Below are 461373 nucleotides of genomic sequence, written 5' to 3' on the forward strand. Positions count from 1 at the left end.
CGCACGCGGGCCCTAAAGCGCCCAAAATGATTTTAGTATGTGGTGTCAAAAAATGTGCAAAGCACATTTTTTGACACCGCATACTAAAAGATACAATTTTCTGGAGGTCTTTTTTTGTATGACGGGAACCCTGATTAATTTTGCGACGGTGATGGTGGGAGGTGTACTGGGACTACTCATAGGCGAGCGTTTGCCTGAACGTATTAAAACGATTGTGATTGCTGCGATTGGCTTGATTACGGTGGTGATGGGGATCTCTTCTGGCATCTCAACTAAAAATGCTTTGATTCCATTGCTGGCCCTGGTGATTGGCTCTGTAATTGGGGAATTGATAAATATCGATAAAGGTATCAATTGGCTGGGAGATTGGTTGAAGAAGCGCTTTAGCCGTGCCGATAGTCCACAAAATTTTACGACGGCTTTTGTGATTGCCAGCTTACAGTTCTGTGTGGGACCCCTGACGATTCTGGGCTCAATTAATGATGGTCTGACGGGCGATTATCGCTTGCTGGCTATCAAGGCTGTGCTGGATGGTTTCTCGGCTATTATTTTTGCCAGTAGTTTTGGTGTTGGTACCCTTTTTGCTGGCGCCACCATTTTACTGGTGCAGGGGAGCATTTCACTGTTAGCAGGACTGGTAAAGCCGTTGCTTGTTTCTGATCCTCATTTGAGTATGGCGCAGCAGCCGCGCGTGGTTGAATTGGCGGCTGTGGGTGGGGTGATTCTGGTTGGCCTGGCCTTAAATATTTTGGATATTAAACGTATCAAAGTCGCCAATATGTTGCCCGCGCTGTTCGTTGCTCCATTGATCGTCGCACTACTCAATATTTTTGGTATCCCGATCAATTTTGGTCTGGGTTGATCGCAGGTACTGTGTCCCTATGTACTCAGGTGCCGGGTGGCATAAAGGTCATCTTGTGGTACGATGATAGCAAAGGATAGTGATTTTTCTCTTAAAAGGAGTTCATCTTGGCTCGTCTAACCAGTAATGTAACATTACATCCCGATTCTTCTATTGATCTTCATATGCATACAACTTATAGTGATGGACGCTGGCCAGCTCAACAGGTGATTGATTTTCTGGCAAAAGAAAAATTCGATCTGATTGCTGTAACTGATCATGATCGTGTGGATAAAGTTGCTGAAATACAGGCCCTCGGCGCTGCGCAGCAGCTAGCCGTTCTCTCGGGTGTTGAAATGAGCACCAAGTGGAATGGACCCGTTGGCAATGGCCGCATGGGTGATATGCTCTGCTACGGCTTTGATCCTGAAAATAATGTGCTGGCTCCTGTGGCTGAAAAGATAGCTCGGATGCAGCTTGAAAATACTCATGAGGTCAATGAAAATTTGCGTCGTCAGGGCTATGATTTTCCTCGGCAGGAGGAATTGCTGGCTGCGCATGGTGGCAAACTCCGTTTCCCGGTAGATAATGCTATGCTCTTGCGTGAACATGGCCATGTGCCAAGCTGGCAGGCAGGCATCCAAAAGATGCGGGAAGCAGGCTTTCAATCGATCCGTTCAGATATGGCTGAGACCGTAGATGCCGTACATCGCAGCGGTGGTGTCTGTTTGATTGCTCATCCAGGACGCCGTGAGAATGGCTTTACCTTTTATGATACGGCCTTATTGGATCAATTGCGGGCCGAAATTGCCATCGATGGTATCGAAATGTACCATCCTTACCATAGCCAGGAAATGGTTAAAGTCTATCTGGAATATGTAGAAAAGCATGATTTGTTGGGCACCACCGGCTCGGATTCCCACTGCATTCCGGGACGTATGCCTATGAAATATCGCGCTGAGATTAGCCGTCGCTTCCTTGAGCGTGTCGGTGTACACGTTGAATAATGGCTAACAAAAGACGGTAGCCAGCATGTTGAGAGAGGATAAACAACATGCTGGCTACCGTCAGACCCTCTGGTCTTCTGTTGGGATCTTTAAAGGTTGTGCTTAACTACAATCGTTAACGACCAAAGTTCTCGTTATCATTTCTCTGCATGCGCTCGCGGTTCTGGCGCTCCTCTTCAGTAACGCGATGCAGACGATCCATATTAGTCTCCTGGCCATTGTAGGCAGTGGCATCAGCACCTGAGTTCTGTCCACCATTATAACCCTGCTGATTGGCATTGCTATAGTTGGGATCGTTATACTGTTGCTGGTTAGCATTGCCATACTGTTGTTGCTGATTGGCATTGCTATAATTGGGATCATTGTACTGCTGCTGATTAGCATTGCCATACTGCTGCTGTTGATCGGCATTATAGTTGTTGGTGTTAGCATAACCCTGCTGATTGGCATTGTTATAGGTGCTGTTCTGATAGTTTGCTGGCTGATTGGCTGGATTTTGCATGGGATCGTTGTTATTGTTATATCCAGCAGTCTGTGGGGTCGCATCCGCTGTGGTGCTGACATTCGGATCAGCGTTAATGCCCGTAGCACCATTCGCGCTGAGGATACTCGCGGCTTCCTGATCACGGCCATCGGCACGGACAGAAACGATGTGTTGTCCTGCCTGGTAGGCATTTTGATAGTAGCCAGCGTGTTCCTGGGCGACGCCGAGTTTGACCAGTTCTTCATGCAGGTTGGTCTCAGTGGTCTGGCCGGTTGTATTCGCGAAGCCTAACTGCTCACGGGAAAAGCCTGCGTCGTGTAGTTGTGTGATGGCCTGCCTGGCCGCCTCTTCGTTCTGGAACACTCCTACGACGAGTGGATTTTGAGTAGTATTATTCATAGCTCTGTTCCCTTTCTTCTTGTTGTGTTTTATATCACCTACAAGGTTGGTGGAACCTTGCTTTTTTTCTTTAAAGCATGCTCTACATACACAGGTGTTACGGACTACAGAGCTGAATAGTGTCAATATAAGCACAACCATAGTGATCCACACTACTCTCTAACTTGCCATAATGTAGCCATTTTGCAGAAATGTGCAGTCTGGTCTTAAGCGGCAGCGACGGCCGTTTTATGGCTATCACTGGCAATATAAAGTATCCCTACCTTTTCCAATTCATTACTGAAAAAGGTAGGGATACTATTCTAATGTTGACAGATGTTTATGTTAAGGATTTAGCGTATTGTCTGGTCCACTACTGGCACGCTTATCATCGATCGGAAGTTTTTCATCGATAAAATCTTTAACGCGGTCGAGTGGGTTCTTCAAGCCTGGCTTACTATCAGGACGTACATTCTTTGAGGCTTCAGCGGCATTATCAGGACGTATTTCTTCACGTCGGACATCTTCCTGAATGCGCTGGCTTCCTTGTATCGGGCGTCCACTGATGTCTACTTCCTCTGACATCCTGGTTTCTCTGATGACATCAACCTTTTCTTCACCCACAGGAACATTCATCGACGTATTTTCATCCTGTGGTGCTTTTGCAATCTGTTCTTTACTCACTGACGGTTGTGCTGGATAGGCTTCCTGGGGAGGCTGTTCTTTACTTACTGACGGTTGTGCTGGATAGACTTCTTTTTGGTCGCGTGTGCCATAGGTGCTGGCCGCGGCTCCAGTTGCGCTCCCAAAAGCGGGTGCGTTATCGGCTTTGGTTGGCTCTGGAGCTTTGTAAGTAGGTGCGTTTTCAGGTTGATTGCTGATTGGCGCTCCATAAGCAGGTTGATTGCTAGCTGCGGAACCATAAGCGGGTGGGTTTTCAGTAGGTGCATTGTAAGCAGGTGGAGGAGCGGGCTGATTGCTGACTGCACCAGCGTTATCGGCTCTCGCTTGATTAGCTGCGGTTGCTGTACCACCTCTTTCTTCCATCGCCCCATAGCGTCGTAAGATCGCAATCACCTCTGTTTCTCGCTGTCTTGCATCTACCGAGACAATGGGATGGCCAGCGTTATACTGGTTGTCATAATAGGTAGCCGCATCAGCAGAAACACCCAGATTCATGAGATCTCTTCGTAAACTAGAGGTTGCTGCATTGCTATCCCGACACGCAAACCCTAGCTGATCCTTGTCCAATCCTAATTGCAGCAATTCATCTAACGCATGTTTCGCATCTACATCTCGATCGAAGACACCGATGGCTAACTGGTTGTAGTTGGTTGTCACTGCTTTTTCCTTTCTCTATATATGTCAGAGAATCAGTTTTTCGGGACGCTGGACAGCACATTGCTATGCTTACTTTAAGCTGATCAACTACTGCTATCTTCTCCTTATCTTGTGGCTGTTACACGAACGGATTTGCCAGTGTGTTACTAATAGATAGCCTGTCATCAAAATTCAGGGTAATGATTTATGTGTATATGGGATGGGGATTGTTCAACCGGAGGAGTTCTCCAACGTACCGGCAGCGCTCGTCGCCAATATGTTTCGTTGAAGCGCTTTTGTGGCCATAAAAATAGTCCGTGGAGAGGGCGCCACACGCGGAGGCCAGCATGCGGCGTGATGGTGGAGCGAGGGGCTCAACGAGCAGCGCATGCCTGTGGCGCCTACACCGCGACGGATCCTGTTTCGTGATCCTCTCCGAGAAGGTACGGGGAGGATCCACGCGCTTACCCGCCACGTTGCTGTGCGAGCAGGCAACGGCACACACGATCCCTGTAGGCGCCACAGCACTGCGAGTCGTGCTTGCACGCTGGCCTGCGCAAACGTCGCAGGGCGGCCTCCGCGTGTGGCGCCCTCTCCACGTACACCTTGCTTGCTGGTCACGTCGAACCATCTCTCAACGTCTCGCTAACCGAAAGGTCGCAGCGGCAAGTGCTGCCGCTACATGGGGGGTGTTGGCTATGTGCGCGTACTGCTTCGACGATCAGGCGGTGTTCCTGGATTTTGAGCTTTTCGTGGAGACTATCGGCGGTATCTCCTTCCTCTATGGTGATCTCGGCCCGACCAATTACCGGGCCAGCATCAACTTCAGGAATGACATAGTGGACGGTGCTGCCTGTCACTTTTATGCCTCTTTCCAGGGCTTGCTCAACCACATGCAGGCCACGCAGTGCGGGTATGATGCTACCATCGCTGGTGGTATAGGTGTCTCTGCCATCATCTGGCAGGAGTGCAGGATGCAGATTGATCATGCGCTGTGGAAATTGAGCGGTAAAGTTCGCGCTCAAGATGCGCATCCAGCCTGCAAGTACCACCAGATCAGCCTGGAAGAGTTGAATCAGCGAAGCGATCTTCTCTTCTGCCTCTTCGCGCTTTTTCCAGGGAATATAGGCGACAGGAAGCTTATGCTTGAGTGCTCTTTGCAGTCCATAGGCATGCGCTTTGTTGCTGATCACCAGCGCGATTTCTACGCCTGGCAACTGCTGATTTTCAATGGCGTCTATCAGCGCTTGCAGATTGCTCCCGCTGCCAGAAATAAGGACCGCCAAACGCAATGGCGCGTCCGACCTCTGTCCCGAGTAACTCTGATTTGTACCGTGTTCGATACCGCTCATCCCTTGTAGTCCTTTTCGTCCCCTTGAAATTATTGTTTGCTTACTGCGTCCAGTCCACGATGGGCAATATCTTTGCGATAGTGCATGCCCTCGAATGAGATATAGCTGGCGGCCTCATAGGCACGATCAACCGCTTCCTGTAAGCTGGTACCACGCGCGACAACGCTCAGTACACGGCCTCCAGCGGTGACGAGTTGATCATCCTTCATGGCTGTACCAGCATGGAAGACATGGACGTTGTCAAGTTTATTGGCCTCTTCTACACCTGTGATCGGAATGCCCGAATTATATCTACCAGGATAGCCACCGGAGGCGAGTGTCAGGCTGACCGCTGAGCCTGGATGCCACAGGGTCTGGGGATCAATGGTCTTGCCGTGACCGAACTCCAGGATGTTCAGTACATCTGCTTTCAGCAGGAGCATAAAGGCCTGGGTCTCTGGATCTCCGAAGCGTGTATTGTGCTCGATGACCATCGGACCTCTGGCGGTGAGCATGATATTTGAGTAGAGCACGCCGGTGAAGTCGATGCCGTCATTCTTCATGGCGTGAAGGGTGGCATCAACGATCTGTTTGTAGATCTGCTCACTCTGGGCTGCATCTACAAATGGTAACGGTGTAAAGACACCCATACCCCCTGTGTTCAGTCCTTGATCGTTGTCCAGCGCTCGCTTGTGGTCCTGTGATAGGGCCAGCGGTAAGAAATCGGTGCCATTGCAGATGGCGGTGGCTCCAATCTCATCACCTTGCAGATAATCTTCCAGGACCACGATATCTCCGGCTGCTCCGAAGGCACGTTCGACCATCATCTGCTTTAGTGCTTCGTGCGCGGTCTCGCTATCCAGGGCGACGATTGCGCCTTTGCCGGCGGCATTCCCATCGGCTTTTACCACAATTGGAGCGCCGTGGCTCTCTAGATAGGCTCTGGCCTGTTTGTAATCATTAAAGGTTTGATGTCCAGCGGTTGGGATGCCAGCTTTAGTCATCAGTTCTTTGGCGAAGGCTTTGCTGCCTTCGAGGGCGGCTCCAGCTTTGACTGGACCAAAGACGGCCAGTCCGCGCTGGCGGAAGAGGTCGACGATGCCGTCAATGAGGGGAGCTTCAGGTCCGACCACTGTGAAGTCAATCTGCTTATTTTCAACAAATGTTGCCAGCTCGTGTAGCTGGCTTACGCCTAATGGCACACGTTCTGCATAGGGAAGCATACCTGGATTACCCGGGGCGGCGTAGATCTTGCTGATACGTGGGCTCTGAGCTAGCTTCCAGACCAGTGCATGCTCACGTGCGCCAGATCCAATAACGAGTACGCGCATAACTAAAAACCTCCAATGGATTGTGTGCAATCTGCTTCTAACGGAAGTGGAACACATAGGATTCCCCTTCACCGGATAGTTTGAGGTATCTGGTGAAGGGGCGTTGTTTGCTAAGTCATGTGATTCAATCCCGGTCAGGGTTGATCGCTGACTCGTGACTACTTATTGTCCCTTTACGGCTGTGTCGCGCGGAAAAAATGTGATCTGGCTGGTACGGTGTTTGGCTTCTTTGATGGGATCAAATGGCCAGCCCTGTGTTTCCATACAGCCATAACAGAATTCTTTGTTGAGAAAGTTCAGGGCTGTCTCATCATCTCTTTGTAAGTCTGGGTGTTCCGCGATTTGAATGGCACGGCCCAGTCCAGCCATACTGACATATCCCAGACTATCTACACCAATGTAATCTGCCACTTCCTGCACACTGCGTCCGGCTGCGATCAGCTCATCTTCCTGTGGTATATCGATGCCGAAATAGCAGGGATGACGCAGGGGCGGTGCACTGGAGCGCAGGTGGATCTCTTTGACGCCACGGTTGCGCAGGGCTGAGACCAGGCGTTTCATGGTGTTGCCACGAACAATCGAGTCATCCACGATCACCAGGCGCGCACCCTCGATTTTAGGCTGTACAAAGTTGAATTTCAGATCAACTTCTAGTTGCCGTAAGCGCTGGTCCGGCTGGATAAAGGTGCGATCGCTATAGCGGTTCTTAATGATGGCCTGGCTGTATGGGATGCCTGAAGCGGCGGCATAACCCAGCGCGGCTGGAATGGATGAGTCGGGTACTGGCACTACCAGATCTGCCTCAACAGGATGTTGCCTGGCCAGTTCGCGGCCCAGGGACTCACGGACATTATAAATATAGGCATCATTCAGACGGCTGGTGGCTTCGGAAAAATAGATATGTTCAAAGACACACAGCGAGGCTTTCTGGGCTTTGACCAGCAGTTCCGAGTGCATACCATCTTCATCAAAGGTAATGAACTCGCCCGGCTCTACTTCGCGTACATAGGTCGCTCCCATTCGGTCCAGTGCACAGGACTCTGAGGCGGCGATCCAGCAGTTGCCGATACGACCGATGCAGAGTGGGCGCATACCCCAGGGGTCGCGCATGGCATAGAGCTTGCCTTCGGCGAGGATGACCAGGCTGTAAGATCCACGCAGGCCCGGAAATACTTCGATCATGCGCTCACGGAAGGTTTTTCCTTGCGTGTAGAGAAGCATGAGGGCAATAATTTCACTCTCGGTGGTTGAGAGTAACATCTCTTTTGGGAAGAGTTCACGTAACGTTTCGCCATTGACGATATTGCCGTTGTGGGCCAGGGCAATGGTCTCGTATTGACCTGTGCGCTCACCAACTACGAACGGACCCGCATTCTCGACACAGCTTGAGCCGGTAGTCGAATAGCGGACGTGTCCGATGCCACAATGGGTTTCCGGTAGACTCGTGCCAGAATCGCGAAAGACTTCGCGTACTTTGCCCATGCCAACGCGATGAGCTACCTGGCCGTTGTTCGCATAAACGGCCATACCAGCGCTCTCTTGCCCTCGATGTTGTAAAGCGGTCAATGCCAGGGTGATATAACGCCGCACGTCGAGACTATCGTCGCCCTTTGGCATATAGATCCCTACTATTCCGCAAGCGTCGTGTAGTCGCTCCATACCAGGCTCCTCGTATTCTGCTTTTGCAAGACATGTAACCTATTCATCAATGATTTTCGGGTCCTTATTAGTTGACCTGTAGCTTTCCTGTCAGGTCAGCCACCAGTGCATAGCGGTCCGCGATATCTTGTAGTGCCGCGGGCGTGACATGCTGGAGATTGCGATACACTTGTTTATCGAGCATGCGTGATTTATCGCCGCCGGGCCAGAGGCGCCAGCTATCATTATCGATCACATCGGCGACCATCAGTTGTCCTTGAGGATCGCGGCCAAACTCGATTTTCAGATCGACAAGTGTCACGTCCGCACTGCTCCAGGCACGTTCCAGTACCTCAAAGACACGTCTCCCTTCCTGAGCCATCCACTCGATCTCTGTTTCGGTGGCTAATCCCAGTTCGATAATGTCCCTGGGCCAGATTTGTGGATCGTGGCGCACATCGTCTTTTAAAAATGTCTCGATCAGGACAGGCTCAAAGCGCGTTCCTTCGCTGACCTCTGGCTTGCGTTTGAGGTACGAGCCGGTCGCGATGCGGCGTTGCACCTGCTCGATTGGGAGCATCGTGCAACGTTTGACTAAGAGCGTCGTGTCGTCGATCTTCTGCACAAAGTGGGTTGTGATCTTGCCTTCATTGAGCAAGCGAAAAACATTGGCAGTCGTAATCGTGCTTAAACGCGATTTGCCAGCGATTTCATTTTTGCGTGCCCCATCGCCCGCGGTAATCTGGTCTTTGCCCACCATATAGACCAGCGTGTCGTCGTCAGGATGAGCATAAATTTTCTTGGTCTTGCCCTCGACTAACAGGGGACCAAAGCGCGTATTACTATCAGTCATTGCAGGGACATCCTTTCTGGGAACCTGGATCTACCATTTCAGGCTTACGCCTTCGCCCTTGCTGATGCTACCAACGGTTCGCAACTCTGGTAGACAGCTACGAGCCTCTAGCGCCGCTTTCGGGGCCAGCACAATTACCATACCAATACCCATATTAAAGGTGCGATACAGTTCTTCATTCTCGACGTTCCCCAACCGGGCCAGTAATTGGAACAAAGGAGGAACATTCCAGGATGTGGTATCAATGTTTGCCTGCGTGCCTGCTGGCAGGATACGGGAGATATTTCCCTTGAAACCACCACCGGTAATATGCGCAATGCCTTTAATATAGCGGTTGCGATCGGCCAGATATTCACGCAGCAGGCTGATCTCGCGTAGATAACTGCGATGTGGACGTAACAAGGCATCGGCCAGTGATTCACCAAGTTCTGGAATGACTTTTTCCAGTGGATAGTCCGCGAAAATACGCCGGGCCAGCGAGTAGCCGTTGGTGTGCAGACCATTGGATGGGAGTCCCAGGATGAGGTCTCCTTCTTCGATGGTACTACCGTTCTGGGCATCCTCTTCTTCAACCACGCCTACGATGGTACCAGCCAGATCAAACGCGCCGTCTGCATAAACATCGGGCATCTCTGCTGTCTCTCCACCGAGGAGCGCGCAATCCGCTTCCTGACAGGCATTGGCTATTCCCCGTACAATCGTTGCGGCCTGCACAGGATCAAGCTTGTTGACTGCCAGATAATCCATGAAGAAGAGTGGTCTGGCTCCCTGAGCTAGTAGATCATTGATTGAGTGATTGACGATGTCGTAGCCGATAGTCTCATAGCGGCCAGCTTGTGAGGCCAGCAGGGTTTTGGTGCCTACGCCATCGGTTGAGGCGACCAGCGCGGGCTTGTTCATCTTGCGCAGGGCTCGGGCGCTAAACACACCCGCGAAAGCACCGACGCCAGCCAGTACATTCGGACCCTGAGCGGAGCGTACGGCCTCTTTCATCAAGCGTACCGCTTTTTCGCCAGCTTCAATGTCGACACCACTATCCGCATAAGAGATGGTGTTGGCTGAAGCTGTACTGCTCTGTGTGGCAGGAGCAGCAGTCGGCTCAAGCATGGTGCTGGCATAATCATAGGCGTTCTGGAAGATCAGCAGACCATCGCCCAGATCCTGGCCATGCCCACGGCGCTGTGGATGCTGTAATGCATTGACGTAGCGCTCAGGATGTGGCATCAGACCAAAGACATTGCCCTGACGATTGCAGATGCCTGCGACCGCGCCGAGCGAACCATTGGGATTATCTGGATAGCTGACTGGCTCGCTGCTCTCGCCGCGTGTGCTGCTATAGACCAGTGGAATCTGGCCGTTGGCTTGCAGACTGGCAATATCGCCCTCAAACACGAATTGTCCTTCGCCATGGGCAACGGGCATCTCGACGGCTCGCTCCAGACCGCGCGTGAAGATACAGGAACTTTTCTGCGCTGTCATGGTGACCCAGCGACATTCAAATTGTGCTGATTCGTTCTCGGTCAGGGTGGACTTTAATGTGCTATTCTGTTGCTCACCTGGAAGTAATCCCAGTCGCACCAGTACCTGAAAGCCATTACAGATTCCCAGTACTGGTCGTCCCTCGGCCACGAATTGTGTGAGCTGAGTACCCAGATGGAGCTGTAACTTTTTCGCCAGCAGCGTGCCAGCTCCCAGATCATCACCATAGGAGAAACCACCCGGGATGGCCAGGAAATGGTAGTCCAGCAGTTTCTCCGGAGCTTTCAGTAACTGGTTGATATGGACCAGATCGGTTTCAAAGCCGACCAGCCGACAGGCCTGCGCGGTTTCACGATCACAGTTAATGCCTGGCGCACGTAAAACCAATGCACGTAATGCGCCCATTATGCCTGCCCTCCCTTCCAGGATGTTTGCAGTTCATCTACGCCAACGTTCAGCAATTCTTCTTCCCCATTCTGGATAATGAAGCGTGCGTTATTGGCGACACTGCCGATACGATACAGCTCTTCCACACCATTGGTTTGCATGTAATTCTCAAAGGCTCCCAGCTGCTCTGGTGTGACTTCAACCAGGAAGCGAGTCGCGGACTCACTGAAGATCTTGGCGGCCGTCATGGCATCAGCTGTGAGGGCATCGGCATCTTTAAGTCCGAAGCGGCTGATATTCAGGGTGGCACCGCGTAATCCGGCCAGGGACATCTCGGCGGCAGCCAGGGCTAATCCACCTTCTGATAGATCGTGGCAGCTACGTACCAGACCCTCACGAATGGCTTTTCCCAGCACACTCATGGTCTGTAAGGCATGGGCCACGCGCACCTGAGGAACGCTGGTCTGCGGGAAGAGCTGGGCAAAGGAATCGGGATCGATGACCTCTGCATAATGTGATCCGGCCAGTTCGTTGCTGGTAGCACCAACCAGGTAGAGCAGATTGCCAGGCGTCTTGAGGGCCATGTCCACAGTGGGGGTGACATCCTCAATCACGCTGACCGCTGAAATGACCAGGGTTGGGATCACCGGGAAACGCTGTCCGTCTGCCCGATATTCGTTGTTCAGGCTATCTTTACCGGAGATAAACGGTGTACCAAAGCCTACCGCTGCATCATGGCAGCCTTTCACGGCGCGCACGAGTAAGCCCAGTTGCTCTGGATCGGTCGGGTTACCCCAGCAGAAATTGTCCAGAATGGCGGCGCGGTTGACGTCACCACCAACGGCAGTCAGGTTGCGTAAGGCCTCATCGACAGCGTTGACCGCCATGTGATAAGGATCGATCTTGCCATACAGTGGGTTGACGCCGTTTGAGAGGACCACGCCAGCTTTTGAATCAGGCTCTGCTTCGATCAGTGGTTGCAGTACCGCGGCATCGCCAGGACCATTGCCCGCGCGGCCTACCATGGGCTTGCGCACTGTCGCGCCCTGAACCTCATGGTCATAGCGACGCACCACATCTTCCTTGGACGCGATGGAAGGATGGCGCAGCAGGGCGAGCAGGGTTGGTTCTAGCGAACTCTTGACGTTCCTGGTCGCGCTGGTCTCATGTGCTTTAGTCGCCTTTTGTGTCTCAAGCCGTGTCCACACCGCATCCAGTGTCTTACGTGGCAGACCCTCATGCAGGAATTCCATATCCATATCGGCGACTACCTGGCCGGCATAGGTCAGGGTCAGACGATGGTCGGCGGTAAAGGTACCCAGGATACTGGCCTCGACCTCTTCGATCTCGCAGATTTCCAGCAACTCGTCGATGTGTGCAGGCGGTACTGCCAGCACCATGCGTTCCTGCGCTTCTGAGAGCCAGATTTCCCATGGAGCCAGGCCTTGATACTTGAGTGGTGCTTTGGTCAATTCAACACGAGCGCCAGTCTCAGCTCCCATTTCACCAATGGCAGAGGAGAAGCCGCCAGCTCCACAGTCGGTAATCGCATTATAGAGTTTGCGATCGCGGGCCTGGATAATAACGTCGGTCACCTTTTTTTCGGTAATTGGAGCACCGATCTGGACGGCGGTTCCGGCCTGGGTATTGATTTCCAGACTCATCTCGCCCGAAGAAAAGGTTGCTCCATGCACACCATCGCGGCCGGTGCGTCCACCCAGTGAAACAATCAGGTCGCCAGGCTGTACATTGCGGGGATGGCTACCGTGCGGCAAGATACCCAGACAACCACAGAAGACCAGTGGATTGTAGATATAGCCGGGATGGTAGAGGATGGCTCCGTTGACGGTCGGGATTCCCATCTTGTTGCCATAATCACGGATACCATTGACGACGCCGTGGGCGATGCGCCTGGGCGTCAGGACTCCTGCCGGGAGTTCTTCGGCTGGCGTATCCAGCGGTCCAAAGCAGAGGATATCTGTACAGGCGATCGGTTGGGCTGAGACGCCAACGACGTCGCGAATTACACCACCTACGCCGGTGTTGGCACCGCCAAACGGCTCGATAGCCGAGGGATGGTTATGTGTCTCTGCCTTAAATGCAATGTCCTGGGTCTCGGTTAACCGGATAATGCCCGCGTTGTCGCTGAAGGCAGAAACCAGCCAGTCCGGATTGACCTTGTCGGTGGCGCTGACAATATAGCGCTTGAGCAGGCCTTGAATGGTCTCGGTTTCAATCGTATGGCCATGGCTATCGACTTCTCGATAGTTCACGGTCGCCTTGAATGTTTTATGCGAACAATGCTCGGACCACGTCTGCGCCAGTGTCTCTAGCTCGACATCGGTCGGCTCGCGTTGCTGCTCCCGATAGTGTTGCTGGATGGTGCGCATCTCTTCCAGATTAAGGGAGAGTAGGCCGGCTCGACTGACTTCGAGCAATTGCTCGTCGTTCATGGCGGAAATAAAGATGGTACGAGCCGCCTGCGTGGCCTGATCTGTGCTCGCAACATCGGTTGTCTGGCCGTCCGCTTGTGCAGCACTGACTTCCGGTAATGTGTGTTCCGTGTGTGCTGCCTGAGACTCCTTATAAGGATGGAGCGTGTGGTGCTGAATGACAGGATTAAATAATAATGCTCTGGCAATGCTATCCGCATCCGCCGCGCTAAGACGATGATCTAAGAGATAACGTCGACCGGTCTCGACGTGGGTAAGCCCCTTGATCCCTACCATTTCCGCGCCGGTGATAACGCTCTCCGCAAGTGTATCCGTAACGCCAGAATGAAAAAACACATCGACGAGATGACCTGTCGCTGTGTTTTGTTGCTGCTGTAATTCTGTCGTTATTGACGCCTCTTGTACCACCGGATCAACAAGGAGTTGTTGCGTTAATTGATCCAGTTCTTCCGCACTGAGGTCACCTGTAATCTGGTAAATTTGTGCGGTACGGATACCGGGTTGGGTGTTGTCTGCGGTTAAATCCGCGAGCGATGGAAGGTGTTTTGTTGGTAGTTGTAATATTTCATGTACGAGTTGATGCGCGTGAACGTCATGACGATCCGCGACTGCTCGTACTTCTATTTGATATAGTGTCACGTTCCTCAGATCCTGGCTGGCTGCCTCAATGTCATGATATGACATCAGGTGACTGACTAGTAAATAGAATGTCCGTGCTGGTCTCATCCAAAGGGACAAGCCCATTGTAGCACCTTTATTTAATACATGGCAACTCATTCATGGCTGAGCTAGTGGATTCCAGCCAGGACTCACCGAACTTGAGGGCGCCGTAGAAAAGTAGATTTGGTTCGCCGGTGGCCGAAATATTGCCATGATTTTGTAGGAGGAAGTGCCGTAAGCTTGTCGCGCTGACGTGTAGTGTTTGCAGAGCTTTAATCTCACTATCCTCGGCTTTGCGTTGCAGTACCTCGGCCAGCGGAATATGTAATCGGGTCAAAAAGCAGAGCTCTGCATGTGGCGTGGCCAGGTCATAGACTAATCCCAGACAGACCTGTTCCTGGATATCGCTGGCCTGAATACCGGTCTCTTCACGGATCTCGCGTTGCATGGCGGCAAAAGGATCTGGCTGCTGCTGTGCTGTTGTGTCCAGGCCGCGCTCAAAGAAGCCGCCAATCACATGATAACGGCCAGCATAGACATCCACTCCCTGACGTTGATCCAGCAGAATAAAGCCATCACTGCTTTCGATAACCGAACAGACGGCCAGAGGATTGCCCAGTTCATGTCGACTGCGTCCATGCGCAAAGGTGGCTTCGCGGGTGGTCACATACTCTTTGTAACTGGTTTCTCCCAGCGTCAATGCCAGCGTGTTGTCTGGCTGTGCCTGAACATCAATGAAGCGATAGAGGGGAGCATCAAAGAGCAGGCGTTGCTGTTGTCGTGCCTGCTGTAGTTGCTCTTGCCAGCGCAGATCCAACCGCGCCTGCTGCTCGCCTGGGAGCAACAGACGCTGGTCGGGTTGATAAGCGATGCGCAAGTCTGGCTGGCGATAGAGGCCACGAACCAGGATCTCAAATTCAAACATACTATACTCGGCTTGCTGGCTTATTCCCATTCGATAGTTGCTGGTGGCTTGGAGGTAATGTCATAGACCACGCGATTAATTTCAGCGATCTCATTAACCAGGCGATTGGAAATGCGTCCGAGCAGTTCAGGTGAGAGTCTGGCCCAGTCGGCGGTCATGAAATCGCCGGTAGTGACTGCGCGAATGGCCACCAGATTGGCATAGGTGCGATAATCGCCCATCACACCAACGCTCTGGATCGGTGTCAGCACAGCAAAGGCCTGCCCTAACTGTCGATAGATGCCAGCCTTCTGGATCTCTTCAATCACAATTTTATCGGCGGCCCGCAGAATCTCCAGGCGCTGCTCATCAATGGCACCAATAATACGAATGGCCAGGCCGGGTCCTGGGAATGGATGGCGCCAGACCCAATCCTCGGGCAGTCCGAGGGCGGCTCCGATTTCGCGTACCTCGTCTTTGAAGAGCATACGCAAAGGTTCAACCAGTTTCAGCTTCATTTCCTTTGGCAAGCCACCTACATTATGATGCGACTTGATGCTCTTGGCCGTTGATGCCGTATCATGGCTGGTGCTCTCAATCACATCGGGATAGAGAGTTCCCTGGGCCAGGAAGGCTATATCACCCTGCGCTTCCGCCAGACGGACAGACTCATCCTCGAAGACGCGGATAAATTCTTCACCAATAATCTTGCGCTTCTGTTCGGGATCAATCACATTGGCCAGACGATCCAGGAAACGTTTGCGCGCATCGACGACGACCAGGGGAATATGCATATGATTGCCAAATGTCTCCACTACCTGTTCGCGTTCACCTGCTCTGAGCAGTCCTGTATCGACGAAAATACAGGTCAGTTGATCGCCAATAGCTTTGTGGATGAGCAGTGCGGCTACCGCTGAGTCTACGCCACCGGAAAGACCACAGATGACGTGCTCTTTTCCGACTTGCTGGCGAAGCAGTTCCACCGCTTCATCAATGACATGACCAGGTGTCCAGGTTGGCTCACAGGCACAGACACGGAACAGGAAATTACGAATGATGTCTTTACCCTGAGGGGTATGGGTGACTTCGGGATGGAATTGCAGGCCGATGTAACCTTTGGGACTACCAATAGCGGCCACCGGATTACTTTCCGTGCAGGCCAGTACCCGGAAACCCTCGGGCAGTTTGTCCACACTATCCCCATGACTCATCCAGACTGGCAGGCGCAATGTGCTGGCCTCGGGTGTCTCCAGGTTGTCCGTTTGCTGTGGAGAGACCGTGATGCCCTCAAAAATACGGAAACTCTGAGGATCCTGAGCGGCATCTGGTAAAACTTCGATGGTTGCAGGACCGTATTCGCGTAGTCCGTGGGAGAGCGCAACGTGTCCACCCAGGCTTTTGGCCAGCAGTTGCATGCCATAACAGATGCCTAAGATTGGGAGTCCACTCTCAAGGATGGCTGGATCACATGCCGGGGCATCTAGATCATAGACACTGGATGGTCCACCGGAAAAAATAAAGCCCTTAATATCTAAAAGTTCGTTCTTCTGCAGTTCAGCCAGGGTAGTTGTGGCGGGGACAAGTTCGCTATAAACATGGCATTCGCGGATGCGGCGCGTAATCAGGCGGCTATATTGGGAGCCGTAATCGAAAACGATGATGGCCTCACGGCGCTCTGGTGTGTGCATGGGTTCCCTTCCTAAAACAGAGCACATCAAGAAAGCAGTGCCCTGGAGGCGACCGTGTTAAGGCTGGACGCCCCGACATATGCTTAAAGCAAGGAGAAACTCATGGGCATCGGGTACGCGTTTATAAGGATCTTTGTCTATGTGATCGCGCTCGATAGGTGCCGCCACGCGTCTACTGCCAATGAGTCCTCATTGCTTTAGTTTGTTGAGTCCGATATTGATTTTAGAGTATATCACACCCGGTGGTCGTCGCATCATTGGCCGCCATCGAAAAAAAATGTGCGCACGCTGCTCACCCGCGGCAGGCTATGCCGGAAGCGTCTGTTGCCTGGGTTGTCTGGCCATGTTATTATGTCTGGCCGCTTCCAGACAGGTTACTCCACGACTGCTCACCTGTGCGCTATGCCGAATGCCTGCCGGAAGTAACATGCAATCCCCTGGTTCCAGATCAGCATAGAACGCCATGCCGTTCTCATCCAATTGATCGGGAAGGGTAAAGCGAATTGAGCCGCGCACACAATATAATACTTTTTCATAACTATGTGTATGAGGAGAATAGGTATCCCCAGGAGCATTGGACCATAAGTATGGTTGTAAGCCTTGCAGGTGCATTTTCTTGCATAGATCTTGTTCCTCGGGTGGGACCGGGCCGTGCCAGCGAATTATCTGCATTCCAGACTCCTTAGTTAGCTGTGTTTTAGCCGTAAACACTGTATATGATCAATAACCTGGTACTACCTTTCAATGGCAAGAACGCTCTGGTCCAACGTGACTGCTGCCGTGATGTTTCTCGTTCCGTGCGCTCACTTCTCTTGCCTTATCATACACAGTTTTTTCTTTCTAAATTAGCGTATACTTGTAAAAAGATGTACGCATTCTATAGAAAGAAGGTTGAAATTTGAATTTAGTATAGCGAACCTCTATGAACAGTATGTGAAATAATCGCAAAGAGTATGTTAATAAAATCATCCTTGTGTATACGTTAACTATTGTAGTCGGCACCAGAAAACAGTACAATGGAAAGAATATTCCCTTGCACCTTGGATGCATTGATAAGGAGGATCTCATTACCCATGAGCACGACACAGGTGACCGCGGTATTGTATCAGTTGCAAATGGTCGATCTGGATCTGGATCGCGTTGTAGCTGAAAAAAACTTATTAGCCACCTCCTTGCAGGGTAGTGCTACACTCCGGAAACTACGCGCGGAGTATGACACTGCACGACAACAAATGCTTTCCGCCCAACAGGCTCAACACGATGCCGAGTGGTCTCTTGAGGATGTGAAGCAGCGTCTGGATCAGCAAGAACGCCGTTTGTATAGTGGCGTCATCCAGAATGGAAAAGAACTTCAGGCGCTCCAACAGGAAATTCAGAATATGCACGCCCAGCATAATCGTCAGGAGGAGCGTTTGCTGGAGGCCATGGACTTTACCGAGGCTGCGACTGAGGTGTCTCAGCGTAAAGCTATCTCTTTGCAACAGGCTGAAGAGCATTGGACGCAAGAAAATCTGGCTTTACAGGTGCGCCGTGAGCAAGCAGACGCTCACTGGCAAGAGTTGAATACCAGGCGTCAGGGCATTGTGGCCACGCTTGATGAGAATTTATTGAAGCGCTATGAGACGATGCGGCGTACCAAGCAGGGACGCGCCGTCTCAAAAGTTGATCAGAATTCATGCCAGTGGTGCCGTGTGATTTTGACGCCTAGCGAACTACAACAGGTGCGTATCAGCCCTGAATTGCAGACATGCACCAATTGTGGACGAATCCTCTATTACGAACGCTAGCGCTACTCGGCAGCTAGTATTTTTTTGTTTGTCTTCATGATCACATACAGCGAGTATGACCAGAGGTTTGCGTGCCATCTGGATACTCGCTGCATTGCTTCTCGCCACTTTCCTGGCTCACCGTCCGTAGCGGCAGGTCTTGTGCCCAATATGTTTCGTTTAAAGATGGAAATGGCTATGATGTGTCGTACCGGCAGCGCTGGTCGCTGCGATCACTTCGCGCATGAACAGGTTCTCTGGTGACCCTCGTCTCGCTGCCACAAACATAAGAACATAAGAACATAAGAACATAAGATATTTGCTGTAATTGTCTTAAGTTGGCAAAAATTTATATAATCAGCTCCCTTCATCTCTGACATACCGCTACTGCCTCTTTTTGAAAAATACATATTTTAATTAAATATAATAATAATATATAAATATATAAATATAATAATAATATATATAAGTAAATATAATATGAAATTAGCTATAAAAATTCAGGTTTACAATATGGTCGACATCATTCTGCATAGTATTCCTCAAGCCAAACCACGAAGTATCTCAACAACATAAGACATTTACGCAAATATCTTATGTTCTTATGTTCTTATGTTCTTATGTTGAATAGTAGCGGCGTACGCCGAGTGGTCGCAGCGACCAGCAAATCGTACGTCGAGAGAGCGCCACACGCGGAGGCCGGCATGCGGCATGATCGTGGAGCGAGGTGCTCAAAGCGCATCGCATGCCTGTGGCGCCTACACCGAGACGGATCCTGTTTCGTGATCCTTTTCGAGAAGGTACGGGGAGGATCCACGCGCTCACCCACCACGTTGCTGCGCGAGCAGGCCACGGCCACAGCACACACGATCCCTGTAGGCGCCACAGCACTGCGCGTCGTTCGAGCACGCTGGCCTGCGCAAACGCAGCAGTGCGGCCTCCGCGTGTGGCGCCCACTCGACGTACACAGTGCTTGCTGGTCACGTCGAACCATCTCTCAACGTCGCGCTAAACGAAAAGTGCCCGTTTTGCCATAGGTGTGAGGTTCAGGCATATGATAAGCCTGTGGCGGAACAGCATAAAGTCGATGTAAATGAACCGGTAACATAGTAGCCCGGCCGTGTAACCTGCCGGTATTTTGAAACGTATCTATTGCGTATCTCTCAAATTTTCGTTCTCCTATTGCGTATGACGGATATGCTATACTGCTTTCTTTAAAAGCTATAGTGACCGCCAGATCATGGTCAATAGTAGTAGACGAAAGATCGTTATGCGTGTAATATGGAGATAATTATAACGTGTTCAATACCCGGATTCTATTAGGATCACTCTCCCGGAGTGTTTCTAAGGATGCAGAAAGCAGGTCTGAACCGATGGATGCTCAGGCTACATATATGTACCAGAACCCCAATGATGAGGGTTCGCGAGGCCCCAGACGACCCGATAGTGGCGGAAATGGTAATAACCCCAATGGTCCACGTGAAGGTGGAAATGGTTCCTCCATGCTCTTCCGTGTCATCGTTATTGCCGTAGTGCTGATTGTAGGTTTTTATCTTTTTCAGCTCTTTACCCAGGGTGGTAGTACGACAGGCCCCGATACAATTGACGTGCCATATAGTACATTCTATCAACAAATTAAAAATGGCAACGTGGAGTCGGTTACGTTCCAGGGTCAGGATGCAACCGGTACCTTTAAAAATGCCATCACGGCCAATCAGAAAACTGGCAATAAGTTTCATTTTCTGACCTTACCTGATGGTGATCCAACGTTGATTCAGTTGTTGCAGCAGTATCATGTCACGTACCAGGCCAAGCCTGTTCCTGACAATAATCTTCTGTATGTTCTAATCAACTTCTTACCGTGGTTGTTGGTGATTGGTGGATTCTTCCTGATTATGCGTCGAGCGACGCAGAGCCAACAAAATATCTTTAGCTTCGGCAAGAGTCGTGCCAAATTGATCCTTGAGGATCGCCCTTCGACAACTTTTGGCGATGTGGCTGGCGTTGATGAAGCCAAGAGTGACCTGGTTGAAGTTGTCGAGTACTTGAAAACCCCGCAGAAATTCCAGCGTCTGGGTGGTTTGATCCCTCGTGGTGTTCTGCTGGTAGGCCCTCCTGGAACTGGTAAGACGCTGCTGGCTCGTGCCGTGGCCGGTGAGGCAGGTGTGCCTTTCTTCTCGATGAGCGGATCGGAATTTGTGGAAGTGCTGGTTGGTGTTGGTGCCAGTCGCGTGCGCGATCTATTTGAGCAGGCGAAAAAGGCTTCTCCCAGTATCATCTTTATCGATGAAATTGATGCCGTTGGTCGCCAGCGTGGATCGAGTATCAATAGTAATGATGAGCGCGAACAGACCTTGAACCAGTTGCTGGTTGAGATGGATGGTTTTGATGCTCGCCAGGCTGTTGTGGTGCTTGCCGCCACCAACCGTCCAGATGGATTAGATAAAGCCCTGTTACGACCGGGACGCTTTGATCGCCGTGTCACGGTAGAACGTCCCGATTGGAATGGTCGTTTGTCGATCCTGAAGATCCATACCCGTACCGTGCCACTGGGCAACGATGTAGACCTGGTTGCGGTTGCTCGATCGACTCCTGGTATGGTTGGTGCCGATCTGGCTAACCTGGTTAATGAAGCCGCTCTATTGGCCGCTCGACGTAATCTGGATTATGTGACCCAGAACTGTTTCCTGGAGTCTCTGGATAAGATCCAGATTGGTGCTGAGCGTCCGTTGATCTTGAGCGATGAAGATCTGAATGTGATTGCCTACCATGAAGGTGGCCATGCTCTGACCGGTCTCCTGACCGAATATGTGGATCCTGTGACGAAAGTTACGATTGTGCCACGTGGTCAGGCGCTTGGTGTCACGCAGTATACGCCGCTGGATGATCGTTACAACTACGGTCAGGAATACCTTGAGGCGCAACTGGTGACGGCCCTGGGTGGGCGTGCTGCTGAACAGGTGGCGATTGGACGGATTACGACCGGGGCTGAAAATGATCTGCAGCGTGTTACGGCCATTGCGCGCCAGATGGTGACCAAATGGGGTATGAGCGAGCGCATGGGAACTATCTCCTTCAGCGAGCGCGAGGATCCTTTTGCCGGTACTTCACTGGCCAGCAATTCACGTGAGTATAGCGAGAAGACCGCGACCTTAATTGATGAAGAGGTCAATCGCCTTGTGAAGCGTGCCTATGAACAAGCTGTTAAATTGCTGACCGAGCATAGGGTGACGTTGGATCATATCGCACAGGCGTTACGCACCAATGAAATTATTGATGCGAAACAATTGCGCGAGATTATGATTGAAACTGGCGCTATCGAGGCTGCTCCGGCTTCTTATCGCTAGTTAAAGCCATAAAAAAAATCCGGCATTTCTTATCAGGAAATGCCGGATTTTTTTTATGCAAAATACGTTGGCGGGGGAAATTATTATTGCTGGCTGTCTTTTGCTTGTAGCAGTGTGCGAATAGTCGAGAGGAGCGTTTCCTGCGCACATGGTTTGACCAGATATGCCTGTGCGCCCAGTTCGCGTGCGCGCTGTACGTGTTTATCAGATGAGCGTGAAGTCAACATGATGGTTTTGACATGGGCCAGTTCTGGATATTCGCGGATGATGTTAAGGACATCGTAGCCGTTTAAATTGGGCATTTCAATATCCAGCAGAAAGATATCTGGCGTGTTCTCCAGCAGTTGCTCGATTGCTTCCATTCCGTCTCTGGCTTCAAAGATTTCGTAGCGCTCTTTTTGCAGGGTGAGCAGGACCGCTTGTCGTAGATACGTTGAGTCATCCGCCACCAGAACTTTTGGCGTCTGGCTGCTCTGTTGCTGTTGTATATTGGTACTTTCTTCCTGATCAGTGTCTGGATTGCGCAGGGTGCTTTGTCGTTTATATTGTCTGAGCAACTCATACAGATCCAGCATTAAGAGGACATTTCCCTGGCCATCAATCGCGCTTTCAGTGATGCCTGGTCGCTGCAAAAAGGCGGGCAGTGGCTTTAGCATTAATTCTCGTTCCGCCACAATTTCATCGACCAGGATGCCATGGGTTTTATCGGTGGCTGATTGTATGACCATCACTGGCTGAATAGCCTGTCTGGCTGGTTCTGTAGTGGCGCTATTGGATACGCCAAGCAAGTCCTTGAGATGGTACGTGGAATCAAGCTGTTCTTGCTGGAGACTGCTGACGCGTCGTAACTGGGCAATTGGTACGATGAATTGCTGGTTCTCACTACGTAGCACCATACACTGTACCGTTCCCCGTGAGCGCGGGATAGAGAGATGGAAACTGACACCGCCAGCATTATTGCGTTGCAGGTTGATACTCCCATTGAGTTTCTGTAATGGCTTTTGTAATATCTCAAGCGTTCCACCCAGCACAGGCATTGAGAAACCGATCTCAAGTGTAATATCATTGCCATCGCTAAGGGCGCGCAACCAGACATGATAGACCTCTGCCTGCTCTTCCTGGATCACCGAGGTATCCGAGATACAGGTAAATAACATATGTTGTAAGGGAGTTGCCAGCGTTTCCAGGATCTCCTGGTCAATTTCCAGGGAATCTCCGATGACCGCGAATTCCAGTTTATATTGCTGAGCCAGGGCGCTGGTGGAAATAACCCGCTGGAGAAGTGGGACCAGTTTACTTAATGGTGTGAGCCGTAACATCTGGGTATCGCTACGGATCACAGTGGCGCGTGCCATGTATTCCTGTTGGGCGATTTGTAGCGCTGTATAGGTGGCGTTGACTCGTGCGCTACAGATGGCCATCTGATTGATAGCTTCTCGCAAAGAGCGGAGCAGCAAATCCTGTTCCGTATAGCGTTCCATATCCAGTTCATCCCAGTTGCTCTCGGTTGCTCGTAAATACAACTGGGAACGATTGCGGGTCTTGCGTGGGTGAGCTGTATCCTGCTGGACAGTGTTGAGGATGCGTGCAATCAGTGAAGAGGATGTCTGACTTTCATTCGGCTGGCCAGGGGATCTGTTGAGCAAGGCGTTCGAGAGCCCTTGTTCTAGCTGGTGCAGGCGAATCTGGGCTGCTTGTTGTGCTTGCAGAGCCGTTTTGACATCGCGTTGTGCGCTTTCCAGGGTCGGATGTAGTTCGATCAATTGTTCGCTATGTTTGCGTAGTCGCTCAAATCTGCGCGTCTCGATATGCATAAACAATGATGATGACTCGACGCTTGAGGATGTACCAGCGATATCTGTCAGGAGCTCTTCTCCGTTGGATGTAGCTGGATTGTCTGCCTGCTTTTCCAGGGGAATAGTGATTTTGGTGTTGACTGTCTCAGATTCTGGGGGGGCGACCAGATTGATACCCAGACTTTGATAGGTTGCTTCCAGCGTTGTCAAGATAGTTGGATTATCAGGCTCCTGTCCCTCTTCTAACAGATAGCTATGGCAGTGTTCGAGGACCGCGACTGCCCGGGTAATTGCCTGCTGACCGATAGCAGGTTCGATGCCCTGCTGGAGAATCTGTTCAGCAATGATCTCGATATGTTCCGCTACAATAGACATGGTATCGTAGCCAACCGCTCCCGCGGTGCCGCGTAATTTATGGCCAGCACGCTGGAAGACCGTAAAACGTACAGGGGTGAGTGAGGTTGCCTGCGTCATTTGGGTCAAAGCATATTGCATCCTGGCGATATCTTCGCCTGCCTCCTCAAGAAAAACGATCAACATTTCTGCATCTTCGTCTACTCCATCATCAACCTGCTGATGGCTTCTTGCGGGGCTGTTTTCTACCGATGAGTCAGACACCTCGCTCTGGTCGGGCCAGCTGTCTATCGCATCGAAGGCATTTAAGATTGCCAGATCTTCAGTTGTTAGCTCATTTTCATCAAATGGAGGATTCAATTCATTCATGGCCGTTTGAAAGTTTTCGCACTATGCTGGACAGTATGATTGGAATATTTAAAATAGGTACTCCTGCATACATGCCCTGAACAGTATCTTGTGGCGTTATCCGCTCTTCGTTCCGGACTGGACTCATAGATTGGATGTATTCGATCGGAATAGAGGTCTGCATATTTTTGATTGTTACGGCCAGGCCCAGCGTGTCTTCGGCTGTTTGCACAATAAACAAAATGCGTTCCTTATGGTTGCGCACTGGTTGTTGTGTAAAATATGCAGCCAGATCTACCACTGCAATTGCCTCGCCTCGCCATACGGTCAGACCGATCATCCATGGCGGTGATTGGGGCAATTGAGCAAATGCATGTGTCGCTGGTAGCACTTCGCGCAAAACTTCAAGCGGAATCAGAGCTGAGCCATTATCTAACTCACACTCCAAATATTCTTTTGCTTTCGCTGTGGGTACAAGAGGTGTATTTGCTAGTTGTTTTGCATGCTGCCAAAATTCTTGATTACTGAGTTGTTCAAGATAGTCGGCATGGGAATGACTCAAGACGGTTGCTGGCAAAACCGGATGTTCACTCATAGCATCTGTCTATTCTCTATCTAGTTTGGCGCTGGTGCACCCAGATGTGATTCGATGACAGCGATAATGTCCTGAGTTTTAAATGGCTTGGTCAAATAATCTTTGGCTCCGGCCAGGCGACCTTTGAGCTTGTCGATCATGCCATCGCGGCGTGAGAGCATTACAATTACGGTATTATTGAATTGGGGTTTGGTCTTCAGGCGTCTGGCGACCTCATAACCATCCATTTTCGGGAGTCCAATATCAAGAATGACCAGATCTGGGATGCGTGCTTCGGGCTCGGTCAGCCAGCGCATCGCTTCCACACCATCTGGAAAACTCTTCACATCAAAACCCTCCCGTCTGAGACAGGTTTCTACGATTTTTCGGACTGTTGCGGAGTCATCGATAACCATTACGAGTTTGCTCATGCCTATGTCCTCTCTCTCTCGTCCCACTACCATCCCATTGTACCTGACATTATGTCAATACACAAGAGCAAGTACTATCACATTCTACTGTTATCCATGCTACCCTGTTGCCGTTGTCAATGCTCTATGAATGTATCGTATTATATGGCCTGCCAGTCAAGCGCCTGAGCGTGGCTTTATACCTCATTTTAAGGACAATCCTCTTTAACTTTACCTTTGATCTCATGATATAGACTGGAACATCAACCACAGTGAGTGGTGTCAGCGATTTTATGCGTAAAGCATGCTATCAGGTTGTTCTTTGGATTATCCGGTGAAAAACGTGTATCTTACCTGTTTTCACTGCCGACTGGATTACTTTCTGGCCATGTTACCATATAGTTCAGGCGGCCTGCAATAAAATCCCGTAAAGATTGTCTTAAATTTTTATTAAGCTACCGCTCTCTATACATAGATTGTAATAATTGCATGTTATATTTTGGCGGCATGCGATTGAATAACAATCGTATGGGATATTTCTGAGGTGGCTTAATCCTGTTGCTCACCACGGATTGCGACGGGCAGGGTAAAGGCAAAGGTGCTCCCTTCCCCAACGGTGCTTTGAGCGCTGATGCGCCCACCGTGGGTCTCGACCACATGGCGGGCGATGGCTAAGCCTAAGCCGGTACCGCCGCCACCTGGACCAATGAAACCGGCTTTGGTGCGGGCGCGATCTGTTTTATAGAAGCGCTCAAATATACGTGAGAGTTCTTCTGCTTTAATGCCTACTCCGGTATCTTTGACGAAGAAGCGTTGGGCTCGATGATCCTGCTGCAGGGTGGTTCCAATGACGATCTGTCCGCCAGATGGCGTGAATTTGATGGCGTTATGTGCCAGGTTCACCAGTACTCTGGTGATCTGTTTACTATCGGCGGCGACCAGGGTGTCGCCCTGGTTGATGTCGGTGATTAACTGGACGCGATGGCGTTGCGCGAGTGGTAGCATGCGCGCCATGACCTCACGTACCAGGCGTTCAGCTCCAATGGGTTCAATGGTCATCAGGGTCTGGCCGGACTCGATGCGGGAGAGTTCCAGCAGTTCTGCAACAAGCTCGCTAAGATACTGAACTTCATTTTCAATTTTTTCGATGAACTCCTGGGCTTTGTCCGGATTGGTATCGATGGTATCTTCTAAGGTTTCTGCCAGGAGTCGTACTGAGGTCAAAGGTGTGCGCAACTCATGTGAAATATTGGCGATAAAGTCGCGTTGGATCCGTTCGATATGGCGGGCTTCAGTCATATCTTCAATAACGACCGCGAAATACTGGATTTCTGTGGCGGTGCCCTCGATCTGGTGGGTGAGTGGGGAGACGGTGACTTTCCAGGCGATATCTGAATTGCCCTGCTCATACTGGCCTTTTTGCAGGCTATTGGTGCGAATGCTGTCCTGGACCAGCTGCATAATGGCTGGATTGCGAATCAGTTGCTCCAGACGCAGGTTGGGGGCCCATTGGGTTGGAGCATATAACTGTAAACTGCGTTGATTACAATGCAGGATGACACCCGTGCGGTCGATAACAAAGGTTGGCAAGGGGGTGGCTTCCATCAAGCTTTTAAATAGCTCTTTAAAGTCGATCGGGTTGACGTCTGAACTCACCGTGTATCATCCTCCTGGTGGTCTGGTCCGGCTGCTATGCGTGTGATTGATGCTATAGAGATGCGAGCAAACCTGCTCTCCTCTTTACACGAAAAAAGGCCACCGTTTGGTGGCCTTTAGTAGCTCCCCGAATAGGACTCGAACCTATAACCGATCGGTTAACAGCCGATTGCTCTACCATTGAGCTATCGAGGAAGGTCGTTCACTTGGAACACTGTTAATATATAACATCCGTTGCGTTTCGTCAAGAGTTTTCTTGATGAAATTTGGTTTATCTAAAAAATTCGTTGATAAGTGCCAGACTAGTTGCCAGAAAGACACTTACGCTAACAAGGGCGATAATTGGATTGAGCAATGGACCCGCGATCAGGCTACCGCGCAGGCGTAGGCGCTGTAGGATATTGGGTAATCCCAGACCACAGATGGCGGCGATTAGCAAGGTTAATCCAAAGCTCAGACCGACTGCGAGACTGAAGAGGAGCGAATGGTAGAGCAACCATGAGAGTCCGACAACCAGGATGCTAATCCAGATGCCGCCAATCGTTCCGTGTAACAGTTCGCGCCAGAGATTGCGTAAGAAATCCTGGCCTCGCTTGGTGCGCAGTTCCCAACCCGCGATACCCAATGCCTGCGAGCCAGAAGCTCCGGCGGTGAGTAGCAGCATGGGCAGCAAACAAATCAGACCACCAAGGGCAACACGGACATTCACTCCCGGAAGCGTTCCGTTGATCAGCGTCAGTGCACTGGCCGTCGCCAGTACAGGTTGAAAAGCACTGGAAACGATGATGGCAATCACAAAGCCTACAAGCACATTGACACTTAGCCACGAAGAACGGCTCAGCGCGCTCCTGCGCCAGGAAGCTTCGTCGGCTTCCAATTCTTCTACATCCGTTCCGGTGATTTCAGAAACATCTTCGGCCTGTTCTTCGTGAATAACGTCGATGACGTCATCAACCGTGACCATGCCCTTCAAATGGTTCTCAGCATCCACGACTGGCACACCAAGCAGGTCATATTTGGCGATAACCCGTGCCACCTCTTCCTGGTCGGTATCGGTCTTGACCCTGATGATGTCATGATCCATTAAATCACGCATCCTGGTATTTGGCTCGGCTGTCACAATCTGGCGCAAGGAGACAACACCAATCAGGTGCTGCTCTTCATCCACGATATAGAGATAGTAGACCATATCGAGATGAGTGGAATGCTGACGTAAGTAGATCAGTACCTCTTCAACCGTGGCTTCCTGCGGTTGGGCTAATACTTCGGTGGTCATGATACCACCGGCTGTCTCAGCTCCGTAGCGCAGCAAATCACGGATTGGCTGTGACTCATTGGCTGGCATCAGGTTCAGCAAACGTTCCGCTTCCAGAATTGGAATATCGGCCAGAATATCGGCGGCATCGTCTGGTGCCAGGCGCTCCAGCAGATCCGAGGCACGCTCGGGTCCCAGCTCGCTCAAGAGCTCGGACTGCAATGGATGTTCGATTTCATTGAGAGTGTCGGCAGCAGTCTCATCGTCTAACCGTTCAAAGACAGCACCGGCATCTTCGAGGTCCAGTTGTTCCAGAATATCGGCGATATCAGCTGGATGCAGCTCAGAAAGTTTATTATGGCTGACATTTAACTGAACCTGTGGTACCACGCCGACTGCTCCCACACTGGTAGCTCCCGCTCCGACTGCAGCCAGCTGGCTGGTATTTGAGCTCACCATCTGGATGGGCTCGACATAATTCCAGGTGACCGTTCTTTCGGTTAACTGGAGTGGGGTGACGCGACCAATCATGTCCATGGCCCGCTGCCAACCCAGGCGGCGCAAGATACCGCTTAAACCAATATCAACACCCACCAGCCGGGCGGTTCTTTTGATTTGTGCCAGCTTTAAATCATTAACTTTGACCACGCGGAATCCCTGCGTGTCAACAATCTGTTTATCCAGAATATCACGTTTGAGCAGTATTTCTTCGATATGTGGTTCATAGTTTTGCAGTTGCGACTGGGCGACGGCCAGTTGTAGAGGTGCCTCTTCAATGCTTTGCACCTGGGACCAGGGAATAATCATTTTATCGTTTCCTGTAGCTGGACTCACAACCAGAGCCGTTACAACTGGAAACGTTTCGTTTAAGGCTACACAGATGTCGCGTACTGAACCGACACGGCGATGATCAATATCATAAATGCTTTTGTGGAGTAATGCGCTTAAAAAAATCATGGGTATCACCACCTTCTTGCAAGTAAACAGGGTTGGTCGCATAATGAGCCTGTGCCATACGCACACGCTTATGCGGGCATAATCCATCCATTCCATGTATTTACGTTACATGGCATACAGGCAACTACGAAATGCACGGTGATACAACAATCTGAACTGCAGTGATGCATTTCGACTCATGCTCTGTAAAATGCTGGGGAACGCTGTGAGACAGCGTAAAGGACTTACTGGCAAAAAATGGAGTGTTCTTACTCGACATCATTCACATCTATGGGGGCGATGCGTGCTCATCGAGTAAGGGGGGCGGTGCTTTACCCTTGAGGATTAAAAACGAAGGGAGCCGGTCACTTTACTCAATGAGGAGAAGAACATTCCTGAAAGCAGGCATGCACATATCATCTTCCTGGCATACCTACTATGACTAGGGCCAGCGTCCATGTCCCTCACCTCCTTTGCCCGGACAGATGTCACACTCTCACCTGATGATAGCCAGATTGCTACCTTGCTTAAGGCATGTGGAGCACAATGCACCTGTGGGTTTAACAAAATTTTTTTTCCTTTGCCAGTATAACACCTTGAGAGGACTTTCGGCAAGGGTTAGCACATACGTTTTGTCTATAAGTCCTATCCATGGGGGAGGAGAGGAAAGATTTTTTGTTTGAGTTGTACGACAATATCCTCCACTGGTTGTGAGGCATCAATCACCTGGAAATGGTATTCCAGGGCCATTTTGTCGTATTCGGCTAGCATCAGCATCTGGTAGCGTACAAAGCTCTCAAAAAGATCATTGCCCAGACGCATATCCATGCCGGATTCCCAGTAGTCAAAGCCGTGACCCTGCAGTACTCGTGGAACCAGATCTTCTAGTTCGACGCGCAGGTAGAAGGTGGCGTCTGGCTTGAGTGCCAGCCCATAGATTGAACGCAGCCAGCGGGCATCGGCTCCACGGACCAATGCCCGGGCCATCAACGAATAGATATAGCGATCCGTCAGGACCACGAAGCCTGCGCGCAGGGCGGGTAAGATCTGGTTTTCGAAGCGGTCGATAAAATCGGCGGCGTAAAATAAGTTTAAGGTAATTGGTCCCAGGGTGTTGCCTTCTTTGGCCTCTTTCAATCCACTGCCAGCCAGTTCGGAGCGTGTCATCTCGCTATCCACCACAGCATAACCACTGCTCTCCAACCATGGACGCAGCAGTTGCATCTGGGTGCTGCGTCCTACTCCATCGGTTCCTTCGAGAACGATCAAACGGCCGGGTAGAATCTCTTCTTTCGCTTGCAGACCAATGGCATCTATTCCATAAAAATCTAGTGCAGTCATGGTTTCCTCATCCTCTGCTGGTGGTTTTATGGTAATCATCTCAGGCCCTGATTTTTCGCTCCATGCGATATCTCCAGACTATGGGCGATATTCTCAAGTACTTTTTCAGGTAAAGGAGGACGCAGGCGACGCACCCCGGCTAGATGGGGTTGGACGAGTCTGCGCATCAGGCGTTGTTGCTCTGGTATGGGAAGGGTTGCATCCATAATTGTCAGATCGAATTCGTTGACCATCGCCTCATACTCATCCACAATACGCTGTTGAAACAACGTAAAACTTTGACGCGGATCACTGCTTAATCCCAGGTCCATGCCCGCTTCGTAATACTTTAATTCCGTGCGACCAGTCAGGATCCGGTTCAGGGAGACATCCAGGGGGACGCGGAAATAGAATGCGCGGGTTGGTTGGACGGCGAACTGATACAGTTCGCGTACCCATTGCCGATCCACATTACGGGCGACATCGCGCGCAAACGCCGTATAGATATACCGGTCGGCCAGCACAATAGCCCCGGCTTTGAGGGGTGGAATAATATCGTGTTCGGTGCGATCCGCGAAATCGGTGGCATGAATCAAGCTAAAAGTCGTGGGGGTCAGTAACTGCTTCCTTTTGCCCCGGCTAGTTGTTTTTTTGACGAGTGGAGAGGAGTTCCATTCACTGAAAAAAACAGTGTAGCCTTCGCTGATCAGCCAGTGGCGTAGTAATGCAATCTGCGTACTTTTTCCTGAGCCATCGACTCCTTCTACCACAAAGAGCCTGCCAGGATAATGATGCAGTCCATATGTCTCCATGACTTCATTCCTTTAACTACTTGACAAAGGAAAGGTGCGTATAATCGTATGTATTAAAGTGAGGTGGTTATTTTGTCTTATTTCGTAATATTCCCTACCTGATAATGTATCGACCTGTTTGCTAAAAACTTGAAAAAAATTGCCGGTTCAGGTGTGGTGGCATGGAGGTTTTTGAGTGCATGCTATAGTATGGATGCAAGGTCGAGAGATACTATGATGGAATATCGCTGGTCGTTTGTTGGGAGGCGTCTTTATGAATGAAATTAGTGTCCCTGTTCTGGCTGGGATTATTTTTGCGGCCATTTGTGCCGTGTTGTTGATTGCAGTTGGAGTGATGAATATACGCTCTGGCCGCAAGGCTTTGGAACGGTCCCGTAGCGAGGGTCAGGTTGTCGCATGGCATAAACAGGTTTTGATGTTATTTGGACTCAACAATATTGTTTTTGCCTGTCTGTTGGTTTTGCTTACTTTACTGATCATGATTGCCAATCCAGGTGTGAAATATGCCATTATTGCCTTGATTGCCTTATTGTTTCTGGCGAGTATTGTACTGGTGGCCAGTTGTGTCTCCTCGGCGCTGCAAACCTCGCGAAATCTGGTATCGAGGCCAGGAGAGAAGAGTCAGGAATAGTTGTCATACAAAAATAAGTGTATACCGCAAATAGAAGATATCCGAGAAGAACATGCACGTTGCGTTGAATAGTACATATGTGCTAGTAGTCTGTCAGACATCAATTGATGGGAAAGCGGGGATGCAAGCGAGCATGCCGGGGGCATGATCAAGCGGCGAGCCCCTTGACTGGGGCTCAGGGGCTGTGCCCGGCATCTCCCCCCTCCCGCCCGCGTAGCGGGCGCACAACTCTACAAACACAATTCAAGAATAGGAAATAACATGGGAATTAATCAAGTATTGCATGTGAATGTACCTACTCCGACAGGACATCTAGAGGGAATTCTCAAACCCGAGGCGGAAGGGGTTGTGCCAGGTTTTGTAAGTGTGATTTGCCATCCTCATCCACTTGGTGGTGGTACGATGCATAATAAAGTTGTGTTTAAGGTGGCGCAGGCGTTGCAGACGGTAGATATACCAGCATTGCGCTTCAATTTTCGTGGCGTAGGTCATAGCTCCGGTACCTATGATGAGGGACGCGGTGAGATGGATGATGTGCGCTATGCATTAGATTTTATGAGTCGCCGCTATCCCGGCGTGCCAGCCATTATTGCAGGCTTTTCATTTGGATCCTATGTGGGTTTACGTGTTGCCTGCGCAGATGACCGGGTGCACGCTATGATTGGATTGGGCGTGCCGGTGCGTATGTTTAATAGCGGTGAGACGTTGCGAGAGTGTCATAAGCCCAAGCTTTTTATCCATGGCACCGCCGATGAATTAGCTTCCTATGAGCAGGCCACAGAATGGTTTGAGCATGTTTCCGCCCCCAAGCGTTTGATTACGTTGCAGGGTGCGGACCACTTTTTCAAAGCGCACTTGCCCGAAGTACAGACGCTGGTGGCAGATTTTGCACGCTCTTTAGCCCTGCCACATTCTATTGAATCTTGATCGTACAGGTACAAAGGAGTTTTTATGGTCGAGTTACCAGTTACACGTCGTGACACCACGGTCGAAAACTATCATGGCACACAGGTTGCCGATCCATATCGCTGGTTAGAGGATGAGAAGTCAGCAGAGACTCAGTCCTGGGTGGAGGCGCAGCATGCGCTGGCCCGTGCTCATTTAGATCAACTTCCTATGCTGGGAAGCATCAAGGAACGCTATACCGAACTCTACAACTATCCGAAGTTTTCGGCCCCCATAAATATGGAGACCGCTATTATTTCTCCAAAAATTCCGGGCTGCAAAATCAGGCAGTGGTGTATAAACAAACCAGTCTGGACGGTGAGGCGCGCATGGTGCTGGACCCCAATACGCTGAGTCCGGATGGCACTATCTCGCTCACCAATCAGGCTTTTAGCCATGATGGGACTTTCCTGGCTTATGGCACTTCCCAGAGTGGTAGTGACTGGCAAGAGATTCATATTCGTCAGGTGGATACAGGTAAGGAATATCCAGAGGTGCTTCATTGGTGTAAGTTTAGTGGTATTGCCTGGCACCATGATAATACTGGTTTTTTCTATAATCGCTTGCCTGAGCCGGGTACTGTGGCTGAAGAGGATCAAAGCAAGTTCAGTAGGGTTTACTGGCATCTGCTGAATACTCCGCAGTCAGAGGACGAACTGATCTTTGAACGACCGGAGGCAAAAGAACTCAGTTTTACACCTCATATCTCAGAAGATGGTCAATACCTGTTTTTAATTGTCTGGAATGGGACCGATCCCCGTAATCGCCTTTACTATCGCGAGGTTGAGAGTACAGATCCCTTTATACGCTTATTAGACGAGGCTGACGCCAGTTATGATCTTATTGGTAATGATGGACCCGTCTTTTATCTCCAGACCAACCTGAACGCTCCCAAATGCCGTATCATCGCTATCGATAGTAGACAGCCGCAACGAGAAAACTGGCATGAGCTGATTGCTGAGCAAGATGATGTTATTGCCTTTGCGCAGATTGTGCATCAGCAGTTCGTGATTACGTATATGCATGATGCTCATCATCAGATCAAACTCTATGACAAAGAAGGTAGTCTGTTACAGGAACTGGCTCTGCCAACGCTTGGCTCGGTGATTGACCTCTCGGGTAAGCCAGATGGTGATGAGCTATTTATTACCTTTACCTCCTATCTCTATCCTTCAACCGTGTTCCGCTATGACTTTGTCAGCAATACCTTGCAACCATTGCGGCCCTCCCAGGCTAAATTTGATCCCAGTGATTATGAGACCACGCAGGTCTTTTATCCCTCAAAAGATGGCACCCGTGTCCCGATGTTCTTGACCCATAAAAAGGGTCTGGTACTGGACGGCAATAATCCTGTGCTCATCTATGGCTATGGTGGTTTTGATATCAGTCTGACTCCGAGCTTTGGGATTACGCCTTTATTGTGGGTTGAGCACGGAGGCATCTATGCCGTGGCTAATCTGCGTGGCGGCAATGAATATGGTGAGGAGTGGCATGAAGCGGGCATGTTGGAGAAGAAGCAGAATGTCTTCGATGATTTTATGGCGGCTGCCGAATGGCTGATCGAGCAGAAATACACGCAGTCTTCACTTGTCTCCATTATGGGTGGCAGTAATGGTGGATTACTGGTGGCAGCCTGCCTTGTTCAGCGCCCAGATCTGTATGGTGCTGTGATCTGTCGCGTGCCGGTGATTGATATGCTGCGCTACCATCGCTTCACCGTTGGACGCTACTGGGTAGGTGAGTATGGGGATGCCGAGCATAATGCGGAACACTTTGCTTTTATGTATGCGTACTCGCCGCTGCATAATGTGCGCCCGGATATCCAGTATCCACCAACCCTGATCATGACCGCCGATACCGATGACCGTGTAGTGCCGGCCCATGCGCGCAAATTCGCCGCGACGCTCCAGACGGCCCAGGCTGGCGACGCACCGGTTCTCTTGCGTGTCGAAATGAAGGCCGGCCATGGAATGGGTAAACCCACCGCCAAGGTCATCGAAGAAGAATCCGATATCCTGGCCTTCTTATTCAAAACCTTCAACATGCAATAACTTCATCCAGGAGTACCGGCCGCCGTCAAGGCTGCCGGTACGACGGTTTTTTGGGCACATAAAAAATGTTACATATTGACATTACTTGAGTCTGTTGAATCGTATTGGAAGAGTGTTGATGAATATTAGCTATGAAATGAAGAGGAGCTATCGATGTCAGTGAAAATCAAGCCGGGCAAAGAGATTGGAGCGAGGATCGCTGCCATGACTGGCAAAAATCCTCAATGGCGCTGGTATCATGGACTATCTTTCTATCTGATTATCCAGGTTCTGACGTTTTCAACTTCGGCTCTGGTCAGCATTGCCTCTGGCAATAAAGGTAATAACTTTCAGGAGACCGTTTTTGGTGATACTTCTTACTTTAAAAAGTTAAAGCAAGTCAAGATTACGCCGCCATCCTGGTTTTTTGCGCCTGCCTGGACGGTTAATAATATCTCGGTGATTTATGGTACCTTGCGGGTATTAAATATGCCTGAAGATACGCGTGGACGCAACGCATTTCTGGCTTTACAGGCGGCGACCTGGCTGGATTATGTAGCTTTCAATGCGGCTTACTTTAGTTTGCGCTCGCCGATCAATGCCTTTGTACTAACCGTACTTTTTTTGTTGCTGACCATTGCCAGCGGCTTTGTCGCGATCTTCCGCTTGAAAGATACGAAAGTTGCTTTGTCATTGGGTACGCTTTTCATCTGGCTGATTGTGGCTACCACGGCGGCGACCACCCAGATGTTATGGAACAAAGATGAACTTTATGCGGTTGGTCCTTTTGCCGAGCCGAATCCCAGCTTGCTCAAAAAGAACGTGAATTAATTGGTTGGCGTCTTGTTTGTCCTGTCGTAGGTTCGTGGCTTGCCCACGATTGCCTCGCTTTACTTTATCGCAGGCGAACCAATCGGAGTCAAGCTCCGAACCTACGCGTTATCTTATCTATGGTGAAGCTTCATGAGAATACCGTGGCGAGGACTCAATGTCATGAGCGGGTTGGGTTCGACGGGATGGCCTGGTACGAGTTCCATGTGGTAGCGTTGGGCAATGCTGGCCAGGACCAGTTGGGCTTCTAGCATGGCGAAGTTGTTACCGATACAGATGCGGGGTCCATGGCTGAAGGGGATATAGGCGTGGCGTGGACGTCTGGCAACCTGTTCGGCGCTGAAGTGTTCGGGATAAAATTTCTCGGGCTGTTCCCAGAAGTCGGGATGGCGATGCATGGCGTAGGTGCTCCAGGCGACATAGGTGTTGGCTGGCAATGGATACTTTCCGATCGTATCTTCTCCGAGAGATTTGCGCATGATGATCCAGACTGGTGGATAGAGCCGCATGGCTTCTTCAAATACCATCCGTGTATAGGGAAGTTGTGGGAGATCTTCCATGGTGGGTGTGCGTCCGGCCAGCACCTGATCCAGTTCGTTGTGCAGGCGTTGCTCGACCTCTGGGTGTTGTGAGAGCAGATACCAGGACCAGGCTAAGGCGTTGGCGACTGTTTCGTGTCCTGCGATTAACAGGGTCATTACTTCATCGCGTAGCTGCTGATCGCTCATCCCTTCCCCTGTCTCTTCATCTCTGGCTTCGATCAACATTGATAGCAGATCTTCTTCCTGGCTCTGACGACTACGGCGTTGCTGCACGATCTCATAGACGACTTTATCCAGGGTACGTACATTCTTCTGGAAGCCACGGTTCCGGCGGGTTGGGACACTCAGGGGTGGGAAGGGTCGATTAAAATATTCGAGCAAAAATGCATTTGCCTGCGAGAATGCGTTGCCAAAAGTATTGGTTTTACTGGTGATATCGAGGCTGAATAGTGAATGTCCTACAATATTTAATGTCAGGTGCATCATCTCTTCCGCGACATCAACTGACTTTTGCTCTCTGGCCAGATATTTCCAGGATTGCAATTGCTGCTGGGTGGCGGTGGTGATTATCTGGCCTAAAGTAGCGGTACGCTGGCGATGAAAGGCCGGTTGCATCAAGCGCCGCTGGCGTAGCCAGCTTTCACCACCATAATTTGTGACCAGTCCGTTGCCCAGAATCGGTCGAAATAGATTAAAAATCGGTACATTCTTGTCATAATTCCGATAGTTTTCCTGGAGTACGTGTTTGATATAGTCTGGATGATTGATAATTACTACGGGCCAGAAAAAGAGTTTAATTTGTACGATATCGCCATATTCCTGTGTCAATGTGGAGAGGAATTCCAGTGGATTGTGTTGCAATTCTCGCAGACGGCTCATTGAGCGTAGCTCAGGAATACTCGTGCTGACGGTATCAATTTTTATCCTGGTGGTATCTGACAATGTCGCTTGTCTCCTTAGTTGTTGGCATGTTATTAAATAAAAAGCAATCGTGAACGCCGCTTACTTGTGGTTATCAATGTTGGTCACACAATTGAATGGCCAGATTTTTTTCTTTCTATAGTGGAAACGACGAAAGAGTACATGCAGGACGCAATAAAGGAAGACAACTGGGTATTGTCGCACGTTATCCAACGTGGCAAACCGGACCTTTTGTGCTATCAGGAAAAGTGATACTATTGAGATAAATGTACATGTGAGAGCCTGGCAGGCGATATCGCTCACGCAACTGAACGACGTGTGTTATGGAATTCTGGCTATCTGGCGTATAATGGGGCCAGGAATTATTTCGCACCAGAAATAGATACTTATAAGATCTCATTTTCGAGGAGCTTTGTATGGATCATAATCAGGCCATCCGTAAATGGTCAGAGCTGTATAAACTAGATGTGGTTGTTCCCTCCGAGGGTAAGTCGGTGGGTAAGGTTGAAGACTTCTTTTTTCAAGAAGGCTCGAACGGCATTTATGCTTTGTGTGTACGTACGCGTTTGCATGGTGATCTGTCTTTGCCGGTCACTGGCATTATCGCCATTGAGAAGGATCGCGTGACGATTCGCAGTGCGCAAATGTTGGCCAGAGCTATTCCTCCCCTGGGACGTGGTCAGCAGTTACTTTCCCGGAAGGTTGTTGGCACCAAAGATAAAGAGTTAGGCACAATTAAAGATGTGCTGCTGTCCATTGATCCGCCGATAACTATGCGCCTGGTGGGCTTTGAGATGCTGCATGGTTCATCTTCCCATAACTTTAACTCTGAGATCGTGTCGCACTATAACGACGAGGACAACAGCATTCATATCTATGACCAGTCTGCAAAAAGCTTGCGTTAAGTGACGCAAGCTGCCATTGGTCCTTTCCGCGACCAATGATGTTTTTTGCAGTGACTGCATGTCGTTATCTATGCATCGCCACGCAGGCGCGCAACCTCTGTCTCAGCAGTGCGTGCCTCGCGTCGTCGGTGCAATTTTTTTAGCGCCTCAGCTTTGCGCAACCAGTTATCAGGATCAGCTGGTACCAGCCGAATCGCTTCATCGGCTGCCTGCAGGGCCTCCTCATAGCGTTCGAGCTGTTTAAGGGTCAGAGATTTGTTGTGTTGTGCTGTCGCCATGCGTGGATTGAGCCGTAGCGCTCGCTCATACGCATCCAGTGCCAGCGGATAATTTCCCAGGTGATAGTAGGCATTGCCTTTACCATTCCAGGCCTGTGGTGCATTCGGATGGATGACAAGTGCCCGATTATAGGCATCCAATGCCTGCTCATAGCGTCCAAGCTGACAGAGTGCGCTGGCTTTGCCATTCCAGGCAGGTGCATAGTGTTGATCTAGCTGTAGCGCTTTATCATATGATTCCAGAGCTTTATGAAAATTCCCCATGTCCGCCAGCACGATGGCTCGTCTCTCCAACGCTTTCACAAAATGTGGATCGCTGGCGAGTGCCTGGTCATAATGATCCAGCGCGCCTCGTAACTTGTGTTGTGCGTAGAGAATATCGCCGATGCCGCACTTGGTGGGAGCGTAACGCGCATCACGTTCCAATACTTCACGATAGGCCTGCATTGCTTCGGAATAGCGGCCCATTTCGCTGAGCACAAGACCTTTACCGTTCCAGTAAACAATTGAATTGCGGTCCAGGCTGAGTGCTCTCTCAAAGGCGCGCAATGCTTCTGGATAGTTCCTTATCTGACGTAAAACGAGACCTTTATTCCCCCAGGCTTGCGCCATTTGTGGATCATAGTGCAGGGCGACATCAAAGGCTGTTAAAGCTGCTTCAGGCTGGCTCAGGGCACTGAGAACTGCGCCCTTTCCGTTCCAGGCAATGACATTATCTTTTTCCCGGAGAATGGCCTGATCAAAGGCATCCAGCGCCTCCTGATTGCGATGCAGCATGTTCAACGCGGTCCCTTTGCCATTGAGGGAGGTAACCAGGTGCGGCTCAATCTTCAAGGCTTGCTCAAATGAGGCCAGGGCTTCACGATGTTGTCCATTCAGCGCCTGAGTGAGTCCACGACCCTGCCAGGCGAGCGCGTTGCGATCATCTACTTTTAGCGCGCGATCATATTGGACCAGTGCTTCATTCAGTCTGCGTTGCGTATAGAGCCGATATGCCTCTTTTAGATATTGATTATTCGCCGGGGCTGGCGTGGCAGGCGGCGTGACCATATGCGGAAGTGTCTGGGATAGCGTGCCACTGATACGCTGTTGATCGATCCTGCGCAGGATACTGGCGACCTCGTGCGCGCTGGCTGGCCGCTTATCCGCTGTCATCTCAAGCATCTGCTGAAGCAACGCTTCAAGTTCTAGCGGTACATCTGGATTGAGCTGATTGGCCGGTCGGAAAAAGAAAGGTTGTTCGCTGGGATCAACGCCCGTCAGGAGACAGTGCAGGAGTGCTCCCAGACTATAAATGTCTGAGCGAGGTGTACTCTGCGCCTTGCCATATTGCTCGGGCGCGGCATAACCAGGTGAGCCCAGAGCGACTGTATCATGGGATTGGCCTGGCTTGAAGACGCGTGCGATACCAAAGTCAATTAAATAAATATGCTTCGTATCGCTCATCATGACATTTGAAGGCTTGAGATCGCGGAAAATGATGGGTGGCTGATGATTATGCAGATAACTCAGCACATCGCATAACTGCTCACCCCAACCCAATACCTGCTCCAGTGGCAAAGGACTGCCACCGCGTTTCTCCAGATATTCCTCGATCGTCTGGCCCTCAATAAAATCCATGACCAGATAGGAGCGCTCTTCTTCCGTAAAGTGATCATAGATACGCGGAAGATTAGGATGAAGCAGATCGGCGAGCAGGTGCGACTCGCGCTCAAAGGCTGCTTCCGACTCTGCAATGGCGGTCGTAGACAGGCCGGCCCGGCTCATTTCTTTAATCGCAATGGGACGATTATTAAAGCGCGTATCTGTGGCTTTATAGACCGCTCCCATGCCGCCCTGGCCGATCCGTGTCTCTAACTGATAACGGCCATTGAGCAACGTCTGCTCCGGTAATGATCCTGTTGTATGCCTGAAAGGGAGCGGCGCGGCACAGTTTTGACAAAAGCGTGCCGTAGACGTATTAGCCGCTCCGCATGTATCACAGAACTGGTCCTGCATTTCCATAAAAATTCTATTATCCTATGCGAAATTTTTGTTGCTGTTTACATTACGATGTGCATCGACACACTTCATTTAATCAGTTATTCGTATCATAGCACGCGTTTCAAGCATATGAGCTCAGCTCGTACATTGTCAAACTTCGTTTGATGAGTTGTGCGCCCGCTACGCGGGCGGAATGGGGGGGGAGAGATGCCGGGGGCACAGCCCCCGATCCCCCAGTCAAGGGGCTCGCCGCTTGATCATGCCCCCGGCATGCTCGCTAGCATCCCCGCTTTCCCATCAATTGATGTTTGGCAGACTACTACCCGCGAGAGCCCCACTAAAAGATGTTATTGTGTGCTGGTGAGGAATGCGCGGTGCGCATTCCTCACCAGCACACAATAAAAATCTTCTTGAGCACTTTAGTGCTCGAGTATGTCTCAGCTTGCTAAGCCTCAGACACACCCCTCTGCTTCGCCTGATCAATAACGCGCCACAGGCGGATCCACTCTTCAATGCTCAGAGTTTCTGCACGTCGGCTACTCTCGATACCAGCCTCATTCAGCCAGCCACGCACAATCTCATTTTTATAATGTAGCCCATGAGTAAGGGAATTATGTACCTGTTTACGCTTCTCCGAAAAACCCGCCTGCACAACCTTGAAGAAGCGATCGCGCTCATCATGGGTCAGTGGAGCCTCCCCATGGACATCAATGCGCAGGATGGCTGAATCCACTTTGGGTGCTGGATAAAAAGCACGCGCAGGCACGCGACTGATGATTTTCGGCTGACCATAAAATTGTACGCTTACGGCCAGTAAGCTCATATCACCTGGCTCTGCCACGATACGCTGCGCCACCTCCCACTGTACCATTACGACCAGGATCTTCGGTGGGTTGGCGTTTTCTAGAAAATGGCGAAAGGTCGGGGCAGTAATATAATATGGCAGATTGGCTACCAGTTTATAAGGTACTTGCCCGAATACTTCAGCTGGATCTAGAAAGAGCAGGTTGCGAGCGATCAACTCGACATTAGGATATTGGCGCGTGGTGTCCGCTAATAGCTTGAGCATATCGCGCTCGATCTCTACAGCCACAACTCGTCGAGCTTGCTGCGCCAATTCGCGCGTGAGTACTCCGGTGCCGGCACCTACCTCTAAAATTTCATCTTCGGCCGTAATCTCGGCGGCCTGCACAATCTGTTGTAAGATTGCACGATCGATGAGAAAGTTTTGCCCAAATGCTTTGTTGGGCCTCATACCATGTGATGTGAGCACATTGCGTAATGCTCGCACATCTGTGAGGTCAACCATATCTATTACATGCAAAGGATTGGGCATATCTGGCGTGTTATCTTCCGTCAATGTTTGGCTCTCTTGTTCTACTTGTTCTATGCTAGTATTGCTAACTCTAACAAACCACTTGCCGACTGTCAAACCTTGCTGATAAGCTATCAATTCCAGTTATTTACCACCAGCGACTACGCCGCCAATATTTTTTGAAGTATAGTTGATAGATGATCAGCGCACTGACTATGAGTAGTAGTGCCATGATTCCTGATACTATCAGAGCCGCAAACAGGATCAGTAAGAGTTTGATCAATACTGGTAGCGCACAGAGAATTCCTATCCCAAGCAAGAGTATCACCCACAACCGGGATGGACCTGTGCGCTGTGATTGTCGTTGTGTGTTCGACATTTGCCAGCGCTGGCGTTGGCGTTGGCGTTGGCGTTGGTAAAAGCGATACCCTTGTTGCAAGATATCGCCGATGCGTCTGGTCGTGGTAAATATGTCTGCTTGTCTGCGGCCAGGTTGCTGACGCTGGCGTGTCGCATCAGACCGTGCTTGTGAAGCACCTATGGCTTCTTGTTCGTTATATCTGGGAATTTCCTGTGCTTGATAACTATAAGGAGGAATTTTCGCCTCAAAGTCAGCGGGATGGTCGCGCTTTGGCATATCGCTTGTTCTGTACTGGCTGTAAGATGGGCCATATATTTCTTCGTTGTTCTGGTCTGCTTCGCGTTGCCGCCGGGACTCTGGCATAAATTCCTGTTGACTCATGATATTTCCACCTCATGGGTATAGAAAAACCCTACACTCATCTTACGATTGCTAGCAATAAGAGTTGCAGAGCAGGGACGCTTGTGGCATGCCATTCAATCGTGTGAGCGAAGTCGCCTGACAGGGTATCATATTTCTGCAATACTGATCAGCTTGCTATAGTTGCGTGGTGGCGACTACACTGGCCGCGAGAGAGCGGCGTTCACGATTGCTTTTCAATAGCACTCGCATTATTTTGAGCGCCGCAGGTATGGAGATCAGACACATCCTGGGATTGTTAGTGGATAACTGGTATAGCAGTATATAAGTAGTTATTTTCACCCTGAAGGTAATAGATTGCAACGAACTCAGTCAACTATGCGTTATAATGAAAAAATGCTTTTGTCTTATACTGCAAATTAACGTTTGTCTTCCTACTCCTCTGGTGTTAGATGCAGGCATTGTGTGCCTTTTTGATAGAATATACTCACCAGAAAGGGGGAGATAAGCGTTAAAGTTGGAAGACTATGGTATTATTGAAAAAAAAGTATTATACGGGAATGTTTGCGTTTAATGACAGGTCAAGGTTGGGAGTGAATGGTGAGATGTGAGATAGATAAAGCTAGATTTCTTGGGAAGGAAGTAGCATGCCTATAAATGGTTCGCATGATGAAGATAAACAAAAATCTCATGCGGAAAAACAGAGCGAAATAAGTAATAACGCTTCTATAAATGATAATCTTAATGAGCAGAATGAAGCAGGCGAGCAACGGATCGTGGAGGATGCTAAACCTGTTGAGCACCCGAAACGAGTCATTCCCAAACGTCCATCTGCCCGGACTGAGCCATCTTCCTCACTACAGAAGGAAATTCCTGATCCACAAGTTCCGTTGATAAAGGAAAATGCTGCAGAGGAAGCGGCAGTAACACCTGCTCAAGAGATTGAGTCTGCTCCTCCACTACACCCAGCAGGATATCTCTGAGGAATCAACACAGCTTATCTTCAAGGACGATATCTATGATGCTGTGTCCGCGACTCCTGATGACATTCAGGAGCCAGAGGCGACAGCTAGAGATCTGCCTGCCCCGTCTGACATAGCTGAAGAACCGACCATGATGTCGGCTGCGGATAAGGGCACCGAGTCAGATTCGGCTGTTAGTAAAAATGCCGAACAAGAAGAAAGTCCTGCTCAGGAGCATGATCCAGCTTTATCTGAAGCTGCGACGGATTTTTCGCTGCCAGCTGTGCGTAGTGGAGTGGCCAAAGCACAGGAGCAGTCTGCTGATAAGCTGGAACATAACTATTTATCTGAACCCAAAAAATCACAACAGGTTGCAAACCACAAGCGTTCGGCCGCCTCGCTCGCTGGAGTGGCCGTGGCAGAGCGCCCCTTTTACCGGCGCTCACATGAAACCTTGATCCAGCGACGCAAGCGTGTCAACCGAGTCCTGATGCAAAAGCGGCGCCATGGCCGGCTCTATAATACGTTGCTGCCGCGCTTAATCGCTGTCGCTCTTGTGTTGCTCACGTTAATGGTGATCCTCTCCTCGGGCGCAGGTGGTGTTGCCTATGCGTATTATCAGGCCCAGTTGCCTTTGCTGGATGGGATTGCTCAACACTCGCTGGCCCAGACTACGAATATTTATGATCGCAATGGCAAACTTCTCTACCAATTATATGATCACAGTAATTCCGGTGGTCGCCGTACCTATGTGAATTTTTCTGATATTCCAAATGAACTGGTGAATGCGACTATTGCTGCTGAAGACCATTCCTTCTGGCAAAATAGTGGCGTCGACTATAACGGTATTTTGCGTGCGTTAGTCACCAATTTCCAGCATGGTAGTGTGCAGGAAGGTGGTAGTACTGTCACACAGCAGTTGATTAAGAATCAATTCTTTTTAAATCAGGACCGGGGCCTCCCGGTTAAAGGAGAAGAAGCCATCCTGGCGACTGGCCTGACGCAGCGATATTCCAAAGCGGAAATCATGGAAATGTATCTTAATACCGTTTTCTATGGTGATTCCAACTACGGGGTTGAAGCCGCTTCCCAGGACTTCTTTAATCTGAAGCCGATTTGTAAAACTGGTACTTGTAAACCTGCTGTCACTCAGCTCACTCTAGGTCAGGCGTCGCTCCTGGCGGGTCTGCCACAGAGTCCGACCGGTTATATGCCATTCCTCAATAAGAGTGCGGCATTAGATCGTCAGCAGCATGTCTTGAAGAACATGGTTTCTTTAAAGATGATTACCACGCAGCAGATGGTGCAGGCGGAAAAAGAGACTCGCAACTATAAGTTTAAGCGCCCTGCTTATGTGAAAAACGCGCCACACTTTGTCGATTATGTGATCGATAATGTGTTGATACCGCTCTTTGGTGCCTATAATCTGCGCAATGGTGGCTATTCTATCTATACAACCATTGACCTGGACCTTGAGCGTCAGGTGGAGAAGATTGTCTATAACCGTATCAATAGCAATCAATCAGATATTTATGGCTATAGCAACTTGAGCGCTACCCATAATCTCCACAATGCGGCTGTCGTGGTGACTGATCCCAAAACAGGCGAAATCCTGGCTATGAATGGTAGCGCTAATTATAATGACCAGACCAATGATCCCCGTATGGCTGGTCAAGATAATGCAGCCGTTGCCCTGCGTCAGCCTGGTTCATCCTTTAAGCCGATTGTGTATGCGACCGCTTTTGAGATGGGTTGGTATCCAGCCATGAATGTGCCGGATCACTCCACGTATTATCCGAATGGCGAGGAGCCCTATAATCCCCCAACTATGATCATAAGTTTCACGGGGATAACATGACGGTTCGGCGTGGTGTGTCTAACTCTTATAATATCCCTGCTGTGGATGCCATTGAATTCGCGGGTGTCCAGAATGTAATGAAGATGGCTGGTCGTATGGGCCTGCCAAATGTAGCGAAAACACCTCCAGGCAGTCAGGTTCCTGCTATGGCTCTGGGTACACGTGAAGAATCCCTGTTGGATATGACCACTGCGTATGCTACGTTTGCCAATAAGGGTGTACGTATGCCGCAGACCACCGTATTGCAGATCAATAATAATCAGGGCAAGCCAGTCTATAAATTTGATGCCCTGCATCCAAAGGGTGACCGTGTCATCGGCGAAGACGTGGCTTTTCTGATCAGTAGCGTAATTTCGGATAATGTGGCACGCCGTGAAGAATTTGCCTCACCCAATCCATTGGAGTTAGATGGTCGTCCGGTCGCGGCAAAAACTGGTACTACCGATGGTTTTAAAGACAACTGGACCATGGGATATACGCCGCATCTGGCTGTGGGTGTCTGGGCTGGTAACAGCGATAATACGCCGATGCAAGATGTGATTGGTATCACTGGTGCTGGTCCAATCTGGCAGGACGTCTTTCAATATGCCAATGACAAGTATCACTTTGGCCAGGATGGTTTCGTCCCACCTCCCAATGTACACCAGGCTACTGTTTCGGCCTATACAGGTCTCTTGCCGCACCTGGGTGAACAGACGGTAACGGACTGGTTTATTGATGGTACTGTGCCAACCGTGCAGGGTATTTATGTACCCCCGGCACCACCTAAACCAACAAAGCCAGGCAAGCCTGGTCCGGTGCCGAGTCCTACTCCAGGTACTCCTGGTAACTAAATTTCATTCGTGTATAGTCTCTGTTTAGATCCCCTGGATAGTTGTCCTTGAGCAAGGTATTGTTATAGGATGACTATCCAGGGGGTTCTTGGTTTATCTGATAGCTACCATGGGCAGATTTTGCTGCAGCATCTCACTCAAAAGAGTCGGGAATACAAAAAGTTGTCCATGGCGTTAATAAAAAAAAGATGCTACTGTCTGGTGTCATCTGAAGTAACATTGGACAGAGTTGAAGGAGAACAGAGTATGGCTGATCTTTCGGATAACGAAAAGGAAAATTTACAACAAACACTGGCCCAATCAGGCTTTCGCCCACTCAATAAGACGGAACGTCGTAATATCTGGCTACACGATTACCAGCAGCAGGACATTGCTCTGCAGTCCTGGGCTCGTGTGGTTGAGCAGCAGGGTCTTGAGATTGATGTGATGCTGCAAATGCAAGGTCTGCTAGTCTTTGGTACCATGGTCAACACACGAGCATATGCACAATTCTATGTGGACATGCACGAGCGCATGTATCGTCAGGAATCTCCGGAAACGGCTGATTTTCTGCATGAGTATTATGCCGCGCTGGTACCACCCGATGATCAGCCTGAGATTGGTCCTGAGGGGTTACCAATCATGTTTCGCTATGCCCATTTGCGGGATGTCACCATTATGAGCGCCGGCCACAAAATCAAAGTTCCGTATTGGCGTGGCAAGCTGAACGAGGTAGATGCTTTTGTGGTTGGAGCTTCAGCTGGCGAATAAGTGCCGGGGACTGGTAGCAGGGATAGTATTTTGTCTGCATATAAGCAGGAGGCTTTGCTAAAAGTGCCTGGCTTGCCTGGTTGGTGTTTTGATACAGAGCTACTTACCGATGCCAGATCTGCACGCTTATAGCGCGAAATAAAGCCAGGCCATAATAAAAAGCAGGATTACCTTTATCGTAATCCTGCTTTTTATTATTAGCAACACTGATCAGGCAATGATTTTGACGGTAGTGCCGAGCGGAGCCCAGCCATAGAGCCATTGTACGGTACTGTAAGGCATGGTGACACACCCGTGTGTACCTGTCATCCAGCCATCGACTGGATCATAGTGATAGACGTTCGTGCCAGGACCATAGACGCTGCGCCACCAGGCATCGTGGAGGAAGAAGCCGCCTTCTCTGAATTCGAGGGCGAAGTTGATATGGGTGGGAGCATACCAGTAAGGCGAGCCTTTAGGCCATGGTGAATAGAAGGTGGTCGGGCTCAGTTTGACAAAGACATGATAAACGCCGAGTGGTGTCTCAAGTCCAGGTTGACCGGTGGTTGCCGCAGAACTGCGGATCAGGCGCCCATTCTCATAGAAATAGGCCCACTGTCCCGTACGGTTAATAACGACTACTTTGCCACCGCCCACGTTGCCGCCACCACCACCGCCATTATTGCTACCAACCGCGACGAGTCCGCTATACACGAAGCGGGGCGCGGCATTCGTGGCTGAGATACGGTACCAGATAGGGTTGCCACCCCATACGGCCTGTCCACTTACCTGAGCATAGATAGTTACAGATGTGTAAGGCGCATAGGTAGTAACTATTTGTGCACCGGTGGTTGCTCCAGTACGGACATTGGTATAACCGGTTGTTGAACCAGAACTGAAGGCGGCTTTTGCCGTTGCTGCATACGAGGTTTGACCATTTAATGGGCTAGCGGTAAATACGATTGCAAATAATAGTGCCAGGAGTGCGAATGTGATGTTTTTTTTCAAGTTTTTTTGCATATGGACCTCTTTTTCAAAGGTATATCGTTACTACAATATAAGTATATATAAGCTTATCGATATACTCAAGTGAAATACTTCACAATTAGAAAAAAAGGGTGGCAACATCGTTCGTTTTGGGATAGTGGATATTGGTGTGATGGGTGTGTTTTTGTAGTACAAATAATGTCTTTTTGCTTTATATTGTGTGATTGAAAAGCGAGTGTGCACGTCGTTTACACGATTGAAAGCCTGTTGTCTGGCTGTATTTTTCATGCTATCTGAACTGAAAAAGTACTAATGACTACTTTTGGTATACTTCGTTACATTCTTTACGATGGGTTCGTCAAAAAAATATGTAGGTCGATGTGACTGCACTATACTATATAGAAAATGGAGCATTCTAAAAAATATGGATCGTTTTGTTCAGAGTAATGTAGAAGAAATTATTGACCCTTCACTTGAAGTTGTGGAAGAAATTGCGGAAATTATGGACCAGGTGGCTCCTGCTGCACTTGTTCCCAGTTATCAGTCTACACCCTGGAATGCGGTGAATCTTCTGCTGGATCGGGTTGATATTGTCACCGGTGGCCGTGCGGGCTCACTGATCCAATTTGGTTCCTTTCTTTTCATTGGTGGAACCACGACAATTCTCAATTTGATTATCCTCTATGTCATCTTGAATTTTATTTCTTTCCCGTCTAACCTGGCTTTCTTTCATAATTTAATTGGTTCTGCCTCTGGTAGTGAACTTTCCCTGCTGGCTAATTTTGCTCTCAATGATCGCTTTACCTTCCGTCACAATCCTGGTCATGAGCGCTCCTGGTTTGTACGCTTGAGCCGTTTCCACGCTACTGCGATTATTGGTATCCTGCTGACAATTGGTATCCAAACCACGCTGATTACGTTCTTGCATCTGAATGCCCTGATCGCTCAGGCCATTGCGGTAATCATTGTACTGTTCTACAATTTCTTCTTCCATCAGTTCTTCACCTACCGTCGCCTCAAAGACGCCGACGCCGTCTAGGTTTATTTCCCAAAAGCATCAAAAAAATATTTCCGGTTGCTATGGTTTCAGACAAATAGCAACCGGAAATATTTTTATTAGAAAAGCGATAGCTGTTGTGGTGGGGGCTCTTCCTCTTTTGCCTTCTGGACAACTACTTTCACTGGTTGTTCAGCCGCAAGGCGTTCCGTTTCAGCAATAATCAATGGAATCTTCTTAAAGTCCTGCCGAATCGTGTCCTTGAGTTCGGACCTATGCAGACCGGCGGCTGGATGGTACATGGCAATGCAAATACGACCATCTTTCTTGCGGGCGCGGCCATGGATGGAACTGATCCTCTCGGAGCCAAAGAATTTTGTCATGGAGAAGCGTCCCAGGGTCACAATAACACGAGGATTAATGGCGGCAATCTGGCGATCCAGGTAATCATTACAGGCGGCCATTTCATCTTGCTCTGGATCGCGGTTGTTTGGAGGACGACATTTAACGACATTGGTAATAAAAACATCTGAGCGTTTGAGGTTGATGCTGGCTAGCAGTTCATCCAAAAACTGTCCGGCTGGTCCAACGAATGGTCGAGCCTGTTTATCCTCGTGATAGCCTGGGCCCTCACCGATAAACAAAATTTTGGCAGTGGAACTTCCTTCTCCGGGTACTGCCTTGGTCCGACCTTTACAGAGTTTGCACCTGGCACAGGTAGAGACTTCTACGGCAATTTCTTGCAGAATCTCTTCTGAGGACATAACATCTATTCCCCTTTTCCAAAGATTTTATGCTGAGATTATTACAAGATAAGGCGACCACAGAGGTCGCCTTATCTTTTCTATTTTTGGAATGCTATGGAAATTACCAACGGCGGTCAGAGCGCTGACCAAAGTTGTTGTCACGGCGGGGACCACCGGGATTGCGATTCGCACCCGGATTTCCCATGGGCCGACGCTGACCGAAGCCACCGCCACTGCCGCCATCGCGGTCATAACCACCGCGCTCACGGTTGCCACCCATGCCACGATCATAACCACCGCGATCGCGGCCACCGCCCATGCCACCGCCGTAGCTGCCGCCACGGTCATAACCGCCGCCGCCACCACGATTGCCACCGCCATCGCGATCTCCGCCGCGCATACCGTAACCGCCACCGCCGCCAGGACCACGACCTGGGCCGCCACGACCTGGGCCACGGCTACCACGATCTTGTTCCATTTCAGCTGCTGTTGGCATTTCACCACTTAAGGCTGAACGACGGGACAGATTGACGCGGCCCTGACCATCGACTTCGATCACCATCACAGTGATCTCATCGCCAATCGAGACAACATCTTCAGGACGCATGACCTGATAATCGGCTAACTGTGAGGTGCGTACCAGGCCTTCTTTGCCGGGCAGAATCTCGACGAAACAGCCGAAGTCCACAATACGGCGTACCGTACCGGTGTAGATGTGTCCGACCTCGACCTCTTCGGTCAGGGCGCGAACGGCATCCATGGCGTGCTGCATTGACTCGCCAGAGACGGCAGAGATGTTCACTGAGCCATCATCCTCGATATCCAGTTTAGCGCCACTCTCTTCCTGGATCTTACGAATGGTTTTTCCGCCGGGTCCGATGACGGCACCAATCTTATCAGGATTGATCTTGAGGGTCTGGATACGTGGAGCGTACTGGGAGAGTTCCTCACGGGGAGCGTCGATCGAGTCGAGCATCTTCTCCATGATGAACATGCGGCCCTCGCGTGCCTGCTCCAGTGCTTTGGACATGATTTCGTAGGTGATACCTTTCACCTTGATGTCCATTTGCAGGGCGGTAACGCCATCGGCGGTACCTGCCACTTTGAAGTCCATGTCGCCCAGAGCATCTTCGATACCCTGAATATCTGACAGGACAGCCCATTTGCCTTCGCGCTCACCCTCGCCTGTGATCAGGCCCATGGCCACACCAGCGACAGGGGCATGGATCGGCACACCAGCGTCCATCAACGCCAGGGTGGTACCACAGACCGAACCCATCGAAGTCGAACCGTTGGAGGAAAGAATATCCGAGACGGCGCGAATAGTGTAAGGGAATTCGCCCTGTGAAGGAAGCACAGCTGATACTGCGCGCTCTGCCAGCGCACCATGTCCAATCTCACGACGGCCAGGTCCACGCATGGGCTTGCTTTCACCAGTTGAATATGGTGGGAAGTTATAGTGGTGCATGAAGCGCTTATTCTCGTTGGCCACCAGACCATCGAGGATCTGCTCGTCACCAGGTGAGCCCAGTGTGATTACGCTCAACACCTGGGTCTGTCCGCGTGTGAACACGGCTGAACCATGGGTGCGTGGCAATAAACCAACTTCGCAGTTGATCGGGCGGATCGTTTTCAGATCGCGACCATCGGGGCGCTGACCATTGTCCAGAATGTTATTGCGGACATAGGCTTTCAGTTCTTTTTCGTAGAAACCGATGATTTCTTTTAAGCGCTCAGGATATTTCTCACCCAGCTCGGTGACCAGCTCGTCCTGTACCAGGCCTAACGCTGTGGAGCGGGCAGCCTTGTCGGTATTATGGACGGCCGCCTCAAAGCGCGGGCGCACAAATTCTGCTACCTTAGCCTGCAAATCGGCATCGGCCGGGGCAGGTGTGAATGGACGTTTGGCCTTATTAACAGCCTGGGCCAGCTTATCCTGCATCTTAATGAGATCTTGCAGGTTCTCATGACCGAAGCGCACAGCCTCCAACATCAACTCTTCTGGAAGCTCTTTCGCGCCAGCCTCAACCATCATAACGGCGTCGGATGTGCCGGCAATGGTAAGATCTAACTTGCTCTGGGCCATCTGTGATTCCAGCGGATTGATCACAAACTGATCATCGATGTAACCAACACGAACAGCACCAACCGGGCCAGCAAAAGGAATATCGGATATGCTCAGGGCGGCTGAAGCGCCAACAATACCGAGAATATCGTAGTCGTTTTCCTGATCAGAAGAGAGGACGGTAATCACAATTTGAACGTCGTTGCGGTAACCTTTGGGGAAGAGAGGGCGGAGTGGGCGATCGGCGAGGCGACATGAGAGGATGGCATGTTCGGTTGCTCGGCCTTCACGTTTAATAAAACCACCTGGGATCTTGCCTGCTGCGTACATACGCTCTTCTACATCGACAGTCAGTGGGAAAAAGTCAATACCTTCACGAGGCTCGTCACTGCCTACAACAGTTGCCAGTATTATGGTATCTCCGTAGCGCAACAACACTGCGCCACTACTCTGCTCTGCTACCCGGCCGGTCTCTATGCTCAGTACCCGACCGCCGATAACAGTTTCTTGACGGTGAATCATATTTCCTCCGATAAACGGCACCCTATTCTATCTCTATCTGGGAATCATTGGTGAGAGCCTTTCACATCCCATGCATCCAATCGTGTGTGCGCAACTAGCCGCGACTGAGTGGCGTATACGATTGCCTGGTAATAGCATGCTACGTAAAAATGGGTGCGGTAACTCTTTACTTATAAGGGTACAACTCTACGTGCTATCGCACGGACATATCAGTCTTCTTGTGGTTCGATCCCTATTACTCTATTACGTACTTCTCTGTGGGGGAATACCCTTGATCTTAGCTTCTCTCTCGTTCGTCTGGTTTCGTCTCTCTACAACTGTCGGAATGGAAAAAGCGGAGAAAAATGGAGCAGCGGTCGGGCATAACGTACGGCGCTCGCCATGCTGCGCCGACCGCATCCACAGCAACCTTGCAATTATCGGCGTGGGCCAAGTTTGACACGGATACCCAGTCGGGATACCAATGAGCGATAGCGCTCGGGGCTCTTCTTACTGAGATAAGTAAGTAAGCGTCTGCGCTGGCCAACTAACATGAGCAGGCCCCGACGTGAATGGAGGTCGTGCTTATGAATCTTCAAGTGCTCTGTGAGCTGATTAATGCGATTTGTTAAAAGTGAGATCTGGACTTCAGGAGAACCGGTGTCGGTCTCGTGTACACGTGCATCCGCAATGATCTCTGTTTTATTTTCAACAGTCAATGCCACGTTTCTAAATCACCTCCAATGTATTTTGGGAAAGGAAAAGGATGCTTCCTGACAGTCAGGTTGGCTGCTTGAGCAGCAATACGTTGTGCACTGAATGATTCGGAAGTAGTTGTATACGTTCGCATTATAACATGGATACCTCAAGGGCGCAATGAACGATTGCTCCATGGGGTTTTTCATGTATACAATGGAACATGCAAGGAAAGGCACCTCACCAGCATGTTTGAGCACAGGTGGTGAGGTGCCATATCCTGAGGAATCTTACTTAACGGTGACTTTAGCGCCGACCTCTGCCAGTTTGGCAGCAATTTTGTCGGCCTCTTCACGGGAGACGCCTTCTTTAACAGCCTTTGGAGCCTCGTCAACGACAGCCTTTGCCTCTTTCAGGCCCAGACCGGTCAGCTCACGAACGATTTTGATGACGTTGATTTTGTTTGAACCGACTTCGGTCAGGACGGCATCAAACTCGGTCTGCTCTTCAACAGGTGCAGCAGCAGCGGCCTCAACAGGTGCAGCGGCAGCAGCAGCGGCGACTGGAGCAGCGCTTACGCCCCATTTTTCCTGCAGGGTTTTGGTCAACTCGACGAGCTCGAGGACGTTTAATTTCTCAATTTCGCTAATGATATCATGTACAGCCATGGTTGGTTCCTCCTAATAATTATTCAGCGGTTGCGCCGCTATTCTGTTGTTCTGCGCGTGCCTGTAGCACATAGCACAGATCGCGTAATGGGGCAGTGAATAGACCGTATGTGCTGGCAAGTGGTCCCTGGAGTGTACCAACGACTTCTGCTTTCGACTGGTCTTTGCCACCTTTGATTTTGCTGATGCCTTCAACTTGATCGGCCGTCAATGAACGACCACCAAGAATGGCAGATTTGAGAACTGCTACCTTTGAGGTACTGATGTAGTCAGCTACAGCTTTGGCGGTGGCCACTTCGTCTTCGTATCCGAAAGCGACTGCCGTCTGACCATTGAAGATTTTGTTATCGACACCGGTCATGCTGTTGCGCTCAGCGGCGATACGCAGAAGGGTGTTTTTCGCAATCTGGAACTCCACCTTTGCGTCGCGCATCTTTTTGCGCAGCTCGTTCATGTCCTTTACGCTTAAACCCTGGGTTTGTACCAGGATGGCGATGGATGCACGACCGAGCTTGTCTGTTAGCTCGTCAATCTTACCTGCTTTTGCCTGTGTTGGCATAAGGTGTTCTCCTCCTTTCCTGGAATGGTTCCGGCCCAATCAACCAGCTGCTTTGTTGGCAACTTGCGCTGCTTTACTCAGCTCTGGTTGGTCAGTATAGGATGTAAAGGGCAATAAAAAATGCCTTCGTAAACCACAGAAGGCTGGAGAGAACCTCTATTCTTTTTCGACTCGCTCGTAAATAAATACGTTCGTTGCCGTTATATACGGTTTCGTATGGAGCTAGCGAATAGTTATCCCCTCGGCAAGTCGATCTGTTGAGATCGCTTAGATGCTGGGTAGCATGCTTGCTGTCTTCGGTGATGAATAAAATCATCTGGAAATGTGTGTTTGCACACAACTTCCCTATGATACCATAGAGGTTATCGTTTGTAAACCCCTTTTTGGCAAGAAATCTTCTCTCTTTCTTTTCTTTGCCACCTGCGGTGGCAGAAAAGAGAGAGGGGGAGAATCGGGGGCACAGCCCCCGCGCCCCCAGTCAAGGGGCTCGCCGCCCCTTGCATCCCCGCCCGAGTGTGGGGGAATACTACCCCGCCCGAGTGTTGGTGGGGGATGCTAACAAAAAGCAGGGATGGGTCCCGACGATTCAGGACCCATCCCTGCTTTTTGTTTTGCTTTTTTCTTAGGCTTGTGGCTTCAGGGCTGTTGCGGCGGCAACATCCAGGCGGATGCTGGGCGACTGGGTGGAGGAAAGAACTACGCTTTTTACGTAGGTTCCTTTGGCACCACTAGGACGCGCACGAACCACTGAGTCAACGATCGAGGAGATGTTCTGCATCAAAGCCTCTTCGCTGAAGGAAAGCTTGCCTGCTGGAATATGAAGCAGAGCGGTGCGGTCGACTTTGAATTCGACGCGGCCAGCTTTTACTTCGCGGATCGTTTTGGCGAGATCAAAGGTGATGGTGCCCGCTTTAGGGCTTGGCATCAAACCTCGGGGTCCCAGTTTTTTACCGAGACGGCCGACTTTACCCATCACATCAGGTGTGGCGATGGCCACATCGAATCCCAGCCAGTCGGCTTCAATCTGTTTGATCAGATCATCAAGACCGACGACATCAGCACCAGCAGCCTCGGCTTCGGCAGCCTTTTCGCCCTGTGCGAAGACCAAAACTTTTACTTCTTTACCGGTTCCAGCAGGTAGCATGGCTACTCCGCGAACCATCTGGTCAGCATGGCGTGGATCAACACCAAGCTTCATGTGAATTTCGACCGTAGGATCGAATTTGGTATAGCTGATCTTTTTGAGGAGTGAAACAGCTTCTTCTGGCTGATATTGCTTCTCTGAATCGACCTGTTTGATCGCTTCCAGATATTTTTTTCCGTGTTTTTTTGTTGCCATTATTTTCTTTGCCCTCCTTGAGGCAATTTACCGCAGTGACTTTCGGGCAGGGATTACTCGATGGTGACACCCATGCTGCGTGCAGTACCTTCGATAGTTTTCTCTGCTGCCTCAATGCTATTGACATTGAGATCTTTCATTTTCAGTTCAGCAATCTCACGCAGTTTGGCGCGATTGATGGTTCCGACTTTGGTTTTGTTTGGGGTGGCGGAACCCGATGGAATACCCGCAGCTGACTTCAACAGATCAGGAACTGGAGGTGTTTTGGTAATAAAGGTGAATGAGCGATCTTCGAAAATGGTGATCTCAGCAGGGATAACCATTCCGGCCTGCTCTGCGGTACGTGCATTGTATTCCTTACAGAACATCATCAAGTTGATGCCGTGGGGTCCAAGCGCGGTACCAATTGGGGGAGCCGGGGTTGCTTTGCCGGCTGGGATCTGCAGCTTGACTACAGCTTTAATACGCTTTGCCATGTTTGTTCAAACTCCTCAAAAAATGGGTCTCTACGATTGGTGATCTGCTTAGATTTTCTCGACTTGCAAGAAATCTAATACCACCGGGGTCTCGCGACCAAAAAATGATACGAGCACAGTCACTTTATTACGATCCATATTAATATCATTGACCGTGCCAATAAACTCGGTAAATGGGCCGTCTATTACCCGTACGCTCTGGCCTTTGGTGAAGTTCACCTTCGCCTTTGGCTTGTCGGTCTCTTGCGTGACCTGCTTCAGGATAGATCGGACCTCATGTTCCTGTAAAGGAACGGGGCGCGTCCCAGAACCTACAAAACTTGTGACTCCAGGTGTGTTACGGACGACATACCAGGCTTCGTCGCTCATAATCATTTCGACTAGTACATAGCCAGGAAAAACCTTGCGTTGTACTGTGCGTCGCTGACCCTGTCTGATCTCTACTTCTTCTTCCATCGGGACGATGATACGAAAAATTTTATTTCGCATATCCATCGACGCGATGCGCGCCTCAAGGTGACTTCTTACTTTGTTTTCGTAACCCGAGTATGTATGGATAGCATACCAGGCACGTTTCTCCTCAGGCTGTTGTTTTTCGCTGGTACGTTCAGTAACCACGGCATTTCCCCTTATGATGTCCAGGTGACGAAGCTACTTACCACCGATAACAAGAATGAAGAGATGATAAAGTCCGAAATCGACCAGAGATAAAAGTGCTCCGAGCACCGCTGAAATGATCACGACCATGATGGTCATGTTTCTGGCTTCCTCGAATGTCGGCCAGGTCACCTTATGACGAAGCTCATAGTACGCATCATAGACAAAACGACCAGCCTTATTATTGCGCAGACGCGCCATAGAGGAAGGTCCTTTTGAAGTACGACGAGCTGCAGGCTTATTTGTTGATTTCATAGTGGCAGACTCACGTCGTTCCTCGCGGGTCGAAGCTTTCACGGCTTTTTCTGTTGTTTGCACATTCTCTTGTGATTTAACTTCAGATGCCTGACTTCGACTCACATTTTTTCTTCTGTCAGTCATGTTTTTTGCCACGTTCAACCTTTCTGATCAGTAGCGATCGTACCTAGCTCCACCGAAGTGTAAGCGCTAGATAGTCTGATGCCTACTTGGTCTCGCGGTGTGGTGCAGGCTGTCGACAAGTGTTGCAGAACTTCCGGAGCTCCATGCGCTCAGGATTGTTCTTTTTGTTTTTTGATGTGGAATAATTGCGGCTTTTGCAGACTGTGCAAGCCAACGTTACCACAATACGATTCTCTTTGCTTTTAGCCATCATTTTCTCCGTTACGGTTTGGGTTTGGCTTGCTGCTCTTCAGGTAGAGGTTACCGGGGTTATCTTTTAATAGACAGTTGTGGGCGCAAGATACTTGCGCCCACCTGTGGTTTTAATAACCTTAGTTAATTACCTTTGTGCAGATGCCAGCACCCACGGTACGGCCACCTTCGCGGATAGCGAATTTCACGCCTTCTTCCATGGCGACCGGCTGGATGAGTTCAACTGTCATTTCGATGTTGTCACCAGGCATAACCATTTCAACACCCTCTGGCAGCTTGATCGAACCAGTTACGTCGGTTGTCCGAACGTAGAACTGTGGGCGATAGCCGTTGAAGAATGGTGTGTGACGGCCGCCCTCTTCTTTGGAGAGGACATAGACCTGGGCCAGGAAGTTTTTGTGCGGCTTGATTGAACCGGGCTTGGCCAATACCTGACCGCGCTCGATATCGGCACGCTCAACACCACGCAGCAGACAACCAACGTTGTCACCGGCCATACCGGAGTCCAGGGTTTTCTGGAACATTTCAACGCCAGTTACAACGACTGAGCGGGTCACATCCTGAATACCGACGATCTCGATGTTATCGCCAACTTTGACGATACCACGCTCGATACGACCGGTGGCAACAGTACCACGACCTTTAATACCGAAGACATCCTCAACAGGCATCAAGAATGGCTGGTCGGTAGCACGTGGTGGGGTTGGGATGTACTCGTCAACCTGATCCATCAGCTCCCAGATGCATTTGGCAGCAGGATCGTTACGGGACATGTCGCCTTTACCCTCAAGAACACCAAGGGCTGAACCACGGACGACGGGGACGTCATCGCCAGGGAACTGATATTTGGAGAGAAGTTCGCGAACTTCCAGCTCAACCAGCTCTAGCAGCTCTTCGTCTTCCATCATGTCAACTTTGTTCAAGAAGACAACCATGGCTGGCACTTCTACCTGACGGGCAAGCAGTACGTGCTCACGGGTCTGAGGCATAGGGCCATCTGGGGCACTTACTACGAGGATAGCACCGTCCATCTGAGCGGCACCGGTGATCATGTTTTTAATGTAGTCAGCATGACCTGGGCAGTCGACGTGCGCATAGTGGCGCTTCTCAGTCTCGTACTCCAGGTGGGCGATCGAGATGGTGATACCACGCTCGCGCTCTTCTGGAGCTTTGTCGATCTGGTCAAAAGCCGTATATTTGGCAAGCTGCGCTGCGGAGAGCACTTTTGTGATTGCTGCGGTCAGCGTTGTCTTACCATGGTCAATGTGTCCAATGGTTCCAATGTTCACATGCGGCTTTGTTCGCTCGAACTTTTTCTTCGCCATTTCCTACTGTGGCTCCTTCTGCAATCCTGCATACGATCAGATCAGATAGCAATGGGTATTAGACATGCAGCAGCCGTCCCCTGGTATCTAATCGTCAAACAATGGTAATCCTTCCGACGGTAAAACGAACGGAGGGGAGACGATCAATCAGAAGACGGCAGCAAGATCTTTATTTAATCTACACGCGGAATTCATGAAGGTGGGCTTGTGACGTGAAGAACGTCGTGCCCACTCTTCATCTACAAACCACGGAAGCCCGTGATGGGAATTGAACCCATGACCTCATTCTTACCAAGAATGTGCGCTACCTCTGCGCCACACGGGCCTGTACTACCAATACCTGGAGTCATTGATAGTGGTGGGCAGTGGAGGATTCGAACCTTCGAAGCTTTCGCAACTGATTTACAGTCAGTCCCATTTGTCCACTTTGGTAACTGCCCCTATATTGTCAAACACTCCAATTCGTCTGAGTGATCGCTCTGAGTGATCAACGAGCACATTATAGCCGACCCGATCAGATGTGTCAACACCTTTTTAGCCCTTTTTTTAAATTGGTCGGGAAATTGATAAATTTGCCTCTATCTGGTGGGATAGTTGAAAGTCATTGCCAAAAGCATTGCGTCTTGCCTAAATTGCTGGTATAATCTCCAACGTTGGAGAAATTCATCACACCTCATGCCTTCAATCGTGTGAGCGGTGCTTGATCACGCTTGAATGGTGTTCACAGTTGTTTAAACAGCAACTTGCGGTTTTTCCGCGACCCAATGTATGAGTAATCTGTTTGGATTTAGGAATAAGAGGTAGCTTCTATGGCGACGAATTGTGACTTCAGCCGTTCTTCCTTGCTTAGTGAGCAGTACCAGCGTGAAATGGAACTCATAGCTGTTGCATTACAAGAAGAGAGTCAGGATGAACGTGAAGAGCGTCTCGGCCTCGTCGCTCAGTCTTGGGCTCTGACAGCAGCGTGCTTCCATTCACAGCTTGAGACCAGTGACGTCCCATCCTATTCTCCGGTTGCTCTTGCTCGTCTGTAGTTTTCTAGTGAAGATATGTTAGTTTAATACCATGCCTCATCCTCCTGAAATTGCACCGGAAGCTCTTACCTATCTTACGCCTGTGCAGTTTGGCATGGTGTATTGGGTGAATTTCGGTTATCCTACTCTCCCTCCTGGGATAGAGGAAAAGCGTATTCTGGACTGGCACCCGGCTCTGGTGGTGTCAGGCGATCCTTTTTGCCGTCATGCAGGCGCTGTGAATGTTGTTGCGCTGACTTCTTATCGCGGTAAATTGCGCCCTTATCACCATTTACTTCTTAAACGTGATTATCCCTTGCTTGATACCGATAGTCTGGTGAAAACAGAATTGATGTATCCTATCCTGCGCTCATTGTTGGCGGACCAGTATGCTATCTGCCGGCTGAATGATGCTGATTTGCGGGCTGTCATGGGTAAGGTGGCGAATAGCCTGGCGATTACGATGTTCTATTCTTTACATTAGTCTTGCTTTTGTCAGGTAGATGATCGCTTATGACGCTTGATACCAATCAATTTCGTTTACTCCCTTCGGTTGATGAGTTATTGCGGACCCCTCCGGGTGAGGCTTTGTCTGCCGCTTTTTCGCGCCCATTAACGGCCAGTGCGTTACGCTTCTGTCTGGCGGAGGCTCGCGATAAAATCCGTGCTGGTGGTCTCTGTCCTTCCTCTGAATCCCTTCTGGCTGCTGCCGAACTTCAATTACAACAGCGCTTTCTTCCCCATCTACGACCCGTGATTAATGCGACTGGTGTGATTATTAATACGAATCTGGGCCGGGCTCCTTTGAGTCTGGAGGCGTTGCAGGCTGTTGACAGGATTTCTACGGGCTATTCTAATCTGGAATATGATGTGGAGGCGGGCATGCGTGGTTCACGCCATACGCATGTGGAGCAGGTGCTTAAGGATTTAACCGGGGCTGAGGCGGCTCTGGTGACGAATAATAATGCTGCCGCAGTATTACTTGGATTGAGTGCTCTGGCTCTGGGCCATGAGGTGGTGATTTCTCGCGGTCAGCTGGTTGAGATTGGTGGCGGTTTTCGCGTTCCTGATGTGTTGCGCCAGAGCGGTTGCCAGCTGGTTGAAGTGGGGACGACCAATCGCACTCGGATCGCTGATTACGCGGCTGCGATTACTGAGCGGACGGCGATTCTCCTGTCGGTTCATCCCAGTAATTTTTTGATTACGGGCTTTACTGAATCTACCAGTATTGCGGAATTGGCTGAACTGGCGCATGCACGCGATCTGCTGGTAATGGATGATCTGGGAAGCGGTTGTCTGCTGAATTGTGAAAAGTATGGCTTGAGTCACGAGCCGACACCACAGGAGAGCCTGGAGGCGGGAGCGGATGTGGTCTGTTTCTCTGGTGATAAGTTGCTGGGAGGGCCTCAGGCTGGCATTCTGGTGGGCAAGGCGGCAGTGATAGCGCGTCTGGCTAAACATCCTCTTATGCGCGCTGTACGTATCGATAAGATGACGCTGGCGGCGCTTGAGACGACACTGCGCCATTATCAGCGTGGTGAGGCCGAAACAAAGATTCCGATCTGGCGCATGATTTCTACGCCAACGGAAAAGCTGATCCAGCGCGTGGATTCATGGGTGCAGCAACTAAAGCAGCATGGGATCACGGCGCGTACACAGGTGGGGATGTCTACTATTGGTGGTGGTTCCTTGCCTGGCGAAACATTGCCTACAACTTTACTGGCGCTGGATGCGGACTCGGTTCCTTATGCGCTGGATACACTGTCCCAACGTCTGCGCGCCCACACAACCCCTGTTATCACACGTATTCTCCATGATACCCTCCTGCTAGATCCACGCACAGTATTGGAAGAACAGGATACCGAGGTCGTTTCTGCTCTACTAACCCTGCTGGCATAGCAGAAGGAGTCAGAACCTTTGCGATTCTGACTCCTTCTGCTGATTTGTCATAGATCTTGATTAGCGCTCTTCGCCGGTATAGATACGTACATAGCTGCGGTAGCGGTGTTCGTTGATGATGCCATCAGTTAGTGCCTGCCGAATCGCACAGCCATCCTCATCTATGTGGATACAATCTCCATACAGACATTCACCCAGATACGGACGAAACTCGACAAAGCACCAGGCCAGTTCTTCCGGTGGTATATTCCAGGCAGCCAGGGCACGGATACCCGCGGAGTCGGCCAACCAGCCTCCAATAGACAAAGGATAGAGCTGCGAGCCGGTGGTGGTATGCTTACCTTTGCCGGTAACATCGCTTACCAGTCCGGTGCGAATGGCCATCCCAGGTTCAATCGCATTTACCAGTGAGGACTTGCCGACGCCGGATGGTCCGGTAAACAGGGTTGTATGCTCTTTGAGCAAATCTCTCAGTTCATCAATCCCCTGTTCAGTTTGAGTACTGGTGAAGATCACGCGATAGCCAAGCAGGCTATATAAATGGGCTCCGTCATCAATCTGCGATTTGTGCTCCAGATCGGCCTTATTAATACAAATGATCGGAGAGAGCTGTGCTGACTCGCAGATGGTCAGATAGCGATCTAACAGGCCAAAGTGTGGCTCTGGTTGAGCGGTTGCAAACACGACAACGACCTGATTTAAATTAGCGAGTAACGTTTGTTGAATAAGTTTTTTAGAGGTTGAGCCTGCATCCATGCGTGAAAGCTCACTTTTGCGCGGAAGAATCTCTTCAATTAATCCTGTTGTCTCATCTAACTTGCGGATTTTGACGTAATCGCCAACTGAAAGGCGTGTGGGAGGGGCGTTTTCTGTGCTATCTCGCTTTTCTATACGTTCGACACGTTCAGTTGAAGTTTGATTAGCATATTTGTTGTTACGTTGTTGGGTTTTTCCTACTGGTTTCGCTGCATTGGCTTCTGCAAATGCTTTTTTTAGTTTGCCTCGCAATGTACAGCGCAGGATGCCATCATCAGTATGCACATCGTAAATGCCATGCGCGCCGTTGAGGACCATGCCGGTCAGTTGTGCCGGATTATTAATCAATGGTATATTCCCTCCAGGAACATAAAAAAACACGGTGTCAACAGTAATAATCTCAATGTAAGCTGTCTACCGTGCGGAGGGAGTGGAGCGTAGAACCATGCGTAGGGTGTTTGCGCTAGTCAGGCATTTTGCATCGCTGGATGATACCATGAACCTGGCTATGTGGTTTTCGCCCTTTACCCTCAGCCTGGGTAGACAAGGTGCATATAGGCACAGTTGGTGAATACGTGTGCTTGGCCATAAAACTGCACCTCCTTGACTGGACGAGCCAGAATTTGAAAAAACAGTATTGTTCTTAAAGCATACTAGAATTTCTATACATTTGTCAATGCGCAACAGGGACAAGAAAAGTGCTTAATTGCCTTGATAAAAACAATCCCCAAATTTGCTTTATAACCACCTACTTGACAAGCGAATGAGTTTGTAGTATTCTATGAAAGTTGTCGCGGGATAGAGCAGTGGTTAGCTCGTCGGGCTCATAACCCGGAGGTCACAGGTTCGAATCCTGTTCCCGCTACCAGTGTTTTATACACTTGCTAATTTTTACTTACCGATTTTTTGTCGCGGGATAGAGCAGTGGTTAGCTCGTCGGGCTCATAACCCGGAGGTCATAGGTTCGAATCCTGTTCCCGCTACCGGTGTTTTATACACCTTCCATTTTCCCGTCGCGGGATAGAGCAGTGGTTAGCTCGTCGGGCTCATAACCCGGAGGTCATAGGTTCGAATCCTGTTCCCGCTACCGGTGTTTTATACACCTTCCATTTTCCCGTCGCGGGATAGAGCAGTGGTTAGCTCGTCGGGCTCATAACCCGGAGGTCATAGGTTCGAATCCTGTTCCCGCTACCAGAGCCCCTTCCATACATTCTATGGAAGGGACTTTTTTTTTGTGCTGTTCAAACAAAGAACAGCACAATGGTTTATCTTGATAGGAATGTCCATAGTTTAATATTCGATAGGTCCATCCAGAGCTTCGCGTAAGGGAACTCCTGCCATGCCGATCTCACGTGTCAGGCGATCCAGATAGCGCTGAATGCCATAAATGCGTTCCATTAAACGCACTGTACCGTGTTCTCGACATTGTTGAATAGATTCAATCGCCAGATCGACGCCTGCCTGGATCTCACCTCCACGTACCAGAGCCATGGCACGGGCGGTTTTAAGCAGAATCTCCCAGTGTTTGGTTGGCTCCAGATTCTTTTCTGCTTTATCCAGATAATCCATGGCTTGTTGCGTTTGTCCCAGATGGGTATAGCTGCGGCCATATTCTTCATAGACGGTACCCAGGCTATATTGTCCGCAGGTACTGCTTTCCGCTGGATTGATCTGACAGGATAGTTCCTCGGCTACTGCCAGGGCACGCTCGAACTCTGTGAGACGATTGGCACGTAGGTAGGCGCGTCCTAAGAGCTGGATGGCATTGCCACGGGCCGCCACGTCCGCCTGAGGCGTTTTATCGCGGGCCGCTTCCAGATATTCAATGCCTTGATGGACGTCACCGCCACGGCATAGCATATCTCCTTCATACGTTAGAGCGATATTTAGCAATGTATCGTTGCGCAGCAAACGCGCCACGCGTTCCATCTCGCGATAATGATTGAGGGCGTACTGGGAGTCATGTGAGCGCGTAATCACCGATTTAACATAACCGGCAAGGTGTAGTGCCTGGGCTAATTTTTGTAAAAAGAGATGATTTTCGTTGAGAATCTGTGTATTGAGATCCTGTACTAACCGTTCAACCAGTGTATTTGCCTCATAGCTGCGGGCCAGATTTGTGAGATCCCATATATGGTTCATGGAAACATCTATCTGGTCCAGGGTTAAAGCTGTATATGCATTTCTGGCAATGCCCAGCCGTTCCGGGTCAGCACCGAGCAATGTGGCCACACGTCGGAGCTCGCGTACATCATTGAGAAGGGTTGATCCGCTCTCCCAGCGTCGTAAGGTGCGCACATCAACTGATAAATCGGTTGCCAGTTGTTCCTGTGTTAATGCATGTTTATCCCGATATTCACGCACAACTTGAGACAATGGAGAATTACTACGTCTTTTTTGTGTATGTACTGACATCGCATGTCCTCTTCCTGATTCCTACCTATCCACACCAAAAGCGATAGAGGTCCTGTAAAATGAAGCTTTTTAGACCAATACTATATATTGGACGCTCAGATAGTATAGCAAGTTTTTTACGTTCTTGACAATACTAATAGGAAGAAAGGGTGCAGGATGATGGGTGAATGTCGAAGTGAAGTAGCAAGGCTTAGAGAGCAGATTGAAACTGTCTGCGGAGCTATGAACCAGATGCTCTATGGATATGCTATGACTGCAAGACACGATATCATTAATCACAGGTATAATACCCTGGGCTCTTATCAGGATGAACTGGAGACCATAATAGGAGAAGAGCAAGCGCTTGATATTGTGATAGAAACCTATAATCGTGTTGTGCGTTGAAAGACTTAATGTGCACATTGGTGGCTTGATGAATTTTCTTAAAAGCAGGAAAATTCATCAGATAACCCCTTGCATCCTATTGATAGTCGTGATATTATATTCCCGTACCAAAAACGACAGATAAATCTCTGCTAAAGCAAAGATCTGCCTTTTCTGGCGGCGTAGCTCAGTCGGTAGAGCAAAGGACTCATAAGCCTTGTGTCACAGGTTCGATTCCTGTCGCCGCTACCATCTTAGGAGAAGCTCAAATGCTTCTCCTTTTTTTGTGCAAATGACTTTCTTCGTCAGTTCCAGCTTATCACATCACACCCTTGCAAGAGTGAGTTATAATTGTGCGTTTGTTGAAATTGATAAAATGTAATGGTATAGTTTTTAGTGTAAACAATTATAAAGACACAATAAAGATGATAGATGTAGTAAGGGGGGGGATGAAGATCGCTGTCGATATTGATGGCACGCTTTGCTGGGCTAATTTGCCAGTGTTTTTGAACGAGTGCAACACTCTATTTGACCTTAAGATTGATCGAGAGACACTGGCAAAGATCGAAAGCAAACAAGAATTCTATGCATTGCCAGAAGTACAGTCCGTACGCAAGCAGAATGAGTACATTGAGCGAGAGTTGGCCTGGATACAGTTTCGTGAAAAATGCCTCCTTACAGTGCTTCTAGTGGATGATGCTGTTGAAGGCGTTGCAAAGCTCGCTCAGCTTGGGCAGCTTGCCTACTATACTGCGCGCCATAGTCGCCTTCTAGACGTACAGATTGAAATCGAACGGGCAACAAAACAATGGCTCAAGCAGCATCACTTTATCAATGACACAAAGGTCGTGTTTTGCAATGAAATACGAGGTAAAGTGCGCAAGATGGTGAAACTGGCAAAGAGCGATTGGGTTCTGCTAATCGATGACAATTACCAGAGCATTATCGAGGAGATCAATCAGTTACCTTGTACTGACTATAAACTCCTCTGTGAAAAGTTGACACTGGTTGCAATCCATGCTGAGACGGGCGATCTCCCATTAACTGATTTGAATGTCGTTGCACTTCCATATTGGGACGAGATAGAGGCGATAATAGGAAGGATACCAGACTATGCCAAAACAACCACCTCCACAAAAGCCTCCAAATACCGAACCTCCACAAAAACCAGCACCATCTCCCAAGACCCCATTTCCACCAGAACCACCGAAGACGGAGCCGCCATTGCCTGATAGGAAAAAGCGCAAATAACATCTTTAACCTCTTGCAAGGATTTTGATATCACTGTAATGTTCCAATAAGAGTAAAATTCAAATACACCCTTAGTATGAGGCGTTAAAAAATCTTATAATAGACACATATAGTGCTTATTTATAATGCAGGTGAAGACCCACTGACTGGTTGTATATATAGTTATTTGCGTAGGAATGAATACTATGGATCACATTCAGGATACTGAAGAGGGGCGGCGGTTGACGTTGACTCAGCAGGGGACTGCCCATTGGAAGCATTGGGGTCCTTATTTGAGTGATCGCCAGTGGGGGACGGTGCGGGAGGATTATAGCGCGGATGGTCAGCCGTGGACGTATCTGACGCATGATGATGCGCGCTTTCGGGCGTATCGCTGGGGTGAGGATGGTATTGCAGGACTCTGCGATGCCGATCAGTGTTTGTGCTTTGGGGTGACCCTCTGGAATGGTCAGGATGATCGTTTAAAAGAGCGGCTATTTGGTTTGACGAATGGTGAGGGCAACCACGGTGAGGATGTCAAAGAATATTATTTCTATCTGGATAATGTGCCAAGCCATGCGTATATGAAGTGCCTCTATAAGTATCCCCAGACGAAATTTCCTTATGAAGATTTGCGGGCGGAAAATAATCGCCGTAAGGCTGATCCCGCCAGTTTTGAGTATGAGCTGCTGGATACAGGCATCTTCAATGAGCAGCGCTACTTTGATGTCCTGGTGGAATATGCCAAATATACGCCAGAGGATATTTTGATTCAGTTGAGTATTACTAACCGGGGTCCAGAGGCGGCTCCTTTGTATGTGCTGCCCACACTCTGGTTTCGCAATACCTGGTCCTGGGGTCCTGATCTGAAAAAACCTGTCTTACATACCCGGCTAACCACACAGCCAGATATACACATGATTGAAGCTCAGGGTACTGACCCGGATATGGACCCGATGTGGCTCTATGCGACCGGTGCTGAGCGTGTGCTGTTTACTGAAAATGAGACCAATAATGTCCATTTCGGTTGGGAAGCGAATTCCTCGCCCTATGTCAAGGATGGCTTTGAGCAATATCTGGTCCATGGACAACAGGCAGCGGTTAATCCTCTGGAGACAGGCACGAAGGCGGCTCCTCTCTACCAGTTGCAGATCGCAGCCGGGGAGACGCGAGTGCTTCGTTTGCGTCTGAGCAATAGCGCCATCCTGGAAGATCCTTTTGCGGAACAACAGTGCCAGGAACTGCTCCAGAGGCGGCGACAAGAGGCCGATGCCTTTTATCAGGCTGTTACCCCCTTTACTTTATCCGACGACCTGCTCACTATTCAACGTCAGGCTTTTGTGGGTATGCTGTGGAATAAGCAGTTTTACTCGTATGTGGTGAGAGACTGGCTCAAGGGCGATGTGGACTATTCACCTCCTCCCCAACGTAAGTCTGGCCGTAATGCTGGCTGGCAGCATCTGTTTATGAAGGATATTATCTCGATGCCAGATAACTGGGAATATCCCTGGTTCGCGGCCTGGGATCTGGCGTTCCATGCTATTCCGCTGGCGATGATTGATCCTGCTTTTGCCAAACAGCAAATGCTGGCATTGATGCAGCCCTGGAGCATGCATCCAAATGGTCAGATTCCTGCTTATGAGTGGTCGTTTAATGACTTGAATCCACCAGTACAGGCCTGGGCAGTCTGGCGCGTCTATAAAATTGAAGCCAAAATGTATGGCCTGGGCGATCGCTTCTTTCTCGAACAGGCTTTTCAAAAGTTATCGTTGTACTTTACCTGGTGGCTGAATCGCAAGGATATCGATGGCAATGATATCTTTCAGGGTGGCTTCCTGGGGCTGGATAATATCGGCCCTTTTGATCGTAGCAATATTCCTGCCGGCATCAGTGGCTACCTGGATCAATCGGATGCCACTGGTTGGATGGGGATGTTTAGTTTGAATATGTTGCGCATCGCGGTTGAATTGGCCAGCCAGGATGAGACCTATGAGCAAATGGCGATCCAATACCTGTTGCATTTCCTCTTTATTGCGCGCGCCATCAATGAAAGTGCAGAGAATGGTGAAAGTCTGTGGGATGATGTGGATGGCTTTTATTATGATGTGCTGCATTTTGCGGATGGTATTGAGATCGACGGAGAGAAATTTATCTCGATGAAACTGCGCTCGGTGGTCGGTCTGGTACCATTGCTGGCGATTGAGGGCATTGATATCGCCTTTTTGCAGTCGGCGAAACTGGCAGATTTCCGGCAGCGTTTTGATAGCCTGTTAAGCTCAGGAACCGAGCTAACCAGCCATGAGGATGTAGAGATCAAAGGTGATATGGATAGTGGGTTGATGCAGGGTATTATGTTGTCCCTGGTGAAACCCGAGCGCCTCAAACGCATTCTGGCCCGCTTGCTCGACGAGAATGAATTTCTCAGTCCGTATGGTATCCGTTCGCTATCAAAATATCATGAACAACATCCCTACATTTTGCCTGGCCTGCACATGGCGGATGGACAGCCGTATCAAGTTCAATATATGCCCGCAGAGTCCCGGATCAAGGACTTTGGTGGTAACTCTAACTGGCGCGGCCCGATCTGGTTTCCAATTAATTTCTTATTGATCGAAGCTCTACAGAAATTTCATCAATATCTGGGGAATGATTTCAAAGTAGAGTGCCCTACAGGTTCGGGACAGTTTATGACGCTCTGGGAGGTCGCAGCCGAGCTTTCGACACGCCTGATCAGTATCTTTCAACAGGATGCTACTGGCAATCGCCCTGTCTATGGTGGTATCGCTCCTTTCCAGCAAGATCCCAACTGGAAAGACCTGATTCTTTTCTATGAATACTTTCATGGGGACAATGGAGCCGGACTCGGTGCCAGCCATCAGACTGGCTGGACTGGCCTGGTTGCCAAGTTGATCCAACAACAGACTGAACACACTATCTCGTAGCAGCTTTAATTGTGTTTTATGGTGTTGCATGCGCCCCTGATGCAACACCATAAAACACGATGAGAGCGCCGTGTGGCGCGAGACTCATACACAATAACCATGGTTGCCATGAGGATCAGGCACACTCTAAGCTGAAAAGATAGCTCTTTTGGAGCTATCTACTACTCCACTGCGTATAAGACAACAGAGGACTTATTGTCCCGCTATCTTTATTTTTTCATCCAGTCCTCGCTATGCCGTACAGGCATAAATAGTTGACTGTTGTAAAGCTGGTAATAGCTTTATAGTGAAGAAAGAGTACTGCTATGACAGACCCACAGGCTAATATTGTGAACGAAACTGAGATTTTAGATCGAGCGGTTTCACGCAAGTGGAATAAGTTTACCTGGAGTGGACTGATTATTATTGGAATTGGTTGTCTCCTGGTCGTGACAATGAGAACATTCCTTCCATGAGGATATCTGGGGCAGGTTATAAAACTAGCTGTAAGGGCAACTGTCTAGTGATAATATTGGCATCCTGGTTCCGCTTCCTTGTGGTTCTTAATTTTTGGATTTGATGTCGCTAGTAGGCTATGGCCTGATTAACTCCTCGTCTGCCCAGTGGTTGTGTAGCTGTTGGAAGTGCGCGAGACAAAGGATGTGAAAAGCAGGACGTTGGTATACTGCTAAGTGTCCGAAATTCAAAGTACATTCGAGGATCAAAGTATCCGCACGTTCTCTCTAGGAGGTGTTTGTCAGTCGACCCTTAGACTACCTATGGTATATAGCGCGGTGGATTTCGCGAGGGTGAATGTTTTATGTTTCAACCAGTTCTATATAGCAAAACTAGTGCAGCAGGACGCACGATGAGATCCTATGAGCCCTTCCTCTATTGTTGTACCTTCCATAGCCGATTACACAGGTAATTGCATCGGTTGGATGATCCTGAGGTCCTCAAGGAGGAAGGCGGCTGGAGGCGATCTCATACCTTTGACTGTTGGAGTCATGCTCATTGGACAAGAAGTCCGTCCAGTAGTGAGTCTATGTTCTGTAAGCCGATTTGATTAGCATCTCTATATCTCCTCACGAGGATGTCGAGTGAGGATGCTTGCTCGAATGCCCTATGATCTCTTGAAGAAAAAGAGGCAATTGGGCGCTATTCTCAAGGCCTGGTATTGGATAGGTCATTTAACATTTCGCGATCTGGGGATTGAGCTCATAGGCTGGTTTGGCTTCATGGAGCAATTAAGCCGGATATCGATAGCACTGTGCTCCGCGTTGCTTCATGCAAGCTATGCTCGGAACGACCAGGGCCTGAGGCGCTCTGCCATATCTTTCATTGCGGCGATAGCATCGCGGCTCTAGAGAGCTTCTGAGTCTTGCGACAGTCTACTTTTCTCTTTATACCAGATTTTGCAACTGATACTAAACATACAGCATGCTTATACGCTAAAGCTTAGCGGTAAGTAGAAAGTGCTCATTCGGTTTATGCACGTGAGTGCTACTGCACAGTGCATAAGCCTGTCGAGATGTTTTCGGCGGGTGGAGAACTCTGTTGCGCGATAACCATATCCATAATAAATTTTCAGCCGATATCTGTGCGCAAAACTCGATATGTGGCAGTGGGTCTCTTCACGTAATCACACTACAGATCATCTGAATAGAGCCAATATTTATTTCGTGGTTCCGCGTGGCAGCTTGCTCCTCCTGATTCTAACTCACCTTATACTTATCGCGTGATAATATAGAGTGTGAAGATATGGCGTCGCATGATCAAGCTCTGATGCTGATGAATGAACAGCAAGGCATCAGAGTCATGAGTTTGAGATGGATCAGACGGAGAAGGATTTATAATATAGGTGACTCTAAGCTCAATTTCTATTTAGTCCCCATAGGGCGGAGAAGTTTCGGTCAGGAATAACCTTGTCCCCCCTGCTCGAATGAGGCCGGTTCCACTTTTAATGGTGAAACGTCGTCACAAGGGGCATGAATGAATTATTTGAAAAAAACTATGAAGAGTTCACGCACACTCGATACCATGTCTTTCGGAAGGTGCCTCGAGGGGAGATGCTGTCGAGGGTAATTGTTAGAAAGTCTTGCCTGCCCCGCATACATACTCGAACGCTGACGTTATTATGTTTGATGTGTTCTTCTTTGCTGAGAATCATGTTTACGGTCTGAGGCAGCGGCTATATTAAAGTACTCCTATTAGATTCCCCGGTTGAAATCTATTTGTATAGGCACGCAGCAAAAAATGCTCTCCACCGCCTTCGGCGGAGGGGGTAGGGAGGAGAGATTTGGGGACACCCCAAACCCCGGCAGGAGGGGCTAGACGCCCTCCTGCACCACCCCTCTATATACCAGATTTATTCATGAAATGATTATGCGGTGCACAAAAGGGTTTATATGCAGTGGTGTCAAAAAAGGGTTCAAAGAACCCTTTTTTGACACCACTGCATATAAAGAAATATGGGCGCTTTAGGGCCCGAGTGCGGCTGATAGTACGCTCCCTGATAGAGTGGAAATCAAATACCATGCTTATAAGCACCAATATGGACGAGAAATATCGCGAAACACTGTTATGGATGGTGTATATGCACTTTTCTAATTTTTTGCTATAGGGAACACTATTGTGATTTGCTTCATGCCAGGGGCGCAAAAGTCCTATCTCCGGCAGCATCTCTTATAACCATTTGGGTCATTTACAATGCTGGAACACTGTGCTACACTTCCGTTAAGGTTTCAGGCTTAGAGGATTGCCGCCGTCTGCAATAAAAACCACGTTTTTGTTTGTGCGAAACCTTGCAGTCTTGAGGTCCCTGTTTCGATCACTGTTTGCGGTGTCGTCACAAGGAGGTGCTCTATGGCTGGCTGGGAAGATGAATTGTCAGTGTTGTTGAGCGAGTTAGGCGTTAAGCAAGAAGAGCCTCAAACTCATCTGCGACCTGGACGTAAACCCATGCATAGCGATGTTAAGCGGCGAGAACAGTTCACGGACGCACTGCTGTGGGGTAATGGCGACGAGGTCTTGGAAGAAGATGGCGATCCCTGGATTGATGATCTGGATGTGATGCGCCAGGAAGTTGATTCCATCGTCAGCCAGGTTGTGTTGTTGATGCAGCGCGGTGATCTGGATTCGGCCTGAAAGAGGATGTGATGGTGGTGTTGCGCGCTTTACGGCGTCGCATACCTATGAATCAACAGTCAACGACAAGCGATGAGGCCTATCTAGAGTCGGCTTCTGCGATGCTCCACTTCTGTCGTCTGGCCTTGCAATTAAGCGAATTTACCACCGAGGATTTTTCCTGATCCAGAAGTATTGTTGCCCGGATATTTATATAGTACAGTCGAAGCAGTCTGGCTGCTGGCGATTGCCCTCATTACCTCTTCTTTTCACCCCTTGTTTTTCTTCTTTGCGCTCCGATGAATTATTTTAAGAGCTTGTTTTTTCTGATATATCCTGATTTAGCTAGAAGTCTGTCAGACATCATGTGATGGGGAGGCGGCGAGACGGCGAGGCGGGGATGCAAGGGGCGACGAGGCGGGATGCAAGGGCGGCGAGGCGGGGATGCAAGGGGCGGCGAGGCGGGATGCAAGGGGCGGCGAGGCGGGGATGCAAGGGGCGGCGAGGCGGGGATGCAAGGGGCGGCGAGGCGGGGATGCAAGGGGCGGCCGAGCCCTTGACTGGGGGATCGGGGGCTGTGCCCCCGGCATCTCCCCCCCCATCCCGCCCGCGTAGCGGGCGCACAACCCATCAAACGAAGTTTGGCAATGTACTAGATGCATTGTCTATAGTTTGTGCTTTATGGGTTTTAAAGTGCTAAATACATTTCTTTCTTCTTGACATGCTTCGATATAAGCTGACATACTTATGGATAAGTCTCATTGTTTGATTTGGTTTGCGTGGGTGAATGAGAATGAGAAGCTATTTCAGGGTCCCATGTTTTCCAATTTTACCTTTTTCTACATCGAGAGTGCGCAATGAATCGTGTCCTCTACATAAATAGCTTTGCTCTGGAAGGAGGATCTATGAATTCTAATAAAAAAGATATAGTCCAGGCGACGAGTCGTTGGTCCGTGTTGGTGTGTTGTCGGCGAGTGCTCTGGCTCCTATGTTAATCGGTTGTGAACGGATACGCGCCCAGCAGCAGGCCGAGCAGGCTGCTGCCGATATACGTAATGCTGATCGTAAAGAAAATGTGACGACATTTGCCAGTGATGTGCAGTCTGATCTGCAAGATCGCTTGCAGTCTATCGTACGTCCTGAGCGATGTGTTGACTGAATTACAAAAAACACTCTGTTAATCAGGATTTGCTGAAGCGTGGTAATGAGTTGACAGAGGAATTAAAGGAACGTAGTAGCAAGTTTTCGCATGCTGTGGCTGAGCGTAGTGGCGAGGTTTCCCATCAAGTGGCGAAACGGAGCCGCCAGGCGCAAAAGAATATTGCGGACCAGGATCGTAGCTTTTGGATTGCTCTGGGCTTTGGTTTTGGTTTGACGGCTGCCAGTATTGTGACGTTTTTTCTTGATCCGTCGCCGCTTGCAACATGTTGAAGTGGTTGAGGACGAAGTGATCCAATTACCTGTTGATGCCCAGCGTTCTGAGTCCCTGGTTTCTCCAGCGTACGGGTGCGATCTATGCGGTTCCAGCAGGCAGCAATGGGCATGATTCTCGGCCGTTTGATCCTGTGGTAGGGGTTAAAGAGCAGCGAAATGGTCAGGCAGGCAAATCTGTGGCTGAGCTGGCTAAGGATGAAGAAACTACTCCGGTTGGAGCTTCTTTTGTTGGGTTGGCCAGCACAAAACGTTATTATCCAGTTGAGACGCCGCTTGATCAATTGTCTGAGATTGATGGCAAGCCTGTTGATGTCATTTACTTTACTTCAGAGAGTGAGGCTCAGGCGCAGGTTTTACCGCGGCCTCATTGTAATGTCTGTTCTGGAGGCATGACTATCTGGTTGGTATCCTCCACATACATTGAAGACATATAGAGCAATCTTTATAGCGTAGATTGCTTTGTATGTCTTTTTTGTGTGTTTAAGCCAGAGATGATTGATCTCTCTCTAAAAATCTCTATAGTAACTGGATTACTCTTTTCCTCTATATTGTTCCGGAGTTTGCTCTGTCTGGAAGCCTTCGTTGTAGACGCCATGTTGGACAAGATAGTGCAGGAATAAAAGGCGGCGGTCGGCGGTGGATGCCTCTTCTTGCTCGTCTGCGCTTGTGGGTAGTGGCTCTAGTTTACCGGTTTTGGCGGCTGAAATAGCTGGCATGGAGTCGTCTGTCTGTATATTTTGTTCGATGGTGATTGATGTGGTACCTGGTAAGGGGATCGAAGGCGCCACGCCATTAGCGGTTGCGGATCGCATTGAATCAGGTGGGGTATTCCATCTCACACTGGTAGCCGGCTCGGCATAATTCGCACTGGCTGATGTTCTCCAGGGCCACCACGCGAACAGAGAATTCAACCAACGTTTGAACGTTTGCGTGATCATCGTCTTTTTGCCTTCGTTGTGGTAGGAATAACTACTACTATGTAACGAACGTCTGTGGTCGCGCTACAGAAAACTTTCGGTGGCATAAAGGGTAGATAGAAACATAGTAGCATATCAACGTGATCTCGTCAAACGTACTTGCAATTTTATATACGGCGTGCCATAATCAAGGTTGGTAGGCCTTATTGAAGGGTCTTTTGATGTGTTCTCTGGCAACGTTCCATATATATGGAATATGGGACATTTTGTGATGTAGCCTTTTCTGAAATAGTATAGAAAGACAGGTGTCGGACAATGCAGGAAGACGTTCTTGGAACCCGACGAACTGCCGTCACGGAAACCTATGTCACTTGCGCGAGGTGCAGTAAGCAACACGTCTTCGCTATGCTCGCGTGATTGAAAGTGATGTACTATCAGAGGGTAATTCCGAGTATGAATATATCTGCCCGGAATGCCAGAAAGCTCTTGCCTCAGGAGAGAAAGATCTTCCTCTCGGGTAAAGCACAACATCTTTTTCTGTAGCGTCGTTCAGGGCAAAAGGCAGCGGGCATTCTTGATTGTATGCATAGAATATGCTTGGTTCCTTTTGCCTTTTTATATATACACGTCCCCTTCTTCCAATGCTTGTGCTTATCGTGGTAAGCTTTATAAGCCAGTTCTTCGTATATATACAAAGGTAGTAGAGGCCGTGTGGCATCCCTTTAGGTTTTGATGATAGGGGTATAAGCTATGCGCATGCGCTATCGGTATGTGACCTATCGCTATCGCGAGGGTTCGCAAAAGCAACTGGAGCAGCATTATCGTCAGCTTTTAGATGACGCACTTCGACAGAGCCAGCAATCGATTTTACATCAATCAACCACATGGTGCCCGTTAGCCGACATTCTGGAATCGGCTGAGATGATCCGGGTGAAGGTTGAACTGGCTGGCATGCAAGAAGAAGAGATTGAAGTTACCCTTTACGAAGATGCGTTGGTTGTCAGTGGCGAGCGCCGTGATGTCCATGAATCTCAAGAAGGTTTGAGCTATCAAGAGGCGCAGATACGCTATGGCCCCTTCCGGGTAGAAGTTTTTATGCCTAAGCCCGTCGACTGCGAAGCTGTAAGGGCTCGTTATGAAAATGGCATGCTCTCTGTTGATTTACCAAAATTGCCTGCCAAAAAAGTTGAGCAAGCACATATTCAGGGTGTTGTAAAACAAGAGTAAAACTATTCAAAAATACGTAGAGAAGATTTTATGGAAAAAATTACAAATCATCATAAGGCGGATCCGCAAGAGGATGGCGTGCAGGAGTCTCTTCCTGAATTCGAGGACCTGCTTCCTGAGCCTGAGGAGGCCGCCCAGGATCTTTCCGGTGGCACTCAGGCTGATGCAGAAGAAAATCCTGTTTCAGATGATGAGAAAGAAACTCTTGCTGAGGAGCCCGCCAAAGATGCTCCTCTGGCTGTGTCTGATGCAACTGAGACAATTTCCAGTTCCGATGATGCTGAGGCGCCCCTGGAGCGTCTAGAGGATGAGGAGCGTTTGAATATTCCTGAAATTCTACCCATTTTGCCTTTAAAGGATACTGTGATTTATCCTTTCTCGGTGCAGCCTTTTGCGGTAGGACAGGAACGTTATATTCGTTTGATTGATGATGTGATGCGTGGGAATCGCCTGGTTGTGTTGGTGGCGCAGAAGTCGCCGGATATCGATCATGCTGGTCCTGATGACATCTATCGTGTGGGTACTGTGTCTCGCGTTGGTCGTATGTTCCGTATGCCTGATGGAACCGTACAGATTGCGGTTCAGGGCCTGGAGCGTGTCACGATTGATGAGTTTACGCAGGAGAAGCCCTATTTACAGGCGCGTGTGACGGCGAAACCTGATCTTCAGGAAGCCGATACTGAGACTGAGGCAATCAAGCGTAATGTGATTACGTATTTCCAGCGTCTGGTGGCATTGGTTCAGAATGTGCCAGAGGGAGTGGCGGCGGCAACCTTGAATCTTGAGGAGCCACGTCAGGTTGTCTATGTGATCGCGACGTTTGTGCAGATGGAGCTGGAGCTGCGCCAGAAGCTGCTTGAGATTGATTCTGTCCATGAGAAGTTACATCAGCTCAGTAATTTCTTGTCACATGAGCTGGAAATTCTTGAGCTGGGTAAGAAGATTCAAAATAGTGCCCAGGAAGAGATGGGCAAGGTGCAGCGGGAATATCTGTTGCGCGAGCAGTTGAAGGCGATTCAACGCGAACTGGGTGAGGAGAGCGAAGAGCAGGCGACGGTCAACGATCTGCGCAGTAAGCTTGAAGAGGCAAAAATGCCTGAGGAGGCCTATAAAGAGGCTAACCGCGAGCTTTCACGCCTGGAGAAATTGCCTACGGTCTCGCCTGAATATAGTATTATCCGTACCTATGTTGAGTTGCTGGTCTCGTTGCCCTGGAATAAAGGCACGGCTACGCAAATCGATGTTCCTCATGCCCGTGAGGTCCTGGATGAGGATCACTATGATCTTCAGAAGATCAAAGAGCGTATCCTGGAATATCTGGCGGTACGTCGCTTAAAAGAGGATCGCCTCTCCGACAAAATGGCGCGTGAGCGTGAGGAGAAGCAGGCCGAGGGTGAAGAGGAGCTTGAGAATATTACTCCTACCCAGCCGCTCAAGGAGCAGGTGGCGGGTCGCCCATTGAATCGGGAGCCGATTCTGTGTTTTGTGGGACCTCCAGGTGTTGGTAAGACCTCGCTTGGTCAGTCTATTGCGCGTGCCTTAGGCCGTAAGTTTGCGCGTATGTCCCTGGGTGGTATTCGCGATGAGGCTGAGATTCGTGGCCATCGCCGTACCTATATTGGTGCTATGCCTGGCCGTATCATTCAGACCTTGCGTCGTCTGGAGGCCAATGATCCGGTGATTATGCTGGATGAGGTGGATAAGGTTGGCGCGGACTGGCGGGGTGATCCTTCCTCTGCCTTGCTTGAGGTGTTGGATCCTGAGCAGAACTACAATTTCCGCGATAACTACCTGGATCTGTCCTTTGACCTTTCTAAGGTGATGTTTATCGCTACCGCGAATGCGCTGGAACCGATTCCCGCACCTCTACGTGATCGCATGGAGATCCTTGAGTTGTCCGGTTATACGGAAGAGCAGAAGCTGCATATTGCCCGTAACTATCTGCTCCCCAAGCAGGTCGAGGCCAATGGTCTGAAAGAAGATGAATTGACTCTTGACGATGAAGCGTTACGGCGGGTGGCACGCGATTACACGCGTGAGGCTGGTGTGCGTAATCTGGAGCGCCAGGTGGGCTCACTGTGCCGTAAAGTCGCGCGTCAGGTCTCTGAGGGCCTGGAAACGCCAATCCATGTGACCGGGGACAAGGTTACCGAGTACCTGGGTCGCCAGCGCTACTTTGATGAGGCGGTTGAGCGCATCGATCGTCCTGGCATCGCGACCGGTATGGCCTGGACACCTGTTGGTGGCGAGATCATGTTTATTGAGGCCGCGACCATGCCTGGTAAAGAAGAGCGCTTGATCCTGACGGGACAACTGGGCGATGTGATGAAGGAGTCGGCGATGGCCGCTCTCAGCTATGTGCGTTCAAATGCCGCTGCCCTTGATCTGCCGAAGAATGTCTTTGAAGGTCAAAATGTCCATATCCATGTGCCCGCTGGAGCTATCCCCAAGGATGGACCATCAGCAGGCGTGACCATGGTCACGGTCCTGGTCTCGCTGGCAAGTGGACGCAAGGTACGTTCAGACCTGGCCATGACTGGTGAGATGACCCTGCGTGGTAAAGTGATGCCGATCGGTGGCGTCAAGGAGAAAGTCCTGGCCGCCTATCGCTCAGGAATCCGCACGGTGATCCTTCCCGCCAAAAACGAAGCCGAGTTTATGGAGGATATTCCTAACGAACTACGTGAGCAGATGCATTTCACATTTGCCACCGATATTCGCCAGGTCCTCGATACGGCTTTAGAGCCTGAAGAAGAACACGATGCCAATGGCGATAGCCATCATCGTAAACGCAAAGGCGAGAAAAGCGAAAAAGCTATCGCCAAAGCATAAACTTCTAAACTTTTAAAATTTACGCGCGGATGCCAGTTCCAGCTGGCTAGTCCGATCGAGAGAGAATGCGAACTTTTGCATTCTCTCTTTTTTTTTATATGGCTGATATGTATGTTTCTGGCTGGTAGGTAATTACCAGTGCAGTTGTTCTTTCAGGCTGATATAGCGGGGATTGCCGATGATGATGTGGTCGAGCAGCTCGATGTCGAGGATCTTGCCCGCCTCGACGAGTTGATTGGTTACTTCTATGTCTTCACGCGATGGTGTGGGATCGCCGCTGGGATGATTATGGGTGACGATGAGGCGTGGACAGTTGCGGGTGATGGCAGGACGCATGATCTCGGCGATACGTAGGACCGAGCTATTAACTGTGCCTTTGTAGCGCTTGACGCATTCGATGACCTGATTTTTGGTATCTAGCAGGATAATGTGCATCTCCTCGTGATCCAGATACATAAGCTCTAAGCGCACCAGGCGGGCGGCATCGTCGGCCGACTTTATTTGGTAGCGCTTCTCCGTTGGCAGCATGCTCAGGCGCTTCCCGATCTCCAGCGCCGCCTTAAGTTGTGAGGTCTTCGCAGCTCCGATACCGTGCTCATTGCTTAACTCATGGAAATCGGCGCTCATCAAGCCAGAGAGGCCGCCGTATTTTGTCAGCAGTTTAGCCGCTAGCTCGATGACATTCTCACGCTGGGTGCCGGTACGTAGAATAATGGCCAGTAGATCGGCGGTGCTGAGCATCTCGGCACCATTTTTCTGCAAACGCTCACGGGGACGGTCATTGGCGGGTAGATCATGGACGGTCGCATGATATTCTGGTTTAGGGGTGGCCGGTGGCGGTAGTGTCTTTTCTGCTGGCGTACTCTCTATATCTAGTGGGGACAGTGGTAGTTCAGGCAATTCATCATCCACATCATCTTGTAAAGCAGCTAGATTAATCGTCATCGTGATCTCTGCTCCTTCTTCCTCTACACTTTCAACACAACTTTCACCTCCTCACAATAACGCGCCCGACCACACGCTGTAAATAGGCAAAATAGGAAGCGGCCTCTCTTCAATCGAGGATATTTGTTCACGTTTCCTTGACATCCGCGCTAATAAATAATGATATCTATGTATCTTCGATGATTATCCTATCGTGTTATAAAAGGATTTAATTGCTGTTTTAATACTAAAAACAAAACAGGTGATATATGTTTTCAAGATCGCGTAACACTATTCCTCCATCCTCGCTTACAACTCCTATCACTAAAAATCGTGGAATTAGATTGTTAGCAGGTAATTTTGTTAGCTGTTTATCGGTGACTATTCTCAATAGTTATATTGCGGTCAACTATATGCGTATAGAACATCGTCAGCTTCAGGCTTTTGGTATAGCTGCTCTGCCGAATGTTGCACTTGCTGGTATGTTTAGTGTCTATTGTATCTGGTTAGCCAGCTGCTTGTTTTTATTGATACGTCAGGATCGTCGTCGCCACAGTGCTGCTACCGGGAATTCAGCGTTGTTGGCTATTTCTCAACCGCCGCCAGATGAAACATTGTATCGTGTGCCCATTATGATTGATCAAAAAATCAATTGGTCTGGCTATATTAAATTTGCTCTGATCATATGTATTATCTTGCTTTTAATGTATTTTATTGCGGCTCTGATTGAGTACAGTATATGGAAGACAATTTTTATTAATGAAATCAGTATTGCCATGTATTTTGTCGTGATCGCGATCTTTTTGATTGCGCTGGCCTTTGTCGCCAGGTCCTATGCCAAAGTACAGCTTATTGTTGCTGATACAGGCTTGATTAAAAAGTCTTCACGTGGCGATCAGTTTATGTCCTGGAATGAGGTACGCCTGTTTGCTATCGATGCCGTTGAGGGTGGTAAGGATGTGATGACAAACTTTCAGACGAGCTATCATCATATGCCGACGTTGTTTGAGGTGTCGAGCGCTAAGGATATGCTGCAATGGCGCTTTCTGCGGCCGCCACGCTGGTATGAAATAGCCTTTGCACAGCCGGTCATGGGTTATGTGGTCTATGAGCAGCAGATGCAAACATTGCTGGCGATTATTGCTACCAAAACAAAGCAGCCTCTGTATGATTTGCGGTAGGTTCGATCCTTGAGGTCGATTTCCTCCCCCCTCATTGATCTTGCCCCGAAAGAGACCGCTTCCCATTTTCTTGCTCACGTTGGGGCGGCGTTGGCGTGATGGCACCAATCGACCACGAGGGTCGAACCTACGCGTTTCACCTCTCTTGACCCTTCTCGGTTTAAGGCCATGCCACCATTTCGCTCGGACGAGAACAGGTAGGTTCTGCCCTTGAGGTTAATTGGTTCGCTGCCGGTACGAGGATTGATGAGGGTCGTTTTATTGGCGGCTTATAGTGAAAAAAGAATTACTGAATAGGATAGGATAGGATCAGCAATGACACGCTATGTCGCGGGGGGCGTTTGCCTGACGTTGATAAAGAGTAGAGGAGAGTATCAGTATGATCAAATATCTCTGGCTGAGAAACAAGCTATTGCGCCTACTTCTATTGTTTGGGATGCTTGTGGGTCTGCTTGTGACCTTGAGTGGGATCAGTATAAGCTATGCCCACGGCCATGCTGGCATTTCGGTGGCCGTATGTGATCAGGCGCATCTACAAAGCGCCATTACCAGTGCCACTGCTAAGGATACAATTACGTTTCAATGTAGTGGGACTATTACCCTTACTAATACTCTGGCGATTACCAAAGATCTGACGCTGGCCGCAGGTAGTGGACAAACGGTTACGCTGGATGGTAATAATACCATTCAAGTTTTGTTGGTCGGTGCTGATGTACACTTGATACTTAATAGAGTCAATATTGCTCATGGCAAGTCTGCCTCTTCTGATGGTGGTGGATTGGTGAACTATGGTGTGGTGGATCTCTCTCATAGCATCCTCATGAATAATTTTGCTATTCATGGCGGTGCCATCTGGAATGCAGATACAGGTAGGGTAAATGTCAGCAATAGCACTTTTATGAACAATTCAGCTACCCGCGGTGCTGACATCTATAATGATGGGGGTATGATTTCCGTCAGCAATTGCACCATTCGCAATAAATCCGGCCATGGCACCGATGGCGATTTCTATAATGATGGTGGTACGGTGGATTCTAGCAACGGAGGTGGCATGAATAGTTCTAGTATCACTCATGACGATGATGCTGATAATTCTGATGATGTACAGCCAACGCCAAAGGCCACCAGGCACTAGCAGGCTACTGACAAACTTCCTTCATGGCCATCACGCCCATGGACATTCCTCACAAGGGGAAGGATCAGCACCTTCGAACTCACCATCTACCTATCCTGGTCTCCCAAATACGGGGAGTGATCCACGGTAGAATGGCTAAGACCTGTTACGAAGAGACATGCAAGCTTCGTAACAGGTTTTGTTTAGTTAATAGTGGCGGAACCAGTTAAAAGGAGGCTATCGGCGGCGGCGCAGGGTATTTTTGTATCAGGACCCATGCGAGCGCTGTCGATGGTTAATCCGTTGTTGATGGCATTGCCAATCTGACTGTTGAGGGCTTGCTCGATCTGCTGGTTATAGTTGTCGGCATTGAAGGTGAAGATCAGTATGTTCAGTCTGGTCTGGTCTACATGCAGCCGTAGTTTGCCGCCTGTGGCCTGGGGCGAGATGGTGGTGGTGGCTGTTCCGAGTTTGAGCATCGGCGTACCAAAGACCAGGCTGATGATATCTGCTGTCACGATCAGTTTGCCATTCTGTGCACTGAGCTTGATGTTTTTTGCGGTCATATTGTTGTTGATGGGCAGTTCAGTGATGCCTGCGGCGATCGTAGCGAGTGAGGCAAAGGGGACTTCGACATAGAGCGGTACGGCCTGCGCTGCTATGCTGGCACTGCTTTGCAGGTGCATCCTGGCGCTTGTTACGGGCTGGGTGAAACTTGCCATGGCAATTGGATCGTTGCCAGATACACTCCCCTGGGACTTATTGGCCGCATCCATGGGAATCTGTAGCCCCATCTCCAGGTTGGCGGACCCACAGTTGGTGATACTCTGGACACTGGTCAGTTTCCCGATGGGGACCTGCAAGGTGGTCAGTGGTCCGGTCATCAAGGGGGTACTGCCTGGCAGGGCGGCACCGTTGACCTGAATGGTGGTGTCATTGAGGATGCTGAAGGTGACCAGCATATGGGATGTGGTCGGTTGGGGATCGCCTGGATAGAGGGTGAGGGTCATGCCTGCGTTGAAACCATTGGCTTGTGGCTTGAGATCAGTGAGCGTTACTGCAGGACTGATCAGGGTGTTGGCGATCTTGTTGATCCAGTCCTGATCACCGCCTGGCGAATTATGCACGATAGTGTTGACGGTGTCCGCTGTGATTTTCGGCACCTGTTGATTAATACTCTCCTGGAAGCGTTGCCGTAAAACATCCTGGGTCAGATAAACTTTAGTATCCAGCATCTTGCCTGCCAGGGATTGCTGGTCCTTTGTCGGGGCCGCATTCACTGGAGCTGCCATGCCAATCACCAGCAAGGCCAGGAGCAGTACCCAACCAATCTGGATGGCGCGTGTCGTACGTCGTTTCATCTTCCCTCGATCCTATTTATGGAATAACTTTTTAAAATCCAGTGTCGTATTAAAACAGATTGGCGACGGCAGCGATTGGGCCGAGATGCCCTGGATTGTTGTTGCTTCTATCTGTAAGACGAACTCTATTGCACCTTTGCTACAAACAATGTGTTTACTGGTGTGAATGGAGATGATTTTGATGTCTTTCAGTTGTTGGTGAATGGCTGGCATCACATCGACTAACAGCATCTGGTTGAGGGCTGTCTGCATACCCTGTGCCACCGTTGGTCCGGCGTCCAGTCCGTCGCGCTTGACCCGCTGGATTGCAAGCTGCATATTCTGTTTTTTATCCAGATACATGCTACTATCGAGCTCGATAGGCAGGGTACGCTGGATGCCATGTAGATTAATCACCAGATCAAACGTAATCAGCAGCCGATCGTTTTCCGCTGGCGTTACTACCAGATGCTTTAGGAATTTTTGTTGCTGGCCCAGTTGGCTGGCAAAAATCGATGTTAATGCTGTCTGGTTAAGGGCCAGATCAATTTTACGGGGCGCACCCGCCAGATCAGTACTCTGCCCTGATTTTGTACTGGCGCTATTGATGATCAGATAGGTGGCCAGGCCGCTGCTAAGCACTAACATGATCGCTAATAGGATGGTAATCACGTTGCGCTTCGGGGCGGCTGATGGTGCGCGCTGCACAATGGGTACCGTGGGCAGTTGATCGATGTCTGATGCCTGTATCCCGACCGGGAGCGCACGGCCCCAGAGGAAGAGGGCCGGCACGATGGCGAGCAGACAGAGGATCGCTGAGATAAAGAAGACGGTGCAGTAGACGGTATGGGCGGCTCCGATCAGGTAGCTGGCATAGGCGCTTAATGGATTGCCGCTACTGGCTTCCGGGGAGGTCGGGAACGCCAGTGAGAGCTGGCGGAAGTAGGCCAGCGCCCATGAGGTCAGGGCGGCCAGGCCAAAGATCATCCCGACCATTCGTAAGGCCGTCACAATCGAGGAACTCATGCCGACCTGCGTGGTGCGCACCGCATTGATGGCGGTAGTCCCGATCGGTGCCACCACCAGGCCAAAGCCGAATCCTGCTGTGACGGTGGCCGCTGTCATCAGGTTCCAATCAGCATGGATCGGCCAGCGACTCATCAGGTAAAAGCCAATCGCGGTAAAGACGAGACCAATAATGGCGGTGAGGCGGCAGGTAATACGGTGACTGAGCCAGCCGCCCAGCAAGGCTCCAATCGGTATCATCACCGTCAGGCGCAGCAGGGCCAGACCACTATCCAGCACCGAACTCTGCAGGACGGTATCCACAAAGATCGGAATATCGGCCATGGCGATAATCAGAGCGGCCCCGACCAGCAAACTCACCAGCGCTGCGGCACTAAACTGGAAATGCTTGAAAAGCTGCAGGTCTACCACTGGCCAGCGTACTTTGCGCTCAACCAGAATAAAGGCCAGCAGAAAAACCACGGCTAAAACCAGGGACAGTGGATTATTCTGGGGTGTGACTGCGCTGGCTGCGCCAGGTCCCAATGACGTGCCTTGCTGGGCCAGTCCCAGGCTCAAGCAGGTTAACGCCAGGGCGATAAAAAGCGCCCCCAGCCAATCTATGCCCTCGGGCAGGCGCTTCCCTCGCGGAATAAAGATCCAGGCCCCGACAAATAACGCGATCACCAGCGGCACATTGAGATAAAAGATATATTGCCAGCCCAGGTGCTCAACAATCAAAGCCCCATATAAAGGACCAATCGCGCCGCCGGCTTCCGTGACGGCTCCAATCACACCCAGAGCCAGCGCGCGCTTCTTCAGGGTATAGACATCACTGGCAATCGCCATCGCCACCGGCACCAGCGCGCCGCCACCAATAGCTTGCAGCACCCGCGCACCAATCAGCCAGATAAGTCCTGGTGAGGATGTATCAATATGCAAGGCTCCCAGAAATTGCAGCGAAACATGCGTTCCCAGGATTGGTGCCAGGCCACAGAGAATCGAGCCCACACCAAAGATCAGCAGGCAGAGGAGAAAGATACGGCGCCGCCCATAAATATCCGAGACGCGACCCATCAATGGCATCGCCACCACAAAACCCAGCAGATAGGCACTGATAATCCAGGCCGCATGATCCAACTGCGTCAATGGAATCTGCAGATCAGTAATCACCTGGGGCAGGGCCGTCACCACCACCGTTTGATCCAGGGCCGTCAGGAAGACGCCGATACAGGCCACAATAATTGCCGCCCTGGCACCGCGCGTCGCTTTCTGGTCCGCTACCGCTGGTGTATGGCCAGGCAAGGTAGGGAGATCTTCCAGTGTTGGATCATCTGCCAGGGTCCTGGTTTTGCGAGCCGGCTCAGGCACCATCACTGCATTCTCCGGCAGGACTTTCGTTTTGTGATCTATTTCTGGCTCCATGAGCTCTCTATCTGACTCAGTTTGATCTGAAGGAGTATATAGTGTGCGCTGATAACGTGAGGACGTTTCATTATCGTCTTCAAATGTATACATTCTTCCCCCATGCGCAATGAGACATCAACCGACTGCCAGTGACTTCTCTCTAGTATAGTGCATAGAAGCATAACAGTCGATCTACATAGGAATCTGGTGATAAGTTCGCTGGTGGCTCATTTCTAAACAATCAACGACTCCGTATCTCTCTTTCGGGGATCAACAGTACATTTTGCGAATGGTATGTTCTTTTTTTAATGAGTTGTGATGAAAAAGAAAGATGCAGCAAGGTCTGATCCATTTTGCTGCATCTTCCTATGTTTATGTGCTGGATATCCCACAAGCTCAGGGCTAGAAGAACAGGGAAACCATGTACAGGATGGCGGCGGCAGTCCAGGCCTGTACGTTGCAGGCCTGTCGGTAATCGACGAGGGCCCATAACTGCTGGATCTGTGGTGCGCGGATCACCTGGGATGGGAGTACCATGTATAGCTCGACGGGATTATCGATGGTTGCCAGCGCCTGCAAGACGGCTTGCGCGATGGTGCGCGCCTGCTCATCGAAGCCGTAGTTCTCCATGCCGGCGGCAATGACTGCGTTATCGAACGGCCATACGGTTCCGCGATGATAGTTAAATGGATCATAACAATACGCCTGGTCGGAGAGTGTGCGTATCCCCCAGGGGGTCAACATATCTGCTCTCATCAGGCGTTCGCTGATCTGACTTGCCTGCTGATCATTTACTGCGCGGCTCCAGAGTAGATGGCCAGCATTCGATGATACCAGTGGGATCGTCTGTTTCCGGCCATCCATGGCCATGGCGGGAATCTGTTCCTCGTGCATCCAGAACGCAGCCAATCCCTGGCGCAAGCTGTTCATGCGCTGCTCAATTTGCTGCTGCAGGTGCGCGTCCAGGCGCCCCAGTTTCGTTGCCAGGGTGAGGTAGGAGTCGTATGCATCCAGTGCGTAGCCCTGTACTTCGATCCAGGCTAACGGATGATGTAATGACAGGTCATCAGGTGTTAAGACCGAGTCGCTGCTGTCCTTCCAGACCTGGTTTGGTAAGCCATAGCCACCTGGATTGCGGCGTGCATATTCAACCAGGCCATCCTGATCCAGATCTGACCAGCTCAACATCCAGAGCAGGGCGGCGTGAATATGCGGCCAGAGTTTTTCGAGCAGGGCCTGATCATTAAAATAGTCATCAACCTGGGCGATTGTAGAGACAAAGAGGAATGTAGCGTCGAAGGCTCCGTAGTAGCGGCCGTTGCCATCGACGACGGGCCAGTGGGCCTGCACCATATTCGGGGGCACTGGCTCCCAATATTCATGCACAATCCGGCCTGGCTGTTCCTCGTTGGCATCATTGACCTGCTGCCCTTGCAATTGTGCCAGGCCAAGCAGGACATTGCTGGCCAGTTCGTGCAGCCAGTTATGGTATGAGCTAAACGCGTCTCTATCCTGCAACTCGCTGGTCTGAAAGCGCCTGGCCGCCTTGAGTGCGAGCTTCACCGTCCACAGGGAGTCGCGACCAAAAATAGCATGGAAGTGGTCGCTTTGTCCGCTTGCCATCAGACCCAGAGGATTCTGCAATTCCTGTAACGCCTCTACGGCTTTGCGCCAGAATTCTACCAGGATATCCTGCTCAAAAGCAGGGGCGGCCACCACCGCTTGTTCTGTAACTTCCTTCATATGTATATCTGTGCTCGCTTCCTGCGCACAATGATTTTCGTCAAAAGATCATTATCCGTTCAACCAGAGAGTAGCACGCATCCTTTCTATCGATGAAACCTCTGTGTGTTTTGCCATCTTCAGTGGCAAGAAAAGGGTGAGTGAAAGTGGGGAAATTGCTTGTGCTCTTATCATCCAGCCCTGCTCCGGGCAAGGCATTTGCAGTCCTGCCCGGATGTTCAGGGGATAACACTGTTGAAAGGTTAGCCTTTCACACCAGATGCTACCGCGCCTTCGATGAAGTAGCGCTGGAAAATAAAGAAGAGTATCAAGATCGGAATAGTATTAAACATAGAGCCGGCCAGCAACAGGTTGTACTGTGTATAGTAGGTACTCTTGAAGAAGAAGAGTCCCAGTGGCAGGGTATACATATTCTGCGTTCCCATGGCTACCAACGGCCACTGGAAGTCGTTCCAGGCGCCCTGGAAGGTCAGGATCACGACGGCTGTCAGGGCAGGTTTTACCTGTGGCAGAATGATCTGATAGAAGGTGCGCCAGCGTGTGGCTCCATCAATGCGTGCCGATTCCTCAAGCTCTTTAGGGAGAATCTTCATAAACTGCACCATGATGAAGACCGAGAATGGCTGTGCCATGGCTGGCAGGATCAATGCCCAGTACGTGTTGGCCAGGTGAAAGTTATTGACGATCAGAAATTTTGGAATCAAGGTAATGGCCGAAGGGATCATCATCACGGCCAGGGTAAACGTAAAGACCAGATTCTTACCAGGAAAATCCATGCGGCCCAGTGCGTAGCCTGCCATGGCCGAAAAAAGCATATTGAGTAGCGTTGCCGCACCCGCATAGACGACGGAATTAAACATCCAGCGCAAGAACAGTGGATTGCCAAAGATGAGCTGATAGTTACTCCAGACAAATGGATTGGGAATCAGTGTCGGTGGAAAGGCCAGTACATCTCCCATGGTCTTAAAGGACGAGATAAATGTAAAGACCAATGGACCGACAGAGGTAATTACGAACAGGATCAGGAACGCATAAATCACGATCCTTACCCATGAGGCCGGTCGTTTTGCTGGCTTTGTTTGTTGCGGCCGGGCTGGTTGTATCGAACTCGATGTTAGCTGTGCCATAAACTTCTCCTCTACCTGATTTACTGCCGTGAGCCCGTATCGATGAAACGGCGCTGAAGAATTGTCACCATAAAAATGAGGATGAAAAGAATCACCGACATTGCAGCGGCCTGCCCGAAGCCACCGTTGAGGAATGCTTCGTTATAGATCTCCAACATAGGTGTCAGGGTCGAGTTTAGTGGCTGGCCGTTGGTCATAAATTTGGCCTGGTCAAACATCTGGAAGGCACCGATGGTACCGAGCGCTACGACCAGGAAGATCGTTGGGCGCAGCAGAGGCAGGGTGATATACCAGAACGACTGGAATCTACCGGCGCCATCCACCTCTGCGGCCTCCAGCACATCTGTTGGGAGATCCTGCAGGGCGGCCAGGAAGTAGATCATAAACATAGCCGCCGTACTCCAGACATTGAGGAGCATCAGTGCGGGCAAGGCCCAGAAAACATCGTTCAGCCAGTCCGGTCCATGGACGCCAACCAGTGAGAGCAGGAAGTTGATAACTCCCTCCGAGTTATAGAGCCAGAGGAAGATCAATGAGGTCGCGACCGAAGACGTGACCGCCGGCACATAGAACATCGTCCGGAACGTGCCCCGGCCTCGCTTAATAGAATGCAATAACAGCGCCATCACCAGGGCGAGGATCGTTTGAAAGATCACGACAAAGACCGTGAATTTCAGGATATTCCCCATCGAGGTCCAGAAATCGCTCAGGCCTGGATTAGCGAGCTGGCTGAACAGCTGGATGTAGTTCTTGAAGCCCACGAAGGTAGGGCCAGTAAAGCCCATGTCGATGCGGAAAAAGCTGAGTCCAATCCCATAGATTGAGACAAAGAGAGAAAATACAAGCAGGACGAAGAGATAGGGGGCCAGGAAGAGGTAGGCAGCGATAGTCTCTGAACGCTTTTTCGCCATGGCTTTGTGTGCCGGCTTCAGTCGCGGTCCCGGTTGATCCGTCAGAGTGCTTAAAGGCCTTGCGGGTTGGGTGGCCATTGGCATTCTCCTTTTACTAGTTTATGGTAGGTCTATGAAGCTGTCTCTTGCGGCACACCTCGCCAGGCATGCCTGGCGAGGTGTGTGCGCGTAAGCGTATCCGGTGAACCGATTACAATTTACCCGTTTTGCAACTGGCTATTGATTCTGGTTGCGGCATCATCGAGGGCTGCCTGAGAAGTCTGTTTGTTGAGCACGACCGCATCGATCGCATTGGAGAGATCGGTGTGGATCGTAGCATCCTGTGGACCATAGTAGTCTGCATAGCTGTATGATGCAGCATCGAAGAGTACTTTCACATCAGGATGTGAAGTGAAGTATGGTGCATTGGCCAGGCTCTTCAAGGCTGGCAGTGCGAAACCTGCGTTCAACTGACTTTCCTGAACGGTTGAGCCGGTCATGTACTTGATCAGTTCCCAGCTTGCCTCTGCATGCTTGGTGCTGGCAGATGCTGCCCAGGCATTGGTGAAGGTCAGATTCGCCTGTTTGCCACTGTTAGAAGTTGGCATAGGAGCGATACCATACTGAGTATTCGCGTAGGTTGAATGCAGGTATGGGATCAACCAGCCGCCTTCAATAACCATGGCAGCTCTTTCTTTACCGAAGGCATCACCGCTATAGGAGGCACCAACGGTTGTGGGCAGAATACCAGTTTTGTTTTTGAAGAAGCTATTATAATAATCCAGCGCCTGGACCCCGGCAGGATTGTTGAAGGTAGCCTTTGTGCCATCTTTACTCAGCACGCTACCGCCATTGGCCAGCAGGAATGCGCCCCAGCGTGACATGTCGGCAGGCAGGGTAATACCGTACGTAGCATTAGACTGGCCAGCGTTTTTGGTCAGCTTCTGTGCATCCTTCTGCATGTCACTCCATGTCCAACCAGCGGCCGGAGCGGTGACGCCAGCGTCTTTAAACAATTTCTTGTTATAGAAGACACCCAGGCTATTCCAGTCTTTTGGCAGGCCATAGACCTGTCCGCTTGTGCAGGTGAATGGATTGATAAGTGCTGAATAATAGTCTTCGGCTTTGACCCCACCCTTGGCCATATATGGCGAGAGATTGAGCAATTTGCCAGCGCTAATGTACGAGCTGGACATTGATGGCTGCAAGTAGAACACGTCTGCGACATTGTTACTGGCAACGTTAGCACGCATCTTGGTTGGATAGTCACCGGTGATCGGAGACCATTTGAGTTTGATATTCGGATGCGAAGCTTCAAAGCTCTGCAGATTTTTCTGGACCAGTGCATCCTCAGCGGGAGTTGAAGTCCAGCCCGATACTGTCAGCGTTACTGTATCCTTCTCTGGATCAGCGGCGGTTGTATTTGTGCTGCCGGGACAATTAATATAATGGTTACCGCTGGCAATACCTTGCTGGCTAACACCATTATTGCCATTGCTACCATTGCTACCAGTGCTACCTCCATTATCGCTCGCTCCACCACACGCGGCCAGCAGCAGCGCGAGGATTAAAAAGAACGGGCTAAAGGTTGCGAACTTTCGTCTCATAAAGATCCTCCTGAACATAGCTCAACAGTGAGCTATCATCTCGATGTTTAGATAGTGTATGTTTGCTACCCCGGGTGAGTGCACCAGATAGTGCATAGCAACTCACCAGATAAGATGTAACTCATAGCGCTGCAAACCTCTCATCGTGGGAATTTGCAGCGTGTATCCTCGTGTTGTCTGGTCATCTTCTCTTCCCTGGTAAAATACCTCGGTTTGAAAAGAAATTTCCTCTCCGTTTAGGGTAATACGGTTGGGCATGGTCATCCCGATCCATGTATACCCCAGCGTGATTTCGTACGAGAGATCGTGTGTCTCCAGAACTATCCGCGCGTCGTGAGAAGATTTTGTGACCTCTAGATCCATGCTGGTGGCTCCGACGCGCACGCTGTGGAGCTGCGCGGTATGCCAGGAGGCAGGGAAGTGAGGAATAAAACGCACGTGTTTCCGGGCGACATCGGGTTGAAAACCAAAGAAACTGTGAACAACTGGCCAGATGATGCCATAGCCTGACCAGCCCTGGATGAAGCAGCCACCATCAGGTGAGATTTCGCTAAAAGCGCCGGGCATGCGTTGATCCATCGTACGAGCGATATGCTGGCTGTAGACGAGCGCCTGATCCATGCGCTGATATTCTGCCTCAGCCGCAGCCATGATGCCATTGGGCAAGGTCATAGTGACTGGTTGGCGCTCAGGATTAAGATATAATCCCCAGGGTCCGTTGAATTCCTCAGACTCCAGGCGTGTGAAGGCCCGCGTGGCATGTTCGGGTGTGGCCAGCCCGGTCTCCATTGGTATGGCGGCGATCATGTGTTTGAGCAGCCAGGGACGCTCTTGTCGCACGATGCTTGCGTCGTGCCCATGCTGTTCCATGAAACTGGCCAGCGCGGCAGCGGTATGATCAACCTCTTTAAGATCGCCAGGCCATAGCGGTCCATCAGCACGCAACGACTGATGAGCGTCCTGGATATCTTGAGCACAGGCATAGATATCGCCGAACAGGTTTTCGTCTGCTAGCCACCAGGTTGTATTCACAAACTCGCGTATCCGCCGGGCTTTGTCACGCAAATCAGGCACGCGTTGGTCGTCGCCGATAGCGCTGGCAAGCTCGGCCAGACACAGCAGCGCCTGGTACGTATAGGCGGCGATATCCAGTGTTTTGAAGCCTTTGCCACTCTGTAACTCACGCGACTCAACCATACCTTTTCCGGTGGCACACAGCTCATCCTCGGATCCAGTAGAGCCCAGAACATACTCCATCAGGCCACGCACACAGAAATCATAGATATCACGCAGGAATTGTTGATCGCCGGTCCACAGGAACACATGGTAGCAGGCGCGCACGAACAGGGGAACCTCAACCAGATGTCCACCATCATGGATACGTCCCAGGGTCAGAATCTCGTGTACCATGCTGCCATTATTGTTGACGAGTTGACTATGGTGTGCCAGATTGCGCAGAGAAGTCAGTGCCAGTTCGAATTGTCCACTGGCGACCAGTGCCAGGGCTGTGAAGGTTGTATCCTTGCCAAACCACCAGGGAAAGTCTGGTAGTCCGGCACTGATGCCCTGACCGATTGTAGGAACGACCCGTTCAAGCATCTGCAAATTCAGTTTGGCCCAGCCAAATGCCGTTTCAATCAGCTCGTCGTCGCTATAGAGTGCGCTGCGCTCGATGATCTTCTGGTAGCGTTGTCGCTGCTGTTGTGCCAGTTCCTCAAAAGAATGCTTGAGGAGATCAAAGGTCGCACTGGCGGCGCTACTGGAATGTGTCGAACCGGCGATGATATAGCGCATCTCCTCACTGCCACTTACTGGCAGGTGCAGGGTATAGCGCAGATGACCAGAGATGCCCTGACCTGGTGTTTGTTTTGTGATTGAGAGATCAGGACCGATCGCTATGGCGGCGGGACGCGTACTGGCACCGAAAAGCACATAGGCAGGATTAACTGTGTTGTAGGCTGCGATACAGGCTTGTTCATCCAGATAAATTGCCTCGTCCTGTCCATCGCGCCAGATCAGGCGATTCTCGCCCAGCCAGGCTGCACGCAGGTCGGTATGGGCCAGGAAATGCAGTCGCAGGTCTAATGCCTTCTGACCATTGTTTACCAGGTGCAAGCGCACCAGGATCCCTTCATGATCATCAACACCATATTCCTGTCGTACCACATGGAGTCCGGGGAGTTGATAGGTTATTTCGACTTCGCCAGGAGTCATACACCAGCGGCTGGCTTTGGTGAGCCAGTGGATCTTGCGGGCCGGCCCAATCAGGGGAGTCGGGCCATAGGAGACACCAAACCAGAAACCATCCAGCAATTTAATTGGATGATCCCAGACACCGGACATCTCGTTTGGCTGACGCCAGCCGATCTCTGGAAACTCGCCATGCTGGGTTGCTACGCTATAGACGCGGTTGCCCGCAGTCACGAACGGATTCTCCAGATCATGGTCGCGTTCAATCGACCAGGGCCAACGCTGAATCGTCGCGCCTGCAAAAGGTTGCTGTTGTCGGGCTGAGTGGACCACAGTGTCTGAACTCCCTTGTGAGAAATAGCCATAGTTGTTGCTATGCTACCGGACGGAATAACGCTATTCGGCCCTCTGATTCACAACGAGCACTACAAATAGCGCTCTCTCAATGTGATCGTGTAACAAGCATACACGGTAGCGGTTACAAAAAAGTTACAAGTAAGTTGCAAAAGGGCTGTAACAAGATAGAAAAATGCTCGCCGTAGAACCTATGCTCTGGCGGCGCTGTGAAGCGTAGTTGTTGCGATGCTAAATAATCAGCTCGGTGTTTGCCATACTCCGGGCCGCCGTTTGTAATACCTGACGCTCTATAGCAGTCATTGAGTTCAATACGCAGCTACGAGCTGTGTGGTGTACGAACGTATACAGTGAAGTTGCGATCCCTGGGGATGTGCTGGAATCAGGATCCGCGCTGATGAAGCGCTGTGTGATCAGCTCGGCACTGGCGCTCAGCGTCTGCGCAGGCGTATAGCCAAGCTGTAATCCTATCTGGGCCAGATCAAACTTGTCCTGGCCGCAGGCAGCCAGTTGTAACAGATGGCGTGCAGATTGACTCAATCGACCAACTTGTATGTGTATCAGGGCCTCAAGGCGTGCAGGCACAGCCGCCTCTGCTGGACCCCAACCCGCTTCAAGCCAGGCCAGTGTGTACAGGGGATTGCCTTCGCTGTGCTGATAACACCAGTCACCAGGCGTGAGTCCGGCAGATTGCCGCCCTGCTCCTGAAGCTTCAGTCGCGTTAAACTGCGTGACCAGTTGGTGTATATCGGATCTGGAGAGTGGCTCAAGCTCAATCTCGGCCAGGAGTCCCAGGCGAGCCGCGTTATTGCGCAGAGGCAGCAGGCGCTTCTCTCCGCCCCCTGGACTATACGTACCCAGCAGAAAAACCTCGCGCCGACGCACATAGCGGATCAGGTGAGCCAGGAGTCCCAGCGTGGCCTTATCACACCAATGTATGTCATCCAGTAGCAGCAATACAGGACGCTGTGGGGTGGCTAGCTGATTCAGCAATGCTACCAGCGCGTCGGCCAGCAACGTTGCCGTTCCGTCCCCACTGCTATGTCCAGGATCAGTGGCGTGGCCTGCCTCAGTAGCATTTCTGCTGCCAGCGCTATAAAAAAGGTCCGGCAGCAATCGTTCCAGCCGGGCTTGCCAGACAGGATAGAGGTCCAGGCGGGCGATAGTCTGTCGATCCAGCCCGGAGCGGAGCGCCTCTAGCAGTGGATGATAGCTATTCTTGCCCTCAGCCTCCTGGCAAGTACCCTGTAACACGAGCCAGGAAGCGCAGTCACCCTCTGTTATTTCCTGCAGCAGGCGTGTTTTACCTATCCCTATCTCGCCCTGCAGCAATAGTAGAGTCTGCTCGTTCTCCTGACCGAACAGGTGGTTTCGCAGCCAGTCCAGTTCCCGTACTCGACCCACAAATGGTAACGTCACATCGACTACTGGCGTCTCCGTTGCTACCTGCAGTGCTCTGGCAGGCGGGAGAACTGGATGAACAGGTGCAGTCTTGACCTGTGCCTGTACGCTGGTGCTGCGTGCGATCTGCTGGTAAAGCTCCTTTGTTGCTGCCAGTGGCTGTACCGAAAACTCCTCTGCCAGTACCTTACCTAAGCGCTCATATTGCCGTAGCGCCAGTGTGCGATCGCCCGCCTGCCAGTACAGACGCATCAACTGAGCATGCGCCTCTTCAGACAATGGGTCGGCCTCCAGTAGTCTATGTGTACAGGTGATAGCCTCTTGTAATTGATGATTGGCTTCATAGACTTCCGCCATATGATGTAAGGATTGCATATAAAGGTGATGAAAGTGGTCGCGTGTACTCTGGACCCAGGTATCGAAATCGGGAGCCCCCTTTAGAAAGAAGCCATCCAGAAATTTGTTGCGGTAGAGTTTGATCGCCAGACTCAGATTACTTTGTACATTTGCCGTAGCTTTCTCAAATATTTCTGTATCCAGCCAGATCGGTGCGAGCGGATGAAACGTGAGGCGATCTTCGTCGCTGGTGATCCATTCGATTGAAGGATCAACACTACGTAACTGTGAACGCACCTCCGCCAGCATAGTCTTAAAGGCGCGACGCGCACTCTCATCATCCATATCACCGCACAGCAATGCCATCAGACGTTCACGAGGTTGTGGAGTATGGGTTGAAACCATATAGTAGAGTAAGGCCCGAGAGCGACGGCGGGGAATCCTGATTGGTTGTTCATTATAATAAACTTCCGGTGGTCCCAGAAGACGAAACATAACCTGTTGCATATGTATCCTGATGATAGATAGTTTAATAGTCTATTAAATATGAAATAAGGCACAACCCCGTGAGGCCCCTGACAAAATTGGATGGGAGGTGCGCGAGGAAATCACTGTCCTCTGCACCTCCCATCCAATTTTGTGCTGTAGGTTTTAAGCCAATGGCCTGTTAGTATTATTAAGCCGTGAGACCAAGAACTTTTGTCAGGCGTAAGATTTCGGAGCCAAGGTTGATGTTTTTCTCTTCCAGGGCCTGCTGGGCCGCGTGTTTGAGTAACAGCGTTGCTTCTGGCGTATTCAGATCGTTATCCATGGCGGCGATGAAGCGATTATGCAGCATACTATCTTCACCACGTAACTCCGGGCCGACCAGTTCGCGGACCTGGGTGAAAAGGTAGGCGTTAGCGGCCGCGATCTTGAGATCTTCCGGGAAGCATTCCCACTGATAGCGATAGTGATGGCTTTGCAGTACGAGACGAATGGCGTCTGCGCTATATTCTTTAAGCAAGTTTCTGACCAGGGTAAGATTGCCCAGCGACTTACTCATCTTCTCGCCATCCTGGTAGACCATGCCGACATGCATCCAGGTGCGCACGAATGGAGCTTTGCCGCTGTAGTGCTCGGATTGAGCGATCTCGCAGGTGTGGTGTGGAAAGTTCAGGTCGGCGCCACCACCATGGATGTCGATTTGTTGACCCAGATAATGCATAGCCATACTGCTACACTCAATGTGCCAGCCAGGTCGGCCAGGTCCCCAGGGACTCTCCCAGGCGGGTTCGCCTGGAGCCTGCGCCTGCCAGAGCACAAAATCCAATGGATCGCGTTTGCGTTTGTCATCGGGGAAATTGCCGCGCTCATTGGCGATGGTAAGCATAGAGTGGTAGTCATTGAGTCCAACCGCCTGCGCCATTTTACCAAACTCAGGATCTTTGCGCACATCATAAAAAACGCAGCCCTCGCTGACATAAGCCAGACCACGCTCAAGCAGTCCTTCATTCAACTGTACGATGCGCTCCATCTCATCTGTGGCGCGTGCATAGACATCTGGACGGCGCCAGTTGAGTGAATCCATCTCACCCAGGAAGCGCTCGATCTCGCGGTTTCCCAGATCGTCCCACTTCATGTCCAGTTCGCGAGCCTTGCGGAGCACATCATCATCAATATCGGTCACATTCTGAACATATTTTACCGTGTGGCCTTTGTATTCTAAATAGCGGATCAATGTATCAAAGGTAATATAAGTAAAGGCATGGCCCAGATGCGTTGTGTCGTACGGGGTGACTCCACACACATAAATACTGACCGTGTCATTGATAGGTTTGAATTCTTGTAAGGATTGAGTGAGTGTATTAAACAGTTTCATGCTTTTCTCCTAGACCGAACAAACGAACAGTGTTTGCTGTAGTGACCTGTGCTAACTCTTCAAGAGTCATGCCGCGTATCTCTGCCAGTTTTTCTGCGGTATGCCTGACAAAGCGCGGCTCATTGCGCCTGACTTTCAGGGGTTTAGGGACCAGATAGGGACTATCAGTCTCCACCATGATGCGATCAAGCGGGGCCATCCGGGCGACTTCTGGAAGGGCGTTGCCTTGCTTTGTGAGCGGGCCAGCAAATGAGAGCATAAAACCTTCAAACGTCAGACATTCTTCTGCCTGCGCGACATCTCCTGAGAAGCAGTGGAAAACGCCACGCAAGCCCTGACCATGGGCACGCAGGAGTTCCATCACGTCATCATGGGCATCGCGTACATGGATGATGCAGGGGAGATTATACTCGCGAGCCAGGGCCAGATGGGAGCAGAAGACGTTTCGTTGGATATCGCGTGGCGAAAGCATACGAAAGTAGTCAAGACCGAATTCACCTATGGCCACCACCTCAGGCTCACGTACCATTTCGCGCAACTGTGCCTCTACTTCAGCGCTATATGTCGTAGACTCATGTGGATGTACCCCAACCCCTGCAAAAATAACACCTGGATAGGCTTTTGCCAATGCGAGAGCCGCCTGACTGGATGCTAAATCGCAGCCCGGATCAATCATACGTGTCACCCCATCAGCGATTGCCGCCTGGATAACCGCATCCCGATCACCCTCAAAGCGTTCAGTATCTACATGTGTGTGGCTATCGATAAGCACTCCACAAGATCCTTTCTAACAGCATGCTTTTCAATCGTGTGAGCCGGGCTAGCCGCGAGTGAGCGGCGTTCACGATTGCTTTTCAATAGCAAGCAGGCATAAGAAAAGGAGAGTCAAAGCGACAACTGGCTTAGCTCTCTCCCAGGTTACTTTATTAATTGTAGTATAACACTTTCTGATTTAAGCTGCTATGTTCAGACCACGACCTCATATCCATTTAGAATGGCCCTATAGGCTCATTCAGAAACATATACTACTCGGCTTCATCAAATTCCAGGTAGACCTTGAAATACATCTCGCTGACCGATTAATATCTGCAAGACTACAAAAATAAAAGCACCGCGATGGATTATCCAGGTGCTTTTATTTTTGTGGTCTTATTCAGTTTAGCGTTTAGTTAGTAGCGCAAGTATCTGTGTCAATAGCTTAGTGTTCTCGTTGTGTAAAGCAGTATGCTCGTTGAGTATAGAAGTATGCTCATTAAGTATGGCACTATGCTTATCAAGTATGGCACTATGCTCGTTAAGTATGGAGGTATGCTCATCAGATTTTATCTGCAGGAGTTTAATATCTTGCTGCATCCCGGCGACTTGTTGATTTAAGGTGGTGACTTGTTGATTTAAGGTGGTGAGGTTAGATTTAACTTCGCTGACATCTGTTTGCAGGACTTTAATGTCGTGCTGCATCCCACCTATCTGGTAATTTATAGTGGTGAGATTAGATTTAATTTCGCTGCCCTCTGATTGCTGTTTGTAGACAAGGCCAAGCAGCATTGTTGTATTGTGATTGATGCTTTGAATATCTACCTCACTGAATTTCTTTTTTAATAATGCTACTGAGTATTCTAAGGCTATAATTCGCTCTTCCTGTGTTTGCATCGACTTGCCACCTTTCTCTCAACTCCCAACCACAGATTAATCCTAGTATACATTATGATGGATCACTTAGCCATATTCGTAGGACGTAGGATATGTACGTCTTGCCATCTTAAGATATTCCTCAGTTGTGCTCAAATCCGGAAGATAAGGAGCATGTGTGTGACATGGCAATACATTACATCCATTGATGCAGGAAGGTATCTGCCTCCTTACATCAATGGATTGCTGATCCTAAAGATTGTCGCGATTTATTTAATGCTAGAAATTCCTATGAATAGGTATGGATGTATCAAATTGCTGGTTCCAGCGCTTCTCTGGATGCCTGTTCATATTTGAAGCGTTGGGCGCGTTCCTGATCGTGTGCGAGTTCAATGTGATCACCTGGACGAATGATGCCCTCGCTGAGAATCTGGGCACGCAGTCCTCCACGATGGATAAGGCCGCTGAGCGCTTGATGGTGCGTGAGTTGGACCAGGTGGAAACAGGGTTCACAGAGTCGGCGACCCAATAGGCTGACTTCGCCGACCTTGAATTCTTTCCAGACCAGATGATTCAGGGGAACTCCTACTGTGACGATATTGCGTCGCGCGGTTAAAGAGGTTAGTTCATAGCCATAGTCGCGCTTGAGGGCTTCAAGCGTTTCGTTTTCGATGAGGGTTATTTCATAACTGGCTTTGCCCATCCTGGAGAAGTGACCGGTACCCAGATAGTAGCGATCGCCTTCGATACCGCGACCAGGAACTGCATGTGCCTGATCAATCGTTATCAAGGGTTGTGCCTCACCAGGAGCAATCTGAAGTGAAATAACGGAGCCTTTCCACATCGTTTTCTATTCTCCCTTTATATATCCACACTATACAAAAAACTGAATATGAGTGTATCAGGGAAGCTATAGTTAGCTATTTTTGATAATATTTTTTGTGGTAGTATATGAATATATGTATACCTGTATACACTATATCCTTGCATATATATATGACGTTTTAGGTGGTAATTTGCTAACTAAGAAGATACATAGGATACAGATAATACTAGATGGCATAAAAAAATGGCAGCCAGGCGGCTGCCATTTTTGCTGAATTGCCAGGTATTTTTTACTTAAGTGAAATGAGGTGTGCTGGCAACAGCGGTGCAACGGGAATGAGCGCTGAGATGATCAATCCAATGATCAGGAAGACGGTAAACAGAGTAAAGATCTTCAAGCTTTGCCGCATAACATCGTGAAAGCCAGCCGATATCTCTGTACGCATGACACCGGTAATCGCTATCACGAGGGTGGGAAGCGTCCACAAAGCCAGCAGAATGAAATGAGGATGTCCATGGGGAAAACCTAAGAGTACAACGATCAGATACGGGATAAGCATCAACACACTATATGCGATGCGGCTCCAGCGCAGTCCGATCAAAGATACCAGGGTTTTCTTACCGACATGGCTATCGCCCTCGATGTCGCGCATATTATTAGCGTAGATGACACCAGCGGCCAGGAAGGCTAATGGTAAGCTATAGTAGAATGCTGTGATCGTCAGTTTCCCACCGGTCTGGATCATATAGGCACCCATAACTGGTAGCAAGCCAAAGACCACAAAGCCGATAAGCTCGCCCAATCCCAGCGAGGAGAGCGATTTTTTGGTGGCGCTAAAGAAATAAGCTGACAATACAACAATGAACCCAAACAGACAAACCAGCGGACCTCCCGCCAGCGCTGTCACGAGTCCGAGGATCGCACCTATGCCCAACAAAGTCAATCCAATGATGAGTATACGTGTCGGCTTAACCAGCCCTTGCTGGATTATGCCACCAGGACCCAGAGCATTGCTGGTATCAATGCCGCGTTGATAATCATAATAGTCATTGATTAAATGGGCGCCAATCTGTAGAATAGCGACCGCAATAATCGCAAGAATAAAGTGGATAAGATCGAAATGTCCTAAGGGTGTGGCCGTAGTAATGCTCTGTGTCCAGGCCAGGGCACTGCCCAGAATGACCGGCATTACTGATAAGCGTACATAATTCAGGCGTATGCCGTCGCGCCAGATTTCCATCCACTCATTCACTCCATGGCGATATTCCGAGGGTTGTACTACCAGTGGAGATGGCATGCTAATCGCACGCATTGAAGCAACGGAATGTACTGAGACTTCTGGCTCCAGCGTGCTGATTGTTTGCAGCGATCCAATCGGGATCGTTGGTACTTCTTCAGCCTGTACGGCGTCGGCTCGGACAACATGAGCGCCCTGACGCCTTCTGGGCGGCTCTGGTTGGGTTTCAGTATAAGTGCTAGAGTCTGAGCTATTCAGCGTTGGTTCGCTGTTTTCCTGTTCAACCTGTTCCCGTTCAACCGGTGTCTCTCTTCTGGGCTCAGGATCGGCATCGACAACCTGGATGGACGGTATTTTTTTTGTCTGGTACTTGTCCTGTGGCTCTAACTCTTCAATGATATCTTGATCAGTCATGTTTGTTTCTTTATTTGGCATACGCCCCCCTCCTGGCGTAGGGATCAACTAATATGTTTCATGATGAGTGCTTCCAGCTATTTACAGTATGAGTGCTTCTATCCATCAATATGCTTTACAGAAGCAATCGCAAACGTGGTTGATATACGCCGCGTCTGCAATTGTGCGCGGCCAGGACTCCTGGTAGAGAATAAATGTTACGCGTGCCGTGGCTGCGCCTATAATGGCTTATGATAATCACCTGTCAGCTTACTGTTGTTTGTGGTCAAAGTCAAGGAAGCGGACTTTTTTCTACGTATGGTTCCTATTCTTTATTCATCGGCTGATACATGTTGTTGTAAACCCTCCTGGAGTTCACGCATGGATTTTTGCAATTGTAACTGAATGGCTGCGGCCGTCAGATCTCCGCGTGTTTTCTCCAGAATGCCGCGTGCTGAATCGGTTGTGCGGCGTAAGCCACTGGTGATGGCATCTGGAAAGTCTACTGAGATGAGAACAGCGTAAATATCATCCATATAGTTGAGAAATACTTCAGAACTGTCAATATTGCTACGGCGTAGCTGGTCGAGTACGTAGCGCCTGAGTTCACCAATGGCTTCTGCGATACCATTAAGATAAGCTGCATGACCAATGGAAAGTTCTGCGGGCGTCGGTAGTGGCTGATGTTGGGTGAGGGCGGCGAAAGTACGTGCTTCCGCATATTCTTTTTGTGCATCCTGGACAAAACCTGCAAAATAAATATCTTTGTGATCCTGCAGGTCTATGTCCATTTCAGCCAGGAGTGAGGCTGCCTGGCCAAGTAGAGCCTCTGCTCGCTCTACCTCGTGGCGATGGGTGGCTCGGATACTATTAGCGCAATGGCGGATCGCTGTACGCGACTTCGGCAAAGCTCGTTCGCGAGCGGCATGTTTGAGCGCGAAGTATTCAATGGCTTCACGCCCGATATTGTCAATCTGCTCGGGCATACATACGGTTCCTTTCTAGGATACCCCGGGTGTATTGGTCAGGTTGATTCTCTGATTACGACCGGCCCGGCATAATACAACTTATCCTACCCAATTCTACCATTGCTAATCCAATTGTACTCGGATTCGGCATGACGATTCAATAGGGTCGCGACCAAAAAATCATTCTATTCCTAATTAATGTAACGACACAGGAATGGCAGACGACTCTTTCATTCTGAAAAAATGACTAATGAGCCTGTAATGTTTTGGCCGAGGTGAGGTGTAACCAGGGGAGAAGGATGGAAGCGCGGGAAAATGCTCATCTCCCGCGCTCGCCCGAGTATGTTTTAACGAGATTTCTTGCGTCCAAGGCGGCGCTCACTCTGGATGAGTAGAGGATAAACTTCGATTTCGCCGGGGAAGACTTGCGTGGGGAGATCGCCAGACCAGAAGAGCTGTTTCATCGTTTCGGCGGCGGCATAGAGAAGATGTTGTAAAGTGGCTTCACGGCCCTGTTCGTAGGTGGGGCTACCTTCATAAATAGACATTTTTCCGAAAAACTCATTGAGCGGTGTGTGCTCGCTGAGGCGTACAAGATAGATATCCATCCTGACATCGCCTTTATTGACTGGTACCATCACACGTAATTCTGGACGTTGATCGATAATGTCTAACCGATAGAAGACACCATAATGATCGCGTGAGGCTTGAAAGATGGAAATCTCTGGAATGGAGTCACCATTGTATTGTCGATCATCTGGACGTTCCATTTCTACTCCTAACCCTGCCAGAAATTGTTCAAATTGCTCGTCGATATTCATTGCTTATCCTCTCCGTTGACACTCCCTTAACGCTGTGATACCAGCAATCTATCCTTAGTGTACTATTCCATTTGCACCTTGCTAAAACGGAAAATGTGAAATATAGTGTCCGGAAATCTCATATAACATGTCCTTTCTCCCGGTGGTTTCGCGCCTGCGGCGCTCAAAAAATTTTATGTTGTCATGTTGAATAATGTTCCAGGCGCATTATTCAACATGACAACATAAAAGAAGTATGGGCACTTTCGTGCCCGCGTATGGGCGAGTCATATTCTCCCTGTGCCAGCGGGAAGCAACACTATATAATCATCCGCCGGCGCGTTTGACTTTGTAGCCAAGGCTGGTAAGTTTTTCTTGAATTTTGTCGCAGTGATCGCCTTGAATCTCGATGTTGCCATCTTTGACGGTCCCTCCGGTGCCACAGAGTTTCTTGAGTTGTTGGGCCAGCGTTGCTAGCTCAACGCCTTTGTCAGGTACTCCAGTAATTACTGTGACAGTTTTACCACCACGTTGTTTACGATCCCGCATAATGCGTACGATGCCATCACTCTTCTTTTTTTGAGCTGACGTTTGATCACAGCGACAATTTTTATATGGTTGTCCACATTCAGGACACGTTGAGACACGACCACTATCAGTTGAGTACACAATGCGTTCAGACATATACATCATCCTTCCAATTAGTACTTTCTTCTGTCCTGTATTATATGGTTTTTTGGCTTGCGATGACAGACTGACCACTGTGTTTAATACACAATGGGAAAGTATGATACATCAAGAAATTAACGTGGATATGACGCAGAAAGGAATGTTTAAAAAAAGTGTAATTTGGCGTTTTATCGAGAGGTCGCTATTTAACCACGACCTGAGACTAATCATGATAAACAGACGTATCCGTATATGTATGGTTGTGTGATGGAGCAGCTTGTCTATTTTTTAGCATGGGGATTGTAATGCAACAGCTAGAACAGGTCACTATTGGGCACTATCAGATCCTGAATCGCCTGGCACGTGGCGGTATGGCCGAGATCTATCTCGCCCAGGATACCTCCAATGACCAGATTGTCGCCGTAAAACTGGTAAATACCGGGGCAGGTGACTATTATGAGCGTTTCAAAGCTGAAGTGAAGGCGCAAGCCGCTTTAAACCACGAACACATCTTGCCTGTCCTGGACTACGGCGAATTTGATTCGTGGTGCTACCTGATTACACCGTATATTGAAGATGGAACATTACATGAACGTTTGTCGCAAGGACCGCTGTCGCTGGTTGAAGCTGATCGGGTGTTGTCACAGTTGTCGCAAGCACTTCAATATGCCCATGACAAAGGGATTGTGCATCGGGACATTAAACCCTCAAATGTGTTGATGCGGGATGGTACCCATGCTTACCTGGCCGACTTCGGGTTGGTAAAGCGCGTTGGTGATGATAATGGGCTTACCCTGACCGGCTATTTGATTGGTACCCCCGAATATATGGCTCCTGAACTGGCAGAGAATGAGGCGGCCCCTTCGAGTGATGTCTATGCCTTAGGCATCTTGATGTATCAGTTACTGTGTGGCCGCGTGCCTTTTACTGCCAATACGCCAATCGGCATCTACCTGTGTCATATTCGTGACATCCCAACGCCACCTTCTACGTATAATCCAGCTATACCTGCCCCTGTAGAAGCGGTGATTATGCGTGCGCTGGAGAAAAATCCGCGCCGGCGTTTTCAGTCCGCTCAGGAATTGTATCAGGCCTTTACTCTGGCTATGGGCCAGAGCGAACAACTACGCCATGATATCGGGATCATGTCCACGCAAGTATCGCAGTTTGTGTTAGAGAAACCACGGATAGCGATTGTGCGGCAGAAGCATAGTACGCTGCGCGGCCGTTTTCTGTTTACGCTGTTACTTGTTCCCTTTCTATTAGTGATGTTACCAGCTATGCTGCATGCAAGCGTTAGTATAGCTGGTACGAAGGTAGGAATTGAGGGAGCCAGTGCGGCTTCCTCACATCCTCAACCACTGATCTCTACACCTGCGACCAGTAAGAATACCATCCATATCAAAGTCACCCCTACGAAGGTGCCTACCCCCAAGGTAGTGCACAACGTGCAGCCAAAACCTGCGCCACAGATAAAACCGGTTGTGCCGCATAACACCAGGCCTGTTGTCTCTTCTCATGCACCCAAACCGCCAGCTCCTAAAGACCCTAAGCCAAAGGGTGGCAAGGAAAAAAAAAATTGAGTAACCATGGGGGTAAAGGAAAAGGCCATTAGTTGGTGGTGAGCATTCTTCTCTTTCTTTTATCCCCTACACTTTTTTAAGAACTTGCTTTCTGCTATTTCTATATCTACGCATCTTTACCCCTTGCTGCTACGTGTTATAAATATTGCTCTCCGTGGTACTATCCTATCCAAAAAAGATGCTACTGCTATTGTAAGGAATGCAAAAATATTATGCCTGGTCTAGAAGGAACGGTTGTTAAACACTATACAATCAAAAATTTGCTGGGAAGCGGCGGTATGTCAGAGGTCTATCTGGCCTATGATGAGATCGCGCAGCAGCATATCGCGATCAAGGTAATGACCGGTTATTCGGCCGATTATCTGGAGCGGTTCCGCCTTGAGGCTGAGGCAATTGATAAGTTGCAACATGCGCATATTCTTCCGGCATTGGATTATGAAGAGATCAAACCATGCCATTATCTGATGATGGAATTCGCGCCTGGTGGTACGTTGCGTGAGCTGTTGGATGATGGTCCTCTGCCCCTTGAGGATGCGGACCTGCTGTTGTCACAGATTGCCAGTGCTGTTCAATATGCCCATGATCATGGTGTGTTGCATCGTGATATTAAACCTTCGAATATTTTGTTGCGTAGCCTCAAGCATGCTTATCTGGCAGATTTTGGCCTGGCTAAAATTGTTGATGCGGACTATGAACTCACGCGCACTGGTTCCCTGCTGGGCACTCCTGAATATATGGCCCCTGATCTGGCGGAAGGACCGGCGACCGTGAGCAGTGATGTCTATTCACTGGGTGTGCTGCTTTATCAGATTTTGACGACGCGCGTTCCTTTTGAGGGCGAGACACCTGTGGCGGTCTTCTGGAAACAATTGCGTGATGCGCCTCTACCACCTTCAATCTATAATGCTGATTTGAGTCGCGCAGTGGATAAAATGGTGTTACGAGCATTAGATAAAGATCCTCAGCGGCGCTATACATCCGCTATGGAACTGTATGAAGCTTTTCACCAGGCCCTGCAGGATAACGATCCTTTGAATGACTATCCATCAGAGGATGAGATTGATCGCGCTGATGAGGGGTATGAACCTGTTGTACTGGCTGATAATATCGGTTTGCCAGTCCAGATCCAGGTTGATGAGAAGTCGCCGGTGGCGGCTGAAGATACAGCATTGCGCCGCCGCTATCCATTGTCCCATGCCCGGCGTTTTATTACCTCACGGCCCTTATTTAAGGTCGCCACCAGGAGACAGTCGGCCCGGAGCGGTCGCCGCCGAGGGTATCATTCTTCGACACCTGCGGAAACCTCGGCTGTACAGATGCCACCATTACCGCAACGTTCAGGCTCGGATCCAGTGCACTTGCCGGCTTATGATGTTTTTTCTGCTGACCAGCATAACGTGATGGTCTCGAAACCGAAGTTGAGAGCGAGCAGGACCAGGCGTCGGAAAAAAAGCACGACCTCTTTCAATATCATTGCGGTTGGTGTGTTGCTTTTTATTATTCTGCCGGCGAGTTATGTCTATTATCTGTACGCGACCCATTCGGAACAGCCGGTGGTGGCGACTTCTCAACCTGCCACCGCGCAGCCACAGCCTACTGCAACTGCTGCCAGTCCTCTGGCCCCGGGCGCACTGATCCTTGAGGATGATCTGGGGAATAATAGCAGTGGCCGCTGGTCCGAAGCGCCAGGTAACTGTGTGTTTGCTTATGGTTCATATCGCGCGATTAAGAACTTTGGTTCACCCGCCCTGCCCTGCGCATTGATCTCTCCCCTGGTTGATGACGCTGCGGTTCAGGTGGATGTGTCGCTATTGTCTGGTAATTCCGCGGCCATGTTGTTGCGTTTGCACAGCGACCAATTCTATAAGTTTGAGATTAATAGCCTGGGACAATATGCCTTTATGCGCCATGATGCTAACGCTGGCATCAACCAGTATAAAACGTTATTAAAACCTACTGAAAGTAGCGCAATTGTGCCGGGTAGCGGCAAAAATACCTTGCTGGTACTGGCAAAAGGCGCTGATTTCAACCTCTACATCAATGGCCTCTTCCTGGATAAAGTCCATGATGCGACCTACCAGAGCGGTCAACTGGCATTTACGACCAACACTATCTCTGCGACCCAGGTGGCGACAGCCAGTTTTTCTCACCTGAAACTCTCCAAAGTATAATCCTCGCTCCGAAGCAAAATCTGCAAAATCTGTAGAAGACTTGAGATTTTTCTACAGATTTTATAGATTTGTAGTTGTCAATTTGTGCTACCCCGCGCTATGATATGTGGAGGCATCCCGGGCAGATTGCTGGATGCGCAAAACTCTTAAAGGAACATTTATGCAACAAGATACAGGACAGTCGCAGCAGAGTGCGCCTACTGGTGTTGCGCGTTTTCTTGCCGCCTGTCGGCATGAACAGCCTGATGCAACACCGATCTGGTTTATGCGCCAGGCGGGTCGTAGCTCAAAAGGCTATCAGGCGCTGCGTGATAAATATGATGTGTTGACGCTGACAAAAACGCCTGAACTGTGTACACAGATGACGTTGATGCCGGTACACAGTTTTGGTGTGGATGGTGCGGTGCTGTATGCCGATATTATGCTGCCCCTTGAAGGCATGGGGATTGATTTCGAACTGCGCACCGAGGGTCCGGTCATCCATAATCCAGTGCGTTCTTTACACGATGTAGAGGCGTTGCGCATCATGGATATTGAGGAGTCGGTGCCGTATATCCTTGAGGCGATTCGCCTGGTGAGGCGTGAGCTTGAGGGTAAACAGGCCGTGATCGGCGTCTCTGGTGGCCCTTTCACACTGGCCTGCTATATGATTGAGGGTAAGCCATCGCGTGATTATGCGACGGCCAAGTCACTGATGTATAGCCAGCCTGCGCTCTGGGATGCTTTGATGGAGAAGGTCACCACGGTCGTGACGCACTATCTGCTGGCTGAAATTGCGGCTGGTGCCAATGTGGTCCAGATCTTCGAGAGTTGGATCGGCACGCTGGGTCCCAGTGCGTATCGCCGTTTTGTCTTGCCATATACCCAACGCATTTTCGCGGCAATCAAGCAAACAGGGACACCTGCGATCCACTTTGGTACTGGCGCGGCCGCCTTATTAGAACTGATGGTTGAGGCGGGCGGTGATGTCATTAGCGTGGATTGGCGGGTTGATCTGGATATGGCCTGGGAGCGCATCGGACTTGAGCGCGGCATCCAGGGCAATCTGGATCCCACGTTACTCCTGACTTCCTGGCCGGTATTAGAGGCGGGGATGCAGGATGTGTTGCGCCGTGCGGCTAATCGGCCTGGCCATATTTTCAATCTGGGACATGGTATTCCCGCGGCGACGGAGCCAGATATGCTGCGCCGCCTGGTTGATGCTGTACATGAAACGACAAAAAGATAGATAAGGGCATAAAACTGATGACTAAGAAACATGTTGGCGTCATGCTGATGACGTATGGGTCCCCTGCTACATTGGATGATATTCCTGCCTATATTAAGAATGTATATGGTGGGCGTGAGCCTTCAGAGGACGTATTGACCGAGTTTCGCCGCCGCTATGCTTTGATTGGTGGCTCACCGCTGATTCGGATTACACGTGAGCAGGCACAGGCATTAGAGAATGAATTGAATGCGAACAGCGCTGATGGCACAACCTATCATGTAACCGCTGGTATGCGCTTCTCACCTCCTTTTGTAGCTGATATGGTTCCCGAGACGGCTGCTGGCGCACAGTCACTGGTTGGCATTATTATGTCGCCAGTATTCACCGATCATCATGAATGGCTACATCAAGACCCTGACAAAGGCCTATGAGGATCTACATCAGGATGGTCTGGAGTTAAAAATCTCGACCGATTGGCATCTACAGCCATTCTTCCTGGAGGCAGTGGCTGAACGGGTCAAGCAGGCTCTTGAGCGTTTTCCGGCCGAGCAGCGCGCCGGAGTACCAGTTCTGCTGACCGCCCATAGTATGCCCAAACGGGTCATTGAGAATGAGCCAGATTATATCAATCATCTCAAGGAAACCGCTGGCGAGATCGCTAAGCGGGCCGGATTGGCCTCTGACCAGTGGATGTTCTGTTACCAGAGCGCGGGCCATACTCCTGAGGAATGGCTCAAACCAGACTTCGCCGATGTCATGCCAGAATTGAAAGCCGCTGGTAAGCAGCAGGTCCTGATTGCGCCAGTCCAGTTCCTGGCGGATCACCTGGAGATTCTGTACGATATCGAAGTCGGTGCCCGTGAACAGGCCGAGGAGCATGGGATCCAGTTCGCCCGCATCGAATCCCTCAATACCAGCCCGCTCTTTATCAAAGCCCTGGCCGCCGTGGTCAAAGATACGCTGGCCCAATAACATTCTCATATGCGTACCGGCAGCGCTTGTCGCCAATACTTTTCGTTTAGCGCTACGTTGAGAGATGGTTCGACGTGACCAGCAAGCAAGGTGTACGTGGAGAGGGCGCCACACGCGGAGGCCGCACTGCTGCGTTTGCGCAGGCCAGCGTGCTCGAACGACGCGCAGTGCTGTGGCGCCTACAGGAATCGTGTGTGCCGTGGCCTGCTCGCGCAGCAACGTGGTGGGAGATCGTGTGGATCCTACCCGTACCTTCTCGAAGAGGATCACGAAACAGGATCCGTCGCGGTGTAGGCGCCACAGGCATGCGATGCTCTTTGAGCCCCTCGCTCCACGAGAACGCCGCATGCCGGCCTCCGCGTGTGGCGCCCTCTCCACGGATGATTCGCTGCTTTTCTCCACCATGTTTTTTATGGTCACAAATGCGCTTCACCGAAACGTATTGGCGCTTGTCGCAGCGACCAGCGCCGCCGGTACGGTTTAATTGAGGAGTTGCGCGATCTGCATGGCTTGATCGGCTGGGATTTTGCCGGTGACACGATAGCCAACACTCTTTTCGGTCCAGGAAAGGACGGTCATACCATTGATGGTATTGGTGGTACCGTTTGTACCGCGTAGCGATGTTTGTGTACCACGAGCGGGCAGGTTGGCCAGTGGTTTCCCTTCCGCAATCGTGAAGGCGGCATTGCCCTTCATATAGTTTAGCGTATAGGTTTGCAGGCCTGGTGTACCAAGGGCTGTCACGCCCTGTAAGGTGTAGTCACTCTGGTCGCCAGGAATACTCAGTAAGTGATAGCCAGCCTGTTTCTGAGCCTGTGTCAGTGTCAGCGTACCGGTATTCTGATTGCCACTTGCTTCTTCTAATGGTCTGGTCTTTGTACCGGCGGGCGCTGTAAAGGTATACAGTTTCTCGTCAATACTGGGATTAATATCCAGCTGTGGAATGGTAACCGCAATTTTTCCCAGGCTATTAATATCCAGATCTACTTTTACTGGTAGCTGCGTTTTGTTGTCGACATAGACTTCGCCAGTATAGTTGAAGTTTGAGCCGGTCCCGCTCTCGTCGCTGGCGCGTGGCACCACATGAATATCCAAGGTTGTATGGCCATCTACCGGGACGGACGCGGAGCGGAGGGTGCCTGTACTGTTATCAAAGATGCTCTGGATAACATTGAGCAGACTCTGGCTCTGGCCGCCTCCAGATCCTGCGATACCTTTCGTCTGCTGGTCGGGTGTATTCGCAGCATGAGAAATTTTGCCGGTATAGACGATCTTTTTAGCTGGATCATATTGCCAGATCTGTTGACCATCGTTCACCGCCACAGAACCTGCACTTAACTGTTGAATCGTTGATTGTTTGACCTCGCTCCGACTTTTAGCGGGGGCTGTTTTCCATAGCTCGGTCTTCACGGTACCATTGAAGGCCTGGCTGGAACTTACCAGCTGGAAAAGGCCATGGATCGTTTTCGCCGTATTGAGCTTTTGTGACATCGCGTCCAGGGTCTTTTGTCCCGGTCCACTGACCACGGTAGGGGTGGGTTGAGGTGGGGGAGTTGGCGTGACGCCTGCATGCGTATTTTTGCTCTCACTACTGCCGCAACCTGCTATCAAGAGCAGGCATAGTAGCAATATACTTACCGAGAGCGTACTAAACCTCCAGCGAGAGAGGGACATAAGAGACTCCTTTATCCAGATGAACAATGGAACTTGTTCAAAACTTTTCTTGCCTGACACACATTGTACTTACTAAAAGTATATCATTTTTCCCATTAAAATTTTTTTGCTCTCTTGTATTTGCCCCGAAATTTCCTGTATTTTTGCAGATTTATCATAATATATCAGGTAAAATGTATGTATGAATTTAGTATTACGTAGATTTTTGATGAGAAAAGACTCCTGTATTAAGAAATAGCGGAGCTTTGTGGTGGTAGATGGTAAAAAATGTGACTATGTGTTACTTTTTTCGTTTTGTTAGTAGGGACTACCCAAAATATTTTGATGGCGTCGTTTCTCTAAGATGAAACGTGAATAAAGTATCTCTGGCTTTTCTTTGCGGGTGGTTTTTGGGATGGGTTGTATATTGCTCCCCAAACTCTCCATTATCCGGCTTAAAATTGATTATAATAGATAGAGGAATTACTGTATTCAATTTTTTGAGCGGTATAGATTGCATTGAAGAAGGTTAGATAGTTCAATGTATAATGAAAGGTAGTGGTGGTGGAGGTAGAGAATTGCAGCAAGTAGACTACGGTGTACTGACCATAATCCCTCTCTATGCTATCAATGATATGTTCATTATGTCTTTCCTGTGTAAACTGTAGTTATAGATAAAAATGTTTAGCTTTTTGTATGAAAACCTGGTTGATCCAGGGAGTTGCCTCAATACAAATTTTATTTTGCCAGATTATGACTCCGTTGTGCGATAGGACGCTTGCTGAGAAAGGATGTGGATGTATGGTGCGTCAATGTGCCTGGTGCTTGCGCTTAATTAATAGTGCCGGGGAGCGATTGTCTCCTCTACCCCTGCCCAAGCTCTATGAGGCAAGTCACGGGATCTGCGGTATCTGTGGCATGCAATGGATGGATCAGGTTATGGAAGCCGATGAGCCATTGGAAGCTCTACAAAGGCATGAAAGCGAAGCGCTTCATGATACTGGTTATCCAGAAGTTGAGCCTCAAGAGGCAATTACGCGGATGGTGTTGCAGTTGCAAGGGCAGATACCGAAGGCCGTGGTAAAACCAAAGTTGCGACGACTAAATGTGCTACGCTTTCAGTGATATCAATAAACCGAAAGGATCCCATCTGATAACGATTCAGATGGGATCCTTTTTTTAAGAGCTTATATCAGCGCCTTAGTTAGTGTAGTTAGTATAAAAAGCCTGATCGATATTACCAAAATCAAAGGGGCAGAGTGGCCCAACATTGGCGACGTAATACAATTGGTTGGGTGACTGCCGGGAGAAACCGGTCATAAAGTATGGCGTACCATCGGGACGTACAAGACCCCAGATAAGGTTATAGGTGCCTTGCTTGACAGCTTTAACGGTAAAGTGTCCATCTTCAGAGACACTCCCCCAGGGAGCAATCAGCAATTGTAGTAAAACCTCATTGCCCGGAGTGTCCCGGGTAACGTTTTGTACTAAGAATGCCTGTGCACTCTTATACCCATCGCTGGTTTTAGGAACACCTTTTGTAAAGTAACCTATCACTGACTGGGGCCCACTTAAAGCATCCTTTGCCTCCTGGCCTTCAGGTGTATCTGCGAACTTCTTGGCCAGTTCCTGATAGGTCGGAATAGCGTTTTCGCAGACAATATCCCTGTCCTGTTTGCCTTTTCCAAGCAGCGCCTTACTCATATCTGCATGCATTTGCTGAGCTTCAGGCGATTGTTGGAAACGCGCCTCAATGACTTCGAAAGCTGTCACCGATTCCCTATATTGCTTATTAGTCAGCAAAGCCTTCGCGCTATTGTAATAAGCGGTGGCAGCCAGTGGTGTTGCCTGTGCTGTACATTCAGCTGAACAGTAATTTAAATCAAGCGCCGTCTTGAAATAGAGGGCGGCATTAGCATACTTGTGTTGCTGAGAAGCCTGTTTTCCCCATGTAATATATGTACTGGTTTCATCTTGTTGGGCACGATTAATTTCATTGGGTGCACCACTGAATTCAGTGATCACCGTATCAAATGTCGTTACTGCTTTTTCATAGCTTTTTTGCTGGCTTAAGTCTTCTCCCCATTCGACATAGGTGCGTGCAATGTCGCTACTGTTTGGACCTGCTTCGCCAGCGAGCTTATATTCCTTGATGGCACCTTCCCACTGCTTTTGTCCCTCTAAATAGTGGGCCTGTAAGCCATGCATAGCATCATTGGCGAAGAGGCCAGTACCACCACTGGTGAATAGAATCAGGATGATCAGGATGGCGCTGACATATTGCCTGCGGCGGTGTGGATTGCTACGCGCAGCCATACCAGCCAGTGAGCGAATGATCAGTAGCAGGGTCAGTACGCCCGCGATACTGGTGGCTACGATGCCCGCATACAGCGCACCTTCGCTCCAATCGCTACCAGTCGCGAAGGTGACGACGCCCAGTGCAGCCAGGATCACGATAATACCGAGGATGAAAGCCCAGAGAGGCAGGGGACGGACTATGCGTCTGGGTGGTTGGGAGCTTGGCGGAGTCGCCGCTGGTGGATAGACTGCAGCTGTATCATGCTCCATTGCCTGTTCACTGGCTAGATTTTGAGCAAGGGGCGTGGTATCGTCATTTTGGGATGTGGGAATAGCAGGAACTTTCTGCGTTGGGGCATCAGCGTCATCACTTGTGAAGGATTGAGGTGTAAACGCTTCCTGCAAGGGTGGCGTCTGCTCTGGCTGGCCCTGTGTTTGGGTGGGCTGATTATCTACGGACGAGGATGTGTCCTCTGGCTGCGATGATGATATTGTATTCATTTTTTTTGCAGAGATAACAGGCCTCTCTGTTAAGCCTTTACTATACATTTGGATCTTAAAAGAACATCAAAGTTTGCGCCTGCCCATTCTTCTATATGGATCATTAATGGCTTATGTATATGCAAGTTCCCATAACATAGAAATTCTGACAGGAGCCGTGGGAAGATATATATTAGTTAAATGTATCTATATATATATTCTACAGGGAGCAACTCTACAATTGCAATAAAAAAGGATAAATTTATTTTCGATTGAAATATCTGATATGAGATGAAACAAAATTGAATATGTATAGGTCAGCTTAAGACATTTATGCAGATGTCTTAAGGTCTTATTGTCTTAAGATAGCCAATCGTAGCGACAAGCTCTGCCGCTACGATTGGTGGCAGCCGTGAGGGTTGAACCTATTGGGGGGTCAGGAAGGTGGATAGGAATTGGTTGACGAGTTCGGGTTTTTCTTGTTGGACCCAGTGGCCGCTATCGGGGATGCGTTTGATTTGCAGGTTGGTGATCCATTGGTCCAGTCCTTCGGTGAGGGCACTGTCCAGGGCGATGTCTTGTTCTCCCCAGATGAGCAGGGTGGGACAGGTGATCACTTTATTGGTCTGATCTTTCAGGAAACTGGCCGGTCTATTGAATATGGTGCGGTAGTAGTTGATGCTAGCTGTGAGTGCGTGTGGCTTGCTCATGGCTTCCTGGTAGTGGGCGAGCACTTCGGGCGGAAAGGCTTCTTTACGTGCGGCGCTCTGCTCTATCAGGCGGCCAATGGCGGCGGCGTTGTGGCGGCCGAGGATGAATTCAGGCAACCAGGGGATCTGGAAGGCGAAGACGTACCAGCTTTTGCGCAGTTGTTTGATGGTACGTAACTCGCGTTGGAAGGCTCCTGGATGCGGGGCGTTAAGTACGATCAACCGCTCGGTCATCTCGGGATAGTCGATGGCGAAGTTCCAGGCCAGTACACCGCCCCAGTCATGTCCGACGATAATGGCTTTTTCATAGCCCAGGCCTTTGATCAGCCCAACGATATCGCGTAACAGTGTAGGAATATCGTAGCCGCGATGGGGTTTATCGCTATCGTTATACCCGCGTAAGTCTGGTGCCACGACGGTATAGCCAAGGTTGGCTAAAAATGGAATCTGGAACCGCCATGAATACCAGTACTCTGGAAAGCCGTGCAGCAAGACGATGAGTGGTCCTGTGCCTTCGCTGACATAGTGCATGCGAATAGCATTGGTCATCATATCTTTATGCTGCCAGGTCTCTGCTGTTCCTGCCATAATCTTTCATTTCCCTTAATAAACAGAATGAGGTCGGTTCTGTTGGGCCGACCTCATTCTTATGTTCTATAGGTGTACACACTATCTGTATACGTTATGCCTCTTCCGGACCCCCATAGACGATGGCGCGTTTAACCTGTTCGATCAGGTCGGTGACCGGGATGCCACGGGGACAGGCGTCGGCGCAGTTGAAGATGGTGCGGCAGCGCCAGACGCCATCTTTGCGGCTCAAGAGTTGCAAGCGCTCGGCTGCTCCCTGGTCGCGGCTATCAAAGATGAAGCGGTGCGCGTTGACGATTGAAGCCGGTCCAACCCAATCCGGATTGCCCCAGATGGATGGACAGGAACCGGTGCAGGCTCCGCACAGGATACACTTGGTGCCTTCGTCATAGACTTCGCGCTGTGCCTGTGATTGCAGGCGCTCGGTGCCTGGCTCATTGTCGTAGGTGATCAAGAATGGTTTGACGGAGCGATACTTCTCAAAGAAGCGATCCATATCTACAACCAGATCTTTGATGACCGCGTAACCCAGCATTGGCTCGATGGTGACTTTGTTGCCGACATCACGCATCAGGACTTTACAGGCCAGGCGGTTGCGACCATTGATGCGCATGGCATCCGAGCCACAGACACCGTGGGCACAGGAACGACGAAATGTCAGAGTCCCGTCCATGGTCCATTTGATCGTGTTGAGCGTATCCAGCAAGCGATCAATGGGATCAGCTTCAACCCTGAATTCATCCCAGTAGGGCTTGCTATCCCGCTCTGGATCAAAACGCTTAATACGTATCAGTATGTTCATTCCCAACTCCTCTAATATTTGCGTTCCTTGGGCTTGAAGATTGGATCGTCGATGAGGATCACATCTTTGTAGTCCAGTCGTACATCGTGTGCTTTGGTGCCGCGATAGGCGAGTGTGTGTTTGAGCCAGTTGACGTCATCGCGTTTCTGATAATCGAGACGGAAGTGCGCACCACGGCTCTCGGTACGGGCCAGGGCACCATGGATGGTGGCTTCTGAACAATCCAGCAAGAAGCCTAGCTCAATGGCTTCCATCATTTCAGTATTGAAGCGCTTCCCTTTATCCTGTAGCTGTACTTTTTTGTAGGCTTCCTGCAGATCTGCAATCTTGTCCAGCGCATGCCGAAGCCCTTCATCCGTACGCTCTACAAAGACGTTATCGATCATCTCGTTCTGTAGCTCTGAGCGGATATGGGCCGCTGATTCGCCGCCGGTGGAGCTATAGAGGCGATCCACATATTCGCGTGAGAATTCTTCATGATTGGCTGGCAAGGGCACATGGCTGGTCTCTTCAATAAATTTGGCCATGTGTTTACCGGCCCGGCGTCCAAACACGATCAGGTCTACCAGTGAGTTGGTTCCGAGGCGATTGGCACCATGGACCGAGACACAGGCGACTTCACCAGCGGCATAGAAGCCGGGCATTGGAGTCCATTGTGAGTCGAGCACGACGCGTGCATCAATATCGGTAGGAATACCACCCATCGCGTAGTGTGCGGTCGGCTGAATGGGCACTGGCTCGGTGATTGGCTCGACACCCAGATAGTTACGCGCAAAATCAGTGATATCCGGCAGTTTCTCGGCGATCTTTTCGGCACCCAGATGGCGAACGTCCAGATAGACATAATCCTTACCATCTATACCGTTGCCGTCTTTAATCTCCTGGACGATACAGCGCGAAACGATATCGCGTGGTGCCAGATCCTTCAGAGTGGGCATATAGCGTTCCATGAAGTACTCGCCCTTGCCATTGAGAAGCTTTCCACCCTCACCACGGGCGGCCTCACTGAGCAAGACGCCAACTTTATAGATGCCGGTTGGATGGAACTGGTACATCTCCATGTCCTGCAAAGGAATACCACGACGGTAAGCAATCGACATACCATCACCCATACAGGCAAATGCGTTACTGGTTACACGCCAGGCACGGCCATAGCCGCCGGTCGCAAACAGGATGGCTTTTCCATGGAAGGTATGGATCTCGCCGGTCTTGATCTCCAGGGCGACCACACCACAGGCCTGTCCCTCGTTGATCAGCAGGTCCAGCACCAGGAATTCATTGAAGTAGCGCACTTCATTTTTGATTGAGCTCTGGTACATGGTTTGCAGGATCATATGTCCTGTGCGGTCGGCGGCGTAGCAGGAGCGGCGTACCGGACCCTCACCATAGTTGCGGGTATGTCCGCCAAAGAAGCGCTGGTCAATCAGTCCATCTTCTGTACGGTTAAAAGGTAGTCCCCGGTGTTCTAGCTCATAGACCGCGTCAATGGCATCGCGGGTCAGGATCTCGGCTGCGGGCTGATCGACCAGATAGTCACCGCCTTTGACGGTGTCATACATATGCCACTTCCAGTGATCTTCTTCGCGGTTACCAAGGGCGGCGGCAACGCCTCCTTGAGCGGCACCTGTATGTGAACGGGTCGGGTAGACTTTGGTTAGAACTGCCACGCTGGCATTTGGGAGTTGCATCGCAGCCATCAGGCCTGCGCCGCCAGAGCCAACAATCACCACATCAAACTTATGATACATAATACATCCTCATTCTTACTTGGGCAGACATTGTGGTCCAATCGCACTGACGACCGGTTGGAAGGTCACTAATGTGAGCGTTCCGAGCATAAAGAAAATGACTAACAGGAGTGCCGAGATCGACATTAACCACATACGGGCACTGGCGGAACGCACATAATCGTCGATGGTGATGCGTAGGCCATTCATGCCATGGGTCAGTGCCAGGGTCAACAAGAGCCAGTCAAAGACGCGCCAGAAGATATTGCTATAACGGCTGGCGACAAAGGCGTAGGTTGTACAGGAGACGTCATTGGAAACGTGCATGATGATCAGATGCGCAATGACCAGGAAGACCAGCGCGGCCCCGGAGATGCGAAAATAATACCAGGAAAATGTTTCGAACCCGCCACTCATTGGTCGAGGTCCACGTCCGCTAGAAATACGCAGCATAAAGATTCTTTCTCCTTGCATTGAGTATGCTTCAACGTACCCAGAGCGTTTGCTCTCAAATGGGTAGGGGTTGTTTAGTGCCCTGTTGTTGCTGCATGTGGCGCCTGGGTTAACCATTGGAAGGCTGGCCCCATAATATAGTAGGCCATGGGAATGAAGACGATAATCGTAGCTGCCAGCACGATACCAAACATGGCCCGTTGATAGCGTGATCCCTTACGCCAGAAGTCGATCGCCATAATCCTGATACCATTAAATGTATGGTAGAGTACAGCAATCACCAGTGCCAGCGATAGCAAGCGTACAACCACATAGTCGAATAAGACAACGCTCTGGTTATACACTCCGGGACCGAAGCTCAGCATTGAGACATCGACGATGTGAATAAATAGAAATAGCAGAATACCTAGTCCTGATATGCGGTGAAACAGCCAGGACCACATGCCAGATTGACCTTTGTACATTTCTTCCTCGATTCTGGAGGCGGGAGGAGGGGCTTTGAGGCAATAAGAATGAGATTGGTGCTCAGGCATCCGCTCTCGATGAAACTGTATGGGAAATACGGCTTCTGTATTGTCTTCTGGCCTCTATGCTCTTGCTCTCGCCCATTTGGACATCCATAAGAGGTGCCGTTGCTTGGACTGGCGAAAAAGCTGATCAGCCCTGTTTCTTGTTGCATCAGGCCTGACGACCTTGCGCATAACAAAATAAACAGTACATTTTTATCGAACTGCTATGCCTTTGAACCCTGACCTTCACTGTCTTTTTCTCTAGCACCTCTTTGTACCTTTCTGGGAGTTGACGGTGTTATTGTTATTATACTTCAGCGAACCGGACTGCGCCAACGGGTAAAGTGACTTTTTTGGCGTTGATCAGGGTCAAAACTAGCTATTTGGTCCTTTTGGGATTGGCAAATGCTTAGTTTGTCCGATATAATAAAAGCGAAATAAAAAAAATTTACCGGGTCTGCGTTGTTAAACGCAACTCAAGGTGGGTTATGTTTCGCCCTTGCTCTACTATATACTTTATTCATATGGGCAAGGGTGTGTAATGCATGATCCACCTTTTTTTATTGTTACCAGATAAAGATAGAAAATCGCATGAAGAGACGAAAACTTTTAATCGTGGTGCTGGGAATTGGCTTCCTGATCCTGATAACTTTCCTGGGAACTTCACTGGAGTCGCTGATTCCGCATCCGCCAACGGCGGCGGTCCAGGTGGAGCAGGCCGGACCTTATCAGGTGACGCTGCAGGTGAGCCCGAATCCGCCCTCTGTGACTAATCCAGCCAATCTATCTTTGCAGGTCGTGAAAAAAGCCAGTGGCCAACTGGTCAGCAATGCCCGGGTCACATTGTCCAGTGCAATGCAGACGATGGATATGGGAACGGAAGAACTGGTGGCGCAGCCTCAATCCCCTGGCAACTATCATGCCCAGGCGCATTTCTCCATGAGTGGCCCCTGGCAACTTCGGGTCCAGATCAGCGAAACCGGAACCCCGGCGGCCAGCACCACCTTCGATGTGACCGCCCGGTAGGTTCGATCCTTGCGGTCGATTGTCCTGGTTCGTGTGTTAGCTCGCGTTGACACTGACGGTATGGTAACCGGATGAGCCATCGGGCAATGGTGAAGCGATTTGTGGGGTCTGGACGTTGCCCTGGAGATCGATGGCGCGTACGATGATGCTATGGTTGCCGGCCTGTGGCTGCCAGGGGACTTCCCAGAGTACCCAGGTGAGGGCCGAGAGCGGGCGCTTGAGGACGGCTTTTTGCCATTGCTTACCACCATCCAGGCTGACCTCTACCTGACTGATCCCTTTGTTACCGGAGAAGGCTACGCCGGCGATGTAGGTGGGCTTGTTGGCGGTGACTTTGGTGCCATCTCGCGGTGTGTCGATGCGCGAGGTCATCTTGACGGGGGCGGGATCGCTCCAGCCGTTTTGCTGCCAGTAGCCCTTATAGTCGGTGTTGACGATCTCAATGTGGGTAATCCATTTAACATGCTTCATACCATAGATACCCGGTACGAGCAGGCGCGCTGGATAGCCATGGGCGCTCGGCAGGGTCTGACCATTCATCTTGATCGCAACCATCGTCGTGGGCTCCAGCGCTTTGGAGAGATGGATGCTATCGCTGTAGTTGTCGGCGGCATGGAGGACAACCTTGGTGGCTCCTGGCTTGATGTCACCAGCCTTCTGTAAGAGATCCTTGAGCGCGATGCCTTCCCAGCGCGCATTACTCATATATTCACCACCCACTTCATTGCTGATACACATCAACGTTTCATATTGCTCGTGGGTGGGGAGCGCGGTCAGTTCTTTATAGGTGAGCGAAAAGGGTTGTGCGACCAGTCCATCGACGCTCAGACTCCAACTTCCGCCATCAACCGTGGGATCTGAAGCTAGATTTTTGGAGACGCCATAAAATTTGTCGTTGCTGGTGATCTCAGATGAGAGGTCGGCGACGGATTGTACCTCGCCATAGTTGGGCACTGGCGGTGGTGAGATCTTTGCTTGATATTTGTCGACCAGGCTGCTCTGTAACTGTGGATCCCTGGTGGTGGCACCACTACCGCCACTGGCGGCACCTACAATGAAGCGCCAGGCCGCCACGCCGAGAGCACTTAATCCTACCACCACTATACCGTTACGCAGAAAGGCCCGGCGCTGCTGCTGTTTATCCAGGAAGGTCGCATCTGTCTCCAGATCCGCATTTGCCGATGCTTTCAGGGCGCGCCAGGTGAGCCAGTTGTGCATAAAGATGAACAGCAAGCCATAGGCGATGCCCGTGATAGCCAGGCTCAACATGGTACTCATGACGCCGGTGGACAGTTGTGCACCAAAGATGCCGGAACCTGTTAAGGGTAAGAAGATAAGACCGGTAAAGAGCCAGAGGACAAATGCCAGCATGAGTCCAACGCTATACTGTAGATCTCCCTGCTCATCGCGCCACTGGCCGAATTTTAGCCGATCAATCAATAGATTGCAGAGTCCGCCAAAGAGCGCAAATACCAGGCACTGTCCAACCAGGATAATATAAAAAAGATAATGCTTGGCATCGCCACCAAGCGTCTGGTGCAGATAATCAAATAGCGGTAACGGTAAGAATTGTGCGATGGCTGATCCTAATGCCTCGGGCAACGAAACGCCGCCGATAGTCAAACTCAGGAGCAGCATAATCAGGGTCGCCAGGATACCGGCCAGCAGGCCAGCCAGGCTACCACGCGCAAAGCGCTCTTTCTGTGTTGTTGGTGATGGTCCCATAAATGTCCTCATGCTCGTAGAAAATTGCAAACACCAATCAGACAATAAATTGATAGGCATTATATGAGTTATCACGTACACTATACGCTATTTTTACCATTTTGAGGGGTGTTTGAGATGCACATCTACAATCGAAGGGTAGGTTCGGGGCATGTCCCCGATTGTTGTTCCTTTCGATCAAGCCTACCCAAATATGATGCGATCACTGTGTGTAGATTCGGTCGATGAGGATTCTTCTAAATATATAGGTATCATGTTTTGTTAAGAGACATCGAGCGGTGAGAAATCGGGGACATGCCCCGAACCTACCGCTCGATGTCTCTTTTTGTGTGGATTACCGATGGGTTGGTATGAAGCCTTCGCCGGGTTTGTAGTCCGGGGATTGGTGCCGGAAGTAGGTGTTGTAGAGGTCGGAATAGTGACCTCCGCGCTGCATGAGTTCGTCGTGACTGCCTTCTTCGGCGATGCGTCCACCGTCGAGCACGATGATGCGGTCGGCGTGCTTGATGGTCGAAAGGCGATGGGCGATCACGATGGCGGTACGATGTTCCAGAATCACATCCAATCCTTCCTGGATCTGGGCCTCGGTGAGCGGATCTACGCTGGCGGTGGCTTCGTCCATGATAATGATGGCTGGATCCTGTAACAGGACACGGGCCAGGGCGACGAGTTGGCGCTGTCCCATGGAGAGGGCGCGGCCGGTTTCGCCGACGACGGTGTCCAATCCTTCGGGCAGTACTTCGATCCAGTCGCCGCCACCGATCTTCTGCGCGACGGCGGTGACTTCGGCGTCGGTGGCGTCGGGTCGGGCGTAGCGAATGTTGTCGGTGACGGTGCCGGAGAACAGGAACGGTGACTGCGGGACAATCCCGAGTCGTTTATGATAATCCTGCAGATCAAAGCTGCGAATATCCTGGTCATCGATCAGGATCTGCCCACCTTGAAATTCATAGAAGCGCGAGATCAACTTACCGATACTGGATTTTCCGGCTCCGGTATGGCCGACAAAGGCGATGGTCTCCCCGGCTTTGATCGTCAGGCTGAAATCTTTGAGGACGGTCTGGCGGTCATCGTAGCTGAAGAAGACGTTCTTGAAGGTGATCTTACCCTGGATGTCATGGACTGGCTTCTCGGCGATCTGATGGACGCGTGGCTCGGCATCCAGCAGGGCAAAGACGCGCTCGCTGGCAGCCAATCCTAGCTGGAACTGGCTCCAGAATGAGGCGATGCTGGTCAGTGGCTGCCAGAGCAGTCCCAGGCTCTGGATGAACAGGAACCAGTCGCCGGCTGAGATATTGCCAGCTACGACACTACGACCACCAAAATAGATGATCAAGATCGTGCCGATGTTGGCGATAAAGACCAGCACGGGAAAGATGCCATTATACAAAAAGCCTGAGCGTACATTCACATGATACGACTGTTTGTTGATCTCCTTGAACTCATCGTACATGTTTTGTTCTTGCCGGAAGTTTTTGGCGATGGTGATACCACTGACAATTTCCTGTACGTTAGCATTGACGCGGGCCAGAGAGCGCTGTGAACTGCGCGTAAACTTTCTGGCCACCCGGCGGAAGCCCAGGGCAACGCCGATAATCAAGGGCATAATACTCAGGGTCAGCAGCGCCAGCTGGGCATTGCGGAAGAAGAGTACAATGACGACCAGGATATAGAGGAGTACCTGGCTGAGCAGGTTCACCGTTAGCGTAACCACGGTCGCGAAGTTCTCGGTATCCGAGGTGACGCGGCTGACGATCTTGCCGGACGAGAATTCATCGAAGAACGACATGTCGCGGGACATGACGGCGCTAAAGACGTCGGTGCGTAGCTGTAAGACTACGTCACCAACGGAACGCGCTGTGAAGCGCTGCCGGAACAGATTACAGGTCCATGAGAGCGCTGAAGAACACAGGATAAAGATTACCAGTACTATCGCGGCCTGCATGGCCTGCGAACTGACTAATGTGTCGATACTGTTAGAGATCAACAGCGGATACGCAGTATCCAGACATGCATTCAGCACCACCAGCACAACGATGGAGATCATCAGGCGCAGATGCGGCTTAAAGTAGTGCATGATGCGCTTGATAAGCTGTCTATCGGTATAATTACGATCATATGACTCGGCATCGAGACCAGCCATGATAAAGCCCATATTGAAAGCTCCTCTCTTCCCTTAATCCCCACTACTGACGGTGGTTGGAACGGCCGCGTCATAGTGCGAGAAGATGCGGCGATAGGTCTCGCAGCGTGCCAGTAATTCTTCGTGTGTTCCCTGATCAATCAGTTCGCCTTTGCGCAACACCAGGATACTGTCGGCCCAGCGGATCTGTGAGAGGCGGTGGGTGATTAACAGCGTGGTGCGCCCCTGTAAGATGCGGCGAATAGCTTTCTGGATCTCGTCCTCGGTGGCGCTATCAATGGCGCTGGTCGAGTCATCCAGGATCAGGATGCGTGGATCTGTGAGCAGGGCGCGTGCAATCGCCAGGCGCTGGCGCTGACCGCCTGAGAGCGTGACACCACGTTCACCGATCTCGGTCTCATAGCCCTGCGCAAAGCTCTGGATAAACTCGTGTGCCTGGGCATCGTGGGCCGCCGTCTCAATCGTGGCGCGATCCGCCTTTGATCCCAGACCGTAGCCGATATTCTCGGCAATCGTGCGCGAGAAGAGGAAGATATCCTGCTCAATGGTCGAGATTTGGGAGCGCAGACTATCCATATCCCACTGACGTACATCTGTACCATCGATGCTGACGGTGCCAGAATCCACATCATAGATGCGATTGACCAGTTTGGTCAGTGTGCTTTTACCGGCACCGGTCTGACCCACAATCGCAATCGTCTGACCTGGTCTGGCGCGGAACGAGACATCTTTCAGAATCGGGGTGTTGCCATAGCTGAATGTCACATGGTCAAAGACAATGTCCCCGCGCATCTGCTCATGATAGCCACCAGCATTTTCATCCAGCTCTGTCTCTTCCTTCATCAGTGTCAGAATACGCCTGGCACCCGCGATACCGAGCTGGACCAGGCTGAAGGTCCAGGTGGACATGAAGGTGACAAAACGCAGGTTGGTCATTAATCCCATGAAGGTGATGAGTGCTCCCAGCGAGATCTGCTGGTGCGAGAGCAGGTAGAGACCGTGTAAGAAGGCCAGTGCCAGTGCCACACCCAGTAACAGCGTGGGCAGATAGCGCCCCTGGATCTTACCATTCTGGACATAGAAGTCCCGATAGCGGCTGGCTCGCGTGATAAACTTGCGGATCTCTTGATTCTCTTGCGCGGTCGCCTTGACGACCTCGATGCCGGCTACGGCTTCATTGAGGACCGCGTTGGTCTGCCCAAACTCTTCGCGCATCTGGTTCGACACAGGACTCAACTGGCGCGAATAGCGGCGTAGCGCAAAGTAGAAAACAACTATGTATAGCACTGGCACCAGCAGTAGCTGGGGATTGAGCAGGCCGATAAAGGCTATGTTGATGACCAGACTGCTAAAAGAATCAAAAATAATATCGAATGCCGGTGAGACCATATCGCTCAGCTGGGTCATGTCATTAGAGGCACGAGCCATCACATCACCAACCTGCTGGCGATTATGGAAAGTCTGGCTTTTTCCCAATAGACTGGTATAGAGCTCTTCGCGCGCGTTGCGGGCAAAGCGCTTGCTCAATATTTCAGCGCACACGCGGGCTGAGAGATCGCAGGTACCCTGAACAAGGATAATTCCTATCAGAGAAAGCGCGATCATCAGCAATTGCTCAAGGGCCGTCGCTTTATGCTGGACGGCATTAAAAGCGCTACCAGCTAGAAAAGAGATCGAAGAATACAGTGCATTGGTTGCAATACACAGAAGCATAAAACAAAAAGATATTTTTTATAGCGCAAAAGATGGGATGCAATCCAGCGCACCGGACTGGACCAGTTGTAGCGATATTCATCGACAACTGTAAACTCACGTTTAGCTAACAAGAGATACCTCCACCTGGAGTTTCGGAATGCACTACGAAGACACAGCAGGGCAAATGTCTGCCTACAATGTATTGCAAAATCTGCTTGAGTTCCTTGCAATCACAATAAAATAGCTATTTACTGAGGTATAATCGAATACGTGTTCTAATGCCGTGGCTAGTATAAGGCATGATTACTGACATCTGCTGTCTTATTTACGATGATTTTCCTGCTGAAAACGGGGGCAAGTGTGTAGCATTATCGCGTCTTATAGATTCATGAACTGCCTTACCTTAATCTTTACTCAACCTTTTGTAGTTACAGCATACCATAAACTTCTTTTTGACGGAAGAGATAACGGTAATGTTTTTATTTTTCCTGATCTTTGTGAGGTAAGGTTAGTGTGGAGGGAGGCAAGCCTCGAAATTACGGGGCTTGCCAGACGAGGACGCTGCTGTGGGCGGCTGAGGCGATGTATTTGCCGTCAGGAGACCAGGCGACGGCGTGTATGGTGGGATTATAGCTGGGGTGGGTAAATACCTCCTCTGCGTCCAGGGCATCCCAGATGTGGATCGTACCGTCAGCGCTACTGGATACGATATACTGACTATCAGGCGACCAGGCCAGGGCGTAGATGGCTCTCGTATGACCTGCATAGATAGCAACACGTTTCCTGCTAGCTAACTCCCAGACCTGTACCGTTTTATCGCTGCTGCCGGAGGCAATATACTGTCCATCGGGCGACCAGGCTATCTGCGTGACGCTCCCACGATGGCCGGAATAGATAGCTTCGAGCCGTTGAGTCCTGTCCTGGAGCGATAGGCGCCGCACTTCGATGGTGGGTTGCTGATAGCTGATAGCGATATGAGTAGTATCCGGTGACCAGGTTAAGGCCTGGATCTCGCCATAAGTTGGACCCATACTGAAGATAGTTTCACCATTAGCTGGATTCCAGATATCGAGCTGATCTTTACTGGCCGAAGCTAGCACACTACCATCAGGCGACCAGGCCAATGCATGTACGCCAGCTTTGTGGTTTTTGTACGTGTACTGTGTCTGTAAGGATTGGCTGTCCCAGACCTGAATGATGCCGTCATCGCTGGCGGATGCGAGCAACTTACCGCTCGGTGACCAGGCCACGGCCTGTATGCGCCTGGTTTTCCAGTTATTCAGGTTACCAGAATACCGGACATGCATCTGTTTATTATTGATATCCAAGATCTGGACGGTTTTGTCGTAACTGGCTGAAGCGATCTGTTTACTATATGGCGACCAGGCAATCGAGGTGACCACATCCATATGGCCGGGATATCTACAAATGACTTTACCGACATAGTCAGTATTCACCAGGGGCTGAGGCTGTGGAATACTGGCCGCCAGGGTGGCGGCATCGGGACTGAATGTGCCTGATGTATAGATCATTGATGGCGGGGGCGTGGCTGGCATAGCGGTGAGTGCTGTAGGCGTATAGAGTGGAGTGGGACTGGTAGTTGGGCTGGTTTGAACTGGAGTAGAGACAGGCGCAGGTGTTGATGGTTTAGCGACAGGTGTTGTTCGGGCAGGCGTAGACGGCATGCGTGCTGAGAGCAAGGAGGAATTTTTTGTATTGACTCTTTGCAGATACTCCTTCACCATCTCGACATAAGCAATGCGCTGTCCGGCATTCAGGTCCAGCATCTGATCGAGCAGAGCCTGTAGCGAGGCCGGAATACCAGGGATCTTGCTAAAAGCAAACGGCGTACTCGCAGGGTCGGTCCCACTTAGCATCTGATGTAGCATTGCTCCCAGACTATAGATATCGGCATTGGGCCGCGTCTGGGCCTTGCCATATTGCTCTGGCGCGGCGTAGCCAGGTGAGCCAAACGCGATCGTATCGTGCGCCTGACCCGGCTTAAACAGGCGGGCAATGCCAAAATCGATCAGATAGACCTGACGATTTGGCGTTATCATCACATTCATCGGCTTCAGATCGCGAAACACGATCGGCGTCGGACGTGTATGCAGATACTGCAGGACCGCGCAGAGCTGCATACAGATCTCATAGACCTCGGGCCACGGCAACTTGCCGCCATGCTTCGCCAGATAATCTTCCAGCGTCTCCCCTTCAATGAAATCCATCACCAGATACCAGCGACCCGCCTCACTAAAATTCTCATAGATGCGCGGAAGATTAGGATGCATCAAGCCAGCCAGCAGCAGCGCCTCATGCTTAAAAGACTCCTCCGCCTCCTGCGACTCCTGCTGATTGAGACCTTTCTGACTGAGCTCCTTAATCGCCACCGGCCGATTGCCCAGCTCCGTATCCTCCGCCCGATACACCGAACCCATGCCACCCTGTCCCAGTCGCTCCAGCACCCGATACCGCTGGCGGAGCAGGTGAGTCGCCTGAGTCGTCTTTATTGGTGTCGTCGCCGTAGTCTGCTGTAGTGGCTCATGGCAGGCGAAACAATGAGTATCCTGTGGCTGATTGGCTGCCCCACAATTAGCGCAAAAAATTTCAGCTGAAAGCACTCCCTGCTCCTCTTTAAAAAGATTTATTTCAATAAATGCATATTTTATATAACGTAAGCCAAAAAATATATAAAATCAAGATTCCCCTCGTACCGGCAGCGCTGGTGGCTAATATGTTTCGGTTAGGGGATAATCCTAATTCCATAGCGTGGGGTTGTGATCGCCACACGCGAGAGTGTCTTCTATGTCTGTTCGAATTCTGCTATACTTGTAGTGCATTTCCATGGTTAGAAAGGAATCGTGCTGTGTTACCAGATATTTTTGAGATTGAGAACAGGTTGTGGGAATCGGCAGATGCTCTACGGGCCAATACGCATTTGCGGGCGTCGGAGTATTCTGTGCCGGTGTTGGGCTTGATCTTTTTGAAGTTTGCTGATAATAAGTTTCAAAAGGTGAAGGCTGAGTTAGAGGCAGAACAGGAGCCGGGGAGTCGCTATATACCTGGACCACCAGCTTATCATGCTCGGGGAGCGATCTATTTGGAGCCTGAGGCGCAGTATGACTATTTGCTTGGATTGACGGATAACGATCAACGGCCCGAGGCGGTGAATAAGGCAATGACCTTGATCGAGGCGAAGAATCCTGATTTGAGTGGTTCTTTGCCGACACAGGGCTACACCAATCTAGATAACCGGACCCTGGGTGGATTGTTACGTGGCTTCTCGATTATCCCTTTTGATCCAGATATGGAAGGCGATCCGTTTGGGCGTATCTATGAATATTTTTTGAGCAAGTTTGCCTTGAAAGAGGGGCAGCATGGTGGGGAGTTTTATACGCCGACCTCACTGGTCAAGCTAATTGTGGAGATTATCGAGCCATTCCAGGGGATGATCCTGGATCCCGCTTGTGGCTCGGGTGGTATGTTTGTGCAGAGTGCGCAGTTTGTCCGTGAACATAATCGTGAGGGAAATCCTAATCGTGATATCTCTATTTACGGGCAGGAAAAGACGTTGGGTACGGCGCGGCTGTGTAAGATGAATCTGGCTGTCCATGGACTGGCTGGCGATATTAAAGATGGCAATAGCTATTATGAGGATCATCATGATACGGTCGGGCGCTTTGATTATGTGATGGCTAATCCTCCATTTAACGTGAATGGTGTGGAGAAGGCTCGCCTGGACAAGAGCCGCTATCCCTTTGGCGTTCCTCGTGTTGATAATGGCAACTATCTGTGGATACAGATGTTTTATAGCGCCCTCAAGAAAACAGGTCGTGCTGGCTTTGTGATGCCAAACTCGGCCAGTGATGCGCGTTCCTCGGAACAAGAAGTGCGCCAGCACTTGATCGAAGACTATAGCGTCGATGTAATGATCTCGGTTGGCTCAAATTTCTTCTATACCGTTACCCTCCCCTGTACCCTCTGGTTCCTCGACAAAGGCAAACGCGATGGCGAGCGACGTGACCGCGTTCTCTTTATCGACGCCCGTGACATCTTCCATCAGATTGATCGCGCCCACCGTGAGTTTACACCAGAGCAGATTGAATATATCGCCAACATTGTACGCCTCTATCGAGGTGAGCAGCCAGAATATAGTAAGGGAAGTGAAGGACTTGTCAAGGCCAATTTTCCCGATGGTGTGTATGTTGATATCGCCGGACGCTGTAAAGTTGCCAGCATCGAAGAGATCAAAAAGCAAGGCTGGAGTCTCAATCCCGGCCGCTACGTAGGCGTAGCCGAACGTGCCCCCGACGACTTTATCTTCAAAGAAAAGCTCCAGGAACTTAACGAAGAACTTGAAACCCTGAATACCGAGGCCCATAATTTAGAAGCGCAAATCAGCGAAGATGTGAACCGTTTGCTAGAAGAGGATGAAGAGTAAGGCTATGCGTGAAGGTTGGTATATTTGGGAAACCAGTAATTTAATTGCTAAGGATACTCTAGAGATAGGGGATGGGTATCGTGCTAAAAATAGCGAAATGGGCATAGATGGATTGCCTTTTGCTAGAGCTGGAAATATTAATAACGGTTTTCATTTTGATAGTGCTGATGTTCTTGCATCTCATAGTGTCCAAAAAGCAGGAAATAAGATCTCTATTCCGGGTGATGTAGTATTTACATCAAAAGGCACTATCGGTAGGTTTGCTTTTGTGAAACCTTCAACACCGCAGTTTGTATACTCTCCCCAATTGTGTTACTGGCGCGTCAAAGATGCAACAATTGTAGACCCACTTTATCTGTATTATTGGATGCAAGGACCCTATTTTTTTTCATTGGTTCATAAAGTAAAAAGCCTTACAACTATGGCTGATTATGTGAGCTTAAGTGATCAGCGTAAAATGCATATCATAGCACCTTCGATTCATGAGCAAAAGAAGATTGCTGGTATTCTGTCGGCCTATGATGATTTGATTGAGAATAATACGCGGCGCATTGCTATTTTGGAAGAGATGGCACGTATGCTCTACCAGGAATGGTTTGTCAACTTCCGTTTTCCTGGCCACGAAAACGTAAATATGGTCGAATCACCACTGGGTATGATACCCGAGGGATGGGATGTGGTGAAGTTGGGTGATGTTTGTTCTATTACTATGGGGCAATCACCAAGTTCCCAATTTTATAATGTTGAAGGCGATGGCTTACCATTTCATCAAGGTGTAACTGATTTTGGAAAACTCTTTCCTTCAGATCGTGTTTATTGTACTTACGATGGTAGAGTCGCACATCCAGGTGACATTTTATTTAGCGTTCGTGCTCCTGTTGGACGGATTAACATAGCCAACAAAAAAATTGTAATTGGCAGAGGAATTAGTGCAATTTGTAGTAAAAGTGGACATCAGCGATTTATGTTTCAATTGTTGAAAGATAAATTTCAAGAAGAAGATATCATCGGAAATGGATCTATTTTTAAAGCGGTAACAAAAGAGGAAATAAATGGTGTTGAGCTTATTTATCCGAATGAAGAGATGATTATAGCTTTTGAAGATAGTGTTATATCTCTTTTGTTAGATGTTGAGAACTTATTAAAAAGGAATGCCAACCTGCGCTATACGCGTGATTTGTTGTTGCCGAGGTTGATTTCGGGCGAGATAGATGTTTCTTCGTGGGTGGAGGACAGCCCGGTAGAGGAAGTGGTAGATAAGGGTGAGGAACTGGCGATGGCTGCGGTGGGGGCGCAGGTTGAGCCTATGCGACCAATTGATACAAAGAGTTTGACATGGCATTCGTTGTGGGATCAATAAGGGTTGGTGAGTGCTCTTTTTGATCCTGCACCCGTTACTGCGTTTTCCTCTATAGGTGATTTTTCTTCTTAATAGGAAGTCAGGGTCACAATTGATGATAGAGAGAAAATAAGCTATACTTGACTATGATTCAGTTTTAAGCGATTCAGAGGTAGAGGAGGGCATGGGGGAATGCCAACGAGTCCTGTACGCGTTTTTCTGTTTTTGAGTTCCTACTTTCCATTGTTTCTCATCTTTAGTGTGTTGTGGTATCAGAAGCATTTCTGGCTTTCTCTATGGGTGGGCATTGCTAGCCTGCTGTCCTTGCTGTTCTCCATTGTCTACTTTGTGTATGCGTACAAAACGTTCTCGGATACGACCGTAAAAGTAACCAAAGTTGCGCGCAAGGACGAAGCCAGTATGGGCTATATCGCCAGCTATCTGATTCCTTTTGTCACCTTTTCCATTGATAATGATAAAGGTCAAATCCTCATTCCCCAGGTACTTGCCCTGGTGGTCTTTCTGCTCGTTTTACTGATCGTCTACGTCAGTTCAAACATGATCTACATTAATCCCATGCTTAACATGCTCGGATTTCATCTCTATGCTATTGAGATCGAGGGCAGCAGCGAGCTAGAGTATTACTATCTGGCCCGTAAACGCGTTGTACGTGGAGAATTGATCACCTACATCCGTTTGAGTGATGATATCTTCTTTGAGCACTAAAATCCGGTTGCATTTTCCATTATCCTCTTGCTTATTACCTATGATAAGCCAGCCGATGTGGTTCTGGCTCATGGACTTTGATGTGAGCCAATCCGCTAGAAAGTGAAAGCGTACCTGATGGTAGCCATAAAAAACACTCACCAGATGACCGCAGAAGAATTAGAGACAGCAACCCAGGTCTTAAGAGAAATTGTAAGTTTGCCCCTGGATCAATGTAACCTGGACCTTTGTTTGGCCTCTACGCAGGGCAAGGTAGATAAACCATCGTATCGCCGGGTTAATGTCAACGCGTCTGCAACACAAGTCTTCCGCGCCTCCATCAAAGACTTGCTGCTACCAATGCAGAAGCACCTTGCAACAGGCGATATGTTTGTGAAAGAGTTTTCAGTTGATCCTGTTGAAAGTCATGTCATTGAGTATATCGATCTTAATCGGACCGAATATGATGTGATAAGTAAGCAGCTGACTGAGCTTATCACCAATTATCAAGGGCTGGTCCACTTTGAACAAAAAGAGTCCGTTATAGTCAAAGGTTTACGTTTCTACACGACCCTCGTTCAAGAGCCAGGCCAGACACCGGTCTACTTTTATCGTAAATATACTGAGACTCAGGTTTTGCGTGAATCCACGTTTTTTGGTATAAGCCTGCAGGACCATAACTATAAATATATTGAAGAGCCAACCCTGCTCTTTGACCGCCATATTGATTGTTTGCATTATAAAAATCACCTCTTCGTCTTCAAAAAAGAAAACTTTTATAACATCTTTCGCTATATGGATGCTTTGAATGAAGCCGCTGAGAAAACGCTAGCCAGTCTGAAAACCATGGATATCATCCAGAACTTTCCGCGTTTTCACCAGGATTGTATGGCACATCCCTCAAAAGTTCGTATCCTGAAAAATATTGCCGTCGGCGCTTATCTAGAGAACCTGACCATTGATGATCTGGAGCGCCACATTGCTAAATATAAGCGGCCAATCCAATTTCGTATCGTTGATGGCAAGAAAAAGATGCTGTACCACAATAAGCAGCCCTATGAGATCTTGAACGTCCTCAATGATAATTTCTTTGACTCTGAACTGACCAATCACAGCTACCAGGCGTCCAGCAAGCAAGGAATACGAAAGTAGCAGGGTATTATGCAGCAATCATCGTCGCAAACCTTTGACTATGAACACTTCCAGCAGCAACTTATCCAGCGAGCAGTCGATCAGTTTCTGGCACTTGACTACAGTTTAGCGGATGCCGCTAGCGAATATCGGGGTCCACTAAGTGTCACACAGCGTCAATATGACAGCGAGGTTGTCCTGCCAGAGCGTCTATGGAGTGCGTTATGTACCCTCAATCCCGGTAAGTCTGAGCAAGTTTTAAAGCAGGCTTTTGCTGAATTGACACGTGACCTTAGTCTGTTGGGAGACATAGGGGCCAACTACCAGATCCATCAATGGCTTAAAGACGGCTATACAGTCACGACTGGTCAATCAAATGGAGGATGGAAGAGCAATCAGCCTGATCCGCAGGTTGAAGACGATGCTGGCTCTATCCGGATTATCAATTGGGATGAACCAGAAAAGAACGATTTTCTCCTGCTCAAAAACTTCTATGTTAGTGGAGAGATTGGGCGGGTACGCCTGGACCTGGTGGGCTTTGTCAACGGGCTACCGCTGCTGATGCCATTTTGTCGTGTCGCCCGCTTATATGATCTGTATACCCAGGATCTTAGCGAGTGCAAGCGGATCATTCCACGCCTTTTCTGGTATAACGCCTGCATTATCCTATCCAATGGTCATACCAGTAAAGTTGGTAGTGTCACCGCTAACTGGGAATTCTTCTTTGCGTGGAATCGCCGCTACAACAAATCCGAGGACACGGTCACCCAGGATCAAGAGCTTGATGAATCCATTGAGCATATGTTGGAAGGTGTGTTCGCGCAGAAGCGTTTGTTAGACATCGTAGAGAACTACACCCTATTCAGTACTGAAAGAGGGAAAACCGTTAAAATCATAGCGCGCAACCACCAGTATCTAGGTGTTGAGGCAGTCTTTGAACGCCTCAAGAGGCATCAAGAATTTAAAGGGAAACTGGGAGTTTTCTGGCATACCCAGGGAAGCGGTAAAAGCTATTCCATGGCCTTTCTTGAACAAAAGGTCCAGCGTAGGCTGCCTGGAGGTTGGACCTTTGTGATTGTCACTGACCGCGAAGATCTTGACACTCAGATCTATGAAACCTTTCAACGAGCCGGAGTTGTTGAAGAGAAAAAGAATCAGGCGCACGCCAGCGATAGCCAGCATTTACAGCGCATGTTGCAGTACGAGAACCATAAAATTGTCTTTACACTGATCCAGAAATTTCGTACCGAAAAGCCTGGACAGACATATGGACAACTCTCAGCGCGTCAAAATATTGTTGTCTTCGCCGATGAGGCCCACCGCACACAATATGCTACCTTTGCCCAGAACATGCTTGATGGCCTACCGAATGCCTCCTTTATTGGCTTCACCGGCACACCTTTGATCCAACAGGAAGAGCAGGCTACACGTGCCAAATTTGGGGAATATGTCAGTGTATATAATTTCTCAGATGCGATCAAAGATCGGATTACTGTCCCCCTCTTCTATGAAAACCATACTCCCGAGATGGTGCTCAGTAATCCAGATTTTGCCGAAGCCATGAAACGGCTAGTAATTGACAGGCAACTGAATGATGAGCAGGAGAGCAAACTCAGCACTCAGTTGCTCAGGGAATACGGCTTGCTCACTCAGGATGATCGCCTGGAATGGGTGGCTGAAGATATTGTCAGCCATTTTATGCAGCGTGGCTACATGGGTAAAGCTATGGTTGTTTCTATCGACAAACCAACTACTGTCAGGATGTACGAGAAGGTCCAGCGGATCTGGCAGAGAGAGATCGCCAGCTTAGAAGAACTTCATCAGCGTGAACCAGATCTGCTTAAGCGTGATGCCATCGCCAAACGCATCATCTATATGCGCGATACTGATATGGCTGTCATCATCTCAGATATCACGCCGGACGACAAGCGTTTTGACGAGTTAGGATTGGATATTGCTCCTCATATGCGGCGTTTGCGTAATGAGAACCTTGAAGAGGCCTTTAAGCGTGAAGATAATCAGCGCCTCTTACCAAATTCTGGCAAGAAAGCCCTGAGGATTGCCTTTGTGTGTGGCATGTGGATTACAGGTTTTGACGTTCCCTGCCTCTCCACTATCTACCTGGACCGCCCGATGGAGGGGCATACCCTGATGCAGACGATAGCCCGCGCCAATCGTGTTTATGATCAGGAAAAGATTACTGGCTTAATCATTGATTACGTTGGCTCATTTGATCAACTCCTTAAAGCCCTCACCATCTATGCTGCCAGTGACGTTAACGCGCCCAAAGACATCCAGGTAGGTGACAAAAGTGAATTGATCAAGCAGTTGGATAGTGCCCTGTCACGGACAGAAATTCTGTGTCAGCAGCACAGCATTGATATTCCGCTCACCCTGCAACGCCTGGATAAAGCCAGAACCCTCGACGAGCGACGCGCAATTATCATGGATACGGCGGACAGTCTCCTGGTAAGTGAAGAGAGCAAATGGTCCTATCTCTCAGATGCTAGCGAAGTCAGCAACCTGTACAAAGCTATCCTACCAGATAAGCAGGCTGGTCAGTACCGACCACGGGTCTACTTGCTGCAGACAGTAGCTGAGGAGATTGCTGCCGCCAGCAACGGTACCGACATTCAAGATGCACTTGTTCAAGCCAGAGATCTGCTGGCGGATTCCATCAGACTCACAGGGGTTGTATATGAGGCCGCTACACCAACATACCTGCCGCTTGGACATTTTGACCTGAGTAAAATTGACTATGATGCCCTCGCCAAAACCATGCGTGAAGGCCATTGCAACCTCAAGTCCGAACAGTTGCGCAGCCAACTTGTCCAAAAGCTAGAGCAGATGGTCAAGCAAAATCCAACTCGTGTGGATTATCAAGAGAAATTAGGTCAGATTGTCCATAGAAACAACGATAATAGCGCTCCTAACGCCCTCTATCCCCAGGAACTAATCGATTTCGCCCGTACAATGCACGAAGAAGAATTGCGTGCCAGACGAGAAGGCTTAAGTGAAGAAGGGTTGGCTATCTTTGATTTGATCATCCGCCAGGGACCAGAACTTTCTGTGGAAGACAAAGAGAAAGTAAAGGCAACTACCCGAGCATTACTTGCCGCCCTTGATCGAGAAAACATAGGCATCGATTGGCAGAAAAAGCAGGAGACGAGCGGGAATGTCCAGGATACCATTCAACGGGTACTGAATGACTTGCCAAAAATATACGAGAAATCCATTTATGACCAACAATGCCTGGAAGTGTTTCACTATACCTTGACGCACTTCGATGGAACGGGAAAAAGTCTGGCTTAGTAGTATAAAAAAACCGGGACACTGACAAATCAATCTTTCTGTCAGTGTCCCGATATTACTGCACAGGCAGGTAGAATGAACTACCGGCCAATACGTCGGTTTAAAATCCGCACCGAGCTCCAAAGCTGGTGTAGATAAGACGCGTTAGCGTCTCACCCCTCTCGTCTGGAAGGTGTGGAATTCAACGCTGCCTGTGCAGCGACTTTGTTCATACATGCACACCACCTCCTTTCGTTAGTAAGAGCATAACTTTTTTTCTCATCATAGTCAAGGGTAATCAATATCAATTTGTACAGATTTACGAAATTTCTCAAAAAACTCTTTTTTATGACACGCTATGATCTTTATAAAAAGTCCTTGATACAGTATGTGCTATCTCAATTTTTAAATTTGAAGGAATCTTCCATTAATTTGAAGCCGCCATTATAGACATTATCGAAATCATTGAATAGGGATGAATAATCCATGATGTAGCGTTTTCCTTTATAGGTGGTGGCGCCAATGGTACCTTTGAATTTGTTGCCACTATTCTTGTTGGTGCCGGACCAGTACACGAATGTCCAGTCTTGTCCGCCGATGATGGCGTGTCTTTCCGGGTATGTTTTAAAATCATTATAGTCGCTGTGCTGTCTGATCAGCAGGATATCGAGGTGTTGCTGTATTGTGTTCATGGCATCTGGAGAATTAGTAGCGAGGTCACTAACCACAAAATTGGCTTTATAGGCTGGATAGCTGATGATGACTGTATCACCCTGACCACGCTGGGCCTGCCACGATTGCGGATAGCCAACGGTGAAGTATTGTGCCGTATAGGTCTGGAGCTTTGGAGCGCCTGTGGTTGCTGTGGCTTTAGGAAGTGTAGATGAAGGCACATTATCATTGTTGTTCGCGTTCGCTTGTTGAGTGCAGGCAGACAAGAAGCATAATAGACACATGCTCATGATGGCGAGTGCCAGTTGACTGAAAGACAGTTTTTTCAATCTGTTATACCTTTCATTGATTTATAACATAATTGTTTTAATTTCTTAAGATAGTATATCCAGCATATCACTCTGTCACAATGAGATAGTTCGCAAAATGAGTATGAAATAAGCACTTCTCCCCCTTTTTCAGGGTTGCCAGAAAAGCGTATTGGATGTATGATGAAGATAAATATGCGAAATGCCATAGAAGAAGATAAAATAGAGTGAAAGGTGTATGTGAAGATGGAAGATGAGCAAGATCATGGATATAAGGGATTGTACGGAGGCCTGGGTGCCAGGGATATTCATGCACGAAAGGGGCTGAAGAAAAGTCAAAAGATTCTGGATTACATGGGTGGGACCGAGTTGGCTGCGAATCTTTTCCGCATTACTCAGACGGATGAAAGCATTAAACGTAAAGGAATCAAGGAAAAGCAGCAAGCTAATAATGAGCACCATCGCATGGGGCATCAAGTTCGTGGGTTTATGATTCAGGAGAGTGGTACAGTCCCGGAAGATCTTCCAACACCAAATAAGTCGATTCAGCAACTTCAACGGGAAGAACGGAAGCGCCTGGAGAATGGCCAGTCGTCCCCATCACTCTTTGATGGCTTGGAGTCATAACAGGAAAGCCAGGGATGATAGAGCATGTAATTTGACGAGTAATGGTGGAGAGGATATAATGCCATGATAGCTATCAGTTTATCATGGGGATGCAGATTACCGCCATCCCTGTTTTTCCCCTCTTTTTTAAGGATATGAACCAATGCCAAAAATGTATGGATGGGTGCGTGAGGTAGTGCCCGAGAGTCCTGCCGATCGTGCGGGACTACAACCAGGCGACCTTGTACGCTCTATCAATGGAAACATGATTCGCGATCTGGTCGATTATCGCTTCTATGTTGCTGACTCAGAATTGGTGATTGGCTATGATCGTCAACAAGAGCAACATGAAGTAAGTGTCACTAAAGGCATTGATGAGAACCTGGGTGTGTTGTTTGGTGAGGAGCCAACCCCCTTTATTCGCCAGTGCGCGAATAAGTGTGTCTTCTGTTTTATTAAGGGCTTGCCCGAGCGCTTCGCGCCTCAGCCGGGTCTGGCACACGGTATGCGTTCTTCCCTCTATATTAAGGACGATGATTACCGCTATTCGTTTCTGTTCGGCAACTTTATTACACTGACCAATCTCAAAGAACAGGATTGGAAGCGGCTGGATGAGCAGAAGCTGACTCCGATGTATGTGTCGGTCCATGTGACTGATCCAGATGCACGCCGTAGAATGGTGGATGGTCCACGCGCCGGTGATATTCTGGAGCATATTCAGCGCCTCGGTTCGATGGGGATTACCTGTCATACACAGATGGTGCTGTGCCCTGAGTTTAATGATGGCGAGTTGCTGGATCGCAGTATTCGTGATCTGATCGCGTTACGTCCGATTGTGGAGTCGATTTCAGCGGTACCAGTGGGTCTGACCAAGTATAATAACATGCTGAAGATGGGTGATCTGCCAACGCTGCGCCGCTATACACGTGAAGAAGCCGAAGTGATCATCGACCAGGTTGAGGCCTATCAGCGCGAGTTCGAGGCTGCCGATCCCGATGGGAATCCTTTTGTCTATCTGTCGGATGAATGGTACTTCATCACGGAGCGCGAGTTTCCGCCTGCCCGCCACTATGGACTGTATGCGCAGATCGAGAATGGCGTCGGTATGACTCGCTTCTTAATTGATCAGTGGGCTCGCAGCAAGCGCCGCCTGCCAATGCTGATGCCTGAGCATCGCAACGTCACCATCGTTACCAGCACCATGGCCAATCCCGTTATTCAGGGTTTTGCGGAAGACATCAACAAGATCGAGAATCTGGATGTCCAGGTCTTGCCAGTCGTCAATAAATTCTTCGGTGACGGCATCACCGTTGCCGGACTGCTCTGCGGCCAGGATGTCCTGGATGCGCTGCTGGAGAATGGTCCATTAGCCGACCTGATCCTGTTGCCCCGTGTTATGCTGGACAACGATGGAACGCGCTTCCTGGACGACATGACTGTCGAAGAATTCAAAGAAAAGCTGGCACCGGCCCGCGTTGAATTTGTCCGTAACGCGCCCGAAACCATCGATGCCCTGCGTTCCCTCGCCGGCATCTCCAAAGGTGGCGAGCGCAAACTCGTCCGCGTCCAATCCCGCCTGTAGCGGCAGCCCTTGCGGCTGCGACCTCTTCGCGTACGAAACATCCCTGAAAAAAAAGAAGCGTCCCATCCGGGGCGCTTCTTTCTATTGAGAAATGTTTGGCTTAGCCTCTGTTACGGGGGGCTGGCTTGATGAGACTGACAATGAGCCAGGCGAGTGGCATCAGGATAGCTGCAACGATGATCTTGGTGATGTCACCAGGAAGGAACGGCAACATACCCAGGACGATGGCTTTCCCAAAGCTCATATGCGTGATCAGGGCTAGCCAGGTGACGCCAAAGGCATAGATAATGGCGGTACCAGGCAGCATAGCCAGGATCGAGGTCAGGAAGCTACGATCGAGACCACGCTCACATAAGAAACCAACGACAAAGGCGGCGATGGGGTATGACCAGAGGTAGCCAGCGCTGGGTGCTAACAATAGATAGAATAAACCACTAAGACCACCGGCAAATACTGGTAGTCCGGCGGCCCCTTCGGCTAAATACAGTAACATGGCGAGCGCGCCACGGCGACTACCGAGGGTTGCGCCTGCGAGCATGACGACCAGGGTCTGGAGCGTTATCGGAATGGGAGTAAAACCCAACTGGATACTGGCGCGGGCGGATAAGGCCATTAACAGGCTGGTGCCAACTACCAGGGCTCCATCTTTCAGCAGGGTCTTACTCCGTGATGAAGTTGACGGACTAATATAGTCGATTAGGGTTGTTCCGGGGGCAATTGCCATTAAAATACTCCTTTTGAAAACATCGATGTTGATCGGCTTAGGAGTATTATACTACGAAATTTTGGCTTTGAGGACAGCCTCCCGCTGTAACCTTACGCTCCAGGCTGGCTCAGGCAATTAAATCTGCGTTATCATAGCGTGTATCATTGACTCGGCGCGAAACTGGACGCGCCTCCATTTCCTGGGCTGGATAGGCCTTGAGGAGCTCTTGCAGGAAGCGCTCATCCTTCTGTTTTGGATCCAGCCACTCAGCACGTGCCTCCGGTAAGAGGATGGCGGGCATGCGATTGTGGATCGGAGAGACGACATCATTCGGACTGGTAGTAATGATCGTGCAGGTGCGGATCTGCTCACCCGCAGGATTCTTCCAGCTATCCCAGAGTCCAGCGAAGGCGAAGGGTGCATGGTCCTTGAGCGTGATATACATCGGAGTCTTTAGTTTCGAGCCTGGCTCTTGCATCCACTCATAAAAGCCATCGGCCACGATCAGGCAGCGGCGACTATGCAACAGGCGCTTAAAGCTGGGCTTCTCGGCCAGCGTCTCGGCTCGCGCATTAATCATCTTGCTCCCCATACTCTCATCCTTAGCCCAGGACGGAATCAGCCCCCAGCGCAATAGCTCCAGCTGGGGCGTCGTGCCATCATTCAGGATGGTGACAATATCCTGAGTCGGAGCCACATTATAGCGTGGCGCCTGTTGCATAGATTTGGGCACCTCAACGTTAAATGCCTGTGCTATATTGTCGATACTATGGAATAACGTAAAACGGCCACACATAGCGTTTCCTCCTCTGACCTTTCTCTATAAAGTATGTACGATCGCTTAAAGATATTCTTGTTTAATACGTCAGAAGCGGTCATGCAGACGTTAGCTGTCCAGATTTATAGCTCCTCCTCTGGATCTTTTGCGCGCTCCAGTAGTTTGCGGGTGATGGTGTGGCGCTCTAGCGGTTTGGAGTATACGATCGAGGTGGATGCTGGACCGCAAAGGGAAAGTTGCTCAACAATGCGTTCCAGATGACTAATCGAGGTTGCAACAACTTTGACCATGATACAGTCGCCTCCAGCGTCATCCCCTCTGAGCCATAACTTACTACTTTTAGGAACGTATTGGGTCAAGGTCAATCTTCCTGTTGTACCAGAGTATCAGGGAGAGGAATGCGCAAACCAGCATAGATATCATCTACAACCAGAGAGATATCAAGGCAGGCAAGTTGAAAGGTCTCATGAGCACTATAGGTTTGATATGTCCAGGGGTCGCCAGGATTTCCCCGGCTAAAAATTTCTACCATTTGCATACGCGTATTGATGAGCATATATTCCTGAATGCTGGGATGGCTGCGATACCAGTTCAGCTTCCGCCCTCGGTCAATGGCTTCTGTGCTTGGCGAAATGACCTCAACAACCAGGCGAGGAGAAAAGATAGTATCCTGCTCTCCTCGATGATCCTTCTCATCACAGGAGACCGTGACATCTGGATAGACGTATTGCCGTTTGGCAACGAAGACACGTATATCACTATTGTAGGTAATGCATGGACCTCTGGTACCCAGTGCCTGGGTCAACAGAAAAAAAAGATTTCCAGCCAAACGGCTATGATTGACAGAGCCACCTGACATTGCTACAGCTTCCCCATCGAGATATTCATATTTTGTGTCGCTGGCTCGATCAAACGCAAGATATTGCTCTGCTGTCATATATAAACGTTGTGGATGTGCTGCCATTACCGTATTCCTCGCTCAAATTGGTCTTTTGATGCAAAACATCTCTCATTTCTTGCTTTATTATATCATGATTTCCCAGGGTAATAATACATAATCACAGCGTGATGGAGCTCGACACATAGATCTTCTGGGAGCAAGACACGCTCATTAGCTTTGATGAAGATGCGCTTCAACGTTCTGGTATTATGAATGAGCACCGTGTAACTGTTGGAGCTTTTGTTTATCACATCGCTGGCCATTTTCTCCACCATATCAATAGTATCAAGCAGAATTATTTAGCAGAAAATGTCTGACAAACCTGCTTCTTGTCTCCTGGATGAATTCGTATACAGTAACAGAAGAAGCCCGACTATACCTTGCCGGGCCTCTTCTTGAGTGTGTCACGTGGAACATAGTTGGGCTTATTTTAGTTGGCGGAGCGTGGATCAAAGGCGTCACGCAGGCCATCTCCGATAAAGGAGATTGAGAGTACAATTCCGGTGTAGCGGCAGCCTTCACGGCTGTGATCAGTTCACGTCCTCATAAGCAACGTGGCATATTTATACGTGGAGAGAGGGCCGCCATGAAGGCTGCCGTTACGTGGCGGTTGCTTGCTCATACGTGAACTGATCGCAGCGACGAGCGCTGCCGCTACTACATAGTTTTAGCCAACGGAGCGTGGATCAAAGGCGTCACGCAGGCCATCTCCGATGAAGGAGATTGAGAGTACAATTCCGGTGTAGCGGCAGCCTTCACGGCTGTGATCAGTTCACGTCCTCATAAGCAACGTGGCATATTTATACGTGGAGAGAGGGCCGCCATGAAGGCTGCCGTTACGTGGCGGTTGCTTGCTCATACGTGAACTGATCGCAGCGACGAGCGCTGCCGCTACTACATAGTTTTAGCCAACGGAACGTGGATCAAAGGCGTCACGCAGGCCATCTCCGATAAAGGAGATTGAGAGTACAATTCCGGTGTAGCGGCAGCCTTCACGGCTGTGATCAGTTCACGTCCTCATAAGCAACGTGGCATATTTATACGTGGAGAGAGGGCCGCCATGAAGGCTGCCGTTACGTGGCGGTTGCTTGCTCATACGTGAACTGATCGCAGCGACGAGCGCTGCCGCTACTACATAGTTTTAGCCAACGGAGCGTGGATCAAAGGCGTCACGCAGGCCATCTCCGATAAAGGAGATTGAGAGTACAATTCCGGTGTAGCGGCAGCCTTCACGGCTGTGATCAGTTCACGTCCTCATAAGCAACGTGGCATATTTATACGTGGAGAGAGGGCCGCCATGAAGGCTGCCGTTACGTGGCGGTTGCTTGCTCATACGTGAACTGATCGCAGCGACGAGCGCTGCCGCTACTACATAGTTTTAGCCAACGGAACGTGGATCAAAGGCGTCACGCAGGCCATCTCCGATAAAGGAGATTGAGAGTACAATTCCGGCCAGCACCAGCGTGGGGAAGATGGTATCCCAGGGATAGAGTTCCAGAAGTGACATACCGTCGGCGATCATGAGTCCCAGACTGGATCCAGGGTGGGTGACGCCAAGACCGAGCAGGCTCAGACCGGCTTCACCGATAATTGTGCCGGCAATACTCATCGTTGAGGTGACGATGACGATGTTGAACAGGTTGGGTACGATATGTCGGAACATGATGCGTAGGTCGGGCGTACCGGCGGTATGGGCGGCTTCGATGAATTGTTGCTCTCTAATCTGTAGGGTCAGGCCACGTACATAGCGGGCCATCATCGGCCAGGAGACGAATGCCAGTGCCAGTGAGACAATTACCAGGGAGGCATTACCGTTACTGAGGAAGCCACCAACCAGGGGTAGTTTGGCGAAATAGTCATTGGCGCTTTGACCAAAGATACCCGTCAGCAGGATGGCGAAGAGCAGTCCCGGAAAGGCGAAGATCAGGTCGGTGAAGCGTGCCAGGAGTAGATCAACCCAGCCGCCATAGTAGCCTGCCAGTACGCCGATTGAGACACCCAGTCCCACATCTACGACTTCAACCATGAAGGCTACCGTCAGCGAGATGAGCAGGCCCTGCATCAAGCGTGCCAGCATATCCTCTCCGAGGGCATCGGTACCCAGCCAGTATTGTGCTGATGGTCCTTGATTCACCTTTGTCAGTTCTTGATGATCATAACTATGGTAGATATCGGGTCCAATTTTACCCTGGAGATCACTGGGATAGGTGCCACCAATATGGTGATAAATAGGAGGGCCAATCAGGGCCAGTACAATCAAAAATATTACAAAGCCCAGACTGATCATGGCGCGTTTATCACGGCGAAACTGCTGCATCGACTCACGGAATGGGCTGGGATGTTTCTTGCGCTCTTCTTTTTGTGCTTCAGGAGGCAGTTCATCCGGGATGGTCGCGACTTCAGCCAGTGGATCCTCTTCAACCAGGGCTGGACCATCGAGTGTCTCTTGTCCCAGTACCTCGGGGGCGGGGGCGAGGTCTATGGCTCGGTGTGAATCATTATGTGATTGTGTTGCTGTTCCCACAGTCTCAGGAGTACTGTCTGTGGTCTCGGGCGCTGTATCTGTAGCTGTCTGGGAAACGTCTGCTGGCGTTTCTATAAGCTCCTTCTCGTTGTTATCCATCGTCCGTCTTACTCCATTTTGCTTTCTCTTTTTTGTAGAATTATATTTTTCGTTTTACTCTGACTTGATGCGTGGATCGACGACGCCATACAGGATATCTGAGAGTAAGTTGCCGAATACAACGCCAATAGCGACCATGATGGTCGTAGCCTGAATGACCGGATAGTTCCGTTGTGAAACGGCTGCAACGGTGATGTTCGCGATACCAGGAATACTAAAAATATTTTCAATGAAGAAGGATCCGGTGACGAGCAGACCGAGTAGGAGTCCAATCGCGGTAATTAAGGGAATGATCGCGTTCCGTAACGCATGGCGAAATACTACCGTTCTTTCAGGTAGACCCTTGGCGCGGGCCGTACGTACGAAGTCCTGCCGCAGTACCTCTAACATCGTGGAGCGGGTCAGACGCGCATAGTACGCATAGCCAGCGGCACCATAGGTCAGGATCGGCACAATTTTATATTGCAGGTCGCTCCAACTATACTGCCAGGACTCGCCCCAGCCGGAGACAGGCCAGCCGATACCTGTTTTGTCGATCCACAGCACCAGGATCTGCACAAAGACGGCCAGGATAAAGGAAGGAAGCGCATACAGGACCAGGGCTACACCCATATTCAGTGTGTCGACCCAGGTGTTGGCTTTGATGGCGGCAATAATACCGATCGGGACACCCATCAGGAGGGTGACGATCGTGCCCCACAACGATAACTCTACGGAGATCGGGACGCCATCTTTAAGGATATCCCAGACAGGACGTTGTTGAGGATGGAATGAGGTGCCTAAATCAAAATGTGCTAGCTTTACCAGATAATTAAGATATTGCTGGTACCATGGCAGGTCAAATCCGTACGCGTGGCGCAGGTTTTGCCACAACACTGGATTAAAATGGTCTCCCATGGATTCTTTAATCGGATCGCCCGGCGCGAAATAGCCGAGGATGAAGGTGATGAAGGTGACGCCCAGTACAATAAAGATCAATCCTACCAGGCGCTTGACTAGAAATCGAGTCATGCGTGAGCCCTCTTTAATGTGCAAGATGCTCTCGCAGTGGAGGACCAGAACCATGTCTGGTCCTCCTTGCGTGAGCATTGTATCAGGAGTCGAATCAGTCTAAGTGCTAAACGCTACTATTTGGCGAAGTAGACATCCAGCCAATCTTCAGCGGCCATGCTACCAAGTGGGTAAATCTTCCAGCCATGGACTTTAGGATTTACCAGGTAGCCGTAGGAAGACTGATAGGTGGTGATGAAGGGGACATCATTGATGAGTTTCTGTTCCGCATCCTGATACATCTTCATGCGTGCCGTCTGGTCAGGGGTGACATCGGCTTTTTCGAGCTCAACCTGTACCGCTTGCTGAGCAGCAGCCGTTGATGATTGGTTTTGACCATAGTTGAAGGTATTGTGATCGGCACCTTTATCGAAGAAGAGCGTGGTCCAGTCCTGTGGATCCAGGTAGTCAGCACCCCAGGAGCCATACCACATTTGTAACGGACCATTTTTACCTTTGGTGGCGAATTCCTGGCTGATCAGTTCGTTGCCTTCGACGGCATTCAATTTAACATTGAAGCCCAATACCTGCTTCCATTCATTGGCTACCGCAGCCATGGTATCTGCGCCAGCTTTGTAGGACTGGGAGTATGACAGGGTCAACTGAGGCACATCGCTGGCACTCTTATAACCCTCTTCCTTCAGGCCTTGCTGGAACAAATCTTTGGCTTTGGTCTGGTCACCGGCGGTCGTATTGACGCCAGCTACTCCCTGGAGGTCTTTATTGTAGCCAGGGATACCATCAGGGATGATGTGATAGCTTGGGGTGACCGTTTTACCAATGATGCTACCAACGATCAGATCTTTGTTCAGGGCCAGAGAAAGGGCCTGGCGGATCTTGATATTGTTCAGAGGCTTGGTCAGATAGTTCATACCAATGAAGCGGGTCGCCAGCGCTGGTGAAGCCTGGTAGCCTGGCAGGGTTCTGTTGGCATTATCCAGTGCAGGAGGGACAGGAGCATTATCGAACTGGCCGGCCTTCATGGATTTGAAGGTGCTATCGCGGTCACCAGTGATGGTATAATCGATCTCCTGTAATTTTGGCTGTTTGCCGCCGAAGTAGTTTTTGTTAGGAACCAGTACCAGACCCGTGGTGTGGCTATAGCTCTTAACCATGAAGGGACCATTGCCGGCACCCTCTTGCAGATGGTCAACCCAGCTAGCACCATATTTAGTGGTTAAAGCCTTGTTGACAACATCGCCGGTCGAATAATTCAGCGCCTGTAAGAAATAAGCAGCAGGCTTGCTGATGATCAGATCCAGCGTGTTCGCATCTTTCACGACAATGCTATCACCGATCAAAGTTTTGGCTTTGCCGGAAGAAAATTTGTCAAAATCCTTGAGCAAGTTTAAATAAACACTGACCTGAGACTTGGTCGCAGGATCAATTACGCGATTGAGGCTATAAGCCACATCATTGGCATCCAGCTTGGTGCCATCACTGAACTTCAAGCCGGGCTTCAGTTTGAAGGTATAGGTCAAACCATCGCTGGAGACCTGATGGGATGCAGCCAGCTCATCATGGATGTTGCCTTGATCGTCGGCAGCAACCAGACCGGTAAAAATAAGGTTATAGGGATCTCCCAGGCCACCTGAGGTCAAAGCAGGATCGAGCGTGTCAAAGTCGCCACCAATGACTGGTGTACGAAAGACCTGTTTGGCCGCCAGCTGGGGTTGTGCGCTTCCACCTTTATCTGTGGTTGCATTGGTCCCACATGCGGACAGCAGCATGACTAGAACACCAAAAATACTTGCGATGCTTAGTAATCCAGATTTCTTACGGATGTGGCTCATGAAGCCTCCTTCGCTGAAAAATAGAGTAAACAAATGCTCACAACAAATATACGCGTTTTTTGACGGCTTTCTCTCAAAATTTTACCTCCCTTTCAAAAAAAATTAAACCTCCCTTAAAAAAATCTTCATCAACTTCTTCTTATGATTGATAAAAGCCGTTTCTCTTCGTGATATTGTTGATCAATAATATCAACAAAAGTATCTGCATTATGTAATATATTTTTAAGCTTGTCAATACTATGACATGAGAAGAAACAAAATAAACATCAAATAGGCAATCGTACCGGCAGGTCTTGAACCTGCGACCTGATTGCGTAAGCCATGTCCCTCAAACATGAGGGCAAGCGCCTCCAGGCGCGCTCAGCGCGTGCCTTCGCGTACGCCAACAGGCCGCAGCGACCAGCGCTGCTGGTACGACAGGTCTCCCCATCCCGACCAGGATGCGCTTAAGGACTCTGTTGGCCAATGGCAAAACGGGCACTTTTCGTTTAGCGCTGCATTGAGAGATGGTTGGACGTGACCAGCAAGCCATGTGTACGTCGAGGGGGCGCCACACGCGGAGGCCGCACTGCTGCGTTTGCGCAGGCCAGTGTGCTCGAACGACGCGCAGTGCTGTGGCGCCTACAGGGATCGTGGGTGCCGTGGCCTGCTCGCGCAGCAACGTGGTGGGAGAGCGCGTGGATCCTCCCCGTACCTTCTCGGAGAGGATCACGAAACAGGATCCGTATCGGGGTAGGCGCCACAGGCATGCGCTGCTCGTTGAGCCCCTCGCTCCACGATCACGCCGCATGCCGGCCTCCGCGTGTGGCGCCCACTCGACGTACGATCCGCTGCTTTTCTCCACCATATTTTTATGGTCACAAAAGCGCTTAAGCGAAAAGTATGGGCGGCAAGTGCTGCTGCTACGGTTCGTATTACTCGCGGTTATTTTTGTGCGCGGTGTTTTTTGAAGTAGGTCCAGGATGTTTCGTTGGGGCGGGTGAATTCGTCTGGTGCGTGCATATATTTGGGTTGCTGCTGTTCAACATAGTTGCGCACCGCGACTGGAATTTCCTGATAGCCCTCGGTTAATTTGTAGCCGCTACAGTGATAGAGCAATGAGCCTGGACGATCCGCCATCTCCATCCAGGGGAGCCAGGGACCCAGGCGGGTCCATGAGATATCGCAGGGGATGGAGAACAGGTCGGGATTCTCGGCATCTTGTCGGCTAAAGAAAAACTGGAACATTTCCGCGCCCTGATAAAGATCACTTTGTGAATATTGTGGATACTGGGCACGGGGTAGCGGAGAGGGATAGGCCAGCATAATATCCATACTGGCACACAGACGATCCTTGCCTAATGGCGTGATGGGCAGGACGAATTTTCCATATGGACCATCCAGTAAATATTGCTGGTTGACCGGATCGTTCCAGACATGGACAACGTTAACTGCCTGTTCCGTGAAAGGATTCTGCCAGTGCTCCAGAATTTCGCCGCTGGCAGGATCTTTATAGAAGGTGACTTCTCTCATCAGATGTTGATAGCCGCCCGGTACCTCTATACAGCGCCCGACATTGTAGCCATCTATACTGAAGAGCAAGCGGTTTCGCTGTCCCGGAATGACACTATAAATATTGCCGCTCCAGGCGAAAATGATCTCATCCGGTTTGAGTGAGGAGCGCACTTTGACAAATGTTTGCAAGAGATTTTCTGGTTGATGTAGATCCAACATATACTATTTCTATCTTTCTATCTATCATCCTGTAGAGAAAAATTTAGCGGACGCTCTTGATACGCATTACCAGGATACCGCCCAGGGCTGCCAGTATACCGGCGACCGCGAAGAGCGCTGGATAGCCCAGGCTATTGACCAGTCCTGCCGCGATTAGTGGCGAGACGATCAATGGAATTGACAGGGCCAGGTTGATGATGCCCAGGTCCTTTGCGCGATCGTTCGCGGATGGCAGTACCTGGGTGATCAGCGCGGTATCCACGGCTAGATAACCACCATAGCCTGCGCCCAGCAGGACGGCGAAGATCATGACCGCGGTCCAGGTTGGTGAGATGGCCGGTACAAACAGGGCGACTGCGATCACCAATGCCGACGCGATCACCACCGGCTTACGTCGTCCGATCTTATCGGAGATAATACCGGCCGTAAACGAGCAGATCAGGATCATGACCGTCATAATGCTCTGGACCTGTAGCGTTCCTTGAATCGCCTGCTTGCCTGGAAAAAGTCTGGTGTAGTGGATGCCGTCCTGGATGAAATATTGTAAATAGGTGGAAACGGCATAGTAGCCCAGGAATAGTAACAGGCGCGTGATCAGGCCCCAGGCAAAATCAGGATGCTGGCGGGGATCAACCCAGAAGCGCCGCAGGAAGCTTCCCAACTGGAATGGTTCCTGTTTTTCTCTGGGCAGTACGCGGTCTTTCAGGATCGCGAACAGGAGCAGTACCGCGATGATGAGGAAAATCAGAAAGACATAGTATGAGGCCAGCGGCGTATTCTTAAATACGACGGCGACCACGACCCCACCCAGGACAGCGGCCAGTGGGATAGCCAGTCCTGCATATGCCGAGATCATACCACGCTGGCGCACCGGCACTTGATCCGGGATAATTGTCTGGACAACTGTCAGTAATGCCCCTCCGAAGAATTGCAGCAATGACCAGCCCAGGATCAGCATCCAGACCGCGGGCGCATTGGCCAGCAATACGATTGCCGCCGAGGCACACAGCATATGGATCAGCATCCAGAAGCGTCGGCGACCCAACCGTGAGGTAGAGCGATCACTGAGTGCACCGGCCAGTGGCGCGGAGATCAGATAGAATATGCCTCCAATCGATTCCACAATTCCCAGGCTCGTGACGTGATTGGCGGCATCCAGTATCTGAATCTGGTGTGGAATCAAGAAAATAATAATCGGCAGCAGGATCGCATTGGTCGCCAGATTAGCCAGAAAATACACTATTTGAAAAAGAGCGCCGACTTTACTGGCGGGTCCTTCTAGCTCTGATCCAGGTAGCGCTGCATGGTTCTCTTGCTCCAATGGAGCATCCGCATCGCTGATATTAGTCACATCAGGCATAATCAATATGTCCTTTCATTAGAGGGATTCCTATTTTGAGCCTCGTTTGAGCGCGTATCTGGTAATCGGCGGCTCGGATTGTTCCATGGATAAGGTGTCGCTGTAGGAAATGGCCGTTGTTCAACTCCGGGAGGCGTGAATTGTCGTTGTTCTCCTCCAGCAGGAGAAAATGGCTTTTGCTCACTACTGACGGGAGAGAATGGCTTTTGCTCAGTCGGGAGTACTGTGGCACCCAGCGCGGTTAAAATGCGTTTGCCTGCCAGCGAATGGCAGAGCGGTGGCGTTACTTTTTGTCCTCGTCGTATACTTTCAATATAAAAAGCAACCTTTTCAATATCCTCTTGTTGCATAGATAGCTCGCGTTGATCATGGGCAAACTGCTCATAGCGTGCCAGCAAATTATTCAGGGAGCGACCAATCTGCCAGATCGCATCATTGGCACGTACAGGTGCCCGGACCGCATAATTACCCGTCGCGGCCTCGCGGTGTACCATTAAGATCTGCGCGATTTCACCTTCCAGGTTAGCCTTTTGTTGTGCGATTTCATGTGCTTGCAGCGCCACCTGATTTTGTGCCGCTACAAGTTCCTCCGCCCGGTCAGCACGTAGGAGTGACTGTTCTACACTTCGCATCCCCAACCAGTTTACAATTGCAATTACCAGTAGCACTGCCGCTGGCCGGATCAGCCAGATAATCACTTTACTGGTGCCTTTTACTCTCTCAATGTCGACTGCATGTTGCTGGAACAGGAGATTAAAGATAATAAATGCAATCGCAACTATTGTAAGAGGAAAAATAAATTTTCGGGGAATAAAGATACTACCCAGGGCAATCGGGTAGGCAAAGAAATCATAGGTGGGAAAGAGATCGATTGCTGAAGTGGTCGAAGGGGTAAAAGCAATCACAAAGATAATTGAGATAATCATCGCAGAAACCAGTAGCACTCCAGATGTTTGTGTACGACCAGTGCGATTCAAAAAAGCCAGTAGCCCTAGAAATGCCATAAATATCAGGACATAGATGACGCTCATGAAGTGGCCAGCGGCCAGCGCCAGAATTAAATCGAAGATGACAAAAAAAGCCACGACGAAGAGGAAATAAGCTGTCAGTTCTGCTTTACGCATCCTTTCGCGTAACTGTGGGCTCGCCATGGTTTGCTCATTGCGCGGGGGAGCCGTCAGGTTCAACCATCCTCCCCAGAAGCCTGAGCGTGTCCCCACCAGTTGAGTTATACTGTTAAACTCAACCTGTGCAGATTTTCCAGACATATTGCATGCCTTCTCACTAAAATAGAATCCAGGATGATATCAACCTTCCATAATCCCATCCTATAACTGTACCGTACCATTACCTTTCCAGATCCTATTTGATTTTCACATCGTATAATACCTATATCACCGCGTATAGAATAGGTAAATTTCAATAAAATGTCAAGACTTAACTGCATTTATTTCCATAAAAATATACTTTTAATGATCTGTTGCTCAAGCATCAATAGTAATTTAGTAATCTTACAATTGTAGCAACTGCACCCATGCCACATAAATAGTAATCTCAGATCTGAGCAAGCAAAGCCCACTATGTGGAGTTTTTTATCCGGTGATAAGAGTAAAGAGTAGTATAAAAAGATAGTTATTATTAATATGGTTTTGCATTAAGGATATTCATAGGAAGGGTGATGACATGCTAAACAAGGATAGTGATCGGCTAAACAAGGATGAGGATAAGCGCTCGTATCTGAGTCCGATTTGGGGAGTACGAGTACCTGGAAAATACGTTGGGATTATATTAGTTGTGTGAGTAGCGATTTATCTGCTTGGGCCGTCTCTTTTTTTGTGAAAAAAGAAAGCATAAATTACGGCAAAAAGCAAGGCGAGAAAAAGCTTCTGCTCTTTCTCGCCTTTCTTTGTATTCACTGAGCTAAAGGGTTTATATTCTTCTGCGACCGGTGACTGCGTGCAAAATTGCAACAAGGATACATGCTGCGATAAAAGCAACAACCAGGCTACCCCAGAAGCCAAATGAGGCATCTGGTGCCAGCAGACCAACGACGAAGCCGCCAATCAGAGCACCGACCAGACCGAGAATAAGGTCACCAATTACGCCATAGCCTTTACCTGGCATGACTACGCCAGCCAACCAGCCGGCAACCAGACCAATAATGACCCAGGCAATGATTCCGCCAGGGTTAAGTGTTGCGCCGAGAACAAGGCTCATCATTTTTCTTTACCCCTTGTTAATAGATTAAAAAAAGATCAATACCGAAAGATCCTATATATGGAACCTTCAATGAGTAATACGATTCAAAGTCATAATCAGATGAGGTCATTGAATTGTATTGCCAGGATCTTTCAGTACCGGAGTGGGAAAATTATGTTTATATTGACCTTGTGCATTTCTGTGTAGTTTTTGATTCAATGTGCTATCTTTATTTTATTGCGGTAAAAATATAGATATCTCTTGATTGAGATTGTATTTTTTTGTTGATGACAACATGATATTGAGGAAACAATGTATACGAATGTGCAGAGTTATCAAGTGTTGCAGCGTGATGCTAATAATATGGCGCGGGTGCAAACGGCCAATGATGAGGTGCTTGAGCTGTCGGTTGGTGGTCCCTATACTATCGGTGATGCCCATGATGTATTGGTGGGCGATCTCTGGGTGCTGGCTGGACAGAGTAATATGGAGGGGATCGGCGACCTGCTTGATGAGGAGAAGCCATCCCCCTTTGTGCATTCCTTTCAGTCGCGTGAGCAATGGGCGCAAGCTGAAGAGCCTCTCCATTGGCTTGAGGAATCACCACGCCTGGTCCATCATATCCTCCAGGGACGTGAACGTGTGGAGGATATGCCCGAGCGTGATTCATTGCGCGTGAAGGGTGCTGGACTGGGATTGACCTTTGCTAAAGAACGCTATGCGCGTACTGGAGTGCCAATTGGCCTGATTCCATCCGCCCATGGTGGCACGTCGATGCAGCAATGGGATCCCCAATTACGCGATCAGGGTGGTGCCTCGCTTTATGGATCCCTGTGTGAGCGCGTGAAAGCGGTAGGCGGTAAAGTGGCAGGTATCCTCTGGTATCAGGGTGAGAGCGATTGTAATACTGAAGATGTACCGCTCTACCAGCAGCGTATGCGCACGCTTATCCAGTCTTTGAGAATCGATCTGGCTAGCGCGAACCTGCCATTCTACTATGTACAGATCGGACGCCTGATTTCTGAGGAGAGTCCTGATGGCTGGAACGGTATCCGAGGGGCACAGTGTGCCCTTCAGCATGAGTTGCCGGGTATCGCTATGGTTTCGGCTATTGATCTGGAACTTGACGACTTGATTCACATCAGTACTCAGGGACTCAAGCGCCTTGGCCGGCGTCTGGCTAATGTGGTAGATGGTCAGCGCACACCGGATATTCTCTCTGTAAACCTTGATCCAGTGCAAGCTCGTATCCACATTACCTATCGGCCTGTACGTGGTGGACTGCATGCCAGCGGACGACCGGCTGGTTTTAGCCTGCGTACCGAGGATGAGCGCGAACTCCCCCGCATCTATAAAACCACGCTGGACGGTGATACCGTGACCTTGCATCTGAACGACGATCCCCTGCCCGCCGCCACCTATCTCTGGTATGGCTGGGGACTCAATCCATACTGCAACATCACCGATGGGACGGATGCCGCCATTCCAGCCTTTGGACCCTGGAAGCTAGAGCTATAAAATTTATCTGACCACCCATGCAAACAGGGACCTTACACTCCAGCCGTGTAGGCTCCCTGCTTTTTATTTGAACTTTTCCCCAAATCATTATCCAGGTATAGTTTGTATTGCTCGTATTGTGCTGTAGATAGTTTCTGAGTGATTATGATACACTATCCTTCGCACCTGGCACGAATAACATTATCCAAAAATGTGAGAAGATAAGCATGTGATAGGTAGTCCTCTTTTTTTTTAGCGGATGAAAGGGTTCAAGCATATGAACAGACGACTCCTCCTTCATCGCTTTCTTACTCTAATGCTTCTCTGTAGCTGTGTTGTTTTTCTGTTGGAACTCACCTCATATCATGCCCATGCCGTGGTCAGCCGAAATATGGTGCTGGTTGGTGGACATCTTCGTAAGAAGAATGCTGATGTCTACAACAAAATCGTTTCACTGGCAGGCGGGACGTCCACCGCTCGTATTGGCGTCATTACGGCTGCCTCCATTCCGCGTAGCCAGGATCCAGATGCTGGAACCTCTAGTGCTAACAATTCGTATGCGAATGCACAATCTTACATCGCATTGTTTAAGAACACCTACCATGCGCTTGATGCGCAATGGATCCCTATTGATCTTGATGCTATCAACAACAATTCTTCGCAGACTGTGGTTGACCAGATGAAGCGCATGACTGGTTTCTTTATTGCAGGTGGTGATCAGAAGCGTTTGATTACCTGTTTCTATACCTCAAATCGGATCGACTCACTCGCGTTGGCAACCCTACGTGCCAGATACAACAATGGAGCAGTGATTGCTGGGAGTAGCGCTGGAACCGAAGTACAGAGCAAACCGATGTTCACCGGTGGCGAAAGCTATGATGCGCTGAAAAATGGATCCCACACATCTGTCAATCCTGCCTATCCCGATGATCTATCCTATGATCCACAAGGCGGCTTCAATTTTTTTACCTATGGTCTGACCGATTCGCATTATAGTCAGCGAGCTCGTCAGGGGCGTACATTGCGCCTGCTCAGCGATACCGGCACCAGAATGGGATTTGGGGTTGATGAGAATACAGCATTAGTGCTTACAGACGCCGATACCTCTATGGCTCAGATCCAGGTTATCGGCACTGGTGGTGTTACCATTGTCGATCTCTCCAATGCTCACCGGGGCAGTGGGAGCGATTTCACGATCACTGGTACACAGTTCACGTATCTAACCAGGGGTGATACCTATAATCTTGCGCTGAAGAAAGCCACCATTGCAGGCTGGAAAACATCCCTGACCGGACACGAAAAATATAACCGGCCGATGAGTCCGACCGATGATATTTTCAGCAGCCCTGACAATGTAAACCCCAGTGGTGGTCGCGCCAATCCGCGTAAGTTTACTGTGGTTGCGAATAACCTTTTCAACAGTCGTGCAGCCAGCACCTATGGCCTGACCTATGAATCCGGACCAACCTTTAAGGTCACCATGACTAAGACAGCTTCCAGTACTGGCTACCGTGGAACACAGAATGGGAAGTCATACCCCTCGTATGTGAATTTGCAGGTTGATATCAGTATCTACTAGGTGTGTATCTATCTTCATTGATCAACTGCCCTGAGTGGCTGGGAGGGAACGAGCTGAACCCAGTTTCTCTTCCCATCGTGAGGAAGGCTCCCGGGGATAATCTTCTTTTTGACATGGAAATTCGCAACAGATAACAGTAGCGGAGAGGGGGGATATGAGCTCGCTTTGTGCTTGAGCTGATCAGTTGTGAAGGATAATATTTGAGGGCAAAAAAAAGAGCCGAAGGTCAGGATTGAACTGACGACCGACGGTTTACAAAATTGTAGCGTTACGGGGTTGCCTCCTCGTAACGCTTCTTTGCTGGTTTCGCTGAATTTTAAAGCCCGTTTTGGGGCAGAAGATATATGGTTTTAGGCTGTTACTTGATTTCAACTTTTTGTGCATTCTCCCATCTGGCTAGGCTCTCTTTGTAGGATTTAAAGAGAAAATGGTCTGATTGCTGCACGTCCAGAACGAAACGTAAACGCTTACCTAAACGGGGTTTTAACTCTTCCATTCCTAGATGTAGAGACATTGCAATACCAGTCGGTGTTTCGCTAGTGGAATAGACTTTGTTTATATATATGCCTCTCTCGCCTAATTCTTCTAAGAATCTCATTAATCCTCTGATGAGAATAAGCATATAGCCCTTTTTCGCTTCTTCTCCCATATCTGGATCGCTGGCCGTGCCCATAATGATGCACTCCAGCTGCTTACCTGGCTCGTAGGTTTCGATGTCTTCCTCCTGGATCTCCCACCCTCTGATTTTTCCTTGCATAAAGTTTTCTATTACCTGGTGCTTGAGTGGAAGCAAGGTTAGATAGGCTACTACGCGATCATTATATTTGACGATAAAATCACATTCAGGGTTCTTCTTGATCCATGCCTGGCGCTGCTCTATAGCCATCGTTGCACCCAGGACGCGTTTAGCAAGTTCATACTCGGCTGGCATGTCTTCTACTTTAGCAATAGCAAAGCTAGCCTTGGGTGGCTCTTTTGCTAATAAAAAAGCTTCCCACCTCTCGGCATAATTGTATACCTCTGATTTGATATAGAGTCCTGTTTTTCTGCCTGGTGGGACAATTTTAGTCAGGGTGTTATTGCTAACCAGCGTTCTTAGTTTTGGCTCCGTTATCCCTAATAGTTTTTGTACTTCTCTGCCTGACATGTAGTGATCGCTTAGTTTCATAATTGGCCTCTCTTTTGTAGACTTTGTGAAAATTGTTAACTACATAAATTATACAACAACTTAATGTTTATGTGAAGAACACCAACTTTCGTCTATTGATGGGTATAGATATATGGTTATTTGTGAACATTGTGAATTTTATCAATATTGTTAAATAGGTTGACATCATGAGAACGATGGTGTATATTTATTTTGTGAACATTGTGAACTTAGTGAAGTTAGCAGATATCATCTTCTTTCTAGAAGTTTTGATTTGGATAGTTAGCGAACTTGAAAGGAAATTCACATGTTAAAACCTGCTCGGACAACTGATGCTTTGCCTGCAATTGGTTTTGTAGTTCCAACTTGTGAGAATGAAATACCAGATTATTCGCCTTCATTGCTTTTGAGTGATGCTGGCCTGGATCGCCAGATTGTTTGTAGTCGGTTTTTTGCTGAAGCTTGTAAATGGGGCTTTACCTGTTTCTTTGATGACGTGTTGGATGCTCAATCCGGTAACTATGAACATCGCTTCTACACACTCCAAGCAGTTCTTGAGGATATGTACCATGATATTCTTGATCATTACTTCAATGCTGATGATTTGCCTTTTGAAGTCAGTGTTGGTTGCGCTTTAGGTCGTTTATCTGCTCTGGCTCTCTATAAACCTGACATAGCTGCTGCTGCTTATCAATCACTGCTGGCTCTGGTTCATATATCGGTTCAGCGGAAATATGCTCGCCTGGGCAATAGTTAAAAGGAGTGCGCCTCATGGGTATCGCTCCAGCTGGTCTGATAGGACAATCTCTGCGCCTGGCTCCGTCTGTACAACGCCCGACTTTTCACGTCGGGCCTTACGCTTTTCTCTGCAATGATGCGCCTGGCCGCGATATCTTACGCCTGGTCGCCCACCTATTCCGCCCTGGCTGCTTCTTGCACGCCTGTACGCCTGTACGCCTTACGCGCTATGTGAGCACGTCGGCGAGAGTCGTTACTCTCCCTTTTTTCTCTTCTCTCTCCTGGCTCTTTTCTCTTCAATCTTTTAGCGCCAACCGCCACGCGCCCAACTCCATGACGCGCCTAACCAAAACATCTGAGGCATTATCTGGCTTCCTGAGGCACAAACGTTCACGTTTGATGCCGTTGCTCTGTGACGGTGCGAAGCAAGCGTACTACCTGGATACCTGTGCCAGAATTGGAATGGCGACGGTGCTAAGGAAGCATCTGAGTATATCACCTTGGCACCGTCGGCATGGAATGCACTGCACAGAGTGTCCAGGTGGAGACGCTAGTCACACGACACGTTGGTCGTCCTCCCTTGCTGTTCGTTCTCTCACGCTGGCTATGGGATCGCACCCCACGAAACCAGTAACACGTGGGGTGCAAAATACTTTTTCTCTTTTCTCAGTTATATTCTTCTCTCAAGTTGAAAGGTGATTTCTATGGTAGAAAGTCTTCCGGCTCCGCTTCTGGCGCTCTCTCGGTTAGTTGATGAGGGAAATAAAGAAGCGATACAGGCAATTGAAAATATTGCTAGAGACATTCTGGATCAGGATGATCAGCAATTTTACCGTGTTTGTGAAAAGTTGGCTCCTGTGCTCCTGCGTATGGAGGTAAAGAAGATCGTAGAGAGTCAGTCTCGTTATCTGTCTTTGCCTCCGCAACTCTCTCAGTTTGAACGTGATCCGGTGTTCCTGGCTGCCCGTCCAGTGGGCCGGTTCTGGTATCGCTTTGATATGCATACTCTGGATGACGAGGGTTTAGCGGTAGTGCGTGCTCCTCGTCGTTTCTCACGGCATGCCATTTTTCAATATCTGGATAGTACGGTACGCATTCCTGATGTTGAGCTTCATTTGGAGGTGCCGCTCTCCTATCGGGTCGGTGAGTTGGTGGGCTGGCTCTCCGCTCTGGCGACTTCACAACGCGATGACGCCCAGGCCGGAATAGTGATGCTTTCTGCGTTGGTGGCTCCGCTCCTTGTCTCTGCTCCTGTTCAGTCAACTGCTCCAGCTGGCCGCCTTCGGGCTGGTAGAAAGTAGGGTGTGATGGATCTGTTCCATACCTATTGCCATAGTTGCAAGAAGATGGCTGATTGTAAGCCTTTGGCCTGGCGAAAGGATCAACACGGCACATGGCGCATCCGCTTACTTTGTCCTGGGTGTTGGGATCGCTATAAGAGGCGTCTATCTGGTGGTTCTCATTAAGCTGTTCTGTTATAGAAAGGGTGATACATGAAACTTACTGATGCGGTTAAGGGTTATCTGCTTAGTCGTCGGGCTAAATGCAATGATAGGACTATTGAGTGGTATCGTCAAAAGCTGGCGCATTTTTGTGCGGTGCTCCAGCAGGAGTATGAAGTGACCAGGCTGGAAAAAGTGACGGTGACACATCTGCGCTTATTCGTCGAGCATATGAAGCTCACTAAGTCTACTGAGAACCATCCATATAAGCCTAAAGGCTCTGATGATAATATCAGTGATCTCACTGTTAAGGGTTATGTGCAAGCTATTAAGGGTTTCTTTAACTGGTGTGAGAGAGAGGAGCTCCTAAAGAAGAATCCTGCTTCTAAACTGGATAATCCGAAGGTTGGTAGATATGTCATTAAGACTTTCTCCTCTGAGCAAATCAAAGCTATGCTGGATGTGTGTGATACACGTACACCTACTGGCTATAGAGATTACATGATTATTCTGTTGCTGCTGGATACTGGTATAAGGCTGTCTGAGCTGTGCGGTTTAACTCTGGATCGTGTTTACCTGGGTGTCAAAGATCAGGCATTTATAAAGGTTATGGGCAAGGGTCGTAAAGAACGTGAGGTCGGTCTAAGTGTGGAAGTGGCTGAATGTTTGTGGAAATATATCAATGTCTATCGCAAACCAAAGAATACGGCTGAGCGAACTTTGTTGATCAGTATCCATGGCCAGGTGCTTACATTGTTTGGTGTTGAACAGATGTTACAAGAGATTGCTAAGAAAACTGATATAAAAGGTGTGCGTGTGTCTCCTCATACTTTTAGGCATACCTTCTCGAAGATGTTTCTAGAGAATGGCGGTGATATATATAAGCTCTCTTTGCTCCTGGGACATAGCAGTGTAGTTGTGACTGAAAACTATCTCAAGGACTTTGAAAGTCGGGTGGCTCGGCAAGGACAGATACAGCATTCTCCTGTAGCTAATATGAAACTGGCTAAACAAAAAGGCGGATTTAGGAAAATCAAAAAGGATTTTCTTGAGGACCAACTTTCATAAACTGCCTGTAGAAGATATACGGTTCTTAGAAAATTGACGATTGGTGACAATCTGGTAGAAAGTTTTTAGGGGTTTATTGTTCTGCTCTTGAGCTCGTTTGGTGGGTCTTGAGGGGCAACGGTTGCCAAAAATAGAAAAGAGCCGAAGGTCAGGATTGAACTGACGACCGACGGTTTACAAAACCGTTGCTCTACCACTGAGCTACTTCGGCTAGTACTGTAGTCTCGCGACCACAGGAAGCAGTATACACTTTCATTTATGAGTTGTCAATACTTTTTTTCATCAAAATTTATCCTCCAGTTAGCTTAAGAACTTAAGAACTTAAGAGCTTAAGACAATTGTGTGCAGAGTGTCATTACTAAACTCAGCCATGTATTTGAGCTCGATTTATGTCTTGCTAAGAATCGCTGCTTTATTCCTAAGTGAAATTTAATATAAACAGGGCCTTTTGGCGAAACCTCTTCTTCATTCCGGTCGTAATCTATTCTATTAGAACAAAAAATAGTGTTGTTTATAGTGAGGGGGGGAGGCCTGATATGCAACAACCATTTAAAGAAGAATTCCATATGGATAAAGATATAACACATAAAACTATTCTTGTTGTCGAGGATGACGATAGCATCGGTTCTTTACTGGTCGATGCGTTATCTCAAGAGACTTCGTATACTACTATATTGGTGACTGACGGTTTGCAAGCGTTAAGGGTTATGAGTTCTATTAAGCCTTGTCTGGTAATAACCGATTATCTCTTGCCGCACATGGATGGCCTGGAGCTGTGTGATCGTGTTCGTTCAATGACTGAGACCGCTGATGTGCCGACGATTCTGATGAGTGCGCATATGCCGGAAAAAGAAGTGCGTAAGCGCGATCTGGTCAGTTTGCCGAAGCCTTTTGAATTGGATGATTTACTGGATAAAATAGAGTCTTTAATGGAGCGTTCAGCATAAATATATGATGATGAATATATTCTCAAGTTAAAAAAGGATGTCAATACTCGACATCCTTTTTTTTATGCTTGCATTACTCTTTGTCGTTGCTTTTCTGTTCTAAATAGACTTCATCTAGCTTAGAAAGAGTTGTGGAGATGCGCTCGGTGATGAGTGGCGCTATGTTGTCCCAATGTAACAAAAAGTATAGGCTGCGCAGGACATTCTTGGCATTGGTGATGCGGGTCCAACTGACGACGTCGAGTTCACGCGAGACAGCGCACATCTCCAGCCATTTGTCGATAAAGCTATCTTCCACCTGATGTCCAAGGATCATATGGTGCGGAATTTTTGCCAGGCGGATATCTTCTTCCTGGTAGAGTGGTGTGGCCAGGGTCACTAGCTTGCTTACTCCAATCAGAATATCCTGGCGGTCTTTGGCGGACATATGTGGATGTTGGGCGCACTCGTCCAGGGCGTTCGCAAGATGAGCCATGGCATGAGCCCAGCCTTTGTTTTCAACATAGCCGCGCCAGTCTTTTTCTTGTTGCGCGTAGTGCATAAGCTTTTCTTTGGTGGTGACAATCGCTGATGCTGGAAATTGTGGTTTGGGAGCATCATTAAAGAGAATCGAGGCGATGATCAAGCACGAAAAGCTGCGCATGAATACTGTGTCGGTGTCTGCTTCACCAATGGCATAGAATAAATGCTCTTTGTCAGTGGCGATGGAGAGTAGTTCTTGTAGTTGTTCCGTGGTTAATTTCTGGTCGTCGATGATGCTTCTGCCCAGGATAATATAACTCAGGTCATCGCGCAGTTCTGGATCTGGCGAGGCGAAATTAGGCAAGAGGGCCTTTGCAAAGGCGAATGCATCTATATCCTCGGGTAATTGATAATCATTGTTGGCGATTGTCTGTAAAAATTCTTTATTTTGTGCTTGCTCTATGTCTTGCATGAATGCTCCTTATTACTACCACGCTCCCATATTACATACGGGTCAGGTCCGCTAGTTGGTGACAGAATTGCTATTATCTGGCAGAACTGAGTGTATGCCCCCGGATTTTGAGCACATATTGCTGACGTCTTTTCTTGTCTGATAAAGAAAGAGGAGGAAGGCACTGGTCGCTCCTCCTCTTTCTTTATCAGATGTTTTTTTTAATCACGAGTTGGCAGTCCGCGTTGATGCCAGTCCGTCAGTTGCTGATAGGCATGCACAATTCGTAGAACCGTGGCTTCTTCAAAGGCTTTGCCGACGATCTGTAGACCAATTGGTAGCTCCTGACTGTTAAAGCCGGCAGGAAAGGATACTGTGGGCAGGCCAGCCAGGTTGAATGGCATGGTGAGGCGCAGGTAGGCGCTGGTGGCCTCTTCGGTTACTCCATCTATTTCAATGCTTTTGTTCGTTTGCTCAATGGGAATCGCCGGGGTGGGAATGGTTGGTAGCACGAAGGCATCCACGCGTTGCATGATGCTGCGCAAGCGGCTGGCGAAGACGCGACGTTCCTGCTGGGCATTCAGATAGGCCACAGCCGAGATCTGCTCACCTTCCTGGAGTCGTGTGCGCACCAGATCGCTATATAGTTCACCTTTGGCGGGATACCAGCCTTTCTGCATATGGGCCAGGGTTGCCTCAGGTTTCTGGACCGTGCGATAGAGGTCCATGGTTGGCTTTGGGAGCTCAATATTGACGATCTCGGCTCCCTCTTCCTCCAGCACCCGACAGGCGGCACGCCAGGCCAGACGTACCTCTGGATCAAGTGGATTGACAAAGTCGTCCTGGGGAACGCCCAGACGTAATCCCTGCAGGGATAGCGGTCCACGGCCTTCGACTCCTTCTATCAGGGTGGCGGTGGCGCGATTGGGCGACGTTGGTGGTCCTGAGACGCTGTTAGGATCGCGTGGATCATATTTCATAATAGCGTCAAAGATGATGGCACAATCCTCGGCACTGCGTCCAATCGGGCCCACATGATCGAGTGACCAGCTCAAGGGCACAACCCCATAGCAACTGACACGGCCATAGGTTGGCTTGAGTCCGGTCATGCCACAGCAGGCCGCTGGAATACGAATCGAGCCGCCCGTATCGGTGCCAATGGCTCCCAGGCTCATCCCGGTCGCGACCGCCGCCGCTGAACCGCCGCTGGAGCCTCCAGTGGTACGGCTGTGGTCCCAGGGATTACGCGTTGGTGGAGCATAAGGACCGTACGCAAACTCAAAGGTATTGGTTTTACCAATGATAATGGCGCCCGCTTTACGCAATTGCTCAATCACCATGGCATCTTCGGTTGAAATATTATGCTCCAGCACTTTTGAGCTGGCAGTGGTGGGAAAGCCCTTGACGGCGATCAGATCCTTGACCGCGATAGGAATCCCATGCAGCGGACTGCGATAGAGGCCGGTACGTTGTTCGCGCTCTGCCTGATCGGCATCCTTGAGGGCCTGCTCACGCAGCACGGTTACATAAGCCTGAATCTCACCATCAACTGCATCAATCTGTTCTAACGTCTCTAAGACCAGCTCTACCGGGGTAATGAGACCCGAGTGAATCTCGTCGGCCGCTTCACGTATGGATGTATAAGGCATAACGCTCTACTCTCTCCTGGATTATTTTCATCTTGTTTGTCTGTATTTCGGATGGCTATTGTTTTATGGCTATTACAATCTATTTTGTCTGCTCTATTGTATCAGCTTGCAGAACCCCCCAATGGATGTGGGTGGTGAAATCGTAAATGTAGATAGGTTCGATTATAAGGCCGAACCTACCAGATATGTCTGGGAGAGCTTGTGCTAGAGCCGGATTTCGCGGCTGCGGTCAGGCGCTCTTTGGGCTGGATGTCAGGAGTGGTTGGTAAGGTGATGGTAAAGGTACTGCCTTTGCCTGGCTGGCTATCCACACTGATGCTGCCTTGATGCGCATTGACCGTCCATTCTACGATCGCCAGTCCGAGTCCACTGCTGCCGCCACCATCGCGAATACGCGCTTGATCAGCACGGTAAAAGCGCTCAAAGATATGCGGTAGATGCTCGGCGTCGATGCCGATACCGGTGTCCTGTACGGTGAGGATGGCTTGTTTAGAGTTGTTGATGACACTCAGCCGGATGCAGCCACCGGCATTGGTATAGGCAATCGCGTTATCCAACAAATTCATGACCATCTGGATTAGTCGCGTCTCGTCGCCCATGATCATGGTGGGTTGTAACTGGTCGCGATAAATCGTGATATGGCGCTCTTCCGCCAGCATATCGGCGTTGGCCGCCACGACATCTGCCAACTGATCCAGGCGGACGGGCTCAAGTTCCAGTTTGGTCTGACCTTCATCACCACGGGCCAGGGCCAGCAGATCATTGATTAAGCGACCGAGGCGTTCAGATTCCAGATTGACGTTGCGTAGGACGCCAATATATTCTTCCTGGGTGCTGGCATGCAGTAAGGCGACATCGGTTGTACTACGGATAACGGCGACGGGGGTGCGGAGTTCATGGGAGGCATCCGCTACAAAGCGGCGCTGCCGTGAGAAAACCGCTTCTAAACTCTCGATCATTTCGTTCAGGGTTACTGCTAGAAAATATACTTCATCGCGTGCTTTGGGCACAGGTACGCGTTGATGCAGGTCACCTTCTTTAATGGATCGGGCGGTGCGAATCAGGTTATGGATGGGGGCAAAAGCGCGTGAGGCCAACCAGTAACTGCCCAGCGCGCTGAAAAGGAGTACAACTACGCCCATCACCAATAATTCATTGGCCACGTGTCGCAGCATCAGTTGTAGCTCATCTAAAAATTGGCCGACCTGTACGACGCCAACCAGATGCCCGTTTTTGATAATGGTCCGGCTATAGATACGAGCATCCTGGGTACCATCTCGACTTTTAACTGTATCTTCCCAGGGATCTCCCTTTAATGTCTGCGCGACACTATTAGCAGGCACATTGAGTGTCCGAAACGCTGGAGTAGAGCGGTAGGGTTTACCATCTTGATCAAAAATACTTACCAGAATATTATCATTGACGCTATGGGGGGGAGCCGTATTGTTGTTTGCTTGCTGGTCAAATCCAGGAAGATCCCCTACGGATTCGTGCATTTGTATGTGGTTATCTTGCAGATAAATCTCTCCGGCGATTTGTTCGGCCCGGCTTTGTAGTGTGCTATCCAGGCTGCGCGCCAGTGAGGTTTGTAAATGTTGATAGAGGAAAGCGCTGGCCCCAAACAGGAGTATCGCGAAGACACAGGTGAACCAGAGCGTCAACTGTAAACGGATACCAAGGGGCCACCATGGTCGGGCAGGCAATTTTAATACTGGCCGTTTTAGTTGTTTCATTGCTGCGGCTCCTTTAACTGATAACCAGAGCCACGTACCGTATGAATGACATCCGGCTCCCCCTCTGCACATAATTTTGTACGTAGATAACGAATATATACATCTATAACATTCGATAAGTGATCTGCATCATAATCCCAGACGTGTTCGGCAATCGTCGTACGGCTCAAGACATGGCGTGGATGGCGCAGTAAAAAGTCCAGTAAGGCATATTCTTTACTGGATAAGATCAGGATACGTTCACCGCGCCTGACTTCGTGATTGCGGGTATCCATTGAGATATCCATAAAGCGTAGTACAGGAGCCTGAGGGGCGCTATCCCGCCGCAGTAGCGCTCGGACGCGTGCTTCAAGTTCCTGAAACGCAAAAGGTTTGCTCAGATAATCGTCCGCACCCATGTCTAATCCTTTGATGCGCTGGTCTACCTTATTCAACGCTGTGAGGAAGAGAATCGGGGCCGTGACTTGTCGCTCACGTAATTGCCGACAAAGCTCCCAACCACTGATTCCAGGCAATAAGACATCCAGGATAAAAAGATTATAGGTATTGGTAGTGGCAAGGGTCAGGGCTTTGGTACCTGTGGCTGCAAGGTCAACGTTATAGCGCTGTTTTTCCAAACCCCGTTTGAGATCGGGTCCTAACGTAGGATGATCTTCAACGACTAAGATACGCACGCAAAACTCCTTCGTAGAGCTGATGACAAACTGATGGGCGAACGCGCCTGACAAGATGCTGAATCAGCACCATGCGTGCTTTGTTGTGGCACAGGGACGGCGTTTCTTCCTCTCTATTTTTATAGACTACCTACTATAGTATCAGATAAATATGAACTATGGATGAAGTCGATCGACAAAAATTGAGCTCTTCGCGGCTCCTAGCGATGGACACTACCATCTGGCATGGTGGCGCCAGCCAGTGATTTGACAGACGAAAGTTGGGTCTGGGTCAGCCCTGTGGCGTCCCGTAAATTGGCCCCTGCTAGATCGGCTCCGGTGAGATTGGTGTTGTGCATATCGCTGCCCTGGAAGTTGGCTCTGGTCAGATTCGTCTGTGAGAGATTGGTAAATGTTAGCAGCGTATCGCTCATATTCGCCCCATGAAGATCCGCCCCGCTGATATTTGCTCCGAGCAGATTAGTGTCCTGCAGATCGATGTTGCCCATTGTGGCCTTGCTGACATCGACGTCCTGCATATCCAAGATGGTACTATCATTGCTAATAACCTTCGTATGATAAATGAAACGCATAAGTTCGGCTTTTCGTTCTGGATTTACGCGGCTAAATGTGTCCAGGGTCAGGGCATCGGCCGCTATTTTCGGGGGATCAGCCCGATTGCGCATCTTCAACAACTGGTCATGTACCAGTAGATCGGTGAGCTTATTGAGATAGTTTTGCAGCACCGCTTCCTGTTGCTGTTCGGAGGCTATGTGTATCTGTGTATTTTGCGTTTGCTGGCTCATGGTCTGGACATTCTGCGCTTGCAGCAGTATCGTCAATACAAAGCCTGCGCACACGAGCAGGATTAGCAGCACGAGCAGTAGCCTGTCCCACCACCAGCCTTGTCTTCGCTGGTATCGTGGCTCAGGTACCTGTGGTACCTCTATCGCTTGTTCATCAATTTCTGATGAAGCGCTCTCATTCATTTTTTAACAATTCCTTCCAATCAAGCATTCGAAGCTATCCTTCTTTGAAACATTGTTTATCATAGCATAAATGAAATTTTAATCCATTACCATCTACCAGCAAAAGCAATATAAACTATAGAGTATACTACCCATATATCTAACTACTCTCATCATCTACTCCTATAAAATATTGCTTGTACTTGAAAGTCATGCTACTATTTAAAGGGGGGATACGATGTATTGTATTTTGCGGCGAGGCATCATCGTAGCCAGCGTGTGAAGGTAGACGCGTGTTTTTCCACCGTAGGTCTGTTTGCCATCTCTATGAGATTAGGGACGTGGTGTTGGAATGGGTTATGCTCGATCATAGAACGGAGTGGATTGCATGGGGTCAAATGGTCGGCCAGAGTCTGGGGCATTATCGGATCACAAGGTTGATTGGTCGTGGGGGGATGGCAACGGTCTTCCTGGCCAGGGATAGTTATTTAAATCGTGAGGTTGCGCTCAAGGTCTTTAAGGCCAGGAATGATGAGCAGGATACTTTTCTGCGGCGCTTTGAGCGTGAGGCACAGATCGTTGCTCAGCTTGAGCATCCCAATATTTTAACGGTCTATGAGTATGGACGCTACAACGGCATGGCTTATTTTGCGATGCCCTATCTTGCGTCCGGTTCATTACGCAATTTTTTACAGGGACAGCCTCCTCTTGCTCCCCATGATGCACTGGAATTGCTGGCTCCTGTTTTGCGCGCTTTACAATATGCCCATGATCGTGGCCTGATCCACCGCGATATCAAGCCCGATAATATGTTATTTAAAGCCGATCAATCGCTGGTCCTGTCGGATTTTGGTCTGGTCAAAGTGTTGACCGAGGAAGGCAATGCTGATGCCCTGTCGGCTTTTGAGACCCATACCAACAGTATTATGGGGACTCCGCAGTATATGTCTCCTGAACAGATCCAGGGCAGGGCGGTGCCAGCCAGTGATATCTACAGTATGGGTGTGGTGTTATATGAATTATTAACGGGCAATGTACCATTTGTGGCGGATACTGCTATTCGGGTCATGACGATGCATCTCTATGAGCAGCCCTGCTCGCTAAGTCTGCAGAATCCAGAGGTTTCCGCAGATTTGGAGGCGGTGGTGCTTCGTGCGCTGGACAAGGATGCTGAGCAGCGCTACCAGCGTCCTCTTGATTTTCTATATGCGTTGATGCAGGTGATTCTGGCCGATGATTCCAGTCAGTCATCGCCTTTGCCCACTCCTACCGATTTACCGCAACCAGAACCAGCCCATGTTTTTTCGGCTGAAGCTGAAGCTGATCGAACCGTGACACGTAAACCTGTGCGTGCCTCTGGCAGTGTTCCTCGTCCGGCCACTTCTCCGCAACTCAAGCAGTCACAATGGAGTACGGCGGTTTTGCCAGCTACGATTGCTCGCTATGCCGCTGGTCAGCCGGGCGCTGGCTCTTCTACTGGACGTGTGGTTTCTGGTGTCTTTTTCTTGCTTCTCCTGGCCCTGATACCGCTGGCTATCCTCTGGAGCTGGCCTATACTCATGCCAGGCCAGGATGGACTCCATGCCGGGACGACGCCAGCCGCTGGACATACTTCGGTCTCGACTGTCTGTCCAAAAAATGGTATGGCGCGTCCGGCTGTTTTAACGCCGCTGACCACGAGCAAAACGACTCCGCGCCATCAGAGTATGTTCTATTTGCTCAAGTCATCTACGCACTCTGGACACAATTCCACCGATGCCTTTATACGTTACGATATGCAGACAGAACAGAAGAGTACCCTCGCTGGCTTACCAGGCGCAAGCATTGATACGGCCCAACTCTCTCCCGATGGTGAATGGATTGTTTTTGTCTCGGAATTTGCTTATAACAGTCAATTGCAGCTCATGCGTGTCGATGGACAATTGTTACAAACGCTCTACTGCTATCCTTCGGCCAATCTGGCAAACCCGGCGATTAAAGATCTCCACTGGTCTCCCTCTGCCGATAAAGACGGTGCCCGTTTGCTTTTCTCGGTCCAGAATGGTACCCACTTTGACCAGCTCTTGCTGGCAAATGGCGTACTCACTACCGCGTTTGTGCTGTCTAAACCATATCAGTTTATCGGCTGGCCTGATCCACAGCATATTTATCTTCAGGGGACCACCACTGATCGCAATCTCTATCAGGCTACCATTTTATCAACCCAAACCTCAAAGCCAGAAGACCTGCACCAGCTTACCAGTAATCCTGATGCCACAGGCTGCACTGATTATGCTCCCGGACCTCGAGCTACGCTGTATAGTAGCCATTGCGCTGGTCAACCCGTAGATTGCTCAAACTGTGGTCCTGCTCAGATGGGACCGAGTACGATTAGTCGTCAGGGAACGGCGGATCCTGTTTTGGTGGATCAGGTGCTGGCGCTGATCCAATTACGTAGTGCTGACCAGCAATTGCTGGCTGTCTCTCTGGCCATTTCTCCTCAAGCTACCAGCCCCAATGGCTTATGGTGGATTGATAGCACTGGTAAGCAGGCCCCGCGTCTACTCTATGCATTGGAGTCCGACCACAATTGGTTGACCTTAAATGAATATACTCGCGATAGCTGGGCCAATGTCTCCCGCAATGGCCTCTACTACGTTCTGAAGGCCGCTAAAACCCAACAATCTGGTGATGCAAAGCTTGTGGTGGGAGCATTCGCAGGCGCTAAAAATCACATTGTAGCGAATGCGAGCAAAAATGAACTGCTCTCAATTATTGGTTGGACAGATTTGTAAGTTCTTCGCAATATTAGAAAGATAACTAAAAAGGTAATACGCGCAGCGAATTCCAGCTAGTTATATGGTATTATGCGAATGTATTCATTCTATAGATCTTAATCTGGCCTGCATACTATTCATAGCGTAGTATACGCTCATAATGTAATAAGTGTTTAGTATTCTATTTCGGAGGCACGCGATGGAGGACAAAACCGTCAGACAACTTGTTGAGGAAATTCACCAGCAACTCAAGCCATTATCTGAGTTATCGACATCGGTCGTCATGCAGGCAGAGCTACAATCGTATACAGAAGATTTATATAATCAATTAGTGCAGATTTGCTATGAGGGCATTGATTTTTTGTCGAAGCTAGAGGTTGGACAGGTTGTCACGGCAGAGTATGTCACCAGACGCGATGAACTGGTTTCCAAAGCCCGGCGTCTGATTTTAGACGCTCCCAACGCTCAATAATCCTGAATATGTAAGGATCGAGAAAAGTAGGTTCGACTCTTGCGGTCGATTAGGAGAGGAAACCAATCGACCACAAGCCTCGAACCTACCTTTTTCACCTCTCTTGAGCATTTAACATCAATGTGAATTACACAGCTTCTACGGTTCTGGCCCGCTGCTGTTGCCACATGCGCCAGTAGAGTCCTTCGCTTTGTAGCAACGAGGCGTGCGTCCCACGCTCTACAATGCGGCCGTGGTGGAGCACCAGAATCTCATCCGCCATTTCCATTTCAGCCAGTCGATGAGTGACCATAATCGTGGTGCGCTGCTGGCGCAAGGCCTTGATTGCATCCAGGACTGCGCGTTCAGTGATGGCATCCAGATTAACTGTGGGCTCATCCAGGAGTAGTATCGGTGTATTCTTGAGAAAAGCGCGGGCAATGGCGACGCGCTGCCGCTCGCCACCGCTCAGTCGGAGCCCCTGTTCTCCTACTGCTGTATCATAGCCTTCGGGCAGGCTGAGCACAAAGTCATGTAACTGTGCTTTCCTGGCCGCCTCGATCATCTCCTCTTCACTGGCTTGCTTACGTGCAATCATGAGATTCTCGCGGATCGTGGTATTAAAGAGGTGGGTATCCTGTTCCACCACACTCATCTGTTGATACAGATCATCCTGTTGATATGCCTGTAGTGGCTGGCCGCCCAGTGTCATTGTGCCCTCCTGATAGTCCCAGAAGCGTAGCAGCAGGTTGGCCAGGGTGGATTTGCCGGAGCCGCTGGGTCCAACAATCATCAGGCATTTTCCCCGTGGCAGGGTAAAGCTCACATCGCGCAAGACATAGGGCTCGCTTTCCTCATAGCGAAAACTCAGGTCCTTTACCTGTATGCTGTGATCTTGTGGAGTGGGAGAAGGCGTGGTTGGATTCTGTACGGCTGGTCTGGCGTCAACGATCTCGAACAGGCGTCGCGCGGCCTCCAGGCTACCACCCAGCTGTTGAAAGGAGCTTGCCAGTGGTAAGACGCCCTCAAAGCTGGCCAGCGCTCCCAGAACCAGAACTGCCAGGATGATGCCGCTTAATTCGCCGCGATAGACATAAGGAATTGCCACCAGCAGCATGGTCCAGGCGGTCAGGTTCATGAGCAGGTTGGTGAGTGTGCCCTGCATGCCACTGACATAGGCCGCGGTCATCTGTAGCTTCTGTAGCTTCTTATTCATGCGCTCAATCGATTGAGCCTGGCGTTCCTGCTGACCGAAGGCGATCAGGTCGGCGATGCCCTGTACACTATCCACCAGTTGGGATTCCAGTTCGGCCTGCGTGCTGACCATTTCGCGGCTGACGCGCTGGCCGAGCAGATGGGCCAGCCAGGGAATACCCACGCTGGATAGCAGGTAAAAGGCGATAAAGATCAGTCCAAAGACAATCCCAAATGCGCCAAAGAAGATCCACATCAGTACGCCGATCACCAGGGCTACCAGTGGTGGTGCCAGTACGCGGATATAAAAGTTCTGTAGGGTATCAATATCCGAGACGGCACGCCGCAGCAGATCGCCACTGCGCAATTCGTGCTGCTGGCCATCTTTTTGTACCAGCAGACGCGCTGGCATTAGTGGTTCCAGGGCGCTATAAAACCAGACGCGTAGATTGGCCAGCAAGCGAAAGGTTGCGCGGTGCGAGACCAGGCGTTCCAGATAGCGGAAACTACCACGTGCGATACCGAAGAAGCGGACCCCCACGATGGCGATACTTAACGCCGAGACATCGGGATGCAGGGCTGCCATCGAGATCAGATAGGCCGAGGTGGTCAGGAGGCCAATGCCGCTGATGATTGTCAGGGAACCCAGCAAGGCCGCCAGTAGCATCCAGTTGCGAATCGGCCAGGCCAGTTGTAGTAAGCGTCGTAACGGTGAGCTCATGCCACGGCCTCCTCTTCTTCATACGCCTTGATCAGCTCTTGATAGACCGGTGATTGTTCCAGCAGTTCCTGATGGGTGCCACTGGCGATGACCTGACCATGATCCAGCACCACGATACGGTCGGCGCGACTGATTGTATGCAGTCGATGCGCGATAATCAGCACAAAATGTTCCGGTGCGATCCGGTCAATCGTGCGCAACACCTGCGCCTCGCTCTCGGCATCCAATGTTGATGTTGCCTCATCCAGCAGCAGCAAAGGACTCTGCTTTAACAGGGCGCGGGCCAGACTTAAGCGCTGTAGCTGTCCACCACTCAGTCGGGTGCCGCGCTCACCGATGGATGTTTCATATCCCTGTGGTAGCGTGGCAATAAACTCGTCCAGGTTAGCGCTGCGGGCCGCCTCAACCACTTCCTCCATGCTGGCCTCAGGCCGACCTAAACGAATATTATCCGCGACCGTGGTATTGAATAGATATGGACGCTGTGGCTGCCAGGCTACCAGGCTACGCCAGGCTGTATCCTTAAAGCTCAGAATATCCTGACCATCGGCCTTGATCGCTCCCTGATCGGGTTCAATAAAGCGCAGCAGCAGATTGGCCAGCGTACTCTTGCCCGCGCCACTCTTTCCTACCAGCGCCACCTTTTGTCCCCGCTGTATCGTCAATGAGACGCCTTTCAGCGCCTCCTGGCGGTTATCATCGCCGGTTGGATAGGCATAATGCACATCCTCAATCGTCAGCGTCTGTTCCAGCGTGGCTGGTTTTTCCGGAATAGTAGGTTGTGCCTGTCCCTTTACTGGTATCTCCAGAATATCAAAGATGCGCTGGGCACCGGCCGCACTATTCATGCTGGCATGGAATTGTGTGCCCAGGTTGCGTAGCGGCTGATAAAATTCTGGTGTCAATAACAAGACAAAGAAGGCCTGCTCAAAAGGAATGTTGCCATAGAGGAGTCGCAGGCCAATCTCTACCGCGATCACGGCATTGCTGATTGTCGAGCCCATCTCCATTACAAAGGATGATAGAAATGCCACACGCAGGACCGCCATGGTGGTGTCGCCATAGCGATTGCTCATATTACGGATCGTTTCCTGCTGAGCCTTGTTGCGACCAAAGAGTTTCAGGGTGGTCATCCCTTGCAGTACATCCAAAAAATGCGCGCTGAGATGGCTCATCTGTCGCCAGCGCCGCTCGGTCATGGCGTTGGCCTGTAAGCCGATCAGGATCATAAACACTGGCAGAATCGGCCAGGTCACCAGCAGTATAATCCCTGAAAGCAGATCGGTGGCGAAGACCGCGATCAGGATCGCGGTAGGAATGATGATGGTTGCGCAGACCTGTGGAAAGAACTGATTGAAATAGGCGTCCAGCGCTTCCACGGCTTCAGTACTGGTATTGGCAATCTCACCACTGCGCTCACCACGCACATACATCGGTCCGAGTTTGAGCAATTGGCGAAAGAGGCGTAAGCGTAGCTCACTCTTGACCGTACCGGCGACAAAATTGGTGGCGATATCATTGCCCCAGATCACGGCGGCTCGACCCAGCAGGAGGCACAGCAAAATAATCAGGGCAGTTGTGACCTGGGCCAGGGCTTGCTTCTGCAGAAAAACGGCGTTGATGATAGCAGCGATATAGTGGGATTGGAAGATAATAAACATGGCGGTCAAGAAACTGAGCGCACCCACAATCACTACATAGATGCGCATGGTTTTGACATATTGTAACAGGCGTTTATTGATTTGCATAAGAACCGCTCCTGATCGCAGCGACAAACTTTTGCGGTTAGCTTTATTTGAGGTTCCTCAATGCCAGGGATGGCAGATGAGGAAAGCGTATATCCCTGATAAAACGAACGTCTCATTCATTATATCAGGGATACAGGTTACATTGATATTAGTAGTGGCCGATTTTATGGGCTTGAATACGTTGCTTAAAGACCCAGTAGTTCCAGCCCTGATAGAGCAGCACGATTGGCACAATCGTTAGGGCCAGCCAGCTCATCACAGTCAGGGTATAGGGACTGGAGGATGCGTTCCTGATTGTCAGGTTCCAGGCTGGATGCAGCGTGGAGACCATGATATTCGGGAAGGCGCTGAAACCAATGGCCACGGCCGCCAGGATAATGGTGGCGATGGTCATGATAAAGGCCCAGCCGCTGCGCTGCCGTCGCAGCAGGAAGGGAATCGAGAGTAGGACCGCCAGGATCACGTAGTCCAATGGCATCAGTCTGATATCCAGCAACAGGCGACGTACGACCGGAGAGTCGCTAAAGCCAAAGCCTGCGATCAGCATGAGCACCGCCATAGTTGGAAACCAGATGCGTAGAGCGGCCTGTCTGGCCCGCTGCATTAAAGCTCCCTCGATACGCAGGCTCAGGAAGATGGCTCCGTGTAAGGCAAACAGCAGTACCACAGCCAGTCCAAAGAGTAAGGCAAACGGTGTAAAGGGAGTCAGCAGATTTCCTGCATAGTTCATCTTTGCATCAATCGGCACACCATTGATCAGGTTCGCCACGATCACGCCCCAGATAAATCCAGGCAGCAGGCTACCAATGAAGAATAAGGCATCCCAGGTCGAGCGCCAGCGCGTATGCTCTTGCAGACTGCGGAACTCGATCGCCGCCCCACGCAGGATCAAGGCCAGCAGGACCAGAAACATTTCAAGATAGAAACCACTGAACATGGTGGCATACCAGTTGGGGAAGGCCGCAAACATCGCCCCACCGGCCGCAATCAACCAGACCTCATTGCCATCCCAGAATGGACCAATCGAGTTGATAATCATACGGCGCTCGGTATCGTTCTTGCCTAGAAAGGGCAAGAGAATACCGACACCATAGTCAAAGCCTTCCAACACGAAGAAACCGGTGAAGAGGATAACGATGAGCGTAATCCAGAGTATTTGTAGATCCATTTTCTTTTTCCTCTTCTTAGTAAGTCGCAACCAGTTCTTTTTCTTGACTCTCCTCGCTATGCTCTGCCACGGGCTCTACACCCTGACGAGCAAACTTGAAGAGCAGGAAACCATCGATTGCTGCCAGCATGCCATACAAGACGATAAATGTGATCAGCGAGAAGAGGATAACGCCCGCGCTCACGGAAGGTGAGACACCATCAGCCGTCTTCAGCAGACCATTCACCAGCCATGGCTGACGTCCGATCTCTGCCATCATCCAACCAGTAGTATTGCCCAGATAGGGGAGCGCGATACCTGCGACCAGTAACCACAGGAACCAGCTTGTTTGCTCCAGACGTTTCTTCCACATCAAGAACAGTCCGGCCAGCGCTAACAGCGCCATTACCGCACCCATACCCAGCATCACGCGGAAGCTCCAATAGATTACCACGACTGGCGGGACATAATTGCCAGGACCGTATTCTTTGACTGCTTGAGCCTGCAGTTCTTTAATACCTTTAACTTCGCCCGAGAAGTTGTTATAGGACAGGAAGCTTAAGGCATACGGTACTTTAATCGCAAAGACATCTTTCATATTCCTGGGATCGCCGATGGTAAACAGTGAGAAAGATGCCGGGCTCTCACTGTCCCACAATGCTTCAGCGGCGGCCATCTTCATCGGCTGCTGCTGTACTACATGCTGACCACCCAGGTGACCGAAGAGCGAAACCGCGATACTACCAATCAAAGCCATCACCAGGCCGATGCGCATCGAGCGCTGGAAGAAATCCCGATCCTTTGACTTTTTAATAAAGTGATATGCACTGATACCTACGACAAAGAACGCGCCGGTACTGACGGCTCCAAAGAAGACATGGGGAAACTGTTCCCACAGGGTTGGATTGGTTAATAGTGCGAAAAAGTTGGTCATTTCAGCGCGGCCATTATGTATGGCATAGCCGACCGGTTGCTGCATAAAAGCATTCGCGATCAGGATCCAGAACGCTGACAGATTTGAGGCCAGTACGACCAACCAGATCGCTAAGAGGTGGACCTTCTTCGATAGTTTATCCCAACCAAAGATCCAGATACCCAGGAACGTTGATTCCAGGAAGAAGGCCAGCAAGGCTTCAATAGCCAGCGGGGCCCCAAAGACATCGCCGATAAAGCGCGAATATGTCGACCAGTTCATCCCGAACTGGAATTCTTGCACGATACCAGTCACCACGCCGAGCGCGAAATTGATCAGGAAAAGTTTGCCCCAGAACTGGGCCATACGCTTATAGGTGTCATTTCCTGTACGTACATAGATTGTTTCCATGATGGCGATAATCAAAGCCAGACCTATCGTCAGAGGAACAAACAGGAAATGATAGATAATCGTGCTGCCAAATTGTAATCTTGAAAGTGTTAAAGCATCCACTGATGCGCTCCTTATTGTTTATCGTAACAATCTTTCGTGGATCTATTTGCATTGTCCAAATTTTGCTTCGTTGCTTTTTTTTCTACTATTTTTATTTACATGCATAGTATGACACTGCCCTGGCCCTCTCGACATCAGAACTTTACCCGATTATGGACCTGATTATCCCTATTTATTGCATGTGCATATTTCAGATATAAACGGCCAGAACGGTACTTGTCATCAGATTTCATCCTGTATCAAGCCGCTTTTTTATGCATGCTGAAGCTGTCTGGAGTGAAAAAATGAGAATAAGAGGAATCCTGGGCAGTTGTATAGGCTCAGAAAGGTAGCCAACAAGGAGATCCATAACACCTTAGTGTATTTCGTACGATAACCTGAGTGTGATAGATGAGTATCACAGACACAGCGCATACAGTAGGGTATTGAGGCAGTTAATTTACCTGCTATGATCAATAAAATCCATTAATACCTGTTTACAAGAATCCCCATCACCTAAGGAATCCCTCCGCCTCGTCGTAGCGGCAGGCCTGGCGCCTGCGATCTGTTTCGCGTATGAAGAACTCCCGGTTCGCAACGGAAGCGCTTGCCGCTGCCCCTGCTCGACGTACGATCGGCACACGCTGCACGTTGGACGTCATGGGGATGGTCCCAGGCACGTGGGTGATGACGTGGCTTGTCCGTACGTGGAACGGGGGCAGCGGCAAGCGCGTGCCGTTGCGTGGTGGTGGCTTGTTGGTACGCCGACAGGTCGCAGCCGTGAAGGCTGCCGCTACAAGGGGGTTACGCTGACCATTTGGGCGCCTGTGAGTTCGATGATGGCGCTGACTTTGAGCTGTAGATTGACACCGCGCTGGCCGGCGCTGATGGCGATCTCTTCAAAGCGCGTGGCGCTCTCATCCAGGTAGACATCGAATGGACGGTTGAGTAAGGCCAGGGCCGAGATGCCGCCAACCTTGAGTCCTGTCAGCTTTTCGGCTTGATCATGACCTGCCATCTTCACTGCTTTGACTCCGATCTGTTGCGCGAAGTGGCGTAAATCTAATTCGTGCTTAGCTGGCACCATGACCAGGAGGGCATGAGCATTCAGTTCGTTTTCGCGCAATACTACCAGCGTCTTAAAGACCTGTGCCGCTGGCAATCCGATCTGTGCCGCTACTTCCTCCGCGTTATGAATGGTATCTGGAAATAGATGGACCGTATATGCAATCTTATGGGCATCCAGCGCCCGCATCGCCTGTGTGCGCACTTTTTTTGCCATGGAGTCAACAATCCTTTATTGAGAAAGATCTGCAATATTTATTCTGCTGTTGCCAGATTACTATAACATAAGGCCAGCCTCATCTTCCAATGCACGGACGGTTTGCGCCGATGGTTAGCGTTCTTCGAGGAGCAGACTCTGGCGTTGGGCGAGGGCGATGGCTTCGGCGCGGGACTGTACGCCGAGTTTGCCGTAGAGACTGGTGAGATGGGTTTCGATGGTTTTGACTGAGATGTTGAGGCGTTTGCTGATCTCGTTATTGCGCAGGCCCTGGACGATGAGCCGTAACACATCTTGCTCACGACTGGTTAGCGGCTCGGTGGGTCCTGCCAGCGTTTCACTATCTTCTTCCAGCAACTGGCGGATCTCGGGTGCAAGGCTGCGCTTGCCCTGTGCGACATCGTGGATGGCCTGCCGGATCTCACTGCCGCTGGCACTTTTGAGCCAGTAGCCTTTGACGCCGAATTTGAGCATGGCCTGTACATAGGCGATCTGATCATATCCTGTGAGGATCAGGATAGCCGGTGCCTGTGCAGGTTGTTTGAGCAGGGCCTGGGCGGCTCCAAAGCCGTTCATACCTTTCATCGAGATATCCAGGACCACGACGTCGGGGTGTGTGTGCTGGCAGAAGTCCAGGACCTCGGTTCCATTGCGGGCTTCACCGATCACTTTTAATGAGGGATCTTCTTCCAGCAATTTGTGGGTCCCTTCACGCATCATGGCGTGATCATCTGCCAGTAGGATTGTCACAGTGTGGCTGCTTTTCATCGTGCTTCCTCCTTCAGTTGGTTGTTGAGCGCCAGGGCGTCCTTATGATGTGTTGAGAGGCTTGGAGGTGGTGTATATGTGGCCCGTACGGCTGTGCCATGTCCTGGCTGGCTACGCACCGTTAATGTGCCGCCTATACCTGCCATGCGCTCGTACATGCCGATAAGCCCCAGACTTTCCTGTCTTGGATCTCCCGGACGGAAGCCGCAGCCATTATCCGCGATGAGCCAGATAGCGCATCTCATCCTGCGAAGTGGCCCGAATAAATAGCGCGACCTCATTGGCATTCAATAGCCGTTCCAGTTGCGGCAGGATAAAAGCACTGATCTGATCGAGTCCGCGTAGTCCGGTTAAAGCTGTACTTAGCTGGCGTAGCTCATAGTTATATTGATAAAAATCGTGATAGAAAACCTGGTCACCGGTATCGCGTAGCTTATTCCAGACAAATGGAAAGAGCCAGAAGCTTACGGCCATTAAGCCAGCGTACAGATAGTCACGCCATTCTAACTGGGCTGTACTATCGCTAGAAGATCGCGCTGCCCGTCAGCGCAAAAATGATGGCCAGGAAGCCCGTGATAAAGATATCCAGCGGATTTAGTTCTGGTTGGGCGGCATGGATGGTAAATGGGAGATTACTGGTTCCACTGGTGGCCAGTACGTTGCCGATTAACTGACAATTTGGGGCCGGCGCGGGCGCAAAGGGAGGCTTGAGCAGATGTATGACGGAACCCACACGTACATTATTGGTCCAGGCTTCGCTGAAAGGCGTGACGCTTACCACCTGACATGCGCCGGGCTGGCCTTGAATGGGAGCCAGCGTTACCTCTGGATGGCTGAGTTGCTGTGCATTGCTGATCAGCAATATCAACAGCGTTGCCTGGGCTATTAAGCTGATAATGATTACTAGCCAGCGCCTGACTGCAGTGATCGTGAGTTGTGAATGACGCAGCATGAGTCGTTCTTTCATAGCGTGCCTCCGCCTCCCACCTGAAAGTTAGTCAGGAAATAATAAAGTTTGGGGGGTGAAAAAACCGATCCAAAGACCGTCCAATTCTTACAGACGAACAAAGGTAAAGGTCGTTATCTGGTAGCGGTACAAAGCGCCACGGCCGGGGAACAACTGATTATTGATACTGGCGAACCTGTGATGGCATTGGGAGGCTTTATTGGTAGTGATCCCATTCTGACCCTGCCGCAATTGCAACAAAAAGTCGCAGCCGGCGAAGTTCGCTACTTTATGTTTCCAGCGGCTAATAGCAATGAGCTGTCCAGGGATCTGCCGCCAGCGCTCAAAGACATGCTTGAGAGAATGGGTGGCGGTAATCCAGGCAATATGATGGGCGGCATGATGGGCGGTAACGGCAAAATCATGTCCTGGGTCCAGCATAGCTGTAAAGTGGTTCCTACTGCACAATGGAAAACGAATGACCAGCAAGCTTCCAGTGGTCTGGGCGCGATGGGGATGGGTATGAATAATCAGCTTTATGATTGCTCGGGTGCATCTGCACAATGAATTGCTCATATATAAAAATAGCTAAAGAAATGGTTGGTGGGTTGAATGTTACATACTGCTAGTAGAGTGCAGCAATGGTTGCAGAGCTTCAACGATATACTTTTTTCGCGTGCGGCCCGGCCTTTGCGTTTCATTTGTACGGGTGGTCTGGCTGGCGTGATCCAGTTGGGCTTGCTGGACCTATTGATCAAGGCTGGTTGGGAAACGGCGCTGGCTAATATTGTGGCTTTTTTGTTTTCGGCCCAGGTAAACTTTTTGCTGAGCTTCTTCTTTACCTGGCGTGATCGTCAGCCAACTGCAGATGCAGTAGCCAGACAGGTCTTCTGGTCGCGCTGGCTGCGCTTTCATAGCTCAATTTTGTTGACCGCTTTACTGAATCAAGGTGTGTTTCTACTAACTCGTGCATTTATTCCAGCTTTGCTGGCATCAGCACTAGGCATTTGTGTTGCTTCTCTGGTAAACTTCTTTACGATGAATACATTGGTTTTTCGTAAAAAGCAAAACCAGCGTATTGTGCCAGGGCAACAACTTTATTTGGTTGAAGACAAGCAAGAAATGAAGGTGGCTCATGAGAAACAGCCTGAAGAGGAGAACGTGTAATGATTGCTCCACAACAAGATAGGATAGCCGAGGCTCTTGCACAGCCGATTTATTCTATTGTGGCTCCAGTCTTTAATGAGGAAGAAACCCTTCCACAGTTTTATGCACGTATCATCCAGGTCATGGATGCGTTAAACGAACCATTTGAACTCATTTTGATCAATGATGGCAGTCGCGATACATCCTTTAAGGTCATGCAAAAATTGCATGAGACGGATCCACGTGTACGCATTATTGATTTCTCGCGCAATTTTGGACATCAAATAGCGATCTCGGCCGGCCTGGATTATGCCCGGGGTAAAGCGGTGGTGGTGATTGATTCCGATCTCCAGGATCCCCCTGAAGTTATTCCTGAACTGATCACACGCTGGAAAGATGGCGCTGAAGTTGTCTATGCGCAGCGGTCATCACGGGTTGGCGAGACCAGATTTAAATTGTTAACGGCATCTCTTTTCTATTATCTGATTGATCGCATCACATCCGTACAGATTCCGCGTAACGTCGGGGATTTCCGTTTGATGGACCGGAATGTGGTGGATTCATTAATTCAGATGCGCGAGCACCATCGTTTTATGCGTGGACTTTCCGCCTGGGTTGGTTTCCGCCAGGAAGCAGTTTTATACAATCGTCATGAGCGTTATGCTGGTTCATCAAAGTATCCTCTGGTGAAAATGATCAGTTTTTCTCTGGATGCGATTACCAGTTTTAGTCATCTTCCTCTGCAGTTAGCCACAACTTTTGGTTTTATTCTAGCAGCCATTAGCCTGGTAGGTATCGTGATCGCCGCGATCCTACGTTTGACGACCCATGCGATTCAAGGTCAGGCTTCAACGCTGATCCTGGTACTGTTCCTGGGTGGAATTCAACTCATTTTCCTGGGCATCATTGGCGAGTATCTGGGCCGTATCTACGATGAGGTACGCGCACGGCCCCTCTACATCGTGCACCATGCGCTGGGTTTCTCCAAAAAGGATGAGGAGAAGCCGTCGGTTTAAGGCGCAGGGCTCGCCATAACGGCAAAGATGCAGAGATTTTCTTTGCCGTTATGGAGATCGATCAGTGCTTGCCATGAATATATCTTTGTGCCTGCGCCCACACGATTTTCGCGACGGCGCACCCTAGTGCCCTGCCGGTAAAGTCGCCCTGCTCAAAATGAATGCCCCCATAGATCCGCGAGATGCCGGACTCAATAGCGGCCGCGCTAAAGGTTTTCCAGTGCAGTGTCACGTCCTTTTTTGGTGTGCTACCGGGTTCGATTGCTGAAGTTCCCGCAGCCCGGGTATAGGATCCTCCAAAATAATCGCTGCTGGTAAAGAGGGTCAGGATGGTGGCACTGGCGGCACTAAAGGTGCTGTGTGCTGAGCAATATTCAGGAAAGGCCGGTGTGACAACATCTTTGGATTGATACGGTTGCCAGTCCACACCGCGTACAAGTTTTGTTCCCTGATATGGACCAGCCCAGGCACGTACCTGGCGTTGTGCATAGAGATAATGGATAGCTGTGATCGGGCGAACCGAATTATACGCGCGCTTGCAATCCCAGCACACAATACTGGCATCTAGCAAGGCATTTCCCAGGATGAAGAAAAGCTTGATGGCGCTATCTAAATCATACATATCCCGACGCACGATATAGTGCGCGATCAGAAACCAGTGGCCAGGTGGCTGCTCGCCGGCAGGACCATCCTCCCAGTATTCTGCAATCACTTTCTGTCGATCAGTCAGGCTGGCACTGATATCTACTAATTGATTGGCCTGCCTGCTATAGCGCGGGCTATATGCTGTCGCTGGTGGAACGGCCGGGCGAAACAATGAACCATGAAAAAGCGCAAATGGTTTCACATGTCCCCAATGTGGTGTCACAAAGCGCTGCACGATCACTGTATTATCGGCCTGTGGAATGCGTAAGGGCTGCCAGCTATTTGGATCGTTGATGCTATCCGGAGTATTTTTGGGCTGATAGTTGGTATAGTCTGCATAAGCACCCTGGTGGATCATTCCGGACTGATTAGAGCCATCTTGCTGTCGATCATCCAATACCAGACGAGCCATGAGATTGCCGATGCCAGCAGGCGTGTCTGCTTTCTCGCTCCGGTTTAAGGTGGAATATCCTAATTGACCCATCAGGATACGAAACTGCAACTCCTGATCTGGAAAAAGAGCCAGCAGGGCTCGATAGGCGGCATAGCTGATCGCTTCTTCTTTGTTTGCCTGTGTGTGTTCATGTAGAGGACGACGTAGCCGCTTGTCACTGCAGGTACTGATCGCCAGCGCATCATAAGCGGACCAGGCATCATACATACACGTACTCACCACTGCCAGGGCGCGTGCGCTAATTGTGACGGCCGGTCGAGTAGTGCGAATTACTTGCAAAAGCGCCTCATTCCAGCGTAATACAATCCTGGCTGTATGAAGTGTGCGCAAAGTCGGGAGCAGATTGACGTTTCCCATCCACTCCAACCTGGACCTCAGCATGTTTCTGCGGTTTATCTTTACCTTCTCCATTTTCTCAGCGCCTACTTCTGTTGACATCCCAATCCTATCTTCACTATATCAGGTGGTTCATTAAATGTAAGAGGCACTTTAGCCTTTTGGTAGCGATAGAGTGGATAAACACAACCAGGAAAATAAGGACCATTATCAATAGTTGTGGGGAGCAGGATCTATTATGCTATCTATGGTTTGTTCAAGCTGATCAGATATACAACAGTAAAACGCCTATGAGTGCAATATGTTGAGAAAGTCTTATGCTAATATCAACGCAATTCCTCGCCACTCTACTCAAAAAGCTCTCTATTGCCCTGTGCATTATCTGGCTCGGGATATTCTTTATCGTCCATCCTGTACTGGCGCTGGGTTTCCATGCGCAATACGATCATAGCGATCCTGTAGCCAGCGCGCATCTGCAGCAAGGGAAACCGCCTGCTGCCGTACGCGTCTGGTTTTCAGCACCGATTGATCCCCGGGCCAGCCGCTTAGCGGTCTATAATATCCGGCGACAACGTGTAGACCTTAATGATAGCAGATTAGCTGCGGATAGTACTTCACTGCGTATTTCGTTACGTAAAGGTTTGCCTGATGGTACCTATACAGTTGTATTTCACAACGTTTCGCAAACCAATGGCTATGCTGCAACGGATAGTTTTTTCTTTGTTGTTGGCACTGACATGCCACCTGACCCGGATGCTTTTATCACTCAACATACTCACGATACCGATCATAATTTTAATCCCTGGAGTATTGGACTGCGCTGGCTCAACTATCTGGGGATGGCTGGACTGATTGGTGGGTTGCTTTTTCTGCTCCTGGTGTGGCGACCCGTGATGGTGCAACTGGTAGGGAGGTTGGACCCGAATTCAGACAGGTACGGCAGCTCATGCGCGTCCATTCCGCCTGGTTTATGCTGGGATCACTGGTGGTAATTGCGGTGGCTTCAATTGCTTTTCTCTTCTATGAAGCCAGTATTGATAGCGATGCTGCACCCTGGCTTGTTCTGGGAAATCATGTGTTGCTCAGCCTGCTGGTGAGGAGCCGTTTTGGCATTATCTGGCTTTTTCGCTTCATTCTGATATTTGTAGCTTTTGTGCTCTGACTGCTGGTTCGTCAAAATCTTCTTGGTAGAAAAGGGCTTGGCGACAAGCTATGGGGATTGCTGCTGGTCATCGGGGTTGCGATCATGTTTACTACCGCCTTAAATTCGCACGCGGCCAACCGGCGCGACCTCTGGTTTATGTTACCTGTCGATGTGCTGCACCTGATCTGCGCTGGATTTTGGGTGGGGGGCCTGATGTTACTCGGACTGGCTCTTCCCAGGGCACTCGGCGCATTTGCGCCAGGCACAGGTGATCTCTCACGCCTTATTAGTGCACTTATCCCACATTTTTCGTTTATCGTTATGATCAGTGTTATTCTTTTGAGTATTACTGGAGTTACCGAGGCAGTCGTTGATCTGGGGGTATGGAAGGCCTTGTGGATCAGTAGCTATGGACAAATCTTGCTTATCAAGCTGGCGATTATGATTAGCCTGGTCTGCTTGCTAGCCTACCATTTACTCTATATCAGTCCACGTATGCGTATCTATGCCCGGGCTATCGATGAACGCGAAGCAAATAATGTGCCTGGATCAGGAAAAGTACATCGAGTATTCATTAAAATGCAAAAAACTGAAGCCCTGCTGGCTTTTTGCCTGCTATTGAGTGTAGGTGCCCTGACCAGTTTGAATCCTGCCTGGCCAGCTGCTTTATCGCTGCCCAACTCGGTTACCTATAAAGGTACCATCAGTGATCTTACCTATTTGCTCGCGATCAATCCCTCAAAACCAGGTCCCAACACCTTTGAGGTTATTCTTAAGGACCGCACGGGTCAGCCTGTAAAAGCAGACTGTACGGTATTCTTACGGGAAATTATGCTTGATATGGATATGGGGATAGAGCAAATTGAGCTACAACCAGTACCCGGTCATAACGGTCTCTATACGACGTACAGTGAGGTCCTGAGCATGGCCGGTCACTGGCAAATGACTCTGTTAGTGCGTCGGAGCGGTTTTGCTGATATCAAGAAAAATATTACTTTCTCTATGAATGTTTAGAGCGTAATTAAACCGATACGTTCCAGGTCGGTAAGGATCATATACACCTCGTCCAGACGCCGGGATGTCAGGCGCGCTAGTTCCTGAGGTGTACGCTGGTTATCAATTAAGAGAAAGACCTGGCGATGGCCACGCGAGAGACCTTGCTGTCCCAGATGTCGCAAGCTATTCTCGTTATTGGCAAAACGCTTGTGGGGAATCCTCTGTACTGGAAGGGGAGTCTGATACAGCGATGCTGGTAATGGTGTTTGATATGGATCAGTCTGTTGCCGTGAAATTGGTCCTGACAATGGAAAGCCAGGTTGTACGAATGGCGATATTACCGGTCGCAATGGATCGGTGTTTCTGGATATAGTCGCTGGCGACGTGGTGATTGTGCGGGATGGTGATTTTGGTTGTGTCTGAGGAGGGGTTGGGAACTGCGCCTCTGGAGAGTTTAACTTGTTTTCAGCTATATGTTCAAATTTAAAACGGCAGGTACCCCAGCTTTGCAACCACTCGACCGGATTAGCACCGGTATAATAAGGGGCGACCTGGGTGCCAATTACCTTGCCTTTTAAAAAGCGCACATAAATAATTTCCGAGCCTTCATTTCCACCACGTTCCACGGTCAACATGCCGGTCTGGCGCGAGAAGGTGATGACCCGCATCACATCGGCCAGGCGGTCAGTAATAGTTCCAGTTTGGTCTGACATGTGCAGGTTCCCCTTTTTTGAAGTTCTTCTTTGAGACATCAGTGCGGGTCGCACGATTCCAGGTTGGGAATGCAAATAGTTTATACTTCTGTGTACAAAAGATAAGAAATATATTCTAACTTGAATGTATTTCGCGTTCAGTAAAGAATAAGATATGAGCTTGTTTTTGTCAAGCTGAAATAGTGTGTTTTTCAACGCTTATTTATTGACGGCCGGTTTCATTGTTACTTACCTGCAGTGTTCCCTATTCATAATCCACAAGTCTATTAAAGTGTATTTTACGGGTTATACATTTAAATAATAAATATATAGGTAAAATATATGTGACCGTAATTCGTGGAATAGTTCATAGTTTGATTGTGAGTTAGGGCATTTCATTCTGGCGCTTTTAAGCTTATGCTTTCTATATAAATTCTCATATGAAACATATTCATCACACGCAATCAAAGCCTTGAAATTTTAAAGATATATAAAAAAATTAGCTCGGAACCCGAACGGATTCAGGGGGCAGCAATGAAAAAGATCATCGCCTTATTAATTATTCTTATTGTTTGTTTAGCCAGCTGGGGCTCAGTTATCGTGGTTTATGCCGATAAAGCTTATCCGGTTGCTTCGGCTGCCACCACAAAAACATTGGTGACGCCAACACCCAAATTCATTAATGATAAACCTGCCACCCCTGCTCCTGAAGTGCTGCCGCAGGTGGTTTTTCAGGGAAGTAATAGCAAGCCAGAAATTGCGCTGACTTTCGACGATGGTCCTAACCCAGCCGCCACGCAGCAGGTCTTAGATATTCTGAAAAGCTATCATATACACGCGACTTTCTTTTGTATTGGTGAGAACGCACGCGACTATCCAGCGCTGGTGGCACAGGAGCAGGCTGATGGGAATGTGGTTGGAAATCATACCTGGGATCATCCAGATCTGACCACTGTGTCGGCCCCTGCAATCCAGCAGCAATTGACGGATACCAGCGCTGTCCTTAAAAGTGCCACTGGAGTGACTCCGACCCTCTTTCGACCTCCCTATGGGGCGATCAATAAGACGGTGCAGCAGCAGGCCAATCAGCAGCATTTACAGCCTGTCTTATGGAGCATTGATACGCAAGATTGGAGCATGCCAGGCACAGGAGCAATCGTTCACGCGGTACTGGATCACGCTGGTAATGGCGATATTATATTGATGCATGATGGTGGTGGTAATCGTACGCAGACCATTGCGGCCCTGCCAAAAATCATCGAAGGTCTACAGCAGCAAGGTTTCACGCTGGTCACCGTTCCACAACTGATCAATGGATAGTTATCCTGGCAATTATACTAGCCCAAATAGACTAGAGGACGACGACTCAGGTTTGTCGTCCTCTAATGTTGTGATAAGATGATACATAGAAAAGCATAAATAATCACTCTACTGCAAATTGATACTTGCTTATCAAGGAGATATATTTTATGCGATTAATATGGAGGATTGTTATATAGATAATATTGCGAGGTATAGTGTTAATGTATTCTAAATCTATTCATGTCCGTACTTTAATGATGTTTTTTTTAGGCTTGTTTGTTTTGAGTGCTATTACTATACCCTTACACTCGGCGAAGGCGGCCAGCCGAGATGTGAATCCACCTATACAGTCCACAAAACCTATCACTGGCGATTCGTTGCCGCCCACTCAGCCAGGTAATACTCCCAATGGAGGCACACAACTACCGGTCCAGCCAGGTAGTGCGAACAATGGAAGCACCAATCCACCTTTACAGGCGCAAGTGATTGGTCTTGGTCGCCGTGATGTCCCCAAAATAGCTTTAACCTTTGACGATGGGCCAGATCCACAGAATACTCCACAGATTTTATCGATTCTACAGCAGCATAATGTCCATGCCACCTTCTTTGCCGTTGGCGAACATGCCCAGGAAAACCCTGATCTGGTCCATCAGATAGTATCTGGAGGCAATGTACTGGGGAACCATACCTGGGACCATGCAGACTTGAAGAAGTTGAAGCCAGAGGATCAGGCGAAAGAAATCGGACATAGTGCTGATGAGCTACAGCAGTTGACTCATGTCCGGCCAACGCTGTTACGCCCGCCATATGGAGCAATCAACGATAGCCTCAAAAATGAGGCTGCCCTGGCTCATGACACTATCATCATCTGGAATGTGGATACCGAAGATTGGAAGACCCCGGGTAAAGATGCTATCGTGAATACCGCTGTGCATAACGCACGCAATGGCGCGATTATACTGATGCATGATGGTGGTGGCGACCGCTCCCAGACCATCCAGGCGTTGCCAGAAATTATTACCCAACTGCAGCAGCGCCACTTTCAGTTAGTGACTGTACCTGAATTATTACAAGATATGCATAAACCTATATAAATATCCATCTTTATTATAACTGTCTGCTGATAGCAAGAAGTTTTCTCAATCATAAAAGCCCCCGGCGTCATCTCGAAATGATGCCGGGGGCTTGCTTCATACCATTTACGGATACACATTCATTTCATAAATGGACCATTTGCTGTCCGCGCTCCCTGTCTGAACAATCCGAATATAGCGAGCGGTCTGGGGCGCGAATGAGATGCTCAGGGGTTGTTGCGCACTCCCATTGCCACTGGCAACAGGATTGCTCCAGTTGGCCCCATCATCCGAGACAGATACCTGATAACCGTGTGGATAGTCGCCGTCACTCCCTGCATCCAGTGTCATCTGACTGAAGGTCTGGGTTGAGCCCATATCTATCTGGAACCACTGTCCATTGGTCTGGTTCTCTGTACTTGACCAGTGCGTCGTATAATCATCATCCAGCACATTGGCCGCGCTATTGTCGGTGCTGGCGGGTGTAGCGCTGGTGGAAGTGGTCCAACCAGTGCGATTCAGCGCACTGTGGTTATTGGTAGATTGTTTGCCAGTCCATTTGAAGGTTGTGGCTGCGCCTGCGGGCAGGGTGTCAGCGAACCATTTATCGCCCCACTGCACATCAAACGTTTGTGGGTCGGAAGACGAATTATACGTCACCAGCACCTTCGAACCATCCGCATTCTTAAAGGCGACATCTTTAATGCCATTGAGGCCAGAACTGGATGCGACACGATAGGCACCGGGTTGGACAAACTTGCTGGCCTGTCCCAGACCATAGTAATCGCCATTGTAGGTGACAGTGCCATTGGTCTGATCAACCGTCACAATACCACGGCACTGTGTGCAGGCGGCGCCAGTACCCAGATTTGGTTTCCCATCAGGATCCAGGGCCATTCCCCAGCGAACTACTGACTTGCTCCAGTTGCGCGTGGTGCCGATCAGGAGATCCATCGTATTGGCAAAGCCATTGCTGCCTTCCCACTGACCACCAGAACAATCGGTCTCATAGGTGTCTTTGTCTGGATACGCATTATGGATCGGCGTCTGAGCACTGACGGACCCGCCATAGCAATGCCAGGCGGTACCTGTGGCATATGGTGTGGTGCCAGGATCACTCAGAATGGTGGTTGGATACCCTGGCTGATCCCAGTTATGATCATAACCCAGAATTTTAGTGCTCAGGCCATTGCTCACCATTGCTGGTCCCAGGTAGTCCCTGATAAAGGTAGTTTCATCTTTAGCAGGAAAAGACATGCCTGGATAGCCGGAAGGCACATAGAGTGGTTCATTCTGCGGTGTGACCGCATAGATGGGGAGACCCTGAGCCTGATAGGCTTGAATGAATTTCACAAAGTAGTTAGCATAGGCCGTATAGGCGCTACTATTGAGGGTTCCCCCTTCCATCGAGCCGCTGGACTTCATCCAACCAGGTGCGCTCCATGGGGAGGCCATAATCTTGATATCTTTATTCTCTTTCAGCGCCTGCTGCAGTACCGGAATGATATAACTCGTATCGTGGTCAATGGAGAAATGATCCAGATTAGGATCAGTCTGACCCTGTGGCATATCGTCATACGAATACTCACCGACCTCGGGTGCTGGCCGTGTCAGATCTGAGGCACCCATTGGCTGGCGTAAAAAGTTCAGGCCAATACCTTGATGAGCATCAAAAAGATTTTTCATTAACGTATCGCGTTGCTTAGTATCCATTTTACTGGAGACCAGCCAGGCCGAAGAATCAGTAAACGAGGCACCAAAGCCGTCCATCTGTTGATACTGCTGATTCTCATCAACCGTGATCTTTGTCGCGTCTGACCCACTGCCAGTCGTAAACGTTTTATTGGCCTGTGGAGCCAGATGGGTGCTCAGATCAGCCGTCGTCTGCCAGGCCTGCACCTTGTCCTCTTCTTTACCTGCCTGGACAGGTCGGGTCTGATACACCGTAAAGAAGAGCAGGGTACCAAGGGCCAGACAGGCAGCAAATATACCCAATTCTGTTCGATATATAAGGCGGGACATAAACATCCTCCTTGATTAAGCGTTTGCCAGACATTGTCTTATGACCATCTTGATCAATTAATAATAATAGCCTTTTCGGTAATACGAATAACACTCCTTCTGCGTGTCATTGTTGCCTGTTGGCATGCCAGCGTGAAAGTCGCACTTAAAAGGCTTGACCTTGACCTGAGGGTAAGGTTGTATAGTATGGCTGTACACGTATGGAGGTATCAAATGAGGAACCTACTCAGGATAGGGGAGGTGGCGCAATTACTGGGTGTAACCACAAAAACGTTACGCCATTATCATAAAATTGGCCTGCTACAAGAGCCTGAGCGCACTCCCGCTGGCTATCGACTCTATAGCGCCCAGGACCTTTTACGCCTGCAGCAAATTCGTCAGCTTCAGTCCTTTGGCTTACCACTTAAGCTCATCAAAACGATGCTGGGAGAGCCTACCGAAAAGCACTCATGGCGTGAGATTTTAGTTGCGCTGGATCAAGAACTGGCCACGCAAATGTCCGAGCTTATGCAACGGCGCACACGTATCCAGGAACTACTAGCGCAAGATACGCCGTTACAACTGGAGCAACCAGATACCAGAGCCACCGTCAACTGGATGAAAGATTTGTTAGGTGAGTATACCGACAAATTGAGTCCTGAAGCCTTGCAATTAGAAGCAAAAATATGGGCAGCCATCCAGAATTTTCAGTGGCCGAATGGTTTTACTCCTGGCATAGAAGGTATGGCCACGCAATGGCTGCAGCAAGCACCCGTGTTGGAAGCGCTGATGCGCTTCGCCGAACGTATTGCGGCCCTTAAAGCAGTTCCAATAACGGACCCTGAGATCACCCGACTGGCCGATGAATGTGCGCAGGATCAGGAGTTCATCGCGTTTATGCAGTATCTTGCCCCACTCATACAGCAAAATCCAGGCCTGGATGCCCCTTTTTTAGCTATATTTAGTGATTTGATGGATACCACCCTGGCGCCAGCCCAACAACGTTTCTTTACTGAACTGTATGCGCGTTTGCCAATAAATTCCGGACAGATAGAATAGTGTAGGCTACTGAGAGGAAATAGATTCATGGATGAATTACCGCGAAATTTTCCCTATACCGCGCGACGGACCACCTATCTCACCATCGTTTGCTCCTTTGGTTTCTTATTATTGATGGAGAGCGGTGGCGTGGCTTTAGTGGCCAACCTCTTGATCACTAATCTCTGGCTACGTATAAGCATTAATCTTGTCCACCTTGGCCTCTGTATCTTTATTGCAATTACCATGTTATCCGTCCTATCTACCAGGCATCGCATCACATCTGATGGACTACACTTGAACTATGGGCGGACGTTGCATGTGCAACTTCCCTATGCCACCATCAAAGATGTCCAGCCAGTGCGTGATGTGCAGGCCGGCTTACAGCCACTCACTGCTCGTTATGATACTAAAAAGCAACAGCTTGTGGCCTGCTTTTCAGATCAAGGCCAACTCTTGCTACGCCTGCATAGCGCGCAGCCACTAAAAATAGGCCGCCAGGAACACCAGGTTAGTACCATCCTGTTCAATGTCGATCACCCCGACCTTTTCCTGACCACGCTTACGCAACAGATGCAGCCTATTATCTGATCAATTACATCAAATAATCAATAAAATCGCAAATGTAGGTTCGGCCCTTGTGGCCGATTGGCTCCCTTATGTAAACCTCGCCTGGCCAGGGTCATGTGGACGAGGCCCTTAATCGTGGTGAATGGGAGGATGTCTTGGGGGAACCAATCGGCCGCAAGGGCCGAACCTACGTTTTTTACCTCTCTTGAATCTTTATGATGATGACGCCTTCTCGTCTATGAGTTGTTGGTATAGGTTAGTGGGAAATCATAGGGATAGACTGTTTCTCGCGGCGTGAGCAGGGGGGTATAATCTCCGGTGAGAACGTGCTGATGTTGTTGTTGGACAAATTCGGAGATATCTTCAATATCGATGATCCATTCGCGCGCAAATTTTTGCAGTACAGGACCACGCAGGCCCAGTTGTATGGCGCGGCGTTCCAGTTTTTGTCCAGCAGGCCCATGGTCTGGGTCCCATTGCAGGCGTACGGCGGATTGACCGACGGCCTGTTTCCAGGCGGCTTCGGAGGGATAGACATCGGGCCAATAGCTGGAGGGTACCGCTTGTTCGAGCAGGCTATCAAAGGCTGCGCGCTGTAAGCGAATCGCCAGCGTTACTTCCTGATTCTCTTTTTGCCCCCATTCATTGCGATACATCATCCATAGAAAATTAGACTTGATCCATGACATACGCTCAAAGGAAAAGTGGTTGCCACCAAAGTAGCCGTTGCGTGCCGCAAAGTGGCCGATCGAGCGGTTGTATGCCTGATATACAACAATCGATGTATTGTCGAACTGCGCCATAATATGCCGACCCTGTTGCGGCCAATGTTGCTTTTGCTCAAGATACGATGCTATTTCCAGTCGCATAAGTTATTCTCTCCATATCATCAAAAAATAAATTTATCCCTGTTAATTAAGTAACGAATGGCTTCTTCAGGCATTGTTCAAACAAATGACCTACGTATCAGGCCGTAAAATTGCCTCGCTTTTTTCGCTATGCTATACTGCCCATGGAATCATGTGGGTAAACTACTAGAAACTCGGAAGAAGGGAAAACGTAGACATATGACCCAGGATACTTCAAATTTTCAAAATCCCTTTATTGTAGGGGAGCGCTTATACTTACGGCCTTTAGAGCCTGCTCAAGACAATCATCTGTATTCAACATGGATGAATGATGAAGAGATTCGCCGCTATTTTTCGGTCTATCCGACCAGTGATACACGCGGAAAAGAGCGTTTAGATAATCTGTATAAAGATACACGGCATATTTTATTTGGTGTGGCTCTGAAAGAGGATAATCGCCTGGTTGGTCTGGTTGGACTGAAAGATATTAATGTCCTGAACCAGAGCGCCGAGTTCTATGTCATCATTGGTGATCGTAACCTGCATGGCAAGGGCTTTGGTACCGAGGCGACTCGGATGATGCTGCGCTATGGCTTTTTAGAGTTGAACCTTAATCGTATTCAGACCCAGGATATGGAAGAGAATATTGGTGGCTGGCGTGCCGATGAGAAGGCTGGCTTCAAACACGAGGGTACCCTGCGTGAGCTCATCCTTCGTTTCGGCAAATACCACGATGTTCGCGTCTATAGCCTGTTGAAGAGTGAGTACTTAGAAACGTTGTAGACCCAAAATGAGTATCACGATCCAGGAAATTCACGAGCGAGAGCTGTGGAATGCGTTTGTCTCTAGCCACCCTCATGGACATTTCTTACAGTCCTATGAATGGGGTGAGCTTAGTCGTGAGCTTGGAGAACGAATCTACCGTTTAGGCGTTCTGGAAGATGGACGCCTGATCGGTAGTATGCAGTTATCCGTCTCCAATGTTCCGTTGCCATTGCCTAAATTACGTCCGACCTGGCTATACAGTGCCCGCGGGCCTGTACTGGCGCGTCAGGATGTATCTATTTTGGCCTTATTGCTCAAGCAAGCAGAGTTGATTGCGCAGCAAGAGCGGGCGGTAGCCTTACGTGTTGAACCAAATATCGCCGATGATGATCCTGATCTTGATGCATGGTTGGCCGTCTATCATAAAGCAGGTTTCCTTAGTAATCCCAACTCGATCCATGGACGGCGTTCATGGGTCCTTGATATTCAGCCTCCTGTTGGGCGGCTTTACTCCGCTTTTACCCCTGCCTGGCAACGCGCGATTGATGATGCGGAGCAACAGGATATCGTAATCCGCACCTCCTGTCAGCCCGATGTTTTCGAGACCTATTATGAGTTGCTGAGCAGCGCCAGTACGCGTGATGGTATCTTTGTGCACGATAAAGAATATCATTGGAAGACGCTGCAAACCTTTGCAGCTACTAATGACGCGACAATCCTGCTGGCCGAGCAACATGGACATCCGCTGGCGGCTAAAATGCTGCTGCGTTTCGGCGATTGGTGCTGGGATATGTTTACCGCGGAGCGTGAGAGTGAACATAGCGCCTCTCCGATCCATCTGCTGCAGTACGCTGCTGTGCAATGGGCCCGCTCGCGGGGTGTACGCTTCTTTGACTTTCGTTCCATTCCCGATGTCCTGGTGCCTGGCGAAGATCTGTGGGACGCCTACGAATATAAAAAAGGCTTTGCCGGTTTCTCCCGACTCACCATGCCAACCCAGGATTATGTGTACCAGCCACTCGTCTATAAGCCATGGCGTAGACTGGTTGAATTAGGACGTGAGCAGAGGCACAAAGAGCGGCAGAGGGCCGAGGTAGAGCAGCCATTACAGTCCGGTATCCCTGAAGTATTACTGGATGCCGATTAAGCAGCGTAGAGACTATAAAAATAATTCTAAGGTATGTCGTACTACCGGTTAGTGGAAGAGGGCGTATGGAAGCTCAGATAATTACAGATCGCCAGCAATGGAATGACTTTGTTATGTCATCCGCTTGTTGTAATGTGACTCAAACCTATGAGTGGGCGGAGTTTGGATCCTATCTTGGGGCAGAGGAGACGCTGCGGGTTGGCGTCCTGGATGAGGCGGGTCAACTGTGTGCGGTCGCTCTCCTGATCGTCTCACGCGCGCCCGGCTTACGGCAGATCTATTTCTATGCTCCCCGTGGACCTGTCATTGATGATCCTGCTTCTCCCGCCATGACGGTCCTGCTCAATTTTATTAAAGTTGAAGCCCGCAAGCGCCATGCGTTTATGCTCAAGATCGAGCCGAGCGTGATGGATGATGATTTCAAGTGGCTGACCGCCCTGAAACGGCGTGGCTTTCGTGTTAATCCCCATCATGTGCATATTCGCAATGAATGGGTGCTGGATATTCGTCCAGATGAAAAGACACTCCTGGCTGGCATGAAAGACAAGTGGCGCTATAATATCCGCCTGGCCGGTCGTAAAGGGGTAACGATCCGTCGTGGCTCCAGTCAGGCCGATATTGACGCCTTTTATCGCCTCTATGAGACCACCAGTGAGCGTGACAAGTTCTTCATCAATGACAAGTCTCTGTACGCTGATATCCTGCGCATACTGGGAGAAACTGACCGGGCCGCGCTTTTCCTGGCTGAATATGAAGGCCAGCCGATCTCTGGCATCATTATGCTGCTGGCAGGCCCCTGGGCTTATTATATGTATGGGGCTTCCTCCAATGAGCATCGAGAGAAGATGCCGAACCATCTCTTGCAATGGACTGGTATTCAGTGGGCCAGGGAACACGGCTGCCAGTACTATAATTTCCGTGGCATTCCTACCATTCTGGAAGAAGGCCAGGAGATGTGGGGCGTCTATCTTTTCAAGCGTGGTTTCGGTGGCCATCCTATGATGTCTCTCGCCACCCATGACCTGGTATATCGTCCCGTGACCTATTTCCTCTATCGCACCATGCTTGATCTCAAACACAAGTTTGATGCTCGTCGTGAGTTGCGGCAGGCCCGACAGGCCAGTCATCCCGTCCAGGTAGATAGCCACAAAAAGCCCGAGACAACCCAGCCAGAAAAAAAGCTAGAACAGAGCAACAAATAACTTTTAGCGTAATAGCTTCTTTGTCGCACGCCTCGCGCCTGCGGCGCTCGCTTATTTTTATTATGAGGGGAAATTATGGGCGGTCACGCCCATAATTTCCCCTCATAATAAAAGAGTCAGATTTGGATTAGCAACACAAAAGTGGCTCCCTCTTCATCTGGAGAGGGAGCCACTTTTGTGTTGTGTTTGAACGATTAGCGGGTACGTAGTTCCTGGAGAGTAGCCAGGCGCTCGCGGGCGACTGAGCTACCAGGACTGACTTTGGCCAGGTTGCGATAGACGCGGCTGGCCTGTTCATACTCTCCGACTGATTGATAGGTCTGACCGAGCATATCGTATGCGTCGAAGTTTGAGCGATCAATGGTGATCAACTGCTGCAAGGCTGCCACTGCTTCTTTGACCTGCTGGGTCTCGTAGTAGTAGCGTGCGATCTGTCCCTGATACCTGGCTGCATCTTGATTGCGGCCTAGCTGGAGACAGAAGCCAACGACCTCGCGTAGCAGGTCCATATCTTCAGGGCTGAGCTCGGCGGCCCGGAACAGGCTGGTGAGCGCTTCATCCGTATCTCCCATCTCGGCATAGATGTTGCCGATACGTTGGACAGCTTGACCTGCTTGTTCCAGCTTTCCCTGACGTAGATAGATATCAGCTAATAAGCGCAACTCCGCCATACCTTCATCCAGCAAGCCGCGGCTGACATAGATATCAGCTAGCTCGTCGTGGGCGCGTGGATCTTGCGGTGCCAGGCGTACCATTTCTTTCAGCGCGTTGATGGCGTTATCGGTCTGACGGTTGTTGCGGTAATGCTTGACCATCTCCATATACTCTTGCAGTGCTCCAGGTACATCACCCGGGCGGGCAGAGATATCTGACAGGCTTGAAGTAACCTCGTCCTGAGCTGGTTTGACACGCTGTAACTGCCGTAGAATGGCCTGCATCTGTTCCTGCTGACCGGTACGGCCATATGCTTTGGCCAGCTGGGTTGAAATCTCAACCTCTGGAGCGCGATGCTCTTCACCCTCTTCACGGGGGCGGGCAGCCCAGGTGGCTGGATCCATGGATTGGGGCGACTGGCGTACACTTTGCAGCGCCTGTTCCAACTGCTTGATGGCAGCTTCTGGCTTGCCTTGAGAGAGCAGTGCCTGAGCCGAGCTCACACGAGCAAAGATCTCAACGTGGCTATCCCTTGTGGCCTGAGCATACTCTTCAACCGCGCGATCATAGTAACCACACTGCTGATAGATTTGTCCCAGTGAGAAATGGACATCGGCATTATTAGGATAGACCTCGGCACTTTGTGTATACTCGCGCACCACCGACTGTGCCTGTTTCTGACCCTCGCCGCGCAACTGCCAGCGGATACGTGAGAGGACTTCCAGCGAGGTTCCGCGTGGAGTGCCCAGATTGGTGATCATCGCCACATGCCAGCGCACCAGGGCGGTCAAGTTGCGAGGATCAATTTGCAGTACACGCTGATATTCCGCCACGGCTTGCTGTCCACGACCCAATTTATGGAGAGCCAGCGCATAATTCAAGCGCGTTGGCACACTGGTTGGACTCTCCTGTAAGGCTTGCTCCAGCTCGGTCATGGCCCGATCCATATAGCCGAGACGCAGATAGGATTCCGCGGCCAGCGTGCGCTCGCGCAGCAGATCTTCTTTATGACCCTGATTCGAGAGCATGGTGATCAGGCGTGTGCGATAGGTGATGTTATTCGGCTCTAGTTGCAGAATGCGTCGATAGGTAGCAATCGCATCATCGATACGCCCATTCACAATATAGGTGTCCACGAGGATTGCATATTTGGTGATGGCCTGCTCAGTCTTGCCCTGGCGGACATAGATCTCACAGAGCACCTGGTGCACATCGAGGTATTGTGGCGCGAGATCAATGACGCGCAGACTTTCCTCCATGGCAGGTGTGAGCAAGCCATGGTTAATATATTTCTGGATGTCCTGCATCGAGCGGACAACCTGCATGCGAATGTTTTCAGGCAGGTTCGATGTACTTGCCAGTACCGCATCGGCGACCTGTCCCATACTGCCATTGGCACCAGCCATCTGATTCAACAAATCTTCAAAGGCTGGCCGCTGGTCCTGCGGGACGCGCAGCGGAGCACTCGGAACCATAAGCTGCGGTTCCTCAAAGCTGGGCGCAGTTTGTGGCGTCGGCACCGGTGGCAATGGCTGTGATACCACTGGCTGTGGTGCGGGCGCGGCCAGTGGCTGTGAAGGCACTGGTGCAATATATGGCTCAGGTTGCGCAAGCGGTGCGCTCAGTGGCTGAGACTGCTGTGGAGCAGGAGCAGGAGCAGCTGGCTGTGGAGCAGGAGCGGCCTGTTGTTGTGGCGCAGGCGTCTGCAACTGCTCTAATTCCTGAGAGAGCACACGTGTCGCATTTGGTTTGGCCCCTTCGGTCAACCAGGATGGGGACGATTCCGGGGATGGCTGTTGGGGTGCCTGAATATGCTGCTCCTGAGAGGGAGCAGGTGGTGGTGTCGCAGGTTGGGCTGGTGCCGGCTTGGCCGCCGCCTGTGACTTCTCCGAATCATTCAGGATGCCTGTCAGCCAGTCTGGTAGTTCACCGGATACACTACTCTGATTCTGGTTAGGAGCAGCAGGTGGTGGCGTATTGGCTGCTCCGGCAATCGTGCTTGCATTCATCTCCATCGTTGGTGCTTCTGGCACTTCTGATTGGGGGAATGCTGCTTGATTGGTTGGTGCTTGCGTCATACCTGCAGGTGGTGGTGTGGAAGTTCGAGTTGGGGCAGGCGCACCCTGGGCCTGCTGCAACATATATTCAACCTGTGCAACTTTATCGTTCCAACCACGGCTACGCAAGAAACCGAGCAGCGCATTATATACTGTGAGCGCCTGCTCTTGTTCGCCTAATAGACGATGCGCCTCTGCGGCCTCCTGACAGAGCTGGACCAGCTGGTCAGATTCCTCGGCTGTCAGTGCATCCAGGTTGACCCGGTCAACGGCCTCATCGAAATGAACGGTGGCGGTGCGTAGATCGCCACGGGCCCGGTAACACTGTCCTAATGCATAGTAGCAGGACAATGCATAGTCTGGATCGTTGAGCAGATGTTGAAATTGCTGAATGGCCTCATCCCAACGCTGCTGTTCCTGGTAAAGCCAACCTAAAAAATAGCGGGCATCTGGCCGGTCAAAGCCACTCTCCAGGATCTGTTCACAGAGGTCAATAGCATCATTGAACCGGCCCTGGTTTTGAAATGTTTGCGCCTGCTGCAATGCCCCTGTGACCTGGTTGGCGTTGATTCTATTGCGAGAGGCTGAATTCATCCCGTTGCCACCGGCCATTGCCGTCTGTGAGCCAGGATTATTTCCTCCGCCAAAATTGCCCGCGCTACCCATGTTACCCATGATGCCAGTATTCCCTCCGCTTGTATTTCCCGATGGTACCGAGTCTGCGAATGCCGCTGGATTGTGTGTTCCGGATGGCGTATTCGCTGGATTAGCAGTACCAGTTTCTGAACGAATTGATGAAAATGTTGCTCCGGCACCCCCGGCAGAAGCTGGTGAGCCAGACACTCCTGCTCGTATTTGAGAGAGCAACTGTTGTGCCCGGACATTTGATCCGTCGGCACGTAAAACTTCTTCACAGTGTATGCGCGCGGGGCCAGTTTCATTTCGGAGAAGGTAGCCTTGAGCTGCTGCCAGACGCTCCTGGAGCATCTGGGAGATGTCTTTCTTCTCGAAATAATAGCTCGCGAGCCGCTCATGTGGTTCTGGATTGCCTGGCGATAACTGAACTGCTTTCTGCCAGGCGGCTTCTGCACGTGCGCCCTGACCAGCTTGCGAATAGAGGTCGGCGAGATGTAGATACGCTTGATAGGCATCATCACGCCTGTTCAAAATGCCATACAATTCGGCTGTCTTGCTCAAGGCAATAACATTGCTGGGGTCGCGCTGTAAAATATGTTCATATTCGCGGAGCGCTTGCTGCCATTGCTTCATTTGCATATGGCAAAACCCTAGACCACTACGTGCTGTATCATCTTCTGAGAACTCGGCAAGTGCTTTTTGATATTCTTGCATTGCCTCGGCCCAGTGACTATCCCAACGATGGCGGTCGGCCGCATTAATAGATGCACTAAAGGCTTCTCTGTTCCCAGGCATGAAAGGTTCACTTTCTTGAATGAGCCACAAGATAGCGACGCACCTGTGCTCATATCAATGCAAGGCGTGCACTACATATGGTGCCTAATTGGTCAGGTCTAGTCACATCAAGGGTACAACAATTCATTGGCATGGACACGTGTTTTGGGACTAAAGTACTGTGCATTCCTGTATCGTCGTGTACAGTGGTGCCTACTCACGTTGCCCCTGATGGTGTCCATGCCTGAAAACTATCCGCGGTAGTTAGTAAAATCCAAAGGTATTGGATAGTCGGTTTGTTTGAGCAAAGAAATGACAGACTGGAGATCATCGCGGCTCTTGGCCGTGACACGCACTGCATCGCCTTGAATCTGCGTGCGCACCTTAGGATACGAGTCGCGAATCAGCTTGCTAATTTCCTTGGCTTGTTCCTGGGTGATACCTTGTTGTAACTGTATCACCTGTCGTGTACGACCGCCAGCCGCACTCTCTTCTTTCTCTGGTTTAAAGATCTTCAGAGATAACTGCCGACGTACTGCCTTAGACTCAAGGATATCGCGGACACTTTTCAGTGAAAGCTCACTATCCGTGGTAATCGTGATATTGTCTTTTGCCTGCACGATATCCGTTTTTGAGTCCTTTAAATCGTATCGCGTCTGGACATCACGCCGTGTCTGATCGATAGCGTTGAGCAATTCTTGCTCGTCAAACTGCGATACTATATCGAATGAACAGTCACTCGCCATAAGAATCCTCTCTTTAACTGGTAGAATGGTACAAAATGGCTAGCAGAGGAATACGCTACGTCTTTAGCTATCTTACTTAGTCTATACCTTCTCTGGCATTGTAGCGCATTTCCCCTCTTGTTTCCACTTTATCCCCCAAGTGGCACGCTCCAACGGCGAACCGGGAGATATAACTATGTTATAGTACACTGAAAACAAGCGAAACTACAAACATAGCGCATTCTTTCTCCAACCCCTTCTCTCGATATATTGCAGCGTATGGTTTCGTAGAGCGGGGCAATTAAGGGCAAGCCTCAAATCTACGCGTCATGTGTGCTCAATCATAATAAGAGGCATATCTGGCACTGCGTGATTCCGGCACCAGAAAATCGGCGGTGACGTTCTCTTTTTGTAGCACCTGCCGGATACTCTGGTAATTGACGGAGCCAGCGCTATCAAATGGAATGGCCAGGATGCGCGGTGCGATCTGGCTGACATCCATTTTCAGCAGGGTAGCGTTTTTGCTCAGGCTTGAGGTGACCTCTTCATTGGGGAGCTCAAGAAGAATGACCTGGGTGACGGTGGCGCGCTTATATTGTTTGGCCCAATCGCGCAAGGTATAGGTAATATTCTGTGGTAACTCTTTGTGACTGGCCTCAGTCAGCACCTTCAGGATTTCATCAATACCAGGACCACTTTCCATGCCTTTCAGCAGGGCACTCTGGGTCAATAGCAGTGTGCTTACCATTTGTAGCTGTTTGATCTGGGTAAATGGCAGAAGTTTATAAAGGATGGGAAAATCGGGTTCCAGCAGCATGATTTCATAGTTTGGCTGGACGATCAATGATTTGCGTGGAGCATCAGCTTTTTTATGCTCAACCGCTTTTTCCAGGACCACTTCTTTTTCTTTGGGATTTTTCGTTTTCGCTTTTGCTCTGGTCTTTATCAGTGCCTGCTGCCCCAACTCGGTGAGCCGGAAACCTGTCTGCTTGAATGGTAATAATTTTTCTTCTTTGATGGGTTCATGACCAAAATCAGCAATGCCCAGTTCCAGGATAGTCGAAAAAAACATATTCAAGAAAATCAGGGCATTGTCGGCGAGCCACTGCTCATACGTCTGACTGGTCACACGCGACCCATTACGTCCATACGCCGGTCGTAATGGGTGGGCGGCGAAGGATGGATTGGCATCCCAGATTTCTTTGAGGAGATATTCCAGCGAGTACCATTGGCCCGGGGTCCGTTTTGCCAGATGGTCAAGCAAGACCTGACGCATTTTCAGCGTATGAGAACCATAGGCATAGCCCCAGGAATAATTATCCGCCACAAAGCGGTTCACCTCGGTCCAGGTGTAATTAAAAGGCCAGATCTCAAGCAGGACGCGTGTCTGTTCCACGGCGTCTAACTGGCTCCATTCAGACAAATAGGAGCTGGGAGCCAGGTAGGGTTTGGCGTTTTCAAAGGGCAACTGGGTATACTTAAACAGCTTGAGGGTCTTCATGATGTACAGTAGCATATCCAGATAGATATCTTCGTCATCATAGGCGAGCCGTGGCTGACCCTTGAGTAAAGGACGTAATTTTTTGACAATGCGCTTGGGCACATTGCTGTTTTTGGTTGGCTCGATGGTGATCTGGTAGATTGCATTGATCAGCGTTGCCACATCATAAAGGACTACGGGTTCGGCCGGGATAATGACTTCGGGCGCCGCCTCTAATATCTCCTGCATAGGGTCCTCCTACGCCTCCACTGGATACTGCTCTAGATAGCGAATAACTTCCCGTGTCAACTGGCTGGGAGTTGAAGCACCGGCGGTCACGGCGACTTTTCGTTTGCCTTTGAGCCAGGCTGGATCAAGCTGTGAGAGATCCTCAATGCGGACCGCTGGCACACCGGCTAGCTCTTCTGAAACCTGGACCAGGCGGTTGGTATTGTTACTGCGGGGATCTCCGACCACGACGGTCAGGTCGGCACCTTTCGCCTGGGCGGCGACGGCTTCCTGTCTGGTCTGGGTGGCGGCACAGATATCGACATGAACCTCGGCATGTGGATAGCGCTCTTTAATATACTCGATGACGCGCCGGGTATCCCACTGCGAGAGCGTGGTCTGGGTTGAGATAGCGATTTTTTGCTCTTGCTCAGCCGTAAGATGTAGGGCATCGACGTCGGCCTCAACCTCGATCAAACTGACATGGCCAGGAATCTCGCCCATCACGCCTTCGGGCTCGGGATGGCCTTTTTTGCCGACGTACAGAATATAATAGTCTCTGGCGACCAGATCCTTAACCAGATCATGTGTTTTGGTCACATCGGGGCAGGTGGCATCAATACAGGTTAAGCCGCGAGCCTGGGCGCGTCGTTTTACATCGGGGGAAACGCCATGGGCGGTAAAGATGACTGTGCCTTCCATAACCTGCTCCAGAATTTCCACGCGATTGGGACCATCCAGTGTCACCACACCGAGGCTGGTTAGTTCATCAATGGCATGTCGATTATGAATAATCTGACCAATAATATGGATCGGACGAGGTAGGGTTGTATCTTTAGCCGCTTTGCGGGCGATTGTCAGTGCATCAACGACACCATAGCAATAACCACGGGGTGAAATTTTTATAACTTCCATTTGTTTTCTTCCAAACTGCTATTGATCGAGTAATAGGCCCTCATTCGCTGCGAGGGCCATTCTAATTGTCTATTATACACTGATGTGGAGTGTGAATGAACTCGGATACCAGATGTCCTAACCGGATTATGAGGCTTTCATCTCTGCCTTATAAAGAATATGTTGAAGATCTGCGGGCGTATACAGGCAAACCGCGGGTAGGAGTCCGGCCAGTTCTTCGACGGATGTGCTGGGTGCAAGATCAAAGATCAGCAGCGGGGTTCGTCTGCCCTCACAACCTTTGGCGATACGGGCCGCGCTCAAATAAGGCAGTGCCGTTCTACCACTTTCAGATCTGGCAAATGCAGGTGTATAGATCAATAATTGTACATGGGGAAGAATGTCTGATACGCGCTCCGGTGTCTCTTCCTGATACACATATTTCATGCGCGCCTGTCGCAATAGCTTTACATACTGGGAGCGCTGCTCATCGGGACCGATTAACAATGCTGAGCGACCTTGTAGTCCACCAAGGCTAGCTTCGGCGATAGACACCACCTCTGGTGCTATGTCTGGCACTGGTTTTTCTCCTCTGGCGTTTAAATGATGCATTCCAAGAGCCTGCGATTCAATTGTGTGAGCGAAGCTAACGACATTGGGAGCGGCGTTCACGATGGCATTGTTGAAGTTATAATGCCCGCTAGATTATTCTTTCTCTACATACTATAGCAAAGACTGTCGAATGGGTATCGGGTACATGCCGTATTTTATTATACGGTGTAGCACATGTAAGGGTTAGGATTTTTGGTAATTTTACCGTAGAGCATCTCGGCATCTGGCCATAATTACACGTATCTTGCACTGCATGAGTAGCATATGCTAAGCTCTACTGGGGTAGCCGCAGCCGGCTATTTTTTTGAAACAATCATCATTTTTTTGCATAGCTGGAAATGTATACATGTATCTTTATTGCCCACATAGAGAGCCGCTATGCAGGTCAACATTATAAGGATAAAACAATTATGCCCTACGAGATGGGTGAATACTATGAGCGGGTCAGTGATTATGACCTGGAATATCAGAGTCAGTCAGAGCAAGATCTGCCTTTCTGGCGCGAACTGGTGATGCGCTACACACCTGAGCACGTACTTGAGCTCGCCTGTGGTAGCGGACGTATTGGTCTGGACCTCCTGCAGGCTCCTGGCAACTTCAAACTTGAAGGATTGGACTTAGAGCAAGGGATGCTCGATGCCTATCAGCGCAAGCTTAGCCGTGAGCCTGAAGAGACCCAGCAGCGGGTCCTGTTGCATCATGGCGACATGTGTGACTATGAACTGGAACACAAAGGCCAGTTTGACCTGATCATCCTCCCCTTTAACTCAATCTGCCACCTCTATGAAATCGAACAACAACTGGATGCTTTCCGCACCACCTATGAGCATCTGGCCCCCGGCGGTCGTTTTGTCGTCGACACCTTTCTACCAGATATCGACTATCTTAGCGATGCCTTGAATCGTCCCTCTACGGTCTATCTCGAAGACGAAATCGAATCGCCCGATGGTGATTTCACCATGCTACTCTACACCACCCGCAAATATGACGCCTACGAACAACTGCAGCACATCACCTGGACCCATGAGAAGTTTTTTGCGAGCGGCGAGAACGAGCGCTACCTCTCAAAACTAGACATGCACCTCTTCTTCCCCCGTGAACTCCAGCTGCTATTCGTCACTACCGGTTTTAAAGTTGAAGCTATCTATGGCGACTACCTGTGGAAACCCTTCGGCAAAGGCACCCGCCAGATCGTCATCGGCCGCAAACCCAAAAACGCCTGACCCTACCCGTATCCGTAGCGGTAGCCGTGAAGGCTAATACATTTCACGTAAGCACTTTTGTGACCATAAAAATATGGTGGAGAAAAGCAGCGGATCGTACGTGGAGAGGGCGCCACACGCAGAGGCCGGCATGCGGCGTGATCGTGGGGCGAGGGGCTCAACGAGCAGCGCATGCCTGTGGCGCCTACCCCGAGACGAATCCTGTTTCGTGATCCTCTTCGAGAAGGTACCGGGAGGATCCACGCGCTCTCCCAGAGCGTTGCTGGGCGAGCAAGCAACAGCATGGCACCCACGATCCCTGTAGGCGCCACAGCCCTGCGAGTCCTTCTTGCACGCTGGCCTGCGCAAAAGCAGCAGGGCGGCCTCCGCGTGTGGCGCCCTCTCCACGTACACGACGCCACGCCATACTGTTGAGTTTATCTCCTTAAACGAAATGTATTAGCGACAAGCGCTGCCGGTACACCGGGAAGATCGCTCGTACATGCCGGTACGGGAGCTTGTGGCGATCAGTAGTTGACGCTCTCCCTCTTCAAGTGCTAGAATATATCCTAGTGAACAGGTCGGATTAATTAATGATATGACCATGGCGATACGCGAGAAGGGAGAGACCATCATGTTACGTGTGTCCACAAAAGGTGAATATGGTGTAAGAATCATGGTTGACCTTGCCCGTCACTATGGTGGTCGTCCTCGCTCTCTTACCGATATTTCTCAGTCCGAAACGTTACCGTTAGCTTATTTAGAGCAACTGGTAAAGTTGTTGCGAGAAGCTGAGCCCCCACTTGTGGTAAGTACACGTGGTGCACATGGCGGCTATAAACTTAGTCGCGACCCCGCAGACATTACGATGGGTGAAGTGGTACGTGTTCTGGAAGGGCCTATTGCTCCAATGATTTGTGCGACAGAAGGAGAAATGACGCAGGTTTGTAATTTCATTGACGCCTGTAAAACGAAATATCTCTGGACAAAAGTGCGCGATGCCGTTGCGCAGACGCTAGATTCTATGACTCTAGCTGAACTGGCAGCGGTCTCTTTGAGTGAGCAAGGTACTGCCGCACAATTTATTGCACTCTCTGATATTCATGTAGGCCTGGGTTCGCAGGAACTCTGTCTACCTGCTAAGGATGGCGAAACTAAAGTTCGTCCCTTACCATAAAGGAAGGTTTTTTTAGGTATATGGCATCTGAACTTGTAATTAAAAATCTCCATGCCAATATTGAAGGCAAACCGATTTTGCGTGGTGTTAACCTTACAGTGCGACAGGGTGAGATACACGCATTGATGGGTCCTAATGGATCCGGTAAAAGCACCTTGTCGAACGTTATTATGGGTAATCCAAAATACGAAGTAACTGAAGGTGAAATCTGGTTTAAAGGCGAGAACATCCTGGAGTATTCTCCGGATCGTCGTGCTCGCATGCGCCTCTTCCTGGCATTCCAGTATCCAATGTCTATTCCAGGTGTGAGTGTGGCTAACTTCTTGCGCCGCTCCCTGGAAGCTGTCCGCGAAGGCAACAAGCCTCTTGAAGAGGGCGACAATCCTACCGGTAAGATGGGCAAGCGCCGTGCTGTTCCCCCCGGTGAGTTCCGCAAGTTGCTGCAGGCGAAAATGAAACTGCTGCGCGTTGATAATAGCTTTATCAATCGCTCCATCAATGATGGCTTCTCCGGTGGTGAGAAGAAGCGCGCTGAAATTCTGCAGATGGCTCTGCTTGAGCCTGAGATTGCTCTGATGGACGAGACAGACTCTGGTCTGGATATCGATGCGCTGCGCATCGTTTCTGAGAGCGTCAACGCTTTAACCGGACCCAACCTGGGTATCCTGTTGATTACGCACTATCAGCGCATGCTGAACTACATCAAACCTGACCATGTCCATGTCATGTTTAATGGCCGGATTGTGAAGTCAGGCGGTCGTGAGCTGGCTCTGGAGCTTGAGGAAAAAGGCTACGAGTGGCTGCGCCCAGTTGAAGAAGTAAATGAGGAGACTGTTGATGCTTAATACTTTGGCTCCAGGGTTTTCCCGTGCAGCGATAGAAGAGCTGTCGCGTCACAAGGGGGAGCCTGAGTGGATGCTACAGTTGCGTCTACAGGCATGGGAAACCTACGAAAATACACCAGCTCCTCTGGGTCGTCGCGGCGATCTGGGTACGCTAAGAGCCGTTGCTGGCTTTGATTATCAGCAGTTACAGGCTTTTACACTTGCTGATAAAGATGCGGTCCTGCCAGAGGTGATCAAGAACTCACTCCAGGCTTCTCTGGTCAATGAGCGTTCTGGACTGATTGTGCAGCGGGACTCCACGGTCTTTCATACCGAGTTGAGCCCGGAGCTCAAGCAGCAAGGTGTTGTGCTGACCGATCTGGATACAGCGGTGCGTGAGCATCCTGAACTGGTGCGCGAGCACTTTATGACGCGTTGTGTGCCTGTCGCGAGCAGTAAATACACCGCTTTACATGCTGCGTTCTGGACCGGTGGTTTCTTTCTCTATATTCCTAAGGGTGTAGAGATCGAGCAGCCAGTTCTGGCACAACTGTGGGTCAGTCATCCCCAGGCCGCGGTTTTCTCGCATTCATTGATTATTGCGGAAGAGCAGAGTAGCGTACGCTTCGTGGAGGAATATAACTCCACGGTTGAAGGCGACATTCCTTCTTTACTCAGTGATGTGGTTGAGGTCTTCGCTAAACGTGAGGCCCGTGTCGAGTTCAGCAATCTTCAGGACCTGGGCCAGAATATCTGGAACATTACCAATAAGAATGCGATCTTCGACAACGATGCCAGTGTCACGTTTGTGCTGGCTGACCTGGGTGCGAAAGTTACTCTGGCGACCATGGGAGCTGGTTTGCAGGGCAACGGTAGCGCCGGCGAAGTGGTAGGGGTCTTTTTCACCGACCATGATCAGCGCTATACAATCAATACCCTGTCAGATCACATTGGTCTTTCAACCAATGCCGAGACCCTGGTTAAAGGTGTGCTCACCGATCGTTCCCGCGTTGAGTTCGATGGCATGATTCGTGTGCGCCCACACGCACAGCAGACCGCATCCTTCTTGTCCGCGCATGGTCTCTTATTGAGCAAGAAGGCACGTGGTGAGTTTATTCCAGGACTGGAGATCTCCGCCAACGAGGTCAGCGCCAGCCATGGTGCCACCACTGGCCAGATCGACGAAGAGCAGCTCTTCTATCTGATGGTTCGTGGTATTGCCCGACCGGAAGCTGAGCGCATCATCGTACAGGGATTCTTTGAGCCGGTGCTACAACGTATCCCGGTCGAGAATCTGCGTGTTCGCCTGCGCCGTAGCATCATCAGTCGTATGAGTGGTGCCTACGAGACCGAGGCCGACACCTGGGTCGATGCGCAAGAGCGCTGGGAGATTGAAGGCGTTGATGAGCATGCTATCAGTCTGGACGGCAATCCCGAGGATGATGAAATCAAACTTGCGGAATACTAATACAGTATCTATGTATAACCTGTTGAGGGCAATTACAAGTTGAAGCTGTAAGTAACTTATACCGGGGGCGGTTGCGAGATCGCTGCCCGGTATGGTTACCATTGTACCCCTCCTTCCTTGTTTCTTGTCCCTCCTCTATCGAGAAACAATAGGGGTTTCAGCTCTATGCTTACATCCGATAATACGACGCCCGCTACCACCGTCCATTCCACTCAATCTGGCCGTAGCCTGGCAGAGATACGCCAGGATTTTCCGATTCTTGCGCGTCAGGTCCATGGCAAGCCTTTTATTTATCTTGACAGCACAGCCAGTTCGCAGAAGCCTACAGCAGTGCTCACGGCCATGAATGAATATTACCATCAGCATAATGCAAACGTGCATCGCGGTGTCTATCTGGTCAGTGAGGAAGCCACGGCTGGTATGGAGAAGGCGCGCGTCAAGATTGCCCGCTTTATTAATGCGCGTCAGAGCAAACAAATTATCTTTACCCGCAATACCACCGAGAGCATCAATCTGGTCGCCCATACCTGGGGGAGTGCCAATATCTCCAGCGGCGATCTGATCATCCTGACCGAAATGGAGCACCACAGCAATCTGGTTCCCTGGCAATTACTGGCACAGCGCACCGGTGCACGCTTAGAGTTTGTGCCGGTGACCGATGATGGCTTGCTCCAACTGGATGTCTATGCCGATCTGCTGCGACAGCAGCCCAAACTGGTAGCCTTCACGCATATGTCCAATGTGCTCGGCACCATCAATCCTATCCACGAAATGATCGCCCAGGCGCATGCCGCAGGCGCGATTACGATGGTAGACGCCGCGCAAAGCGTGCCGCATCTTCCAGTCGATGTGCAGGCTCTGGACGCTGACTTTCTGTGTTTCAGTGCCCATAAGATGCTCGGACCAACCGGTATCGGTGTCCTTTATGGAAAGAAAGCTCTCTTAGAAGCCATGCCGCCATTTATGGGTGGTGGTGATATGATTCGCACCGTCAAATTGCGCGAATCCACCTGGAACGACCTGCCCTGGAAATTTGAGGCGGGCACACCGGCCATTGCCGAGGCGATCGGCTTTGGGGCCGCAATCGATTACCTGAACGCACTTGGCATGGATAATGTCAGGCAGCATGAGCGCGAGATCACCAGCTATGCCCTGGACGCCCTCAAGGCCGTACCTGGCCTGACCATCTATGGTCCAGAGGCCGATCAGCGTGGTGGTGTCGTCTCCTTTACGCTGGCAGACATCCATCCCCACGACCTGGCCTCGATCCTGGACCAGGAAGTTGGCGTAGCGATTCGTGCTGGCCACCACTGTGCCCAGCCGCTGATGGAGCGCTACGATCTGGCCGCCACGGCACGAGCCAGTTTTTATATCTACACATCCAAAGAAGAAATTGATATATTAGTACAAGGATTACAAAAAGCGCAACACATCTTTCGCTTTTAGAAAACCTATGCTGCTAAAACCATAGGAAATTGCACGAGGAAAAAGGGGGGGCCTATCTATGTCGATGGATTATCGCGAATATATTCTGGACCACTATCGAGATCCACGTAATTATGGCACACTGGAGCATCCAGATGTACACTGTGAGGATTCCAATCCCCTCTGTGGTGATCAATTGGGAATGGATTTGCAGATTGAAGGTGATCGCGTCACAGAAGTACGCATTCAGGGCCGTGGCTGTGCTATCAGTCAGGCATCTGCATCCATGTTATCTGAAATGATCGAAGGCAAGACGCTCGAAGAAGTCATAGCCCTGGGAAAAGAAGACGTGCTGGAAGCTCTGGGCATTCCGATCAGTCCTGCCCGGACCAAATGCGCCTTTTTAGGCTTACGTGTCCTGCATCGCGGCCTGGCCATTGCGGGCCTCGAACAACCACAGGAAGATGAAGACGAGTAGAGGCTAGAAAAAAACAAGGTATGTCTGAAGAATTTTATAAAGTTGCTGAAATGAACGACCTGAACGAAGGCAAACTCTATCCAATCGAAGTGGATGGCGAACCCATCTGCCTCGTCAAACTGGAAGATGGTGTCTACGCCTTCACCGACAACTGCACCCACATCAGCGGACCACTCAACCAGGGAGAGTTTGATGGATGCGCCATCACCTGTCCCTGGCACCTTGCCCGCTTCGACGTACGCACCGGCAAAGTACTACGCGGACCCGCCCGCCAGGACCTTTATACCTACACAGTCAAAATCGAAGGCGAATCCATCTACGTCGGCCTCCCCCCTCTCGAAGAATAAACCGTCCCCAAAGAATAAACAGTACCGGCAGCGCTTGCAAAGGCAAGAGGAAGCATGCAAGGCATGAGCGATGTGTGCTCAAACGTCAAGAGGTCGTAGCGGCAAGCGCTGCGGGAGAGGTCGCGGCCGGGACGTGGTGGGTAGTTGACAGTTATCGTGGAGCACCATACAATTTCCCTGAAGTATCGATATTCTCGCAATTGAAAGGATGCTACATGCAAGGTCGCTCTCATCTTTTAGTTGGCCTCGCCGCGGGCGTAGTCATAGACAGTATGTTTCACCTGAGTGGTCCGCCATTGACGGGTGCGCACGATGTTTCTTTGAATCTTTTAGTGGATAAAGGTGTCTATTATTTTGCGGTTGGTTTTGGCGCTTTGTTGCCGGATATTGATAACGCACGTAGTACCTTAGGACAAAAGCTGGGCGTCATCAGTAAAAGTATCCAGCGGCTCGCGGGACATCGAACTTTTTTCCATAGCTTATTAGGACTGGCCTTTGGATCATTGCTTGCCATTGGTCTGGAACGAGTGGTAAGCTACTTGCTGGAATTACGAGGCTATCAATTTCCGGCAAATTTTGTCACCAGCTCACATACGTTCTTCTTTGGGGTGCTGTTTGGCTGTATTTTCCATATCGCGGCGGATGCACTCACACTGGGTGGTGTGCCTTTGCTCTGGCCTCATAAGCAGCGCTATGGTTTTCCACCCAATTCCCATTGGCGCTTTCGTACCGGAAGCTGGCCGGAGTTTGTGATTGTCTGGGTGATTATGATTCTTGTCGCTGTAGGTGTCTATAATGCGGTGATAGCGATTTGAAGCTAGCGCCGGTGAAGGCATATATCACGCTGAAAAATCTGGTGCCAGAGGATTGTGCGTGCCGGATAATTCAGACTGAGGCATGTCTGCGTATATTTTTGAGATGAAGATGATAAAACGTTTAAGTTCTGGTTCATACTTTTCTTTCCTGTCACAAAAGCGTCTTGCCTGGTTATTGCTGGCATTGATGGTGATAGCCTATGTACTTATCCTGGGTGATCAATCAATCTTGCGCTACGATGTCTTTAAGGCTACGGGTTTTGACCTGGGAAATATGGACCAGGCGACCTGGAATACGCTGCATGGCCATCTGTTTGAATTTACTAATCACTCTGATAACTGGTATGGTGCTCCGATTCGGCTGGCGCAGCATGTTGAGCCGATCTTTCTGTTGCTGGCGGGCCTGTATGCGTTTGGCGCTGATCCACGCATCCTGCTGATCTTCCAGACGGTGATGCTGGCGGCGGGCGCGTTGCCGGTCTTCTTACTGGCGCGTAAATCGCTGCCCACGCTGCCCCTGATCGCTCCTTTGATGGCGCTCGGCTATCTTTTAGCGCCAGCGGTCCTGGGTGAAAATCTCTTCGACTTTCATCCGCTCTCATTGGTTACTCCCCTGCTTCTGTATGCCGTACTGGCCCTGACCTATCGACGCTATGTCTGGTTTGTCATTCTCTGTGTCCTGGTCGCCATTTGTAAAGAGGAAATGGGCGCTGTCGTTGCGCTGCTGGCCCTGGTGGCGATCTGGAAGTATCGCATTCCGCGTCTGGGCACTGTTATCTTTATTGGTGGTTTGGTCTGGACGCTTGTGGCGTTTCTGGTGATCAAACCACATTACAACGTGGGAGCGCAGCAGGATAATTACTGGTATCGCTACGAAGCTCTGGGAACGAGTCCGGCTGCGGCGATCGTGAATATCCTGGGCCATCCCTGGATTATTTTTGGTGTGCTGGTGACCCTGGATCGGCTTTATTATCTGGCTGGACTGCTGCGCAGTACTGGCTTTCTGGCCCTGCTGGCACCTGAGTGGTTGATCCCAACGATCCCCTCGCTGGCGATTAATCTGCTCACGGCGGACTCGTTTCAGCACAATGGTGTCTATCACTATCATGCCGCGATCATTCCTTTTGTGATCATTGCGGCCATTCACGGTGCCCGGCGACTCTATCTCTACTGGTATGGTTTACGGGGAGAGGATGCCGAACAAGAGCTTTATCGCGAGGATGTTGTGCTGGGGCGTACCACTCATGCTGCTGGCAAGCCAATACCAGGCAGTGTCGCCCTCTTCAAGCTACTGCGTTCGGTTGTGCTCCGACTGGTCAACTGGCTCAGACGCGGCTGGCAATTCCTGGTCCAGCGTTTGCACCTGGCGCGAGTGCGTGCCAGCTTGCAGCGTCGCGGCCAACTGCTGCAAGAACGCATGAAAAACCTGGCACGCTGGCTTCCCGCATCCGGATTGCAAGGCGTGCTCTCCGTCTGGTTTGTCTGCATGATCGTATTAAATATTGTTGTGATCTGGCCATTGCTGAACAGCTTTATCGCGGACCATCGTCCCGGCCCGCGTGAGCAGCATATTCAGCAGCTACTGGACATGATTCCACCGGACGCGGTTGTTTCAGCTGGCGGTAATATTAATCCACATCTCACGGAGAGACGTTATGTGACAGTTTTTCCTGAACTAACGGTCGCAACCTTTACCCGTGGTCAGGATAAAATCGTTGATTACGTCATCGTGGACCTGGATAATGCCTCCCCAGAAAACAAAAGTTATTCAGATAACTTTTTGGATGTATTAAATCAGATACAGCGCAGTGGAGAATTTAAGCCTATTGCACAGGCCGATGGCGTTATACTCTTAACAAGAGTGAAACCATAGCATCACAACAAAAAAGAATGTTATAATTTTGACAAGATCGGCATGCCATGGAAAAGCCATCGTGAATGCTGCTTGTATTACTAGCGGTATTCAGGAGTTTGAAATGCATGTGTCAACCTTACGCGTTTAAACGAGCTTGACTATCTTGCCAGACGATCATGCACATCGCTGAATCGTGGCTGGTCATGCTATGAGAGGATTGCAGGATGCGCAATAATCCATATCCAGACGAACCAAACCGTGTCCCACCGACTGATGTGCTACCCCAGCGTGAGCGCATGGCAGATCTGCCACCCAGATCTGCGCCACCATCGACGGCTGCACCGTTGCCAGCAGAGACGGTCCAGGAAGTCGAGAATGCCGAGGCACGTCAGGAAGAGGCCCGTACAGTTCGCTATGCCATTGGGAAACTCAACGATTTTCTGCAATGGTTTCTAGTCGTGCTGGAAGTGACACTGATCATTCGTTTTTTCTTGAAATTGATCGGAGCCCTTCAGTCAAATCTCTTTGTCGGTTTCCTGTATTCATTAACCGACATCGTGATGTTTCCCTTTGCCACGATCGTTAATTCATTAAAGATTCGTGGTGGCCAGGAGTTTGAGTGGTCAACCTTGATCGCCATGCTCATCTACTGGCTCATCTTCTGGGCGGTCCGCCGTTTTCTCAGCATACTTATCTCCAGTCCAGAAGAGCCCGCAAGTTAACCCATGGACTTTTTTGTCTTTTTATTGCTCTGAAGCCATATCCGGATCATTGCCAGCGCAGGCAAGCCCGATCCAGATATGGCTTCTCTGCATTCGCATTCATCTATCCTCCAGGAAATTGGCTCCGCTATAATTTTTTTGCGATTCTCATAATGGTAGTGTTAGTGCTTTTTTGTTCTCCAGATGTGATGCTGTGCAGTAGCAGAGAAAGAACTTCTTTATGCCCATACACTATCATTTCAAAACATATCGCTCTTCTCTTTTGTTTCTCCTGATTGTGATTCTGCTGATGAGTAGTGTTGGTAACGGTCTGTGGCCTCGTCCTATGCAGGCGGCTTATGCGATGAGTAGTATTGAGCAGGTTTTTGAGCAGTCCGCGCATGAGTTTGAGGTGCCCGCTCCAATTTTGAAGGCATTGTGTTATCTGGAAGGTCGCTTAAGTAATCATGGTGGTACTCCCAGCATTGATGATGGGTATGGTTGTATGCATCTGCTGGCGCATGGCAGTCAGGCCACCCTGGCTATGGCCGCAAAAGATTTAAAGGTCAGCCAGGAACTGTTGAAAACGGATCTAGCCACGAATATTCGTGGCGGTGCCGCTGTCTTGCGCGATGATATGCGGCTCGTTGCCGGTTCTTCTCGTTCTCTGGATTCCTGGTACACGGTGCTGGGCGTTTATAGTGGCGCTTCAACCCCTGATGTGGCGGAGATGTATGCGGATGCTGTCTATAAAATAGTGCAGCAGGGCTTTACTGCCACGGCCGATAATGGCGAGTTGATTCTTTTGCAGCCACAAAACGTGCGGCCAAAGGTCTTTGGACATAGTCCAATTGGTGCGCTGGCCAGACTACAGCCATGGCAGCCTGCGCTTCCCAAAGGGTGTGCCCATACCGGCAAAACGGATTATCCAGGTGCCATTAATTGTATTGTGAATGCGAAAAAATTTGATTGCAATCGTGTGCCCGATAAAGCTCCCTGCAACTATGAAGGTGCCAAACGGCCAAAAGAGTATCCGGTCACCTTTGTGGGTATCCATGATATTGAGGGGAGCGCTATGGATGCCCTCAATTATATGCACAATGTGAAAAGTACGATCAGTGTGCATTATATTGTGAGTAGTGATGGCACCGTCTATCAGACGCTGCATGATAATGATATCGGCTATCACTTTGGCAATTACTGGTATAATCAGCGCGCAGTTGGTATTGAGCACACTGGTTATGCCGCCACAGGCTACCAATGGTATAACGCGACCCAGTATCTGGCTTCGGCAAAATTAACGGCCTATCTGCTGAAGAAATATCATATCCCTCTTGATCGAGCACACGTTATCGGCCATGGATCCGTCCCGGCGCCAACGGTCGCATTGATGCCCAATCACGTCGATCCAGGACCTTACTGGCTCTGGGGCTATTATTTTAGTTTGATCAATGCCGCTGGCGTGGCCTATCCCCGCAATATGGGCATGAGCACAAAGATGATTACGGTCAGTTCTGAGAAGGGCCGTGTGCCGCTGGGAAGACATGGACGTGAGACGGCCAGTAACTATAATTTCTTTCCCCTCTATACCGGTCCCAGCACCCATTCAGCGCTGGCACCCCGCGCGGGTAATGATGCTACGGATGAAACGAATAATATTGAGGCTGGAATCAGCTATGCTTATACCAATTTTACCCTTGATAAGGCCGGCACTGGCCTGCGTATGTACCAGATCTGGTATGGCCTGGAGACACATCTGCGGGACAAGAAATCCAGCCATCGCAATAGTGCCCGTCAGGTCTGGCTGGCCCTCCCCGCTCGCTCAATCAATCGTGGTGGCACAGGTATGGTGGTCTTGCTCACCGACAATAGCAAGATCTATAGTCAACCAGGAACAGACGATAAATACCAGATTGGAGATGCCCCGAAAGGAGCCACCTTTGTTTCAGGCCTGAGTGTGCAGGATCATGACGATGATTGGTATGAAATCAACTATAATCATCGCCAGGCCTGGATATCTGAATCGTCGATCGATTTTTAAATAGGACTGCATTCAGTCCGGCCGCACCTTCATTCAACCGCTCAGTTGAGGAGAAAGCTATCACACCTGCTGGCAATGTGATATACTTTTTGCTACCAGGAGGTGCATTTTGGACGACTTGAGTATCTTCAGCGGGAACGCAAACCGTCCGCTCGCGGCAGCTATCTGTCGACATCTGCGCATCCCCTTGGGCGATGCAGATGTGTTTCAATTTAGCAATGAAAATATTTTTGTGAAGATTAACGAAAACGTACGTGGTCGTGATGTCTTTGTGATTCAACCGTTCAGTACGCCCGTCAATCGCTCAATTATGGAATTGCTGATCATGCTGGATGCCTTGAAACGCGCATCGGCGGCACGCATAACGGCGGTGATTCCGTATTATGCCTATGGACGGACCGACAAGAAAGACCAGCCGCGGGTTCCGATTACAGCGCGCTTGATCGCGGACTGTATTACCGTTGCGGGCGCTGACCGGGTCCTGACTATGGATATGCATGCCGGGCAGATCCAGGGCTTTTTTAATATTCCCGTTGATGAGTTGACCGCCCAGATCACGCAGGCACGCTATTTTGCGGAGAAGAATCTGCAAAATTTTAGTGTTGTCTCGGCGGATGAAGGTTTTGCTAAAAAAGCTCGCAAACTGGCGGACCGTCTGGATGCTCCCCTGGCTATTGTGGAGAAGCGCCGCCTGGGCAATAATGGTCTCACGGAAGCGATGGGCATTATTGGGAATGTTGAAGGTAAAAACGTTCTGATTGTCGATGATGAGATCGACACCGCTGGTTCGTTAACTCAGGCTGTACGTGTCGTCCAAGAGAATGGGGCACGCGATATATACTGTTGTGCAACCCATGGCATTTTCTCGGGATCGGCCATTGAACGTCTCAATAAGGCCTCGATCAAAGAGATCGTGATCACCGATTCCATTCCATCTCCTGACCAGGATGCGTTGCCTAACCTGACAGTACTGTCGGTCGCGGAACTGATCGCAGGTACTATCAGTCGTATCCACGATGGTCGCTCTGTATCTGAATTGTTCTGGTAGTGCTAAGGTAGCTGTATATTTGTTATAGAGAACGCTATTTTTCCTCTTTCGACCATGTGTATTGCTGATTCATGCTGTCTCGAACCGTAGCGGCAGGCCTCTCGCCTGCGATCTGTTCCGCGTATGAAGAGCTCCCGGTTCGCAACGGAAGCGCTTGCCGCTGCCCCTTCTCGACGTACGATCGGCACACGCCGCATGTTGGACATCATGGGGATGGCCCCAGGCACGTGGGTGATGACGTGGCTTGTCCGTACGTGCAACGGGGGCAACGGCACGCGCTTGCCTCTGCCCCTTCTCGACGTACGATCGTGTTGGACATCATGGGGATGGCCCCAGGCACGTGGGTGATGACGTGGCTTGTCCATACGTGCAACGGTGGCAACGGCAAGCGTGTGCCGTTGCGTGGTGGTTGCTTGTAGGTACGCCAACAGGTCGCAGCCGTGAAGGCTGCCGCTACGGGATAACGCACACAGGTGATACATGTTATAATAGCCACGCGAATCGCCGGCGCAAGGCGAGCTTGCATGGTCTAGTCTAAAAAAACAATCGTGTGAGCTTAGCTAGCCGCAATCAAGCGGCATTCACGATTTTGAAGCACATAAGATTTTTTTCTGCACCAGGAAAGGGTGGAGGGGCATTTATGAAGCCGCTTGTTGCTATTGTTGGCCGACCAAACGTCGGCAAATCCACATTTTTTAATCGTATGATTGGCGAGCGTCTCGCTATTGTTGAAGATATGCCGGGCACCACCCGTGATCGTCTGTATGGCGACACTGACTGGAATGGACGCGATTTTACTCTGATCGATACCGGTGGTCTGGAACTGGGCTCTGGTCTTCCAGTTGGTCATGTTGGCTTGAATGGGCAGCCAGGCGATCTGATGGACCATGTGATGTCACAGGCGCAGCTGGCTATTGATGAAGCCGATGTGATTGTGTTTATGGTGGATGCGCGCTCGGGTATTACTGCCGCCGATGAAGATGTGGCCCAGAAATTACGCCACACCAAGAAGCCGGTTATTATCGCCGCGAATAAAGCCGATAATAAAGATCGCCGCATGGATGCTGTGGAGTTCTATGCTCTTGGTCTGGGTGAGCCGATCGTGATCTCTTCTATCCAGGGTGTAGGAACCGGTGATCTGCTGGATCGCATTGTGGAAGAGTTGCCTCCGGCATCCGAGATGGAGGACGAGGAAGATGAAGATGTGATCCGCATCTCGATCGTTGGCCGTCCAAACGTGGGTAAATCCTCGTTGCTTAACGCGATCACCGGCTCTCAGCGCTCGATCGTCAGCAATGTTCCTGGCACGACCCGTGACGCGATTGATACCTCCTTTGAATTCGAAGGCAAGAAGATCCGTCTGGTGGATACCGCCGGTATTCGCCGTCGTGGTCGCATTGGTGCTGGCGTCGAAAAATATAGCGTGCTGCGTTCGGAGCGCGCGCTTGAGCGCAGTGATGTCTCGATCCTGATGCTCGATGCCACCGAAGGCCTGGCCGCGCAGGACACCCATATCGCGGGTGCCATCCATGAGAGCAGCAAGGGCGTGATCGTGGTTGTCAACAAATGGGACCTGGCCCAGGAGCAGCGTAAAGCTGAGCGCGAAGGCATCTTTGCCCATCCCGATGATGAGATCAATAGTGCCGATGAATATCGCGAGATCCTGGCTGAAGGACTCAAGTTTATTCCGTATGCGCCGATCCTGTTTGCCTCGGCCAAGACCGGCTATCACGTCAAATCGATTCTTGATGCCGCCGTTAAGATCGCAGAGATGCGCTACCTGCGCGTGCCAACCGCTCGCCTGAACGAGATCGTCCAGGATGCGACCCGCCGCCATAGTCCAACTGTGATTCGGCATAAGCCACTCAAGATTTTCTATGCTACCCAGGCGCGTGTCAATCCACCAACCTTCGTCTTTTTTGTCAACGACACCGAAGCCGTCCACTTCTCATACGAACGGTACCTGGAGAATCGACTGCGCGAAGCCTTTAGCTTCCGCGGAACCGCTATCCGCCTGCAATTCCGACCACGTTCAAAGAAAGAGCTGGACGAACGGCACTAACGCGTCTGATCACAGCTTTTCCATTGCCTCACCCCAACAGGAAAGCGTGCCGCTACAACCGTAGGGCTTTATATTGCGTATTAGTGATGTACACCTTTGAAGTGTACATCATATTCATGCAATAATTATAGAACTATGGTAGTTGGCATGCTGCAATTGTCACGAATACTCCTATATGCTATAGTGGACATGTAACGGACAGAGGAGTCTCCTGCTTGGGTGAGGTAATTTAATATGCATTTAAAACTAACTGCTGCTGATAAAACTGATGTTGGGAAACAACGTGATCAGAATGAGGATTATGCTTATAAACGTGTAGAATCTTCAGAAGATGGGGATCGTGGCTTATTCGTGGTTGCTGACGGCATGGGAGGCTATAAGGCAGGAGAGGTGGCGAGCAGATTAGCCGTAGAGACAATCAGTAAGGCATTAGATTTTTTCTTCAAACCTGTACATGATCAACCTACCATCAAATTGGAAAAATCAGCCCTTGATCCCAATAAAACCAATAAACTTAATTCTACCCCTGCAAATTCAGCCGCTAAGCAAAAGACCCAGAAATTGCCTGAGACGCAGGCCGTCTCTTTAATTGGAGATCAACTCGAGTCGGCCATACAGCAAGCCAATAAAGCTATTGTGGGTTATGGCGATAAAAAATCATCGGCTCGCGGTCTGGGTAGTACCGTCACTGCAGCATTAATTCAAAATAATCAGGCGTATATTGCCAACGTTGGAGACAGTCGTACGTATCTATTACGAGGAAACAGTTTAACCCCTGTCACCAGAGACCATTCGCTGGTCGCGCGCTTAGTCGAATCGAAGCAAATTGATCCTGAAGATGTCTATACCCATCCACAACGGAACTTGATTTATCGCTCATTGGGAGCAGGTCATAAACATGTGGAAGTAGATATATTTCATGAAGTGCTTCAACCTGGCGACAAGTTACTGTTATGTTCTGATGGATTATGGGAAATGATACGGCACCAGGATCTGCTCAAGGCGCTTGGAGAGCAGAATAGTCCGCAATTTATTTGCGACACACTAATCGACCTGGCAAATGCCAACGGAGGAGAAGACAACATCTCCGCGATTGTTGTGCATGTAAGTGCCCACTGACTATCCTGAGCGCATTTGGAGAAAATGTTTGTATGGCTCTCCCAATAGGTACTGTCCTTGACGGAAAATTTAAAATTGTGCAGATTCTTGGCGAAGGTGGTATGGGCACCGTCTATAAAGTTGAACAGATTGGAACCCCGCCAGGTACTCCTCCCTATTATTATGCCGTCAAAGAACTGCTCATTAGTCCCAACACAAGTGAAGAAGATCGCAAAGCGGCCATTGACCGCTTCAATAAAGAAATTGCCCTGTTAAGGGGATTAAAACATCCACGCATTGCCGCTTTGATGCTCCCTTTTCAGGAGCGAGGCAATTATTACTTTGTGATGGAATTTGTGCCTGGCCGCAGTCTGGAAAACATTTTAGAAACGACCAGAGGTCCATTACCAGAACAACAAGTAGTCAAATGGATGATCCAGGTCTGTGAAGCCCTGACCTATATTCATACTCGTAATCCACCCATCATTTTGCGAGATCTAAAGCCCGGTAATATCATGGTCTCACAGGATGATGAGGTGCAGTTGATCGACTTCGGCATTGCGCGCCGTTTTGATCCTAACAAACGCACCAACACCGAAAATCTCGGGACCATTTCTTATGCATCCCCCGAGCATTTAGGGTCGATTACCATGCCAGGTCAACGGCGTTCAGCCCAGAATCCAGGAAAGTTAGTGCAGACGGATGCGCGCTCAGACATCTATTCTCTGGGTGCAACGATGTATCACCTGCTGACTAATTATGAACCGGATCCCATTCAGACCCCACCACAGGGCAGTGTCCTGGCGAAAAATCCCCGTCTAAGAACAGTTCAATTGGGAAACAAAACCATTGCTCCTGTTGAACAGGTTATTATCAAAGCGATGCAGCAAGATCCTGCCCAGCGTTTTCAAAGTGCCGAAGCGATGCGTGTAGCCTTAATGCAATGTCTACCACAGGTCGCTGCTCCCAGTACGGTGCAAATTCCCGCACTCTCACCGAATTCAACTATTATTGTGCCGACTGGCATCGGCACCATAGCCTCTACGGGGGCCGCAGGAATCATTTGTCCCAAGTGCGGTTTTCAAAATCGGCCGGGAGCAAAATTTTGTAAACGTGATGGTCAGCCATTGGTGCAGGGCGCAACGATCGCGCCGCCCCAGATTCGTGCGCAACCCGTACGGGTTGGCGGAATTCAGGCGCGACCGGTGCAGCAACCGATCAAAGCTCGTCCAGTGCAACAGCCGCTGCAAGCGCGGCCGACACAATCCCAGTCGATCAAGGCCCGACCGGTGCAATCGAATGGGAGTATGCCAGCCCAACCCGTCCAGGCCATTCGTGCCCGCCCGGTGAGTACGCCGGCCGCCACTGATCCGATGGTTGCCTATCGTGCAGGCCTGCAGGCGCTGGCCAACCGCAACTATGTCGAAGCAATTCGCCAGTTCAAACTATCACAAAGCCAGGGCGCTTCGACCTATGATTCTCTCTACAATGTTGGGCGCGCCTATCGGCAATATGGACAATCAGTACGCGAGACCGATAAAAAGCTCTTTACCGAAAATATGAAGCATGCGGCAGAATACTTTGAGGAAGCCTTACGTGTAAAACCTGATGCTATGGATGCCCGTTTTCAACTAGGGATGTGTTATCGAGATCTGGCCCTGCATCCTTTAGCCATGGCGGCCTTCAAAAAAGCGCAGGCAGCCGCCCCGGATGATCCAGCCGTCTACTATCAACTGGGATTAGTTTCCTCTGAACAGGGCTTAACCAGTGAGGCGGTAGTGTACTTTAAACGAGGATTGGAGATCAACGCAGATCATGCGTTAATCTTAGTTGCACTGGGACGCATCTATATCGATATGAAGAACCAACTTCCCACTGCGATTACCATGCTGCGGCAGGCCACACAGATTGATCCCGCTTTATGGGAAGCCTGGTACGAACTGGGACGTGCCCATATGAAGGAAAAGGAATGGAACTATGCTTTAAGTGCCCTGCGTCGCGCACTGCAAGTCAATAGGCGTTCCGCTGCCATCTATAGCGCGATGGCCGTATGTTTTATCAATTTAAAAAAGAAATCGGATGCCCGGCAGATGGTGAACGAGGCACTGCAACGTGATCCAAAGAATGCTGAAGCTATCCGTGTACAAAAACAACTTTAGAAGGAGGGCAGGAATGCTCTGTCCGTTGTGTCATACACAAAATCGTGATAATGCCAAATTCTGCAAAGGTTGTGGCCAGCCATTGGCGGTTGAGGTGGTGGCTGAACAGCCAGAATCAGCAGAGCAGTCAACCACTGCTGATCAGGATCCGACACAGGGAACACCACCGCCTCCCTCCGCTGCTGAAAATGCTGCCCGGGTAGATACGGCACCTGCCCCGAATCAAGACGCTGCACCGGTTGAGACGGATGACTCTGCATCTTCCAGCCCGGAAGCTTCCGAGAAGCAGGAGGCTCATGATGAGCAGCGGGGTGCTGACGAGGAAGATGTCAGTCAGGCCCCGACACAGATTCTTACGCAGCAGCAGATGCTGGCTTTTCATGCCCGGCGCTGGCAACAGGAAACTGAACATGAGCATGAAGGGAGTGGTAGTTATGCTGATATCGCTGATGCCCCCACCATCCTGATGCGACCTGGCTCGACTCCTGATCAAGCGCCAACACAGGCAGAGACGATACCCGCACCTGCCAGAGCTTCTGATGAGTCTGTGAATGAGCACTCCGAGGCTACTGGCACAGAGCCGCCTGCTCCTCCACCTCTCGCCCGGACAGACGGCACGTCTTCTGCGGTAGACGGTGACGGGCAGACGGAACAGGAAGTGAATAACGAGGGTAGCAGTGCACATTCTGATAGCGCTGTCGTGCCCGATAAGGAGGAGAATGTGGAGCCAACCACAAACGAAGGCGAGATAGAAGCCACAACAAACGAGGAGAACCAGAACAGCGAAGCTACGGAGCAGCCCAATCCAACTCCCGCTCCCGGCTTAGAAGTTGGCAAGATCGTTGGTGGTCGCTATGAAGTCATGCAGGTAGAGAACGGCGCGGAGAACGAGCATACCTATATCGTCACCGACCGCCAGGGCTATCTGCATTGCTGGAACTGCGGTTCCGAGCAGAATGCGGAAGGAGACGAGTTCTGTATTGATTGTGGAGCGGAACTGCTCAATGCCTCGTATATTCTGCATGAGTATGCCGCATCTGGTCAGCAGGCAACGGAAGCACAGGTTCTGCAAGGTGCGATCGTCAATACGTTTGTCGAGGATGGCATAACATACGTTGTAGAGCAGCCACAGACGTCTCAGACGGCCTTCCCGAGGGTGTGCACCTGGTAGCGGCCTGTGACTCTGACGCGGGTGCTGTGCGTCGTAGTGAGCCCAACGAGGACAGTACGATGACGCTGGTATTAGAGCGCGTGCATGAATCGATTGCTTCACCGGCAGGAATTTTCGTCGTGGCCGATGGTATGGGTGGCCATGCCAATGGGCAGGGAGCGAGTCGCGCCACAATCGCTTTGATCGCCGAGCGCGTCACCCGCGAACTCTTACTGGCTCCTCTGCAGACCGAGAAATCCGGCGAAGAAGCGCCAAAGACAGACGACGAAACCTACAAAGAAATCCTGCGCGGCGCGGTTGAAGATGCCAATACAACACTCTGCCAGATCAATCAGAAAGACAAATCTGATATGGGTTCAACCCTGACTGGTTTTATGATTGTAGGGGATCATGCGTATATCTTCAACGTAGGGGATAGTCGTACGTATATGTTACGAGACGAAAAACTCTATCAATTGACGAACGATCACTCACTAGTTGGTCAACTGGTGGCAGGAGGACTCATCGAACCAGACGATGTTTACACGCATCCGCAGCGTAACCAGATTTTCCGCAGCATTGGTGATAAACAAAATGTGCAGGTTGATCTGTTCACCCAGCAGATCCACCCGGGGGATATCCTGTTAAGCTGCTCGGATGGTCTGTGGGAGATGATTCGCGATCCACAGATCGCAGAGATCCTCAATCATGCGCCAGATCCACAGTCGGCCTGCGCGCAATTGATAGAGACCGCCAATACGAATGGTGGAGAAGACAATGTCAGTGCAGTTGTCGTTTTTGTACGCTAACCACTGCGTTATCAATCCTGCTATCCGACATGGGTCTGGGCCTGAAGCGTCCCGCCATGTTGGCACCAGGATTTATGATATACTGGGGAGCCAGCCGAATGCGAAAGGAGCAGATGTAATATGCCCGGAGAGGTAACCCTGGCCCATCAGCTTGGAAAAGATTATATGCCCGTGACTGGTGGTAGCCAGCTTGCATATCTGTTATTAGAAGCCAAACCAACGGCTTTGATGGCACAGGTACGTATGCCATTGAACTTTGCCCTGGTGATTGACCATTCTGGTTCGATGAAAGGTGCGAAGCTGAGAAATATTCGTGAGGCGGTAAAGATGGTGATTGACCGTCTTGAGCCCACCGACTACATCTCAGTGGTCATTTTCGACGATTCCGCACAGGTGATTATTCCATCAATGCCTGCCAACGATAAACCAGGTATGAAGGCAGCCATTGATCGTATTCAGGATGCCGGTGGTACCACCATGTCCCTGGGTATGATTCAAGGATTAGGTGAGTTGCGCCGCTGGAATATTCCAAATGCGGTCAATCGCATGATCCTCTTGACGGATGGTGTCACGTACGGTGATACTGACCGTTGTCGTCAGCTGGCGCGCGATGCCGCTGCCTCTGGCATTTCGATTTATCCTCTGGGCATTGGCTCTGACTGGGATGAAGGATTGCTAGACGATGTTGGTCAATTGAGTGGTGGCGTGCCTGCCGAGTTTATTAAGACTCCAGCGGACGCTATGGCGCTCTTTGAGCAGCAAGTCCAGAGCGCTGTGGCTGTAGCGGTTCGCAATGCGACCGTGACCTTGCGTTTACCAGCCGGTGTCACACCACGGAAAGCGGTTAAAGTTTTACCGTTGATTCGTGAGGTGGAAGGTTCTGCCCTGTCAGATCGTCAGGTTGTGGTTAATCTGGGTGATCTGGAAAAGGATACCGCCCAGTCTGTGCTGATTGAGTTGATGATTGATCCACGACCAGCTGGACTGTTCCGTATTGCTCAGGCCGAGCTGACGTATGATGTGCCTATGGTTGGCTTAACCAGTGAGAAGATTCGCGAAGATATTAAAGTTACTTTCAGTAATGATGCTAATGAAACTTCGCAGGTCAATGCCCTGGTGATGAATTTCGCTGAAAAATCGAATGCTCAGCGCCTGGTGACACGTATTCTGGATGAGTATAAGCGCACTGGTAAAGCGACAACCAAGATCGCTCCCAATGTGACACGCGTGCTGGATGCTGAAACACTTTCTGCGATTGAACAGATCAATCAAGGTCAGCAAATTTCTCAAGAGCAAGTGAAATCAATTGGCAATAAGACACGCAAACTCACGCAACGATTAGATGATCTACTCCCGTAATATATGTGTACCCATTGGCATAGACTTCGTCTTTCGCCTTCAATGATCTTTAACTTTTAAAAAAAGGTATAAAAGCACCCTCCCGCCTGCGGCGGGAGATAAGGGAGAGGGGTTTCGGGGACTGTCATGCTCCCAGCATGCCTGCCCCGACCCCGGCAGGAGGGCCTCGCCGGCCTCCTGCACCTCCCAGCTTATACCCGCTTTATGTGTTTAAGATAATAAAAGGTGAAAGGATGCGTGAAAAGAGGCCTATGCCATCTAACTGAGCAAATTACACGGGTAGAATAAAAAATAAGGCAGAGGAAGGATAATTCTTATGTCGGTACGATGTTCTTTAGGTCATGAAAATCCAGATGGGTCTGCATTCTGTGACGAATGCGGTGAGCCAATGAATACTGCGGCACCTGATGCTACAGCTCAGGCGCAGGCACCTGCTGCAGCACCGGCTGCGGCAGCTCCCGCCAGCGCTCCCACTGGAGCTGAAGGGTCACAGACCTGCCCATCCTGTGGCGCGGTTAACCCTGCTGGTGAGGCATTCTGCTCGAACTGTGGTGTGAGCCTGCTGGGTGCACCTGCACCTGTGCCAGCGCCAGCCGCCGTCGAAGCACCAGCCGCCGACGCTGTTCCGCAAGATCAGCAGCAGCCAGCCGCCGCCGCGCCAGCCGCCGCACCAGGTGCATTACAGGCTCGCCTGGTCGTTGAGGCCGATAATCAGGAATTCGATCTGAGCGGGAAAGAGATCATCACCATTGGTCGTGAAGATCCCGTCAGCAACATTTATCCTGACGTTGACCTGACCCCTCATGGTGGTGAAGATGGCGGTGTCTCGCGCTTGCATGCCCGCATCTTTGTTGAGAATGGTCAATACCTGCTCGAGGACGAGAACAGCACGAACTTTACGTTCTTGAATCGTCAGCGTCTGGCTGGTAAGACACCAACACCATTGCACGACAATGATGAAGTTCGTCTGGGTCGTGTCCTCTTACGGTTCAAAACCCCGTAAGAAATTTTAACAAAACAGGACTTTTCGGTCTGCAATGCATGCAGAGGCGTCTGGCAAATATTCTGGTCTTGCCAGCGACATTGCCGCGCCTCTATCCCACTGGTTGCAGCGTTTTCAATGGTTGGTAGGGAGAGAAAAGCTTCACAGCCAGGCAACGATTTAGCAAAAGTCCTGCGTGAATCCTTCCGTAGAATTGACAGTATGACTGATACTCGCTATAATCTACGGGATATCTTGAGTGGAGGCTAAGAAAGGTCTTATGAAACGCACCTGGCAACCAAAACGCATTCCGCGTAAACGCGAACACGGTTTTATGAAACGTATGTCCACCCGCAATGGACGTCGTGTGCTCAAAGCTCGCCGCGCCAAAGGGCGCTGGAGCTTAACTGTCTAGTTATTACCTGACAAAAGAATGGCACTCAACCGTGCGTTACGCTTACGTAAGAATAGCGAATTCCAGCGAGTAAGGCAGCAGGGAGGCAGTATGTCATCCCGGCTGCTTATCCTCGCCTGGAAGCCTAATGATCAAGCCACACTGCGTGTTGGTTTTGTGGTAAGTAAACGCATCTCCAAGCGCGCAGTTCAGCGAAATTATATCAAGCGATTACTCTCAGAGGCGGTTCGGACCCTGATCAAGGATATTCCGCCAGGATGGGATATAGTTTTTAGTGCAAGAAATCAGATCATTGGTGTAAGCTTACCTGGATTAATCCAGGATGTATCTATATTGTTACGGCGAGCGCGACTTCTGGAAAACTCCCCGCAAGTGGAGAATAAAGAGTTGAATACACGCAAGGGTTTTTAATGTGAAATATATCGCACTGGTTTTGATTCGCATCTATCAGCGCACGCTGTCGGTAATCCTGCCCTCATCGTGTCGGTTCACCCCTTCATGTTCCCAATACGGATATGAGGCCATAGATCGTTTTGGCTTTTTCCGTGGCGGCTGGATGACAGTCAAACGTATTGGCCGATGCCAACCTTTTTATCACGGTGACCTCTATGATCCAGTTCCAGAACGTCTGAGTAACTAGATCAAGGAAGGCAGGAGAGTTCTTGTGGGCGAGATAGGTAATCTCTTTAATATAATTTTTACATTCCCCATTTTTAATGGTCTTATAGCTCTTTATCATCTGTTCGGTGATTTTGGTCTCTCAATTGTAGTGCTTACTCTGATCATCAAATTGATCCTCTTCCCATTAACGTTGCAGCAGCTTAAATCCACGAAAGCCACCCAGGCGCTGCAGCCACATATGAAAGAGATTCGTGAGAAATACGCCAAGGATCAGCAGGCGCAGGCAGCCGCACTGCAAACGCTATACAAAGAGTATGGTGTTAATCCACTGGCCGGTTGTTTGCCATTGCTCGTACAATTGCCAGTACTCTATGGTCTGTACTTTGCGCTCAGCAATGGTCTGAAAACCAACAAAGTCAGCGACATCAACGCACACCTCTATCCTTTTGTTCCGCATTTCACAAAATTCCCTAATCTGGGCCTGGATTGGTTTGCATGGCTTTCATTCTTGAATCCCATTCTGCACGTCAACTGGAGCTGGATTATGATGTTGAACGCGCCAGATCCATCACACGTTCTGCCGATTCTGGCAGGTCTGGCCACGTTTGTCTCCTTACGTATGTCACAGCCAAAGCCAGTTGTTACGAACGGTAAACCCGCTGCCGTAGATCCAACCCAGCAATCCATGAAGATGATGCAGTACATCATGCCATTCTTCACCGTGTTTATTGGTTGGAACTTTGCCGCAGGTCTGGCACTGTACTGGACCATCTCTTCCCTCTTCCAGGCGGTTCAACAGTACTTTGTTACTGGTTGGGGTGCGTTGTTGACCACACCATCGTTGAAAAAAGATGTTGTTACTCCAGCAGTAGCCACCAGCAATGCAAGCACGAATGGTAAAATTAATTCAACACCTACTCGCACGCAGAAGCCAACAGTGGTTGAGGGTACGACAGAGCCAGAGCGTGAAGGTGCAATCAGTTCAGAGATGCGCACTGTACCTAAAGCTAATGGTAATGGACCTTCCCAGTATACTCGTCGACAGCGTGGAGGCAGTGCATCTGCCCGCCGACGTAGTGGTTCGCAAAAAACTCGATAGTAGATCCGCGCGACAAAGCTACATTCGATCACCCTGTGCTGCTACGGGGTGATCGTGGACATAGATAAATTTTACAGGGAGGCACAGAAACAGTGGAAAGCATAGAGGCTAGTGGCAAAAGTGTTGATGAGGCAATTACGCAGGCGTTAGTACGGCTGGGTAAGCGCCGTGAAGAGGTGGATATCGCTGTTCTACAGGAGCCCAGTCGGGGAGCGTTTGGCCTGGGGAGCAAAGATGCTCGCGTACGCGTAACTGTTCGTTCCGGCGGCGCCAGCTCCAGTGTCCCTAGCGCTATTATTACTCCTGAATTAGCTGACGCTATTCTGGGCACAGGCGATATTGAAGTCCCTCTACCCGAAGAAGAAGAGGAACTCTATCAGGAAGAAGAAGAGGATGAGGAGGAGGATGATGAAGAGTATGAGGATGAAGAAGAATTAGCAGACGAAGACGATGAGGAGACGCCATTTATTGGTTCCTCTGAGTCATCACTTCAGCCTCTGGTTGAGCAGGTTGCTGCCGCGACTTCCGGCGATCGACTTCAGGATGTTGAGCATCCCTCACGCGAAGATGTCGAAATTACCGTAGACGTTTTGCAGCATATTTTACGCTACATGAACGTTCATGCAACTGTTCAGGTGCGCTCGACCAATCCTTTGACGCTGAATATTCGTGGCATCAATGAAAACCTGGGCCTCTTAATTGGACGCCGAGGTGAGACACTGGCCGCCTTACAATTACTGGTTAATTTAATTGTAAGTCATCGGACCAAGCATCGGATGCGGATTATTGTCGATGCTGAAAATTATCGCGAGCGCCGTGAAGAAAACTTACGTTCCCTGGCCATGCGTGTGGCACAGCAGGTCAGAAACTATCGTCGCTCCATCGCCTTAGAGGCTATGCCTCCGCATGAACGACGCATTGTGCATATTGCTTTGTCCGAGAGTAATGACATTAGCACCGAGAGTATCGGTGAGGGTGAAGAGCGCCGCGTGGTGATTTCCTTAAAGCGCCCTGCTCGTTAATTATGCTCGTGTTGTATCCCTGTTCTGTTTTACTCTTTCCCCAGCACCGTTAGTGCTTGCCTTGGAATGATGTCGGGAGGGTCTGCCAATGAAAGCTATCTGGTGGGCTTGCCCGGCATCAATGTCATTACAGTGCACTCATCATGTGGATGGTGAAGGATTCGCCACTGACCAACCTGCAAAGGACGAGTAGCTGTGTCTGTACAACCTGAATTTTTAACCCTGGGCCACGTTGCACGCGATGTGCAGGCTGATGGATCATTTGTGCTCGGGGCACCGTTACTTTTGCCGCCCTCACCGCCTATCATCTCGGATTAGCCGCAGGCGTAGTGACGCGCGCCGATGCTGAGGTGGCGGCACTCTTGCCAGCAGCTTTACCTGGTATTGCTCTCCATGTTGGCCCTTCTCCTCAAAGCACAACCTTTGCCAATCAATACCACGATGGTTTTCGTACCCAGTATTTATATGCCCGTGGTGCCGATATTGTCGAGCAGGATATTCCTGCTGAGTGGCGGGATAACGCAGGCATTGTCCTCTTTGGTCCTCTGGCCCAGGAAATGAGCCCGGCCATGATTACGCGTTTTCCGCGTCGTGCCCATACACTGCTGGCTGCTACCCCCCAGGGCTGGCTCAGACGCTGGGATGATACGGGCCGTGTCTGGCCTGCTCCCTGGCAGGATGCTGAACATATATTGCCAGGATTGGATGTATTGATCCTGAGCCATGATGATCTCTTGCCCTTTGCCGCAGGTAATCGCGCGGATGCCGACCTTCTGCTGGCACATTGGAGCCGCTATGTGTCGTTGCTGGTCGCTACAGATGGACGTCACGGGGCTACCCTCTTCCAGCACGGCAATCCCAGTCGCTTCCCTGCCTATAGCGCCCACGAGATCGACCCTACCGGGGCCGGTGATGTCTTTGCCGCAGCCTTCCTTACCCATCTCTACCGCCACCGAAATCCTGCCGAAGCCGTTGATTTCGCCAACTGCGTTGCAGCCTTCTCCATCGAACAACCCGGCATCACCGGTATTCCCACACTCGCTCAGGTCGAACAACGCCGCCAGACTCGCTAAGAATGTGCTGGAGCCACATGGCCGCCATGGTACTGTGTCTGTTGTCTCGCGCCACACGGCGCTCTCTTTTTTTTATGTTGTTGCCTCAGGGACGCATTGCGTCCCTGAGGCAACAACATAAAAAAAAGAAACATGGGCACTTTAGTGCCCGAGTGTGGCTCACCCTACGATCACGATAAGTGTTACACCCTTAACCCCAGCTCATAAAAACAGGTGCACCTTGCGTTGCCTGGAATTTGTGTTCTTTTTTTATACTGTATTCATAAAGAACATCATTATCTTTCTGCATTTTGCCATATTTGCTGGTAAAAGTGCAGAAGAAAAACAACGTTAGGAGCCTGGTTTACATGTCGGAACACAAAATCCTTTCCCGCCAAGCCTGCCTTTTCCTGGTCCTGGTCATCTTTCTGAATACAGCTTATACCCTGAACCGTTTCTCAGAAGTATCCGCAGACAGCGCCAGGCCTGCCTTTCATCAACACAAAGTTAATCACGATATTCAGTATAACTATCTGGGACGAACAGCTGATATCATCAGTGAATGCCAGCAAAAAATGGCCCCTAAGGTTTGTTATGGCCCGGAACAAATACGTAACGCGTACAATATAAAATCCTTACCAGGACAGAATATTACCGGAAAGGGGCGCACTATTGTCATTTCGAGCGCCTTTCAATCGCCCCAGTTGCGCCATGATCTGGCTACCTTTGATACTCTCTTCAACCTTCCTTCCACGCCTTTGACGATTGTTGCCCCGCAGGGAGTACCGGATTGGGATCCCAACAATAAGACACAGGCCATCTGGTCCGCTGAAACGGCGCTGGATGTCGAGTGGGCTCATGTGATCGCGCCTGATGCCGGGATTGTCGTGGTCGAGGGCAAAAGCGATAATGATAATGATATGGTTGCGGCCCTGCAATATGCTGTGGATAAAAATCTGGGTGATGTGATCTCGATGAGTTTCGGGGAAGGTGAAAATTGTCCCAAACCCGCGTGGTCACAGGCCTGGCATGCTGTCCTTAGCGCCGCCACGCAGAAGAATATGACCTTGATTGCAGCCTCCGGTGATAGCGGAGCAGCTCAAACAAGTTGTGATGATAAGTCCTGGCAGAAGATGGTTTCGACTCCCGCCTCAGATCCGCTGGTGACCAGTGTCGGTGGGACAACCCTTAATGCCGATCCAGTAACCGGTGCCTATCATAGTGAAACTGCCTGGAATGATGCGACAACCCAATCAGCCAGTGGGGGAGGATTCAGCTCTGCTATTTTAAGACCATCGTATCAGGTAGAGGCTGCCCTTCCTGACGCTGGACGCGGCGTGCCGGATGTTGCTTATAACAGCTCGATGGATCATGGCGTGCTCTGTATCTGGTCCGATGGGCCAGGAGGATCCAATGGCGTCTATCTCTTTGGTGGCACCAGCGCAGGAGCTCCACAGTGGGCGGCCATTGCGATTCTGGCAGATCAAGCCGCCAATAAGCGTCTTGGCTCTATCAATCCCCTCATTTACAAAATTGGTAAAAACCCATTATTATACCAGTTTGCATTTCATGACATCGTATCAGGAAACAATACCGTGAACCTGAGCGCCACCAGCAAGAGTCCGCAAACGGTGCAGGGATATGAAGCCCGTCCCGGTTGGGATGCTGCCACCGGTTGGGGTTCACCCAACGCAGGTATCCTGGTGCCTCTACTGGCGAAGTTAGCCAACGCCAAATAGATAGGTTTGGAGCAGGCGCTGCTTTATTGTGATCCCCAAAAAAATCTGATATAGTGAACGGGTACAAGTTTATTTTCTGCTTCCACAGCAAGTGCTGCCTGGCGGTGCAAGCTGGAGCAGGCATGTCTGTTGAAACGCACTGGAGTATTTGGGAATGACAACAAACGACAGCGCTGTCTTGCCACTGAAGCGAACTCCTCTTTATGAGCAACATCGTGCCCTGGGGGCGCGATTGGTGGAGTTTGGTGGTTGGGAGATGCCAGTACAGTATAGCGGGATCTTAAGTGAGCATCAGGCGGTTCGTACGCGAGCTGGCCTCTTTGATGTTTCGCATATGGGCGAGTTTAAAGTCGAGGGCGAGGATTCCCTGGCCTTTCTGCAATATCTGGTCCCGAATGATGTGTCCCGCCTTGCTATCCAACAGGCACTGTATACCCAACTGTGTCTACCCGATGGCAACGTCATCGACGATCTCTTGATCTATCATCTGGCGGAAAATCATTATATGCTGGTTGTGAATGCAGCCAATATCGATAAAGACTTCGCCTGGGTGCAGGAGCAAGCGCAGCGTTTCCAGCATGTTTCGATTACAAATCAATCGGATACTACTGCCCTGATTGCTTTACAGGGTCCACTGGCGCTCACTATTCTACAACCATTGACCAGAATTGCGTTAGAAGAGATCACGTATTATCATTTTGTGCCGGGAGAAGTCGCGGGCATTCATTGTCTTATTTCGCGCACCGGCTATACTGGCGAAGATGGTTTTGAGCTCTATTGTGCGTCCGCTGACGTGGCCCGACTGTGGGATGAGATTCTGGTGGCTGGCAAGCCACAGGGACTCTTACCCGCCGGACTTGGAGCCAGGGATACTTTGCGGTTAGAGGCTGGCCTCTGCCTGTATGGCCATGAATTGGATGAGCAGACCAATCCTCTGGAAGCCCGCCTGGGCTGGACGGTCAAGTTCAAGAAAGGTTCTTTCATCGGGAGCGATGTGCTCAAGCAAGTGAAAGAGCAAGGCCCCAAACGGTTACTGGTTGGTATTCAATTGTTAGAGCGTGGCGTGCCGCGTGGTGGCTATCCACTATATACAGGCGATCAACAGATTGGTCAATTAACCAGCGGCGCACCTGGTCCTACTGTACAGCAGAATATTGGCATGGGATATGTTGAGACCGCCCATGCGGTCACAGGTAACCAGATCCTGGTTGATATTCGTGGTAAACGTGTGCCTGCTCAGATCGTGGCATTACCTTTTTATAAGCGAAAATAATGGGTCCTAATGAAGGGAGAAATGAACGATGGCTAGCCTGAATCATCCTGGCGACCTGAAATATAGCAAAACTGATGAATGGGTGCGTGTTGAAGGGGACGAAGTGGTAATTGGTATTACTGATTACGCCCAGGATCAACTCGGAGATATCGTCTATGTGGAGTTGCCCTGGGAGAGCGGTGAAAATATTGCGTTCGAGGGTAAATTTGGCGATATCGAATCAGTTAAAGCTACCTCGGAGCTGATGTCGCCTTTAAGTGGCGATGTGATTGGTTCCAATGAAGAACTGAAAGAGCATCCTGAATATATCAATGACTATCCTTATGAAAAAGGTTGGATGGTGCGACTGAAGCTTTCGGATCCCAGCCAGCTTGATAATCTTTTGAACGCTGACCAATACCTGGAATATTTACAGGGTCGCTAAACAACCCCGCAACCGAACTTTTAAGCTCTCTCGCATATACGAGAGAGCCTTTTTTTGCCTCTGGCTGGACGTTCGAGCAGGCAGGCGCGTTGTTGGACGGGAACGGGTCAGCGCTGCGGTGGAACCTGCTCGGACGCGAAGAGGTTGCAGCGACCAGCGCCAATACATTTCGGTTATGGATGGAATGGCTACAATGGTGGCATGATCATGAAGCAACGCATGCAAAAATGATCAAGAGAGATACAAATGGTAGGTTCGACCTTTTGGGTCGATTGTCTCCCCCACACGAACGCATTGCCTAACATGGCATAGCTTGCTCATGGTCAAGCAAGGATAGTATGAAGGGAACCAATCGACCCAAAGGGTCGAACTACTTTCGTTCATCTCCTCTAGGGATCAAACCGTCCCTGGGCTTAAGCGAAACGTATTGGCGACCAGCGCTGCCGGTACGATGGTTTTGGATATGTAGCCTCGATATGCGATATAATAGTAGCAACCATGAAAGAACAATATAGAGCATGATTGTGTGCTGCGTTCTCAGGGCTATTGATGTATCGCGATGCCATGTGTGGAAAAACCAACTCTCTGTACCAGCTGAGACCTGGATAATCCGCTCACTTGTGCTGTCTTCCTCATGATTTTTGTCAACAGGTACGCCGCAAGAGGTAATCAAAAATAATCCATCATAGTAACGGAATGTGGCGGATTATGATTGTTTACTTTGGTTATATCGTAGTAGTTCCCTTTATACACCGATCCGAAATAAGTCGAACTGTGTGGGAGCTTCTAGACCCAAGGGAGAGTTGACTGAATGAGCTATGTGCCAAATACGCAAGAAGAGCAGCAGGCGATGCTGGAGAGTCTGGGTTTCTCTTCGCTAGACGATCTATTGACGCCTGTTCCTGCTGAGGTGCGTCTAAATGATCCTCTAGATCTGCCACCAGCCTTATCTGAACCGGACCTTAAGCGCCTGATGACGCGCATGGCCGCTAAAAATAGAAGTCTGGATACCACGATCTCTTTTCTCGGTGCCGGAACATATGACCGCGCCATTCCGAGTGTTGTGCCGCATTTGCAGAACCGTTCTGAATTTGTTACCTCGTATACACCCTATCAGCCAGAAGTCAGTCAGGGTATGTTGCAGGCGACCTATGAATTCCAGACGATGGTCTGCCAGGTGACTGGCATGGATATTGCGAATGCTTCGCTCTATGATGGCTCAACTGCTGTGGTTGAGGCGGCATTGATGGCGTTAGGACCTGGTGGTCGTGGCGAGATCGTTATTTCAGCCGGTGTCGATCCACAATATCGCCGTGTGCTCCAAACCTATTCCTTTGCACGTGGCTTTACCATCAAGGAAGTGGGACTGGAGAACGGTGTTACCTCCCAGCAAGATTTACAGGCCGCGATCAGTAAAAACACAGCGGCCGTGGTTATTCAGCAGCCGAATTTCTTTGGCAACGTTGAAGATGTCCGCGCCATTGAACCGATTGCTCACCAGGGTAAAACGTTATTTGTCTCAGTGATTACTGAGCCAGCCTCGCTGGGCGTGATCGCGCCTCCGGGAGATTATAACGTTGATATCGCGGTTGGCGAAATGATGAGCCTGGGCAATAATATGAGCTATGGTGCTCCTGCGCTTGGCTTTATGGCTACCAAACAAAAGTTTATGCGCCTCTTACCCGGTCGTCTGGTTGGTCAGACCGTTGAAGAAGGTGGCAAGAAACAGACCGGCTATGTGCTCACCTTGCAGACCCGCGAACAGCACATTCGCCGCGAGCGTGCTACTTCCAATATCTGTACCAATCAATCTCTACTCGCCGTTGGAGCTACTATTTTTATGGCGGCCGTTGGTAAACAGGGTTTCCGTGAAATGGGAGAACTTTGTTTACAAAAAGCCCACTACGCCTTCCGACAGATCACCGCTATCCCTGGCTTCAAGGCCGCATTTACAGGACCCTTCTTTGATGAATTTGTGATCACATGTCCTGTTTCTAATGCAAAATTAGAGCAGTTGTTTGAGCGGGCAGGCATTATCGGTGGTTATCCACTGGCCGAAAGCTATCCTGGCATGGATAATCAGATGCTCTTCTGTGTAACGGAGACGCGTACAAAAGAAGATATCGATACCCTTGTGAGCGTGTTGAAAGAGGTGCAGGCATGAGCGTAGAATCATTAATTTTTGAAAAAGGCGCACCGGGACGGCGTGCCGCGACCATGCCAGCCATGGATGTACCGACCGAGCTGCTGGAGGATCTGATTCCTGCCAGTCTGCTGCGTGAAAAGCCTGCGGCCCTGCCTGAGGTCAGTGAGATCGAGGTGGTGCGTCACTACACCCATCTCTCACAGCGCAACTTTGGCGTCGAGACCGGTTTTTATCCGCTCGGCTCCTGCACCATGAAATACAATCCCAAGATTAACGAAGACATGGCCGCCTTACCGGGCTTTGCCCATATTCATCCTTTGCAGCCTGTTCAGGACGCGCAAGGAGCGATCCAGCTTATGTTTGAGTTGGAGCGCTATCTGGCCGAGATCTCTAGCATGACCCGTGTGACCCTACAGCCATCGGCTGGTGCGCATGGTGAATTGACCGGATTGATGTTGATTAAAGCCTATCATCAGAGCAAGGGACAGGGACACCGTAATCTGGTCTTAATTCCGGACAACGCCCATGGCACCAATCCTGCCAGCGCGACTCTGGCTGATTATAAAGCTGTTGAAGTCCAGAGCGATGATACTACTGGTGGCATTGATATGGGACACCTCAAGACTCTCCTGGAGGCCCATGGAGACCATGTAGCTGCCATTATGTTAACTAATCCTAATACGCTGGGTCTTTTTGATGCCAATATCGCTGAGATTGGCCGTCAGATCCACGCGGTGGGTGGACAGCTCTATTATGATGGAGCCAACGCGAATGCCGTACTCGGTATCACCCGTCCTGGTGATATGGGTTTTGATGTCGTTCACTTTAACCTGCATAAAACCTGTAGCACACCGCATGGTGGTGGTGGTCCCGGTGCCGGACCAATTGGCGTCAAAGCGCACCTGGTTCCTTTCCTGCCAGGACCTCTGCCCGCCAAGAATGCTGAGGGCTATTATTGGGAAGATGCCGGTCCGCAATCGATCGGTAAGGTACGAGCCAACCTGGGCAACTTCGGGGGCCTGGTACGAGCCTATACCTATATCCGCTCCAATGGTCCAGATGGCTTGCGCCATGTCTCTGAGAGCGCGATCCTGAACGCCAACTACCTCAGACAAGGGCTCTCGTCGGATTATGAGATTGCTTATCCACATATTTGTCAGCATGAATTTGTGGCCACTGCACGCAAGCAGAAGGAAGAACACGGCGTAACCGCAACCGATATTGCCAAGCGTCTGCTCGACTATGGTATGTATGCACCAACCGTCTACTTTCCATTGATCGTGCCAGAAGCCATGATGATCGAGCCGACTGAGACCGAGACGCGGGAATCCCTCGACAGCTTTATCAGCGTGATGAAGACCATTGCCGAGGAAGCGCGTACCAATCCCGAAATCGTCAAGACGGCGCCCCATACCACCGTTATTGGCCGCTTAGATCAGGCGCTGGCCGCCCGCAAACCCAACCTGCGCTGGAATCCCGGCCAGGAAGTAACCCATTCATAAACAAAAAAGCCAGCTTCCCTTTCCCCAGTGAAAGGAAGCTGGCTACTAAACCTCTGCCAAAGTTCAAGCGAAAAGCAGGAAGCTGGCTACTAAACCTCTGCCAAAGTTCAAGCGAAAAGCAGGAAGCTGGCTACTAAACCTCTGCCAAAGTTCAAGCGAAAAGCTGGGGTGCAGGGGATGCAATCCCCTGACTGGGTTCCAGGGCTGTGCCCTGGCCTCTCCCCCCCCCCCCCTCTGCCCGCGTAGCGGGCAACATATTTGCCTTAAATATGCAAGTGTTGAGAAGGTAACAGGTATTTTGCTACCGTATCGATTAACGCATCAACATCAAAGGGTTTTTCAAGAAAACCGTCGGCCCCACCCGCCTCAGCAACTTTACTGGCATCTGAATGAGCGGAAAGCATGATTACTGGAATATGTCTTGTTGCGGGATTGCTTTTCAATGATTTACAGATATCCCGACCATCGTCACCTGATAAAAGCACATCTAATAATATGAGATCTGGAAGATCATTCGTCAGGCTCTGGAGACAATCCCCATTTGTCGCCGTGCGTACGGTATATCCTTCGCCTTCTAAGACAATTTGAATGACTTCGATGATCCCCTCATCATCATCAACAACCAGGATGTGATGTCCCATGTGTTTATCTCCTTTAAAGTTCTCATGACTTTAGCTATACATGAGCTGGTGGCGGTAGTGAAAAGGAGAAGGTTTTCCCCAAAGCCTTCTATATTTTCTAGCCAGATTATCTACTCCCAATTGTACCACTATTAGACTGTATGTCGTCATCTGGCAGGTTCTCCTTGGAGAAGTGGTCGCATAGAAATAGAAAGACGATTGGTTGCGTTCGTGCCACAAAAATTGGCTACATCCATCATGGAAATACGGATTGTACTCAAAGATGCTGTGATAAAAAGAAAAGGTGATAAAATAGCCCCGGCGGCTGAGAAGCATTTGAGTGCCTGTTGTCTGTACGCTTTACCAGGATTGCTGCCTGCCTACGCGAACCGGTGAAAGTAAGGAGTCTGTTCAATATAACGTATTGAAAAATGGGCCTGGATTTTCTACTCGGATTTCCATTATAGAATGCACTGAATAGAAACGCACTATATATATATGAATAGTATATATTCAACTCGGAATCGCTACAGCAATCAAGTTACGGCATTTTAGTTTTCTAGCCAGAAATATTATACTCTAGTATAGCATAACAAAGCTGCCTGATTGGTACTAATGTTCATTGGTAGATTGTGGTACAGATATTGGAGTAATCCGAGTTGATATATGCAGAGTTTTTTAGCTGGCCGTGTCAGTTTCCCAGGGAATTTTTTGCCAGCGATTAAGTTGAGCGAAACCAAAGCCTGCATCGACCAGCGTACCACGATAACCGGATGGAATCTGCTCAAAGTGTTCTGCCAGGGTACGAGGAAAAATGCCCAGATAAAAGATCCAGGGATCGCCAGCTTCCTCAACGATAACGCGCCAGGCCAGATTTTCTTGCCACTCATCAGTAAAGTAGGTACCAACCTCCTTAAATTCGCGGGCCAGCACCTGCAAAATCGCCCAGATACTCTGTCCTGATTCAAGTGAATATGGTTCTATCGACTCGCCCTCTTGTAACTGCTCAGTGTCTATCAGCAGATTAAAACCGATCCAGGAAGGAAGATCTCCCAGGCTGGGGATGGCGGGTTGGGTATAAAGTGAGATCTCAATCCCGGCACAGTCCAGGGCCGGTGCTCCTGGTGGAGATAGGAGCACCGGTGCCGCATAAATATCCCCAAAGGGATCATCGTCGTTTCTGGGCCATGAAATAGAGCTCACCCAATCCAACACATTCTGATCATCGCATCCTACTGATTGAAGCACCTGCTGATAACGTTTTAGCACGGCAGGAAATGTTTCCTGACTGCAGGAAGCATATGTTTGTATTTGTGCCTGTGACATAGTCTTTTCTTTTTCTCCTCTGGCTTACACGAAGCCTTCTAGCTCTCCCTTTGGGTCGCGCATCATCAACTCTGGAACTGCTTTGTGGGGATCAAGTCCCTCAAAAAGAATTAAGCTCAGCTGATGTGCAATGGGCATCTCAACCTGATAGCGTTCCGCTAATTTCAGGGCCGCTCGGGTCGTGGAAACGCCCTCGGCGACGGAGTGGGTTGATTGTAGAATAGCATCAAGTTTCTCTCCCCGTGCCAGGCGGCGTCCGAGTTGTTGATTGCGGCTCAACGGAGTGGCACAGGTAGCGATAAGATCTCCAATACCGGCCAGCCCGGCAAAGGTCAGCGCATTCGCGCCTGCGGCCACCCCCAGACGTGAAATTTCAGCCAGGCCACGGGTAATGATCGCAGCCTTGGCATTTTCGCCATAGCCCAGCCCATCATTAAAGCCCGCTCCAATCGCGATAATATTTTTGAGCGCACCGCCCAATTCAACCCCGATGACATCGCTTGATGTATACACGCGTAAGGTATCACAAGTGATGACCGTCCGAGCCTGGACCGCGATTTCGGGTATGGAAGAAGCGACAACTGCTGCGGTTGGTTTACCCTCGGCCACCTCACTTGAGAGATTGGGGCCGCTCAAAGCCGCAATTCGATCTTTCCAGGCTGGTAGCTCTGCAGCAATAACCTCGCTCATACGCTGCAAACTCTCGATCTCAATACCCTTGCTGGCACTGACCAGTATGGTTTTAGGATCGAGATAGGGCGCGATGAGCCGCACATTCTCACGCAACTTTTGTGAAGGCGTCACCAGTACCAAAAGATCCTTGTCTGTTACGGCTTCAGTAATATCGGATGTGACGCGCAAGTTGTCTGGAAAATATATATGTGGAAGAAACACCTTGTTTTCTCGTGATTGTTGCATTTCAAGAGCGCGTTCAGCTCGATGATCCCAGATAGTGGTTGCGATACCTTTGCGGGCCAGTAAGAGAGCCAACGTCGTACCCCAGGCACCACTTCCTATGACACCAACAGATACCATCACATTTTCTCCTCGTTCGTATTCCAAATTCACATATGACATGCTATAAAAAAGCAATCGTGAACGCCGCTCAATCGCGGCTAGCTTCGCTCACACGATTGAGCGGCATACTACAACGTGTCCAGGTGCTTGTATTTTTGAACAAAGCCATTGTAACATAGTTGATAATCTGCTTGACAAACTGCCAAAAATCATTAGACTTAGGTATGGTTGACTGGTCAACTATCTATTTAAAAACTATCCTGGATGGTGTACCTTGATTGGTATGGCATAGTTTATCCAAAGAAGAGGATATGTATTGGAATGACGCAACTCGTAGACTTTTTTTTCTCCCCCTATGCGTCGGTGCAAACACGGCGTATGAAGGCTGCGATCGAGGATGGATTGGCCCATGGGAGCCAGATTACGCCTCGTGATCCCCTGCCAGGCCAGGCCGTAACACTGTCTTTATTCGTGAATGGCCATAAACCTATTGAGCGTGTTGCCATCTACTACACCACTGATGGCACAGAGCCGCAGGGCGAGAGTGGTGTGGCAACGCAAGGCGCGGTGCTGTTTGCTGAAAAATTGGCGCAAGGGCTGGCTGGGATCGATGCAACCACTGAAATACAGACCTGGCAAGTGACTATTCCTGCCCAGGAAGACGGCACGATGGTTCGTTATCGTGCGGACGGCTGGAGCGTCCAGGATCCAGAACAGCATTGGTATGCGGACAGTGTTGATCCTGTGACCATTGCACAGAAAAAGGGTCGCTGTTTTGCTTATCATGTGGACCACTGGGAAGCCCCATCATGGTGGCAGGATGCGGTTGTCTATCAAATTTTTGTGGATCGTTTTAATGCAGCTCAGGGTGAGCCGCCATTACATAGCGAAGAGACGCGTGGTATTACAGAATTTTTTGGCGGCACTCTAAACGGTATTATTGAGAAACTCGATTACATTCAGTCCCTTGGCATTAACTGTCTCTGGTTATCACCCATTTTTGAGAGCCCCAGCCACCACGGCTATAATCCTTCTGACTATCATCATGTCGCCCGTCGTTATGGTTCAGACGAAGCCTTGATCCAGTTAATCGAAGCCGCCCATCAACGTGGCATGCGGGTCCTGTTAGATTTCATTGCCAACCATACCTCAGACGAACACTTCGCCTTTGTAGAGGCACGGAATAATCCTGCCAGTCCCTATGCTAACTGGTATGACATCACAGATACTAACTATCGTAGCTATGCTCAGGTGCGCTCAATGCCTGAATTGAGTACCGAAGAGCCAGAAGTACGCGAATATCTTTATGGAGCCGCGCGCTACTGGTTAGAGCATTATGGAGTGGATGGATTGCGCCTGGACTATGTGCCGGGTCCTTCGCATGCGTTTTGGACCTCCTTTCAGGAAGCTGTGAAAACCGCTCGCCCAGACGCGTTAACGATTGGTGAAATTACCTCTCCGATGCCCGAGATTGTCGATTACGCCGGTCGCATGGACGGGTTTATGGATTTTCCCCTGTCATCCCGCATGCGTCAGACCTTTGCGCGGCGTAATACCACTCTGCAAGAACTGCTGCAATTTCTGGATCAGCATGTCAGCACTATTCCTGAGAGTTTGTGTTTCGCAGCGGTACTGGATAATCATGATATGCATCGCTTCCTCTGGTTTGCTGAAGGCAATCTGGAGCGCCTGAAACTGGCGACCGCATTCCAGATGACCCTCGAAGGAACCCCCATCGTCTATTATGGCACCGAAGTGGGACTCTCTCAGACAGAAGATGCGGGCAAAGAGAATGCTTACTGCCGTGGTCCGATGCTCTGGGGTGAGCAGCAGAATTCTGAACTCCTGGCCTACTATCAAGAGCTGATTGCTTTACGTCATCAACATAGTGTACTGCGCACAGGAAAAAGGCTCAATCTGGCTATTGAAAGCACAGGTGATACTGAGCAGGTTGGTGCATACATACGTTATACTGACGATACATATATGCTTGTGATCTTAAACAATAACGAACAACCCGTACAGGTTCGTATTAAGTTATATGATGTATTGCAGCAGATTAGTGGGACCGGTAATTATCAGGCGACGCGCCTGCGTTCGGTGTTTTCATCATCCAGAGCATCTGATCTTATTACAAAGGATGGATGTCTGGAATTGACGGTATCGCCGTTGAGCGCTGAGATATATCTATCATAAAAGATAGGAGAAAAGTATACTGTAAAATAGTTGACAACCCAACTGTTTAACAGTATACTTTTCAATAGAAGATTACCGGAGCATCCCTGAATGAAGGGAGAGGTGATATTCATGGGTCTAGTTAGCAAAGATGCTGGCATCGAACTTGACATCTATCAGTTGCTATTCAAAACATTCTTCTTATTGGATGATAGCGATAGCCGCTTTTTTGCCGAGTATGGGTTAAGTACCCGGCAATTCTGGGCGCTGCAACATTTAGATGAAGAGAATGGTCGCTCGATGGTAGATTTGAGTCGGTTATTGATTACCGACAAGAGCAATGTGACCGGAATCGTTGACCGCCTCGAAAATATGGAGCTGGTCAAACGCGTTCCATCCACACATGACCGTCGTGTGACGTTGATTACACTAACAGCGGAGGGAAGCCGTCTGCGCGAGAAGGTTGATGAAAATCATGCCCTACGCATCTTCGATTTAATGAAGGTCTTAGATGCTTCTCAGCTTCAGATGCTTTTTGAATATTTAACGTCGGTAAGCCAGAGTATAGAAAAAGAATTGATGCAGGCTGATGCTGGTCAATAAGGAGTAATGATTCCTGTTCTTCTGGTGCTATTGCAGCAACGTTGCGGTGATTACAGAGACGTTGATGAAGGTGTCAATTTTCCGTGCCGGAAAGTGCTACCTTAGCTATCAAACTATCTATTTTCCTCGCAATGCTGCTCGTAAAATCATACAGAGCACATCAAACATATTCTCCATGCTTTTCTTACTTAATAGGTATATCGATACTTGTATTTATGTGCTGCCCGCAACCTGCTATGAGCTAACCCCGATTGTTATGATGGCAAACTGCCTTATGCAGCTTGTACTGGTTTCCTGCACCTTGTTCAGGTGTAAGGTTATCAGGACATAAGGTATAGCGCTTGCAAAAGCGGTATGCACAACACATTTTTAGATTGATATTTTGGAGGATTTAGGTCATGTTATCTAAACGCGTGATCACAAGTTTCCTTTCACTCGCTGTTCTCTGCGCTCTCTTGATGTCAGCGTGCGGTGGAAGTAACGACACAACAACAAGCTCTGGCCCATCGAATCAGCCAGAAACCATCACCATCTGGCACAACTGGCAGGGCGATTATTTGAATGCCAAGAAAGCCATCTTCGATGCTTACCACAAGCAGCATCCAAACATCACCATCAAACTGGTACAGCAAGATCAGCTGGTCGACAAATCAATCACCGCATTAAAAGGTGGTAAGGGTCCAGATATCATTGCCTGGGCTGACGACTCCCTGGGACAGCTGGCCGCCAGCCGCATGGTTGTACCAATGGACAAATATCTGAGCTCTGACTACATCAGTTCAACCTTCACACCAGCTGCTGCCAAGGCTGTGACCTACAATGGCAAAATCTACGGTGTGCCCGAGACAACTGAAGCCATCACCATCATGTACAACAAAAAATTGGTGAAAACTTCAGAGCTGCCAACCACCACTGACGAGCTCCTGGCCTTCAGCAAAAACTTCCAGGCAAAAAATCCAGGCAAATACGGCCTGGTCTGGGATACAACTGATGCCTACTTCAATGCTCCATGGTTCTATGGCTTCGGTGGTACCTATGTTACCGAAGACGGCAAAGTTGGTCTGAATTCAGAGAAATCAGTTGCTGCCGCCAAATACATCAATTCGTTCCGCCCTTATCTGCCAAAGCAGATCACCTATGATATTGCTTCCTCACTCTTCACCGAGAATAAGGCTGCCGCGATCATCAACGGACCATGGTCATATTCTGACTACGCTACCAAAGCGAAGATGGACATTGGTTTTGCTCCATTGCCAAAAGTGACCGCTAACAACAACACACCAGCTGCACCATTCGTTGGTGTTAAATCCCTGTGGATGACCAAGATTGCGAAAGATCCTGCAACCGTTGCTGATATCATGAAGTTCTACACGAGCAAAGATAATCAGATCAGCATGATCAAAGCCACTGGTGAAATCCCAGCCAACGCTGCTGCTGCTGCTGATAAAGCCGTCACAGGCAACGTTGCGATTGCTTCCTACTCTGAGCAGGCCAAAGCCGGCAACCCACTGCCAAACACCCCATTCATGTCCGCAGTGTGGAAGCCTGTAAAAGACGCTCTGACCGCCAGCTGGTCAGGTAGCCAGTCAGTTGAAAATGCAATGAATGCTGCACAGAAAGCTGCTGAGCAAGGCGTCAAGAGTATCAACTCGTAATCCTTACACCGATTGATTGAAAAACTGGGTGCCTGAACCGCTAAAAAGGATCAAGCACCCGGTATTTCAATAACAACAGTATTTTCCCACTTCGATTGCGTACGATGTATCTGAACAAAGATAGATACAGAAAGGCCCTGCTCTTATGCCAAGTGTACCTGACGTTCTAAGAAGGGGCGAGTAGCGATGTTAAGAGTTAAACGTTCACAGATTTTGCTCTATTTACTGCCGATGTTGATCACCATTGCAGTCATCAATCTCACGCCTATTGGATATACCCTTTACCTGTCATTCACCAACAATACATTATTTAATGGCGAATACAACTTTGTTGGTCTGACAAACTATAGCTATTGGTTTAGCGTTGCCAATACTGATCTGCTCTATGTGATCGGAAACACATTGTTATATGTGGTGGTCTGTATTGCGTTGTTCTTGCTTGTGGGCCTGGCTACAGCGCTGGCATTAAATAATCAGAAAATCAAAGGATTGCCCTTCTGGCGTGCAGCCCTGCTCGTGCCCTGGGCTACCCCTTATGCCATTACCTCACTGATCTGGAAATTTCTCTTTAACTATGATTTTGGACCAATCAACCAGATCGGTCGCATCTTCCTGGGTCCACAGTCTGGCATTCCCTGGATGACTGATCCCTTCTGGGCATTTGTCGCCGTGGTAATCGTCAATGTCTGGTTATCCTATCCTTTCTTCACTGTCGTTATTCTGGGCGCATTACAAAGCGTACCGTCTGAATTAGGTGAAGCTGCCAACGTAGACGGTGCCAATGCCTGGCAGCGTTTCCGCTCAGTGACCCTGCCACTGTTGCTTCCTGCCATTACCCCGGCCACGATCTTGAGTTCAATTACCACCTTCCAGATGTTTGGTGTTGTGTACCTGATCACTGCCGGTGGACCTGTTACCAGTGCTGACAAACCTGGGGCCACCTCGTTTGTTATGATCTATATTTACAATAAGATCCTGGGAGATAACGCCGCCAATATTCACTATGCTCAGATCGCCACCTTTGCGGTCTTGATCTTTATTATCCTGGGCTCGGTGACCTTCCTGACCCGTAGCCTTGGAGACTCCAAGGAGTCGCTGGCATGAGCAAAAACATGACACAAACACAGTTCAAACAACCTGTTTCCAATCAGGCATCGACCGATGCACACGAATATGCGAAATATCGTGCCAGAATTGAAGGTCGAATTCGGCGCCGTAAAGCTGTGGCTGGTTTTCAGTCGGCTTTAATTTACCTTTTCCTGACCGTTATGACCATTTTTGCCCTGTTCCCGATTTACTTTGTGATCCAGGCATCGTTAGGTGGTAACCAGAATCTCTATTCGACTGACCTGCACCTGCTACCGGCCAACCCGAGCCTGGACAATTACGTCTATGCTTTTACGCAGGAACCTTTGCTGGCGTGGCTGGGCAATACCCTGTTTGTCTGCGGTTTTTCGACCCTGCTGGGTCTCTTCTGTTCTATGACCGGTGCCTATGCCCTCTCGCGTTTCCGCTTCCGTGGCCGCAAGCTCTCACTGAACTTATTGCTGGTACTCCAGGCTTTTCCTGCTCTGCTGGCAATCAGTGCTTACTACTATCTGTTGCAGTACCTCAATCTGTTAGATAGCGCTCCCCTGCTTGGATTGTCGTTGATCTACATGGCGGGTTCGGTTGTGTTTAGTTGCTGGAACATCAAAGGCTATTTTGATACATTGCCAGTTGAACTGGACCAGGCAGCGATGATCGATGGAGCCACCCAGTGGCAGACCTTCTGGCGGGTTGTCTTGCCGTTGGCCGCGCCTGCGCTGGCTGCTTCTGCCCTGCTGATCTTTGTTGGTAGTTGGAGCGAATTCGCGATCGCCAATTATATCTTGAACGCGAATGACAATGGTTCAAACCTGACCTTTATTCTGGGACTGGTTCGCTTGCAGGGAGATTTCCGTACCCCCTGGGGCTACTTTGCTGCTACTGCAGTGATCACCTCGGTTCCGCTGGTTGTCGTTTTCCTCTTCGCACAACGTTTCTTCAAATCTGGCCTGACCATTGGTGGTGTTAAAGGCTAAGATATGAGTCATCCCGAATTTTCGGGATGCTTTTCTAACACCTTTTATCTGACAAAGACTGTAATGTCTGGATATTGGGAGCCAAAAGGTAGCCAAGGCTTGGACGATAGTCGTCCCACAGACGGCTGATCGCCCAACGTAAGCGGTAAAGCGGTGCAATAGCTTTTTTGCATCGCTTTCCGGTTCTTTTGCACTTCAAATGCAAGATCATTTCAACAAGATCCCCGTGGATAGGAGTGAGTAAATGGAGGAGAAAAGCATAAACAAGTGTCACGATACCTAACAGCTTGAGTCGGTTTTCCATCGCGTACAAACGCGGACTCTCCATCGCCAGCTCACTCTTTCCATAGCGGAATACGAGTTCTATTTGCCAACGTCTCCGATAAGCAAAAACAATCTCCCAAGCCTGCTCTGCAGTTCGAATACGCTCATTAGTTACCAGATACCAGACTTTCTTATTCACGCGAACTTTCACGAGATAAAGTTGATACTCGTATTGCTCATGCCATATCGGCGCCCACCAAACATCACAAGGCATCTTTTCACCAGTATGGCTATCACGTATTTCTTTATGAGATAAATACTTTTTATGTAATCCAATCTGCCATAATTTCTTCTTTTCCCCTTTCTCATTGAAAAAGAAATGCCCTTTTTTCCAGCGAATCACAAAACGCACACGTAATTTCTGTAACACTTGTATCCAAGGGCCTGATGCTGCTCCACGATCAAATATGTGAAGGAGCTGATCCCCCCATTTCCGAACAACTTTTCTCAATAACTTTTCTTGTTGTTCTCTTAACTTTGTCGCATCATCACCTCTGGTAGTCCACCAGCTCATCACTGCTACTTTTACCCTTCCTTCCATTCCTATGATCAATGCTGCTGTCCACTGCATTCCTGCCACTGTAATCGCTTTCTTTGGTGGAAAATTAAAGACCAGGCCTTTTTTTGAGCGCTGCAATCTTTTCGCTTTACTAGAAGTTACTGGACAGATTCCTTCTAATTTCTCGCTTTCTGCTTTTTCTATGACACTCTCATCCCAAGGGCAAATAATCCTTTTCCCTTGTTCTCTCATACGTGTCACCTCTTTATCAGCTTCTTCTAGTAAATAGTGATCTATCTGCAAAAAATTCCATTTTATGGAGCGAAGCAGGTTTCCCACTCTCTTCGTTCCAGCAGTCGCTGTTTTTGATTGCTGCGCATATCCATCGAGGTAGGAACCTAATTCACTCAAAAGTAGTCCCTGCTTGTTATTTCTGAAACGAATAATTGCAACGCATACCTGTACTAACGTTCGCACTAACCTCTTATCTATCAGCCTATCAAGCACAATCAAAAGTGGCATAAGAAATTCTTCAAGCAATTGAGCTAATTCCTGTGATGCTCTCTGCGCATCTTGTTCCTCGGGTTGAAGTATGTCATACTGAAATGGCATGAGTTGGGGGCCTCCTGGTTTTTTGCTGTCAGTTGAATTTTTAACAGTTTAACTCAGGAGACCCCTCTTTGCCTAGTTCTTACTTTTCCGGTTTTCTCTCTTTCTTTCCGGCTAGAAATGTTCCTCAAAAATTCGGGATGACTCATAATTGGTTTTCGGCCATGCTCTGATGCTGGTTCTGGGGCTTGTTACTATCTTCTGAATAGACAGAAGGCTTCAGGATGCCGATATAGGGAAGATTGCGGTAGAGCTGGGCATAGTCAAGACCATAGCCCACGACAAACTTATCCGGAATGGTAAAGCCATAGTAATCGACGGGAACATTCTGGACGCGTGTGTGCTCTTTATTCAGGAGCGAACAGATTTTTAAGCTTAATGGATTACGGCGATTGAGTAGATCAGTCAGGTAGTGTAAGGTTCGTCCACTATCAATGATATCTTCGATAATCAGAACATGTTTCTGATCAATCGGACCTTCCAGATCCTTGATGATACGCACGATACCGCTGGACTGGGTGCTATTGCCATAGCTGGCCACGGCCATATAATCAAGCTCTAAAGGCAGATTAATGGCGCGAGCCAGATCAGCAATAAAGGGAACAGCGCCCTTGAGTGTGCCAAGTAACAGCAGATTCTTGCCATCATAATCCTGGCTAATCTGCTCACCCAGATGTTTGATTTTTGCCTGTAATTGTTCCTCTGAAATAAGAATTTCTTCGATGTCCTGGTGCATATACTCCTCAAAGTTAATGATATTACTGACGATGAATAATCGACAAGCGCAAGATCCTGTGTGTATGTTCCGTGAGACGGACACGCTGATCTATTTGCACGCCACCCAACCAGATACAACGCGAACCAGAAAAGAAGAGCGGTAAGCGAGCGCGTACGGTGCGCGGAATATGTTTATCAATCAAGATATCCTTGATCTTCTTTTCCCTTGCCATCCCCAATGGCTGCATCCGATCGCCATTCCGGCGGGTCCTGATGCGTAGCGCGAGCGGAAAGCTGGCTGTATCCAGGGTATCAGCATCTACATACACCGTGTATGCAGTAGCTGGTAAGAGCTCCCAGACGGTCGTCCAGTCCTGGCGTTGTAAAGCGATCTGTACCTGTGCTGTCAGCGCCTCAGCAACCCATTCAGCTGTGACTGTCCATGGAGTGCCTGTGAGCTCCATTGTTCCTGGTAGCACGAGCATAAGCTCTGTATCTGGTGGTGACTCTTCATTTTCGTTTGCTTGTTCCAAGCAATAGTTGAAGATTAGTATATCACTCTGGCGTAGGGCGTGGAGATGTTGTGGGAGATGCAGGGTCACAATCTCTGTGCTGGTTGGTCGCTGCAAGAGTTGTTCCAGTAACAGATAGTGGCGTAACTCCAGCGGGGATTGGCCATGGCAGAGTTGTGCTGTGGCGTGACGAAGGAGATGGCGTTGCACGCTGAGTGGCAGCGAGCGCAGCGTTGGAATCGACAGCTGAATGGAATCAGTTTGTTCCTGCACCACCACCTGAGGCCAGTTTTCCAGGACCTGAGCCTGAATCCAGGCAAAATCGACCTGCATTACTTCGGCATTGCGCAGTAATGTAGCGCGAAAACCAGGATTCATCGCTTCCAGTAATGGCAAGAGTTCATGGCGAATGCGGTTGCGCAGGAAGCGTAAATCGCTATTACTGGCATCCTCATGTGGGATAAGCTGATGCTGGCTACAATAGTTCTGGATATCAGCGCGGCTCACGTTCAGGAGCGGACGAATAATGTCCTGCTGCTGTGGTTGTAGTCCGACCTGACTGGCGATGCCGCCGCCGCGTAGCCAGTGTAGCAATAACGTTTCAGCCTGATCATCCTTATGATGTGCGACCGCGATGGGTTGTCCCTGTGCCACCTCGCGTAAAAAGCGATAGCGAGCCACCCGGGCAGCCTCCTCCAGCGAGCGATGCTCCTGTGCCGCCATGAGAGCCACATCCACGCTACGAATCGCATATGGAAGCTGCCAGTCCTGTGCCAGCGCGGCTACCGCCTCAGCATCCTGCTCACTATCCTGGCCCCGTAATTGATGATTGAGATGAGCCACATGCAGCTGAACCTGTGGATAGCGCTTTCCTGGCCCGCAAAGCTGGTAGAGCACATGGAGCAGACAAAGAGAGTCGGCGCCACCCGAGACAGCGACAACCACAACACCCCGGGCAGGCAACAAAGAATACCGTTCGATGACAGACGCGATAGCCTCCAACATGTTTGCGCATTACCCCTTTTATATGATACGATTAAGGGCAATTATAACACTTATGTATTGACAGTCAGCTAGTGTGATGTGTAGGGGCACTGAGAAAATTATGGCCATTCGGAAAATTATTACCACTGAAAATCCAATTCTACGTCAGAAGGCAAAGAAGGTACATCGTTTTGATCCATCGTTGCAACGACTTGTGGAAGACATGTTCGAGACGATGCGCGAAGCTAATGGAGTAGGGTTGGCAGGCCCACAAATTGCACAATCAATTCGTGTCTTTGTAGCGGAATACGAAGATCGAAAAGTAGCCGTCTTTAATCCCGAGATTGTCAAAGCGGAAGGCGAAGAGCCTGGACAAGAAGGCTGCTTGAGTATTCCCGGCTATATTGGTGAGAACATTCGCCGTGCAACCAGGATTGTGGTCAAGGGGCAGGATGTGAAAGGGAAAGCTATTCGGGTCAATGCCGAAGGCTGGTTTGCCCGTATTCTCCAGCACGAGATCGACCATCTGGATGGTATCCTGTTTGTGGATCGCCTGGATAGTCCTGAAGATTTACACGAAGTGCGCGAAGGTGACCTCGAAGAAGGGGAGCCAGCACTGATCGAATAAACAAGCATACAAAGAGCGTAGGCATTCACTATTAGAAGCGAATGCCTACGCTCTTTTTTTATATCAACAAAACCTACAATTTTTGTTGTTTACGTAGCATTGATACATGTTGCTGTCCTAAATGTTGCCCACAATTAGAGCAGACATAAAACCCCTCTTCACGATAGTGAAGTTCGTTTACATGAAAGTGAAGATAGCAAATTCCACAGCGCGTGGCATCTGACTGACTGGCAATCTGGCGATCGTGTTCAAAAAGCTCTTTCAGCGATTGGACCATTTGCTCAAAATCAGATGTACCTGGTTGGGGACTACGCTCAATTCCCAGTGTTCCCAATGATGGTAAAGCCCCGGTGCTACTATTGGCACGTGCTTCACGACGACTTACAGCAGAACTACTATGATTGGATGCTCCACTTTCGGATTCATTTGTATAATTATTGCTCAAAGCAAAAATCTCCCACCCACACAATTGCAACGGATAACGCTCCAGTAATTATACCTGCCGTGGTTTTACAAATCAAGTTATAGCCAATGGATGAAGCAAACTCTGAAAGTATGTGTATAAAAGATAGTCTTACGATACTTTTATCTGCGTATTGAGGATATGTATACAGGATGCTGAGCGAGTACGTGACTGGCTGTGTTGTTTCTTCGCATGTCCCCCACAGCGAAGACAGAGGTCACAGTATGCGCTGAACCATTATAGTGACTGTGAGTTCAGCTAAGGACCAGGTATCCAGTCAAGATTATAGCGCCATAGCAGCTGGCGCTCCATAGTATTTGCCTGAGCTGACAGCACTACATTGGTATAGGTACATTACTCGATATTGCTGCCATCACCAAGGACGCGATCTAATGTTTCGCGTTTAATACGATAGACCTGGCGTGAATGGACATGTGGTAAAACGACAGCCTCCAGAACTCCTTGTTTGACCCAGCGACGTACAGTGGCATCGTCTACGCGTAAAATGCGTGCAACCTCGGATACAGTTAACAGATTGCTCATAGATAGTCTCCTCCTACCTGAAATGGATTTTCATCTGTTTCAATCGCACGGATACCCATACCTGAAGGCATGGGGAGGAAGTGCGCCTCCTTCTTGCTGTTGCTCGTGTGTCGTCCCTTGTGGGAGACCGTTTTTGGTGGGAACGGTCAAACCCCACTGGTTTCCCAGGTAAGGTGTGCCTCGACGGTGATAGCGGTCTGCACATCCTCTGAGCACGGCCTCGAACCCCGTCTGGCTGGTTAACTCAGAAGTTCTAGAGCAACACGCTGGCAAGCACGCGTTGGTAGGTTCTTTGACACTGCCGCTATCGTAGCCCGATGGGTGCATGCACCCCTGGCTGGGTCTGGTCAGGTCCGGGCTGGTGCTGGACGGGCAGATGCCTCCCCCAAGCATAAGCCCCCGCGTTTACGCGTAGGGTATCTGACACAAGTACTTTGTATATAAAGATTGTATAATATTGATGAAGACTTGTAAAGCTTTATAAAAAGAGATTTTGACTAATTTATTAAATTGACATTATATTTTTGCTTTGAACATTATGTTAAGAGGCATAACTAAAAAAAAGGTGAGTAGTATGCTACCCTTTAAATGTGATATCAAACATCTTTAATGCGCTTGTTTGTTATTTGTTTGATCAGTTATGGTAAGGCTATTATGGATTAACTTGTGGAACATAGGGCAAAGAAAATGAATATGCATAATAATTTTTTATTGGACTATAAACACATAGATGGAGTCTCTTTTCGTACATTTTATAGAAAAACTACATAAAAAATCGGTTTATTAGTAAGGTTTTGCGGGCTAGTACATTGTCAAATTTCGTGTGATGGGTTGTGCGCCCGCTGCGCGGGCGGGAGGGGGGAGATGCCGGGGGCACAGCCCCCGATCCCCCAGTCAAGGGGCTCGCTGCCCCTTGCATCCCCGGCTCGCTGCTCCTTGCCTCCCCGGCTTGCTGCTCCTTGCATCCCCGGCTTGCTGCTCCTTGCATCCTCGGCTTGCTGCTCCTTGCATCCCCGGCTTGCTGCTCCTTGCATCCTCGGCTTGCTGCCCCTTGCATCCCCGGCTTACTGCCCTTTGCATCCCCGCTTCCCTATCATATGATGTCTGACAGAGTACTAGAGGGCGGGAGTACATGTGAGAAAAGACCGATTTTAAACTCTGCATAGGGCTATGCAAATGGCTTGCTGGCGGCGAGCCGGGCGTATCGCTTCAGGTTAGCTGTGCTAAGCTCTGAAATCGCGGGCTAGTCGTTTCCCCTGGTGGGTGGATGAGAAGGCTTGTTGGTGAATCGTCCTTTTGGAGGATGACAATTTCCTCAACAATCCGCTACACTTCTGACTAGACACACGGATTGCAAAGTAACTTTTGGGGAAGACAAAAATGAGCATATCGAAACAGGTTCATCTAGCTATATGCTCATCCGGTCCTCCGGTTATAGGGATTGGTGAGATTGGAAAGAGCCATGTGTGATAGAAAGGATCTCCCCATGCAAAAGCGAGAATATGTTCCTTCCAAATGGTTAGAGTCTTCTGATGGAGTCCTGGTACATGAGGTTTTAGCCGGAAATCAAATCGCCTTTGAAGCTCTCGTTGAACGCTACCACACAATGCTCTATCGCTTTATTTACCATCATCTGGGTGAATATGATCAAGCATGCGATGTGCTGCAGCAGGTATTTTTAAAATTGTATATTGCTTTGCCCACGCTGCCAACAGGTGAGCAATTGAAGCCATGGTTATTTCGCGTGGCGCAGAACTGTTGTCGTGATGAATTGCGCAAGCGGCGCAGAAGACGTGTGACCCTTTTTTCCGCCCTGGAGTGGCAATCAGAAGAAGAAGAAATGCCCCCACTGGCAGCAATCCCAGATACACATCCTTTACCTGAAGAGATTGCTGAATATCATGATTTACAGCACGCATTGCAGCAAGCGATTCAAGCCTTACCGATCAAGTTTCGTTCAGTTGTATTGTTACGTTACCTCTATCAATGTAGTTTTTCTGAGATTGGTCAGGTCTTAGAGATGCCGATGACCACGGCCAAAACATACTATTACCGTGCCTGTACCAAGCTACGAGCCTCTTTAAAGTCCCGTTAGCATCAGCTCTCACTGTCTCTTTCTTCACATTCTCCCATGTGCTACACAGCAGAGAATGTGCGGAGAGAAGCGGGTGAGCAAGCAGATGGGAGGTATGATATTTGTTTGTTGAGTAAAAAAGGATCCACATATGGATGATCCGCCAAAGAAAATACCCAGCCACGATAAGCGGCCATCAGAGCACGCTGAGATCGTCCTGAGAACCGAAGACCTGACCAAACGCTTTGATACATTTACGGCGGTAGATCAACTCAGTATCGAGATGTATCGAGGTGATGTGTATGGACTGTTAGGTCCAAATGGATCAGGTAAGACCACGACGATTCGAATGCTCCTGGGCCTGATCCATCCAACCGCCGGGCGGGTGAGCATATTGAATTATGATATCAATGCTGGCAAACAGCGTTATCAGGCCCTGGGACATGTTGGAGCGATCGTCGAGGAACCTGTCTTTTATCCTTTTTTGACGGGACGCGAGAACCTGCGGGGAGTGGCTACCTTTGCATGTATGGCCGCCAATGCGGCGACAAACGAACGCATCGAAGAGGTACTGGAACTGGTTGATCTGGCCACCAGTGCAAACATTGTCTATCATAAATACTCACTCGGCATGAAGCAACGGCTGGCGCTGGCGGCTACCTTACTGCACTATCCACAGTTGATTATTCTAGATGAACCCACCAATGGACTGGATCCAGCCGGTGTAGTAGATGTCCGAGGACTGATTACACACTTAGCGCAACAAGGGATCTCAATTCTCCTCTCCAGCCATCAACTGCACGAGATCCAGCAGGTGTGTTCACGTGTCGCCATCATCAAAAGAGGGAAACTCCTGGTGCAGGGTTCCGTGCAGGATCTCTTGTCCGAAAAGCAATGTATCGTGATCAGTTTTCCCGAACCTGCTTTGCTGGAGCGTGCAGAACTGCTTCTGCATACACAGCCGCAGGGAGACATGTTATGGATGAGGAATGCGCGGATCGTGGATGTAGAGCAAGGGGCCAGCTGGACACCACCCGGGGAGAAAGTCTTAGAGATTGAGACGACGATGGAACGGGCGGCCAGTGTTAATACGTTTTTGGGTGAGCGTGGCATCTATGCTGCCGAGATTCGTCGGCGCGACACCAGCCTGGAACAATACTTCCTGGAACTGACCGGTCAGCCCCTGCATTAAAATTTCTCCAATCTGTCAGGGCCGAATCAATCGAGAGCAAACAATCGAGGACAAGCCTCAAACCTACATGTATGTCTTATACGAAGATACCCGGTCAGACAGGCGATGCTTCAAGTATCGCCTGTCTGACCGGGTAGCATGTTGTTTTATACGGATAGAGCTGGTTGATTGAGTAGTGTATCGATCGTGCTACGGCGTACACGATAGGCCTGACGTTTGCCAACATGAGGCAATGAAACAGCCTCTAATGTTCCGTGTTTAATCCAACGGCGTACGGTTGTATCATCCACGCGTAAGCGGCGTGCAACCTCGCGAACAGTTAACAGTTCATCGGTTTGTTCCATAGGTGTATCCCTTCATCTAACTATCATCGTGAGTAGAACGTATCTGAACTAGATTATTCCTGGAATAACTCAATGTTACTCCCCACTATATATGGCCTATTAAATCTAGCCAGCCTTAAGCCAGGCAGCATGACAGGAAGACATGCTATCGCTGATGAAAGATCTCTTCGGCTGTGAAGTTCTTGATAATTCTGTCTGCCCCTTTCTCTTACGGTTGCATGTGCAAATAGTCTCTCTCGCTATGCTCAGCTAGCGTACAATGATGTTACAGCATTAGTATAGTGAGGACGTGATAGTGTGTGTTCCACCATCAGGTGGAGAAAAAGGTAGGATTCACACATGTACGTCTGTATGGTAGTAGAGAGTAGTTGCCCCATTATCCAATCCAGTGAGGTGGGATCCTTTATGTGATACTTGTATGACCCAGGGCGTAACAAGCTTTCATTTTTTGAGCTGGCATTTTTGCATATGTTTTCAATAAAATATGGATACGATGCCTCCTCAAAATCACATACTAAAGCATTTCCCTCCTGTATTGTTATTATAATGATATAAAAAAGAGTAAAGTATTGATATGAAGATACCTGAAATGCTGTATAAATTACTATATGTATTCATGTATTTACATAGATAAACACAGTGAGTTTATTGTATAATAGTAGTTGAATGTTTTGATCAAAGCGGGTATTGCTAGCAGGGATGCGGGTTGAAGAAGGAGGATGGAGATGGACCTGGATCTTAATAAGCAACTTCTGCTTGCAACGAAGCTGGCCATACCACCTAATTATGCGCCGCTCATTATTCCTCGTTTGCGCCTCTCCTGTAAGTTAGAACGTGGCATCCATCATCCCGTAACCTTGATCTCTGCACCAGCTGGATCTGGCAAGACAACGTTACTGAATACATGGCTGCAGGAATATCCTGCGAATGTGGCCTGGCTCTCTTTGAGCAATGAAGATAATGACCTGCAGCGCTTCTGGCGTTATTGTCTGGCAGCTTTAGCGGGGATAGATCGTCAACTCGTGCAGCAGGCGAGCATGCTTCTGGATGCCTCAGTCGCAATCGAAGAGGTGCTGGCGGCGCTCATTAATGCCATGGTGGCCTATGATCGAGAGTTGTTGCTGGCGCTGGATGACTATCAAGCGCTGCAGTTGCCCGCGATCCATCAATCAGTAACCTTCTTCATCGAGCACCTTCCGGCGCATGTGCACTTATTTATCAGTACGCGTGTTGAGCCACCATTACCCCTGAACCGCTGGCGCGTACGCGGTCAACTGCTGGAGATAGGTTTAGCGGATCTGTGTTTTACCGTGGAAGAGAGTCGCGAGTTTCTCGTGCATGCGATGCATCTGCAGTTAAAGCCAGCTGAACTAACAACCCTTATTCAGGAAACTGAAGGTTGGATTACTGGATTACGGCTCATGGCACTTTCAGTACAAAATAAGCCAGCAGGCGAGATGTCAATGGACTATCATGGCCGGTCGTGTGGCATCAATCGTGACATCGCCCATTATTTAACGGAAGAGGTTCTGACAACAGTACCTGAGGATGTACTGGAATTTTTGCTATTGACCTCGATTCTCACCCGCTTGCAGGCTGATCTCTGTAATGTTGTCACAGGGCAAAGCAACGGACAGCAGATGCTGGAGTGGCTAGAACAAGCGAACATATTTATGTATCCCATTGAGGAGGAAGGTGTCTGGCATCGTTATCATCCGCTCCTGGCAGCCTTATTGCGCCAGCGCTCAGGCCAGAAGTATCCAGAGCGTATCAGCGAGTTGCACATGCGGGCAAGTCAGTGGTATGAACAGAAAAGCATGGTGTATGAAGCGATTGAACATGCATTGGCGGGCAAGGCTTTTGAGCGGGCAGCCGATCTTCTGGAAGCACATGCCTGGCCGTTATGGCTGCGTGGACACATCCCTTTTTTGCTGGATTGGCTACTAAAACTGCAAGACCAGATCGCGTTGGAGCAGCGACCAGTGCTAGCCTGTTTATTTGCCTTTATCTATCTGCATAGTGGGAAATGGCGACAGTACGAGCAGATGCTGGCGATTGTACAGAGGAACTGGCGTGGAAAGCAAGATATAGATCTGCAGGTCGGAGTATTGGATTTACAAGCTTACCATGCCATCTGTCTCGGAGAATGCGAGCAAAGCTTGTATTATACCCGGCAAGCCCTCGAATACAGTCAGCACAAACCATTACAGGCAAGCTTCTCGCATGTCCTGCATGGAATCGCTAAACTCCAGGACGGAGATCTACAACAGGCACAATTACATTTTATGATGGGAAAGCGTTCCGGCATCCAGAGCCATCGTACATTAGCTGTAGCGAGTGCCCTTTTTTATCAGGGACGTAGCAAGGTATTGCAGGGAAAACTGCACGAGGCACTGGATCTTTATCAGCAATGCATCAGTATTTGTGGTGAGGGCCTAGTCTGGCTAAACATGCAAGCTCATTTACAGCTTGGTCAAATCTATCTGGAATGGAATGAACTCGCGCAAGCTGAAGAGTATCTTGACAGCGCTATGTGTCCTGGTCAGCGTCTGGGCGAAAACGCTCTGGCCCTGATAGAGGCCAACATACTGGCGGCCCGTTTAGCCTGGGCCCATAATAATCCTGAAAAAGCGCTCTGGCTACTAGAGCAAGCAGAAAATCGCGTTGCCCAGTTGGATAACCCGCATTGTGCGTTGGCTGAGATCTCTTTCGTGCGCATCCACTATTGGTTGCTACAGGGTAAGTATGATCTGGCTAAACAATGGATTGAAGAACACTATCCTATCAATATGCCCGTGAAAGGGCAACTAGAGCAAGAATACCGGGGTATGATGAGGGCGCGCCTGTTACTGGCGCAAGCACATCCAGAAGAGGCGCTTACATTGCTCCAGAAGCTTTTGACGACCATACAAGCTCAAGAAAGAACGGGCAGTGAACTTCAAGTCGAGGTCTTGATGGTTCAGGCCTATGACGCTATGAAGGATAGTCGTCGTAGCAGGCAGACGTTAGAGCAGATGCTCTTGCAGGCCGAGCCAGGAGGATATCGACGCCTGTTCCTGGAAGCTGATCAGACAATGATGACCTTGCTTTCAGATCTGTACCAGCGCCAGCAGAAGCGCTATTCCGGGGATATACCACCGCATGTACTGAGCTATATCCATACGCTATTACTGGACTTTGGTTGTGATGTAGAGCCGCGTGACTGGTGTTCCTGGCAGAAGCGTGCCCAGCGTGCCCAGGCATCCCTTGAGCAGCTAAGCGAGCGTGAGCTTGAGGTATTGAAACTGATCGCCGAAGGACATTCGAATCAGGAGATTGCTCGTACGCTGGTAGTGGCCGAGAGTACGATTAAGACCCATCTGAACAATATTTATAGTAAGCTGAACGTAAACTCGCGCCTGCAGGCTCTGACCAAAGCTCATACCGTTGGTTTGCTGGCGTTTTGATCGCCGTTACGAGAGGTTGCAGCGGCAACGGGGTTGCTTGTTGGTACGCGAAACAGGTTACAGCCTTTAAGGTTGCCGTTACGGGAGGTGTTGGGTTATGCGTGGGTGGGCGAGGGGTTCGGTGTCGACTTCGCTGCGGCGGAGTACTCCGATGTCGTAGGCGCGGGTGACGGCCTGGAGGCGGGTGTGGACGTGCAGTTTGGCGTAGATGTTGTTGAGGTGGGTTTTGATGGTGCTGACGGTGACGACGAGCTTCTGGGCGATTTCTTGATTGGATAGGCCTTCAGCAATGAGACCCAGGACCATATATTCACGCTCGCTTAATTTATCGATTAACTCATCGTCGTTATCCTGCGATACGAGCCAGCGTGGGGGTTGAGCCTCGGTACCAAATGAGGAGAGTAGCGTGTAGAGGTAGCCCAGTGAGACTGTTGTGGTGTCGGCTGAAGTGTGGCGCTGATATCTGCTGTAGAGTTCCGTTAAGAGGGCAGCCATGATTGGTCCTTCGTCTATAAATACGCGGATATAGCCGCCCGGTTCGGCCAGGAGTAAGACCTGTTCGAGCTTTTGCATGGTGGCCTGGGTATTGCCCTCACTATGATAGGCCAGCGTAAGCAAGGTGAGTAGCGAGATCTGACTTTTGACATGTCCATGCTCGTAGCTGTCCTGGTAGGCTGTTTCCAATAATTGAATAGCTGCCTGCCCCTGGCTTTGCGTAATGAATAGTCGCGCCTGTGCCATGATCCAGTATTCTTTTTCAGCGTTGGAGGTGGCCGCGGTGAGTGATGGCGTATATTGTATCAGCCATTGCCGGGCTGCTTTGTGGTCTTTTTGCTGTAATAAGAATTGCAGGCGCAGCTCAACTATCCGGGCCAGGAAGGTAGGATTTGGACCAAAGATTTGTGAACTCTGCTCTGCCTGATCCAGATATGTTAACGCTTGTTCATGCTCTTCCTGTAACCACGCCAGACGCGCCTGCACCAGATAGCGATCAGCAGCTTTAAAGTCCTCAGTGGGTAGTTGCTGGCTGAGTTGCTGCGCTTGATGCATATGTGCCAGTGCAGTCGAAAGATCATTCCATTCAAGATACAGGTCTGCCAGTTGAATATGGGCAGTCGCCGTCGACCAGAGAAAACCGACCCCGGTTTCAGCATAGATCTGTTGAAATGTTTGCAGCGCGCCACGCAGATTGCCTTGCTGTTTTTGTAGCATGCCACGATAGAGAGCGGCAGTCAATGCTGTTGGGATATAGCCATACTTGTGACTCAGACGATAGCCCTCGGTGAGATAGTGGTTGGCCTGGATCAAATCTCCCTGTAATAACGCGCCTGCACCCAGGTGGACCAGCGCACAGCAATAGAACGGCGAATCCGTGTCTTTTTCCAGGTGCGCCAGCGCCTGTTGTGCGAACTGCAGAGCCTGTTGACCATTGCCACGAGCCAGTGCGACCCTGGCGCGTAAATCGCACACGCCACTGAGCAGCTGTGTATTCTGTTCCTGTTGCCAGACCTGCTCGGCCTGGGCCAGCCATTGTTCATAAGCATCCATCTCACCCTGTAGGAATGATGTATAGGCATGCAGGAATGCAAGCATCGGACGTGAGGACACTGTGTTTTCTGGCAAATGGGCCAGCCAGGAATGCACCTGAAATTCTTCGCCATTCTGAATGAAGTTCCAGGCGTGGCGCTCAATCAACTGGGCCGCCCACTGCATATCTTCAGCCAGGAGAGCATGTTGAATAACCTCGATATCCATGCCATGTTGCTCATACCAGAGTCCAGCGCGGCGATGCAATGTTGGTAGCAACGCTTCATATTTCTGCTTCAAGCGATAGCGCAATAACTCCAGGAAGAGCTGATCATAGCGATACCAGCGCTGTTGATTATCCAACGCATTCAAGAAAAGATTATTTTGCTCCAACCATTCGAGCACGGCTTCGCTCTCGGTTGTGTCAGTAACTGCATCGCAGAGAGAGGCCGTGAGGCGTTCAAGGACAGAGGTCTGCAGCAGGAAATTCTGTACTTTCTCAGGCAGGTGTTGCAGGACTTCATCGGTCAGATAGTTGAGTACATTGCGATTAAGTCCCGAGAACGTTTTGATAAACTGCGCAATCGAAGTATAGCTACCGCGTTCCTGGAGCGAGAGAGCGGCCAATTGAAGTCCGGCGATCCAGCCCTCGGTCCGTTTTCTGAGTTCAAGCACATCCTCAGGGCGCAGCGTTAGATTCATGGTTTGCAGCAAAAATAAGCTGGCCTCTTCCTCGGTAAAGCGCAGATCGTTGGTGCGGAGCTCGGTAAGTTTGCCCTGTACACGGAAGCGAGCCAATGGGAGCGCAGGCTCGCGGCGTGTAATCAGGATGATATGAAGGCAGGGTGGGAGATGTTTCAGCAAGAACGTCAGGGTTTGCTGGATCTCAGGCAGAGAGATGGTGTGATAGTCATCCAGCACCAGCACCGTATCCTGTGCGAGTGCCATGGTGGTGTTGATTAATTGCGTTAACATATTTTCAATATCTGGCGGATGTTGCTCTTTTTGCCAGTATTCGCCCAATTGCTGCAAATCGGGATGAAGCTGTCCGAGCGCGGTTAGAATATAGCACCAGAAGCGCTGCACACTGTTATCCCCAGGCTCCAGCGAAACCCAGGCAGCCGCCAACTGGCGTCGACGGATCCATTCGCTGACCAGCGTCGTTTTACCAAAACCAGCCGGGGCAGTAATCAAGGTGAGAGGCCGTTGCAAACCAGAGTCCAGCGCGGTATATGCATGGGTACGGGAAATAATCTTTTTCAGATAGAGCGGCGGAATAGCTAACTTCGTCGTAATTAACAGAGGATCATGATTTCCTCGTTCCATCAGAGACTCCTTTTCCTCATGCAGGTTCAGGAATGTGTCATGTGATTTTCCAGTTAACAATGTGCTCTCCCACCTTCTTTACTATCGGCGGGATACGGCATAGAGAATAATCAATTGTAAATATACTGCCTGTTCACCAACTACGGAAAAGCCAGCGTGAATGCCACTGAAGTGCGGTTACTACTATCGCCATACCTTAAAAACTGGAAGCTGATCAGTTGTGCGGAACTACTGCAGTCTCACTCATACGATGTCAGGAGGATACCTTTACTCTAAATACTGCCTCGTTGCTTATCATAGTATATCATAGCGTCTCATAGGATGCTATTGAAAAGCAAGCGTGAACGCCGCCCAATCGCGGCTCACATTGAATTGCATGCTATTTGAATAGATAAAGTCAGCTTCATCCCTTTGGGCGATAGGTAGAGACACAAAAACGCGATAAATCCACCTTCTGGTTGATGACAGTCCTGGAGAGGGAAAGTACACTCAATATCATCACTGAAATGATATCTCTGGCGCTGAATATGCGGACAGCTGAATTTACAAGGACATATCATCTATGACTATACCAGATAAAAGTTTAGCCAGGCAGGATCATGGCTTCCAGTTTGGCAACTATCGCTTATTTCATATTGTGAGGCGGGGAACGACCTCAACTATTTATCTGGGTGAACATATTCATCTGGGCTATAAAGTTGTGGTGAAGGTATTGAATAACTGGATGGCCTCTGACGAGCAGATTCGCAAATTTTGTGCCGAGGCGCGGCTCCATGCCAGTATGCGGCATCCAAATATTGTGCGCGTACTTGATTTTGGTGTGAAAGGCAACATTCCTTTTATGGTGATGGACTATGCCGCCAATGGCACGCTACAGGACTCTATTGAGCCGGGCGTGCCGTTACCGTTATCAGCGATAGTGCCATTTATGGTGAGTATCGCTAATGCTCTGCAATATATTCATAACCACAATATCATCCATCGCGATGTGAAGCCACAGAATATTCTGCTCAGCCTGAGTAAAGAGGTCTGGCTGAGTGATTTTGGTATCGCCCTGGCTCTTCAGCCCTGGAATGCCCATCATCTGCAAGAATCCGTTGGCACAGCCCTTTATGCTGCACCAGAGCAGATTGAAGGACGCCCATCTAAAATGAGTGATCAATATGCCCTGGGCGTCCTCGTGTATACCTGGTTGTGTGGTCAAACGCCATTTAGTGGCAGCTCGGTGCAACTCTGTAAACAGCATTTGTATCAGGACCCCATTCCATTGCGCGCCATTGTGCCAGCTATCGCTGAATGTGTGGAAAAAGCTGTTCTCAAAGCCTTAGCCAAGGATCCCTATCAGCGGTTCGCCAATGTCCAGGATTTTGCATATGCGCTCATGATTGCAGATGATGATTACTATCCGAACCCGACTTTATTTATGCAAGGGACGTTGAATATGCCGCAGCAATCATCTATCCCTTATAGTTAGAGGCCGGTATCACTTTTTTCTGCGGGATGGCTGGCTGTGGCTGGTTAGCCAGTGGTAACGTGAACACTATTTGCGTGCCGTGGCCAGGGGTACTTTCTGCCCAGACCTTGCCACTGTGAGCGCTAATAATCGCTTTGACTATCGAGAGCCCCAATCCACTTCCGCCTGTTATGGCGGCTCGTGAGCGATCCGCTCGATAGAAACGTTCAAAGATATGGGGAAGATCTTTCGGGTCGATACCCACCCCGGTATCACTGACCGAGACCTGTACATGATCCTCTCGCAACTCTGCTCCGACCGTGATAGTGCCACCTGGATTGGTATGCCTGCGAGCATTATCCAGTAAATTCAAGAGCACCTGCGTAATGCGATCACTATCGGCCTCAACCGATGGAATATCCTCTGTGATGGTATTCTGGACAGTAATGCCTCGCTCTTCGCACTCTGGTGCCAGCACTGCCACGGTCTCATCGGCCAGTGTATGCAGTTCCAGGGGGCCAGATCTAATTGGATCTGACGCGCCTCCAGCATCGTCATTTGTCGTACATCTGCGACCAGGCGGCGCAAACGTTGTACCTCACGTCCGATCCGCTGTGCTGTCTCCTGACGAGCCTCGCTATCGGCGATCACATCGTCTGCCAGAGCCTCACTCAGACCCTGGATAGCTGTGAGTGGGGTAGCCAGATCATGAGCAATATTCGCAATGAGATCACGCCGCATCTGATCCTGCCGTCGTAATTCATTGACATCAGTCTCAATAGTATCGGCCATCTCATTAAACGTCTGGGCCAACTGTCCCACTTCATCCTGTGGAATCGACTGCGTTACACGCTGGGTATAGTGTCCCAGTTTCATCTGTTCAGCGGCTGTCGTCAGAAATTTCAGTGGACGTACAAAGCGGCGCACAAACAGATAACTACACAATGCCGCAATAGCTGCGACCCCCAGACTGGCCAGCAGAATAGACTGATTAATCTGCCTCATAACATCATCATCATTCGTTATACGTGGTTGTGCAATGAACAGGACACCGATCGTGCTATCCCCATAGCGCAATGGCATACTCACATAGACAGCAGAGGCCGTACCACGAAACATATTCAAGGTAATATCTCCGGATTGGACTGTAGAGCCTGATAACGTGGTTTTTAAGATTTGATGAATGTCAGTATTATTGCAGTTATTATCAGAGAATTCATTTGACTGTGTACAGAGCTTCTGGGTACCTTTGTCATCGACCAGCATTGAAACTGACGGCTCGCTGGAAGGTGCATTCGCACGCAATACATTGTCCCAGGTATTACCATAGTAGCGGTAATAGTTGGTAAAACCTTTGGCATAGTAGGCCGTATTGATTTTCAAGTTATCAATTTGCAGGTTATGAAAATAATTCTGGACGGTCACCGATACCACAAAACTAAGGATCAGGACCGTACCTAGAATAACAAGGAGATAGCTCAGCACGAGCTTGGATCTCAGGCTAAAGGCAGAAACCTTCGGAATCGTGGTACGCATGCGAACTCTCCCTGTTGACTCTACTTACTCAGGCGTGTTGTGTGGAGGCCGTAGGAGCGGGCACAAACTTATAACCAACCCCCAGACGGTCTGAATATGGTGTGGCATACCCGGGGCTGCCTCTAGTTTTTTACGCAACGTGCCAATATGCACATCAACCGTGCGCCCATCACCGAGATAGCTATAACCCCAGACCTGATTTAATAACGACTCGCGGGTAAAGACCCGGTCAGGGGATGAAGCCAGCGCGACCAGCAGATCAAATTCCTTGACGGTCAGCGTAATCTGTTTGCCGTTAGCCGCCACCCGTCGTGAAGGCAAATTGATGATCAAGCCACCAAAATGGAGCTCTTCGCTATGATTGTTATGTCCTACCGTATCTTCGGGAGTTGTTTTAACCACCTCAGAAGGGCCGCTAGTAGCATTCGCAGTGCTACTACGACGTAGGATAGCCTTGACGCGGCTGACCAGCTCACGCGGACTAAATGGTTTAATTAAATAGTCATCCGCGCCAGCCTCAAGACCCGCGATGCGATCATCCTCTCCCTGGCGTGCTGTCAGCATTAGAATCGGGGTCTCGGCCCATGTGCGAATGCGGCGACAGACCTCCATGCCATCCAACATCGGTAACATTAAATCCAATACCACCAGATCGGGATGTTCACGTGCATGCAGTTCTATACCAGCGATTCCATCGCTGGCAGCCAGGACCGTATAACCGGCTTGTTCTAAATAGAGCCGGATCACCTGTGTGATATTTGCTTCATCCTCAATGACCAGAATCTTCATACTGTTATTTTACCAATCACTGATCAAAAAAATACCAGGAAATTGTAAGGTTTTTGTATATTCCGGTTAACTGGAGACAACGTTCTGTCAGGAAGTTGGCGTTTTTAGATGGCCTAGCTTTTCCAGCGCCATATATGCGGCCGCGATCTGTCCCTGAACGGCAAACTGGCCATCATGGATCAGTTGTAGCAACTCTTGTGGTGTAACCAACATATTTTCAATGACCTCGACTGGATCAATCTTTTGCTGGCCTGTTTTTTGAATATCGCGGGCCAGATACCACCAGATGCGCGTACGGGCGCCAGTTGGATTGGCATACATGTGGGCCAGAAGCTCGATGTTATTCTCCGCCACGCTATAGCCGGTCTCTTCCATCAACTCACGGTGAGCGGTCTGAATCGGGTTTTCTGTCTCATGAGGATCGATACCACCTGCTGGAAACTCAAGTACTGTCAGTCCGATACCATGTTTATATTGACGATTCAGCAGGAAGTGTCCATCGGCCGTGACTGGTACCACGCCAACCCAACCAAAGTTTTCAATAATAAAATAGTCATCAAAGACTGGTCCATTGGGGACCGCTACCTGTTCACAGCGTACACGCAGATATGGTGTATCGATCACTTGTCGTTGTGACAAGACCTTCCAGGGTTGATGTTCAGTCACGGTCTCTGTACTCCTTCTTGAGGTCTCTTTCTTTCAATTGTACGACACAATGGCGCAGGATGGTATCCTGGAGTCCAGGCCGAGGGGTAGGGCGAACGTTGTCCGCCCTGCACTCTTTTTTTCGTTTGTTGCTCAGGCTAGATGGGAGGGATTGAAGCGTAGCAGGAAGAGGAATTCGCGGTTGCCATCACGGCCCAGAATAGGAGAGGCGATTTCACCATCCACTTGAAATGGTGTCTTCTCAGCAATCCAGGTGCGTAGCTCCTGCAAGATACGCTGATGGACTGCGGGATCTTTGATGACGCCACTGCCGCGATCAACCTCCAGTTTGTCGGCTTCAAATTGCGGTTTAACCAGGGCCGCGATCCAGGTGTCAGACGCGGGTGCCAGCAAAGGCACCAGGTGGGGGAGAACCATGCGCAATGAGATAAATGAGACATCAATAACGGCGCATTGCATTGGCTCCGGCAGACTGGCCAGGTGGCGGATATTTGTGCGCTCCATAACCACGACACGTGGATCGTTGCGTAACTTCCAATCAAGCTGTCCATGGCCAACATCAATGGCATAGACACGGGTTGCGCCACGTTCCAGCAGGCATTCAGTAAAGCCGCCAGTGGAAGAGCCAACATCAATAGCCACCTGACCAGCAGGATTCAACTGGAACGTGTCCAGGGCTTTTTCCAGTTTTAAACCGCCGCGGCTCACATATTTATCTTCGGGAGAAGTGGCCGCCATATGGCAATGCGCATCCAGAGTCACCATTGTGCCGGGCTTATCCACCAACCGATCTCCCACATACACCTGACCAGCCATAATAATGGCCCGAGCCCGATCTATCCCGGGAGCAATCCCCCGGCGTACTAATGCCACATCCAGGCGCTCTTTCTTGGCTGCCATATACCTTCTTATTTCCCCTCAACAAAAAATGATTGTGCGCACATTAGCGATTATAGTAAGTAAGCGCACCTGCCCCAATCAGTCCTACATCTGAACCTAATTCAGCCTTAACGATCTTCATAGACTGGTATGGCACCTTCATAGCGCGTTCCTGCAACATACGTTTAGCCGGTCCCAGGAGCATCTCACCCATTTGAGCAACGCCACCGCCCAGCACAATCCGTTCAGGATTAAAGATATGGATGATATTGATGAGTCCAACACCAATGCCCTCAGCCGCTGTATTGATAATGTCACGAGCCTCAGGAATACCAGCCTGCGCGGCCTGCGCGACCATCCGTGCATTGATATGAATCGCATTTCTCTGAGCACGGTTCACATCTGACGGCGTATCGGCCCCACTCATTGGTTCCTGATGTGTCAGCGCGAACGTAAGAAGGTCCTCACCACGTCCCAGCGCGATCAACTCATGTGCCCGTCGCGCAATAGCCGTTCCTGAAGAAATACTTTCCCAGCAGCCAATATTACCACAATTGCAGCGTGGGCCGCGCCAATCGATCGTCATATGGCCCAGTTCAGCCGCGGTACCAGAAATACCCTCAATAATGCGTCCATCGGAGATAACGCCGCCACCAATGCCTGTACTGATCGTAATGTAGACCACTTCTTTACTACCGCGACCGGCCCCAAACATAAACTCGCCAAGCGCGGCCGCATTGGCATCATTTTCCACATAGATAGGTCGCTGCAACTTCTCAACGAAAATATCGCGCAAGGGTACATTCACCCAGCCGGACAAATTGGGGGGAGCAAAGACCACACCAGTACGACTGTCGAGTGGACCTGGAGCACCAATACCAATGCCAGCGATCTCCTCTAAGGTCACATGCGCTTCCTGCAATGCCTGATAGATAGAATCATACATGCGTGGAATCACGCGATCGGGAGAAGGATTTTCGCCCGTCAGCAATCCCACACGAGATAAAAGCTTTGCGCCTTGCATGACCGCGGTACGAATCTGGGTACCACCAAGATCCAATCCAATAACCAGGGGAAGATCTTCAGATGAACTCCATTGAGAGGATTGGTTCTGCCCAACATATTCACTGTTCATGAAATTTAGCTCCAGGTGAGTTTCTTACTGTAGATGATACTGCATTTCCATCGACTGAACAAGTGAGCAGAATAAAATTTGTATAAAATTATAGTTTTTTTTGGCTATCTTCTGCTGGGAAAAAGACCCTTTTTTATTGCTAGCGAATATGAATTCATCCGTTCTATAGATAGATTAGAAAGCAACCGGGCTTATGGATCTGTATTGTTGGTATATTTGAATTTCCTGTCCCAATAAATAGGATCTCTCGCGTTCACTTGACAAGCAAGCTAAAGAGGCAATTTTGTGTGAGGAGAATTGCCTTTATGTTTATATAGCAAGCAAGAGAATGTCAAAGTTTGGTTATTTATTGACAAAAAGGAGCAAACCATGTCATCCAGTCAGAGTGATTCAGTCGCAAGTGCCATTGCTGCTTATTCCGCAATCGTAGGAATTATTATGTTGTTATTGATTGTAGTATCCGTAGTGATTTATTGGAAAATATTCTCCAAAGCAGGTTATAGTGGTGCCATGAGTCTGCTGATGTTTGTGCCTATTGCTAACATCGTTGCGCTTTGCATTCTTGCATTTGGTGAATGGCCTGTACTGCGAGAGCTGGAAATGCTGCGTTATCAGGTTCGTAATCAACCTGGTCCACAGTATCCACAAAATCCATCTGGTCCACAGTACCCACAAAATCCACGCTATTAAGCTTGAAGACAACATAATAAGGGTGCATGCGGTATCACATGCGCCCTTTTTTATGTTGGAATGTATTATGGTCAGGAAATAGTGCTTAGAGATTTGTATGATCGCTTTTAACGATCAAGAGAGTACAGACGCCAGCCAGCAGAAAGAGTATCACAGAGATCCAACCCGCAACCTGTGCTGCTGTCAAATTATCGCCACTGACCGTTTCGTGGAAAGCTCGCGTCAGTTCATAGATACCTACCAGTAGAAAAAATAGTGTAATGGTTATGCTTAATATAAGCAAGCTTACTTTCTTGCCCATTGCGCTGCCTTTCATGAACAATACCTGCGAAACTATAGCTACGCCTCCTGCATAAATATAACGCATTCTATGACAAGTATCTATATATATAAATTAAATAGCCCACATTTTTTTCTTCTTACATCCCATTCTAACAAATGTCTTAAGCTCTTACGTTCTTATGTTCTTAAGCTTTCATGAGCCTCTTTCGCTGCTGTGTAACGTTGTTTGGGATCTTTTACAATCGGATATGGGCATCGTCCCGTGCGGTTGCGAATGGGAACGGGGTATTGTTGCCAGGGACGTGCTCGGACGCGAACAGGTTGCAGCGACAAGCGCCAATACTTTTCGTTTAACGAGTTTTGTGGCGGCGAAAGACGTTGTGGAGAAAAGCAGCGAATCATACGTGGAGAGGGCGCCACACGCGGAGGCCGGCATGCGGCGTGATGGTGGAGCGAGGGGCTCAACGAGCAGCGCATGCCTGTGGCGCCTCCACCGAGACGGATCCTGTTTCGTGATCCTCTCCGAGAAGGTACGGGTATGATCCACACGATCCCTGTAGGCGCCACAGCACTGCGAAGTCGTGCTTGCAAGCTGGCCTGCGCAAACGGAGCCGTGCGGCCTTCGCGTGTGGCGCCCTCTCCACGTACACCGTGCTTGCTGGTCACGTCGAACCATCTCTCAACGTCTCGCTAACCGAAAAGTATTGGCGACAAGCGTTGCCGGTACGACGGCGAGGACCCTACTCTATAGAGAAGGAGAGTAGGGTCCGGGTGGGGGGTTAGTGGAGGTTGGAGATAGTAGTGCCGATGTAGTGGGTAAGGGCAAGGGCGGATCCACAGACGACGAGAAGGCCGAGGATATAAGGGATGGCTACGGTGGCGATGGCTTTGTCCTGGTTGAGGTTGTGGACGCCTTTGACGACGAAGATGTTCAGAAAGACTCCATAACAAAAGACAATGATACTGATGAGTGGAGCGAAGAACAGGGTGGATATATGGAAGTAGACGAAGACCGCGATAATAATACCGCCGATCAAGCTCAAGGGAACGAGATAGAGAAGCATATCAAATGCATGCTGTACGAAATGTCCGTTTCCTCTGAATGTGCGTGCCAGCAAATATTGCAAGCCGACTTCAATGAAGAAAAGGAGTGGTACAAAAATGACTTTGAGGACAAATGCGCCGATAGTTGCACCCACGGTCAGGGTTCCTAACAGACCGAAAATTGGATTGGCACGCACATCGACACCTGATGAAGTATCCCTGAACAGGCTTTTGATCAGTCCAAGGAGTACAGGGATCAGGAGCAGGGCGGCGAGTTGAATCCAGACCAGATTCCAACGCGCGTATTCAGCTGTCCTGGCAAAGGTAGCCGCCGATGGACGGATAATTGCTTTGAGATAGAATGTGGGTAACATGCGTAACGGATGTGGAGATTTACCAGGCGAGCGAGATGCTGCTACTTGAGCGTGTTCGGAATTCCAACTCATCGTTTTTACCTCATTCTCATGCATATGCAGAGTGTAGATCTCCTAAGCAAGCTAACGGTACTATCATACCCAATGCCAGCGAAATGTGCAATGGATGAAAAGCTCATGAAGAGAAGCAAAAGATGATGAGGTCGATCTTCATAGTAGTAGAGATAATTACGAAGAATGCAGAGATTAGCGTGAGAGTTGATCACTATCCATCAGGATGGTGACGGGGCCATCGTTAACCAGAGAGACTTCCATGTGGGCACCAAAGATGCCACCGCTCACCTGGAGTCCATGGGCCGCGATACTGTCTTTGAAGCGTGCAACCAGAGGTTCGGCTAACGAAGGAGGGGCAGCCGCAGTAAAACTAGGGCGGCGACCCTTGCGGATATCTGCGTAGAGGGTAAATTGGGAGACCACCAGAACTTCGCCCTGGATATCGAGCACTGAGAGATTCATCTTGCCGGCGTCATCCTCAAAGACACGCAGATAGGCCAGTTTATCCACCAGTTGCTTGACCTGTGGCTCACCATCTTCAGGACCTATACCGAGCAGGACCAGGAAGCCGCGACCAATCGATCCTACGATCTGATCATCCACGACGACGCTGGCACGGCTAACGCGTTGTACGACTGCTCTCACTCGTCCAATATTCCTGTCTGTGTTGTGGTTGATAGTGGTTCTACGGGTGAGTTTGTCGGAGGGGCCACCTGGACACCAACGGCGATAGCGATTGAGAATTGTGCCAGATCGGCCATACTGACATCAAAGGCATTCAGGCCAAGATATTCAGCGCGCTTTTTGGCATTGCCATGGAGACGCACAGAAGGACGACCGCTGCGTAAGTGAACCACCTCCATCTCACGCCAGCCCACGCCGCGCATACCTGTTCCCAGGGCTTTACAGATAGCCTCTTTTACCGCAAAGCGGCCAGCCAGGCGCGACATTTTCCCCCGGCTCTGGGCTATTTCAAGATCGGTAAAGACACGTTTCAGAAACCGTTCGCCATGGTGTTCATACACCCTACGAATACGTGCCACCTCAATAATATCAACACCGACCGCTACATTCACACCCCCGGTAGGATGGAGTGAAGCAGGAAGACCAGCCACTCCTCCCGGCCCGAAAAGCCAATCCGGCATAGGCATGTCCGGCTGGCTTACGAGTGGTGTAAATAGCAATGACTGATCTTCATCCATGATACTCTAAACTCCGTCAGGCTTAGCTTTCGCTCGTGATCAATGAGTCCTGGTTCACTTCGTCAGGCATCTGACTGGTTGTATCCTCAGCGGCCAGGACAGATGGTGCAGGCGTGGTGGCGCGACCCATACCGCGATAAATGAAACCGTAGCGATTCATCTCGGAAGGCTCGTAGACGTTACGTCCATCGATCAAGATCGGGCGGCGCATCGAACCACGAATTTTCTGCATATTCAGTGATTTAAATTCATTCCAATCTGTCACTATAATCAGCGCATCCACATTTTCAGCAACCTCATAAGGTGTTTTGCAGAAGGCTACATCGTTCAGATTGACATTCTCACGCTCAAGGGCCTCACGACCGGTCTTAGTAGCGACTGGATCATAGACGCGAACCGTCGCACCCTGGCTGGTGACCCAGTGGATGATATCGACAGCAGGAGCCTCGCGCATATCGTCGGTATTAGGTTTGAAAGCCAGACCCAGGATACCAATGGTGGTGCCACGCAATGAGCCGAGCATATTGGTCAGTTTTGAGACCACCAGACGGCGCTGATCATGGTTGATATCCATTACCGCACGCAGCATCTGAGGATGCAAGCCAGCCTCATCGGCCATATGTGCCAGAGCACGCACATCTTTCGGGAAACAGCTACCGCCGTAGCCCAGTCCAGCATCCAGGAAGGCATGACCGATACGTTTGTCATAACCCATACCTAATGCCACCTGTTTGACATCAGCGCCCAGGCGCTCACAGATCTGAGCCATCTCATTGATGAAAGAGATCTTGGTTGCCAGGAAAGCATTGGAAGCATACTTGATCATCTCAGCGGTATAGAGATCAGTAATCACGAAAGGAGCGCGCAACTGTAAGTACAGACGAGCAACTTTGTGAGCAGCCTCAGGCTCAGAAGAACCCAGCACAATACGATCAGGATTCTGGAAGTCCAGCAGGGCAGCACCCTCGCGCAAGAATTCAGGATTCGAGACCACCGAGAAGCTTGCATTGGATGATTTTAGATTATTGCTGATGACGCGTGAAACCACATCGCCACTGCCAACCGGAACGGTACTCTTATTAATAACAATTGCATAATGATCAAGGTTTTCAGCAATACTGCGTGCAGCGCTTTCAACATAGCGCATATCAGCGCCACCCTGATTATTACCTGTAGGAGTATTAACTGCAATAAAGATAAATTCACTGTTTTCGAGTCCATCAGGATAACTGGTAGTAAAGCGCAGGCGACCAGCCTCTACATTGCGCTCTACCATCTCCTCAAGACCTGGTTCATAAATTGGCAGAATACCTTTATTTAAGCGATCAATTTTTTCTTGTACAATATCAACGCAGGTAACTGTATTGCCCAGATCAGCCAGGCACGTGCCCGTTACCAAGCCTACATAGCCCGTTCCAATTACACAGATAACTGACACAATATTACTCCTCTGCAGCTACAAATGGATTTTCATACTTCTCTTCTATAATAGTAGTTGGCTGCCCGTGACCCGGAAAAACGACCAGATCATCTTCAAGGGTATACAATTTACTTCGGATTGATTGTTCAATCTGTACATAGTTCCCTCCTACAAAATCGGTGCGTCCAATGCTCCGGTAGAAGAGGGTATCCCCACTAAAGACACAATAGGGCTGACTGATCAAGCAAATTCCCCCAGGGGTATGACCGGGTGTGTGTATCACATCCAGTGTCAGAGTTCCAAAGGAGATGGAATCTCCTTCCTGGAGTAAAATATCAGGTTTGCGTCGGACCAACGGTGCGGTACGTCCATATTCCTGTGCGGTTTGCTCATCTGTATAAAGAGGAACATCAGCCGGATGGATAGCCAGGGGCACCGGGAAGTGCTCGCTGATGGCATCGATGGCGCAAATATGATCTATGTGTCCATGAGTATTGATAATATACCTGGGAATAAGTTGAAGTTCTTGAATTGCCGCAAGAATTTTTTCTGGCTCATCCCCTGGATCGATGATGACTGCTTCACGCGTTTCCGGGCAAGCGTATAAGTAGCAGTTTTCTTCAAACAAACCAACCGTGACACATTTCACAATGGGCGTCTTTTCTGCGTTGTTTGCATTTTCAGGCATGCTGTGCGTTTGTTCCTCCTAAGCCCTCAGGCGAATAGCACTGAGAGACATTATAGCATAGCTTCCTATCAATCAGGAGAGCACAAAAGATTGATCAAGGCTCAGATCACTATATTCTCATAATACTCATGATAATCTATAAGCCAACCGACGGTCCACTGGCAATGGTGCATGGACCTGAATGTTCTGAACTGGTACTTATGTACTTATCCTTTGTCCATCAGGTAGCAGCATCATAGTTCGTCAGTACAAAAGGCATCCTGCCAGCCTTACGCTTTTGAATGGCACACCATCACGACTTTGTGTCTGTATCTTCCAACGTCTGATTCTATAAAAAATAGTAAGTATTAGTAGTTTATTACTATTGGGTAGGTCGAATGGCCAAAAAAGAGAGAATGATTAGTGACAAGATTCAAAGGAGATGCTTTTTCTTCTGAGTATTCAGCTGACAAAATTTGAAGCGCTCCACTTTTTCTGACGTATAAAAGAATAGGTCTATGGGGAGCATTGATGAAGCGGAATGTGGACGAAATGGAATATGTAATGTAGAATGTGTACTATAAGGAACTTGCTTCATTATCCTATGTTCTGGTTCCGCATGAGCGCCCCAATAGGCAGCTGTACGCTCAGGAGGAGTAGAAGAAAGCATGTCGAATGATCAATCGGAACGACGAATGTATCGCAAAAGCCCTGGACGCCAGTATGGCTATGAATATGATCCGCTGAACAGTCAGAGTGGCAGCAGAGCGCCAAATGGCGAGACCGCGAGCCGCTCAGGTATGTTACTCGCGCAACGCCCAGACCCGCGGCGAACTCGACAGCTCATGCGTCAAAGTATTATTGCCAGTAAACGTCCGAATGAAGAAGAGACAGAGCAAATAGACTTTAGCGACACCCCTTACGCTGGAATCGTAGAGGAAGATCCGTACGAGGCGCGTCCCAGTCGCCGGCATCCCGCACGTCATCCATTGCCGGAAGCGTATCTGCCATCAGCGCAGAAGCGTTATCGTAGTAAACAGGGTGACTTTTCCCAGCCGGTGTTACCGCCAACCAGCGCGCTCTACTTGCCAGAAGATGAGGATTATGACGACGAATGGCGAGACCTGGCAGATGTTGATCCTGATCCAGGTTTTGAAGAGCCGTTGGACCAGCGTGTGCGTTATATCCAGGAAGATGATGACGACTATGATGTGGTCGTTCCATCGCGCTCATCCATACGTCCCGTACCGCAGCCTAAACTGACCCGACGTTTAGAGCCGATCACCCCTGAACGTATCTATCCCGATGAGGATGACAATTATGATTATGAATACGAATACGAGGATGATCAGGCATCGGTACGGCGAGTAAAAAGTGGATCCAGGAAAAAGATGTCCCGCCGGGGCTTATTATTCGGTGCAGGCGCGGTGGCAGTTGTTGGTGCTGGAGCGGTGGCCTCGCAATATATCCCGAAGTTACCCCAGGCAGTGAATGATGTGAGCTCAAACGTTGAGCACCAGGTACAAGAGGCCTTTAACAAAGGTGTCGCCCAGGGTGTAGACCAGGCACGCAAAGATTTTGTTGGTTCGATGGAAAATTTAGAAGGCTTTACCCTGGAAGGTGCGATCACCGCAGCCCGACTGACGCGTGTGGCTTATGATGTTTTTGTCTCGCCTATTATCAAATTCGGAGCAAACATTACCGGTGATGTCTTATCCGGAATGCTCAAAGCCTTTAAGACCGCGCGTGGTCTACTGGCTGGCATCTATCAGGATAACGCGACCCTGATCGCCATCCAGAAAGTCCTTGAAACCTGGGTCACACAGGTAGATACACTACCTAAACGGCTGGATGCCATTACCCAATCGGATCTGGATGGGGCGCAGGCGTACCTGCGTGCGCTTCAGAGAAAGGTTGATGATGAAAAAGCTAAACTTAATCAACCGGCCAATGCAACGGCAACGCCACCAACTAAACCGACCCCTTAGGTAGTTTTTCCCGGGTGCGCTGGATGCTCGAAGTGCATCCAGCGCAGAACTACTATAAACAAGCGAGCGCTGAAGGTGGGAGGTCGCAGTAAGCCTTCAAGCAATCAGAAAAATAGATGGCCTTCACCTCTTGACGCGAGCGGGACAATATGCTATTATCATTTTGCCTTACGAAAGGCGCGGGTGACTAGCTCAATGGTAGAGCAAGCGACTCTTAATCGCTAGGTTCAGGGTTCGAGTCCCTGGTCACCCACTCCAAAAGCTTCCTCGCAATGAGGAAGCTTTTTTTTTAGCCGCTTTTCCTATCTTCTTGACACAGTTTGAAACGACACATACAATAGGAAGACAGCTTTATATATTGTTTTGCAGCATTGTGGAATATGCGTCACAGGCTCGTTGAACTACTACTATATGGTCCTCTATTCATTTCTGATGATCCGGGATCAACTGAATACATGCGATGTAAGAAATCGCCTTCCCCACCCATTTCTCCGATGAAAATATCAAGCCAGCACGCTGTCAGGCTTCATGAGAAAGCTGAGCCCGCTACGCGGGCGGGAAAGGGGGCGGGAGGCCAGGGCACAGCCCTGGAACCCGGTCAGGGGATTGCAGCTCCTGCGCCCCTGGGTTTCTCATCAACGTTGACAGAGCACGCGTGACTATGCTCCGGGCGTAGGTGTCGGGGAGTGGTGAGAGAAATACACACAAATTTAACAAAAAATTACAAAGCTTTAATTCGAAAGTTTAACGTACCTGTGGTAGTGTGTGAATAGAACCTGAACGTTGAGGGTGGCCTGTAAACCACTAAGAGCGATGAGGATGAAGAACGGGTGGAATTATGAAGCGCAAGGTTGTGATCGAAGATGTGTCTATCAACGTCAGGCAAGGATGAAGTGTACGAAAAAGTACTCAGCCAAACACAGGCCGGAGCAGAAAAGGAAAGACATGTTAACAAGCAAACGCAATCAAGGGAATGTGGATCCTGAGAATGTTAGCCATGGTACCGCGATGCTAAAAAAACGCCGTAAGATGACGAGCGAGCAGGCGCAGTATGCTGGCAAACATGGTAAGGCAGATTTGCATATGCATAGTACTTATAGTGATGGCTGTGCAACCATCGAAGAAATTCTTGAGCATGTGCAAAATAATACTGACCTGGATGTGATTGCTATTACTGATCATGACGTCATCGAAGGTGCGCTCAGGGCTCGGGAAATCTGGTCCCAGGGATCTTATCGCTTTGATTTTGTGGTAGGTGAAGAGGTGACGACAACAGAAGGTCACCTGTTAGGCCTTTACCTGGAGAAGAAAATCCCCAGTGGTTTCAGCATGGAGCGCAGCATTGATATGATTCACGATCAGGGTGGATTGGCCGTCGTAGCGCATCCGCTTCACCGCTTCTTCCGTCATAGCTGCCAGCGTCCAGTCATGGATCGCATTCATGCATCTAAGGATGTGTGGTTGGATGGTGTCGAGACCTGGAACGCCAGTTTCTGTGGCATTTATGCCAACTATATCGCCATGGGGACGAATCGCGAGGTCTATCGCCTGCCAGAGCTAGGGAACAGCGACGCCCATACGCTGAGTGCTATTGGAAGTGGTGTCACCTGGTTTGAAGGGAAATCCGCCCTGGAAGTCCGCGCTGCGGTTGAAAACGCAGCCAGCGCGCCCGGAGGCAAGATGTGGGATATGCAAGCCTACTATCACTGGGTACGTTATATCATGGACAAAGAGCAGCGCGAAGCCCGACGTCCAGCCATTGCCTGAGTATATCAAGCTCTTACAAAGCAATTGCATACGCTGCTCTTAATGCGTGCGCAATTGCTTTTTTTGTAGGTGTGTAGTCATGTATGTAGGGGCCTGGAGATGTGAAGAGTGGGGAAGTGCTTTTAAGACAAGAAGGTTTCTGCACTAGAATACATGATGCTGGTCAATTATTGCAAATCTATAGTGACAAACTACTAGTCCCATCCGTCCTAAGTGTGGTACAATAGGAGTATGTTTAGCGGACATGTACAGCAAAGAGTCAGAGAATCAGTCGCATTGATGATACAGACACTGGCTCGGCTTGATGTGACTCTCAACATATTGACTGGCATCGGACTGTTGCCAAACATTGTAGTAGTCCTATTCATTGCCAGGAACATAGAGTTGTTAGAGTATTGCTTGTACTATTTGCAGACATAGCAGACATGTTCAAGGGAGCGTTGGCTTATAATCCTGACGCTGCCATCACCTTTGGCACAATTTTTAATTCGATGCCTGACTATTAAGCTGAGAGCATCATCCTGTTTGGGCTGCTTATATATGCGTTGCAGCATCCAGGCCTTCAAGATACACTTTGGCCTGCTCCGCATGAGCAAATCTGGATGGTGGTTTTCATTTACCAGACCATTTTATTGGTTCTCTCATGGTCAGTGATACCAAAGCCTGTGCTAATGGATTAGGAATTGAGTGTAAAACGGGTCTATGAGCTCGCCCTGAACGTGTCGTTGTACTGGCTATCAGACGTTTATCTTTTGCCCTGCCGGCGGTCCTATTCAAGGTGATCGCTGAAAACGCATTATCGCTCTATTGGCGTGTGACACGTCGACCGCTAGAAATGCGCAATAAAGATAGTGTCGGCAAGCGGCCAGTATGGACTAATCATCATGTGCCAACAGTGTTTATGACGAACGTGGTAAACGTTTCCGCTGTTCGTCCTGTACCCACCGGCGTTGCGCCGTTCGATGGTGGCGTGCAGCCAGAATTACAGACAAAACGGCATTGACAACGGCAAGACCGAACCGGGATTGTGTAGAAGTGCGCAGCGTGAAAAGACAGCCGAGGATAATGACGGGGCGGAATTGTGAAAATTCGCCAGGACAAAAAACTCTTGTTGTACCGCCCATGAGAAAAGTGCATCGGCCTCAAGTTGGTTAAAGGTTTGAATGAAAACACATTGTTCGCTCCAACTGTCTTCAGTCGATAGTATTCTACGGAAGTAACCTGCGCTCCGGTTCGTCACGACTGAGACTGGAGATCTTAGTGACAACGCAACATGAACATCATGAACATAGCGACGTTGATGCTTCCGTCGTGGAGCATTCGTCTGCCTCCGAAAATGAAACAATGGCTGCCTCTGCCGCACCTGAAATTGATAATACACCTGCTGAGACAAACATTCAGGCAGAATCCTCTTCGGAGGAGGTGGCAGATTCTGCTGATAAACAAGATGAAGCCGTAGCTGAAACAACCAGCACATCCGAGCAAGAGAGCGTGGCGGATGGACTGGCTTCTCCTGAACATGTAGAATCGACCGAAGTTCCCTTTGTGTCTCCATCAACTCAGGAGACAACAGACAACACGGATGATTCAGCGACCGTGGAGACTTCTGCTGTCCATGGGGAGCCGGAAGGTGTCCATGAGGAGCCGGAAGGTGAAATCCTGTCGGAGTCAGAAGCTGTTGCCCTGACGGATACTATCCCGGTTGAAATGTCGACCAATCCAGCTAATGAGTCCACCTCCAATGCGGAGCAGGGCGTCGAGCCTGTCACCCCTGTAACTGCAACCGAGGAAGGCCAGACCGAAAACGCAGAGTCAGTGGCGGAACAAAAAGAGGAAGTCACGGAAAATATTCCCGAGCCTCAGACCCCGGAGTTTGTAGCTGAACAGCCAGTTCAGTCCGAGCTTGAGGGAGCCCAACCGGTTCAGGAAACGTTGCCAGAAGCAGCCGCCGTCGAAGAAAAGACAGACGGGCAGGAACTTCCTATCGCTGATACCACCTTCCCCTATGTAGAAGGATCTGGACTTATTGATGCAGCCAAGGCTGAAGAAGTACGTCCATTCACAGATTTTATCGCGGAATTCAGACAGGCTGAGGCAGCCCTTCAGGCCACACTGCGCGACTCTCAGGTTGAGGCCCTCTCCATTTTAAGTTCCGTTGCCTCTAACCTTGTGCAGGAAGATAATCAATCAGCACTGGTTGAATCTCCTGAACTCTCAACTGGTGAAGCTGACACTGCTGCTTCTCAGTCCGAACAACCTTTCGTAGCCGATCAAAAGTCAGAGGAGAAGTCAGAAGCAGTGAGAAGTGAAGAAGAGCCAAAACCTGTGACACGACCTGTTTCACCACTTTTGCGTCCAGCCTCACGGTTGCGTTTACCGCGCCATGGCTTTGGACGCCATGCACGCGAAGAGCAGCAGACCCCGGCAGCAGAAGAGACCACGACACCGGTTGCGAAGTCAGATGCGCCAGCAGAAGCAACTCCTGAGGCACCCGCCCCAAGGCCAGCGCGTCGCTACCGCTTTGATCGTCCAGCCGCCAGTACTGCCAGCAGTAACGTGCATACACCATCTCGTCCAGACGCGCTTTCACGTAGCACCTCGGCACCATCGCAGCCAAAAGCTGAAGAGAAGCCAGTTGTGAACAATCAGCGTGCGGAAGAGCAACCAGCGAACGCGGTACAAACGCCTGAGCCTCAGACAACCAGCCATAAAAAGCATAATAATACCAATGGAAATAACAACGTAGCACAGGAAGCAGAGAGCACTCCGGTGATCCACTCAACCGAGACGCATGGACGTCGCCGCCACAGCCAGAAAGAGCAGCCGGCCGCCGTCAATGAGCCCGTCGTGGAGACACCTGCACCTGTGCTGGAGCAGACTGCGAGCAGCAAAGAAGATGTTGCCCCGGAAGATCTGCCCCCATTGGAATATTCAGAGCTCCAAAAAGCGAGCTCACGTCGTCGCCGTCGCCATCGCTCAGGATCGAGCAATACTGGCTCTCATACTACCCAGAGTAGTGCTCATGTGTCTGATGATGCCCATGTGCCCCCGGCACCGGCACCAATCGCAGCACCTGCGCCTATGCCGGCACCGCCAGCGCGCACACCGGCAGCTGTTGATAACAGCGATAACAACCAATTGTATACAATCGTTTCTGGTTATACCGTGAACCAGATGAATCAAGGAAATGATGTGACCGGACCATTTATGGCGCCTGAGCCTTCTCCCGCACGTGGTAGTGTGATGTCACGCGATGGCCGCAACACACGTGCAGAAGCGCGCCCATCTTCTACCCCTTCTCTTTATCCGTCCACGCGTTCGGCAGACAATGGTTTTTCCGCCGCCGCGATGAATCAATTTGGTAATGTCGTTTCGCAGGCTTTGCAGACGCAGACTGATCGCATGGTTACTGAGTTCCGGCGTATCAGCCAGGCTCCAACCAACGTCTCAGTGACACTCCCACCTTTCCCCTCGACCGAGCGTGTAGGTGTGTTTGTCGACGTTGCCAACCTGCTGTATTCAGCCCGTACCCTGCGTATGGGAGTAGACTTTGGCAAACTGCTGGACTTCCTGCGCGGCAATCGCCGCCTGATCCGTGCGCATGCCTATTGTCCCACCAGCCCACAGGCTGGCGATGAGCAGATGTTCTTGCAGGCCGTAAAGGGTCTTGGCTATCGTATCACCACCAAGAACTATAAAACCTTCTCCAGTGGTGCCAAGAAAGCCGACCTGGACCTGGATCTCTGTATGGATGTCGTACGTCTGGTTGATGGTGGAGCCGTCGACTGTATCGTGCTTGTCAGTGGTGACAGTGACTTCATGCCAATGCTCGACTACTGCTCCGACCATGGTGTCCGCGTAGAAGTAGCCGCATTTGACGAAGCTATGTCAGCCACCCTGCGCCAGAGCTGCGATCTCTTCATCAATCTTTCCATGCTGGAAGAGATCCGCGTCTGATCCATCGTCTAAAGAGCAAATTCGCATAAAAATAGTGGGGATGCACATTGCATTCCCACTATTTTTATAAATTTTTATAAAAAGAAAACCCTTTATTGTCCCGTTGAGCCAATTGAAGCGATCAAGCCTGCCAGCAACGCTGTACGCGGCGCGATACTATCCTTCTCCATATATTCATTAGGACTATGATCCAGGCCTCCCACAGGGCCCAGACCGTCGAGGGCAGGATAGCCAAAGCCAGAGGCATAGTTAGCATCTGAGATGCCACCAGTGGGCGCGTGACGGACCTCAAAGCCTAGCCCACGAGCAATTTCCTGGGCGCGCTGTGCCATATAGAGATTTTCAGGGGTGCACAGCATCGGCTCACGATCATCTGGATCAATCTCAAGCGTTAATGTCACATTTGGCACCAGTTTTTGTTGCATCATTTCATTCCAGCGTTGTTCGAGGGCGACCCGGTCCTCGGTCTTCGCAAAGCGGACATCGATGCAGGCCTCCGCGAAATCAGGAACAACATTCGTGGCAATACCGCCCTGGATGCGACCAGTATTAATGGTCAGTCCTTCGCGCCAGCCATTTAAGGACTGAAATTGAGCAATTTGATGTGATAATTCCAGGATCGCATTGGCGCCTTTTTCTGGCTCTACACCCGCATGGGCGGCATGACCGCTGGCCCGCAATTTATACCAGGCACCGCCTTTACGGGCACTAACCAGATCACCATTTTCGCGTGCCGCCTCTAATACCAGGGTTGCATGGCAACCAGTACAGACATGGCGGATGGTCTCTTTACTATGTCGATCACTGATTTCTTCATCGGAGACACAGAGGAAACGAACTTCAGCAAAGTCATGATAATGAATACTTTGTAAGGCTTCCAGGGCGTAGATGCCAGAGAGAATACAGCCCTTCATATCAATAACGCCAGGTCCATATATCATATCATCTTCAACGCGTACGGGACGTGCCGCCGCCGTACCCACGGGATAGACGGTATCCATATGCCCCAGCAGAACCACTACACCCTTACCCGTGCCACGTAAAACACCATAGACATCGTTGCCCCATCGTTCATTTTCAAAGATCGTCACATCCATATCTAATCCGCGCATACGCCCCGCCAGATAGAGCGCCACCTCATCTACTCCGCTTTTGTGGGCTGTGCCAGAATCTATCGCACAGAGGTCAGTTAATTCATGGAGATAGCGTGTTAAATGTTCCTGCACATAGATCGCCACCTGATGTGCAGGTGATTGTTCAGCCAGAGAAGTTTCTCCCGACACCAAAGATTGAGCACTCATAATAAACTCCTACTCATAATGACAGCTACAACTTTCAAAACTTTTCAACGCTTTCAAAATTTTTGAAAGTTTTGAGCTCATTGGTGATAAACTGTGATCCCGGTCAGATTTGATAGCCGCTTTTCATCGAATGCTGGCAAGTACTACCAACCGTATCCCATCCCTACATAACCCCTGGTCTGGCTTGGTTTTATGTGACTGGAATCATCCCGGTCACAGCTGTGAAGGTGAATCACCATCGATGTCACACGAGTGGAGAACAATTACTCTCATTCAGCGGAAAGAAGATTATGCTCCTGTACTAAAAGCCAAAGCCAAAGCCATACAACGTTGCTATACGCTATGTGTGGGTCTTCTTTTCCGGGCAACAATGAAAAAGTTGCACATAGCGTTACCTGAAAAAAAGAAAAAGCGGAACGCATCCTACGCTCCGCTTTGTAATAATACCTGGGCTCACTCTGCGAAACGCATCCCTTTAAGTAAAAGCTTAAGAAGCTCCAGCCAAAACTGGAGCTGAATAATATAAATAGCTATTACTTTGTATTCACGCTTCGAATTCATTGTTGTCCCAAAAAGTGTAATTTGTATAACGTAATGTATACTTACGTTATACTTTTATCATACATATGCTGTCAAGGAAATCAAAAGAACGTATGACTTTCTTCTCTCTCTTCAGAGGAGGTGTCAGGCGTCCTCAGCTCACGAGTTTTTCGACCGCCAATCGAAAGTAGCTGTCCGGAATTCAGCCAGATCAAGCTGATTGTACGGCTATAATTGTTACTATCGGCTAATGGGATACCGGACCAAAGAAAATTTTCCACCAATCTTGCCAGTGTCCCCGGGTTGATGTGGTATTTTTTGGAGGCTGAATTTTACCCTGACCCTTATTGTTGGCATCGATGATAACGACAGCCTGTTCGCCAGGACGAATATAGCCCAGTTGTTGACGAGCTTCATTTTCGATCACAGCTGGATCCTGATAATGTTGGGCATCGCGTTGTAGTTTGCTATGCTCGTTGCGCACCTGAGTCAGTATTTTTTGCTCCTGTTGCACTTCAGCCACCAGATGATTATTGGACCAGGCTTGAGCGAAGGTGCCGAGCAGAAGGGCTGCGCAAACAAATCCCGTCATCCACATAACTGTACGTGTAAAGAGTGATGTCTGGCGGGCTCGTGAACGGCCAAAAGTTTCTTCCATCCCGATCGCTGATGTTACGTTGGCATTGCTGCCTTCAGGTCGAGAAGCAAATTGTGGTTTTCTAGGACGACTTTGCACATAACCCCCTTTCAAGTAATATACGTATTAGGCACTCTATAAGTATCACTGGCCTCGTTTTGGCGTTAATCTGGCTAGGAGCTGTGTCTATCGGGATATATGCCCTCAATCGCAAAATTTTTTGAGTGCCGCAGGCGCGAAAATCCAGCGCGAAAGGTTTCGAGGTGAGTAAGTTTGAGCAATGCTATTAAGTTTGAGCAATGCTATTAAGTTTGAGCAATGCTATTAAGTTTGAGCAATGCTATTAAGAAAGGGTGATGTTTTGAGGGAAGAAAGATAAAGTGAAGTTAGTGGTTGGTGTGTTGAGGTTAGGAGGTGAAAAATAAATGGGCGAAAAATTTACAGGATTAGAGAGACCGTTCTGGTCATTGAAGGACCACCAACGGGCTCTCTAGTGGTGAATAGACAGTTCCAGCAATCCCATCATGTCAAAACCAATCAATAAAAAGATTAAGGCCAGACAAGTGCAGACAAGATTGCGTAGCCAGATCGGCATCGAGACGCTGGTTTCATCGACCAGGGCGATGGGCTCAGTCGCAGGAGCCACAGTCAAAAATTCATCTGTTTCATAATTTACTGGAACACTGTTGAGGTTGCCATCACTCAGATGGTACCAGTTACGGTGTGAACCCGTAATGCGATCGGTCAGCGCTTCTTCAAAGGACGAATACAGGGTTTCCTCATCGACCGGCTGTGGGCTGGGCACTACCGCAACCATAGGTGCTGTGTCATAGTCGTTATCGACTATCGCAAAATCATAACATACGTCTAAATCCAGATCAGTTATTCTACAAATCGTTGCGTTCATGACCTTACCTCCTTAATACTATATTCTCTACACGATGAATTATAACGGAAGTTGGACAAATTTGCATAGGTCAAATGACCCGTATTTGAGCTCAATTAGTTGGGCTTTAAGGTAAATCTAATCAAGTTGCAAGCAGGAATTAATATTCGGAGAAGCCGCTTATGGCCTAAGCTGAAGTATATGTCTGTGTGGAGTAACTGTTTTCTTGTTTACTTAATATTGATTCTGGATTATAGCTATACTGTGTTTTATGCCAGATAGAGTTTAAAAATCACGCTGATAGAGATTGTTGTTGGCTGGTATACTCGGGCAATAATGGTCTGTTGACATGAGTACATATTTAGAAATGGTCATGTATAGAACCTGCTAGATCCGTGGGTATACTGAATTAACAAGTCGAAAATTTCATGCCTGTCGCTCGATAGGTATTGTTTATAAAGGAGTAAGCGGATGGTACCTTCAGTCATCATGAACGAACCTGCCTTATACGCACAACCTGATGACAGATCTCAGTTAGTGATGTATTTGCAATGGATATGGCAGAGCTATTTCGCAGATTGTCCCAGGGTCAACGAAATCAGTATTGATTACTGTTATCCCTGGAAGGGAAGGCTGGGTTTGATACGGCTATCCCTGGATGCCACGATGACGTTTATTGGAGTCAATACGCTGTTGCAGGTGCAGCAAGTACCGGAGTATGTGTTGATCACCACCATTGCGCACGAACTGGTGCACTACATCCACGGCTTTGGGTCACCATTGCCCCGGCTTTATAAACATCCCCATGCCAACAAAATTGTCGATCGAGAATTAGAGCAACGCAACCTTGGAGATTACCTGCGTTGTTGTAACGAATGGATTGACAAGTACTGGTATTCATTCTATGATATGCAACGGGCTGCTGGTTGGGCAGGTATCCAGGGGCGACTAGTCCCCCCATGTAGTAGAGGGGAAACATCCACCTTTCCTGCTCTCGCTAAACCCAGGAGGATGCAGGTGACACCCTTGACATCCCTTAGTGCCTGTGGTATATTCTAGCTAGCTTCAGAGATACGTACAGTGCCGAGCAGATTGTCCGCAGGTTCCCGCTTGTGGCAAGGCACATGGTACACATCTTTGGCATATGGCTGGCACCTCTTAACAACCATCAAAGCCACCTGTATCCAAGTCTTTCAAGCAGGGTAAATATTTCAACATGACCCGATATGACCCGATATGAAAATTTCCCACCATTAACTATCCTGGTTCAACCGCAGAAAGGAGAAAGGGCGTTTTCCTCAAGAATCTGCTGCGCCCTTACACAACGTGAACATAGCTGAGTTAGAAACGAAAACCCTTACGGAGTTACGCGACATTGCTCGCGACCTCGAACTCTCAGGTTACAGCACCCTCAAGAAACAAGACCTCGTCTTTAGACTACTCCAGGCCAATACCGAGCAACAAGGAAATATCTTTAGCGCTGGCGTATTAGAGATCGTGGAGGATGGTTTTGGCTTTCTTCGTCAGGAGCGTTTCCTGCCCGGTAATATGGACGTCTACGTATCGCAATCCCAGATTCGTCGATTTGGTTTGCGCACAGGCGACATGGTATCTGGACAAGTGCGACCTCCAAAGGACAACGAGAAGTATTATGGACTTCTGCGTGTTGAGGCCATTAATGGTGTTGATCCCGAGATTGCAAAACGGCGTCCCCACTTTGATAATCTGACACCAATCTTCCCACGAGAAATGTTCAATCTAGAAACTGGTCCATCGAATATATCGGGGCGGCTGGTCAACCTGGTAGCCCCCATCGGACGTGGGCAACGCGGACTGATCGTTTCTCCTCCTAAAGCTGGTAAGACCCTCCTCTTGAAATCTATTGCGAACTCCATCACAGAAAACTATAGCGACACCCACTTGATGATTGCGTTGATTGGTGAGCGCCCGGAAGAAGTGACGGACATGAAGCGTTCAGTGAAGGCTGAAGTGATCAGTTCGACCTTTGACGAGCCAACCGAAGCGCATACGCGTGTGGCCGAAATGGTGCTTGAGCGTGCCAAACGCCTGGTTGAAGGTGGACGCGACGTAGTGGTTCTGCTGGATAGCATTACCCGTCTGAGTCGTGCATATAACCTGGCAGTTCAGCCAAGTGGCCGTACCCTCTCAGGTGGTCTGGATCCCAGTGCTTTGATTCCACCCAAGCGTTTCTTTGGTGCCGCTCGTAAGATTGAAGAAGGTGGTAGCTTAACGATTATTGCCACGGCCCTTGTCGATACTGGTAGCCGCATGGATGACGTAATCTATGAAGAGTTTAAAGGTACCGGCAACATGGAACTGGTATTGGATCGTAAGCTGGCTGAGCGCCGTGTCTTCCCCGCTATTGATATTGCTCGCTCCAGTACTCGCCGCGAAGAATTGCTCCTTGACGACAAAACTCTCCGTTCAATTGTGGTTATGCGCCGTATGTTCTCGACCCTGGCTGATCAACAGAGCGGAAAGAGTAGTTTAGAGGCAACGGAAGCATTGCTCCAGCACATGGCCAAGACCAGCAACAACACAGAGTTTTTAGCCACGCTCAACAAAAACATCTGGTAAACTCCCACATTTTCACCTGAATCTATTCCACCGGCATCAGTGGTGGTCCGTATTGGATTATACCGATGTTGGTGGAGTATTTTTTATTTTGTCCATTGCAGGAATCGTTTCTCATTGCTACAATACGCAATGGAAATAGGGAACATTTTTTGGAGAGCTTCACATGGCATCATCTTCAGTCGAACATGAGCAAGTCTTTATCGGACCAGGTTTGAGCCTGTTTAAACGTATTGTAACCATTATCGGAATCATTGGTGTTACGGCTCTGGTCTTGTGGATTGCGGTCTATCAGCATAGTAATCGAAACGATGCATCGGTCATCGGCAGCACCATCGCAGCCATTATTTTTGTGGCGGGTTTTGTCTATTATTTACGCCTGATTGCGCCTGTGCCATTTACCATTACGGTCAGTCCACAATCCGTGGTCAAGAGCAGCCGCCGTGGCGAGGTGATTGATTTACCATGGGAAAATATTGACCGCATCAAAGAAGAATTCTTTCCCAATGGGAAAAGGATCAGCGTGATCACCTATCGCAAGGTTATAGAACCAGGTCAGAAAGCCAAAGCCTGGGCCGTCTATCGTGATGATGTCACGGATCTGGATGGACTGGCGGAAGCCTTGAAGCAGGTTTTACCAGAGACCTGTAACTGGCAAAGTGAGACCGTCCACGAATAATTATGCCTTTAAAGCAGTCAACCTGTTACAGAATATTTTGATTCTCGTGTGTTCCATCATTTCTATGTAATGGGCTTTCGCACCTGCGGTGCGAACAAGGATTTTAGTATGTGGTGTCAAAAAAAGGTGCATTGCACCTTTTTTGACACCACATACTAAAAGAAGTAGGAGCACTTTAGTGCTCGAGTGTGGCAGGTGTAAATCGAAAGATTAAAGATAAGCACTGGCTTCGGTGGCTTTGAAGGTGGCGAAGACTGTTTCTCCTTCGCGGAATCCCATGCGCTCCGCTGAACTGGCAGTAATTTCTGCGGTGAGCGGAGCTTGCGTCTGGTCAAGGATGATGCTAATGCGTACTTTGCCATCATGGTTGCCAGTGTGGCTGCCCAGGTGGATGATATGCATGATCGTACCGTAGAAAACGTTACGCGCAGAGCCCTCTGGACGTGTATGATGGAGCGTGATACTGCGTGGATCAATGACCACAAAGATTTCCTGGCCTGACAGTGGAGCAACTGTTTCACCCCTGGCCTGCTCCTTGAGGATTGCGACGATCTCGGTGGCTGCGTCGGTATCCAGGCTGTTGATGAGACGGATAATACAGGTGGTCTGGTTCTCGCAGCGTAGCAACTGGCCACGGAAAAAATTTACCCCGACCAGTTCCGCGACATAAGAAGAACGAGGATACTCGCGTAGCTCCTGTTGTCCTCCCTGTTGTACCAGTCGGCCTTGATCCAGAACCAGCAACTGGTCCCCGAAGAGTAAGCCATCCAGATAGTGATGGGTTACCAGGAGTGTAGTGATTGAGATCTCTCGTAGCAGTGTACGCAACTCCTGGCGGACTTCGCGCCTGGTCTGGACATCCAGTGCGGCCAGAGGCTCATCCAGCAGCAGCAATTGTGGCTGCAAGGCCAGCACACGGGCCAGGGCAACCCGTTGCTGTTGTCCACCCGAGAGTTGTGCTGGCAGACGTCGGGCCAGATCAGGGAGACGTACCCTTTCAAGGGCTTCCGCGACTCTGGCTTTGACGATAGCACGTGGTAAATGCTGGGCGCGCAAGCCGAAGGCTACATTATCAAAGACGGTAAGGTGGGGAAACAGCACATAATCCTGAAACACATAGCCAAAGGGACGCCGTTGAGGAGGGATAGCGATATGCTGTGTCTGATCATAATAGGTAACATCATGCAAACGGATATGGCCATGTTGCGGCATCTGCAAACCAGCCAGCAGGCGCAGAATAGTACTTTTTCCAGCTCCACTCTCGCCCAGCAACACCGTTGTCTGGCCAGCCTGCGCTGTGAAAGCCACCTCTAATGAGAAGGTATCAAAGGATGTCGCAAGCGCCACATCGAGCATAACAAGTAGTCTCCAATCTTATGTTTATACATTGTAATAATATTAGCCTGTGAGTTGTGACTTTAGCAATGGCTTTGTTCGCTGGAAACCAGCGCAGGATGCTTACTTTTTATCTGTAACATTCCTTGCCTTAGAAAGAAAAGCGTGGTATACTAAGAAACACACAAAAATACGTGAGAGTATACTTCAATAGGTCTATTCCTCCTCTCGCCAGAGTAAGAGAATAGGAAATGGTAGGCAAAGCACTTATGGCGACGAAGCCCACAGAACAAACAATTGCAACAAAGATTATGGCGAACACATGTCCCAGGTACGAGCATGCGGTACAGGTGATATGTAAGCGTTGGACTGGATTGTTGTTAGACGCTTTGATGGAGGGCCCTCGACGCTTTGGTGAATTGACTGTACTGGTTGACGGTTTATCTGACCGCGTTTTGAGCGATCGGCTGCGTGAATTAGAGGCCGAGGGGATCGTCAAACGCGTGGTGTATCCACAGATTCCGGTGCGTGTTGAATATCAGCTGACGGAGAAAGGCTATGCGCTCAAACCAGTCACTGATGCGATTCACAATTGGGCAGAGGGCTGGGTAGATCCCGCTTCATTAACAGAGTTAGTTGAAAAAAATTGCGATGGATAACTTATGGGCACCCTGGCGCATGGCATTTATTGATCCAAAAGATCCACCACCGCCAGGTTGTATTTTTTGTACGCAGCCTGCCGCACAGCAGGATCAGAAATATCATATTCTGCACCGGGGAGAGCGTTGTTTTATCATGCTCAACCTGTACCCCTACAACAACGGGCACCTGATGGTGGCCCCTTATGAGCACGTTGGCGCCTTTGATCAGCTAAGTGCGGAGACGCTGGCAGATATGATGGCTCAAGCACAGTGGGCCATTCGTGCGCTCAAAGCAGCGATGAATCCCGATGGCTTTAATATGGGCATCAACATGGGGAAAGTGGCCGGCGCCGGTTTCGCAGAGCACATCCATTATCATATTGTGCCACGCTGGAATGGTGACACAAACTTCATGCCAGTGATTGGAGACATCAAAGTGATGCCCGAGCATCTGGATGTAGTATATGAGAAATTGTTGCAGGCTCTGGCGGAAACAAAAGCATCCTGAACTAGCGCAAAGAAAAACCCTTTAGTCAATTGCTAAAGGGTTTTTTGTTATCCTCGAAAGACATAGCCCACTCCGCGTACGGTTTGAATGCGTTTAGGGCTGGCTGGATCTTCCTCTAATTTTTCGCGCAGCCAGCGGATATGCACGTCGACAGTGCGTGTATCGCCTGCATAGTCATAGCCCCAGACATGATGCAAAAGTTGGTCCCGCGTCAGTACGGTGCCGCGGTTACGCACCAGATAGGTGAGCAGGTCAAACTGCTTTGGTTGGAGCTCAATATTCTGGCCGCGAATATTAACACGGCGTCCGGCCTGATCAATCAGCAAACTGCCCGCGACAAGATCCTTACTTCTCGGGATTTCCTGTTCATTGCTACGTGTCCCTGATCCTTGTAGCGACGCTTCATCATGTCCATTATAGCCTGGATAATCAGCGCGCCGGAGCAGGGCACGCACGCGGGCCAGTAATTCACGACGGCCAAACGGCTTGGTCATATAATCATCTGCACCGACCTCCAGGCCCACCACCTTATCAATCTCATCAGCCTTGGCCGTCAGCATAATGATCGGCACCGTGACAGTCGCGCGCTCACGGCGAAGTTGTCGACAGACCTCCAACCCATCGATGCCAGGCAACATAATATCCAGCACAACCAGATCTGGAGGCTCTTTGCGTGCGATCTCCAACGCATCCAGACCATCAGCGGCTTTGAGAACCTGATAGCCCGCCTGCTCTAAATTATACGCGATGGTATCCCGCAAAATTGCTTCATCATCAACGACCAGTATTTTTTGCACCACAGGAATGCTCCTGTTTCCAATAACTTAGCCGAAACGGCCACTGATATAATCTTCTGTTGCTTTCTGCTGTGGCCGTTCAAAGAGTTGGACCGTTGGTGCATACTCGATCAACTTGCCTGACAGGAAGAAACCAGTAAAGTGTGACACACGTGCGGCTTGTTGCATGTTGTGGGTCACTATGACAATAGTATACTCCCTGACAAGCTCAGTAATCAGCTCTTCAATCTTCAACGTCGCGATAGGATCCAGGGCTGAGCAGGGTTCATCCATCAACAGAACTTCGGGCTGGACAGCCAGCGCGCGTGCAATACAGAGCCGTTGCTGTTGACCACCGGAGAGTCCAAGGGCGGAAGTATGTAAGCGATCTTTCACCTCATCCCATAGCGCGGCACCTTGTAGACTGGTCTCGACACGTTCCTGAATAAACTTTTTGGATTTACCCTGGACGCGTAAGCCATAAGCAACGTTATCAAAAATGGATTTTGGGAATGGATTGGGACGCTGGAAAACCATACCGATGCGTTGACGCAGTAGTACTACATCTGTCTTTTTAGTATAGATATTGCTGTTATCAAATTCCGCGCTCCCATTGATGCGTGTCCCGGGGATCAGATCGTTCATGCGGTTTAACGTGCGTAAAAACGTTGATTTACCGCAGCCGGAGGGACCAATCAAAGCTGTTACCTGACGATCCAGAATGGGGAGTGATATATCATAGAGGGCTTGTTTAGAGCCATAGAAAAAATTGGTGTTTTTAACATTGATCTTTACGGTTGCCTGTTTGTTCAGTGTCTGGGTAGGGTCAAAATGTCCCATATGCTCGGTTTCTTTAGCGAGCTCTTCATTCGATGCTTGAAAAGGTAAACGTTCATTCTGTGTGGCTTGCATACCCGATTGTGGCAAAGACCCCGTATCCTGTGAATGATATTGCTCCTGCATATTTATTGATCTCCTCCTTTTTTTGACGCGCTCTTGAAAAGCAAGCGTGAATGCCGTTGGATTGCGGCTAGCGCAGTCGCTGATCAATACACTCAGCATTGTCAATGCAATTGAATGACACAAGGGTTACACGCCAATTATTTACTATAACAACGCCTGATATTTATGTCAGGTGCGTAATCGATAGACACTTTCTATGACTGTTCCAGCTTAATAGCCAGAGCAAATTTGCATGATTGTACAGTATAAAAAATAGCACTGTCTGGTTAAATATACTTTATAGATATGTTAAGAGGATGTTAAAGAAGTCCTAAGGGATAGGTAGTGATTAAAATTGCATTGGATAAACAATTGTTAAGAGAAAAAAGTTAGAAAGAAATTTTTATTATGTATTGATAAAAAAGGAGGAGTATTATATGTACTCCTCCACTAGTACTCTGTCAAACTTCATTGGAAAGGTTCGCCCGCTACGCGGGCGGGAGAGGGGGAGGCCAGGGCACAGCCCTGGAACCCAGTCAGGGGATTGCATCCCCTGCACCCCTGCCTTTCTCATCACCTTTGACAGAACACTAGTGTTAGAGAGTGAACTTTTGTTGGAAAAGCTACATGTGTGTTACTGATCTTCAGTGGGATTTGAGGAAAGTGTGGCCTCATTATGAGTCTCTTGAGGCTGGTTGTCCTCAACCCGGGCTGGCTCAACCTGTTCTGAGTCGACGCTTGCAGATGGTGAAGCCATGTCCGAACTGGCCTGCTGCTCATAGTTGTATGCGCCATTGCTGGTTAAAATATCGCTTACTTCGCTGGCACGCCCATCTGGACGAATGGAGACAACTATTTTGCCTGACCGATACTCATTATCGTAATACTTTGCCTGTTCCTCTGGAACGCCAAGGTTGACAAGATCGGTTTGTAAGTCAGGGGTGGCGTTTTCTGATGCGCTGAGGGCTACGCCAACCTGATCATAACGGAAGCCAGCCGTACGCAAGGCATCAACTGCGTTTTTCGCCTTTATCTCATTTTCAAAGATGCCTACGACAAGCGGTGTCTGATATGTTGTCATACAAATTCCTTTCAATACTATCCTCTTGAGACGTTGCAAATAGCTTTAAGGACAGGAGCGTTGTCGTGTCTTTCACCTCAGAGGTTTGCTCTCTTATGCTGTTATTATGTAGCCTTCCAACACTTTTTTTAGTACGCATGTTGTTGAGAAATAGATGCAAGTGGGTGTGCTTGTGAGGAATTCTGGCTAATGCTCTGTGTGTTTTTTGATTGATTTTTGCCAGGACCAGAGGTGGATGTTTTTTTGACTGGCGGAAGCGATGATTTTATTATCGGGTGACCAGGCGATGGCACGAATCCAGTGAGTGTGCTGGTTGGTGAGCAGGGCTTTACTCTGGCCGTTCTGGACTGACCAGACGTGCAGGTGGGTATCATTGCCGCCGGAGCAAATATAGCGGCCATCGGGGGACCAGGCGAGAGTTTTTATGATATGGGTATGTTCGCGATAGATGTAGCGGGTCTGTCCACTCCGGGCATCCCAGAGTCGAGCGTGGCGATCATAGCCTGCTGAGGCCAGACTTTTTCCATCGGGGGACCAGCAGACGGCGTAGATGGGCCCGTTATGTTCACTGTACTCCAACAACTGCTCGCCGCTGTACGCATGCCAGATTTGCACCACTTCATCGAAACTGCCAGAGGCGATATAGGGAGCCTGTGGCGACCAGGGAGCGGCAAAGATGCGATCCTGGCCGGTATGTGTGTGGATGGTTTGTCCATCAAAAGCATACCAGACCTGGACCGAGTTATCGCCAAAGTCTCCGCCAGAGGCGATCATAGTGCCATCGGGAGACCAGGAAAGACTACGCACAAAGCGCTTATGGCCACGATACGTTGTGAGCAAATTTCCTGTCTCTGCTTCCCAGACATGGACAAAGCCACCTGTACAACCGCTAGCCAGATAGCGGGAGTCAGGTGACCAGGCAATGGCCAGGATACAGCCAGGATGACCACGAAATGTCAGGAGATGCTGGCAGGTTGCGGGATCCCAGACCTGCACTGTGTTGTCCCGGCCGCCAGAGGCCACACGCATGCCATCAGGAGACCAAGCCAGCGCAAAAACGTTATCGGTATGGCCCGTATATGTGGCAGGCTCCCGGACAGTATTGTGGTGTATGACCGTGCTCATCCTTAGTGTTCCTTTGGACCATCGATGATGAGATTTATCGCATGTGGCAGGACCGATAAGGCATATTCCAGACATTGCTGAACGGCCTTGGGGCTTCCCGGCAGATTGATAATCAGGGTACGACCACGAACTCCGGCCACGCCCCGCGAAAGCATAGCCATAGGCGTATATTGCAGACTGATAGCCCGGAGCGCTTCCGATATTCCCGGGGCATCACGTTCAATAATGGCTTTGGTTGCTTCAGGTGTGACATCGCGTGGTGCCAGACCGGTACCACCGGTAGTGATAATAAGATTGAGCTTTTGCTCATCGCACCAGGAGCGTAACACAGACGCAATCTGGGCCTGTTCATCCGGGACAATATCCTGGACCTGAACCGTCGTTTCAGGTAAGCGTGTGATGATCTCATGGGCACGCGCCCCACTCAGATCCTGTCGTTCACCGCGTGCTGCGCCATCGCTAATGGTTAAGATGCCAACTGTAATCATGATTTACCCTCGTGTGGCTAGCTCGCGCATCAATGCTCCAACCTGGCGCCGCGATCCATACAGCCAGACGGTGTATTCATCAGGGAGGTCTTCGACCTCAATACAACAGCCCATCTCGGAGGCTAGCTTGCGTGTAATGTCGTGAAACTGCCCGCGCTCGGCCTCACTGCGGCTCTGAGTACTCAGTGCCAGGCGGCCCAGTCGATCCTCAGGACTTAAATTCATCGCGATCAACTCGCCCAACTGTTCCAGTCCAAAGACCACTTTCAGCGGCGGCATATCCTGGGCCTCGGAGGCCGAGAGTGAAACCACGCGACCACCATTGTGGCTGCTGGATTCGTTATCTGTTGCCCCGGGTTGCTCATGGAGCTTTGAAGCATCCATATACACATCGCGTAGCTTCTCCAGGATCAAGAGCCGGGCATTTTCCGGTGCATCGGCGCGTGGGTGAACATACGCCAGCAGGTTATAGGCCGGATCTGAATACACAAATGGTACCGAGATAGCGGCCCTTCTGCCACAATTGGGGCAGGTAGAAACGTTAATCAGGCCGGCCAGGACAACGTAGCGCAGGTGTGCATCATCTGCGACATTGACATATTCATAAGCCTTGCCTGTAAACACTTGTCCACAGGGGCAAGTAAATGTATGTGTTGTCGAACGTGACATAGAAAAATTCTTCGCTATAGTTTCTAATACAATATCCTGTAAGCATATTGTGGAAGGCTCGATTGTCACGGCTTTTCTACACTGCTTATAGCATACTGACAATGTCAAAAAGGGATGGTGTTAAAACACTAGAAACGGGAATTAGATCTTAACTTTTAACAAGTATAACATATTGTGTGATTTTAGTACTCTGTCAGGTTCCATTGGAAAGGCTTGCCCGCTACGCGGGCGAGAGAGGGGGAAGGGAGACCAGGGCACAGCCCTGGAACCCAGTCAGGGGATTGCATCCCCATAGGTGCGAACGTAAGCACAATAGTACTTGAACAACGAAAAAAGAGGCCAAACACGGTCTTTCTCTGGTATCGTTACAAAAAACCAAAACGTGACGAAGGAGAAACACCATGTCAAGCCGACCTCATCATACGCAAAAATGTCTCACAGAGCAAGCCCTGGGCCAGATCAATGATGCTGGATGGCAAGAAATCCTTGCGCTCTTACCACCAGATGTCAATGAACAAGCCTTTACCCATCAAGCCTTTACACGCTCCAATGGGTTGCGTTGCCCAACCGATTTGCTGCGTGGCATCTTTGCCTACGTCTTTTGCTTCCGCTCGTTCCGCGAGCTCGCTGCCTGGGCTGTGAGCACGAGACTGAGCACCAATGGAGACCGCTCGTGGGCCAAACGGACGCATCAGTCCTCAGATTGGTTGCTCTCGATCGTACAAACCCTGGTGGGATCGAGCGAGCCAGAAAAGGCTCTGGATCTGCCTGCGGGCTTCACCGGATGCATCCGTCTGGTGGATGCTACCCATCTGCGCACCTGGAAGCGCTCGGGCGAAAGTCGCCGATTGCACTGCAGTTATGAACTGCTGAGCAAACGGCTCGACCAGGTCGTGCTGACGGATCACCATGTGGGCGAAGGGCTCAAGCACTTTCATGGACAACGCGGAGACATCGTGGTCGGGGATTGTGCCTACTGTCGTCGACAAGCAATCCTCGATCAACTCGATGAGGGCGTTGAGGTCGTGACCCGATTGCATTGGTCCTCGATGCCCTTACTTGAGGCCGATGCTCAGACGCCGTTTGATCTCTCTGGCTGGTTGACCCACGTGGAGCCAACGGGCAAGGGAGAAGCCAACGTCGTGTTCCAGGTGCGTGGCCGTCAGCAGCCGATGCGTCTAGTGGCCGTTCATCTGAGTCCAGAAGCAGCCAAGCGAGCGCACAGCAAGCGAAAGGAGAAGGCCCGCAAGAATGGGCGCACCAACCAGGCATTGACGATTCAGATCGCCGATTGGTTGGTGGTACTTACCTCGCTGTCAGCGGATCATTGGTCAGCCGAGCAAATCCTGTTGCTCTATCGGGCGCGTTGGCAGATCGAACTGCTCTTCAAGCGCATCAAGCAATTGGTGCGTTTACACCGCTTACGCAGTGATGATTTGCAAAGTAATCAAGCGGTACTTGCAGCCATGCTGGTCGGCTGGATCCTCTTGGAGCGGCAGGTGAGCCAGGCACGCCGCGAGTTGCATGAGCAAGCGAGAGGGCGCGTGGCGGGGCCGATGAGTACCTGGGCGCTGTGTGCCGTCTTTGCTCAAAGCCTGCACACGATGATCCTGGGTACCTGGACCTGGTCGCACATCCAAGCGTCACTCTCCCAGATGCAGCCGGTCGTGCGGTATCATCCGCAAAACCGTGTGCATCAGGAATCTGAAGTGGTCACGCAACTAGCCCAGACGCTCTATCTGGCATCGGCTTGAGGTCTTTTTCGTTGATTCAATTGTTCAAGTACTGCTTACGTTCGCACCTATGGGATTGCATCCCCTGCACCCCTGCTTTTGCACTCCCTGTACCCCTGCTTTTGCATTCCCTGTACCCCTGCTTTTGCACTCCCTGTACCCCTGCTTTTGCATTCCCTGTACCCCTGCTTTTGCATTCCCTGTACCCCTGCTGAACTGCGATGACGTGTTAGCGTTGCCTGCACCCCTGGTGAAGGCTGAGATGACGTGTTAGCGTCGCCGATTCTTGCTTAATGACTTGGTTGAATAGTTAAATTTGACATTCTGGCGTTCCAGGAAGGCCTGGAAGTGACCATAGAACTCATTACGATCCTGCATTGTGATTACCGACACGGCATCGGCCGTCTCAATCGCATAGGGATAGCCATTGCCAGCGATAATCTCAGCTCGTACCACATCCAGCACTGGTTCTAGAATTCCATCATCGAGCATCCAGCGTGGAAACTCCAGCCTGGTAGGTGGCCGAGCAGCGCTGGTCTGTAGATAGCAGAAGGCCACACTATTATGGTAAGGACCATAGCTTTCCAGTATATCATTACGAGCACAGAGCATGGCCGGAGTACGATCACCCCAGCGTAGATGACCGCGCCAGAGCAGAGCATCATGGATCTTTTTTGTATCTCGCAACACCGGTCTGGGCAGCGCAGAGTCCAGGCGGCGCAGCATCGTGATCATATCGCGGGCGTAACTGGTATCAATATAACCGATCAGCGGAACCCGTAGTTCTTCAGAGGTACGCAGTAAATTGACCGCGGCATCGATATAGCGCTGGCGATAAGGATTCGGCATCGTCATGGCGAACGAGACTACCAGTGAGCCATCAAAGAAAACTACAGGACTTGTAGACAGGGTCTTCCTCACGTCTGGCTGTGGCATGCTGCTGCATCAGTGTACACAGGGTTTCGATCTCCAGCAGATAGCGGCGCTGGGTTACCTGCATCTCAGAATAAGGATAGCTATCAGGATCGTCCGAGTCATTATTTGTTTCTTCCATCAGCTCTTCAGGTGCCAGGACCTCCATGCGTACATCCTTGGTATAAGTACGGCCACGGGCATGTGGATTAACAAAGAAACCCACCTGCACCAGTCCAACAGGAATCGAGGCATCACGCCAGGGCATTAACTGACTGCCATCAACAGCGATTGTGGTCGTTCCTTCTATACATTCGGCCCACAGGCGTGATTGCTCATGGCTGGTGAACTCGCGGCCAAACGGGAAGACTGGACCATGATATGTCTGGTTGGCGGCATTCACCAGCCAGCGATCCAATTCCATCGTCGGACGCGCGCCAGCGGAGGGCATACCAACGTCATCGGGGGGAAGCATGTTCTCAAGTTGAGCGCTGGATGTATAGCGCTCATATAACGACTCAAGGGCATACTGATACATCGCCAATTGTTCGTTGAATGAGCCATCGAAGAGCGAGAACTGTCCCTTCTTGGCATTGAGCGCCGCCTGCAGTCTGCCTTTGTGCAGCATAATCTTCCCCTCTAACTAATTGGTAGGTTGTAACAAGGTCTGGTTGGCCTCGGTATCGGCCCAGCCCTGTCCCGGATTGGCCTGTGGCAGGCTATCTTCATCATCCAGTAACTGAGTTTCACCATGGACTTTATTCAGGCGTACCAGGCTATCCAGTCCCTGTTCGAAGGTATCATCATGACTGATGACAATCAGTTGATCGAAGCCACGCACGCGGCGGATCTGCTCGGCCAGATTCATACGCCGCAATTCATCCATGTTCTGGGTAGGCTCATCGAAGAAGGCAATATTGAGTGATGACAGTTTCTTTAAGAGCGCCAGGCGAATGGCGAGGGCTGCACTCATCTGCTCACCACCACTCAACTGGGCAAAACTGCGGTCCACACCCTGCTGGCGTAGGATGACCTCATAGTCATTGCGCCAGGCGAGTTGGGCCCGGCGATCACCCATAATCTCACCAAAGATGCGATTGGCCTCAGCTGAGATATCAGATAGCATAGCTTTCAACACATGTGGTGCCGCATCCTTAATCAGTTCGCGGAACTGTCCCATCATTTTATGCAGATCATCCAGCGTCTGATATTCTTTCTGGGCAACCTCAAGCTCGGCCAGTAAGACCTCAGCCGCCGCTATCTGCTGCTCAAGCCTGTTCATTTCTAGCTGCAGTGTTTTCATCTGCTCAATAAGTTGGACCTGCTCATATCTGACACGCTCGATCGTGAGACCAAGCTCCTCCAGATCCTGCCGATTGAAGGCTGCCTGAGCTTGCTCGAATTCCTGCTGGACTGCCTGCAGTTTCTCTCTGGCCTCAGTTGTAACTGTTTGCTGGCGTTGAAAGGCCTGTTGTCGCTCTGGTAAGCCCAGAGCCTCATTCTGATGTTGTAGATAGCGATGGTAACCGGATTGGTTTTGCTGGACCAGGAGTTCCTGACGTGCAATCTCACTATCCAGCGAGGCATAGGCAGTTAATTGAGTATCCAGGCTCTGGAGCTGTTGCTGAATATCCTGTAGCCGTAGCTCTTCCTGCTGAAGTTGCTGTTGATACTGAGCTTCTTTGGCCAGCGTATCCTGTTTAGCCCGGCTCTCGGAACGTGGATCATTCAAGTCGGTTAAATCGGTTTCCAATTGTTTCAGTCTGGCTCCACTGCCCTGAAGCTGGCTTGCCTCCTGACGCAGATTGGTAATATCGGTTTCCAGTTGCGCGAGCTGTTTTTGTACGTGTTCAAGCTGGCGATTCAGGCCATCGAGGGCACGCACTTCAGTATCAGCCTGTTTGCTGGCCTGTAGCTCTATTTCAGCCTGTTTGAATTGCTGCTCCACCTGATCAATGTCTGCCAGTTCCTGCGTCAGGGTCGCAACCTCCTGTTCCAGGCGTGTCATTTCACGTTGGATGCGCTGCATATTTTCCGCACGCTCATCGCGTCGTTCCAGATAATCAGACCAGCGTGTCAGGGCGTCGGCGTATTTCTGGATCTGGTCTTTGCGCCGTGTCAGGGTACGCTGCTGGACCTGGATCGACTCGATTTTTCCTTTTTCTTCGGTTAAGAGTCCTTCAAAATACGACTCCAGACTGACAATACCTTTCTGGCGAATATTCAGACAGCTCTCATGGAGCAGAGGACACTGTCCACCAGCGGACTGGGCTCGCGAGCGAGCGTAGCCATCGATGTTGCCTTCCAGGCGGTTGCGCTGGGCATTGAGTGTTTGCAGTTCTTGCTCAAGCTCTGGCATCTCCTCGGCCTCCAGGCGATGCTCTTCTATCTGGCGCACATTATTTTCCGCGCGTCGCAGGAGGTCAGCAGCCGGCTCCAGCTCGCGTTGTTTTTCGCGCAGCGCAGCCTGTTTATCCTTAAGCTGGCGTTGCTTTTCGTTGCGTTTGCTGGCCTGGAGGAGTAACCGGGTATGTGTCTCGCGGCGGGTTTCAAGGAGCTGAGCGATGGGCACCAATGGTTGGATAGCTGTAATTTTTCGCTGGCATTGCTCTTGTTCGTGAGTGGCTGCATCGTGTTTGTCTTTACTCTGCTGGCCGGAGGCGCATACTTCCAGATAGCGCTGCCTCTGCTGGCGAGCCTCGTCGCGCTGGCGTTCTAACTCAAGTTGTTGTTCGACCAGGGGAGCCAATTCTGCGATACGCCGTCGTGCTCGTTCCACTTCTTGTAGACGATTCTGATGATTGGCTATGCGCTCATTGATCTGGATTTCCGTGCTGCTTGTTTTGCCATGTTGCTGGCGTAAGGCATCCCGGGCATTGGCCTGTTGCCGTAAATCGCGCAGGGTGATGGTGGCTTGCTGATGCTGGTCATAAGCGGACTGCTGGTCCGTGACAATTTGCTGAGCTTCATAGGCCTTTTGGAAACTCCGCTGTAGATCCTGCAAACGTTGATCGGCAAAGCTATAATCGGAGCGCGCATGCTCATAGCGTGTATTGAGATCGCGGACGCGCTCGGCCTGTTGATCCAGGAATGTTTTACGCTGCTCATGGGTGGTGAGCAACTCGCTGAGCTGGATATTTTTGGCTTTATTTTCCTGATCCTCCAGCCGTTTGCTTTGCAGTTGCTCACGCCAACCGTCTAACTCGCGGGTCTCATATTGTAAGCGCTCAATGGTCGAGCGCTGGGTCTGGAGCTGTTCTTTATAATGATTCTGGGAGCCAAGCAGATATTTCGCGGCAACTTGATAATCCTCGATCTGTAGCAGTGCATCAAAGGTCTGTTTGCGTTTAGCGCCGGTTTCCAGAAAAATAGAGGTGAAGGTTCCCTGTGGTACGCCCAGGGCATCGCGAAACAGCGCATCCAGGGAGCGCTCGCGATCAATACCAAAGAGCTCGTGGAGCTTATCCTGTACATCAGCGCGTTGCTCCAGGCGCATATCTGCTTCTTCATCATAGACCTGCCAGCGTGAACCGGTACCACATTGGCGCTCAACGGTATAGGGGCGATCATCGCCACCAACCAGGTGAACAACAACCTTACCGTTCTTCTCGCCCTCACGCACAAATTGTTCCTGCTTATATGGCAAATAGCCAAATAGCGCGAAGCCAATGGCCTCGACCAGTGTGGTCTTACCCGCGCCATTCGCGCCACTGATAGCCGTCGTACCACGGCGAAAATCGACCGCAACCTGGCGATAACTTTTTATATTTTCCAACTCAATACGAGTGATGAGCATAATACAACGGCCAGCCTTCCTAAGCAATACCAATCAATATGAAATACAGCTATTTTTACTTTAACCAATTCCGTTTGAAACGACCAAAAGCGGAAACATTCAGGCGCATTATAACACGACCGGAAACATCGTGAGGTGAGATGTATCTTTATATGCCATAATTCTCCATGTGTTTGCACTCACATGATTGAATTGTGTCACAGAAAAAGAAATCAAGGTGTTAATCAGATAGAGCGATATAAAACGCAGAAGGACTCGTTGGATAGTCATTATCCTTCGAGTCCTCTGTTGGTTTCGAGCGTACTCAGGCTTTTTGAGGAGTTTCTTTATCCTTTGGGACGGCTGGAAGATCATTAACATCCACGGCTTCGTCAGTCTCCGCAGGCTTTTCAACGTCCTGATCTGCAACGGTGGCAGTTGGAGTTTCCTCTGTTGCCAGCGTTTCAGGGGTTGAAGTTGTTTCGGAGGTAGTGGATTCCTGATTGGTGTCCGCCACTTCCTCATGGCTGACGGCCTGATCAGCAACCGTCTCGGTGCTATCTGTTTCCTCAGCTGCGGCGGGCTCTTCTGGAGTTACTGCTGTTTCACTGGCTGGTATCTCACTTGTTTCCTCGGTAAGTACTTTGGTCTCCAGCTCAGTTTGAGGCTTTTGTGGAATACCATAGGTAGCAGCAACCTCGCCAACTGGTACTGGCGTGGATCTACGCAAGACCCAGTAGGTTAGAGGGAGGAGCAAGATAAAGACGATCAGCGAGGTCCATTGGGCCTGTTTCAGAACATTAATACCCAGGAAGCTAACGATATCATTGGCGCGCGTAAAGAAGATCAAGAACTGCGAAATGGTATAGCTGAACAGGTAGACGAGCATCAGGATACCTGGACGGCGTACTCTTTTTGCCAGATAGAGCATGAGGCCCAGCACGAACAGATTGATCAGCAGTTCATAGCCAGCGGCCGGTTGTACCGGTACATTACAGGTATCAGGATTCAGGCAGGCCCAGCTATGAGGATTCTGATAGACGGTTGCCCAGGGGAGTGTGGTGGGATAGCCGATGATGTCGCCGTTGATCAGGTTGCCGATACGGCCAAAGATCTGGCCTGCGGCTCCGAAGAGTACGCCCGCATCAATCAACACCAGCGGATTGATACGCTCAACTCTGGCGCGCCAGATCAAGGTAGGAATCACCAGGAAAATAGCGCCATAGAAGGCCATACCACCTTCCCAGGTCGCCAGGATACGCTGCGGCTGTAAAAGATAGCCCTGAACAAGATTGGGCTGTTGAATGACAAAATAAAGTCGTCCACCGATAAGTCCAGCTGCAATACACCACCAGAGGATGCGATAGACCATATCCTGGTCAATGCCCTTACGAGTTGTGTAGCCTTTGATAACCCATAGTCCAACCATGATCGCAACCACATACATCAGTCCATACCAGCGAACCGCCAGCCATGGTCCCAGTTGTACGAGGATGGGATCGATATCAATGTAAATATATGGCGGGCCAATATGTAGCCAGCCTCCGCTCAACCGATAAGCCAGTGGGAGAGTAATCATCTTTAACTCCAATAAAAAAACACTTCTTTAGCGCTTAATGTGTATGATAGTATGCATTGCTAATACATGCAAGGGGGCAATCTGGAGAAGTAGATTTTCACTGCTCTGTTTATCTACGAATTCATTGTCCAGGGATCCCATTTTTTGGGCTGCGATAGTTGTAATAGTACAAATGACACTGTTGCGAGAATGTTTACCTATGTTATTTTTTAGGTGGTGCCATGTGTATATATTTGCCTGACGCCTCGCGCCTGCGGCGCTCGCTTTATTTTGTGAGTGTGGTGAGCTTGTTGGGCGAGCGCGCTCGCCCAACAAGCTCACCACACTCACAAGAAGGTAATGAAAAGTGGCGCGTATAGGGTTAGCCAGACGTTCCGTTGGGGGATGGGGATATGGTTAGAGATTGCCTGGGATGGATTGAATAGATGCGTAGATAAGACTCAGGGAAGGGGCCATTGGAGTATGACTATGGTAGATCAAGGGGGAGAGACAGTTTCTCCTGCAGAGGATTCTGGGCTGGCGTCGGGGAAATTGCATTGGGGTCAGATTGTTGCGATTAGCATCTTCTGGTTTGCCTTGAATTTCCACTGGGCGGCTATTGGTACGATTATTTTGCCGAGCCAGGTATTTAAGCTGGTTGGACAGCTACATCAAGGTGAGGCTCTGGCATATATTCTGGTACCGGGTGCCTTTATTGCTCTGGCCACTAATCCGCTCTGGGGCGTGGCCAGCGATCATACGCGTGGCTGGCTGGCGCGTTGGGGCAGAAGGCGTCCCTATATTTTGCTCGGAACACTGCTCAATGTGGCTGGCTTGATCTGGATGGCTATGGCTCCCAATATTCCTTCGCTGGCCCTGGCCTATATGCTGGTGCAGTTTGCCAGCAATATGGCTCAGGCTCCTTTCCACGCACTCCTACCAGATATTGTGCCAACCAATCAGCGTGGTCTGGCTTCTGGCATTATGGGATTTCTCTTATTGATGGGCAATATCGGGGGCGTGATCGCGGCCGGTATGTTTGTGAATGCCTCATTGCCGCTGGCGCAATATCAACACAATCTCTGGATAATCTATACCATGATTATCGTGGTACTGCTCGTCTTTATGTTGATTACGATTCTAGTGGTAAAAGAGCGTAATACTACTCATGAAGACGTACCAGTCAAAGAAGCAGTAGCTGGACATATTCTGCCGCGCTGGTTGACTAACTCACGGCTAATGACGATTGCCGGAACACTGCTGGTCGCGCTGGTGGTCTGGGGACTGGTTGTCGTCTGGAATATGCAGGGTCTTGCTGGCATAAAGATCAGTAATGACGGTTTACAAGTCCTGCTGGAAATGGTGGCGACAGTTGGTATTCTGCGCCTGTTCGACTTTAATCCGCGACGCGATCCCGATTTTGCCTGGGTCTTATTTACGCGCTTCTTAATGATGATGGGCATCTACACGATCCAGACCTTTTTACAGTTTTATATGCGCGACGTGGTCCAGGCTCCTCATCCTGAGCAGCAGACCAGCAACTTCGCGATTGTGGTGGCTTTAACCAGCCTGGTCAGTGCTCTGACCGCTGGCTGGCTATCTGATCGCTATGGGCGTAAGTTGATGGTCTATTTCTCTGGTGGTTTTATGGCCGCCGTGGGGCTGGTCTTTGTGGTGACGCATTCGCTGCTGATCGTGATGATTGCTGGAGCCGTCTTTGGTCTGGGCTATGGTGCCTATCAGAGTGTCGACTGGGCCCTGGTTGCCGACACTCTGCCATCCAAACAAAACTTCGCTCGTGATATGGGTGTCTGGAATATCTCGCTCGCGGTACCCCAGATCCTGGCCCCGGTTCTGGGTGGACCTTTGCTTGATAGCTTTGCCCGTAGTGGCAATCCCGTTCAGGGCTACCAGATCTTATTTGTGATGGCTATCGTGTATTGTATTCTGGGTACCGTCACCATTCGCTACATCCGTGGCGTCAGCTAGCTCCATCTCGAAGCGTTTCTGTCAGGAGATGATGCATGGTTTTGAGAGGAGCGCCGCTGGCATTTTTGCGCAGCATGATGATTTCGGCGGCGATACTCAGGGCAATTTCATCGGGAGTTTCAGCACCCAGGTCGAGTCCGATGGGAGCGTGAACCTGTGCGAGGCGCTCCTGTGGGATACCTTCATCGAGTAACTCGCGGAAGATCCGTTTGACTTTGCTGGGACTGCCAATCATGCCAATGTATGCGGCTCTGGTAGCGAGGGCCGCCCGGAGCGCATCTTTGTCGAGATTATGGCCACGGGTCACGATCACGATCCAGGAGGCTTCGTCAGGCTCAAGGGTGCGGATCGTTCCGGGGATATCGCCAAAGTTAATGGTGACCTGAGGATCAAAGGCTTTCGCTTCGGCGAGGTCGCGGCGATCATCGACCACGATGATGCGGAAATCGAGTCTGGCGGTGAGGTGAGATAAGGCCTGCGCGACATAGCCAGCGCCAGCAATAATCAGGCGTGGTTCGGGCCGTAAAATTTCAAAGAAAACTTCCAGCGTGGCACCACAACTCCCTACGGCCTCGCCTTTATCCGCATCCAGATGGATATGGGCCGAGGCAGGCTGGCCGGCCTGTAATATTTTCAATGCTTCCTGAGCTACTTTGCCATCGGTTTGTGGGCCAGCGAAACTGCCATACATTGAGCCATCCATGTGCACCAGGGCTTTACTACCAATGGGACAGGGGGCCGCCCCCATGGTTTTGACGACGGTGGCAATGACTACTTTTTCGCCGTGAGCCAGAGCGTTTTGGATCTCATTATAAATAGTTATTGTACCCATGGTTATCCCTTCGCTTACTCGCGAGTATTCATAGATTGAGTATTGTACTGTGAACCTCAATTATATGACATGGGAGACACAATTGTGCATGTACACAGCGGAGGAGCTTGCGGGGGGACGGTGGTTGCTTTCGCTTACGCCGACAGGTTGCAGCGACAAGCGCTGCCGCTACACGGCTTGGATGAGAGGCCCGATTAAGGGTCGGGCCTCTCAATGAAGTCTGGGTTATGCTGGGAGCAGATGCTGGTGTTTAAGAGGTATGCTGCTGTACAAATGACATCAGGGCCTGCAGTTGAGGATCGGTGATTGGATCGTTCAATTGGATGGTATGGCGCTGGCCATTATCCCCGATGGTGATGCGATAGGTACGATAATCCGCACCACGTGGGGGGTGGCTGGTACAGCGGGCAGGGCAAAAAAGTTAGCGGCCTGCACAAGGTGCTTGAGCTCGTCGGCGTCCTGGGCCGAGAGTGAGACACTATCCAGCTTTTTGGGTTTGGCCAGGGCTGGAATCTGGGCGAAGCCTCCCTCAATTTGCATCTGGATCTGCATCTTAATACTCCCGGACCATGGCTGGAATCTGTACTCCAACCTGTGACCAGGCATCACGGACGGCAGATAACTCAGGGCTATTTGAGCCAAAGATCCGCTCAGCGTTGGTGAGTGTCAGGCGGGCAAACATGCGGAAGGTTGCGGTCGGGCGCAGGCGTGGATCGCGCAGGGTCTCGTACCAGATGCGGCCCGTTTTCTCCCAGGCAAAGCCGCCGATGGCGGTCGCGGCCAGGTAGAAGGCATGATTGGGGATACCCGAGTTGATATGCACGCCACCATTATCCTCAACGGTCTGTACAAAATGATCCATATGTGAAGGCTGTGGATCACGGCCCAGCAGGGGATCATCATATGCTTGACCCGGGGCACGCATCGAGCGTAGTGCCTCGCCATGAACTTTCTGTGTGAACAGGCCATGACCAATCAGCCAGTCGGCCTGATCAGCGGTCTGATGGTTCGCATATTGTTTGACCAGAGAGCCGAAGACGTCTGAGATGGATTCATTGAGGGCCCCGGACTGTCCGACGTATGCCAGTTTACACTCATCTTCGGTTACACCATGCGTCATTTCATGTCCAACGACATCGACGGCACAGGTGAAGCGATTGAAAAGCTGACCATCGCCATCGCCGAAGATCATGCACTCGCCATTCCAGAAGGCGTTATTATACAGCGTGCCATAATGTACCGATGCATCGAGGCGCATACCAGCATCATCGATTGAATTACGGCCAAAGACCTGGAGATAGAATGCATGGGTCCAACCCATGGCATCGTAAGCCTCATTGACGGCAATATCCTGCGTAGGAACCTGTCCCTCACCACGTACCTGATCGCCCGGCAGTGCTAACTGGCCATGGACATCATAGATCGTGCGATAAAGAGCTTTATCCGTGGAAAGCGCAGACTGTGCACCAGCATACTTGCTGCTGAGCAGTCCCTGAGCCATACGAATAGTACGGATAGAATGATCATGGCCCAGCATTTGCAAAGCCATCGTGCGCTGTTCTTGAGTACCATGTTGTGCCAGAGAGGTCAACATGTGCGGTGGGAGAATATAAAAAACTGAACCATGAGATGTCGAATGTCTCATTATAGTGTCTCCTTTTATCTCACAACATCTTCTAACCAGGGCATCCGCTAGTTAACACTATGTGTACTGCAAAATCCTGTCACGCGCAAAGACAACACATAAGAAGTTGTATGTGTTGTCAGCCCGGCTCGGAAAAATCTTCTGCTGACATGTACCGGTTCGCTCCAGATTTTGATTTATACAATACGAGAAGCTCTGGCACCTCCCAGGGTACTCAAGTAATTCTTGAGCTACACTGATCGATGATATGTAACATCCTATGAAGGCCGCATACATATGCTTCTACTACAAGTATAACTGTGACGCAATAAAATTTCTGTCTCATTGCCATTATAAATAGGAGACAAAAATCCTTAAATTACCCTCTCTGGTAAACAAATATGTTTAGCAATAAGCCAGGCCATCCATAAAAAGATCTCTCTTGCTTACTACCATTTTTCAATTCCCAAAAAAGAATAGCCATGTGTAGTTGGAACTCAAAGATACGTTCTGATACTTGACATAATGGGTCACATGTTCTAGAATAATAGAACAAAATTTCTAAAAAGGAGCGATGAATGAGCGATCAAACCAATGGGAAAGTTCAAGAAGAGCAGGCAACAACGCCCCGCATCTTTAATCCCAATGATCACCTGATGCAAATACGATCTGGTCAGACATCCAAGGACTATTTGCCCGTCCAATGGAGGCTTGTATGGTTCCGTTCTGCCTTTCCCCATGGCGTGATCGAGACTGAAATGCTCCATCTGGATATGGACCGCGATACCGAGGAAGAGGCCTTCGCCTGGAACGCGGAACGGCGGCGTAGCGAGAAAGTTATCAAGCAGGCCAAGGGATTCTGTGTGTTCCGTGCGACCGTTCGCGATGGCGTTGGCGGTATGGCTACCGGCACCAAATCGGAGAAGGCCGCCAGCTTTGGGGATTTTATTGAAAAGGCTGAGACCGGCGCGATAGGTCGCGCCCTGGCCGCGTTAGGGTATGGCACACAGTTCACCGGTGATGAGTGGGAAGAAGCCCATCGGATTGTTGATAGTCCTGTTGACCGTCAACCAGTCGCCAGCGCTAACGGGAGTTCCCAGAGTGGTCCCGCTTCCTCGCTGGTCTCAGTACGGCCGAGCGCGAACCCAAACAATGGCTCTGCTCATAACGCACCGGCCACGAATGGGAACCGCCCGGCGGATAATGATACGCCAGCCAGTGCGACCGAGCAACAGCTCTCCAGTATTCGTAAGTTATGTGACCACCTGGGTAAAGTCTTTCCAGAAGATGCCGCCAACATGAGCTTCCTGGGAGCCAAGAAGATGTTGCAGCAATTAACGGCTGAATATAGAGAGTCTAAACAGAACAGTAAAGCTTCCTGACCCTTTTAGTAGTGCACGTATCCCTGGAAGCCTCAAGTACAGTGAGCTTTCCGGGATACTGCGCTAAGAAAGATATTCCCATGATCCCAGCTGAGCTAGAACATGCTCATCAAGCGATGGAACAGAGGTGGTATGAGTTAGTACAGGCTGAGCAGCAAGGTGCTTCGGTTCAGGATCTGGAGCGCAGGTATGAAAGATACTTGCGCGCAGTTGAAGACTACAACCGCCGTTCCATGGGCTATCAGAGCAAACAGCAAAAGCGTAGATTTCCTGGCGTAGCATAAAACAAGGATCCCGCGTGCCAATTCGGTCACGCGGGATCCTTGTTTTATACTGTTAATCTTCACCCCAGCGTGAGGGTTGATAGGGGTGCTTTTGTGTGGGTGCGGATGTATTGACCAGATGGGTTTTCAGGCGTTGCAGCAGGTGTGGAACCCATTGCTTTAGATAGTTCAGGCGTTCGCTGGCCGTTTCTTTCGCGCCATAGCGTTCCTGATTATAGGCCTGTGTGAGTTCGGCTAGAATAGCTGGATCTGATGGTTGTCCACTGGCCTCAGCTGGTAACTTCGCCTGCGCCAGTGCCAGGAGCCGTTTCTGGTATTCAAGTGGGGTTTCCTGTTTTCTATGCTCAAACGCACTACCTTGCTCGGCCATCGCCTGCAGAAAAGCGCGGTAGCGGACCCGTACCGAAGCGGTAGCCAAAGCCTCAGACTCAGTAGTATCTATGCGACGCTGACGGCGTTCCAGACGCCGCTCCTGGCGAATCTGTTGGACATCCAGTCCCTCGCGTATCTCATCCTCATCCGCCAGTGTCTTCTCCACAGCAGCGACACGCCGTTTGCGCATAAAGAAGATGAGCGCCAGCAGTAATGCTACGACGATAGCTATTACCAGCAGATCTAGACTCAAGGTTATGATAGGTGGGATATGGTGCTGGCGATCGAGTGGGGGGAGCAGTTTACTGCGATCGGGCATATGTGTAGGTATAAGAGGGATAACCGGTTTTCCGACCAGATGGGTTAGCTGAGTGAGCAGCCAGTTGAGGATGACGGCGATGGCATAGACAACGATATTAATCACGAATAATAATGCGCTTGCCAGGAGTCCGAACAGCCACCAGAATGGACTGAGCAGCAAGAGCAGTACATCTCCTGGTACAACCTCAAAGGCGATGCTCATCACAATCAGCAGTAACCAGATACTGGTCAGGGCCTTGACCCATTTGTTGCTGCCCTCGCCAGCATAGCTTTGGCCATGCCGTGCCTGTTCTTTGCGCGCCGCTCCAACGCGTGTAAAAGAGAGTGCGATAAAGCCAGACAGGAAAAAGATGGGTAGGTGGTTGAGCACATCATCCAGGACACTATAACCTGCTTCCTGATCCTGGAATAGTGATAATACCAGTACCGCCATCAAGACGCCCAGTCCTATTTTAAAGGCCAGGATCAGTTGCTCTTCGTTAAAGGCAGATCTGGCCCGATCAACACTGCGCTTCCATCCCCCAACTACCAGGATAAGCATGAGTATTATTACATAGGTATTATCAATGGCATACCAATGAGTCAGGCCCAGAATGAGTAGGGCCAGCACAATCGCCAGCGCATCAAACCATGTTACCCGTAAACCCGCGTTATAATCCCACTTCTCCCCGCGGCGTTCGCGACCATAGAAGTCCCAGATAGCCCACCAATGCAGTCCCAGCAAGACTAGCGTAATACTACCGACATCCAGATAATTATAGGAATCGGTAAAGCGCCTGAACAGCAATTGCAGGAACAGGTAGATGGGTTGAGCCTCCATCAAAGCCGAAGCGATAGGCACGGCCAGAAACTCAATCCAATTGGAGGCTATGCGTGCTGGTACCGCTGATGCCGTTTTGTCCGTCCCCGACGGCCTGAATATGCTCACGCCACTGCTCCTTTCCGCCAATATGGTAGGTACTCAGGTTCTCTGTGTCAGGCAACTCTTTGCCCTCCTCCAGTTCACCAGCCAGAATAATATTGACCGCGACGCCATCGCTGCGTCGCTCCTGCAGATACATGATGGTATTCTCGCTCAAGGTATTGAGCGGGCTGACCAGCAGGATCGTCGTACCTTGCTGGAACACAGCATCTTCCAACTCAATCATGCGTTCAATCGGGATATTATAAGCAGGTACCAGACGAGCCATGGTCGTCAGAATCTGTTGATACTGAGTATGGTCGCTGGCAAAAGGAATGCTGATTCCTGGTGGTGAGATGGTTGTCGCATTTGATTTACGGGCGGCTTGCTCATCCTGGGTTTGCTCGGTGTCTACCTCGCTACTAAACGCATGTGTGGCGGTCACCATCGCGCTATTGGTCAAGACTCCAACCATATAGCCCTCATCCAGGCCCCAGATGGCTAGAGAGGCGGCGGCCGAGATACAATATTCCTGCAACTCGAGATCCTTGCCCTTGTGTTCATTTGAATAGGTCCAGGTATCCAGCAGGATCAGCAGGCGGCGCTCGGTGGTAGATTCATAGAGTTTGCTGCGCAATGCACCGACCCGCGCGGTGGCCTTCCAATCGATCCTGCGTGGATCATCGCCTGGCTGATATTCCCGATTGCCCGCAAACCAGAGTGGATCCTCAAGTAATTGCCGGTTCCCAACCTGTTCACCCATCGGAAAGACGGCTGGTAGCCCTAATTCCTCGATGGGAATGATTAAGGGATACACCAGCAGCGTCTCATTGGCAGGTAGCAGCATGTCACGCTCCAACCAACCAAAGGGATCACTACACTGGAGTTGAACAGGACCCATGAGGTGGAAGCCACGGGTCTGACAACGCATGCGATAGCGGCGCGTGACGCGTTGATATGACCAGAGCAGCCAGGTACTGATCAAGGTATCGCGCTTGATTGTTTGCAGGCGGCTGCCATGGTCTCCCTTTACCGTAAGCGTAAGGGGAGGCACAATCGAATTTTCGAGGCGCAGCCAGGGGAGCGGTAAAAACTTGCGATTCTCAATGGTCACTGACAGGGTAACCTGTTCCCCAAAGAACAAATGCGGGCGATCCACGGTCTGGCGCACCAGCAAATGACGCAGCGCATAGCGATACCAGATCTCCGGTACACCGCCCATGAGAAAGGTAAAGGTCGCGGCCAGACCCAGCAGCGGTTGCCGTGTCAGTACGCCAAGAATGATCAATGCTCCGGCCAGATAATACCAGAAATGGTGTTTTTTGAGTATGCGTGCAGGTATGTCAATTGGTGGAAGATGGCTATCTTCTTCTATGTTCATATCCTTTTACCTTGCCGTTGAAGGCGACGCAATCGTCTCAACCGGAACCTCAATCCCCTGTACAACCTCTGTAATAATCTCATGGTTCTTGCGACCACGCATGCGATTACGATTAGTGGTCAGAATACGGTGAGTCAGCACAAAGGGAGCCAGATACTTAATATCATCCGGCTGCACGAAATCGCGACCCTGGATGGCGGCATAGGCTTCACAGGCTCGATAGAGGGCCAGGGTACCACGTGGACTCACCCCTAACTGGATCGCATCGTGCTGGCGCGTAGCACGTACAATTTTCAAGAGATAGCGTTCAACCTCTGGCTGCCACTGTACTGAGCGGATGGCTTTCTGCAAGCCCGCAAACTCGGCCGCACTGACGACCGGTTGCAGTGTATCTAATGGCTCAGCCTGCTTAAAGCGATGCAGGATTTCCTGCTCCTCTTGTTCCTCAGGATAGCCCATCTGCACTTTGAGCAAGAAACGGTCGAGCTGAGCCTCAGGGAGCGGGAACGTGCCCTCAAGCTCAACTGGATTCTGTGTAGCCATAACCAGGAAAGGACGCGGCAACTGCTTGCTATCCCGTTCAACCGTCACCTGGCGTTCAGCCATAGCCTCCAAAAGGGCTGATTGGGTACGTGGAGTAGTCCGATTGATCTCATCCACCAGCAGAATCTGGGCAAAGAGCGGACCATGGCGGAAGACAAACTCATTCTGTTTTTGATCATAATAGCTAACTCCGATAATATCGGTTGGCAACAGATCGGGAGTACCCTGGACGCGCTGGAAGGTTGCTCCTAACGAGCGAGCCAGTGATTTCGCCAGCACCGTTTTACCCATGCCTGGCACATCTTCCAACAACACATGTCCATCGCTTAAAAGCGCCACCAGCAAAAGATCGATAACATCAAGTTTTCCAATGATTACCCGTGCAACATTGCCACGAATCTGCTCAGCATACTGCTGGACCGCAGATAGCGGAGAAGCTATCGTTTGATTTTCCATCCTGTGTCTCTCTCCAATTATGCTGTTATAGCAAAAAACTTCCTGCACTGCTGATGGATAAGGCTACCCATCTCTATTGCTGTTCAGAGATAGGTAGCGTGGCAAGAAGCGTTAAACCTTCATTGCGATCTCAATAACGAGATAACACATTGTTATATTATTACATTATGTTATTTTAACATAAAATTGTGTGAGAGTCCAGAAAAAACTTTACTAGCGGCCAAATACGCTTAATGGCGGCCAGTACGATGCATACGTCGCAACGCCTGCATATAGGCTCCAGTATCATCCTGTAACTTACGCATGCGAGGACTGCGATCGAGGTTACTGGCTGTATCAGCATGCTGCCCTCTTGCAAGTGAGCATAAGCGTGTGATTGTCTGGCCGGTGCGTTGTAAGAGATGGCGAACCGGTGGGATGGCCAGGCAGCCCCAGAAGATGAGGATGACATACCAGCATAGAAAAAGATAGGGACGCTGATCTTTAAAGCATAAATAGCTCAGTGCCGCCAATACCAGGGCATCGAGAGCAAATATAAGATGCTTAAAGGTAAAAATCAGGATCCGGATGAGCCGTGTTTGATGATTCTGCCGGGCTGGCAACGATAATTCCTGCGTGCGTGAGCGGGCGGCAGGAACGGGTTGAGAAAGTTCCTTATCCCAATCTGTATACTGGGTCGCGAATTCATCGGTAACGGGAAATACATCCCAGGGGAGATCATCCGTTTTAATCGGTGGTAGCTGTTGTTGAGTTGGAGGTATATTTTTGTTTGAGTTAATCAGCAAAATTTTCTTGAGGCGAGCCATACGTTCCACAAATCCCTTCCACATTCCATCTATAGCGCGTTGTGCTTTGTTATTCCTGACTCATTATACTAACCAGGAATCAACGATGCAAGTATTATGATGCAAGAATATACTTATGGGGCAAGATATGAGAAGGGAGGATAAAGCAGAGGCCGTCAGGTGGTTATTTTTGCTGACGGCCTCTGCTTTTGGGTTGGTCGGTTTAGCGATTGGTGATGAAGTTTTTGAGTGCGCTGGCAATAGCATCGGGAGCATCGAACAGTGAGAGGTGGCCTGCACCTGGCAGGATGATCAGCTCTGACTGTGGAATTTCGCGATGGAGGCGCTCAGCATATTTTACCGGGATCTGCTCGTCTTTTTCACCCCAGATAATCAGGGTTGGGCGGCCAAGGGTGCGCAGGTCGCTGGAAACGGAATTCAGATAATATGGGACAAGATTGCGCACATGTTGGAAAAGGATCTCTTTGCCGAGTTCGTTGTTCCAGGGTTCAACATAGCTGTTGAGAACATTGGCAAAATCTTTGGGATTGGCGGTGGCATGGGGCAAGGTTGCGCGCAGATCGTTGATCAATGCATCCAGTTCGGTATTGTGGGGGCATCGAAATCGCGGCGCTTCTCCATGTCGGTCAGGGGCCAGTTCTCAGCAAAGGTATGCAGGTAGCAGACAGAGTCAACCAGTACCAGTGCAGCGGTCTCTGGACGCAGTAAGCGGGTGGCGAGCACCTGAGCAACGCCGCCGCCCAGGCCATGTCCGACCAGAACGATATTGGTAAGCTGCAAATCTTTGATCAGATAGGATAAGACATCCGCCTGTCCCCAGATAGATGTATCGGCGGGCCAGGGATATTCCGACTGGCCAAAGCCCAGCATATCAAAGGCATAGACGGCACGATTGACGCCGCCGAGCTGGCCCATGATGCTTTCCCAGCTGAATGCCCCGGCAGGAATATCATGCAGAAGCACGATCGCGCCATCGGTGCCATATTCTGCGCCCTGAACGAGGTAGCTAATGTTATAGTGAACAGAACGTCCTGAGCGCCGTTCGCGTGTGGCCAGGACGTCAGATGTGTTGCTTGCCATAAATCCTCTCTTTAGTTGCGTTCATCTTGACTTGGGATTGGGTGATCACAGACGGGCGAGGATAGGTAAATGATGATCCATGGTTATGGACTATTGTTCGTTACCCTCGTCCACCTGTGGTTACCCTGGTGTCCCTTCATACTATAGCGCATCTGGGGCGTAGCGTACAGGGTTTTGTGTATTTTGTTTGGGTTGGTCAGGCTGTTTTGTGCTGTCACTTGCGGTGATATATCGATATTTGCATTTCAAATTGTACTAATACAGTATATTAATAATTATATATTTAAATGTGTTATACTCACTATAGTTACTTCCAGAACTTTCCATCAAGAAAGAGATTTGTAATTGAGAACATTATAGAATCGAAGGAGATTTGCATGAAGTCCGTTCACGTAAAAGTCGCATTAGCACTGCTGGCTTTTTTATTTACATTACCGGCTGCCGCGCCAGCGCTTGCCAGGCCAGCAACGGCAGTACAACCACAAGCGCAGTCAACCGCTTCGACTTCGATCAACCTGGCTCACCTCGATGCTTTAAGTCAACAGGTCACCATCGGCGGTCAGCAGATGTTGATCATCCATGTTTACTCAGAGTATCCAGATTATAAGTGGGTTGATGCATCTGGAGAAGGTATTGCATGTGTTGATGATGCTGCGCGCGCCGTCGTCGTGTATTTGAATGATTACAAACAGACACATAACGAGCAATCACTCAATAAGGCGCGCGAATTGCTGACGTTTGTCATGCACATGGAGGCAAATGACGGCGAGTTCTATAATTTTATTCAGAAAGACCTCACCATTAATACAGACGGAGCCACAAGCAAAAAGTCGTTTGATTGGTGGGCGATGCGCGCCATGTGGGCGCTTGGCTCTGGCTACAATGTCTTCAAACATGAGGATCCAGCCTTTGCCGAGAAATTGCAGAGTAGCTTTTTGCTGGCTAACACAGCCTTACAGCAGAAAATCGACAGTAAATATGGCTCATACATACTTCTACATGGATATAAAATACCAGCCTGGATCGATGGTTTCGATGCTATGTCGAACGCATTGCTAGGACTGACCGAATTTTACCAGGCCCGGCCATTGAATGTGGTTAAGGACTCGATGCTCAAAGTTGGTCGCGGCCTCGCTGAGTATCAATATGGTTCCAATACACAGTTCCCATTTGGAGCCCACCTGGACTGGAATGGCTCGGTGAGCCTCTGGCATGCCTATGGCAGTGGACAATCTTTTGCTCTGGCCAGGGCTGGAATGCTTCTACATCAGAATGGCTGGATCGCATCGGCAAAACAGGAGGCAGACCAACTATTCACGCACCTGCTGGTTACGGGCATGATTAATCAGATGGCACCAACGCCGGATAAAAATGGCCAGATCGCTTATGGCGTTGATATGTTAACCCAGGGCTTTATGGCCGTCTATCAGGCCACGCATGATCCCAGGTATGCACGCGATGCTGGCATTGCGGCTTCCTGGTTTACCTGCAACAACGATGCTCATTTCGCCATGTATGATCCTGCCCATGGTTATGGATACGATGGTTTAGATGGCACAACCGGAAAAGTCAGTCTGAATTCAGGGGCTGAATCAACTATCGAAGCGTTGATGGCTCTCCAGGTTGTTAATCAAAATCCGGTTGCATTGAGTATGGCAAATGTGAAGACCATTGAGCGTCATACCGCCAGCATCTATGAAGCCGAAGCCAGCAAAATCACGGCTGGCAATCCACAAATCATTACGCCAACCAGTAGCTGGACCGGTGAAGCTTTATACAGCGGACAAATTGTGAAGATGTCTAATAATGATCAGTTGCAGCAAGATCTACAGGTTACGCATGCGGGCAAATATATGCTCTCTGCCGCGCTGGTCAAACCACATACCCTGACGGGGGTACTCGCTCTGGAGATAGGTATCGATGGTCATCATGTCAGCACGATTCGCGTACAGCGTTCACCTGATATTGATTATCTGACCCTGGTAGGTGCGGAGCATCCATTCTCCTTGAGCACAGGTAAACATACGCTTACGGTCACCCTCAAGGGAGAAGCTAACGCATCTCTGGTGGTGGATAACTTTGTGTTGCAGCCGCTGAAAGAATTTGCTGTTTTTCAAATGCCGAACGGTAGCCATTTCACCCTGATGCATGATCTGACCGGGGATAGAGATTAGCTAGTAAACGTATAAGAAGAGGCCACAGCCTACTCTGATATGAGAGTGCTGTGGCCTCTTGTATGTTTGCTAGCTAATCAGGCTTTGTCGTAGAGGCTGGGGACGTTGTAGAAGGCGCTGTAGCCGGCGTAGCGGGCGGTTTCGGCTCCTAGTTCGTCTTCGATGACGAGGAGGCGGTTGTACTTGGCCACGCGTTCGCTGCGGGCGGGTGCACCAGTTTTGATCTGGCCAGCATTGGTGGCTACGACAAGATCGGCGATGGTGGTGTCTTCGGTTTCACCAGAGCGATGAGAGATGACGGCGGTAAATTGCGCCCGCTTGGCCATCTCGATGGCTTCCATGGTCTCGGTCAGGCTACCAATCTGGTTGAGTTTGATCAGGATCGAGTTGGCTGACTGTTCTTTGATGCCGCGTTTCAGGCGCTCGGTGTTGGTGACAAAAAGATCATCGCCAACGATCTGGATGCGGTTGCCCACGCGCTGGCGGAATAATGACCAGCCTTCCCAGTCATCTTCAGCGAGACCATCTTCGATGGTGATCAGAGGATACTCATGGATCCATTTCTCGTAGAGATCAATCAGTTCTTTGGAAGATAAGGTGCGGCCTTCACGTGCCAGTTCATATTTGCCGTGCTGATAGAGCTCGGTGGCGGCGGCATCCATACCCAGATAAATATCTTTGCCAGGCTTGTAGCCAGCGGTCTCGATCGCGGCGACCAGGACCTCTAAAGCGGCGCGGTTATCGCCGAGAGAAGGGGCGAAGCCGCCTTCATCACCAACGTTGGTGTTGAGTTTTTTGTCGTGGAGTACCTTTTTCAGGGCCTGGTAGACTTCAGCACCCATGCGTAAGGCATCCCGGAACGAAGGAGCACCAACTGGAAGCACCATATATTCCTGGAAATCGGTGGAATTGTCGGCATGCTTACCGCCATTGAGAATATTCATCATCGGGACGGGCAATGTGCGTGCGGCGACGCCACCAAGATAGCGGTAGAGGGGCTGGTGCTGGGCCAGCGCGGCTGCGCGCGCCACTGCCAGTGAGGCACCCAGGATGGCATTCGCACCCAGTTTGGCTTTATTCGGAGTGCCGTCAAGCGCAATCATCACCTCATCAATCGTGGTCTGATCGGTCGCATCCAGGCCTACCAATGCATCTTCAATGACATCCTGAACGTTGGCTACTGCATTAAGGACACCTTTGCCGCCATAGCGACTCTTATCGCCATCGCGTAGCTCAACCGCCTCATGCGCGCCAGTTGATGCGCCCGAAGGCACAGCCGCGGTACCCTGTGCGCCACCCATCAAAAGCACATCAACCTGGACAGTTGGATTGCCGCGTGAATCCAGTATCTCGCGGGCAGTAACAGCTTCAATGGTCGTAAGATCATCTGTATTGTATGGCATAAATAGAAGTTCCTCCACAAAACCAATATGTGCACACTATGTGAGCCAGCCAGAAAATTCTGATGGTATAAGGTTCAATACGTTTTGCACATCCTTGCGGGGCTATTGTACATCGTGGGGCGGGAATTGGGCAAGGGGAGAAAGCCCCGAGGTGGGGCTTTCTAATCTTTTTATCGCTCTTTATCGATGCTATCCAGGGCTTCGGCAATGATGTCGGTGTGCTCTGGACGTCCCACACTCAGGCGTATGAAGTTGCTCAGGTATGGATGATTAAAGTAGCGAAGCATCACGCCGCGTTGCTCGACGGCCTGTTTGATGCGCTCAATTCTGACTTCCTCGGTATCTACCTCGGTCAGAATAAAATTACCCTGCGAAGGTATCGGGCAGAAGTATGAGCGTTTCGCGAGCATCTTGAAGAGTCGCTCGCGCTCATCTGTCAGCAAGCGTACGTTATTCAGTGTATAATCCAGATTCTTCAATGTTTCGATAGCAGCGATATGGCCAGCCATGTTCACTTCGAAGGGGCACTGTGCGCGTCGCATATACGAGACGATCCACTCTGGGAAGATTCCATAGCCAATGCGTAGACCGGCCAGGCCAGCCCACTTACTGAACGTGCGTAAGACGATCAGATTGCGGTGCTGAGGAACCAGGTGGGCCAGACCTTTGGGATTATCTGAAAACTCCGTGTAAGCCTCATCGACGATTACGATGCGTCCAGTATCCAGCAAGGCCAGAATGTCCTGCTCGCTCACAGGATTACCTGTGGGATTATTGGGGGAGCATAACACAATCATCTTGGTCTCGGGAGTGAGAGCCTTATTGATTGCTTCGACATCGATTTCATAGTCTTCTGCTCGCGGCACTTCCAGTACATACGCGCCACAAAATGTGGTGATAAATGTGTACAGAGAGAATGTCGGTGGACAACAAATGATGTTATCGCCAACGGAAAGGAAGATATGCCAGAGTAGATTGATCAGCTCATTACTACCATGGCTGACCACAATATGGTGGCTATCGATGCCTGTATAATCGGACAGAGCCTTTTTTAAAGCCCGAGAGTCTGTATCGGGATAATTGTTATATGTAAAGTGATTGCCCAGGGCGGCGACCACCTGTGGTGCGGGTCCATAAGGGCTTTCGTTTGCGTTCAGCTTGATCAGCTGATCGACTGGTATTCCTGTTCGTGCACTGAATGCTTCCTGAGACTCACCAGGTATATATTCAGCCAATCGGTCCAATTCTGGGCGCACGTGAACAGGACGAGGGGAATAAGTATACATGGTTTGTCCTATTTTTTAGAGTCGGCGTCCACAAAAATTTGTGCAGGTCGACGAATCAGCGTGCTGCGTGCAGCGGTATTGCCAGTAGAGTTATTATTAAAGAGCGAGCCACTATTGTTATTGCTACCGAACTGCTTGTTCTGCTGAGAGGTAGGCTGCCCTTGCGAGGCATTCGGGCTTTGCTCTGGTGTCTGCTGGATCATATCTAAGCCACGACGTAATGTCATCATATCACGCATAAAGCAAGCGACAGCGGAGGCTGCCGAGCCTTTTTCCTTTGATGTTTCATAGCGACGGGCGGTAGCTTCGCCGGCCGATTGGGCCGCTTCCGCCATTGGGTCGGAGGTTTTAGCTGCGTAAGCATCCTGGAAGATGTCATCCCAGTTGCCCCAACGGCCACGTAGCGGTTTCCAGCCTAACTGGCTATCGCTAATCGTCCGCCATTTTTCTTCCGTGAATTGAATCCAGTCTTCTAATAAACGGTTGAAAGCGGCTACTTGCTGGCGTAACTGCTCTTCCTCTTCCGAGGGCCGTTGTGAGAAGTTCTGTTGCAAGCCATCAGTACTCTGAGGACTTACAAATTCATTATTATATGTATTGTTGCCCGCAGGCTGATAATTCATAGCGGGCTGACCTGGAAATCCATTTGGAGAGAAATCGTGTGCTCCAGGAAAGAAGCCTGAGCCATTAAACGGCTGCATGCCATCCTGCGGCATTTGTCCACCGGGCATACCGAGCATAGGTAGTTCCGTACCTGCAGGTAGCTCGCCAATCACATGGATGCCATTGGCGCCCAGCAAGGGACTCATAATGGTCGTCCCATCCTGTAACATAATACTATCACTCATACCTGAGTTGCCGCCAATCACAATCTCTTCGTGACCGACTGCATCCAGGATGCGCCAGGCCAGGTGTGGATGTTTCATCGACCACCAGACTCGGCGGCCAACAAAGACAGCAGCAAACGTGAAATTTACTACTAGCCAGACAATACCACGCACCGCTAACCAGTTGACGAGCGCAATAACAAGGATGATATACCAGGGGTTATGCTGTCCCGCCTCCTCAATAAAAGTTAATACGGCTGCGACAGTGAGACTGGGATCGCGTAGTGGATTGATAAAATCCAGTATACGCCAATACCATTTCCTACCGGTCGTCTCTTCCAATTTGCGCTCCTCTCATAGTTCTAGGGTCAGATAAAACACATATTTCTCTCTGCTTCTAGCAGGCCAATTCTAGCATGATGCTCTATACAACCGCAAAGTTTTACTCAATAGATAGTAGTTATGGGTTATATCTCTGTAGTATCTAATTAAGAGATACCAGTAAATAATTATATACAATATAATTACTGTTGTGTAAGTATTCGATGTGTGGTGATAACAAGTCAACTAGAGCTCAGATCGCTCTCCATTAATCAAAACGAGTACTTTAAGTTCTCTTACTATAAGTGGGACTATTGTCTCATTGTGTCTTATTGAGAGTAACCGTGACGAGCAATTTTTTCGGTTAAGTGTACGTCTCTATTTATAAAGTGTAATCCAACGTAGCGGCAGTGCATGTTGCCGCTGCCAGGATTGCCGCTACATGCAACAAAAATGAGTCGAAAAATAGCTTTTGATACGTATCATGGATGAATACTCTCTCTGCTAGAGGTTAAGTAAATTCTGGCTATGAGTGCAAAGATAGAAAAGACTGCAGGTGTCGCCCCATATATTGCATAGCAGGCCGTCCTGAGCAGGAGTCTAGGCATTGCGCTTCATTGTATGGTAACATTACACGTGGGGACTTGCATAGCTCCGTTATGCATGATGAGGTTTGTTTGTAGGTCAAACTATGTCAGAGGTACAGAGCTCAAAGAGGTGTTGAATATTTGTCCTGAGCTTGATTTAACCAATCATCCACGGTACCGAAGACAAGAACTGTAAGCACCTGTTAGAAAGGATATACCCATGCCCACGCGGAAGACGACAAAGGCCCCTCCTCCGCAGCTCGTGCATGCCCAGCGTCTGATTATTGCCTCTAATCGAGGTCCAGTTGAATTTCAACTAAAGCAAGATAAGACGCTGAAAGCAAGGCGCGGTGCTGGCGGTATGGTGACGGCACTTATTGATGCCGGAAACCGTATGGAGGTTTCGTGGGTTGCAATGACCATGACCGATGGTGATCGCCTGGCAGTGAAAAAAGCCGAGGAAGAGAATAACGGCATTCTGCAATCACCTATCCCGGGTCAGAAAATGCACCTGCGCTATGTATCTGTTTCGAAGGATGCATATCGTAAACATTACGAAAAGATCAGTAACGAACTACTCTGGTTTCTGCAACACTATATGTATGATCCCACCCAGGAATCTGCCTCGGCGGCCCAATTACAGGATGCCTGGGAGAATGGATACACAGTTGCCAATCAGGCGATCGCGGATGCGGTCTGTGCCGAGATTGAGAGCGAGGACACTGTGCCGGTGGTGATGTTGCAAGACTATCATCTTTATCTGGTACCTCTGATGATTCGGCAGCGCCACCCAACCATTATCATGCAACAGTTTATCCATATTCCATGGCCCGATGTCCGTTGCTGGCACTTCTTGCCCAGCAATATCGCTCAGGCGATCTATAGTGGTCTGGTGGGTAACGACATTATTGGTTTTCAGACCGAGCGAGATGCCCGTAACTTCTTAGAAGGTGCGCGAACCCTGCTTGACGGGGCGGTTGTAGACTTTGAAGAAGGAGCTATCTGGTGGCAGGGTCATCGCACACAGACCAGGTCTTATCCCATTTCTATCTCTGTCTCTGAGGAGCGTCGTGTCGTCCACAGCGCCGCAGGACGACGGGCATCTGAAGAGATGAAGAAACTCCTCTGCGAATACACGATTATGCGTGTTGATCGTGTTGAGCCCACAAAAAATATCATACGCGGTTTTCAAGCCTATGAAGAAGTACTTGAGAAGCATCCTGAACTCCATGGTAAAGTCACATTTCTTGCTTTTCTGGTGCCATCGCGTCAGAGTCTTCCGATGTATCGCCGCTTCGATGGTGATCTGCGTGCATTAATTGAAGAGATTAATAGCAAATACGGGACCGACGACTGGACGCCCATTCAGGCCTTCTTCGGCAATGATCGCGTGCGAGCGCTGGCCGCCATGCAATACTATGATGTTCTCCTCGTCAATCCAATCATCGATGGAATGAATCTGGTGGCAAAGGAAGGTCCAGCCGTTAACCAGACCGATGGAGTCATTGTGTTATCGCGTACCGCTGGAGCATTTCAGCAACTGGCTAAGGGTTCTATTCCCACCTCGCCAACCGATGTCTTTGAAACTGCCCAGGCTCTGTATACAGCATTGACGCTTACACCCGAAGAGCGCCGGCAGAAGTCTACCCTGGCTCGTCAGGCTGTGGAGCGCAGCGACCTGACCGTCTGGATGGCGCGACAGATTGATGATGTCAACGAACTATTAGAGCGTGCCCTTGCCAGTGCACCGGCGCCTCAAAGTGATCCTCTTTCCGGCACACCCATCGCGGCCCATATGGCCTAGTGTGTGTCGTGAAAAGTAGCAGTGCTTGCTTGAACAGGATGTTATAGCGATGCAACTGTAGAGGTACCTGACGGTACCCCTACGATTGCCTCCCTATTGATCGAGGACTATCCCCTGTGGATCAGTGCATCTCCACCAGGCTACACATTGGTTTTGCTAATACTGATGGTCATTTGCCCGAGAAGATCAATCATCTCCTCCACGCCCTGGACAATGGTATCTGCATGTTTAAGCACTGCCGGTGGTGTATCTTGATGTTGGACAGCGATAGCATGAGCAGCGTAGCCATCCTGTCGCAGGCGTTCAATCTCCAGGATCCCATGCAGATCCGTGCGATCATCTCCCGCGAAGATAATTCCCTTTAAATTAAAATGTTCCACGAAGCGGCGTAATGCTTTGCCTTTATTAATGGTCAGTGGTGTCAGTATCTCAACTGCACGTTTCCCTTCGTCGATATGCATATGCAGCCTGGCAGCAGGCTCTTTCAGCGTGTCCAGAATCAGCTGACGAGCCGCTTCAGGATCCTCAGTGAGACGATAGTGGAGCGTGCCGCCAATATTCTTGCGCTGGACAACCAGGCCGGGGAGTTGAGGAACCAATTCTTTCTCGGCCAGATCCATCAATTCCTTGCCAGGCTCTACATAAGGTTCCGCCTCCGGCAGCAACTGGATTGGATGAGTGCTCGGCAAACCATCACACCATTCAAGGCCATGGGTTCCGATGTAGGTTAAACCTTCAATGCTCACAATGCGTGCCACATCCGCGATGGCGCGTCCCGTCAGGACACCTACATGCGCAAATTTGCTGGCTGCGGCTAAATGTTCGGCTGCGCCAGGATAGAGTACAGCTTCATCGGGTGTGGGAGCGATCGAACTTAACGTACCATCTATATCAAATACCAGGCCCAGGGGATGTTGGGTTAAGACAGTTGCGATATCCTTTGATACCATATGCTACTTCTCCATATTCTATGGCTGATGATAAACCTTTAATTATTGTCGTCATTTGCCCTTACTATGTATGATCGGGCTAAAGTTTGTCAATGGAGCTTGATGGCTAAGTCGCTCCTAAAAAAAGCTGCCAGAAGGGTGGTGACAAAAAAGCTGCCAGAAGGATAGTGACAGTTCCCTCTGGCTGCTTTTCTGTTTTGGATGCGATCAGGTTGAGATCTAATAGAGGATGCGCACATCCATTTCATTGTTGCGTCCAATCGAGACATTGGTATGATTGTCCTGGCGGGTGAAATGCAGGTGAACGCGTTGTGAGCCCACATAGAGGCCATTGATCTCCAGGTTTCCCAACCATTCAGGGAGGGTTGGCTGATGGAGTGTCAGGCGCTGCTCAGCCGCATTGGGATGGAGCCCCAGCAGGGATAAGAGCAATGCGACCGGTGCACCAGCGGCCCAGGCCTGCGGTGAACAGGAGACTGGATAGCGCGTGGGACCATAGCCTTCGCGGCGTTCAAAGCCACAGTAGAGCTCAGGCAGGCGGGCATCGGCAAAATGATCGCTGGCGTCAAACAGACTTTTGAGCAATTGACCAGCCTCTTCTTTGCCGCCATAGAGCGAGAAGCCAGTGCCGATCAAGGCCGTATCATGTGGCCAGACAGAGCCATTATGATAACTCAAAGGATTATAGCGAGCGGCCTCAGTGGAAAGGGTACGAATGCCCCAGCCACTAAACATATCCTTGCGCATCAGGCGCTCAATCACCAGTCGCGCTTTATCATCCGGCAGAATACCGGTCCAGAGACACTGTCCTGCATTGGAACTGACCACATCACACGGCTCTTTATGTTCAGCCAGAGCCATATACAGGGTCTGTTCCTTATCCCACCAGAAGTGCTGTAAGAAATTCTCCTGAATAACTTCCGCTTTCTCATTCCAGCGCTGATACTGTACCTGATTGCCAGTCTTGCGTGCCAGATAGCCGGCGGCGCGATACGCGGCATACGCATAGCCCTGAATCTCACTCAGAGCCAGCGGGGTCCGTGAAATGCGGCCATCGCTATGTGACATACTATCCCAGGCATCCTTCCAGCCCTGATTACCCAGTCCGGTTTTCTCGCCACGTTGATACTCCAGAAACGAATCCCCATCCCGATCCCCATATGTACTCATCCATTTGGTGGCCGCCTCAATATGCGACCAATGCTGTTCAAGAAAAGCTTCATCATTTGTCCAGCGCATATAGGCTTCAAACAAAATCAAAAAGAGAGGAGTTGCATCAGCTGTCCCATAATAAGGAATATAAGGAATTTCACGCAGGGCCGCCATTTCACCTTTACGGAACTCATGCAGGATCTTGCCCGGCTCTTCATCGGTGAACGAATCAACCTTTTTGCCCTGGTAAGCAGCCAGGAAAGCCAGGGTGCCGCGTGCCACCTGAGGATAGAGCGGGAGAAACTCCATGGCCGCAATCAGGCCATCACGACCAAAAGGGCAATTAAACCAGGGAATACCAGCATAGGGATAATAACCATAGGGAGTCATGGTGCTTAACATCATGAGATCTTGCGTGCTGCGCTCCAGCAAACGATTAAAAAATGGATTATCCGTGACCACCGTTGGCTGGTCAGTCTCGCGCCAGAGCGTGGCCGCCTGACCGGTCTTTAAGACCTCGGAACTGGACTCATCCATGTGGATCAGTACAGTGATTTCGACGGGAACGCCACGCTGGAGATGCAACTCCCAATCCATCTGATCGGATTGCACCGAGGCGGGTGCTGGAGTCGCCTGGAAGGTGGTCCAGCGCTTAACGTCATCGAGTCCCTGGTAGCCAAGTGTCAGGCCACCGGGATTGAGCACTGCCGGCAACTGGGTACCGCGCTGCTCGCGGACCGTGCCACGCACCTCAAACATATCACTATAATCTGCGCCCACACGCAAACTCAACGTTAATGGCAGATCCACTGTATGGAAACTTGTCACTGTAAAAGTTTGTTTGAGGTAATCCTGTTCCAACGTCATAAAACGATCGATATGAACAATGCCCTGCTCAAGTAATGTATCGGATGTCAATTGCAGTGGCATATTCGTAAGATCAATGTGACAGGCATCACTCATTTGCGATGTTTGATGAGAGAGGGCCACCATTTTTTTGCCCTCTAAAAACAGATTACTGGTGCGCAGAAAACGCGTACCGTGGCGGAATAGTCCCATTTCTTGCCGTGACGAAAGGAGATCTCCACATATATCTAACAGCAAAAAGCTATCACCACATTTGAGCGTAATCGAAGTCGCATTAACCTGTTCTTTTTCTTCAATGAGTTTAATAGCCTCGGATTTGACCTGCTGGTTTTCCTGAGTAGTTGGCAGTGCCATATGCATTTTGTCATCTATCACGATAGTTTCTTCCTACCTATTTTAATAAAAAACCAAATACCCACGTATAGAGCGTGGGTGAAATGTAATTATGGGTAACAGTGGCACGTTGGCTTGTTATATTGGAAGATGAACCACAATGAGGGATGCGACCAAAGGAGATGTAGCATATCCATAAAAAGTGTAGGATGCGCATACATCTTGGGGCGTCTTTGCCTCCCTGATACGGTCATAAATATCAACCGTTTGTGGGTGTACTTCTACCTCGATGTTTCAGTACCCTTTGCTATTTATCGTACCTCATACTACCTATAACTATACATCAGGAAAGGAATCTTGCCCTGAATATATTAGGACATTTATCCTTTTTGTGTAGTACATTCGTCTATCAATGAAAATGACTAATAGTGATATGCATTGAAACACACTGGTTAATTGATAGAAAACAATGTGTACATATAAAGTAGATACGTAGTAAAAAAAAAAACGGTTATGGTCTGGTAGAAAAGATTGGAGCTATGCCGGAGGATTTATGGATGCCTGTTAATTTGATCGAATCCTGCTCGGGACAGGATTCGATCAAGAATATCAATGCTTACCAGCGGGAATGGACCTGTGCGCGAATGCGGGTCGTATAGAGTTCTTGAATACGGCGCATGGTATCATTGCTGAGCGGTGGCAGTTGCGAGGCTGCTGTATTATCAACCGCCTGAGCCGGATTTTTCGCACCAGGAATAATCGTCGAGACTTCAGGGAACATCAAAATCCAGCGCAGCGCGAACTGAGCCAGGGTTGTACCCTCCGGGACCAGAGCGCGTAACTCTTCCACGGCCTGCAAACCGGTCTCATAATCCACACCAGAGAATGTCTCACCCTGATCGAACGATTCACCATGGCGATTGAAATTGCGATGATCCTGAGCATCAAACTTTGTATCAGCCTTGAATTTGCCGGTCAGCAGACCGCTGGCTAGAGGAACACGCACAATAATGCCAACATTACGCTCACGAGCGGCGGCGAAAAACTCTTCAGCGGGCTTGAGGCGGAACATATTAAAGATGATCTGAACGGTCTTAACCTCAGGATACTCGATGGCCTTCAGAGCTTCCTCAACCTTCTCCACACTGACACCATAGTTACGTATTTTGCCCTGCTGAACCAGCGTATCCAGATGTCCAAAGACTTCGGGCATCGAATAGACCTCAGTCGGTGGGCAGTGCAACTGGAGAAGATCCAGGGACTCAACATCCAGATTTTTCAAGCTACGCTCAACAAACGCGGTTAAATTCTGCGCATTATTATAGCCTGAAGCGACATGCGGATTAAGTCGACGGCCAGCCTTGGTGGCAATAAAGATCGGCTCACTGCGCTCCTTGCGCACCTGTCCTACCAGACGCTCTGAATGTCCGTCGCCATAGACATCAGCAGTATCAATGAAATTTACGCCTTCATCAATCGCTTTATGTAAAGCCGCCAGGGCTTCTGTATCATCTGTTTTGCCCCAGGCATCGCCACCGATGCCCCAGGAACCAAAGCCAATCTCAGAGGGCTTCCAGCCAGTACGTCCAAGTGTCCGATACTGCATACCTGCATATCCTTTCTCAAATGACGAACCACATATGTTGGTTCCTCTATAGCTTATCCCAATTAACATGGGCTTGTAAAATAAGCGCTGGCGGGCGAACAGGCGTCCACATGGTGGCAAAAGTTGAATGTAGCTGCGATGTAACATTTCTTGAGGTCATGCGACGAAGAGGATGAGATCTCAATATCAGGGAATTGCAGAGGACGCAGATGCAATTGTTTAAACACCCATCAAAGCAGGATCATAAGATCCTGGTCGCGGAATTATATACATGTTATGCGCCGGCCATGCTGATGTATATCCGCCGAAAAGTCCTTTCTCAGGAGGATGCGGAAGATATTTTATTAGATGTCTTTACCGCTGCCCTTGAGAGCAAGTTGTTGAGCGAGCTCAATGCATATAAGCGGCGCAGCTGGCTCTGGAGCGTCGCGCATAACAAAATTATGGATTATCATCGGCGCACCAAACATCGTGTGCATACGAATCTGGAGGATGTAGAAGAGGATTTGTTTGACGACGAGAGGGATATGCCAGAGATCGCTGTGGTGCGTGGTGAGGCGCACGCACTGGTTCGTGCGCGTCTACACACGCTTTCAGATGTGCAGCAAGAAGTGGTGCGTTTACGCTTCGCCCATGGTCTGCGTAGCGCTGAAATCGCGGCCATGCTTAATAAGAGCGAAGCGGCCGTACGTGTAATGCTCTCCCGCGCCCTCAACAGTTTGCGGGGCATCTACAACAAGGATGGCGAGGAGTCGCATGATGGACGATAAAGAATACTTTAATCCAGGAATTGTAGATGAGCAGGTTGATGCGTTACTGCAAACCAGCGATCCCGCTGAAAAAGAGCAGCGCACCGTACACGACCTACAAGAGATCTACCAGAGCGATCTCCAGTCCCTTGAACGCGTCTGGAAGAGTCTGAATCTTGGTACCGATACGGGGTTTGGGGAGAGGCCCTGGCTGGACAACATCTCTCACACTGATACATCATCTCCCTATTATGAAAGGTCTCGATCTATGCAAGGACAGCATACACAACGCGATAAGACCAGTGCCAGGCTGGCTTTGACACGACGTTTTAGTCTGATTGCCGCCGTACTGGTGGGGGCTCTGCTGGTCGGTAGCCTGATCGCTTTTCTGAATATTAGTCATCCACCGCAAGGTTCTGCGTCCGTTCCGAATAACCCGCAGGCGAAGACTCCTGCTGGTTTGTATCTTAGTTATGACAACGGTGTGAGCAAATACGATGCTAAAACGGGAAAAACCGTCTGGCGTTACGATGCGGCTTCGATCAAAGGCTCACCTCAGAAAATTGTCTCAACTGGCAATGCGGTATTCGTGTTGATGAGTAATGAGCTGAAGGATTCTGTTGCTTCAAGCATGGTTGCCCTGAATGCGCAAAACGGCTCTGTTTTATGGCAAAAGAAGTTAACCATACCTGGAGGAAGCGACATGGTGGTCGAGGACGGTAACGCCTATGTTGTCAGTACAGATGGTACCCATTTTAAATCAGAGATTGACGTCTTTGAAACCAGCACAGGCACAAAGAAGGCAAGTTATCCCTTATCATTGGTAATTAATGCGATAATCGTAGATACAGGCAAATTGTATCTGGGAACCGATCAGGGGCTGTATGTGGTAAATGCACAAAACGGCAAAGTGATCTGGAAGGATCAGGTAGCTGGCAGTAGCAAGCCGTACATGCCTTACCGTGTCGTGACTCATATTGTGAATAAAGTTGTATACGCTGCTTTTCAAGGACCCAACACTTCATACTTCAAGGCATATAATGCGCAAAGTGGTGTCAAACTATGGCAAAGCAAAGCGATTGACGGACAGATTCCCGACTTCACGATTAGTGGTCAGCAGTTGTATACAAGTGTTACGCAGCCATTTGGAATTGTGAGCAATACAATCTATGCTTACAATATCCAGAATGGGAAATTAAACTGGTCCGTGTCAATGCCGGATCACATAGGGTCGGAACCTACATCTAACAAAGGGGTTGTTTATGTGTATACCTATGCAGGTAAACAAACAGGAAAGAAAGATATGCTAAACGCTTTCAATGAGAGTACTGGCAAGCGTTTATGGCAGAAACCAGTGATCGGTGGTCAGTTTAGTCTCTCCAGTGTGGTCATGGGAAGCGATCTAATCTATGTTATGAATGCCGACGCTGCTGCTCCCTCTTCTCATCGTCGGACTCATGTCGATGCTTACAATCTTAATGGCACGCAGATATGGGATATGACGATTGATAAATACGTGATCTCTCTAGTCTTTAAATCGTAAGCGAACAGTAGTGCCATAGATACTATCGTGTAGATGAGAGGCTGGTTTAGCGCAAACCAGCCTCGTTGATTTGTTGGGATGGCGGAGATCTGTCGCAGCGACGAGCGCTGCCGGTACGACAGGTTTCCCCATCTCGACCAGGATGCGCTTAAACGAAACGTATTGGGCCCAAGCCCCAATACGTTTCGTTTAAGCACTTTTGTGGTTGCAAAAGCTGTTGTGAAAAAAAGCAGCGGATCGTCCGTCGAGAGGGCGCCACACGCGGAGGCCGGCATGCGGCGTGATGGTGGAGCGAGGGGCTCAAAGAGCATCGCATGCCTGTGGCGCCTACACCGAGACGGATCCTGTTTCGTGATCCTTTCCGCACCGGTACGGGGAGGATCCACGCGCTCTCCCACCACGTTGCTGCGCGAGCAGGCGACGGCACACACGATCCCTGTAGGCGCCACAGCACTGCGCGTCGTGCTTGCACGCTGGCCTGCGCAAACGCAGCAGTGCGGCCTCCGCGTGTGGCGCCCACTCCACGTACACATGGCTTGCTGGTCACGTCGAACCATCTCTCAACATATCGCTAAGTGAAATGTATTGGCCTTCATGGCTAATACGTTTCACGTAAGCCTTTTTCTGGACGAGATTGACGAAAGCATCTAAGCCGATCAGAGGCCCAGTGACTTCAAAGGATCAAGAAAAGCGAACAGGTAGGTTCGACCCTTTGGGTCGATTCGTGCCTGCATGATATCCTTGCTTGACCATGAGCAAAGCCTCTTCACGCCTTGCTTCACCGCTTTTTCACTTGCGTGATCCTGCGGAGGTGAGGGTATCGTGGAGGCAACCGAATCGACCCAAAGGGTCGAACCTACACGTTTTACCTCTCTTGATGCTTTGAGAAGGTGTTCCTTCACCGTCATGCTATCATTTCAGCCATTCAATCCTTAAGTGAAAAATATTGGGGCTTGGGCCTGCTCGTACGTGAACGGGTCGCAGGCTCAAGACCTGCCGCTACAGGACGAGTTTTTGCATCAGGTTGTGCAGGGCTTGTTCGGGCTGCTGGCAGAGTCCTGAGTGGACGGGTGAGATCTGGATGGTGGCGCTGCGCGGGGCGACGAGCCAGTGGAAGCGTTCGGATTGGGATAACTGGCCAACGGGACCACTTTCGGCTTTGCCCTCACAGACCTGGAGCAGGTGATGCAGTTGTATCTGGAGGGGTGCCAGATCTAGCTGTGGAGCGAAGGCTTGTAGACGTGTTTCATCAACGTGGATGAGCGCGCCCAGGAAGCGGCGCGTACGGCAAAAAAGAATTACTCCAACATTGATGCACTCACCACGATCTACCCGTGGCACCACACGAATGATGGCATAATCAAATGAGCTGGTCGCGGGCACGCAGAGCCTCCTCTACAAAGATAGACGAATGCGCCAGGCGATCCAGCAAGTAGTCCAGATACGCTTGTCGATGCAACGCCGGCGTTGCAAAGGTTGTATCCTGTTCTAACCAGGATTCCGGAATGGTATTGATGATCATAGTCAGATCTTCGCCTGTCAAGCGGGTCCGGCTGCGTTGATCAGCCTCAGGCAACATACTGGCAACCGGTAGCAGCACATGGCTTTTAATCGGCGTAAAAGGCAAGCGGCTGCGTGCCATGTAGTCCGCGTTGACATGGTGGAAATACAGAGAAGCGCCATGGTCTATCAGCATCAGGCGTTGATGCCACCAGAGCATATTGGTATTGCGCGGCGTGCGATCCACATTGGTGACAAAGGCATCAAACCAGAGGATAGAAGAGGCCAGCAAAGGATCGAGCTCGCGTACATCCAGGGCGTCAAACGTCAACGCGCCCGGCAGGAAATCCAGGGCCAGATTAAGGCCCGAGCTCGCCTTTAGTAATTCTTGAATCTCAAAATCAGGTTCCGAGCGACCCAGCACCGGGTCCAACTCTATAAAGACTATTTCGGGAACCGGCAGGCCCAGGGTGCGGGCTATTTCTCCGGCGACAAGTTCGGCGATCAGCGCTTTCAAGCCCTGGCCGGCGCCGCGAAATTTCAGCACATATAAACCATCGTCATCAGCTTCCACGATGGCCGGTAGCGATCCCCCCTCGCGCAAAGGGGTCACATAACGTGTGGCGGTTATTGTTCTCAGCATGATGTTATTTTAACATAACTCAACCTGTTATGGACAACGTATCTTGCAGGCATTCGGGCTATTGCTGTAGTTATTTTAGCCTGAGCAGTTATCTTTTCCTACCCTTCATTCGTGATATAGCTATATGCTAATTGGATAGCAGAGAAAATCCTTTGGCAAGGAAGAGGTTTACAAGAATATATGGCAAATTCATTACAGGGTAAAGTTGCCCTGATTACCGGAGCATCATCGGGTATTGGTGAGGCTTCAGCTTTATCTTTAGCGGCTGAGGGTGCCCATGTCGTGGTGGTGGCACGGCGTGGTGAGCGCTTACAGGAACTGGTGCGCAAGATCCAACAAAATGGTGGACAGGCTGTGCCCATTGTGGCGGATGTTGCGGATGAGCAGCAGGTGGCTGAGATGGTGAAGCACGTCAAAAACACATTGGGTCGCATCGATATTTTAGTCAATAACGCGGGCGTGATGTTGCTCGGTCAGATTGATGGAGCTAATACCGAGGATTGGCGGCGCATGGTTGCGATCAATGTGATGGGCTTGATGTATACCACCCACGCGGTCTTGCCGCTGATGAAGGAGCAGAATCGCGGCCATATTATCAATATTTCATCGGTCGCAGGCCGGGTAGCGCGCGCCGGCAGTGGTGTCTATAATGTCACCAAATGGGGCGTCGTCGCATTTTCAGAAGCACTGCGGCAGGAATCCTATAAAAATAATATTCGCGTGACCGTAATTGAGCCTGGAGCGGTTGCCACGGAACTGACCGACCATATTACGGATGAAAGCGCCAGACAGAAACAGGGCGAGTGGTTACAGGGATTGACACCGCTGGAGAGCGAAGATATCGCCGCCGCGATCGTCTATGCTGTCACGCAGCCCGAGCGCGTAAACGTGAATGAGATTCTGATTCGCCCAACCGGCCAGGATCGGTAAGTGCTTCGCATATATCGGCATATAGTGCAACAAAAAATCAGCCAATGTAGACCAGATTAACGGTAGCGTTTGCTGGTTTTTTTGTTTTCCTGACGCTAACGTTGTCGACTGGAATACGCATTGATGTTCTTCAAATACACGCACCTGTTTTGTACACCGGACAAGCTGAATGAATGCAGAGTAGATGAGTAGGGTGCACATTTATACATGATATAATGAGATAAAGGCATAAGGTAACTATCGATTAAAGGAATACATATTATGTCACAAAGAAGTGTCAGCATTCTGCATCCACGGATGCCAATCGCGATTGTCCGCTTAGATAATCTGGATAATGCGCTGGAAATCTGTAAAGCTTTGTTGAATGGTGGTATCACCACGCTGGAATTTACTTTGACCAATGCCAGGACCAATGAAGTGATTACCCGGATCCGTCAGGAGTTTGGTGATCGCATGACTGTTGGCGCTGGTATGGTATTGGATGGTGCGATGGCCCGAGACTCGATTGCTGCCGGAGCGCAATTCCTGGTAACACCTATCCTGGCACTGGATGTCATCGAGCAAGGGAGAGAGCAGGATATACCAGTTATCAGCGGCGCTTATACTCCCACTGAGATCTGGACCGCCTGGAAAGCCGGTGCGACCCTGGTCAATGTCTTTCCTGCCAGTCAGGCAGGGCCGTGCTATTTTAAAGATATTCTCGCCCTTTTTCCGCAACTCAAACTACTTCCAACCGGTGGCGTCAACCTGGATACCTGTGGTGCTTTCCTGGCCGCAGGAGCATATACCGTGGCTGTTGGTAGCCAACTGGTTGATCGGGACCTGGTACGTCAGAAAGACTGGAAGGCGCTGGCAGCTCTGGCCCATCAATATGTCGAAGCATGTCAATAATACAGTGTGATACACGCTGAAAAGAAAGCTATAAATAGATGATAATGTATTCTTTTATGGTTTTTCTTTATCCCAATAGCCGAATCATAAAATTTGAGGGCCATTTAACGCATATTTACTTTCTCTTAATAATTAAATGTTACTATGGTATAGTAGTAGAGCCCTATAACATAGAAGTAAATCCATTTATATTTAATTAAAGGGGAATGCGTTTTAATGTTTAAAATGTTGCGTAACGCGGCTTCTGTGCTTGCGTTGGGTACAGTACTGTTCAGTGGTTTTGCTGTTTCGGATGTAGCAGCAAAGACAACTGATAATAATGCTGGTAATCAGACAACCCCAATCAAGCATATGGTTGTCCTTTTCCAGGAAAATGTTTCTTTTGATCACTATTTTGCGACCTACCCCAATGCAACCAATCCTGCTGGCTCACCTACATTCAAGGCGGCCAGAAATACCCCTTCGGTCAATGGCTTGAATGGCCCTCTTTTGACCAATAATCCCAATGCGGCTAACCCACAGCGCCTGGATCGCTCACAGGCTCTGACCTGCGACCAGGATCATGCCTACACCGATGAGCAGAAGGCTTTTGATCATGGCTTGATGGATAAGTTCGTGGAGTCAGCGAGCGGCGGTAGTTGTACAGACAAATCTATTGTCATGAACTACTACGATGGCAATACCGTTACGGGTATGTGGAATTATGCGCAGCACTATGCGATGAGCGATAATTCCTTTGGCACCACCTTTGGTCCTTCAACCCCCGGTGCACTGAACCTGATCTCTGGTCAGACACACGGTGCAACCCCAGCAAACTTTGGCTATCCAGGCTACCCGGTCACCTCTAATGGCACTTTATTGAACGACGGCGATCCAACCTATGATGATTGTTCTGCCAAAGGCACGACCATTGCTATGTCCGGTTCTAACGTCGGTGATCTGCTCAATGCGAAAAACCTGACCTGGGGCTGGTTTCAGGGTGGTTTCGCGCCATCGGCTACCACCAATGGCCAGGCCGCGTGTGATACCGCGCATGCCAATATTGCCGGAGCATCTGTCAAGGACTATAGCCCGCACCACGAGCCATTCCAGTACTACCAATCCACCGCTAATCCTCATCATTTGCCTCCAACTTCGGCGGCGATGATTGGTAAAACCGACCAGGCGAATCACCAGTATGACCTGACAGACTTCTGGACTTCAGCCAACGGCGGCAACCTGCCAGCGGTGAGTTTCCTGAAGGCTGGCTCTTACCAGGATGGCCACGCTGGCTACTCTGATCCTCTGGACGAGCAGCACTTTGTGGTAGATACCATCAACCGCTTGCAGAAACTGCCAACCTGGAAAGATACCGCTGTGGTTATCGCCTATGATGACTCGGACGGCTGGTATGACCATGTGATGGGTCCGATCGTCAACCATTCCAATGATCCTAACGACGCTCTGACTGGCCCTGGCCAGTGTGGTACGGCTAAAGCTGGCAGTTATTCTGGCCGCTGTGGCTATGGTCCACGCCTGCCATTGCTGGTGATCTCACCTTATGCCAAACAGAACTTTGTTGATCATTCCGTAACCGATCAGACATCGATCCTGAAGTTTGTTGAAGACAACTGGAAACTGGGCACGATTGGCGATCAATCCTTTGACAGTATGGCTGGTAGCTTGAACAATATGTTCGACTTCTCCCACCATGGCGATCACGATGACAAGCTCTTCCTTGATCCTGTCACCGGGCAGCCCACACGACGCTAAAATAGCTTTATAGTCCAGTTCAATACAATGCTCTACTGCAAGAGCATGCCGGCTTCCAGTCATGGAGGCTGGCATGCTCTTTTTTTTCATTTCTGGAGGTGCTATCCTTTAAAGTGTTATTGAACGGAATAGAAGAGGAGAAATCTATGCAGCCATGGTCCGCGCCACTGAGTGGGCGCTTCGACGAAGTTGTATTTGAAAGTACAGTACTCAAAGATAATCCGCTGCACGATCCCTACCAGCGTCCATTATGGATCTATCTGCCACCTGGCTATGATCAGGATCCTGAGCGGCGCTATCCAACGGTCTATATGATTCAAGGGCTGACTGGCCAGTTAGATATGTGGCGGAACCGCTCACCTTTCCGTAAGAATTTTCCTGAACTGACCGATGAACTATTTGCGAAAAAAGAGGCCCCACCATGTATTGTTGTCTGGGTGGACTGCTGGACCTCATATGGCGGTAGCCAATTTGTGGATTCGCCGGGTACGGGTAAATATCATACGTATCTCTGTGATGAGATTGTACCCTGGATCGATGCCCATTATCGCACGCTAGCAGCGCGGGATCATCGCGGGATCGCCGGTAAATCGAGCGGTGGCTATGGAGCCATGATTACGCCGATGCTGCGACCTGACCTCTGGGGAGGACTGGCTACCCATGCAGGCGACGCCCTGTTTGAGACCTGCTACCTGCCAGATTTCCGCAACTCGATTCGCACCATACAGGACCGCTATGAGGGCTCCTATGAAAAATTCTGGCAAAGCTTCCGCAGCCGCGTCGCCTTCACACAGAGCGGCGATGAAGGTCCGATGAATGATTGGTGTATGGCCGCCTGCTACTCAGCCGATCCAGATGGTACCGTACGCCTGCCCTATGACCTGGAGACCGGCGCTTTGATCCCTGAAGTCTGGGAACGCTGGCTGGCCTGGGATCCCGTGCGTATGGCCCCGAAATACGCCGAGAGCCTGCGTAGCATGAAAGCCATCTATATCGACGCTGGTAACCGCGACCAATACTTCCTGGATCTGGGTGCCAAAGCCTTCTACAAGACCCTCAAGCAACTGGGCGTCAACGACGTTTACCTGGAACTCTTTGACGGCACCCACTCATCCATCGAATACCGCTATCCCATCAGCCTGAAATACCTGGCCGAACGTCTCACCCCCTGAACATATAATGCGAGCACCGCTATATCAATCGCGGTGCTCGCATTGTCTTAAGTTCTTAAGTTCTTAAGTTGTGGTGATTACCACCAGACGATTTTTTCATCACGCAGATCGTAGAGTGGCTTTCCTGTGTGCGCTACGATGACTTGTTGTACTCTGGCGGTGAGATTGTGATATTCGTCGAATGACGTCTCTGGCTTGAGCATGGATAAGCGGGTCAGAAACTTTTTCTTCGGTCCTAATTGGATCCAGCGTGCGACGCCTTTTTCGCTGGTGATTTCAAACTGGATTGCGGAGAACCATTTGGCGTTCCCCCACATAGCAAAGCTTTGTACCTCTTGCCACGGAATGAACGTTGACTTGCTATATATTTTGGTGGCAATACCATCTTCCTGCACAATGATTTCTTGCTCAAGAAATCGACGCATCACAACTGCGCATAGGATAAATGCTATCAAAAAGCTGAAGAAGTAGATAGCAAACATGATGCCAAAGAGAATAGCGATGATTCTGATATTATTTGTGTGTATGACGATGAGCAGCATAAGCAGGGTAGCGATCAGTGTAAACAGTAAAGCGCAAGCTGTGAGGAATAGGAAGAGCCTTTTGATATCTAGATGCAGTGCAATTTTTGCTGGTAGCATCAGAGCATGTGCATCTGGCTCTGGTTGCGGTTGGGCCATTAACGCGGCATCTCCGGATAGTGCCTGTTGTCGCCGCCGTTCTGTACGCTGATGACGTCGTTTGAAGACAAAGAAAACCAGGAGCAGTAGTAAACCAAGGAAAATAGTTTCACCGATCAAAAAGTAGTTAGGCCGACCAATGGCCAGAGATGTGATAACTTGAAAAAGAAGTCCGAGTACTATTAAGCCTTCCATAATGAAGAAAAGCAGATAGTAACGACGCATCGGGTCATTTTTACGCATGACTGTAACTCCAGATTCAGAATAGAGACTGTATCAAAGCTTGAAATGCTTTAAGAGTAGCTAGCCCGCAAATTTTGATGTATCTGCGAAAAGTGAGGTATAAGGTGATTCATAGTAGCCGTTAATGTTAATACTTGTCTCATGGATAAAAAGATACAAATGTAGCGTTGTGGTTTTATGCGGAATAAGTGGCCGGGGGGAGTTGCTCGGACGTGAAGAGGTTGCAGCGACTAGCGCTGCCGGTACGAGGAAACGGGATGGGGAAGAGGACTATGATGGCGGATGGGGCCATGATAGTCCTCGGTTTTTTGGGTGGATGGTGGTTTAGATGCTGCGGACACAGGGGTGGTAGGCGCGCCATTTTTGGTAGCCGAGTTTGGCGTAGAAATCGGTGAGTTCGACCCAGTCGATGAAGCTGTTGCTGACACCGCGTTCTCTGAGGAGTTCGGAGGCTCCGGCGACCAGGGCGATGCCGATGCCGCGACCACGTTCGCTTTCTGCGACGCCTACGGCGGCCATGGCTCCGGCGGTTTCGCCGAGCAGGTCTTGCCAGATGACGTCGGTACGGTCGGGATGGGATTGCTCGGAGTACATGATCAGGGTGCCGATGATTTCTCCGGCTTCGTTGCGGGCGACTAGCAGGTCGCGGAAGTCGCCGAGGTCTGCGCAGCGCTCAAACTGGGGGAGCCAGTTGGCGAAGTTGTGGGCCTCAAATGCCAGGACATCGGTGATGTTCTGATGCTGGGCGCTACTAATAGTAATCTTTTCTTTTTCGACGCGTTGCAGGATGCGGGTCGGCGTTTTGTATTCAGTGAGATCCTGTACCAGATCATAGACGGTGGCACTGAGATCCCAGCCTTTGGTCTGGAAGAAGGCCTGGGCCGCTGGCAGGTTATCGGGCACCCCACACCAGAAGCGTGGGCTGACGCTTCCCAGGCGTACTGACTGGATGCCATTTTCACGGAAATGGTTGAGGGCGGTCTCAAGCAATGCGCTTCCGATGCCCTGGCGCTGCATGTCGGGATCTACGACCAGCGCAACCAGTTGTCCGATCTTGTCTGAATTTTTTGAATGCCTGGATGTGGCAACAAAACCAACGATCTTGCCATTGATGCGGACCACAAAATGCTGTGGTTCAGGTCCAGCCAACACTTTTTGCAGGCGTTCTTGATTGATAGGCCAGACTGATGAAAGTGATGCCTGCCACAGCGCATGGACATCCGCTACATCGTTGTTCGCGTCATAAGGCTGAATATGTTCAGTGGTAACTTGCATTCTATGTGTGTCCTATCTAGTAACGATTAGCAGTATCATTACCGGTTTAATGGATACAAACCTGGCAGGCTCACAGGAAGTTTGCCCTGGGCGACAACCTCGCCAAAGAGGACGCGTGCCGCGGCTTGCAGGGCCGGTGGTGTATATTCATAGGTCACCAGATACGTTTCCAGTTCTGGTATGGCTAATAAATCATATGGATTATATACAGCCAGCCCGATGACGGGTTTTCCCGTTTGCAGCAAGTGTCGCACAACATCCCCTTGATAGCGATCCAGATTTGCATTCACTGTCAATACTATAATCATAGCAAAATCACTAACCACCTCGCCAATTCTTTGTCGCATGTTGGTGGCGACTTCGGGGGTAATGGTTAAGGCTTCTACCTGTGCATGGCGCTGGCGCATCTGCTCTACCAGGGTATCAGCGGCCTGGGCTTTATCGGATGCCTGGGTGTAGGCGGCCGGTTGCAGGATGGCGACAAGGATACGCTGCTCGGGCTGTAAGCGTAGCGGGAGCAGGTGTTGCTGGTCGCGGACAACCGTGGTTGAGCGTGCATAGGATTGATCGCGAAGTTTCTGCTGTTCCTCTGCTCCGATAACATTCAGTTGTTCCGGTGTTGGGAGTTGTTCCCAGGATAGCATGCGAGCCTTCAACTTCAGCACACGCTCACAGGCCTCCTGAATGCTTTGCGCGCTCAAGGTCTTATTCTCTACTGCCTGATAGGTTTTTTCCAGGCCACCGCGCTGGCGATCGTAACGATGTGAGATCATAGCCAGGTCGCTACCGGCCTGTAGGGCCATTACGGCACCCTGCTCAACACCAATCGTGTCGGCGACCGCATTCATCTCCAGACAGTCGGTGGTGATCACGCCATCATAGCCGATCTTCTGGCGCAGCAAGTCATGGATGATTGTACGCGAGACCGTGGCAGGAATGAGTTCACCGGCAGGCATCAGCGCGGGCAGATAGAGGTGGGCGACCATGATGCTATCGGCCCCGGCCGCAATACCTTCACGGAAAGGCAGCAGTTCCAGTGACTCCAGACGCTCAAGATCATAAGGGATACTCGGGAGGGCCAGATGTGAGTCCACGGCTGTATCGCCATGGCCAGGAAAATGCTTGAGGCTGGTGATGATGCCGCTATCCCGATAGCCTGCAACCATCGCCGCCACATGGCGCGCAACCTGCTGTGGATCTTCGCCAAACGAGCGAATACCGATAACCGGATTGGCAGGATTATTATTCACATCGGCCACTGGAGCAAGATTCATGTTGATGCCCAGCGCTTTCAGCTCACGGCCAGTGGCCTGCGCGATCTCGCGGGTGAGTTCGGGAGACGCAATCGCACCCAGGGCCATATTACCCGGGAAAAATGTCGTGCTATTGCCAAAGCGGCGGACCATCCCATTTTCCTGATCGATGCAGATCAAAAGCGGATAACGCTGGCCAGCTTCACGCGCAACTTTTTGCAGGGACTGCGTTAACTCCTGGATCTGTTGTGGATTTTCCAGGTTGCGGGCAAATAAGATGATCCCGCCCACATGATATTTCTGGATCAACTCAACGAGTTCCGGCGTCACCGTCGTACCGGGAAAACCCACAATAAATAACTGGCCGATCTGTTCTTCGAGGCTCATGCCGTCTGTAAGCTGCTGCATTGCGTTTCTCTTTTCATTTTCCTCTGAAAATAAGTTTGTTCATTTTCATTTACATCTCTGGCTTAGCAAGCCATGGCGCTTTATACACGTATCCAATGATTGAAATCAATGATGTCGATCACCGCCCGGGCCGCACTCAAGGCTGGATACTCTACCAGGACAATCTCGCCCAGTGTCTGGGTGCTACTGAGCAGGTCCAAAAAGCGCTTCTGGAAGCTGAGTTCATTGACGAGCAGACCGCCACCAAGTGCGAGTGGGAGCGGCTGTTCGAGCGGCATGTCGAGTTTGCGCGCCACCGTTTTGACCGCCAGCACCAGTTCGCTGATCGCGTGCTGAACCAGTTCCTGCGCGATGGGATCACCTTCCTGCTCGGCCTGCATGACACAGGTTGAGAGGCGGGCAATTTTTGCTTTACCTGGATTGAAATAGACCTCGCCAATCAATTGATCGGGGCGCTCAAGTTGCCAGAAGGCTAAGATACGTTCCAGGAGCAGAGTATGTGGACCACGGCCATCGGCGGCGCGGACGGCGGCCTGCAGAGCCTGACTGCCGAGGGCATAGCCGCTGCCCTCATCGCCAAGCAGATAGCCCCAGCCGCCAGCACGGCTCGTAACACCCTGAGCATTGCGGCCCAGCGAGATCGAGCCCGTACCCGCGATCAGGACAATCCCGACGGCTGCGGGTAACGTACTTAAGGCCAACTCGGCATCGTTCGTCAGGAAAACCGTCTGCGCTAATCCCTGTAATCGGGGAGCCAGGTTCGCATGATCGGCAGGACGATCCACGGCGGCGAGCCCCAGCCAGGCTTTGGTGATAGTGAACTCAGTTCCAAGTGGTAAGCGGGCCTCTTCAATCGCGGCATAGATATTGCTGATCGCTTTGTCGACGCCAACACTGGTATAATTCGAGCTACCAGATTGGCCGCGACCAACTTCTTCACCGTGTGCATTGACAATGACTGCCAGCGTCTTACTGCCGCCACCATCTACGCCTAGATAATAGCTTTCATTTGTCGTTTCTGTCGCAGAAATATTCATTCAGCAATTGCCTCTAAAGTTGTACGTAAAATAGCATTATGGGCCGCCAGTTGCGTTCGGGCCTCGTCCGGAGTGAGATTGGTTTTGCCAACCACAATAGCTGTTTTGGTTTCACCATGGCAACGTTGCAGCAGTGCCAGCGCACGCTCCGCGTCAAGTCCAGTCGCGCTCTGCACGATCTTACTGGCCCGCTGCTCCAATTTATAATTGGTCGCCACCACATCCACCATCAAATTGCCATAGGTCTTGCCGAGCAGGATCATGGTACCCGTACTCAACATATTCAGAACCATCTTCTGAGCGGTCCCGGCTTTCAGACGCGTCGAGCCAGTGAGTGCTTCGGGTCCGACAATGGGGGCAATGGTGATATCGACCAGCTTTTCCAGGGGAGAGTCCGGATTGCAGACCACGGCGATCGTCAGAGCGTGTTGGGTGCGGGCATACTCGATAGCACCCAGCACATATGGCGTCCGACCACTGGCTGCGATACCTACCACGATATCTGATGCGGTCAGGTGTACCTGCTCTAACTCTGCACGACCGGCCGCAGGATTATCCTCAGCATCTTCAACCGCGTTGGCGGTAGCGATGGGACCTCCAGCGATCAAGCCAACAATCTGTTCCGGTGACGTGCCAAAGGTTGGGGGACACTCCGAGGCATCCAGGATACCCAGGCGACCAGAGGTACCGGCCCCGATATAGAGCAAGCGGCCACCCTGGCGCATCCGTGAGGCGATCGCGCTGATCGCCTGTGAGACTGCCGGTAGCACCTGCTCAACTGCCTGTGCTACCTTCGCATCCTCAGTATTGATTGCCTGTACAATCTCCAAAGGACTCAGCCGATCGATATTGGCCGTAGCAGGATTAATGGTCTCGGTTGCCAGGGCAGAGATCGTCTGCGCCTCAGCGCGCTGCGGTAGATCCGACATATACTCTCCTCCTTAAGCGTAATCAAGGTAGGTTCGACATTTACGGTCGATTATGTTCCTGCACGATGCTATGGCATCAATTGTTCGCGTTTCAGGTTGGTATAGTAGGTATATTTGTTGCCGCAGTACATGGCTTTCGCATATTCAATTGGCAGATCGCGCTCGGTGTAGGTGATGCGGCGCGTAAAGAGGGCGGCGCTATTGACTGGAACCTTCAGTACCTGCGCGGCCTCCTCATCAAAAAGGCCAGCTTCAATTTCCTGCTCGGCTTCCATCAAGGGCAGGCCATATTTGGTTTCCAGTAAGCGATAGAGGGAATTATTCTCCAGATCTTCCTCAAGCAATTTCTCGCAGCCCATAAAGCTTAAATGCGAGATCTCGACGGCCAATGGTTCATCATCGGCGAGACGCAGACGTTGTAGATAAAAGATTGGCTGGCCGGCTTTAATACGCAGGCGCTCGGCCGTCGTCTCATCCGCGGGACTCATGCGGGCCTCCAGAACTTTTGTGCCGGGACGCTGACCACGGGCACGAATATCCTCGGTAAAGCCAGTCAGGTGGATCAATTGTTGCGTAATCTTATGGCGACTGACAAACGTCCCCTTACCCTGCTCACGGTAGAAGAGTCCCTCATTCACCAGTTCGGTAATCGCCTGGCGCGCAGTCATCCGACTGATCCCATACTGTTCACCAAGTTCACGCTCAGAAGGAATCAGATCTCCCGGCTTCCACTCGCCGCTGCGGATCTTCTCGCGCATAATTTCCTTCAATTGATAGTAGCGGGGCAGGGGTCCTTTGCGAAACACTGTGCTCATGTATTACAATCCAATCCTTTGTTGCTCTTGCACGAACAATAGTCTCTACTGGGACAAATAAAGCATCACATTTTATAGAAACGCAATCGTGAAGGCTGCTCAATCGTAGCTAACTTCGCTCAGGTGAGTGAAGTGCACGTGATCTTATTATAACCAATATTCATCCCCTGGCTTCAATACAAAGCTGTCCCTTTGGGTGAACGCACGACGTATCTGACTGGACGTGATCGGATGGCAAGCTAATCGACCTCAAGGGTCGAAGCTACTAATCGACCTCAAGGGTCGAACCTACTGGTATAATTGGTATATCGTCTATACCACATCTCTATCTTAAATAATCACAGATATTTTGCCGGACGTCAAGGTTTATCATTTTGCATTGGCTATTTTGCATTTGATATATTGCTATTAGCTGTTGGACTGGACACGGTTCGTTGGATGTTCGCGGTTTAGCTTATGGGTTGAAGGGTGGTATAATTGGTATATTGTATAGACCACTATGATTTGTTATGTATTGCGATTATGGTGGAGCTAGAGAAAATAAAGTCTGTGAGAGAGGGAAACTCAATGCGGTTTACATTACATGGTGCTCACCTTGTAGATGCAACGATGGATGTTGAACGAGGCGATCTCGTTATAGATGGTAGACAGATCCAGGCGGTTGAGCAAAGTGCTGGCGAGGATGATAGACAGTTGATCGATGCGAGCGATAGTATTATCCTGCCCGGCTTTATCGAGGTGCATACACATGGCGGTGGCGGCTTCAACCTGCACACGACAGATGTCGAAGAGATTTGCTCATATCAACGCTGGATTCCTGCCACGGGGGTTACCTCTTTTCTGATCGCGGTCGTAGGGACGCCCAATGCGTTGCCGGAGCAGCAACTGAATACAGCGGCGACAGCGATTGAGCAGGCCAGCAAGAATCCACAGGTCCCTGGTGCCGAGCCAGTTGGCATCCACCTGGAAGGTCCCTATATCAGTGTTGAGAAGCGCGGTGCCCATCCACCGGTCTGGCTGCGAACTCCTGATGTGGAAGAGACTGAACTGATCATGGACCTGACGCGGGGCCATCTACAATTGATCACCATTGCGCCTGAGTTACCCGGTGCCCATGAGATGATCCGCAGCCTGGTTGAGGCGGGTGTGACCGTGAGTATTGGTCATACTGACGCCGATTATGAGCAGGCGCGCGAGGCGCTGAAACTGGGTATTACGCATGCCACCCACTGCTTTAACGCCATGCGCCAACTCAAGCATCGAGATCCCGGACCCCTGGCCGCGATTGTGCAGGCGGATCAGGTGCTGGGCGAGCTTATTGGCGATGGTATCCATGTGCATCCGGCCATGATGGATATGCTGGTCAGATTGCTTGGACCGCAGCGTACCATCGTGGTCACCGATGCTCTGGCCGGCGCTGGTATTCCCGATGCGACCTTTGAATTCGCAGGACAACAGGCCCGCGTGATTTGTGGGGCCGCCCGCCTCTCCGATGGCACCCTCACCGGCAGTGTCCTGACCATGGACCAGGCCCTGCGCAATATGCTTGAGATCACCCACGTCAACCTGTCCGAAGTATCTGCGATGCTCTCCTACAATCCTGCCCGTTCAGCCCATGTCGCGAACCGCAAAGGCCTGCTCAGAACCGGCTATGACGCGGACCTGGTTATTTATAATCAAGCACTGGAACTGCAAGCCACCATCTGTAATGGTCAGGTTGGCTATGCTAATGCTATCTGGCGAGAAAAACTCAAGCTGCAATAGAGCAAAGCCATAGTGGGGCACAGGCTATGATAGATAGTGGGAGGTGGTTATATGCGAGGAAAATGGTTATGTGCCCGCGTGTGGCTGTGGGTGCTGGTCGGATTGCTGGTGGTGTCCTGCGCCGGAGCAGCCGATAGCAAGCATGGAACGGGAATACGCCTGGCGGGCCAGGTCGGTTTGGGGCGAGAGATGAGAGGGGTATGGATAGCAACTGTGGATAATCTCGACTGGCCTTCTCGCCCCTGTCTGGCGGCAGACGTGCAGCGACAGGAATTTCGAGCGCGGCTGGATGAGGTACGGGCCATGCATCTGAATACAGTGGTGGTACAGGTGCGACCAATGGCCGATGCATTTTATCCCTCACACTATGCACCGTGGTCGCGCTTTTTAACCGGCATGCAGGGGAAGAATCCCGGTTATGATCCGCTGGCCTTTATGCTGGCTGAAGCCCATAAACGAGGACTGGCGTTTCACGCCTGGTTTAATCCTTATCGAGTAGCGAACCAGGATAATGTGAACGTGCTGGTAGCCAATCATCCGGCGCGGTCGCATCCGGATTGGTTGGTACACTATGGCGGCCAGCTTTACTATAATCCCGGCATACCAGCGGTCAGAGAGTTCGTGATCAACAGTATCCTGGAAGTCGTGCGTAGATATGCCATTGATGCTGTACACCTGGATGATTATTTTTATCCCTATCCGGTGGCTGGCCAGGCTTTTCCCGATCAGGAGACCTATCAGCGCTATGGGACGCGGACCTTTGCGACGAAAGGTGATTGGCGGCGGGACAACATCAATCAGTTTGTACATGAGCTGTCACAGCGCATCAAACAGCTAAAACCACGTGTAGAGTTCGGCATCAGTCCCTTTGGCGTCTGGCGCAATAAGAGCGCCGAAGCCAGTGGCTCAGATACGCGAGCACAGGTCACAGATTATGATAATCTCTATGCCGACATCCGCCACTGGATTCGGCAGCGCTGGCTGGATTATGTGGTCCCGCAGATCTATTGGAATATCGGCTTCGCGCCAGCCGACTATCAAACACTGGTCCGCTGGTGGGCACACGAAGTTGATGGAAGTCCGGTCCAACTCTATATCGGGCAGGCCGCCTATAAAGTCGGGACACAGCCCGGACCATGGTCGGATCCCCATCAAATACAGCAACAACTCCAGATGAATCGGCACTATCCCCTGGTGCGCGGCAGTATCTTCTTCAGCTTAAAAGACTTGCGCCGCCATCCACTCGTGCTGGCATTAACGTAGGCTTGACGGCAACGACAACGATGGGTTGCCGTTTTTTGTGTATCTTATTTTGGTCTAGTGGTCTAGATGACTTGACAATGCTTGTAATTCCGTGTATGTTTTTCATATGCACATCACTGATATTTTTCTACGCTCTGATTGTAAGCTATTTCCCTGCTTTTCATCCAATTTATTCGATGTTAAGGGAAGTGAAAAATGGTACAGCGTGTAGACTGTGGTGATGTGGGTGTATATGCGTAGATGATCTTTGCAGGATCAATGAACTTATCTGCGTGTATTTATGATCGAGACCGCCGGGCGGTCGGTGTTGGTTGGAATAGTTTTGCTTGCCATGTTTATTGGTCTAGTAGTCTAGACGACTATTGGGCTTGCGCGGTCAATGGTGACCATTCGGGCTGGTTTGCTCACCGAAAGGATACGTCTTTTCGGCGGTATGTCTGGATAAAAACGTGATGGCTTTATTTTTTAACGCGCTGTTTTAATGACCTTTAGGAGGTTTAGCGTGGCTCCAACTCTCGTTGCATCGATCAAGGAGAATAAAAGCAAAAGCGGACTGGCTTTATTTTCACTCCTCATTATTCTGGTCCTGATCCTCGCCGCCTGTGGTAATAGCGGCAATGATACCTCTGGTGCTGCCAGCAAGAAGCACATTCTGACTATCGGTGCTCATGTTGGTGGCGATTACACCAAATCCTTAAGTCCATACAATCCGACGCTGGTCAATGAAGGCATTGATGGCATGGTGTATGAGACGTTGCTCTTCTTTAATCGCAATGATGGCAAAGTACAGAATCTGTTAGCCACTGATTACAAATGGAGTACAGATCAGAAGCAACTGACCTTTACGATCCGTGAGAATGTTAAATGGTCGGATGGGCAGGCCTTTAGCGCCTCGGATGTAGCCTTTACGTTCAATATGCTCAAGAAGTATCCGGCGGCCGACTCTAAAGGGCTGTGGAACTATTTAAGCTCGGTCACGGCATCAGATGCGAAGACGGTGGTGGTGAACTTCAAGACGGCTAATGCTCCGCTGCTCTGGTATATTGGTGGACAGACCTTCATTGTGCCGGCACATATCTTCCAGAATGTGGATCCCACCAAATTTGATAATGCGACACCCGTTGGAACTGGTCCCTTCAAGTTCGCGAAGTTCTCGCCGCAAATGCTGACCTATACCAAAAATCCCAGCTACTGGCAGGCTGACAAGGTACAGGTAGATGAACTGCATTATCCAGCGGTAAAAGACAATCAGACCCTGCAGTTGAAGCTGATGAAGGGCGAGATCGACTGGGGTAGCTTCTTCGCACCTGATCTGGACAAGACTTATGTGCAGAAAGATCCGCAACATAATTTTTACTGGATGGCTCCGACCGATATGTTTACGCTGTATGTCAACCTGACCAAAGCCCCGTTCAACGATGTCAAGGTACGGCAGGCGATCAGTGCAGCCATTGATCGGGGCCAGTTGTCCAAACAGGCTGAGAGTGGCTATGTGGCTCCTGCCAGCACCACTGGATTGATCTTGCCGAATGCTAAGGATTATCTGGATCCAGCATATCAGAATGTCTCATCCACGGCTGACATGGCGAAGGCGGGACAGTTGCTACAGAGCGCGGGCTATGCCAAAGGCAGCGATGGCATGTATGCGAAGAATGGCAAGAAAATATCCTTCTCAATCAAGGTGGTCAGTGGCTGGACCGACTGGGAGACGATGGCTTCGGTGGTTATGCAGAACCTGAAGGATGCTGGCATCGATGCTTCAGTCGATACGATCCAGGATAGTGCCTACTTTGACGCGCGTAATAATGGCAACTACGATGCCTTGATCGGTGGTCTATTCGGGGGACCAACACCTTTCTACCTGTATGATACCCATCTGAATAGCGCCAACCTTTCACCGAAAGGCTTCAACTGGGGCAAATGGAAAGATGCTCAGACCGACAAACTGCTGCAGGACTATTCTTCGACCGTTGATCCTGCCAAACAGAAGCAGGCAATCATGGGATTGGCGAAAATTTATGCCGATAAGTTGCCGAATATTCCGCTGGTGAATGCGGCTGCCTGGTATGAATATAGCACCAAACACTTCACTGGCTGGCCCAGCAAAGATGATCCATATGCGGTCGGGGCTGCCTATTCAACTCCTGATAATTTGATGGTCGTACTTAATTTGAAGCCGGTGGCATAAGCGTTGGTCCCACGCGTGGCTGGCCCTGACATAGTATGTGTGGCCAGCCACGAGGGGAGCCTGATCGTACGCGGAGAGGTCGCAGCGACAAGCGCTGCCGCTACGGGACGGGGCGGGATGAAGAAGGAGTTTTTGGGATGCGCCATTTGTTTCGTCGGGTTTTCTTTTATTTGATGGCTATCTGGATAGCGATTACGTTGAATTTTTTTATTCCTCGGCTGGCTCCTGGTAATCCTGCGCAGGCGATGATGACGCGGTTGGAGCGGCGGGGGCCGATTAGTCCGGCGGCTGAGCGGGCTTTGGAGGCGGCGTTCGGGGTGAATACGAGTGATTCGATCTGGGTGCAGTATGTTAAGTATCTGAATAATATGCTGCATGGAGATTTTGGGATTTCGTATGTGCAGTATCCGGTACCAGTGACGACAATTATTGCCCAGAATATTGTCTGGACGATTCTGCTGGGGGCGGTGGCGGTCTTGATCAGTTTCTTTCTGGGGTGTCTGTTTGGAATTGTGATGGCGTGGAAGCGTGGTTCGGTGCTGGATACATTTCTGTCTCCGGCGATGACGTTTCTGTCGGCGATTCCGTATTTCTGGCTGGCCCTGATTATTCTGTATTTCTTTGGTTTTACGCTGAACTGGTTTCCTTTTGCGGATGGCTATGATACGACGCTGGATATGGGATGGAATCCAGATTTTATTCTTAGTGCCCTCTATCATGCGATTCTGCCGGCTCTGACGATTGTGCTGTCTTCGATTGCGGGCTGGATGCTGGTGATGCGCAACTCGATGATCACGACGCTGTCCGAGGATTATGTATTGATGGCGGATGCCAAGGGATTGGCGCGTGGGCGGGTGATGTTTTTGTATGCGGCACGTAACGCGATCCTGCCGAATGTGACGGGTTTTGCGCTGGCGATCGGCTCGATTGTCGGGGGACAGTTACTGACGGAGATTGTCTTTTCTTATCCCGGGATTGGCTTCTCGCTGCTGCAGGCGGTTCAGGGCCAGGATTATCCACTATTACAGGGGATCTTTTTGATCATTGCGCTGGCGGTCCTGGGAGCGAACTTTATCGCCGATCTGGTCTATGTGGCGCTGGATCCACGGGTACGCCAGGAGAGGAGCGCGTAAGCTTATGGGGACATCTTCATCCCAATTCAGTGGCTCGGCGTCCAGTCCTGCACTGCCACCACCGCCGCCAGAGATAGCTACGCTGGATGCGTTGCGCCGACCATGGTATGAGCGGCTCGGGCGCGGTGTGCAGACTGTGTGGCAGCAAGTGACGAGGAACAAGAAAGTTGCCGTGGGCACTGTGATCGTGCTCTTCTTTATCCTTGTCGCCATCCTGGGTCCATTTTTCATCCATACCGATCCGAATAGATTGTCCGATAATGCGCAGGCGGCCCCTTCGGCGGCCCACTGGCTGGGGACGACGGCGGTGGGACAGGATATCTTCAGTCAGCTCGTGGTGGGGACGCGCTCCTCGATTTTCTGGGGATTACTGACCGGGATCTCTGTGACGGTGCTGTCAATTGCGGTGGGCCTGGTTAGCGGCTATTTTGGTGGTCTTACCGACGAGGTTCTTTCCCTGCTCACCAATGTCTTCCTGGTCCTGCCGGCCTTGCCGCTGGCGATTGTGCTGGCATCCTATTTCCCACGCGGACCCGCCACGGTGGCGCTGGTAATTATCTTTACCAGCTGGTCCTGGGGGGCGCGCGTACTGCGCTCACAGACGCTCTCGATGCGCAGCCGCGAGTTTGTGACGGCGGCCCGCGCCAATGGCGAGACGACCTGGCGACTGATCTTCTTTGAGATCTTTCCCAATGAGATTTCGATTGTGGCCGCCAACTTTGTCAGCACCACGCTCTATGTGATCCTGGCCTCGGCGTCGCTGGAGTTTCTGGGATTGGGCGATGCCAACAATGTGAGCTGGGGCAGTATGTTCTACTGGGCGCAGCGAGATAATGCCTTGATCTCCGGACTCTGGTGGTGGTTTATCCCGCCAGGACTGTGCATAGCGGTCCTGGGTGCCGGCTTATCGTTGATCAATTTTGGCATTGATGAGATTGCTGATCCGCGTTTACGTAAGGAGAGGATGCCCCGGCTGTTCAGGAAGAAGAAAGTGGTGTCATAAACTCGCTCACGTAGCGCTGAAATACGGCCAGGGCGGTCACGCATTGCCAGCTGATGCGCGTGTGTTCCTCACGCCTCTTCTCAATGGCCACGATCGCTTTTTCGGGCCGCCCGGCTGCCAGTTCAGTGAGCACAGGCTCAATTACATTGAAATCATAGCCAGCCTCGCGGAGCAGGACCACGACGCGCAGGCGGCGCATCTGCTGCTCATCATAGAGGCGGTAATGGCTGCTCCGATCGCGAGCCGGTTGCAAGAGTCCCAGTTGTTCCCAGAAATGCAGGGCCGAGACACGCACGCCGACCTCTCTGGCCGCCTCGCCGACGCGCAGTGGTTGCGTATAATGCGTGCTGGCCAATGGAGCCGCCTGCTGTGTGGCCAGCGTACTCAAAGCCGCCAGTGTCTGCTCCACCTGGATACGCTTGCTGGCAAGCTCAGCGTGGCGCTCATCGATCAGCGTGAGCGCCTGCGCCAGTTTATCCTGGTGGAGCGCCTGCATAATTGCCAGCGAGCGCTGCCAGCCATAGCCAGGAACCAGACTGCGGGCGGTCTGCAGCGCGACCAGGTGTCGCCTGGTATAGAGACGATAACCGCTTGAACTGCGCTCAGCAGGTGGGATAAAGCCACTGGCCTCATAGTTGCGCACCTGTTGGACGCTGATATGTCCGGCCTGCGCCAGATCAATGGTGCGGAGATAGTCATGTGCGGTCATACAAAATCCTTATGTGCCTTTTTGTAACTTCCCTGAATGTATCTTCTTCTTTATACCATAATCAGCTCAAAATCGAGTTCGGATTATCTATAATGCCATTCGCCGTAGGCCTTAATGATTATGTGATTTATAAGTGATGAAATAAAAAATAATGATAAATTTCTATTTGATTTGGTATATAAGGTAGATAAAGGTTATAATTCTCGCATACGCTTTATTGAGGAATGCATAGAAAGGAGAAGCAGGTCTTCTGGATAGAGAAAAACTTATTCCTGAACGTACGCCTTACGCGCTTCAAACGACTGTTTTTACATCTCCCTGGGCGACCACATGGAAACGCCAGTATCGGCAGGTTTTCTGGCTGGCTGATGGGACCAGAGATATAAGCCGTATCGCAGTTTTATTGCACAAATCAGAGGTGTTTATCAAACAGGTGACAGCAGAGTTAGCTGTTGCTGGTTATGTAAGTATGCGATTTGATAGGAGGATACTCAGTATGGATGTCAATATGTTGAAACAGAGCTTCGAGATGGTGGCACCGCAGAAAGAGGTGTTTGCCCATAGCTTTTATGAGCGCTTATTTTCTTATTATCCTGCTACCAGACCTCTCTTTGCCAATACAAATATGGTCCGGCAAGAGGAATCCTTGATGGCGACGCTGGCTGTTGTAATTGCAGGCGTCGAACGCGGCGACAATTTGACGCCGACCTTGCATCAACTTGGCGATAAACACGAGCGCTATGGTGCCAAACCGGAGCACTATCCCCTCGTTGGTGGAGTGTTATTAGAGACCTTCCATGAGTATCTTGGCACTCGGTTTACGCCAGCTATGCAGGATGCCTGGAGCCAGGCCTTCGAGTTGATCAGTGGGCAAATGATCGAGGGCTCACACCGTCAGGCGTAAGCTATATTGATGAATATAGATTTTACATCTTCCATGCATCTTATTATGAGATGCATGGAAGATGTAAGCGGAGAGGTTGCAGCCGTGAAGGCTGCCGGTACGATGGGGAGGTATTCATGCGGGAAGAGGTTGCAGCCACGAGGGCTGCCGCTACGGGTCGAGTTTGGTGTAGACGACCATGCGGAGGGTGGTCTGGTTTTCGCTGGGGACCCAGACGCCGGCGCAGGTGATAAGGTTGAGGTAGTGGCCGCTGCTGTCGCCAAAGATGCCCTGGAGGTAGCTTTGTCTGGGGGGATGGCTTCGCTTTTGGTGGTGTGGAAGCTGAGGTGCTGGCCGCTGCGAGTGGTGATGAGGACTTTGTCCCCGGGTTTCATGTTGCGCAGGTTCCAGAAGATGGCGGGCCCGCCTCCGGGCCGGTCGACGTGTCCGTCAATGACGGCGCTCCCCAGTTCGCCGGGTCGGGTGCCGCTATTGTACCAGCCGGTGCCGTCCCAGGGATTGTGCTGAGGAGTGTCCATGTTGCCGCTGGGTAGGACGCCAACGGGCTCGATGTCGGTGTCGACGTTGATGGCGGGAATCTTGATATGCACAGGATCGGTGATGGATACGCTGGTCTGAGTCGTCGAGGCTGGCGTGGGCGTTGCTTTGCTGGCTGGCGTCTGTGTCGCAGTCGGCAGCGTGGGCGTGGTCCGGGCGGTTGATGTACTGTTATCCCCACACGCGCTTAACACGAAGAGCAGGCAGATGCTCATAAATACAAGAGACAAACGACTGGTACGCACTGGCGATAACACCTTTCTGATAGAAACATCTCTATGTGACTGACACGCATCATAGTGCTCAGATCGATGCATGTCAACCACATAGAGCGCAACTGCCTAGTGTTTGACGCGGCTAGAGCGAATGGCATAGCTCGCGCCACCACTGATGAGCAGGGCAACCGCACCCACAAACCAGAGCAATGTGGAATTGCTGGAGGTAGGAGCAGCTACGTTTGGATTGCTACCAGTCTGTGGCATGCCTGGTACACCTGGAACCGTCCCAACTACGAACTTCAAAGCAGGATCACCTTTGTAGAGTCCAATGGCGAAGACGCTGTTGACGGTATTATCTTTCAACGTCGCGCTGACCGGCACGGTGGCGTTGGCCTGTGTGGCGGTCACATTGAAAGTGTAGGCGGCCGGTGGCACGGTCAGATAGTCACTGGCATTTTTGTAGGTCAGGCCAGTGATGACAGTGTTGCCACCTGTTGCAACATTGACCGGACCCGCATTGGGCGACAGGTGATAGACACGCACTTTGGTCATACCGCCTGACAACATATTGTCGTCGGCAAAAGCCTGCAGGCCGAAGCCTGTATCTTTGGTGCCAATGGCGGCCACGGTATATGGTACGCCAGCATTGACCGAGACGGTCTCGTTGATCACCGCGGCATCAGCCCCTTTACCGGCCGGAGCCACCTGGATCTTATGGGCGCCAGCTGGTACCGAGACATAACCGGTGACGGTGCCGAAGGTGAAATTCGGTAGCAGCTTGTTGCCATCGACAAAGACATCGACGGTACCCGCCGCAGGAGAAGCGTGGACGACCCGTACAAAGGCGTTGTCCGCAGGCGCGGCAAAGGCGCTGGCGGAAGAGAAGATAAACAGCGCCATCATGCCTACCAGTATGGCGATACGGCCCCCAGGATCGATACACTGCGTAATAAAGTTTTCATCAGTTTCTCGCTTTCCATAATTACAAAGTAAGACATAAGGATGACAGGCCAGGATGTTGCATGTACTGAATATGGACTGTCATCTGCGCGTCGGGTCAATGGATGGATGACATCTCAGAACAGGATCGTGTATAGGGTTCGTGTGACACGAAATACATATATGCTATCGTTCGGAGGTAGTGATTACTCACAGCATATTTGTCTATTTCGTGTGAACATATTATTGACGACACTATCTCCCACATTCTGTATAATTATGTAACCTTTTTAGTCAAAGTCATTGAAGTTGATAAATACAATGCTAAATATCCTTCTCCTCTAACATTTTTTTGCATCAAACGATGAGTTAGTACAAGCAATTAAAAATTACTTTTATGTCAAAGGAAGACGATGCATCATATGCAACATGCACAATTTTCCACTCATGCATCACCGATTGCGCACCTGTTCAAGCAATATGCGCCGATTATTCTGGCTTTATTCTGGAAACGGGGCGTGCAGGTAGAGGATGCCGAAGATTTGCTGTTAGAGGTGTTCACCGCAGCGATCGAGAGTCCCAGACTATTAACCCTGCCGGAGAATGAACAGCTAGCCTGGTTGAAACGGGTGGCCCATAATAAGATGGTCGATCATTATCGCCGCCAATCGTATCGGCAGACAACAACCCTTGATGACAGTGCCCACCTGCTATTTGAGAGCGATGAGGTGGCGCCCGAATATGTGGCGATGCGCCAGGAAAGCCATGCCGAGTTGCGGTCCCATATTTCCAACCTGCCTACCGACCACCAGGAGATACTGCGGCTACGCTTCACCTATGGTATGTCCTCGAAAGAAATTGCCCAACTCTTACATAAAAGCGATACCGCGGTGCGTGGCCTTCTCTGGCGAGCGGTTACTCTGTTACGTAATGTCTATCGTGAGAAACAGGGGAGGTAAGACATGAGACCGTACGATGATAAGGTTACAGCCGACAATATCGAGCAGAAGATCGAGCAAGTATTCCAGGCTCATGGTCAGGCGCAACCTGGCGCTTCCCCGGATGAGCAGGTCTTACAAGAGCTGTACCAGACACTCTATTATGGGGACGATGGTATTATGGATCGCGTGTGGCACCGTTTGGCGGAACGCTATCCGTTGCTGGAGGAGCAACCTGCTATGACTGATGCCAGAACCGTCGTTAAATTTCCGCAGCCGAGCACAGCCAATCCACCGCGACCAACCCCAAAACTGGCACCGCGCAAACCATGGCGGCGCAACCTGAGTATCCTATTAATAGTGGCCGCCTGTATCTTACTGATTGGCAGTAGCCTATTTATCTTTACCCAGTATCAGAAGCCCTTCCAACCAGCCACGCCGCATCCGAAGAGTCCGTTGCAAATGTTTGATCGCCACGGCAAATTGCTCTATCAGGTGGAGAGCAATGATAAGGTGACACTGGGCACGACACCAGTGACCCGAGACTTTATCAATTATTCGCTGAATGAACTTGCCAATGACCTGCACGTGCAGCAGACAGAGCTCGGCCGTATGGGACTCAACGTAACGACCACACTGGACACGAATCTACAGATGCAGTCCTACCAGAAGGCGCAGCAGACGATTGTCACCGCCAAAAAGGAGCATAACATTGATGATGCTGCCACCGTCGTGCTGGATTATCACGATGGCTCGATCCGCGCACTCTATGGAAGCGTGAGCAATCAGGATCCTGAGTTCAACGCCGCCACGCAAAAGGGACGCCCGCCGGCTTCCACCTTTAAACCCATCGACTATATCACCGCTTTTGAGCAAGGCATCAGTCCGGGCGAGGTCGTCAATGATGTCCACCAGATCTTTCCAATTAATGAAGGTAATATTCAAGGCTATGCACCATACGATAACGATAGGAACGAGTTGGGGTTGATATCGTATCGCCATGCCCTGCAAACCAATCGTAATATCCCCGCCGTCGAGCTTGTAACCCGCACCGGGATCAATGCCCTGTCCAGGCAAGCACAGGCACTTGGCTTAGATGAAATAGCTAACGGTTATGCAATGTCTCTAGGCACTCAAGATCAAACGGTCTTGAATACGACGGTTGCCTATGGCACGATGGCGAATCAGGGCGTCCATGTGGCATCCCATACCATCGAACTGGTTAAGGGTGCTGATGGGCGTGTACTGTACCAGGCCAGCCAGGCAGGCAAACGAATTCTTAAGTCTGGCGTTGCCTTTATGATCACCGACATCTTGAGTGATCAACAGGCGCACACACAAAACTTTGAAGCCTGCAATCCAGTCATCCTTTATACTGCTTCGAGCCAGCAATGCCAGGCAGGCCAACCAGGAACGATCCGCCCGGCCGCCATCCAGACTGGTGAGAGCGATATGGCCCGTGATAACTGGACCGTTGGTTATACTACAGACTATGTAGTAGGAGTATGGGCAGGGAATCAAAAATATGAACCTTTGCGCAATGTAGCGGCTACGGATGGTGCCGGGCAGATCTGGCACGACACGATGCAACTGGCCGAGCAAGGTCTTCCCATCAGGCAGTTTCCAGCCGCGCCCGCTGATGTAGTACAAAAAACCATGACCTATCAGGGTCTCACCACCACCGATTGGTACCTTAAAGATCATTAAAATTCCGGCGTACTGGCATAAAAAAATGCTCCGTGCGACGTTGCCATGGGAGCAATGCGGGGCGGGAGCGTTTTGTCGATGCTTCTATTTACTGTTATACGGCTTGATGTGTCAGGATTCGGGTTGGCTGTGGGAAGTTGCGGGTTTCGGCCACGATGTAATCTACCAGGGCACGGAAATCTCCGGTGCGTTGGTAGACTGCGTGCTGGCGTTGGGCGCCGTTTCCTTCGTTCAGGATACGCTGAACGTTGTTCGCGACCTGCGGCCAATCTCCTTCAACTTCTAGGGCCGGGCGGATGAATTCAAGCATATTGTTGATACACTCGCGGGCCGGCATACTCCGTCGGGCCTGGATATCGATCAAGCGTTCACTCAGACCATAGCGTGCGGCGCGCCAGTGCATCACACGAAGTTGATCGGTGGTGAAATCAGGGCACGGCATCTTGCGCATGATGCGGTCATAGCAGGTGTGGACCAGCCCACGAATCAGGCCCGCCATCATGACAGCCTCTTCCAGCGTCATCGCGACATCCATCACACGAAACTCAAGGGTCGGGAAGCGTTCAGATGGACGTAAATCCCAATAGATTTTGGTCGCATCATCAATGCTTTCCGTCTCAATCATATTGTCGATGGTCTGCCGATAATCAGCATAGGAGGTAAACGGCGGCGGCGGACCCGCCAGCGGAACCGTCCACCAGAGTCCGGTGCGATAATCCTGATAGCCGGTGTCCGCACCCAACCAGAAAGGAGAATTCGCGGTTAAAGCAATAATGGGTGAGAGCCAGACGCGGGCATGATTCAGGATCTGGATGGCAATCTCAGGATCTGGCACGCCAATGTGCACATGGCAACCAAAAATGACTTGCTCACGTATCATCTGCTGATACGTCTCAATCAGCGAGATATAGCGCTCCTTCGGGGTTACCGTTTGTTCGCTCCACTGCGAAAACGGATGCGTCCCGGCGGCAGCGATCTGTTTATCTACATGATCAGCAGCAGCGATTACCCCTCCACGTAAGCGGATTAACTCTCCCTGTACTTCCGCCAACGAGTGGCAGATCGGGGTTGCGATCTCGATTTGGGATAGAATCATCTCATGCTGGACATTGTCGCCCAGCGTTTTTTGTGCTTCGGGCAGAATCAGCTGGGTTGACTGACTCAGCTCACGTGTCTCGGGATCAATTACCTGATATTCTTCTTCAACACCGATAGTAAAACTATGAGCTTGCAGGGACATAGACAACGCCTCCTTGCAACTGTTAACAGTTGGAACTTGTTACATACAATACGCCGCCCCGCGCTATAAGTATACAGTATAAAGATGAGCACGGGCACGTTCTTTGTGCTCTCACTGGCGTTCTCCACCCAATCTAACAAACTTTTCTGTCTGCTCAGATGCAGTATGAGTGGCACATGTATTGTTGGATAAACCAAAAGTCATTGCTTTGAATCTTTTTATTGACATGTTTCATTGTTGACTTTATGCTTAATAAAGCATACATGTGTCGCAACTATTGCTATATTCTATCTATAAACTTTAAATTAATGAAATCTATCTTGCACCAGACGCATAGTATGCATGTTCGCTTTTGTAGGAATGGCTTTATGATGAATACATTTCTGCAAAATTATATGTAATTTTTGTTTTTTTCTAGGCCTCCCGCTGGAGATCAATGGTTCACTGAACCAGGTGAAAAATGTATAAGAATGCAATGCATGATGAGCAAGCCACGATCCCTACCGAGCCACGCACCAAAACTCCCCGCCGCCGTGGTAAGATCCTGGTCTCTTCCTTCCTGGCCCTTGTCGTACTGGCTGGTGCCGCGTTTTCTGCCAGTCTGCTAATCGCACAACACACCCCTTCTAAGGCCGCTTCAGTTTCTGGATTGAATGGTGATATTGCGACCATTCAAAAAGAGGTGCAGCAGCATCGGCGCACCATTGCGCCAGGCTCGGGCAGCTTTAAGGCAAATGCTGTTGCAGCCGCAGCCAATGTGCCGTCATTCAACAGTGTTGGTATCAGTACAGCTAAAAATACTCTGGCCGCGGACTTTGATGGTGCTGGTTATAGCTACTCCTATAGTGCGTTGATTGAAAGCGACCTTGAGCCAAACATTCCTTTTGCTTATGATGGCTTACAATTCAACTGGCCAAACATTAACCATGTCAACTATCCTAACCTGACCGATAACTGGCAGACCATGGGACAAAATCTACCGCTGTCAGGGACCGGAGCACATAAAGTTGGCTTTATCGGCTCGGCAACACATGGTGCGGCGTCTGGTTCGGTGCTTGTGCTCTATAGCGATGGTACACAACAGGTTCTACCACTGGGCTTTAGCGATTGGACTCTGGGTGGTGGTACACAGTCCCCATCCTATGGCAATAAAATTATTTCTGCCCAGACCCGACGTGATACCAGAAGCGGTGAGCAAAACGTCAAAACCTATCTTTTCTATGCTTCGATCACGCTCGATGCCAATAAAACTCCTGTCACTGCGGTATTGCCAACTTTGACTGGCAGCGCGCAGATGCACATTTTTAGCTATAGCAATAATGTTGCTCCTGCCAATGCTTATAACAATACCGGTATGAGTGACGATGCCTACACCACCCCGGGCAATTTTGATGGCGCCGGATACAGCTATTCCAGTGGCGCAATCGGTTGGGGCATAGGTTATACCGTGCTGTATAATCAGAATCTCGCCGGCGATTATGGTATGCGCTTCCTATGGCCAGATGTGTTGCCAGGTAGCCCTGATAACTATCAGGCGAATGGTCAGACAATCGCAGTCACATCCGTGGCCGGAGCCACGAAATTAGGCTTTGTAGGCGCCGCTACCGGTGGTCCTTCTTATGGTAGCGCAACCATCAATTATAGCGACGGTTCGCAGCAGCAGTTCACGCTGGGCTTTAGCGACTGGACCCTCAACGGGTATACACAGGCTCCTTCTTTTAACAATCGCTACTTTGAGGGCATGACCTATCGTAATACCCGCAGTGGCCAGCAAAAGGTCAATGCGTTCCTGTTCTATGCTGATGTAAATCTGCAGGCAGGAAAGACCGTGAGCAGCGTCACGCTGCCAGCCTCTACCAATCAAGGGAAGATCCACGTCTACTCGATCGCGACCGGGGTCGCGGGCTTCTATGATAGCGTGGGTGTCTCGAGCGATCAGGGTTCTCTGTTCGGCAATTTTGATGGTGGCTACCACAGCTATTCCGCCGAGGCTCTGAATAATGCGCACGTCTTTTTCAGTTCCGCAGGTAATCTGGCTCCATATCGCGTGAATGGCATGAATTTCTACCTCCAGACATCCAATGGAGTCTTCCCGGATAACTGGTTGGCCAATGGACAACCAATCGGGGTGACTGCGGTGGCTGGTGCGAGCACACTGGGCTTTATCGGATCCTCGGTGAATGGTGGCTCAACTGGTAACGGCTTGATTACCTATACCGATGGCTCAACCCAGGCATATACGCTGGGCTTTAGCGATTGGTGCGCTGCGGCCCCGCAGTACAACAATACGGTGGCAGCCAGCATGCCGTACCGTAACGGTGCGTATGGTCAGCAGTCGATTAAGAACAATCTGTACTATGCTGAAGTCCCGATCCAGGTGAACAAGACGATTGCTAGTGTGCAATTGCCCACCACCACCGGTGGCCTGATGCATATCTTCGCCGTGGGTGAGCGCGTCGGCAATTATAACAACATCGGTATCAGTAATGATAATGCCACCAAACTGGCTAACTTTGATGGCGGCGGTTATAGCTACTCCGAGATTGCTTTGCAGAACTATGGGATTGTTGCCACTGGAACCTATACCCATGATGGTTTCGACTTCAAGTTTGGCACCAACGAGGGTTACTCGACCTTCTCTGGCTCACCAAACAATTATGCTGCTGTCGGTCAGGGTATCGAGACGGTTCCTACCGCTGGACGCACCAGTGTCGGCTTTATCCTTTCTGCCACGGGCGGTGGCACTTCGGGAACTGCCACCATCGTCTATACAGATGGGACCACCCAGAATATCACCTTAGGTTCAGCCGACTGGTGTAATAACGCCACGGCTGCTCAGTATAATGTTTCTGTGGCTGCGACCTTGAGTTATCGCAATACTCCTACTGGTCAACAGACCAAAACCAACTATCTCTACTACTCCAATTTCGCACTGGATTCCGCGAAAACTGTCGCGAAAATTGTGTTGCCGAACGCCAGTCAGCTACACGTTTTCTCGATCGCCTACAAATAAATCCCGCTCCGCTGAGCATTTGGGACCACCTTGTAACAAAGGTGGTCCCTTTTTTATGGGTTTAAGTGTATCGCCTGAGTGATAGCGAGCCCGGCATGCGGCCACGGCCACCGCTCACAGGTAGCACCTGGCAATATGGTAGTATGTATAAGAGCAATGACGGAAGTGTCACTTCTGCCTGTTGAGTATACTTGTATCAGGTTGTGTTTTTATGGTACGTGAAGGGAAGGAAGATGAGATGCAAGAAACGATTGCACTGGAAAAATGGCCCGCCCTGCCATTTGAATCCTGGCGGGACACCTGTGAGACGCTGCATATGTGGGCCCAGATCGTGGGCAAGGTGCGCCTGACACTCAGTCCGACGGTCAACCATTGGTGGCAGGTGCCCATGTATCTAACGGCCCGTGGGCTGACCACCTCGCCCATTCCATATCCTGGTGGCATCTTTGAGATTACCTTTGATTTTATCCAGCATAAGCTGCTGATCGAGACCAGCCTGGGCGAGAAGAAGATCCTGCCCCTGGCTCCCCGCAGCGTGGCCAGCTTTTATTATGAGCTGTTGACCACACTCAGAGCATTAGGCATCCAGGTAGAGATCAATTCCCTGCCCAACGAGATCAAGGATCCGATCCCCTTTGAGCGCGATGATATTCATGCCGCCTACGATCCCATCATGGTCCAGAACTTCTGGCATATCCTGCTGCGCACAGACACCATCCTCAAGCAGTTTCGCGGCCGCTTTATTGGCAAGAGTAGTCCCGTCCACTTCTTCTGGGGCAGCTTTGACCTGGCCCTGACGCGCTTCTCCGGTCGTAGAGCACCTGAACGCCCGGGGGCCGACCGCATTACGCGTGAAGCCTATTCACATGAAGTGATCAGCTTCGGCTTCTGGCCCGGCAATGCTGACTTCCCCCAGCCTGCCTTCTACGCCTATGCCGCGCCAGAACCACCAGGGCTGGGCAGTGTCGCCATCCAGCCGGACAAAGCCTTCCACAACGCCGAGCTGGCCGAATTCTTCTACCTCTACGACGATATGCGCCAGGCCGCCGCGCCCGAGCAATCCCTGCTGGACTTCTTCCAGAGCACCTATCAGTCCGCCGCCGACCTGGCCCACTGGGATCGCGCCAACCTGGAACGAATGTATAAATAAATATGACATGTAGATTCGACCCTTGCGGCCGATTGTCTCACTCCACTTCTGGTGCGGGCCGAGACAATTGAGGGCAAGGGTCGAACCTACATGTCGCGTTGTGTGATGTGTTGCCTGACAGGAGTCCTGACGGCTGCCCGCTGTAATCTATGCACTTCATAAAGCGCGATAAGGCTACCAACGATGCAGAGCCAAAAACCGCCATACATAACCCCAATACCAGGACCGGCAGTATGGGTCTCTATTCCATGGCCAGGGAAATGTAAGCCCACGACCAGTGAGGACATGAACCAGTGTTCGAGGAGACCGAGGATCGTGAAGCCCAGGCTGAAGAAGAGCCAGGTTGGCTTGCCATGGCCGCGAACGAGCGCTGATGAGATCCACAGCGGCACAAGGATCGAGAGCAAAAATGAAACTATGGCCAGATACATAAAAAAGTTAACTGGAGCGCCACCAGTTATTGTGTCAGCGAGCATATTCCAATATGAATGACTAGAAAACGTTGGCGGATCCGGAGGAAAGGCGATAGAGGCCATGGTAACTGGTAGGAAGAAGCCAATGATAACCAGTACGGACCCCAACAGGGCAGGCGAAATTGCCAGTTGTAGGCGAGACACGTGAGACATGCACAACTCCTTTAGTCGGTAGTACAGAGGCAAGCATAAAATAAACTACGCTAGAAGTAATGGCTAATCTTACGTGGATTTAAAAGCTTAAGCTTTGGGTGGATTCAGGCCAGTAGAAAGGGGGAAGTTTCCAGAGAGTATTTTCGTGGGGGATGGTGGAGGTATGTTGACGAGTGGGGAGGTGAGTAGGGACGGGGTGACCGAGATCTGACTGGCTTCGCTCGTGGGGGGACGTTCGCAGTCACCAGGACTGCCGCTACGGGGATATCCGTGGACATGCACTGATGTCCACGGATATTTTTTGTTTTATTCTACGGTGACGGATTTGGCGAGGTTGCGTGGTTGGTCTACGTTGCAGCCTCGGGCGATGGCGATATGGTAGGCGAAGAGCTGCAGGGGTATCGAGGCCAGCAGGGGACTGAAGACTTCGAGCGTGGCCGGGACATACATGATGTCGTCGGCGTGCTGGCGAATGTTTTCGTCTCCTTCGGTGGCGACGACGATGATGTGGGCGTCGCGGGCCCGTACTTCCTGGATGTTGCTGACCACTTTCTCATAGACATGGGAGGCGGTGGCGATACCGACCAGGGGCGTCTCGGCGTCGAGCAGGGCGATGGAGCCGTGCTTGAGTTCTCCGGCTGGGAAGCCTTCGGCGTGGATGTAGGAGATCTCTTTGAGTTTGAGCGCGCCTTCGAGGGCGGTGGGATAGCCGACGCCACGGCCGATGAACATGATGCTGCTGATGTGCGCCATGCGTTTGGCCAGGGGCTCGATGACGTCATCCGCGCTGGTGGCCTGCTGAAGAATATGGCGGATCTGGTTCGGCAGTTGCTCCATGGCGGTCAGGAATTCGCGCATCTGCTCAGGCTGGATGCGACCACGGCTCTGGCCCAGGTAGAGTCCGAGCATGTAGAGCACGGCGACCGAGCTGACAAAGGATTTGGTGGCGACGACGCAGATCTCGGGTCCGGCCTGCAGGTAGAAGACTGCGTCGGCCAGGCGTGTGATGGCGCTGGAGACGACGTTGGTGACGGCGATCACCGGGGCTCCACGTTCGCGAGCCTGGCGAATGCCGACCAGCGTATCGGCGGTCTCACCGGATTGCGTGATTGCGATACACAGCGTCTCGGGTCCGACAATCGGATCGCTATAGCGGAACTCGGCGGCAGTCACCGTCTCAACCGGGATGCGTGCCCACTTCTCGATGGCATACTTGGCGATCATGCCCACGTGATAGGAGCTACCACAGGCCACAATCAGGATGCGCTGGATGTTATTCAGGAGTCCCGCATGCTCCATGCGCTCAAGTTCTGACAGGTGCAGGGCACCATCGCGCACACGGCCCGTCAGAGCCCGCTGAAGAGCTTCTGGCTGCTCATGAATCTCTTTGAGCATGAAGTGCGGATAACCGCCCTTCTCGGCCGCCTCAATGTCCCAGTCGACGATCATCGGCTCGCGCTCAATCTCTGTACCGTAGAGCGTGGTCAATTTGACACCCTGGGGGCGCAACTCGGCCACTTCGCCCTCTTCCAGGATCAGGATGCGGCGTGTATGTTTGAGGATGGCGGGAATATCCGAGGCCAGGAACTGCTGGTTCTCACTGAGTCCGACTATCAATGGACCGGCGCAGCGGGCACCGACCAGTAGATCAGGATGCTCCTGGCTCACCACACCGATGGAATAGGCACCGGTCACGCGTTGCAGGGCCGTGCGTACGGCCAGCACCAGATCATGATTGGCGGCACCGAAGTACTCGCGCTCAATCAGGTGGGCCAGCACCTCGCTATCGGTCTCCGACTTGAAGCTATGACCATCCTTCTGCAGTTCGAGGCGCAGCTCGGCATAATTCTCAATGATGCCATTATGCACAACCGTCAGGCTGCCAGTGCAATCGGGATGAGGATGGGCGTTCGTGTCATTTGGTCGACCATGGGTCGCCCAGCGCGTATGGCCGATACCGAGGGTGCTATCACCGGGGCGATCACCATTTTCAACGGTCGCCACCAGATTCGCAATCTTGCCTGCCCGACGATGGAGATCAATCGTACCTGAAGAATTTAAAACCGCAATGCCGGCCGAATCATAGCCGCGATATTCCAGTTTGGAGAGGCCATCAAGCAATATGGAAGTAACATCGGTCTCAACTGAGCCGACGTAGCCAATGATACCGCACATGGAGGTGGTACCTTTCTTTAATTGTAATAAAACAACAGGTTTTACTACATCACTGAGAACGGTTTGTCCTGGTCGTTACCGGCAGGCATTGTGTGTTCTCTTCGCAGGGGCGTGATCACCCCTGGAGGCTCCCCGCTGACAATTCCGAACGGCCTCCTCCTCGTCAACCGAACATCCTCCTCTAGTTCGGTCCATGCGCTACTCGAAACAACTACATCATAATACGTATTGAAGTATATCATTACAGGAGTGTTGATTGTGTGTTTGCCTGGTTATGGTTCGGGATAATAGGAAATATGGTTCAGTCCCTCCTTCACCGGCTTGCTGCACTGATGCCGAGTCGCTGAGCTCCGGATGAGCTCAATAATGGTCGAGCAGGTGTTATTTTCTCCACCTGCTCAACAGTATCCACCGCCAGCGCCTCGTGACCTCCTGGTAATATAGACAGGCCCAAAAACCGTCTTCTTGTACAGTGCGACGCTGGCAAAAATCGACTATACTACCTGATAGAAGAAATAAAATTGTCAGACTTCAGACTTTGTGCGCAAAGTCGCCATGAATTTAAGAAATATCTTTCCGGGAGAATTAGAAGAAATAAAATTGTCAGACTTCAGACTTTGTGCGCAAAGTCGCCATGAATTTAAGAAATATCTTTCCGGGAGAATTACAGGTATGGGTTTTCATCGCATGGGAGGGGGGATGTCCTCCTATTTAGAGGAGCAGAAGCTTCGTGGTCGCAAGACCGATGTGCGGACAGTCAGGCGTGTGGCCGAAGCCTTCAGGCCATATAAATGGCAAGTGTTCCTGGTCTTCATCGCCATCATCCTGACCACCGGGTTAGGACTGATCAATCCACTCATGATCCAGCGCATCTTTGACGATGCCATCTCAAAAAACAACATGTCCCTGCTGATCATCTATGTGATCATCATGATCGTCACCCCGATTGTCACCGGCCTGATCGGCGTCTGGCAATCCTATTTGAATAATATTATCGGCCAGCGCGTGATGCGCGACTTCCGCAATCGGCTCTTTCAGCATCTGCAGAGCATGTCCCTACGCTTCTTCACTGCTACCCGCACCGGCGAGATCCAGTCGCGGCTCTCCAACGATGTCAACGGCGTGCAATCGGTGGTCACCAACACCGCCACCAGCATCGTCTCAAACATCGCCATTGTTGCCAGCACCATCATTGCGATGACGGTGCTTAGTCGACTACTCACCCTGATCTCATTAGGACTGCTGCCCCTCTTCCTGTGGATCACGCTCAAAGTTGGTAATGCGCGTCGTGTTACCAGCAAAGAGACACAGCAGACCCTGGCTTCACTGACCGCCATGATGCAGGAGACCCTCTCCGTCAGTGGTATCCTCTTAATGAAAACCTTTGGTCGCCAGAAATACGCGCAAGAGCTATTCGAGAACGAGAACCAGAAACTTACCGAGCTAGAAGTACGCCAGCAAATGATTGGCCGCTGGTTCTTCATGTCCATCAACATCTTCTTCTCAATCATCCCGGCCGTCGTCTACCTGGTCGCGGGCGCGCAGATCATCTCGCACAGCGATTCATTTATGACCTTCGGTAAGATCGTCGCCTTCACCACCCTGCAAGGCCGCATCTTCTTCCCGATCGCCCAGCTCCTCTCCATCCAGGTCGAAGTCCAGGGCTCGCTGGCCCTCTTTGACCGTATATTCGAGTATCTGGACATCCCGATCGAGATCAAAGACAAACCCGACGCCCTGCGCCTCAATCCCGAGGAATCCCGTGGGATGGTTACCTTCAAGAACGTGGCCTTCAGCTACAAAAAGGACCTGCCCGACGTGCTGGCCCCCTTGCCGGAAGCCGATGGCGCGAAAAATGGGAGTAATGGAAAAAAAGGTAAGCGTGGCCTCTTTGGCCGTCGCCTGCCCGCCGATGCCATGCCCATTGTAGACACAGACATCGAGCAGCAGAACGGCCATAGCGCCGACGGGCCACGCCAGACGCTGCAGAACATCTCCTTTGAGATAGAGCCCGGCCAACTCGCCGCCCTCGTTGGACCCAGCGGTGCCGGTAAGACCACCATGACCTATATGGTGCCGCGCCTCTATGATGTGGATGAAGGGGCCGTGGAGATTGATGGTCATAACGTCAAAGATATCGCCCTGAGTTCCCTTGGAGAATTGATCGGAGTCGTCACGCAGGAAACCTATCTGCTGCACTCCTCGGTGCGTGACAACCTGCTCTATGCCCGTGCCGACGCCACCGATGAAGAGATGATCGCCGCCGCCAAAGCCGCCGCCATCCATGAGCGCATCATGGAACTGGCCGACGGCTACGACACCATCGTTGGTGAGCGCGGCTACCGACTCTCAGGCGGAGAAAAGCAACGCATCGCCATCGCCCGCGTCATCCTCAAGAATCCGCGCATCCTGATCCTGGACGAAGCCACCAGCGCCCTGGATACCCATTCCGAGCGCCTGATCCAGTCCGCGCTTGAACCGCTGATGCAAGGCCGCACCACGCTGGCCATTGCCCACCGCCTCTCAACCATCCTATCGGCGGACGTTATCCTGGTGGTAGACAAAGGCCGCATCGTCGAGCGCGGCACCCACGCCGAACTGCTCGCCCGAAACGGAGCCTACGCCCGCCTCTACAACGAACAATTCAGCCAGGCCATCCTGCCCGAACCCGAAACCATCCCGTAGGTTCGAGCCTTGAGCTCGATTAACCACTCACGCGTATGATTGGTGCCTTGAGCTCGATTAACCACTCACGCGTATGATTGGTGCCTTGAGCTCGATTAACCACTCACGCGTATGATTGGTGCCTTGCGGTCGATGAATCCCGCCGCCCGTACAATTAGGTGCGGGCGGTGGTGGTGACGGGGGACCAGGTTTTGCCGCCATTGGTGGTTTGATAGAGTTGGGTCGTATCGGCTTTGGTGCTGCCGATCGCCCAGCCGTTGTTGGTGGTAATGAATTGCAGGGAGCTCACGTTGACCACATCGCCACCCAGTTGGGAAAGATGATCCCAGGTTTTACCACTATCTCTGGTGCTATAGATGCTGCCACCCTTGTTGTCGCTCCCCACGGCCCAGCCCTGATTGCCATCGATAAAGCTGACGGTGGCGGTAATGCTGGTGTTGGGTGCGCTATTATTCCAGGTAACGCCGCCATCATGGGTGGTGTAGATAAGCGCGGCATGGCCATTATCAGCGAGTTCAGCCGGCATCACCCCATCATTTTGCGTACTGAACATTGGCGGAAACGTGCGGATGGTGCTCTCATTCGGGGCCGTCAACGTCTGTTGTTTCCAGGTATTGCCGCCATCTTTCGTGTGATAGAAGAAAGGCGTCTTGTCGCCAGCAGTGGTACCGGTGATCCAGCCCTGATTGATATCACTAAAGCTGAGACCAGTTTTATCGCCGGCTAGTGGTAACGTGTTGGCATTGCTTGTATTCGGTTGATCAACATTATTGATCTGGATCCAATCCTGGCCACCATCCAGGGTTGAAAGAACTGCGATCGGTTGATTATTATCAGCGCTATTAGCGGTCTTCAGCAGGAGCCAGCCGTTTTGTGGATTAATAAAATTGATACCCGTCACATCCTGACCGGTCAGCGGTAGTGGCGACTCCAGCCAGAAATCCCCACCCGTATATGTGCGCCAGATCGAGATCTTATCATTGACGCGACCCGCGATCCAGGCATTCTCCGCATCCAGAAAAGTCGCCGTGCCAAAAGTCGGGACTGGCTCCCGGACAGCAGGACTGACATCGTGCCACTGAGTTGTGCCGGTGGTGGTGTGTAGCACATGGCCATCCTGTGTCACTGCCCATCCCGTCTGAGCATCCAACATATGGATCGTGCGCAGCGTTACCGCCTGGCTCGGACCCGGAGTCGGGGTTGGCACATGAGCAACCACCGTCGTATCCTGATCAGGATTATCCGTCAAACTACAGCCGGTCAATCCCAGCAGACAAACTATCAATAGAGCAGGAAACAGCAATGACCATGAGCCACCGCGTGCCCGTCTACGATTATGTGGACTATGCATACAGTAATTCCTTTTTATCATAAGAAATAGAATCCGTAAAAATACAGGTACTTGCTTGTATTGTATGTGCCATGCGGCATAATTACAATCGAATAGAGAATAAGATAGTTGATAGCAGTGCGTCGTTATCGTTCGCTCGCGAAAAATCCTCTCACATAATCAACGTATGTTGTAGCAACGAACTAACGTTTCGCCAGAGATATCCAACTTTCTCCATCAAAGAGCGTAGATACTTACAGAATCATGAAGCCGTACCACCAGGGCTGCCGGTACGAGAGGTTTATGAGAGGGTATGGTATACTCTATCGGGGAACGCCCAACTCTCTGTAAGCCTTATACGTAGATAAAGTAAACGACCTGAAGAGTCGTATAAGCATACCTCTTTTTTTACACGGATGCCTGCAAAGCCAGGAGATACTCCTGGTACAATAATGAATGACTATGGCAGGTAGAGATAGCAGAAAAACAAGTGAAAAGCTACGTTGGAGGATAACGGATGGATGCCCGCTTTTATAATTCAGAGGATATAGATATTGAGCGATTAGCTACAGATGTTGCAAATGTCTATATCGCACAGGGCTATCAGGCACAACATTTTGGCAATCGAGATCAGATGCTTGTTCAAATCAAGAAGGGCGGAGATTTCGAGGCGATTATTGGCATGCAGGCGGCAATCTCGCTGACCATTCAGCATACAGCGGGTGGAACATTAGCGATGATTGGCCGGCAACGCTGGGTAGATAAAGCAGCGGTTGGTGCCGTGGGTATTGTCGCCTTTCCGGTTCTCTGGCCGCTGGCCTTAACCGCTGGTGCGGGTGCCTGGCGTCAGGCCAGTATGGGTAATCAAGCGTTGAACCTGGTGGATGGTCTCGTGCGTCAGCAGCGTCCAGGTATTCAGGCTGGTCCGCTTCCAACGTACCTGGTGCCGCAGATCCAGCAGCAATGGGGCCAGCCTAATCAGCCCCAACAGCAGCAAATTCCTTATTATATTCCGTCCAACACGGTTGTGGAGGAGGCCTCGGTGCCCCCGGCCATGTTGCCCATGCCCAACCAGGCCTCAACATCGGGCCTACGCTGTGCGCACTGTAACACACCCTACGAGCCAGGAGACACCTTCTGTTCCGGTTGTGGGCGTGCCCTGACGGCAGCAAAGCACTACTGTCCTAACTGCAATTCTGAGCTGAAGGACGGGACATCGTTCTGTCCCAAGTGCGGAGCCTCAACTTTTACCAGCCAGTCTGGTGTGCAGTCCTCCATCCCAAAGCCAGGACCAGCACCGCAGCCACCGCGCTATACACCGCCTTCGCAACCGCCCGCGTATCAGCCCCCGACGCCGACCTATACGCCACCGGTTGAGCCAGCCAAACCGACCTACACACCGCCTGCGGCCCCACAGACTCCGGTGTATACGCCGCCACCCGTGCCAACCTATACACCACCAACGCCGCAGACGCCTGCTCAGGCTCCACAGCCACAGATCTACTATACGCCTATCAGCCAGCAGCAGACCGAGGCCCAGCCTAAGCCCCAGCAGCCACCGGAGCAATATTATGTGCCCCCGGTCACGCAGGAGCCAACCATTAAGCCGCAGCCGAAAGTGACGATGATGCCCGGCACACAACGCCAGGAGCCACCGCCACCCCAGAAGCCACGGCCACAAAAGCAATACTACATTCCATCCAATCCTGATGCGCTTAAAGCCCAGCAGGAGGTCGATAACCAGGCCACGCTACCCAGTTCGGACGCGCAGACTATCGCCGGACAGCCCACGCTGCCTGCTCAGCCAGCCCAATCAGACGCGCCAACCATCTCTGGACAGCCCACGATGCCTGCCCGGTCAGCCCAATCAGACGCGCAGGACACAGCACCATGGGGCACACTGACCTTTGACGGCAACGGCCAGCAGATCCAGCTAAGAGGTGCAGAAGCCGTGGTTGGTCGCTATGATCACGATCTGGGTGGAGAACAGCCAGCCGTTGATCTCAGTAGATTTGATGCCGCCGACACCGTCTCGCGGGTCCATGCCACCTTCGAGCATTCCGGCGACCAATATACCCTGACCGACCTCAACAGCACCAACGCCACCCGTATCAACGGCAAGCGCCTGGTGCCTGACACCGCGACACCGATTAATGATGGCGACAACCTGCAATTCGGCAAAATCACCTGCACCTTCAAAAAGAACTAGCCGCCATCGAGTCGTACATGACATCAGTGGTCCTGTCGCTTTTCCTGATCAGGAAAAGCGACAGGACCCTTTTTTTGTCTGTAGAAACCGGAGGTCATAGAAGCGTGCCACTTGCTTGATTGTGCTGTATGATTGTAGGTATAGATCATGGTATGCTTATGCATAGATTTATTTATTTTTTAGTCCAGCAACATCATTACAATCAGAAAAAGGACACAGACTGCCATGGACGCTTTTTCAGATCCGCAGGTGAGCCAGTTACTCTATTATGCTGGCGGAGCACTCATCCTTCTTCCCCTCATGTTTGCCGCCTATTTTTACTGGCAACGCGTACGTAAAATCCACTACCTGGCCGAAAAACATCCCGAGCAGGAGCAAGAGTATCACTTCTGGCTCTTATTTGGTGATTACCTCAGTTGCTCCCTGCTCGTTTTTATCGCCACCGCCCTGTGCGCCAGCCTGCCCCTGCTCGGAGCCGTCTACCTCGGCACGCAACTCGCCCAGGTCACCATCTCACTCGCACCGATCCTGCTCGTCGGAGCCGCCGTCGGGCTCCTCGCAGGCTGCTATACCACCCTCAAATTCCTGTACGCCAAAACCAACTACGAAGAAAGCCTGTTATTACCAACCATGTAAAAAAGACATAAAAATGCAAAAATAAATATGATACGTAGGTTCGACCCTCGGGGTCGATTGTTTTCGCTTTTGATAACCTTTCTCGACCAACATTATGTTCAATGATTAATTCCACGGTGTCATGTATGTAGATGGTTATCGATAGGAGAGAATAATCGACCGCAAGAGGCGAGAATAATCGACCTCAAGAATAATCGACCTCAAGAATAATCGACCTCAAGGGTCGAACCTACTTGACATTTGGGAGGGGAGTGGCTAGAATTTAGATTGGCGGAGATCAGGAGGAGTAGGTGCGGTTCCCGTAAGAGATGGAAGATCATGGGCTGAGAATCTTCCTCGGGTGAAGCGTAGCGAAAGTCGCCTGGGAGCCTGGAAACCAGCTAGAGAGTAATTTCCACGGGTGTGCCCGTTATCGCACTGCCAAGGGTCAATCACAACGGCTATATGTCGTTGCGCACATAGATTGGTTGATCGAAACAAGGTGGTACCACGAGTTACGTCCTTTCTCGTCCTTGACGGGAAGGGCTTTTTTTATGCGTTACGAAGAGGTGGATATGATCGAGCAAGAGAAAAATATAGAAACATCGTCGCCGATCACGGATGTGGCGGCATTGCCTAAAGCCTATGAGCCACAGGCTGTGGAGGCCAGGTGGTATCGCTTCTGGGAAGAAGGGGATTATTTTAAGCCCCGCCCCAATCCTGCGCGCAAGCCGTTTGTGATTAGTATGCCGCCACCAAATGTTACCGGTGCGCTGCATCTGGGCCATGCAATTACGTCGACAATCGAAGATATTATGATTCGCTATCATCGCATGCAAGGCGATGAGACGCTGTGGGTTCCTGGTGAGGACCATGCTGGTATCGCCACGCAGACCGTGGTTGAGCGCCTGCTGGCTCAGGAAGGGACTGATCGCCATCATATCGGGCGTGAAGCCTTTGTCGAGCGTGTCTGGCAGTGGGTGGATCAATATAAGAGCCGCATCCAGAACCAGCATCGCCGCCTGGGCGCTTCCTGCGACTGGTCACGTGAGCGCTTTACCCTGGACGAAGGACTCTCCAAGGCGGTGCGTGAAGTCTTTGTACGCCTGTATGAAGAAGGACTGGTCTACCGTGGTGAGCGCATCATCAACTGGTGTCCGGTCTGTATGAGCGCGATCTCGGACCTGGAAGTCAATCATGTCAATACTCCAGGCAAGCTGACCTATGTGCGTTATCCGTTGAAGGCGCTTGATGGCAAGGCCCATGGGAACGAAGAATACATCACCGTTGCCACCACCCGTCCCGAGACAATTCTGGGTGATACCGCCATCGCAGTCAATCCGCATGATCCACGCTTCAAAGATATCGTTGGACGTACCGCCATCGTGCCGGTTGTGAATCGTGAGATTCCGATCGTGGGAGATGAAGCTGTCGAGACCGGATTTGGTACCGGTGCCGTCAAAGTCACGCCCGCGCATGATCCAGTGGACTTTGAGATCGGCGTGCGCCATGATCTGCCCCGCGTTCAGGTAATCGGCTTCGATGCTAAAATGACCATGGATGCTGGCCCCTATGCCGGTCAGGATCGCTATGAGGCGCGCAAGAATCTGGTTGCCGACCTGGAGAAACTGGGACTGATCGTAAAGGTCGAGGATTATACGGTGCCGCTGGGTCGCTGTCAACGCAGTGATACGGTGATTGAGCCATTGATCTCCAAGCAGTGGTTTGTCAAAATGACGCCGCTGGCTACGCCGGCCCTCAATGCCGTCAAATATGGTCAGATCAAGATCGTGCCCGAGCGCTTCAACAAAACCTACTTTGACTGGCTGGAAAACATCCACGACTGGTGTATCTCACGTCAACTCTGGTGGGGCCATCGGATTCCCGTCTGGTATTGTGACGCCTGCGGACAAATGACCGTCAGCCGTGAAGATATCACTACCTGTCCACATTGTGAGAGTAGTGAGTTGCGGCAGGATGAGGATGTGCTGGACACCTGGTTTAGTTCCTGGCTCTGGCCATTTAGCACGCTCGGCTGGCCTGATAATACACCAGACTTGCAGCGCTACTATCCAACCGCTGTCATGGAAACTGGTTATGACATCATCTTCTTCTGGGTTGCCAGAATGGTGATGTCGGGCATCCATTTCATGGGCAACGCGCCATTCTCAACCATCTACCTGCATGGCCTGGTCCGTGACGCCAGAGGCGAGAAAATGAGTAAGTCCAAGGGTAACGTCATTGATCCGCTGGAGGTGATGGACAAGTTTGGGACTGATGCGCTGCGCTTCACGCTGGCCACCAGTAGCACGCCAGGCAACGATATGAAGTTGATCGATGAGCGCATCATCGGCAACCGTAATTTTGCCAACAAGATCTGGAACGCCTCGCGCTTCGTGCTGATGACGACTGCTGACATCAAAGGTGGCGTACCTGCTATTGAGGACCTGACACCACGCACCCTGGCCGATCGCTGGATCCTCAATCGTTTCGAGCGCCTGACCAAAAACGCCACGCGCCTGATCGAAGAATTCCAGTTCGGCGAAGCCGGTCGCCAGATCAACGACTTCTTCTGGTCCGATTATTGTGACTGGTATGTAGAGATCGCCAAAGTGCAGATGCAAGGCGACGAGCAGGCCCGCCAGAGTACAGCCGCCATCCTGCGCGCCGTCCTCGACCAGAGCCTGCGCTTGCTGCATCCCTTCATGCCCTTCGTCACCGAAGAAGTCTGGCAGTACCTGTATCAATTCAGCGAGCCCGACAAGGCAGCCTGGCCCGCCAGCGCCCTGATCGTCGCACCCTGGCCCCAGTACAACGAAGCCTTTGTCGATGAAGAGGCCGAGCAGCACTTCAGCCTGGTGCAGCAGGTCATCACCTTGATCCGTGACGCCCGCAACCAGATGAACGTAGAGCCAGCGCGCCGCATTCCAGCGATCATGTCCGTGGGTAACCATGTCTCCATGTTTACCGAGCAGACACCGCTGATTGAGTTCCTGGCTCGCACCGAGAAACCACAACTGCATTCGGCCCTGGCCCAGAAGCCAGAGCAGGGCATGAGCCTGTTAGCCGGAGCCGTTGAGATCTATCTACCACTGGCAGGGCTATTGGATATCGGGAAAGAGCTGGAGCGGCTGGATAAAGAGATCGCCCAGGCCACGCAAGAGGCTGCACGCCTGCAGGGCAAACTCTCTAACCAGAACTTCGTCACCCGTGCCAAACCCGATGTGGTCGAGAAGGAACGCGAGAAGCTGAGCGCGCAGGAAGAGCGTATCACGAAACTGCAAGCTCGCCGGGCCGAACTGGCAAGCATCTAAGGAAAAACACCCAAAAAGAAACGGTCAGAGTGGCAACTTCCAATTGTTGCCATCCTGACCGTTTCCGTTAGACACAAGCACGAACAGAGGAGACACATGCACGAACCGAAGTTATCTGCCAGGTTCAGCTCAAAAGACGTCTCAACTCTCCAGATGCCGCTTCCACCACTTTCCCCTCCCACCACCATACCACCCAAAAATGTGTGTGTATAAAGCTGTGAAAAAGCACGTGTGAACGTCACTCACCTATGATCAGCCACGCTCCTATATTTGGAAAAGCTAACCAGTTAACTACTGGCTACTGTTAGTAGCATAATCTATTGGACCAATTGCTGTCAAGGTTTTTCTTGACTAAATTGACAAACTAAGTCAACTTATGGAAAATTTGAGTAGACAAAGGAGCGGCCCATCAGCATAATTACTGATGGGCCGCTCCTTTGTCTGCCAGGATTGCTCCTGCGAGTATTAGTTACCAGTATAGCCAAACATGGAAGTAGCCCCATGCTTGGTGCTATCAGGGAGGAAGTAGAAGACGCGTTCAGCGACCACGGTGCCATCCAACGCCTGCACACTCATCGATACATTATGGGCTCCACTTACTGGATATGCCTTTGCAAGCGGTTCCACAATGCCACTAATGCTCATTGTCGAGCGTGTATGTGCTGGCAGTTCCACTATTTTCTGGACGACCGTGTTGTCTGCATAGACAGTAACGGCTACGTGTATCTTGTTAGCTGTCTGATTCAACATAGTCAGGAATTCGGTATCATAGCCAGCGGTGTATCCTTCAGCAAAGCTGTATGCTGTATGACCAGCGACACTGGCTTCACCAATGGCATCCAGAGCACCTGAGATGTTTCTCGCAGGTCCACCAGCGCTATCAGTAACGTTGAAGTAGGACATACGCTCAACCACGATAGCGCCATCGTCATCATGTACCGCGGCAGCCACGTCATTAGTGGACTGAGGGAACTGAGCGCGATGGGCATTGACATCGAAGTAGACCTGACTGTAGGCATTGACCACAACTGGTACAGTTTGTACCTGACCGTTGTTATACTCCAAATTGACCTGCGCAGTTGTAGGATTCGCAGTAAAGTTAGCCAGGACCAGATTTTCCTGGTAATTTTTTCCTGTGTTGCCTTCAGCGAAGAGCCAATCTTTACCCAGGCTGGTTGCACCAACAGTGGTTGCGGCACCAGAGACAGCGCCACCAGCAGTAGCAATATTATCTTTAAAGTACAGCGGGCGCTCAGCAACAATACCAATATCAGATGTGATCTTCATTGACATTTGTTGATGTCCCTGTGGTACGAGTGTACCACGCTGCATTGGTGGAATTGCTAACGTCTGTGTCGCAATCGTCTGCCCATTGGCATACGACGTGGCAGTCACGTTAGCCGTGGCAGTAGTACTTGGGTTAAGGATGGTAATGAACGTATTGTATGTCTGCGAACCACTCTGACGAGTATCTGCAATCGGGAAGTAGAAATTGGTCTGAGTTGCGTCAGTTGCACCAATAACATCGGAGCCACTATTAACGCTGTTAGGAATATTAAAGTACATTGGACGCTCAGCGACGATCGGCACTGCGACACCATTGCTGTTAGGCAAAGACTCGACGATCGCGGAGACAGAGGTACTGGCTGAACCATTATCTGGATAGTTCAGTTCCGTTGGTGACATCAGCGCCACCGTGCCACGTGAGCTTGGAGCGACTGTGTGCATTTTTGTGATTGGTGCACGACCATTTGGGAAGAGATAGGTAATTTGTATATTAGCCGTCTGACTCGTGCTGGGATTAAGAATTGAAATGAACTCGTCATATCCATTTCCCACACGACCTTCGGAGAAGTACCACTTCGTCGCGGCTGGAGTCTGACGTTGACCCATCTGACTGTCTGCCAGATCAGCGAGGACAGTAAAATGGGCAGCACCGGAAGGTGAACCCAGTCCTGTTGCCATGTCATAACCAGAGGTTGCATTATATGGAACGGTATTCACAATATTATTGCTACCGGTTGTAATGTCATGGAAGTTACCAGGGGCGCTCGCATTCATGCTGTACAGCAGAGGATTCAAGAAGCCAGTATTGTAGTAGCCTTTGCTTAACGAGTACTGGTTTGCCAGTGCGACCAGGGATGCGTACATAGGAGCTGAGGTCGATGTGCCACCGTAGACATACCACCCTTGATTCTGACATGCCCCGGTTGTTGAGCAATTAGCGGTATAAATGGGATATCCTGTATTAGGGTCCGCATTAAAGGAAACATCGGGTACCTCACGACAATAGCCGCTGGCAGCCGCACAGGGAGCGCCAGAGCTCAAGCCGTTAGCGATGCCTTGCTGATAGGTGGGCATAGGCCAGACACTACTAATACCGCCGCCACCCGCGATTGTTTGTTGGTTGGAAGGAGCAAGTGTATCGTTCCATGTTGTCTCACTCTTATAGTTACCATAACTATCGAGAGTCAGACTGGTACCGCCAACAGCAGTCACATAGGGCTGAGATGCTGGATCACCAACCTGCAATGAGCTATCATTATCTGATGATAGACAAGCCGAGCTGCCATCGTCACCCGAGGATGCGAGAATGCTCTGGCCCTGGGCTGCAGCAATGGTGAACAGAGCGTTTTCCTGCTGAAGCTCAGAGGAAGTCATATCCATTTCACACATGCCCCAGCTCGTACTTACGACTGGTACTGCATCGTTGATAACCTTAGCCCACATCGCTAAATTACCTTGTGAGCTGTTCTGAGCCTCATAGACATTCAAACTGCCCAGTTGTGGAGCAGTGCTTAAGACCAGTTCCATATCCAGCTCAGCTTCGCTGGTACCATCATTGATTGATGAGCCCTTGCCATCCGCTGCGATCCGTGTAGTAGGAACGGCAGCACCACCATAACAGGAGGTATAGGAGGCCACGCGAGCTGCATTATAATCGGCAAACTCGATCAAACCAATCGATTGACCATTGCCCTTATACGTGTTGCGCAAATTGTTCAGACCATAGGCATTAGAGATCTGATTTGGAGTGTAGTAAGTCGGATAGGCATTGGCTTTACTATTCGCCGGACAAAATGCGGTCGCGTTAGAGGTTGCCAGTGGGCTTGCGGCACCGGACTTGACTGGTTTGATAGGTGTGTGTGTGAAATGAGCCGCGTTATCCAATCCCTCTATGGTCGTGATATATGGTGCGATTGAAGAAGGAACGCCTGGCTCCGTGTTTGACGCATAGAAACTTTGACCATTTTTAGCCGTGTAATAATTCTCAGACACGTTGAAGGCTTGTTCAGCCTGTCCAATCGTTCCGGTGAACTCAACCACAAGGCGATGATCAAAGGTTGCGCTCGTAGTAAAACCATACTGGTGCATATAATCGATCACTGCCTGCTGCTCGGCAGGATAAGGACTATAATCCTTAATAATTTGAGCAGTGGTCAGAGAACGTGGGAGCTTGTTTTTTGCACTGCTGACGCTTTTTACATATTGCTGCAGACCATCAAGATCATGCATACGCAAGCCAATAGAAATAGTTACAGGGGTATTTGAATCTACAGCATTGCCAATTTGACTTTTCTGTGTGAGCTTTGTTTTCACATTCGGAAGTCTCTGGCTCCCCTCGGCATGTGCATTGCCCAGAGAATTAATACCCACGAAGTAGCCTGCCATAATGATGAGCACGAGTACGAGACCGATAATGGGGATGAGTACGCCCGGTTTTTTCAAAATTAACAGGCGACTGCGCCGATTATTCCCCTCAGGCACGAATGCGTCCATACAGTTTTTTTCCTCAGTACATTGTGAAAGATATACTAAAAATAAAAAAATAGAAGAGATAGTAGCAGCAATTGCTTCTTATTTGCCTGAACTGATTGACATATGCAGCATAATGTATTGTAACTACATCCATGTGCGTTAAACCCAGAAAATGACAGTGCAGAAGGCCAAATTTATCTCTTAGATATTTATACATTGAAATACTTCTACATTAGAAGAGCTAATGCTGTTTATAGTACTTATATCTAAAATAAGGCTGGCAATTTTCTTTATGCATATTCATTATTGTCATGCTATTTCTATAGAAATAGCATGAAGTAGACTCTTATGACCATGGTGTTATTGAACAGGAAAGTCAGGCCGTAAAAAATTATACTCATAACTAAGTCAGGGTTAACTGTTTTTACCCTTATCATAATGCATATGCATCTGTATTATGAGCATAGACGTAACAGAGGCATAGATTAGCATGTAACGGTAGGAGTAGAATCAAGGACTCGGAATTGACTAATTTTTATGCTGAAAGAGGAGGTATGGTTGATGGTATACGATATGCTCAAGATGTGTGTCAGCCTTTGCTTTAATATTATAAATATATGCTTCGGTGGAAAATTGCCTCCATTTGGCAGTGCCGCAGTCATAGTTGAAGATAATGAACAGTATCTGGTGGTCGAATTACCACGTAAACGCCTGACTTTGCCAGGTGGTTTTATGAACTGGCGGGAAAATCCACAGCAAGCAGCAGAGCGCGAAGGCAAAGAAGAAACAGGGCTCACCCTGAAAGCAGGAAACCTGATTAGTTTTTATTCATGTCCCAGTACGAGTTGGTGGAATATGAGTAATCTAAGTTTCGTCTTTGAAGCGAAAGTAGTTGGTGGTCAACTGCGCAAAAACATGGAAGGTCACCCGCGTTGGGTTACAGAAGAAGAACTACGGCAACGCCTGGATAAACATACCTTAAGCATTTTTGAGGATTACCAGGAGTATCGTCTAAAAAAAAACATCCATGCAGCCTGATGACCGCTAATTGAATTCATTCCTGTGTTTCCAGTGGGTGAGCGACGTTCACAATTATAGTGCACATGTGTGAGCGACGTTCACTTTTATTTTTGGTGCGCAGTTTGAATTTAGGGGGCAACATGGAAAGAATAGATCAAAAAATAAAAGCACCTGTAATATATTATTGACGCATGAAATCATAAAAGATATGCTGTATACAATGTGTTAGTATATCTTTATTTATTGAAATGCATAAGATTATATTTACTGCTGGTATAGAAAATGGACATGACCTGGCGTGAACTCCTGGGAAAGATTGTCAGTGATCCCCAGGAGCAACAACGAATCATAGAAACACTGAATATTAATGCTATGACATTACGTCGCTGGATTAGTGGAGAAACCAATCCGCGTCCACAAAATTTACGTTTATTGTTGAACACCTTACCGCATGCGCATAGAGAATTAATAGACCTGCTGGCCGTAGAATTTCCTTTTATAATTAAAAATGACGCCTATAGAGAAGAGCAGGTCTTCTGCATTCCAGCTGAATTCTATGAACAGGTGATGAGCGCCTATGTTAATGTCTCGCAACACCTGCGTTCCGCCACGATCAGCAACCTGATCTTGCAGCAGATGCTTAAGCATCTGGATACCAATCAGGATGGGATGCTGGTCTCGATTGCCCAATGTGTACCACCGGTTGCTGGGCCAAAAGATTCGTAGCCTGCGTATTGTTTCGGGTCGAGGAACAAGTCCTTTAAATTCTTACGTAGAGTATCATTCGCAATTCATCGGTGCCGAATCACTGGTCGGCTACGCCGTCTCATCAGGCCACCTGACCGCTCTACAAAGCCGGGTAGAAATCGTAAACACCTTTCCAAACGACCAGATGAATAAGATCCAAAGTGCCGTCGCTGCCCCCATTGTTCTGGGGGATCAGACCGTTGGTGGTATCTATATTGCCAGTACCCGAGAAGATTATTTTACATCCTCCATGCGCACCCTCATTCAAAAATATGTGGAATTGTTGTGTCTGGCCTTTGAGAAAGATGAATTTTATCGTTTGAGTGAGATCGCCCTGGGTGTTATGCCCCGGCGCAGCTACCAGCTGCCGTATCTGGTGAGTTTTCAGCGGCGTGTCATGCAGCAAATCATGCAGGCGGCCAATGAACAACGCATTATGACGCGCATCCAGGCCGAAAAAGTAGCCTGGCAACAAATCGAGGAAGATTTGTTGCAGCACATCTCTCCCTATTCTGAAGTTGATAACCAGCTGGATTTCAGTGCTCAGTAGCCGCCCAAAAATAATGTCAGGCACACCGAACTTGTTACTCGGTATGCCTGACTATAATAACGGCGCGGTGCGCTGGTATCGGCCGATGCCATTAAAAAATGGGGATGAGTAAAAAGCAACGGAGACGATGGTTCAAACAAGTAATGACAAAGTAGTAATTGCCTCTTCCCCCAACCCTCACCGAAAGTATAACATGCACTCTTCCCCAAGATCTATATATTCCCGATATATTTATCCTTAACTTTTTGAGTATTTATAAGTTGTAATGATCTAAAATATAGTTAAAGTTATTCCATGTTTTGTCATTTTTGTGTATGGTGTTTTGTGGTACTTCACTATGCAGAAGTATTATGAGGAGCTATTCATTCAGGCACACATTTTGTATGACGATCAATTCATAGTCCAGCTATCCATCTATCTATTACTTTGTCAGGCTCCATTGGAAAGGTTCGCCCGCTACGCAGGCGTGAGGTGAGGGTGATATTTTAAGCCTCGGTGATCTCGTCATGGCTGCCCTCATGCTGGACAGTCCAGACTGTGAGCGCGATATAGAAGATGCAGACAGTCACCAGCAGTACCGCGGAAGAGAAAACATCCGCCAGAAAGTATGCCAGCGCCAGCAGCAGGATCGCAAAGCCGATTTGAGTCCAGCCCCAGATGGTATTGATATGCCTGATCATCTGTCGATAGGTGGCACTCTCATGCCAGTAGTCCGTGTAGTCCGCCATGTGATCGGCCGTCTGCGTATGGCAATAGCGATCAACATAAAAGAACAGGGGCATTGGCAGGAAGCGTGTGAGCAACGTAAGGATGCCGAGGATAGCGATTGGCAAACTGACAGAGAGTCCGACCAGCAGGAGTGTTGAGCCATTTTGAATGAAATCACTGATAAAGATCCAGAGCAACACATAGAGCGAAAGCACACCAATCAGATCCAGGATGCGCTGCCGGTTGAACTGCCAGAGCATATAGCCCGCGGGTAGTAGCGCAACCAATGCCAGAGCCAGTGGAGCATGAAGGCGAGCGCTAATGAACTGATAGAGCATATAAGGGAAGACCACATCAACCGCGATGTTCTGGAGAATATGACTGGGTATCATGTTGGAAAAATCAAGGCGACGAGAGGAACTCTGTCTCATAATTACGTGGACTCCTTTATATGGATAGAACGAACAATAGATCTCGATAGTTTCATACAAACTATGTATCTTGTTTTTCGTAAAAGCTATACGATCTGGCATTCTCATGCATCAAGAAGAGAGGAGAGGTGAAAAGCTTCATTAAATGCCCAGCTTTTCTGAAAAAGTGGAGTTGGATCTGTTAGAAGGAGTGAGCACATGCCAAAAGATCTTATACGGCAGATAATTACGGTCATTGCGACCATCGTCACCATCGTCCTGAATGTGTTCAGCAGTAATATTTTTGGAAAGAGCGTTGGAGAGATCTCGCGAAAGCATCCTGTGCCGATTACACCGGCAAACTACGCATTCTCTATCTGGGGACTCATCTATCTCGGGTTGATTGCCTTTGCCATCTATCAGGCTCTACCCGCGCAACGCAGCAATCCACGTCTGCGCCGGATCGGTTACTGGTATGTCCTGAGTTGTATTGGCAACATTGCCTGGGAGGTTGTCTGGCTGAATGAGCAGATCAACCTGAGCATCCTGATGATTGGAATCATCCTGGTTGCCTTGTTGATCCTTTATATTCGCGCACACATCAATCGCGAACATGTCTCAACAGCTGAAAGCTGGTGTGTCAACGCACCCTTTGGCATTTATCTGGGCTGGGTCACTGTGGCCAGTATCGTCAATATGGCCGTTGTGCTGGCCAATGTGGGTTGGAATGGCTTTGGGATTAGCCCGACCATCTGGACCGTGTTGCTCTTATTGATCGGAACCGCCATCGCCGTCTATGTTGGTCTGAGCAATGTTGACATGGCTTATCTGGCCGTGATCATCTGGGCCTTCACCGCCATCCTCTTTAAAAACAGCGGCACCCCTGCCATTGCCATTACCGCCGCCGTCATGAGCGTCATTGCTCTGATCACAATCGTAGTCATTGCATTACGCAGAGCAAACATCCTCCGTCGCATTGGCACACCGGTCTACTCATCAGCAGAAATCCATCAGTAACGTCCTCTGGTCGCCAGCCAGAAACGCCTGGAGCAAAAACTGAGCAATGATTGTTCCAGGCACCATTTATAGCTTATGGTCGCGTCAAATACAGTGTATAATAAGACCTATCTGCCAGCGTTTACTTTATGAAACACGTAGGAACCGGATAGCATATGTTAGTTTATTTTTGCCATCATGATGGTAGAGAGACAAAAAATCGAAATATGCATATTTTTATTTGCTTATAGACCATCATCAGCATAAACCATGGATGAAATGTAATAAAATTTATTTTGTAGGAGAAATGCATGAAGCGTTGTCCATCTTGTACTTACGAGAATGCCGCAATCAGTACGTACTGTGAACGTTGCGGTTTCCTGTTAGATGCTAATTCTATCGATTATACCGTCCCCGCTCAATCGATATATAACACCGTCAATGAAGAGGTGTCCCCACCGCCACCACCGCATTCCGCGCCATCATTTCATACGAGTGGAGTGGAAAACAACTATTATGCTGCTCCGCAAAGCAGCGCTTACCAGATGGATGGGCCTGCATATGCCTATGCGCCCACGAGTTATGCGCCCCATGTCGGCAGCTATTCCCCCCTGCAATCTCCCGACGACGTACTATTGGGGGGAGCATTGTAAGTAGCATCTTATATCTCTGGGGCCTGGTCTGGGCTGTCCTGGGCTTTTTTGGTACTTATTCAAAGGATCTGAATGAAGGTTTTCTTGGCTTGATCATCTTTGGTGGATTATTGTTAGGCCTGGTGATTCTGGTTTTGCTGCTTATTTTGTATAAAGAGCCCAGACTTAAAACTGGCTGGCGCGTAATTGGGTCCCTGGGTGTCACTGTCCTTGGTTTTTTTGCCCTCTTTATTGGTGAAGCCCTATTCATGACTCATAAATATCCTACAGCGATCGAGAGCCATATGCAGAACTACTACCTGGGCATTCCACTTGGTATTTATGGACTGGCAATGGCGGTCGTGGCCTTTCTCTAAATGAGCATCAATCCTGCTCCATACAACTTCCCCGCGCAGAAGCACTCTCGCTAGTGCTTCTGCGTAAAAATCCACACAGCTTGAAATATCTTCAGCTTTACTGCAATAACCTTTCGATTCTTAAATGGACCTGGCTCCAGCAATGATGACTATTTTTGGTGTTTTTCAAGCCGGGCTAGCCGTGACCGAGCAGTTTTTCTATTAAAATAGCACGCATAAATCCTATACTTCTACTTCACACCCCTCTTTGGCATGCTTCTTGCAAATAACAGATAGTGAGAGAGTATTCGGAAAGAACACCGGCATTAAACTTGTAGCTGGAACGTTTTCTTTGGAGTTTTAGCATACACCCTACCCCATAAACATGCAGGTCTGGTGTATGAGAAGAAGGAGTTAGGTGGCATGGCGGCAAAAACAATCAAAGCAACACAGCAGATACCGTCCTCAGTTTCTGGAAAAGTCGAAAAGAAACGCCGGACAAAAGAGGTTGTCTTTGATGAGGCTCCCTTAGAAGATGAAAAAGATTTCTACTATGACTGTGATGAAGAACTACAAGAGGTAGAAGAAGATCAGCGGATGGCGGTAGATGATGCCGTAAAACAATATTTAAAAGAAATTGGTATGTATCCACTCCTAAACTCAGAGCAGGAACTACAACTGGCCGAGCGTGTCTCACGGGGAGACCTGCGGGCGCGCCAGCACTTAATTGAGGCAAATTTGCGCCTGGTGGTAAGTATTGCGAAGCGTTATTCAAACCAGGGACTACCCCTCTTAGATTTAATCCAGGAAGGCAATATTGGTTTGATGCGTGCCACCCAGAAATTTGATTATCAGCGTGGTTTTCGCTTCAGCACCTATGCGACCTGGTGGATACGGCAGGCGATCAGTCGAGCCATCGCGGAACACTCGCGCAGCATTCATATTCCAGTCCATGTTGTCGAACTTATTTATAAAATCAAGCGCATCGCCCGCCGCATGTATCAGGACCAGGGTATTGAGCCCTTGCCTGAACAGATCGCCCTTGAAATGGGATTACCACGCGAGCGCATCGTAGAATTATTGAATGCAGCCGAGCAGCCGATCTCCCTGGATGCGCCAATGGCTGACGACGAAGAATATCATCTCGCCGATGCTATTGAGAATACGAATACCGCAGCGCCGGTTGATCAGACAGCGAATCAGTTGCTTCAGGCTCAGATCGAGCAAGCGCTGACCGTATTGAGTCCTCGCGAACGCACCATTATTGAAATGCGTTACGGCCTCAAAGAAGGCCACTCCCTCTCATTGGACGAAGTCGGCACCATTTTCCGCCTGACCCGTGAACGGATACGCCAGATCGAAGTTAAAGCCCTGCGTAAACTCCGTTATCCAGAACGCTACGAAGGCGTACGTGAACTGGCACGAGCCTGAGTACGTACCAGCCGAACAGAAACATCTTATAGAACAATCAAATAATTTCTTAAGTACAGCTATGGAGAGGCCGGGAAACATTTCCTGGTCTCTCTCTGCATCTTAAATGGTTACAGCCTGTAATTCTTCCGTGCACATATATATATAACCGTATAGATATTGCATTTCTTAAGTGGCTTATACTGATGGAAAAGTACTACTTGTGGAATGGGATGATGTGGACATGGAAGGCAGCAGCAGTTTTACGCAACTTTTTTTCAAGCGCTTACGTCTGGGGCTGGACAAGCGCAGTCAGGCGATCAGCATCTTTTTAGATGATGGTAAAAAGAAAAACGCCATTCCTGTGCTCGACGGTGTACGAGCAATTGCCTGTCTGGCAATTATTACATTTCATATGAACCTGCTGGCGCGTTTCTCTAATATGTGGAATCCGCCACTGGACATAATCGGAGCATTTTTCAGTGCTACCGTACTCTTTGGTGAATCCGGAGTCATCCTCTTTTTTGTCCTCTCAGGCTTCTTGCTTTTCCTGCCCTATGCACGTTCAATGTTATTTGACAATCCATGGCCATCCGTCCCGCGATTTTATGTGCGCCGTGTGTTACGTATTGTGCCAGGTTACTATGTAGCTTTGCTATTGATGCTCATTTTTCTTGCTCCCGAGTATTTTCAGTTTGACCACTGGTATCATATCTGGCTCTTTGTCACCTTTCGGATGGATTTCCCCCCCACCTTTCAAAAGCTCAACGCACCATTCTGGACACTGGCACTGGAATTCCAATACTACATGGTACTGCCCTTAATAGCCTGGGGAATGGGATTCCTGGTAAGGCGGGGCAGTCTCATCTGGCGGCTCGTAAAGTTGATCCTTTGCTTATTCGCTCTGGTCGGTTGGGGAATAGGAACCCGCTACTGGGCAACATTCATGCCCGATGGAGGCGCTTTGAGCCTCTTCTTATCGCCGGAAGCGATGGCCGTGCTACGGCTCTATATCTATGGAACGATCGGCAAATACTTTGAAGTCTTCGCCATCGGAATGCTGGTTTCAACCCTCTATGTCTATGGTAAGCACATATCTGTCGGTGAGCATTTTGCTGTTAACATGCGTCGCTGTAGTCCCTTGATCTTTCTTAGCGGACTGGGATTACTGGGTTTTATCAGCCTCTGGCACTTCTACCTGCTCTTTCCTGGCAAGACCCTGAACTTCTTCGATCCTTATCAGGCCTTCCTGACAAACTATAAAGACATGTACCAGCCGCTGGGTTATGCCATCAGTTATGGTCTGTGTATCCTGGCCCTTGTCTATGCAGGACCCAGGCTCAGGCGACCATTTGAATGGAATCCTCTACGCTGGGTAGGCTTGATTTCGTATAGCTTGTATATGTGGCACTATCCGATCATCTTATTTTTCCTGAGCACCTTTCTTCCGAAATTTCAGGCGCTCAACTGGAATCAGCCAACGAAATACCTCATCTTCTGGTTGTGGATTTTATTGACTGCCTTTCCATTGTCGATAGTGCTATACAGGGTCATTGAAGTACCAGGTATACGCTTTGGCGAAAAGATCTGCCAGAGATTAGAAGGGTACCAGAAGCGTGCAGAAAGCCAGACCCCGATCGAAGAAGAACTTTCCCACGCAGTCCCGGTAGCACTAGAAAGCAAGACGAGCGTTAGCAAAAGAGACTGAGGGAGGACGAATGAAACAGAGGGAGAGGATATCAGGAAGACCGCGTCATTGCGGTCTTCTATCATAGCGTCTTCATTATCCTTATCAGAACAATTTATTATAGTGCTTCCTTTTGAACACAATTCTCGAACAGGTAGAGCGTATGGGAACTCATGATGTCGCGACCGTTGAATTCGAGTTCGAAGTCTGTCGCGTACGTTGTATCAGATACTCAGTCACAGCCTGAATACTCTGAGTTTCTGTATAAACCGCAATCTGACGATCTGCCCCGGTCCCAGCAGGATCATCCAGAAGGGTGCGTAAATAATTCACCTCATGGCGAATCCCCAACTGATCCACCACATCCTCCACAAAATCCAGCAACTCATGGATCGAATCACGCATAGTCAGACGGCGATGCCGATGAAAATCCACAATCTCCGCATCCAATCCATAGCGTGCTGCTTTCCATTTATTTTCTTCAATATAATGGCTCGGCAAGATCGCTGTAGACATATTTTGTTCATGGAGCATCGTCAGTTTACAAACTAAAGCCTGACAGAGAGCCGCGATAGCCATCGTATCTTCAAAAGAAGACGGCATATCACACATGCGAAACTCAATTGTTGGATAGAAGGGATGAGGGCGAATATCCCACCAGATCTTTTTCCCATTATCAAGGCAGCCATTACGCATCAGATCCGACACATAGCAATCGAACTCCATTGAAGAGTTAAAGGTAGCGGGAATACCTGAGCGTGGAAAGCGTCGCCAGACCACCGTGCGATACGATTTAAGACCCGTATAGCGGTTCGTCCAGAAAGGAGAATTCGAAGAGAGAGCCAGCAAATGAGGAATCCAGGTACGGAGTTGATTCATCAACGGAATCGCGATCTCATGCTCATCAATGCCAACATGGACATGAAAGCCACAGATCAAGATTGAGCGTCCCACATCCTGGAACTCCTCCTCAAGCTCCTCATAGCGAGCATTCACCGTCCTCACCTGATCGCGCCAATTCGCGCTGGGATGTGTCCCGGCACTGATCAGAGCGATATTATCATCCTCAAGAAGTCGAGCCAACTGTGCGCGCCGCCCTGCCAGATCCTGGCGTAGAACTTGAATAGTATTACAGACAGGCGTAATAATTTCCACCATTGACTGCAACATTTCTGCCTTGATCAAATCCCCAAAGATAGAAGCTCCTTTATCCAAAACAGGGTGGACATACGATGTAAGTTGGCCTGTATTTTTATTGACCATTTGGAATTCTTCTTCGACACCGAGAGTAAAACGAGGTGACATCGCTTTCTCCTTCCGGGTAATATCAGCGTTGCAGGTATCAAGCTAACATACATAGGGCGGCCTACAGGAGAAAAAGAAGCTATGGAAAAAGGGAAGGATCGTAGTGAGGCGGAAGACATAAGGGTTAATCCCGCCAGGAGGAGCATATATAGTTGTAACGGCCATTGTGCGAAATTGCACCAGACCAGCATATAACACACCTCTGGTTTCATGCTTGAAAGGCATGGGTTGCACTATATTGTAACACTAAGCACTATAAGTTCTGGGACTTATAGCGTACACAAGGGTTATAGATATGTCAAGGGGGTGAAGCCAGCAAAAAGATTATAGTTTGAATGCAAACGGCAGCAAATCAGCAACCTGGAAAGCCTGCTCACAGCCATCAATATAGACAGTTGCCTGTGGTGCCAGATCCGCAATCCACTGACGGCAAGCCCCACAGGGCATACGCTCATAGTCAGGAGCATCCGCCGGTGCATCAATACAGGCAATCGCAATGTGCGTAATGGGTGCTGCCTGTGCTGTTATCGCAGTCGCAAGGGCCGAGCGCTCAGCGCAGAGTGTCAGGCCATAACTGGATATTTCAATATTCACTCCCACAAACACCTGTTCGCCGGCCACCAATGCCGCACCAACACGAAAATGAGAATAGGGACAATGGGCTCGCAGGGCCGTCTCGCGAGCCAGGGCCAGCAACGTTTCTCGTTCCATCTCTGATTATCCTTCAGTTTATTATTGTGCATGAGAAGTGGTTCCTTCTCAAAAAAAAAAGCATGGCTTCATCCCCGCTAACCACAGGCACACCTATGCCAGATGCGGAATTGCGCGTTGCTACAATCTAACTCTTTTAACATCCTGAGTCAAGCCGATCAGTACAGAAACACGGCTATGTAATCTCGCCCAGAAGTCGCAGCGAGATCACCAGCCCACAATATTCTACGTGTGGAGTGTGTTTGGTGTGCGGCCGCACACCAAACACACTCCACACCCCTAATCCGGCGCCGTAGGCGCCAGAGACAGAAGAATGAAATAGGCCCCTGGTACAGAAGATAGAGAAGGTTGATTAGGTAGAAGTGTGTAAGGACAGAGATAGGTGATTAAACTGTCCATCTATAGCCCATTTTGTATCATGATGTTACTGAGCTTTCTACCATCCCGTTACTACAAACGACAGCGAATCAAGAACTTCTCATTTTTACAGAACATTGGTACATCCTAGTATTGTAATGTAGGACAGGTAGGAGGCTAAATTGAAGATCATGGTAGCGGACGATGACCGCGACATGGTAGACATGTTGAGCTACTGGCTCAAAGGCCATGGCTACGATGTTGTCCGGGCATTCGATGGGGAGCAGGCCATTAAGCGTTGGCGTGAAACATTACCAGATCTGGTAATTTTAGATATACAGATGCCAAAGCTGGATGGCTTTGAAGTGTGCCGTCAGATGCGAACAGAAACCAATTCCATGGTGATGATATTGACCGCACACGACCGGGAAGACGACGAGGTTAGAGGGCTTGAACTGGGGGCGGACGATTATTTGCGCAAACCATTTAGTCCACGGCAATTATTAGCGCGTATCAAAGCTGTGATGCGGCGTTCTTCTAATACCCGCGGACCCGCGAACTCCTCAGCGATTACCGTCGGCCCGATGACATTAGACTCAATGCGACACGAAGTTACCAGAGATGGTATCAAGGTGCGCCTGACACCAACTGAAAGCCGGTTGCTGCACCTTTTAATTTCACACACCGGACAGGTCTTGACTACGGACATGATTATTGAGCGTGTCTGGGGTTATGACGAAGCCGGAGATTCAGGTCTGGTCAAAACCCATATTCGCCATATCAGGCAAAAAGTTGAACCAGATCCAAACTCGCCGCGTTATATCACAACGGTACCTGGCGTAGGTTATACTTTTTCAGTTCCGGTCACCATTGAATAAGGTATTATTTGGGCTATTACCGGCCGACTATACAGTAGCGTAAACAGCCAGGTATCAAATTGCAGGGTATGATACCTGGCTGTTCGTTACCAAAGCAAGCAAGCAGTTCTGGGCAGAACTTAACCATAATTTGAGCATTTTAACCAGACCGTAACACCCTACCCACAGCTTTTGGGCCGCAAGGCAAGTTATACTTCATAGTAACACTCCTCTAGCGGCCGTTGGTTTTACTCACACGTCTTATGGCAACGTACGTAATCGTGAAGGCCGCCCAGCCGCCACAGTCCATCAGCCAGAAGCTGATCATTGGGAGTGGAACGCGAGAGAAAAATCAGTAAAGAAACGTGGGGGCTACGATTACACGCATCTCTGTATTTGTGTCTACAGATGCAAAGAGAGCGTACAATAACACTCATGGACCCTAGCAGGAAGGCCACGTTGTGGGAAGTAGAACCAGGCAAAAAAAAGAAGCGCCAGCGCTTCCGGCAGTACAGATAGCTCAGTTCACATCCAGATTAGCGAAAAAATTGATCTCAACGCCTGCTGGTAGTGAACCCTGTCGTTGTGTCGTCTTTGAGCAAGCCAGTACCAGAGACACGGTTGAGCAAGAGGTTGAATGGGACGATGGGCAGCGGGTACCAGTTTCGCAGGAACTCTATATGAGAATACGCGAGCTTGTCACAGAATTTTTATCTGAACAAAAGCCAGTCAGTATCCTCCTGCTCCACCTGGTCCAAAGAGAGTCGACTCCGCTGGCGCCCCAATCACCTCAACTGTATCAGCGTAGACGCTATCACGCATCCAGCCAGGTTCGTGATCAAGTTTTGACCAACGTCCGACGTGTGCTGCGGTTAGATGACAAAATGTTCATCTTTGATACTTCTGGAGCGGCCATTATTTTTGCTGGTGTAGACCAGGTCGGTATCCAGAAGATCGCGGAGCGTATCTTTAGCAGCGTCTGTTTATTGCAGGCAGAAACGATGATACCCCCATTGACGCGGGAGACACGCATCGTACTTGGAGTGGCTACCTATCCCTATCCAGCCGCCACATTTGAAGAGCTAACGCAACACTATGGAAAAGCGATCCACACACTGGTCCTGAGGCCCGTCATTACAACCCAGTTACGCGGTGTCAAGCCCATTCCGATGGTAGGGAGTTCAGCTAGCGAGACAGAAGAGCGACAAGAGTCACATGTACCACGCCTGGAACTTCCTGGCGCACTCCCTGAACGCTTAAAGCAGCTCATACCAGGTTCAATAGCGATTGAACTCAAATGTGTTCCAGTTGGATGTGAACACCATTGCTTAACCGTCGCGATGCAAGAACCCACCAATGCTGCCAGTATCGCACGTTTACGAGCCCTGACAGGACACACAATTTTTCCAGTGGCCTGTGAAGAAAGTGAACTCAACACATTATTAGCAAGTTACTGAAAAGCAGATGTCCGGTAAATAAATCTTAACGTCATACAGATAGAGGATAAAAGAAAACCTCAACTATTGTAAGACAGCATGAAACGTCAAGAGGTTTCATGTGCTTACCTGATAAACCATTAAAAGAGAGTCAGCGCAACTCTTAGTGACTGATTGGTAGTGAAGATCGAACCATTTCATGATTAAAATTAACCAGATCGCAACTATTCCTTAACAAGAAAGCGCATCAACATTGGTTACTATAACATGCAATGAGACAATGATAGTATCAATCGTGAAGCTCTCAGCGCTACATCGTTAGCGTCAAGTGCACTTATTTATTAGTTTTTTTATTTTCAAGGAGAGAATCCATGGTCGTACAGATGCTTCAGGAAGATGTTTTGTTGACGTTCAAAGAAGCAATGGGCTACTTGCGTGTAAGCCGCTCAACTCTTTACCGGCTCATGTGGTCGGGTCAACTGACAGGACACAAGGTAGGGAGCACATGGCGTTTTTATCGCGAAGATTTGCGAGCCTGTGTCGGACGTGAGGTTCCTATGGCGACGGTATCAACTTCTGTAAATTAATTATTTATCTCTCTATTTATACATTATACATCAGAAAATACCTATCTCGTGCATAGCGAACGTGCAAAAAACGCAATCATAATAAGAGGAACAACCAGCCAGGTTGTTCCTCTTATTTTTGTTCATAGCCCATAGTTGTCAAATACACTCTACTCAAAGCTGATCATAATCAACAATTTTCCATTGATTATTGATTTGCTTTATAGTCAAATGAGCTGTATATGATTTTTTTGTACGTGAAACTTTTACAATGACTGAAAAGCTATCCAATGAAGGACCATTATTATCAGATGTCATAGGCTGTAGCTGTGACATCGTATAGCGCAAAACAGCTCCATACGAATCATCCTGTTTGGATGCCAGCGCTGTAAATTGTTCCTGTGACAGTCCATTGAGCGTATCCTGTGTGTTCAGATCCGCATAAGCTTGTGAATAATGTTGATTTTGAATCGCCTCATAATAATCATTAATCAGCTTAGTACCATCTGAGGCAGCACTGAATGTCTGACTAAAGATGGGTCCAACGGAAGAGCCCACTGCCCAGGTACAGAGGCCGCAACTTCCCAGGATAACCACAAGCAGAATGGAGATAAGAATCCAGAGCCAGGAACGTGATTTCCGAGCCGGGGGTGGAGCAGGCATAAATGGTGGTGGTTGTGTGCCTGGATAGTAACCCCCCTGGGGATACGCAGGATATCCCGGAGGTGGCATATACGCTCCCTGAGGATATGCAGGATATTGCTGACCCGGTGTGAGTGGTGGGCGCCACTCCCCGCTCGGTGCGGGCTGGATTGGAGGCATCTCAGGTCGTTGGGCAGGAGAAACAGGAACAGCACCCGGCACTGGCGGTTCTGCTGTTCCTGGTGTAGATAACGCCTGCTCATAAAAAGAAGGTTTGGGTGGATAAGCCTGTTCCTGCCGGGGAGCTTGTGCATCCTCATCAGCGGCACGCGAAGTATCCGCTGATGAGGATGATAGCTGTGCATCCACTTCAGGAGACTGCTGTTCAGGTAACTGATTTTCTTCAGGTGATTGATCGGAAGTATGCATAATTATTTTACTCTATCCAAAGAATCATTAATGATTGGATATCTTAGATGGTAAAGAAGCTGGATGTCCCAGCCTTTGTTGTGTTAAAAGGCGATGGGCCTCCTGCTCAAATTCTAACTCCATCGTATGTTGAATCCAAAACTCTGCATCTCGACGTGACATACCATGTGCATGTGCATAAGCAATAATACGATTAAGATAACTGCGATTAATTTCCTCCCGTTGCCATCTTAAAGGAGGCATAGGCCTGAGATGCAACAGTTCAGAAGGATGAAATTCACGATCGCATAAAGCTACTCCCATTAGTAAGGCATATTCTGCGACTATCTGGCAAGTCGCAGGATCTTTAAAGAATTCCAGTTGTGTACTGGAGACAACAAGCACACCAGCGAGCAAGCCGCCACGAAGAACAGGAACGGCGCAAGCACTACGTTCATATTCATCGATTTCCACCATAGCCCGGCCATCATCATTATCATTCCATATTTGAATGCGCTGTGAAACGGCGGCCGAGCCGACCAGTGAAGTAACACCCAGAAACGCTTTACTTTCGACAGACGCGGGCCAGGGAGCATAGCCACGCATTTTGACCTCACGTAAAGAATGAATGCCATCTTCATGGGGTGGCATCAACTTCGTATACGTAATTGCCAATCCCCACTGTTCACTACTCAATTGTCTCAGAGCATCCGTAAAGATACACTCTGTAACTTGCCAGAAACGTGCGTCATTATCCTGGCTACTAGCCGCTAATTCTAACACGTTCTGATAGACCTCTTTGCGTACTTCACGCACACCAGATACTGATGTGCTTAAAATATCGCCGAACGTTTGATTAATAACCGCAATTAATTCATTGCGATGTTCGGGGATTGCCCCAGGCAACTTTTTCAGATGTATCGTACGCGGATCAGATGTTCCATTCATCCAACGATACACTGTATTTTCAGCCACAGCAAGTTCGCGAGCCACACGCGACAATTCCGCGCGATCGCGATGCATAAGAGTGCGAAGGAAGGCACTAAAAGCCGTAGCGCCAGACTCATCCGCCATCTGCTCTAAGCACTCATCTACTTTAGATGAAGTGTTTACCCTGGTCCTGGTAGATGCTGAGGACGATCGCACTGGGGAAACCTTGCTATGGAGTTTACCTTGTGGAGAAACTGATCCCGAAGTATTTTTGCGCGGTCCCGGAGGGCGACCACGCTTCTTTTTTACTCTATCATCGGGAAGAGACCCATTACCCATGATACATTCCTCATTTGAACAAAAGTACAACATCAAGATGTACGAATAATATTATACCATAGCTAAGGTACAGAGTGTTACACAAATGAGAAAAATTTTTACGGGTTTCTAACAATAAAATTATGCGTAACGCATTACTTTGCTCGCGAATGTCTCAACAAAAATGGCACAACGCAGTCAGGTATGGCACAAAAAAAACACATTCTCCCTCATGCAAAATAACATGCTAAGTCTTTTATTAGTATTAATTATTTTTAATTTTTCCAAGCATAAAAGATTTTACATTACAATGTTTAAACGTAAGTGCTACAATGTCAAACAATATATTGCTTTTTCATAATGGAACATGTATATTAATGATCATCACGAATAGTGATTAAGAAGATATAAATACACTTGATGGCTGGAAGGATATGTCAGAAGATGGTGGTCAACAATGTTGTGCATGTCAATGAATGTGGGCTTCCGCTAAACGCAATTGAATGGCTGGTGAAACATCACCAGAGTAAATTACAAGAGCGCGGACAAATGATTCGCGATCTGCGTTTAGAAAAAGGGAGTTGTGTTGTAGATGCGGGGTGTGGACCTGGCTTGTGGACTCCACTCCTGGCTGAAGCCGTTGGTTTAGAAGGAAGTATCCTGGGGGTTGATATCTCCACGGAAGCGCTGATTACCGCTCAGAAGATAAGTAGCAATAACTGGTACAGGCACCAGGTCCAGTATAAGCGTGCCATGTTAGAGCAATTGCCTGTTGAGTTGGGATCAACCGACCTGATCTTTAGTGCCAATGTAAGTCAATACCTGCCTGATCCGGTGGCAACATTTGCCGCCATGGGTCCTTATCTCAAGCAAGGTGGGCAACTGGCGATTAAAGATATCGACTTTGGTACAATGCAATTTCACGCAATCGACCCGATGTTACAGGCCCGTGTCTTTCAGGCTCGCGAACGCTGGGAGCAGGAGCGTGTAGCTAATGGATATGCCTATGAAGACAGCTGGGTGGGCTCAAAATTAGCTGGTTACCTGCGTGAGGCAGGCTATAAAGACGTCAAAGAAAGTGCCTATCGCATCGTTCGACGCGCTCCACTACCACGTAATTTTCATTTTTACTTACAGGGAATTGCTCAATGGTTCGTTTGTGAAGGCGCCCCCTATCTTTCACATAACGATGTAACACATTGGTTACAATGTTTTACTGACCCGGAACACAATGTCCTCGAAAATGATGACTTCATGAGTGAAGAGACCGAGTTCGTTGTTTCTGGTATATGGGATGGTGGCACAAAGTCACGTTTCCATATAGATATGCAAACGGAAACCCCGCCGCTAGAGCCGCTTTTCCTGACAAATGAAGCCCTATAAGCCTGGCTCAAGGAAAATAAGCTGGGGAATTCCACAATGCGATCCTGTCAGCGTAAGCGCCGGATCGCATTGCTTTGTTTGTCCAACATCACAAAGCCGTAGTGCAAGACAAAAAAAGAGGCACCTGTATCTTCCAGGTACCTTTGTGTGTTGAGCGCGTCAATCAATCGACAAGAAGTAAACACCGGTGTGTGTGGCTGAAGCTCTGATCCTCCCAGTTCGACAAGTGGCGTTTCACATCAAGGGAGTCGCCACCAGACAATGGATTACCGGGTAAACTACCCCTTCGGCAATCCATTGTCTGGTAAATAAAACGCATATAATACCGGCCACAAACGGACAAACATGCTAAGAATGAATTGTATTTAAGCGATCTGCAATCATTGCGATCGCGACATCTCCAACAATTGATTGTAATTGAGTATGTAGCTGTCCCATATTTTCCATACGAGCCGTAATAAAATCATGTTGTGACATACCATAAGATAGGCCCACGAGGCCACGTTGTGCCGATTCATATTCAGAACTAATTTGTGATAATAAACGGGCGACTTCACTGCGTTGTTCGTGTGCTCCGAGCATGGTATCCCATTCCTTCCTGACCCTGAACCCCTGGGCGGCTTGTTTATCTTTGTGTTGTGCTACATACAACAGACTCACGCGCGATGTAAATACATTGTACATCGTTTGTAAGAACAACATTAACAATGCATATCCATAGTATGCACGACGATGTATGTCCTTGTCTAGTGGTAAGATACTGATTAATACATAAAATGCAATTGTCTTCATGAAATCTTTATAAGTAATATGCACATATTGCTAAGAGCACAATGTATTGTAAAGCCTGACAAGCTTATGGGTATTTATTTGCCTGTATAACATATAGATTTAGCGTTGTATTACAATGTGTAAAAAAATATTCTATAGCGCTTAGTACTTTCAGTATCTAGTACTCTATCCGGTTCTATTGGCAAGCTTGCCCGCTACGCGGGCGAGAGGGGGGAGGGAGACCAGGGCACAGCCCTGGAACCCAGTCAGGGGATTGCATCCCCTGTACCCCTGCCTTATTCATCACCGTTGACAGAGCACTAGCACTTTGTCAGGTTCCATTGGCAAGCTTGCCCGCTACGCGGGCGGGAGACCAGGGCACAGCCCTGGAACCCAGTCAGGGGATTGCATCCCCTGTACCCCTGCCTTGTTCATCACCGTTGACAGAGCACTAGCAGTAAAGATTGGCAAAGAGCATAGAAAATGAAGGCGTGTATGCTACTAATGTGTATTCTTAATATTTTCTTTATATGGTACATAAATATATAGACTGTGATTTAGCAAAAGCTTAAAAATATATTTATCATAATCAAAGTAAATACTCTGGGGGAAGACTTTTCATGCACTTAAAACAGAGATCGATTTCTTATATCGATACTCTTCACTTTCAGCAGGAGTTATGGTATACTCTGGTTTAACGTCTACATGCAAGAGTTTTAATACTCACTGCAGCACTGTATTGACGTTAAGAGGCCACATTGGCTCCCTCTGATACGATATCAGTTGCAATGTTGGCACCAAGCGAATGCTTCTCTAAATAATGTGAGGGGTAACAGGAATGGACCTGTTACGGAAGCGAAAAGGAGTAGTCCTTCATGGCACAAGTGCGTTTTAATCACGTATACAAAACCTTCAACAAAGTTGAAGTCGTGCATGACATTAGTCTTGACATCGAAGACAAAGAATTTCTGGTTCTGGTTGGACCTTCTGGTTGTGGTAAAAGTACCTGCCTGCGTATGATCGCTGGTCTGGAAGAGCCCACAGACGGAGAAATTTACATTGGTGACCGCATTGTTAACGGCGTAGACCCCAAAGACCGCGATATCGCGATGGTTTTCCAGAACTACGCGTTGTATCCACACATGACCGTATTTGACAACATGGCCTTCGGCTTAAAGTTGCGCCATTTCCCCAAAGACCAGATCAAAAAGCGCGTAGAAGATGCCGCTGAGATCCTTGGTTTGCAGCAACTGCTCAAACGTAAGCCAAAAGAACTTTCCGGTGGTCAGCGTCAGCGTGTTGCTCTGGGTCGTGCAATTGTCCGCGAAGCACAGGTCTTCTTGATGGACGAGCCACTCTCCAACCTGGACGCCAAACTGCGTGTTGCTACCCGTGCTGAGATCATCAAACTGCATCAGCGCATCCAGACAACCTTCATCTACGTGACCCACGACCAGGTCGAGGCCATGACGATGGGTGATCGCATTGCAGTCCTCAATGGTGGTGTTATCCAGCAACTGGGATCCCCACAGGAACTCTATGATCATCCTGCCAACATGTTTGTCGCCGGTTTCATTGGTTCCCCTTCGATGAACTTCATTCCTGAAGCTAAGGTCAGCACCGAAGGCAACGCTACTGCCGTTGTCCTCGAAGGTATTGGCCGCGTAACTGTGCCTGCTATTTATGCTGAGCGTGCCCGTGCTGCTGCTGGCCGCAACCTCACCTTCGGTATTCGCCCGGTCCATCTGGAAGATGCATCTCTGGTAAGTGCAGAGAACAGTGAAATCCAGTCTTCCCTGGATGCTTCCGTCGACGTTGTTGAGAACCTTGGTAACGAACTCCAGGTGTATCTGACAACCGGTGGAAAAAACATCGTCGCTACTCTCGACCCACGCGCTCGTGTTGCCGCTGGCAACAAAGTCCGCCTGTATGTTGATAGCGATCAGATCCACCTGTTCGACACCGATACCGGCGAAGCCATCTTCTAAGAAACTTGTATCTTTGTTGTGTGAGGAGTAACACTGCAGAGACGTTTCTAGCGACAGTGCAAATATATTCTTTTTGCGCTGTCGCTATTTTTTTGTTCGTGGTTGCTTCCCACTCTTCAGCGGGAAGCGTGCGGCTAGCCGCACTCGGGCACTAAAGTGCCCATGCTTTTTTATGAATCTGGCGTAAAACCGTGTGCGACGCACACGGTTTTACGCCAGATTCATAGTAGTTGGCGCGCGCCACAGGCGAGAAAACAACGCTGATTAGTTACGCAGTTTTACGCCAGATTCATAGTAGTTGACGCGCGCCACAGGCGAGAAAACAACGCTGATTAGTTACGCAGTGGTTTGCCAGATTCATAGTAGTTGGCGCGCCACAGGCGAGAAAACAACGCTGATTAGTTACGCAGTGGTTTGCCAGATTGGAGAATGGATTGGATACGATCCTGTGTCTTCTCCATGCCACACAGGCTCAGGAATGCCTCACGTTCAAGATCCAGCACATATTGCTCGCTGACCGGAGTCACGGGCGAGCAGTCGCCGCCAGTGAGGACACGGGCCAGATGGCTGGCAATCACCGCATCATGCTCACTGATCTTACCAGTTAACAGCATACCCTCAACCTGCTGTTCCAGCACCAGGCGTGCGCCTGATCCGGGGAGCAGTAGCATCTGTGGCTGAAGTGGTTGCCAGGTGCCCGCCTCCTTAGCTTCCGCTAGTTTGAGTGCATCGGCTTTCGCATCACGCAACAAGATCTCGCGGTTGACCGTGATCTTATCCGTTTTGCGCAAGAAGCGTAGCTCCTGTGCCTCGGTGGCACTGGTTGAGACAGTCGCTACAGCAATGGTCTCAAAGGCACGGCGTGAAGGCGTAAATGGACCACTGGACTTGCCAGGTTTCTGACTTTCGACATTCGCCCCCTGACGGAGCAGGTACTCTTTACAGCCACCGCCGGCAGGTATCAAGCCAACACCTACTTCAACCAGTCCAATATAAGTTTCAGCCAGAGCACGAGTATGATGTGCATGGAGAATCATCTCACAGCCACCGCCCAGTGCCCGGCCTGTGGGGGCTGCCACAATCGGCATTGGACTAAACTTCAAGAGCTGATGGGCCTGCTGGAGTCCTGAAATTGCCTCACCCAGCATATCCCAGGCACCCTGACGTGCGCCCATCAAAACCAGGAACAAATTTGCGCCCGCCGAGAAATCAGGTGCTTCATTCCCGATTACCAGAGCCCGGAACTGTTTGGAACCCTCCTCAACCGCATAGCGCATCATCTCGATGATCCCCTCGTCGATTGAGTTCATCTTGGTATGAAATTCCAGACAGGCAATGCCATCACCTAAATCAATCAGGCTGGCAGAGTCATTATGTCGCACCACCGCAGACTTGCCGGTTGCTGAGGAACTGGCCTTCAAGGCATCCAGTGCGATTACACCTTTGGCTCCTGGAACCGCCTGATAGCTGTTGGAGCGGAAATCAAAGAACTGCTTCTGGCCATCGACTGTGCGATAGAAGGTTCCCTGACCCTGTTCACGGACCCGCTGTACCAGTTCAGGTAGCTCACGCTGCACAAAAACCTTGTCCAGTAGTGCAGGATCTTTGAGTAAGACATCCCACAGTTCAAAGCTACCCAGATCAAAATTAAAGCCCCAGCGCATAGCATTATCGACATCCACAACCGTCTCAGCGATCTCAGGAGCTCGATTAGCCGCATAGATCAAGGCATCCGCAGTCGTCTCACGAGCCAGGTGGCTGGCACGATCCTCACCATTAAGAACTGTACTGATCTTCTGCTCAGGTGTCTCCAGATTGCGAGCTTTCCCGATCGAATCAAAGCGATGTTTAGGTTGTGGCTCATAATCCAGCGTCTTGAAATTCAATTCAAGGATCTCTGAGGAGCCACCAGGCTTTTTCACCCGCTTATAGAAGCCCTGGCCACTTTTTTCACCCAGCCAGCCGCGATCAATCACCTGCTGCACCACTTCAGGAATCTTAAAGGTTTCGCGTTGCTCATCATTGGGCGCATTCTGATAGAGATTATTGGCCACATGCATCAGCGTATCGAGTCCTGACAGATCGGCAGTGCGGAAAACCGCAGATTTAGGACGACCCATATTGGCGCCCAGAATCGTATCCACCTCACTGATCGTATAGCCTTCAGCCAGCGCATGGTGAATCGTCGAGAGAAAGCCATAGACACCGATACGGTTCGCAATGAAGTTCGGAGTGTCTTTACAGATCACAATGCCCTTACCGAGCACCTCAGTGCCAAAATGTTGCATAAAGGGCAGTAATTCTGGATCAGTATCGGCGGTTGGTACCAATTCCAGTAAGCGCATATAGCGCACTGGATTAAAGAAATGGGTGATCATAAAGTGGCGGCGGAAATTTTCCGAGCGGCCCTCAACCAACAGATGAGCGGGTAGACCTGAGGTATTCGAGGTAATAATCGTTTCTGGTCGAGCCACCTGCTCAATCTTGCTATAAAGCGACTGTTTGATATCCGGGCGCTCAATAACCGCCTCAATGATCCAATCCACTTCAGCCAGCTTTGGCAGATCATCCTCAATATTACCAATCGTCACCAGCTGTGCGCCCCGTTTGCTATAAAACGAGGCCGGCTTACTTTTCAGCGTCTTCTGGAGTCCTGTGCGTGCAACGATATCGCGATCTTTCGCATCGGCTGGCACAATATCCAGCAACAGGCTAGGAATGCCAACATTGGCCAGATGGGCGGCAATGGCCGCGCCCATCACACCAGCGCCAATGACGGCAGCCTTACGTATAGCATATGGCATAACTACGACATCCTCTCAATCAAGGTAGCCAGACCCTGGCCACCACCGACACAGAGCGTGGCGATACCCAATGTCTTATCCTTTGTCTGTAGATCGTTGAGCAAGGTGGCGATCAAGCGAGCACCGCTACAGCCCAGAGGATGTCCCAGGGCGATCGCGCCACCATGAGGATTGAGTTTATCCTCGTCGATGCCCAGGGTACGGGCCACAGCCAGACTCTGAGCGGCAAAGGCTTCATTCAACTCGATGATATCGATATCGCCGAGCTCAAGATTGGCGCGGGAAAGCAACTTACGTACGGCTGGAATAGGTCCAATGCCCATCACATCAGGACGAACACCGGCTACTGCCATTGTACGGATACGCGCCAGAGGTTGAATGCCCAGCGAGCGAGCACGCTCCTCGGACATCAATACGACAGCCGCCGCGCCATCATTTAACGGACTGGAGTTACCAGCGGTAACGCTACCGCCTTTGATAAACACAGGCTCCAGGCTCTTCAAGCGCTCCAACGAAGTATCCCGGCGTGGACCTTCATCCGTCTCGAGTACACCGCCGTTTGGCAAAGGCACTGGCACAATCTCGCGCTTGAAAATACCCTGATCTATAGCGGCCAGAGCGCGCTGATGGCTACGGAACGCAAAGGCATCCTGATCCTCGCGGCTGATCCCATATTCGCGGGCCACATTCTCAGCAGTAATACCCATAGGAAGATAGCTGGAGTAACCATATTCCAACTCGCAGGGAGGATACACCGAATGAGCAACCTTCTCGTTATCTTTTTCCTGCAAGGCTTTCACCAGGCGTGGATTATAGCTAGGATTAAAACCACCCATAGGAACACGAGACATACTCTCGACGCCACCAGCGATAACCACCTCACCCAGTCCAAGCATAATATTTTGCGCGGCCATATTGACGGCCTGTAAGCTTGAAGCGCAGAAGCGATTGACGGTAACACCGCCAGCGGTCTCAGGAAGGCCAGCCAGTGCGCCGACCAGGCGAGCCAGATTCATACCCTGCTCACCTTCCGGAAAAGCACAACCCAGGATCACATCCTCGATCAACGAACGATCCAGTTGTGGTACGCGCTCGACCGCTGCTTTTACTGCCAGTGCGGCCAGATCATCGGCGCGAACATCTTTTAAAACACCCTTATGGGCACGTCCAATCGGAGTACGTACGGCACTGACAATGACGGCTTCTGCCATGACTATTTGCTCCTTCGCATCAAAAACATACAGTCCAGAAGAGCACACCTCTTCCGAAAGTACTGTATGAAATATTTTTCATCATTTAAATTCGTGTACAGGTGTTGCTACAACATCCATATTGCAGCAACACCTGACATAAATTGATTAATTGAGGCCCACAGACAGTGGTTGAGGCTCATAGACGAGGCCGGTAGTATAACCCGTCAGCACAACCTCACCCTGTTGATTGCGGCAGAAAATAGTGGCACTCATTTGTGTCCCATTTTCCTGTTGATCAAGTTGAGTGATAGTGACCTCGCAGTGCACGGTATCCCCCACAAAGACCGGACGAACAAATTCAAACGACATATCATGTGCAATAAAATTCAGATCGCCGGCAATTTTAGTCGGCAAAGTTGCAGTTAACAAACTATGGACCATCACACGCCCCTGTTGATCTGGAAGAATATGATGACTGCACATATTCCTGGAGACCATACCGAAGAGACGCACATCATTATCCGTGAACGTGCGTTCCCAATTTTGAGTATCACCAACTTGCATCATGTTTTTTCTCCTCATCAATGTTTGGTTTGGTCTGGGTAAGCCTTTACGAGCGGCCAGCCAGTGCTGACGGCAAAGGCTTACACCCCAACGAGAAAGAAAACCAGAAGGACAATAAATGCCAGGTCTAAAACTTCTTCTGTCTACAATGACAGTTCAACAAAGAAACGATTAAAGTGGATAGCCCTGTTTCTCAACCACCAGGGTTGCCAGTTCACGCTGTACCTGTACGCCATTGAGCATATAATCGCCCACATAGGTGCGAACGCGAGCAAGCACTTTTTCCGCTCGTTTCTCATCCACATACGTCTGGATCAACTGGTCCAGATTACTGCGGATGCGTGTCAGAGCATTCCAGGTGGCCAGTTGTGCCAGTTTGATATGGGTTCCGCTATTCTCTGCACCCCGGGTTGTTACTTTAATTGCCCGGGCCAGAGCGCTATCGGAAGCATAGAGATCGATCATCAGATTGGCCAGATACTCAATGAATTCCTGCTCTTCAGCCAGCGCCTGAGGATTCTGCATATACTTGAGAGCGATCTGCATGGTAGCGTAGATGGTAGCATCTTTCGCGCGCTCGACCGCATTGACCGCATCACGTAGTTCAGCTGGTACCTCTTCGCCCGCGCCAGCAGGAAGTTGGTCAGCTTTCATACGAGCCTCAACCTCAGCATATTTGGTCATCAGATCGACCTTGCCAGACAGGGCACGGCGGAACAGTGTCGTGACAGCTACAATGCGGTTAATCTCATTGGTACCTTCAAAGATACGCTGGATACGAGCATCCCGATATGCTTTCTCGATGGGATACTCATGCATAAAGCCATAACCACCAAAGATCTGCACACCTTCATCCACCACCATGGCCAGGACCTCACTACCGTGAACCTTGGCGATTGAAGCCTCAATGGCATACTCTTCAATCGACTTGAAGACCGTCTCGGTATCCGCGCCCGCGCTCTTTTGAGCCTGAGCGATATTACTGGCCGTGCGGAACACTTCACTCTCCGCGGCATAGGTCTCGGCAGCCATGCGAGCCAGTTTCTTTTTGATCATGCCGAACTCATGCAGGAACTTGCCAAAAGCCTTGCGCTCAGCCGTGTAGGTCGCAGCCAACTTCAGAGCTGAACGTGAGCCACCGACGCTACCAGCGCCCAGTTTCAAGCGGCCAATGTTCAGAATATTGAAGGCAATTTTATAGCCTTTATGGATCTCACCCAGGAGGTTCTTGACGGGAACTTTGACATCTTCCAGAATAACCTGGCGGGTAGAAGAGCCTTTGATACCCATTTTATTTTCTTCAGGACCCGTCGAGACGCCATCCCAGGTAGCCTCAACGATAAAGGCCGAAGGACGCTCATCGCCAATGCGTGCAAAGACCACAAAGAGATCCGCAAAGCCCGCATTCGAGATCCACTGCTTGGTACCATTCAGGATATAATGCTGACCATCCTCTGAAAGAGCCGCCCGCGTCGTCAAACCCATCGCGTCGGAACCAACTCCCGGCTCGGTCAGTGCATAGGCGGAGATCCATTCGCCAGAAGCAAGTTTGGGTAGATAAAACTCTTTCTGCTCCTCAGTACCATAATAGACGATCGGGAGCGTACCAATGGTGGTATGAGCGCCAAAGGCCACACTGAACGAAGCCTCATGCAGCTGAGATGCGACCAGTGCGCTGGTCAGCAAGCCCAATTCCGCGCCGCCATATTGTTCAGGAATATCGACCATCAGTAGACCCTGCTCACCGGCCTGTTTGACCAATCCTGGCATCACACCAGGCTCCTGGCGATCAATCTGCTCGACTTTAGGGAGTACTTCACGTGAGACAAACGTATGCGCCGATTCTTCAATCCAGCGCTGTTCCTCATCGCGCTCCTCAAGGGTAAATATCCTGGAAGCCGTCTCACCAACAGAACTGGTAAGAAAGGCTGTACCTGGCTCAGTAGGTTTTATCGTTGTGGACATGATCACTTTTCTCCTTTGAATGATATGCATGGCTTAGATGCAAGCATAAATAGTGCTTACGATTGCTTTTCACCACCATGCCAGTAATCTTCTTCTATACAAGGCGCTACAAATATACAGGGCACTACAAAAGCTTGCGTAATTCTCTGCGTAAAACTTTGCCGACCAGCGTTTTAGGCAGATCAGCACGGAAGACCAGCTTTTTGGGAACCTTATAGGCTGCCAGACGTTCTCGACAGAAGGCCACGATCTCTTTTTCCAGTGTCTCGGATGCTTTGAAGCCTTCCTTCAACACAATAAAGGCCGCCACCGTCTCGCCGCGATAGGCATCGGGAACACCAGTTACCGCCGCCTCTGCAATCGCAGGATGATGGAAGAGAACTTCTTCGATCTCGCGTGGATACACATTAAAGCCACTGGCAATAATCATATCCTTGGCGCGTTCAACAACATAAAAATAGCCATCCGCATCCATCTTGCCGATATCACCGGTGCGCATCCAGCCATGCACAAAGATGTTCTGTGTCTCCTCATCACGTTGCCAGTAGCCCTGCATAATATTCGGGCCCTTGACCACTATTTCGCCCACTTCCCCCATGGGTAGTGGTTCACCAGTGGTTTGATCGAGAATAGCCGACTCAACCTCTGGCAAGGGCAGTCCAATGCTGCCATTGCGTGATTTATCGGTGAGAGGATTACAGTGAGTGACAGGCGAAGCCTCACTCAGACCATAGCCCTCGACCAGGTGACCCTTCGTAATGGTCTCAAAATCAGATTGAACCTTAGCGGGTAGTGCAGAAGCACCACTAATGCAATACTTGATCGATTCCAGGTATTCAGGATGCTTCGCAGCCTCCTTCATAATGGCCAGATACATGGTCGGAATGCCAGGGAACATCGTTGGATGATATTGATGGATCGCATTCAACACATCTTTGGGTTTGAATTGTGGCAAAAGAACCATGGTAGAAGCCGCCAGGATAGACAAATTCATCCCCACGCTTAAACCATAGGCATGGAAGAAAGGCGCCACACAGAGCGAAATCTCCTTCCCCTCTTTCGCTTTAGGAACCCAATAACGCGTCTGCATCGCATTTGCCAGCAGATTCCGGTGGGTTAACATCGCCCCTTTGGACAGTCCAGTTGTGCCGCCGGTATATTGCAGCACCGCCAGATCATTGCTCTCAATCTGAACTGGCAGATTAAAAAGCTCGATACCTGTTCTGGCACGGGACTTAAGAACAGGCTGCATGGAATGCAGAGTTGCATCTTCCTCTAATTCCTTTTTTGTCAGGGGTGGCTGTGGTAAGTGGGCACGTTGTTGACTCAAAGGAAAAAGCAACTGTAAGTGAGGCGGGAGAAAATCCGCTGGATTGGTAACGATGACATGTTCCAGTGCCGTCTGGTTGCGAATATTGCGTATAATAGGATAATACATATCCAGCACGACCAGAACCTTTGCTCCTGAATCCGCGAGCTGATGTTGCATCTCACGTTCGGTATACAAAGGATTTGTAGGCACTACAACCGCGCCAGTGCGCAATGCGCCATAGAAAGCAATCGGAAACTGAGGAATATTGGGGAGAGCAATAGCGACACGATCCCCTTTTTGTACTCCTAAACGCTGGAGTTCAATCGCAAAACGGTTCGCCTGGTGTGAAAATTGAGCATAGGTGATCCGATTGCCATAATACACAAAAGCGGCCTGATTTGGATACTTTTTAGCCGTCGTATCCAACAAAGACGTGAGAGGTCGCTCAGGTATATTCAGGTGTGTAGGGACACCTTGATCATAGTTTTGCAGCCAGGGATAAGAAGCCGTTGCATACGTTTGCTCATCGGAGTACTGTTCGGTTTGTGTGTTGGGTATTAACGACGGGTCAGACATTCGGTAATAGCTCCTCTCCATAGGGGGCATCCGGGATAGGATACCTGGGCGACAACTCTGTCGCTACCTACAAGCAACAACCCACTATTCATAATTATAGGTTACCTGAGAGAAGATATACATGTTGCCAGCTAACAATTTTTACGTCATAATGTGCAGATAGCTAACGAAACGTCAGCCTTGAGGATATTAAGGATGCTTGACAACTCACAAAAGATTTCCATATTTGCCCGATTAGTTACGCAATACCGTCAGCGAAGAGGTATTTCGCAAGGACAACTCGCCCAGGCGACAAAATTATCGCGCACTTATGTATACCACCTGGAAACAGGCCAGCGTGCGAATCCCTCTCCACAGGTGGTGCAGAATATTGCGCGCGTACTTGAGCTCTCTACAGAGGATAGAGGCCAATTTTTTGAAGCATATCGTGAGCAGACCGGCCAGTTTGTGGATGCCGATCAATTAGAAAGCACGCTATTAGATCTAGGGGAACTGGCCCAGATGCTGGTGAATAACACCTCATATCCAGCGCATTCCCTGGACCACCTCTGGTTCTTACATTCCTGGAACGAGCCAGCGATCCTGCTTTTTGAAACACAGGAAATGCTGGCGCGTAACCAGCACATACACCTGTTGAGCCTGGTCTTTGATCCAGAGATGCGCAAGCGTTTTCACGGTTGGGAAAATCTCGCGCGTCGGCTGGTGGCAGATTTTATGTATAACACGCGTACATCCACGCACCTGGCTGAATACAAAGCGCTTATAAAGACTTTGCGTGACTATCCAGAATACCGGCGTATTGCCTCTTCTGTATACACACGTAGCAAGCCCGCCCCCTCATTTGTCTTTCAGATTCAGCATAGTGAACTGGGGCGGATCACATTACGCACAGCCACGACTGTCTTCACTAACCTTTCAAGTTACTCGATGGTCAGTTATGTACCGGGAGATCAACAAACACTGGATATTTATCGTACCCATGGCTGGCAGCCTGGTTAAGTTCTGAGGTTATTGAGGAGGGCTGAGTCGTTTTTCAAGGCGGCTAATCGCCCCTTCAGTAACTTCCAGACCAGCTTTGAGAACTGCCTCTTTATATTCACGGACCAGCAATTGATATTCCAGTAAATGGGGACGGCGAGCGGGCCGTGAGCTATATTCACGACGTGCCCATTCCATATGGGCCAGTTGTTGCAGCAAGCTTTCACGGTGGTTACGTAGATGTCCCAGTGCGACATCATCATTTGTTTCGCCGCAAAAGAAGAGTTTGGCCAGAAACTCATCCTTGGTAAAGCGTGCGGGGACATCCTCTTGTAACCAGTGCGTTAATTCCGTCTGTCCGGTGTTGGTCAGGCGATAGACCTTACGGTTTGGCCGACTGGTCTGCACAATGACCTCAGCATCAATCAAGCCCGCCTTATGCAAATTTTTCAGCGTCGTATAAATCTGGCTATTACCGGCATTCCAATAGCTGGCAATGGCACGTTCAAACGTCTGTTTGATATCATAGCCGCTCATCGGGCGTGCCCAGAGCAAGCCCAGCATAATATAGCGTAACGTATTACGGGAAAGTGCTTCCCCGTTTTCATTTCCTTCGCCGAAGCTCTCTAATTGTTCACGCATGGACAACTTCTCTCATCTGATTCACCTGAAAATAGTTGGTGGATATTATAACACTATCTTTGCATGGATGCATCAGCGATGAGGGCCGAGTTGTGAGCGGGCGTGGTATTGTATATATACTGGCCCTATTGATACGTATATCATAGAGATAGATATATACAGAGGGGATGTAGTTATTATGGCAGAAGCTGAACAGAAAGTTATTGTGGGTATCTTTGAGGATCGCAGAGCGGTCGTCAGTACCATGGACGCCTTGCTAAAAGCAGGCTTTAATGAAGAGCAACTGGGTTTTGTTGCGCGCACGCCGGACGAGCATGTGGAACAGGCCAGGCAGCACGTACAGCATGGGCACGGACCAAAAGCTGTGGCCCGTGGTATTATCGGCGGCTTGCTCGGGGCCGCAGACATTCTGCTCGTGCCTTTTATTGGTCCTGCTGATGCAACAAACATTTTCGCGTCCGTGCTACCAGTAACCGAAGAAGCGCTGGACCATCTGCCTTATCCTGACTCCAAACACGATCACGAGCCAGTACAGCGTCCAGATGAGGCGTTACGGACGAACGAAGCGCCAGCAGACAGCGTGGCTGAACCACTGCCGGTGACACCAGCGGAAAATGCCGCAGAACGTCCGATAGAAGAGCGCTCAGCCGAGCATGATGAGCGTACCAGTGTGATCGCTGGTGGTGTCATTGGTGGAGCCTTAGGAGCCGCCGCTGCCGCGCTATTTCTGCCGGGTATTGGACCGATAGTTGCAGGCGGTATCATCGCTTCGGCGTTAGGGGGGGGCGCAGTTGGTAGTGTCGCAGGCAGTTTTCTCGGCACCCTGACGGATCTGGGAATTCCCCGTGAGCATGCGCACCATTACACGGAAGACATTAAGTCTGGTCGTACCATTGTTACCGTACAAGACAGCGCGCGTCGCGAAGAAGCCATTCAGATCCTGCGTCAGCACGGAGCCCTGGATGTGCATGTTCACTAGTCACCGATATATGCAATAGTTTGTAGGATGGCAAAGGCCGGACGAGTATAAACGTCCGGCCCTTGCCATCCTACTCATGTACAGCGAACGCCGCAGGCATGAGGCAGCAGAGCAAGAATTTTTATGGACGAGATGATTGTATACGTGGCTGACGGCGTATAAAAAAGTAAATGATAGCTCCAACTCCATGGGTCAGTATAATAACCAGCACCCACAAGATCTTATCATTGCCTTCAGACGGTTCATTCTTCAGACAATCCACCAGCATCCAGATCCAAAAAATCGTCGCCAGTATCCCTACGAGTCCGAAAATGCAGTATAAGCCAGAGAGGAAAAACAGACCACTATTCATGATATGCATCGCTATTAAATCCTTTTTTTACGATAACACCTGCTCGTTTATGAAGTCTTTCTCATATAAGAATGAACGAGAGAAACAAGAAAGTATCCAATAAAACCTCCCCCCACAAGTCCCATTTATTTGCTCGTTGTGATACATGATGATATGATTGCAGCGAAAGTAGCTTCCCAAAAGGGGTAGCACTTTTTGTGAGATGGCAGGGTGCTGGTGTTTTAAATGCATAAATAGCAGAGGTCAGTACTTCTTATGTTGATAGCGTTCATGTGTCTGATAGTACTCTCTCTGAAGAGATCTTCATCTCAATACTCGAGCCATCAGGGAGGAAATAGATCATGAGCGCGTTGCAATTCTCTTCCTTCTTCACTCCACTTGGTTATGGGAGCCTGGTTTGTTGTATTGTGGCCAGTGCAATCAGTGTATGGATAAAGACAGTGCACCGGCGCGGCAAAAATGTGCATATGCTGGTGACCATTCTTGGCTGCATGGTAGCGTTATGTTTATTGCTGCCAGTCTTCCTCTGGTTCCGCCTGCGTACTCTTGCTCCTCAAACGCGCCTGGCCGGCTTAGAAAGCTGGGGCATCTTGCTATACATGCTGGTCTGCGGCTGGCTCATGCCTCTGAGTGCCGTTGTTATGCATTGGTTTGTCGCCTCTACATTCAGTCAGGCTAAAGTGGTGGATAAGCAGAGCATGGACCCCATCACAGATCAACAGCCAGCCAGCACATTACAGCCGCCGCGCTATCAGTCTGGAATTGTGTCCCCCTACGTTTTTCGTGAAGATATTCCCTGGGGTTGGTTGGAATACAAGAACGGCAGTTTTCAAGGCCAGCGACTGGCTTTGAAACGCGTGGTCGCCACACTTGGCCGTGAAGAGTATTGTGATATCTGGTTAGATGACGATATGGCCTCCAGGCATCATGCTGAATTGGCCTGGCATAATGGACAGATCTGTCTCACCGATTGTAGTAGCCTGAACGGCCTCCTGCTAAATGGACAACGCATCCAGGGAACAGTACTTGTAACCTCCAATGATCGCATTGAGATTGGTCATCAGCATTTCAGTTTGATTCTGGCCGAGCAGAAAGACGCCCAGGCAGATCAGTATGATCCACTGGTCAACCACACCTGGCGCTCAAGCCTGGATTTACAAGCAGAGATCGATACTGGTGGACCAGTTTCCATGGCACCTGAAGCGAATAGTAGTGCCATGCAGGCTAATCGTGCCAGGCAGACCCCAAACACAGATGTCGCGTTGCCGCATGCGGGCAGAGATAATGAGGCCGATTACCTGATGGTTAAGAACGGCAAACGTGCGGGTCAGCGCGTCATACTGGAGGGTCCAGTCTGTACCATCGGGCGTGGTATTGAATGTACCGTGATCCTGACCGATCTTTCTATAGCTCGCCTGCACGCCCAGCTCGTTCAGCAGGAAAGCCAATGGTATATACAAGATATGGCCGGACAGAATAACACATTTCTTAACGAAGACAGTGTGACGGAAGCCAGTATCTTAACACCCGGGGACCTGATCCGTCTCGGTGATATCCAACTCGCGTATGGAAAAATGTCCCGTTTGAGCAATACGACCATGCCACCGATCGCCATCACAAAAACGATGAGTGGTCCAGGGCCCTTACGCCTGCCCAGTCGTGTCAAGCCAGAATAAAGATATTTACCATTCCACATCCACATTTGTCAGTGGATGAAGCGCAAGGATTGGACGCCCATGGCCGGGATAAAGATAGTGTACCTGTAAACTGCGCAATACCCGTAGTGTTTCGGTTAGCTGTCGACGATTCGTACTGCCCCGCAAGAGAGGAGCGCCACCTTGAATCGTAATCACCGTATCCCCGCATAGAAGTTCCTGTGAAAAAGGATTATACAAACACAGACTCTCCGGCGTATGACCTGGACTGGCAATTACCCGCCACTCGGGATGTCCCGGGAGCCCCGCCACATCCTCCAGCCAGAGATCGACCAGCTTATATTGATATTCATACACAGGTGGAAACAGATCGAAATGTTGTAAAGGGCCGGTCAGAAAATGCTCAGCTAAATGTGCGATGGAAGAGCTATGATGAGCGCCAGGAGCACCCTGGTGGGTTAAATGGCGTACGACCGAGGAGGCAGCTACCGGTGCCGCACACAGCTTACGCAGGGCTTCAACCCCGGATGTATGATCAGGATGTAGATGGGTCAGGACAATTAAATCGATCTGATCCAGCGAGCGGTGCAAAAAATGTTGGAGATAAGTTTGTAGCTGCCGCACATTCAGTTCGGTGCCCGGATCAACAATAATCACACGTTCTTCATTAATAAGATATGTATTCGCCATCGAAAAACGATCAGTAATCGTATGCACCCGGCGAGAATGAAGAATCTGTTCTTCATCTTGTGACTGATATATATAGTCAGAACCCAATGTGTCCCTCCAGCAATCACAGTAGAAATATAAATATATCCTAGCATCAGGGTCAAGGATGTACTGCATTTTTGGAACTAATATGGTACAATAAAAGCAGTGGTCAGGGAAAAATCCCATCTGGTATGTAAGATCTAGCCCCGGTTTTTGTTCCGTCCTCCGGTCGCATAGGAATCGCAACCTGATGACCACCAGGAGATGTATATCATTTTTCTATGCGTAAGTAAAGATGGCCGCTCCTTTTTCAACTACCACTGTAACTATGAGTCGTATAAGTAAGATGGAATGTCTATAACTTAAGAAGGGGAAAATCCACCCATGATGTTTAACGAGGGCTACCGGGATCGTGTACTTGTTTGTCGAGATTGTAATAATGAGTTTACCTTTACAGCCGGAGAACAGGAATTTTATGCGAGCAAAGGTTTAACCAACTCTCCATCCCGATGCCCAGGCTGCCGTGCAGCACGCCGAGGCGGCCAGCAATCCAGTGCTCCACGGGCCCCACGTGAGCAGCACGACGCGGTATGTGCATCCTGTGGACGTGCAACCACGGTTCCATTTATTCCACGTGAAGATCGTCCAGTGTATTGCAGTGATTGTTTCCAGAGTCAGCGTGCTTCACAGCCGCGCCGTGATGACTTCCGCAGCTACAATAATGATAGTTACAGTGGTGGTGGTCGCGACCGCAACGATCGTCGGGACCGACGTGATCGCTGGTAAAGCGTAATATTTAAGAAATAGTAAAAGGGGCCAGGTGGTTTTGCGTTTTGAGCGCGCTGCTTGACCCTTCTTTTTGTAGATTTTTTCTGTGAGGATGAGCACTTTATGATATACTAATAAAGAATTACACGCTCTTATTATCCTCATTACTGGAGGTTTTGCATTCAATGACATTTACCGAAGCTGGCCAGTGGCCAAACTATTCGTATGTTATTCCCCATATTTATACGCAAGCCAAAGTTCGACTGGTTGGTCTCGGAACCTATGTGCCAAAGGGTGTGATTACCAATGAGTTCTTTGCCCATATTTCCACCCGCCTTGGCAGTCCTCGTCGCGCAGAAGATTTAGAGCGTGTAACTGGATTAGAGACGCGACATGTACGCACCAGTACACTTGAACTCTGTCGGGCAATGGCTGGTGCTGATGCCCCTGGCTTAATTGAAGATACAAGCGGTCCCCGAGAAGAGTCGATGGTTGATATGGCGGTTATCGCCGCTAAGCGTGCGCTGGCCAGTGCAGGCTTACAAGCCAGTGATATTGATACCGTAGTTGGCCTTTCTTCTTCTGACAATGAAAGCTTCCCAACGATTGCTGGCCTGGTTACCCATCGCCTGGGACTAGGGCCATTACGCTCAACTATGTTAAAGGGAGCCTGTGCCTGTCAGGCAGAAGGTTTTCAGGTTGCCAGTGAAATTTTGATGGCCAGTACCGCCAAACGCGTCCTGCTCGTCGCCACCGAAGGCCTGTTGCCCAATATTATGCACGTCCTGGACTGGAAGACCAGTTCATTATTTGGTGAAGGGGCGGCCGCATTTATTATTGAGCGCGGAGATGAAGACACGTATGTCATCAATGGTTCTGATGCCCGTCAGGCTCAGGCTTTGTGCTATCAAACACCACTCCGTAAAGATGCTGTCGAGATGGCAGAGGTCGATCTCAAGATTCGCCAGCTCTATAATGAGGGGCGTGGGGAAGAGTTGAGTCAGCTGCTTTCACAATATATGGTTGGCTACGCTAAGATGAACGGCAAAGAAGTGTATCGCGAGGCGCCACGCGCCATGGCTGAATGTGTCGATGCTCTCTGCCGCCATGCAGGCTTGAGTCCCGATGAACTGGCGCACATCGTTCCCCATCAAGCCAACTCACGGATTACGCGGCGCATGGGAGAACTCTTAATCCACGACTTCGGCTGGCCGGATTCCACCATGAGCAAACTGGTCGACAACTTCCGCTACTACGGAAACCTGTCTAATGCCAGTATTGGCCTGGCTCTGATCGAATTATTGCGGCAAGAGCGTTTAAAGGCAGGACAATGGTTGGCATTACCGGCAGTTGGTGGTGGCTTAAATTATGGTTGCTGGCTTGTACGCTTCCAGGGCCTGAAAAATCCAGAGGCCACTTTAAATCCTGCCTGATCTTCTCAAGCGTTTACGTCACATGTGAAAGAGCATCCCATCTGCGCAACGCAGTGGGATGCTCTTTCACATGCAATGAATGTGTCAGACCAGGCTGCGTTCATAGGTATAGAAGTTGGTTGAGTTGGAATCGTATTCTGCACCATCGAAGGCATCATGCACCAGGAGTGTCTGTGGGGCATAGACGCGCAGACGAGTTAATTCCAATTCAGTCAGACGGCGTCGCAACTCATAAGCAATCAAGCTGATTGCCTCGATGGCCGTACCATCTAAATACCCTACCGACAGGCGCTGTTCATGATACTCCTCGCGTATCTCCGCCAATGCCAGACCATCCAGGCGCTCCCAGCGACGTAGCAGATAGACCTGCTGCCCGGCTATTTTTTCTGCCAGTAGTTCCGCGGTAATCGGCAGCGCCTTGAATTGCGCATAATATAAACCACCAACCAGTGGGAAAATATTGGAAACATTTAAATAATCAATAATACTATCCAGATCCTCTGGTGTGGCCAACTGCAGACTCTGCTGCGCATTAGCTCTGGGAAGAGATGTGAAAGGTGAAGCATGATAGAGCGAGAATTCACCAACGCGGCGCATATGTAAGCGCTCATAAAGATGGATCGAAGTCGTATTCTGTGTTTCCACCGCCAGACGAATCGTGCTTGCATGACGGCGCATCGCCGCCAGCATAGCAGCCTCATTAAGCGCATTACCAATTCCCTGTTGTCGATACGCAGGATCGACCCGCAGTCCCTCAAGCCATGCTTCCTCAGCATTAAGCATATCTATATGGACAATACCAGCCGGTTTTTGATCAACCGTAGCAACCAGAAAATCTCCAGCGGGATTTAGCAGCCAATCATCCCATACCTGGTCAATATAATCTCCCCAATCCCATGTCTGAGTACAAAAAGGCAGCACCGCATCTCGATCTGTGGGCTGTACTGGACGGATTTCTATCTGTGGCATTGCTATTCCTCAATAATAGTTGATTTGTACATACATTATTATCATACCTTTATCCATCATAGCATCATCCGCTAAAGGCTAACAGCTATGACTAACACTTCATTGCTAGAAACCTTTTTGTTCAGGCGCACGTAATCCTAGTATCTTAGCTATTTCTATCCATATAGATAAGCGTTTGTGGCTTGCAATAAAATATTGTTCCAAATTTGAGAGGTAGAAGAGATGAAGCAGCAAGATTCTCTAAGCGGCGATAAAAATAATAATATACAGGAAAACATGCAAGGGAATGTGCAAGGGGCAGTGGAAAAGGCACAAGAAGAGGTAGCCAGTAGTCGGGAACCCTGGTATCTCGTATCGAAGCGGGCCCGTTTTCTGGCCATTGTCTATCTGGTTATTTTTGCTGCCTTTGCAGCGCTGGCCCTGTATGTGCATGCACATCCTGTCCTATCATTCGATGTTTTTATTACCAAAGAATTCCAGGAAAATCAGAATCCAATTCTGCGTAACCTGATGATAGCGGTAAGTTTTCTGGGCAATCAACCTTTCGTGTTTTTTCCACTAATCGTATTGACCGCTGTCGCCTTCTGGCTGGTACGTTTGCGCCTTGAGGCCCTGTTTGTGCTGGGACTTTCAGCAGTATCGACACCAATCAATATCCTATTGAAGTATCTTGTAAGTCGACCCCGACCTACGGCTAATCTGGTAGACGTATTCCAGCGTGCAACTGGACAGAGTTTTCCCAGTGGACATGTGATGTCATATGTGGCCTACTGGGGATTGATCTTTTCATTAGGTTTGATCTTATTCAGACGGGACCGCTGGTGGAACTATGCACTACTCATTATTCCGGGCCTCTTTGTCGCGCTGGTTGGACCATCCCGCATCTATCTGGGCGATCATTGGGCCAGTGATGTTATTGGTGGTTATATGTTTGGCGGCCTGCTACTAGGTTTAGCCATCTGGCTCTACCTGTTTTTGAAGAACCGCGGTGTGATGACACCCAAACTACAGAAGCCGGAAGAGCACCTCTTAGATCCCAAGCCTCAGTCTCAGCGTCTCCCGCATAATGCGTAGAAAAGCAAGCGTAATCATTGCTGATTTGATTGGTTGGCATGCTGGTTAGTGAATTGCCAGATGATAGTAATAAATAAGGACTGAAAAAGCGAGCTCTTGTATCTATACACAAGAGCTCGCTTTTCGCTATTAGAGCTGATAAAAGAAAATGTTACACATTGTCGCTGGATTTGTCTTCAGGTGAAGAATTATTATCATGTGCCTCATGCGAATCCTGTTGCTCGCGCTTAAGCACAGCGGATGTGCGAGTATTATGGCGGCGAGGAGAGCGATGTGTACCGGCGAAACCTGACGTCTCGTCCTCATTTTCATCCAATCCATCATCTTTGTGGCTGGTGTCGGAAGGCGATGTTGAGGAGGTTGTGTGGGCAACGGCCTCTTGTGCGATCGCATCAGCTAACTCTTCGCGGATAGCAGGTGGTGGCCATGCATGTGCATTATTGGTCTCGACAGGCATACTACCCCCACCAGACTTAATTGTGATGTCCTCTGGAGCAGGCTTGATTGAAAGATCGCTATGGACTTCAGCATTATTGGCACTGGTTGGCTGTTGTGTAGGAATATTTTCAATTGGTGTATGCGTAGTCGTGCTGGCAGTGGTTGATGTGGGAGCAGTAACATCGCTCAGATCGACTCTGCCCTCGGCGGGTTCGGGAGAAGACAAATGCAACGCTTCAATATCCGCACTATTCTCGTAAGAATCGCCAGCATCTAGCACCTGTCCATTGTTGGTAGAAGCTTTGGAGGCTGACTTTTGCTTTTGCTTCTTATCATCTTTATGCGAATTATTAACTTTCTGGGAAGCTTTTTTTGTGGATGTTGCAGCTTTTTCAGCGACCGCAGGAACGGCGGTTTGAAGTTGATGCAGGGACTCTTCCAGATCGTGCAGGTGATCAGTACGTGTTTTTAAATTATCCTGAGCTTTTTGGATTTTCTGCTCGGCTTTATGCACATCTTTTTTAGCCTGCTCAATTCTGAGCATTACTTTTGCTTCTTTTTTAGCTGATTTCTTACGCTTTTTCAGGACATCATCCTGAGCTGAATTTTTTGAGACCTGTGTTGTCTTGGCCATGATCTTATCCTTATCTAGCTACAGCGCTCACATTGCAATAGAAGATATGCTCGAGTCTTTGATATAACACGAGCCTTATCTTTGTTACGTCTCATTCCTATCCCTGGACGTAGGTATAATGTGCCATATGGATCTGAGGGGAAAATAGAAAATGTTAATGGGCTTTAAAAAGTGTGTGTAATTTATAGTATATAACATTTACCAGTAATAAAGAATGAAATTAGTAAGTATAGTTAGCTCCTGATGTAGCTTTTTTGTCCTTTTTGGCCCCTGAGGCGGTAGATTGGAGATGTGGAGTGTATGTGGTGCACGAGCCGCGCACCACATACACTCCACATCTGAAAATAATATACAGCTCTGCGATCTCTATTGCTCTATTTTTGTGATACACTCGAGGAAATGCCCTGATTGATAAGGAGGATAACTTTTATTTCATGGATCTTAATGACACTACTGATTATCAACGCTGTTTTGCCTGTGGTCAGAATAATCCCTCTAGCTTAAAAATGACTTTCCGTACTGAAGATAATACCGTTGTCTGTGATTTCCGGCCCAGAGAAGAGCACCAGGGATTTCCTGGCGTGATTCATGGAGGGATCATTGCTACCGCGTTAGATGAGGCCCTCAACCGCGCCTCAGTGCTGGCAGAGAAGGCCACCTGGACAATGACAGGACGGCTGGATATTCGTTATCGGCGCTACGTTCCTTATGGTCCTCTGTTACGCGTACGCTCCACATTAGTTTCCCAGCGTCGTCGTATGGTACAAGCCAGTGGAAAGCTGACGCTGGCGGAAGACGAAAGTGTGGTCCTGGCCGAAGCGCAGGGAACATTTATGGCTCTAACCCCTGAAATACTGGACACCGTCATGCAGGACTATCCTGGCATGCGTGCCTTTTTTGAAGATGGAGAAAAATAATTTTATAGTATTTTATAGTAACCAGACAATAACAAGGCCGCTCACCTGAAGATAGGTGAGCGGCCTTGTTATTGTCTGGTTACTATTGTGTTTCCGTTGGAGCCACAGGTTCCGTTGGAGGAGGAGGAGCCAGTGCAGTGACAGCTTGCTGTCCTACATGTAGCTGTGAAGGCGCAACTGGAGCACCAGTCTCTTCCATGATAGCATGTAATTGTTTTTGATCGATGGTCTCGTAGCGGCGAAGATCCTGTGCGATACGATCCAGCGCTGGCCGATAGGTTGTCAGCAGGTTAAGTGCTTCCTCATAGGCGGCCCGAACGATGCGATTGACTTCATCATCGATCAACTCGGCAGTCTCTTCACTATAATCTGTGGGAGCCCCGGTATCACCGCCACCCGAAAATGGATTTTCGCGTTCGCTAAATGAAACCGTACCCAGGCGTTCACTCATACCCCAGCGTGTTACCATTTGCCGGGCAATCTGTGTGACGCGTTGTAGATCATTTTCAGCACCAGTCGTGATGCGGTTAAAGACGACCTTTTCCGCCGCTCGTCCACCCAGCGCAGTCACGATGCGGGATAATAGATACTCTTTCGAGTAGTTATAGCGATCATCTAAAGGTGTATACATGGTTACGCCCAGAGCCTGACCACGTGGCACAATCGTGACCTTAGTGACAGGATCGGTACCTTCAAGCAGCAGACCCGTCAGTGCATGTCCGCCCTCGTGATAAGCCGTCACATTCAGGTCGCTATCACTGAGAACCAGAGGACGCTCAGCGCCGAGAAGGATCTTATCGAGCGCTTCATCAAAGCAGCGCTGATCCACATTATCGCGATTGCGTCGGGCTGCCAGTAGAGCGGCTTCATTGACCAGATTGGCCAGATCAGCACCGACCATACCAGTAGTCGAACGGGCCACGGTAACCAGATTCACATCGCTTGACAGCGGCACCTTGCGCGAATGGATCTTCAGAATAGCCAGACGACCATTCCAGTCAGGACGATCCACGGTCACACGGCGATCGAAACGGCCAGGACGTAGCAGTGCCTGATCCAGTCCATCGGGACGGTTGGTGGCGGCGATAACCACCACTGCCTGGCGATTATCAAAGCCATCCATCTCAACCAGCAACTGGTTCAAGGTTTGTTCACGCTCATCATTGGTATTGATGCTCGATCCACGCTGGCGGCCTACCGCATCAATCTCGTCGATAAAGATGATACTGGGAGAAGTTTTTTTCGCCTGCTCAAACAGATCGCGAACACGACTGGCACCAACACCAACCAGCACCTCAACGAACTCAGAGCCAGACATCGAGAAGAACGGCACCCCCGCCTCACCGGCCACGGCACGAGCCAGCAACGTCTTACCTGTTCCAGGAGGTCCCACCAGCAAGACACCGCGAGGGATCTTACCGCCCAGGCGTTGGAACTTGGCCGGTGTCTTCAGGAACTCCACCACCTCTTGCAACTCATATTTCGACTCATCCACACCCGCGACATCCGCAAATGTCGTACTTGGACGATCTTCCAGGATCAACTTGGCGCGACTCTTCCCGAAGCTGAAGATACCCTGTTGTCCCTGAGACGAGCGACGAGTAAAAAAGAAAAAGAGACCGATCAAGAAGAGCCATGGCAAGATATTAATTGCCAGGTTAAGCCAGATCGAATTATCTGGTGGCGTCTGATATCGGAAAGTCACATTATGGCTGTATAGCAACTGTGACAACTGAGGATCGCCATTAGGTAACTGATAGGCATGAAATTGTTTTTGATTGTTAACTGGTTGATTAAGGGTACCAGTAATATCAGAGGACCCGATAATATTGACATCTTTAACATTACCGGACCGGACCTGATCAGTAAAAGCCGTATAGGACAGCTCAACGTGATTCGAATTTCCAGCATTACCAAAGTTATTGCTGAAGATATTGTATATGTACAAAAGCAGCATAACCCCAATAATAACGAGTAGCCACTTTGTAATATTATTCGAAGGTCGTTGTGGTGGCGTTTGCCCGTTAGGCCTACCTGTAGGGCCAGGACGAGGTGGCTGCCTATCGTTGCCGTTTTGTAGCCAGTATACATTTTCCGGCGATTTTTCCATTGCAAATTACCTGCTTTCTTGGCCCTTGACATGCATTACCACTCTATTTTGAATGCATAAGGAAAATATTGTAGGCCTCTTATGGTAACATCCCATATTATATCTCAATGATAGAGGAAATGCATCACTTTGGGTCATTCTTTCAAGGATTTTGAAAGTCTTGCGCTGCCAACTGTGGTGGTCTGAACAGGGAAGGGTTGGCATATGCATTTCCTTCCTACGGTAGTAGACGTATCAAGTTATGTCCACGGAGACAATTTCGGAAGATGGGAATTATCTCGACTATAATACGTGGTTTTTGTCTGTCTGTTGCAGATTTGTGGTTGGTAGTACTCTGTCAGGCTATATTGAGAATGTGTCTGAGGTTTATGCTGATTGGGAGCGTTGTGAGCAGCCGTACTCGGGCACTAAAGTGCCCTGACCTTCTTTAATGCTATGTGGAAAATCGTGCGAGATGCGCACGATTTTCCACATAGCATTAAATTTCTAAGCGCCGCAGGCGCGAAAGCCTGATAGTATTTATCCGATGGGCCATTGGCTACCGGGATAGAGAATCCATTTGCGCTGTGGTCGGGGGTTGGCTAGATGACCCTGACGTGTGCGTTGGATCTGTGCCATACTTTCTTGCCAGATAGCGGTACGTAGACCGAGTGCCGGCTGTAGACGGTTTAGCGTATGTTGGGCCAGACGGCCAGGTCCTGAGGACAGCCAGGGGTTAAGGATACGATAGAACTGATAAGAGAGAGATTGTTGTCCCAACTGTAACCAGGCAGTAATCCAGCCAATAATCTCTGTAGGTGTCAACGTTTTAAGGGCCAATGCATAGATGCCGGGATAATAGCCGGGGGTACCGAGCACGATACGTGTATAATCTAGCCAGCTTACACGATCCTTAAAGAAATCGTTCGTAATCTTTGGACCCAGTTGTTTCAAGACATGGCAGAAGACATTCAGGGTTTCATTAACCTGCCATGCTGGCTCAACCGTTTCTGGTTTGGCGATCATGAATTTGCTGAATGCTCTGGCTACGGCTGGCACCACCTCTGAGGCACGAATACGATCCAATTCCTCTGCACTCAAGCAGCTCGTTATGAGTGCCTGGGAGAGGAGCGTAGTGATGCGCTGCAAGTTACGGACATAGGAACCGAAGCCACAGAAAGTCAAAGGCGATTGGAAGGCGGCGGCATCCCCCAGCGAGAGCACACGATCGTAGGCCAGCACCTTGGCTTCAGGTTGCCAGGGCAAAGTGATATTATAGCCCGCAGGAATAAAGCCATAGACTGGTTTAAGGACTTCAACCGCGCTGGTATCTTTATAATCAGGTAAGAGCGCAAAGAAATCGTCAAAAAGCTCCAGTAGATCAACATGGCTGCCAGCTTCAGCATAATAGAAAAGATAGATGGCCACCTGATCCTCTTTGCCGGGGAAGGCCTCCCAGATCAACTGACGACCCTTACGGCTATCCTCGGTTGACACCAGCACCTCGCCAATCTCTGGATTAATCGCATTCGCCTCAGTTCCCTGTTTATAGCCACGAGCAACCGTGCCTACAGTAGGGCAGACCAATGAGAAAGGACGACCACAGTTAAGCTGGCAGGCAATAGGAGAGGTTGAGCCCATGCCATCGATGAGCAATCTGGCCTGATAGCTATGTGGAGAACCCGAGGCATCCTGTACATCTACCGTGACATTGTGGGTGGATTGAACAGCGCAGCGCATAAAATTCGTATTGTGCAGGATCAGATTGGAGCCGCCCGTACGCGGTTGATGTTGCTGAATCTTTTGCACGCAGAGGGCTGTTAGCTTTTCCGCATCGACCGCGATATTCAATACATCCTGTAAATGCAGTTCGCTGGGAGCAACCTGGATGCTGCCGGCATAAAAACGGACCAGGCCATCGCGATACTCACGCTGGATTACAGATTCCAGTTCAGCGTGGGTGAGTAGACCGCTATCGAGCAACTCCTGAAGTTCTTCCCGTGAAATATTCCACTCGCGATGCACTGCACCGACAGTAAAACGATCGAAAACCAGGACCCGAAAGCCATAGCGTTGGGTCATAACCGCAGCATTCAAAAGGTTTAAGCCACCACCCGCATAGATGATATCAAAGGTGTCACTGGCAGGTACAGAGGGCCGCTCTTCCGTAACTACTACTTCTGCATAGTTGCGCCTATCGCCCGACAGGAGCAGATGTTGCCAGCTCTGATTGAGATCCTGCAAGCGTTTTAAATGGAGCTCGCTCTGTGGAATATCGGAAAAAGCCCTGGCCAGATGCGGATACTGGCTGGCTAGTTGCTCAATAGATGTTTGCATTGGTTACTTTTCTTTTAAGAACTCACGAACACTCGTAATAAAAGCCTCATACTGGTCCCGGCGAATGCTATGGCCTGCGTCCTCAATATGAGCCAGCGTACCATCATTCCAGGTGGCCAGTGCCTGTTGTGCTATGGCAGTTGTGACAATGGCACCCCGAGAGGGATCTCCTGTGATCAGCAATGTTGGACAGGTCAGGTGCGGCATCAATACCTGCCATTCACGGCTGACCTGAGAGAAGCCCTGGGAAAACACTGCTAACTGGAACTGCCCCTGTGCCTCAGCAGACGGTCGAAGCTCTTCTGCCGACCAGCGCGGATTATACTCAGCCGTATCCTCAATCCGTTCTTCCAGGGATTGTTGTTGGACTATGCGCAGATGGTTCTCCCATTGTTTCTGTCCATCCTTATCTTCCTGTGTTAACTCAGGCAGTTCAGTCCCACGCCATGGTGGATCCTCTAGCAATAGTGCACGTACAAGCTCTGGATGGAGTTTAGCAACATGCGCAGCGGTATGAGCACCCATCGAATGTCCCAGCAGTGCGACCCTCTCAAGCTTGAGCGCTTCGATTATCGCCACTGCATCAGCGACCAGCAATTCAGTGGTAAAACCATTCGTAGCCGCCCCGGACCGTCCATGGCCGCGAGCATCATACATAATCACATCATAGGTAGAGGATAATGCCTGTGCGATAGGTGTCCAACATAAGCCATTATCAGTAAAACCGTGGAGTAACAACACTGGAGGATATGCACCACCGGTGCGATAGTAGTGTAAATTGACCCCCTTTGCCTGGACCTCACCCTTGGACCATTGTGACATAGATATATCGTCTCCTCATAGCAAATAAAATATAGTGCCAGTATAAGCCATTGAGCTAGAATGCTGTCACTTTGTGGTAGCCGGCTTCTCGCCCATAGTGATAAACGCCTGCCAGCGATTGCTGCGCACCCGTTGCGAGCGCCGCTGTAAACCACTTTGCTCTAAAGGAATGAGTCCTCCAAAAGGCATACCGGGTAACTCTTCAGTAGTAAAAGCCGCATCGTCATTCCCATAGCCGTCAGGATCAACTGGAGGCTGCTGGCGCTTCGTGGCAGAAAAGGCTTGTGAGCCATAGACGAGAAGATGAAACAGAAGCAGTAAGGGCTGGAAATAGCCCACTGGTTCAAGATGAGCCCCTTCAATAATAATCAACCGACCACCCGGCCGCAAAACGCGTTCAACCTCCGAGATAGTATCAGGATCATAGATATATTCGGAAGGAAAGGTACTGACCACCGTATCAAAGGTTTGATTTGAAAAAGGCAACTGCTGGGCTGACCCCTGAATAATCCAGGCATCAATCCCTACCTGGCGTTTGTGCAGGGTAGAGCGTGCCGCCGCAACCATTTGTGGTGAATGCTCGACTGCGCGGCACATATAGCCAGCCTCCAACATATCGGCCAGCAAATCACCTAACCCACAGCCCAGTTCCAGAATATCCTGTCCACGGATCCGTGAAAGTACCAGACCTTGCCAGACGCGCCATTGTCCGGCGAAAGGCACCGTACTGGCAAAGCGGTAGAGATAGTGATTTTTATAGAGCGTTTCAAACAGCAATTTGCGAAGATATGGTGTCATCAAAGTGATCCATTTCTGTTGGCGTTAGATAAAAAAAAGCCAGGTAACTTTAGCTTATACAGTATTCGCGAGGGAACACAAAAGCAAAGTACCTGGCCTGACTCATCTTTTCACCAGCTCTATTAATATAGCGATGATGCGATGATCACCTCAAGGAGACGACCTTACTCTTTGGTAGAGGAAAGGATATCGTCAACCAGACCATACTCAACTGCCTGCTGAGCAGTCAGATAATAGTTACGGTCTGAGTCCTGAAGAATGCGCTCGGTGGTCTGGCCGGTATGGTGAGAAAGAATCTCATACAGGTTACGACGCAGGCGCAAAATCTCACGCGCGGTGATTTCAATATCAGCGGCCTGACCTTCAGCACCACCCAGAGGCTGGTGGATCAGCATGGTTGAATTTGGCAAGCAGTAGCGCTTATCTTTGGCACCACCGGCCAGGAGAACCGCACCCATGCTCATTGCCATACCCATACAGACAGTCGAGACATCTGGACGTAACCACTGCATCGTGTCATAGATTGCCAGACCAGCATAAATGCTACCGCCTGGTGAATTGATATACATATTGATATCTTTGGTTGCATCTTCACTTTGCAGATAGAGCAACTGTCCGACAACACTATTGGCGACCATATCATCGATAGGTGTACCAATGAATACGATACGTTCTTTTAGCAGGCGCGAGAAAAGATCCGAACCGTATGTACCACGAGGTGTGGTCTCAATAACATTTGGGATAATGCCCCGTGGCTCCAAGATGTCACGAGTGCCCTGGATCCACTTGGGATCGCGCGGATCGAATTTGGTCATGTGCGCTCCTTTTTATCTATGAACGGCCATTGTTTTTCCAGATCGGAAAATAAGCCGTTGGCAAAAAATGAATGTGCAGAGGAAACCCACAAATGGGGGACGTTTAACATTATGATAGCACTTACAAGATGCGAGTGCAAGAAAGTGCGGGTAAGTGCCGGGCAATTCGTGAATAGCGGTCTTTCACTGCCATTCAAGATGAGTTTTTGCAAGAGCTAGCGAAAAAAGTAGCAGATTGTTCTTCTCCATTTTGTCGTATTCCAGAAAGAACAATCTGCCAGTGCCAGGTTGGTAGAAAGAAAAGCGGTATATTTAGCGCTTGCGCGTATTTTGTGGCCGGAAATCGCGGGCGCGATCCATGTTAACACTGTTGACCAGGCTACGATCATTCAGGCGTGAACGAATTCGTTCATCGACGGCCTGTAATCCCTTAGGATTAGCCGTGATCACCGTTGGCATGGCCAGATTATAGCGATAGTTCAGCAGTTGGAACAGTTTTTCATTCGCCCATTGAGAGCTTTGTTGCGCGCCCAGGTCATCGAGTACCAGTAGTTCAGCCTCACGCATCTTAGAGAAAAGCTGATCATACACCTCGGTAGCAGTAGGCGCAAACGCGGCCCTCAGGTGGTCCAGTAAATCAGGGACCGCCTCAAACAGAACCACGGCCCCGCTATCCAGGCTTAGATTGGCGATGGCCGCCGCCAGATGTGTCTTACCGCAGCCATTGGGGCCTACCAGGACCAACCAGCCATTGGGGTTCTGCGCGAAGGCTGTGGCGGCCTTATAAGCCTCCTCAACACCAGGAGTATGAGTAGTAAACGCCCGAAAGCTCTGATTGCGGAATGCATCCATATTTGACATATCGCGCAACTGCTGGCGACGCTTATCTTTACGTTCAGACTCTTTGCATTCGCACGCAATAGGTTTACCAAAGTTGGGATGGCCGAAAGGCACATCCGCCCTCAGATAGCCAGCGCCCCTACATCTGGGGCAGAGAACTTTGTCGATAACAGGAGTGGCATGTGCTATTTCCTGTGGCACAGGAGGTAGTGTTTCCTGACGCACTGGCCTCAGGTAGCGGGCAGGCGGCGTGCCGCCAGAGCGCGTGATTGGACCCCGTTCCCGATCCATGCCTGGAACAGATTGCGGATGCAAGGGTTGTGTCATCCGATAAGATGGTAGCTCTTGTGAGCGAGCCTGCTGATTCGCAATAGCCGAAGCCAGACGTGTATCATGCAGATTATTGCGTGTGCCGCGCGAAGGAGGCTCTATATCCGTCTGAGGGCGTGAGCGATAGGCAGGAGGTTGATATGTACTGGAAGGAACCTCCTCATAGGCTTCCTCTTCTTCCTCATCCTCATAGATATAATCGCCGCCATCCTTCTCCCAATCGCCATAGCCCATACCATCATCATCCCAATTCTCTACCACATCGGCGCGAGAATTGGGCGCATACGTGTCAGAATTATGCATTGGATGATAATCACTGGTTGGACGTGCCTGTAAAGGCTGGATATGTGGCTGATCCGGATGTGGCTGTGAAGGAGCAGGATATGGCGAACCATGATCCACCCCTGAGCGACGAGGATACGCGGAAGGATAGGTTGCATGATCTGCACGAGAGACCGGGCCATCTGAATTACCAGCATCCTGTTGAAAATTTGAATAATGCCGTGCACGTGAAGATGTATAAGGACTTTGCTGATAAGGCTGAGACGGTCCACCCTGTGGATACTTTTGGCCAGAACGGGACTGTGGATCTGTCACAAAGCGACGTGTGCTAGATCCCTGAGATTGAGAATGTGGCGTGCGTGCCTGTGTACGTTGCTCGGAAAGAGGGTGACGCCGCCCGGTTCGATCGAATATTTCATTGAGGCGCTCCATTACTGCCTGCCTTCCGTTTCCCAGCGCCTGAGAATGGCGCGAATATAACTCCATTTACGTTTATTCTGCTCAACAGCTTCACGAAAAGCTGCTTCAATCCAATCCTGTGGATAGTGATCGGCTGCGTCTTTTAATTCATCCGCTATCATTGGTGATAATAAGCCAATATTTTGCTCATATAATACAAAAATATTTGGGCGTTCTACCTCAATGTGCATAGGGCGAATAGTGCTATTGTAGCCTATAGAACTAGCATACACACCTGCTGCAACCGCGACCTGATTAGCAGGTTGTTCATCCTGTGTCAGCAGATGGGCTGGAATCATTTCACCTCCCTGTAATTCGGCGACAACTTTCCGACTGCGAGCGGTATTAAAAAAATACCAGCCGACCAGATTGTCCTCACCTTCACCTGCCAGATGCAGATGAACTTTCAAGAGCGTTCCCCTGGCGACAGCCTGTTCCAGTCCTAAACGTAAACGCTCCTCCGATGGTCGTGGATCGCCCCGGCGTTTCAAGCTACGCAGCAACAATTGATCATGTACCAGTTCATGTTCGCTGACGCAGCGAGGATTGCCTCGTTGTTTTGCCAGCAGATAGAAGATATGCAGTGTCACTTTAAGTTCTGCGCTATCCTCAATCTCAGGCAGAAGGTGTGTAAAAAAGACCTCTGGAATTGGCACAAACGGATTTTTCCCGGTTGGGAAGCCAGTGAATCCAGAAGGACCACTATATGTTGACATCACAGGTCACCCCCAAATTATTCGTCTGCTGGTGTTGTGATTTCCAGATCTCTAAAACGTGTCTGGCTGGCCTGGAAATAAAGGCTTACTTCGCCGACTGGTCCATTACGGTGTTTAGCGACAATAATATCGGCAATATTTTTACGTTCAGATTCGGGATTATATACATCATCTCTATAAATAAACATAACCAGATCCGCATCTTGCTCAATGGAACCACTTTCACGAAGGTCGGAGAGCTGTGGGACTTTGGATTGGCGGCTTTCGACAGCACGTGAGAGCTGGGCAAGGGCCATGACGGGAACATCGAGTTCACGGGCCAGGCCTTTGAGATTACGGCTGATCTCGGAGATCTCTTGCACACGGTTATCATTGCGTTTGCCAGCGGAAGACTGCATTAGCTGGAGATAGTCAACGATAATCATGTCAATGCCATGTTCAGCCTGTAACCTGCGGGCCTTACTGCGCATCTCCATGGTTGAGATACCGGCGGTATCATCGAGCCAGATATTCGCTTCAGCCAGCGTACCCATGGCAAATACGATACGTTCCCACTCGTCATCCTCGATCCAACCTGTGCGTAGACGCTGCTGGTCGATCGCAGCATCCATAGAGAGCAAGCGTTGGACCAGCTGCTCTTTACTCATTTCCAGACTGAAAATGGCGATAGATTTTTTATGTTTGACGGAAGCATTATGGGCCAGGCTCAAGCAGAGACTGGTTTTACCGACAGCAGGACGAGCCGCCAGAATAATCAGATCCGATTTTTGTAAACCGCCAGTCAGGCGATCCAGATCAGTAAAGCCAGTCGGAACGCCAACCACGGTCCCACGGCGCTCATGCAACTGATCCAGTTTCGTCATATAGTCGCCCAACAGTTCGCTAAGGGAAGAGAAGTCCGCACGGGCATGGCGCTGACTGATACCAAAGATCAGTTTCTCGGCTTTATCCAGGGCGATAGCGGCATCGCCTTCTTCATAGGCCGTTGCCGCAATCTCACCGGCAGCATGAATCAAGCGACGCAGAATCGCCGTACGCTCAACGATGCGGCCATAATACTCAATATTACCGCTGGTTGGTACCTGATTAATCAGAGACGTGATATAGCTGGCCCCGCCAACTTCTTCAAGTTTGGACTTGCGCTCGAGTTCATCACAAATAGTAATAAAGTCAGCGGCCTCACGCTGTTCGTAAAGCTGGAGAATGGTCTCATAAATGGTCCGATGGGCATCGCGATAGAAATCCTCGGCCATCAAAAAATCAGCGACCTGGACAATGGCCTCCGGATCGATAATAATACTGCCGAGAACTCCACACTCGGCCTCTACATTTTGCGGTAACAGTTTTTCCACGTCTTCGACTCCAGCATCTACTTATCTTGGCATGTACTTCTATTTATTTTACGGCATCTGCAAACGAGCGCAGATGATCGATTTTTGGCGTGCATTAACTATCCCTTCTTAAGCGAGAAGGGCAGAAAATTCAGCAAAATCAGGTAGAAAGCTCGCCTGCTTCTTGTGGTTTAAATAATTAGCTAGCGACTGTTTCTCGGGATAGTCTGGTTGGTAGCAAAAAGCATTATAGCATATACACGAACATTTGATCGCATACGTAAACTTCCGGTTTTTTTCGCTTGAGAAGCCCAACCATTTAATGCTTCAATGTTCTCATCCGTGATTATTGCTCGAAGGACGATTTTGCCAATCATCGTAGGCAAAATAAGCAGACCAAAAAAGGACAGATAGTCATCGGCAATTCTCATGTGTTCAAAGTGTAACGAATATTTGGCCTGAAATCAAATCGAGAATAGTTACATTTTATGTGCAGAATGACGCATTTTTGAACCAGCATTACGAAGAAAAGCGACGTGTAGAGGTGTTTTTTGAAATTATCCACAAAGAATCGGGAGTTTTCCCCATTTATCCACAGAGTTATCCACCGGGTTATCCACCAAAATTGCCAAAAGATGTGGATAACTCTAGCAAAATTTAGAGAGGACGGGGGGAATCATGGGCTAGGCTATTTTTTTCTCCCGATTGCATGCCTGTTATAATGAAAGTGTACTACAAAAAAAGACCAGCAATCATTTCTTTTATAGATCCATAAGTCAGCCTATGCAAAGCTTGGATCCAGCGGGTCTTGACCATAAAATGTAGTAAGGTTATTATAGACCAATAAATACACCAGTTTGTGTCGGTCATGTAATCAAGAAGGAGCATTAAAACACACCTCATGCCAAAGACAACGAAACGCGCCGAAGCCAGACGTGCCGCCAAAATAACCCGGGCACATTCAACCCAATTGCCAGATTTAGAGGTCAATAACTCAGGCGAGCATCGACGTAATGCTCCAGGTTACAAGGCCCCTGCTCGTGGACTTGCTCGCTATCCCTGGGCATCCATCATTATTTTATGTTTGCTGTTAGCTGGTATTTTTGCGGTCTTATACGTCAATCACTATCCACCTTTTGCGCAGGCAAAAAACACAGCGGTGGCGACCCCTAAAGCAGCCGCCACAGCGTCCGCCGCCACGCCCGCCGCAAAGCCGACAAGTGCCGTGAGCAGTGTCACTGATCCAGCGTCCCCCTGTGCAGTGAAGGACGTTGTGAGTGGTGTTACTAATACAGGCGTAGCCTTGTCAGCCGATGCGATCAAAAAGATCAACCACAAATACAGTAGTGCCGAGAATGTGATTGACAACAACAAGATCTACTGTGCTGGTATCAACACCAACCGTGGCTTGATCGTCGTTGAGTTAGATCCCAAACTGGCCCCCAAGACCGTCAACAATTTTGTCTTCCTGGCCCAGAGACACTTCTATGATGGTTTAACCTTCCACCGCGTCGTCAAAGACTTTGTAGCCCAGGGTGGCGACCCAACCGGAAGCGGCAGTGGTGGTCCAGGCTACCAGTTCGCCGACGAGCCAGTCCAGGGTTCATACACCGATGGCACCATTGCCATGGCGAACTCAGGTCCCAACACCAATGGTAGCCAATTCTTTATCAGCATTGCCGATAACTCCAGCAAACTGGGCAAGCAATACAACCTCTTCGGACACGTCGTCCAGGGTTTAAATGTTGCCAAGCAGTTGAATCAGGTCGAAAACGGTAGCGGTAAAGCAGACACCATGAACTACGTCATAGTCAAAGCCGTCTCCAAATAGTAAACGTATATAGCAGGCGACTCGCTAAAACTTGACAACATACAATAGAATGTTAAGGGCTTCCTATAAATGTAGGGAGCCCTTAACCTGTAAGGGCGGTATCTAAGGAAACCGTGTTTTACGTAATTGGAAGGAGAAATATTCTTGGCAAAGCAATATAGTGCTCCACCAGCAATGCAGATTGATCCGAGCAAAAAATACACAGCGATTTTCCACACCGACAAAGGCGACATCACCGTCGACCTGTTCGCGGCTGAGGCTCCCAAGACCGTTAACAACTTTGTCTTCCTGGCTCGTGATGGTTTCTATAACAACACCACATTTCACCGTGTGATTGGTGGCTTCATGGCTCAGGGTGGAGATCCTGAGGGTTCCGGTCGTGGTGGCCCGGGCTATCGTTTTGACGACGAGAAAGGCGCCTTAGCACTCAAGCATGAGGGCCCTGGTATCCTCTCGATGGCAAACGCTGGTCCCAACACCAACGGTTCCCAGTTCTTCCTGACCTATGATTCTACGCCACACCTGAATGGTAAGCACGGCGTATTTGGAAAAGTCTCTCAGGGACTGGAAGTACTTCGCTCCCTGCGCGAACGTGATCCAATGCGCGACCGTCGCCCTGGCGATACACTGCACTTTATCGAGATTGTCGAAAGCTAAGCACGCTGTATCTGCTAAACTTCCCCGGCCCATATCCTGGACCGGGGAAGCATATTTTTGAGCAGCAAGGAGAAAGTTTCCATGAGCACAAATAGGGTTGAAACGGTGAAAACATTGATTGCAGCCCTGCAATCTGGAGATATGGAACTCGCAGCCAGGATCCTTGACGACACATTTACCATGACCGGCTTTCTGCCAAAAGCCTTAAATAAAGAGCAATTTCTTAGTCTGCAAGATGCATTATTGTTGGCAATGCCAGATCTTTCCTATGAACTTGCAGAGGTGGTACGTAGTGATAAGGGAGAAGATACAGTAACCGCCCATACCACACTGACAGGAACCCATACAGACACCCTCTCTCTGCCCCTGCCTGGCCTTGAGAGCATTCCTGCGACTGGTATACACGTGACACTGCCACAGACCACCATAACGTGTCAGGCAGCCCAGGGTAGAGTAAAACAATTGGATTTTGAAAACGTTACAGGTGGTGGCTTTTCTGGCTTACTGCAACAACTTGGCTCTGAACTACCACTTTTACAGAATGAATGGACCGAACCCGATACTGGCGAGGATGACACAACTGTACAGTAAACGCCTGATGAAGAAGAGGAATACGAAGCATAGTTGCCGAAGGCGAGTGGGTAGACAGGGACGGTCAGGCAACAAAACAAGCCGTCCCTATGAACATGCTACTCGGCAGCGGCGGCACGTTTGGCCAGATAAAAAGGATGTTTCTTCGTGGACGTAAAGGCGCCCCAGAGGCCAAGTAGAGCTCCACTTAAAGCCCAGATCAATGTCCAGATAACCAGGCCAAGTATGAGGTTAGAGGCAGACGGACTTGTACTACTCATGCCATTAGCAAAGCCTGGTATCATACTGATTAAGGCCGCGCCAAGATAAGAAATACCTCCAACCAGAGCTCCGGCATAGAACCCATACAGACGACTTACTGCACGTTTCCCCACGAAAAAACCTGCCACAAACGATAGAATGAGACCTATAACATAACTCAAGCAGCCCAAACCTGTAACATATAAGGCCGTATTGTACGAGATCTTATCACCCAGGCGAGCCACTTCTTGAAATGTCGAAGAATTCGCAAATTTGATAGCAACAGAAAGAACGGCAGCCAGTATGCCTCCCACGCATCCAATACCCAGAGCTATTGCCAACCCATGTGGAGGTCGAGTCAACGGTTCATAATAGTCCCTATCATCAGGTTGAATAGATTCTGAGTTTGAGGCTGGATAATAATTGTCCGAGTTTGACATCGTGCTTATGTTCCCTCTTATTTTTGTTTTGGAATGTCTTTGTAGACATCCGGATAGGTATTGATGGTATGAATAGTATTAAGCGGCCAGAAAACGAGAGCGGCCTTACCGACCATATAGTCCTTCGGCACAAAGCCCCAGGAACGCGAATCATCGCTGACCGGTCGATTATCCCCCATCACAAAATACTGGCCCGCCGGAACCTGCCAGCTCTGGCCTTCTTGATTAAAGGGAGCGCTGATATAAGGCTCCGTAAGAAGTTTACCATTGACCGTGACATGTTCACGATCGATAGTAACAGTATCCCCGGGCAAGCCAATCACACGCTTGATAAAATCCTGGCGAACATCCTTGGGCCAATGGAAAACAACCACATCACCCCGTTCCGGTTCCTGGAATACATAGGCCAGCTTATTGACCATCACAAACTCATTTGTGACAAGTCCTGGTTGCATACTAGGTCCATCCACGCGATAGCTTTGAACGACAAAGCGTACAACCAGAAAGATCACCAGGGCGAGTGCTATTATTTCGATAATCTCACGGATTAACTGTGAACGTTTCAACGCAAAAACTTTCTTGTGCTATGACAAAAATTACATACGTAGGACCAGTCATAGGATATCCAATTGAGGTCCTCTTTTTTTTACTGTTTCTTATTATAGCTGATTAGTGCCTGGCTTTCACAACTTGCATAGCCTGTTTTCCCGAGATAGTGTGAGCAGCGGTCTTCTTTGGAGCCGGAATTTCTTTATAAGTATCCGAAAATGTATTAATAAAATGAATAGTATTAAATGGCCAGAAGACCAGAGCAGCCTTGCCGACAAGGTAATCCTTCGGCACAAAGCCCCAGGAACGCGAATCATCGCTTCTCGGCCGATTATCCCCCATCACAAAATACTGGCCAGCGGGAACCTGCCAGCTCTGGCCTTCCTGATTATAGGGAGCGCTGATATAGGTTTCCGTAAGGAGCTTACCATTAACCGTGACATGTTCGCGATCAACCGTAACAGTATCTCCAGGCAAGCCAATCACACGTTTAATAAAATCCTGGTGAACGTCCCTGGGCGAATGGAAAACAATTACATCACCCCGTTCCGGTTCCTGAAATACATAGGCCAGCTTATTAACCATCACAAACTCATTTGTGACAAGTCCTGGTTGCATACCAGGTTCATCCACGCGATAGCTTTGAACGACAAAGCGTACAACCAGAAAGATCACCAGAGCCAGAGCCAGTATTTCAACAACCTCACGGATTAATTGTGAACGTTTCAACGCGAAACCTCTCGTACTTTCTGGCTGGTCTGGATCAGATCCTGACAGCCGAATAATGCCACCAGCTTCAGCTTTTTGGCTATCTTTGTAATAGCTTGATGACCACGAGATGCAAAAAAGCAAGTGAGAACCTTTCGATCTGTGGCACTCTTAAATCGATTGTGCTTGGTTCTGGAGCAGATAACAAGCTCATGGGTATATAGTACTACTTCATTGGAACGAGCACAAAGGAGTAGCGAAGTCGAGAACGAAGGGCAAGAAAAAGCCATGAGCAATCAATTCAGCTATTATTGTAACTGCAGTTTATAACTTTTTCTTTGAGAGGGAGGCAAGAAGCGCCTGATAGTTTTCAAGTAGGAGTAAAGCATAGTTGCGCCAGCCATAACGATGATCCAGCACTGTCGCCTCTTTTTCAGTATGTTTGAACACGCGCTTTGGGGCCAGCAAGAGAGCCTGAACAAGAGAAGAATGACTGTCAGGTGTGTAGAGAATACCTGCATGTGTCGGAAGAAGACCATGAAAGCGAGGTAAATTAGGAGAGATGACGACCCGCTCATACGAATAAAAAAGCATAGCTATAGCTGGTTCGCCAGCGGCCTTGACTTTACAGTAAGGCATGACCACGGCATCGCAAGCGGTCACATAGATCGGTAGATCTTCTGGCCGATATTCAAGAAAGATATGTAATGCGGTATTTAAAGCCGCCCGCTTTACAATATGAGACGCCTCTTTTTTGTCCCGAGGGATTCCGACCAGGAGCAACTGGGGAGATAGAGACGCTGTCGCGGAAGACTTCAGGAGGAGTGCACGCATCTCAGAAAAAGCCTCAATGCATTGCAATACTTCGCGTTGCGTATGCATATGCATCAGGCAGAGATAGACATAATCGGTTCCTGTGGGTATACCAAGCTGGATTTGTGCCAGCGACTTACCAATAGTTGGAGGTAAAACCGCCCGTAGTCCCGGATATGCCAGAAAACACGAACGCTTCCGCCATGGATATTGTTGATAGAACTGTTCTGGCAGGCGTGTCGAAGTATACACAGTATGGCTGCAAGCAAAAATTTTACGCTCAAAAGCACGTCTGGATGCATGTGGTAGCGAGCGCACATTATGCCACCAGCCGCCAGTATCTGTACTGACTACAGCCAGTCCCAGTCGTTGAGCCAGCCAGAGCTTAAACAACAGATGTTGCCGTTGCCAATAATTCAGCTCAAAAGCTCCGGGTCGATAAAAATGCACAATACCAATTGCCGCCTCTGAGTGGGCTCGATGGCGCCAGAGCCAGGAGAAAGGGATATCCGCAACACTGGTATTACAATACACTCCCTGTTTTAATAAAGCCTGCACCTGCCATTCCGCATCCTGATCCTGTGCCTGAACAACCAGCACAAATGGACTATTAGCCAGCCTGGGTGCATGATTGCTCAACATCAATTGTTGTCGGATGCGACCCCAGATATGTGCCTGCTCCATAGCCGCTACAAGTCGCTCGCTGGTCGGTCTATGGGCCAGTGAGAGTAACAGACGATGAATAAATAGCAGCGAGAGCAGTTCTCGTATCTCTGGAAGAAGAGAGCGCACCGTTTGCAACAAAGTGCCGCCCGTCACCTGCTGATAGCGTTCAATATCCGCATACTCAGCCAATATCTCCGAGCGTCCTTGCCAGTAAGCGCGGCCGACCAGGAAAGGGCGCGCCAGGCGTGCGGCCGAAACTCGATGCGCAACCTGTGCGCCCGGATCATACCAGACAGTATAATGTTGCTGCCGCAAGCGTCGACAAAGATCCAGTGCCTCAACATTTATGGGGAATGTAAGCGTTTGGTCAGGAAAGGAGAGAAGCCGCCAACCTGTTGCAAGACCTGTCGCTTAAGCGAAAAACAGCTATTGCTAAAGCTCAGATCATCCGGCAACTGTGTACGCGAATGAAACGGCACATAATAGCCAAAGGTCGGCAGCATATCATAGGTTAACCAGTAAGGTTTATAGGACTCCCAATGAAGATTCACACAGCCCCCAACCGCATCGGCCTGTGTCTCCTCATACGTCGCCAGCAAGCGTTCCAGGAAATACGGATCGACCAGCACATCATCATCCAAAAAGACCAGAATCTCGCCCGACGAGGATGTTATGCCAGTATTGCGTGCATAGGCCAGTCCATTACGTTCTTCCAACAAACAATGAATGCTCCATCGTTCTTCAAGCGAGCGCTGATAGACAGTATTCGCACTCAAATATGTCTGGATAGCATTAAAAGTCCCATCGGAAGAACCATTATCAACCACAATTACCTCAAAATATTGAGCAGGGAGCGACTGACGACGCAGGCTTGCCAGAGCAGCCAGAACCAGATTACGGCGATTATAGGTACAGATAATCACACTGAAGCGAAATGTGGTTCGTGCCTGCTGAGCGACCTCAGATTGTGCTTTTGCGCCAGTACGAAAAGCTCCGGTAGATCTTGTACGGATAGAAATAGGACCGGTATGTGAGAATGAATCGCGGATACTCATCTTTCCTCCCTGTTACACTGGAGTAATGTTTCATGTTGCAGCAGGAGTTTTTTGCAGAGCATAATCGAAACGACAGCAGAAATAATCTGAGCAAGCGTACTGGCAAGAGCAGCCCCAACCATTCCCCAGAAAAAGACTAGAGGAAGAGCCAGCAAAATTTTCAGGCAGGCCACCCCAAGATTAAATTCCTGCTGGATGCGCTGAATACGCTGGATATCCTGATATTGTTGACTGGCCATATGAGTGAGTCCGACCGTCGCAATACTGCCAAAGACGGCCGCGATAAGCAGAATACGTAAAGGCTTCACCATAGGAAGATAAGCGATACCTAGAAAAAACGTCAGAATACCAGGACAGAGCACGATCATCAGCAGGCAGATCGGGACAGCCAGAAAAATAATGTAGCACGAGGTCTTAACAAACGCATCGTATTGATTGAGGTAGCGATGGCGAGGAAGATAACGCACCACCACAGGAAAAATCCATTGAGAAAAGAGCGACGGTGCCAGACCAATCAGCCTTGTACTGATAATTGCACTCAAGGCATAAAATCCCAGGTACTCAGAATTGTACCAGCAAGCCAGTAGCAGTAACTCACTACGCTGCCAGACAATTGCATCGAGTGCAAAATGCAAACGCGAGAGCTGCATATTATGCACCAGACGCTCCTTAAGGAAAATGCCCGGTGCCAGAGCCTGTTTTAATGGGAGAAGATGCATCACACAGATCATTGAAAGTACAAGTGTGATCATATTAGAAAGCGCGCAGGATAAAATAAACGCTTCAATCGGTGTCCTGCTTATCTGAGTCGAGATAAGAGTAAAGAGCAACGTCAATAAATGGCCAAACAGATTAAGCATAATCAGCAGATCAGAGCGCCGCAGACTGCGTAGAGTAATGCCAGCCACGCTACTCAAAAGCAAAGGCAGGGTTGCCAGGCTCGACAGGAGCAGGAGTCCTGGTGTGAAATCATGAAAAATACGAGCCAGTACAAAAGAAAGAAGCAGATAGACCAGGCAATACCATAGAATACTCCAGTGTTGCCGACGCCAGAGAAAATAAAAAATGCCTGCCATCAAGCGTGGCGACTCGCGACTCTGTGTCGCAGCAATCTGGCGGCTCGCCAGGGTAGACATACCGGTTCCCAGGACTGGAATTGTGACCGTAGCCAACCACTGGGCAAACAGATAACTACCAAACATATGCGGCCCCAGGATATGGGCAATCATAATATAAATGCTTACATTAATCAGTACAGAGCCAGCCCGGGCACTATTTGGCCAGACGCGTACATAATTTCGATTCTTAGTAGAATCAGAATGATGCCCAATAATTATACGGGATTGTGCCACCACATACCTCTTCCACCCAGCATACTATAAAAAAGCAATCGTGAACGCCGCTCACTCGCGGCCAGCTAGAAAATGGTCTCTGTATTAAGAAACAAAGCAAAGTCAGGATCCAGTGTGGTTATTTCAGCATCAAATTCATCAGTATCAGCAGAAGGAACAGCCTGGAATAGAAATGTTTCCTGGCTTACTGTGTGTTTGAGGACACGGGTAGCCAGTTCAACCAGAATATCAGGAGATGTAAAAAGCAGTCCAGGCGTATGAGGATTGAGGGCAGTGAGCGACTGCTGTTGCTTTGCTAACCGAAAAACATTCTCTGATGGAACCATTGCCAGCTCAGGATTCAAAGGAGCCAGCCAATCAATTGCATAATCCATGTGTACCAGACCTCCACCTCTTCTACTTTCACCACCGGATACAAGCATAATTGTACCATATTGTATCATGATATGTAATAGAAAGCAGTGTCTGAGGTACTGGATTGGTTATAAGGCTGTTAATATTGGGGAGTTGGTGTTAAGAAGTCAGTGAAATAATAAGGAAGAGGCGGTGCATCGACATTGCGCGTGCAAAAGAAATAAGATGCGCAATGTTCACCGCTCTCTTCTTTGCGTATATAAGTCTGTACTTATCATCAGGCAGCCGACGGCACAAGGCCAATAACAACCCGGGTGGAAACCTCTTCATCATCCATATTAGCTGTGCGCAATATGCGTCTGAGATTTGACAGGGCAGCCTGGATACGTTTCTTTAACGTATTCTCTGAAGTTTGGAGTGTCTGAGACATTTCTGGTAATGTCATGCCATTGTAGTAATGAAGAACAATCACCACTCGCTGCTTTACCGGTAAATTCTCAATAGCCCTGGCCAGATCCCAATCGCGTTCCATACGCCCCTTAAAATCATCTGCCGCCTGAGCCATCATATCGGTCTCTTGTTCGGATAAAGCCTGACGCATAAAAGCAGTTGTACGTGCCACTCGACGTTTAAAACTGATACACTGATTGACCACAATACGCATCAGCCATGGACGAAGTGCTCCTGCTTTGCGCAGATCACTCAGATGATGCCAGGCCTGAATAAGAGCATCTTGCACCACATCCTCGGCAATATCGCGGTCACCGACAATCATCGATGCAGTTCGCAACATAAGAGTGCTATATTGATCAACGATCTCTCCAAATGCCGCGTGGTCGCCCTGAATGGCCCGCGTTACTAATAATTCCTGCTCTAAAACCTCAGCATTATCCTGCGTTTCATCATTATTTTGTGAAGTGGCTTCAGTATTTATATCTGACACCTCTGTACTCTCATCAAGTACCAAGATGGTTTCTTGAGCCTGGGCTGTGGCTGTAGCCATTAGATTTGTCCTCCTGGTAGGGTTTGCTGTACAAACTATATACAGAAATATAACATACAGTATGCATGTGAACAAGGTGTGCCTGCTCATGAATTTGTGCATATATATGGTTTATGAAAACCACTGAACAGGCCAGGCCGACATACGATGCATAAGTACTGAGAGGAAGGAGCCATGAATGAAGGTGAGCGTGCTATAAAGAGCCTGGCAGCATATTTTTTTTAGCAAGCTAGCAGGAAAAAATCGTCAAAAAAAGAAATTTACTGCAGTATCAGGTATATTAAAAGATTGTGCAAACATTATGCATTTGAGGAGGCTATTTTGTTTAGCGAGGGAAAAACACGAAGAAGGCACAAAAAAAGAGAGGTAGCTAACTACCTCTCTTTGGCTGGGGTACAGGGATTCGAACCCCAATTGACTGATCCAGAATCAGCTGTCCTACCGTTGAACGATACCCCAATGTTTTCTTGCTCTCTCTCGAGCGCATAGGTATAATACTCCATCCATTGATGGATGTCAAGAGCTTTTTAGCGATTTATTAAAAATTGGAAAAATTCATCTAAATGATTGCCATTGAGGTCCATTTAGGCATACAATAACGGTAGAATGCTGATAGATACAGCGTCCAAAGTATTTTTGAGCAATCGCTATTGATTGTAAATACACATAAAACGCGAATAGATGAAAGGATACGTCAATGCGGAGTAAGATCACCGTAGTTGGAGCCGGTTTTGTGGGGAGTACGCTGGTACAGCGTATAGCAGAGCGAGACTATGCCGATGTCGTCATGTTCGACATCGTTCCTAATATGCCACAAGGCAAGGCTCTCGATATGCTCCAGGCCGGTCCTGTGCTTGGTTATGATACATTAATTACTGGTACCAATGACTACGCCGATACAGCGGATTCAGATATTGTGGTAATTACCTCAGGATTTCCCCGCAAACCTGGCATGAGTCGTGACGATTTATTGAAGAAAAACCAGGAAATCGTCTCACAGGTAACCGAGCAGATCGTAAAATACTCACCCAACACTATCCTGATTGTTGTGACCAATCCATTAGATGCGATGGCCCAGGTAGCCTTAAAGGTCAGTGGCTTCCCTCGTGAGCGCGTACTGGGTATGGCAGGTGTACTGGATACATCACGTTTCCGTACATTTATTGCCCAGGAGCTGAATGCTTCCGTGCGTGATGTGCAGGCCTATGTATTAGGTGGTCATGGTGACACCATGGTACCCCTCTCCCGGCTCTGTACTGTTGCTGGAGTACCGATAACTGAACTATTGCCAGCGGAGCGCATCGAACAGATTGTACAGCGCACACGAGATGGTGGAGCAGAGATAGTCAAACTGCTGGGTAATGGTAGTGCTTATTTCGCGCCCTCGGCATCAGCGCTACAGATGATCGATTCTATTATTCTCGACAAAAAGATGATTATGCCCTGTGCTATTTATCTGCAAGGCGAGTATGGTCTCAAAAACCTGTTTGTTGGAGTACCAGCCAAACTAGGTGCTAAAGGTCTGGAGCAGGTGATTGAAGTAGAGCTCCAGGAGCATGAGCGGACCCAACTCCAGAAATCAGCAGATGCAGTCAAAGAACTGGTAGAAGTTCTGGGTATCTAACCACTAATCCCGACTGCATTAGCCAGAGACACAGAGGAGGGATAGAAGCCTGAGCCTTTTATTCTGGTTTCTATTCCTCCTCTTCTTCCTCTTCTTCCAAATCAGGTGCTGGCTTTCCGCGTGTATTTTTGGCGGCCCCCTCAATGACCACGATATATTCACCCTTCAATTTTGTCTGTTGAGGGAGAGCAGCCAGTAACGTCGAAAGCGTCCCCCGCTCCACCTTTTCAAACATCTTGGTAAGATCATTGGCCAGAGCAGCAGGGCGATCCCCAAACACCTCCAGGGCATCCTTCAAAAAGCCATCCAGGCGATAAGGACTCTCATAATAGATCAGCGTATGAGGAGCTTCCCGATCCACTTCAAAAAACTTACGGCGGCCAACCGCTTTACGAGGAGGAAAGCCACGGAACGTGAAACTGTGGACAGGGAGACCTGAAAGAACAAGCGCCATCACAAAAGCCGTCGGGCCAGGAATCATCGTGAAATCCACTTCAGCCTGAATAGCTCGTCGTACCAGCGTAAAGCCAGGATCCGAGATACCAGGAGTCCCCGCATCAGTTACCACCGCAACTGATTGGCCTTGTTTGAGCAGATCCTCAATGCGTTGGCCAGCTCTTTGCTCATTATGCTCATGAAAAGCCATCTGAGGCTTTTGAATATCAAAATGCTTTAGAAGCATACCCGTCTTGCGAGTATCTTCACTGGCCACGATATCAACCGAGCGTAGAATCTCCAATGCTCGCAGTGTAATATCATTAAGATTCCCAATAGGGGTAGCAACTAAATAGAGCATATATGCCTTTCCATTTCTCCCAATCCTTGAATTACGGACGTGCTTTTCCTGACTGACGCAGCTCCGACAATGTATCCAGCACATCAGGACGTTTCACTTTTAGCGTATGGGTACGAGGAAAGTCCTCTTCAGGCCAGACAGTAAAGCCCTTGATCTGTTGATGAGATGCCAGCGACTTATTGGCACCCTGGACAGCCGCCTTTCCCTGATTAGCATCTTCAAGCAAAAGAACCGCATGTACAGTTGAACCCTGATCTTTCTCATTGAGACCAAAGACCACTGCCTCTTTCACCATCGGCTGCTGCTGTAAAACATTCTCAATATCCTCTGGATAGACATTCATGCCATTCGCCAGCACAATCAAATTTTTCTTGCGACCTTTCAGGTACAGATTATGCTGTTTGTCAAGATAGCCCAGATCGCCCGTGGCATACCAGCCATTGCGAAACGCCGCCGCCGTCGCCTCGGGATTATTCCAGTAGCCGAGAGCCACATTGGGGCCGCGCACCTCAATCTCATTATCCTCCCCGATGCGCACCTCAACCCCCGGCAAAGCTTTTCCGACAGACTCGATTGTATGATCATGGCGAGGATTCACCGAAATAACCGGCGAGCATTCCGTCGCCCCATAACCCTGAAGGACACGGAATCCCATGCGTTCCCAGGCATAACCGAGAGCAGGAGGCAAATGTGCACCACCGCTCACAAAAAAATTAAAATGACCACCAAAGCGTTTATGAACCGTAGAGAAGAGGTAGCGGCGCAAAAAGAAAGGTAACCGTCCGGCAACTTTATGCAACAATGCCCATTGCTTTTCTCTCTTCTGACGACGAACCTCACGTTCAATCCCATTCATAAACAATTGTAACGCCTGTGGAACCAGCACCATTCCAGTGATTGATTGTGTAACGAGTAATTTAAATAGTGTATCCGGTGAAAGCGAGCGTGCATAGACCACACTGGCACCTGCATAAAGAATAGCAATCTCAATCGTCATTTCCAGCATATGAGAAAGCGGTAAAATAGAAAGCAGTCGATCCCTGGACGTAATTTGCACCACCTCAACAGAAGCCATAGCATTTGAAACAATATTCTGATGAGAAAGCATAACCCCTTTTGGTTGACCTGTAGTGCCAGACGTAAAAACCAGTTCAGCTAGATCCTGTTCCTCGATTTTTGGTAGTTGAGCTGTATCTAAAGGAGCGGTTGGCAATGCATCAATATCGATGAATGGGAGAGAGTTTGAACGAAGGCTTGTATAATTTTTATGGGTCGTAATAAGAAAAGTTGCATCAGTAATTTCTACCAATCGCTGAAGAAAATCCTCCTTCGTATTTACATCAAGTGGAACGACAACTAAGCCAACCAGGAGTGATCCGAAATAGGCAACTAACCAGTTCGAACAACTGGCAGACCAGATCATTACGCGTTGCCCCTTAGTCAGATTTTGCTGTTGTAGATAGCCAGCAAACAGTTGAACCTGTTCACGTAGCTCCTGATAGGTCAATGTAGCCATCTTATCATCTGCGAGTGGCTCGCTGAGGGCAGGTCGTGTGCTGAAACGATCAGCAGAGCGCATCAATAAAAACGGAATAGTGCTCATATGGAGCTCATACATCCTTTCTCGGAGTCAGCGGTAAACAATTTACACCGTTGTAGGAAAATATCCATGTTTCCCGGGCTGAATAGCATCAGAGAGGCTCTAATGATAGTGCATTATAGAGTAGTTGAGTTCTTTTTACCAGGGTTTACTGGATAATTAATATACAAGATGGAGGAAACCTGGATCATATCCAGGGACTAAATATTCTTATAGTTTTATTAATGCGCAGATTTTGACTCATTTATAGATCGCTTGCTATCTCTTTAAAGTGTGAACTCATGTATTGATATAGTTCGATATAACATCCAATTCAGTGTAGGAAGCATGCAAGTAAACTAAAATTGATTCGCAATAAATGAGTTGTTGATTCAAACAATATTTAATCAGTCTCTGCTTCATTGCTGTCAAAGATTATATAATAAAGCGAGGAAAAAAGTACAATATGGGTTGACTAGAATCGTAGTCTATGATAGACTACGAAATATGAAGTAATATCTAGCTATTTTTCTTATTGTAACATTCAAAATACTTAAAAGACTCTCTATTTTTTGAGAGTTACACATGAGGTAGCAAGAGTGTCACAGTAATGGGTGTGTATAGGAACTTTTTCAGAAAATAGCTGGTTTCCCATCGCTAATATTGAAGCTTCAAAACGAGAACGTTTAACATACTATAGAATTGAAAGGAACAGTTCATGCCATCCCTTGAAACTGCAAATGTAGGGAAGGCTGTTGCCGCAAGAGTCGGTACGAATATTCGCGAGGTTCGTACGAAATTGGGCATGACTCAAGCTCAACTGGCCGCCCCCGAATTTTCCATCTCATACATTTCGGCCATTGAGCGCGGCAAAATACGTCCCTCCTTAAAAGCCCTCTCTATTCTCGCCCGCCGTCTGGATGTTCCACTGACCTTTCTCCTTGAGGGTTCTCCCTCTGGCGCTGCTGAAGCGCGCGCGGTCGGTTATTCACCAGCCGACACCGGTCCAGACCAGCGTGTAGACCTTGAACTGCTGCAAGCCAACGTCCTGGTACAGCAAGGTGATTATCAACTGGCTCAGGCACTCTTGCAACCAATTCAACCTGAACGTGTCACCACCGATCAAGTGTACCGCCTCTATCTATTGCGAGGGCAGGTACATCTGGGCGAAAGTGAATATCAGGATGCCGTGGTTGATCTGCGCACCGCTGTCGCCCAGGGCGAGGCACTAAACGATAGTGAATACATCGAACGGGCTCGTAATCTGCTAGGAAAAGCCTACTTTTTCCTCTATAACTATACTCTGGCTGTGGAAAATCATCTACGCTGCTATACAGCAATTGAAAATGGCCAGATTACAGATCCTGTTTTTTCTTTAGAAGTCTTCAGTAATCTGGCAAATGACTATTTCCGGTTAGGAGACTTAGAGAAAGCCATCACCTATTATCATCGTGCGTTAGAAACGCTAGATGCGCTGAATCGTGATAGCAAAAGCTTTGCAAAGAAATACATGGACATCAGCCAGCACTATAAAACAGTGGGCAAACTGGCGATGGCTCGTGAATACGCGATGCAGAGCCTGGCCATCTATGAGATGCGTGATGAGCAGCGCCTGGTGGGGATGACACACCAGCGTCTCGGCAAAGCTTTAGAGAAACAGCAAGATCTAGATGGTGCTGAAAAGGAATATCGTCAGGCTATCTCCATTGAGCGCGACTTGAACGATGAGATTTCAGCCTCGGTTTGTCACACCGGTCTGGCTGAGCTTTTACTCAAGCGTGGAAAATCCCAGGAAGCCGAAACAGAAGCCCAGGAAGCCTTAAAGTATGCAGAGTCTGGTAGTGATGCACAGACGCAGGGGCAAGCTCTGATTGTGCTGGCCCAGATTCGACATCAGATGGAAGACTATGATGCCGCCGACAAATACTTTAGCCAGGCTCTGGATTTGCTGGATGCTTCCAACGCGCATGAGATCGCAGCCGACGCCTACTTCCGTTATGCCAATTTATTGGAAGAGCGTGGAGACGTCAAACGCAGTCTGACCATCATCAAAAAAGCCTACGAACATCAGCGTCTGGGCAAGCGCGGTGATATCGAATAAGGAAAAAGGATCTCAAGCTAGATTTCTTTTATTCCAATCAGCATAAACTGCGCTTCTGGGAAGGGATACATACAACGGAATCCCTTCCCAGAAGCGCAGTTTATTGCGTCTTGCACGTCTGCAATATACAATGTACGAGAAAACGTGAACCTGAAAGCTTGTTTAGACTGTGTATATGACCTATTCTGGTTCATCTCTGTAGTCTCTGCAGGGAAAGATACAAATATTTAATCTAATAGGAACGGCACCTCGGAGGAATATTCTGCAATGCCATTTACAGCAAATGACCTGAGGTATAGAGCTGAGCAAAGTTATCCATTACTCTATGCATATCTTCATCGAAACGCACAACGCTACCTGGGAGCCTTGAAGTACGACGCTTTCGAAGTTGATACAGTTATCGGGCACGTCGTAGAACAGCTCGTGCGCCTGGGTATTTTAGGGGGAGAAGACCGAACCCCAAAGGTGCATTAGATCAACTTACAGATGCTCAATTCTACGCTTTTCTAAGTCGTAGTGTACGCAATAAAGCCATCGATCGTCTGCGCAAACGACGACTACAGATCAACTCGATCGCCGAAATCGATGGAAATGACGAAGAGGAGGGAGACACAAATCCTCTCAATGATGCAGTCGAGTCATTATGGGGAGAAATGCCCTTCTCGACACCCGAAGCCATTACCGTCCATATCGCCTCACAACGTGAGCTACGCAATATCTTGAAGCACTGCATCACCGTCCTGAGCGCCGCCCCCAACCAGTTACAGGCAGTAATGCAAGAATTACAAGAAGTAGGAGCCGACGATCTGGTGCAGCTATTAGCTGAGGAGTTAGACTTCTCCTTCGCGTCCCCTATAAATCCTCATCTGAGTCAGCACAAAGATCATGCCCACAAAAAATTACGACATTGTTTGCAGCAACAAAGTTCAAATTTGACAGTTACCGTCGCATTGCGTTTAACCATGTATACGACAAAGCATTCTAGCGAAAAGAATATACACGAGGTAGACATTCAGACACTCGCACAAAACGATTTAGCGAATAGTGATGTGAGGAAGGGCTTACAAGAGCTAACTACTGACGGTCTTCTCGATTGGCATGGCGAGGAGAAAGTACAGCTTACCTCAGCCCAATTGAAACGTCTATCCCGTTTCTATAAAGAAGAGTAGAGCCAGGTATCGGACTCTGAAGGAGAAAGAATTTATGACTGACGAGAAAAATTTCGGACAAGCCTCTGAGCTCCGAGGAAATTACAGTAAACTAGGACAATGGCTGCAGCAAGTTCTGCAGACACCTGGATCGCAGCTAACCGAAACCACAATGTTGGCAGAAGATAGCGATAGTCAGCTTGAACTGCAACTGAGTGGTGACTACCATATCTCTTTTTACCAGCAACTTCCTGACTTTATTATGGCTCTCCTTAATCATGATACCGATGCGGCAGTGCATTATGCTCCTTTACTCTTCCATCTGGCCGGTTGCCGAGAATGCCATTATGCTTATCTAGATCTTTATGATGCCATGCGAGCCGCCATTCAACCGCTGGGATCGCGTCCTTTATTAGGGCAAGGTACTCGCACCCTTGGGGCTACTCCCCATCGTATGCTTAGCCATCTGTGTCAGTCGCTGATCAGTCAAGGGGAAGCCATTTTGCGGCAGGCGCGTCATGACCATATTGCTAACGATGAAGCTGCTCGCTCACTGTTACAACTTGCCCTGCGCATTAGTGCGCACATCACCCAGAGTAGCTTGCGCCGTCAGGCTTTAAAAGACCTGGTACGAGTTGCCACATTGTTTGGGGAAGCTACCGTGCCTCAAGGACTAACTTCGGATAGTCGTGCCTATACACCAATTATGGCAAGTGCAAGCGGAGTACGTAGAGGCAAGACCTTAAGTCGCACAGATAGTAGTTTACGAAATGGCGCAATTGATACTAACATGATCCACTTACAGTCGTATGGACTTGAAGGCAGCGTGGTCCAGCAAGGCGATACTTTAATATTGCATCTGCAGGACCTGGACGTATCCTTACGGGGTAAGTATGTCAACATCTCAGTTTTCCTGGGATCCCTGCTTGAGCCCGTGCGCTGGCGAGGGGTAATCCACATGCCATTCAGAGTGAAGGACCTGTCGACGAGAACGGCACCTTGATCACCCCCATTGGACAAACAGAGCTGCGCTTAAATCAGTTAGAAGAGCGAAATCTGCTTGAAGCTATGTTCATGCTACTTGAAGTGCGCAAAATGGACTAATCTGGTTGAAATTTTACCGTTCCATTTTTGCCCCCACTTTTTTCAGCAATATATGCTTGTTCAAGGGTGATAGTTGTATCTACACCCTTACACATATCATAGATTGTGAGAGCCGCAATCGTCACAGCAGTTAACGCTTCCACATCGACCCCAGTCTTATAATGAGTTCGTGTACGTCCCTCAATAAAGATCAAGCCAGCCTTGCTATCAATAGTAAATTGTAAATCGATATGCGTCATTGGTAGAGGATGGCAGAGTGGGATAATCTGAGGTGTTTGTTTAGCTGCCATAATACCCGCAATTTTAGCCACCTCCAACACACTTCCCTTGGCAATCTGATTACGTTCAATAAGCGTTAATGTGGTGGGTTGCATACGAACGCGTCCATGGGCAATCGCCTCGCGGACTGTTTCCGGACGGCCGGTGACATCCACCATATGTATATTTCCGTGGTCATCCAGGTGAGTTAAATGGGCAGAATTTTCAGAGTGATCATCAGATCGTAGCGACATAAACTGTGCCCCCTTTCCGAGCACAGTATAGCATGGTCTTCAATCTGCAAGACCCGACATTGATAACCAGGTAGGCATCAGAAGGAAACGACACCACACTCCGCTATCTACCTGGTTGCGTGACTAACAATACTGTTTATTTCCCCAACTTTAAGCGACTTTGATAAGCACGTCTGATATGTGTAAAGGCCTCCCGCTCCTGACCAACCTCCTCCAATAATTGAGCATAGCGTACAGACTCATTGGCAAGTTCTTCGTGGCTTTCAAGACGTTCCAGCATATCCAGACCGGACACAAAATGTCTGCCACCTTCTTCATTATTCTTGCTTGCATACTCTATTCGACCGAGAATAATCAATGTATCAGCCATAATGATGGTATCACCAAAGGGTTGTGCCCGTTCCTGGGCCTCCAAAGCATGCTTTCTGGCTTCCGTGAAATCCTGTTGTGTAAAATGCCATTCGGCCCGGCGAGCCAATAGACTGGCTTGAGTCAACTTATCCTGTTGAACCCCTGGAGCCTCCCAGGCTTGATCCAGATAAGCCCGGGCCTGAGTGCTATCCGTTTGCAGAACGGCATGACCCAGATAATGATAGAGTTCGCTACGCAAGCGCTTCATCATATCAAGATTATGGAGCTGAATACTCTTATAAGCATATAACGTTGCTAATTCATGATCTTTCATCGTAGCATAATACTGACAAAGATTTGTGTAAGCAGCCTGAATACTCTGTGTCGACGTAAATTCTTCCGTGATCGCGAGAGCTTTATGGAACGCACCAAGTGCATCCTCAAAATTTTCCAGCCTGGTATAGTGTTGTCCCATCTGGATATAAATTTGTGCAGCAAAGAAAGGATCTTGAAGCCCGACCTCCTCTAACTGATTTAAGCAGCGCTGATGGGCCAACAACGCCTGAGCATAATTGCGCATGGCTGCGTACGTTAAAGCTAACTGATGAAGAATGCGCAAATGTAGATATTGAGCATTCAGCTCTTGAGCTATCTGGACAGCTTCAGCAAGTACATACTCACTTTCTTGATATTTTGCTGCCTTGTAATAAGCCCAACCCACTAGAAAGCGTTGCTGCAATTGATGAGAGCGTTTCAGGCGTCGAGTCGAGATATGTTCGAGTAGTGAGATTGCTGGTTGAGTGTTTTCTTGTATAATTAGAATGTGAGCATCGAGTAAGCTTAACTCTACTTCATCTTCCTCGCGCTCGCTTAAAGCTGCAGCCGCACTGGTCCGATCCTCTTGCTGAGATTTATTGGGAAGAAGCTGAGTAGAGCTCATTCCAAGGCGCGCGGCAAGAATTTCTAATGCGCGGAGTGAAGGATGAATCTGTCCACGTTCTATTGCTGAGATGTAACTGACTGAGAAATCAGGAGCGGCAAGCTGGCTTTGAGTGTAATGCTGAGTGATACGTGCCGCCCGTAATTTTTCCCCTACCGATTTGCCAATCTTACTTGATGGTTGCTCAGGGGACATGTTGACCTCCTAAATGCAAGTTTTTTTTGTTAGAGAGTCAATAAATACACAAAATCCTGGTCAAATGTATTGTAAAATACAGTTATGTATAATGTCAATATGTTAGTGCAATCTGCATTCAAAAGATACTGTTAAATGCTAGCTTGTGTTACAAATAAATTTCTTGATTTACGCCCCTAATGACGATGTAATCAGTGTATGCATCAATATCGAAGATAATGAATTCCTCAAAAAGGTCGTACCATATATTCAAGCTATCGTGCGAGCAGGTTTACTTTGAGCTACAGTTTTACTGCTTGCTTTCTATTTGAATTACGCTCACCAGGAGTGAGAAGGATGCTCATGCAACAGACATGCTTGGAAAAGAGAATGAGAAATAGTGTAGAGAGTTTCAACTAAAACCAGCTGTCTTTTTACACAAGTTATCGGTATTTTGAGCTTAATTTTTCTACTGTTTGTCATTAATATACCAGTAAATCGACAACAGAAACACTCATTCAGCACACGTTATATATAGAGCAGAGGGTTAACGTAGGCAATTTCATAGAAGCAATTTTAGTGTAGAAGCATAGCAAATGTAACGTTATTTGACTGCAATGTCAGGCTTTTTCACAATCCTGTCAACGGCATGTTATTAAAAAATTTCTGATATGTTATTGATTTGGGAATATATGTTACTGGTTGTACAATTGCGCAATTAGCTGCTCATGGTATAGTCTGCTATCTGGTATAAAATAAACGGATAGAGGGTAAAGTTTCCAGCAAAATTAAATGGACAGATAAAGTACTATCTAACATAGATAGGAGTCCTATTGCAGAGAATTTTCAGAAAGCTGAAAGGAGCTCTGCATAAAAGTATAAAATCTGATATTTGAGGAGTACACGCTATGTTTCGTTTTCTGACGGCAGGAGAATCCCATGGTCCCTGCTTAACTATGATTGTTGAAGGTTTACCGGCTGGCTTAGAGGTTGAGAAAGAGATTGTGGATGCTGACTTGCGTAGACGGCAAGGCGGCTATGGGCGTGGTGGGCGCATGAAGATTGAAAAGGACGCGATTCGCTTCCTGTCTGGCGTGAGGCATGGTAAAACCTTAGGTTCTCCCATTACATTGCAGGTAGAAAACCTGGATTGGGTGAACTGGGAAGAACGTATGAATGCAGCACCTGTAGAGGCAGAGATGGAGCCCGTGACACGTGTACGTCCAGGACATGCAGACTTTACAGGATCAGTAAAATATGGTCACGATGATGTGCGCAACGTTATTGAGCGCTCCAGTTCACGTGAAACGGCGTCGCGTGTAGCGGTGGGCGGCTTGTGTCGCCAACTCCTTTCTCAATTTGGTATTTCAGTACACAGTCATGTCCTCTCTGTGGCTGGTGTAGGCTACGAAACGCCACGCGGTATGACAAAAGAAGCTTATTCAGAAGAGATGTGGCGTGCTGTTGAAGAATCGCCGATGCGCACCGCTGATGCTGCCCTGACTGAAAAAATGATTGCCCGCATTCTTGAAGCAAAGCGAGATGGTGATACCTGTGGTGGAGTATTTGAAGTAGTGGCGTTTGGGGTACCCATCGGACTTGGCACATTCAGCCAGTGGGACCGTCGGCTGAGTACCCGTGTGGGTATGGCGATGATGAGTATTCCATCTGTCAAAGCTATGGAGATTGGTGCTGGCTTTGAAACAACGCGCACGACCGGTTCGCATGTACATGATGTGCTACGCCGAGAAGAAGATGGCAGCTGGTCACACCCTACAAATAATGCAGGTGGGATCGAAGGTGGTATTTCAAACGGAGAACCGATCGTAGTGCGCGTGGGTGTCAAACCTATTCCTACACTGGCGCATCCGTTGCCTTCGGTGGATCTGGCGACTGGTGAAAATATTGATCAGAGTCGCTATGAGCGTAGTGATGTGTGTGTTGTACCAGCGGCAGGTGTGGTTGGTGAGGCTATGCTGGCTATTGTATTGACTGAAGCCCTGCTAGAAAAATTTGGTGGCGATAGTATTGAGGAGACTTTACGCAACTATCGTTCTTACTTGCAACAATAATTATGTGTTTCTGGCAAGCTAAAGAAGAGGAAGAAAGCTGATTTTTTTCTCTTCTTTTTTTCCGTTTTCATGATGTGCGATGGAATAATATAATGGAAGTGGTGTGCAGTTTATGACGCCACGTGCCTGCGGCGCTCACTTTTATGTCAGGGGGCTGACCAGGCTCAATAAAGGTTGGGGAATGAGGATGTGAGTAGTGGAAGGGAGGGTAGGCATATTAACGCGAATATTCGTAGATTAGTGCACTTTTTTTTATTATTGTTTATGGTTTTAAGTGGGGGGCTGGTCTACTGGCAAGTCATAATTGCTCCAGCAGTGACTGCCAATGTTCATAACCGACGCCACTGTATGCTACAAAACGCCCCGTTACGTGGCAGAATCCTGGATCGCAATGGTGTTGTACTGGCGGAGTCGGTTCCTGACAAAAGCGCACTGTGCGGTTATGTACGCCGCTATAGCGAGCCATCGTTAGCTGGACTGATTGGTTACTATGTACCTGAATATGGTTTGATCGATGGGATTGAGAAGCAGTACAGTAGTATCTTAAATGGTGAAGATAATCATCTTCCTCTGGAGGAATTGATCAATCAAACTTTGCATCGCCATTTTATTGGCAACGATATCTATCTGACAATAGATGTCCGTATCCAGAGAAGCATTAATCGCCTTTTTACGGATTACCATCCAAAGACCGATGCCCTTTATCAGCGTCCACCTTTCAAGAATATGGTATATGCCTCCAACCGTGGGGCAGCCATTGTTTCCAATCCTCGTACTGGTGAGATCCTGGCGATCGTCAGTGCGCCAGGCTATGATCCTAATAGAATGGTACAAACACTCTCGCATAGTGATCTGTCCTATTTCGATAAAATCAATCAAAATCCGGATCAGCCATTACTGATGCGACCCCTTAAAGCTCGCTATGCTCCCGGCTCAATCTTCAAAACTGTTACCCTGATGGCCGCTTTAGACACTGGTGCAACTACACTGGACCACCCATGGTCGCAACGTGAAGCTATTGGTCCAATTGTTTATGACGGCAGGCGCATTATGGGAGATAATCTCGGCTACGGCTTATACACCTTCCATTTTCCTATTACTACGGCATATGCCTATGCTAACTCGGATAATATCGTTTTTGCACAATTAGGAGTTAGTACTGGGAGGGAAACCTGGCTGGATTATACACGGCGACTCTCCATTGATCAGGCACTGAACTTTGATGTGCCAACCGTACGTAGCAGTGTACAAAATGCCGATAAAAGCCCTTTAACCGTCCTGCAACTGGCCAGTAATGCTTTTGGGCAGGGAGTTGATAATGTGACGCCTCTGCAGATGGTACTGGTAGATAATACTGTGGCTAATAATGGTATTTTGATGCGGCCAATGGTGCTGGCAAAAATCGTGGATAAAGATGAGAATCCGTTACAAATCTTTAGTCCTCAGATTTTGAATACTGTGGTGAGTAAAGAGACTGCCTACCAGGTGCGGCAGGCGATGAATGGCGTTACCACCTGCGGGAGTGGCTGGCGTTTGAATACTGTTTTTAGTTCTCCCGACGCGATTATTGGCAAAACCGGAACGGCTGAGATTGGTGGAGGAAAAGAAGCGCATAGCTGGATGATAACGCAGGCCCCATTCTGGTCAACTGATCCAGATCAGGTTCCCGCCTTGAGCATTGTTGCAATGCGTGAGAATGCTGGAGAAGGAGTCTATGCTGTGGGACCAGCCATCTGGAAAATGTATCGAGAAATTTTTCGCCAGGGTTATATCAAGGTAACTTTACCACCCGGAAATAATCCTTATATGTATTGTCCCGCGCAGGGATTGTGGCAAACACACAGTTAGCCGCAGAAATCAGCAGCGTTTACGACTTTTGTTCCTCTTGTTGGATACTATCCCAACAAGTATTACAGTAACCTGCGGCTACCAGGCCAAGAGAGAGACCATGAAACTGATATTGTTTTTGTAGTTGCTCATTTAAGTTTCCCAGTAGCGACTGATCCAGATGGAAGGTAACGCGGCAGCGACGGCAGATCAGGTGATGATGTGCGTGTCCATCAACTGTTTCGTACATAGGCTGTTCACCTGGTAGATGGCTTTCATGGATCAGATCGACACTTTTGAGCAAATCTAAGGTGCGATATACCGTTGAAAGGCTGACATATGGATTCTGTTGTTGAACCCTTTCCATGATTTGATCAATGCTTAAATGAGCATCAGCTTCCTGAATGACGCGTAAAATCATATGGCGCTGTGGTGTTAAACGATAACCCCGCTGGCGCAATATGGCATCGCTGGATTGAATGAATGATTGCATACTGATCCCTACCCATGCTATGTGCTAAACAATAGTACACGTATCCTAACATGCACCGTAGTGACCGTCAACGTACTTTCTGTATCCTCTTAAATAGATGCCTGGACTTCCTGGCTAAGCGGGCAAGGATGAAAAAATAGCATTGCGCACCTGCGAGAAAAGGTCTGTGTAGCGTTTATTTTCTATAAATAAATATACTATGCAAAGTTACAGAAGGTAAGAATATGGTACACTGGGAACACCGGTATTTACTGGGAACAATGGTTTTTTCTGTTGTTGGAAACGTTATCCGTGACTTTGATGAAGAGTATGAAGCATGGCGTTGGTTGGAGAGCGAAGGCTGGGGATTGGTTGCGATTGAGCCACCTGATCCAGTTCGGCCTGGTGCTTGTAAATATTACTTCAAGCGTCAAAGCCCCTTCCCATCCCGGCCGGTTCCGATCCCGGAAGCGTATCCAATTGTTGAAGAAAGACGAAGAAGTAGGCGCGTATGACACTTGCAGGTTCCTGGCGTTCCGCATTAGATCCACAACGTGTAATGGAAATGGATGTGGTGCGCTGGCAAGATGAAGATGCGGCATCCTGTGCAGAGCATTTGACCGTTGAAGAACCGTTCGAGATTCGCCTTGGACATCAGAGTCTGGCTGTAATTATGCGTACACCTGGACATGACGCGGAACTGGCACTTGGATTTCTACTGTCGGAAGGCATTATCCAGGATGCGCAGGACGTCCTTTCCATTCAAAACGAACTGGATGAAGAGGGTTTGCCTCTGGCTAATGTGTTGAATGTAACATTACGTCATGCCCAACAGCAGGCCGCCATGCAAGCTCATCCAGCCACATTTGAACGGCATTTTGCTGTATCTGCAAGTTGTGGTTTATGTGGTAAGAATAGCATTGCTGATCTCATGCTCACAGTTCCTGCTTTAGAGCCCGACCAATTGCATATATCTGCTGAAACGTGCTATGGACTGGCAGAGCAATTGAATGCTCAGCAAGCAGTTTTTCGTCATACTGGTGGTTTGCATGCAGCAGGACTCTTCACTGATCAGGGAAAGCTTCTGGCCTTGCGTGAAGATATTGGCCGTCATAATGCTGTTGATAAGTTAATCGGCTACGGTTTGCAACAGGAAATATTTCCCTACACCACGAATATCCTGATGGTAAGTGGTCGGACCTCCTTTGAGATCATTCAAAAAGCTTTATTAGCGCGTATTCCTTGCGTGGCGGCGATCTCCGCACCATCAAGTATGGCGGTTGAACTGGCAGAACAAGGTGGGATCACCTTAATAGGATTTTTGCGTAACCGTTCGATGAATGTCTATACTCATCCCGAACGTATTGTCCAATAGCCACAGTGGACCCTTGTGAATAGCCCTGGATATAAGCTATAATTCGGCCTATGCATAACGATACAATTGCTGCTATTGCTACTCCCCCTGGTGTAGGCGGAGTCGGCATCATACGAGTGAGTGGAAGTGAAGCATTTGAGACAGTATTACCTCTCTTAAAGCGTCCTGGCGGCGCCACTGGTCTTCCTCCCTCACATAAGCTAACTTATGGACACATCATAGATCCCAAAAGTCAGGAGATCCTGGATGAGGTCCTGGTTGCCTTTATGCATGCTCCACACACCTATACCCGAGAGCATGTGGTTGAGATCCAGGGCCATGGTGGTCCACTCATCTTACGGCGTATCTTGCGTACTGTCCTGGCGCAGGGGGCACGGATGGCTAATCCCGGTGAGTTTACCATGCGAGCCTTTTTGAATGGACGTCTGGATCTAGCCCAGGCTGAAGCGGTCATGGATCTGATTGAATCTGAGACCGAGGCTGGTCAGCGTCTGGCCCTGCAACAATTACAGGGACGAATATCAGAGCAGGTGCAGCAGGCACGACATACGATTCTTGGTGTCATTGCCCGTATTGAGGCCAGCATCGATTTTCCTGAGGATGATATCCCGACTCCTCAGGCTCAGGAACTCAGTCCATTGATTGCGGATGCGCAGAAGCAAGTTTCCCTTCTTTTAGCAGGTTCCGACCAGGGGCGGCTCTATCGTCAGGGATTGCGTACTGCTATTATTGGTCGTCCGAATGTAGGAAAATCTAGTCTCTTAAATGCTTTTTTGCGTACTGAGCGAGCGATTGTCACGCCAATTGCTGGTACCACCCGCGACACCGTCGAAGAAATCGCCAATCTACGCGGTATTCCGCTCCACCTTATTGATACCGCCGGTATTACGCCCACGGATGATCCTGTTGAGCGTATTGGTGTGCAGAGAAGTCGAGCCGCAGCCGAAAGTGCCGATGTAGTATTACTAGTCTTTGATTCTTCCGAACCATTAACAGAGCAGGATCGCCAGGTATGTGCAGAAGTACAGGCTATGGGATTCAATGTACAGGCAGCTGATGAAGAGACAACGGCTCGCAAACGTCCGGTCCTGTTAATTTTAAATAAGTCAGACCTGGAGCAAAAGATTGAGGTAAGCGAGCTACAGAAGCTCTGGCCAGAAGGTATCTTTATCCACACCTCCACATTATCTGATGTGGGTCTACAACAGTTAGAGGATACGCTGGCGCAGCATGTGCTGGCGGGACGAAACCTTTATAGTGAGAGTGTGCTGATAACCAGTACACGCCATCAGGAAGCGTTACGCAGGGCCAATGAGCATCTCACGGCCTCGTTTGGCTCCTTAGAACAGAATGTACCCCTTGATTTTGTTTCTATCGATTTACGAGCAGCCTATGACTCATTAGGAGAAGTCACTGGTGAAACAGCCAGCGAAGATTTATTAGATAAAATCTTTAGCGAGTTCTGTATAGGAAAATAAGCCGGCTGTATCGTCTACCAGTGAAGGAAGTTTGTTTCTTCAGCAGAAGTTTGCAATGCGCGTGTATTTGTAATCTATTTGTTGCGCATTGGCGTAAAACTTCCATAAACCTATACTTATTTTTGAATAATCCCTTCTTTTATCAAAAAATAAAGGTAAATGACGACGTGAATAGACTGACGACTTTTTTAGCTAAACTGAAAAAACCTGGCAATGCGGCAATTGCTATTGTTGCAGTGATCTGTATTATCCTGGCTGTAGTTTCTTATCGCCTGGTTAGTGCATCACCCGATCAACCGAGAGCTGTAGCAACGCCAGTGATCAAAGCGACTCCGACACCTCAGCCCACCGCCACGCCAAAAGTAAAGGCCTCGCCTACGCCTGCACCACTCATTTTGCCCGTCCAGGATCGATCCAAAGTACTGGGTATTGCCGGCGAGCCTGGAACTAACTACGCAGGAATCCCCTGGATACGTTTGAGCCACCCAACCTGTGGTTGGGGGAATTTGCGAGGCGCGATATTAAAGAAAACGATTCAGGATTATCATCATAAAGGTATACGTGTCCTCTTTTCTATCTGCCAATCCACGAACTTGTATGACACTGCGAAATTTGACGATGCAGCCAGTGCCTACCCAGATGCGGTGCAGTGTGGTAATGAGCAGATGAAACAAGATGCAGCGGTCTCATTCTTATATGTGCCACCAGCCAATTTCGCTAAATTTTATGATCTCTGCGAGAGTGCAATCCATAAAGTCCGACCGCAAACCCCGGTAATTCTCGGTTCGCTGGACCCGCATGTCGCTGGAGCCGATTATCAGTTACTGGTCAATCAAGCCAGCTACTTAGATCAAATGCAAACAGCGATGAATACCAGCGTTCATCCAGGTGGGCACTGGAACTGGCATAACCAGATTATTGGCCTTATCGACAGCTGGCATAATGGCTGGGGCGGGGCAGATAATCTGAATGGTCTTTTCGATTTCTGGTCACAGCAATTTCAGCTTGATAAAGGGCAGCTGGGCAACCACCTGTGGGTGATTGAAGGCACTGGATGTTTTAAAGGTTGTGGTATTAATATCGATAGCCCATATGAACTGGCCGTCTCACATATTATGACCCTGATTAGCGATGTACAAACCGTAAGGCAATACAAGGTACCTCTTTCTTCTACTTTAGCGGAAAAGATTTTTATGATCAGGGACTCAACTGGCCAATTGGTATCCTGGACATTCAAGGTCACCCAAAGCCTATACGGCAGGATATGGGCATGGGCGGGCG

Annotated in this window: 389 protein-coding genes, 11 tRNA genes and 2 pseudogenes (2 of these 402 running past the window's edge); 190 read left to right on the forward strand and 212 right to left on the reverse strand. The window is 49.8% G+C overall.

Annotation, left to right across the window (positions count from 1 at the left end; genetic code table 11):
- Positions 1 to 118: 118 nt before the first annotated feature.
- Together KDW_RS10385 and KDW_RS10390 are read left to right on the forward strand one after the other, a co-directional pair.
- A complete protein-coding gene (locus KDW_RS10385; protein WP_162005121.1) occupies positions 119 to 862 on the forward strand; it encodes a DUF554 domain-containing protein in 744 nt (247 codons plus the stop codon).
- A gap of 107 nt (positions 863 to 969) precedes the next feature.
- Positions 970 to 1848 (forward strand): PHP domain-containing protein, encoded by an 879-nt coding sequence (locus KDW_RS10390; RefSeq protein ID WP_233097668.1) that lies wholly within the window; start codon positions 970 to 972, stop codon positions 1846 to 1848.
- A 115-nt stretch (positions 1849 to 1963) separates the two neighbouring features.
- Here the strand turns inward: KDW_RS10390 and KDW_RS10395 are convergent, their stop codons facing one another.
- The 11 genes from KDW_RS10395 to KDW_RS10450 all read right to left on the reverse strand — a co-directional run bounded on the left by KDW_RS10395 (position 1964) and on the right by KDW_RS10450 (position 17426).
- Positions 1964 to 2731, reverse strand: a complete 768-nt coding sequence (locus KDW_RS10395; protein ID WP_151755883.1) for a hypothetical protein — start codon at positions 2729 to 2731, stop codon at positions 1964 to 1966.
- A gap of 324 nt (positions 2732 to 3055) precedes the next feature.
- The gene (locus KDW_RS10400) at positions 3056 to 4051 is read right to left on the reverse strand and encodes a DUF2382 domain-containing protein (protein ID WP_151755884.1); all 996 of its coding nucleotides are present in this window, start codon (positions 4049 to 4051) and stop codon (positions 3056 to 3058) included.
- 596 nt (positions 4052 to 4647) lie between these two features.
- Positions 4648 to 5382, reverse strand: coding sequence for a phosphoribosylglycinamide formyltransferase (purN, locus tag KDW_RS10410; RefSeq protein WP_151755886.1), 735 nt, complete (start codon positions 5380 to 5382; stop codon positions 4648 to 4650).
- A 29-nt stretch (positions 5383 to 5411) separates the two neighbouring features.
- Positions 5412 to 6692, reverse strand: coding sequence for a phosphoribosylamine--glycine ligase (gene purD / locus KDW_RS10415; protein WP_151755887.1), 1281 nt, complete (start codon positions 6690 to 6692; stop codon positions 5412 to 5414).
- Between the two features lie 162 nt (positions 6693 to 6854).
- Positions 6855 to 8351 carry an amidophosphoribosyltransferase gene (purF, locus tag KDW_RS10420; RefSeq protein WP_151755888.1) on the reverse strand — a complete coding sequence of 499 codons (1497 nt, stop codon included), beginning with the start codon at positions 8349 to 8351 and terminating at the stop codon, positions 6855 to 6857.
- A 67-nt stretch (positions 8352 to 8418) separates the two neighbouring features.
- Complete coding sequence (locus KDW_RS10425; protein WP_151755889.1) at positions 8419 to 9183, reverse strand: phosphoribosylaminoimidazolesuccinocarboxamide synthase; 765 nt, start codon at positions 9181 to 9183, stop codon at positions 8419 to 8421.
- 30 nt (positions 9184 to 9213) lie between these two features.
- Positions 9214 to 11067, reverse strand: a complete 1854-nt coding sequence (purM, locus tag KDW_RS32775) for a phosphoribosylformylglycinamidine cyclo-ligase (protein ID WP_151755890.1) — start codon at positions 11065 to 11067, stop codon at positions 9214 to 9216.
- Positions 11067 to 14141, reverse strand: a complete 3075-nt coding sequence (purL, locus tag KDW_RS10435; protein ID WP_198925242.1) for a phosphoribosylformylglycinamidine synthase subunit PurL — start codon at positions 14139 to 14141, stop codon at positions 11067 to 11069. Before purL ends, purM begins: the two co-directional genes overlap by 1 nt.
- A gap of 115 nt (positions 14142 to 14256) precedes the next feature.
- Positions 14257 to 15087: an NUDIX hydrolase gene (locus KDW_RS10440; protein WP_151755891.1), complete on the reverse strand. Its 831-nt coding sequence runs from the start codon at positions 15085 to 15087 to the stop codon at positions 14257 to 14259.
- 20 nt (positions 15088 to 15107) lie between these two features.
- Entirely contained in the window at positions 15108 to 16754 is a 1647-nt protein-coding gene (gene guaA / locus KDW_RS10445) for a glutamine-hydrolyzing GMP synthase (RefSeq protein ID WP_151755892.1), read from the reverse strand.
- Between the two features lie 306 nt (positions 16755 to 17060).
- Positions 17061 to 17426: a cupin domain-containing protein gene (locus KDW_RS10450; protein WP_151755893.1), complete on the reverse strand. Its 366-nt coding sequence runs from the start codon at positions 17424 to 17426 to the stop codon at positions 17061 to 17063.
- Between the two features lie 401 nt (positions 17427 to 17827).
- Between KDW_RS10450 and KDW_RS10455 the strand changes: the two genes are divergently transcribed.
- The 3 genes from KDW_RS10455 to ftsH (KDW_RS10465) all read left to right on the forward strand — a co-directional run bounded on the left by KDW_RS10455 (position 17828) and on the right by ftsH (KDW_RS10465) (position 21867).
- Positions 17828 to 18541, forward strand: a complete 714-nt coding sequence (locus KDW_RS10455) for a zinc ribbon domain-containing protein (protein WP_151755894.1) — start codon at positions 17828 to 17830, stop codon at positions 18539 to 18541.
- A 761-nt stretch (positions 18542 to 19302) separates the two neighbouring features.
- Entirely contained in the window at positions 19303 to 19557 is a 255-nt protein-coding gene (locus KDW_RS10460; protein ID WP_151755895.1) for a hypothetical protein, read from the forward strand.
- 336 nt (positions 19558 to 19893) lie between these two features.
- Positions 19894 to 21867, forward strand: coding sequence for an ATP-dependent zinc metalloprotease FtsH (gene ftsH / locus KDW_RS10465; RefSeq protein WP_151755896.1), 1974 nt, complete (start codon positions 19894 to 19896; stop codon positions 21865 to 21867).
- 83 nt (positions 21868 to 21950) lie between these two features.
- Here ftsH (KDW_RS10465) and KDW_RS10470 read toward each other — a convergent pair whose 3' ends face one another.
- From KDW_RS10470 to KDW_RS10505, 8 genes are all read right to left on the reverse strand, one after another.
- Positions 21951 to 24386, reverse strand: coding sequence for an ATP-binding response regulator (locus KDW_RS10470; RefSeq protein WP_151755897.1), 2436 nt, complete (start codon positions 24384 to 24386; stop codon positions 21951 to 21953).
- A complete protein-coding gene (locus KDW_RS10475) occupies positions 24379 to 24927 on the reverse strand; it encodes a chemotaxis protein CheW (RefSeq protein ID WP_162005122.1) in 549 nt (182 codons plus the stop codon). The genes KDW_RS10470 and KDW_RS10475 overlap by 8 nt, the downstream gene beginning before the upstream one ends.
- Before the next feature lie 53 nt (positions 24928 to 24980).
- Positions 24981 to 25370, reverse strand: a complete 390-nt coding sequence (locus tag KDW_RS10480; RefSeq protein ID WP_151755899.1) for a response regulator — start codon at positions 25368 to 25370, stop codon at positions 24981 to 24983.
- Positions 25371 to 25898: 528 nt separating this feature from the next.
- Positions 25899 to 27005, reverse strand: coding sequence for an ATP-binding protein (locus tag KDW_RS10485; RefSeq protein ID WP_151755900.1), 1107 nt, complete (start codon positions 27003 to 27005; stop codon positions 25899 to 25901).
- A gap of 123 nt (positions 27006 to 27128) precedes the next feature.
- Positions 27129 to 27200: transfer RNA gene (locus KDW_RS10490), tRNA-Asn, on the reverse strand.
- Positions 27201 to 27276: 76 nt separating this feature from the next.
- Complete coding sequence (gene mgtE / locus KDW_RS10495) at positions 27277 to 29217, reverse strand: magnesium transporter (protein WP_162005123.1); 1941 nt, start codon at positions 29215 to 29217, stop codon at positions 27277 to 27279.
- 624 nt (positions 29218 to 29841) lie between these two features.
- Entirely contained in the window at positions 29842 to 30537 is a 696-nt protein-coding gene (locus KDW_RS10500; RefSeq protein ID WP_233097669.1) for a dTMP kinase, read from the reverse strand.
- Between the two features lie 35 nt (positions 30538 to 30572).
- Complete coding sequence (locus tag KDW_RS10505; RefSeq protein WP_151755903.1) at positions 30573 to 31328, reverse strand: dTMP kinase; 756 nt, start codon at positions 31326 to 31328, stop codon at positions 30573 to 30575.
- A 253-nt stretch (positions 31329 to 31581) separates the two neighbouring features.
- Between KDW_RS10505 and KDW_RS10510 the strand changes: the two genes are divergently transcribed.
- The 5 genes and pseudogenes from KDW_RS10510 to KDW_RS10525 all read left to right on the forward strand — a co-directional run bounded on the left by KDW_RS10510 (position 31582) and on the right by KDW_RS10525 (position 35765).
- On the forward strand, positions 31582 to 31959 hold the full coding sequence (locus KDW_RS10510; RefSeq protein ID WP_151755904.1) for a hypothetical protein: 378 nt from the start codon (positions 31582 to 31584) through the stop codon (positions 31957 to 31959).
- A 261-nt stretch (positions 31960 to 32220) separates the two neighbouring features.
- Positions 32221 to 32886, forward strand: a complete 666-nt coding sequence (locus KDW_RS10515) for an alpha/beta hydrolase (RefSeq protein WP_151755905.1) — start codon at positions 32221 to 32223, stop codon at positions 32884 to 32886.
- Between the two features lie 24 nt (positions 32887 to 32910).
- Positions 32911 to 34067, forward strand: a pseudogene (locus tag KDW_RS33760) (prolyl oligopeptidase family protein); the annotation flags it as partial.
- A 141-nt stretch (positions 34068 to 34208) separates the two neighbouring features.
- A complete protein-coding gene (locus KDW_RS33765) occupies positions 34209 to 34955 on the forward strand; it encodes a prolyl oligopeptidase family serine peptidase (RefSeq protein ID WP_233097782.1) in 747 nt (248 codons plus the stop codon).
- A gap of 153 nt (positions 34956 to 35108) precedes the next feature.
- Positions 35109 to 35765 carry a tryptophan-rich sensory protein gene (locus KDW_RS10525; RefSeq protein ID WP_151755906.1) on the forward strand — a complete coding sequence of 219 codons (657 nt, stop codon included), beginning with the start codon at positions 35109 to 35111 and terminating at the stop codon, positions 35763 to 35765.
- Between the two features lie 113 nt (positions 35766 to 35878).
- Here KDW_RS10525 and KDW_RS10530 read toward each other — a convergent pair whose 3' ends face one another.
- On the reverse strand, positions 35879 to 37249 hold the full coding sequence (locus KDW_RS10530; protein ID WP_151755907.1) for a cytochrome P450: 1371 nt from the start codon (positions 37247 to 37249) through the stop codon (positions 35879 to 35881).
- A 395-nt stretch (positions 37250 to 37644) separates the two neighbouring features.
- Between KDW_RS10530 and KDW_RS10535 the strand changes: the two genes are divergently transcribed.
- On the forward strand, positions 37645 to 38133 hold the full coding sequence (locus KDW_RS10535) for a PRC-barrel domain-containing protein (protein ID WP_151755908.1): 489 nt from the start codon (positions 37645 to 37647) through the stop codon (positions 38131 to 38133).
- A gap of 68 nt (positions 38134 to 38201) precedes the next feature.
- Here the strand turns inward: KDW_RS10535 and KDW_RS10540 are convergent, their stop codons facing one another.
- The 3 genes from KDW_RS10540 to KDW_RS10550 form a co-directional block, all read right to left on the reverse strand.
- Complete coding sequence (locus KDW_RS10540) at positions 38202 to 40415, reverse strand: serine/threonine-protein kinase (RefSeq protein ID WP_151755909.1); 2214 nt, start codon at positions 40413 to 40415, stop codon at positions 38202 to 38204.
- A gap of 424 nt (positions 40416 to 40839) precedes the next feature.
- On the reverse strand, positions 40840 to 41754 hold the full coding sequence (rsmA, locus tag KDW_RS10545; protein WP_151755910.1) for a 16S rRNA (adenine(1518)-N(6)/adenine(1519)-N(6))-dimethyltransferase RsmA: 915 nt from the start codon (positions 41752 to 41754) through the stop codon (positions 40840 to 40842).
- A gap of 103 nt (positions 41755 to 41857) precedes the next feature.
- A complete protein-coding gene (locus tag KDW_RS10550; RefSeq protein ID WP_151755911.1) occupies positions 41858 to 42451 on the reverse strand; it encodes a hypothetical protein in 594 nt (197 codons plus the stop codon).
- A 626-nt stretch (positions 42452 to 43077) separates the two neighbouring features.
- Here KDW_RS10550 and KDW_RS10555 point away from each other — a divergent pair.
- The 4 genes from KDW_RS10555 (at position 43078) to KDW_RS10570 (ending at position 46833) form a co-directional block, all read left to right on the forward strand.
- The gene (locus KDW_RS10555) at positions 43078 to 43413 is read left to right on the forward strand and encodes a hypothetical protein (RefSeq protein WP_151755912.1); all 336 of its coding nucleotides are present in this window, start codon (positions 43078 to 43080) and stop codon (positions 43411 to 43413) included.
- On the forward strand, positions 43373 to 45250 hold the full coding sequence (locus KDW_RS34885; RefSeq protein ID WP_151755913.1) for a transglycosylase domain-containing protein: 1878 nt from the start codon (positions 43373 to 43375) through the stop codon (positions 45248 to 45250). Before KDW_RS10555 ends, KDW_RS34885 begins: the two co-directional genes overlap by 41 nt.
- Positions 45247 to 46083 (forward strand): penicillin-binding transpeptidase domain-containing protein, encoded by an 837-nt coding sequence (locus tag KDW_RS34890; RefSeq protein ID WP_151755914.1) that lies wholly within the window; start codon positions 45247 to 45249, stop codon positions 46081 to 46083. Before KDW_RS34885 ends, KDW_RS34890 begins: the two co-directional genes overlap by 4 nt.
- 246 nt (positions 46084 to 46329) lie before the next feature.
- Entirely contained in the window at positions 46330 to 46833 is a 504-nt protein-coding gene (locus KDW_RS10570) for a GvpU-like protein (RefSeq protein ID WP_151755915.1), read from the forward strand.
- 210 nt (positions 46834 to 47043) lie between these two features.
- Here the strand turns inward: KDW_RS10570 and KDW_RS10575 are convergent, their stop codons facing one another.
- Positions 47044 to 47832, reverse strand: coding sequence for a L,D-transpeptidase (locus tag KDW_RS10575; protein WP_151755916.1), 789 nt, complete (start codon positions 47830 to 47832; stop codon positions 47044 to 47046).
- A gap of 391 nt (positions 47833 to 48223) precedes the next feature.
- Here KDW_RS10575 and KDW_RS10580 point away from each other — a divergent pair, with 391 nt between their 5' ends.
- On the forward strand, positions 48224 to 48838 hold the full coding sequence (locus tag KDW_RS10580) for a GtrA family protein (protein ID WP_162005124.1): 615 nt from the start codon (positions 48224 to 48226) through the stop codon (positions 48836 to 48838).
- A gap of 77 nt (positions 48839 to 48915) precedes the next feature.
- Here KDW_RS10580 and KDW_RS10585 read toward each other — a convergent pair whose 3' ends face one another.
- The 13 genes from KDW_RS10585 to KDW_RS10645 form a co-directional block, all read right to left on the reverse strand.
- Positions 48916 to 49560, reverse strand: a complete 645-nt coding sequence (locus KDW_RS10585; protein ID WP_151755918.1) for a uracil-DNA glycosylase — start codon at positions 49558 to 49560, stop codon at positions 48916 to 48918.
- A gap of 103 nt (positions 49561 to 49663) precedes the next feature.
- A complete protein-coding gene (locus tag KDW_RS10590; RefSeq protein ID WP_151755919.1) occupies positions 49664 to 52129 on the reverse strand; it encodes a polyribonucleotide nucleotidyltransferase in 2466 nt (821 codons plus the stop codon).
- Between the two features lie 416 nt (positions 52130 to 52545).
- Complete coding sequence (rpsO, locus tag KDW_RS10595; protein WP_151755920.1) at positions 52546 to 52833, reverse strand: 30S ribosomal protein S15; 288 nt, start codon at positions 52831 to 52833, stop codon at positions 52546 to 52548.
- Positions 52834 to 53094: 261 nt separating this feature from the next.
- Entirely contained in the window at positions 53095 to 53472 is a 378-nt protein-coding gene (gene rplL / locus KDW_RS10600; RefSeq protein WP_151755921.1) for a 50S ribosomal protein L7/L12, read from the reverse strand.
- Positions 53473 to 53491: 19 nt separating this feature from the next.
- Positions 53492 to 54031, reverse strand: a complete 540-nt coding sequence (rplJ, locus tag KDW_RS10605; protein ID WP_151755922.1) for a 50S ribosomal protein L10 — start codon at positions 54029 to 54031, stop codon at positions 53492 to 53494.
- Positions 54032 to 54653: 622 nt separating this feature from the next.
- A complete protein-coding gene (gene rplA / locus KDW_RS10610; RefSeq protein WP_151755923.1) occupies positions 54654 to 55370 on the reverse strand; it encodes a 50S ribosomal protein L1 in 717 nt (238 codons plus the stop codon).
- 53 nt (positions 55371 to 55423) lie between these two features.
- Entirely contained in the window at positions 55424 to 55846 is a 423-nt protein-coding gene (rplK, locus tag KDW_RS10615) for a 50S ribosomal protein L11 (RefSeq protein ID WP_151755924.1), read from the reverse strand.
- A 48-nt stretch (positions 55847 to 55894) separates the two neighbouring features.
- On the reverse strand, positions 55895 to 56464 hold the full coding sequence (nusG, locus tag KDW_RS10620) for a transcription termination/antitermination protein NusG (protein ID WP_162005125.1): 570 nt from the start codon (positions 56462 to 56464) through the stop codon (positions 55895 to 55897).
- A gap of 33 nt (positions 56465 to 56497) precedes the next feature.
- Positions 56498 to 56863 carry a preprotein translocase subunit SecE gene (gene secE / locus KDW_RS10625; RefSeq protein ID WP_162005126.1) on the reverse strand — a complete coding sequence of 122 codons (366 nt, stop codon included), beginning with the start codon at positions 56861 to 56863 and terminating at the stop codon, positions 56498 to 56500.
- 103 nt (positions 56864 to 56966) lie between these two features.
- Complete coding sequence (gene rpmG, locus KDW_RS10630) at positions 56967 to 57137, reverse strand: 50S ribosomal protein L33 (RefSeq protein ID WP_170296543.1); 171 nt, start codon at positions 57135 to 57137, stop codon at positions 56967 to 56969.
- A gap of 118 nt (positions 57138 to 57255) precedes the next feature.
- Positions 57256 to 58461 carry an elongation factor Tu gene (gene tuf, locus KDW_RS10635; RefSeq protein ID WP_151755927.1) on the reverse strand — a complete coding sequence of 402 codons (1206 nt, stop codon included), beginning with the start codon at positions 58459 to 58461 and terminating at the stop codon, positions 57256 to 57258.
- Between the two features lie 253 nt (positions 58462 to 58714).
- A tRNA-Thr gene (locus KDW_RS10640) sits at positions 58715 to 58786 on the reverse strand.
- A 31-nt stretch (positions 58787 to 58817) separates the two neighbouring features.
- Positions 58818 to 58901: transfer RNA gene (locus KDW_RS10645), tRNA-Tyr, on the reverse strand.
- Positions 58902 to 59270: 369 nt separating this feature from the next.
- Here KDW_RS10645 and KDW_RS10650 point away from each other — a divergent pair.
- The 3 genes from KDW_RS10650 to selA all read left to right on the forward strand — a co-directional run bounded on the left by KDW_RS10650 (position 59271) and on the right by selA (position 61373).
- Positions 59271 to 59495, forward strand: coding sequence for a hypothetical protein (locus KDW_RS10650; protein ID WP_151755928.1), 225 nt, complete (start codon positions 59271 to 59273; stop codon positions 59493 to 59495).
- Between the two features lie 94 nt (positions 59496 to 59589).
- On the forward strand, positions 59590 to 59958 hold the full coding sequence (locus tag KDW_RS10655; protein ID WP_269822473.1) for a type II toxin-antitoxin system PemK/MazF family toxin: 369 nt from the start codon (positions 59590 to 59592) through the stop codon (positions 59956 to 59958).
- 29 nt (positions 59959 to 59987) lie between these two features.
- Positions 59988 to 61373: an L-seryl-tRNA(Sec) selenium transferase gene (selA, locus tag KDW_RS10660; protein ID WP_151755930.1), complete on the forward strand. Its 1386-nt coding sequence runs from the start codon at positions 59988 to 59990 to the stop codon at positions 61371 to 61373.
- Positions 61374 to 61433: 60 nt separating this feature from the next.
- Here selA and rsgA read toward each other — a convergent pair whose 3' ends face one another.
- Positions 61434 to 62477 carry a ribosome small subunit-dependent GTPase A gene (gene rsgA / locus KDW_RS10665; RefSeq protein WP_151755931.1) on the reverse strand — a complete coding sequence of 348 codons (1044 nt, stop codon included), beginning with the start codon at positions 62475 to 62477 and terminating at the stop codon, positions 61434 to 61436.
- Between the two features lie 444 nt (positions 62478 to 62921).
- On the opposite strand from rsgA, the gene KDW_RS10670 reads away from it, so the two are divergent.
- The 4 genes from KDW_RS10670 to KDW_RS10685 all read left to right on the forward strand — a co-directional run bounded on the left by KDW_RS10670 (position 62922) and on the right by KDW_RS10685 (position 63323).
- Positions 62922 to 62997: transfer RNA gene (locus KDW_RS10670), tRNA-Met, on the forward strand.
- Positions 62998 to 63039: 42 nt separating this feature from the next.
- Positions 63040 to 63112: transfer RNA gene (locus tag KDW_RS10675), tRNA-Met, on the forward strand.
- A 31-nt stretch (positions 63113 to 63143) separates the two neighbouring features.
- Positions 63144 to 63216, forward strand: a tRNA-Met gene (locus KDW_RS10680).
- Between the two features lie 31 nt (positions 63217 to 63247).
- Positions 63248 to 63323: transfer RNA gene (locus KDW_RS10685), tRNA-Met, on the forward strand.
- A 96-nt stretch (positions 63324 to 63419) separates the two neighbouring features.
- Here KDW_RS10685 and KDW_RS10690 read toward each other — a convergent pair.
- Positions 63420 to 64544, reverse strand: coding sequence for a helix-turn-helix domain-containing protein (locus tag KDW_RS10690; protein ID WP_151755932.1), 1125 nt, complete (start codon positions 64542 to 64544; stop codon positions 63420 to 63422).
- Between the two features lie 249 nt (positions 64545 to 64793).
- Here KDW_RS10690 and KDW_RS34895 point away from each other — a divergent pair, with 249 nt between their 5' ends.
- From KDW_RS34895 to KDW_RS10720, 10 genes are all read left to right on the forward strand, one after another.
- A complete protein-coding gene (locus tag KDW_RS34895) occupies positions 64794 to 64928 on the forward strand; it encodes a hypothetical protein (RefSeq protein WP_269822437.1) in 135 nt (44 codons plus the stop codon).
- Between the two features lie 155 nt (positions 64929 to 65083).
- A tRNA-Met gene (locus tag KDW_RS10695) sits at positions 65084 to 65159 on the forward strand.
- Between the two features lie 197 nt (positions 65160 to 65356).
- The gene (locus KDW_RS31645) at positions 65357 to 66139 is read left to right on the forward strand and encodes a hypothetical protein (protein ID WP_162005128.1); all 783 of its coding nucleotides are present in this window, start codon (positions 65357 to 65359) and stop codon (positions 66137 to 66139) included.
- A 204-nt stretch (positions 66140 to 66343) separates the two neighbouring features.
- Positions 66344 to 69079, forward strand: coding sequence for an MGH1-like glycoside hydrolase domain-containing protein (locus KDW_RS10700; protein ID WP_151755933.1), 2736 nt, complete (start codon positions 66344 to 66346; stop codon positions 69077 to 69079).
- Between the two features lie 305 nt (positions 69080 to 69384).
- A complete protein-coding gene (locus KDW_RS31650) occupies positions 69385 to 69534 on the forward strand; it encodes a hypothetical protein (protein WP_162005129.1) in 150 nt (49 codons plus the stop codon).
- 2389 nt (positions 69535 to 71923) lie between these two features.
- Positions 71924 to 72205, forward strand: a complete 282-nt coding sequence (locus KDW_RS10705) for a hypothetical protein (protein ID WP_151755934.1) — start codon at positions 71924 to 71926, stop codon at positions 72203 to 72205.
- Positions 72206 to 72216: 11 nt separating this feature from the next.
- Positions 72217 to 72369, forward strand: a complete 153-nt coding sequence (locus KDW_RS31655) for a hypothetical protein (RefSeq protein WP_162005130.1) — start codon at positions 72217 to 72219, stop codon at positions 72367 to 72369.
- Between the two features lie 761 nt (positions 72370 to 73130).
- Complete coding sequence (locus KDW_RS10710; RefSeq protein ID WP_151755935.1) at positions 73131 to 73343, forward strand: hypothetical protein; 213 nt, start codon at positions 73131 to 73133, stop codon at positions 73341 to 73343.
- 29 nt (positions 73344 to 73372) lie between these two features.
- Positions 73373 to 73615, forward strand: a complete 243-nt coding sequence (locus KDW_RS10715) for a hypothetical protein (protein ID WP_151755936.1) — start codon at positions 73373 to 73375, stop codon at positions 73613 to 73615.
- Positions 73616 to 73647: 32 nt separating this feature from the next.
- The gene (locus KDW_RS10720) at positions 73648 to 74052 is read left to right on the forward strand and encodes a hypothetical protein (RefSeq protein WP_162005131.1); all 405 of its coding nucleotides are present in this window, start codon (positions 73648 to 73650) and stop codon (positions 74050 to 74052) included.
- Between the two features lie 96 nt (positions 74053 to 74148).
- Here KDW_RS10720 and KDW_RS10725 read toward each other — a convergent pair whose 3' ends face one another.
- Positions 74149 to 74556 (reverse strand): hypothetical protein, encoded by a 408-nt coding sequence (locus KDW_RS10725; RefSeq protein WP_151755938.1) that lies wholly within the window; start codon positions 74554 to 74556, stop codon positions 74149 to 74151.
- A 729-nt stretch (positions 74557 to 75285) separates the two neighbouring features.
- On the opposite strand from KDW_RS10725, the gene KDW_RS10730 reads away from it, so the two are divergent.
- Together KDW_RS10730 and lon are read left to right on the forward strand one after the other, a co-directional pair.
- Positions 75286 to 75762: an Hsp20/alpha crystallin family protein gene (locus tag KDW_RS10730; protein WP_151755939.1), complete on the forward strand. Its 477-nt coding sequence runs from the start codon at positions 75286 to 75288 to the stop codon at positions 75760 to 75762.
- A 30-nt stretch (positions 75763 to 75792) separates the two neighbouring features.
- Positions 75793 to 78594, forward strand: a complete 2802-nt coding sequence (gene lon, locus KDW_RS10735; protein WP_233097670.1) for an endopeptidase La — start codon at positions 75793 to 75795, stop codon at positions 78592 to 78594.
- Between the two features lie 132 nt (positions 78595 to 78726).
- Here the strand turns inward: lon and radC are convergent, their stop codons facing one another.
- A complete protein-coding gene (gene radC / locus KDW_RS10740; protein ID WP_151755940.1) occupies positions 78727 to 79539 on the reverse strand; it encodes a RadC family protein in 813 nt (270 codons plus the stop codon).
- Positions 79540 to 79862: 323 nt separating this feature from the next.
- Between radC and KDW_RS10745 the strand changes: the two genes are divergently transcribed.
- Entirely contained in the window at positions 79863 to 80699 is an 837-nt protein-coding gene (locus KDW_RS10745) for a hypothetical protein (RefSeq protein WP_151755941.1), read from the forward strand.
- A gap of 379 nt (positions 80700 to 81078) precedes the next feature.
- The gene (locus tag KDW_RS10750; RefSeq protein WP_151755942.1) at positions 81079 to 81834 is read left to right on the forward strand and encodes a hypothetical protein; all 756 of its coding nucleotides are present in this window, start codon (positions 81079 to 81081) and stop codon (positions 81832 to 81834) included.
- A 182-nt stretch (positions 81835 to 82016) separates the two neighbouring features.
- Here KDW_RS10750 and KDW_RS10755 read toward each other — a convergent pair whose 3' ends face one another.
- The 16 genes from KDW_RS10755 to KDW_RS10830 form a co-directional block, all read right to left on the reverse strand.
- Complete coding sequence (locus KDW_RS10755) at positions 82017 to 83174, reverse strand: hypothetical protein (RefSeq protein ID WP_151755943.1); 1158 nt, start codon at positions 83172 to 83174, stop codon at positions 82017 to 82019.
- Positions 83175 to 83186: 12 nt separating this feature from the next.
- Positions 83187 to 85676 carry an MFS transporter gene (locus tag KDW_RS10760; RefSeq protein ID WP_151755944.1) on the reverse strand — a complete coding sequence of 830 codons (2490 nt, stop codon included), beginning with the start codon at positions 85674 to 85676 and terminating at the stop codon, positions 83187 to 83189.
- A 291-nt stretch (positions 85677 to 85967) separates the two neighbouring features.
- On the reverse strand, positions 85968 to 87308 hold the full coding sequence (locus KDW_RS10765; protein WP_151755945.1) for an amylo-alpha-1,6-glucosidase: 1341 nt from the start codon (positions 87306 to 87308) through the stop codon (positions 85968 to 85970).
- A gap of 242 nt (positions 87309 to 87550) precedes the next feature.
- The gene (locus KDW_RS10770) at positions 87551 to 88435 is read right to left on the reverse strand and encodes a carbohydrate ABC transporter permease (protein ID WP_151755946.1); all 885 of its coding nucleotides are present in this window, start codon (positions 88433 to 88435) and stop codon (positions 87551 to 87553) included.
- A 20-nt stretch (positions 88436 to 88455) separates the two neighbouring features.
- Positions 88456 to 89424: a carbohydrate ABC transporter permease gene (locus KDW_RS10775; protein WP_162005132.1), complete on the reverse strand. Its 969-nt coding sequence runs from the start codon at positions 89422 to 89424 to the stop codon at positions 88456 to 88458.
- A gap of 119 nt (positions 89425 to 89543) precedes the next feature.
- Positions 89544 to 90932 (reverse strand): ABC transporter substrate-binding protein, encoded by a 1389-nt coding sequence (locus KDW_RS10780; protein ID WP_151755948.1) that lies wholly within the window; start codon positions 90930 to 90932, stop codon positions 89544 to 89546.
- Positions 90933 to 91034: 102 nt separating this feature from the next.
- On the reverse strand, positions 91035 to 93455 hold the full coding sequence (locus tag KDW_RS10785) for an amylo-alpha-1,6-glucosidase (RefSeq protein WP_151755949.1): 2421 nt from the start codon (positions 93453 to 93455) through the stop codon (positions 91035 to 91037).
- A 252-nt stretch (positions 93456 to 93707) separates the two neighbouring features.
- Positions 93708 to 95720, reverse strand: a complete 2013-nt coding sequence (locus KDW_RS10790) for an ATP-binding protein (protein WP_151755950.1) — start codon at positions 95718 to 95720, stop codon at positions 93708 to 93710.
- A 169-nt stretch (positions 95721 to 95889) separates the two neighbouring features.
- A complete protein-coding gene (gene cysS / locus KDW_RS10795) occupies positions 95890 to 97074 on the reverse strand; it encodes a cysteine--tRNA ligase (protein WP_151755951.1) in 1185 nt (394 codons plus the stop codon).
- Positions 97061 to 97846 (reverse strand): TatD family hydrolase, encoded by a 786-nt coding sequence (locus tag KDW_RS10800; protein ID WP_151755952.1) that lies wholly within the window; start codon positions 97844 to 97846, stop codon positions 97061 to 97063. The genes cysS and KDW_RS10800 overlap by 14 nt, the downstream gene beginning before the upstream one ends.
- 386 nt (positions 97847 to 98232) lie before the next feature.
- Positions 98233 to 98724 carry a coiled-coil domain-containing protein gene (locus KDW_RS10805; RefSeq protein WP_151755953.1) on the reverse strand — a complete coding sequence of 164 codons (492 nt, stop codon included), beginning with the start codon at positions 98722 to 98724 and terminating at the stop codon, positions 98233 to 98235.
- Positions 98725 to 99013: 289 nt separating this feature from the next.
- Entirely contained in the window at positions 99014 to 99547 is a 534-nt protein-coding gene (locus KDW_RS10810; RefSeq protein WP_151755954.1) for an MOSC domain-containing protein, read from the reverse strand.
- A 271-nt stretch (positions 99548 to 99818) separates the two neighbouring features.
- Positions 99819 to 101201, reverse strand: a complete 1383-nt coding sequence (gene menA, locus KDW_RS10815) for a 1,4-dihydroxy-2-naphthoate octaprenyltransferase (RefSeq protein ID WP_151755955.1) — start codon at positions 101199 to 101201, stop codon at positions 99819 to 99821.
- Between the two features lie 290 nt (positions 101202 to 101491).
- A complete protein-coding gene (locus tag KDW_RS10820; protein WP_151755956.1) occupies positions 101492 to 102145 on the reverse strand; it encodes a translin family protein in 654 nt (217 codons plus the stop codon).
- A gap of 329 nt (positions 102146 to 102474) precedes the next feature.
- Positions 102475 to 102948: a hypothetical protein gene (locus KDW_RS10825; RefSeq protein WP_151755957.1), complete on the reverse strand. Its 474-nt coding sequence runs from the start codon at positions 102946 to 102948 to the stop codon at positions 102475 to 102477.
- A gap of 306 nt (positions 102949 to 103254) precedes the next feature.
- Entirely contained in the window at positions 103255 to 103611 is a 357-nt protein-coding gene (locus tag KDW_RS10830; protein WP_198925243.1) for a translation initiation factor Sui1, read from the reverse strand.
- 290 nt (positions 103612 to 103901) lie between these two features.
- Between KDW_RS10830 and KDW_RS10835 the strand changes: the two genes are divergently transcribed.
- The 5 genes and pseudogenes from KDW_RS10835 to KDW_RS31660 all read left to right on the forward strand — a co-directional run bounded on the left by KDW_RS10835 (position 103902) and on the right by KDW_RS31660 (position 110016).
- Positions 103902 to 105179 (forward strand): serine/threonine-protein kinase, encoded by a 1278-nt coding sequence (locus tag KDW_RS10835; protein ID WP_162005133.1) that lies wholly within the window; start codon positions 103902 to 103904, stop codon positions 105177 to 105179.
- A 212-nt stretch (positions 105180 to 105391) separates the two neighbouring features.
- Positions 105392 to 107350, forward strand: a complete 1959-nt coding sequence (locus KDW_RS10840; protein WP_151755960.1) for a serine/threonine-protein kinase — start codon at positions 105392 to 105394, stop codon at positions 107348 to 107350.
- 160 nt (positions 107351 to 107510) lie between these two features.
- Entirely contained in the window at positions 107511 to 108578 is a 1068-nt protein-coding gene (gene hemE / locus KDW_RS10845) for a uroporphyrinogen decarboxylase (protein WP_151755961.1), read from the forward strand.
- A 47-nt stretch (positions 108579 to 108625) separates the two neighbouring features.
- Positions 108626 to 109532 (forward strand): annotated as a pseudogene (gene hemH / locus KDW_RS10850) (ferrochelatase).
- Between the two features lie 172 nt (positions 109533 to 109704).
- Positions 109705 to 110016, forward strand: coding sequence for a hypothetical protein (locus KDW_RS31660; protein WP_162005134.1), 312 nt, complete (start codon positions 109705 to 109707; stop codon positions 110014 to 110016).
- Here the strand turns inward: KDW_RS31660 and KDW_RS10860 are convergent.
- Positions 110013 to 111206: a LolA family protein gene (locus tag KDW_RS10860; RefSeq protein ID WP_151755963.1), complete on the reverse strand. Its 1194-nt coding sequence runs from the start codon at positions 111204 to 111206 to the stop codon at positions 110013 to 110015. The two genes, KDW_RS31660 and KDW_RS10860, sit on opposite strands and share 4 nt — an antisense overlap.
- 780 nt (positions 111207 to 111986) lie before the next feature.
- Here KDW_RS10860 and KDW_RS10865 point away from each other — a divergent pair.
- Positions 111987 to 112310 carry a hypothetical protein gene (locus tag KDW_RS10865; protein ID WP_151755964.1) on the forward strand — a complete coding sequence of 108 codons (324 nt, stop codon included), beginning with the start codon at positions 111987 to 111989 and terminating at the stop codon, positions 112308 to 112310.
- A 75-nt stretch (positions 112311 to 112385) separates the two neighbouring features.
- Here the strand turns inward: KDW_RS10865 and KDW_RS10870 are convergent, their stop codons facing one another.
- The 6 genes from KDW_RS10870 to sdhC form a co-directional block, all read right to left on the reverse strand.
- Positions 112386 to 113984: a tetratricopeptide repeat protein gene (locus KDW_RS10870; RefSeq protein WP_151755965.1), complete on the reverse strand. Its 1599-nt coding sequence runs from the start codon at positions 113982 to 113984 to the stop codon at positions 112386 to 112388.
- A gap of 404 nt (positions 113985 to 114388) precedes the next feature.
- Complete coding sequence (locus KDW_RS10875) at positions 114389 to 115261, reverse strand: alpha/beta fold hydrolase (RefSeq protein ID WP_151755966.1); 873 nt, start codon at positions 115259 to 115261, stop codon at positions 114389 to 114391.
- Positions 115262 to 115355: 94 nt separating this feature from the next.
- A complete protein-coding gene (locus KDW_RS10880; RefSeq protein ID WP_151755967.1) occupies positions 115356 to 116063 on the reverse strand; it encodes a succinate dehydrogenase iron-sulfur subunit in 708 nt (235 codons plus the stop codon).
- Between the two features lie 11 nt (positions 116064 to 116074).
- Complete coding sequence (sdhA, locus tag KDW_RS10885; RefSeq protein ID WP_151755968.1) at positions 116075 to 117814, reverse strand: succinate dehydrogenase flavoprotein subunit; 1740 nt, start codon at positions 117812 to 117814, stop codon at positions 116075 to 116077.
- A 12-nt stretch (positions 117815 to 117826) separates the two neighbouring features.
- Entirely contained in the window at positions 117827 to 118243 is a 417-nt protein-coding gene (locus tag KDW_RS10890) for a succinate dehydrogenase hydrophobic membrane anchor subunit (RefSeq protein WP_198925245.1), read from the reverse strand.
- A gap of 74 nt (positions 118244 to 118317) precedes the next feature.
- Positions 118318 to 118707, reverse strand: a complete 390-nt coding sequence (gene sdhC / locus KDW_RS10895; protein WP_151755969.1) for a succinate dehydrogenase, cytochrome b556 subunit — start codon at positions 118705 to 118707, stop codon at positions 118318 to 118320.
- A 636-nt stretch (positions 118708 to 119343) separates the two neighbouring features.
- On the opposite strand from sdhC, the gene KDW_RS10900 reads away from it, so the two are divergent.
- A complete protein-coding gene (locus tag KDW_RS10900) occupies positions 119344 to 119778 on the forward strand; it encodes a FixH family protein (protein ID WP_151755970.1) in 435 nt (144 codons plus the stop codon).
- 36 nt (positions 119779 to 119814) lie between these two features.
- On the opposite strand, the gene KDW_RS10905 is transcribed toward KDW_RS10900, so the two are convergent.
- The 4 genes from KDW_RS10905 to KDW_RS10920 all read right to left on the reverse strand — a co-directional run bounded on the left by KDW_RS10905 (position 119815) and on the right by KDW_RS10920 (position 127962).
- Positions 119815 to 121503, reverse strand: coding sequence for a molybdopterin-dependent oxidoreductase (locus KDW_RS10905; protein WP_162005135.1), 1689 nt, complete (start codon positions 121501 to 121503; stop codon positions 119815 to 119817).
- Between the two features lie 334 nt (positions 121504 to 121837).
- A complete protein-coding gene (locus KDW_RS10910; RefSeq protein ID WP_151755972.1) occupies positions 121838 to 123658 on the reverse strand; it encodes an ABC transporter ATP-binding protein in 1821 nt (606 codons plus the stop codon).
- Positions 123659 to 123679: 21 nt separating this feature from the next.
- A complete protein-coding gene (locus KDW_RS10915) occupies positions 123680 to 125359 on the reverse strand; it encodes an ABC transporter ATP-binding protein (protein ID WP_198925246.1) in 1680 nt (559 codons plus the stop codon).
- Positions 125360 to 125877: 518 nt separating this feature from the next.
- On the reverse strand, positions 125878 to 127962 hold the full coding sequence (locus KDW_RS10920; protein WP_151755973.1) for a serine/threonine-protein kinase: 2085 nt from the start codon (positions 127960 to 127962) through the stop codon (positions 125878 to 125880).
- Positions 127963 to 128207: 245 nt separating this feature from the next.
- On the opposite strand from KDW_RS10920, the gene KDW_RS10925 reads away from it, so the two are divergent.
- From KDW_RS10925 to KDW_RS10945, 5 genes are all read left to right on the forward strand, one after another.
- Complete coding sequence (locus tag KDW_RS10925; RefSeq protein ID WP_198925247.1) at positions 128208 to 129782, forward strand: type I restriction-modification system subunit M; 1575 nt, start codon at positions 128208 to 128210, stop codon at positions 129780 to 129782.
- Positions 129783 to 129786: 4 nt separating this feature from the next.
- On the forward strand, positions 129787 to 131142 hold the full coding sequence (locus KDW_RS10930; RefSeq protein ID WP_162005136.1) for a restriction endonuclease subunit S: 1356 nt from the start codon (positions 129787 to 129789) through the stop codon (positions 131140 to 131142).
- 171 nt (positions 131143 to 131313) lie between these two features.
- Positions 131314 to 131847, forward strand: coding sequence for a KwaA family protein (locus KDW_RS10935; RefSeq protein WP_151755976.1), 534 nt, complete (start codon positions 131314 to 131316; stop codon positions 131845 to 131847).
- 117 nt (positions 131848 to 131964) lie between these two features.
- The gene (locus tag KDW_RS10940) at positions 131965 to 132978 is read left to right on the forward strand and encodes a Kiwa anti-phage protein KwaB-like domain-containing protein (RefSeq protein ID WP_151755977.1); all 1014 of its coding nucleotides are present in this window, start codon (positions 131965 to 131967) and stop codon (positions 132976 to 132978) included.
- A gap of 9 nt (positions 132979 to 132987) precedes the next feature.
- Entirely contained in the window at positions 132988 to 136269 is a 3282-nt protein-coding gene (locus KDW_RS10945; RefSeq protein ID WP_151755978.1) for a type I restriction endonuclease subunit R, read from the forward strand.
- Between the two features lie 377 nt (positions 136270 to 136646).
- On the opposite strand, the gene KDW_RS10950 is transcribed toward KDW_RS10945, so the two are convergent.
- Entirely contained in the window at positions 136647 to 137249 is a 603-nt protein-coding gene (locus KDW_RS10950; RefSeq protein ID WP_151755979.1) for a hypothetical protein, read from the reverse strand.
- Between the two features lie 225 nt (positions 137250 to 137474).
- Between KDW_RS10950 and KDW_RS10955 the strand changes: the two genes are divergently transcribed.
- Both KDW_RS10955 and KDW_RS10960 read left to right on the forward strand, forming a co-directional pair.
- Positions 137475 to 137855, forward strand: a complete 381-nt coding sequence (locus tag KDW_RS10955) for a hypothetical protein (protein WP_151755980.1) — start codon at positions 137475 to 137477, stop codon at positions 137853 to 137855.
- 142 nt (positions 137856 to 137997) lie between these two features.
- Complete coding sequence (locus KDW_RS10960) at positions 137998 to 139416, forward strand: DUF512 domain-containing protein (RefSeq protein ID WP_151755981.1); 1419 nt, start codon at positions 137998 to 138000, stop codon at positions 139414 to 139416.
- A gap of 100 nt (positions 139417 to 139516) precedes the next feature.
- Here the strand turns inward: KDW_RS10960 and KDW_RS10965 are convergent, their stop codons facing one another.
- The 12 genes from KDW_RS10965 to KDW_RS11015 all read right to left on the reverse strand — a co-directional run bounded on the left by KDW_RS10965 (position 139517) and on the right by KDW_RS11015 (position 152599).
- A complete protein-coding gene (locus tag KDW_RS10965; RefSeq protein ID WP_151755982.1) occupies positions 139517 to 140140 on the reverse strand; it encodes a biotin transporter BioY in 624 nt (207 codons plus the stop codon).
- A 109-nt stretch (positions 140141 to 140249) separates the two neighbouring features.
- Entirely contained in the window at positions 140250 to 140918 is a 669-nt protein-coding gene (locus tag KDW_RS10970) for an SOS response-associated peptidase (protein ID WP_151755983.1), read from the reverse strand.
- Positions 140919 to 141022: 104 nt separating this feature from the next.
- A complete protein-coding gene (locus KDW_RS31665) occupies positions 141023 to 141190 on the reverse strand; it encodes a hypothetical protein (protein WP_162005137.1) in 168 nt (55 codons plus the stop codon).
- Positions 141191 to 141261: 71 nt separating this feature from the next.
- Positions 141262 to 141864, reverse strand: coding sequence for a Uma2 family endonuclease (locus KDW_RS10975; protein WP_151755984.1), 603 nt, complete (start codon positions 141862 to 141864; stop codon positions 141262 to 141264).
- 1354 nt (positions 141865 to 143218) lie between these two features.
- Complete coding sequence (locus KDW_RS10980; protein ID WP_151755985.1) at positions 143219 to 144463, reverse strand: ABC transporter permease; 1245 nt, start codon at positions 144461 to 144463, stop codon at positions 143219 to 143221.
- Between the two features lie 54 nt (positions 144464 to 144517).
- Positions 144518 to 145528: an ABC transporter permease gene (locus KDW_RS10985; RefSeq protein WP_233097671.1), complete on the reverse strand. Its 1011-nt coding sequence runs from the start codon at positions 145526 to 145528 to the stop codon at positions 144518 to 144520.
- 62 nt (positions 145529 to 145590) lie between these two features.
- Positions 145591 to 147306 carry a peptide ABC transporter substrate-binding protein gene (locus KDW_RS10990; protein ID WP_151755986.1) on the reverse strand — a complete coding sequence of 572 codons (1716 nt, stop codon included), beginning with the start codon at positions 147304 to 147306 and terminating at the stop codon, positions 145591 to 145593.
- Positions 147307 to 147634: 328 nt separating this feature from the next.
- Positions 147635 to 148018 (reverse strand): hypothetical protein, encoded by a 384-nt coding sequence (locus KDW_RS10995; RefSeq protein ID WP_151755987.1) that lies wholly within the window; start codon positions 148016 to 148018, stop codon positions 147635 to 147637.
- Between the two features lie 212 nt (positions 148019 to 148230).
- Complete coding sequence (locus tag KDW_RS11000; protein ID WP_151755988.1) at positions 148231 to 149019, reverse strand: DUF1838 family protein; 789 nt, start codon at positions 149017 to 149019, stop codon at positions 148231 to 148233.
- Between the two features lie 43 nt (positions 149020 to 149062).
- Entirely contained in the window at positions 149063 to 150379 is a 1317-nt protein-coding gene (locus tag KDW_RS11005; protein WP_151755989.1) for an MFS transporter, read from the reverse strand.
- Positions 150380 to 150381: 2 nt separating this feature from the next.
- Complete coding sequence (locus tag KDW_RS11010; protein ID WP_151755990.1) at positions 150382 to 151647, reverse strand: methyl-accepting chemotaxis protein; 1266 nt, start codon at positions 151645 to 151647, stop codon at positions 150382 to 150384.
- Between the two features lie 661 nt (positions 151648 to 152308).
- Positions 152309 to 152599 (reverse strand): GlsB/YeaQ/YmgE family stress response membrane protein, encoded by a 291-nt coding sequence (locus KDW_RS11015; RefSeq protein ID WP_233097672.1) that lies wholly within the window; start codon positions 152597 to 152599, stop codon positions 152309 to 152311.
- Between the two features lie 291 nt (positions 152600 to 152890).
- Between KDW_RS11015 and KDW_RS11020 the strand changes: the two genes are divergently transcribed.
- Both KDW_RS11020 and KDW_RS11025 read left to right on the forward strand, forming a co-directional pair.
- Positions 152891 to 154096, forward strand: a complete 1206-nt coding sequence (locus tag KDW_RS11020; RefSeq protein ID WP_151755991.1) for a sialate O-acetylesterase — start codon at positions 152891 to 152893, stop codon at positions 154094 to 154096.
- A gap of 256 nt (positions 154097 to 154352) precedes the next feature.
- Positions 154353 to 155654 carry a cyanophycinase gene (locus KDW_RS11025; protein ID WP_170296544.1) on the forward strand — a complete coding sequence of 434 codons (1302 nt, stop codon included), beginning with the start codon at positions 154353 to 154355 and terminating at the stop codon, positions 155652 to 155654.
- 358 nt (positions 155655 to 156012) lie between these two features.
- Here KDW_RS11025 and KDW_RS11030 read toward each other — a convergent pair whose 3' ends face one another.
- The gene (locus KDW_RS11030; protein ID WP_151755992.1) at positions 156013 to 156822 is read right to left on the reverse strand and encodes a hypothetical protein; all 810 of its coding nucleotides are present in this window, start codon (positions 156820 to 156822) and stop codon (positions 156013 to 156015) included.
- 286 nt (positions 156823 to 157108) lie between these two features.
- Here KDW_RS11030 and KDW_RS11035 point away from each other — a divergent pair, with 286 nt between their 5' ends.
- From KDW_RS11035 to KDW_RS11045, 3 genes are all read left to right on the forward strand, one after another.
- Complete coding sequence (locus tag KDW_RS11035; RefSeq protein WP_151755993.1) at positions 157109 to 157558, forward strand: hypothetical protein; 450 nt, start codon at positions 157109 to 157111, stop codon at positions 157556 to 157558.
- Between the two features lie 685 nt (positions 157559 to 158243).
- The gene (locus KDW_RS11040; RefSeq protein ID WP_151755994.1) at positions 158244 to 158840 is read left to right on the forward strand and encodes a hypothetical protein; all 597 of its coding nucleotides are present in this window, start codon (positions 158244 to 158246) and stop codon (positions 158838 to 158840) included.
- Between the two features lie 192 nt (positions 158841 to 159032).
- On the forward strand, positions 159033 to 160049 hold the full coding sequence (locus KDW_RS11045; protein ID WP_151755995.1) for a tyrosine-type recombinase/integrase: 1017 nt from the start codon (positions 159033 to 159035) through the stop codon (positions 160047 to 160049).
- A 139-nt stretch (positions 160050 to 160188) separates the two neighbouring features.
- On the opposite strand, the gene KDW_RS11050 is transcribed toward KDW_RS11045, so the two are convergent.
- A tRNA-Thr gene (locus tag KDW_RS11050) sits at positions 160189 to 160260 on the reverse strand.
- Positions 160261 to 160585: 325 nt separating this feature from the next.
- Here KDW_RS11050 and KDW_RS11055 point away from each other — a divergent pair.
- Positions 160586 to 160996, forward strand: coding sequence for a response regulator transcription factor (locus KDW_RS11055; RefSeq protein WP_151755996.1), 411 nt, complete (start codon positions 160586 to 160588; stop codon positions 160994 to 160996).
- A 73-nt stretch (positions 160997 to 161069) separates the two neighbouring features.
- Here the strand turns inward: KDW_RS11055 and KDW_RS11060 are convergent, their stop codons facing one another.
- From KDW_RS11060 to KDW_RS11080, 5 genes are all read right to left on the reverse strand, one after another.
- On the reverse strand, positions 161070 to 161930 hold the full coding sequence (locus KDW_RS11060) for a DUF2785 domain-containing protein (protein ID WP_151755997.1): 861 nt from the start codon (positions 161928 to 161930) through the stop codon (positions 161070 to 161072).
- Between the two features lie 200 nt (positions 161931 to 162130).
- On the reverse strand, positions 162131 to 163558 hold the full coding sequence (locus tag KDW_RS11065; RefSeq protein WP_151755998.1) for an amidase: 1428 nt from the start codon (positions 163556 to 163558) through the stop codon (positions 162131 to 162133).
- 176 nt (positions 163559 to 163734) lie between these two features.
- Complete coding sequence (locus KDW_RS11070) at positions 163735 to 165291, reverse strand: sensor histidine kinase (RefSeq protein WP_162005138.1); 1557 nt, start codon at positions 165289 to 165291, stop codon at positions 163735 to 163737.
- On the reverse strand, positions 165288 to 165965 hold the full coding sequence (locus tag KDW_RS11075) for a response regulator transcription factor (protein WP_151756000.1): 678 nt from the start codon (positions 165963 to 165965) through the stop codon (positions 165288 to 165290). The genes KDW_RS11070 and KDW_RS11075 overlap by 4 nt, the downstream gene beginning before the upstream one ends.
- A gap of 200 nt (positions 165966 to 166165) precedes the next feature.
- Entirely contained in the window at positions 166166 to 166933 is a 768-nt protein-coding gene (locus KDW_RS11080) for a pentapeptide repeat-containing protein (RefSeq protein ID WP_151756001.1), read from the reverse strand.
- A 338-nt stretch (positions 166934 to 167271) separates the two neighbouring features.
- Between KDW_RS11080 and KDW_RS11085 the strand changes: the two genes are divergently transcribed.
- Positions 167272 to 169686, forward strand: a complete 2415-nt coding sequence (locus tag KDW_RS11085) for a serine/threonine-protein kinase (protein ID WP_151756002.1) — start codon at positions 167272 to 167274, stop codon at positions 169684 to 169686.
- 181 nt (positions 169687 to 169867) lie between these two features.
- Positions 169868 to 170140 (forward strand): hypothetical protein, encoded by a 273-nt coding sequence (locus KDW_RS11090; protein ID WP_151756003.1) that lies wholly within the window; start codon positions 169868 to 169870, stop codon positions 170138 to 170140.
- 127 nt (positions 170141 to 170267) lie between these two features.
- Here KDW_RS11090 and cydC read toward each other — a convergent pair whose 3' ends face one another.
- From cydC to KDW_RS11110, 4 genes are all read right to left on the reverse strand, one after another.
- Positions 170268 to 172034: a thiol reductant ABC exporter subunit CydC gene (gene cydC / locus KDW_RS11095; protein WP_151756004.1), complete on the reverse strand. Its 1767-nt coding sequence runs from the start codon at positions 172032 to 172034 to the stop codon at positions 170268 to 170270.
- Positions 172031 to 173782 carry a thiol reductant ABC exporter subunit CydD gene (cydD, locus tag KDW_RS11100; RefSeq protein WP_151756005.1) on the reverse strand — a complete coding sequence of 584 codons (1752 nt, stop codon included), beginning with the start codon at positions 173780 to 173782 and terminating at the stop codon, positions 172031 to 172033. The genes cydC and cydD overlap by 4 nt, the downstream gene beginning before the upstream one ends.
- 148 nt (positions 173783 to 173930) lie before the next feature.
- A complete protein-coding gene (gene cydB, locus KDW_RS11105) occupies positions 173931 to 174950 on the reverse strand; it encodes a cytochrome d ubiquinol oxidase subunit II (RefSeq protein WP_151756006.1) in 1020 nt (339 codons plus the stop codon).
- A 16-nt stretch (positions 174951 to 174966) separates the two neighbouring features.
- A complete protein-coding gene (locus KDW_RS11110) occupies positions 174967 to 176355 on the reverse strand; it encodes a cytochrome ubiquinol oxidase subunit I (RefSeq protein ID WP_151756007.1) in 1389 nt (462 codons plus the stop codon).
- A gap of 666 nt (positions 176356 to 177021) precedes the next feature.
- On the opposite strand from KDW_RS11110, the gene KDW_RS34900 reads away from it, so the two are divergent.
- Complete coding sequence (locus tag KDW_RS34900) at positions 177022 to 177147, forward strand: hypothetical protein (protein ID WP_269822438.1); 126 nt, start codon at positions 177022 to 177024, stop codon at positions 177145 to 177147.
- On the opposite strand, the gene KDW_RS11120 is transcribed toward KDW_RS34900, so the two are convergent.
- From KDW_RS11120 to KDW_RS11140, 4 genes are all read right to left on the reverse strand, one after another.
- Positions 177128 to 177616, reverse strand: a complete 489-nt coding sequence (locus KDW_RS11120; protein ID WP_151756009.1) for a YbaK/EbsC family protein — start codon at positions 177614 to 177616, stop codon at positions 177128 to 177130. The two genes, KDW_RS34900 and KDW_RS11120, sit on opposite strands and share 20 nt — an antisense overlap.
- Before the next feature lie 114 nt (positions 177617 to 177730).
- On the reverse strand, positions 177731 to 178384 hold the full coding sequence (locus KDW_RS11125) for a response regulator (RefSeq protein WP_151756010.1): 654 nt from the start codon (positions 178382 to 178384) through the stop codon (positions 177731 to 177733).
- Between the two features lie 213 nt (positions 178385 to 178597).
- Entirely contained in the window at positions 178598 to 178858 is a 261-nt protein-coding gene (locus KDW_RS11135) for a hypothetical protein (protein ID WP_151756012.1), read from the reverse strand.
- A gap of 49 nt (positions 178859 to 178907) precedes the next feature.
- Positions 178908 to 179351 carry a hypothetical protein gene (locus KDW_RS11140; protein WP_151756013.1) on the reverse strand — a complete coding sequence of 148 codons (444 nt, stop codon included), beginning with the start codon at positions 179349 to 179351 and terminating at the stop codon, positions 178908 to 178910.
- A 48-nt stretch (positions 179352 to 179399) separates the two neighbouring features.
- Here KDW_RS11140 and KDW_RS11145 point away from each other — a divergent pair, with 48 nt between their 5' ends.
- From KDW_RS11145 to KDW_RS11155, 3 genes are read left to right on the forward strand one after another with little or no spacing between them, the layout of a single operon-like run.
- Positions 179400 to 179897: a mannosyltransferase YkcB-related protein gene (locus KDW_RS11145; RefSeq protein WP_151756014.1), complete on the forward strand. Its 498-nt coding sequence runs from the start codon at positions 179400 to 179402 to the stop codon at positions 179895 to 179897.
- A gap of 45 nt (positions 179898 to 179942) precedes the next feature.
- On the forward strand, positions 179943 to 180497 hold the full coding sequence (locus tag KDW_RS11150) for a GtrA family protein (protein ID WP_151756015.1): 555 nt from the start codon (positions 179943 to 179945) through the stop codon (positions 180495 to 180497).
- Entirely contained in the window at positions 180497 to 181492 is a 996-nt protein-coding gene (locus KDW_RS11155; protein ID WP_151756016.1) for a glycosyltransferase family 2 protein, read from the forward strand. Before KDW_RS11150 ends, KDW_RS11155 begins: the two co-directional genes overlap by 1 nt.
- 61 nt (positions 181493 to 181553) lie before the next feature.
- On the opposite strand, the gene KDW_RS11160 is transcribed toward KDW_RS11155, so the two are convergent.
- A complete protein-coding gene (locus KDW_RS11160; RefSeq protein WP_162005139.1) occupies positions 181554 to 182948 on the reverse strand; it encodes a vanadium-dependent haloperoxidase in 1395 nt (464 codons plus the stop codon).
- A gap of 296 nt (positions 182949 to 183244) precedes the next feature.
- Between KDW_RS11160 and KDW_RS11165 the strand changes: the two genes are divergently transcribed.
- The 3 genes from KDW_RS11165 (at position 183245) to KDW_RS11175 (ending at position 185085) form a co-directional block, all read left to right on the forward strand.
- Positions 183245 to 183919, forward strand: coding sequence for a copper resistance CopC family protein (locus KDW_RS11165; RefSeq protein WP_151756018.1), 675 nt, complete (start codon positions 183245 to 183247; stop codon positions 183917 to 183919).
- Positions 183874 to 184089 carry a hypothetical protein gene (locus KDW_RS11170; protein WP_162005140.1) on the forward strand — a complete coding sequence of 72 codons (216 nt, stop codon included), beginning with the start codon at positions 183874 to 183876 and terminating at the stop codon, positions 184087 to 184089. Before KDW_RS11165 ends, KDW_RS11170 begins: the two co-directional genes overlap by 46 nt.
- 84 nt (positions 184090 to 184173) lie before the next feature.
- Entirely contained in the window at positions 184174 to 185085 is a 912-nt protein-coding gene (locus tag KDW_RS11175; protein ID WP_151756020.1) for a CopD family protein, read from the forward strand.
- Here KDW_RS11175 and KDW_RS11180 read toward each other — a convergent pair.
- Entirely contained in the window at positions 185082 to 185780 is a 699-nt protein-coding gene (locus KDW_RS11180) for a DUF4388 domain-containing protein (RefSeq protein ID WP_151756021.1), read from the reverse strand. The two genes, KDW_RS11175 and KDW_RS11180, sit on opposite strands and share 4 nt — an antisense overlap.
- Before the next feature lie 513 nt (positions 185781 to 186293).
- On the opposite strand from KDW_RS11180, the gene KDW_RS11185 reads away from it, so the two are divergent.
- Positions 186294 to 187079 (forward strand): polysaccharide deacetylase family protein, encoded by a 786-nt coding sequence (locus tag KDW_RS11185; RefSeq protein WP_151756022.1) that lies wholly within the window; start codon positions 186294 to 186296, stop codon positions 187077 to 187079.
- A gap of 314 nt (positions 187080 to 187393) precedes the next feature.
- Positions 187394 to 188155 carry a polysaccharide deacetylase family protein gene (locus tag KDW_RS11190; RefSeq protein ID WP_162005141.1) on the forward strand — a complete coding sequence of 254 codons (762 nt, stop codon included), beginning with the start codon at positions 187394 to 187396 and terminating at the stop codon, positions 188153 to 188155.
- 105 nt (positions 188156 to 188260) lie between these two features.
- Here KDW_RS11190 and KDW_RS11195 read toward each other — a convergent pair whose 3' ends face one another.
- Complete coding sequence (locus tag KDW_RS11195) at positions 188261 to 190156, reverse strand: discoidin domain-containing protein (RefSeq protein WP_233097673.1); 1896 nt, start codon at positions 190154 to 190156, stop codon at positions 188261 to 188263.
- A 240-nt stretch (positions 190157 to 190396) separates the two neighbouring features.
- Here KDW_RS11195 and KDW_RS11200 point away from each other — a divergent pair, with 240 nt between their 5' ends.
- Together KDW_RS11200 and KDW_RS11205 are read left to right on the forward strand one after the other, a co-directional pair.
- Positions 190397 to 191194: a MerR family transcriptional regulator gene (locus KDW_RS11200; RefSeq protein WP_162005142.1), complete on the forward strand. Its 798-nt coding sequence runs from the start codon at positions 190397 to 190399 to the stop codon at positions 191192 to 191194.
- A gap of 27 nt (positions 191195 to 191221) precedes the next feature.
- Positions 191222 to 191764 carry a hypothetical protein gene (locus KDW_RS11205; protein WP_151756026.1) on the forward strand — a complete coding sequence of 181 codons (543 nt, stop codon included), beginning with the start codon at positions 191222 to 191224 and terminating at the stop codon, positions 191762 to 191764.
- A gap of 215 nt (positions 191765 to 191979) precedes the next feature.
- On the opposite strand, the gene KDW_RS11210 is transcribed toward KDW_RS11205, so the two are convergent.
- Positions 191980 to 192612 carry a DUF4291 domain-containing protein gene (locus KDW_RS11210; RefSeq protein WP_151756027.1) on the reverse strand — a complete coding sequence of 211 codons (633 nt, stop codon included), beginning with the start codon at positions 192610 to 192612 and terminating at the stop codon, positions 191980 to 191982.
- A gap of 198 nt (positions 192613 to 192810) precedes the next feature.
- On the opposite strand from KDW_RS11210, the gene KDW_RS11215 reads away from it, so the two are divergent.
- The 3 genes from KDW_RS11215 to KDW_RS11225 all read left to right on the forward strand — a co-directional run bounded on the left by KDW_RS11215 (position 192811) and on the right by KDW_RS11225 (position 195705).
- Entirely contained in the window at positions 192811 to 193374 is a 564-nt protein-coding gene (locus KDW_RS11215) for a GNAT family N-acetyltransferase (RefSeq protein WP_151756028.1), read from the forward strand.
- A gap of 7 nt (positions 193375 to 193381) precedes the next feature.
- Positions 193382 to 194503 (forward strand): lipid II:glycine glycyltransferase FemX, encoded by a 1122-nt coding sequence (locus KDW_RS11220; protein WP_151756029.1) that lies wholly within the window; start codon positions 193382 to 193384, stop codon positions 194501 to 194503.
- A 65-nt stretch (positions 194504 to 194568) separates the two neighbouring features.
- On the forward strand, positions 194569 to 195705 hold the full coding sequence (locus KDW_RS11225; protein ID WP_151756030.1) for a lipid II:glycine glycyltransferase FemX: 1137 nt from the start codon (positions 194569 to 194571) through the stop codon (positions 195703 to 195705).
- Between the two features lie 194 nt (positions 195706 to 195899).
- On the opposite strand, the gene KDW_RS11230 is transcribed toward KDW_RS11225, so the two are convergent.
- From KDW_RS11230 to KDW_RS11250, 5 genes are all read right to left on the reverse strand, one after another.
- Positions 195900 to 199847, reverse strand: coding sequence for a tetratricopeptide repeat protein (locus KDW_RS11230; protein WP_151756031.1), 3948 nt, complete (start codon positions 199845 to 199847; stop codon positions 195900 to 195902).
- A gap of 230 nt (positions 199848 to 200077) precedes the next feature.
- Positions 200078 to 200572 carry a YajQ family cyclic di-GMP-binding protein gene (locus KDW_RS11235; RefSeq protein WP_151756032.1) on the reverse strand — a complete coding sequence of 165 codons (495 nt, stop codon included), beginning with the start codon at positions 200570 to 200572 and terminating at the stop codon, positions 200078 to 200080.
- 316 nt (positions 200573 to 200888) lie between these two features.
- On the reverse strand, positions 200889 to 202280 hold the full coding sequence (locus KDW_RS11240) for a helicase-associated domain-containing protein (RefSeq protein WP_151756033.1): 1392 nt from the start codon (positions 202278 to 202280) through the stop codon (positions 200889 to 200891).
- Between the two features lie 9 nt (positions 202281 to 202289).
- Positions 202290 to 203174 carry a 4-hydroxy-3-methylbut-2-enyl diphosphate reductase gene (locus KDW_RS11245; protein ID WP_151756034.1) on the reverse strand — a complete coding sequence of 295 codons (885 nt, stop codon included), beginning with the start codon at positions 203172 to 203174 and terminating at the stop codon, positions 202290 to 202292.
- A gap of 126 nt (positions 203175 to 203300) precedes the next feature.
- Positions 203301 to 203732, reverse strand: a complete 432-nt coding sequence (locus tag KDW_RS11250) for a hypothetical protein (RefSeq protein WP_151756035.1) — start codon at positions 203730 to 203732, stop codon at positions 203301 to 203303.
- 443 nt (positions 203733 to 204175) lie between these two features.
- Between KDW_RS11250 and KDW_RS11255 the strand changes: the two genes are divergently transcribed.
- The 33 genes from KDW_RS11255 to gcvPB all read left to right on the forward strand — a co-directional run bounded on the left by KDW_RS11255 (position 204176) and on the right by gcvPB (position 238058).
- A complete protein-coding gene (locus KDW_RS11255; RefSeq protein WP_162005143.1) occupies positions 204176 to 204988 on the forward strand; it encodes a class I SAM-dependent methyltransferase in 813 nt (270 codons plus the stop codon).
- A 171-nt stretch (positions 204989 to 205159) separates the two neighbouring features.
- The gene (locus KDW_RS11260; protein ID WP_151756037.1) at positions 205160 to 205402 is read left to right on the forward strand and encodes a hypothetical protein; all 243 of its coding nucleotides are present in this window, start codon (positions 205160 to 205162) and stop codon (positions 205400 to 205402) included.
- Positions 205403 to 205601: 199 nt separating this feature from the next.
- Positions 205602 to 206144 carry an RrF2 family transcriptional regulator gene (locus tag KDW_RS11265; RefSeq protein ID WP_151756038.1) on the forward strand — a complete coding sequence of 181 codons (543 nt, stop codon included), beginning with the start codon at positions 205602 to 205604 and terminating at the stop codon, positions 206142 to 206144.
- Between the two features lie 20 nt (positions 206145 to 206164).
- The gene (gene sufC / locus KDW_RS11270) at positions 206165 to 206989 is read left to right on the forward strand and encodes a Fe-S cluster assembly ATPase SufC (RefSeq protein ID WP_151756039.1); all 825 of its coding nucleotides are present in this window, start codon (positions 206165 to 206167) and stop codon (positions 206987 to 206989) included.
- A complete protein-coding gene (gene sufD, locus KDW_RS11275; RefSeq protein ID WP_162005144.1) occupies positions 206982 to 208436 on the forward strand; it encodes a Fe-S cluster assembly protein SufD in 1455 nt (484 codons plus the stop codon). The genes sufC and sufD overlap by 8 nt, the downstream gene beginning before the upstream one ends.
- Positions 208437 to 208601: 165 nt before the next feature.
- A complete protein-coding gene (locus KDW_RS11280; RefSeq protein ID WP_151756041.1) occupies positions 208602 to 209882 on the forward strand; it encodes a cysteine desulfurase in 1281 nt (426 codons plus the stop codon).
- A 58-nt stretch (positions 209883 to 209940) separates the two neighbouring features.
- Complete coding sequence (gene sufU, locus KDW_RS11285; protein WP_151756042.1) at positions 209941 to 210339, forward strand: Fe-S cluster assembly sulfur transfer protein SufU; 399 nt, start codon at positions 209941 to 209943, stop codon at positions 210337 to 210339.
- Positions 210340 to 210359: 20 nt separating this feature from the next.
- Positions 210360 to 210686: a Rieske (2Fe-2S) protein gene (locus KDW_RS11290; protein ID WP_151756043.1), complete on the forward strand. Its 327-nt coding sequence runs from the start codon at positions 210360 to 210362 to the stop codon at positions 210684 to 210686.
- 215 nt (positions 210687 to 210901) lie between these two features.
- Positions 210902 to 211501, forward strand: a complete 600-nt coding sequence (locus KDW_RS11295) for a metal-dependent hydrolase (RefSeq protein ID WP_151756044.1) — start codon at positions 210902 to 210904, stop codon at positions 211499 to 211501.
- A 109-nt stretch (positions 211502 to 211610) separates the two neighbouring features.
- A complete protein-coding gene (locus KDW_RS11300) occupies positions 211611 to 213374 on the forward strand; it encodes a DUF2079 domain-containing protein (RefSeq protein WP_162005145.1) in 1764 nt (587 codons plus the stop codon).
- Between the two features lie 206 nt (positions 213375 to 213580).
- On the forward strand, positions 213581 to 214078 hold the full coding sequence (locus KDW_RS11305) for a YggT family protein (RefSeq protein ID WP_151756046.1): 498 nt from the start codon (positions 213581 to 213583) through the stop codon (positions 214076 to 214078).
- 220 nt (positions 214079 to 214298) lie between these two features.
- Positions 214299 to 216098, forward strand: a complete 1800-nt coding sequence (locus KDW_RS11310) for an N-acetylmuramoyl-L-alanine amidase (protein WP_151756047.1) — start codon at positions 214299 to 214301, stop codon at positions 216096 to 216098.
- Between the two features lie 109 nt (positions 216099 to 216207).
- Positions 216208 to 217146 (forward strand): ribose-phosphate diphosphokinase, encoded by a 939-nt coding sequence (locus tag KDW_RS11315; RefSeq protein ID WP_151756048.1) that lies wholly within the window; start codon positions 216208 to 216210, stop codon positions 217144 to 217146.
- 640 nt (positions 217147 to 217786) lie between these two features.
- A complete protein-coding gene (der, locus tag KDW_RS11325; protein ID WP_151756050.1) occupies positions 217787 to 219208 on the forward strand; it encodes a ribosome biogenesis GTPase Der in 1422 nt (473 codons plus the stop codon).
- Positions 219209 to 219442: 234 nt separating this feature from the next.
- A complete protein-coding gene (locus tag KDW_RS11330) occupies positions 219443 to 220327 on the forward strand; it encodes a PP2C family protein-serine/threonine phosphatase (protein WP_151756051.1) in 885 nt (294 codons plus the stop codon).
- A gap of 32 nt (positions 220328 to 220359) precedes the next feature.
- Positions 220360 to 222465, forward strand: coding sequence for a protein kinase domain-containing protein (locus KDW_RS11335; RefSeq protein ID WP_151756052.1), 2106 nt, complete (start codon positions 220360 to 220362; stop codon positions 222463 to 222465).
- 13 nt (positions 222466 to 222478) lie between these two features.
- Positions 222479 to 223636 carry a zinc ribbon domain-containing protein gene (locus tag KDW_RS11340; protein WP_151756053.1) on the forward strand — a complete coding sequence of 386 codons (1158 nt, stop codon included), beginning with the start codon at positions 222479 to 222481 and terminating at the stop codon, positions 223634 to 223636.
- 26 nt (positions 223637 to 223662) lie between these two features.
- Entirely contained in the window at positions 223663 to 224424 is a 762-nt protein-coding gene (locus KDW_RS11345) for a PP2C family protein-serine/threonine phosphatase (RefSeq protein WP_269822439.1), read from the forward strand.
- Positions 224425 to 224544: 120 nt separating this feature from the next.
- Positions 224545 to 225783 (forward strand): vWA domain-containing protein, encoded by a 1239-nt coding sequence (locus tag KDW_RS11350; RefSeq protein ID WP_151756055.1) that lies wholly within the window; start codon positions 224545 to 224547, stop codon positions 225781 to 225783.
- A gap of 316 nt (positions 225784 to 226099) precedes the next feature.
- Positions 226100 to 226786, forward strand: a complete 687-nt coding sequence (locus tag KDW_RS11355) for a double zinc ribbon and FHA domain-containing protein (RefSeq protein WP_151756056.1) — start codon at positions 226100 to 226102, stop codon at positions 226784 to 226786.
- Between the two features lie 259 nt (positions 226787 to 227045).
- Entirely contained in the window at positions 227046 to 227180 is a 135-nt protein-coding gene (gene rpmH, locus KDW_RS11360; protein WP_126596227.1) for a 50S ribosomal protein L34, read from the forward strand.
- An 18-nt stretch (positions 227181 to 227198) separates the two neighbouring features.
- Positions 227199 to 227591 (forward strand): ribonuclease P protein component, encoded by a 393-nt coding sequence (gene rnpA, locus KDW_RS11365; RefSeq protein ID WP_151756057.1) that lies wholly within the window; start codon positions 227199 to 227201, stop codon positions 227589 to 227591.
- A gap of 1 nt (position 227592) precedes the next feature.
- Positions 227593 to 227820, forward strand: coding sequence for a membrane protein insertion efficiency factor YidD (yidD, locus tag KDW_RS11370; RefSeq protein ID WP_151756058.1), 228 nt, complete (start codon positions 227593 to 227595; stop codon positions 227818 to 227820).
- 24 nt (positions 227821 to 227844) lie between these two features.
- Positions 227845 to 228900, forward strand: coding sequence for a YidC/Oxa1 family membrane protein insertase (locus KDW_RS11375; protein WP_162005146.1), 1056 nt, complete (start codon positions 227845 to 227847; stop codon positions 228898 to 228900).
- Between the two features lie 92 nt (positions 228901 to 228992).
- A complete protein-coding gene (gene jag, locus KDW_RS11380; protein WP_151756060.1) occupies positions 228993 to 229922 on the forward strand; it encodes an RNA-binding cell elongation regulator Jag/EloR in 930 nt (309 codons plus the stop codon).
- Positions 229923 to 230117: 195 nt separating this feature from the next.
- Positions 230118 to 230240 (forward strand): hypothetical protein, encoded by a 123-nt coding sequence (locus tag KDW_RS34905; protein WP_269822440.1) that lies wholly within the window; start codon positions 230118 to 230120, stop codon positions 230238 to 230240.
- 11 nt (positions 230241 to 230251) lie between these two features.
- Positions 230252 to 230995, forward strand: coding sequence for a carbohydrate kinase family protein (locus KDW_RS11385; RefSeq protein ID WP_151756061.1), 744 nt, complete (start codon positions 230252 to 230254; stop codon positions 230993 to 230995).
- A gap of 347 nt (positions 230996 to 231342) precedes the next feature.
- Positions 231343 to 232713, forward strand: coding sequence for a S53 family peptidase (locus tag KDW_RS11390; protein WP_151756062.1), 1371 nt, complete (start codon positions 231343 to 231345; stop codon positions 232711 to 232713).
- Positions 232714 to 232867: 154 nt separating this feature from the next.
- Positions 232868 to 233986, forward strand: coding sequence for a glycine cleavage system aminomethyltransferase GcvT (gene gcvT / locus KDW_RS11395; RefSeq protein ID WP_151756063.1), 1119 nt, complete (start codon positions 232868 to 232870; stop codon positions 233984 to 233986).
- A gap of 37 nt (positions 233987 to 234023) precedes the next feature.
- Positions 234024 to 234410 (forward strand): glycine cleavage system protein GcvH, encoded by a 387-nt coding sequence (gene gcvH / locus KDW_RS11400; RefSeq protein ID WP_151757341.1) that lies wholly within the window; start codon positions 234024 to 234026, stop codon positions 234408 to 234410.
- A 54-nt stretch (positions 234411 to 234464) separates the two neighbouring features.
- The gene (locus tag KDW_RS31670) at positions 234465 to 234641 is read left to right on the forward strand and encodes a hypothetical protein (RefSeq protein WP_162005147.1); all 177 of its coding nucleotides are present in this window, start codon (positions 234465 to 234467) and stop codon (positions 234639 to 234641) included.
- Between the two features lie 580 nt (positions 234642 to 235221).
- Complete coding sequence (gene gcvPA / locus KDW_RS11405; protein ID WP_151756064.1) at positions 235222 to 236574, forward strand: aminomethyl-transferring glycine dehydrogenase subunit GcvPA; 1353 nt, start codon at positions 235222 to 235224, stop codon at positions 236572 to 236574.
- Positions 236571 to 238058 carry an aminomethyl-transferring glycine dehydrogenase subunit GcvPB gene (gene gcvPB, locus KDW_RS11410; protein ID WP_151756065.1) on the forward strand — a complete coding sequence of 496 codons (1488 nt, stop codon included), beginning with the start codon at positions 236571 to 236573 and terminating at the stop codon, positions 238056 to 238058. The genes gcvPA and gcvPB overlap by 4 nt, the downstream gene beginning before the upstream one ends.
- Positions 238059 to 238321: 263 nt before the next feature.
- On the opposite strand, the gene KDW_RS11415 is transcribed toward gcvPB, so the two are convergent.
- The 3 genes from KDW_RS11415 to KDW_RS11425 form a co-directional block, all read right to left on the reverse strand.
- Positions 238322 to 238699, reverse strand: a complete 378-nt coding sequence (locus KDW_RS11415) for a response regulator (RefSeq protein ID WP_151756066.1) — start codon at positions 238697 to 238699, stop codon at positions 238322 to 238324.
- A 657-nt stretch (positions 238700 to 239356) separates the two neighbouring features.
- Positions 239357 to 240004 carry a hypothetical protein gene (locus KDW_RS11420; RefSeq protein WP_151756067.1) on the reverse strand — a complete coding sequence of 216 codons (648 nt, stop codon included), beginning with the start codon at positions 240002 to 240004 and terminating at the stop codon, positions 239357 to 239359.
- A 24-nt stretch (positions 240005 to 240028) separates the two neighbouring features.
- Positions 240029 to 241039 carry an NAD(P)H-dependent glycerol-3-phosphate dehydrogenase gene (locus KDW_RS11425; protein ID WP_151756068.1) on the reverse strand — a complete coding sequence of 337 codons (1011 nt, stop codon included), beginning with the start codon at positions 241037 to 241039 and terminating at the stop codon, positions 240029 to 240031.
- A gap of 303 nt (positions 241040 to 241342) precedes the next feature.
- Between KDW_RS11425 and KDW_RS11430 the strand changes: the two genes are divergently transcribed.
- From KDW_RS11430 to KDW_RS11450, 5 genes are all read left to right on the forward strand, one after another.
- Entirely contained in the window at positions 241343 to 243217 is a 1875-nt protein-coding gene (locus KDW_RS11430; protein WP_162005149.1) for an alpha-amylase family glycosyl hydrolase, read from the forward strand.
- Positions 243218 to 243328: 111 nt separating this feature from the next.
- Positions 243329 to 243799, forward strand: a complete 471-nt coding sequence (locus KDW_RS11435; RefSeq protein ID WP_151756070.1) for a MarR family winged helix-turn-helix transcriptional regulator — start codon at positions 243329 to 243331, stop codon at positions 243797 to 243799.
- Positions 243800 to 244197: 398 nt separating this feature from the next.
- Complete coding sequence (locus tag KDW_RS11440) at positions 244198 to 245454, forward strand: sugar ABC transporter substrate-binding protein (protein ID WP_151756071.1); 1257 nt, start codon at positions 244198 to 244200, stop codon at positions 245452 to 245454.
- Positions 245455 to 245640: 186 nt separating this feature from the next.
- Positions 245641 to 246558, forward strand: a complete 918-nt coding sequence (locus KDW_RS11445) for a carbohydrate ABC transporter permease (protein WP_151756072.1) — start codon at positions 245641 to 245643, stop codon at positions 246556 to 246558.
- Positions 246555 to 247517 carry a sugar ABC transporter permease gene (locus tag KDW_RS11450; protein ID WP_151756073.1) on the forward strand — a complete coding sequence of 321 codons (963 nt, stop codon included), beginning with the start codon at positions 246555 to 246557 and terminating at the stop codon, positions 247515 to 247517. Before KDW_RS11445 ends, KDW_RS11450 begins: the two co-directional genes overlap by 4 nt.
- 34 nt (positions 247518 to 247551) lie before the next feature.
- Here the strand turns inward: KDW_RS11450 and KDW_RS11455 are convergent, their stop codons facing one another.
- The 3 genes from KDW_RS11455 to tilS form a co-directional block, all read right to left on the reverse strand.
- Positions 247552 to 248952 (reverse strand): transposase, encoded by a 1401-nt coding sequence (locus KDW_RS11455; RefSeq protein ID WP_151754717.1) that lies wholly within the window; start codon positions 248950 to 248952, stop codon positions 247552 to 247554.
- A gap of 142 nt (positions 248953 to 249094) precedes the next feature.
- Entirely contained in the window at positions 249095 to 249685 is a 591-nt protein-coding gene (gene hpt, locus KDW_RS11460; RefSeq protein ID WP_151756074.1) for a hypoxanthine phosphoribosyltransferase, read from the reverse strand.
- Between the two features lie 22 nt (positions 249686 to 249707).
- Complete coding sequence (gene tilS, locus KDW_RS11465; RefSeq protein WP_151756075.1) at positions 249708 to 251183, reverse strand: tRNA lysidine(34) synthetase TilS; 1476 nt, start codon at positions 251181 to 251183, stop codon at positions 249708 to 249710.
- Positions 251184 to 251283: 100 nt separating this feature from the next.
- On the opposite strand from tilS, the gene def reads away from it, so the two are divergent.
- Complete coding sequence (gene def / locus KDW_RS11470) at positions 251284 to 251790, forward strand: peptide deformylase (RefSeq protein WP_151756076.1); 507 nt, start codon at positions 251284 to 251286, stop codon at positions 251788 to 251790.
- A 73-nt stretch (positions 251791 to 251863) separates the two neighbouring features.
- Here the strand turns inward: def and KDW_RS11475 are convergent, their stop codons facing one another.
- Complete coding sequence (locus KDW_RS11475; protein WP_151756077.1) at positions 251864 to 252235, reverse strand: hypothetical protein; 372 nt, start codon at positions 252233 to 252235, stop codon at positions 251864 to 251866.
- 372 nt (positions 252236 to 252607) lie between these two features.
- Positions 252608 to 252796: a helix-turn-helix domain-containing protein gene (locus KDW_RS11480; protein ID WP_151756078.1), complete on the reverse strand. Its 189-nt coding sequence runs from the start codon at positions 252794 to 252796 to the stop codon at positions 252608 to 252610.
- Positions 252797 to 254282: 1486 nt separating this feature from the next.
- Between KDW_RS11480 and KDW_RS11485 the strand changes: the two genes are divergently transcribed.
- Complete coding sequence (locus KDW_RS11485) at positions 254283 to 254891, forward strand: RNA polymerase sigma factor (protein ID WP_151756079.1); 609 nt, start codon at positions 254283 to 254285, stop codon at positions 254889 to 254891.
- 130 nt (positions 254892 to 255021) lie between these two features.
- Positions 255022 to 256062: an ABC transporter ATP-binding protein gene (locus tag KDW_RS11490; RefSeq protein WP_151756080.1), complete on the forward strand. Its 1041-nt coding sequence runs from the start codon at positions 255022 to 255024 to the stop codon at positions 256060 to 256062.
- Between the two features lie 146 nt (positions 256063 to 256208).
- Here the strand turns inward: KDW_RS11490 and KDW_RS11495 are convergent, their stop codons facing one another.
- Entirely contained in the window at positions 256209 to 256406 is a 198-nt protein-coding gene (locus KDW_RS11495) for a helix-turn-helix domain-containing protein (protein ID WP_151756081.1), read from the reverse strand.
- Positions 256407 to 257131: 725 nt separating this feature from the next.
- Here KDW_RS11495 and KDW_RS11500 point away from each other — a divergent pair.
- Complete coding sequence (locus tag KDW_RS11500; RefSeq protein ID WP_162005150.1) at positions 257132 to 259852, forward strand: winged helix-turn-helix domain-containing protein; 2721 nt, start codon at positions 257132 to 257134, stop codon at positions 259850 to 259852.
- 78 nt (positions 259853 to 259930) lie between these two features.
- Here KDW_RS11500 and KDW_RS11505 read toward each other — a convergent pair whose 3' ends face one another.
- Complete coding sequence (locus tag KDW_RS11505; RefSeq protein WP_151756083.1) at positions 259931 to 262705, reverse strand: winged helix-turn-helix domain-containing protein; 2775 nt, start codon at positions 262703 to 262705, stop codon at positions 259931 to 259933.
- A 562-nt stretch (positions 262706 to 263267) separates the two neighbouring features.
- On the opposite strand from KDW_RS11505, the gene KDW_RS11510 reads away from it, so the two are divergent.
- A complete protein-coding gene (locus KDW_RS11510; protein WP_151756084.1) occupies positions 263268 to 264179 on the forward strand; it encodes a serine/threonine protein kinase in 912 nt (303 codons plus the stop codon).
- Here the strand turns inward: KDW_RS11510 and KDW_RS11515 are convergent.
- The 6 genes from KDW_RS11515 to KDW_RS11540 all read right to left on the reverse strand — a co-directional run bounded on the left by KDW_RS11515 (position 264163) and on the right by KDW_RS11540 (position 269163).
- Entirely contained in the window at positions 264163 to 264531 is a 369-nt protein-coding gene (locus KDW_RS11515; protein ID WP_162005151.1) for a sensor histidine kinase, read from the reverse strand. The two genes, KDW_RS11510 and KDW_RS11515, sit on opposite strands and share 17 nt — an antisense overlap.
- Positions 264528 to 265694, reverse strand: coding sequence for a histidine kinase dimerization/phospho-acceptor domain-containing protein (locus KDW_RS11520; RefSeq protein WP_151756086.1), 1167 nt, complete (start codon positions 265692 to 265694; stop codon positions 264528 to 264530). Before KDW_RS11520 ends, KDW_RS11515 begins: the two co-directional genes overlap by 4 nt.
- Before the next feature lie 24 nt (positions 265695 to 265718).
- Positions 265719 to 266483 (reverse strand): response regulator transcription factor, encoded by a 765-nt coding sequence (locus KDW_RS11525; RefSeq protein ID WP_151756087.1) that lies wholly within the window; start codon positions 266481 to 266483, stop codon positions 265719 to 265721.
- A gap of 87 nt (positions 266484 to 266570) precedes the next feature.
- Positions 266571 to 267149 carry an NUDIX hydrolase gene (locus KDW_RS11530; protein ID WP_151756088.1) on the reverse strand — a complete coding sequence of 193 codons (579 nt, stop codon included), beginning with the start codon at positions 267147 to 267149 and terminating at the stop codon, positions 266571 to 266573.
- Positions 267150 to 267281: 132 nt separating this feature from the next.
- Positions 267282 to 268049, reverse strand: coding sequence for a TlyA family RNA methyltransferase (locus tag KDW_RS11535; RefSeq protein WP_151756089.1), 768 nt, complete (start codon positions 268047 to 268049; stop codon positions 267282 to 267284).
- 43 nt (positions 268050 to 268092) lie between these two features.
- Entirely contained in the window at positions 268093 to 269163 is a 1071-nt protein-coding gene (locus KDW_RS11540; protein ID WP_151756090.1) for an ROK family protein, read from the reverse strand.
- Positions 269164 to 269532: 369 nt separating this feature from the next.
- Between KDW_RS11540 and KDW_RS32255 the strand changes: the two genes are divergently transcribed.
- Positions 269533 to 269853, forward strand: coding sequence for a hypothetical protein (locus KDW_RS32255; RefSeq protein WP_151756091.1), 321 nt, complete (start codon positions 269533 to 269535; stop codon positions 269851 to 269853).
- 85 nt (positions 269854 to 269938) lie between these two features.
- Here KDW_RS32255 and KDW_RS11550 read toward each other — a convergent pair whose 3' ends face one another.
- A complete protein-coding gene (locus tag KDW_RS11550) occupies positions 269939 to 270169 on the reverse strand; it encodes a hypothetical protein (RefSeq protein ID WP_162005152.1) in 231 nt (76 codons plus the stop codon).
- Between the two features lie 441 nt (positions 270170 to 270610).
- On the opposite strand from KDW_RS11550, the gene KDW_RS11555 reads away from it, so the two are divergent.
- Positions 270611 to 270829 carry a hypothetical protein gene (locus KDW_RS11555; protein ID WP_151756093.1) on the forward strand — a complete coding sequence of 73 codons (219 nt, stop codon included), beginning with the start codon at positions 270611 to 270613 and terminating at the stop codon, positions 270827 to 270829.
- Between the two features lie 85 nt (positions 270830 to 270914).
- Here the strand turns inward: KDW_RS11555 and KDW_RS11560 are convergent, their stop codons facing one another.
- The 5 genes from KDW_RS11560 to KDW_RS11580 all read right to left on the reverse strand — a co-directional run bounded on the left by KDW_RS11560 (position 270915) and on the right by KDW_RS11580 (position 274917).
- The gene (locus KDW_RS11560) at positions 270915 to 271625 is read right to left on the reverse strand and encodes a YIP1 family protein (RefSeq protein ID WP_162005153.1); all 711 of its coding nucleotides are present in this window, start codon (positions 271623 to 271625) and stop codon (positions 270915 to 270917) included.
- A 174-nt stretch (positions 271626 to 271799) separates the two neighbouring features.
- Positions 271800 to 272252 (reverse strand): D-aminoacyl-tRNA deacylase, encoded by a 453-nt coding sequence (gene dtd / locus KDW_RS11565; protein ID WP_151756095.1) that lies wholly within the window; start codon positions 272250 to 272252, stop codon positions 271800 to 271802.
- A complete protein-coding gene (acpS, locus tag KDW_RS11570; protein WP_198925248.1) occupies positions 272249 to 272809 on the reverse strand; it encodes a holo-ACP synthase in 561 nt (186 codons plus the stop codon). Before acpS ends, dtd begins: the two co-directional genes overlap by 4 nt.
- Before the next feature lie 22 nt (positions 272810 to 272831).
- Positions 272832 to 274247, reverse strand: coding sequence for a UDP-glucose dehydrogenase family protein (locus tag KDW_RS11575; RefSeq protein ID WP_151756096.1), 1416 nt, complete (start codon positions 274245 to 274247; stop codon positions 272832 to 272834).
- A gap of 4 nt (positions 274248 to 274251) precedes the next feature.
- Positions 274252 to 274917 carry an MBL fold metallo-hydrolase gene (locus tag KDW_RS11580; protein WP_151756097.1) on the reverse strand — a complete coding sequence of 222 codons (666 nt, stop codon included), beginning with the start codon at positions 274915 to 274917 and terminating at the stop codon, positions 274252 to 274254.
- 647 nt (positions 274918 to 275564) lie between these two features.
- Here KDW_RS11580 and KDW_RS11585 point away from each other — a divergent pair.
- From KDW_RS11585 to KDW_RS11610, 5 genes are all read left to right on the forward strand, one after another.
- A complete protein-coding gene (locus KDW_RS11585; protein WP_151756098.1) occupies positions 275565 to 276884 on the forward strand; it encodes a hypothetical protein in 1320 nt (439 codons plus the stop codon).
- Positions 276885 to 277065: 181 nt separating this feature from the next.
- Positions 277066 to 277137, forward strand: a tRNA-Lys gene (locus KDW_RS11590).
- A gap of 692 nt (positions 277138 to 277829) precedes the next feature.
- The gene (locus tag KDW_RS11595; protein ID WP_162005154.1) at positions 277830 to 278651 is read left to right on the forward strand and encodes a PHP-associated domain-containing protein; all 822 of its coding nucleotides are present in this window, start codon (positions 277830 to 277832) and stop codon (positions 278649 to 278651) included.
- A 778-nt stretch (positions 278652 to 279429) separates the two neighbouring features.
- Positions 279430 to 279654, forward strand: coding sequence for a hypothetical protein (locus tag KDW_RS11605; protein ID WP_151756100.1), 225 nt, complete (start codon positions 279430 to 279432; stop codon positions 279652 to 279654).
- A 257-nt stretch (positions 279655 to 279911) separates the two neighbouring features.
- The gene (locus tag KDW_RS11610; RefSeq protein WP_151756101.1) at positions 279912 to 282608 is read left to right on the forward strand and encodes an NYN domain-containing protein; all 2697 of its coding nucleotides are present in this window, start codon (positions 279912 to 279914) and stop codon (positions 282606 to 282608) included.
- Positions 282609 to 282700: 92 nt separating this feature from the next.
- Here KDW_RS11610 and KDW_RS11615 read toward each other — a convergent pair whose 3' ends face one another.
- The 3 genes from KDW_RS11615 to KDW_RS11625 form a co-directional block, all read right to left on the reverse strand.
- Positions 282701 to 283909: a M20 family metallopeptidase gene (locus KDW_RS11615; RefSeq protein WP_151756102.1), complete on the reverse strand. Its 1209-nt coding sequence runs from the start codon at positions 283907 to 283909 to the stop codon at positions 282701 to 282703.
- 787 nt (positions 283910 to 284696) lie between these two features.
- Complete coding sequence (locus KDW_RS11620; protein WP_151756103.1) at positions 284697 to 285185, reverse strand: FtsB family cell division protein; 489 nt, start codon at positions 285183 to 285185, stop codon at positions 284697 to 284699.
- 391 nt (positions 285186 to 285576) lie between these two features.
- Positions 285577 to 285993, reverse strand: a complete 417-nt coding sequence (locus tag KDW_RS11625; RefSeq protein WP_151756104.1) for a hypothetical protein — start codon at positions 285991 to 285993, stop codon at positions 285577 to 285579.
- Positions 285994 to 286443: 450 nt separating this feature from the next.
- Between KDW_RS11625 and KDW_RS11630 the strand changes: the two genes are divergently transcribed.
- From KDW_RS11630 to KDW_RS11640, 3 genes are all read left to right on the forward strand, one after another.
- A complete protein-coding gene (locus KDW_RS11630; RefSeq protein WP_151756105.1) occupies positions 286444 to 287031 on the forward strand; it encodes a hypothetical protein in 588 nt (195 codons plus the stop codon).
- 267 nt (positions 287032 to 287298) lie between these two features.
- On the forward strand, positions 287299 to 288570 hold the full coding sequence (rho, locus tag KDW_RS11635) for a transcription termination factor Rho (RefSeq protein ID WP_151756106.1): 1272 nt from the start codon (positions 287299 to 287301) through the stop codon (positions 288568 to 288570).
- A gap of 163 nt (positions 288571 to 288733) precedes the next feature.
- Positions 288734 to 289246 carry a hypothetical protein gene (locus KDW_RS11640; protein ID WP_151756107.1) on the forward strand — a complete coding sequence of 171 codons (513 nt, stop codon included), beginning with the start codon at positions 288734 to 288736 and terminating at the stop codon, positions 289244 to 289246.
- 210 nt (positions 289247 to 289456) lie between these two features.
- Here KDW_RS11640 and KDW_RS11645 read toward each other — a convergent pair whose 3' ends face one another.
- A complete protein-coding gene (locus KDW_RS11645; protein WP_151756108.1) occupies positions 289457 to 290602 on the reverse strand; it encodes an ABC transporter ATP-binding protein in 1146 nt (381 codons plus the stop codon).
- 248 nt (positions 290603 to 290850) lie between these two features.
- On the opposite strand from KDW_RS11645, the gene KDW_RS11650 reads away from it, so the two are divergent.
- Together KDW_RS11650 and KDW_RS11655 are read left to right on the forward strand one after the other, a co-directional pair.
- On the forward strand, positions 290851 to 291240 hold the full coding sequence (locus tag KDW_RS11650) for a winged helix-turn-helix transcriptional regulator (protein ID WP_198925249.1): 390 nt from the start codon (positions 290851 to 290853) through the stop codon (positions 291238 to 291240).
- Positions 291233 to 291730 (forward strand): HIT family protein, encoded by a 498-nt coding sequence (locus KDW_RS11655; RefSeq protein ID WP_151756109.1) that lies wholly within the window; start codon positions 291233 to 291235, stop codon positions 291728 to 291730. Before KDW_RS11650 ends, KDW_RS11655 begins: the two co-directional genes overlap by 8 nt.
- 47 nt (positions 291731 to 291777) lie before the next feature.
- Here KDW_RS11655 and KDW_RS11660 read toward each other — a convergent pair whose 3' ends face one another.
- The 6 genes from KDW_RS11660 to KDW_RS11685 form a co-directional block, all read right to left on the reverse strand.
- Complete coding sequence (locus KDW_RS11660) at positions 291778 to 292530, reverse strand: response regulator transcription factor (protein ID WP_151756110.1); 753 nt, start codon at positions 292528 to 292530, stop codon at positions 291778 to 291780.
- A 24-nt stretch (positions 292531 to 292554) separates the two neighbouring features.
- Entirely contained in the window at positions 292555 to 293346 is a 792-nt protein-coding gene (gene pstB, locus KDW_RS11665) for a phosphate ABC transporter ATP-binding protein PstB (protein ID WP_151757344.1), read from the reverse strand.
- Positions 293347 to 294082: 736 nt separating this feature from the next.
- A complete protein-coding gene (locus KDW_RS11670; protein WP_151756111.1) occupies positions 294083 to 294529 on the reverse strand; it encodes a COMM domain-containing protein in 447 nt (148 codons plus the stop codon).
- A gap of 186 nt (positions 294530 to 294715) precedes the next feature.
- Positions 294716 to 295654, reverse strand: coding sequence for a WD40 repeat domain-containing protein (locus tag KDW_RS11675; RefSeq protein WP_162005155.1), 939 nt, complete (start codon positions 295652 to 295654; stop codon positions 294716 to 294718).
- 2 nt (positions 295655 to 295656) lie between these two features.
- Positions 295657 to 296142: a molybdopterin adenylyltransferase gene (gene mog / locus KDW_RS11680; RefSeq protein WP_151756113.1), complete on the reverse strand. Its 486-nt coding sequence runs from the start codon at positions 296140 to 296142 to the stop codon at positions 295657 to 295659.
- Positions 296143 to 296145: 3 nt separating this feature from the next.
- Positions 296146 to 296811: a CpXC domain-containing protein gene (locus tag KDW_RS11685; RefSeq protein ID WP_151756114.1), complete on the reverse strand. Its 666-nt coding sequence runs from the start codon at positions 296809 to 296811 to the stop codon at positions 296146 to 296148.
- A 401-nt stretch (positions 296812 to 297212) separates the two neighbouring features.
- On the opposite strand from KDW_RS11685, the gene KDW_RS11690 reads away from it, so the two are divergent.
- The gene (locus tag KDW_RS11690; RefSeq protein WP_151756115.1) at positions 297213 to 298565 is read left to right on the forward strand and encodes a transposase; all 1353 of its coding nucleotides are present in this window, start codon (positions 297213 to 297215) and stop codon (positions 298563 to 298565) included.
- Between the two features lie 249 nt (positions 298566 to 298814).
- Here the strand turns inward: KDW_RS11690 and KDW_RS11695 are convergent, their stop codons facing one another.
- The 4 genes from KDW_RS11695 to lgt form a co-directional block, all read right to left on the reverse strand.
- Positions 298815 to 299480, reverse strand: a complete 666-nt coding sequence (locus tag KDW_RS11695) for a DNA double-strand break repair nuclease NurA (RefSeq protein ID WP_151756116.1) — start codon at positions 299478 to 299480, stop codon at positions 298815 to 298817.
- Positions 299425 to 300084 (reverse strand): hypothetical protein, encoded by a 660-nt coding sequence (locus KDW_RS11700; RefSeq protein ID WP_151756117.1) that lies wholly within the window; start codon positions 300082 to 300084, stop codon positions 299425 to 299427. The genes KDW_RS11695 and KDW_RS11700 overlap by 56 nt, the downstream gene beginning before the upstream one ends.
- A gap of 15 nt (positions 300085 to 300099) precedes the next feature.
- Positions 300100 to 303252, reverse strand: a complete 3153-nt coding sequence (locus KDW_RS11705; RefSeq protein ID WP_151756118.1) for an AAA family ATPase — start codon at positions 303250 to 303252, stop codon at positions 300100 to 300102.
- Positions 303253 to 303556: 304 nt separating this feature from the next.
- The gene (gene lgt / locus KDW_RS11710) at positions 303557 to 304810 is read right to left on the reverse strand and encodes a prolipoprotein diacylglyceryl transferase (protein ID WP_151756119.1); all 1254 of its coding nucleotides are present in this window, start codon (positions 304808 to 304810) and stop codon (positions 303557 to 303559) included.
- A 462-nt stretch (positions 304811 to 305272) separates the two neighbouring features.
- On the opposite strand from lgt, the gene KDW_RS11715 reads away from it, so the two are divergent.
- Positions 305273 to 306778, forward strand: a complete 1506-nt coding sequence (locus KDW_RS11715) for an MFS transporter (RefSeq protein WP_162005156.1) — start codon at positions 305273 to 305275, stop codon at positions 306776 to 306778.
- Here the strand turns inward: KDW_RS11715 and KDW_RS11720 are convergent.
- From KDW_RS11720 to KDW_RS11730, 4 genes are all read right to left on the reverse strand, one after another.
- Positions 306771 to 307610: an XdhC family protein gene (locus KDW_RS11720; protein WP_151756121.1), complete on the reverse strand. Its 840-nt coding sequence runs from the start codon at positions 307608 to 307610 to the stop codon at positions 306771 to 306773. The genes KDW_RS11715 and KDW_RS11720 overlap by 8 nt on opposite strands.
- Before the next feature lie 250 nt (positions 307611 to 307860).
- On the reverse strand, positions 307861 to 307968 hold the full coding sequence (locus KDW_RS35860) for a hypothetical protein (RefSeq protein ID WP_371876253.1): 108 nt from the start codon (positions 307966 to 307968) through the stop codon (positions 307861 to 307863).
- Complete coding sequence (locus KDW_RS11725; protein ID WP_503826627.1) at positions 307926 to 308216, reverse strand: protealysin inhibitor emfourin; 291 nt, start codon at positions 308214 to 308216, stop codon at positions 307926 to 307928. The genes KDW_RS35860 and KDW_RS11725 overlap by 43 nt, the downstream gene beginning before the upstream one ends.
- Positions 308164 to 309255, reverse strand: a complete 1092-nt coding sequence (locus tag KDW_RS11730; RefSeq protein WP_151756123.1) for a M4 family metallopeptidase — start codon at positions 309253 to 309255, stop codon at positions 308164 to 308166. The genes KDW_RS11725 and KDW_RS11730 overlap by 53 nt, the downstream gene beginning before the upstream one ends.
- A gap of 557 nt (positions 309256 to 309812) precedes the next feature.
- On the opposite strand from KDW_RS11730, the gene KDW_RS11735 reads away from it, so the two are divergent.
- Positions 309813 to 310616 (forward strand): hypothetical protein, encoded by an 804-nt coding sequence (locus KDW_RS11735; RefSeq protein ID WP_151756124.1) that lies wholly within the window; start codon positions 309813 to 309815, stop codon positions 310614 to 310616.
- 80 nt (positions 310617 to 310696) lie between these two features.
- On the forward strand, positions 310697 to 310900 hold the full coding sequence (locus tag KDW_RS11740; RefSeq protein ID WP_151756125.1) for a hypothetical protein: 204 nt from the start codon (positions 310697 to 310699) through the stop codon (positions 310898 to 310900).
- 52 nt (positions 310901 to 310952) lie between these two features.
- Here KDW_RS11740 and KDW_RS11745 read toward each other — a convergent pair whose 3' ends face one another.
- The 6 genes from KDW_RS11745 to KDW_RS11770 all read right to left on the reverse strand — a co-directional run bounded on the left by KDW_RS11745 (position 310953) and on the right by KDW_RS11770 (position 316760).
- Positions 310953 to 312521 carry a DUF4129 domain-containing protein gene (locus KDW_RS11745; protein WP_151756126.1) on the reverse strand — a complete coding sequence of 523 codons (1569 nt, stop codon included), beginning with the start codon at positions 312519 to 312521 and terminating at the stop codon, positions 310953 to 310955.
- Positions 312445 to 313875 carry a DUF58 domain-containing protein gene (locus KDW_RS11750; protein WP_151756127.1) on the reverse strand — a complete coding sequence of 477 codons (1431 nt, stop codon included), beginning with the start codon at positions 313873 to 313875 and terminating at the stop codon, positions 312445 to 312447. The genes KDW_RS11745 and KDW_RS11750 overlap by 77 nt, the downstream gene beginning before the upstream one ends.
- A 6-nt stretch (positions 313876 to 313881) precedes the next feature.
- Positions 313882 to 314874: an AAA family ATPase gene (locus KDW_RS11755; protein WP_151756128.1), complete on the reverse strand. Its 993-nt coding sequence runs from the start codon at positions 314872 to 314874 to the stop codon at positions 313882 to 313884.
- A 230-nt stretch (positions 314875 to 315104) separates the two neighbouring features.
- Positions 315105 to 315689 carry a hypothetical protein gene (locus tag KDW_RS11760; RefSeq protein ID WP_151756129.1) on the reverse strand — a complete coding sequence of 195 codons (585 nt, stop codon included), beginning with the start codon at positions 315687 to 315689 and terminating at the stop codon, positions 315105 to 315107.
- A gap of 193 nt (positions 315690 to 315882) precedes the next feature.
- Entirely contained in the window at positions 315883 to 316251 is a 369-nt protein-coding gene (locus KDW_RS11765; protein WP_162005157.1) for an alpha/beta fold hydrolase, read from the reverse strand.
- Positions 316248 to 316760 (reverse strand): alpha/beta fold hydrolase, encoded by a 513-nt coding sequence (locus KDW_RS11770; RefSeq protein WP_151756131.1) that lies wholly within the window; start codon positions 316758 to 316760, stop codon positions 316248 to 316250. Before KDW_RS11770 ends, KDW_RS11765 begins: the two co-directional genes overlap by 4 nt.
- Positions 316761 to 317137: 377 nt before the next feature.
- Here KDW_RS11770 and KDW_RS11775 point away from each other — a divergent pair, with 377 nt between their 5' ends.
- A complete protein-coding gene (locus KDW_RS11775; RefSeq protein ID WP_151756132.1) occupies positions 317138 to 318934 on the forward strand; it encodes a hypothetical protein in 1797 nt (598 codons plus the stop codon).
- 77 nt (positions 318935 to 319011) lie between these two features.
- Here the strand turns inward: KDW_RS11775 and eno are convergent, their stop codons facing one another.
- From eno to KDW_RS11790, 3 genes are all read right to left on the reverse strand, one after another.
- Positions 319012 to 320337: a phosphopyruvate hydratase gene (gene eno, locus KDW_RS11780; protein ID WP_151756133.1), complete on the reverse strand. Its 1326-nt coding sequence runs from the start codon at positions 320335 to 320337 to the stop codon at positions 319012 to 319014.
- Positions 320338 to 320507: 170 nt separating this feature from the next.
- Entirely contained in the window at positions 320508 to 321623 is a 1116-nt protein-coding gene (gene hisC / locus KDW_RS11785; protein ID WP_151756134.1) for a histidinol-phosphate transaminase, read from the reverse strand.
- An 8-nt stretch (positions 321624 to 321631) separates the two neighbouring features.
- The gene (locus KDW_RS11790; RefSeq protein WP_151756135.1) at positions 321632 to 322792 is read right to left on the reverse strand and encodes a hypothetical protein; all 1161 of its coding nucleotides are present in this window, start codon (positions 322790 to 322792) and stop codon (positions 321632 to 321634) included.
- A gap of 786 nt (positions 322793 to 323578) precedes the next feature.
- Here KDW_RS11790 and KDW_RS11795 point away from each other — a divergent pair.
- Complete coding sequence (locus KDW_RS11795; RefSeq protein ID WP_151756136.1) at positions 323579 to 325162, forward strand: alpha,alpha-trehalose-phosphate synthase (UDP-forming); 1584 nt, start codon at positions 323579 to 323581, stop codon at positions 325160 to 325162.
- Positions 325163 to 325302: 140 nt separating this feature from the next.
- Here KDW_RS11795 and otsB read toward each other — a convergent pair whose 3' ends face one another.
- The 3 genes from otsB to KDW_RS11810 all read right to left on the reverse strand — a co-directional run bounded on the left by otsB (position 325303) and on the right by KDW_RS11810 (position 330070).
- Positions 325303 to 326112, reverse strand: a complete 810-nt coding sequence (otsB, locus tag KDW_RS11800) for a trehalose-phosphatase (protein ID WP_151756137.1) — start codon at positions 326110 to 326112, stop codon at positions 325303 to 325305.
- Between the two features lie 219 nt (positions 326113 to 326331).
- A complete protein-coding gene (locus KDW_RS11805; protein WP_151756138.1) occupies positions 326332 to 328506 on the reverse strand; it encodes an amylo-alpha-1,6-glucosidase in 2175 nt (724 codons plus the stop codon).
- A gap of 574 nt (positions 328507 to 329080) precedes the next feature.
- Positions 329081 to 330070, reverse strand: a complete 990-nt coding sequence (locus KDW_RS11810; protein WP_151756139.1) for an aldo/keto reductase — start codon at positions 330068 to 330070, stop codon at positions 329081 to 329083.
- 209 nt (positions 330071 to 330279) lie between these two features.
- Here KDW_RS11810 and KDW_RS11815 point away from each other — a divergent pair, with 209 nt between their 5' ends.
- The 3 genes from KDW_RS11815 to KDW_RS11825 all read left to right on the forward strand — a co-directional run bounded on the left by KDW_RS11815 (position 330280) and on the right by KDW_RS11825 (position 332941).
- Positions 330280 to 330840: an RNA polymerase sigma factor gene (locus tag KDW_RS11815; protein WP_151756140.1), complete on the forward strand. Its 561-nt coding sequence runs from the start codon at positions 330280 to 330282 to the stop codon at positions 330838 to 330840.
- Positions 330827 to 332362, forward strand: coding sequence for a PQQ-like beta-propeller repeat protein (locus KDW_RS11820; RefSeq protein WP_162005158.1), 1536 nt, complete (start codon positions 330827 to 330829; stop codon positions 332360 to 332362). Before KDW_RS11815 ends, KDW_RS11820 begins: the two co-directional genes overlap by 14 nt.
- A 351-nt stretch (positions 332363 to 332713) precedes the next feature.
- Positions 332714 to 332941: a hypothetical protein gene (locus KDW_RS11825; protein WP_151756142.1), complete on the forward strand. Its 228-nt coding sequence runs from the start codon at positions 332714 to 332716 to the stop codon at positions 332939 to 332941.
- Between the two features lie 420 nt (positions 332942 to 333361).
- On the opposite strand, the gene KDW_RS11835 is transcribed toward KDW_RS11825, so the two are convergent.
- Both KDW_RS11835 and KDW_RS11840 read right to left on the reverse strand, forming a co-directional pair.
- Entirely contained in the window at positions 333362 to 333745 is a 384-nt protein-coding gene (locus KDW_RS11835) for a DUF3037 domain-containing protein (RefSeq protein WP_151756144.1), read from the reverse strand.
- Complete coding sequence (locus KDW_RS11840) at positions 333723 to 334505, reverse strand: HipA family kinase (protein WP_151756145.1); 783 nt, start codon at positions 334503 to 334505, stop codon at positions 333723 to 333725. The genes KDW_RS11835 and KDW_RS11840 overlap by 23 nt, the downstream gene beginning before the upstream one ends.
- 180 nt (positions 334506 to 334685) lie before the next feature.
- Here KDW_RS11840 and KDW_RS11845 point away from each other — a divergent pair, with 180 nt between their 5' ends.
- The 4 genes from KDW_RS11845 to KDW_RS11860 all read left to right on the forward strand — a co-directional run bounded on the left by KDW_RS11845 (position 334686) and on the right by KDW_RS11860 (position 339250).
- Positions 334686 to 335435 carry an SDR family NAD(P)-dependent oxidoreductase gene (locus KDW_RS11845; RefSeq protein ID WP_151756146.1) on the forward strand — a complete coding sequence of 250 codons (750 nt, stop codon included), beginning with the start codon at positions 334686 to 334688 and terminating at the stop codon, positions 335433 to 335435.
- 261 nt (positions 335436 to 335696) lie between these two features.
- Positions 335697 to 336326 carry a bifunctional 4-hydroxy-2-oxoglutarate aldolase/2-dehydro-3-deoxy-phosphogluconate aldolase gene (locus KDW_RS11850; protein ID WP_151756147.1) on the forward strand — a complete coding sequence of 210 codons (630 nt, stop codon included), beginning with the start codon at positions 335697 to 335699 and terminating at the stop codon, positions 336324 to 336326.
- A 216-nt stretch (positions 336327 to 336542) separates the two neighbouring features.
- Positions 336543 to 338078 (forward strand): phospholipase C, encoded by a 1536-nt coding sequence (locus tag KDW_RS11855; protein ID WP_162005159.1) that lies wholly within the window; start codon positions 336543 to 336545, stop codon positions 338076 to 338078.
- A gap of 146 nt (positions 338079 to 338224) precedes the next feature.
- Entirely contained in the window at positions 338225 to 339250 is a 1026-nt protein-coding gene (locus tag KDW_RS11860; RefSeq protein ID WP_151756148.1) for an alpha/beta hydrolase, read from the forward strand.
- A gap of 77 nt (positions 339251 to 339327) precedes the next feature.
- Here the strand turns inward: KDW_RS11860 and KDW_RS11865 are convergent, their stop codons facing one another.
- The 6 genes from KDW_RS11865 to KDW_RS11890 all read right to left on the reverse strand — a co-directional run bounded on the left by KDW_RS11865 (position 339328) and on the right by KDW_RS11890 (position 345890).
- Positions 339328 to 340173: a hypothetical protein gene (locus KDW_RS11865; protein ID WP_151756149.1), complete on the reverse strand. Its 846-nt coding sequence runs from the start codon at positions 340171 to 340173 to the stop codon at positions 339328 to 339330.
- Positions 340174 to 340497: 324 nt separating this feature from the next.
- Positions 340498 to 341448: a GNAT family N-acetyltransferase gene (locus KDW_RS11870; protein WP_151756150.1), complete on the reverse strand. Its 951-nt coding sequence runs from the start codon at positions 341446 to 341448 to the stop codon at positions 340498 to 340500.
- Positions 341449 to 341486: 38 nt separating this feature from the next.
- On the reverse strand, positions 341487 to 343109 hold the full coding sequence (gene nagZ / locus KDW_RS11875; RefSeq protein WP_151756151.1) for a beta-N-acetylhexosaminidase: 1623 nt from the start codon (positions 343107 to 343109) through the stop codon (positions 341487 to 341489).
- A gap of 80 nt (positions 343110 to 343189) precedes the next feature.
- Complete coding sequence (locus KDW_RS11880) at positions 343190 to 344146, reverse strand: N-acetylglucosamine kinase (protein WP_151756152.1); 957 nt, start codon at positions 344144 to 344146, stop codon at positions 343190 to 343192.
- Entirely contained in the window at positions 344143 to 345075 is a 933-nt protein-coding gene (gene murQ / locus KDW_RS11885) for an N-acetylmuramic acid 6-phosphate etherase (protein WP_151756153.1), read from the reverse strand. The genes KDW_RS11880 and murQ overlap by 4 nt, the downstream gene beginning before the upstream one ends.
- A gap of 68 nt (positions 345076 to 345143) precedes the next feature.
- The gene (locus KDW_RS11890) at positions 345144 to 345890 is read right to left on the reverse strand and encodes a GntR family transcriptional regulator (RefSeq protein WP_151756154.1); all 747 of its coding nucleotides are present in this window, start codon (positions 345888 to 345890) and stop codon (positions 345144 to 345146) included.
- 567 nt (positions 345891 to 346457) lie between these two features.
- On the opposite strand from KDW_RS11890, the gene nagA reads away from it, so the two are divergent.
- From nagA to KDW_RS11915, 5 genes are all read left to right on the forward strand, one after another.
- Positions 346458 to 347654 carry an N-acetylglucosamine-6-phosphate deacetylase gene (gene nagA, locus KDW_RS11895; RefSeq protein WP_151756155.1) on the forward strand — a complete coding sequence of 399 codons (1197 nt, stop codon included), beginning with the start codon at positions 346458 to 346460 and terminating at the stop codon, positions 347652 to 347654.
- Positions 347655 to 347705: 51 nt separating this feature from the next.
- Positions 347706 to 348917 carry a glycoside hydrolase family 10-like protein gene (locus KDW_RS11900; RefSeq protein WP_151756156.1) on the forward strand — a complete coding sequence of 404 codons (1212 nt, stop codon included), beginning with the start codon at positions 347706 to 347708 and terminating at the stop codon, positions 348915 to 348917.
- A gap of 502 nt (positions 348918 to 349419) precedes the next feature.
- Positions 349420 to 351105, forward strand: a complete 1686-nt coding sequence (locus tag KDW_RS11905; protein WP_233097674.1) for an ABC transporter substrate-binding protein — start codon at positions 349420 to 349422, stop codon at positions 351103 to 351105.
- Between the two features lie 137 nt (positions 351106 to 351242).
- The gene (locus KDW_RS11910; protein WP_151756158.1) at positions 351243 to 352238 is read left to right on the forward strand and encodes an ABC transporter permease; all 996 of its coding nucleotides are present in this window, start codon (positions 351243 to 351245) and stop codon (positions 352236 to 352238) included.
- A gap of 4 nt (positions 352239 to 352242) precedes the next feature.
- Entirely contained in the window at positions 352243 to 353241 is a 999-nt protein-coding gene (locus KDW_RS11915; RefSeq protein WP_151756159.1) for an ABC transporter permease, read from the forward strand.
- On the opposite strand, the gene KDW_RS11920 is transcribed toward KDW_RS11915, so the two are convergent.
- Positions 353216 to 353950: a MerR family transcriptional regulator gene (locus KDW_RS11920; protein WP_151756160.1), complete on the reverse strand. Its 735-nt coding sequence runs from the start codon at positions 353948 to 353950 to the stop codon at positions 353216 to 353218. The genes KDW_RS11915 and KDW_RS11920 overlap by 26 nt on opposite strands.
- 496 nt (positions 353951 to 354446) lie before the next feature.
- Here KDW_RS11920 and KDW_RS11925 point away from each other — a divergent pair, with 496 nt between their 5' ends.
- Positions 354447 to 354854 carry a globin family protein gene (locus tag KDW_RS11925; RefSeq protein WP_162005160.1) on the forward strand — a complete coding sequence of 136 codons (408 nt, stop codon included), beginning with the start codon at positions 354447 to 354449 and terminating at the stop codon, positions 354852 to 354854.
- Here KDW_RS11925 and KDW_RS11930 read toward each other — a convergent pair.
- Entirely contained in the window at positions 354845 to 355708 is an 864-nt protein-coding gene (locus KDW_RS11930; protein WP_233097783.1) for a class F sortase, read from the reverse strand. The two genes, KDW_RS11925 and KDW_RS11930, sit on opposite strands and share 10 nt — an antisense overlap.
- Positions 355709 to 355732: 24 nt before the next feature.
- Positions 355733 to 356512: a DUF4397 domain-containing protein gene (locus tag KDW_RS11935; RefSeq protein ID WP_151756163.1), complete on the reverse strand. Its 780-nt coding sequence runs from the start codon at positions 356510 to 356512 to the stop codon at positions 355733 to 355735.
- Positions 356513 to 356970: 458 nt separating this feature from the next.
- On the opposite strand from KDW_RS11935, the gene KDW_RS11940 reads away from it, so the two are divergent.
- On the forward strand, positions 356971 to 357507 hold the full coding sequence (locus KDW_RS11940; protein ID WP_151756164.1) for an RNA polymerase sigma factor: 537 nt from the start codon (positions 356971 to 356973) through the stop codon (positions 357505 to 357507).
- Positions 357508 to 357510: 3 nt separating this feature from the next.
- Complete coding sequence (locus KDW_RS11945; protein WP_151756165.1) at positions 357511 to 359193, forward strand: transglycosylase domain-containing protein; 1683 nt, start codon at positions 357511 to 357513, stop codon at positions 359191 to 359193.
- A gap of 94 nt (positions 359194 to 359287) precedes the next feature.
- On the opposite strand, the gene KDW_RS11950 is transcribed toward KDW_RS11945, so the two are convergent.
- Entirely contained in the window at positions 359288 to 360433 is a 1146-nt protein-coding gene (locus tag KDW_RS11950; protein WP_151756166.1) for a carboxylate-amine ligase, read from the reverse strand.
- Positions 360434 to 360893: 460 nt separating this feature from the next.
- On the opposite strand from KDW_RS11950, the gene KDW_RS11955 reads away from it, so the two are divergent.
- Together KDW_RS11955 and KDW_RS11960 are read left to right on the forward strand one after the other, a co-directional pair.
- The gene (locus KDW_RS11955; RefSeq protein WP_151756167.1) at positions 360894 to 363446 is read left to right on the forward strand and encodes a beta-sandwich domain-containing protein; all 2553 of its coding nucleotides are present in this window, start codon (positions 360894 to 360896) and stop codon (positions 363444 to 363446) included.
- A 238-nt stretch (positions 363447 to 363684) separates the two neighbouring features.
- Positions 363685 to 364596, forward strand: coding sequence for a DUF5996 family protein (locus KDW_RS11960; RefSeq protein ID WP_151756168.1), 912 nt, complete (start codon positions 363685 to 363687; stop codon positions 364594 to 364596).
- 86 nt (positions 364597 to 364682) lie between these two features.
- On the opposite strand, the gene KDW_RS11965 is transcribed toward KDW_RS11960, so the two are convergent.
- The 3 genes from KDW_RS11965 to KDW_RS31675 all read right to left on the reverse strand — a co-directional run bounded on the left by KDW_RS11965 (position 364683) and on the right by KDW_RS31675 (position 367851).
- Entirely contained in the window at positions 364683 to 365222 is a 540-nt protein-coding gene (locus KDW_RS11965) for a hypothetical protein (RefSeq protein WP_151756169.1), read from the reverse strand.
- Positions 365223 to 365528: 306 nt separating this feature from the next.
- Positions 365529 to 367397, reverse strand: coding sequence for a glutamine--fructose-6-phosphate transaminase (isomerizing) (glmS, locus tag KDW_RS11970; RefSeq protein WP_151756170.1), 1869 nt, complete (start codon positions 367395 to 367397; stop codon positions 365529 to 365531).
- Between the two features lie 313 nt (positions 367398 to 367710).
- A complete protein-coding gene (locus KDW_RS31675; protein WP_162005161.1) occupies positions 367711 to 367851 on the reverse strand; it encodes a hypothetical protein in 141 nt (46 codons plus the stop codon).
- 146 nt (positions 367852 to 367997) lie between these two features.
- Here KDW_RS31675 and KDW_RS34910 point away from each other — a divergent pair, with 146 nt between their 5' ends.
- On the forward strand, positions 367998 to 370082 hold the full coding sequence (locus KDW_RS34910; protein ID WP_269822441.1) for an ABC transporter ATP-binding protein: 2085 nt from the start codon (positions 367998 to 368000) through the stop codon (positions 370080 to 370082).
- Between the two features lie 154 nt (positions 370083 to 370236).
- Here KDW_RS34910 and KDW_RS11980 read toward each other — a convergent pair whose 3' ends face one another.
- Complete coding sequence (locus KDW_RS11980) at positions 370237 to 371433, reverse strand: WD40/YVTN/BNR-like repeat-containing protein (RefSeq protein WP_162005162.1); 1197 nt, start codon at positions 371431 to 371433, stop codon at positions 370237 to 370239.
- 496 nt (positions 371434 to 371929) lie between these two features.
- Here KDW_RS11980 and KDW_RS11985 point away from each other — a divergent pair, with 496 nt between their 5' ends.
- From KDW_RS11985 to KDW_RS11995, 3 genes are all read left to right on the forward strand, one after another.
- Positions 371930 to 373621, forward strand: a complete 1692-nt coding sequence (locus KDW_RS11985) for a double zinc ribbon and FHA domain-containing protein (RefSeq protein WP_151756172.1) — start codon at positions 371930 to 371932, stop codon at positions 373619 to 373621.
- A 225-nt stretch (positions 373622 to 373846) separates the two neighbouring features.
- Positions 373847 to 374257 carry a hypothetical protein gene (locus KDW_RS11990; RefSeq protein WP_151756173.1) on the forward strand — a complete coding sequence of 137 codons (411 nt, stop codon included), beginning with the start codon at positions 373847 to 373849 and terminating at the stop codon, positions 374255 to 374257.
- A gap of 554 nt (positions 374258 to 374811) precedes the next feature.
- Complete coding sequence (locus KDW_RS11995) at positions 374812 to 377550, forward strand: valine--tRNA ligase (protein WP_151757347.1); 2739 nt, start codon at positions 374812 to 374814, stop codon at positions 377548 to 377550.
- Positions 377551 to 378015: 465 nt separating this feature from the next.
- On the opposite strand, the gene KDW_RS12000 is transcribed toward KDW_RS11995, so the two are convergent.
- Positions 378016 to 381330: a S53 family peptidase gene (locus tag KDW_RS12000; RefSeq protein ID WP_151756174.1), complete on the reverse strand. Its 3315-nt coding sequence runs from the start codon at positions 381328 to 381330 to the stop codon at positions 378016 to 378018.
- 516 nt (positions 381331 to 381846) lie between these two features.
- Here KDW_RS12000 and KDW_RS12005 point away from each other — a divergent pair.
- From KDW_RS12005 to KDW_RS12015, 3 genes are all read left to right on the forward strand, one after another.
- On the forward strand, positions 381847 to 382347 hold the full coding sequence (locus KDW_RS12005) for an NUDIX hydrolase (RefSeq protein ID WP_151756175.1): 501 nt from the start codon (positions 381847 to 381849) through the stop codon (positions 382345 to 382347).
- Between the two features lie 270 nt (positions 382348 to 382617).
- Positions 382618 to 383055, forward strand: a complete 438-nt coding sequence (locus KDW_RS12010; RefSeq protein WP_151756176.1) for a hypothetical protein — start codon at positions 382618 to 382620, stop codon at positions 383053 to 383055.
- Positions 383033 to 383626, forward strand: coding sequence for a GAF domain-containing protein (locus tag KDW_RS12015; protein WP_162005163.1), 594 nt, complete (start codon positions 383033 to 383035; stop codon positions 383624 to 383626). Before KDW_RS12010 ends, KDW_RS12015 begins: the two co-directional genes overlap by 23 nt.
- Before the next feature lie 485 nt (positions 383627 to 384111).
- Here the strand turns inward: KDW_RS12015 and KDW_RS12020 are convergent, their stop codons facing one another.
- A complete protein-coding gene (locus tag KDW_RS12020; protein ID WP_151756178.1) occupies positions 384112 to 384765 on the reverse strand; it encodes a VC0807 family protein in 654 nt (217 codons plus the stop codon).
- Between the two features lie 198 nt (positions 384766 to 384963).
- On the opposite strand from KDW_RS12020, the gene KDW_RS12025 reads away from it, so the two are divergent.
- The 5 genes from KDW_RS12025 (at position 384964) to KDW_RS12045 (ending at position 389846) form a co-directional block, all read left to right on the forward strand.
- Positions 384964 to 385761 (forward strand): TspO-related membrane protein, encoded by a 798-nt coding sequence (locus KDW_RS12025; protein WP_151756179.1) that lies wholly within the window; start codon positions 384964 to 384966, stop codon positions 385759 to 385761.
- 290 nt (positions 385762 to 386051) lie between these two features.
- A complete protein-coding gene (locus KDW_RS12030) occupies positions 386052 to 386393 on the forward strand; it encodes a zinc finger Ran-binding domain-containing protein (protein WP_151756180.1) in 342 nt (113 codons plus the stop codon).
- Between the two features lie 89 nt (positions 386394 to 386482).
- Complete coding sequence (locus KDW_RS12035; RefSeq protein ID WP_151756181.1) at positions 386483 to 386749, forward strand: hypothetical protein; 267 nt, start codon at positions 386483 to 386485, stop codon at positions 386747 to 386749.
- A gap of 402 nt (positions 386750 to 387151) precedes the next feature.
- Entirely contained in the window at positions 387152 to 388159 is a 1008-nt protein-coding gene (locus KDW_RS12040; RefSeq protein ID WP_151756182.1) for a sigma-70 family RNA polymerase sigma factor, read from the forward strand.
- Positions 388160 to 388361: 202 nt separating this feature from the next.
- Complete coding sequence (locus tag KDW_RS12045; protein ID WP_151756183.1) at positions 388362 to 389846, forward strand: acyltransferase family protein; 1485 nt, start codon at positions 388362 to 388364, stop codon at positions 389844 to 389846.
- Positions 389847 to 389996: 150 nt separating this feature from the next.
- On the opposite strand, the gene KDW_RS12050 is transcribed toward KDW_RS12045, so the two are convergent.
- Both KDW_RS12050 and KDW_RS12055 read right to left on the reverse strand, forming a co-directional pair.
- The gene (locus KDW_RS12050; protein WP_151756184.1) at positions 389997 to 391130 is read right to left on the reverse strand and encodes a carboxylate-amine ligase; all 1134 of its coding nucleotides are present in this window, start codon (positions 391128 to 391130) and stop codon (positions 389997 to 389999) included.
- 324 nt (positions 391131 to 391454) lie between these two features.
- Positions 391455 to 391841, reverse strand: a complete 387-nt coding sequence (locus KDW_RS12055) for a cytidine deaminase (protein ID WP_151756185.1) — start codon at positions 391839 to 391841, stop codon at positions 391455 to 391457.
- 548 nt (positions 391842 to 392389) lie between these two features.
- Here KDW_RS12055 and KDW_RS12060 point away from each other — a divergent pair.
- The 3 genes from KDW_RS12060 (at position 392390) to KDW_RS12070 (ending at position 395078) form a co-directional block, all read left to right on the forward strand.
- On the forward strand, positions 392390 to 393076 hold the full coding sequence (locus KDW_RS12060) for a response regulator transcription factor (protein WP_233097784.1): 687 nt from the start codon (positions 392390 to 392392) through the stop codon (positions 393074 to 393076).
- Positions 393077 to 393516: 440 nt separating this feature from the next.
- Positions 393517 to 394512, forward strand: coding sequence for a GspE/PulE/PilB domain-containing protein (locus tag KDW_RS12065; RefSeq protein ID WP_151756187.1), 996 nt, complete (start codon positions 393517 to 393519; stop codon positions 394510 to 394512).
- A gap of 350 nt (positions 394513 to 394862) precedes the next feature.
- A complete protein-coding gene (locus tag KDW_RS12070; protein ID WP_198925250.1) occupies positions 394863 to 395078 on the forward strand; it encodes a helix-turn-helix domain-containing protein in 216 nt (71 codons plus the stop codon).
- Between the two features lie 153 nt (positions 395079 to 395231).
- On the opposite strand, the gene KDW_RS32260 is transcribed toward KDW_RS12070, so the two are convergent.
- Positions 395232 to 396128: a hypothetical protein gene (locus tag KDW_RS32260; protein ID WP_151756188.1), complete on the reverse strand. Its 897-nt coding sequence runs from the start codon at positions 396126 to 396128 to the stop codon at positions 395232 to 395234.
- Positions 396129 to 396155: 27 nt separating this feature from the next.
- Positions 396156 to 397181 carry a GAF domain-containing protein gene (locus KDW_RS12080; RefSeq protein ID WP_162005164.1) on the reverse strand — a complete coding sequence of 342 codons (1026 nt, stop codon included), beginning with the start codon at positions 397179 to 397181 and terminating at the stop codon, positions 396156 to 396158.
- Positions 397182 to 397799: 618 nt separating this feature from the next.
- On the opposite strand from KDW_RS12080, the gene KDW_RS12085 reads away from it, so the two are divergent.
- Positions 397800 to 398738, forward strand: coding sequence for a methyltransferase domain-containing protein (locus tag KDW_RS12085; protein WP_162005165.1), 939 nt, complete (start codon positions 397800 to 397802; stop codon positions 398736 to 398738).
- A gap of 348 nt (positions 398739 to 399086) precedes the next feature.
- Here KDW_RS12085 and KDW_RS33785 read toward each other — a convergent pair whose 3' ends face one another.
- Positions 399087 to 399530, reverse strand: a complete 444-nt coding sequence (locus KDW_RS33785; protein ID WP_233097676.1) for a hypothetical protein — start codon at positions 399528 to 399530, stop codon at positions 399087 to 399089.
- Between the two features lie 854 nt (positions 399531 to 400384).
- Between KDW_RS33785 and KDW_RS12095 the strand changes: the two genes are divergently transcribed.
- Positions 400385 to 401497 (forward strand): ABC transporter ATP-binding protein, encoded by a 1113-nt coding sequence (locus KDW_RS12095; RefSeq protein WP_151756191.1) that lies wholly within the window; start codon positions 400385 to 400387, stop codon positions 401495 to 401497.
- A 398-nt stretch (positions 401498 to 401895) separates the two neighbouring features.
- Here KDW_RS12095 and KDW_RS12100 read toward each other — a convergent pair whose 3' ends face one another.
- The 5 genes from KDW_RS12100 to KDW_RS12120 all read right to left on the reverse strand — a co-directional run bounded on the left by KDW_RS12100 (position 401896) and on the right by KDW_RS12120 (position 409911).
- Positions 401896 to 404301: a 3-hydroxyacyl-CoA dehydrogenase/enoyl-CoA hydratase family protein gene (locus KDW_RS12100; RefSeq protein ID WP_151756192.1), complete on the reverse strand. Its 2406-nt coding sequence runs from the start codon at positions 404299 to 404301 to the stop codon at positions 401896 to 401898.
- Between the two features lie 2 nt (positions 404302 to 404303).
- Positions 404304 to 405512 carry a thiolase family protein gene (locus KDW_RS12105; RefSeq protein ID WP_151756193.1) on the reverse strand — a complete coding sequence of 403 codons (1209 nt, stop codon included), beginning with the start codon at positions 405510 to 405512 and terminating at the stop codon, positions 404304 to 404306.
- Between the two features lie 147 nt (positions 405513 to 405659).
- Positions 405660 to 406061, reverse strand: coding sequence for an FAS1-like dehydratase domain-containing protein (locus KDW_RS12110; RefSeq protein WP_233097677.1), 402 nt, complete (start codon positions 406059 to 406061; stop codon positions 405660 to 405662).
- A 168-nt stretch (positions 406062 to 406229) separates the two neighbouring features.
- Positions 406230 to 408023, reverse strand: coding sequence for an acyl-CoA dehydrogenase FadE (locus KDW_RS12115; RefSeq protein WP_151756194.1), 1794 nt, complete (start codon positions 408021 to 408023; stop codon positions 406230 to 406232).
- 124 nt (positions 408024 to 408147) lie between these two features.
- Positions 408148 to 409911 (reverse strand): long-chain-fatty-acid--CoA ligase, encoded by a 1764-nt coding sequence (locus KDW_RS12120; protein WP_151756195.1) that lies wholly within the window; start codon positions 409909 to 409911, stop codon positions 408148 to 408150.
- A 195-nt stretch (positions 409912 to 410106) separates the two neighbouring features.
- Here KDW_RS12120 and KDW_RS12125 point away from each other — a divergent pair, with 195 nt between their 5' ends.
- Entirely contained in the window at positions 410107 to 410910 is an 804-nt protein-coding gene (locus KDW_RS12125; protein WP_151756196.1) for an MmyB family transcriptional regulator, read from the forward strand.
- Positions 410911 to 410919: 9 nt separating this feature from the next.
- Here the strand turns inward: KDW_RS12125 and KDW_RS12130 are convergent, their stop codons facing one another.
- The gene (locus tag KDW_RS12130; RefSeq protein ID WP_151756197.1) at positions 410920 to 411531 is read right to left on the reverse strand and encodes a PadR family transcriptional regulator; all 612 of its coding nucleotides are present in this window, start codon (positions 411529 to 411531) and stop codon (positions 410920 to 410922) included.
- A 178-nt stretch (positions 411532 to 411709) separates the two neighbouring features.
- On the opposite strand from KDW_RS12130, the gene KDW_RS12135 reads away from it, so the two are divergent.
- Positions 411710 to 412510 carry a hypothetical protein gene (locus KDW_RS12135; protein WP_151756198.1) on the forward strand — a complete coding sequence of 267 codons (801 nt, stop codon included), beginning with the start codon at positions 411710 to 411712 and terminating at the stop codon, positions 412508 to 412510.
- 121 nt (positions 412511 to 412631) lie between these two features.
- On the opposite strand, the gene KDW_RS12140 is transcribed toward KDW_RS12135, so the two are convergent.
- The gene (locus KDW_RS12140) at positions 412632 to 412871 is read right to left on the reverse strand and encodes a PLD nuclease N-terminal domain-containing protein (protein WP_170296545.1); all 240 of its coding nucleotides are present in this window, start codon (positions 412869 to 412871) and stop codon (positions 412632 to 412634) included.
- A gap of 332 nt (positions 412872 to 413203) precedes the next feature.
- Here KDW_RS12140 and KDW_RS12145 point away from each other — a divergent pair, with 332 nt between their 5' ends.
- Positions 413204 to 414538, forward strand: a complete 1335-nt coding sequence (locus KDW_RS12145) for an FHA domain-containing protein (protein ID WP_151756199.1) — start codon at positions 413204 to 413206, stop codon at positions 414536 to 414538.
- A gap of 6 nt (positions 414539 to 414544) precedes the next feature.
- Here KDW_RS12145 and KDW_RS12150 read toward each other — a convergent pair whose 3' ends face one another.
- A complete protein-coding gene (locus KDW_RS12150; protein ID WP_162005166.1) occupies positions 414545 to 415294 on the reverse strand; it encodes an MBL fold metallo-hydrolase in 750 nt (249 codons plus the stop codon).
- A 318-nt stretch (positions 415295 to 415612) separates the two neighbouring features.
- Between KDW_RS12150 and KDW_RS12155 the strand changes: the two genes are divergently transcribed.
- Together KDW_RS12155 and KDW_RS12160 are read left to right on the forward strand one after the other, a co-directional pair.
- Positions 415613 to 416014, forward strand: a complete 402-nt coding sequence (locus KDW_RS12155) for a zinc-ribbon domain containing protein (RefSeq protein WP_170296546.1) — start codon at positions 415613 to 415615, stop codon at positions 416012 to 416014.
- A 167-nt stretch (positions 416015 to 416181) separates the two neighbouring features.
- A complete protein-coding gene (locus KDW_RS12160) occupies positions 416182 to 417429 on the forward strand; it encodes a 3-oxoacyl-ACP synthase III family protein (protein ID WP_151756201.1) in 1248 nt (415 codons plus the stop codon).
- Positions 417430 to 417513: 84 nt separating this feature from the next.
- On the opposite strand, the gene KDW_RS12165 is transcribed toward KDW_RS12160, so the two are convergent.
- Entirely contained in the window at positions 417514 to 418398 is an 885-nt protein-coding gene (locus KDW_RS12165) for a GNAT family N-acetyltransferase (protein ID WP_151756202.1), read from the reverse strand.
- A 222-nt stretch (positions 418399 to 418620) separates the two neighbouring features.
- On the opposite strand from KDW_RS12165, the gene KDW_RS12170 reads away from it, so the two are divergent.
- Entirely contained in the window at positions 418621 to 419472 is an 852-nt protein-coding gene (locus KDW_RS12170) for a phosphatase PAP2 family protein (protein WP_151756203.1), read from the forward strand.
- A gap of 151 nt (positions 419473 to 419623) precedes the next feature.
- Here KDW_RS12170 and KDW_RS12175 read toward each other — a convergent pair whose 3' ends face one another.
- Positions 419624 to 420544 carry a hypothetical protein gene (locus tag KDW_RS12175; protein WP_151756204.1) on the reverse strand — a complete coding sequence of 307 codons (921 nt, stop codon included), beginning with the start codon at positions 420542 to 420544 and terminating at the stop codon, positions 419624 to 419626.
- Between the two features lie 434 nt (positions 420545 to 420978).
- Here KDW_RS12175 and KDW_RS12180 point away from each other — a divergent pair, with 434 nt between their 5' ends.
- The gene (locus KDW_RS12180) at positions 420979 to 421461 is read left to right on the forward strand and encodes a PaaI family thioesterase (RefSeq protein ID WP_151756205.1); all 483 of its coding nucleotides are present in this window, start codon (positions 420979 to 420981) and stop codon (positions 421459 to 421461) included.
- Between the two features lie 82 nt (positions 421462 to 421543).
- On the opposite strand, the gene ftsH (KDW_RS12185) is transcribed toward KDW_RS12180, so the two are convergent.
- From ftsH (KDW_RS12185) to dnaB, 8 genes are all read right to left on the reverse strand, one after another.
- Entirely contained in the window at positions 421544 to 423571 is a 2028-nt protein-coding gene (ftsH, locus tag KDW_RS12185) for an ATP-dependent zinc metalloprotease FtsH (RefSeq protein ID WP_151756206.1), read from the reverse strand.
- Between the two features lie 519 nt (positions 423572 to 424090).
- Entirely contained in the window at positions 424091 to 425887 is a 1797-nt protein-coding gene (locus KDW_RS12190) for an NAD(P)/FAD-dependent oxidoreductase (protein WP_151756207.1), read from the reverse strand.
- Between the two features lie 3 nt (positions 425888 to 425890).
- A complete protein-coding gene (locus tag KDW_RS12195) occupies positions 425891 to 426709 on the reverse strand; it encodes an alpha/beta fold hydrolase (RefSeq protein WP_151756208.1) in 819 nt (272 codons plus the stop codon).
- A 66-nt stretch (positions 426710 to 426775) separates the two neighbouring features.
- Complete coding sequence (locus tag KDW_RS12200; RefSeq protein WP_151756209.1) at positions 426776 to 427507, reverse strand: class I SAM-dependent methyltransferase; 732 nt, start codon at positions 427505 to 427507, stop codon at positions 426776 to 426778.
- A 164-nt stretch (positions 427508 to 427671) separates the two neighbouring features.
- Positions 427672 to 428322, reverse strand: a complete 651-nt coding sequence (locus KDW_RS12205) for a ClpP family protease (RefSeq protein ID WP_151756210.1) — start codon at positions 428320 to 428322, stop codon at positions 427672 to 427674.
- A 312-nt stretch (positions 428323 to 428634) separates the two neighbouring features.
- The gene (locus KDW_RS32780; protein ID WP_198925251.1) at positions 428635 to 430260 is read right to left on the reverse strand and encodes an ATP-binding protein; all 1626 of its coding nucleotides are present in this window, start codon (positions 430258 to 430260) and stop codon (positions 428635 to 428637) included.
- Positions 430206 to 430949, reverse strand: coding sequence for a DnaD domain-containing protein (locus KDW_RS12215; RefSeq protein ID WP_151756211.1), 744 nt, complete (start codon positions 430947 to 430949; stop codon positions 430206 to 430208). Before KDW_RS12215 ends, KDW_RS32780 begins: the two co-directional genes overlap by 55 nt.
- A 17-nt stretch (positions 430950 to 430966) precedes the next feature.
- A complete protein-coding gene (gene dnaB, locus KDW_RS12220) occupies positions 430967 to 432301 on the reverse strand; it encodes a replicative DNA helicase (protein WP_151756212.1) in 1335 nt (444 codons plus the stop codon).
- An 880-nt stretch (positions 432302 to 433181) separates the two neighbouring features.
- Between dnaB and KDW_RS12225 the strand changes: the two genes are divergently transcribed.
- The 3 genes from KDW_RS12225 to KDW_RS12235 all read left to right on the forward strand — a co-directional run bounded on the left by KDW_RS12225 (position 433182) and on the right by KDW_RS12235 (position 435359).
- The gene (locus KDW_RS12225; RefSeq protein WP_151756213.1) at positions 433182 to 434111 is read left to right on the forward strand and encodes a peptidylprolyl isomerase; all 930 of its coding nucleotides are present in this window, start codon (positions 433182 to 433184) and stop codon (positions 434109 to 434111) included.
- A gap of 144 nt (positions 434112 to 434255) precedes the next feature.
- Positions 434256 to 434768, forward strand: a complete 513-nt coding sequence (locus KDW_RS12230; RefSeq protein WP_151756214.1) for a peptidylprolyl isomerase — start codon at positions 434256 to 434258, stop codon at positions 434766 to 434768.
- 81 nt (positions 434769 to 434849) lie between these two features.
- Positions 434850 to 435359, forward strand: a complete 510-nt coding sequence (locus KDW_RS12235) for a nuclear transport factor 2 family protein (protein ID WP_151756215.1) — start codon at positions 434850 to 434852, stop codon at positions 435357 to 435359.
- 98 nt (positions 435360 to 435457) lie between these two features.
- On the opposite strand, the gene KDW_RS12240 is transcribed toward KDW_RS12235, so the two are convergent.
- The 9 genes from KDW_RS12240 to KDW_RS12280 all read right to left on the reverse strand — a co-directional run bounded on the left by KDW_RS12240 (position 435458) and on the right by KDW_RS12280 (position 442998).
- Positions 435458 to 436039, reverse strand: a complete 582-nt coding sequence (locus KDW_RS12240; protein WP_151756216.1) for a hypothetical protein — start codon at positions 436037 to 436039, stop codon at positions 435458 to 435460.
- 17 nt (positions 436040 to 436056) lie between these two features.
- Positions 436057 to 436605 (reverse strand): signal peptidase I, encoded by a 549-nt coding sequence (gene lepB / locus KDW_RS12245; RefSeq protein ID WP_151756217.1) that lies wholly within the window; start codon positions 436603 to 436605, stop codon positions 436057 to 436059.
- A gap of 103 nt (positions 436606 to 436708) precedes the next feature.
- Positions 436709 to 437317, reverse strand: coding sequence for a signal peptidase I (lepB, locus tag KDW_RS12250; RefSeq protein ID WP_151756218.1), 609 nt, complete (start codon positions 437315 to 437317; stop codon positions 436709 to 436711).
- Between the two features lie 303 nt (positions 437318 to 437620).
- Positions 437621 to 439090 carry a glycosyltransferase family protein gene (locus tag KDW_RS12255; RefSeq protein ID WP_151756219.1) on the reverse strand — a complete coding sequence of 490 codons (1470 nt, stop codon included), beginning with the start codon at positions 439088 to 439090 and terminating at the stop codon, positions 437621 to 437623.
- A gap of 29 nt (positions 439091 to 439119) precedes the next feature.
- On the reverse strand, positions 439120 to 439830 hold the full coding sequence (locus KDW_RS12260) for a glycosyltransferase family 2 protein (RefSeq protein ID WP_151756220.1): 711 nt from the start codon (positions 439828 to 439830) through the stop codon (positions 439120 to 439122).
- Positions 439827 to 441182: a lipopolysaccharide biosynthesis protein gene (locus tag KDW_RS12265; protein WP_151756221.1), complete on the reverse strand. Its 1356-nt coding sequence runs from the start codon at positions 441180 to 441182 to the stop codon at positions 439827 to 439829. Before KDW_RS12265 ends, KDW_RS12260 begins: the two co-directional genes overlap by 4 nt.
- A 65-nt stretch (positions 441183 to 441247) precedes the next feature.
- Positions 441248 to 441556 (reverse strand): hypothetical protein, encoded by a 309-nt coding sequence (locus KDW_RS12270; RefSeq protein WP_151756222.1) that lies wholly within the window; start codon positions 441554 to 441556, stop codon positions 441248 to 441250.
- A gap of 257 nt (positions 441557 to 441813) precedes the next feature.
- Positions 441814 to 442539, reverse strand: a complete 726-nt coding sequence (locus KDW_RS12275; protein WP_162005167.1) for an RNA polymerase sigma factor — start codon at positions 442537 to 442539, stop codon at positions 441814 to 441816.
- Between the two features lie 385 nt (positions 442540 to 442924).
- Positions 442925 to 442998: transfer RNA gene (locus KDW_RS12280), tRNA-Gln, on the reverse strand.
- Positions 442999 to 443236: 238 nt separating this feature from the next.
- On the opposite strand from KDW_RS12280, the gene mdh reads away from it, so the two are divergent.
- Entirely contained in the window at positions 443237 to 444163 is a 927-nt protein-coding gene (mdh, locus tag KDW_RS12285; RefSeq protein WP_151756224.1) for a malate dehydrogenase, read from the forward strand.
- Between the two features lie 70 nt (positions 444164 to 444233).
- Here mdh and rsmI read toward each other — a convergent pair whose 3' ends face one another.
- Together rsmI and KDW_RS12295 are read right to left on the reverse strand one after the other, a co-directional pair.
- Positions 444234 to 444959: a 16S rRNA (cytidine(1402)-2'-O)-methyltransferase gene (gene rsmI, locus KDW_RS12290; RefSeq protein ID WP_151756225.1), complete on the reverse strand. Its 726-nt coding sequence runs from the start codon at positions 444957 to 444959 to the stop codon at positions 444234 to 444236.
- Between the two features lie 31 nt (positions 444960 to 444990).
- Entirely contained in the window at positions 444991 to 446562 is a 1572-nt protein-coding gene (locus tag KDW_RS12295) for an AMP-dependent synthetase/ligase (protein ID WP_162005168.1), read from the reverse strand.
- A 694-nt stretch (positions 446563 to 447256) separates the two neighbouring features.
- Between KDW_RS12295 and KDW_RS12300 the strand changes: the two genes are divergently transcribed.
- The 4 genes from KDW_RS12300 to KDW_RS12315 all read left to right on the forward strand — a co-directional run bounded on the left by KDW_RS12300 (position 447257) and on the right by KDW_RS12315 (position 450790).
- Positions 447257 to 448639 (forward strand): helix-turn-helix domain-containing protein, encoded by a 1383-nt coding sequence (locus KDW_RS12300; RefSeq protein ID WP_151756227.1) that lies wholly within the window; start codon positions 447257 to 447259, stop codon positions 448637 to 448639.
- A gap of 267 nt (positions 448640 to 448906) precedes the next feature.
- The gene (locus tag KDW_RS12305; RefSeq protein WP_151756228.1) at positions 448907 to 449113 is read left to right on the forward strand and encodes a hypothetical protein; all 207 of its coding nucleotides are present in this window, start codon (positions 448907 to 448909) and stop codon (positions 449111 to 449113) included.
- A gap of 179 nt (positions 449114 to 449292) precedes the next feature.
- A complete protein-coding gene (locus KDW_RS12310) occupies positions 449293 to 449808 on the forward strand; it encodes a hypothetical protein (protein ID WP_151756229.1) in 516 nt (171 codons plus the stop codon).
- Positions 449809 to 449842: 34 nt separating this feature from the next.
- Positions 449843 to 450790 carry a hypothetical protein gene (locus KDW_RS12315; protein ID WP_151756230.1) on the forward strand — a complete coding sequence of 316 codons (948 nt, stop codon included), beginning with the start codon at positions 449843 to 449845 and terminating at the stop codon, positions 450788 to 450790.
- A gap of 97 nt (positions 450791 to 450887) precedes the next feature.
- On the opposite strand, the gene moaC is transcribed toward KDW_RS12315, so the two are convergent.
- Both moaC and KDW_RS12325 read right to left on the reverse strand, forming a co-directional pair.
- Positions 450888 to 451403: a cyclic pyranopterin monophosphate synthase MoaC gene (gene moaC, locus KDW_RS12320; RefSeq protein ID WP_151756231.1), complete on the reverse strand. Its 516-nt coding sequence runs from the start codon at positions 451401 to 451403 to the stop codon at positions 450888 to 450890.
- Between the two features lie 136 nt (positions 451404 to 451539).
- Positions 451540 to 452889: a helix-turn-helix domain-containing protein gene (locus KDW_RS12325; protein WP_151756232.1), complete on the reverse strand. Its 1350-nt coding sequence runs from the start codon at positions 452887 to 452889 to the stop codon at positions 451540 to 451542.
- Between the two features lie 887 nt (positions 452890 to 453776).
- Between KDW_RS12325 and aroC the strand changes: the two genes are divergently transcribed.
- Together aroC and KDW_RS12335 are read left to right on the forward strand one after the other, a co-directional pair.
- The gene (gene aroC / locus KDW_RS12330) at positions 453777 to 454940 is read left to right on the forward strand and encodes a chorismate synthase (protein WP_151756233.1); all 1164 of its coding nucleotides are present in this window, start codon (positions 453777 to 453779) and stop codon (positions 454938 to 454940) included.
- Between the two features lie 189 nt (positions 454941 to 455129).
- Complete coding sequence (locus tag KDW_RS12335) at positions 455130 to 456788, forward strand: penicillin-binding transpeptidase domain-containing protein (RefSeq protein ID WP_162005169.1); 1659 nt, start codon at positions 455130 to 455132, stop codon at positions 456786 to 456788.
- Between the two features lie 19 nt (positions 456789 to 456807).
- Here the strand turns inward: KDW_RS12335 and KDW_RS12340 are convergent, their stop codons facing one another.
- Entirely contained in the window at positions 456808 to 457260 is a 453-nt protein-coding gene (locus KDW_RS12340; protein WP_151756235.1) for a Fur family transcriptional regulator, read from the reverse strand.
- Between the two features lie 224 nt (positions 457261 to 457484).
- On the opposite strand from KDW_RS12340, the gene KDW_RS12345 reads away from it, so the two are divergent.
- Positions 457485 to 457754 (forward strand): hypothetical protein, encoded by a 270-nt coding sequence (locus KDW_RS12345; RefSeq protein ID WP_151756236.1) that lies wholly within the window; start codon positions 457485 to 457487, stop codon positions 457752 to 457754.
- A complete protein-coding gene (gene fdhD / locus KDW_RS12350; RefSeq protein WP_198925252.1) occupies positions 457751 to 458614 on the forward strand; it encodes a formate dehydrogenase accessory sulfurtransferase FdhD in 864 nt (287 codons plus the stop codon). The genes KDW_RS12345 and fdhD overlap by 4 nt, the downstream gene beginning before the upstream one ends.
- Before the next feature lie 50 nt (positions 458615 to 458664).
- Positions 458665 to 460092: a tRNA uridine-5-carboxymethylaminomethyl(34) synthesis GTPase MnmE gene (gene mnmE, locus KDW_RS12355; protein WP_151756237.1), complete on the forward strand. Its 1428-nt coding sequence runs from the start codon at positions 458665 to 458667 to the stop codon at positions 460090 to 460092.
- Between the two features lie 167 nt (positions 460093 to 460259).
- Positions 460260 to 461373 carry the 5' portion of a hypothetical protein gene (locus KDW_RS12360; protein ID WP_151756238.1) on the forward strand. It continues 8 nt past the right edge of the window, so the window shows 1114 of its 1122 coding nt (coding positions 1-1114); its start codon is at positions 460260 to 460262; its stop codon lies beyond the right edge, outside the window.
- Positions 461363 to 461373 carry the 5' end (the start) of a hypothetical protein gene (locus KDW_RS34915; RefSeq protein ID WP_269822442.1) on the forward strand. The gene runs 121 nt beyond the window's last position, so only the first 11 of its 132 coding nucleotides appear in the window; the start codon lies at positions 461363 to 461365; its stop codon lies off the right edge, out of view. Before KDW_RS12360 ends, KDW_RS34915 begins: the two co-directional genes overlap by 19 nt.

This window comes from Dictyobacter vulcani (genome assembly GCF_008974265.1).
In the GTDB taxonomy this organism is placed as follows: Bacteria; Chloroflexota; Ktedonobacteria; order Ktedonobacterales; family Ktedonobacteraceae; genus Dictyobacter; species Dictyobacter vulcani.

Excerpts from the sequence above, each read along its gene's own strand:
- KDW_RS12055 (WP_151756185.1), bottom strand. The coding sequence starts at position 391,841 with ATGGAACGAGAAACGTTGCTGGCCCTGGCTCGCGAGACGGCCCTGCGA.
- KDW_RS11035 (WP_151755993.1), top strand. The coding sequence starts at position 157,109 with ATGTTAAAACCTGCTCGGACAACTGATGCTTTGCCTGCAATTGGTTTT.
- cydC (WP_151756004.1), bottom strand. The coding sequence starts at position 172,034 with ATGAGCTCACCGTTACGACGCTTACTACAACTGGCCTGGCCGATTCGC.
- KDW_RS11430 (WP_162005149.1), top strand. The coding sequence starts at position 241,343 with ATGACGCAACTCGTAGACTTTTTTTTCTCCCCCTATGCGTCGGTGCAA.
- KDW_RS10590 (WP_151755919.1), bottom strand. The coding sequence starts at position 52,129 with ATGATTCACCGTCAAGAAACTGTTATCGGCGGTCGGGTACTGAGCATA.
- KDW_RS11350 (WP_151756055.1), top strand. The coding sequence starts at position 224,545 with ATGCCCGGAGAGGTAACCCTGGCCCATCAGCTTGGAAAAGATTATATG.
- KDW_RS11215 (WP_151756028.1), top strand. The coding sequence starts at position 192,811 with ATGACCCAGGATACTTCAAATTTTCAAAATCCCTTTATTGTAGGGGAG.
- KDW_RS10575 (WP_151755916.1), bottom strand. The coding sequence starts at position 47,832 with ATGCAAAAAAACTTGAAAAAAAACATCACATTCGCACTCCTGGCACTA.
- rpmG (WP_170296543.1), bottom strand. The coding sequence starts at position 57,137 with ATGATGGCTAAAAGCAAAGAGAATCGTATTGTGGTAACGTTGGCTTGC.
- KDW_RS12300 (WP_151756227.1), top strand. The coding sequence starts at position 447,257 with ATGCCATCCCTTGAAACTGCAAATGTAGGGAAGGCTGTTGCCGCAAGA.
- KDW_RS11415 (WP_151756066.1), bottom strand. The coding sequence starts at position 238,699 with ATGGGACATCACATCCTGGTTGTTGATGATGATGAGGGGATCATCGAA.
- KDW_RS11240 (WP_151756033.1), bottom strand. The coding sequence starts at position 202,280 with ATGCAGGAGATATTAGAGGCGGCGCCCGAAGTCATTATCCCGGCCGAA.
- KDW_RS10945 (WP_151755978.1), top strand. The coding sequence starts at position 132,988 with ATGCAGCAATCATCGTCGCAAACCTTTGACTATGAACACTTCCAGCAG.
- KDW_RS11715 (WP_162005156.1), top strand. The coding sequence starts at position 305,273 with ATGACTATGGTAGATCAAGGGGGAGAGACAGTTTCTCCTGCAGAGGAT.
- KDW_RS11675 (WP_162005155.1), bottom strand. The coding sequence starts at position 295,654 with ATGAGCACGGTCATACACCACAATACTGTCCGGGAGCCTGCCACATAT.
- KDW_RS11195 (WP_233097673.1), bottom strand. The coding sequence starts at position 190,156 with ATGTCCCGCCTTATATATCGAACAGAATTGGGTATATTTGCTGCCTGT.
- KDW_RS11540 (WP_151756090.1), bottom strand. The coding sequence starts at position 269,163 with ATGAACAGTGAATATGTTGGGCAGAACCAATCCTCTCAATGGAGTTCA.
- KDW_RS11290 (WP_151756043.1), top strand. The coding sequence starts at position 210,360 with ATGTCTGAAGAATTTTATAAAGTTGCTGAAATGAACGACCTGAACGAA.
- KDW_RS11725 (WP_503826627.1), bottom strand. The coding sequence starts at position 308,216 with ATGCCTGGTCACAGGTTGGAGTACAGATTCCAGCCATGGTCCGGGAGT.
- KDW_RS10935 (WP_151755976.1), top strand. The coding sequence starts at position 131,314 with ATGCCAACGAGTCCTGTACGCGTTTTTCTGTTTTTGAGTTCCTACTTT.
- KDW_RS11000 (WP_151755988.1), bottom strand. The coding sequence starts at position 149,019 with ATGTTGGATCTACATCAACCAGAAAATCTCTTGCAAACATTTGTCAAA.
- KDW_RS11595 (WP_162005154.1), top strand. The coding sequence starts at position 277,830 with ATGTTAACAAGCAAACGCAATCAAGGGAATGTGGATCCTGAGAATGTT.
- KDW_RS11860 (WP_151756148.1), top strand. The coding sequence starts at position 338,225 with ATGCAGCCATGGTCCGCGCCACTGAGTGGGCGCTTCGACGAAGTTGTA.
- KDW_RS32780 (WP_198925251.1), bottom strand. The coding sequence starts at position 430,260 with ATGGAGTTATATTCGCGCCATTCTCAGGCGCTGGGAAACGGAAGGCAG.
- KDW_RS10960 (WP_151755981.1), top strand. The coding sequence starts at position 137,998 with ATGCCAAAAATGTATGGATGGGTGCGTGAGGTAGTGCCCGAGAGTCCT.
- KDW_RS11425 (WP_151756068.1), bottom strand. The coding sequence starts at position 241,039 with ATGGTATCTGTTGGTGTCATAGGAAGTGGTGCCTGGGGTACGACGTTG.
- KDW_RS10760 (WP_151755944.1), bottom strand. The coding sequence starts at position 85,676 with ATGTATACATTTGAAGACGATAATGAAACGTCCTCACGTTATCAGCGC.
- KDW_RS11300 (WP_162005145.1), top strand. The coding sequence starts at position 211,611 with ATGATAAAACGTTTAAGTTCTGGTTCATACTTTTCTTTCCTGTCACAA.
- KDW_RS10515 (WP_151755905.1), top strand. The coding sequence starts at position 32,221 with ATGGGAATTAATCAAGTATTGCATGTGAATGTACCTACTCCGACAGGA.
- KDW_RS11900 (WP_151756156.1), top strand. The coding sequence starts at position 347,706 with ATGCGAGGAAAATGGTTATGTGCCCGCGTGTGGCTGTGGGTGCTGGTC.
- KDW_RS32255 (WP_151756091.1), top strand. The coding sequence starts at position 269,533 with ATGTCATCCAGTCAGAGTGATTCAGTCGCAAGTGCCATTGCTGCTTAT.
- KDW_RS11650 (WP_198925249.1), top strand. The coding sequence starts at position 290,851 with ATGGCGACGAAGCCCACAGAACAAACAATTGCAACAAAGATTATGGCG.
- KDW_RS11045 (WP_151755995.1), top strand. The coding sequence starts at position 159,033 with ATGAAACTTACTGATGCGGTTAAGGGTTATCTGCTTAGTCGTCGGGCT.
- menA (WP_151755955.1), bottom strand. The coding sequence starts at position 101,201 with ATGCCAAATAAAGAAACAAACATGACTGATCAAGATATCATTGAAGAG.
- KDW_RS12270 (WP_151756222.1), bottom strand. The coding sequence starts at position 441,556 with ATGGATTATGCAATTGATTGGCTGGCTCCTTTGAATCCTGAGCTGGCA.
- KDW_RS11355 (WP_151756056.1), top strand. The coding sequence starts at position 226,100 with ATGTCGGTACGATGTTCTTTAGGTCATGAAAATCCAGATGGGTCTGCA.
- KDW_RS12030 (WP_151756180.1), top strand. The coding sequence starts at position 386,052 with ATGAAGCGTTGTCCATCTTGTACTTACGAGAATGCCGCAATCAGTACG.
- KDW_RS12225 (WP_151756213.1), top strand. The coding sequence starts at position 433,182 with ATGCCAAAGACAACGAAACGCGCCGAAGCCAGACGTGCCGCCAAAATA.
- cydD (WP_151756005.1), bottom strand. The coding sequence starts at position 173,782 with ATGCAAATCAATAAACGCCTGTTACAATATGTCAAAACCATGCGCATC.
- purN (WP_151755886.1), bottom strand. The coding sequence starts at position 5,382 with ATGAGCGGTATCGAACACGGTACAAATCAGAGTTACTCGGGACAGAGG.
- KDW_RS11120 (WP_151756009.1), bottom strand. The coding sequence starts at position 177,616 with ATGGCAAAAAAAGTGCGCACACAGGCGATGCGGGCGCTGGATGCCCAT.
- KDW_RS31650 (WP_162005129.1), top strand. The coding sequence starts at position 69,385 with ATGACAGACCCACAGGCTAATATTGTGAACGAAACTGAGATTTTAGAT.
- KDW_RS11855 (WP_162005159.1), top strand. The coding sequence starts at position 336,543 with ATGTTTAAAATGTTGCGTAACGCGGCTTCTGTGCTTGCGTTGGGTACA.
- KDW_RS12240 (WP_151756216.1), bottom strand. The coding sequence starts at position 436,039 with ATGTCAAACTCGGACAATTATTATCCAGCCTCAAACTCAGAATCTATT.
- KDW_RS10750 (WP_151755942.1), top strand. The coding sequence starts at position 81,079 with ATGATCAAATATCTCTGGCTGAGAAACAAGCTATTGCGCCTACTTCTA.
- rplK (WP_151755924.1), bottom strand. The coding sequence starts at position 55,846 with ATGGCAAAGCGTATTAAAGCTGTAGTCAAGCTGCAGATCCCAGCCGGC.
- sufU (WP_151756042.1), top strand. The coding sequence starts at position 209,941 with ATGTCGATGGATTATCGCGAATATATTCTGGACCACTATCGAGATCCA.
- KDW_RS12305 (WP_151756228.1), top strand. The coding sequence starts at position 448,907 with ATGCCATTTACAGCAAATGACCTGAGGTATAGAGCTGAGCAAAGTTAT.
- KDW_RS11775 (WP_151756132.1), top strand. The coding sequence starts at position 317,138 with ATGAAGTCCGTTCACGTAAAAGTCGCATTAGCACTGCTGGCTTTTTTA.
- KDW_RS12080 (WP_162005164.1), bottom strand. The coding sequence starts at position 397,181 with ATGGCGGATGAGTCTGGCGCTACGGCTTTTAGTGCCTTCCTTCGCACT.
- KDW_RS11520 (WP_151756086.1), bottom strand. The coding sequence starts at position 265,694 with ATGCGTACCACGATTCCGAAGGTTTCTGCCTTTAGCCTGAGATCCAAG.
- KDW_RS31665 (WP_162005137.1), bottom strand. The coding sequence starts at position 141,190 with ATGGTCAAAGTTGTTGCAACCTCGATTAGTCATCTGGAACGCATTGTT.
- KDW_RS11485 (WP_151756079.1), top strand. The coding sequence starts at position 254,283 with ATGCAAAAGCGAGAATATGTTCCTTCCAAATGGTTAGAGTCTTCTGAT.
- ftsH (WP_151755896.1), top strand. The coding sequence starts at position 19,894 with ATGGATGCTCAGGCTACATATATGTACCAGAACCCCAATGATGAGGGT.
- KDW_RS10835 (WP_162005133.1), top strand. The coding sequence starts at position 103,902 with ATGCAACAGCTAGAACAGGTCACTATTGGGCACTATCAGATCCTGAAT.
- KDW_RS11180 (WP_151756021.1), bottom strand. The coding sequence starts at position 185,780 with ATGTCAGACCAAACTGGAACTATTACTGACCGCCTGGCCGATGTGATG.
- KDW_RS33765 (WP_233097782.1), top strand. The coding sequence starts at position 34,209 with ATGTTCTTGACCCATAAAAAGGGTCTGGTACTGGACGGCAATAATCCT.
- KDW_RS10790 (WP_151755950.1), bottom strand. The coding sequence starts at position 95,720 with ATGCAACAGGTTATGTTTCGTCTTCTGGGACCACCGGAAGTTTATTAT.
- KDW_RS11390 (WP_151756062.1), top strand. The coding sequence starts at position 231,343 with ATGTCGGAACACAAAATCCTTTCCCGCCAAGCCTGCCTTTTCCTGGTC.
- moaC (WP_151756231.1), bottom strand. The coding sequence starts at position 451,403 with ATGTCGCTACGATCTGATGATCACTCTGAAAATTCTGCCCATTTAACT.
- KDW_RS11980 (WP_162005162.1), bottom strand. The coding sequence starts at position 371,433 with ATGCATAGTCCACATAATCGTAGACGGGCACGCGGTGGCTCATGGTCA.
- KDW_RS11950 (WP_151756166.1), bottom strand. The coding sequence starts at position 360,433 with ATGTCCCTGCAAGCTCATAGTTTTACTATCGGTGTTGAAGAAGAATAT.
- KDW_RS11640 (WP_151756107.1), top strand. The coding sequence starts at position 288,734 with ATGGCATCATCTTCAGTCGAACATGAGCAAGTCTTTATCGGACCAGGT.
- KDW_RS12110 (WP_233097677.1), bottom strand. The coding sequence starts at position 406,061 with ATGATGCAAGTTGGTGATACTCAAAATTGGGAACGCACGTTCACGGAT.
- KDW_RS31645 (WP_162005128.1), top strand. The coding sequence starts at position 65,357 with ATGAAGATCGCTGTCGATATTGATGGCACGCTTTGCTGGGCTAATTTG.
- KDW_RS10510 (WP_151755904.1), top strand. The coding sequence starts at position 31,582 with ATGAATGAAATTAGTGTCCCTGTTCTGGCTGGGATTATTTTTGCGGCC.
- KDW_RS11065 (WP_151755998.1), bottom strand. The coding sequence starts at position 163,558 with ATGCCTTATACATCCATACGTGAAGCGGCCGACGAGATTCACTCGGGT.
- KDW_RS10875 (WP_151755966.1), bottom strand. The coding sequence starts at position 115,261 with ATGGCAGGAACAGCAGAGACCTGGCAGCATAAAGATATGATGACCAAT.
- KDW_RS11245 (WP_151756034.1), bottom strand. The coding sequence starts at position 203,174 with ATGGAAGTTATAAAAATTTCACCCCGTGGTTATTGCTATGGTGTCGTT.
- KDW_RS11615 (WP_151756102.1), bottom strand. The coding sequence starts at position 283,909 with ATGAGTGCTCAATCTTTGGTGTCGGGAGAAACTTCTCTGGCTGAACAA.
- KDW_RS10500 (WP_233097669.1), bottom strand. The coding sequence starts at position 30,537 with ATGACTGCACTAGATTTTTATGGAATAGATGCCATTGGTCTGCAAGCG.
- KDW_RS11305 (WP_151756046.1), top strand. The coding sequence starts at position 213,581 with ATGCGCAATAATCCATATCCAGACGAACCAAACCGTGTCCCACCGACT.
- cydB (WP_151756006.1), bottom strand. The coding sequence starts at position 174,950 with ATGGATCTACAAATACTCTGGATTACGCTCATCGTTATCCTCTTCACC.
- KDW_RS32260 (WP_151756188.1), bottom strand. The coding sequence starts at position 396,128 with ATGCATACTTCCGATCAATCACCTGAAGAAAATCAGTTACCTGAACAG.
- KDW_RS12085 (WP_162005165.1), top strand. The coding sequence starts at position 397,800 with ATGGTGGTCAACAATGTTGTGCATGTCAATGAATGTGGGCTTCCGCTA.
- KDW_RS11930 (WP_233097783.1), bottom strand. The coding sequence starts at position 355,708 with ATGCATCGATCTGAGCACTATGATGCGTGTCAGTCACATAGAGATGTT.
- KDW_RS11705 (WP_151756118.1), bottom strand. The coding sequence starts at position 303,252 with ATGCTCATCACTCGTATTGAGTTGGAAAATATAAAAAGTTATCGCCAG.
- hemE (WP_151755961.1), top strand. The coding sequence starts at position 107,511 with ATGCAACAAGATACAGGACAGTCGCAGCAGAGTGCGCCTACTGGTGTT.
- KDW_RS11220 (WP_151756029.1), top strand. The coding sequence starts at position 193,382 with ATGAGTATCACGATCCAGGAAATTCACGAGCGAGAGCTGTGGAATGCG.
- KDW_RS11550 (WP_162005152.1), bottom strand. The coding sequence starts at position 270,169 with ATGAAAGGCAGCGCAATGGGCAAGAAAGTAAGCTTGCTTATATTAAGC.
- def (WP_151756076.1), top strand. The coding sequence starts at position 251,284 with ATGGCCATTCGGAAAATTATTACCACTGAAAATCCAATTCTACGTCAG.
- KDW_RS11295 (WP_151756044.1), top strand. The coding sequence starts at position 210,902 with ATGCAAGGTCGCTCTCATCTTTTAGTTGGCCTCGCCGCGGGCGTAGTC.
- mdh (WP_151756224.1), top strand. The coding sequence starts at position 443,237 with ATGCGGAGTAAGATCACCGTAGTTGGAGCCGGTTTTGTGGGGAGTACG.
- radC (WP_151755940.1), bottom strand. The coding sequence starts at position 79,539 with ATGACGATTAATCTAGCTGCTTTACAAGATGATGTGGATGATGAATTG.
- rpmH (WP_126596227.1), top strand. The coding sequence starts at position 227,046 with ATGAAACGCACCTGGCAACCAAAACGCATTCCGCGTAAACGCGAACAC.
- KDW_RS11965 (WP_151756169.1), bottom strand. The coding sequence starts at position 365,222 with ATGTCTCACGTGTCTCGCCTACAACTGGCAATTTCGCCTGCCCTGTTG.
- KDW_RS12195 (WP_151756208.1), bottom strand. The coding sequence starts at position 426,709 with ATGTCACAATGGTCCAAGGGTGAGGTCCAGGCAAAGGGGGTCAATTTA.
- KDW_RS11030 (WP_151755992.1), bottom strand. The coding sequence starts at position 156,822 with ATGAAACTAAGCGATCACTACATGTCAGGCAGAGAAGTACAAAAACTA.
- KDW_RS11940 (WP_151756164.1), top strand. The coding sequence starts at position 356,971 with ATGCAACATGCACAATTTTCCACTCATGCATCACCGATTGCGCACCTG.
- KDW_RS11920 (WP_151756160.1), bottom strand. The coding sequence starts at position 353,950 with ATGACCGCACATGACTATCTCCGCACCATTGATCTGGCGCAGGCCGGA.
- KDW_RS12340 (WP_151756235.1), bottom strand. The coding sequence starts at position 457,260 with ATGCAATCATTCATTCAATCCAGCGATGCCATATTGCGCCAGCGGGGT.
- KDW_RS11525 (WP_151756087.1), bottom strand. The coding sequence starts at position 266,483 with ATGAAGATTCTGGTCATTGAGGATGAAGCAAATATCACACAGGTGATC.
- KDW_RS12100 (WP_151756192.1), bottom strand. The coding sequence starts at position 404,301 with ATGCCATATGCTATACGTAAGGCTGCCGTCATTGGCGCTGGTGTGATG.
- KDW_RS11435 (WP_151756070.1), top strand. The coding sequence starts at position 243,329 with ATGGGTCTAGTTAGCAAAGATGCTGGCATCGAACTTGACATCTATCAG.
- mog (WP_151756113.1), bottom strand. The coding sequence starts at position 296,142 with ATGATTACAGTTGGCATCTTAACCATTAGCGATGGCGCAGCACGCGGT.
- KDW_RS10535 (WP_151755908.1), top strand. The coding sequence starts at position 37,645 with ATGGATCATAATCAGGCCATCCGTAAATGGTCAGAGCTGTATAAACTA.
- purF (WP_151755888.1), bottom strand. The coding sequence starts at position 8,351 with ATGGAGCGACTACACGACGCTTGCGGAATAGTAGGGATCTATATGCCA.
- KDW_RS10820 (WP_151755956.1), bottom strand. The coding sequence starts at position 102,145 with ATGCCCGAGCAGATTGACAATATCGGGCGTGAAGCCATTGAATACTTC.
- KDW_RS12145 (WP_151756199.1), top strand. The coding sequence starts at position 413,204 with ATGAGCGCGTTGCAATTCTCTTCCTTCTTCACTCCACTTGGTTATGGG.
- KDW_RS10730 (WP_151755939.1), top strand. The coding sequence starts at position 75,286 with ATGCGCATGCGCTATCGGTATGTGACCTATCGCTATCGCGAGGGTTCG.
- KDW_RS11135 (WP_151756012.1), bottom strand. The coding sequence starts at position 178,858 with ATGGCCGTAAGCTTCTGGCTCTTTCCATTTGTCTGGAATAAGCTACGC.
- KDW_RS11210 (WP_151756027.1), bottom strand. The coding sequence starts at position 192,612 with ATGCGACTGGAAATAGCATCGTATCTTGAGCAAAAGCAACATTGGCCG.
- rsmI (WP_151756225.1), bottom strand. The coding sequence starts at position 444,959 with ATGCTCTATTTAGTTGCTACCCCTATTGGGAATCTTAATGATATTACA.
- KDW_RS10780 (WP_151755948.1), bottom strand. The coding sequence starts at position 90,932 with ATGAGACGAAAGTTCGCAACCTTTAGCCCGTTCTTTTTAATCCTCGCG.
- KDW_RS12125 (WP_151756196.1), top strand. The coding sequence starts at position 410,107 with ATGCTTGACAACTCACAAAAGATTTCCATATTTGCCCGATTAGTTACG.
- selA (WP_151755930.1), top strand. The coding sequence starts at position 59,988 with ATGACGCTTGATACCAATCAATTTCGTTTACTCCCTTCGGTTGATGAG.
- KDW_RS11795 (WP_151756136.1), top strand. The coding sequence starts at position 323,579 with ATGCCCACGCGGAAGACGACAAAGGCCCCTCCTCCGCAGCTCGTGCAT.
- KDW_RS11070 (WP_162005138.1), bottom strand. The coding sequence starts at position 165,291 with ATGAAACAACTAAAACGGCCAGTATTAAAATTGCCTGCCCGACCATGG.
- KDW_RS11535 (WP_151756089.1), bottom strand. The coding sequence starts at position 268,049 with ATGGCAGCCAAGAAAGAGCGCCTGGATGTGGCATTAGTACGCCGGGGG.
- KDW_RS11490 (WP_151756080.1), top strand. The coding sequence starts at position 255,022 with ATGGATGATCCGCCAAAGAAAATACCCAGCCACGATAAGCGGCCATCA.
- KDW_RS11685 (WP_151756114.1), bottom strand. The coding sequence starts at position 296,811 with ATGTCACGTTCGACAACACATACATTTACTTGCCCCTGTGGACAAGTG.
- KDW_RS11335 (WP_151756052.1), top strand. The coding sequence starts at position 220,360 with ATGGCTCTCCCAATAGGTACTGTCCTTGACGGAAAATTTAAAATTGTG.
- purD (WP_151755887.1), bottom strand. The coding sequence starts at position 6,692 with ATGCGCGTACTCGTTATTGGATCTGGCGCACGTGAGCATGCACTGGTC.
- KDW_RS11230 (WP_151756031.1), bottom strand. The coding sequence starts at position 199,847 with ATGCCTGGGAACAGAGAAGCCTTTAGTGCATCTATTAATGCGGCCGAC.
- ftsH (WP_151756206.1), bottom strand. The coding sequence starts at position 423,571 with ATGGAAAAATCGCCGGAAAATGTATACTGGCTACAAAACGGCAACGAT.
- KDW_RS10765 (WP_151755945.1), bottom strand. The coding sequence starts at position 87,308 with ATGAAGGAAGTTACAGAACAAGCGGTGGTGGCCGCCCCTGCTTTTGAG.
- KDW_RS11455 (WP_151754717.1), bottom strand. The coding sequence starts at position 248,952 with ATGCCATTTCAGTATGACATACTTCAACCCGAGGAACAAGATGCGCAG.
- KDW_RS11870 (WP_151756150.1), bottom strand. The coding sequence starts at position 341,448 with ATGCAAGTTACCACTGAACATATTCAGCCTTATGACGCGAACAACGAT.
- KDW_RS12295 (WP_162005168.1), bottom strand. The coding sequence starts at position 446,562 with ATGAGCACTATTCCGTTTTTATTGATGCGCTCTGCTGATCGTTTCAGC.
- KDW_RS11440 (WP_151756071.1), top strand. The coding sequence starts at position 244,198 with ATGTTATCTAAACGCGTGATCACAAGTTTCCTTTCACTCGCTGTTCTC.
- KDW_RS10450 (WP_151755893.1), bottom strand. The coding sequence starts at position 17,426 with ATGCAGATAATTCGCTGGCACGGCCCGGTCCCACCCGAGGAACAAGAT.
- KDW_RS10985 (WP_233097671.1), bottom strand. The coding sequence starts at position 145,528 with ATGGTTCTGGTCCTCCACTGCGAGAGCATCTTGCACATTAAAGAGGGC.
- KDW_RS11670 (WP_151756111.1), bottom strand. The coding sequence starts at position 294,529 with ATGACAACATATCAGACACCGCTTGTCGTAGGCATCTTTGAAAATGAG.
- KDW_RS11310 (WP_151756047.1), top strand. The coding sequence starts at position 214,299 with ATGCCCATACACTATCATTTCAAAACATATCGCTCTTCTCTTTTGTTT.
- KDW_RS34890 (WP_151755914.1), top strand. The coding sequence starts at position 45,247 with ATGACGGTTCGGCGTGGTGTGTCTAACTCTTATAATATCCCTGCTGTG.
- KDW_RS11500 (WP_162005150.1), top strand. The coding sequence starts at position 257,132 with ATGGACCTGGATCTTAATAAGCAACTTCTGCTTGCAACGAAGCTGGCC.
- KDW_RS12235 (WP_151756215.1), top strand. The coding sequence starts at position 434,850 with ATGAGCACAAATAGGGTTGAAACGGTGAAAACATTGATTGCAGCCCTG.
- KDW_RS11720 (WP_151756121.1), bottom strand. The coding sequence starts at position 307,610 with ATGGGTACAATAACTATTTATAATGAGATCCAAAACGCTCTGGCTCAC.
- KDW_RS11505 (WP_151756083.1), bottom strand. The coding sequence starts at position 262,705 with ATGGAACGAGGAAATCATGATCCTCTGTTAATTACGACGAAGTTAGCT.
- KDW_RS34900 (WP_269822438.1), top strand. The coding sequence starts at position 177,022 with ATGACGTGGCTTGTCCGTACGTGGAACGGGGGCAGCGGCAAGCGCGTG.
- KDW_RS11340 (WP_151756053.1), top strand. The coding sequence starts at position 222,479 with ATGCTCTGTCCGTTGTGTCATACACAAAATCGTGATAATGCCAAATTC.
- KDW_RS10880 (WP_151755967.1), bottom strand. The coding sequence starts at position 116,063 with ATGAACATACTGATACGTATTAAGCGTTTTGATCCAGAGCGGGATAGC.
- KDW_RS10770 (WP_151755946.1), bottom strand. The coding sequence starts at position 88,435 with ATGGCACAGCTAACATCGAGTTCGATACAACCAGCCCGGCCGCAACAA.
- KDW_RS11625 (WP_151756104.1), bottom strand. The coding sequence starts at position 285,993 with ATGAACGCAACGATTTGTAGAATAACTGATCTGGATTTAGACGTATGT.
- sufC (WP_151756039.1), top strand. The coding sequence starts at position 206,165 with ATGGCATCTGAACTTGTAATTAAAAATCTCCATGCCAATATTGAAGGC.
- KDW_RS11945 (WP_151756165.1), top strand. The coding sequence starts at position 357,511 with ATGAGACCGTACGATGATAAGGTTACAGCCGACAATATCGAGCAGAAG.
- otsB (WP_151756137.1), bottom strand. The coding sequence starts at position 326,112 with ATGGTATCAAAGGATATCGCAACTGTCTTAACCCAACATCCCCTGGGC.
- KDW_RS11985 (WP_151756172.1), top strand. The coding sequence starts at position 371,930 with ATGGATGCCCGCTTTTATAATTCAGAGGATATAGATATTGAGCGATTA.
- KDW_RS11645 (WP_151756108.1), bottom strand. The coding sequence starts at position 290,602 with ATGCTCGATGTGGCGCTTGCGACATCCTTTGATACCTTCTCATTAGAG.
- KDW_RS10900 (WP_151755970.1), top strand. The coding sequence starts at position 119,344 with ATGAAGAGACGAAAACTTTTAATCGTGGTGCTGGGAATTGGCTTCCTG.
- KDW_RS10440 (WP_151755891.1), bottom strand. The coding sequence starts at position 15,087 with ATGTTTGAATTTGAGATCCTGGTTCGTGGCCTCTATCGCCAGCCAGAC.
- hisC (WP_151756134.1), bottom strand. The coding sequence starts at position 321,623 with ATGTATACTTATTCCCCTCGTCCTGTTCACGTGCGCCCAGAATTGGAC.
- KDW_RS11925 (WP_162005160.1), top strand. The coding sequence starts at position 354,447 with ATGGATGTCAATATGTTGAAACAGAGCTTCGAGATGGTGGCACCGCAG.
- KDW_RS11955 (WP_151756167.1), top strand. The coding sequence starts at position 360,894 with ATGTATAAGAATGCAATGCATGATGAGCAAGCCACGATCCCTACCGAG.
- KDW_RS10725 (WP_151755938.1), bottom strand. The coding sequence starts at position 74,556 with ATGATCACGCAAACGTTCAAACGTTGGTTGAATTCTCTGTTCGCGTGG.
- KDW_RS10385 (WP_162005121.1), top strand. The coding sequence starts at position 119 with ATGACGGGAACCCTGATTAATTTTGCGACGGTGATGGTGGGAGGTGTA.
- KDW_RS11255 (WP_162005143.1), top strand. The coding sequence starts at position 204,176 with ATGCCCTACGAGATGGGTGAATACTATGAGCGGGTCAGTGATTATGAC.
- mnmE (WP_151756237.1), top strand. The coding sequence starts at position 458,665 with ATGCATAACGATACAATTGCTGCTATTGCTACTCCCCCTGGTGTAGGC.
- mgtE (WP_162005123.1), bottom strand. The coding sequence starts at position 29,217 with ATGATTTTTTTAAGCGCATTACTCCACAAAAGCATTTATGATATTGAT.
- KDW_RS11935 (WP_151756163.1), bottom strand. The coding sequence starts at position 356,512 with ATGATGGCGCTGTTTATCTTCTCTTCCGCCAGCGCCTTTGCCGCGCCT.
- KDW_RS11185 (WP_151756022.1), top strand. The coding sequence starts at position 186,294 with ATGAAAAAGATCATCGCCTTATTAATTATTCTTATTGTTTGTTTAGCC.
- KDW_RS10555 (WP_151755912.1), top strand. The coding sequence starts at position 43,078 with ATGCCTATAAATGGTTCGCATGATGAAGATAAACAAAAATCTCATGCG.
- KDW_RS11770 (WP_151756131.1), bottom strand. The coding sequence starts at position 316,760 with ATGGCAAGCAACACATCTGACGTCCTGGCCACACGCGAACGGCGCTCA.
- KDW_RS11580 (WP_151756097.1), bottom strand. The coding sequence starts at position 274,917 with ATGCCTGAAAATGCAAACAACGCAGAAAAGACGCCCATTGTGAAATGT.
- der (WP_151756050.1), top strand. The coding sequence starts at position 217,787 with ATGAAGCCGCTTGTTGCTATTGTTGGCCGACCAAACGTCGGCAAATCC.
- KDW_RS12205 (WP_151756210.1), bottom strand. The coding sequence starts at position 428,322 with ATGACCAAATTCGATCCGCGCGATCCCAAGTGGATCCAGGGCACTCGT.
- KDW_RS11735 (WP_151756124.1), top strand. The coding sequence starts at position 309,813 with ATGAGCGATCAAACCAATGGGAAAGTTCAAGAAGAGCAGGCAACAACG.
- KDW_RS12070 (WP_198925250.1), top strand. The coding sequence starts at position 394,863 with ATGGTCGTACAGATGCTTCAGGAAGATGTTTTGTTGACGTTCAAAGAA.
- KDW_RS12000 (WP_151756174.1), bottom strand. The coding sequence starts at position 381,330 with ATGGACGCATTCGTGCCTGAGGGGAATAATCGGCGCAGTCGCCTGTTA.
- KDW_RS11865 (WP_151756149.1), bottom strand. The coding sequence starts at position 340,173 with ATGCGTAAAAATGACCCGATGCGTCGTTACTATCTGCTTTTCTTCATT.
- KDW_RS11630 (WP_151756105.1), top strand. The coding sequence starts at position 286,444 with ATGGTACCTTCAGTCATCATGAACGAACCTGCCTTATACGCACAACCT.
- KDW_RS11140 (WP_151756013.1), bottom strand. The coding sequence starts at position 179,351 with ATGAAAGAACGACTCATGCTGCGTCATTCACAACTCACGATCACTGCA.
- eno (WP_151756133.1), bottom strand. The coding sequence starts at position 320,337 with ATGCCATACAATACAGATGATCTTACGACCATTGAAGCTGTTACTGCC.
- KDW_RS11235 (WP_151756032.1), bottom strand. The coding sequence starts at position 200,572 with ATGGCGAGTGACTGTTCATTCGATATAGTATCGCAGTTTGACGAGCAA.
- KDW_RS12135 (WP_151756198.1), top strand. The coding sequence starts at position 411,710 with ATGGCAGAAGCTGAACAGAAAGTTATTGTGGGTATCTTTGAGGATCGC.
- KDW_RS11700 (WP_151756117.1), bottom strand. The coding sequence starts at position 300,084 with ATGCTGCACAAAGGCAGACTGCAGGCGGCGCTCAATGCCAAGAAGGGA.
- KDW_RS10470 (WP_151755897.1), bottom strand. The coding sequence starts at position 24,386 with ATGAATGAATTGAATCCTCCATTTGATGAAAATGAGCTAACAACTGAA.
- KDW_RS12040 (WP_151756182.1), top strand. The coding sequence starts at position 387,152 with ATGGCGGCAAAAACAATCAAAGCAACACAGCAGATACCGTCCTCAGTT.
- KDW_RS12050 (WP_151756184.1), bottom strand. The coding sequence starts at position 391,130 with ATGTCACCTCGTTTTACTCTCGGTGTCGAAGAAGAATTCCAAATGGTC.
- KDW_RS11175 (WP_151756020.1), top strand. The coding sequence starts at position 184,174 with ATGTTTACTACCGCCTTAAATTCGCACGCGGCCAACCGGCGCGACCTC.
- KDW_RS10915 (WP_198925246.1), bottom strand. The coding sequence starts at position 125,359 with ATGCTTCTGTGTATTGCAACCAATGCACTGTATTCTTCGATCTCTTTT.
- KDW_RS12025 (WP_151756179.1), top strand. The coding sequence starts at position 384,964 with ATGCCAAAAGATCTTATACGGCAGATAATTACGGTCATTGCGACCATC.
- KDW_RS11990 (WP_151756173.1), top strand. The coding sequence starts at position 373,847 with ATGGACGCTTTTTCAGATCCGCAGGTGAGCCAGTTACTCTATTATGCT.
- KDW_RS12260 (WP_151756220.1), bottom strand. The coding sequence starts at position 439,830 with ATGAGTATCCGCGATTCATTCTCACATACCGGTCCTATTTCTATCCGT.
- KDW_RS10395 (WP_151755883.1), bottom strand. The coding sequence starts at position 2,731 with ATGAATAATACTACTCAAAATCCACTCGTCGTAGGAGTGTTCCAGAAC.
- KDW_RS10805 (WP_151755953.1), bottom strand. The coding sequence starts at position 98,724 with ATGCAAACACAGGAAGAGCGAATTATAGCCTTAGAATACTCAGTAGCA.
- KDW_RS12345 (WP_151756236.1), top strand. The coding sequence starts at position 457,485 with ATGGTACACTGGGAACACCGGTATTTACTGGGAACAATGGTTTTTTCT.
- KDW_RS10775 (WP_162005132.1), bottom strand. The coding sequence starts at position 89,424 with ATGGCCACCCAACCCGCAAGGCCTTTAAGCACTCTGACGGATCAACCG.
- KDW_RS11655 (WP_151756109.1), top strand. The coding sequence starts at position 291,233 with ATGGATAACTTATGGGCACCCTGGCGCATGGCATTTATTGATCCAAAA.
- sdhC (WP_151755969.1), bottom strand. The coding sequence starts at position 118,707 with ATGTACAAAGGTCAATCTGGCATGTGGTCCTGGCTGTTTCACCGCATA.
- KDW_RS10870 (WP_151755965.1), bottom strand. The coding sequence starts at position 113,984 with ATGAATACAATATCATCATCGCAGCCAGAGGACACATCCTCGTCCGTA.
- KDW_RS10980 (WP_151755985.1), bottom strand. The coding sequence starts at position 144,463 with ATGGATAACAACGAGAAGGAGCTTATAGAAACGCCAGCAGACGTTTCC.
- KDW_RS11845 (WP_151756146.1), top strand. The coding sequence starts at position 334,686 with ATGGCAAATTCATTACAGGGTAAAGTTGCCCTGATTACCGGAGCATCA.
- KDW_RS10505 (WP_151755903.1), bottom strand. The coding sequence starts at position 31,328 with ATGGAGACATATGGACTGCATCATTATCCTGGCAGGCTCTTTGTGGTA.
- glmS (WP_151756170.1), bottom strand. The coding sequence starts at position 367,397 with ATGTGCGGTATCATTGGCTACGTCGGCTCAGTTGAGACCGATGTTACT.
- KDW_RS10860 (WP_151755963.1), bottom strand. The coding sequence starts at position 111,206 with ATGTCCCTCTCTCGCTGGAGGTTTAGTACGCTCTCGGTAAGTATATTG.
- gcvT (WP_151756063.1), top strand. The coding sequence starts at position 232,868 with ATGACAACAAACGACAGCGCTGTCTTGCCACTGAAGCGAACTCCTCTT.
- gcvPA (WP_151756064.1), top strand. The coding sequence starts at position 235,222 with ATGAGCTATGTGCCAAATACGCAAGAAGAGCAGCAGGCGATGCTGGAG.
- KDW_RS12140 (WP_170296545.1), bottom strand. The coding sequence starts at position 412,871 with ATGCATATCATGAATAGTGGTCTGTTTTTCCTCTCTGGCTTATACTGC.
- KDW_RS11695 (WP_151756116.1), bottom strand. The coding sequence starts at position 299,480 with ATGCCACAGCCAGACGTGAGGAAGACCCTGTCTACAAGTCCTGTAGTT.
- KDW_RS11820 (WP_162005158.1), top strand. The coding sequence starts at position 330,827 with ATGATGGACGATAAAGAATACTTTAATCCAGGAATTGTAGATGAGCAG.
- nagZ (WP_151756151.1), bottom strand. The coding sequence starts at position 343,109 with ATGCAGCAGCTTACAGACGGCATGAGCCTCGAAGAACAGATCGGCCAG.
- KDW_RS12060 (WP_233097784.1), top strand. The coding sequence starts at position 392,390 with ATGGTAGCGGACGATGACCGCGACATGGTAGACATGTTGAGCTACTGG.
- KDW_RS12105 (WP_151756193.1), bottom strand. The coding sequence starts at position 405,512 with ATGGCAGAAGCCGTCATTGTCAGTGCCGTACGTACTCCGATTGGACGT.
- KDW_RS11750 (WP_151756127.1), bottom strand. The coding sequence starts at position 313,875 with ATGAACATAGAAGAAGATAGCCATCTTCCACCAATTGACATACCTGCA.
- KDW_RS10755 (WP_151755943.1), bottom strand. The coding sequence starts at position 83,174 with ATGAAACGACGTACGACACGCGCCATCCAGATTGGTTGGGTACTGCTC.
- KDW_RS12175 (WP_151756204.1), bottom strand. The coding sequence starts at position 420,544 with ATGGCCAAGACAACACAGGTCTCAAAAAATTCAGCTCAGGATGATGTC.
- KDW_RS11125 (WP_151756010.1), bottom strand. The coding sequence starts at position 178,384 with ATGAAAAGCAGCCACACTGTGACAATCCTACTGGCAGATGATCACGCC.
- KDW_RS10930 (WP_162005136.1), top strand. The coding sequence starts at position 129,787 with ATGCGTGAAGGTTGGTATATTTGGGAAACCAGTAATTTAATTGCTAAG.
- hpt (WP_151756074.1), bottom strand. The coding sequence starts at position 249,685 with ATGCACCAGGACATCGAAGAAATTCTTATTTCAGAGGAACAATTACAG.
- KDW_RS11995 (WP_151757347.1), top strand. The coding sequence starts at position 374,812 with ATGATCGAGCAAGAGAAAAATATAGAAACATCGTCGCCGATCACGGAT.
- KDW_RS10940 (WP_151755977.1), top strand. The coding sequence starts at position 131,965 with ATGGTAGCCATAAAAAACACTCACCAGATGACCGCAGAAGAATTAGAG.
- KDW_RS11155 (WP_151756016.1), top strand. The coding sequence starts at position 180,497 with ATGATTGCTCCACAACAAGATAGGATAGCCGAGGCTCTTGCACAGCCG.
- KDW_RS12200 (WP_151756209.1), bottom strand. The coding sequence starts at position 427,507 with ATGACACCATATCTTCGCAAATTGCTGTTTGAAACGCTCTATAAAAAT.
- KDW_RS12130 (WP_151756197.1), bottom strand. The coding sequence starts at position 411,531 with ATGCGTGAACAATTAGAGAGCTTCGGCGAAGGAAATGAAAACGGGGAA.
- KDW_RS11910 (WP_151756158.1), top strand. The coding sequence starts at position 351,243 with ATGCGCCATTTGTTTCGTCGGGTTTTCTTTTATTTGATGGCTATCTGG.
- KDW_RS10550 (WP_151755911.1), bottom strand. The coding sequence starts at position 42,451 with ATGAGTCAACAGGAATTTATGCCAGAGTCCCGGCGGCAACGCGAAGCA.
- KDW_RS11005 (WP_151755989.1), bottom strand. The coding sequence starts at position 150,379 with ATGCCTGATGTGACTAATATCAGCGATGCGGATGCTCCATTGGAGCAA.
- KDW_RS11020 (WP_151755991.1), top strand. The coding sequence starts at position 152,891 with ATGTATACGAATGTGCAGAGTTATCAAGTGTTGCAGCGTGATGCTAAT.
- KDW_RS10580 (WP_162005124.1), top strand. The coding sequence starts at position 48,224 with ATGGATCGTTTTGTTCAGAGTAATGTAGAAGAAATTATTGACCCTTCA.
- KDW_RS11015 (WP_233097672.1), bottom strand. The coding sequence starts at position 152,599 with ATGATGAGCCTTGTTCTCGGCGCAACACTTAACCCTGGCGGAATCATT.
- KDW_RS11450 (WP_151756073.1), top strand. The coding sequence starts at position 246,555 with ATGAGCAAAAACATGACACAAACACAGTTCAAACAACCTGTTTCCAAT.
- KDW_RS11265 (WP_151756038.1), top strand. The coding sequence starts at position 205,602 with ATGTTACGTGTGTCCACAAAAGGTGAATATGGTGTAAGAATCATGGTT.
- KDW_RS11555 (WP_151756093.1), top strand. The coding sequence starts at position 270,611 with ATGCCTGTGGCGCCTCCACCGAGACGGATCCTGTTTCGTGATCCTCTC.
- KDW_RS10650 (WP_151755928.1), top strand. The coding sequence starts at position 59,271 with ATGGCGACGAATTGTGACTTCAGCCGTTCTTCCTTGCTTAGTGAGCAG.
- pstB (WP_151757344.1), bottom strand. The coding sequence starts at position 293,346 with ATGGGACATTTTGACCCTACCCAGACACTGAACAAACAGGCAACCGTA.
- KDW_RS10865 (WP_151755964.1), top strand. The coding sequence starts at position 111,987 with ATGGTGCGTCAATGTGCCTGGTGCTTGCGCTTAATTAATAGTGCCGGG.
- gcvPB (WP_151756065.1), top strand. The coding sequence starts at position 236,571 with ATGAGCGTAGAATCATTAATTTTTGAAAAAGGCGCACCGGGACGGCGT.
- KDW_RS10840 (WP_151755960.1), top strand. The coding sequence starts at position 105,392 with ATGCCTGGTCTAGAAGGAACGGTTGTTAAACACTATACAATCAAAAAT.
- KDW_RS11585 (WP_151756098.1), top strand. The coding sequence starts at position 275,565 with ATGTCGAATGATCAATCGGAACGACGAATGTATCGCAAAAGCCCTGGA.
- KDW_RS10425 (WP_151755889.1), bottom strand. The coding sequence starts at position 9,183 with ATGACTGATAGTAATACGCGCTTTGGTCCCCTGTTAGTCGAGGGCAAG.
- KDW_RS11040 (WP_151755994.1), top strand. The coding sequence starts at position 158,244 with ATGGTAGAAAGTCTTCCGGCTCCGCTTCTGGCGCTCTCTCGGTTAGTT.
- KDW_RS11170 (WP_162005140.1), top strand. The coding sequence starts at position 183,874 with ATGCGCGTCCATTCCGCCTGGTTTATGCTGGGATCACTGGTGGTAATT.
- KDW_RS11850 (WP_151756147.1), top strand. The coding sequence starts at position 335,697 with ATGTCACAAAGAAGTGTCAGCATTCTGCATCCACGGATGCCAATCGCG.
- lon (WP_233097670.1), top strand. The coding sequence starts at position 75,793 with ATGGAAAAAATTACAAATCATCATAAGGCGGATCCGCAAGAGGATGGC.
- KDW_RS12275 (WP_162005167.1), bottom strand. The coding sequence starts at position 442,539 with ATGGCTACAGCCACAGCCCAGGCTCAAGAAACCATCTTGGTACTTGAT.
- KDW_RS31655 (WP_162005130.1), top strand. The coding sequence starts at position 72,217 with ATGGTGGTGTTGCGCGCTTTACGGCGTCGCATACCTATGAATCAACAG.
- KDW_RS34895 (WP_269822437.1), top strand. The coding sequence starts at position 64,794 with ATGACTGCAAGACACGATATCATTAATCACAGGTATAATACCCTGGGC.
- KDW_RS11080 (WP_151756001.1), bottom strand. The coding sequence starts at position 166,933 with ATGAATGAGAGCGCTTCATCAGAAATTGATGAACAAGCGATAGAGGTA.
- KDW_RS11090 (WP_151756003.1), top strand. The coding sequence starts at position 169,868 with ATGGAGGACAAAACCGTCAGACAACTTGTTGAGGAAATTCACCAGCAA.
- acpS (WP_198925248.1), bottom strand. The coding sequence starts at position 272,809 with ATGGATGAAGATCAGTCATTGCTATTTACACCACTCGTAAGCCAGCCG.
- KDW_RS10540 (WP_151755909.1), bottom strand. The coding sequence starts at position 40,415 with ATGGAAATGCAGGACCAGTTCTGTGATACATGCGGAGCGGCTAATACG.
- KDW_RS11840 (WP_151756145.1), bottom strand. The coding sequence starts at position 334,505 with ATGCTGAGAACAATAACCGCCACACGTTATGTGACCCCTTTGCGCGAG.
- KDW_RS12020 (WP_151756178.1), bottom strand. The coding sequence starts at position 384,765 with ATGAGACAGAGTTCCTCTCGTCGCCTTGATTTTTCCAACATGATACCC.
- KDW_RS10700 (WP_151755933.1), top strand. The coding sequence starts at position 66,344 with ATGGATCACATTCAGGATACTGAAGAGGGGCGGCGGTTGACGTTGACT.
- KDW_RS11480 (WP_151756078.1), bottom strand. The coding sequence starts at position 252,796 with ATGAGCAATCTGTTAACTGTATCCGAGGTTGCACGCATTTTACGCGTA.
- KDW_RS11260 (WP_151756037.1), top strand. The coding sequence starts at position 205,160 with ATGCCTGTGGCGCCTACCCCGAGACGAATCCTGTTTCGTGATCCTCTT.
- KDW_RS12170 (WP_151756203.1), top strand. The coding sequence starts at position 418,621 with ATGAAGCAGCAAGATTCTCTAAGCGGCGATAAAAATAATAATATACAG.
- KDW_RS12010 (WP_151756176.1), top strand. The coding sequence starts at position 382,618 with ATGACCTGGCGTGAACTCCTGGGAAAGATTGTCAGTGATCCCCAGGAG.
- tilS (WP_151756075.1), bottom strand. The coding sequence starts at position 251,183 with ATGTTGGAGGCTATCGCGTCTGTCATCGAACGGTATTCTTTGTTGCCT.
- KDW_RS11420 (WP_151756067.1), bottom strand. The coding sequence starts at position 240,004 with ATGTCACAGGCACAAATACAAACATATGCTTCCTGCAGTCAGGAAACA.
- rplL (WP_151755921.1), bottom strand. The coding sequence starts at position 53,472 with ATGGCTGTACATGATATCATTAGCGAAATTGAGAAATTAAACGTCCTC.
- KDW_RS11060 (WP_151755997.1), bottom strand. The coding sequence starts at position 161,930 with ATGCAAGACATAGAGCAAGCACAAAATAAAGAATTTTTACAGACAATC.
- KDW_RS10570 (WP_151755915.1), top strand. The coding sequence starts at position 46,330 with ATGGCTGATCTTTCGGATAACGAAAAGGAAAATTTACAACAAACACTG.
- KDW_RS11690 (WP_151756115.1), top strand. The coding sequence starts at position 297,213 with ATGTCAAGCCGACCTCATCATACGCAAAAATGTCTCACAGAGCAAGCC.
- KDW_RS12095 (WP_151756191.1), top strand. The coding sequence starts at position 400,385 with ATGGCACAAGTGCGTTTTAATCACGTATACAAAACCTTCAACAAAGTT.
- KDW_RS11730 (WP_151756123.1), bottom strand. The coding sequence starts at position 309,255 with ATGAGACATTCGACATCTCATGGTTCAGTTTTTTATATTCTCCCACCG.
- KDW_RS10990 (WP_151755986.1), bottom strand. The coding sequence starts at position 147,306 with ATGAGCCACATCCGTAAGAAATCTGGATTACTAAGCATCGCAAGTATT.
- KDW_RS12115 (WP_151756194.1), bottom strand. The coding sequence starts at position 408,023 with ATGTCCACAACGATAAAACCTACTGAGCCAGGTACAGCCTTTCTTACC.
- KDW_RS11055 (WP_151755996.1), top strand. The coding sequence starts at position 160,586 with ATGCAACAACCATTTAAAGAAGAATTCCATATGGATAAAGATATAACA.
- KDW_RS11165 (WP_151756018.1), top strand. The coding sequence starts at position 183,245 with ATGCTAATATCAACGCAATTCCTCGCCACTCTACTCAAAAAGCTCTCT.
- KDW_RS11510 (WP_151756084.1), top strand. The coding sequence starts at position 263,268 with ATGACTATACCAGATAAAAGTTTAGCCAGGCAGGATCATGGCTTCCAG.
- rplA (WP_151755923.1), bottom strand. The coding sequence starts at position 55,370 with ATGGCAACAAAAAAACACGGAAAAAAATATCTGGAAGCGATCAAACAG.
- aroC (WP_151756233.1), top strand. The coding sequence starts at position 453,777 with ATGTTTCGTTTTCTGACGGCAGGAGAATCCCATGGTCCCTGCTTAACT.
- KDW_RS11560 (WP_162005153.1), bottom strand. The coding sequence starts at position 271,625 with ATGAGTTGGAATTCCGAACACGCTCAAGTAGCAGCATCTCGCTCGCCT.
- tuf (WP_151755927.1), bottom strand. The coding sequence starts at position 58,461 with ATGGCGAAGAAAAAGTTCGAGCGAACAAAGCCGCATGTGAACATTGGA.
- KDW_RS12005 (WP_151756175.1), top strand. The coding sequence starts at position 381,847 with ATGCTGAAAGAGGAGGTATGGTTGATGGTATACGATATGCTCAAGATG.
- KDW_RS11445 (WP_151756072.1), top strand. The coding sequence starts at position 245,641 with ATGTTAAGAGTTAAACGTTCACAGATTTTGCTCTATTTACTGCCGATG.
- KDW_RS10480 (WP_151755899.1), bottom strand. The coding sequence starts at position 25,370 with ATGAGCAAACTCGTAATGGTTATCGATGACTCCGCAACAGTCCGAAAA.
- KDW_RS11960 (WP_151756168.1), top strand. The coding sequence starts at position 363,685 with ATGCAAGAAACGATTGCACTGGAAAAATGGCCCGCCCTGCCATTTGAA.
- lgt (WP_151756119.1), bottom strand. The coding sequence starts at position 304,810 with ATGATTACTCTCCCACTGGCTTATCGGTTGAGCGGAGGCTGGCTACAT.
- KDW_RS11810 (WP_151756139.1), bottom strand. The coding sequence starts at position 330,070 with ATGCAGTATCGGACACTTGGACGTACTGGCTGGAAGCCCTCTGAGATT.
- KDW_RS10970 (WP_151755983.1), bottom strand. The coding sequence starts at position 140,918 with ATGTGTGGCCGTTTTACGTTATTCCATAGTATCGACAATATAGCACAG.
- KDW_RS12190 (WP_151756207.1), bottom strand. The coding sequence starts at position 425,887 with ATGCAAACATCTATTGAGCAACTAGCCAGCCAGTATCCGCATCTGGCC.
- KDW_RS11160 (WP_162005139.1), bottom strand. The coding sequence starts at position 182,948 with ATGGGAAACGTCAATCTGCTCCCGACTTTGCGCACACTTCATACAGCC.
- KDW_RS11205 (WP_151756026.1), top strand. The coding sequence starts at position 191,222 with ATGGATGAATTACCGCGAAATTTTCCCTATACCGCGCGACGGACCACC.
- KDW_RS10975 (WP_151755984.1), bottom strand. The coding sequence starts at position 141,864 with ATGGCAGCACATCCACAACGTTTATATATGACAGCAGAGCAATATCTT.
- KDW_RS12325 (WP_151756232.1), bottom strand. The coding sequence starts at position 452,889 with ATGTCCCCTGAGCAACCATCAAGTAAGATTGGCAAATCGGTAGGGGAA.
- KDW_RS11225 (WP_151756030.1), top strand. The coding sequence starts at position 194,569 with ATGGAAGCTCAGATAATTACAGATCGCCAGCAATGGAATGACTTTGTT.
- sufD (WP_162005144.1), top strand. The coding sequence starts at position 206,982 with ATGCTTAATACTTTGGCTCCAGGGTTTTCCCGTGCAGCGATAGAAGAG.
- cysS (WP_151755951.1), bottom strand. The coding sequence starts at position 97,074 with ATGAAACTGTTTAATACACTCACTCAATCCTTACAAGAATTCAAACCT.
- KDW_RS10955 (WP_151755980.1), top strand. The coding sequence starts at position 137,475 with ATGGAAGATGAGCAAGATCATGGATATAAGGGATTGTACGGAGGCCTG.
- KDW_RS11495 (WP_151756081.1), bottom strand. The coding sequence starts at position 256,406 with ATGGAACAAACCGATGAACTGTTAACTGTTCGCGAGGTTGCACGCCGC.
- KDW_RS11740 (WP_151756125.1), top strand. The coding sequence starts at position 310,697 with ATGATCCCAGCTGAGCTAGAACATGCTCATCAAGCGATGGAACAGAGG.
- KDW_RS11880 (WP_151756152.1), bottom strand. The coding sequence starts at position 344,146 with ATGAATATTTCTGCGACAGAAACGACAAATGAAAGCTATTATCTAGGC.
- KDW_RS10965 (WP_151755982.1), bottom strand. The coding sequence starts at position 140,140 with ATGGCAATTGCCCCCGGAACAACCCTAATCGACTATATTAGTCCGTCA.
- KDW_RS33785 (WP_233097676.1), bottom strand. The coding sequence starts at position 399,530 with ATGAAGACAATTGCATTTTATGTATTAATCAGTATCTTACCACTAGAC.
- KDW_RS11085 (WP_151756002.1), top strand. The coding sequence starts at position 167,272 with ATGCTCGATCATAGAACGGAGTGGATTGCATGGGGTCAAATGGTCGGC.
- KDW_RS11815 (WP_151756140.1), top strand. The coding sequence starts at position 330,280 with ATGCAATTGTTTAAACACCCATCAAAGCAGGATCATAAGATCCTGGTC.
- rplJ (WP_151755922.1), bottom strand. The coding sequence starts at position 54,031 with ATGCCAACACAGGCAAAAGCAGGTAAGATTGACGAGCTAACAGACAAG.
- KDW_RS10830 (WP_198925243.1), bottom strand. The coding sequence starts at position 103,611 with ATGTCTGAACGCATTGTGTACTCAACTGATAGTGGTCGTGTCTCAACG.
- KDW_RS10655 (WP_269822473.1), top strand. The coding sequence starts at position 59,590 with ATGGTGTATTGGGTGAATTTCGGTTATCCTACTCTCCCTCCTGGGATA.
- KDW_RS12165 (WP_151756202.1), bottom strand. The coding sequence starts at position 418,398 with ATGCCACAGATAGAAATCCGTCCAGTACAGCCCACAGATCGAGATGCG.
- KDW_RS12120 (WP_151756195.1), bottom strand. The coding sequence starts at position 409,911 with ATGTCTGACCCGTCGTTAATACCCAACACACAAACCGAACAGTACTCC.
- KDW_RS10585 (WP_151755918.1), bottom strand. The coding sequence starts at position 49,560 with ATGTCCTCAGAAGAGATTCTGCAAGAAATTGCCGTAGAAGTCTCTACC.
- KDW_RS11755 (WP_151756128.1), bottom strand. The coding sequence starts at position 314,874 with ATGGAAAATCAAACGATAGCTTCTCCGCTATCTGCGGTCCAGCAGTAT.
- guaA (WP_151755892.1), bottom strand. The coding sequence starts at position 16,754 with ATGCACACACCAGAGCGCCGTGAGGCCATCATCGTTTTCGATTACGGC.
- KDW_RS10910 (WP_151755972.1), bottom strand. The coding sequence starts at position 123,658 with ATGGGCTTTATCATGGCTGGTCTCGATGCCGAGTCATATGATCGTAAT.
- KDW_RS12155 (WP_170296546.1), top strand. The coding sequence starts at position 415,613 with ATGATGTTTAACGAGGGCTACCGGGATCGTGTACTTGTTTGTCGAGAT.
- KDW_RS11025 (WP_170296544.1), top strand. The coding sequence starts at position 154,353 with ATGAACAGACGACTCCTCCTTCATCGCTTTCTTACTCTAATGCTTCTC.
- KDW_RS10810 (WP_151755954.1), bottom strand. The coding sequence starts at position 99,547 with ATGTGGAAAGGCTCCGTTATTTCACTTCAGATTGCTCCTGGTGAGGCA.
- KDW_RS12215 (WP_151756211.1), bottom strand. The coding sequence starts at position 430,949 with ATGTCAACATATAGTGGTCCTTCTGGATTCACTGGCTTCCCAACCGGG.
- KDW_RS10825 (WP_151755957.1), bottom strand. The coding sequence starts at position 102,948 with ATGAATATCGACGAGCAATTTGAACAATTTCTGGCAGGGTTAGGAGTA.
- fdhD (WP_198925252.1), top strand. The coding sequence starts at position 457,751 with ATGACACTTGCAGGTTCCTGGCGTTCCGCATTAGATCCACAACGTGTA.
- KDW_RS12180 (WP_151756205.1), top strand. The coding sequence starts at position 420,979 with ATGGATCTTAATGACACTACTGATTATCAACGCTGTTTTGCCTGTGGT.
- KDW_RS10690 (WP_151755932.1), bottom strand. The coding sequence starts at position 64,544 with ATGTCAGTACATACACAAAAAAGACGTAGTAATTCTCCATTGTCTCAA.
- KDW_RS10890 (WP_198925245.1), bottom strand. The coding sequence starts at position 118,243 with ATGCTGCGTATTTCTAGCGGACGTGGACCTCGACCAATGAGTGGCGGG.
- KDW_RS11010 (WP_151755990.1), bottom strand. The coding sequence starts at position 151,647 with ATGTCTGGAAAATCTGCACAGGTTGAGTTTAACAGTATAACTCAACTG.
- purM (WP_151755890.1), bottom strand. The coding sequence starts at position 11,067 with ATGGGCGCATTACGTGCATTGGTTTTACGTGCGCCAGGCATTAACTGT.
- KDW_RS10905 (WP_162005135.1), bottom strand. The coding sequence starts at position 121,503 with ATGGGACCATCACCAACAACACAGAAAGAGCGCTTTGCGCGTGGTAGC.
- KDW_RS11330 (WP_151756051.1), top strand. The coding sequence starts at position 219,443 with ATGCATTTAAAACTAACTGCTGCTGATAAAACTGATGTTGGGAAACAA.
- KDW_RS11915 (WP_151756159.1), top strand. The coding sequence starts at position 352,243 with ATGGGGACATCTTCATCCCAATTCAGTGGCTCGGCGTCCAGTCCTGCA.
- KDW_RS12315 (WP_151756230.1), top strand. The coding sequence starts at position 449,843 with ATGACTGACGAGAAAAATTTCGGACAAGCCTCTGAGCTCCGAGGAAAT.
- KDW_RS11150 (WP_151756015.1), top strand. The coding sequence starts at position 179,943 with ATGTTACATACTGCTAGTAGAGTGCAGCAATGGTTGCAGAGCTTCAAC.
- murQ (WP_151756153.1), bottom strand. The coding sequence starts at position 345,075 with ATGTCGGATCTACCGCAGCGCGCTGAGGCGCAGACGATCTCTGCCCTG.
- rnpA (WP_151756057.1), top strand. The coding sequence starts at position 227,199 with ATGGCACTCAACCGTGCGTTACGCTTACGTAAGAATAGCGAATTCCAG.
- KDW_RS10455 (WP_151755894.1), top strand. The coding sequence starts at position 17,828 with ATGAGCACGACACAGGTGACCGCGGTATTGTATCAGTTGCAAATGGTC.
- KDW_RS10525 (WP_151755906.1), top strand. The coding sequence starts at position 35,109 with ATGTCAGTGAAAATCAAGCCGGGCAAAGAGATTGGAGCGAGGATCGCT.
- nagA (WP_151756155.1), top strand. The coding sequence starts at position 346,458 with ATGCGGTTTACATTACATGGTGCTCACCTTGTAGATGCAACGATGGAT.
- KDW_RS10705 (WP_151755934.1), top strand. The coding sequence starts at position 71,924 with ATGGCTGGCTGGGAAGATGAATTGTCAGTGTTGTTGAGCGAGTTAGGC.
- KDW_RS11280 (WP_151756041.1), top strand. The coding sequence starts at position 208,602 with ATGCTTACATCCGATAATACGACGCCCGCTACCACCGTCCATTCCACT.
- KDW_RS11890 (WP_151756154.1), bottom strand. The coding sequence starts at position 345,890 with ATGAGCACAGTGTTTCGCAAAGGACCCCTGCCCCGCTACTATCAATTG.
- KDW_RS12160 (WP_151756201.1), top strand. The coding sequence starts at position 416,182 with ATGACATTTACCGAAGCTGGCCAGTGGCCAAACTATTCGTATGTTATT.
- KDW_RS12310 (WP_151756229.1), top strand. The coding sequence starts at position 449,293 with ATGCCCTTCTCGACACCCGAAGCCATTACCGTCCATATCGCCTCACAA.